General features: G+C 55.5%; 267 protein-coding genes and 4 tRNA genes (1 of these 271 cut by a window edge). 150 read left to right on the top strand and 121 right to left on the bottom strand.

Features of this window, described 5'->3' with window-relative positions; all coding sequences use genetic code 11:
• From ABEA92_RS02790 to ABEA92_RS02800, 3 genes are all read left to right on the top strand, one after another.
• A protein-coding gene (locus tag ABEA92_RS02790; RefSeq protein ID WP_345682268.1) for a VCBS domain-containing protein crosses the window boundary here: on the top strand, nt 1-15522 show its 3' portion. 5769 nt of this gene lie to the left of the window's left edge; 15522 of the gene's 21291 nt are visible here — the last part of the coding sequence; the start codon falls outside the window, past its left edge; it ends in the stop codon at nt 15520-15522.
• Nucleotides 15523-16051: 529 nt separating this feature from the next.
• Nucleotides 16052-32473: a VCBS domain-containing protein gene (locus tag ABEA92_RS02795; protein WP_345682269.1), complete on the top strand. Its 16422-nt coding sequence runs from the start codon at nt 16052-16054 to the stop codon at nt 32471-32473.
• A 420-nt stretch (nt 32474-32893) separates the two neighbouring features.
• Nucleotides 32894-35374, top strand: a complete 2481-nt coding sequence (locus ABEA92_RS02800; RefSeq protein ID WP_345682270.1) for a diguanylate cyclase — start codon at nt 32894-32896, stop codon at nt 35372-35374.
• Nucleotides 35375-35465: 91 nt separating this feature from the next.
• Here the strand turns inward: ABEA92_RS02800 and ABEA92_RS02805 are convergent, their stop codons facing one another.
• From ABEA92_RS02805 to ABEA92_RS02835, 7 genes are all read right to left on the bottom strand, one after another.
• A complete protein-coding gene (locus ABEA92_RS02805; RefSeq protein WP_345682271.1) occupies nt 35466-38255 on the bottom strand; it encodes an FtsK/SpoIIIE family DNA translocase in 2790 nt (929 codons plus the stop codon).
• 434 nt (nt 38256-38689) lie between these two features.
• Nucleotides 38690-39586 (bottom strand): plant Invertase/pectin methylesterase inhibitor family protein, encoded by an 897-nt coding sequence (locus ABEA92_RS02810; RefSeq protein ID WP_345682272.1) that lies wholly within the window; start codon nt 39584-39586, stop codon nt 38690-38692.
• A 348-nt stretch (nt 39587-39934) separates the two neighbouring features.
• Nucleotides 39935-40729 carry an SDR family NAD(P)-dependent oxidoreductase gene (locus ABEA92_RS02815; protein WP_425572381.1) on the bottom strand — a complete coding sequence of 265 codons (795 nt, stop codon included), beginning with the start codon at nt 40727-40729 and terminating at the stop codon, nt 39935-39937.
• 309 nt (nt 40730-41038) lie between these two features.
• Nucleotides 41039-42427, bottom strand: a complete 1389-nt coding sequence (hflX, locus tag ABEA92_RS02820; protein WP_345682274.1) for a GTPase HflX — start codon at nt 42425-42427, stop codon at nt 41039-41041.
• Nucleotides 42428-42772: 345 nt separating this feature from the next.
• Entirely contained in the window at nt 42773-44230 is a 1458-nt protein-coding gene (locus tag ABEA92_RS02825) for an excinuclease ABC subunit UvrC (RefSeq protein ID WP_345682534.1), read from the bottom strand.
• 287 nt (nt 44231-44517) lie between these two features.
• Complete coding sequence (locus tag ABEA92_RS02830) at nt 44518-44982, bottom strand: hypothetical protein (RefSeq protein WP_345682275.1); 465 nt, start codon at nt 44980-44982, stop codon at nt 44518-44520.
• A gap of 58 nt (nt 44983-45040) precedes the next feature.
• Nucleotides 45041-46180 (bottom strand): DUF1559 family PulG-like putative transporter, encoded by a 1140-nt coding sequence (locus ABEA92_RS02835; RefSeq protein ID WP_345682276.1) that lies wholly within the window; start codon nt 46178-46180, stop codon nt 45041-45043.
• 383 nt (nt 46181-46563) lie between these two features.
• Between ABEA92_RS02835 and ABEA92_RS02840 the strand changes: the two genes are divergently transcribed.
• Entirely contained in the window at nt 46564-50229 is a 3666-nt protein-coding gene (locus ABEA92_RS02840) for a protein kinase domain-containing protein (RefSeq protein ID WP_345682277.1), read from the top strand.
• Between the two features lie 269 nt (nt 50230-50498).
• Here ABEA92_RS02840 and ABEA92_RS02845 read toward each other — a convergent pair whose 3' ends face one another.
• The 4 genes from ABEA92_RS02845 to ABEA92_RS02860 all read right to left on the bottom strand — a co-directional run bounded on the left by ABEA92_RS02845 (nt 50499) and on the right by ABEA92_RS02860 (nt 54427).
• Nucleotides 50499-50693, bottom strand: coding sequence for a hypothetical protein (locus tag ABEA92_RS02845; RefSeq protein WP_345682278.1), 195 nt, complete (start codon nt 50691-50693; stop codon nt 50499-50501).
• A gap of 63 nt (nt 50694-50756) precedes the next feature.
• The gene (locus ABEA92_RS02850; RefSeq protein ID WP_345682279.1) at nt 50757-51890 is read right to left on the bottom strand and encodes a DUF1559 family PulG-like putative transporter; all 1134 of its coding nucleotides are present in this window, start codon (nt 51888-51890) and stop codon (nt 50757-50759) included.
• A 215-nt stretch (nt 51891-52105) separates the two neighbouring features.
• On the bottom strand, nt 52106-53887 hold the full coding sequence (locus ABEA92_RS02855; protein WP_345682280.1) for a LamG-like jellyroll fold domain-containing protein: 1782 nt from the start codon (nt 53885-53887) through the stop codon (nt 52106-52108).
• A gap of 3 nt (nt 53888-53890) precedes the next feature.
• Nucleotides 53891-54427 carry a sigma-70 family RNA polymerase sigma factor gene (locus tag ABEA92_RS02860; RefSeq protein WP_345682281.1) on the bottom strand — a complete coding sequence of 179 codons (537 nt, stop codon included), beginning with the start codon at nt 54425-54427 and terminating at the stop codon, nt 53891-53893.
• A 285-nt stretch (nt 54428-54712) separates the two neighbouring features.
• Between ABEA92_RS02860 and ABEA92_RS02865 the strand changes: the two genes are divergently transcribed.
• Together ABEA92_RS02865 and ABEA92_RS02870 are read left to right on the top strand one after the other, a co-directional pair.
• Nucleotides 54713-55489: a class I SAM-dependent methyltransferase gene (locus tag ABEA92_RS02865; RefSeq protein WP_345682282.1), complete on the top strand. Its 777-nt coding sequence runs from the start codon at nt 54713-54715 to the stop codon at nt 55487-55489.
• A gap of 218 nt (nt 55490-55707) precedes the next feature.
• Complete coding sequence (locus ABEA92_RS02870) at nt 55708-57051, top strand: DUF5658 family protein (protein ID WP_345682283.1); 1344 nt, start codon at nt 55708-55710, stop codon at nt 57049-57051.
• Nucleotides 57052-57920: 869 nt separating this feature from the next.
• Here the strand turns inward: ABEA92_RS02870 and ABEA92_RS02875 are convergent.
• A complete protein-coding gene (locus tag ABEA92_RS02875; protein WP_345682284.1) occupies nt 57921-58154 on the bottom strand; it encodes a hypothetical protein in 234 nt (77 codons plus the stop codon).
• Between the two features lie 265 nt (nt 58155-58419).
• Between ABEA92_RS02875 and ABEA92_RS02880 the strand changes: the two genes are divergently transcribed.
• Both ABEA92_RS02880 and ABEA92_RS02885 read left to right on the top strand, forming a co-directional pair.
• Entirely contained in the window at nt 58420-58575 is a 156-nt protein-coding gene (locus tag ABEA92_RS02880; RefSeq protein ID WP_345682285.1) for a hypothetical protein, read from the top strand.
• A 38-nt stretch (nt 58576-58613) separates the two neighbouring features.
• On the top strand, nt 58614-58931 hold the full coding sequence (locus ABEA92_RS02885) for a hypothetical protein (RefSeq protein ID WP_345682286.1): 318 nt from the start codon (nt 58614-58616) through the stop codon (nt 58929-58931).
• A 120-nt stretch (nt 58932-59051) separates the two neighbouring features.
• Here the strand turns inward: ABEA92_RS02885 and ABEA92_RS02890 are convergent, their stop codons facing one another.
• Nucleotides 59052-59903: a putative RNA methyltransferase gene (locus tag ABEA92_RS02890; protein ID WP_345682287.1), complete on the bottom strand. Its 852-nt coding sequence runs from the start codon at nt 59901-59903 to the stop codon at nt 59052-59054.
• A gap of 167 nt (nt 59904-60070) precedes the next feature.
• Here ABEA92_RS02890 and ABEA92_RS02895 point away from each other — a divergent pair.
• The 6 genes from ABEA92_RS02895 (at nt 60071) to ABEA92_RS02920 (ending at nt 65396) form a co-directional block, all read left to right on the top strand.
• Nucleotides 60071-60144: transfer RNA gene (locus tag ABEA92_RS02895), tRNA-Pro, on the top strand.
• A gap of 2096 nt (nt 60145-62240) precedes the next feature.
• Complete coding sequence (locus ABEA92_RS02900; RefSeq protein WP_345682288.1) at nt 62241-62723, top strand: hypothetical protein; 483 nt, start codon at nt 62241-62243, stop codon at nt 62721-62723.
• Nucleotides 62724-62856: 133 nt separating this feature from the next.
• Nucleotides 62857-63369 carry an SMI1/KNR4 family protein gene (locus tag ABEA92_RS02905; RefSeq protein WP_345682289.1) on the top strand — a complete coding sequence of 171 codons (513 nt, stop codon included), beginning with the start codon at nt 62857-62859 and terminating at the stop codon, nt 63367-63369.
• A gap of 118 nt (nt 63370-63487) precedes the next feature.
• On the top strand, nt 63488-64039 hold the full coding sequence (locus ABEA92_RS02910) for a hypothetical protein (RefSeq protein WP_345682290.1): 552 nt from the start codon (nt 63488-63490) through the stop codon (nt 64037-64039).
• Nucleotides 64040-64150: 111 nt separating this feature from the next.
• A complete protein-coding gene (locus ABEA92_RS02915; protein WP_345682291.1) occupies nt 64151-64867 on the top strand; it encodes a hypothetical protein in 717 nt (238 codons plus the stop codon).
• A gap of 25 nt (nt 64868-64892) precedes the next feature.
• Nucleotides 64893-65396 (top strand): hypothetical protein, encoded by a 504-nt coding sequence (locus ABEA92_RS02920; protein ID WP_345682292.1) that lies wholly within the window; start codon nt 64893-64895, stop codon nt 65394-65396.
• Between the two features lie 2055 nt (nt 65397-67451).
• On the opposite strand, the gene ABEA92_RS02925 is transcribed toward ABEA92_RS02920, so the two are convergent.
• On the bottom strand, nt 67452-68306 hold the full coding sequence (locus ABEA92_RS02925) for a sulfite exporter TauE/SafE family protein (RefSeq protein ID WP_345682293.1): 855 nt from the start codon (nt 68304-68306) through the stop codon (nt 67452-67454).
• A 285-nt stretch (nt 68307-68591) separates the two neighbouring features.
• Between ABEA92_RS02925 and ABEA92_RS02930 the strand changes: the two genes are divergently transcribed.
• Nucleotides 68592-69992, top strand: coding sequence for a rhodanese-like domain-containing protein (locus ABEA92_RS02930; protein ID WP_345682294.1), 1401 nt, complete (start codon nt 68592-68594; stop codon nt 69990-69992).
• Nucleotides 69993-71089: 1097 nt separating this feature from the next.
• Here ABEA92_RS02930 and ABEA92_RS02935 read toward each other — a convergent pair.
• Complete coding sequence (locus ABEA92_RS02935; RefSeq protein WP_345682295.1) at nt 71090-71212, bottom strand: hypothetical protein; 123 nt, start codon at nt 71210-71212, stop codon at nt 71090-71092.
• A 565-nt stretch (nt 71213-71777) separates the two neighbouring features.
• On the opposite strand from ABEA92_RS02935, the gene ABEA92_RS02940 reads away from it, so the two are divergent.
• Nucleotides 71778-73043: a PQQ-binding-like beta-propeller repeat protein gene (locus ABEA92_RS02940; RefSeq protein WP_345682296.1), complete on the top strand. Its 1266-nt coding sequence runs from the start codon at nt 71778-71780 to the stop codon at nt 73041-73043.
• A 507-nt stretch (nt 73044-73550) separates the two neighbouring features.
• Here ABEA92_RS02940 and ABEA92_RS02945 read toward each other — a convergent pair.
• Entirely contained in the window at nt 73551-74555 is a 1005-nt protein-coding gene (locus ABEA92_RS02945) for an alpha/beta fold hydrolase (RefSeq protein ID WP_345682297.1), read from the bottom strand.
• A gap of 609 nt (nt 74556-75164) precedes the next feature.
• On the opposite strand from ABEA92_RS02945, the gene ABEA92_RS02950 reads away from it, so the two are divergent.
• Nucleotides 75165-76361 (top strand): aldo/keto reductase, encoded by a 1197-nt coding sequence (locus ABEA92_RS02950; protein WP_345682298.1) that lies wholly within the window; start codon nt 75165-75167, stop codon nt 76359-76361.
• A gap of 282 nt (nt 76362-76643) precedes the next feature.
• The gene (locus ABEA92_RS02955) at nt 76644-76946 is read left to right on the top strand and encodes an MTH1187 family thiamine-binding protein (RefSeq protein WP_345682299.1); all 303 of its coding nucleotides are present in this window, start codon (nt 76644-76646) and stop codon (nt 76944-76946) included.
• A gap of 75 nt (nt 76947-77021) precedes the next feature.
• Here ABEA92_RS02955 and ABEA92_RS02960 read toward each other — a convergent pair whose 3' ends face one another.
• From ABEA92_RS02960 to ABEA92_RS02975, 4 genes are all read right to left on the bottom strand, one after another.
• Nucleotides 77022-87929: a putative Ig domain-containing protein gene (locus ABEA92_RS02960; protein WP_345682300.1), complete on the bottom strand. Its 10908-nt coding sequence runs from the start codon at nt 87927-87929 to the stop codon at nt 77022-77024.
• A gap of 1246 nt (nt 87930-89175) precedes the next feature.
• Nucleotides 89176-89346 carry a hypothetical protein gene (locus ABEA92_RS02965; RefSeq protein ID WP_345682301.1) on the bottom strand — a complete coding sequence of 57 codons (171 nt, stop codon included), beginning with the start codon at nt 89344-89346 and terminating at the stop codon, nt 89176-89178.
• Between the two features lie 740 nt (nt 89347-90086).
• The gene (locus tag ABEA92_RS02970; RefSeq protein WP_345682302.1) at nt 90087-90440 is read right to left on the bottom strand and encodes an ArsR/SmtB family transcription factor; all 354 of its coding nucleotides are present in this window, start codon (nt 90438-90440) and stop codon (nt 90087-90089) included.
• Nucleotides 90418-90885: an SRPBCC family protein gene (locus ABEA92_RS02975; RefSeq protein ID WP_345682303.1), complete on the bottom strand. Its 468-nt coding sequence runs from the start codon at nt 90883-90885 to the stop codon at nt 90418-90420. The genes ABEA92_RS02970 and ABEA92_RS02975 overlap by 23 nt, the downstream gene beginning before the upstream one ends.
• A gap of 169 nt (nt 90886-91054) precedes the next feature.
• On the opposite strand from ABEA92_RS02975, the gene ABEA92_RS02980 reads away from it, so the two are divergent.
• The gene (locus tag ABEA92_RS02980; protein ID WP_345682304.1) at nt 91055-91612 is read left to right on the top strand and encodes a DUF1579 domain-containing protein; all 558 of its coding nucleotides are present in this window, start codon (nt 91055-91057) and stop codon (nt 91610-91612) included.
• Nucleotides 91613-94075: 2463 nt separating this feature from the next.
• Nucleotides 94076-95839 (top strand): redoxin domain-containing protein, encoded by a 1764-nt coding sequence (locus ABEA92_RS02985; protein ID WP_345682305.1) that lies wholly within the window; start codon nt 94076-94078, stop codon nt 95837-95839.
• Between the two features lie 513 nt (nt 95840-96352).
• Here the strand turns inward: ABEA92_RS02985 and ABEA92_RS02990 are convergent.
• The 3 genes from ABEA92_RS02990 to ABEA92_RS03000 form a co-directional block, all read right to left on the bottom strand.
• A complete protein-coding gene (locus tag ABEA92_RS02990) occupies nt 96353-97018 on the bottom strand; it encodes a carbonic anhydrase (RefSeq protein WP_345682306.1) in 666 nt (221 codons plus the stop codon).
• Nucleotides 97019-97219: 201 nt separating this feature from the next.
• A complete protein-coding gene (locus tag ABEA92_RS02995) occupies nt 97220-98989 on the bottom strand; it encodes a serine/threonine-protein kinase (RefSeq protein WP_345682307.1) in 1770 nt (589 codons plus the stop codon).
• Nucleotides 98940-99587 carry an ECF-type sigma factor gene (locus ABEA92_RS03000; RefSeq protein WP_345682308.1) on the bottom strand — a complete coding sequence of 216 codons (648 nt, stop codon included), beginning with the start codon at nt 99585-99587 and terminating at the stop codon, nt 98940-98942. The genes ABEA92_RS02995 and ABEA92_RS03000 overlap by 50 nt, the downstream gene beginning before the upstream one ends.
• A 193-nt stretch (nt 99588-99780) precedes the next feature.
• Between ABEA92_RS03000 and ABEA92_RS03005 the strand changes: the two genes are divergently transcribed.
• The 4 genes from ABEA92_RS03005 to ABEA92_RS03020 all read left to right on the top strand — a co-directional run bounded on the left by ABEA92_RS03005 (nt 99781) and on the right by ABEA92_RS03020 (nt 106813).
• Entirely contained in the window at nt 99781-101169 is a 1389-nt protein-coding gene (locus ABEA92_RS03005) for a sulfatase family protein (RefSeq protein WP_345682309.1), read from the top strand.
• A 163-nt stretch (nt 101170-101332) separates the two neighbouring features.
• Nucleotides 101333-104629, top strand: a complete 3297-nt coding sequence (locus ABEA92_RS03010) for a PAS domain-containing protein (RefSeq protein ID WP_345682310.1) — start codon at nt 101333-101335, stop codon at nt 104627-104629.
• A complete protein-coding gene (locus ABEA92_RS03015; RefSeq protein ID WP_345682311.1) occupies nt 104613-105950 on the top strand; it encodes a hypothetical protein in 1338 nt (445 codons plus the stop codon). Before ABEA92_RS03010 ends, ABEA92_RS03015 begins: the two co-directional genes overlap by 17 nt.
• A gap of 38 nt (nt 105951-105988) precedes the next feature.
• Nucleotides 105989-106813, top strand: coding sequence for a mechanosensitive ion channel family protein (locus ABEA92_RS03020; RefSeq protein ID WP_345682312.1), 825 nt, complete (start codon nt 105989-105991; stop codon nt 106811-106813).
• 151 nt (nt 106814-106964) lie between these two features.
• On the opposite strand, the gene ABEA92_RS03025 is transcribed toward ABEA92_RS03020, so the two are convergent.
• Nucleotides 106965-107843, bottom strand: coding sequence for a sugar phosphate isomerase/epimerase family protein (locus ABEA92_RS03025; RefSeq protein ID WP_345682313.1), 879 nt, complete (start codon nt 107841-107843; stop codon nt 106965-106967).
• A 344-nt stretch (nt 107844-108187) separates the two neighbouring features.
• Here ABEA92_RS03025 and ABEA92_RS03030 point away from each other — a divergent pair, with 344 nt between their 5' ends.
• Together ABEA92_RS03030 and ABEA92_RS03035 are read left to right on the top strand one after the other, a co-directional pair.
• Nucleotides 108188-109060 (top strand): 3-keto-disaccharide hydrolase, encoded by an 873-nt coding sequence (locus ABEA92_RS03030; RefSeq protein ID WP_345682314.1) that lies wholly within the window; start codon nt 108188-108190, stop codon nt 109058-109060.
• 34 nt (nt 109061-109094) lie between these two features.
• Nucleotides 109095-110645, top strand: coding sequence for an arylsulfatase (locus ABEA92_RS03035; protein ID WP_345682315.1), 1551 nt, complete (start codon nt 109095-109097; stop codon nt 110643-110645).
• A gap of 284 nt (nt 110646-110929) precedes the next feature.
• Here the strand turns inward: ABEA92_RS03035 and ABEA92_RS03040 are convergent.
• The 3 genes from ABEA92_RS03040 to csrA form a co-directional block, all read right to left on the bottom strand.
• Nucleotides 110930-111000: transfer RNA gene (locus ABEA92_RS03040), tRNA-Gln, on the bottom strand.
• A gap of 229 nt (nt 111001-111229) precedes the next feature.
• Nucleotides 111230-111302, bottom strand: a tRNA-Glu gene (locus ABEA92_RS03045).
• A gap of 695 nt (nt 111303-111997) precedes the next feature.
• Nucleotides 111998-112192, bottom strand: coding sequence for a carbon storage regulator CsrA (gene csrA, locus ABEA92_RS03050; RefSeq protein WP_339940282.1), 195 nt, complete (start codon nt 112190-112192; stop codon nt 111998-112000).
• A gap of 625 nt (nt 112193-112817) precedes the next feature.
• Between csrA and ABEA92_RS03055 the strand changes: the two genes are divergently transcribed.
• Nucleotides 112818-113255: a DUF2203 domain-containing protein gene (locus tag ABEA92_RS03055; protein ID WP_345682316.1), complete on the top strand. Its 438-nt coding sequence runs from the start codon at nt 112818-112820 to the stop codon at nt 113253-113255.
• 200 nt (nt 113256-113455) lie between these two features.
• A complete protein-coding gene (locus tag ABEA92_RS03060; RefSeq protein WP_345682317.1) occupies nt 113456-114016 on the top strand; it encodes an NUDIX hydrolase in 561 nt (186 codons plus the stop codon).
• Between the two features lie 55 nt (nt 114017-114071).
• Here the strand turns inward: ABEA92_RS03060 and ABEA92_RS03065 are convergent, their stop codons facing one another.
• A complete protein-coding gene (locus ABEA92_RS03065; protein ID WP_345682318.1) occupies nt 114072-114527 on the bottom strand; it encodes a hypothetical protein in 456 nt (151 codons plus the stop codon).
• 613 nt (nt 114528-115140) lie between these two features.
• On the opposite strand from ABEA92_RS03065, the gene ABEA92_RS03070 reads away from it, so the two are divergent.
• The 4 genes from ABEA92_RS03070 to ABEA92_RS03085 all read left to right on the top strand — a co-directional run bounded on the left by ABEA92_RS03070 (nt 115141) and on the right by ABEA92_RS03085 (nt 122290).
• Entirely contained in the window at nt 115141-115674 is a 534-nt protein-coding gene (locus ABEA92_RS03070) for a hypothetical protein (RefSeq protein ID WP_345682319.1), read from the top strand.
• A 160-nt stretch (nt 115675-115834) separates the two neighbouring features.
• Complete coding sequence (locus tag ABEA92_RS03075) at nt 115835-117553, top strand: DEAD/DEAH box helicase (protein ID WP_345682320.1); 1719 nt, start codon at nt 115835-115837, stop codon at nt 117551-117553.
• 230 nt (nt 117554-117783) lie between these two features.
• The gene (locus ABEA92_RS03080) at nt 117784-120810 is read left to right on the top strand and encodes a DUF1549 domain-containing protein (RefSeq protein WP_345682321.1); all 3027 of its coding nucleotides are present in this window, start codon (nt 117784-117786) and stop codon (nt 120808-120810) included.
• Nucleotides 120811-120817: 7 nt separating this feature from the next.
• Nucleotides 120818-122290, top strand: coding sequence for a DUF1501 domain-containing protein (locus ABEA92_RS03085; protein ID WP_345682322.1), 1473 nt, complete (start codon nt 120818-120820; stop codon nt 122288-122290).
• Between the two features lie 94 nt (nt 122291-122384).
• Here the strand turns inward: ABEA92_RS03085 and ABEA92_RS03090 are convergent, their stop codons facing one another.
• From ABEA92_RS03090 to ABEA92_RS03100, 3 genes are all read right to left on the bottom strand, one after another.
• A complete protein-coding gene (locus tag ABEA92_RS03090) occupies nt 122385-125372 on the bottom strand; it encodes a choice-of-anchor Q domain-containing protein (protein ID WP_345682323.1) in 2988 nt (995 codons plus the stop codon).
• A gap of 99 nt (nt 125373-125471) precedes the next feature.
• The gene (locus tag ABEA92_RS03095; protein ID WP_345682324.1) at nt 125472-126467 is read right to left on the bottom strand and encodes a YhdH/YhfP family quinone oxidoreductase; all 996 of its coding nucleotides are present in this window, start codon (nt 126465-126467) and stop codon (nt 125472-125474) included.
• Nucleotides 126468-126472: 5 nt separating this feature from the next.
• On the bottom strand, nt 126473-128746 hold the full coding sequence (locus ABEA92_RS03100) for a hypothetical protein (RefSeq protein WP_345682325.1): 2274 nt from the start codon (nt 128744-128746) through the stop codon (nt 126473-126475).
• A gap of 281 nt (nt 128747-129027) precedes the next feature.
• On the opposite strand from ABEA92_RS03100, the gene ABEA92_RS03105 reads away from it, so the two are divergent.
• From ABEA92_RS03105 to ABEA92_RS03145, 9 genes are all read left to right on the top strand, one after another.
• On the top strand, nt 129028-130608 hold the full coding sequence (locus tag ABEA92_RS03105; RefSeq protein ID WP_345682326.1) for a hypothetical protein: 1581 nt from the start codon (nt 129028-129030) through the stop codon (nt 130606-130608).
• 707 nt (nt 130609-131315) lie between these two features.
• Nucleotides 131316-136418: an Ig-like domain-containing protein gene (locus ABEA92_RS03110; RefSeq protein ID WP_345682327.1), complete on the top strand. Its 5103-nt coding sequence runs from the start codon at nt 131316-131318 to the stop codon at nt 136416-136418.
• Between the two features lie 477 nt (nt 136419-136895).
• Nucleotides 136896-139463, top strand: coding sequence for a M1 family aminopeptidase (locus ABEA92_RS03115; RefSeq protein ID WP_425572383.1), 2568 nt, complete (start codon nt 136896-136898; stop codon nt 139461-139463).
• Nucleotides 139464-139495: 32 nt separating this feature from the next.
• Entirely contained in the window at nt 139496-140050 is a 555-nt protein-coding gene (locus ABEA92_RS03120; RefSeq protein WP_345682328.1) for a DUF6702 family protein, read from the top strand.
• A complete protein-coding gene (locus ABEA92_RS03125) occupies nt 140013-141266 on the top strand; it encodes a competence/damage-inducible protein A (RefSeq protein ID WP_345682329.1) in 1254 nt (417 codons plus the stop codon). The genes ABEA92_RS03120 and ABEA92_RS03125 overlap by 38 nt, the downstream gene beginning before the upstream one ends.
• Before the next feature lie 49 nt (nt 141267-141315).
• The gene (locus tag ABEA92_RS03130; protein WP_345682330.1) at nt 141316-141819 is read left to right on the top strand and encodes a hypothetical protein; all 504 of its coding nucleotides are present in this window, start codon (nt 141316-141318) and stop codon (nt 141817-141819) included.
• A gap of 492 nt (nt 141820-142311) precedes the next feature.
• Nucleotides 142312-142959, top strand: a complete 648-nt coding sequence (locus ABEA92_RS03135; RefSeq protein WP_345682331.1) for a hypothetical protein — start codon at nt 142312-142314, stop codon at nt 142957-142959.
• A gap of 172 nt (nt 142960-143131) precedes the next feature.
• Nucleotides 143132-144091 carry a hypothetical protein gene (locus ABEA92_RS03140; protein WP_345682332.1) on the top strand — a complete coding sequence of 320 codons (960 nt, stop codon included), beginning with the start codon at nt 143132-143134 and terminating at the stop codon, nt 144089-144091.
• A gap of 158 nt (nt 144092-144249) precedes the next feature.
• The gene (locus ABEA92_RS03145; RefSeq protein ID WP_345682333.1) at nt 144250-147687 is read left to right on the top strand and encodes a protein kinase domain-containing protein; all 3438 of its coding nucleotides are present in this window, start codon (nt 144250-144252) and stop codon (nt 147685-147687) included.
• A 207-nt stretch (nt 147688-147894) separates the two neighbouring features.
• On the opposite strand, the gene epsC is transcribed toward ABEA92_RS03145, so the two are convergent.
• Together epsC and ABEA92_RS03155 are read right to left on the bottom strand one after the other, a co-directional pair.
• On the bottom strand, nt 147895-148863 hold the full coding sequence (gene epsC / locus ABEA92_RS03150; protein WP_345682334.1) for a serine O-acetyltransferase EpsC: 969 nt from the start codon (nt 148861-148863) through the stop codon (nt 147895-147897).
• Between the two features lie 452 nt (nt 148864-149315).
• Nucleotides 149316-149744, bottom strand: a complete 429-nt coding sequence (locus ABEA92_RS03155) for a hypothetical protein (protein ID WP_345682335.1) — start codon at nt 149742-149744, stop codon at nt 149316-149318.
• Between the two features lie 422 nt (nt 149745-150166).
• Between ABEA92_RS03155 and ABEA92_RS03160 the strand changes: the two genes are divergently transcribed.
• A complete protein-coding gene (locus ABEA92_RS03160) occupies nt 150167-150562 on the top strand; it encodes a hypothetical protein (RefSeq protein WP_345682336.1) in 396 nt (131 codons plus the stop codon).
• Nucleotides 150563-150606: 44 nt separating this feature from the next.
• Here ABEA92_RS03160 and ABEA92_RS03165 read toward each other — a convergent pair whose 3' ends face one another.
• Nucleotides 150607-153051: an efflux RND transporter permease subunit gene (locus ABEA92_RS03165; protein ID WP_345682337.1), complete on the bottom strand. Its 2445-nt coding sequence runs from the start codon at nt 153049-153051 to the stop codon at nt 150607-150609.
• A gap of 532 nt (nt 153052-153583) precedes the next feature.
• Here ABEA92_RS03165 and ABEA92_RS03170 point away from each other — a divergent pair.
• On the top strand, nt 153584-154825 hold the full coding sequence (locus ABEA92_RS03170) for an NAD(P)/FAD-dependent oxidoreductase (RefSeq protein WP_345682536.1): 1242 nt from the start codon (nt 153584-153586) through the stop codon (nt 154823-154825).
• A gap of 201 nt (nt 154826-155026) precedes the next feature.
• Nucleotides 155027-155452 (top strand): hypothetical protein, encoded by a 426-nt coding sequence (locus ABEA92_RS03175; protein ID WP_345682338.1) that lies wholly within the window; start codon nt 155027-155029, stop codon nt 155450-155452.
• Here the strand turns inward: ABEA92_RS03175 and ABEA92_RS03180 are convergent.
• The 4 genes from ABEA92_RS03180 to ABEA92_RS03195 form a co-directional block, all read right to left on the bottom strand.
• The gene (locus tag ABEA92_RS03180; RefSeq protein ID WP_345682339.1) at nt 155412-155729 is read right to left on the bottom strand and encodes a hypothetical protein; all 318 of its coding nucleotides are present in this window, start codon (nt 155727-155729) and stop codon (nt 155412-155414) included. The genes ABEA92_RS03175 and ABEA92_RS03180 overlap by 41 nt on opposite strands.
• Nucleotides 155730-155871: 142 nt before the next feature.
• Nucleotides 155872-157635, bottom strand: coding sequence for an arylsulfatase (locus ABEA92_RS03185; RefSeq protein WP_345682340.1), 1764 nt, complete (start codon nt 157633-157635; stop codon nt 155872-155874).
• A 507-nt stretch (nt 157636-158142) separates the two neighbouring features.
• Complete coding sequence (locus ABEA92_RS03190) at nt 158143-160083, bottom strand: zinc-ribbon domain-containing protein (protein ID WP_345682341.1); 1941 nt, start codon at nt 160081-160083, stop codon at nt 158143-158145.
• A gap of 2517 nt (nt 160084-162600) precedes the next feature.
• The gene (locus ABEA92_RS03195) at nt 162601-163860 is read right to left on the bottom strand and encodes an outer membrane protein assembly factor BamB family protein (RefSeq protein WP_345682342.1); all 1260 of its coding nucleotides are present in this window, start codon (nt 163858-163860) and stop codon (nt 162601-162603) included.
• A gap of 176 nt (nt 163861-164036) precedes the next feature.
• Between ABEA92_RS03195 and ABEA92_RS03200 the strand changes: the two genes are divergently transcribed.
• Entirely contained in the window at nt 164037-165482 is a 1446-nt protein-coding gene (locus tag ABEA92_RS03200; RefSeq protein ID WP_345682343.1) for an efflux RND transporter periplasmic adaptor subunit, read from the top strand.
• 170 nt (nt 165483-165652) lie between these two features.
• A complete protein-coding gene (locus ABEA92_RS03205; protein WP_345682344.1) occupies nt 165653-168760 on the top strand; it encodes an efflux RND transporter permease subunit in 3108 nt (1035 codons plus the stop codon).
• A 234-nt stretch (nt 168761-168994) separates the two neighbouring features.
• Here the strand turns inward: ABEA92_RS03205 and ABEA92_RS03210 are convergent, their stop codons facing one another.
• Both ABEA92_RS03210 and rnhA read right to left on the bottom strand, forming a co-directional pair.
• Nucleotides 168995-171655 carry a DNA gyrase subunit B gene (locus ABEA92_RS03210; RefSeq protein ID WP_345682345.1) on the bottom strand — a complete coding sequence of 887 codons (2661 nt, stop codon included), beginning with the start codon at nt 171653-171655 and terminating at the stop codon, nt 168995-168997.
• A 212-nt stretch (nt 171656-171867) separates the two neighbouring features.
• Nucleotides 171868-172332 carry a ribonuclease HI gene (gene rnhA / locus ABEA92_RS03215; RefSeq protein WP_345682346.1) on the bottom strand — a complete coding sequence of 155 codons (465 nt, stop codon included), beginning with the start codon at nt 172330-172332 and terminating at the stop codon, nt 171868-171870.
• Between the two features lie 236 nt (nt 172333-172568).
• Here rnhA and ABEA92_RS03220 point away from each other — a divergent pair, with 236 nt between their 5' ends.
• A complete protein-coding gene (locus ABEA92_RS03220; RefSeq protein WP_345682347.1) occupies nt 172569-173315 on the top strand; it encodes a hypothetical protein in 747 nt (248 codons plus the stop codon).
• A 71-nt stretch (nt 173316-173386) separates the two neighbouring features.
• On the opposite strand, the gene ABEA92_RS03225 is transcribed toward ABEA92_RS03220, so the two are convergent.
• The gene (locus ABEA92_RS03225; RefSeq protein ID WP_345682348.1) at nt 173387-175138 is read right to left on the bottom strand and encodes a sensor histidine kinase; all 1752 of its coding nucleotides are present in this window, start codon (nt 175136-175138) and stop codon (nt 173387-173389) included.
• A gap of 994 nt (nt 175139-176132) precedes the next feature.
• Between ABEA92_RS03225 and ABEA92_RS03230 the strand changes: the two genes are divergently transcribed.
• From ABEA92_RS03230 to ABEA92_RS03245, 4 genes are all read left to right on the top strand, one after another.
• Nucleotides 176133-177782, top strand: a complete 1650-nt coding sequence (locus tag ABEA92_RS03230; RefSeq protein ID WP_345682349.1) for an SHD1 domain-containing protein — start codon at nt 176133-176135, stop codon at nt 177780-177782.
• 533 nt (nt 177783-178315) lie between these two features.
• Nucleotides 178316-178846, top strand: coding sequence for a GrpB family protein (locus ABEA92_RS03235; RefSeq protein WP_345682350.1), 531 nt, complete (start codon nt 178316-178318; stop codon nt 178844-178846).
• Nucleotides 178847-178932: 86 nt separating this feature from the next.
• Entirely contained in the window at nt 178933-180594 is a 1662-nt protein-coding gene (locus ABEA92_RS03240; RefSeq protein ID WP_345682351.1) for a serine/threonine protein kinase, read from the top strand.
• Complete coding sequence (locus ABEA92_RS03245; RefSeq protein WP_345682352.1) at nt 180591-180887, top strand: hypothetical protein; 297 nt, start codon at nt 180591-180593, stop codon at nt 180885-180887. Before ABEA92_RS03240 ends, ABEA92_RS03245 begins: the two co-directional genes overlap by 4 nt.
• Nucleotides 180888-180976: 89 nt before the next feature.
• Here the strand turns inward: ABEA92_RS03245 and ABEA92_RS03250 are convergent, their stop codons facing one another.
• Complete coding sequence (locus ABEA92_RS03250) at nt 180977-181558, bottom strand: class I SAM-dependent methyltransferase (protein ID WP_345682353.1); 582 nt, start codon at nt 181556-181558, stop codon at nt 180977-180979.
• A gap of 79 nt (nt 181559-181637) precedes the next feature.
• Between ABEA92_RS03250 and ABEA92_RS03255 the strand changes: the two genes are divergently transcribed.
• Genes ABEA92_RS03255 through ABEA92_RS03265 form a run of 3 tightly spaced genes read left to right on the top strand, consistent with a single transcriptional unit; the run spans nt 181638 to nt 184854 of the window.
• Nucleotides 181638-182057 carry an ExbD/TolR family protein gene (locus ABEA92_RS03255; RefSeq protein ID WP_345682354.1) on the top strand — a complete coding sequence of 140 codons (420 nt, stop codon included), beginning with the start codon at nt 181638-181640 and terminating at the stop codon, nt 182055-182057.
• Nucleotides 182057-182506 (top strand): ExbD/TolR family protein, encoded by a 450-nt coding sequence (locus tag ABEA92_RS03260; protein WP_345682355.1) that lies wholly within the window; start codon nt 182057-182059, stop codon nt 182504-182506. The genes ABEA92_RS03255 and ABEA92_RS03260 overlap by 1 nt, the downstream gene beginning before the upstream one ends.
• On the top strand, nt 182503-184854 hold the full coding sequence (locus ABEA92_RS03265) for a hypothetical protein (RefSeq protein ID WP_345682356.1): 2352 nt from the start codon (nt 182503-182505) through the stop codon (nt 184852-184854). Before ABEA92_RS03260 ends, ABEA92_RS03265 begins: the two co-directional genes overlap by 4 nt.
• Here ABEA92_RS03265 and ABEA92_RS03270 read toward each other — a convergent pair.
• Nucleotides 184848-185525, bottom strand: a complete 678-nt coding sequence (locus ABEA92_RS03270) for a hypothetical protein (protein ID WP_345682357.1) — start codon at nt 185523-185525, stop codon at nt 184848-184850. The two genes, ABEA92_RS03265 and ABEA92_RS03270, sit on opposite strands and share 7 nt — an antisense overlap.
• A gap of 1237 nt (nt 185526-186762) precedes the next feature.
• On the opposite strand from ABEA92_RS03270, the gene ABEA92_RS03275 reads away from it, so the two are divergent.
• Nucleotides 186763-186924, top strand: coding sequence for a hypothetical protein (locus ABEA92_RS03275; RefSeq protein ID WP_345682358.1), 162 nt, complete (start codon nt 186763-186765; stop codon nt 186922-186924).
• A 511-nt stretch (nt 186925-187435) separates the two neighbouring features.
• Here ABEA92_RS03275 and ABEA92_RS03280 read toward each other — a convergent pair.
• Complete coding sequence (locus ABEA92_RS03280) at nt 187436-188590, bottom strand: GNAT family N-acetyltransferase (protein ID WP_345682537.1); 1155 nt, start codon at nt 188588-188590, stop codon at nt 187436-187438.
• A gap of 239 nt (nt 188591-188829) precedes the next feature.
• On the opposite strand from ABEA92_RS03280, the gene ABEA92_RS03285 reads away from it, so the two are divergent.
• From ABEA92_RS03285 to ABEA92_RS03385, 21 genes are all read left to right on the top strand, one after another.
• Nucleotides 188830-190149, top strand: a complete 1320-nt coding sequence (locus ABEA92_RS03285; protein ID WP_345682359.1) for an outer membrane protein assembly factor BamB family protein — start codon at nt 188830-188832, stop codon at nt 190147-190149.
• 184 nt (nt 190150-190333) lie between these two features.
• On the top strand, nt 190334-191167 hold the full coding sequence (larE, locus tag ABEA92_RS03290) for an ATP-dependent sacrificial sulfur transferase LarE (RefSeq protein ID WP_345682360.1): 834 nt from the start codon (nt 190334-190336) through the stop codon (nt 191165-191167).
• Complete coding sequence (locus ABEA92_RS03295; protein ID WP_345682361.1) at nt 191164-192717, top strand: protein kinase domain-containing protein; 1554 nt, start codon at nt 191164-191166, stop codon at nt 192715-192717. Before larE ends, ABEA92_RS03295 begins: the two co-directional genes overlap by 4 nt.
• 150 nt (nt 192718-192867) lie before the next feature.
• The gene (eboE, locus tag ABEA92_RS03300; protein WP_345682362.1) at nt 192868-194043 is read left to right on the top strand and encodes a metabolite traffic protein EboE; all 1176 of its coding nucleotides are present in this window, start codon (nt 192868-192870) and stop codon (nt 194041-194043) included.
• Between the two features lie 89 nt (nt 194044-194132).
• Nucleotides 194133-194852 carry a pyridoxine 5'-phosphate synthase gene (locus ABEA92_RS03305; protein ID WP_345682538.1) on the top strand — a complete coding sequence of 240 codons (720 nt, stop codon included), beginning with the start codon at nt 194133-194135 and terminating at the stop codon, nt 194850-194852.
• Nucleotides 194853-195506: 654 nt separating this feature from the next.
• Nucleotides 195507-197144, top strand: coding sequence for a MotA/TolQ/ExbB proton channel family protein (locus tag ABEA92_RS03310; RefSeq protein ID WP_345682363.1), 1638 nt, complete (start codon nt 195507-195509; stop codon nt 197142-197144).
• 2 nt (nt 197145-197146) lie between these two features.
• On the top strand, nt 197147-197974 hold the full coding sequence (locus ABEA92_RS03315; protein ID WP_345682364.1) for a hypothetical protein: 828 nt from the start codon (nt 197147-197149) through the stop codon (nt 197972-197974).
• The gene (locus ABEA92_RS03320; RefSeq protein WP_345682365.1) at nt 197971-199101 is read left to right on the top strand and encodes a DUF4200 domain-containing protein; all 1131 of its coding nucleotides are present in this window, start codon (nt 197971-197973) and stop codon (nt 199099-199101) included. Before ABEA92_RS03315 ends, ABEA92_RS03320 begins: the two co-directional genes overlap by 4 nt.
• 310 nt (nt 199102-199411) lie before the next feature.
• Entirely contained in the window at nt 199412-202510 is a 3099-nt protein-coding gene (locus ABEA92_RS03325) for a PVC-type heme-binding CxxCH protein (RefSeq protein ID WP_345682366.1), read from the top strand.
• Between the two features lie 207 nt (nt 202511-202717).
• The gene (locus tag ABEA92_RS03330; RefSeq protein ID WP_345682367.1) at nt 202718-203656 is read left to right on the top strand and encodes an RDD family protein; all 939 of its coding nucleotides are present in this window, start codon (nt 202718-202720) and stop codon (nt 203654-203656) included.
• Nucleotides 203653-204738, top strand: a complete 1086-nt coding sequence (locus ABEA92_RS03335; RefSeq protein WP_345682368.1) for a stage II sporulation protein M — start codon at nt 203653-203655, stop codon at nt 204736-204738. Before ABEA92_RS03330 ends, ABEA92_RS03335 begins: the two co-directional genes overlap by 4 nt.
• Nucleotides 204728-205870 (top strand): hypothetical protein, encoded by a 1143-nt coding sequence (locus ABEA92_RS03340; protein ID WP_345682369.1) that lies wholly within the window; start codon nt 204728-204730, stop codon nt 205868-205870. The genes ABEA92_RS03335 and ABEA92_RS03340 overlap by 11 nt, the downstream gene beginning before the upstream one ends.
• Nucleotides 205867-206736, top strand: a complete 870-nt coding sequence (locus tag ABEA92_RS03345; protein ID WP_345682370.1) for a DUF4129 domain-containing protein — start codon at nt 205867-205869, stop codon at nt 206734-206736. Before ABEA92_RS03340 ends, ABEA92_RS03345 begins: the two co-directional genes overlap by 4 nt.
• Nucleotides 206737-206837: 101 nt before the next feature.
• Nucleotides 206838-208223, top strand: coding sequence for a hypothetical protein (locus tag ABEA92_RS03350; protein ID WP_345682371.1), 1386 nt, complete (start codon nt 206838-206840; stop codon nt 208221-208223).
• Nucleotides 208220-209371, top strand: coding sequence for an AAA family ATPase (locus tag ABEA92_RS03355; RefSeq protein ID WP_425572384.1), 1152 nt, complete (start codon nt 208220-208222; stop codon nt 209369-209371). Before ABEA92_RS03350 ends, ABEA92_RS03355 begins: the two co-directional genes overlap by 4 nt.
• Nucleotides 209372-209755: 384 nt before the next feature.
• Nucleotides 209756-211615, top strand: a complete 1860-nt coding sequence (locus tag ABEA92_RS03360) for a hypothetical protein (RefSeq protein WP_345682372.1) — start codon at nt 209756-209758, stop codon at nt 211613-211615.
• Nucleotides 211616-211617: 2 nt separating this feature from the next.
• The gene (locus tag ABEA92_RS03365) at nt 211618-212427 is read left to right on the top strand and encodes a MotA/TolQ/ExbB proton channel family protein (protein WP_345682373.1); all 810 of its coding nucleotides are present in this window, start codon (nt 211618-211620) and stop codon (nt 212425-212427) included.
• 182 nt (nt 212428-212609) lie between these two features.
• The gene (locus ABEA92_RS03370; RefSeq protein ID WP_345682374.1) at nt 212610-216026 is read left to right on the top strand and encodes a DUF7932 domain-containing protein; all 3417 of its coding nucleotides are present in this window, start codon (nt 212610-212612) and stop codon (nt 216024-216026) included.
• A 192-nt stretch (nt 216027-216218) separates the two neighbouring features.
• Nucleotides 216219-218261: an NAD-dependent DNA ligase LigA gene (gene ligA / locus ABEA92_RS03375; RefSeq protein WP_345682375.1), complete on the top strand. Its 2043-nt coding sequence runs from the start codon at nt 216219-216221 to the stop codon at nt 218259-218261.
• Between the two features lie 555 nt (nt 218262-218816).
• The gene (locus ABEA92_RS03380) at nt 218817-220136 is read left to right on the top strand and encodes a right-handed parallel beta-helix repeat-containing protein (RefSeq protein WP_345682376.1); all 1320 of its coding nucleotides are present in this window, start codon (nt 218817-218819) and stop codon (nt 220134-220136) included.
• A 346-nt stretch (nt 220137-220482) separates the two neighbouring features.
• Nucleotides 220483-220614: a hypothetical protein gene (locus tag ABEA92_RS03385; protein WP_345682377.1), complete on the top strand. Its 132-nt coding sequence runs from the start codon at nt 220483-220485 to the stop codon at nt 220612-220614.
• Nucleotides 220615-220864: 250 nt separating this feature from the next.
• Here the strand turns inward: ABEA92_RS03385 and ABEA92_RS03390 are convergent, their stop codons facing one another.
• The 5 genes from ABEA92_RS03390 to ABEA92_RS03410 form a co-directional block, all read right to left on the bottom strand.
• The gene (locus ABEA92_RS03390) at nt 220865-221305 is read right to left on the bottom strand and encodes a hypothetical protein (RefSeq protein WP_345682378.1); all 441 of its coding nucleotides are present in this window, start codon (nt 221303-221305) and stop codon (nt 220865-220867) included.
• Entirely contained in the window at nt 221302-221817 is a 516-nt protein-coding gene (locus tag ABEA92_RS03395; protein ID WP_345682379.1) for a PulJ/GspJ family protein, read from the bottom strand. The genes ABEA92_RS03390 and ABEA92_RS03395 overlap by 4 nt, the downstream gene beginning before the upstream one ends.
• Nucleotides 221814-222266 (bottom strand): hypothetical protein, encoded by a 453-nt coding sequence (locus ABEA92_RS03400; RefSeq protein ID WP_345682380.1) that lies wholly within the window; start codon nt 222264-222266, stop codon nt 221814-221816. Before ABEA92_RS03400 ends, ABEA92_RS03395 begins: the two co-directional genes overlap by 4 nt.
• A gap of 11 nt (nt 222267-222277) precedes the next feature.
• Entirely contained in the window at nt 222278-222736 is a 459-nt protein-coding gene (locus ABEA92_RS03405) for a pilus assembly FimT family protein (protein ID WP_345682381.1), read from the bottom strand.
• A 184-nt stretch (nt 222737-222920) separates the two neighbouring features.
• Nucleotides 222921-223247, bottom strand: a complete 327-nt coding sequence (locus tag ABEA92_RS03410; RefSeq protein ID WP_345682382.1) for a prepilin-type N-terminal cleavage/methylation domain-containing protein — start codon at nt 223245-223247, stop codon at nt 222921-222923.
• A 115-nt stretch (nt 223248-223362) separates the two neighbouring features.
• Between ABEA92_RS03410 and ABEA92_RS03415 the strand changes: the two genes are divergently transcribed.
• The 5 genes from ABEA92_RS03415 to ABEA92_RS03435 all read left to right on the top strand — a co-directional run bounded on the left by ABEA92_RS03415 (nt 223363) and on the right by ABEA92_RS03435 (nt 229189).
• Nucleotides 223363-224808, top strand: a complete 1446-nt coding sequence (locus ABEA92_RS03415; protein ID WP_345682383.1) for an aldehyde dehydrogenase family protein — start codon at nt 223363-223365, stop codon at nt 224806-224808.
• Nucleotides 224809-225094: 286 nt separating this feature from the next.
• Nucleotides 225095-225688 carry a hypothetical protein gene (locus tag ABEA92_RS03420; RefSeq protein ID WP_345682384.1) on the top strand — a complete coding sequence of 198 codons (594 nt, stop codon included), beginning with the start codon at nt 225095-225097 and terminating at the stop codon, nt 225686-225688.
• A 138-nt stretch (nt 225689-225826) separates the two neighbouring features.
• Complete coding sequence (locus ABEA92_RS03425; protein ID WP_345682385.1) at nt 225827-226255, top strand: hypothetical protein; 429 nt, start codon at nt 225827-225829, stop codon at nt 226253-226255.
• Nucleotides 226256-226343: 88 nt separating this feature from the next.
• Nucleotides 226344-226880 carry a GNAT family N-acetyltransferase gene (locus ABEA92_RS03430; protein WP_345682386.1) on the top strand — a complete coding sequence of 179 codons (537 nt, stop codon included), beginning with the start codon at nt 226344-226346 and terminating at the stop codon, nt 226878-226880.
• A gap of 1448 nt (nt 226881-228328) precedes the next feature.
• Nucleotides 228329-229189, top strand: coding sequence for a hypothetical protein (locus ABEA92_RS03435; RefSeq protein WP_345682387.1), 861 nt, complete (start codon nt 228329-228331; stop codon nt 229187-229189).
• A 40-nt stretch (nt 229190-229229) separates the two neighbouring features.
• Here the strand turns inward: ABEA92_RS03435 and ABEA92_RS03440 are convergent, their stop codons facing one another.
• The 3 genes from ABEA92_RS03440 to ABEA92_RS03450 all read right to left on the bottom strand — a co-directional run bounded on the left by ABEA92_RS03440 (nt 229230) and on the right by ABEA92_RS03450 (nt 231134).
• Nucleotides 229230-229397: a hypothetical protein gene (locus ABEA92_RS03440; protein ID WP_345682388.1), complete on the bottom strand. Its 168-nt coding sequence runs from the start codon at nt 229395-229397 to the stop codon at nt 229230-229232.
• A 301-nt stretch (nt 229398-229698) separates the two neighbouring features.
• Nucleotides 229699-229905: a hypothetical protein gene (locus tag ABEA92_RS03445; protein WP_345682389.1), complete on the bottom strand. Its 207-nt coding sequence runs from the start codon at nt 229903-229905 to the stop codon at nt 229699-229701.
• Nucleotides 229906-229922: 17 nt separating this feature from the next.
• Nucleotides 229923-231134, bottom strand: a complete 1212-nt coding sequence (locus ABEA92_RS03450; protein ID WP_345682390.1) for a DUF1559 family PulG-like putative transporter — start codon at nt 231132-231134, stop codon at nt 229923-229925.
• Between the two features lie 908 nt (nt 231135-232042).
• Here ABEA92_RS03450 and ABEA92_RS03455 point away from each other — a divergent pair.
• The 3 genes from ABEA92_RS03455 to ABEA92_RS03465 all read left to right on the top strand — a co-directional run bounded on the left by ABEA92_RS03455 (nt 232043) and on the right by ABEA92_RS03465 (nt 236913).
• The gene (locus tag ABEA92_RS03455; protein ID WP_345682391.1) at nt 232043-233353 is read left to right on the top strand and encodes an N-succinylarginine dihydrolase; all 1311 of its coding nucleotides are present in this window, start codon (nt 232043-232045) and stop codon (nt 233351-233353) included.
• A 138-nt stretch (nt 233354-233491) separates the two neighbouring features.
• On the top strand, nt 233492-234007 hold the full coding sequence (locus tag ABEA92_RS03460) for an RNA polymerase sigma factor (RefSeq protein ID WP_345682392.1): 516 nt from the start codon (nt 233492-233494) through the stop codon (nt 234005-234007).
• A gap of 71 nt (nt 234008-234078) precedes the next feature.
• On the top strand, nt 234079-236913 hold the full coding sequence (locus ABEA92_RS03465; protein ID WP_345682393.1) for a YfbK domain-containing protein: 2835 nt from the start codon (nt 234079-234081) through the stop codon (nt 236911-236913).
• Nucleotides 236914-236998: 85 nt separating this feature from the next.
• Here the strand turns inward: ABEA92_RS03465 and ABEA92_RS03470 are convergent, their stop codons facing one another.
• From ABEA92_RS03470 to ABEA92_RS03485, 4 genes are all read right to left on the bottom strand, one after another.
• Entirely contained in the window at nt 236999-237469 is a 471-nt protein-coding gene (locus ABEA92_RS03470) for an RDD family protein (RefSeq protein ID WP_345682394.1), read from the bottom strand.
• Nucleotides 237470-237473: 4 nt separating this feature from the next.
• Nucleotides 237474-237980: a hypothetical protein gene (locus ABEA92_RS03475; RefSeq protein WP_345682395.1), complete on the bottom strand. Its 507-nt coding sequence runs from the start codon at nt 237978-237980 to the stop codon at nt 237474-237476.
• Between the two features lie 198 nt (nt 237981-238178).
• Entirely contained in the window at nt 238179-238727 is a 549-nt protein-coding gene (locus ABEA92_RS03480; RefSeq protein WP_345682396.1) for a hypothetical protein, read from the bottom strand.
• 539 nt (nt 238728-239266) lie between these two features.
• On the bottom strand, nt 239267-241714 hold the full coding sequence (locus ABEA92_RS03485; protein WP_345682397.1) for a DUF4159 domain-containing protein: 2448 nt from the start codon (nt 241712-241714) through the stop codon (nt 239267-239269).
• Between the two features lie 64 nt (nt 241715-241778).
• Here ABEA92_RS03485 and ABEA92_RS03490 point away from each other — a divergent pair, with 64 nt between their 5' ends.
• The 4 genes from ABEA92_RS03490 to ABEA92_RS03505 are packed head-to-tail and all read left to right on the top strand — an operon-like array spanning nt 241779 to nt 248489.
• Complete coding sequence (locus ABEA92_RS03490) at nt 241779-242771, top strand: AAA family ATPase (protein ID WP_345682540.1); 993 nt, start codon at nt 241779-241781, stop codon at nt 242769-242771.
• Nucleotides 242772-242773: 2 nt separating this feature from the next.
• Nucleotides 242774-243661, top strand: coding sequence for a DUF58 domain-containing protein (locus tag ABEA92_RS03495; protein ID WP_345682398.1), 888 nt, complete (start codon nt 242774-242776; stop codon nt 243659-243661).
• Nucleotides 243662-243687: 26 nt separating this feature from the next.
• Entirely contained in the window at nt 243688-246219 is a 2532-nt protein-coding gene (locus ABEA92_RS03500; protein WP_345682399.1) for a BatA domain-containing protein, read from the top strand.
• Nucleotides 246216-248489 (top strand): glutamine amidotransferase, encoded by a 2274-nt coding sequence (locus ABEA92_RS03505; RefSeq protein ID WP_345682400.1) that lies wholly within the window; start codon nt 246216-246218, stop codon nt 248487-248489. The genes ABEA92_RS03500 and ABEA92_RS03505 overlap by 4 nt, the downstream gene beginning before the upstream one ends.
• A 400-nt stretch (nt 248490-248889) precedes the next feature.
• On the opposite strand, the gene ABEA92_RS03510 is transcribed toward ABEA92_RS03505, so the two are convergent.
• Nucleotides 248890-249627 carry an LON peptidase substrate-binding domain-containing protein gene (locus tag ABEA92_RS03510; RefSeq protein WP_345682401.1) on the bottom strand — a complete coding sequence of 246 codons (738 nt, stop codon included), beginning with the start codon at nt 249625-249627 and terminating at the stop codon, nt 248890-248892.
• Between the two features lie 410 nt (nt 249628-250037).
• Between ABEA92_RS03510 and ABEA92_RS03515 the strand changes: the two genes are divergently transcribed.
• Nucleotides 250038-250616, top strand: a complete 579-nt coding sequence (locus tag ABEA92_RS03515; protein ID WP_345682402.1) for a dCTP deaminase — start codon at nt 250038-250040, stop codon at nt 250614-250616.
• On the opposite strand, the gene ABEA92_RS03520 is transcribed toward ABEA92_RS03515, so the two are convergent.
• The 7 genes from ABEA92_RS03520 to ABEA92_RS03550 form a co-directional block, all read right to left on the bottom strand.
• Nucleotides 250613-251323 (bottom strand): response regulator, encoded by a 711-nt coding sequence (locus ABEA92_RS03520; protein WP_345682403.1) that lies wholly within the window; start codon nt 251321-251323, stop codon nt 250613-250615. The two genes, ABEA92_RS03515 and ABEA92_RS03520, sit on opposite strands and share 4 nt — an antisense overlap.
• A 12-nt stretch (nt 251324-251335) precedes the next feature.
• The gene (phoU, locus tag ABEA92_RS03525) at nt 251336-252010 is read right to left on the bottom strand and encodes a phosphate signaling complex protein PhoU (RefSeq protein WP_345682404.1); all 675 of its coding nucleotides are present in this window, start codon (nt 252008-252010) and stop codon (nt 251336-251338) included.
• A 6-nt stretch (nt 252011-252016) separates the two neighbouring features.
• Nucleotides 252017-252886 carry a phosphate ABC transporter ATP-binding protein PstB gene (gene pstB, locus ABEA92_RS03530; RefSeq protein ID WP_345682405.1) on the bottom strand — a complete coding sequence of 290 codons (870 nt, stop codon included), beginning with the start codon at nt 252884-252886 and terminating at the stop codon, nt 252017-252019.
• A gap of 79 nt (nt 252887-252965) precedes the next feature.
• A complete protein-coding gene (locus tag ABEA92_RS03535) occupies nt 252966-254162 on the bottom strand; it encodes a PstA family ABC transporter permease (RefSeq protein ID WP_345682406.1) in 1197 nt (398 codons plus the stop codon).
• Nucleotides 254159-255112: a phosphate ABC transporter permease subunit PstC gene (gene pstC / locus ABEA92_RS03540; protein WP_345682407.1), complete on the bottom strand. Its 954-nt coding sequence runs from the start codon at nt 255110-255112 to the stop codon at nt 254159-254161. The genes ABEA92_RS03535 and pstC overlap by 4 nt, the downstream gene beginning before the upstream one ends.
• A 188-nt stretch (nt 255113-255300) precedes the next feature.
• Nucleotides 255301-256413, bottom strand: a complete 1113-nt coding sequence (locus ABEA92_RS03545; RefSeq protein WP_345682408.1) for a PstS family phosphate ABC transporter substrate-binding protein — start codon at nt 256411-256413, stop codon at nt 255301-255303.
• A 471-nt stretch (nt 256414-256884) separates the two neighbouring features.
• Nucleotides 256885-258684: an ATP-binding protein gene (locus tag ABEA92_RS03550; RefSeq protein WP_345682409.1), complete on the bottom strand. Its 1800-nt coding sequence runs from the start codon at nt 258682-258684 to the stop codon at nt 256885-256887.
• 578 nt (nt 258685-259262) lie between these two features.
• Between ABEA92_RS03550 and ABEA92_RS03555 the strand changes: the two genes are divergently transcribed.
• From ABEA92_RS03555 to ABEA92_RS03565, 3 genes are all read left to right on the top strand, one after another.
• Entirely contained in the window at nt 259263-260711 is a 1449-nt protein-coding gene (locus ABEA92_RS03555; protein WP_345682410.1) for a DUF4332 domain-containing protein, read from the top strand.
• 1146 nt (nt 260712-261857) lie between these two features.
• Nucleotides 261858-262634, top strand: a complete 777-nt coding sequence (locus tag ABEA92_RS03560) for a DUF6655 family protein (protein WP_345682411.1) — start codon at nt 261858-261860, stop codon at nt 262632-262634.
• A 166-nt stretch (nt 262635-262800) separates the two neighbouring features.
• Nucleotides 262801-263535: an SDR family oxidoreductase gene (locus tag ABEA92_RS03565; protein ID WP_345682412.1), complete on the top strand. Its 735-nt coding sequence runs from the start codon at nt 262801-262803 to the stop codon at nt 263533-263535.
• Here ABEA92_RS03565 and ABEA92_RS03570 read toward each other — a convergent pair.
• Together ABEA92_RS03570 and ABEA92_RS03575 are read right to left on the bottom strand one after the other, a co-directional pair.
• Nucleotides 263532-265115: a BBP7 family outer membrane beta-barrel protein gene (locus ABEA92_RS03570; protein ID WP_345682413.1), complete on the bottom strand. Its 1584-nt coding sequence runs from the start codon at nt 265113-265115 to the stop codon at nt 263532-263534. The genes ABEA92_RS03565 and ABEA92_RS03570 overlap by 4 nt on opposite strands.
• A gap of 410 nt (nt 265116-265525) precedes the next feature.
• Nucleotides 265526-266731 (bottom strand): cytochrome-c peroxidase, encoded by a 1206-nt coding sequence (locus ABEA92_RS03575; protein WP_345682541.1) that lies wholly within the window; start codon nt 266729-266731, stop codon nt 265526-265528.
• A gap of 473 nt (nt 266732-267204) precedes the next feature.
• On the opposite strand from ABEA92_RS03575, the gene ABEA92_RS03580 reads away from it, so the two are divergent.
• Together ABEA92_RS03580 and ABEA92_RS03585 are read left to right on the top strand one after the other, a co-directional pair.
• Nucleotides 267205-268173, top strand: coding sequence for an AAA family ATPase (locus ABEA92_RS03580; protein WP_345682414.1), 969 nt, complete (start codon nt 267205-267207; stop codon nt 268171-268173).
• A gap of 115 nt (nt 268174-268288) precedes the next feature.
• A complete protein-coding gene (locus tag ABEA92_RS03585; RefSeq protein ID WP_345682415.1) occupies nt 268289-269527 on the top strand; it encodes a DUF58 domain-containing protein in 1239 nt (412 codons plus the stop codon).
• A gap of 74 nt (nt 269528-269601) precedes the next feature.
• Here ABEA92_RS03585 and ABEA92_RS03590 read toward each other — a convergent pair whose 3' ends face one another.
• Nucleotides 269602-271344 (bottom strand): prenyltransferase/squalene oxidase repeat-containing protein, encoded by a 1743-nt coding sequence (locus tag ABEA92_RS03590; protein WP_345682416.1) that lies wholly within the window; start codon nt 271342-271344, stop codon nt 269602-269604.
• A 310-nt stretch (nt 271345-271654) separates the two neighbouring features.
• Between ABEA92_RS03590 and ABEA92_RS03595 the strand changes: the two genes are divergently transcribed.
• Nucleotides 271655-271728 (top strand) — tRNA-Met (locus tag ABEA92_RS03595).
• Between the two features lie 417 nt (nt 271729-272145).
• Here ABEA92_RS03595 and ABEA92_RS03600 read toward each other — a convergent pair.
• The 12 genes from ABEA92_RS03600 to ABEA92_RS03655 all read right to left on the bottom strand — a co-directional run bounded on the left by ABEA92_RS03600 (nt 272146) and on the right by ABEA92_RS03655 (nt 284496).
• On the bottom strand, nt 272146-272460 hold the full coding sequence (locus ABEA92_RS03600; protein ID WP_345682417.1) for a TolB family protein: 315 nt from the start codon (nt 272458-272460) through the stop codon (nt 272146-272148).
• 232 nt (nt 272461-272692) lie between these two features.
• Nucleotides 272693-273070: a hypothetical protein gene (locus ABEA92_RS03605; protein ID WP_345682418.1), complete on the bottom strand. Its 378-nt coding sequence runs from the start codon at nt 273068-273070 to the stop codon at nt 272693-272695.
• Nucleotides 273071-273255: 185 nt separating this feature from the next.
• Nucleotides 273256-274053 (bottom strand): hypothetical protein, encoded by a 798-nt coding sequence (locus ABEA92_RS03610; protein WP_345682419.1) that lies wholly within the window; start codon nt 274051-274053, stop codon nt 273256-273258.
• A 138-nt stretch (nt 274054-274191) separates the two neighbouring features.
• On the bottom strand, nt 274192-274488 hold the full coding sequence (locus ABEA92_RS03615) for a hypothetical protein (RefSeq protein ID WP_345682420.1): 297 nt from the start codon (nt 274486-274488) through the stop codon (nt 274192-274194).
• Between the two features lie 1336 nt (nt 274489-275824).
• Nucleotides 275825-276427, bottom strand: coding sequence for a hypothetical protein (locus tag ABEA92_RS03620; protein ID WP_345682421.1), 603 nt, complete (start codon nt 276425-276427; stop codon nt 275825-275827).
• 1444 nt (nt 276428-277871) lie between these two features.
• Complete coding sequence (locus ABEA92_RS03625) at nt 277872-278177, bottom strand: hypothetical protein (protein ID WP_345682422.1); 306 nt, start codon at nt 278175-278177, stop codon at nt 277872-277874.
• A 135-nt stretch (nt 278178-278312) separates the two neighbouring features.
• A complete protein-coding gene (locus ABEA92_RS03630) occupies nt 278313-278732 on the bottom strand; it encodes a hypothetical protein (RefSeq protein ID WP_345682423.1) in 420 nt (139 codons plus the stop codon).
• A gap of 100 nt (nt 278733-278832) precedes the next feature.
• Nucleotides 278833-279396 carry a hypothetical protein gene (locus tag ABEA92_RS03635; RefSeq protein WP_345682424.1) on the bottom strand — a complete coding sequence of 188 codons (564 nt, stop codon included), beginning with the start codon at nt 279394-279396 and terminating at the stop codon, nt 278833-278835.
• Between the two features lie 996 nt (nt 279397-280392).
• Complete coding sequence (locus ABEA92_RS03640; protein WP_345682425.1) at nt 280393-280821, bottom strand: hypothetical protein; 429 nt, start codon at nt 280819-280821, stop codon at nt 280393-280395.
• 117 nt (nt 280822-280938) lie between these two features.
• The gene (locus ABEA92_RS03645) at nt 280939-281448 is read right to left on the bottom strand and encodes a tetratricopeptide repeat protein (RefSeq protein WP_345682426.1); all 510 of its coding nucleotides are present in this window, start codon (nt 281446-281448) and stop codon (nt 280939-280941) included.
• Between the two features lie 120 nt (nt 281449-281568).
• Nucleotides 281569-282231 (bottom strand): DUF7691 family protein, encoded by a 663-nt coding sequence (locus ABEA92_RS03650; RefSeq protein WP_345682427.1) that lies wholly within the window; start codon nt 282229-282231, stop codon nt 281569-281571.
• Nucleotides 282232-282978: 747 nt separating this feature from the next.
• Entirely contained in the window at nt 282979-284496 is a 1518-nt protein-coding gene (locus ABEA92_RS03655) for a TlpA family protein disulfide reductase (RefSeq protein WP_345682428.1), read from the bottom strand.
• Nucleotides 284497-288280: 3784 nt separating this feature from the next.
• Between ABEA92_RS03655 and ABEA92_RS03660 the strand changes: the two genes are divergently transcribed.
• The gene (locus ABEA92_RS03660; protein WP_345682429.1) at nt 288281-288451 is read left to right on the top strand and encodes a hypothetical protein; all 171 of its coding nucleotides are present in this window, start codon (nt 288281-288283) and stop codon (nt 288449-288451) included.
• Between the two features lie 395 nt (nt 288452-288846).
• Here the strand turns inward: ABEA92_RS03660 and ABEA92_RS03665 are convergent, their stop codons facing one another.
• Together ABEA92_RS03665 and ABEA92_RS03670 are read right to left on the bottom strand one after the other, a co-directional pair.
• Nucleotides 288847-293382 (bottom strand): hypothetical protein, encoded by a 4536-nt coding sequence (locus tag ABEA92_RS03665; protein ID WP_345682430.1) that lies wholly within the window; start codon nt 293380-293382, stop codon nt 288847-288849.
• A 363-nt stretch (nt 293383-293745) separates the two neighbouring features.
• Nucleotides 293746-293928 (bottom strand): hypothetical protein, encoded by a 183-nt coding sequence (locus tag ABEA92_RS03670; RefSeq protein ID WP_345682431.1) that lies wholly within the window; start codon nt 293926-293928, stop codon nt 293746-293748.
• Between the two features lie 635 nt (nt 293929-294563).
• On the opposite strand from ABEA92_RS03670, the gene ABEA92_RS03675 reads away from it, so the two are divergent.
• Nucleotides 294564-295574 carry a hypothetical protein gene (locus tag ABEA92_RS03675; protein WP_425572385.1) on the top strand — a complete coding sequence of 337 codons (1011 nt, stop codon included), beginning with the start codon at nt 294564-294566 and terminating at the stop codon, nt 295572-295574.
• Nucleotides 295575-295730: 156 nt separating this feature from the next.
• Here the strand turns inward: ABEA92_RS03675 and ABEA92_RS03680 are convergent, their stop codons facing one another.
• Entirely contained in the window at nt 295731-297089 is a 1359-nt protein-coding gene (locus ABEA92_RS03680) for a cation:proton antiporter (protein WP_345682433.1), read from the bottom strand.
• A gap of 445 nt (nt 297090-297534) precedes the next feature.
• On the opposite strand from ABEA92_RS03680, the gene ABEA92_RS03685 reads away from it, so the two are divergent.
• From ABEA92_RS03685 to ABEA92_RS03715, 7 genes are all read left to right on the top strand, one after another.
• Complete coding sequence (locus ABEA92_RS03685) at nt 297535-297939, top strand: terminase gpA endonuclease subunit (protein ID WP_345682542.1); 405 nt, start codon at nt 297535-297537, stop codon at nt 297937-297939.
• 466 nt (nt 297940-298405) lie between these two features.
• Nucleotides 298406-298846: a hypothetical protein gene (locus ABEA92_RS03690; RefSeq protein WP_345682434.1), complete on the top strand. Its 441-nt coding sequence runs from the start codon at nt 298406-298408 to the stop codon at nt 298844-298846.
• A 43-nt stretch (nt 298847-298889) separates the two neighbouring features.
• Entirely contained in the window at nt 298890-299711 is an 822-nt protein-coding gene (locus ABEA92_RS03695; protein ID WP_345682435.1) for a hypothetical protein, read from the top strand.
• 230 nt (nt 299712-299941) lie between these two features.
• A complete protein-coding gene (locus tag ABEA92_RS03700; protein ID WP_345682436.1) occupies nt 299942-300289 on the top strand; it encodes a hypothetical protein in 348 nt (115 codons plus the stop codon).
• A 219-nt stretch (nt 300290-300508) separates the two neighbouring features.
• On the top strand, nt 300509-301150 hold the full coding sequence (locus tag ABEA92_RS03705; RefSeq protein WP_345682437.1) for a hypothetical protein: 642 nt from the start codon (nt 300509-300511) through the stop codon (nt 301148-301150).
• A 394-nt stretch (nt 301151-301544) separates the two neighbouring features.
• Entirely contained in the window at nt 301545-301742 is a 198-nt protein-coding gene (locus tag ABEA92_RS03710; protein ID WP_345682438.1) for a hypothetical protein, read from the top strand.
• Between the two features lie 120 nt (nt 301743-301862).
• Nucleotides 301863-302258: a hypothetical protein gene (locus ABEA92_RS03715; RefSeq protein ID WP_345682439.1), complete on the top strand. Its 396-nt coding sequence runs from the start codon at nt 301863-301865 to the stop codon at nt 302256-302258.
• 1053 nt (nt 302259-303311) lie between these two features.
• Here the strand turns inward: ABEA92_RS03715 and ABEA92_RS03720 are convergent.
• The 7 genes from ABEA92_RS03720 to ABEA92_RS03750 all read right to left on the bottom strand — a co-directional run bounded on the left by ABEA92_RS03720 (nt 303312) and on the right by ABEA92_RS03750 (nt 311460).
• Entirely contained in the window at nt 303312-303749 is a 438-nt protein-coding gene (locus tag ABEA92_RS03720; RefSeq protein ID WP_339940501.1) for a carboxypeptidase regulatory-like domain-containing protein, read from the bottom strand.
• A complete protein-coding gene (locus ABEA92_RS03725) occupies nt 303746-304771 on the bottom strand; it encodes a DUF1559 family PulG-like putative transporter (RefSeq protein WP_345682440.1) in 1026 nt (341 codons plus the stop codon). Before ABEA92_RS03725 ends, ABEA92_RS03720 begins: the two co-directional genes overlap by 4 nt.
• A gap of 76 nt (nt 304772-304847) precedes the next feature.
• On the bottom strand, nt 304848-306467 hold the full coding sequence (locus ABEA92_RS03730; RefSeq protein ID WP_345682441.1) for a permease: 1620 nt from the start codon (nt 306465-306467) through the stop codon (nt 304848-304850).
• Complete coding sequence (locus tag ABEA92_RS03735; RefSeq protein ID WP_345682442.1) at nt 306464-306907, bottom strand: hypothetical protein; 444 nt, start codon at nt 306905-306907, stop codon at nt 306464-306466. The genes ABEA92_RS03730 and ABEA92_RS03735 overlap by 4 nt, the downstream gene beginning before the upstream one ends.
• Before the next feature lie 35 nt (nt 306908-306942).
• Nucleotides 306943-307908 carry an AAA family ATPase gene (locus tag ABEA92_RS03740; protein ID WP_345682443.1) on the bottom strand — a complete coding sequence of 322 codons (966 nt, stop codon included), beginning with the start codon at nt 307906-307908 and terminating at the stop codon, nt 306943-306945.
• Nucleotides 307905-310274, bottom strand: coding sequence for a transglutaminase-like domain-containing protein (locus tag ABEA92_RS03745; RefSeq protein WP_345682444.1), 2370 nt, complete (start codon nt 310272-310274; stop codon nt 307905-307907). Before ABEA92_RS03745 ends, ABEA92_RS03740 begins: the two co-directional genes overlap by 4 nt.
• Entirely contained in the window at nt 310255-311460 is a 1206-nt protein-coding gene (locus ABEA92_RS03750; RefSeq protein ID WP_345682445.1) for a DUF58 domain-containing protein, read from the bottom strand. The genes ABEA92_RS03745 and ABEA92_RS03750 overlap by 20 nt, the downstream gene beginning before the upstream one ends.
• Nucleotides 311461-312382: 922 nt before the next feature.
• Here ABEA92_RS03750 and ABEA92_RS03755 point away from each other — a divergent pair.
• The 12 genes from ABEA92_RS03755 (at nt 312383) to ABEA92_RS03810 (ending at nt 324246) form a co-directional block, all read left to right on the top strand.
• Nucleotides 312383-312799 carry a DUF2946 family protein gene (locus tag ABEA92_RS03755; protein ID WP_345682446.1) on the top strand — a complete coding sequence of 139 codons (417 nt, stop codon included), beginning with the start codon at nt 312383-312385 and terminating at the stop codon, nt 312797-312799.
• A 358-nt stretch (nt 312800-313157) separates the two neighbouring features.
• On the top strand, nt 313158-313520 hold the full coding sequence (locus ABEA92_RS03760) for a class III signal peptide-containing protein (RefSeq protein ID WP_345682447.1): 363 nt from the start codon (nt 313158-313160) through the stop codon (nt 313518-313520).
• 99 nt (nt 313521-313619) lie between these two features.
• A complete protein-coding gene (locus tag ABEA92_RS03765) occupies nt 313620-314042 on the top strand; it encodes an A24 family peptidase (RefSeq protein WP_345682448.1) in 423 nt (140 codons plus the stop codon).
• 85 nt (nt 314043-314127) lie between these two features.
• Entirely contained in the window at nt 314128-314592 is a 465-nt protein-coding gene (locus ABEA92_RS03770; protein WP_345682449.1) for a hypothetical protein, read from the top strand.
• Nucleotides 314589-315479 (top strand): TadE family protein, encoded by an 891-nt coding sequence (locus tag ABEA92_RS03775; RefSeq protein ID WP_345682450.1) that lies wholly within the window; start codon nt 314589-314591, stop codon nt 315477-315479. The genes ABEA92_RS03770 and ABEA92_RS03775 overlap by 4 nt, the downstream gene beginning before the upstream one ends.
• A gap of 137 nt (nt 315480-315616) precedes the next feature.
• On the top strand, nt 315617-318268 hold the full coding sequence (locus ABEA92_RS03780) for a CpaB family protein (protein WP_345682451.1): 2652 nt from the start codon (nt 315617-315619) through the stop codon (nt 318266-318268).
• 4 nt (nt 318269-318272) lie between these two features.
• Complete coding sequence (locus ABEA92_RS03785) at nt 318273-319271, top strand: pilus assembly protein TadG-related protein (RefSeq protein WP_345682452.1); 999 nt, start codon at nt 318273-318275, stop codon at nt 319269-319271.
• 3 nt (nt 319272-319274) lie between these two features.
• Complete coding sequence (locus tag ABEA92_RS03790) at nt 319275-320543, top strand: CpaE/TadZ family protein (protein WP_345682453.1); 1269 nt, start codon at nt 319275-319277, stop codon at nt 320541-320543.
• The gene (locus ABEA92_RS03795; RefSeq protein ID WP_345682454.1) at nt 320540-322021 is read left to right on the top strand and encodes a TadA family conjugal transfer-associated ATPase; all 1482 of its coding nucleotides are present in this window, start codon (nt 320540-320542) and stop codon (nt 322019-322021) included. Before ABEA92_RS03790 ends, ABEA92_RS03795 begins: the two co-directional genes overlap by 4 nt.
• Nucleotides 322015-322908 carry a type II secretion system F family protein gene (locus ABEA92_RS03800; protein ID WP_345682455.1) on the top strand — a complete coding sequence of 298 codons (894 nt, stop codon included), beginning with the start codon at nt 322015-322017 and terminating at the stop codon, nt 322906-322908. The genes ABEA92_RS03795 and ABEA92_RS03800 overlap by 7 nt, the downstream gene beginning before the upstream one ends.
• A gap of 15 nt (nt 322909-322923) precedes the next feature.
• Complete coding sequence (locus tag ABEA92_RS03805; protein WP_345682456.1) at nt 322924-323838, top strand: type II secretion system F family protein; 915 nt, start codon at nt 322924-322926, stop codon at nt 323836-323838.
• Between the two features lie 6 nt (nt 323839-323844).
• Nucleotides 323845-324246, top strand: coding sequence for a DUF192 domain-containing protein (locus tag ABEA92_RS03810; protein WP_345682457.1), 402 nt, complete (start codon nt 323845-323847; stop codon nt 324244-324246).
• A gap of 644 nt (nt 324247-324890) precedes the next feature.
• Here the strand turns inward: ABEA92_RS03810 and ABEA92_RS03815 are convergent.
• Nucleotides 324891-325154, bottom strand: coding sequence for a hypothetical protein (locus tag ABEA92_RS03815; RefSeq protein ID WP_345682458.1), 264 nt, complete (start codon nt 325152-325154; stop codon nt 324891-324893).
• Nucleotides 325155-325633: 479 nt separating this feature from the next.
• Between ABEA92_RS03815 and ABEA92_RS03820 the strand changes: the two genes are divergently transcribed.
• The gene (locus ABEA92_RS03820) at nt 325634-326341 is read left to right on the top strand and encodes a HoxN/HupN/NixA family nickel/cobalt transporter (RefSeq protein ID WP_345682459.1); all 708 of its coding nucleotides are present in this window, start codon (nt 325634-325636) and stop codon (nt 326339-326341) included.
• A gap of 205 nt (nt 326342-326546) precedes the next feature.
• Here ABEA92_RS03820 and ABEA92_RS03825 read toward each other — a convergent pair whose 3' ends face one another.
• The gene (locus tag ABEA92_RS03825; RefSeq protein ID WP_345682460.1) at nt 326547-327173 is read right to left on the bottom strand and encodes a MerC domain-containing protein; all 627 of its coding nucleotides are present in this window, start codon (nt 327171-327173) and stop codon (nt 326547-326549) included.
• Nucleotides 327170-328462 carry a zinc metallochaperone GTPase ZigA gene (zigA, locus tag ABEA92_RS03830; protein ID WP_345682461.1) on the bottom strand — a complete coding sequence of 431 codons (1293 nt, stop codon included), beginning with the start codon at nt 328460-328462 and terminating at the stop codon, nt 327170-327172. The genes ABEA92_RS03825 and zigA overlap by 4 nt, the downstream gene beginning before the upstream one ends.
• A 389-nt stretch (nt 328463-328851) precedes the next feature.
• On the opposite strand from zigA, the gene ABEA92_RS03835 reads away from it, so the two are divergent.
• The 4 genes from ABEA92_RS03835 to ABEA92_RS03850 all read left to right on the top strand — a co-directional run bounded on the left by ABEA92_RS03835 (nt 328852) and on the right by ABEA92_RS03850 (nt 332473).
• Entirely contained in the window at nt 328852-329043 is a 192-nt protein-coding gene (locus ABEA92_RS03835) for a hypothetical protein (protein ID WP_345682462.1), read from the top strand.
• 243 nt (nt 329044-329286) lie between these two features.
• The gene (locus tag ABEA92_RS03840) at nt 329287-331167 is read left to right on the top strand and encodes a type II and III secretion system protein family protein (RefSeq protein ID WP_345682463.1); all 1881 of its coding nucleotides are present in this window, start codon (nt 329287-329289) and stop codon (nt 331165-331167) included.
• Nucleotides 331164-331730, top strand: coding sequence for a hypothetical protein (locus ABEA92_RS03845; RefSeq protein ID WP_345682464.1), 567 nt, complete (start codon nt 331164-331166; stop codon nt 331728-331730). Before ABEA92_RS03840 ends, ABEA92_RS03845 begins: the two co-directional genes overlap by 4 nt.
• A gap of 137 nt (nt 331731-331867) precedes the next feature.
• Complete coding sequence (locus tag ABEA92_RS03850; RefSeq protein ID WP_345682465.1) at nt 331868-332473, top strand: tetratricopeptide repeat protein; 606 nt, start codon at nt 331868-331870, stop codon at nt 332471-332473.
• Nucleotides 332474-332674: 201 nt separating this feature from the next.
• On the opposite strand, the gene ABEA92_RS03855 is transcribed toward ABEA92_RS03850, so the two are convergent.
• From ABEA92_RS03855 to ABEA92_RS03890, 8 genes are all read right to left on the bottom strand, one after another.
• Nucleotides 332675-333382: a hypothetical protein gene (locus ABEA92_RS03855; RefSeq protein WP_345682466.1), complete on the bottom strand. Its 708-nt coding sequence runs from the start codon at nt 333380-333382 to the stop codon at nt 332675-332677.
• Between the two features lie 164 nt (nt 333383-333546).
• Complete coding sequence (locus ABEA92_RS03860; RefSeq protein ID WP_345682467.1) at nt 333547-333837, bottom strand: hypothetical protein; 291 nt, start codon at nt 333835-333837, stop codon at nt 333547-333549.
• Between the two features lie 229 nt (nt 333838-334066).
• Nucleotides 334067-334945, bottom strand: a complete 879-nt coding sequence (locus ABEA92_RS03865) for a DUF4437 domain-containing protein (RefSeq protein ID WP_345682468.1) — start codon at nt 334943-334945, stop codon at nt 334067-334069.
• A gap of 167 nt (nt 334946-335112) precedes the next feature.
• Nucleotides 335113-336060 (bottom strand): SDR family oxidoreductase, encoded by a 948-nt coding sequence (locus tag ABEA92_RS03870; RefSeq protein ID WP_345682469.1) that lies wholly within the window; start codon nt 336058-336060, stop codon nt 335113-335115.
• A 156-nt stretch (nt 336061-336216) separates the two neighbouring features.
• Nucleotides 336217-337224 carry a zinc-binding alcohol dehydrogenase family protein gene (locus ABEA92_RS03875; RefSeq protein ID WP_345682470.1) on the bottom strand — a complete coding sequence of 336 codons (1008 nt, stop codon included), beginning with the start codon at nt 337222-337224 and terminating at the stop codon, nt 336217-336219.
• A 274-nt stretch (nt 337225-337498) separates the two neighbouring features.
• The gene (locus ABEA92_RS03880; RefSeq protein WP_345682471.1) at nt 337499-338338 is read right to left on the bottom strand and encodes an SDR family NAD(P)-dependent oxidoreductase; all 840 of its coding nucleotides are present in this window, start codon (nt 338336-338338) and stop codon (nt 337499-337501) included.
• Between the two features lie 104 nt (nt 338339-338442).
• Nucleotides 338443-339432: a zinc-dependent alcohol dehydrogenase family protein gene (locus ABEA92_RS03885; RefSeq protein ID WP_345682472.1), complete on the bottom strand. Its 990-nt coding sequence runs from the start codon at nt 339430-339432 to the stop codon at nt 338443-338445.
• Nucleotides 339433-339607: 175 nt separating this feature from the next.
• A complete protein-coding gene (locus ABEA92_RS03890) occupies nt 339608-340090 on the bottom strand; it encodes a hypothetical protein (RefSeq protein ID WP_345682473.1) in 483 nt (160 codons plus the stop codon).
• Nucleotides 340091-340390: 300 nt separating this feature from the next.
• Here ABEA92_RS03890 and ABEA92_RS03895 point away from each other — a divergent pair, with 300 nt between their 5' ends.
• The gene (locus tag ABEA92_RS03895; protein ID WP_345682474.1) at nt 340391-340780 is read left to right on the top strand and encodes a winged helix-turn-helix transcriptional regulator; all 390 of its coding nucleotides are present in this window, start codon (nt 340391-340393) and stop codon (nt 340778-340780) included.
• 13 nt (nt 340781-340793) lie between these two features.
• Nucleotides 340794-341300, top strand: a complete 507-nt coding sequence (locus ABEA92_RS03900; RefSeq protein ID WP_345682475.1) for a GNAT family N-acetyltransferase — start codon at nt 340794-340796, stop codon at nt 341298-341300.
• A 150-nt stretch (nt 341301-341450) separates the two neighbouring features.
• Here the strand turns inward: ABEA92_RS03900 and ABEA92_RS03905 are convergent, their stop codons facing one another.
• Both ABEA92_RS03905 and ABEA92_RS03910 read right to left on the bottom strand, forming a co-directional pair.
• Nucleotides 341451-342239: an SDR family NAD(P)-dependent oxidoreductase gene (locus ABEA92_RS03905; RefSeq protein ID WP_345682476.1), complete on the bottom strand. Its 789-nt coding sequence runs from the start codon at nt 342237-342239 to the stop codon at nt 341451-341453.
• A gap of 298 nt (nt 342240-342537) precedes the next feature.
• The gene (locus ABEA92_RS03910) at nt 342538-343347 is read right to left on the bottom strand and encodes an AraC family transcriptional regulator (RefSeq protein WP_345682543.1); all 810 of its coding nucleotides are present in this window, start codon (nt 343345-343347) and stop codon (nt 342538-342540) included.
• Between the two features lie 284 nt (nt 343348-343631).
• Here ABEA92_RS03910 and ABEA92_RS03915 point away from each other — a divergent pair, with 284 nt between their 5' ends.
• The 8 genes from ABEA92_RS03915 (at nt 343632) to ABEA92_RS03950 (ending at nt 351212) form a co-directional block, all read left to right on the top strand.
• Nucleotides 343632-345056 carry a hypothetical protein gene (locus ABEA92_RS03915; RefSeq protein ID WP_345682477.1) on the top strand — a complete coding sequence of 475 codons (1425 nt, stop codon included), beginning with the start codon at nt 343632-343634 and terminating at the stop codon, nt 345054-345056.
• A gap of 270 nt (nt 345057-345326) precedes the next feature.
• Nucleotides 345327-345728, top strand: coding sequence for a leucine-rich repeat domain-containing protein (locus ABEA92_RS03920; RefSeq protein WP_345682478.1), 402 nt, complete (start codon nt 345327-345329; stop codon nt 345726-345728).
• Nucleotides 345729-346036: 308 nt separating this feature from the next.
• Complete coding sequence (locus tag ABEA92_RS03925; RefSeq protein WP_345682479.1) at nt 346037-347035, top strand: hypothetical protein; 999 nt, start codon at nt 346037-346039, stop codon at nt 347033-347035.
• Nucleotides 347036-347819: 784 nt separating this feature from the next.
• Nucleotides 347820-348470, top strand: a complete 651-nt coding sequence (locus ABEA92_RS03930; RefSeq protein WP_345682480.1) for a hypothetical protein — start codon at nt 347820-347822, stop codon at nt 348468-348470.
• Nucleotides 348467-349135, top strand: a complete 669-nt coding sequence (locus tag ABEA92_RS03935; protein WP_345682481.1) for a DedA family protein — start codon at nt 348467-348469, stop codon at nt 349133-349135. The genes ABEA92_RS03930 and ABEA92_RS03935 overlap by 4 nt, the downstream gene beginning before the upstream one ends.
• A gap of 398 nt (nt 349136-349533) precedes the next feature.
• Nucleotides 349534-350004, top strand: a complete 471-nt coding sequence (locus ABEA92_RS03940; protein WP_345682482.1) for a macro domain-containing protein — start codon at nt 349534-349536, stop codon at nt 350002-350004.
• A gap of 19 nt (nt 350005-350023) precedes the next feature.
• Complete coding sequence (locus ABEA92_RS03945) at nt 350024-350545, top strand: macro domain-containing protein (RefSeq protein WP_345682483.1); 522 nt, start codon at nt 350024-350026, stop codon at nt 350543-350545.
• 10 nt (nt 350546-350555) lie between these two features.
• Nucleotides 350556-351212, top strand: a complete 657-nt coding sequence (locus tag ABEA92_RS03950) for a dual specificity protein phosphatase family protein (RefSeq protein ID WP_345682484.1) — start codon at nt 350556-350558, stop codon at nt 351210-351212.
• A gap of 145 nt (nt 351213-351357) precedes the next feature.
• On the opposite strand, the gene ABEA92_RS03955 is transcribed toward ABEA92_RS03950, so the two are convergent.
• A complete protein-coding gene (locus tag ABEA92_RS03955; protein WP_345682485.1) occupies nt 351358-352293 on the bottom strand; it encodes a hypothetical protein in 936 nt (311 codons plus the stop codon).
• A 363-nt stretch (nt 352294-352656) separates the two neighbouring features.
• Here ABEA92_RS03955 and ABEA92_RS03960 point away from each other — a divergent pair, with 363 nt between their 5' ends.
• The 5 genes from ABEA92_RS03960 to ABEA92_RS03980 all read left to right on the top strand — a co-directional run bounded on the left by ABEA92_RS03960 (nt 352657) and on the right by ABEA92_RS03980 (nt 356611).
• Nucleotides 352657-352941, top strand: coding sequence for a hypothetical protein (locus tag ABEA92_RS03960; protein ID WP_345682486.1), 285 nt, complete (start codon nt 352657-352659; stop codon nt 352939-352941).
• A 216-nt stretch (nt 352942-353157) separates the two neighbouring features.
• Nucleotides 353158-353310, top strand: a complete 153-nt coding sequence (locus ABEA92_RS03965) for a hypothetical protein (RefSeq protein WP_345682487.1) — start codon at nt 353158-353160, stop codon at nt 353308-353310.
• A gap of 979 nt (nt 353311-354289) precedes the next feature.
• On the top strand, nt 354290-354775 hold the full coding sequence (locus tag ABEA92_RS03970; protein ID WP_345682488.1) for a hypothetical protein: 486 nt from the start codon (nt 354290-354292) through the stop codon (nt 354773-354775).
• Between the two features lie 275 nt (nt 354776-355050).
• Entirely contained in the window at nt 355051-355203 is a 153-nt protein-coding gene (locus ABEA92_RS03975) for a hypothetical protein (protein WP_345682489.1), read from the top strand.
• Nucleotides 355204-355711: 508 nt separating this feature from the next.
• On the top strand, nt 355712-356611 hold the full coding sequence (locus ABEA92_RS03980) for a hypothetical protein (protein ID WP_345682490.1): 900 nt from the start codon (nt 355712-355714) through the stop codon (nt 356609-356611).
• Nucleotides 356612-357120: 509 nt separating this feature from the next.
• Here the strand turns inward: ABEA92_RS03980 and ABEA92_RS03985 are convergent.
• Both ABEA92_RS03985 and ABEA92_RS03990 read right to left on the bottom strand, forming a co-directional pair.
• Nucleotides 357121-358341 carry a DUF1559 family PulG-like putative transporter gene (locus ABEA92_RS03985; protein WP_345682491.1) on the bottom strand — a complete coding sequence of 407 codons (1221 nt, stop codon included), beginning with the start codon at nt 358339-358341 and terminating at the stop codon, nt 357121-357123.
• 951 nt (nt 358342-359292) lie between these two features.
• Nucleotides 359293-360441, bottom strand: a complete 1149-nt coding sequence (locus ABEA92_RS03990) for a hypothetical protein (RefSeq protein WP_345682492.1) — start codon at nt 360439-360441, stop codon at nt 359293-359295.
• Nucleotides 360442-360743: 302 nt separating this feature from the next.
• Between ABEA92_RS03990 and ABEA92_RS03995 the strand changes: the two genes are divergently transcribed.
• Nucleotides 360744-361058, top strand: a complete 315-nt coding sequence (locus ABEA92_RS03995; RefSeq protein WP_345682493.1) for a hypothetical protein — start codon at nt 360744-360746, stop codon at nt 361056-361058.
• A 122-nt stretch (nt 361059-361180) separates the two neighbouring features.
• Here the strand turns inward: ABEA92_RS03995 and ABEA92_RS04000 are convergent, their stop codons facing one another.
• Complete coding sequence (locus tag ABEA92_RS04000) at nt 361181-361516, bottom strand: hypothetical protein (RefSeq protein ID WP_345682494.1); 336 nt, start codon at nt 361514-361516, stop codon at nt 361181-361183.
• Nucleotides 361517-362020: 504 nt separating this feature from the next.
• Here ABEA92_RS04000 and ABEA92_RS04005 point away from each other — a divergent pair.
• The 4 genes from ABEA92_RS04005 (at nt 362021) to ABEA92_RS04020 (ending at nt 364495) form a co-directional block, all read left to right on the top strand.
• Complete coding sequence (locus tag ABEA92_RS04005) at nt 362021-362449, top strand: Hsp20/alpha crystallin family protein (RefSeq protein ID WP_345682495.1); 429 nt, start codon at nt 362021-362023, stop codon at nt 362447-362449.
• Nucleotides 362450-362508: 59 nt separating this feature from the next.
• On the top strand, nt 362509-362937 hold the full coding sequence (locus tag ABEA92_RS04010; protein WP_345682496.1) for an Hsp20/alpha crystallin family protein: 429 nt from the start codon (nt 362509-362511) through the stop codon (nt 362935-362937).
• Nucleotides 362938-363097: 160 nt separating this feature from the next.
• Nucleotides 363098-363556: an Hsp20/alpha crystallin family protein gene (locus ABEA92_RS04015; RefSeq protein ID WP_345682497.1), complete on the top strand. Its 459-nt coding sequence runs from the start codon at nt 363098-363100 to the stop codon at nt 363554-363556.
• A gap of 129 nt (nt 363557-363685) precedes the next feature.
• Complete coding sequence (locus ABEA92_RS04020; protein ID WP_345682498.1) at nt 363686-364495, top strand: S1C family serine protease; 810 nt, start codon at nt 363686-363688, stop codon at nt 364493-364495.
• Nucleotides 364496-364517: 22 nt separating this feature from the next.
• Here the strand turns inward: ABEA92_RS04020 and ABEA92_RS04025 are convergent, their stop codons facing one another.
• On the bottom strand, nt 364518-364670 hold the full coding sequence (locus ABEA92_RS04025) for a hypothetical protein (protein WP_345682499.1): 153 nt from the start codon (nt 364668-364670) through the stop codon (nt 364518-364520).
• A 149-nt stretch (nt 364671-364819) separates the two neighbouring features.
• Entirely contained in the window at nt 364820-366352 is a 1533-nt protein-coding gene (locus ABEA92_RS04030) for an alginate export family protein (RefSeq protein WP_345682500.1), read from the bottom strand.
• Nucleotides 366353-366447: 95 nt separating this feature from the next.
• On the opposite strand from ABEA92_RS04030, the gene ABEA92_RS04035 reads away from it, so the two are divergent.
• From ABEA92_RS04035 to ABEA92_RS04060, 6 genes are all read left to right on the top strand, one after another.
• Nucleotides 366448-368679 (top strand): methyl-accepting chemotaxis protein, encoded by a 2232-nt coding sequence (locus ABEA92_RS04035; protein WP_345682501.1) that lies wholly within the window; start codon nt 366448-366450, stop codon nt 368677-368679.
• Between the two features lie 520 nt (nt 368680-369199).
• On the top strand, nt 369200-370084 hold the full coding sequence (locus ABEA92_RS04040; protein ID WP_345682502.1) for a hypothetical protein: 885 nt from the start codon (nt 369200-369202) through the stop codon (nt 370082-370084).
• A gap of 2 nt (nt 370085-370086) precedes the next feature.
• Nucleotides 370087-372204 (top strand): DUF1553 domain-containing protein, encoded by a 2118-nt coding sequence (locus tag ABEA92_RS04045; RefSeq protein WP_345682503.1) that lies wholly within the window; start codon nt 370087-370089, stop codon nt 372202-372204.
• Nucleotides 372182-373525 (top strand): DUF1501 domain-containing protein, encoded by a 1344-nt coding sequence (locus ABEA92_RS04050; protein ID WP_345682504.1) that lies wholly within the window; start codon nt 372182-372184, stop codon nt 373523-373525. Before ABEA92_RS04045 ends, ABEA92_RS04050 begins: the two co-directional genes overlap by 23 nt.
• A complete protein-coding gene (locus ABEA92_RS04055; protein ID WP_345682505.1) occupies nt 373522-374550 on the top strand; it encodes a WD40 repeat domain-containing protein in 1029 nt (342 codons plus the stop codon). The genes ABEA92_RS04050 and ABEA92_RS04055 overlap by 4 nt, the downstream gene beginning before the upstream one ends.
• Before the next feature lie 183 nt (nt 374551-374733).
• Nucleotides 374734-376101 (top strand): hypothetical protein, encoded by a 1368-nt coding sequence (locus ABEA92_RS04060; RefSeq protein ID WP_345682506.1) that lies wholly within the window; start codon nt 374734-374736, stop codon nt 376099-376101.
• A 37-nt stretch (nt 376102-376138) separates the two neighbouring features.
• Here the strand turns inward: ABEA92_RS04060 and ABEA92_RS04065 are convergent, their stop codons facing one another.
• The 7 genes from ABEA92_RS04065 to ABEA92_RS04095 form a co-directional block, all read right to left on the bottom strand.
• A complete protein-coding gene (locus ABEA92_RS04065; protein ID WP_345682507.1) occupies nt 376139-376693 on the bottom strand; it encodes a DUF421 domain-containing protein in 555 nt (184 codons plus the stop codon).
• Between the two features lie 236 nt (nt 376694-376929).
• A complete protein-coding gene (locus ABEA92_RS04070) occupies nt 376930-377322 on the bottom strand; it encodes a hypothetical protein (RefSeq protein ID WP_345682508.1) in 393 nt (130 codons plus the stop codon).
• Between the two features lie 352 nt (nt 377323-377674).
• The gene (locus ABEA92_RS04075) at nt 377675-378127 is read right to left on the bottom strand and encodes a MarR family winged helix-turn-helix transcriptional regulator (protein ID WP_345682509.1); all 453 of its coding nucleotides are present in this window, start codon (nt 378125-378127) and stop codon (nt 377675-377677) included.
• Nucleotides 378117-378578 (bottom strand): hypothetical protein, encoded by a 462-nt coding sequence (locus ABEA92_RS04080; RefSeq protein WP_345682510.1) that lies wholly within the window; start codon nt 378576-378578, stop codon nt 378117-378119. The genes ABEA92_RS04075 and ABEA92_RS04080 overlap by 11 nt, the downstream gene beginning before the upstream one ends.
• A 388-nt stretch (nt 378579-378966) precedes the next feature.
• Nucleotides 378967-379842 carry a hypothetical protein gene (locus ABEA92_RS04085; protein WP_345682511.1) on the bottom strand — a complete coding sequence of 292 codons (876 nt, stop codon included), beginning with the start codon at nt 379840-379842 and terminating at the stop codon, nt 378967-378969.
• 150 nt (nt 379843-379992) lie between these two features.
• Nucleotides 379993-381975, bottom strand: a complete 1983-nt coding sequence (locus ABEA92_RS04090; protein WP_345682512.1) for an ankyrin repeat domain-containing protein — start codon at nt 381973-381975, stop codon at nt 379993-379995.
• 248 nt (nt 381976-382223) lie between these two features.
• On the bottom strand, nt 382224-382781 hold the full coding sequence (locus ABEA92_RS04095) for a GNAT family N-acetyltransferase (protein WP_345682513.1): 558 nt from the start codon (nt 382779-382781) through the stop codon (nt 382224-382226).
• A gap of 643 nt (nt 382782-383424) precedes the next feature.
• On the opposite strand from ABEA92_RS04095, the gene ABEA92_RS04100 reads away from it, so the two are divergent.
• Entirely contained in the window at nt 383425-383937 is a 513-nt protein-coding gene (locus tag ABEA92_RS04100; protein ID WP_345682514.1) for a ferritin-like domain-containing protein, read from the top strand.
• Between the two features lie 127 nt (nt 383938-384064).
• Here ABEA92_RS04100 and ABEA92_RS04105 read toward each other — a convergent pair whose 3' ends face one another.
• Complete coding sequence (locus ABEA92_RS04105) at nt 384065-384484, bottom strand: hypothetical protein (protein WP_345682515.1); 420 nt, start codon at nt 384482-384484, stop codon at nt 384065-384067.
• 173 nt (nt 384485-384657) lie between these two features.
• Nucleotides 384658-385335, bottom strand: a complete 678-nt coding sequence (locus tag ABEA92_RS04110) for an FMN-dependent NADH-azoreductase (protein ID WP_345682516.1) — start codon at nt 385333-385335, stop codon at nt 384658-384660.
• Nucleotides 385336-385489: 154 nt separating this feature from the next.
• Here ABEA92_RS04110 and ABEA92_RS04115 point away from each other — a divergent pair, with 154 nt between their 5' ends.
• Complete coding sequence (locus ABEA92_RS04115) at nt 385490-385804, top strand: winged helix-turn-helix transcriptional regulator (protein ID WP_345682517.1); 315 nt, start codon at nt 385490-385492, stop codon at nt 385802-385804.
• A 135-nt stretch (nt 385805-385939) separates the two neighbouring features.
• The gene (locus tag ABEA92_RS04120; RefSeq protein WP_345682518.1) at nt 385940-387310 is read left to right on the top strand and encodes a hypothetical protein; all 1371 of its coding nucleotides are present in this window, start codon (nt 385940-385942) and stop codon (nt 387308-387310) included.
• 11 nt (nt 387311-387321) lie between these two features.
• Here ABEA92_RS04120 and ABEA92_RS04125 read toward each other — a convergent pair whose 3' ends face one another.
• The 4 genes from ABEA92_RS04125 to ABEA92_RS04140 all read right to left on the bottom strand — a co-directional run bounded on the left by ABEA92_RS04125 (nt 387322) and on the right by ABEA92_RS04140 (nt 390954).
• On the bottom strand, nt 387322-387723 hold the full coding sequence (locus tag ABEA92_RS04125; RefSeq protein ID WP_345682519.1) for a DoxX family protein: 402 nt from the start codon (nt 387721-387723) through the stop codon (nt 387322-387324).
• Nucleotides 387720-388211 (bottom strand): VOC family protein, encoded by a 492-nt coding sequence (locus ABEA92_RS04130; protein WP_345682520.1) that lies wholly within the window; start codon nt 388209-388211, stop codon nt 387720-387722. Before ABEA92_RS04130 ends, ABEA92_RS04125 begins: the two co-directional genes overlap by 4 nt.
• Before the next feature lie 178 nt (nt 388212-388389).
• Nucleotides 388390-389778: an aspartate aminotransferase family protein gene (locus ABEA92_RS04135; RefSeq protein ID WP_345682521.1), complete on the bottom strand. Its 1389-nt coding sequence runs from the start codon at nt 389776-389778 to the stop codon at nt 388390-388392.
• A gap of 15 nt (nt 389779-389793) precedes the next feature.
• Entirely contained in the window at nt 389794-390954 is a 1161-nt protein-coding gene (locus tag ABEA92_RS04140; RefSeq protein WP_345682522.1) for a C45 family autoproteolytic acyltransferase/hydrolase, read from the bottom strand.
• Nucleotides 390955-391689: the final 735 nt, after the last annotated feature.

A 391689-nucleotide genomic window follows, 5' to 3' on the forward strand; every position in this document is an offset into this window, starting at 1 on the left:
TTTAGCGGCGAGATCGACGATGTACGCGTTTGGAGCACGGCGCGCACGCAGACGGAAATCCAAAACAATCTCGATCAAACCCTCACCGGAAACGAAACCGGGCTGGCCGGCTATTGGGCCTTCAACGAAGGCAGCGGCAGCATCGCGTACGATTCCACCAGCAATGCGAACCACGGAACGTTGACCGATGGGGCCGCCACCGGAGCACCAACGTGGACCGGCTATAGCACCAACCAAGATTCCGCCATCAATGTTGCCGCAAACGCCGGCACGCTTTCGAACGATGTCGATGGCGAGGGCGATCCACTTAGCGTCAGCGCCGTCCAAGGCTCGGCCGCCAATGTCGGCAGCGCTATCGTACTCGGATCGGGAGCCACGGTCACGGTCAATGGCGACGGCAGTTTTGACTATGATCCCAACGGCGCGTTTGACTATCTCGATGCCGGTGAAACCGCGACCGATACGTTCACCTACACCGTCAGCGATGGTAACGGCGGCAGTGATACTGCGACCGTTTCGATCACGATCACCGGCATTAATGACGCTCCGACCATCGTCGCCGATTCGGATTTCGATGACGTGGGCAATCAAGTCATCGATTTCCAAGGTGGCGATGACACGATTCTGTTGTCGGGATTGCCGGTCAATACCGCAGCGGGAACCGATGTGACAGTCGAGTTCTGGATGAACTGGGATGGCACCGACAACGTGATGCCGTTTGGTTTCGGATCCTACGACCTGTGGTTCTCAGGTGGGAATTTTGGATTCAACTCGGGCAACGGCGACCTTTACGGAATCAGTGCGGCCGGTCTAGAAACCGGTTGGCACCACATCACCGCGGTGTTTCGAAACGGCGATTTGACCGGCAGCCGTTTGATCATTAACGGTGTCGAGCAGACGATGACCCAGCGTCAAAATTCGCCCAACAACGGCAGTGCCTACGCTTCGTCAACGGCAAAGATCTCGGGCTGGAACAGCAACACTTCGTACAAGTTTGATGGCCAGATTGACCAAGTCCGGATTTGGAATGGCGGTCGCAGTGAATCGCAGGTCCGCGCCGACATGCATCAGGAACTCTCCGGCCCCCAAACCGGATTGGTCGCTTCCTACTCGTTCACCGGCGCCACCACGGGTGCAGGCGGCGTGATCGACGACAGCGGCAACGGCCACCACGGCACGATGTCCGGTATGACCGCAGCGAACGTGATAGCCGGCAGCAATTTTGCAAATTTAGGCGACCAAACCGTCAACGAAGACGACCTAGTCACGCTCGAGGTCTCTGCGTTTGATCCCGAAAATGCCGCCCTCACGTATACGTGGACGCAAACCTCGGGTCCCGCCGTCACGCTCAGCGATGCGAACGCCGAAAAACCAACCTTCACCGCGATCAACCAGCCCTCGGACTATCAGCTCGTCTTTACCGTGGACGCATCCGACGGAACCAATACCACTACCGAAACCGTCACGATCACGGTCAACGCGATTAACGATGCCCCTAGCGGTGTGGATAACACCGTCGGCACACTCGAAGACACCGACATTACATTCACCGCTGCCGACTTTGGGTTCAGCGACGCGGCCGAAAGCCACAATTTCAATGCGGTTCGCATCACCACCCAAGCGACCAACGGGACGCTTTACATTGATACCGACGGCGATGGAATCATCGACGCGGGCGAGACGGTGGTCGCCGGTAACTATGTCAGTATCGCCGATATCAATGCAGGGCGATTGAAGTACAAACCGCTGGCCAATGAGAATGGAACGGCGTATGCCGAGTTCACGTTCCAAGTGCAAGACGATGGGGGAACCAGCGGTGGCGGTCAAGATACCGACACAACCCCAAACACGATGACCATCAATGTCACCGCCGTCAACGATGCTCCGCTGCTCGATGACACCGGCACGATGAATCTATCGACCATTACGAAATATCAAACCGACAATGATGGTCAATCGGTTGCGTCGATCATTGCCAGTGCGGGTGGTGACCGCATTACCGATCCCGACGCCGGCGATGGCGAAGGGATCGCAGTCACCTCGCTTTCAAGTGGCAACGGAACATGGCAATATTCTACCGATGGCGGAAGCTCGTGGAACGCGATCGGCACGGTGACCACTTCATCCGCGCTGTTGCTTCGCGATACGGATCGCATTCGCTTTGTTCCTAACCCCGCGAGCGGCACGACTGCTAGCTTCACGTTCCAAGCTTGGGATCAAACCAGTGGTGTCGTTGGAACCAAAACCGATGTGACCACCAACGGAGATGCAACCGCATTTAGCACCGCTAACGAGACCGCCAGCATTACGGTGATCGATGCCAACGCGGCTCCTGAGCTTGACAGCAGCAAGGATCCGGCACTCGATGCCATCAACGAAGATGCCGGAGTTCCATCCGGCGCAGTGGGCACCTTGGTATCATCGCTTGTCGATTCTGCCACGCCCGCGGGGCAGGTGGATAATGTTACCGATGCCGACAGCGGCGCGGCGTTGGGGATTGCCATCACCTCGGTCGATACCAGCAATGGAACCTGGTACTACTCGACCGATAACGGCAGCACGTGGAATGCCATGGGGAGCGTCAGCGATGCAAACGCACGTTTGCTGGCTGCCGATGCAAACACCCGCATCTATTTCCAACCCAATGCGGACTATTCTGGAACGCTCGCCAACGCGATCACGTTCCGGGCCTGGGACCAAACCAGCGGCAGCAATGGGGGAGTCGCTGACACCAGTTCGACCGCGGGAAACTATCTAGACACGTTTGGCTCTGCGTCGTACAGCAACAATGATGGGTCGCTCTCGTGGTCGACCGATTGGATCGAAAACGACAGCGGTGGCGGTGGTGCGTCAGGCGGCAAGTATTTCATTTCCGGAGGCTTGCTGAACGTAGGTGAATCAAGTGCGAGTAAATACATCTATCGCGAGGCGAATTTAAGTTCCGCAAGTACCGCGACGCTTTCATTTGATCTGGTCACCAACAATTTGGGAGGAGGTGGAGCGATTCATGCTCAAGTCTCGTCCAATGGCGGCAGCACCTGGACAACGCTGTTAGCGATTACATCGGGAACAGGAACGGGGACGAAGAGTTTTGACATTTCATCGTACATCGCGTCGAACACACAAATCCGTTTCTATGACAACAACGGTGGCGGGAAAGAGATCCTGGTCGACAATGTCCAGATCGCAGTGACAACATCGCTATCGGGTGGAACCACCGCATTTTCATCGGATACCGATACCGCAAGCTTGGTTGTCAATCCGGTTGCCGATCCGCCATCGGTGACCGGCGCCAGCACGAACGAAGACACTCAGTCGGCAAGCGGATTGGTGATCACCCGGAATGCCGCCGACGGCTCCGAAGTGACTTACTACAAGATCACCGGCATCACCAATGGCACGCTCTACAAGAACGACGGTGTCACGCAGATCACCAACGGATCGTTCATCACGATTGCCGAAGGCAGCGCGGGACTAAAATTCACTCCCGATGCGGACTTTAACGGCACCGGTAATTTTACGATCCAAGCGTCTACGACCAATGATGACTCGGGACTGGGCGGCGGTACCACGGTCGCCAACGTCACCGTCGATGCCGTCAACGATGCCCCGGTCAACACGGTGCCTGGCACGCAATCGATTGCCGAAGAAACGACGACGGCGATCAGCGGCATCTCGATTGGCGATGTCGACGCTGCAAGTGGCAATTTGACCACACGATTGCAAGTCACCGCGGGAAGCGTCAACGTCACGCTCTCGGGAAGTGCTACGATCAGCGCGGGAACCAACGGCAGCGGTGATCTGACGATCCAAGGCACCGTGGCCGATATCAATGCCACGTTGGCGTCGTTGACTTACACCGGCAACACCGATGTCACGGGAACCGCGGCTGACACGTTGACGATCACGACCAACGACGGTGGAAACACCGGGTCCGGCGGTGCACGTCAAGACGTCGATACGATTCAAATCGACATCACCCCGGTCAACGACACCCCAGTGGTCAGCGGGCCTGGCAGCGCGTTGTCAGCCACCGAACAAGTCGGTCTGGTCATCGAAGGGACTGGGTTTACCGTCACCGATGTCGATGCGGCTAGCGGCACGATGACCGCCACGATCAACGTCGGCGAAGGTGCAATCACCGTTGCCGAAGGGGATTCGGGGATCACGATCAGCTCGGGTAACGGCACCGCAACGGTAACCATTACCGGAACGCTCGCTCAAATTGACAACCTACTTACCGGCGCGGGCACCGGCACGATCACCTATCTCAATAGCAGCAATACCCCGAGCGAGTCGACGACAATCACCGTCACTGTCAACGATGGTGGCAACACCGGCGCCGACCCAGGACTAACCGGCGACGGATCGAGCGAACAGGACTCAGCAAGCCAGACGATCAACATCACTGCCGTCAATGACGATCCAACCAACGCCGGTTCGTTACCAAGCGATATCAGCGTGACCGAGGATGTCAGCAGCAATGTCGATCTGTCACAGATCAATTTAAGTGATGTCGATCATGGCGGCGGCAATTTGACCGTGACATTGACCACGTCGACGGGCGGATCGTTAACGGCATCCAGCGGTGGCGGAGTCACGATCGGCGGCAGTGGTAGCGGCACACTGACGTTGACCGGAACGCTGGACGATCTGAACACTTACCTCGATGCTGCCAGCAACATTCAATACCTGCACTCGACTGCGAATTTGAATGGGGACAACGCCGATTTAATCAACGTCAAGGTCAATGACAACGGCAACACGGGAACCGGCGGCGGAACGGATATCGATTTAGGTAACGTCAATGTCGACATCACGGCGGTCAATGACGCACCGCTGCTGGACAACTCCCAAACGTTCACTCTCAGCGATATCAGCGAAGACGATACCAACAACGCCGGCCACACGGTCGCCTCGATTATCGCGAGTTTGTCGGGCGACCGGATCACCGATGTCGATGCCAGCGCTAGCGAAGGGATCGCGATCCGATCGATCAGCGGCGGCAATGGAACATGGCAATATTCGCTCGACGGTTCCTCCTGGACCGATGTCGGCACGGTCACCACCAATACTTCGCTGCTGCTACGGTCGAGTGACTACCTTCGCTATGTTCCTGATGCGATGAATAGCGACACGTCATCGGTATCGTTTGTCGCCTGGGACCAGACCACCGGCACCGAAGGCACCAAGGTCAACACGACGGCCACCGGTGGAACGACCGCGTTTAGCGACAATGTCGGCACCGCCCAGATCAACGTGACCGCGGTCAACGACGCGCCAACGATCACCGATTCAGCCACCGTTAGTTTGCCGGGAACGAACGAAGACACTCCATCCACTCCCACCAGCGTCAATTCGATCTTGTCGTCGGCTGGTTGGGCGGACGTCGATACGGGCGCCGCAAAGGGAATCGCGGTCACCGCGGTTAGCAGCAACGGAAACTGGCAATATTCGACCGATGGAACGAATTGGACCTCGTTCAGCGGGATTACCGCCAGCAACGCGCTACTACTGAGTGCGTCGACGCAAATTCGTTATCAACCCGACACGCTTAACGGCGAAACCGCCACATTTGATTTTGTCGCGTGGGATACCACCTCGGGATCCGCTTCGTCATTCGGTTCACCGTCGTACGCTAACCCAGGCAGCGGGGGCGGAACATCCGCCTATTCAAGCGAAACGGCTACCGCATCGACGGTGGTCACCGACGTCAACGACGCCGTGGTCGCCGTGGCGGATAGTGACACGGCCACCGAAGCGGGCGGCGTCGCCAATGCATCGGCCGGCAGTAATCCGACCGGCAACGTGCTCAGCAATGACATCGAATACGACTCGGGCGATACGCTCAGCATCACCGGCGTGGCCGCGGGCACCGTCGCCTCGGCATCAGGCAATGTCAATTCGAGCGTCACGGGAACCTATGGCGGTATCGTCATCGATGCCAACGGCAACTATACCTACACGGTCGACAACAACAACGCGATCGTGCAAGCGCTGCGAACGTCGGGCGATACGATCACCGATACGTTCACCTACACCGTTCAAGATTCCGGTGGGTCCTACTCGTCGACGCAAATCGTGATCACGATTCAAGGACAAAACGACGCTCCCGTCGCGGTCACCGACAATGCGACTGCGATCGAAGCAGGTGGCGATGGCAACGCCAGTGCTGGAACAAATCCGACCGGCAATGTTTTGACCAACGACACCGACGTCGATTCCGGCGATACCAAAACGGTCACGGGGGTCACCACGGGGGTCGCGGGCTCGGCCAGTGGCAACGTGGCTTCGTCGGTCACCGGCAGCTACGGCAGCATCACGATCAACGCCAATGGATCGTACAGCTACAACGTCGACAATAACAACTCGGCGGTCCAGGCACTGCGAACATCGTCCGATACGCTGCAAGACGTGTTCACCTACACCATGACCGACACGGACGGTGCGACATCGACCACGCAAATCACCGTCACCATTCAAGGTCGAAATGATGATCCGGTGGCGGTTGATGACAACATCGTCGCGTCCGAGGCGGGCGGAACCAGCAACGGAACCGCCGGAACCGATCCGACCGGTAATGTCCTTAGCAACGATACCGATGTCGATTCGGGCGATACCAAAACCGTGGTCGGCGTAGCAGCAGGTTCACAAAGCACTGCTTCGGGATCGGTAGCCACCAGTGTCACCGGCTCGTATGGTTCGATCGAAATCGATGCCAGCGGGGCTCACGTTTACACCGTCGACAACAATAATTCTGCCGTCCAGGCGCTGCGAACATCGGGGGAATCGCTGTCCGAAGTCTTTACGTACACAATCCAGGACGCCAGCGGTGCGGATTCCACAGCGGAAGTCACCGTCACAATCACCGGTGCCAACGACGCGCCCGAGGCTGTCGCCAATGCGGCGACCGCCACCGAAGCCAGCGGAATCTTAAACAACATTTCGGGAACCGATCCGTCGGGCAACGTGCTAACCAATGACACCGACGTCGACGCCGGCGATACCAAAACGGTGACCGGCGTCGCCACAGGCGTTCAAGCCTCGACGTCCGGCAATGTGGGCAGCACCGTGGTCGGCACCTATGGATCGTTGGTGATCAATGCCAACGGTAGTTACACCTACACGCTGGACAACGACAACGCCGCGGTCGAAGCGTTAAACGATGGCGACACGCTTTCGGAAACGTTTTCTTACACGATGCAAGACACGGCGGGATTGGCGTCGACCACGCAATTGGTGATCACCATCGATGGTCGCACCGATCTGCCGGTTGCCGAAGCCGACCACGCCACCTCCGAAGAAGCGGGCGGAGTCGCCAATGCGACGCCGGGTTCGAATCCCTCGGGCAACGTGCTCGACAACGATGCATCCAACAACGGCAAAACGGTCGTTGGCGTTGCAGCCGGATCGACGGGATCAGCTAGCGGCAACGTCGGTGTCACAGTGACCGGGACCTACGGAACCGTCGTCATCAACAGCGACGGTACCTACACCTACACGCTGGACAATAACAACGCTGCGGTCGAAGCCCTGCTTAGCTCCGGCGATCACGTCACCGACATCTTTACCTACACGATGGAGGACACGTTTATGAACGTGTCCTCGACCGAATTGACGATCACGGTGGATGGTCAAAACGATGCTCCCGTGACCACGGACGACACCTCGATCGCCGTCGAAGCGGGTGGAGTTGCCAACGCCACGGCGGGCAGTAACGCAACCGGCAATGTGCTCGCTAATGACACTGATGTGGACGCGGGCGACACAAAATCGGTAATCGGAGTTCAACTAGGTACCGTCGGATCCGCGTCGGGATCGGTTGGGGCGTCGGTGGCGGGTAACTATGGCCAAATCGTGATCAACAGCGACGGCAGCTATACCTACACCATCAACCAAAACAACGCTGCCGTCCAAGCCCTTCGAACCGCTAGCGACACGCTGCAAGAGGTCTACACCTACACGATGCATGACACCGCGGGGCTCGAATCGACCTCGCAAGTCACGATCACCATCCAAGGATCCAACGATGCTCCCGTCGCGGTCGTCGACACCGCAACCGCGTATGAAGCGGGCGGCAGCGGCAATGGCACCGCCGGCGCCGATCCCAGCGGCAACGTATTGACCAATGACACCGATGTTGACAGCGGCGATACCAAAACCGTGGTGGGCGTGGCGGTGGGAGTCCAAGGTTCCGCGTCGGGTTCGGTCGGGACGATGGTCACGGGGTCATATGGCTCGATCACGCTGAACTCCGACGGCAGCTACACCTACAACGTCGACAACAACAACGCCGCGGTCCAGGATCTGCGAACCAGCGGTGAAAGTCTCGATGATGTCTTCACCTACACCATGGAAGACACCGACGGTCTGAGTTCCACGACGCAGATTACCGTTACGATTCGTGGTACCAACGACAATCCCGACGTGGTTGCTGACACAGCAACGGCGGTGGAAGCCGGCGGCACGGCAAACGGTACCGCAGGCAGCAACCCGACCGGCAACGTGCTGGCCAACGACAGCGACCAGGATGCTGGCGATACCCTCGTCGTCAGCGGAGTGACAGCCGGCACCGCCGGATCGGCCACCGGCTCGGTCGGATCAAGCGTCGCGGGTTTGTATGGTTCGATCAACATCGCCTCGAACGGCAGCTACAGCTACACCGTCGACAATAACAATCCGCTTGTTCAGGATCTTTTGAGCAGCAGTGACACGCTAACCGACATTTTCACCTACACGGTCGAGGATCTTTCGGGCGCGACGTCCACCACCCAAGTCACGATCACCATCCTAGGGGCCAACGATGCTCCGGTGGCCATCGTTGACAGCGCCCATGCCTACGAAGCTGGCGGCGTTGCCAACGGCACCGCGGGCACCGATCCGTCGGGCAACGTGCTCAGCAACGATGACCAAGTCGACTCGGGCGACACGTGGACGATCACCGGTGCGGCACAAGGCGTCGTGGGATCAACCAGCGGTTCGGTCGGTTCGGCGGTCACAGGAAACTACGGCACCATCACGATCAACTCCGACGGTAGCTACACGTACAACGTCGACAACAACAATGCAACCGTCCAGGCACTGCGAACGCCTAGTGACACGCTGACTGATGTCTTCTCGTACACCGTATCGGATGCTGCGGGACTCGAATCAACCGCCCAGATCACGATCACACTGCATGGGGCGAACGATGATCCCATCGCCGTCGTTGACACTCCCACCGCGGTTTCGGCGGGTGGGTACGCTGGCGGTACCCCCGGGACCGATCCGACCGGCAACGTTTTGGCCAACGATACCGATGTCGACTCGGGTGATACCAAAACGGTCGATGGCGTGGCCGCCGGAGTGCAAGCGTCGGCAAGCGGTTCGGTGGGCTCGGCCGTCACCGGCAGCTATGGTTCGATCACCATCGCCGCCAATGGCGTCTACACCTACACCGTCGATAACAACAACGCCGCCGTGCAATCGCTGCGGACCAGCAGTGATACGCTCACCGACGTGTTCACCTACACAATGATCGACGCCGACGGCGCGGCCTCGACCACTCAAGTTACGGTCACCATCCAAGGGGCGAACGACGCTCCGGTTGGCTTCGACGATACGGCGACCGCTGTCGAAGCAGGTGGAGTAGGGAACGCCTCCGCGGGCACCGATCCAACTGGCAACGTGTTGACCAATGACACCGATTTGGACTCGGGCGATACAAAAACGGTCAGCGGCGTTGCGGCCGGCTCGCAAGCCAGTGCGTCGGGATCGGTGGCCACCGGAGTATCGGGAGCGTACGGCGATATCACGATCAATTCCGATGGTTCCTACAGCTACGTCGTCGACAACAACAACGCCGCGGTCCAGGCACTCCGAACCTCAGGTGACACGTTGACCGATGTGTTCACTTACACGATGGTCGACACCGACGGACTCGATAGTACCGCTGAAATCACGATCACGATCCAAGGCAGCAATGATAACCCGGTTGCGGCCGCCGATACGCCAACCGCGGTCGAAGCCGGAGGACTGGCCAATGGCACCGCTGGGACAAATCCGACGGGCAATGTGCTTGCCAATGACACCGACGTCGATGCGGGCGATACCCAAACGGTGGCGGGCGTCGCAGCAGGCGTGCAAGCATCGGCGTCCGGCAGCGTCGGTTCGTCGGTAACCGGATCGTACGGCTCGGTGACCATCAACTCGGACGGTTCGTATACCTACGTCGTGGACAACAGCAACACCGATGTCCAGTCGCTTCGAACCGCAAGCGATACGCTCCAAGACGTGTTCACCTACACGATGGTGGATGCATCGGGTGCGGATGCAACCACGCAGATTACGATCACGATCCAAGGCCAAAACGACACGCCAACGGCCGTGGTCGACAGTGCGATCGCGGTCGAAGCGGGCGGTACCGCCAATGGGACCGCAGGCACGAATCCGACCGGCAACGTGTTGACCAATGACACCGATGTCGACTCGGTGGCAAACGGCGAAACGAAATCGGTCAGCGGCGTCGCTGCCGGAGTGACCGGATCCGCATCCGGTTCGGTGGCATCGTCGGTTTCTGGTTCATACGGTGCGATCACAATCAATTCGGATGGATCGTACAGCTACATCGTTGACAATAACAACGCCTCGGTGCAAGCACTTCGCAACAGCGGTGACACGCTGGACGATGTCTTCACCTACACGATGACTGACACAGGCGGATTGACGTCGACCACACAGATCACGATCACGATCCAAGGCCAGAATGACGCTCCGACCGCCGTGGCGGACAACCCGATCGCAGTCGAGTCCGGCGGGCTAGCCAACGGCACCGCGGGCACCGATCCGACCGGCAATGTATTGACGAACGATCTTGATCCTGATTCAGCCGCCAATGGCGAAACGAAAACGGTCTCGGGGGTTGCCGCCGGTGTGGCGGGATCGGCATCCGGATCGGTCGCGACTTCGGTGACGGGTTCCTACGGTGCGATCACGATCAACTCCGATGGATCGTATGCCTACGTGGTCGATAATTCCAACACCGACGTTCAAGCGCTTCGTAACAGCGGTCAAACGCTCGACGACGTGTTTACCTACACGATGGTCGATGCGGACGGTGTCGCCTCGACGACTCAAGTCACGGTCACGATCCAAGGCCAAAACGACACGCCGACTGCCGTGGCCGACAATGCGATTGCGGTCGAAGCTGGCGGCACGGCCAATGGAACTGCGGGAACGAATCCCAGCGGCAACGTGTTGACCAATGACACCGATGTCGACTCGGTGGCAAATGGCGAAACGAAATCGGTCAGCGGCGTTGCTGCCGGAGTGACTGGTTCCGCATCCGGTTCGGTGGCATCATCGGTCACGGGTTCGTACGGTGCGATTACGATCAATGCCGATGGATCGTACAGCTACGTCGTCGACAATAATAACGCCGCCGTGCAAGCACTTCGCAACAGCGGTGATACGCTGGACGATGTCTTCACCTACACGATGACTGACGCAGGCGGATTGACGTCGACCACACAGATCACGATCACGATCCAAGGCCAGAACGACGCCCCGACCGCCGTTGCGGACAACCCAATCGCAGTCGAGTCCGGCGGGCTAGCCAACGGCACCTCGGGCACCGATCCGACCGGCAATGTGTTGACCAACGATCTTGATCCAGATTCAGCCGCCAACGGCGAAACCCAAACGGTCACGGGGGTTGCTGCCGGAGTGACCGGATCGGCATCCGGATCAGTCGCGACCTCGGTGACGGGTTCCTACGGCGCGATCACGATCAATTCGGATGGATCGTATGCTTACGTGGTCGACAATTCCAACACCGACGTACAGGCCCTTCGTAACAGCGGCCAAACGCTCGACGATGTGTTTACCTACACGATGGTCGATGCGGACGGCGTCGCCTCGACGACTCAAGTCACGGTCACCATCCAAGGCCAAAACGACACGCCGACCGCCGTGGCGGATAGTGCGATCGCAGTCGAAGCTGGCGGCACGGCCAATGGGACTGCGGGAACGAATCCCAGCGGCAATGTGTTGACTAACGACACCGATGTCGACTCGGTCGGCAATGGCGAAACCAAATCGGTCAGCGGCGTTGCCGCGGGCGTAACCGGTTCCGCATCGGGATCGGTGGCATCATCGGTCACGGGTTCCTATGGTGCGATCACGATCAATGCCGAAGGGTCGTACAGCTACGTCGTCGACAATGACAACGCCGCCGTGCAAGCGCTTCGCAACAGCGGGCAAACGCTCGATGACGTGTTCACCTACACGATGACCGACGCGGGCGGATTGACATCGACCACGCAGATCACGATCACCATTCAAGGAGCGAACGACGCTCCCGTCGCCGCTTCGGACAATCCGATCGCAGTCGAAGCGGGGGGTGCCGCCAATGGAACTGCCGGAACCAATCCCACCGGCAACGTGCTGACCAACGACACCGATGTCGATTCGGTCGGAAACGGCGAAACAAAAACAGTCAGCGGGGTTGCGGCCGGCGTGACCGGATCGGCATCGGGTTCGGTGGCATCATCGGTCACGGGTTCCTACGGTGCGATTACGATCAATGCCGATGGGTCGTACAGCTACGTCGTCGACAACAACAACGCCGCGGTCCAGGCGCTTCGCAACAGCAGTCAAACGCTTAACGATGTGTTCACCTACACGATGACCGACGCTGCCGGAGCGACCTCGACCACTCAGGTCACGGTCACGATTCAAGGCCAAAACGACACGCCCACGGCGGTCGCGGACAACGCGATCGCGGTCGAATCAGGCGGACTCGCAAACGGAACGGCCGGAACCGATCCAACCGGCAACGTCCTTGCCAACGATACCGACGTCGATTCGGCAGGCAACGGCGAAACGAAAACGGTCAGCGGCGTTGCGGCCGGAGTGACGGGATCTGCATCGGGTTCGGTGGCATCATCGGTCACGGGTTCCTATGGTGCGATCACGATCAATGCCGATGGATCCTACAGCTACGCCGTCGACAACAACAACGCCGCAGTGCAAGCACTTCGCAACAGCGGGCAAACGCTCGATGACGTGTTTACCTACACAATGACCGATGCGGCGGGATTAACCTCGACCACGCAGATCACGGTCACCATCCAAGGCCAAAACGACACGCCGACCGCAGTGGTTGATAACGCGATCGCAGTCGAAGCCGGCGGATTGAACAACAGCTCGGCGGGAACCAATCCGACCGGCAACGTGCTGACCAACGATACCGACGTTGACTCGGTCGGAAACGGTGAAACCAAAACGGTCAGTGGCGTTGCGGCTGGCGTGACGGGATCGGCGTCCGGTTCGGTGGCCTCGTCGGTCACGGGTGCCTACGGTGCGATCACCATCAATGCCGATGGTTCCTACAGCTACGTCGTCGACAACAACAACGCCGCGGTCGAAGCACTGCGAAACAGCGGCGACACGCTGGACGACGTGTTCACCTACACCATGACCGACGCGGCGGGACTGACCTCCACCACGCAGATCACGGTCACCATTCAGGGCCAAAACGACACCCCGATCGCAAACGCCGACAACGCGACCGCGGTCGAAGCGGGTGGCACAGCCAATGGTACCGCTGGAGTCGATCCGACGGGCAATGTGCTGACCAACGACACCGACGTGGACGCCGTCGGCAACGGCGAAACCAAAACAGTCAGCGGCGTGGTCGCTGGAACGGCCGCCAGCGCGAGTGGTTCGGTCGGATCCAATGTCACCGGTGTCTACGGTGCCATCGTCATCAATTCCGATGGTTCGTACAGCTACGTCGTGGACAACAGCAACGCAGCGGTCCAGGCCCTTCGCACCAGCTCGGACACCTTGACGGACGTGTTCACCTACACCATGGTCGATGCATCGGGGGTGCAATCCACCGAGCAGGTGACGATCACCATCCAAGGCCAAAACGACGCGCCGCACGATATGACGGCGACCGGGATGACCATTGACGAAGGACTCGCCAACGGACAGCTTGTTGGCACAATCACTGCCGACGATATCGACACCGGCGATACCGCACTGTTTACGCTGACCAATGACGCCGGAGGCCGATTTACGATCGATTCATCGGGGAACGTCCGCGTTGCCGATTCGAGTCAACTCGATTACGAGTCCGCCACTCAGCACGACATCACCGTGCGTGTGCAGGACGCTGCCGGGGCCACGTATGACGAAACCTTTACGGTCTATTTGAACGACGTCAACGAATACAACGTCGCCGCGGCTACCGACACCGATGGAAACCCGAACCAAGTCAATGAAAATGCGGCCTTGGGAACCACGGTCGGGATCACCGCGTTGGCGGTCGACCCCGACGCAACGACCAACACCGTGACGTATTCGTTGTCAGACGACGCAGGGGGACGATTCGCGATTGACTCGGCCAGCGGAGTTGTGACCGTTAGCGGCCCGGTGGATTACGAAACCGCAAACAGTCACACGATCACGGTTCGAGCCGACTCGAGTGACGGTTCCACTAGCTTTGCGAACTTTTCGATCACGGTGATCGACGTCAACGAAGCTCCGGTGGCCAACGGCGACAATTACTCGATCAACGCCGGAGAGACACTCACCCTGGCGGCTCCGGGTGTATTGATCAACGATTCCGATGTTGATGGCAATCCGTTACAGATGCATTTGGTTTCCGGACCAAGTCATGGGGTGCTCAGCACGTCGGCCAACGGAAGTTTGGTCTATACACCTAGCGGTGCCTTCTTTGGCAGCGATACGTTTACGTACTACGCCAGCGACGGCAGTTTGGACAGCAACGTCGTTACCGTTACGATCACCGTGCTTGCCGGCGGCGGTGGCTCGGGTGGCAGCGGGTCAGGCGGAAGTGGCTCGGGCGGCAGTGGATCCGGAGACGGCGGATCGGGCGATGGCAGCGGCGACACCAGCGGAAGCGGAGATACCAGCGGTGGTGATTCAGGCGATGGAGACAGCGGTGACGGCGATGGTGGTTCAACAACCACCGGGGCGGTCCCCTTGGTCCCCGACAATGTGACGACTCCGACACAGAACGATGACACGTCAAACGACAAAGACTCATCCAAGCCATCCACCTCGGCGTCCAGTCGCGAATCCGCCATTCAAATGGCGGAGAGCAACCAAGAAGAAGCGAGCAACGGTTTCGAACGGAACGGATTTACGTGGGGCGGTGCCTCGAACATGCATATGAAGCGAGGCAATGTTCAGATGTCTCATATGCTGGATCAGTTGTTGGTCGTCGACTTGGTGCAAGCGATCCAATGGACGGAATGGAACAATCAGAGTTCGGTGGCTACCGAAGACTCGACGTTCTTCGGCGCTGGCGAGATCGGCGGCCTCGGAGTCGGTGCGGGGCTCGCTTCGGTCGGTTATGTCTTGTGGGCACTCCGAGGCGGCGTGTTGTTAACGACCATCTTTGGAAGCATGCCTGCGTGGCGAATGATCGATCCCTCTGCACTGTTATCGGTCTATCGTGATGCCGACGGCGTTCGCAAATCCAAGGCCGACGTGACCACGTTCTTGGACTAAGCGAGTCGTGCGTCCGCAGCGATTGCAGCGGCGTTGCCGCGACTCACTGTTTCGGCCCTTCACCCCCAATGACCCGAAACGGGCAAGTCCGTCGCTTTGCAACCATTTCGCTCCGATGCCACAGAGAGCGAATCGCGGTCCACAACAAGTCACCTCTCCCGAGCGCAGCTTGGGATGAGGTCGGACGGGCCCACAGGCCTCGTCCGGGTGAGGGCCGACCGCACGCCGTTTTCTCATCGCCCCAAGCAGCGGCAGTCGCGCAGACTTACGATCTTTTCACAATCGCTCGCAGCGGGGTTATTCGCGCCATCTCGCCGCATCCCCCTTTTCAGCACGATCCGCAAAGTCGACTCAACCCGGCATCTTTTTCTGATTGTAGAACTCGACGCCCAAGAGGGCGAAGATAGGTACTAGACCTCGCACTCACCCCCCAGCCAACGGGGGTAACTTTCACGCCACGTGAAAAGGACGCGCTCAGGTCGCCACGTCAGTTTGTCCCGGCGATGTATCTCAATGGACCGATAAATCGATGAGTCGCGAATTCGACTTTTACCCTCTCGAAGATCGCATCCTGCTTAGCAGCGATGGCGTGAACGATCTCGATGGCTCGATGGACATGGATCATGAGCTCGCCTCGGCGCTATTGAGTCAATTGTCCGAGGCCGACGGCGAAGCCGCCCCCGCGTTGCCCTCCTCTGCTCCGCCGCAACCTGCGGACGATGCCCCCGTCGATTTTCGCAGTGTTGATGTTGCCGACGCGGATGTCTTTGACCCCGCACAACCGATCGAAGTGATCTTTGTCGATGCGGGAGTCGAGGATGCGGACGCCTTGGTGGATGGTTTGCGTGCGGCCGCCGACGCGGCGACGCAGTGGTTGGTCGTGCGATTGCAGCCCGATCAAGATGGCTTGCTGCAGATCACCGAGACGCTTCACCCGTTGAGTAGCGTTAATGCGGTGCATTTGATCAGCCACGGTGACGGCGAGGGAATCCAGCTGGGTAACACACGCTTGGATCTCGAGGCCGCACCCGATTATGCCGGCGAGATCGCTTCGTGGGGTCACGCGTTGGACAGCGGCGCAGACCTACTGATCTACGGTTGTGATCTGGCGTCTACCGAATCAGGGCGGGATTTGATCGACATCCTGGCGATTGTCTGTGATTGTGACGTCGCGGCAAGTGATGATGTAACCGGACACGCATCGCTCGGCGGCGACTGGGAACTCGAGTACACCGTGGGTGAGGTCGACCTTGCCAATGTGCTTCAGTCACAGGAGTGGTTCGGGATGCTTTCCGCTGCCGCGGCGGAGTCGGGTAACGCCCCCCAATCCGACTCCGCCGGCATCCCGCTGTCGTTCGAAGAAAACGTTGGCCAGAGCGATGACGCGGTTGATTTCCTTTCACGGGGTAACGGCTTCACCGTCTTCTTGAGCGATGGCGATGCGGTGGTGAACCTCGATGGCGCGGTATTTACACTGGACGTCGTCACACAAAATCAGCCGACTTCGGTGGTCGGTGTCGATGAATTGATTGCGCGCAGCAACTATTTGGTGGGTGCCCAGCAGGATTGGATTCGTGACGTCGCCAACTTTACTGCCGTCCAGTACGACGATATTTATGATGGGATCGACGTCCGTTACTATGGTCACGGACAACAGCTCGAATACGATTTCATCGTCGCGGCGGGAGCGGATGCCAACCAAATCACACTGCAAATGTTAGGTGCCGAATCGGTATCGGTTAGTGACAGTGGTGAATTGGTCATGGTATTGGCGGGCAACGAGCAAACGGTTCGCTTTCGTGCTCCCTACAGTTACCAACAATCCACCAGCGGTGTCCGTGAAACGATCGAAAGCCGCTATGTGATTCGCGACGATGGAAGCATCGGTTTCGAGTTAGGGGCGTACGATCATTCGCGTGAATTGGTGATCGATCCGATCATGGATTACGGCACGTACCTAGGCGGGCTGGGTACCGAATCGGCAAATGCGATCGCCGTCGACGCCGCTGGGAACGCTTACGTCACCGGCAGCACGGCATCGGCGGATTTCCCCGCGACGACCGGCCCGTTCGGTACCACCGGCAGCGACGATGTGTTCGTCACGAAATTGGCCGCCGATGGCAGCACCGTCTTGTATACCACCTACATCGGCGGCAGCGGTGATGACGTCGGATACGACATCGACATCGATGCCAGCGGTAATGCGTATGTTGTCGGTAAAACGGCATCTGCAGACTTCACCACGACGAGCGGCGCGTATGACGAAACGCTCAGCGGAGCGTCGGATGGTTTTGTGTTGAAGTTAGACAGTGCCGGATCATCGATCCTGTACGGCAGCTACATTGGATCGAATCTATCGAATGATTCGGCCTATGGCGTCGCCGTCAACGATTCGGGGCAAGCGTATGTGACGGGTGTATTGACCGGTTCGATTGGATCATTCACCACTGCGGGGTCGTACCAGTCCACGTTTGGTGGCGGACGAGATGCGTTTTTAGCGGTCTTCAGTGCGGACGGATCGAGCATCGACTACGGCAGCTACTTTGGTGGATCGGCGGCTGATGAGGCCAGGGATATCGCGATCGATGACTCCGGTGCCGTCTACATCACCGGTGTTACCAGCAGCAGCGACATGGCGGTCACCGGCAATGCGTTTCAAAGCACAAGCGGGGGCGGACAAGACGTTTTCATCGCCAAGTTCCATCCGCTCGGAGGCGGCAACAGCGATCTGGGCTACAGCAGCTATCTCGGTGGCAGCATGGCCGAGCAAGCGTCGTCGATCGCGTTGGATGCCAATGGTCGAGCCTATGTGGTCGGATTGACGATTTCGACGGACTTTGACGTCACGGCCGGTGCCTACAAAACATCGATCTCCGGTTCAAACGACGATGCCTTCCTGTCGGTCTTTGACACGTCGCTTAGCGGTGCTGCTTCACTCGCGTATTCCACCGCACTCGGCGGCACCGCAACCGATGAAGCGGGTGGCGTGGCAGTCGATTCGTCTGGCGTAGCGTGGATCATCGGTACGACCTACTCCACCAACCTTCCGACAACCACGGATGCTCATTCCACCAGCAAAGGTGGAACCACCGACGCGTTTCTCACCGCGATCAACCCGCTTGGCGGTGGTGCATCGGACCTCGTCTATTCCACGTACCTTGGCGGCAGTGCGAATGAATACGGGTTTGCGATCGACTTGGACTCGGCAGATAGCATCTACGTCGTTGGTCAGACTCAATCGTCGGACTTCGACACCACCTCCGGTGCCTACGACGAGTCTAGTGCGGGTGCGAGCGACGCGTTCGTGGCCAAATTCTCGCGTCCTGCCGCTGCCTATCTGTGGCTGAACACCGAAAACGACGTGACCGGCAGCGGTGTCGCGGGACTCGATTCGTGGAGTGGCGGCACCGTATTGCAGCTAGGGGATCCCAACCTCGGTTTTAGCGGCTCGACCAGCGGGACGTTGACGTCGGTGTTCAACATCGACGATCTGGTAGATGACGGCGATGCGAGGCTGAGTGGGATCCACTATGTCGGTCGCGATCTGGTGGTCGGCAGCAACAACATCCAACTTCTCGAAGGCGATGTGCTGTTTTCTACCGTCACCGAAGAATGGATCAATGGCGGCAGCGAGCAAATTTACGCGCATGACATTTTGCTATTCCGGCCGGTGACCGTTGGAAATTATTCGAGCGGGACGCTGTCGTTATTGTTCGATGGTTCCGACGTGATCGGCAATTTGGACATCAACGCGTTCACCTTAGTCGAAGAAGCGACCACGGTGGGAACCACGACGCCGACGAATCTAAACGCGGGCGACTTTCTGATTTCGCACGCCGGATTTAGCAATCGAGTCTATCGCTATGAACCGGGCACGTTGGGGGCAACGAGCTCGGGAACGATGTCGATCTTTCTTGATGGCACCGACTTTGGCGTCGATACTGGTTTCCGCGGACTGGACCTTGTTGAACGAAGCATTCGGATTGGTGATACCACGCTGACCAGTGGCCAATTGTTGGCGACGCTGCACGTCGACGACAACGCGATTGGCGGAATTGCCACAACCCGTGACGACATCTTTTTGCTGAACGTCACCGAAACAGGAGCCACCAGCGCGGCGACGGCGTCGGTATTCTTTCAAGGCGACGACATTGGTCTGAATACCGCCACGTGGCAAGAGCAACCATGGGGATTGTCGTTGGCCAGCACGACGGCGGTCAGCACGATCACGGTCGATGCCGAGACCACGGGCGATGGCGGATTGAGTATCAATGAGGACGGTGGTGACGACGTCTACTTAGTCGCCGATGACGGCGGCGCCATTCTCGGGGGGCGTACATCGATTACGATCGAGGTCCAGTATTCATCGACCGACACCAATGGCGCACAGCCGCTATTTGCCTATGCATCCCCGTCAACCGACAACGAGCTGTTGCTGTACATTGACGCCGCGGGCAATCTTGGGCTGTATTTCAACGGCGGGCTCACGTCATCCAGCGCAATCGACTATCGCAGTTTGTCCGACGGCGAGATGCAATCGTTGGCGGTGACTTGGGACAATGCCGCGGGTGATTGGCAGGTGTTTGTCAACGGCATCTTGGTCGACAGCGGTACCGGATTGAACACCGGTCAAACCTTTGACGCCGGAGGCACGTTGCAGTTTGGTCAGGAACAAGACGGAAACGGAACAAACTTTGACACCAGCCAGACGTTTCATGGCACTTACTACAACGTCCGTGTTTTCGACGACGTTCGCAGCAAAGCCGAGATTGCGGCGACCTATAACTCAAGTTTGCCACACGATACAAGCGGCTTGTTGGCGCAGTGGGACTTTGACCACTTGTCATCCGACGGCGTGATCACTGAATCGGTCAGCGGCAACAATTTAACAGTCAATCACACGTCGCAAAGCGGCTTTACTGCCAGCACGCCGTCATTGACGTTTTTAGTCGATGAAAACGCCAACACTGGCACGGTCATCGGCAGCGTCGTGGCTACCGATGCCGACCGGGATGCCAAGATCGCGTCGCTGTTGGCCGCAGATCCAGATCTGGTTTACAGCGCCGTCACCGGCAAGTTTTACAAGACGATCAGCGCTGCACAAACGTGGGCGAATTCGCAAACCGCCGCCGTGTCATCGACACTGAGTGGGGTCTCGGGTGAATTGGTTACCATTCATTCAGCGGCCGAAAACGAATTGATCACCGATTTTCGCAACACGGTGGGTGCCGATTTGTGGATCGGTGCATCCGACCAAACCATCGAAGGGCTATGGCAATGGCAAGCCGGTGATGCGGATGGTGACTCATTCTGGCTGGGAACGTCCACGGGCAGCGTGCAGAACGACGCCTACACCAATTGGATTTCGGGCGAACCCAACGCCGTCTCGCCCGACCATGACTTTGCTCGGATCACCGGGACCGGACAATGGGGTGAACGCGACAGTTCGTCCAGCTATGGTTACGTGGTGCAGTGGGATGCCGACGCGGTGTTGGACCAGACGAACGAGCTGAACTACTCGATCGCATCACAAACCACCGCGGGTGCCTTCGCAATCGATGCAGACAACGGTCAAATCACGGTTGCCGATCGATCGCTGCTTGATACCGAAACCGACACCACGCACAGCGTCACCGTGCGTGTGACGGCCGCCAGCGGGCACTCGTACGACAAGACCTTTGATGTACTTGTCAAGAACGTCAGTGGCGAAGCGGAACAATCGGTGCCAGGCACCCAAACGGTGGCCGAAGATTATCCCGTCGTCTTTGGCGCTGCAACCGGCAATGCGATTACCGTTAGCGATGGCGGTCCCAGCAACAACCGATTGCAGGTTTCGATCTCGGTTACCGACGGCATCCTGACGCTATCGCAAACCACGGGATTGACCATCATAAGCGGTGCGAACACAAGCGATACGATGGTGATCGAGGGGACCGAATCGGATTTGAACGCGGCGTTTGAAGGGATGGTGTTTCAACCGGACGCCCACTTCAGCGGTGCCGTGAACCTGCAGATGACCACCTCGTCCGTCGCCGATTTAGAGGGGCACTACAGTTTTGATTCTGGCGATGCGAGTGATGACAGTGCAGGGACGTCGCACGATGGCGTCATGCAGGGGAACGCGTCGACGGTGGTCGGCGCGGATCGTGGCACCGTACTGACTCTAGATGGCAGCGGCGACGGTATCGACATCACCGGGACCCTGGGCAGTTCGGCTAATGTGACGCTTGCCGCGTGGGTCAATTTGACCGCGAGCGGTTCGCAAGGGTCCGAAGTGATCAGTATCGCGGATTCGCTAATACTGCGGCTCGATGAAAATGGCAACGGCGTCTCGGGGATCTTCTACGACGGCAGTTCATGGGTTTCCGTTGCCTCGGGTCGTTTTATCGAGGGAACGGGTTGGCATCACGTCGCATTCACATTCGATGACGTCAACAATCGTCAACAGCTTTACATCGATGGCCAACGTGTGGCGCAAAGCAATTCGACGTCCAGCATTGTCTATGACGACTACAGCAAAACGACGATTGGCTACCATGCCAATGGTTCGACGATGTACGATTTTGACGGTTTGATTGACGAAGCAAGGATTTACAGCCGTGCGCTTTCGGCTGATGAGATTGCGAATCTAGCAGCGGACAATCTGCGGTCGGTCGATACCGTCACGATTGACGTGGTTCCGCTAAACGACGCACCGGTGTTCGGCACTGATGGCGACGGCAGCACGACGTTGCCCATTCCCGACAGCCTGTTCGATCTTGGATTCAGTAGCGTGGTCCAAACCGACGGCAAAATTGTGATGGTCGGTTCCTCGTACTTTAACGACAACGACATCACGGTCGTGCGTTTCCACAGCAATGGCGAGCTCGACTTGACCTTTGGCGGCGGCGATGGGATCGCGACGCTGGATGCCGGTGGCAGTGAAATGGCGGTGGATGTCGCCCTGCAATCCGACGGCAAAATCGTCGTCTTGGGCACGTTCGACAACGATTTGATCGTTGCTCGCTTTAACACCGCCGGCGTGCTCGATACAAGTTTCGACAGCGACGGTTACGCAATTACCGACGCGGGTGGAATCGACTCGGCCGCCGCGATCGCGATCCAAAGCGACGGCAAGATCGTCGCTGCGGGGACCACCGATGCCGGCGGTAATAACTTTGCCGTGGTGCGTTACAACACCGACGGGTCGCTTGACACCACTTTCAGCGGTGATGGCAAAGTCGAGATCGATTTTGGAGCGAGTTCCGACGATGTCGCAAATGCACTGCTCATCCAAAAAGACGGCAAGATTGTACTCGGCGGAAAAAGCAATGACCAATTTGCGCTGGCCCGGTTGACTTCCGCCGGCGTGTTGGACACCAGCTTTGACGCCGATGGATTGTTGACGACTGATTTTGGAATGGGTGACGAAATCATCAGCGGATTGGCTCAACAGTCCGATGGCAAAATTGTGGCCGCCGGTACCGCCAACTTGGACTTTGCACTCGCTCGCTACAACAGCGACGGATCCCTCGATACGTCCTTTGATACCGACGGCCTGCAAACCTCCGATTTAGGGGCGACCGAACGAGCCTATAGCGTTGCGATCACCGCGACGCAAAGAATCGTTGTGGCAGGAAGCACCGATTTGATGGGCAGCAACGACGTGATGCTGCAACAATACAACGCCGACGGATCTCTTGACACCCATTTCAATTCGGTCGGCACGGTCATAACCGTGGTCAATGGCAGCGAAGAGTACGGCTACAACGTGCAACTGCTGGCGGGTGGAGGCATTTCGGTTGCCGGCAACGTGCAAAACACCGGATTCTTGTTGAATCAGTACAACGCGGACGGCAGTCTAGATACTGATTTTGCGCCGACCGCCAATCGGATCGATGCAAACCCTACCTACGTCGAAGGTTCCGCGGCAGTGGTGCTGGACAACAGCGTCAGTGTATTCGACCAAGAACTAAGTACGTCCGGTAACTTTAGCGGTTCGACGATTGCGCTCCTTCGACGCGAAGGCACCAACGCGGACGATGTGTTTGGATTTAGCGATGGCAATGGGCTGAGTTTTTCCGCAGACTCGCTATACAAGAATGGTCAAATCATCGCGACATTTAACATCACGACACCTGGGCTTGTCGTCATCACGTTTACCGACGCCAATGGCGAGGTTCCGGACCAAACGGATGTCAACAACGTTTTCCGCCAAATGACGTACGCCAACAACAGCGACTCACCCGAGGCGTCGGTCGAGTTGTTGTGGTATTTCCTCGATGGCAACGCGGGGGCACAAGGATTCGGATCCAGTTACTATGTCACCGACGTGATGACCGTCAACATCATTGCCACTAACGATGATCCGACGAACGCCGGCAGTCTGCCAAGCGACATCTCGGTCACCGAAGGGGTGTCGGGCGAGGTGGATCTGTCGCAAATCGATTTGAGTGACGTCGACCATGGCGGCGGCAATCTGACGGTAACCTTGACGACGGCAAGCGGTGGTAACTTGACCGCCAACAGTGGTGGTGGCGTTACGATCGGTGGCAGTGGGACGGGGCTTTTAACCTTGACCGGTACCCTAGCCGATTTGAACACCTACCTGGATACCGCCAGCAATATCACCTACCTCCATAGCGTCGCGGATACCGCTGGCGACAATGCTGACACGATTACGGTCAAGGTCAATGACAACGGTAACACCGGCACCGGTGGTGGCAACGATGTCAATTTAGGATCGGTTAACGTCGACATCACGGAAGTAAATGATGCCCCCGTGATCACCAGCGATGGAGGTGCTGACACCGCCAACATCAATATCCAAGAAAACACGACCGCCGTCACCACGGTGACGGCGGACGACATTGACCAGCCGGCGCAAACGTTGACGTATTCAAAAGCGGGCGGCGCCGATCAGGCCTTGTTTAGCATCGATAGCGGCACGGGAGAGTTGACGTTCATCGCTGCACCCGACTTTGAAAATCCCGATGACGTCGGTGGCGACAATACGTATGAAGTCATCGTTCAGGTTTCCGATGGGACGCTCTCCGATTCGCAAACGATCATGGTCACCGTCACCGATGTTTCCAATACATTGGTCGTGACAACCGCGGTGGACAACAATGACAGCAGCATCGCGGTCGGCGCCAGCTATGACATTGAATGGCTAAACGCAAACAAGGGAACCGATGGCGAGATCAGTCTTCGTGAGGCGATCATCGCTGCGAATAACACCGCGGGCTTGGATACGATCAGCTTCGACATCGCTGGTGCCGGTGTGCACACAATCGGTCTGCTGAGCGTGCTGCCGAGCGTCACCGAAGCGATCACGATTGACGGGTATACGCAATCCGGATCAAGTCTCAATACGGCGGCCAACGGTAGCAACGCGGTCCTGCACATCGAGCTTGACGGAACGAACACCGGCGCGGGAGCAAGCGGATTGAAGTTGGTGGCAGGATCGGATGGCAGTACGATTCGCGGCTTGGCGATCAATCGTTTTAGCGGCAGCGGCATCGAGATCAACAACAGCGACAACAATACCATTGTCGGTAACTTTCTCGGCACCAGCGTCGACGGAACAAGTGGCCAGAGCAATGTCTATGGCGTCAACGTGACCAACGGCGCGAACAACAACACGATCGGCGGCTCGGCTGCGGGCGACCGAAACGTGATCTCTGGCAACACCACCGCCGGTGTGTACATCAGCAGCTCGGATAACATTGTCGCGGGAAATCTGATCGGATTGAACGCCGCGGGCACCGCCGCGATCGCGAATACTCGCGGTGTTTATCTACTGAATGCAGCGAACACGTTGATCGGTGGCACGTCGGCCGGTGCGAGAAATGTGATCTCGGGCAACAGCATTGACGGCGTGTTGGTGACGGGAGCCTCTTCGGCCGGAACGCGGATCGAAGGCAACTACATCGGCACTAACGCTGCGGGGGACGCAGGCATTGCCAACTTGATCAAAGGGGTCGGATTGACCACCAATGCCACCGGAGTCACCGTCGGCGGCAGCGCTGCGGGTGCTGGCAACGTGATCTCGGGGAACTCGAACACGGGGATCTATATCGCCAGCGGCGGCAATCTGGTCATAGCGAACTCTGTTGGACTCAATGCGGCAGGCACCTCGGCGGTCGCCAACGGCACCGGCGTGTACATCTACCACGCCGCCAACAACACCATCGGTGGCGCGAGCGTCAATGAACGCAATGTGATTTCGGGCAACACATCCTACGGCGTCTACATTAGTGGATCGGGATCGACGGGAAATCAAGTCCAAGGCAACTATATCGGGACCAACGCAGCGGGCGATGCTGCGGTCGCCAATACGACGGCCGGTGTCAGCATTGCCGCCAGTGCCGCGAACAATACGATCGGCGGTTCCGTCGCAGGTGCCGGCAACGTGATTTCCGGCAACACCGGCTATGGTGTGTACGTCAATGCATCCGACAACACCGTCGCCGGAAACACCATCGGGTTGAATGCATCGGGCACGGCCGCGATTGCCAACAACTACGGTGTGCATGTGCTTAGCTCGACCGACAACTTGATCGGTGGCACCACGGCGGCAGCGCGGAACGTGATTTCGGGAAACACGCTCGATGGAATCTACATCAGTGGCGCCACCGCCACCGGCAATCAAATCCACGGCAACTACATCGGCACCAACGCCGCGGGAACCGCCGCGATCGGAAACTCGCGTTTCGGCGTCAGCCTGCTGAACAACGCATCCGCCAACGCCATCGGAGGTACCGTCAGCGGCGCTGGCAATCTGATCTCTGGCAACCTCAGTTCAGGCGTCTACGTTAGCGCCGCGGGTAACACCGTTGCTGGAAATTTCATCGGGCTGGATGTCACCGGCACCTCGGCGATCGCCAACAGCACGGGCGTCTACATCAACAATGTCGGCAACACCACGATCGGTGGTACGACGTCGCTGGCACGCAACGTCATCTCCGGTAACACCACCGACGGGATCTATATTACAGGCACTTCTGCGACTGGGAACCTGGTCCAAGGCAACTACATCGGAACCAACGCCACCGGAACCGCGGCCGTGGGGAACGGCAACGCGGGGATCAACATCGCTTCCACCGCGGCGGGCAACACGATCGGCGGAACCGCCACGGGCGCTGGAAACCTGATCTCAGGGAACGCAAATTACGGCGTTTATACCGCGGCGAGCAACACAACGATTCAAGGCAATTTCATCGGCACCGATTCCGCAGGCACGAGTGCGATTGCCAACGGTGCAGACAATTCCGCAACGGGTGGTATTTATATTGCCGGTGGTTCGGGTAGCACGATTGGCGGGACAACCACGTCGTCTCGCAATGTGATTTCGGGCAATGGGGGTGCCGGCATCTGGATCAACGCAGGTGGCGACACCACGACCATCCAAGGTAACTACATCGGAGTCGATGTGACCGGTGACACCGCACTTGGAAATGGCCGCTGGGGGATTGTCAATCAATCGGGTGACAACGTTCAAATCGGCGGTACTGCTGCGGGCGCCGGCAACGTGATCTCGGGAAATACCAATTCCACTGGCGGTGTGTTCGTCGGCCCGACTGCGGATGGAACCGTGATCGAAGGCAATCGCATCGGGATCGGTGCGACGACCACCACTGCACTTAGCTCCGTTCAAATGACTGGCATTTGGATTGCAAGCGGTTCATCCAACACACGAATCGGCGGCACAACTGCGGCAGCCGGAAACACGATTGCTCGTAACGGAGTTGGGGGTGGCATCAAGGTCATTGGGAATTCCGTCGGCAACACGATTCAGCGGAACAGCATCTTTGGCAACGCGGGGATTGGCATCGATCTGAACGACGACGGCATCACCACCAACGATGGTGCGACGACGAGCGGTGCAGCCAACTTAATGATGGACTCGCCAGTGGTCGCCACCGCCAATCTCGTCAGTAATGATCTATCGTTGGCCGGTTACGTCGGTTCCGCTGCGAACCAGGCGACGTTCGCGAATTCGCGTGTCGAGTTCTTCATCAGCGACGAAAGCTTCGCCAATGGTAGCGGCCAAACCTATCTTGGATTCTTGACCACCGATGCTAGCGGTAACTTTAGCGGCACGCTGGATGTCACCGGATTGGGGCTGAGCCAAAACGCCACGATCACCGCGACCGCTACCGACAGTTCAGGAAACACGTCCGAATTCGGAGTCAATTTCGCCGTCAACGTGGCTCCGACTGCAAACGCGGATACCGATACCGCCGTCGAAGCGGGTGGCGTCAGCAACGGCACCGCTGGAACCAATCCCACCGGAAACGTGCTAAGCAACGACACCGACCCGGACGGCGGAGACACCCAAACCATCGTTGGCGTCGCTGCGGGCACGGTCGGCAGCGCGTCGAACAATGTGGGCAGCGATGTCGCGGGGCTCTATGGCACGCTACAGATCGCAGCCAACGGGGCGTATGTCTACACGGTCGACAACAACAATGCCGCGGTACAAGCACTGCGAAACAGTGGCGATACCTTGACCGATGTATTCACCTACACGATGAACGATTCAGGCGGAATGCAGAGTACCGCCCAAGTGACGATCACGATCGAAGGTGCCAACGATGCTCCCGACGCCGCGGACGTGACAAAGACCATCAACGAAGACACCTCGTTGACGTTGACGGCAGCCGACTTTGGTTTTACCGATGTCGACAGCGGTGAATCGATGACCGCGGTTCGAATCGATGCGTTACCCGCCGCGGGCACACTCACCTTGCTCGGCAGCGGCCCGGTGACCTCGGGACAAGTCATCTCGATCGCTGACATCAACGCAAACAAACTGGTTTTCACCCCCGCAGCCAACGCGAATGCGACGGCGTACGCGACGATTGCCTTTAGCGTGGCCGATGCAAACAGCACGTTCGACGGTACTCCCAACACGATCACCATCGACGTGACCGCCGTCAATGACGCCCCGGTGCTGGACAATTCCGAGACGTTCACCTTGACCGAGATCAGCGAGGACGAAACCAGCAACCCTGGCAACACCGTCGCTTCGATATTGGCCAGTTTGTCGGGCGACCGGGTCACCGATGTCGACGCTGCCGCAAACGAGGGGATCGCGGTTCAATCGATCAGCGGCGGCAACGGAACGTGGCAATATTCACTCGACGGCACCGCCTGGATTGACATCGGGACCGTCAACACCAGCGCTTCGTTGCTGCTACGCGCAAGTGACTATCTGCGTTATGTCCCGGATGCAATGAACGGCGAAACCACGTCGATCTCGTTTGTCGCTTGGGACCAAACCAACGGAACCGAAGGAAGCAAGGTCAGCACGACGGCAACGGGTGGAACCACCGAGTTTAGCAGCAATGTCGGCACTGCCATGGTGACCGTCACCTCGGTCAACGACGCACCGACGATCACCAATGCAGCCACCGTCAACTTGCCTGGCACGAACGAAGACACCGCTTCCAGTCCGACCGATGTCAATTCGATTCTGGCTTCGGCGGGCTGGGCCGACGTGGACACCGCCGCGGCCAAGGGAATCGCCGTCACCGGGGTTAACAGCAACGGCAATTGGCAATATTCGACCGATGGGACAAACTGGACCTCCTTTAGCGGAATCACCCCGACCAACGCGTTGCTATTGAGTGCGTCGACACAAATTCGCTTCTCGCCTGATGCGAACAATGGCGAAACGGCGACGTTTGACTTTGTTGCTTGGGATATGACGACCGGTTCGCCGTCAACTTTTGGCTCGCCATCCTACGCCGACCCCAGCGGTGGTGATGGGACCTCTGCGTACTCAAGCGAATCGGCCACCGCATCCACCGTGGTCACCGACGTCAACGACCCCGTCGCCGTGGTGGCCGACACCAATGTCGCCACTGAGGCAGGCGGCATTGCCAACGGGACGGCAGGTGTCAATCCAACCGGAAACGTACTGGATAATGACTCCGACGCGGATGCCGGCGACACCCGAAATGTTAGCGGCGTCGCCGCGGGCGTTGCCGCATCCGCAACAGGCAACGTTGGGGCAAATGTCGCTGGGACGTATGGATCGATCAACATCGCCTCGAACGGCAGCTACAGCTATACCGTCGATAATAACAATCCTGATGTCCAAGACCTGCTTTCCAATAGCGACACGCTGACGGATGTCTTCACCTACACCGTCCAGGACGCGTCGGGAGCCGAGTCCACCACTCAAGTCACGATCACCATCCAAGGGGCCAACGATGCTCCGGTGGCCATCGTTGACAGCGACCATGCCTACGAAGCTGGCGGCGTTGCCAACGGCACCGCGGGCACCGATCCGTCGGGCAATGTGCTCAGCAACGATGACCAAGTCGACTCGGGCGACACGTGGACGATCACCGGAGCGGCACAAGGCGTCGTGGGATCAACTAGCGGTTCGGTCGGTTCGGCGGTCACAGGAAACTACGGCACCATCACGATCAACTCCGACGGTAGCTACACGTACAACGTCGACAACAACAATGCAACCGTCCAGGCACTGCGAACGCCGAGTGACACGCTGACTGACGTCTTCTCGTACACCGTATCGGATGCTGCGGGACTCGAATCAACGGCCCAGATCACGATCACACTGCATGGGGCGAACGATGATCCCATCGCCGTCGTTGACACTCCCACCGCGGTTACGGCGGGTGGGTACGCTGGCGGTACCCCCGGGACCGATCCGACCGGCAACGTTTTGGCCAACGATACCGATGTCGACTCGGGTGATACCAAAACGGTCGATGGCGTGGCCGCCGGGGTACAAGCGTCGGCAAGCGGTTCGGTGGGATCGGCCGTCACCGGCAGCTATGGTTCGATCACCATCGCCGCCAATGGCGTCTACACCTACACCGTCGATAACAACAACTCCGCGGTGCAGGCGCTGCGGACCAGCAGTGATACGCTCACCGACGTATTCACCTACACAATGATCGACGCCGACGGCGCGGCCTCGACCACTCAAGTCACGGTCACCATCCAAGGGGCCAACGACGCTCCGATTGGCGTCGACGATACGGCCACCGCTGTCGAAGCGGGTGGAGTAGGGAACGCCTCCGCGGGCACGAATCCGACCGGCAACGTGTTGACCAATGACACCGATTTGGACTCAGGCGATACAAAAACGGTCAGCGGCGTTGCGGCCGGCTCGCAAGCCAGTGCGTCGGGCTCGGTGGCCACCGGAGTATCGGGAGCGTACGGCGATATCACGATCAATTCCGATGGTTCCTACAGCTACGTCGTCGACAACAACAACGCCGCGGTTCAGGCACTTCGGACCTCAGGCGACACGTTGACCGACGTGTTCACCTACACGATGGTCGACACCGACGGACTCGATAGTACCGCCGAAATCACGATCACGATCCGGGGTAGCAATGACAGCCCGTATGACATCACCACCACCGATTTAACAATCGCCGAGAACCTCGCTGATGATCAGGTGGTTGGCAGCGTTACCGCGTATGACATCGACGCGGGTGACTCGTTCATCTTTGCACTGAGCGACGATGCGGGGGGCCGTTTTAAGATCGATGCAGCGGGCAACATCCGCGTCATGGATTCGAGCCGACTTGACTACGAAACAGCGACGCAACACGACATCACCATTCGCGTGACCGACCAAGCGGGCGGACAATACGAAGAAACCGTCACCATTCACTTGACCGATGTCGACGAACATGACGTCACTGCGGCGGTGGATATCGACGCTTCGGCGAATGAAGTCAGCGAGAACGCGTCGACGATGACGTTGGTCGGATTGACAGCACGGGCTACGGATGCCGATGGCACGAACAATCTCGTCACTTATTCGCTAAGCGATGACGCCGGAGGACGTTTTGCGATCGATTCCAACACAGGGGTCGTCACCGTCGCGGGAACGTTTGACTACGAAAGCCAAAGCTCTCACACGATCACGGTCCAGTCGCGATCCAGTGACGGATCGGTCAGCCTTACGAATTTCACCATCAACGTCCTCAACGAGAACGAACTTCCGGTCGCTCAACACGATCAATATTCGGTCAACTCAGGCCAAACATTGTCGATCGCCGCCCCTGGGGTACTCGCTAACGATACCGATATCGACGGTGATCTGCTGCAACTGCACCTCGTGTCGGGGCCCAGTCATGGTGTTTTGCTCGAGCGACTTGACGGCAGTTTTGTCTACACTCCTGCCAACGGCTTCTTTGGAACCGATACCTTCACCTATGTCGCCAACGATGGAAACTTTGACAGCAATGTTGTCACCGTCACGATCACCGTCAACGCGGCAGGCGGAGGTGGCGGTAACAGCGGAGGCGATTCGAACGACGGAGGAAGCTCGGGTGATCAAGAAGACAACGACTCCGGCGATCAACACGGCAGCGGCGATTCGTCCGATGACGACAGCAACGAAAATGATGCAGAAACCGAAAATGGCCCCACGGCGCCGCGTGGCGGCCCTGCCACGCCGCCGCTAGGCAGCGCACAGAATCTATCCGACGACAACCTCGACGCGTCATCGGAAGTTCAATCAGCCCGCTTGCGACCATCCTCGGACGCCGGCGATTCACTCGGGATGCAAGCCAGCGCAGTCGGCAACCAACAGGAATTTCGCGGGCCCGAGTTCACGTTCGGCGGTTCATCGGAAATGCAAGTTCGGCACCGGGTCAACATCGGAATGCAAATCCTGGAACAGCTACTTGTAGCGGACCTGACCCACGCCATCAGTTGGGAACAATGGCACGAAGAACAGATGGCAAACAACGAATCCATGTTCTTTGGTATAGATCAAGTCGGCGCGATCGGTGCGGGAACCGGGCTTGCCACCGTGGGCTACGTCCTTTGGGCCCTTCGCGGTGGCGTGTTGCTAACCACCATTTTCGGCAGCATGCCGGCGTGGCGGATGATTGACCCCACGGAGCTGTTGACCGCCTACCGGACAGGCGATCCAAAGAAAGAAACGGGGATCGAATCGTTCCTTGATTAACGTCCTTCGAATTTGACAACCATTACCGTGAACGCCTTCCCAACCGGTGGCTCATTCGGATCCACCTTTGACCGTTTGCGTTTACAGCATTTGCCACTGAGCATTCCGCGGGTCAAATCGCGACTGACTTAGCACCTGTTTTGCCCGATGCAAACTCGAAACGCGACAAAGATTCCGGATTTGTCGCCCCACACCATCCTAACTCGCACGACCCCAACATCACGTTCGCACAGCCTCGATGGTCATAACCGTTACGATCGATCAACTCTACCGGACAATACCCTGCCGGATCAATTATCGAATCGTTTTTACAGTAGTCGTTTTAGCCGTAATCAACAATTGAGCGTGACGTCCATCAAGACGGACATTGCGTTTTTACATCCTTCCATCCATCTGAAACCGCTCTAGGACTCGTTTTCGTTGTTACGTGAGTTCATCGCATCGTTGAGATTGGCGTTCGCACTGGTGTGCGTCGGCGTCAGCCTTATCCTCGGCGGTCAATGGCTGGGTCTCATCCCAGACGTTGACGCGGTCGAGATGCGTGCACGTCAACAGTATTGCGAATCGATCGCCATCAATGCGTCAGCCCACGTGCGTCGTCAACAATGGGTCGATTTAACCACGATCCTGCGAACACAGGTCGAGCGAAATGAAGACATCTTATCGATCGGTCTACGCAGCGATCTGGGAACGTTGCGATTGGACACCGGCCATCATCGTGAGATGTGGGCTCACTTCGAAGAAAACAATACGGATGGTGAAGGCGATCGTGTCGAAGGGATGCGTGTCCCGATCACGCTGAATCGGCGTCCGTGGGGCAATGTTGAATTCTGTTTCCGCAAACCGGAATCGACCGCGTGGGCTCCGCTTACCGAGCATTCGGTTTATCGTTTGGTCGGATTCTTTGTGATCGCAGGGCTTGCATCGTACACGTTGTTCGTCGCCAAGATCATGGGCGTGTTTCGCAAGACTCAGGTCGTTCCTGATCGGGTCCGCCGCGCCTTGGATACATTGGCCGAAGGATTGTTGGTGCTGGACGAGCATGGTCAAATCGTGCTCGCCAACCGCGCCTTTACCGAAACAATCGGGATCCCACTTGAGGACCTGGTCAAGCAGAAAGCGAGCGAGTTGTCGTGGACGGTCCCGCAAAGCAGCGAATCCGAAGCCGACGAAGCGGTGACCTATCCGTGGATTGCCGCGATCGATCAATCCGAACTTCAATCCGAACAGATGCTGCATTACCGTTTGGTCGACGGACGCAAACGCATTTTCTCGGTCAATGCCGCTCCGCTTGGTGGCGACGACAACCAACGTGGTGCCTTGGCAACGTTCCGTGATGTGACGCATGTCGAAGAACATCGCGAAGAACTCGAAAAGATGCTTGGCATGCTTCGCAGCAGCCGCGACGAGATCGAACGCAAAAACACCGAACTCGAAATCCTTGCCACTCAAGACGCATTGACTGGTTGTTTGAACCGACGTGCGTTCTTCGAGCGTTTTGACGCTCACTGGCGAACCGCCCACACCGACAACACACCGCTGTCGTGCATCATGGTCGACAATGACCACTTCAAGAGTGTCAACGACACGTACGGCCACCACATCGGTGACGAAGTACTTCGCCGTGTGTCCAAAGTGATTCGCGAACTGCACCAAGACCACGGCTTGGTTTGTCGGTACGGTGGTGAAGAGTTCTGTGTCGTGTTCCCGAACATGACGCTGCAGCAAGCGATCGAGGAAGCAGAGAAGACTCGCGAGGCCATCGCCGCAATTCGACTCGAAGACCCAGCCGAACTGACGTTAACCGCCAGTCTCGGGGTGTCGGAACTGCGTTTCAATCCGTCCGATCCTCAAGAATTGATCAATCAAGCGGACGCCTGTTTGTACGTCGCCAAACGCGAAGGTCGAAATCGCGTGATTGCGTACAACATGAACATGCAATCGATGGAAGACGCCGCGCAAAACCAAGCCGCTGCGAAACCGAAGCGATTGGACATCTCGTATCAAGCGGTGACCGCATTGATGTCAGCACTGTCTTATCGTGACGCGAAAACGGCCGAACACAGTCGCCGCGTTGCCCATTGGTGTTCACGCGCTGCCGCCAATGTCCTGGATCCCGCGAAAATCTATGTCCTTGAGATTGCCGCGTTGCTGCATGACATTGGCAAGGTGGGCGTTCCCGATAACATCTTGAACAAACCGGGAAGCTTGACCGAACAAGAGTGGGAATTCATGAGCCGGAACGATCGGATCGGCGTCGAAATCGTCACCAACACATTCAATTGCGATGAGTTGACCGCCATCATCTCGGCTCATCAAGCGATTCGGTTGCAAGGCCAACGATCACGCCCGCTTTCCGAATTGCAAACCATCGAGGACGAACAAGTTGCATGGTGTGCCAAACTGCTGACAGTCGCCGACAGCTATGACGCGATGATCTCAAACAGCGTCTACCGTGAGCAGAGTTCGCATGAAGAAGCGATCGCAGAGCTACGCCGGTGTGCGGGAACTCAATTCGATCCCGAAGTCGTCGAGCATTTTGCCAGCACGATCGACGAACGGGCACTTGCAGTCGCATCCGGCGCGTTCGCACTGGGCAAACAAGCTGCGATCCAAATCGGATTGAACGTGGAACGGCTCGCCGCCGCATTGAACCAACAAGATTTGCGGGCTCTACAGGAACACGCATCACTGTTGGCGATCACCGCCAGCAGCTGTGGTCTTGATTCGATCACCGAAGCGGCCAATCACATTTGTGACATCACGAACACCGAAGATTTGCAGTGGACCATGCTGCTGCGTGATACCAACGAACTGCTTGACACCGCTCGAGCGGCACAATCCGAATTCTTGCGTGATGCATTGGAGCTGGAAACGTCGCGAAGTTTCCAAGCGGACTAGCGTCGCGAAAAGACGTTCGAAATTTGCAGGGCAGGCCCCGCGCCGCTATCCACGGCGGGCCAACGAAATCGTGATTGGCGGGACGATGCGATTAGACGGTGTCGTCTTCCTCGTACTCTTCATACTCTTCTTCTTCGTACTCATCCGAATCATCATCGTCGTCGCTGGCGACGGAACCTTCGATGACATTGCCATCGCCTGGATCATCCCCCTCTTCGGGATCCAATCCTTGCATCTTCTGCCATGCTTCCATCGTCAACAACACTTCGCGTGACTTCGATCCGTTGTATTCGCCGACGATCTTGTCTTCGGCCATGAAATCGATCAGCCGAGCGGCACGACCATAGCCAATCCCAAGACATCGCTGCAGCAATGACAACGACCCACGGCCTTCGCGGATCACGACCTCGATCGCACTTTCGTACAACTCGTCGCGGTTCTTGATGTCACCGACTGCCCCCGCCTCTGCGTCGTCTCCGTCGTCGACTTTCAAGTTCATCAACTCGCCGACAAAATTCTGTTCGCCAAGACTGCAGTGATCGACGACGGCATCGATCTCTTCGTCCGACAAATAGGTACCTTGTCCACGAATCAAGGTGCTGGTTCCGGGCCACAAGAACAACATGTCACCGTTGCCAAGCAATTTGTCGGCACCGTTTTCGTCCAACACGACGCGGCTGTCGGTCTTACTTGCCACTTGGAAACTCAATCGCGCCGGCAAGTTACTCTTGATCAAACCGGTGATGACGTCCACGGTCGGTTTCTGCGTTGCTAGGATCAAGTGGATTCCCACCGCACGACTCTTTTGTGCCAAGCGGATGATATGCGTTTCCACATCTTTTCCGGCGGTCATCATCAAGTCCGCCATCTCGTCGGCGATGATCACGATGAACGGCAATTTATCCGGCACGCTATCGGTGTCTTCGGCATCCTCCATATCCAACCGACGCAGGATCTCTTCGCGGCCAAGATCGTTGTAGCTATTGATGTGACGCACGCCGGCTTTGGCTAATAGCGAATAACGCTCTTCCATCTTCTCGACCGCCCACGCCAAGATCGCTTCGGCCTTTTTCATGTCGGTGATCACCGGATGCATCAAGTGAGGCAGCCGACCATAGCCACTCAATTCCACCATCTTGGGGTCGATCATCAGCATGCGAACTTCGTCCGGCCGACACATCATCAGCACCGAAGTGATGATCGCATTCAAACAAACACTCTTACCCGTACCCGTACGACCTGCGATCAACAGGTGAGGCATTTTTTCGAGACCGACAACCATTGGATTGCCGGACACGTCTTTGCCCAAGAACACCGGGATGTTCATCTTCGAACGGCTCATGTCCGATTCTTCGATCACGTCACGCAGACGCACGACTTGTCGATTCTCATTGGGAACTTCAATCCCAACGGTGTTTTTCCCTGGGATGGGAGCGACAATACGAACGCTTGGCACCCGCAGACCGATCGCCAAGTCGTCCGCCAAACCGGTAATTTTGCTCAGCCGCAATCCCGCTTCGAGTTCGATTTCGTACTGCGCGATCACCGGTCCAGTTTCGATTTCGACGACGCGAATGTTGAATCCGAAATCCTTGAATGTGTCTTCCAGGATTTGAGCCTTGCGACGCACTTCGATCAGTTGTTCGTCATAACTGACGTCATCACTCTGTTCGAGCAATTCGATCGGCGGCAAACGATAATCCTCGGACCCGAACGGAGCCGCTTCTTGCACGTTGTCGTACAACTCTTGCTTGGCGTCGGCTTGCTGCTTTCGCTTGGGCACTTTGATTTTTGGGTTCGACATCGGATGTTTTTCATCCTGTCGAAGATGCAGCGTTTCATCGTCCACTTCGATATCGCGCACGACCGGTTCACGTTCATCGGTTTCGTCGTGGGATTCTTCCTGCTCGTGGGCGATGGGCGAATCGACGACCGAATCGTGCGAGGCTGCTACCGCGGAATCGCTTGCGGGCGTTTCCGGAGCATCCATCGTTGCCGTCTCTACAGCGCCGGACTCGGCAGATTCCGTTTCGCTGGTCGAGGCGATTTTGCGGCGGGACTTTTTGAACTTGATCTTCGGTTCGCGATTGGCCCAATCGTTTGCTTCTGCAACATTCGCATCCGCCGTGGTTTGTTCGGTCGCATTTGCTTTTCCAACCTCATCGCCTTCGATCTTGATGGGCTCTTCCAGATCGGTGAAGGCTTCTCGGCGACGTCGCACGGTGATCGGCATGACTTTGGCCGCGCGGCGCATGCCGCTTTTCGATACCATCGCTCCGCTGGCTAAGATTCGCTTTCCGGCATACAGCAGCGCGTAGTCGGTTGTCAGCAACAAACCAACCGCGATCACCGTCATTGACAAGATCCATGCGCCAGCGGGGGCGAAATGCTCGAGCAAAAACGTCGAGGTCATCGCACCTAGATAGCCACCGTTGCCCACGACCGGCATCTGCTCGAGCTTCATCGGCAACAAACCGCCCGCGGTAGCCACGCCGATCACGACAATGGTTCCGCCGAGTGATCGCAGCACCGGCGCGTTTAAATAGCCGCGGTACAACAGCGCCGTTGCCACCCCGCCGCCTGCGGCGATCACCAATCCCGCCGCCAATCCCAATGCGTCCAACAACGCGGCGGAAATGACCGCTCCCCAATAACCGCAAGCATTGGTCACGGTAGGGTTGGTCGGATAGACCGAATTGTTCGGAGCGTATAGAGCGCTGACGGGCCAGACCGGCATTTCGATCGGGTCCGCCGGGCTGCGGGTGATGATCGAAACGGTCGCAATCAAAGTCATCGCCACCAAAACGATAGCGACGACGTCACGAACTAGGTTCGTTTCGCGGTCTCCGTTTGCACCGTCGTTGGAAGCAGCACTTGCCATAAAACCAAACAGCATTGCAGCGACCGGCTCAGCACGCCCGAGGGCGATGATGGGAATCGGTCGCTAGCAAGGAATAAAAACCAAGCAGAACGTCATCCAGGATTATCGACCGCCGCTACAACCGAACTTTTGCGAACCAGCGCACAATTCCGGATAATCACGACAACCGGTAAACCGATTCCCCCATCGATCGAGCCAGCCCGGCGAGTGCGTTTTCGGGGGGCTCGATGCGAGATCAGGTGTCGCCAACGTCTAGAGAGGCATTTTGCGGTGCGCTGTGAGTGGCGACGAAACTCTTGACGGATTGTTGCTTGATTGAGCCGCTCGCGCGTCAACGGCCGGGTCCCACATGCGACTCGGTCCCTGCGGGCCCACGGCTTACCGTTGCGGTTCGCACCGCAACGGCCATCGCCTCTTGATAGCAAATAAGCAATTTATTTGCGATCGATCGAGGCAATCAATGCCTTTCGTTGCTTGTCGATGAATGTCAACATTTCTTCGATTCGGGGGCGAACCATTTCATCGTACTCTTCGGTGACGTCTTCGCGGTCCATGAAACTGTCGGGGTCTGGCAATTCAGCCGCGATCGTTTTGGGAACCTCGAATCCTCCCGCCTTGGCCGCTTCCATCAGGTAGGTCTGCGCCACGGCCAAATGACGAACACTTTGTCCCGCATCGTAGCGGTACTGAGCCACACGCGCTTCCATCTGTGCTTGCCGAATCTCCTTCTCGGCTTCTTTCAGCGATGCATGGGTCGGTTTGTCTTTCAGCGGTTTTTGCTCGATCTTCACATCCGCTTGATCAGGAGCGTCCGCTCGCATGACATGCGACTTGGCCATGCACAATTCACCCAGCGTGATGCAGTCGTGGATGTCTTGATCCGACGGAACGTCCTCGTCATTACGCAACGCGATGGCAAGTTCCTCGAGGCGGTCGCGACACGAGTTGATTCCGGCATGCCCATCGGTCATCGCTGCGGACCCAGCCATATCCAACCAAGCCGCGTTCTTTTCAAGCGAGTGAGCCAATTTTTCATTTTGCCCGGTGCCCACCAGCGAACGCGATTCTTCGAGACGATCGAGAGCGTCATAACACAGTGGCCAATACGTTGCCTTGGATACAACAAACCAGCCGCGGGTCTCATCAGGACGTTCGTCCAAGTCACGCTGGATCGCGCGTCCCTTTTCGTCGGTTTGAACCGTCTTCGTTTGTGCAGTCTTTGCCTCGCCCGTTTTCGTTTCAGCCTTCGCCACTGAAACACCGCCAAGCGATATTGCCGAAATGGAAACCGAGAGCAGCGCTCCCGAAAGAAAATTCATTGTGTGATTCATGACGAGATTCCAAGTTAGTAGGGAGAGTGTGTGAGCGGACCGTAAATTTCAAGGCAACTTGCAACAAGAAAACTCAAAGCCAACCTCGTTACTATTGCAAATTGATGATTGAATAACACAAAGAAAATCGCTTAGTTCCGACTGATTCCCCGAATACTCGCCAAAATTATCCATACGGGATTTTATAGGCGTCGTTGCCTTCTGCTATCCGAACCTCGCAGAGTCTCTGAGACGCCGTCATTGCGGACGGTTGTTACGCGCAGTCGTTGCGCTACCGAACGACAGCTGAATGGCAACGAAGGCGGCAGAGCAGCCTGTGAAGCGTTGCGGACGGGCGGCGAACGTGATTCAGTTCGACCGCGCCAGGATCGAATTCATCAAGGGTGGCGAGATACGGTCGGCGTACACCAATGCTTTGCCAGCAAGACTGAGGATCACCTCGCTTCGTCGCGACTCGATCGCCGCCAACGTTGCACGGGCGACCTTCTCGGGCGGCCAGCTGCCGATGCTTTTCGATTTGGCGGCCGCGTCCGAACCGATCAACGAGTCAAAAAACTCACTTCGCGTCGTGCTCGGACTGACCAATGTCACTTGAATGGAATTGCCATGGTGCGAGTCGCGAGCCAGTTCGGCGCGGATCGAATCGCTCAATCCATGAAGGGCAAATTTGCTTGCACAATACTCACTCTTGTCCGGCACGGCACGGTGTCCCAGCACGCTGCTGATGTTACAGATCACCGGGGCCCGACCTCGCCGCAGCATCGGGATCGCATCCCGCATCAATTCGGCGGGAGCAAAGAAATTGACTTCCATGATTTGCCGCAAGCGAGCTTCGTCGGCGTCCGCAAACGGGCCGATCGCACCGATCCCTGCATTGTTGACCAGTAGATCCAATCGACCGTCATCCACGTCGGCGGCCGCCGCCAAGATCTGCTCACGCACTCCGGCATCGGTCACGTCACCAACAACCGAAATGAAGCGACCGGTTCCGGTTCTCGCTGCGAGATCCGCCAACCGCTCGCCACGCCGTGCGACTCCCACGACGGTGGCGCCGCGATCGAGCAACAATTCGCACAAGCAGTGGCCAATGCCGCTGCTAGCACCAGTGACCACGGCGATTGAATCCTTGGGTTTCCAGCGCATTGATCCGCAAAACTTTCGTGGTGATTGCTGCGCTGCAGCTAGGAATTAGCGTGTTAGTCGTAGTAGCGGAAGTCGTCAAGACTTTCGTTGTTCAACTGGATGGACGAAACTTTTGAAGGGCGTATCGATTTAGTCGTACGATGGACTTCCTAGTCCGTCGAATCCACCATGGACGGACTCGGAAGTCCATCCTACATCCCTTGCCGCAGGAAACTTCACTAAATCAACAAGCCGTTGATGGCTTTCGCTGTTCAACTGGACGGACGAAAGTCTTGGCGACTTTCGCTACGAGTTCGAGCGGCGAGCTGATTAGGCGACTTCGCTTGACGAATCCGACAACGGTACCGATGGCAGGTCGATTGAGATCGAAGAGGCTTCGTCGTCCGTCGCCTGATCGTCTTTCGCTTTCGCAGGACGCTCGTCCATGTGCCGAATCGCCACGGCGTCGCGATGCACTGGCCCCATCGCTCCGGCAGGAACCCGGACGTGAATCGTCACCATTTCCTCGCCATACTTTCGCGACAACACTTCGCCTTTGGCCGCCAAATACGCCAGCAACTTACCATCGCTCGGCGCCACGTCGACTTCCAAATCAAAGAACTCGCGTCCCAGGGCCTCGCCCACCGCTTCGATCAGTGGAACCAAACCCGTGTTGCTCTTGGCACTGACCGGGATCGCATTGGGGTAACGATCGAGCACTCGGTTGAGCACCGCAGAGCTCTTGATCGCATCGATCTTGTTGAGCACCAGCAGCGTGTCTTTCTCTTCGATCTGAAGTTCCTCGAGCACACGATAGACCGCGCTGATCTGTTCGAACACCGTCGGGCTGCTGGCGTCGGCAACGTGCAACAACAAATCGGCTTGCCGCGTTTCTTCGAGCGTCGATTTGAAACTGGCGACCAACGAGTGAGGCAGATCACGAATGAACCCGACCGTGTCACTTAGCAGCACGGTTCCCCAACCGGGCAATTGCCAACGTCGTGTTCGCGTATCAAGCGTGGCAAACAATTTGTCGGCGGCGTGCACGTTGGCTGCGGTCAACGCGTTCATCAACGTGCTCTTGCCGGCATTGGTGTAACCGACCAACGAAACCGTCGGTGCCTCTTTACGCGCTTCGACCTGTTGTTCACGGCGACGCTCGACCTTGGACAGTTCTTCTTTCAGATCGTGAATGCGTTTCTGCGCCAAACGACGGTCGACTTCCAATTGCTTTTCACCCGGACCACGCATGCCGACGCCCATCGCTTGACGCGACAAGTGGGTCCACATCCGTTTCAGCCGTGGTAGCGAGTACTCGAGCTGAGCCAATTCGATCGCCAAACGAGCTTCGTACGTTCGGGCGCCAGCAGCAAAGATGTCGAGAATCAATTCGGTGCGGTCGATCACTTTGGCATCGATCGCCTTCTCGAGATTGCGGACTTGAGCGGGGTTCAGATCGTTGTCGAAAATGACCACGTCGGCGTCATGGCGTTCGACCATCAGCCGCAGCTCTTCGACTTTTCCCTTCCCCAAAAACGTGCCATGATTTGGACGCGTCAACCGCTGCATCAACTCATCGACGACTTCGGTTCCTGCGGTTGTGGCCAATCCGTAAAGTTCTTCCAGCGGGTCCGCCTCGACCGTTTGCTCGGGCAGGATCAGGCGGGCCAAGATGCTTCGCTCGGGCGAATCATCGCGAAGTTGGTGTTGTTCTCGCACGGTTTAGGGAGGTCCCTCCAATTGAAAGATTAAATCTGGGCGTCAGTGCCATTATAGTCAAAAAGTGTGTAACTGTGCACAGCAGTTCGGCGGGGCAAACGCAGCGGCGGTGCGGGAAAAAGTTCGGCGATTTCGCACCGTTTTTCCAAAGAAAATTCAGGGCTTCGCGTTTTTTTGGTTTCGGGAAACGTAATGTTCATCCGCTGTCACACAGACCGCCAGCCGCGTGGACAGGTTCGCAATTCGCGGCCGAGAATTGCCGTCCACCGTAGGTTGTTTTTGCGAGATAGGCTGCGAATCAGTCGAAGCATCTTTCACGGACGGGAAACCGATCACGGCGACCTTCTAGCGATCAAACGTCGACTTGGTACGGAGGATATGGTGGTAATGCTGAGCAAATCGATGCGACTCGTCGCGGACGTACTGCAGCAATCGCAGTGCAAACGCACTTTTGCTTAACCGCAGCGGTTCGGAATCACCGGGCCGAAAGATCTCTTCATCGCGTTTGGCCAGCGAGATCACTGTCGGTGGCGTGATGTCTTGATCACGGAACGCCGCCATCGCTGCATTGAGCTGTCCCTTGCCTCCGTCGATCAACAAGATGTCGGGAAACGATTCGCCGGAATCCGAAAGCTTGCGGAAACGCCGCGAGACCACTTCATAGATACTGCGAAAATCGTCGATGCCGTCCACGTCTTGGATGCGGAACCGGCGATAGCCTGGTTTGAATGGCAATCCGTCAATGAACTGCACCAAGCTGGCGACCGTTTCGCCGCCACCGAGATGAGCGATGTCGACCCCTTCGATGATCCGCGGCGTTTCCGCCAACCCCAGCACTTTGCGAAGTCCCGTCAGCCCCTTTTTCGGATCGATGTAAAAGACTTCGGGTTGAACGTGCGTATCGAGTTCACCGCGATCCTCGAGTTTCTCGAGCATGCGAATCTCGTCTCGCAGTACCGCGGCTCGCTCAAAATCCATCGCCTTGCTGGCCGCTTGCATCTCGTCGTGCATCTCTTTTAGCAACCGCTTCTTGCCGCCTTCCATAAACGTTTGCAATCGTTTGATGTCGCGGCGATATTCTTCTTTGCTGATACGAAAATTACACGGCGCGGTGCACTGGTTGATGCTGGCCAACAAACAGGGACGAAACCACTTCCAACGTTCCTCGGATTCACTGATGTCAAGCGTGCAGGTGCGAAAACGAAAGATTCGCTGCAGCACCTGAATCGCGCCCCGCAGCGCTCCAGCACTTGGAAACGGGCCATACAATTTGACGCCCTTTTCCTTGGGCTCGCGAGTGATCTCGACGCGAGGAAACTCGTCACGCGTGGTGATCATCAAATACGGAAACGACTTGTCGTCTTTGAGATCCTTGTTGTGCTTGGGTTGGATGTCCTTGACCAACCGGGCTTCCATCAACAACGCGTCGACTTCGGTTTCGCACTCGACAAAGTCGATGTCCGCGATCTCGCCGATCCAAGGTGCGGTCCGCTGATCTTCGGCCGCCGCTTTCAAAAAGTAGCTGCCCGCGCGACTTCGCAAATTCTTGGCCTTGCCAACATAGATCACCCGCGCCGCATCGTCTTTCATCAAATAAACGCCCGGTGACGTCGGGAACGTCTTGACCTTGGTTGCTGCATGGCTGAATCCAAGCGTCTCAACCAGCTCGTCTCCCGCCCCATCCGTCACTTTGTCTTCGCAGACCTTGTCAACCAATTCGTTGTTCTGGCCAGCTTTGTTTTTGGCTGCTTTGTTCTGGCTAGCTTTCTTTTTGGCAGGTTTCTTTTTAGGGTCATCCGGCATGGAGGGGCGATCCGTCAATTGCATCAATTCAGAGAAACAGGGGGACTTTGCCACACTTCTCCTTCGCACGAGTCGGCATTTCGATTGGCGAATGCAGCGACGCTTTGCGAGGGCAAGGTGGCGACGACATTATTCTAGCCAGACAACCCGATCTTGGCATTCCGCCGAATTTTCAGCCTCGCTTGCTGGCAACGCATCGCCTGCCCCCGTCCAGAGACGGCTGACGATTGCTAGTCAATTTCGCCAGCGCTGCAGTGGGATTTCCCTCGATATTTCCGGCAATGTGCTTAGCGAATCGCAGCGATGACTTTTTGCTTCAAGTCGTCTTTGATTTCCGATTTCTCAATTTCCGCGACGACTTTGGCCATCACGTCCTCTTGTTCGCCCGCCGCGTCTTGCATCGCATTAATTTTGCTTTTGATGTCCGCAGCGATCGCTTCCAGCGTAAACGGATTACCTCCGGGACCGTCCCCTGGCGACGCTTGTGCACCGGGACCGCCACCCCGACCATCTTCGTTCGGGGTTTCCCCGCCCGAACGCGACGCTTCGTTGACTCGGCGGCCGCCACCCCCATCCATGGTTTTCAGACGCACAGCAAGCTCTGCCACCAATTTCTCTGGAGTGTAGGCCACCTCTTTCAATCTCGCCTGGATTGCGTTTTCGCCCGACCCGCAGCCGGGCAACGACAACGAGACCAAACCAATGATGGCGAACGCAGTTAACACGGACTGAGTAAATACGGTTTGGATCATTCTGTTCCACATTGTGATAGTTATTTTGTGATTTTTCTGGACCGTGTGCATCACCGGCTTAGAAATTGTCGTTGTTGACAATCTCTTTTCCTGCTTTGGTACCTAACGCCCACCATGTTTCCATATCGATCGAATCAGTAATGAAACGAACCGAGCCATCCATCAGCGACATCTGTACTCCACCGGGATGGTCGCTTGACGCGGTGATCGCCGAGTCGCCTTCGTGGCAACGAATCGTGTCGCTGCTGTAGGCAGCAATGGAAATCGTGTTGGGCGTAAAGACATGTCCATAGACATGACGCTGCCAACCGTCGGTGTACAACCACGAATGCCCCTTGTACATGCTCCAAGGTTCCCAATTCTTGTAGCCGTTCAAGCCATCGGTGACGACTTGGTCGATGTAGGCATCGTAGGCTTCCACCAGTGCCGAATTCGTGTAATGCAAATTGCGGCGATCGTCCAACATTTTGCCGCTCCCATCATTGACGAGCGACTCGGCAATCGCAGCAGTATTGGACAAACCATCTAAGATATCGCGAAATCCAAAGTTGCGATTCGTGGTCGATCGCCAATAGTCACTATAAGGTCCTTTTTCGTTCATGCGGTTCATCGAAATGATCCCCGGCGACACCTTGATCGCGGCTCCTGTCGACTCCCATGGCATCAGCATGTTGCGACCATGACCAGCGTTGGCAAGGTAGCTAAAATTGGCCGTGATCCCACCTGTCGCGACCACCGAATTGGTTACCGATTCGGTCGGGCAAAGAAAAGTCGGTACCTGGACGCGGGCCACTTCCCCTAGCTTGCTGGTGTTATTGGCCAGCCCACTCCACGCGTTTCCTCTACCAGTGCTCTCAAACGGAATCGCCTCATAGATCGCGGTCTGCTCGACGTATGGCAACATCCCTGCATACCACGACAAATTGCCTGAACCACCGCCTGGCGAGTCATAGTCATCCGCCCCGCGATGCATGTGAATCGGCGTCTGATTAAACGCATCATGGTAATTGTGCATTGCTAACGTCAGTTGCTTGAGATGATTGCTGCACTGCATTCGCCGCGCTGCCTCTCGTGCCGCTTGCACGGCTGGCAACAACAGCCCTACAAGCACACCGATAATTGCAATCACCACTAAGAGTTCGACCAACGTGAAAGCGGCCCGTCGATCAGGTTCACGCCGCTTGGTTCGCTCAGACATTTCAGAGAGTCCTCGATCGGTTTCAAATTAAAGAACTAGGAAGTCGGCTGCATCGATCGCAGCGAGCGAGGGGAAGCGTAGATCAGTGATGCGAAGATTGCGTTAGGAACAATCGTGGCCTCGAAAGAATTACCGCGAGCCCCGAAGTGAGCGAAACCTAGCCCCCCTACGGCCCTCGCTAAGGCCACTCGAGTGCCCTAACCCACGCAAAATCTTCTACCTTTTCCGAGTGCTGCATCGCGGATTGTTGCTGCTCACCCCCATCAAAACAGCGGGCCGCTCGATCGCGATTCGCGTTCACCCCGTCCGAGGCAAACCGAGATCGGCTACATTGAGGGCAAAGACTTGGCTGCGGAACCCGACTCGGATTGGTCTTCACTGCAATGGCTCTCATGACCCCCTCGTCGCATCACTGGATTTCCCAGGGTCCCGACGGAGCTCTTTACCGGCATGGTGATCCCGCCACCGCAGGTCCTCCTCATCGGCGATTCGTGCTGAATGGCCCCGCGATCACCCCCGCCCGTCTTGATGCCATCGCCAACAACGTCCGCTTTATCGATCTGTTGCAGTCCCCGTATGTATGCCGCGTGATCGAAAACGGGCTTTCAAGAACGCCGCCGATTTTGGTGGCGGAATCGCTTCCAGCATTACGTTTGGCAACCGCGTCGCAGGATCTCAGCCTTGCCGAGGTCCTTACCATTGCGACCCAGCTCACCTCACTCGTGCTGCAAACCCATCATCTCGGTTTGTATCATCCCCACTTCACCGCCGAGAACATTGCCCTGCAGCGACCATCGGAAAGCTGGCAAATCCGATTGGACTATCTGGATCTCGCCATTGATGCCCGTCCGAGCCAGCCGACAGACGCTGCCGCGAACGACCCGCTCGATGCCGACCGAGCAGGACTGTACAGCGTACTGCGGTGCTTACTCAGCAACGCAGCCAAACGTGAGGATTCGTCCAAAGTCGCGTCCGCTGATTTGCATGCTCAGGCGATCGCCATTTTGAAATGGTTGGAAAACGAATCTGCCTCTGAACCTGAACCGCTGCTCAGGCTGCTTCAGCGAGCGGATTCGTATCGCTACGCCACCGTCGCAACCTCGGCCGATCTGGGAAACAGCCTGCCGCTTCAACCGCGTGAACCTGCCGCGGGCAATCCAGAAACCCAAATCACACGCGAGTCGAAATCCACTCGAGGAAACGACGCTGCGACGGCGGAATTGAACCCCGAGACCGATGGCGGTTCGATCCGCGAATCGTCGTTCACTTCCGCGACGCCAGCGCTTCAACGTGGTGATCGCTTGGGCCGGTTCTTGATCGGCGAAAAGATTGGGCAAGGCGGGATGGGAGCGGTGTTTGCCGGCACCGATTTGCTCGATCAATCTGCCGTGGCAATCAAAGTACTGAAAACAAATCGCGATGACTCAGCCCAAGCAATCCGCCGGTTTCGCAAAGAGGCAAGGGTCTTGGCGGATATTCAAAACGAGTTTGTCACTCGTTTGATTCACGTCGATCAGGAACGCGGCATCCATTATTTGGCGATGGAATACATCGATGGCATCGATTTAAAGAAATGGATGACCCGCCGCATCCGTGGCGAACGCATTGAGATCAGCGAACACGATGCGTTGTGCATCGTTGGCGATATCGCTCGGGCCCTTGCATGCGCGCACTCGCAAGGGATCGTGCATCGCGACATCAAACCAGAAAACGTGCTGCTACAGCGACGTGAATCGGACCTCAGCGACGATGACAATGACATCCAAAACTACCGCGTTAAACTTTCCGATTTCGGCATCGCCCGCCACATCGATCAATCCGAATCGATGGAGGTCACCGGCGACGGAGTGATGATCGGGACGCCGCTGTACATGTCGCCTGAACAGTGTCGCGGCAGCCACGAACTCGGTCCGCCCACCGACGTCTACTCGCTGGGAATCACCCTGTTTGAATTGCTGACCGGACAGGTGCCGTTTCAGTCGGATGATCGGATCAAATTGGCCACGATGCACCTGTACGACCGACCTCCGTCGGTGCAGCAGTTCAATCCGAAACTCTCGGACGCTTGCGCCAGCATCGTCAATCGTGCGTTGGCCAAGGAACCCGAAAAACGATTTGTCGATGCGTCGCAGTTCAGCCGCGAGATCGACCGCGTTCTAAGAGGCACTCCATCGGATATCGAAACGCATCCCAAAATGCCGGAGCATTGCGCTGACAAACGGTGGCAGAAAACCGAGCACTGGGAACTCATCAGCGATCCCGATGAACTATGGCCGTATGTTTCCAACACCGAACGACTCAATCGTGCCATCGGATTACCCGCCGTCACGTACCGCACCGAGTACGACGAACAACGTGGCATCCGTAAATTTGGATCCTTTCGTATCAGTGGGGTGCAGGTCGCGTGGGAAGAACATCCGTTTGAATGGATCGAAGCAAATCGCATGGGCATCTTGCGTGAATTTCAATCGGGCCCCTTCGTTTGGTTCATGAGCATCGTGACGATGGAACCGATTGCAGGCGGTGGCACGAAACTGAGCCATGAAATTCGCGTTCAACCTCGCAATCTGCTTGGCCGCGTGATGACGACCGTCGAAGCCGACTGGAAAGCGTTTCGCAATTTGAACCGTGTCTATTTGCGGATTGACAAATCGATTCAAAGTCGCAAACAAGGTCCGAAAATCGATCCGTTTGAATCCCCTCACTCCATTAGCACCGCTGATGCCGAGCGTTTGCAAAAACGACTTGATCGTTTGATCGATTCCGGCATCGATGCTGATTTGGCGAACGCGATCGGAGTCTATCTCAGCGAAGCTCCGCCCCAAACACTCGCTCAGATTCGTCCGATCAGCTTGGCACGGGAACTTGGTTTCGCTGCCGACGACACTGTCGACGCATGCTTGGTCGCCGCGTCGGTGGGGCTGCTGTCATTGCGGTGGGACGTTCTCTGTCCGACGTGCCGAGCGCCCGCGGCCACCCATCCGAATTTGTCGGCAATCCAAGACCATACTCACTGCGAAGCATGTCACGTCGCATTCCAATCCAACCGCGGCGATGCGATCGAGATGGTGTTTCGAGCCCATCCGGAAATCCGACGTGTTGATGACCAGAGCTATTGTATCGGCGGCCCCGAACATTCGCCGCACGTGGTCGCTCAGATTCGCATCGAAGCAGAGGAGATGTTTGAGCTCGAGTTACACCTAACCGAAGGCGATTACTTGCTTCGCGGCACGCGGCTTCCTCAAACCCAATCCATCCGAATCGAACAAGGACGCGGGGCAAGCGAATACACGACCAAACTGCTATCGCTCGGCCAATCGTCGCACATCCCTAAACTTCGCAGCGGCATCCAGCGAATCCAACTGATCAATGATGACACATCATTGCATGTGATCCGAATCGAACGAACGATCCCTCGCGACGATGTCGTCACGGCGGCCTCGGCATCGACGAATCAACGCTTTCGCAATCTGTTTCCCGATCAAGTTTTTGCCGATGACAACCCGATCACTGCCGAGCAGATGACGCTGTTGGCCACCACGATCCAAGACATCGAACCGCTTTACGCCAGCCTAGGCGATGCGGAGGTTTACAAGCGGGTGCACGAAATCCATCGGCGAATCGAACAGATCGTGCAGCTGCATCATGGCACGATTGCAAAAACGGTCGGCGAAAGCATGTTGGCGGCATTTGACCGCTGCGACCACGCCATCGCCGCGGCGCTGGAAGTCCAGCAATCGGAACAAAACCGAGAGCAATCGATTGGCATCGGCGTGCATGCCGGACGCACCTTGGTCGCGGTCGCCAATGATCGGCTCGACTATTTCGGCAGCACCGCACGCGCGGCGATGGCAATGCCCTCGATCGCTGGCGAAGACCTATTGCTGAGCGAAACCGTGTATGCCGATCCGCGGGTCATGCGTGAGTTCACCGCGATGCTGAGTCACGCGACCTACGAAAGTGTCTCGCTACCGGGATTGCCCCACCAACCGCTCGCCCGAATTCGCGGAAACGACAAGGGAATGGATCCAGTGAAACCGAAGCGGTGAATTCGGTGCGAGTGAATCGACTGGGATCTGGCGCTGGACAGCGAAAACGTTGGACGTGTCGTCGGATTGTGAGGGCAGTGCTCTACCGCCTGCTCACGCCAGCAGCTTACACATGATGTCATCGACATTAGGTAGCGGTACGGCGCGAGCCGTCCGGTTGCCGCGAATAAAACGTTCGGAATCGACCGAGCGGCTCACGCCGCTCCGCTACAAAAACCATCCGACTGGTGCCAAAGTCGATGGCATCCACCTAGCGACACTGGGGCTTGTCAATCATCGAATTGTCGTTCCCGAGCTAGACGTTCGTTCTCGGCGTCGATCTCGGCAATCTCTTGCAAGATTTCCTCTTGGGTTTTCACCTCCTTGGGTTGATTGACGGTGACTTCGTTCGAGCCACTGCAGCCAACCGTCGCGAACATGCAGCCTGCGAACGCGACGAGACATAATTGCCGGAAAGGTTTCACGTGTTTGCTTCCTGAATAAAAAGGGAGGGGGCGAGCATGAAAGAAGAGCAAATCGGCATTGGATTAAAACTCTTCGTCAATCGTTTCCTTCGCAGCTCGGCTGCCGAGCGCACCCCATAATCCATAAGGGCTTTTCGTTCCTGCGGCAGGACCGCCGGCCACTCCCACGGGACGCGAGTTCAAATTCCCCGTGTCGATGCTGGCGGTAACAAACTTCACCGCTCCATCGGCGACCAACACATGGCATCCTCCGGCGTGCCGGCTTGCCATCGTAAAGATTCCCCCGTTGCCGCTGGGGTTTGCGCCGCGTTGATAGCTCGGTGCGTTAGGTGGAAAGACGGTCGTCACGCCAGTGAAGATCGCGTCTCCGGCAACCCAATTGTTGCCTCGGGTTCGTCCCGAATCCGCATCGTAGGTCAAGTTGGTTGAGGCATCGTAGAACAGCGGTCGCTCAGGATCCACAAAACGGTCCCATCCGTTGGTTTTCGGATTATTGCGAGCCGCGGTATTGCCATGAGCACGATAGGCAACATCCGCTATCACTTCACGCGTCCCTTGCGACTTGACCATCTCTCCCATCGCAATCGTATTGCTTAGACCATCGAGGATGTCACGAAATCGAGTGTGTCGTTTGCTGATAAAAACGCCACGATGCTGTCCTCGATTGGATCCATTGTTCTTGTAATTGTTGATGTTCCAAAAACTGTCGCCCATCGAAAACCCGTAGTTAGTTTTCCCTTGCGGTGTGATCCCAACCGAACTTGGATCGCTGGGACACAACAGCGTGGGAATTTGGGTATTGAACGGCTGGTATTGATCGATCCAGTGCGGCGGGCCCATCGCTGGATAAGTGATCCCGGTCGCTGGATCGGTCCACGGATTCGAGATTTGATCCCACACCGCTTGCTGTTCCATAAACGGCGTCAAACCCGGAAACGCACTCTGACGCCCCTTGTTGGTCAACCCCGGCCCTCGCGTACCGCCTTTTTGCATCGGCAGGTTGTTGTAGGCGGAATGGTAATTGTGAAGTGCCAAGCCCAGCTGTTTGAAATTGTTGCTACAGCTCATCCGCCGCGCGGCTTCGCGTGCCGCTTGGACCGCAGGCAAAAGCAAGCCCACGAGGACTCCAATGATGGCGATCACAACGAGCAATTCCACTAACGTAAATGCCGTTTTGGCGCGTCTTGAATGTCTCATCGGAAAAGAACTCCTCGGAAAAGAAAAGAATCGTTTGCAATGAGATATCCGTATCGAACTCAGATCATTCCGGACAAAATATTAAAATTTGCGGATTTCTTTCCTGGAACGTGCGTCACTGAGCTTCCTGAGTTTCGCCGTGAAGCCCTCCGTCCCGAGCCGCAAACCGGCACAAAACTTCTAATTCGCTCCGTTTTTTGCCGGCACTTCGTCTTTCACAGGTGCTTCCGCAGCACGATCCCATGTTTTTCCATCAAATGGTCCGTGGTCTGTCGAAAATCCTGTGGCGAAAGAAGCTGATCAAAGATCACAATCTCACGGATCGCTCCAGAATAGAAATCCGACTGTTTGATGCGATTGCCTCCGATCGCCAACTGTGCCGCCGGCTTGATCGCAAACGCATGAGAAGCAGTGTCCAACAGTTCACCATTGCGATACAACTCGAAACGATCTTCGGCGACGCTGTACCGGTATCCCGCAACGTAGATTTGATCCGACAACAATGGATCGGCAGCCTTGAGAATGTCATGCCGTTTCGGCCTGTAAGAATAGACGCGTGATCGCAATTCGCCGTTGGCGTTGATATCGAGAACCAAATTAGGAAAACCGCCGATTGTCAGAATTTGTCCTCGGCCGCGTCGCTGCTCGGCATCGGCCATTTGCATCACGACCAATGCCGTGATTTCACTTCCAATCGACAACGGGGGTGTCACGAAGTATTCGGATTCTGCAAATTGCACCGCAGGATATTGCTTGTGACCACCGTGGTGTTGATCAGCGTGTCGGTCGAGGCTGTCATCGGCAGCAAGAAAACGAGGGCGTAAATCCGCATTGACCTGCCACGCATCAAGTTCGCGCGAGGGCTGAGCGACGTTCCGCCAAGCGGTGACGCGTTTGTCGGCATCCAACTGAACGCCTTGATTGGCATCAAACCAAAGCTTCGGCACATTGCCGTTCCACTGACTCGCAAGATCGCCGACGACCGATGGCGTCGGCGAAACAATGTCTCCCACCCGAATAAACTTGTCGGGCTGCGAACGTATCGAATGGAAGCTTTGATTCATCTCGGATCGCGTTGCCATAGTTCCGGTCAACCGCTGGGATACAGCATTCCCATCGAACTGCAACTCGACTTCGCCTTCGAACACGTGCGTTTCGGATGTCCCATCGCCCAGCACTTGCACGCCAAACTCGGTGCCATGATCGATTACGTGACTGGTCGGCGTTTGGATCGTAAACCCAACCGCAGACGGAGGGACCACGGCGGTCAGTTTGCCTTCGTTTAGAAACCCGCTATTGGCGGACACAATCTCAAGCTCCGCAGGTCCCTCCAACGAGACCGTTGCTCCGTTTGCAAACTCGAGCACCACCACCCCACGAGAAACACGAACGGATTGGCCTTCGACGAACAAGCTGCTTGGAATCAATTCCCAACGATCCGATTCAAACTCGCAATCAATGCGGCGAATCACCTTTGCCGCATACGTCGGCTCGTCGATCTGCCCCGACTGCTGGGGCAACGGCGTGTCCACTGCAGTCGTCGGAGTCGCCGCATGTCGATCACGACTCGGATCTCCGCCGCGGTCGCTCGCCAATCGGTAGAACGCTGTGACACCAATCAAGACAACGACGAACATGATCAACCCGTTTCTCCATTTGGATACCGCTCGGTTCCGCAACGCCGCTTGCTCGATCAACGTCGGCACCAACCATTCCATTTCGCTCACCGTGTCGACTTTGGTGGCGGAATCGGACTCGTTTGCAGCCCCAGCGACGGTGGGTTCCAAAATTTCATCCATCGTCGCCGCAGAGAGCCCACGATTCATTTGCAACAACATCGAATTCAGTTGGATCGACTCTGCGAATTCGGCAACCAATGCCTCGTCGCGGCTAAGCAGCTCGCTTAGCTGTCTTGCTTCCTCTACGGTGATGTCTCCGGCACACCAACGGCCAACGAGCGAGTCAAAGGTGCGACGATCTGATTTCGTTAGTTCCATGGTCTAAACCGCTCCCATTTCAAGTTGGCGTTTGACACACCGTCCCAATCGATTTCGGACTCGCTGCAAACGCTCGTAGATCGTGCTCAACCCTTTGCCCTCGGATTGGGCGATGTCATGAATCGAACGCAATTGGCGATAGTGTTCTTCGACGAGTAAGCGTTCGGGGTCGGGCAATTTTTTGAGACACTGTTCCAGCGCATGAATGCGTCGCTGGCGGGCTTCCAAATCGCTTGCGGCCTGAATAGCGATATCAACCAATTTTTCCGATACCACCTCGTTCAAAGTAAATTGAGGGCTGCGTTTGCGTAGATGATCGAGCACCTTGAACCGTGCCACTCCACATCCCCACGCCACGAAGCTTCCCTTGCTCGGGTCAAACTCCTCGCGTTTTTTCCAAAGCGTGATCGCGGTCTCCTGCAAAATATCCTCCGCATCTTTCAGCCGTGGAATCATCGAAAGGATGAACTGCAGCAACGGCCCCTGCGCCGCTGCGTAGGCCTTGATAAACCCCTCGTCCACTTCGCCTCTCGCCCCCATGGTGACATCCTTAAAAAACTTACAAGTCGAATCCGCCTATTGGTTTGTTTGTCATGGACCGTCGCTAATTCCGGACAAATCCTGGCAAGATTCCGCAAATTTGCCCTCTCCACCCCCGGCCGCCGTGAAGTGGATTTTCCATGACCTGCATTTTTCGCACCTCCAATCGCGTTATGGATTGGCGTCATGGCCGCACAACGCATTCTGACTACAATGCTGGCTTTTACTGCCTGCCTGGTGCGATGCACCGAAGCATTCGCCTCTCCACCCAACCGCTCGCCCGCTATGGAAAACTGGTACGATTATCCTCAATACTTTGACATGGTGTTTCGGGATGAAACCCAAGCCGAGGTCGAATTTTTTGAGCGGGCGTTCGAGCGATATCGCAGCGATTCTCCGACCACCAAACTGCTCGAACCTGGCTGTGGCAGCGGCCGCTTGGTCGCGGCAATGGCGGCCCGCGGCTATCAGTTGACCGGATTGGATTTGAACCAACCGATGCTCGACTACCTCCGCAAACGGCTCTCGCGGCGAAAGATCGACGCCACGTTGGTGCGGGGGGACATGACTCAAATGGAGTTTTCCGAACCTTTCCACGCGGCATTTTGCACGTTCAATACGTTCCGGCATCTGTTGAGCGAAGCGGACGCCGAATCTCATTTGCGATCGGTCGCCGACCACCTAGTCACCGGCGGCATCTACATTCTTGGGTTCCACTGCATTCCAATGGACGCGGATCCGGAAAGCACCGAGCGTTGGACCGCATCCCACGGGGGGACGAGGGTCCACGTGACACTGAAAGTCATCGATTTTAACCGTCGAAAACGCCAAGAAACGCTGCGAGCAAGCATCAAAGCACAAACCCGCTCGGGGAAAATCCATCGCATTCGCAGCGAATTTCCGCTGCGACTCTACACGATCACCCAAGCCAAAAGCCTGTTCCGCAAAGTCAAAGACCAATTCGAATTGCTAGCTGCCTTCGACTTTGACTACGACATCGACCATCCAAGGACCATGGACGACGATCTCGTGGACGCCGTTTTTATCCTGAAGCGGCGATAAATCGCGTCGTTGCCGGCATCGCTCGAATCGAAAAATTTCGCATCGCCTCGCTACCTTTGCCGGAAACCGGGGTTCATATCGGACAGGCATCTTGGATTCGAAACTGCGGTTCGTCGCAAGCTTGATCGCTGGTCACTTGAGCCCCCGAACCAACATGCTCTCCAGCAAACGAACTCGATTCGGTCCTGGAATACCGCGGCACTGAGATAGCACCACCCATGGTTCAGAAAAAGGAAAGTCTTCGTATGGTCCAAACCCAAAAACGCCGTTGGATTCGTGTCACGATGCTCGTGGGCACGCTCATGTTTGGATTGCCAACCGCGATGGCCTTTGCCTCCGACGAATCCCAGACGCTGGAAACCACACAGACCGAATCCGCCTCGTCATCGACTAACCAAGCAGAGCCAGACCTGAACGAGGTAGACCCGAAAGAGGTCGCCCCAAGCGAAACCGGCTCGAACGAGACAACTGCGACGAAGTATCGCGAGTTCGAAAGCACGATCGAGATGGAGGATTCGTTTTTGTTCCTCAACGGCGTCTACATTCCTCCTCCCGTCGAATTGAAGTTCAGTAACGCTGGAATTGAGGTCAACGGTCAAGTCTTTGACGAATACACCTTCAATCTCTCGCGTTACGAGGACGACCGTCGTGGATCGCGGTTTAGCTATGGATTCCGCGGTCGAGGGGAACGATCCGATTGGGGAGGCCGTGGTGACAGGGACTCTCGCGGCGAGTGGGGTTCGCGAGGCGGATGGGGTGAACGTGGCAACTGGGACGACCGAGGACGTGAAGGTTATCGCGAGTACCTACCGCGGTCGCCATTGCAGTCCTTAGCCAGCGACTTCAATCAAACCGGATCCGGCACCGTCGCCGTTTTCTACTCGGGCGAAGCGCCGATGCTGCTAGAGACCAACGAAGTCGGCTATGAATTACTGAAAGCTCTACTGGGTCGCGAAACGCCTTCGGAAGCCGAGTTGATGTCAGAAGTTTCCCAGAAGATTGACTTTGAACTCTGGCACCGACTGGTTCAAGGCTTCAAGATTTCTCCTGAATTCGCCACGCGAGCTTCCGAGAAGGTGCAACAGCTCGAAGAGGTCCACGAAACCAACGAACGCAAAGCGGCTGCGTTTATCTTGAGCCAACAAATTGCCTTTCCGCTCAGCATGATTGCGATGGTGACCGTCGTCATCGCGTTCGGACATCTGATGGCGAACCCTCAACAAATGGTTGCGATTGGCGACGATCCGTTGACGCTCGCCAATGCGAAAAAGGCTACGATTTGGTCGCTGACGATTGTCGGAGTGCTCTCGGCACTAGACCTCGTCTGGACGCTGATTGCACACCAAAGCGGTGCGATGCGAGAACTGAATCCGCTGGGCAACGGATTGATCCACGATCCGGTCCAATTGATCCTGTTCAAAATCACGATCACGGGACTTGCGATTGGCATCCTCTACTACCTGCACGAACAACCCTTGGCACGGCGAGCCACGTGGTGGTGCTGTCTAGTATTGACGCTACTAACCGCCCGCTGGTTGACCTTCAATTCGATGTTCCTGTAGTCCACTGATCGTGGATCCAAGCTGCATACGGCTGGCCGCGAAGCCAGCCTTCTTGATTGGCAGTATCGTAGACCGCGAGAACATCCGGATCGACAGTGGATCTTGAGGGCAAATCCTCTTCCGCCCTCCAGTGCGACCCACTATTGCCCGACGAAGCGAGACGGCTGGTTTAGTTCGGTGCTGTTCGAAAAAACTTCGTCATTCGAGTTCTGACGCTGGTGAAGTGGTTCCTCTGTAGTGGACGAGGCAACGAGTCCCGCCGCGCCCCGCAGCTGCCGGGACTCGTTGCCTCGTCCACTACGGCTAATGCTCGGACTCGTTGCCTCGTCCACTACGGCGATGGTGGCCTCCCGCGGTCACGGAAGCCTGGCATGGGGACGCAAGTCTTGACTGGCTGTTGATTTAGTCTCGCACGACGGACTTCCTAGTCCGTCCAATACGCTATCGACGGACTCGGAAGTCCATCGTACACCCCTTGCCGCAGGAAACTGCACTAAATCAACAAGCCGCCCGCGACTTCCGCTACGCCGAATCTGCGAACCGGCACCTACGGGCGAGGGTTGCTACGCGAAGCATCGTGTTACCGCGAGTGAACCGCTCCGGCGCACACGCTAGCTCCCCCACTCTGCCGCGGACAGCACAATCACCGGGGATAGACTGGGCCACCCAATGTTTGTCGCTTTTCTTGATCGTTGCGTTGGTTTTGACGAAACACCATTGCATCCTAAGGGTTCAATGGACAGGCAACCTTTGGCAATGTTCGCCAACAGGCCCGCTAAAAAAACAACCAACTTGGAAAAGGAATGACATTGATGCATATTGCATTGAAAGAACTGGCAATCTCCACCACGGCATTACTACTGATGACATCAGGTCAAGTCGTTAGTGCTCAAGACGACAATCAAGAAAAACCTAAACCAAAACGACCTGCCGCCGAAGCTAAAGCGGACTCGCACCCCGACGCTCCCAAACCACCACGTATCCGAGACAAGCAGGATTCCCCAAAGGGCTCCGAACATGCTCGCCCCGACCACAAACGAGGCGATCACCCGCAGGATGGCCGACCGCGACCCGATCATGATAACGCTCGTCGTGGCGGACATGGAGAACGTGGCGTAGGAGAACATGGACCGGGAGGATCAGGACGCCCTGGGTCCGGGCCACGACCTTCGCACGACGGTGACGTCAAACAGTCTCCACGAGACCGCATGCCCATGCCGCCTCGCCATGACGCCAAGCGTGATCATGAGGCCAAACGTGACAGCGTGAAAGATGCAAAGTCAAAAGACGAACGAGCAAACGTTAAAAAGGAAAATAGCCGCAAGGCATCCGCTCGCGGAAAAGAACGATACGCCGGTAAGCAAAACGTTGACCGAAATCGACGCGGAGGAAGACATGAACACCATGTTGGTCAACGTCAATCGGGCGATCGCCATCAAGGCCGCGTGCGTGGCGGCCGAGACCACGGCCATCAACAAGCTCGTCATCATCGCGGCGAACGAACTCGCGGCGGTTACGCGGTGAACCGTGGACCTCATGGCCCTCGTCCAACTGCGAGCAACATGCATCACGGAAAACGTGGCCCACAGCGTGGGCATCACGATGTCGATCGTCGTCGGGGCAGCGAATCGCACGACCGCTACGCAATGCATCGCGGACCTCAAGGCGACAAATCGGGTTCACGTGGCATGCGTGGCGGCAAACGCGGGCAACAACGTGATCATCACGGAGCGGGCCATCGCCGCGGCAGTGGTTCACGCGATCATGTCGCGATGCGTCGTGGCCCTCAGCAAGGCAAACCGAGTGGTCGCCAGATGCGTTCAAACGAAGGTGGGAAGCATCACGACGGCGGCAAAGCCAATCGCCACTTCCGCCGCTAACCCGATCGCGTTACGAATTGGAACCGACGGCGTTCGCGAATGCCGTTGATCGTGGTAGCGAAACGACGCGAAGCCCGTCCGGTTGGTGCGGGCAGAACGTTCGAATTAGACCGGGCGGCTCTATGAACCGCGTCGCAGCAGAACCAAATCGGCGGCCAACGTGACCGTCATGGCGGCCAATGATTCTAAACGAGTCTGCTGGGAATGCCGCACACCGCGGTACGTCATCGCCAACGCGTCGGCGATCGCATCGGTGTCCAAGTCAACTCGCTGTTGCCAGTGCTTGTGCTCGATAAACGTCAATCCAGCGGCGGACAACTCATCGACGGCCATCTGCCAACGGCTGCGTCGATGCCCCGCTTGCTGGACCTGCTCGCGAAGTTCGATCAAATCCTCTTCGCCAGGCACCGCGACGATACAGATGCCGGTCTCCGAGAGCACTCGATAAATCTCGGCTGCGGGACGACGCCCGAATAGCGAGATCACTCGATCGACACTCGCGTCGGCCGCTGGCAAGGTCCGGTCGGCGTTGGCTAACACCCAAGTTCCGGCAGGCCATCCCCGCGCGGCCAACTTGATCGCTCGTTTGGATAGATCGACGCCGCAGTAGCCGTCGGCTTCATCTGAAAAAAGCGCGGGACCGAATGATCCTTCGCCACATCCGAGATCGATCGTTCGTGGCACGGTCGTTCGCGGCACGGTCGCCGAATCCGATGACGCCGAATCGGCGATCCAAGGCCGCAGCGTTTCGATCAGTCCCGCAGCATAGCCACGCTCTAACCAGCGATGCCGAGCCAAAACGGCGGCGTCCGCATCGCCTGGATTTTTGGAGCGTCGATCTTGCGGCTGCAGCAGACTCCAGTAGCCTTCCTTGGCTCGGTCAAAATGGTGACCCGCAGCACAAAACAGACTGCGATCACGTGGTTGCAGCAGCTCTCGACAATTTCGGACAGTACAGCGAAGTTCAAACATCGCCCCATTCTAAGGCGATGGGCCCGCAGCAACAGGGGCAGTGGATCGAGCGATCGAGGGCCGCAGACGGCTGCCAAGCCATCGAACTCGGCTGACTCCAAATACTTTGCGTGGGAAGACCGTTGACGAGAGCGGAGGAAGTAACAAAAATAGGGCAATCTTCCTCACGGGGCGTGGCTCAGCCTGGTAGAGCGCTGCGTTCGGGACGCAGAGGTCGTGTGTTCAAATCACATCGCCCCGACTATAGAAATCCTTATCTTTGGCGGCTTCTCGTCGATCATTGAATACGTCATCTGTACGTTTCAATGCACGAATCAGGAGCCAATTCACGCCATGACGCCCAAAGCCTTTTTTCGGTAAGCAGACCCAAAGCCGGTATTCGTGTGATCGCGTCAAATTTCGGCACCGAAGACCCCTGGTGTCAGTCGCCGGAGCAGTCAAACAGGCCATAAACCCTGCGTCGATCCACTTGAAGGACTGAATACCCAACACAAGACCTGCCCCCGGCGAAGCCGCCCCTTCCATCCGCCACCTCTCCCGAGCGCACCACTTGATGAGGTCGAACGGCCCCACAAGGCCTCCCGTAGTGGATCTTGCTAAAGATCCCGCCCCAAAACGACCGTCAACCACTCTCCGCCGCCCCCATTCAATCACAACTCCGCATCACGGCAGTTGTTCACTCTCGTAGACCAAATGGCCAACTGCTCGGACAATTTGAACAGGAGCAAACAGAGTCACAAATCAACTCTTTCTCTGTTACCTCTCTTTCCTCCTGTTCAATGTTTTTCCCCCACTCGCGTCAAGTCGTCAGATTCATCCATTTTAGAATTTACAATTGTCAATTTAACTTTTTCAATTCTCACTCACTCCCCAACATCGCGGCAAGCGACTAGCAATCGCAGTGCGCAACAAGGGCATCAACCATCATCCCCAAGTCCTGAAAGGGGCGGCATGTTGTAGCCCACGGCGTGAGCCGTGGGTTACAACGCAACCCAGGAATGAAAGGGGCGACAGGAAAGACCGACGTCTACCGCGATCGGATGAGTTATCTTGCACTCGCGCAACCACAGCACCGTCAAAAAAACAGGCCCGCGAATCGACGCAAATCAACGCGAATACTTGCTCCGTCTCAACGCCCTCAGCCTAAGCCAAAATCCCGCCCCCACAACACCTTTCCAATCTTCACGCCGCGCATCAATTCCGCGTCTGTTCCGTCTAGCTCCACCCTCCGTAGTGGATCTTGCTAAAGATCCCGCCCCAAAATGACCGTCAACCACACCCAGCCGCCCCCATTCAATCAGACCAGATTCCCCCGTCGCAGACGCAAGCAACAGATGCGCGGTCTTATTTGAACAGGAGCAAACCGCGGGAACAGAGTTACAAGCCGCCTATTCTTCATCCTGCACTTCTTCCGAGCCCAGCACGGGAGAGGTCGGACGGGCCCTCAAGGCCTCGTCCGGGTGAGCGCCTGCCTCGGTCTTACTCGCACCCCACATCAATTCCGCGTCTGCTCGTCTAGTCCCACCCTCCGTAGTGGATCTTGCCAAAGATCCCGCCTTAAGTCGACCGTCAACCAAACTCAGCCGATCCCTTCAATCACGACTCCGCATCACAGCAGATGCCCACCTCGCAAACCTGAACGTAGATTGCGCGGATAATTTGAACAGGAGCGATCAGAGAAAACTGAGTCAAAAATCCCCTCACCTCCGTTATCTCCCTTACCTCCTGTTCAATACTATCCCTCGCTCCCGATCACCTCGCGATTCTTTTCTTCGCAGCAGCAAACCCATTTTTCAAACAATTTGATTGCAACGGCGATTCGGATCGCCAATAATCCGTTTTCGTGATTGCGGTGGACCTCAGCGGAGCGTCACCCAAGTAACCGAAGGTGCAAGCGGAAACAGCCTCCACTGTCTCTTCGACTTGCAATTGTCAATCTAATCTTCTCAGTCCTTCCCCGAGCCTACCTTCGTGGCCGCCTCCCGTCACGGGTCCGCGATCAACCGATCCAGCGGGCGGGCCACCGCTGATGCCGGATTGCGGTTCACGCGGCAATGCTCCACCGCCGCGCTGGGCAAGTGCGTAGCGGCGTAGCCACCGCGGGAACCAGGTTCGATCGTTGTCCGAAAGTCCGCTAGGGGACAGCACTTTTTCCTCAAATTTCAACACCGACATGATCGTCGACTCCTCGATGCTCTCGAGTGATAAAACCATATATCACTCGACTCATGATGCTACCGAGTGAGATAACTCAAATCACTTGACTCACCGAGTGATCTAAGGTCGAATTCGATGGTACCACCCGACTGACCCGGGGTTAAAAAGATAGTTATCTGAATGAATGGTTTGTTACTTTGGGCATCTCAAATGGTCTGGACCGTTGAAGATCAGACTCGAGCGTTTCTCTCGCAGATTAGAGACCGCAGTGCGCGCAGTGCTTTCTACGACTTAGTCAATCACTTCGATCTTGATTTTCTCCAATGCCTAGCTGACGATCGCGACAAAGTTTCTGAGATCGTTGATCGAGTCTATGCTTCACCTTCAGATTCTGACGACGTGCAGCGCATTTGGATAGACGGTGCGATGATCATGTTAGCACTGATCAAGGACAGGAGATGCCGTTGTGACATCCTGACGAAAGGAGTGCCAGCGAGCCCACTCAACCTCGAAAAGTCCCAACATATGCACAATGTTGATGCAATCGATTTTCACTATGGTGTATCCGTCACTGGGCGATATGATTGCGTTTACTGCGGACGTAGCTTCACTGTGTTCGAACGGCCTGGTTTTTCTGAACCTGAATGGCGACCGACAAGCTAGTTTTTCACGTGTGGCGAGACCGCAGATTAGATAACCATCGCATCCACCGAAGTCGGGCTTGCGTGGTTTTACAAATGGACAATTAACTTTCCCGACTCGGTGATGCGGGTCGTTCGCCGACTGACATTGAATCGTGACACCAAAATCGTTTGACGATTTACTGCTTCGCCTTGACCACGCTGGGATAGCTCCACGTGCATCGCTGGTTGGTTGCACGGAGGCTGAGATTGCTTCCCTCGAATCGAAATACGACGTGACGCTACCGGCGACGTATCGTACTTACTTGACGATGATGGGGCACGATTCGGGCCGCCTACTCACTCACGATCACTATGCCGCGACATATCCCTTTGTCTTGGACATGACTACCCAATGCCGCGAGGACCGCGACGAATTCCCCGATTGCGGATTGCCCACGCTACCGCCTGACGCTCTCGTGATCGTCGGTCGGCTTGGCGAACAATTCATGATGATTCGTTGCTCTGCGTCCGACGACTCTCCGGTATGGTACTTCAACGAATATGATGGCGAAATCAAACAGAGTTTCGGGTCTGTGCTTGACTGGTTAGACTCCCTTGCTGACGAAGCTGAGAATGCGATCGCCAACGGCTACTACGAACGGTTCCCGAACGGCACACGACCCTGAACTCAAAATGCGTCACACCATGCGATGCACCTGCGCCGGGCTTGCGGACGAACCTGCAATGGACAACTTTACTCTCCCCGCCCGGTGATGCCGGACGTTCTGTGCTATGGACACCAACATGCTCATTGATCGTTTGAAGGCCGTTCATCCCGGATGGGAAGAGTGGGATCGGCTAATGGCCCTGGTGACATCACTCGACTTTGAATTCATTGCTACCGACTACATGGGCAACTTCTACGTAGCTGGCAATCGCTTGTGTTTTTCCGAATTGGGCGACGAACCAACTTGGCCTGACTGGCTCCCGATCTACGTTCCTGCGTTGTACGGAATGAAAGCGGACGATTGGGAAATGTCCGGCGGCTACGCTGACTCGTTCGATGGTGAACCCGCCCGCAAAGGATGCGTGTTCAGTCCAGCCGGTAACGATGCAGACCTCGGCTATCCGCTGATCAACGTGCCGAACGATGTCTATGCCTTTCAAACGAATTCGGATGGCGCGGTTTTCTTCATCAGCAGATCACTGCGCATGCTATACCCAAACTCCGAAAATGAACGGTTCGAGGAACTGGATTCGCTCGAAGCTTTCACGCGCAAGACCATTCAGCAAGTATTGGACGGACACAGGTGGTTCGACGCTTACGTGGACCTGAAAGGTTCCTTGTTGGACTGAAACTATGCAACAGAACACACGATTGAACGAGAGCGGCGGCCTACGTCCGACCTGAATCAGCGTTTATTTGCCGCCGCCACGAAAACCGAATCTTTATCCGACAACCGTACGATGAATCTCGACCACACAGAACCGTTCGCGAATACAGAGTGGAGAGTGACATCAATTGAGACTCCCGCGATCACCACGCATGCCGTATTTCGTCCTTCCACTCCACCAGTCACTTTCGGCGTTAACGGGCAGATGCAGGCGGATCTGGTCACACAATTCATTCACGCTATCGAACACGCTGATATTCCAGTCGAGTCATGTGGCTCAACGGATCTGAAGCCGAGTGTAAACGGATTCGACAAGCTAGTTGCCGTGCTCGGAAGTGATAGGCATTTTCTACGCGGCTGGCACATTGACCAACCAGATTTCATTCATGTGATTCCTGTGTTTACCTGCGAACTCGATCCAGATGGTTGCTTTCACTACGACCGCCTCCGCGGCCACGTGAACGTGTTCGACCTTCATCGAGAACCCGAACCGTTTTTCCAATTCCAAATGCGTGGTGGAGCTTCTCAGTTGTGCGTAGATAAATGGAGATACGCACGACTCTCGGAGCTCAAATCATTTATCTCCGTCCTCAAAAACGAATCCGGTTCGCAGTTGCTGCTCAAAAACCGCGCCGGCGAAATACTAGAGTTTCCGGCTGAAGGGACTGGCTGGGACGACGTTGACAGCAGCGTGTCGGCTCACTTCCAACCCATCGAACAACACCACAATGCACCTGCGTTGCCATCCAGGCCGAATGTGAGATCAGCGTCGCTGGCGGCAACCCGGTGATTGTGTTCGTTCGTCGTGATTTCTTATGACTACCCGACGTTTCACGATTCGGTTCCTTTTAGTTGTAACAACGTGCCTTGCGTTTGTGATGGGAGGGATTGTTTACTTCAGGCGTCCAGTTCAGCTCCACCTTGAATTCGACGACATGGCGGTGCACGCAACTGCAACGCCAACCGGGGAAACGGACATTGAGATTACCGGTCGCATTCGCAACGTGGGGTCGGAAACCATTGACATCGCTTACCAAATCGTGGATTTCAAGACACAGTACCTTGCCGAGAAGGCCGGAAAGCGTCTGATCGCGGATCACTATCTTCCAATGAGCGTTACCAAGTACGCCGAGCAAAATGCACAGCTTCTGGCATCCGGCGAGAGTCTTGCTTTTCGTCACACACTTTCCATTCCGCACTCACAATTAAAGAACGCGGTGGCTCACATTGGCATTTCCGGATCTACCTGCGATTCCGTCTTATCATTTCAAAGGCGTGGTTACACAGAGAGCCCTCCGTGCACCATCGACGAACCATGAAATGCAGGGGCGAACCGGTAATGCTTTTTCTCGTCTGCTTGCAAATCTTTCGCCCGTCCCGCGGCATTTCTAACGTTCTTGCGGGATCGTGCACAGCCTATAGGGGTCGCAATCGTTGTTCAGGTCTCGAACGTTGTCTCCAGTTCACGGCGGCAGCAACATCGCATCAGGCGAACGTCACTCTCATGAAAACTTCCTGATAGTTCAAGCCTTCTCGTCGGACCGATGCGCGGTCGGTCTTAACCACAGATTTACACAGATGGACACAGATGTGGTTAATCGGGATTCGTATCTGTGTGGATCTGCGTCTATCGGTGGTTGCTAATGACGCCCGGAATAACCCGGCGCTAGATCGCTGCGTTTCCGATTCTTCGTTGTCGTTTGTTGCTCGAGACTATTTCGGACGCTATCCTGCGGTTTGTTGAGCCCCGTCCGACTGGCGATTCGTCCGCCACGCAAGCCTATCGCAAGAACCAGCGTGGTGCACCCGAGCGGCGGCAACGTGTTTTCGTGAGCACAAAATCGTGGGTCGCCGCCAGGTGACCACCAAGGTTCGCCGAACTAGCCCAGCACAATGACTACCACTTATCCGGACTACTGGACCGCTCTCGCGGACGAGAAAAGCGTTGGGTCGATTCAACGCCCCCCAAAGCCACCAAGCTCTCGGTTGGCGAACCCGTTTGATCGCTTGCCAAATGCTCTCGAGTCCAGCACGGAAACCGAAAAATGGACGAATGAGGTGGTGACCTGATTCCGGGCGCGCGAAAGTCTTATTGTTGACCTAGATGAATGGATTCAAATTGTGCAGGTGTCAGATAGCCAAGACTCGAATGCTTTCGTTCTTGGTTGCAGTAGCTGAAGTAGCCTCCGAGCTCACGACGCAGCAGCTCACTCGATTCTTGTTTCCGCCACGTCCATCAAACGCCGGATAGCCGGCGGGCAGGAAGACGAGTGGGGCAGGAAAATATCTAGATTGAAGCACCACTCGGCGGTATCCCATCTTTTTGCCCTACATGTTTTTGCCTTATTCACGAGCCAAGGTTGGCCTCGACATTAACATGCTGCATCTCGATCGAATCGTTGCTCCGCGACATCCACCAAGCGCCGTACCGCAGATTGGCAAAAATATGGAAGGCAAAAATATGTCGGAGCACAGAACCATCCTGCGGTATCCCATTTTCCTGCCCCTTACATTTTCCTGCCCAATTCTGTGAGCAACGCTGTCCCCGATGACACAACGCCGCGGCTCACTTGACTCGTGTTTCCACCACATAAACCAAACGCTCGATAGCCGGCGGGCAGGAAGATGGGATGGGAAGGAAAAGATTCAGATTGCAGGACACTCGGCGGTGTCCCATCTTTTTGCCCTACATGTTTTTGTCTTATTCAAAACCAACGCTTGCCTCGACAATAACATGCCGCAGCTCGATCGAATCGTCTTTCCGCGACGTCCACTAAGCGCCGTACCGCAGATTGGCAAAAAGATGGAGGGCAAAAATATGTCGGAGCACAGAACCATCCTGCGGTATCCCATGTTCCTGCCCCCTTCATTTTCCTGCCCAATTCTGTGAGCAGCACTGTCCCCGATGACACAACGCCGCGGCTCACTTGACTCATGTTTCCACCACATAAACCAAACGCTGGATAGCCGGCGGGCAGGAAAATATCTAGATTGAAGCACCACTCGGCGATATCCCATCTTTTTGCCCTACATGTTTTTGCCTTATTCAAAACCAACGCTGGCCTCGACAATAAAATGCCGCAGCTCGATCGATTCGGCTTTCCGTGGCATCCACCAAGCACCGCGGCGCAGGTAGGCAAAAATATGGAGGGCAAAACATGTCGGAGCACAGAACCATCCTGCGGTATCCCATTTTCCTGCCCCCCCCATTTTCCTGCCCAATTCTGTAACCAACGTTGACCTCGGTGACACAACGCTGCGGCTCGCTCTGTTCTTGTTTCCGCCTCGTCGACGATGTAACAAAGGGGTGGCGTCGGACCAATCCCCGCTGCCCCCCTAAAACGGATCGATCTCCATTGCGTAGCGTGTCATCTCTAAAACCGAGCTTGCCCCATGATAGGACCGTCGACGCCAGCGCGTTGTATCCTAACCGCTTCCGTCACGCTCGCACTCCGCTGGCCCCGGTCGTCGTGATCCGGATTCTTGCGTAGCGCTAGCCCGCCGATGACGAGGGCCAAAACGATTACAAACCATCCAAACGCGGTTCGTATCCGTTCGGCGGGCAACCATTCCGACAACACCAATCCAATAAGCATCCCCAGGAATGCTAAGGCGAAAAAGGCGAGCGTGATTCGCCAATCGATGTCTGTCGAGCGGAGCTGGCCGGCAAGTCCCGCGACGGTGTTCAACGAAATGATCGCCAGCGACGTACCGACGGCGCGTTTCGCATCCACGCCAGCGAACAGCACCAGCGCGGGGACAATGAGGAAGCCACCACCGACACCGAGAAAACCAGTCAGCACGCCTACAATAGCACCGATCAGTAGACACGGCCAAATGCGGCATCCCCGTTCACGCTGATCGTTTTCGCCCCGCCCCCACACCATTGCGATCCCTGCGCCCAACATGATGGCGGCAAAAATCAGCAACAGCGTCCGCTCGGAAACGAGTGCAGTCAGAAAGGATCCCGCATAGGCTCCCAACGCCCCAGAGACCGAAAACAGGACTGCAGCGCGAAGGTGGAAGTTCCCTTGCTGCCAATAGCGGACCGCCGCTGGCAGGCTGCAGCCGCCGACGACCACCATCGACATCGCGACCGCTTGCCCCACCGGGACCCCAAGGACAAAGGTAAAGATGGGCAGCGTCAAGATCGATCCGCCCGCCCCAAAAATCCCGAGCGTGATTCCGACGAGCAGCGCCAAGACGAGAGCGGTGATAAGCGGATCCATGATGACGCTCGTGAAAAAGATAGTTTCGGTAGCAAAAAACCGGGACGCCAAACGATCAACGAGGGCTGGGGCGGTCGAGGCCGTATGACACGAACGATGCCGACCGACTGCAAATGTGATACCTGATGGACGGCAACCGCTCGTCCAAAAATCGCTGTAAACGGAATGATGTTTGCTGCCATGATTGACAATCCCAAACGGAAAAAGATACGACGCGTCGATTGACGAGGCGTCCTCCGCAAAATCATTCCTTCCTCAACAAACTATTCACAAAGGAGTCCTCCGATGACGTTGGTATTTCAAAAGGTACAGACCGAAGGTATCGCACAACTCTCGTACTTAGTGGGCGATGACAGCACAGGGACGGCCGCCGTGATCGATCCACGGCCCAACGTCGACGTCTATCTCGAACTGAGCCGCGAGTACGGTGTCGCCATCACGCATATCTTCGAGACGCACATTCACGCGGATTTCATGAGCGGTGCACGCGAATTGGCATCTCGGCTAGGAACGGCCAAGATTTACGCCAGCGGCGAAGGCGACGCGAAGTACGATTTTGACGTAGAAAAGATCAAGGCAGGAGATTCGTTCAAGTTCGGTTCTCTTGTGCTGACGGTACGTCATACGCCTGGGCATACTCCAGAGCATGTTGCTTATGAACTTGCCGAGAAGGATCGTGTTGATTCGCCGTGGGGTGTTCTGACGGGCGACTCGCTGTTCGTCGGGTCGGCTGGACGGCCGGACCTGCTGGGCGAAGAAGAGACCGAAGAGCTGACAAAAAAACTGTTCTCCACGCTTAGGGATTACTACCTGAAACTGGATGACGGCGTCATCATCTATCCGTGCCACGGTGCAGGATCAGCCTGCGGGGCCGACATTGGTGAGCGGCCGATGAGTACGATCGGGTACGAACGGAAAACCAATGAATTTCTACAATACGATGACTTTGACGAGTTCAAGAAGTTTGTCGAATCAGGGGCGCCGCCTGTGCCTCAGCATTACCCGATTCTGAAAAAGGTCAATGCAAAAGGTCCGCAGGTCATCGGTTCGGCGCCTCCCATTCAAGGGTTACCCGCAGAGCAATTCAAAGCCGCTGTAGATAAAGGCGACGCACAACTTGTCGACACGCGGCAGATGTTGGCCTTTGGCGGCGGCCATATTCCAGACGCAATCAATATCGGTGATCGCCCCGAGATGTCGGTCTGGGCGGGTGACATGCTTTCCTACGACAAGCCGATCTTGTTGGTTGTGGAAGATGAATCGAACCTCGACTGGGTTACTTGGCACTTTGCCTACGTGGGGCTGACACAATTCGCGGGCTATCTCGCTGGCGGCATGAAAGCGTGGGAGAACGCCGGGCTGCCCATCGTAAACCTTCCACAAATGCCGGTTCAACAACTTGCGGAACAGCAGGATCGTGTGCAAGTGCTCGATGTTCGAACGTCTAGTGAATTCGAGAGTGGGCACCTACCAAAGGCCAAACACAAGTTCGTCTCGGAGATGCGAGGCGGGGTCAATGGCAACCTGAACATCAACCAGAAGGAACCGGTGGCAGTTTTCTGCGGCAGCGGCTATCGAGCCAGTTTGGCAGCGAGTCTGTTGCAGCGAGGCGGTTATGAGAAGGTTTACAACGTCCCCGGCAGCATGCAGGCATGGAAGAAGGCCGGCTACGACGTGCAAAAGTAGGAACAACCGCACTGGATTGCGGATCCAATGCAACGCGGCGGCCGCAGAGGCCCCGCGGAAGGAACCAGAGGCAATCGCTGTACCCACAAAGATGGATCGGGCAGGCAAATACTAAGAATGCCAATCCATCCTGCGGTGTCCCATCTTTTTGCCCTTCATCTTTTTGCCTTATTCACGTGCCAAGGCTAACACCGGTGAACTGACGTCGCGGATCTCTTGAATCGTCGCTCCGCGACATCCGCCGAGCGCCGTACCGCAGGTATGGCAAAAAGATGGAGGGCAAAAATATTAAGAAAGCAGGACCATCCTGCGGTATCACATTTTCCTGCCCCCTACATTTTCCTGCCCAATCCAGTAGCCAACGCTGTCCTCAGCAACACAACGCCGCGGCTCACTCGATTCTTGTTTCCTCGTCATCCACCAAACGCCGGATGACCGACGGGCAGGAAGATGAGTGGGGCAGGAAAATATCCAGATTGCAGCACCACTCGGCGGTGTCCCATCTTTTTGCCCTTCATGTTTTTGCCTTATTCATGAGCCAAGGCTAACACCGGTGAGCTGAAGCTGCGGATCTCTCGAATCGTTTCTCCGCGACGTCCGCCGAGCGCCGCACCGCAGGTATGGCAAAAAGATGGAGGGCAAAAACATTTAAGAAATTAGAGCCACCCTGCGGTATCTATTGTTCCTGCCCCCTTCATTTTCCCGCCCAATCCAGTGAGCAACGCTGTCCCCGATGACACGACGCCGCGGCTCACTCGATTCTTGTTTCCGCCTCGTCCACCAGTCGCCGGATAGCCGGCGGGCAGGAAGATGAGTGGGGCAGGAAAATATCCAGATTGCAGCACCACTTGGCGGAGCCCCACCTTTTTGCCCTTCATGTTTTTGCCTTATTCACGAGCCAAGGCTGACACCAGTGAGGTGATGCTGCGGATCTCTCGAATCGTCGCTCCGCGACATCCGCCGAGCGCCGTTCCGCAGGTATGGCAAAAAGATGGAGGGCAAAAACATTAAGAAATTAGAGCCATCCTGCGGTAACCCATTTTCCTGCCCCCTCCATTTTCCTGCCCAATCCAGTAGCCAACGTTGCCCTCGGTGGTTCAACGAAGCGGCTCACTTGATTCTTGTTTCCGCCACGTCCACCAAGCGCCGGATAGCCGGTGGGCAGGAAAATATCCATATTGCAGCACCGCTTGGCCGAGCCCCATCTTTTTGCCCTTCATGTTTTTGCCTTATTCACGTGCCAAGGCTAACACCGGTGAGCTGACATCGCGGATCTCTTGAATCGTCGCTCCGCGACATCCGCCGAGCGCCGCACCGCAGGTATGGCAAAAAGATGGAGGGCAAAAATATTAAGAAACCAGAGCCATCCTACGGTATCCCATTTTCCTGCCCAATTCTGCGAGCCAACGTTGATCTCAGTGACTCGACGTCGCCGCTCACGCGACAATGCGGTCGCCCAGCAGACTCACCAGCGGAACGAACTCAGAGGAATCAATCGAACCGCCCAAAATCGCAAAACGAGATGCCGCAAGTGGAAACCCAATCATTCCATCGTCGATGTTGGCAACACCCTACGGTTTGCGGGTTGCAGTGGAGTCGTAGGATACATTTCCGCAATTCCATCGCACCCTTTTCTCGATCCTCGGAACTCGTACCATGGCGGTCGGCCCGTCCATTTGGACATTGGTTCAGTGCGATGAACATCTAAGGGCCCTCAATGGTACCTGTCTCACTCTCTCTGCGATCCCAAGTCCAGCGGAATCGACCTCGTCCAGGAAATTGAACGTGCAAACAACTCACCTCAGCTCGCTAATTCGGTTTGTTCTGGCATGGATGCTTGGATCATCGATGCTCGGCGGTTCGGTGCTAACGGCCAGCGGCCCAGCATGGCCGGGGTTCCTCGGCGGCGACCGCGACGGCTGGGTCCATCATTTTCAACCGCCCGCCGAGTGGCCTGAATCACTAAATAAGAAATGGCAGGTTGAAGTGGGCACGGGATACGGGTCACCATTGGTGGCCGATGACCGCGTCTATCAGCACTCACGTCAGGGAGACGACGAAGTGCTGCGATGTTTAGAGCTGGCGACAGGAAAAGAGATCTGGACACAAACTTACGCCGTTCCCTTTCAAGCATCTTCGGGCGGTGAGCGGCATGGGAATGGCCCGAAATCGTCGCCCATCCTCGCCGACGGGCGCATCTTCACGATGAGCAGCCTTGGTGAGATCTCTGCATGGGACGCGAAGTCGGGCGACCGACTGTGGCACCGTGACTACCGAAGCCGTTTTCCGAAAAACCATCCGAACTGGGGTGCGTCCACTTCGCCGATCGTCGACGGCGATCGCGTGGTCGCTCACGTTGGCAATGACGACGAAGGAGCTTTGGTTGCGTTGCACGTGAAGACGGGCGAGGAAATCTGGAGTCAGGGCAGTGATGGAGCAGCTTATTCATCACCTTTGGTTGTCGAAATCCAAGGTGTCCGCCAAATCATCGACTGGAACCATCGTGCCCTTGTTGGGGTCGAAAGCCAATCGGGAAAGGCGTTGTGGGAATTCCCTCTTCCGAAATACACCAGCAACCAAAACATGCCAACGCCCACGTTCCACAACGGGCAAATTTTACTGGGAGGTGAAAATCGCGGCATTTACGGTCTGGAACCCGTGATCGAGAACGGCGAATGGTCGGTCAAGGAGCGTTGGTTTCAAAAGGATGTCGCCTTGGACATGAGCACTGCGGTGATCAACGGGGACCTGTTGTTTGGGTTCTCGCACTACATGAAGGGGCAACTGTTCTGCCTGGACACGGCGACGGGTGAAGTGCGATGGCGGGGGCCGGGACGAAGCGGAGATAACGTGGCGTTTTTGTCGATCCCCAACCATATCGTGGCACTCTTTGACAACGGAAAACTGCAAGTGATCAAGGCCACCGACGGGGATCTTGAAGAAGTCGCCAGCTATCAAGTCGCAGAAAGCTCCACATGGGCACCGCCCGTGCTGCTGAAACGAACGCTGCTGATCAAGGATAAAACGAGTTTAACGCTGTGGTCGCTCTAGGCACTGTCAGAGAACGCATCTGAGGCGGAAACTTGGTAGCGGAATTCGTGAAGAATTTCGATTTCCCAATGGGTTTTGCCATGCTGCTGAAAGTCTTGACGGCTTGTTGATTTAGTGAAGTTTCCTGCGGCAAGGGGTGTAGGATGGACTTCCTAGTCCGTCAAGGGTGGATTCGACGGATTAGGAAGTCCATCGTACGACTAAAACAACAAGCCGCCCGCGACTTCCGATACGGTTTTCAGACAGAGCCTGGCTGGATCGCCGTGGTGTGCGGCTTCGCGTCTCACGGCGATGTCCATCGACGGCGCGGCAGTGCTCCGCCGCACTACCTTGCAACACTAGAGAAACGCGTGGTTGCGGCGTTGCTGAATGGTGGGGACTTGTTGCCTCGCGTCCATTCTGTCTAGCTGCGGGGATTCGTTGCCTCGTCCACTACGTCTAATGCTCGGACTCGTTGCCCCGTCCTTTACGATTAACTGAGCCGCATTGGCGGTACGGAGCCCTGGATTACTGCTGCAACGCCTTCTCGAACTCGACGCGGAAGCGGTCAAACGCTTCGATTTGAGGCATGTGACCGAGCCCCTCCAATTCATACAGCTGACAATCCGTAATCTCCGCCGCAGTCTGCTTGCCGAGGTTTTGATACTGGCCCAATTCCCGCTCGACACCCGGCTTCATCCAACCACGGCCTGGTCCGGTTCGATCGCGAGTCCCGATAATCAGCCGCGTGGGAACTTTGATGTCGGCCCACTCATTGCAAACTGGTTGCGAGAAAATCATGTCGTACGTCATCGCGTTGTTCCAAGCGACTCGCTGCCAATCCGGCCCGTTGATCCAGCCGACGTGAATCTTCATCCATTCGTCGTACGCGGGTTCCCATTTGCCATCGTAGTAGTTCTTTAGTTGGTACGCTTTGATGTCCGCAGGCGTCTTATTGACCTCGTTCTGGTAGAAGAACTGAACGTCTTTGTACTGCACAAATTTCAAATAGTCTTCCAAACCAATTGGATTTACCAGAATCAAACGCTCAACATCGTCCTGATACATCAGCGTGTACCGAGTTGCCAACATGCCACCCATCGAGTGCCCGACAATGATCGGTTTTTCGATCCCAAGCTTCTCAATCAACTGCCGTGTGTTGTGTGCAAGCTGAGGAAAACCGAATTGGTAGTAGGCCGGCTTAGACGACTTGCCAAACCCGATTTGATCGGGAATCAGCACCGAGTAGCCTTTCGATTGCAGTAGCTTTGCTGTCTGTTCCCAATACGCTCCCGAAAAATTCTTGCCATGTAGCAAGACGACCGTCGGCATCGCATCGGAGCCCTTCAAGTGCATGTAGGCCATCTGCAGTGTTTGTCGCTGCGAGCTGAACTCAAATGTCTCGACGGAAAATGGATATCGATAGTCGTCTAGTTTGGCGTTGTAGGAAGGCGATTCTTGACCGACCGCCACAACCGACGTGAGTGCCATCACAAACAGACTGGCAAGCACGCATCGCATATTTTGATTCATCTGAAGTTTTCCTATTGCTGCACGTTCGAATCAAATCAAATGTAGACATTCCTAGTCACGCTCACCCAAACGTTCGGGGGGCCGTGTCGAGCATCGGAAGGCAATGTCCTTTTGAGTCTAATGCCCGCACAGGGATCCGTTCCGCCGCCGCGTCATTTTCGTTTTTTCTTCTCGGTGCATCGATTTGGTGCGTGCCACTTCATCGTGGGGGACTCGTTGCCTCGTCCACTACGATTAACGGAGGGGACTCGTTGCCTCGTCCACTACCTTGATCATGGCATATCGGAATGACACGCGAAGAAAAATTGGCGCGACCACTTTCGGCTCTGGTCGTCTGGATGGCGCGATGCGTCTGGCCTTAGCTGGACACAATGGCATCGATAGCGTCGCTGTGAAGGATGTTGCAATTTTCAGATGTCCACCAATCGTATCGAAACCGGTTTTGTTTTGCTCAAGCGTTGGCGGTCCGCGAGTCTGCATCGTCATTGAACTAGCGCGCCAGTGCCCTAGATCCAGATCGATGATGCATTGGCCACAACTTTCACGAAACGCACATCGAAACAACACACAACACGACGTCCCTCAAAATCGATTACGGAGAATGACCCTATGATGACCCGAAGAAACTTGTTGCAAGCAGGTGCGGCGTTGGGCGTTGGTTCGGCAGTCAGTGCGGCGGCTTCCGCGCAGGCACTGAAGTTCCAGATGTCCTCGGGCGAAGTCATGAAGACGAAAGGTCTAGTGGATACCACAGAGCCATTGCCAGTCAACGACGCCCGCGGCGACGGTCGATATCGCCCCAAATTCAGAATGGGCTTGGGAGGCCTTGCGGCAGGAAACGGTTTTAACACCGTATCCAGCGACGAAGAAATCCTTGGCATGCTCAATGCGGCCTGGGACTCTGGAATCCGTTACTTTGACACCGCGCCGTTTTACGGGCTAAGTCTGAGCGAGCGACGTTACGGTGACTTGCTTCGCAACAAGAAACGCGAGGACTACGTCCTGTCATCCAAAGTGGGGCGAATTCTTACGCCGTCCTCCGAACCACTTCCGAAGAAGTGGCATTGGGCGAACCCATCCCCCTTTCACTACAAGTATGACTATACGGCGGCGGGGACACGTCGCTCGGTCGAAGACAGCCTCCATCGCATCGGTGTCTCGTCACTGGACATTGTGTTCATCCATGACCTTTCGCCTCAGAACAGTGACATGGGCGACGATTGGATCAAATACTTTGATGAAGCGGTCGAAGGCGCCATGCCTGAACTGACAAAGATGCGTGAGGAAGGCATGATCAAAGCCTGGGGGTTTGGCATCAATTCACCGCATGCGATCTACAAGGCGGTTGACGTTGCCGATCCCGACATCTGTCTGCTGGCGCTGCAATACTCCATCCTGGAACACCAACAAGCCCTGGAAAAGACATTCCCGCTTCTCGATGAACGCGACATCTCGGTCGTCATCGGCGCGCCGCTGAATGGCGGATTTCTGGCGGGCCGAGATCGGTTCAACTATTCGAGCAAGATTCCTCCGGCGATGAAGGAAAAGTTTACCTCAATCGATGCGATTGTGAAAAAACATGGCATCGATATCAAAACGGCTGCGTTGCAATTCGCCGAGGCACCGACGACAGTTTCCGCGATTGTCCCAGGCGCCCGAACCGCTCAGCAGGTGAAAGAAAATATCGCCTCAATGAAGGTTCAAATCCCAGAGGATTTCTGGAGCGAGTTGAAAGCGAAAAATCTGATCGCTCAAGACGCTCCCACTCCCAGCGACGAGCCGGCACAGAAAAAAGGCCGCGGCTGAGTCATGTTGCCGCTGCGACGATCGAGGTTCGACGTTGCATCTACCGCTCCCAACGGCGATGACGTGCTGTAGATTTCCTGTCGTCCTTCGGGGGGGCCGTTTTCGGCATTGGTTCATCGGGCTCACCGCCGACACGACTTTCATTGCCCCCATCGTCGCGGCTCGGGAAAGGAAACCTGATGGGACGCTTCCATCCGAATGCTGGTGCCAATTTCGCGGTTAACGTTTAAACTTAGTTTTTAAACGTTGCACATTCGCCGAAAAATGAGAGGCACCGCCGAGATGAAAGTCATTGTAGATTTATGTGTCGTCCCGATCGGAGTGGGAGTTTCGGTCAGCAAGTACGTTGCGGAGTGCCAGAAGGTATTGCAGGAAGCGGGCTTGTCGCATCAGCTTCACGCCTACGGCACGAACATCGAAGGCAACTGGGATGACGTGTTCGCCGCGATCAAACGATGTCACCAACGAGTTCATGCCATTGGGGCACCGCGAATCACCACGACGATCAAAGTCGGCACTCGAACCGACCGCGAACAATCGATGCAGGACAAAATCGACAGCGTCAACGAACGCCGATCGTCGTAAGCGTTTACCAAGCGAAACCGCTCAAATCCGCGTCGCATTTCCATAGCCGCTAACTTTTTCATGCTGCTGCTGCGGTTAAGCCAAAAGCAGGTTCATCGAATTTGCGTCCGAGAATAACTCGTCAACGTCGCCTAGCGAGCCTGCCGATTCAGTCTTGGGTTTCTCTGATTGCAGGTCGATTTTTGACGTCCACAGGGCAAGTACACGATCAATCGAAACCAGTTTCTTGCCTTGCGGTGACAGCGGAAGCAGAGGCGGTTCTAGTGGCACCCGCAGCAAGTCGTTCGTCCCCGCAGTGTTAGGCAGGCCCCAAGTGTCAGCGAGGGGAATGCGTGATGACATCGTGGTGATCTGCGATGCGGTGGGGGTGGGTTCATGGTCAGGACTGACGGTGTCGACGAAAAACTGCGACGAGTCCAACGGACTAAGACTCGCAGTGGGTTTCGAAGCGATGTCCGATGTGGTTACCGCAATCGTCTGGGCGTTCACTTGTTCCTGGGGTGCTTCCAGTGTCGCCTCTACCACATGGATCGCGTCGAGCGACTGAGTGATGCCGCCGGATGCGCCGCTATAAAGCAGTTCGATCGAGCATGCGGTTTCGGTGCCAATGCTGGTAAGCCTGCACGCCAAAACATCGCTACCGGTACCGCCAACACCGCCAGCGGCTACCGTGCCAAGCGTTGTTACGTAAAGCGTTTCGCTGTCACTCGATAACGAGATCCCCGTCAAATTCTCACTTGTCGATGTCAGTTCGACATCGGATCCGTCGAAATAAAGCTGCCAACTTCCGGACGTGTTTTCACCAAGGTTGGTTGGCGTAAATTGCAAAACATCCGCACTCGTCCCACTGACACCCGCGACCGAATAATTCCCGCTGGTGCTTAGCATTAAACTGCCATTGGGACCGAGGCTGATTGCGTCGACATCTTCATAATAGGACGTCAACCCAACGTCCGATCCGTCAAAATACCACTCGAACTGCCCCGCGGTGTCATGCCCCGTCGTGCTGGGAATGAACCGCACAATATCGGGGCGTTCCACCGTTCCGAGTCCATCAATCGCGGTAGACGCATTGAAGCTGATCAGAATGCTGCCATCGTCTTGCAGTACAAAGGCATCCACGTCGGTGCCGATGCCGACATCCGATCCATCAAACAGCAGTTTCAAAGCGCCCGTACGTGTATCGTGATAGAAGATATCTTCATCGGAGATCGTCATATCGGCGACCGAAACCCCATTGACCGCACTCATATAGATCACGTGCTGTCCAAAAACTTCGTTGCCGGTAAAGCTTCCAAGTTGGATACCATCGAACACCAAGTCACTCGCAATGCCGTGAAGGCTGCCGTCAAATTCTTCGGCAACAAGACAACTTGTTTGCTCACCAAACGATTCGACCGTACAGGTGGCGATGTCAATTGCTTCGACAGCAACCCCGCCAAACGAAAAACCGCTTTCCGATGAAAGATGAAGATCGTTGTTGGTCGGGTCGACAGAAACGCCGCTAATGTTGGCATCGGTTAATCCCACATCAGATCCGTCAAAGTACATCGCCCAATCGCCGATCGTATTCGCGCCAAAGGCACCTTGGTTGAGCACCAGCAAATCTTCCTTTGCAGCGGAGATACCAGAAAGAGTCAAGTCGCCCAGCAAGCTGATCAGTAATCGTCCATCGGGTGTCATACTGATCGCATCGACATCGCCGCTGGTAGGACTGAGTCCGACATCGGATCCATCAAAGAACCACTCGAAACTTCCTGCGGTTAGCACGCCGTGTTGCGTTGGGATGAATTGGACAATGTCGCTGTCGCGGACGAGACCGAGGTCGCCAACTTGGGAATTGGTGTCAAAGCTAAACAGGATGCTGCCATCGGGTTGGATAAGAAAGGCATTGATATCGTAGGCAGTCAGACCTACTTTCGAACCGTCAAAATAGAGTGACCACTCGTTCGTCGTTCCATCGAACGCCAGGATGTCTTCGTCGGCAAACGGGATGTCCGCGATCACCCCGCTACCCGTGAAACTGACAAAGGTCACGTTGTTTTCTGACGCTTCGCCGAGCACCAGCGAAGTGACCGTCGCCGCGTTATTCTGCTCGTTCAAATCCGCCAAGTCCGATGTGACGGTGGCCGTGTTGCTCAGCGTTCCTGTTTCGGACGTGGCGATCGTCAGGGTGACTTGTCGCGTTTGACCGCTGGCGATATCGCCGAGTTCCCAGTTCACTGCACCATCGGTGATCGCAAATACGTCCGAGGATGAAACCAAGTCAACCGACGATGCAAGTGGACTAATCAATTGGACCCCGGTGGCGACTTCGGGACCATGGTTGGTGATCGAAAACAGATAGGTCAGCTCGTCGCCGACCGTGATCGTTTCAGCAGCCCCGCTAATCGCAAGACTCAGGTCTGCATGCGGAGGGTCAACGTGCGTCGACTCACTGGCATCGTTGTTGGCAAGCATCAAATCAAGCGTGTCCGACGCTACGCTCGCATGACTCTCCAGCTGCCCTGCTTGTGTTGCGATGACGTCGATGCTGACGTCGATGCTCGTGCCAACAGCAAGATCACCAAGTTCGAACTCGACGATCCCGCTGTCGTGTTGACCGTCCGATGTGGCCGAGACAAATTGGGTTCCGGTCGGCAAAACGCTGCTTAAGGTTACGCCGACCGCGGGCTCAGGACCAAGATTGGTCACCGTCAAGTTGTAGCGGAAGCTGTCGCCGACCAGGACAGGATCTGCAGAGTCGTCAAGGGTGACCAGCAGATCCGCTTGAGGTGGATTCACCTCGGTCGTTTCCATCGAGGTATTGTTAGAAGCGTCGGGATCCTCGGTGCCGGAGGTCACATCGACGGAGTTGGTCAACGTGCCGGTGTCGGCAGTCAAAACTTCGACATCAATCGCGCGACTGCTGCCGACGTCCAGATCCCCAAGCGTGTAGGTCAACGTTCCGCCGGAGAAGGAATAGGGCAGCGACGTCGAGACCAGTTCAACGTTCGCCGGCAAAGTTTCGGTCACGACCACGTCGACCGCTGGCTGTGGCCCGTCGTTGCGGACCGTGATTTGGTACGTCACCGTATCACCGGCAGTGACAGGGTCGGCAGCATCGGATTGGGTGACCACCAAATCGGCAAGCACCGGATGGACCACCACGGTGGCCGAGCGGGTGTCGTTCGCCGAAACGCGATCTTCGCTATCGCTGCTGACGCTAGCGGTGTTGACCAGGGTGGCTGGCTGGGATGTCGCAACGATGATCTCCAATGGCACGATATCGCCGCTGCCGATGTCCCCCAGATCAAAGGTCAGCACTCCCGAGTCAAGCGTATACGATGGCGATGCACTGACGAACGACGCCTGCGGCGGCAATACGTTACTGAGAACGACGTTTTCCGCGGTAGCGGGGCCGTGATTGGTGAGCGTCAAAGCAAAACGAACTTGATCGCCAACGACAACCGGTTCGGAAGGGCCGCTGATTACAACTGCAAGATCGACGCCGCTTAAGTCCGATGGAATGACGACGTGCAACGCATCGGGCGATTGGGAAAATCCGTTGGCAGCAGCCGAGTACAGGGCGGATACCTCACATGTGGTGTCATCGCCCACCGTGCCGTCGCTGCAAGTGAGAACGTCGGTGCCAAGACCGCTGAAGGTGGGTGTTGCGACACGCCCAAGCGTAGTGAAGTAGATTTGTCCTGTGATCGGATGTGTTGAAACGCCCGTGATGTCCTCGGTCGACGATGTCATCGCCAAATCCGAACCATCGAAATGCAATTGCCAACTTCCCACGGTGTCAGAGCCCAACGAAGTGGCATGGAATTTCAGCAGATCGGCATCGGTACCGCTGACGCCTTCGACGCTGTAGGGCCCACTCACACTAACGATCAAGTTGCCATCGGGATCCAAACTGATTGCATCGACATCTTCGTAATAGGTGGTCAGTCCGACGTCGGACCCATCAAAATAGAATTCAAAATCACCATCCGTATGCTCGCCGGTTGACGTTGGGATAAAACGAACAATGTCCGGCGGAAGCACCGAACCGACCCCTGCGACCGCAGTGGTCGTATTAAAACTCATCAGCATGCTGCCGTCATCGAGCAAGTGAAAGGCATTGACGTCGGTGTTGATGCCAACGTCGGAACCATCGAACAGTAGCTGCCAGGCACCGGTGCGAGTGTCGTGGTAGACAATGTCTTCGTCAGCAACGTAAAAGCCACCGGCATTCAAATTGCTTGCCGGGCTCATATAGATCACTTCGCTAGCGAAGACTTCGTTGCCAGTGAATTTCCCGATTTGCAGGCCATCGAATGATTGGTCATCGGTCACACGGTGGGCGGATCCATCGAAGCCCTCACTCAACATCGAGGGCGACTGGTTACCGACCGAATTCAGTATGGTGAAGACATCGTTGCTGCTAATCTCGACTCCGTCAATTGAAAAGAGGTCTGCGGCAGTGACGTACAACTCGCTCGTAAAATTGTCGACCGATAGCCCCTGGACATTGTTGCCATCAAATCCAACATCGGATCCGTCAAGATACACCTCCCATTCACCGGACGAGTCGGCTCCATAGACCGGGTGATTGAGCACCAGCAGATCATCGCCGCTGAGAGAAATATTGGGGAAATTGTAGTTCCCCAACAAACTGACCAGCAATTGTCCGTCGGTCGTGAAGCCAATGGAATCGATGTCACCGCTGGTTGGTGCCAATCCTACATCGGATCCATCCAAGAACCATTCAAAGTTGCCCGCCGTCAAACTGCCATGCGAATTGGGAAGGAACTTGACGATATCGGAATCGCGAACCAGCCCCAAATTGCCGATACGCATGTTTGCATCAAAGCTAAGTAGAATGCTGCCATCGTCTTGAATGTGAAAAGCGTCAATATCGGCGCCCGCTAATCCGACGATCGACCCATCGAAGTACAGCGACCATCGATCGTTGGTGCGGTCGTACGCGAGAATATCCTCGTCGTCATAGGGAATGTCATCGACGCGGCCGCTGGTTGAAAAACTGACGAAGACGATGTCGGCCGTACCGGCGGGCCCCCCCACCGTTGTCGCCGCGATGCTTGCGTTGTTTGACGTCTCAGGGTCGAGCGTGTCGGAGGTCACCGTCGCTGTACTTAGTTTCTGGCCAGACTCGGTCGCGGTGACGACGAACTCGAACGCTACCGCCGCACCAGAATCCAAGTCACCGATTTCGCAAGTGATGATACCCGTTGCGTAGGAACAGGACGGTGACGCGGAAACGAACTGGACGCCGGCAGGTAGCAAGTTTGTCAGAACAACATTTTCTGCCGGGTAGGGGCCGTTGTTAGTTACCGTTGCGTGATAGGTGATATCGTCCCCAAGGTTGACTCGGTTTTCCGTGGCGGCCAACGTCAGCACTAGGTCTGCCAAAATCTCGTCCACTTGGGTCGTTTCGACGTCGACGTTGTTCGCTAAATTGGGGTCGAGCGTTTGCGATGTGACGGTCACCGTGTTGTTGAGCTCACCCGCAGCGGTCGTCGCCACTTCGATCTGAAGCTCCACTGTTTGTCCGTTGGCCAAGTCACCAAGGTCGCAGGTGATTTCGCCGCCATCATGCGAGCATGCGGGGGACGCGGAAACGAACTGCACGTTTGCCGGCAACGTGCTGGTCAGCTCGACGTCGAGAGCCGGCTTAGGACCGTCGTTGCTGACCGACACGGTGTAGACGAGACTGTCGCCAACGACAACCGGATCGATTGAATCACGGATCGTGACTGTCACATCGGCTTGTGGCGGATTAGGGTTGACCGTCAAATTGAACGTGTCGGAAACCGATACACCCGCTTGGTCCGTTGCGGTGACCTCGATAGCGGTGGTGCCGACATCAACTTCGCTTGGTGTGCCCGTGAACGTTGCGGTCGTCGGATCGAACGTCAACCATGCTGGTAGACTTTGATCCCCCTCGACCGGCTTCGCTGTGACCTTGTAAATCGATGATAGGGTCGCGACATACAATTCACCATTCTGATCCGCTCCGATACTGATGATCATTTCCGAAAACGGATTGCCGCCGACAACATTGGGCTCCGAAATCAACCATCCCTCTGCTTGTTCGTCGAGGATCATGATGCGGCCGGTGAAATCCGCAAACACGTAGCGTTCGGTCAGTGATGGATAATCGCTGCCACGATAGATGTGGCCGCCGATGACCGAAACGCCGACGTCGGGATTGACGTATTGCGCAATCGGATCGATCAGATTTCCGGGATCAGGATCGTTGGGGGTATAGGGCTGCGTGCCTTCGCGAATACGCCATCCGTAATTACCTCCGCTGACAACCAGATTGACTTCTTCAAAGGCTTTTTCACCGACATCGCCGACAAATATTCGATCGGGGCTCGCCGCTCCTGCGGGTCCGTCATCGATCGAAAAACGATACGGATTTCGAAATCCAAGAGCATAGATTTCCTCCCGCACGTTCGCTTCGCCAACAAACGGATTGTCCGCCGGAATGCCGTAGGTCCCCCCCGGGCCATTGGTGCCATCGACATCAATACGAAGGATCTTGCCAAGCAGTAAATTCCGATTCTGGGCATTGTTGTCTGGATCGCCACTGCCGCCAAAAGCTCCATCGCCGATGCTGATGTAGAGCATCTGGTCGTCTGGGCCGAAGACGAGATCACCGCCATTGTGGCCCGGTGGTAGATCAAATCGCAGCCGAACCACCTCCGAACCGGCATCCGCGATGTTCGGATCGTCCGTCGACACCGTGAATTCCGAAACCACCCCGTCATGTTCGCCACCTAACGTCGCCGCTCCGGTGTAATGGACAAAGAATCTGCCTTCACCGGACGCTCCTACGGTGGCGTACTCCGGATGGAAAGCCAGTCCCAGCAAACCACGATCACCGCTGGAGGTAACCTGGGAACGAATGTCGAGAAACGGCGTCGGCAAGATCTCTCCGTTTTCGACGATGTGAATCATGCCTCGCTTTTCGACGACGAACAAACGGCCTGACTCGTCACCAGCATGGGTCACCACCACCGGAGTATCGAATCCGGAAACGATCGGTTCAAGTTCCAGCGTCGGATCGTCCGACCGACTTGCGGAGTAAGAAAACGAATCGCCGACGTCAATGTCGGCAAACGCATCCGAGACGGCGAGGTTTAGCGAATCGTCCGCTGGGATCGCTTGATCAAGAATGGGAACGGCGACAAAGGGTGAATCGTTTGTGTTGTTGACCGTCAATGCAAACGTGTCCGTCACACTTGCGAATCCAGGGTCCGCCGCCCTTACTTCGATCGCAAGCGTACCGACATCGTCGTTGCCCGGAGTTCCGCTGATCACGCCGGAGTTAGAGTTGATCGAGATCCAACTTGGCAACGCTCCTCCACCTTCGCGGCTGATCGAATAGGTTAATGCATCACCGTCGGGATCACTGAAGTAGCCGGAGACGTCCAAGCTAAACAGGCTGTCTTCGTCGACCGTGGCGTCAGGAATCGTGCTATCCAGCACGGGGTATTCATTGGAAAATGGGATGGTCCGCGCCACGGCAAACGCTTGGCCGCGAATATGCAACGTGTAGGTGGTTGACGTGCCGCCGTCGTGCCGCAATGTTCGCCATTCGGTTGGATCCGTATCCAACATCACCCAGTCACCGGTCAGATAGACTTCGCCCGACTCGGTGTTCGCCGAAACGCTCTCGATTCGCCAAGGAATCCGACCATCGGCATCGGTGATCATTCCCCAGTCGGTGACCACACCGTCTGGGTCATCAATGTGAACGCTGTACAGATGAAGCCGTTCACCGGTATCTGAATTTGGATCCCAATATTCGCCGTTGCCTTGAACCGCATTGATCTTGGGATCGTGCGAACCATCGTTGCGGCGGACGAAGTAGACGATCCCGTCGCTGTACGTCATCCCCAGGTGGCTGCCGCCGATCCATGCCACCTCACGAAACGCATCGCTAAGGTCGCCATCGAGGCTCTTGCTGGCGTCAAACTCCCATAGCGAGCCGCCGGACCGCGAGGCGAAGGGAGCCAAGCGGTCGTGCATCGTGAACAAAAATCGTTCATCATCAATTGATTGCCCCCATCGCCACCAACTGGCATCCTGGTAAGCGGACAACTCATCGGGATCCTCCGCGCTTGTCATGGCCGGAAGCGCGCCGGGGAACACATCAATGGTGCCAGTCGCCGCGCGGCCCACGAACAATCGGTCCACGCCGCCGATCATTGATACCCAAGCGTCGCCGCGAGCATCGACGTGCATCGCAAATGCACCTTGAATCGAGTTGAGGTCAGGTGTCAGAGCCCCGAAGTCCTGCATCACGCCAGTTGCGATCTCGGTGCGGAACAAGTGTGCCCCGGAGACGGCGGCGTCGGCGGCGGCCCAGGGTGACGCAATCGACCACAAGTATTGTCCATCCGGGCTGATCGCAACGGCCGAATAAGTGGAATAACGTGGGACCGGAATGCCGAAATTGACAAAGTTCGGCGTGCCTGATTCGATGCTGCCTAACTGATACCCGAACAAATGGGCTCCGGTATAAGCATGCAAAGCTTCATCCCAGTAATTTCCGACAAACGTCGATGTGTACAGCCATCCGTTGGACTCCACAATCGGACTGTGCAGCTTTCCCTGCGGTACTTGAGTAAGTGGATCTTCGCCCAAAATTGCACTGACATTCGGACCAACTTGACGGACATTGCCGGTGCTTGGGTCGTATTGAAAGAAGAGCCCCGCGGCATCGTGTGCGTGAGTCGATGAGGCGAAGTAGACCTTGCCGTCCGAGGCAACAGTCGAACCTTGCCATTGTCCATCAAGCTTCGCTTCAAATGGATTCAGCGGAAACAGGTCGACGACCGTCTCGTTGGTGACGGTCAACGTAAATAGGTCCGAGGCAAAGTTGCCTCCGTCGTCAATCGCAAAGACCTCCAGTGCAATTGCCCCAAGTTCAACGGCAGTTCCCGAGATGATCCCCGAACTCGCGTCGATGCTAATCCAATCCGGAATCACCCCGCCTGCTTGCGGGGCAAGCGTATAGGTTAGGGGGCGATTCTCAGGATCCTGAAAAATGGAGGAAGCATCAATCTGAAGTTCCACGTTGCGGCTGATCTGTTGATCTTCCAAGTCCGCGATCACTGTGGGTTCTTGGTTCACTGGTTCCACCGTCAACTGGAACACTTCGCTGACCGATTCCCCCGCGATGTCAGTCGCAGTCAACTCGATCTCGATCGTGCCGACGTCCGCCGCGGTGGGCGTTCCTTTTAGATAAACTTCGTTTTCATCATTGCGACTCAAATCGAGCCACGTCGGTAATGGTTGCCCGTTGGTTTGTTGCCCTGAAAACGTGACAACGTCATACGGATCCGGATCGCGAATCGCTCGTCGACTAACATAGGCATAGTTCTGATTGAGCGTGATGTTTTCGGCCAGCGACCCGCCACCGATGTAGTATTGCCACGCCCCTTCGAACCCTTCCCTTGACGCCGCGCCGTTGTTGAAGGAGATGTTGCCTTCCAAAATATAGTTCTTGAGACTGGCCGAACTCGAACCAAAGATTTTGATGCCGTGCCGGTACTGGTTGAAAAGAATGTTGTTGGCGAATCGACGGTCTTCGTCCTCGTTCTGGGAATAGATCCCATGTCCGTGCTCGAAGCTCGGGCCGGACCAACCGTTGTTGTAGATCAGTGATCCATAGACCTCGCCGCCATCGGCGCGGGACCAAAAGCCAAGTCCCTTATTGAGATCGTGGATTTCCCAGTTGATCAGTTTGACGTGGTCACCAAACACGTTGATGTTGCCACGATTGATGTCGTCGGGCCACGACCCAACGTTGAAAGTCGTTCGAGCCGAGAGGTCACTCGAAAAAATCTCGAGCCCCTGGTAGTGCGTGTATTGGCCTTCGATCGTCAGGATCTCGCTGGTCCGAGGCGATCCATTATTCAAATCGATGACCACGTCTTCGCCTGGCCTCGCACGCACCCAAATCGGATCCGCTTCGGTGCCGGATAAATGGCTGGTAAAGGCCCCCACGTACGTTCCGCCGGTGATCCAGATGGTATCACCAGGTGAAACGGCTTGCGGATGGCTCATTGCCGTCGCTATATCCCAAGGGTTCTGAAGACTTCCGTCACCCTGTGGCGTCCCTTCGGGCGAAACGAAGAACTCGTTTCCCGTCGCAGGAACCGGGGCCGCGTCGGACACGATCAAGAAACTGCCAAATTCCTTGTCGACGACAAGCGGCGCAACGGGGTCCGCCCCGATCGGAATGGGCGAAGCCACATCGGTCATCGGCAGTGACACGGATGCGCCGTTATAGACTCCAGCGAGGACCGGCGCCCCGTCAAGATCCAGCACGTTGTAGATCTCGTAATTCGCTCCCACATCCACCACTGTGGATAGATCCAAATTGACATGGTCAAGCCGGTCCCAATTGTAAACGACCGCGTGCCCCCGTCCCGATTCGTATTCATTCGGATGGACGGTCACCAGCGTACCGCTGATCGTGTTGGCAAGCGTGCTGGAGGCGTCGAATCCAGTTTGCGATTTCCATTGCTCAAACGACTCAAATCCGCCTTCGATGATGAAGGGGGACTCGGCGTCAGTGACGTACGTGTTGTTGTCCCACGTGTACTCGTCAAGGGCCGCTCCCGACTCGCTGATCTGGGCCGCATACCATGGGCTCTCGGTAAAAACCGTGTTGCCGGTGAACGTGACATCTTGCCATGAGCCCAGGAAATTCACATTGCTGGCGAAGTAGTTATCGGTCGCAGCGAAACCATTTCCGCCAACGCCATATCCAAACACCACGTACCCGGTCGGCTGCAGATCATACTCAAACGGGATTCCGGCCTCGGTCCTCAAGTCCGCGATGGGGCTGAAAATGGCCGGCGGACTGTTTGCCAGCAGCAGACGAGGTTCAAGCTGCTCGATGATTTTGCGTCGTTTGAAACGCGTTTGATTCCTCGATTCCGTGCCCCGTACAAGCAATCGCTTCATTAACATGCGTCGGCTCCTGCGGCTGGCAAGCCTCTTGCGGACCTCGAATATGCCCGAGCACCCGGAACCCCACACATGCAGAACGCCAACCACCCCGACAGAGACGCCCCTCATCGTACCATCTCTGTAGCCTGGGGCACGCCATTTCCGTTTGGCGACTCTTCCAACCGGTCACATGCCCAAGATTTGCCCTGCGCCGCCTCGCGAAAATCTACCTTTTTTCGGGCGTCACCGCCCACAACAATAAGCAACTTGGCCTTCGGTAATGGAAAATCATTGCCGACTGTCTACTTGATTTTGTCGCGTATACTAAGCGACGCACTACCGGTAGGCAAAAAGATGGGGGGCAAAAAGTTGCAGACTGAAAGTCCATCTGCGGTGTCCCATTTTCCTGCCCCTCACATTTTCCTGCCCAATTCAGTAACCGACGTTACGCTCGGTAAAACAACGCCGCGGCTCACTCGATCCTTGTTTCCACCACGTCTATCAAACGCCGGATAGCCGGCGGGCAGGAAGATGGGATGGGCAGGAAAATATTAAAAATGCTACCCCATCGTGCAGAGTCTCATCTTTTTGCCACTCATGTTTTTGCCTTATTCACGAGCCAAGGCTGACACCTGCGAGGTGACGCTGCGGATCACTCGCATCGTTGTTCCGCGACATCCACGATGCGCCGTACCGCAGGCAGGCAAAAAGATGGGGGGGCAAAAAGCTGCAGACTGAAAGTCCATCTGCGGTGTCCCATTTTCCTGCCCCTCACATTTTCCTGCCCTATTCAGTAACCGACATTACGCTCGGTAAAACAACGCCGCGGCTCACTCGATTCTTGTTTCCGCCACGTCCATCCAACGCCGGATAGACGGCGGGCAGGAAGATGGGCTGGGCAGGAAAATATTAAAAATGCCACCCCACCGTGCGGAGTCCCACCTTTTTGCCACTTATGTTTTTGCCGTATTTCAGTTGCCAAGGCTGACACCAGTGAGCTGACGCTGCGGATCACTCGCATCGTTGTTCCGCGACATCCGCCAAGCGCCGTACCGCAGGCAGGCAAAAAGATGGGGGGCAAAAAGATGCAGACTGAAAGTCCATCTGCGGTGTCCCATTTTCCTGCCCCTTACATTTTCCTGCCCTATTCAGTAACCGACGTTACGCTCGGTAAAACAACGCTGCGGCTCGCTCGATTCTTGTTTCCACCACGTCTATCAAACGCCGGATAGCCGGCGGGCAGGAAGATGGGATGGGCAGGAAAATATTAAAAGTGCCACCCCATCGTGTAGAGTCTCATCTTTTTGCCACTCATGTTTTTGCCGTATTCACGAGCCAAGGCTGACACCTGCGAGGTGACGCTGCGGATCACTCGACTCACAATTCCGCGACATCCACCAAGCGCCGTACAGCAGGTAGGCAAAAAGATGGAAGGCAAAAAGATTTAGTAAACAGGACCAATGTACGATATCTTATTTTCCTGCCCCTTACATTTTCCTGCCCAATTCAGTAACCGACATTACGCTCGGTAAAACAACGCCGCGGCTCACTCGATCCTTGTTTCCACCACGTCTATCAAACGCCGGATAGCCGGCGGGCAGGAAGATGGGCTGGGCAGGAAAATATTAAAAGTGCCAACTCATCGTGCAGAGTCTCATCTTTTTGCCACTCATGTTTTTGCCGTATTCACGAGCCAAGGCTGACACCTGCGAGGTGACGCTGCGGATCACTCGCATCGTTGTTCCGCGACATCCGCCAAGCGCCGTACCGCAGGCAGGCAAAAAGATGGGGGGCAAAAAGCTGCAGACTGAAAGTCCATCTGCGGTGTCCCATTTTCCTGCCCCTCACATTTTCCTGCCCTATTCAGTAACCGACGTTACGCTCGGTAAAACAACGCCGCGGCTCACTCGATTCTTGTTTCCGCCACGTCCATCAAACGCCTGATGACTGGCGGGCAGGAAGATGGGGAACCGTACCTGCACGCGTCTAGTTCCTCACGGATGTCAGTCGTTATGTTTCGTCCACTGCTTGAATTCCGCTGCGAGTGGCTTGGTCGTGGTTCGCTAAGCCCGGATCGACCACCGCATGAGCACTGAAACAGCACTCCGACTCGCCAAATAGACGCTCTACAGAAAGACACGCACAGAGCCCCCAAACTTTTCACCGGCGTGCCACTGGCTAAGGCGATTTCTCGACAAAAACCTTCAGTCGATCGAGGGCGTCTTCCCATTGGCGGCCGATCGCGTCGAGTGTCTGTGCGGCAGACTGGATCGCTTTGGGTTCGACGCGGAACAGTTGTTCGCGGCCGCGACGAACAGCGGTCACGAGCTCGACACCTTCGAGAATCTGCAGATGCTTGCGAATCGCTTGTCGCGTTTGCGGACGGCCTTCGGCGAGCTGGGTGATCGAGCAGGCGCAGCCCTCACCGAGCTGGAACAACAACGACAGACGTGTCGGATCGCCCAACGCCGAAAATAAGTCTGCTTGAGCCGCGATGTGTTTTGCGACTTTAGTCCGTGTGGTTGCTGACATAGCGTTCAATGTTCTTCATCTGTTCGGTCCAACCGCCTTCATTCATCCGATACGCTTCGCTACGTCTCGCCTCTGGAATTCGATCAAATCCGGACTCAACCACCTTCAGAAGGGTTCCGGATTCGGTCGGTTCGAGCGTGAACTCGACGGTCGTCGGGGGCTCGCGCGAGTAGTCGACATCGGGCTCGATCGCGTAGGGATGCCAGAGGAAGGCAAATCGATCCATCGGATGGATTGCGATCACCTCGACTTCCATTCGAACGTGTTCGTAGCCGGGATAGGTGATTTGCCCAAACGACTTTTCACCGACCACAAACGGTCGCTCTAGATTGACACCGAACCATTGACTAAACGCGACATGATCCGTAAGCGCATGCCACACCTTCTCGATCGGTGCTGGCAAATCAATCTGTTTTTCAATTCGATCCGACATGCTTTCCGTCATCGAAGCCTCTCGCAAAAAAACTGTTGTGCAACCGCATGGTTGCATGTTAGAATTTCCCGCCGGATCGTCAAGTTGAAAAGTGAAAAATGATTGAGATGTCGAAATCGCTTCCCGCCGTTCGATCAATGACAAACGTTATCCACCCTGCCCACTCACACTGGAGTTCACGATGAAATTGTTAATGGTTCGCTCGCTCGTGGCTGGACTGCTCGTCATGGCCGGAAATCTGTTGGCACAGCAAGCGGAACCGATGCCCAAGCCAACCGCAGAGCATCAATGGCTGGAAAGGTTGTCAGGCGAGTGGTCGACGGACGCAGAGTGCAAAATGGGGCCTGATCAGCCTGAGGTTCAATGCATCGGTTCACTCTCGTCGCGGATGGTCGGCGGCTTTTGGCTGCTTCTTGAGATGAAGAGCGAGATCGCAGGACACACGATGACCGGCATCCAAACGATCGGATTTGACGTCGGCAAAGACAAGTTCGTCGGCACCTGGATCGATTCCTCGAGTTCGTTCATGTGGAAATATGAAGGATCACTCGACAAAGATAAAACAAAACTGACGCTCGAAGCTGAGGGTCCGAACTTCTTCAAGGAAGGAGAGACGGCAACGTTTCGTGATACCTACGAGTTCAAATCGGATGACGAGTTTGCGATGAAGTCTCAAATGCAAGGCGAAGATGGCCGGTGGATCACGTTCATGACGGGAACGGCAACGCGGCGGAACTAGCAACGTGATAAGTCGCCAGTCAAGCGGCCACAAAAACATGTAGCCATTGTTGAAGATCCGATCGATGGCGCTTCGCATGAACGCCTCGGTGAACGATCGTTTTCGCCCTTTGAGTTTTCGCGATACGCTCGTCTCCTGAACCGATTTCGCGGAATTCATTCGTAGTCCGCCGAACATGCCCCTCGATGTGCAGAGTCCCATCTTTTTGCCGTTCATCTTTTTGCCTTGTTCAACAGTCACGGCTGGCCTCGACATTAAAAAGCCGCAGCTCGATCGAATTGTGGTTCGGCGACATCCACCAAGCGCCACACCGCAAGTACGGCAAAAAGATGGAGGGCAAAAACATTCAGAAAGCAGGAGCATGCGGCGGTATCCCATTTTCATGCCCCCTCCATTTTCCTGCCCAATTAAGTAGCCAACGCGGTCCTCGGTGACACGACGCAGCTGCTCACTCGATTTTTGTTTCCGCCACGTCCATCAAACGCCGGATAGCCAGCGGGCAGGAAAATATCCAGATTGCAGGACCACCCTGCGGTGTCCCATCTTTTTGCCCTACATGTTTTTGCCTTGTTCAACAGTCACGGCTGGCCTCGACATTAAAAGGCCGCAGCTCGATCGAATCGTGGTTCGGCGACATCCACCAAGCGCCACACCGCAAGTACGGCAAAAAGATTAAGGGCAAAAAGATTAAGAAACCAGAATCATCGGGCGGTACTCCATTTTCCTGCCCCCTCCATTTTCCTGCCCAATCCAGTAACCAACGCTGTCCTCGGCAACACGACGCCGCTGCTGACTCGATCCTTGTTTCCACCACGTCTATCAATCGCCGGATGACCGGCGGGCAGGAAGATGGGATGGGCAGGAAAACATTAAAAATGCCAACCCATCGTGCAGAGTCTCATCTTTTTGCCACTCATGTTTTTGCCGTATTTCAGTTGCCAAGGCTGACACCAGTGAGATGCCTTCGCTGCTCGATCGAATCGTGGTTCGGCGACATCCACTAAGCGCCACACCGCAGGGACGGCAAAAAGATTAAGAAACCAGAACCATCCTGCGGTATCCCATTTTCCTGCCCCTTACATTTTCCTGCCCAATCCAGTAGCCAACGCAGCCCCCGGCAACACGACGCAGCTGCTCACTCGATTTTTGTTTCCGCCACGTCCATCAAACGCCGGATAGCCGGCGGGCAGGAAAATGAGTGGGGCAGGAAAATATCCAGACTGCAGGACCACTCGGCGGTGTCCCATCTTTTTGCCACTCATGTTTTTGCCATATTCCAGTTGCCGAGGCTGACACCAGGGAGGTGAAACTGCGGGCCTCTCAAATCTTCGTTCCGCGACATCCGCCGAGCGCCGTACCGCAAGTAGGCAAAAAGATCGAGGGCAAAAAAATTATGATGACGGGAGCATTCGGCAGTATCCCATCTTTCTGCCCCCTCCATTTTCCTGCCCTATTAAGTGGCCAACGCGGTCCTTGGTGACACAACGCCGCGGCTCACTCGATTCTTGTATCCGCGACGTCCATCAAACGCCGGATAGCCGGCGGGCAGGAAGATGAGTGGGGCAGGAAAATGTCCAGATTGCAGCACCACTCGGCAGTATCCCATCTTTTTGCCACTCATGTTTTTGTCAAAAATCAACGACCAACGCTTTCCTCGACATCGCATGTCCATGCGTGGGGATATCACACTTTGTTGATTGAAACGCGATCTATTCGGCCGTATGAACGCTGAGATTATTTGCCTTGTCCACAGACGCCTCTCAGAAGAAGTCGCGTTTGCAGAATGAAACAAACGGATTGGGACGCTCGTTTAAGTAGAAAAACCAATCTCCCAATCGCCGCTTTGGAAAGTGCAAAATCTTCGTTCTTTGTTCGATGATCATTCCGCCCGATGTCAAACCGTAGTCTCCGGTGCGTGATACAATCGCTTGCAGTTAATCATGCACTACTACTGCGCAACAGGTTAAATGAAACATGCTGAATCTTGCATTCCGATGCTTATCGCTTGCTGTGATGTTGATCGCGGTCCCCGTTCATGCGGCAAACGTCTTGCGGTTTCCCAGAGAGTCGGTCGGGTCAATTTCGATTTGTCCCGAGAAATCCGCTGTTTATGGTGAAGCGAGTTTTAACAAGTCTGCCAGCAATCGATGGCAAGTCCTCGGTCCCGCCGCAGGCGATGTGGAGATCCCAGAAGGATCTGTCGTCCGGTTGGAAATCTCAAACGTGCAAGCAAACAATCTGGATTGGCTCAGTGAATTGCCACATGATCGGATTACCGACGTGCGCACCAAAAATTTCTCGTTGGGCGATGACGGATTTAGGCAGCTGACACGTTTTACCAGTCTGCGACACCTGTCAGTGACGAATGGAGGGCTCACCTCGGAAATTGCGTCAGACCTTCCTCGACTTAGCCAATTGCAATATCTATGGCTGGGATCGAACGAGCAATTAACGGACGACGCGATGGCTGCGATTGCCGCACTACCAAACTTGCACTCGATCGGCCTCGACCACACAGGAGTGACCGATGCAGGACTCGAGACGCTGTCGCGTAGTTCATCGCTGAGAGCCATTCATGCGGGCTTCACGCAAGTCACAGATTCCGGAATCGCGAATCTTGCATCACTTGGAAACTTGCGGACGCTAAATCTGTACGCGGGTGATCCTGAGTTTCGCGGCGATGCTCCACATCCTTCGATCACCGATGTCGGTCTTGCCCAGCTAAAGCAGTTTCCCAATCTGGAGGAACTCGATGTCACTGGATCCGAGATCACAGGGAGCGGACTCGAACGTCTTGCCCTCGATTGTCCCAAGTTGCGACGTTTGGTGGTCAGCCACTGCGGCCTCTCACCGGACGAATTGCGTCACATTGGATTGTTCAAACAGTTGGAACAGTTTCGATGCTACGGAACCGCTCTAGAGGACTCCGTCGTCAAGCAATTTGGGGCTCTCACAAACTTACGTCAGCTCGCTGGAGAGCTGCAGGTTAGTAACGAAGGAATTGAGGCTCTATCCGCCTTACCAAACCTTGAGGAGATGGTAATTTCCGGCAAGTGTGACGATTCATGCATGGCGTCGGTCGCTGCGATGCCCTGCCTACGGGATCTTACTGTTGCTCACACTCGAATCACGAATGCAGGATTTGCATTGCTTGCCGATAACACGAAGCTTGAACATGTACAGATCATCGGAAATCGAATCACGACACGATGCATCGACACGCTGGCAACCATGCCGAATCTGCGGCGACTTGGACTGATGGCGGTAAAACCGAGAAACGGTGGCGAACCGGCTTGGAAAAATCTTGAATCGCTAACTCCATCGCTTTCAGAATTATGGCTAATGGGTTGTCCCAGTTTGGAGGAATCCGACTTCGCAAAACTTGCCCAGTTCCGAGATCTGAAAACACTTCGAATTGAAGGCGGCCGTGCTATCACTGACGAACACGTAAAACACCTTAAATCACTTAATAAACTCGATTATCTTCAACTCACAAGCACAGTCATCACTGACGAAGGAGTGATCGAGATTATGGCGCTGCCGGCGCTTCGCAGACTTCGAATCAATTGCCTTGCGACCGAGGAAGGATTAGAGGCATTGGCTCGGGCCCCAAGCATTCGATACGTGACAATCGGATCACCCAATTTGACAGATGAGATCGTGCAGCGTGTTCACGACCGTCACCCTCAAGTGACGACAATGCGGCGGACTGAATCCTCGCCCCCCAGCCTCCCACTCTCTCGCGCCAAGAACAACACTGACAGGTTTTGGCGAATAGGGACCGAAAAGGAGCGAGTGAAGCTCAACGCTCTCGAAGGTGCGATGGCTCCTAAATTGACTGTCACGGATTGGTTGAACAGCGACCATCCTCTTGACTTGGCTGAGCTTCAGGGGCGGGTGGTCATGATTAAGTTCTGGGGAACATGGTGTGGGCCGTGCCGGAGACAAATGCCAAACGTACGAGGATTACACGAAAAATATGCGGAACGCGGTCTCGTGATTGTTGGTCTCCATTCCACCAAAGCAGCGGAGAGGGCAAGTGAGTATATCGAAGCGAACGATCTCTCTTGGGCAATCGGACTTGACGATAAAGGTCAAACGGCGACCGAGTATGCAGTACCGCATTGGCCATCATTCTATCTGGTCGACCGAAACGGTGTGCTCCGAATTGCCAATCCCTCGATGGACGATCTTGAAGCAGCAGTGGTGGCGTTACTTAACGAGTGATCCGGCGATATCAACCAAGTGCCGTTCCGCAGGTACGGCAAAAAGATGGAGGGCAAAAACATTAAGAAGACCGGAGCATTCGGCGGTACCCCATTTTCCTGCCCCCTCCATTTTCCTGCCCAATCCAGTAACCAACGCAGCCCCCGGCAACACGACGCAGCAGCTCACTCGATTCTTGTTTCGCCACGTCCACCAATCGCCGGATGACCGGCAGGCAGGAAGATGAGTGGGGCAGGAAAATATTCAGCGTGCAGGACCATCGTGCAGAGTCCCATCTTTTTGCCACTCATGTTTTTGCCATATTCCAGTTGCCGAGGCTGACACCAGCGAGCTGAAACTTCGGGCCTCTCGAATCTTCGTTCCGCGACATCCGCCAAGCGCCGTACCGTAGGTAGGCAAAAGATGGGGGGCAAAAAGATTAAGAGAGCAGGACCAATGTGCAGCATCCCATTTTTCTGCCCACTTCATTTTCCTGCCCACTTCAACAACTGGCAAGACGATGCCACCGAGGATCTAGATTTGCGGCAGCGTGCGGTCGGGTACGGACACTTGCGGCGAAATGTCTTCGATGGGCAGGAAGGCGTTTTTGTCAGGATTGAAACCAAACACTTCGCCCGTCTCGAACTTGTATACCCAGCCGTGCAGTTTCAGGTCGCCTCGGCCCACCGCCGCCGCGACCGACGGATGGGTTTTCAAACTCTCGAGCTGCACAAGTACGTTTTCTTCGACCGTCAGCGTCAGCCGCTTGGTCGGATCGGTGAGGTGTCCGTAGTTTTCTTCGACAATCCGGCGAGTGGCTTCGGCGTGCTGCAAGTAGGCTTTGACCGCAGGCATCTTTTCAATCGCAGCTTGGTCCAACAAACCGGCCATTGCACCGCAGTGGGAATGGCCGCAGATGATGATGTCGCGAATTTTCAGCGCCGACACCGCGTATTCAATGGTGGCCGCTTCTCCGGCAAAAACGCTTCCGTAGGGAGGAACAATGTTACCCGCGGTGCGTTGGATGAATAACTCACCAGGCTTGGTTTGCGTTAATCGGTTAGGATCGATTCGGGAATCCGAACACGTAATGAACAACGCCAGCGGGTTTTGCCCGTCGGCGAGCGTTTCAAACAGCTTTTGATCTTTACTAAACGACTCTCGTTGGAACTTGTGAATTCCGTCGACCAATTTTTGCATGACCCTGATCCTTTGATCTCAAAATAAAGCTGCCCGAATGACTCATTACAAGCAGTGTATAAAAGCTTCGCTATCTTGAGTCTAGCCGATTCTGGTCACATTCGGATACGGATTCCGTGGATTCACCTCCGCCTCTTTGCCGCGAATCTGCAAACTTCCAGCGAGGCCTTCCGCTACGCCGGACTCAAATTCGGTTCTACGTTAACGGATTTGCGCGTTTTCGATTTCGTCAAGCGTGAGGTACGCCGAAAGGATGCTCTCGCCACCGAGCTTCCTTTTCCAAGTTTCCGCTGATGGGTTGGCCGATCTTAGGATGCGCCAGTACAGCCAGAGCGGGGCCACGAAACCGACGATTCCCACGACTAACGAGAGAAACAGAGCGCTCCGATGGAGCACATCGTCAAAGCCGAGGGCGACGGCCACGGGAATCCACATCAACCACCACACAAATCCGATGATGACACCGGCGCGAAGGTAGCTCGATCGCACGCTGTCTAGCTTACCGCGAATCTCGGCAATGGATTTCGAGTAATCGATTCTGCGAATGCGAGTGCAGACCAGCAAGGCTTGAGAGATCACAATCACGCCATAGACGTGCACGATCGCTCCGTTGACAACTCGATGAGGAATCTGCGTGTTTCGTGCCCAACATTGTGCTCCGATCACTATCAGTGCGACACCAACGAATACTTGCAGCAGTTGCCATTGAAAAAGCGGCCGCAACGATCGTTCGACACGATCCATCAATTGGCGGCGGGTCAGCAACAAACGTCCGGCCAATTCCTGTTGTTCTAAAGTGGCAGAAGCGTCTTGTCCGCTCGGCACATCCGAGTTTGAATCACGAACAATCGTGGTCGCGAGCGGTGGACGCGTGGTCGACGTGATCGATTGCACGTCGGATTTAATTTGACTTGCGTGCTGATAGCGGCGCTGCGGTTCCTTTTCGAGCGTACGCAGCACGACTTCGTCGAGCCGGACATCGATTTGGACTTTTTGCGATGGTGCTGCGAAACGTCCAATCGGAAGTTCGCCAGTCAGCATTTCGTAGAAGACAACGCCCAGCGAATAGATGTCGGCTCGATGATCCACGCTGCGGGCACCTTCGAGTTGTTCGGGAGCCATGTAGCGAGGTGTCCCCATCACCTGGTGCGTTCCGGTCAGCATTTCTTGCTGGGGGTCGTTGCCGATGATTCGCGAGAGGCCGAAATCGGCGATCTTTACTGAACCGTCCTTGGCAATCAGGATGTTCTCAGGTTTGATGTCGCGGTGGACAACGCCCTTGTCGTGCGCGTACTGCAGCGCATCGCAAAGATGCGGCACAATCGCTAGTGCATGCTGGGGCGCCAATTGGCCAGCTTTGACAACATCTCGAAGCGTTGAACCATCGACAAATTCCATGAGAAAGTAGTAAGTGTCTTCGACGTGCCCGAATTCATAGACGGCCACGATGTTGGGATGACTCAGTTTCGCCAGCGTCCGAGCTTCTCGCGTGAATCGAAGTGCAAACTTGACATCATGCCCCAATTCCTCTGGCAAAATTTTCAGTGCGACCATGCGGTCTAACCCTGATTGCCGAGCCTTGTACACGGCCCCCATTCCGCCTGCGCCGATCAACTCGATGATTTCTAGCGTCGGAAAAAGCTCAGACAGACGCGCCAGGGTTGGCGGCTGAAACATCCCTGTCCGTTTGTCGGTTTCGTCGAGCGCGTCATGGATTGCAGCGGAAACCTCGGGAAATCGCTCCAGGTAATCCTGCTTGGTCGGCGTTTCACCTCGCCGCCGTCGATAGTCAATTTCCAGCACGATCAGTTCGGCGAGCAATACATTTCGCTCGGTCGCTGAGATACCCTCGGGCAGCACGGATTCGATCGTTGGCGGGTCGTTGGATTGCCACTTACGCTCAAATTCGGCGCAACGATCATCAATCTGTTCCAGGGCTGCAATCGGTAGTTTTTTCTGACGGATGTTCATTGAATTCGACTAATTCCTGCTGACATTTTTCTCGAATCAGGTGCAGACGACGCTCGATCGTCCGTTCCGAGCAGCCAAAACGCTGTGCGAGTTCCGCGTTGGATTCCCCTGCTAACTTGGCACCCGCTAAATCCCGGAGTTGCCCGACACCTAAATGAGAAAAAAGTTGCTCCACCGATTCCTGCATCATCAACACCATTTCGGGGGACGGTTCATCACCGATCGCTTCGATCACGTGTCCCTCGTCTTCGGCGTGGTCCAAAGAGTGAAGTTGGACGTTCCCTCCACGTCGTTGCCGCAGGTCATGTCTGCGTTTGTCAACCACTTTCCTTACCGCCATTCGCAGCAAGAGACGCCAAAGATCGTCTCGATCGGCCAAATCCGGGAACCGCCCGTTCTCGGCCGCCTTGTAAAAGCTGTCGAAGACACTCAGCACGATGTCTTCTTCGTCCGAGACGGCTCGGTTTTGCCCCAACAAACGGGCACGCACCGATCGCACTAAACGGTCAAAGTAGTGTTGCCAGATTTGGTTCGCGGCAGCCGAATCACCGGCCTTCACCCTCTGAATCCAGCGGCTGACATTCGTGCTTTTCGTCATGCAGGAGGTTTCAGCAATGCAAAATGAGATGAACAAAGAAGTTTCGTCCACGCAATCCTACCACATCGCAACACGCAACAACGAGACAAGCATCGCAGAGAGCCCCCCCGCTCGAACCTCGGCCAGGTCATGGCGATGTATGATAGAGTCCTTCTCTCTCTAACGCTTCCCAACGTCCCCAGAGACATCATCGATGCACCGCTTCCAAATACTCTCCGCTCGGAACCCTGGACTCTCGTTTGTTCGCAGCACGCTGGTGATTTGCGGGATGCTCGTCTTAGCGAGTCTTGGCTACGAGGCGAATGCCGAGGACCGTCCGCCGAACATTCTGTTCTTGTTTGCCGATGACGTTGGTCAAGAAGTACTGGAGTGCTACGGAGGACAATCGTACCGGACACCGCATTTGAATGAATTGTCGCGGACGGGGATGAAGTTCAATCATGCCTACAGCATGCCGGTATGCCATCCGTCGCGGTTGACGTTGATGTCAGGTCAATATCCGTTTCGCCACGGTCAAGTGACCTGGGGCGACTATCCCAAGGCCGCGGAAGAGACCACGTTTTCGAGGTGCTTGCAGCGCGCCGGGTACGCGACAGGGATTGTCGGCAAGTGGCAACTCGCTCTGCTCGGTGACGACCCGCTGCATCCGCAGCGTCTGGGGTTTGATCACTGGGAATTGTTCGGTTGGCACGAAGGCCCGCGTTACTACGAGCCGATGATTTACCGAAATGGGCAAGTTCGCGACGACACGCTCGGGCATTACGGCCCCGATCTCTATCAACGCGGATTGATTGAATTTATCAAATCCAATCGCGACCGTCCCTTCATGGCATATTATTCCATGGCTTTGGCGCACGAAGTCACCGACGATCTGAGCCCGCCCGTTCCCCATGGACCGTTTGATCGCTACGACAGCTACCCTGAGATGGTTGCGGAACTCGATCAAGCGGTGGGACGATTGGTGGCCGCTTTAAACGCACTGCAACTTCGTGAGCAAACGCTGATCCTGTTCCTGGCCGACAACGGGACACCACCGGAAATCATCATTCGCGCCGATGGCGAGGAATTGATCCGGACTCCCGTCGTTTCTCGTTGCAACGGATTGGATATCCCCGGCGGAAAAAAACAGCTGACCAACGCCGGCACCAACGTACCGATGATCGCCAATTGGCCAGGAACCATTCGGCCGGGGCAAGTCGTCGACGACTTGGTGGATTTCAGTGACATTTTGCCCACGTTTCTAGATTTGGCGCAAGCACCGCTGCCGCCCGACGTCTCACTGGATGGCGTGAGCTTTGCAGATCGGCTTCGCGGCCGCGGCGCATCACCGCGGCAATTTGCATACTGCGAAGAAGCCGTTTTGCCCAAAGCCGGCGGTGTCGAACCAGACGGCGAAAGCTCGGGGCTGAAATGGGTACGCACTCAGGATTGGAAACTTTACAACGACGGGCGGCTCTATCACATGAGCGAGGACGAACGCGAGCAATATCCTTATCGGGCCGCAGAAGATGACGCCACACGCTCGGCGATTCGTGCGAAACTGCAGAAGACATTTGCGGATCTTGGACTTCGCACGAATTGACGCTCAGGACTAAACAGGGGCGAGACCGATTGGTTCATGGTTGGATGGTTCCAATTGGCGCGATTCGATTGCCAATAAATCCCTTGGTTCGCTTGAATTACGTTTCAACTTCCCCGCGGAGGTGTAAGATGGAGTCAGCCATGACTTCAGAGGATTTTTGAACGTGAATCCAAACCACTCCGCCCTCACTGATGATGCCGCCAACGACGCATTTGACGCCACGGGGCAATTTCGGCATTGGACCGGGCTGCAATCGATCCGAGTCGATCCCTCGCTTCGCGACGCCAATTTGCTGCAAGTCGTGCGAAAGGATCGGCACGGCCGCATCGAATATGCCAACGAAGCCTTTTGCCAACATCATCGTCAAGCGTTTGCCCAATTGGTTGGTAAGACCGACTTCGATTACCTCCCCAAACCGGCCGCCGAGGTTTGGAGCGAACGTGATCAGGCGGTCATCCAATCAGGCCGGCCGGACCATGTGATCGAAGAGCACATTTCGACCAGTGGGAAACACAGCTTCGTCGAAGTGCTGCGAATTCCCATGCGAGACCAGGAGGGAACCGTCAGCGGCGTCGAAGTCGTCTATTGGGATCTGAAAAACAACGGCAAGAGCACCGCGGAGCTCAAGCAATCACAATTCCTGCTGAACACGCTGCTCGAAAACATTCCCGACGCGGTCTATTTCAAAGACAAGAAGAGTCGCTTCATCCGCATCAGCAACGCATTGGCCAGACTGTTTCATCTCGATGATCCTAGTGAAGCGGTTGGCAAGACCGACGCCGATTTCTTTGGCTCGGTCCACGCCGAAGCGGCAATGGCGGATGAACGCCAAATCATGGAGACGGGCGAACCGGTGATCGCCAAAGTGGAGCGAGAAACCTGGGACGACCGCGATGACACCTGGTGCTCGACGACCAAGTTGCCACTTCGTGACGAGTCCGGCGAGGTGATTGGCACCTTTGGTGTGTCTCGAGATGTCACCGAACAAATTCGCGCCGAGATCGAACTGGCTCGTGAACGCGATCTGCTGAAGACGATCACCAACAACATTCCGGACCCGATCTACGTCAAAGACCGCGCGAGTCGTTTCATCACCGGCAACGCGGCGCTGCTTCGATTGTTAGGAGTCGATTCAATTGACGATTTGGTTGGCAAGACCGATTACGATTTTTCGCCGCCTGAAATCGCTTGCAACTTCGTCGCCGACGATCAAATTGTGATGCGTTCGGGCGAACCGCTGATCGAAAAAGAAGAGACGATCCAATTGGCCGATGGTCGCCGGAATTGGATCCTGACCACCAAGGTGCCGCTGTGTGACGAAGACGGCACGGTCAAAGGGATGGTGGGCATTGGCCGGGACATTACCGCTCGCAAACTGGCGGCCGAAGAAGTGATGGCTGCCAAGAATGCCGCTGACACCGCCAATCGCGCAAAGAGCGAATTTCTTGCGAACATGAGCCACGAGATTCGCACCCCGATGAACGGCATCATCGGCATGACGGAATTGTTGACCGCGACCAACATGACGAGTGAGCAGCGTGAATTCCTAGGTTTTGTTCAGGAGTCTGCCGACTCGCTACTAAGGCTGCTTAACGACATCCTTGACTTTTCTAAGATCGAAGCGGGCCGCTTGGAACTGGAACAAGTCCACTTTGACCTTCGCAACTGCATTGGCAAGGCCGTTAAATTGCTGACGCTCAAAGCAGACGAAAAACACATCGAATTGGCGGGCCGGATCGATCCGAGCATTCCTAATGAATTGCTGGGTGACCCAGGACGACTGCGGCAAATCATCGTGAACTTCGTTGGCAATGCGATCAAGTTTACCGAATCGGGCGAAGTGGTCGTCGATGTCAATCCCGAAGAGGTGACGGACGAATCGGCGCTGCTGCATGTCACGGTTCGTGACACGGGGATCGGCATTCCTAAAGAGAAGCAATCCAAGATTTTCGAAGCCTTCTCGCAGGCCGACGCCTCCACCACGCGGCATTTCGGCGGCACCGGGCTGGGGTTGACGATATCGTCACGACTGATCGATTTGATGGGCGGCCGAGTCTGGCTTGAAAGCCAACCAGGGGTCGGAACGACTTTTCATTTCCTAGTCCGCTTTGGCGTGGCCGATGATCAATCGCCGCGGCGGCCTGCCGAACTCTCGTCGTTGAGCAATACTCGCGTGCTCGTCGTCGATGACAATTCGACCAACCGCCGGATCCTGCAAGAGGTGTTGCTGTTTTGGCAAATGCAACCGACGTTGGCTGACAGCGGGGCACAAGCGTTGGAAAAGATCGCTGAATCGGTCGACAACGATGCTCCGTTCGGTTTGATCTTGTTGGATTATCACATGCCCAACATGGATGGGATTGAATTCGCTGAACGGATCTGCGACGAGTACCGCGACAAATATGGGCCGATCATCATCCTGTCGTCTTCGGTCAGCGGGTTGGATCCACCGCGACTGCGTGAATGCGGAGTCGCCCGGTATTTGACCAAACCTGTGATCGTATCCGAGCTGCTCGACGCGGTGCTGGGCGTGATGGGGATTATCAGCCCGAAACCCGAGACGCCAACGATCGAACCCGAGGCTCCGAAAACTCCGCCACGAAAAATCTTGCTCGTCGAAGATGGCGCGATCAACCAACGAGTCGCGTTGGGTTTTCTAAAGAAATGGAATCACGAGGTCGAATTGGCGGTCAATGGTCGCGAAGCCGTCGAAGCGACCAAGAAACAATCGTTCGATGTGATTTTGATGGACATCCAAATGCCGGAAATGAACGGACTCGAAGCCACCGCGGCGATTCGCAAGTCAGAGGAGGGCACGAACCAACATCAGTACATCGTCGCGATGACCGCCGAAGCAATGAAGGGCGATCGTGAGAAATGTTTAAACGCAGGCATGGATGATTACATTTCAAAACCCTTTAATCCTGATGAATTGCAGGACGTGATTGCCAGAGCCACCAAGCAAACCGACTCCAGTGCTACTGAGGCCATCACTACAGAAGCTTCGGCTGATGCCTCTGCTGCCGATAAACCGGAACCGGCTGCCACCACGACACAGCAAGGCGATGAACCAGACGCCGTCGAATCAACCGAACCGATGCTCGATTGGGGGCATGCGGTGCGACAGATGGGCGGCGACGAGAACTTGGCAATCGAAGTCCTCAGAACGTTCCAGGACGAAGTCCCCACGTTGATCCGTCAAATGCGATCGGCGATCAAGCAAAACGATCCAACTACGCTGTGCCGAAGCGCTCACACGATGAAGGGATCATCACGCTTCTTTGGCCTTAGCGAGATCATTGACATCAGTGCCAGCATCGAATCGAGCGGTATGGAAATGGAAATCGCCGCGGCCGAAGAGGCGGTCGATCAACTCGAACGGACTTGCGAACGCCTACTGCGAGAAATCGAAAAACGACTTGCGTCCCATCCGGCAAATTCGGATGACGCCGCGTCTTGATGGTCGCAATCCCCATGACGAATGTGGTGTACTAGAACCGCGAGAGTCGCCCCTTCGTCCCAAAAGTCCCGAGAAAGCCAAAGTGAATATGGAGGAAGCCAACCCAAGCTGGACCTTTATTCCAGCCCCCGATTTCAGTGTGCCGGTTCCGCCGGTCACCGATGCGGCTCGCGGCACACTGAAAAGCACATGGCATTTTATCCGTCACGCACTGCGTCGCTCGAGTCAGAGCACATTCACCCCGGCGACGGATTTGGACAGTCCCGCGGAAAGCCTGCTGTCGAACGTCACGCCCATGATGGACCCGGTGCACGCCGCCCGTGGATTGACCGATTCGATCGGGGACACTTGGTTCGAATGCGAATCGTCATCGCACCGCATCCGACCAGTCATCGGGCCGCCGGGATGTGACGTTTCCGCGATTCTGCAGCAATTGGCCGAGCAACGCGAACTTCGCGTCCTAGGGGTTCCGCCTGCGGATTCCTTGCTTGAACCATCGACGGACGATGCCATCTCTGCGATCGAAGATGACCTACCGGATCGAGACGTCTTAGTGGTTCCACATCTGGAACGCTGGTACCTGCGACACGAGGAAGGCTTGTCCCGCATGCGAGCACTGTTGGAACGGCTGATGTCGGTCCGTAACCGTGTGCTGATCGGTTGCGACTCTTGGACTTGGGCATTTCTCAGTCATGCGGTAGGGATCGAAGACCAGCTTGGCACTCCGTTGACCTTGGCCCCTATGGACGCCGAAGAACTGTACAACTGGTTTCGCAGCACCCTGCCTCTTGAACAGTATGAATTTAGACGCTCTGGCCATGATCATCTGCTTTTTCCCGAATTGGAACATGTCGATCATGGTCACGACGATGATGCTGAGAATCTCCCTAATACAACATCCGACTTTTTTACAACTTTGGCGGTCACATCGCGCGGCAACCCAGGTTTAGCGCGAGCGATCTGGACGGCATCGCTGCGTACCCGGAACCCGACGGACGACGCGCCGCAGGCGTCGAATCCAAACAAAACAACGCTCTGGGTTGTCTCGCCCGACCAACTGGCGACCCCGCAGATGCCGGCCAGCAACGATCGTGTCCATCGTTTTATTTTGCATGCGATCTTATTGCATGGGGGGCTGTCGCTCGATTCGCTTGCCACGGTGTTGTCGTTTCCGCGAGATGAAATCCGGCGCCGCGTCAGCGAATTGTGCCGAGGACGTGTATTGGTAACACAGGATGATCTGCTGCGAGTGAATTTGATCGCGTACCCGATCGTCCGGCGCGATTTGCAAAGCGAAGGATTCCTGACCGATGCGTTTTGACTTGCCACGGTTGGCTTACGAATAAAAAGATTGCGAACATGCCCGACGCCAAATCATCCCAAGAAGAGGTAACGCGAATCCTCCGCGAGTGGAGCGAGATTCATTTATTAGAGGCGATCTTCGTTCTCGCTGCGGGCTTTACGTTGGCGGCGATCATCAAATGGATTGTCCCCAGGCTTGCCGAACGGGTACCCGACCGATTCCGGCTGTGGATCCTACCTTGGGAACCGATTCTGCGAGCGGTGATGCTGTTGTTCGTGGCAGCCTACATCATCCCATTGTTCATCTACCCGACGCCTCAAAACCTACTGGCGATCTCGGGTGCATTGGCCGTTGCCCTGGGTTTTGCGTTCAAGGATTATGTCAGCAGCTTGATCGCCGGGGTGGTGGCGTTGTACGAGCGGCCCTACCGAAACGGAGACTGGGTCAAGATCGAAGAGACGTACGGCGAAGTCCGATCACTTGATCTGCGAACCGTTCAAATTGTGACCCCAGACGACACGGTCGTGGCCGTCCCACACAGCAAAATATGGTCCACGCCAATCTACAACAACAACGTTGGCAAACGCGAATTGATGTGTGTTGCTGACTTCTACTTGCATCCTGATCATGATGGCCAACGTGTCCAACAAAAACTGACCGACATCGCCTTGACCAGCCCCTACGTGCAGTTGCACAAGCCGATCCTGGTGGTGGCGGCCGAGAAGCCCTGGGGCACGCATTACCGCTTAAAAGCCTACCCGATTGACGGTCGAGACCAGTTCCAATTCATCACCGATTTAACGCTCCGCGGCAAAGCGATGCTCCGCCGCATCGGTGTCCAATCCGCAAACGCACCGACGGTCACCCAAGCCAACAGCTAGGTGACGGCTTGATAACCTTATCGCAATGTAGTTGGCATTGTGTGGGGCGTAGGGCGTAGGGCAGCGGGTCGTGCGGGGACCCGGCCGCTGACGCGTCGCGGCTCACTAAATCAACAAGCCGTTGACGAGTTCCGTTGCGATCGGTTTGTTGCTACATCTTCTTTAGGTATGCCATGCTTTGGCGGATGCTTGCCAGCGGATCGGGCGACTGGTCTTGCTCGACGTGACAGTGGATCACGCCCGCCTCGGCGGCCGCTTCGAAGATCGGTTCCATCGGGATCACCCCGTCGCCGAGTTCTTCGAATGCTTCGTTGGCCACCCCGTTGTAGGTCGGCACGGGCGTTTGACGGCTCAAGTCCTTCAAGTGCAACTGGGACACACGTCCTTTCAATTTGCGAATCAGCTTGGCTGGATCATGGCCGGCGAGTTGGACCCAAAAGATATCGATCTCGAATTTCATCTGGTCCGAAAACTCCTCCATCAACACTTCATAACCATACCGACCGCCTTCCTGTGGTTGGAACTCAAACGCATGGTTATGGTACGCCAACTGGATCCCCGCCGCCTGGGCTTGTTCGGCCGCCTTGTTGCAGCGATCCGCAGTCAATTTGTAGTCGTCCAGCGTCGTGCGATTTTTTTCTGCCAAGTAGGGAACGACCAAATGAGACAACCCAGCGTCGTTGGCCTTTTCCAAGATGTCGGCAAACGGCGGCACTCCCTTGTCGTCAGGATTGACCACCGAATCCCACTCGAAGTGCGAGGAATGGAGGGCGAGTCCATTGTCGCGAGCGGCATCGATCATCGGTTTCGCGTTGGGAAACCCGTACGGCTCGACCTGCTTGTACCCCGCATCGGCAACCGCCTTCAACGTGCCGGCAACGTCGTCATTGATTTGATTCCGCAACGTGTACAACTGGATGCCGATCGCATTTCGGTACACGTTGTCTTTGTCCAGGGCAAGGAGATGCTTGGGCGTCAAAGCAACCGCCGTCGCTGCGGACATCGCCCCCAAAAAATGCCGTCGTTTCATTTTGTTTATCCGTCAAAGAAAAGAGAAGGTCAACCGAAATTATACTCCAGTCGTGCGACAGCATGTTTGCGGGCGATCGCCCGTTGCTTCGGAAACCATCCACGTTCCGGCGAACGTCGCTACCAAACGCAAATGCCGTCGTTTACCGGCGTTTCATGCTTCGCAGCGTTTCAGAAACGGGCAAGCTGCCCAAACACGTTTTCTTTGTGGTGCCGCTTTAACACGACGCCTTGAAAACAATTACGATGAATACATCACCTGCCTGCGACTGGCATCCAACACACGAGATCGGTTGCTCCCTTTCCCGTGTTCCAGCGCAAAACGCCCTCCATGCTGCATCGAAAATGCCCCGAACCAACATCCAGCTCAAGAAACGAATGTTCATCGGCAACGTGCTACATCGTCTTGCCTTTAGCACGCTCCTTTTCCCTGGGATAGTCGTCGTAGCCATTGCGGCCGTCTCGCTTGCGTCGGCGCAGGAACCGCCGAGATCCGAGGCAATTGGTTCGGATCGTGAGCAAAAGGAATCGAACGCCGCGCCATCCACGCTGGGACTCGCCCCGCCGTCCGGGGCGGTGGTGCTACTAGACGGTTCGAATCTTGATGCTTGGAAACCTTTCTCGTTCCAGTGGATCAATCCCAAGGATGACCAGAAACAGATCCAGTGGAAGCTTGTCGATGGCGGCGCGATGGAGATCGCCTTGGAATTCGAAGGCAAACGTCGCAAACAATTTCTTTACACGAAAGGAAATTTTGGTGACTACCGTCTGCATCTCGAGTTCCAGCTACCCGAAGCGGACAGCGGCAACAGTGGAATCTTCTTTGGACCGTTGTACGAATTGCAGATCTTCAATAGTGCAGACAAGAAAATTCCCGGCATGGGCGATTGTGGCGCGATCTATCAAATCCGTGCCCCCGATGTGAATGCGGCTCTTGAGCCAGGCGTTTGGCAAACGATCGATCTGGAGTATCAGGCTGCGGAAATGGGTGCAAACGGATTCATGACCGAAAACGGTGCTGCCCGAGTCTCGGTGTGGCTTAATGGCAAATTGATCCACGACGACTTCAAACTATCACTACGGCGAAACAAGTACGCCGCATTCCCTGAGGAACGGTTGTCGCCCATTGTTTTGCAGGAGCATGGATCCAAGGTGAGGTTCCGAAACATCTGGCTGGTCGAGAAAACCGCCAATCCAAAAGCACGGCAAAAGAAATAACCATCTTGTCACTCTACAGGAACGAGAGTCTGCGATGACGAAACGTTTGATTTACTTGCTCGCGGTTTGGACCGTGTTTGTTGCCGGTGTTAGGTCGGGAGCTGCCGACGATCCCGATCGCCGTCCCAACATCGTGTTGATCATGTGCGACGACATGGGTTGGTCCGACATCGGTTGTTACGGAGGCGAAGTGGAAACGCCCCATCTGGATCGCTTGGCAGCCGAGGGGATGCGGTTCACTCAGTTTTACAACAATGCCAAATGCACAACGACTCGCGCATCGATTCTGACCGGCTTGTACCCCCGCCGCGACCAGCGTGATTTGCTGCGAACCGATATGGTCACGCTCGGCGAGGCGTTGAAATTGGCAGGCTACCAGACGGCCTTGAGCGGGAAGTGGCACCTTGGCAGTCAAAAGACAACTCATCCGTTTCATCGAGGATTTGACGAGTTCTATGGCCTGCTGGACGGTTGCTGCAACTTCTTCGATCCTTCGATCCCCGATCCACCCTACAAGAACGGCAAGGTCCGAAAGTTTGGCCAGAACGACCAATTGATCACTTCGTTTCCCAAAGACTTCTACACCACGGATGCTTTTACCGAGCATGCCATCGATTGCGTGAAGAAGTTTGCCGCAAACGAGGCACCGTTTTTGATTCACCTAACTTACACGGCGCCGCACTACCCGTTGCATGCGAAGACCGAGGACATCGCCAAGTATCGGGGCAAGTACAAGGAGCTCGGAGGCTGGCTAAATTTACGGAAACAGCGGTGGCAGCGGCAACGCGAGATGGGGCTGGCGACCGAATCGTGGCAGCTCAGTGGTATCGATGAACACGCCTACGACTGGGACTCGGCCAATCACGATCACGAGGACGCTCGGATGGCGGTGTACGCCGCCATGATCGATGCCATGGATCAAAACATCGGTCGCTTGCTTGAGTCGCTCGAAAGCGAAGGGGTTGCAGACAATACCGTCGTTCTGTTCCTGTCGGACAACGGTGGATGCGCAGAGGAGCCTGGTGGCCGCAGCCCGGAAATCGTTCCCGGGCCCAAGGATTTCTACGCGGCGGTCGGACCGGCATGGGGCTGGGCCCAAAATGCGCCGTTCAAGAAACACAAAAGCAGCGCTTACGAGGGAGGCATTTTGACGCCGTGTATCGCGTGGTGGCCTGGGCGAATTCAGGCGGGTTCGATCACTCGCCAACCAGCTCACATCGTCGACATGATGCCTACCTTGCTGGAGATCGCAGGCGGCCAATATCCACGCACGTATCGAGGCCACGAGATCCTTCCAGTCGAGGGCAAAAGCATGCTGCCTATTTTGATGGGAGAGCAACGTGAACCGCACCAACAACTCGCCTGGGAATGGTCCGGTAGTCGAGCACTCCGAGAGGGAGATTGGAAAGTCGTCTGGCCCAAAAACGGCAAAGCGTGGCAGCTCTATAACCTCGCAAACGATCGTTGCGAGACGACCGACCTCGCCGACACCCAGACAGAACTCACCCAGCGTTTAGCCGAGGCATGGGAGGCTTGGGCGATGCAAACCGGACTCAAAAATAAAACCGGCTCGAAAGGCAAGTGACCGCGTCAATCGTCGTCGAAAATGAAACCATCCTGGCGGCGACGTGAGCAACTCAATGGCAAGCGAGCAAGGATCGTCTATCCGTATTGCTGTAAAGCGTAGTCTCGCAGCTACCATCGTCAGAAGGTGGTGACTCGTGGTTTCGAGACAATCATCCACACTCAGGCGAGCGTCGCAACGAGACACAATTGCGGATGCGTGGAGACACAAAAAAAGCCGATTGAAGAAAACCCCGCACCTAAGTGGGAATGTCTTCAATCGGCTTTGGCTGGCTTGCCGCTAAGCTACCCCGCAAGGACTCGAACCTTGAATGACTGAACCAAAATCAGTAGTGTTACCATTACACCACGGGGTAGAACTTCGCTTAGTTTAGCAATAGTTTGCTCGATTCAGAAGAGGAGCTGAGTTGCTCTTTTGAGGTTCGTCCAAAAATTTTTAGGGACGACTTTGCTTCCTTGCTTCTGAATCGTTTGCTTCGTGCCATCAGTTCTTGATGCCGAAATCTTGGCAACAAGAATCATGACAACGAAAAAACCCCGCGGCTGCGAGCGTTTGCTCTCACCACAGGGTTTCATGTGTATCAGTGACCCCTACGGGACTCGAACCCGTGTTACCGCCGTGAAAGGGCGGTGTCCTGGACCGCTAGACGAAGGGGCCATGAATTGTGGAAACGTCGTTGCCGTGAGGCGTCTGACGATCTCCGCAACGCGTTGATCACTGTGAGAGAGTTTTTAGCTAAGACCACTAACTCTCGTCAAGGGTTCACTTCCCTTGATATTCATTCTCGGCCGAAAAAAGTCCAAGCTTGCCATAAAACACGGGGTTTAAGCCAAAAACTTTTTGTTCGCTTTTTGCTTTCCGATGATGGATTTTGGGGACTCGTAGCCAAGGCTCGGCAAAAACCCCCTCTCGAAAAGCGACGGATCCCGCCGCTAGAACCGTGCGGCGGCATGAAGAATGCACGTCGGCGTCAACCGCGCCGAGGGAACGAGCACAATCATCGCGCCCGACCGACCAAATCAGCTCGCGATCAAACCATCGACCGCAAACCAATCGCCCAAAAAGATCATCGCCCAAGCGAACGGCCATCGGTGGCAATGCGACGCGAAATCGATTCTTCAATCAAGCCATCAAGATGACGGCCGACGAAAGGGGCGAGGGAGCACAAACGCGGGCGGCCGAGGAAAGCTCGAAGTCCAGAACGGGGCTCGAGAGCTTGATCCGCAAAAAAAAGAGAAGAAAGCCCGCAAGATCCAACGATCGCGAGCAAAGTAGCAGGCAGGCAGATGCAGCTAGAAAAGAAGGGGGTGCGAGGCGAGTCCCAGGGGGGCATGGGACCTCACCCAATCCCACTACGATTCCACAGGGGTATCCCCTGCTTCCAAACTACGCTGGATCGCATCATAGACTTCGCGACGATGAACGGGCACCTCACGTGGGGCTTCGACGCCCAAACGGACTTTGTCCCCACGGATCTCGACAACCACGATTCGGATATCGTTGTTGATAACGATGCTCTCGTTTTTCTTTCTTGATAAAACTAACATTGATTCCAGTCCTTTCCTAACCGGCCCTGATTCTTCAAACTTAATTCGCCTACAGTCCCGATGCACACAGCGTTGTTAACACAATGCGTTTAGACACAGTGCCATAGATAGGAGTCGAGGCAAATGAAGCTGGGTGCTTCGGCGATCCCGTTTCCTAATCTCAATGACTATGATCATCGCACGTAGGCCGGTTGTGTCCGCAGGATCGCTCCGTGTACGCCCGCTTTCCTGACACAATGAACTCTAAGTCAAAAATAGCATCAGTCAAGGAATTATGCCTTGACAAAGCCCGATTTTTGACCTTTCGCCCTCCCAGAGGGCTTGCAGCCCGCTTCGGCGTGGGCCTGAATTCGGCCCCAAAGTTGCTCAAACGCCCCAAAACAAGCATTTCTGGCGACATTGCCTCTTCTGTTTTAAGAAATTTCCCACGGCGGCGTTTTTGGACCTCCCGGAACCATTAGGGCTTTTCGTTCGTCGTACTGTTAGGTAGACACCTCTGTGTGAGTTGCGAAGCAGCGTGACTTCTTGAGACAATTTCGAGACTTTCACTGAAATCGCAGGCACCTCATTCCTCGTGATCGGTTCAAACGAAATGGTTCATGCCCTTCCTAGCAACGATGATTCGATGTCCCCTCGAGGCAAGATGTTCACTCCCGAAGCCGCCACCGAAATGCTGCCTCTGCTGCGGATCATCCTACGAGATGCCTTGCAGCTGAGCCATTCGATCGAACGGCAGCGCGACCAAATCGCGGGAATCGATCGCTTAGCCGAGCGGATGGACCACCCGTCCTATCGTGATGAGGTGCATGACATTCGCGTCAGCTTGGCCGATGAAGAAGCGAAATTGGAACGATGCCTGGTCGAACTAAGCGAACTTGGGGTGACACCCCATTTGCCCCTCAATGGGATCATCGATTTCCCAACTATCGTCAATCGCCAACCCGCCTGCCTATGCTGGTCGCTTGGTGAAGATTCCGTCGACTACTGGCACGACCCAGGCCAAACGCCAGTACAGCGACGCCCGTTGCCCCGAAAAACCTTGGGCACCGAAAAGTGCCTGTGATGAGAATGCCTGCGGTTTAATCGTGCCAATAGACTCCCCCCGCTGGTAAATCGATTCCAATCGTGAAAACGCGGGCGAGCGTTAAGCCCAATGCCATCCGTATTGTGCCAAAGGTAGACGACATTGGGGGGGGGTGATTCCCGCTCGGTTCCACGCCTGTTTTCTCAAGCAACACAACTCCGCGAGACAAGCTCAGCACGATGAATCACGCCGATCCTGCAAAACCCGAAGAATCGGTCGTGCTTCGAGGCGCCCGGTTTAATGTCCACGCGATGTCGATCGTGGGTAGTGATGGTAAGACCTATGTTCGCGAAGTGGTTCGTCACCCGGGTGCGGTGGTCATCTTGCCGCTACTCGATGATGACACCTTGGTGATGATTGAAAACCATCGCCCCACCGTCGGCGAAACCTTGTTGGAACTGCCCGCGGGCACTCGCGAATCCGACGAACCAGCCGAACAAACCGCGTTTCGCGAACTAATCGAAGAAACCGGCTACCATGCGAAATCGGTCAGCTTGGTGCATGAATTTTATTCAGCACCAGGAATCAGTGACGAGCTGATGTTGCTGTACGTGGCTCGCGATTTAACGCGGGGCGAACATGCACGCGAAGCGACTGAACAAATTCAAAATCGCATTGCCACTCGCGAAGAGGTTCGCGGCTGGATCGCCGAAGGGCGAATTCGAGATGCCAAAACGCTGGTCGGACTGTATGCGTTTTTGGCGGGAACGTGCTTAACCGAAAAGCAAAACTCGAACTGAGTTTTGCTTGATCGTTTTATCTTGCCGCCTGCAATGTGAATGCGGGCCGGTTGGCTTAGGAGTTTTGGATCGGTTGCCCGGTGCCCAGTTGTGCCAGCACTTGCAGCACGCCATTGAGATGAGCCAAGCGAGGACCGAAGCGATCGACGAATTCGTTGAGCATGAACTCGCCTTCCATCAAATGATCTTCGTTTTCCAGGATCTCTTCGGTCAAACTATCCAAGAAACCGGTTTGCACTCGGCTTAACGTTTCAGCCGCCTGACGGCAGGCACGTGACAATTCGGGATTGGAATCTTTCCACTGCTGCAACTCGCCGGCACGTTGCTTTTGGATCGCGGCGTTTTGCTGGATCAAATCCTGCAGCAAACGGTTCTGTTGATTCTGGCTCGCCACCAATTGACGCAACAATTCAATGGTCAAACGGCTCTCGGAGATCGAAGCGTCGGATCCTGATTCGGGAGAAACGTCAATACGGAACATCGGTGAGGCAGGTTCCTGGTCGTAAGACATGGCGTGGTTTCCTATTGCGTTAACTGCGAGGGCGATAAAGTCATCGAACACTGCAAAACACGACCGCAAGGCCGTGGTCACGGTGCGTCAATAAAATTGCCCGAAAACGAATGGCCCGAAAGCAAATGGGTCGAACAAATATTTCTAGCCGCGGACGTATTTTTTAACCGCGGACGCTGCGGGGCTAGCGTGCTTGCATTCATTGTCGTGGCATGATGATTGCCCCGAGTATAACCAGCAAAAAATGGAGTTGTCGAGCAAACCGTGCTGACAATCGAAATTTCTAATCGAGGCGGTGAACTTCACGACCGATCCCCCTAAATCACCTTGACCTCACCAACCGCCTGGATTACCAGCAGCCCAAATTACAGATCCAACCGTTAAAGTCGGCAGGACCCGAACGCCGATGAGTTCGCTAGGGATCCGCCACTCCGAGAATCCCGTTGCGTCGTGACGCTGAAAACAGTCGTCCCGATGCGGTGGAGTGGCGTCCTGACGAGACCGCCCCCGCGCTGCGGCCGCCGTGGCCCGATCGCTACCGCTAGCCGCCAACGGCAACATCTCGTCCGTTATTGACCAGTCCCAGAACCTCGCAACCCCCGCTAAGAACTGAATGCCCGATCCGACCAACCCGACGATTGGATACTTTACGGTGGTTCAAGACGACCGCACCGGTTGGACCGGAGGGTTGTTGATTTTGAATCGCAGCGGTCGCCCGGTCGAGTTTCAGTGCACCTTGCCCGTTCGTCCGTCTCGGGCCCACGAAATTTTGTTCGGGACCACGATGCGTGACCATTTGATCGGCGAAGTGATCGGTCCGATGCTGGTCAGCAAGTGCCGCACCCCGCTGTCACTGTTGTGCTGCGACCAAATCGAATCGCTTTCGCTGAACACGCAAGGCAATGTGCCGGTCGCCCTTGTTTCCGAAGCGGCCGAAAGCGACGAGGGACCGATCACCAGCGACATGCTGACTGGAGCGTCCCAAGTGGTGTTGGTCAACGCCACGCTGCACGTGCCACTGGAACGAGTCAGTGCGGTTGAGTCATTGGCCCAACACTTCGAAGACATGCCCGATGCGATCGAACCGTTCGAGCGAATTCGTGAAGCGATCCGCGAGGCTCAATCGCAGATTGCACGTGCGGCCTAACGCGGCGATCCAAGAAAGACCTTTCGGTAGCGGAAGGCGTGGGTTTGGAATGCGATGAGTAAACCGCACGAAAGTCTTGACGACTTCCGCTACGACCCAACCGACGATTGCGAAAGTCTTGACGGCTTTTGCTACGACCTAACGGACACAAAGCTCTTCTATGTTGAACGTCGAGATTAACTCGCAAGCCAGTTGGTGTCAGAGCGATCTTGTTCCTACGGGCACTTATGAACTAACGCTCGACGCCATCGAACCGCGGTCGCTACCGATCCGGGTCTCGCCATTGACCGCCCGCGTCACGGGTTTTTTGTTCCCCGAAGCGAACCAGTGGATCCCGCCCAACGCCAAGCCTGCGGCACCGGGCAATGAATCGCACAGCATCAAGATCGCCGATGCAACAAAAAAGAAACCCAAGGTTGATCGTAAACGCCACCGCATCAAACCGCCTAACGACGTCGTTAAACTTCAAGACCGGCTGTACTACTTGCTGCAACCGCCGTTGGATTTATTGGTCGGCAGCGGCCAATTGAATTTTCCTTTTGAACCGTTCCCTTACCAATTGGATGGGATCGCGTTCTTGTTCCCCCGATTCGCCTGCGTGTTGGCCGACGAGATGGGGCTGGGAAAAACGATGCAAGCGATCAGCACGATTCGTTTGCTGCTGTGCAGCGGCGAAGTGCGTAGCGTGTTGCTGGTATGCCCAAAGCCGTTGGTTTCGAATTGGCTGAAAGAGTTCCGCGTTTGGGCTCCCGAGATTCCCGTGGTGGCCATCGAAGGCAACGCGGCGAAACGCGAATTCCAGTGGCGTTCGCCTGAGGTTCCAGTGAAGGTTGCGAATTACGAATTGTTGATGCGCGACAAAGAAACGGTGCTCGATAGCGGATTGCATTTCGACCTGGTCGCACTGGACGAGGCACAGCGGATCAAGAACCGCAACAGCACGACCAGCGAGATCGTCAAAGCGATCCCGCGAACTCGATCGTGGGCACTGACCGGAACCCCGGTAGAAAATTCGCCCGACGATCTGGTGGGGATTTTCGAGTTCCTGTCACCGGGATTTCTACAAATCGGCATGCCGATGCCCCAGATGGCAGCGGCCTCGCGTGAGTACATCCTGCGTCGCACCAAAGACATGGTGCTCGACGATATGCCGCCGAAACTGTATCGCGACGCCGAGTTAGACCTCACGCCCGAGCAGTGGTCGACGTACGAGCAGGCGGAATCCGAAGGAGTGATTCAGCTGGAAAAACTTGACGAGATGTTGACGATCCAGCACGTGTTCGAGTTGGTGCTAAGATTAAAACAGATCTGCAATTTCGATCCGGTCTCGGGCAGCAGTACCAAGCTGGAACGTTTGGTCGCCGACATGGAAGAGGTCGCCGCGAGCGGGAAGAAGGCGATCGTGTTTAGCCAATGGGTCAATAGCATTGATCAGATGAAACCGGCACTCGAAAAATTTGGGCCACTCGAGTATCACGGCCGAGTGCCGCACAAGCAACGCGAAGGGGTGATCGACAAATTCAAAAACGATCCCGACAGCCACGTGATCTTGATGAGCTATGGTGCGGGCAGCGTAGGGTTGAACCTGCAGTTCTGTGAATACGTTTTCCTGTTTGACCGATGGTGGAACCCGGCGATCGAAGACCAAGCAATCAACCGAGCGCATCGGATCGGTGCCAGAGGCGCCGTGACGGTGACGCGAATGTTGGCAATGAACACGATCGAACAGCGGATCGCGGCGGTGCTGGACCAGAAACGCGAAATGTTTGATACGCTGTTTTCCGAACAGGGCGGCCCCGTGGCGGCTGGCGGGCTAAGTCGTGAAGAGATCTTTGGTCTGTTCGATTTGCGTGCTCCGTGTGGCAAAAAGGTCGCGTGATTCGATAGAGCGGTGTCTGCTTGACCGGCGGCAGTGTGGCAGCGACAAACCGCTCGGGCGCACCGAGTTCCTGCTATACTGGCAGCACCTCACCTGCGAGGGCCCACGTTCGTTGCCATGTTTGCCGCCACGTTCGCGTCGCCGTCGCTGCCGCCCCGCCCGCGTTCAGGAAAGCGTGTCACGTGCTTCCCGCAGCCTACCTATCACGATGTCGCGCCATCGACAAACCAGTGATCCTTTTTCTTTTGCAATGGATCGCACTGGCATGGATCGTGATCACACTGGCATGCGGCGATTCCGTTTCCGCGGCACCACCGCTGGCCGCCAACGCTGCCCACGTGGACTTTGCCAGCGACGTCGCGCCGATTCTGCAACAACATTGTCTGAATTGTCACAACGACGTCGATCGCAAGGGTGACGTTTCGCTGGCCACCGCAACGGACTTGATCGACAGCGGTGTAATTTCAACAGACCCCGCCGATTCCAGTCGCCTGCTGGAATTGATCACACCGGTCGATGGCACTGCGGAAATGCCTCAGGACGCGCCGCCGCTTTCGCAGCCCCAGATCGATGTCATCCAGCGATGGATCACCGCTGGCGTGATTTGGCCCGAGGGTGTGACGCTGAGCGAACCGTCGATTTCTGATCGTAATTGGTGGTCGCTCCGGCCGTTGGCCGCTGTAAAAATCGACGAGAACGACCACACGCATCCAATCGACACACTGATCGACGCAAAGTTGACCGCAAACGATCTGCGGCCCGTCGACATCGCCGATCCAGCAACGCTGGTCCGCCGACTGCACTATGATTTGACCGGACTGCCGCCAACACCGGCTGAGATCCGTACGTATTTGCAAGACGTAAAGTCCAATCCCGAAACCGCCTACACCACGCTGGTGGATCGTCTGCTTGATTCGCCTGGTTTCGGTGAAAAGTGGGGGCAGCATTGGTTGGACCTTGCCCGCTATGCCGAAACACATGGATACGACAAGGACAAACCACGAACCAACGCGTGGCCCTATCGCGATTATGTCATTCGCAGTTTCAATGACGACAAACCGTATGGGCGGTTTGTGCAGGAACAAGTCGCCGGAGACGCATTGTTCCCAGGCGAAGCGGATGGAATGATCGGCCTGGGATTTCTCGCCGCCGGCCCCTGGGATTTCATCGGGCACACCGAGGTCGGCGAAGAAAAGCTCGACGGGCGGATCGCCAAACATCTCGACCGCGACGAGATGGTGTCCGCCGTATTCAACGTCTTCATGAGCACGACAGTTCAATGTGCCCAGTGTCATCATCACAAATTCGATCCAATTCGGTCGGACAATTACTATCGCTTGCATGCGGTGTTCGCTGGGATCGACCGAGCCGATCGCGTGTATGCCGGATTGTCAGCTGAACAGGAACAACAACGACGTCAGTTGACCGAACAAATTGCAAGCTTGGAAAAACAGCATCGCACGGTTCAAGCAGAGCGAGATCGCGTGATCAGCGAGCGTACCGGAACGCTGGACCGCCGCATCGACGACTTGATTCAACAACACGGTATCGAACCATCCGTTGCGTACGGTTACCACAGCAAAATAGCGTCCGCCCCAAACACGACCAAATGGGTCCAACTTGATCTCGGGAAACCTCGTGCCATCGCGATGATCCGGTTGACGCCCGCCTTTGACCGTTACAACGCAATCGGAGCAGGGTTTGGATTTCCACTTCGCTACCGTATCGAAGTTTCCAACGACGAGCGATTCTCGGATGCATCGACACGCTGTGTCATGGACGCCAGCCACGAGGACCAAGCAAATCCCAAACTCGAGCAAATCGTGGCTGAAACGGCGGGTGACTCCTTTCGATTCCTGCGTGTGACCGCAACCAAGTTGTCACCACGACGCGACGATTTCATTTTTGCCTTGGGGGAAATCGAAGCGTTGGATTCCGAGTCGGGCGAGAATGTGGCGTTGCAGGCGGCGGTCAGTTCGCTTGACAGCATCGAAGCCGAACCAAGATGGAGTGTCAAGAACCTGACCGACGGCATTGTTTATCGCCGCGTCAAAGGCGAACAGGCGATTGCAACGCTGATCCAATTGCAACGGGACCGATCCGAGCGTCTACAAGCCATGGACGTCTCCCGCTTTGAATCACAATTGACCAGCATGGGGCAATCACTGAGCGACCTGCAAAGGCAACTCAGCCAATTCCCGGTCGGTGCCAAGGTTTACGCCGCCGCGACTCACTTTGAGGTTCAAGGAAAATTCAAACCCACCGAGGGCAAACCTCGCCCCATCCACTTGCTGCATCGCGGTGACTTGCGATCCCCGGGGGAGCGTGTTGCAGCCGGTTTCCCCGTGCTGTGGGAGCATGAATCCGCCGAGGGCTGGATCGCCAGTGGCAATACCGAATCCGTATTGCGAGCAGGTTTGGCTCGCTACCTGACCTCGCGTGAGAATCCGCTGGTGTGGCGAAGTATGGCCAACCGCGTCTGGCAATGGGTGTTTGGCCAAGCCTTGGTCAGCACCCCGAACGATTTTGGCCGTATGGGAACGCTGCCGACGCATCCGCAGCTGCTCGATTATTTGGCCGCTCGGCTACGCGATGATCCGCAACAATCGATCAAGGCGATCGTGCGATTGTTGGTCACCAGCGGTGCGTACCGCCGATCGAGCGCGGAGGACAAACACAACGCCGCGATCGATTCAAACAATACGCTGCTGTGGCGATCCAATCGTCGACGCATGACGGCCGAAGAGTATCGCGATTCTCTGCTTTCGGTCAGCGGCGTGTTGCGAGTGGACGAACGTGGAGGCCCGAGTTTCCAAGATTTTGTAATCGAGAAACCAGAACATTCTCCGCACTACCAATACCACCTTCACGATCCCCATGACCCCCAGTCGCATCGTCGCAGCATCTATCGCTTTGTCGTTCGCAGCCAGCCCCAGCCGATGATGACGACACTCGATTGTGCCGATCCTTCGATCAGTGTCCCGCAGCGGGATGAATCGACCACGGCACTTCAAGCGCTGACGCAGTGGAATCATCGTTTGACCGAGGCAATGTCGAAACAATTTGCAGCACGACTGAAAACCGCGTCCCCGTCCAACACCGCAAACGAGCGAATTGATTTTGCCTGTCAATTGACATGGGGCCGAGTCCCCGATGACGAAGAACGAACGATGCTGCGTGATTTGATGCAGACCCACGGCATAGCGACGCTAGCGAGAGTACTGCTGAACACCAGTCAATTTGTCTATATTGAGTAACACGCCGATGAACCACCTGCGAACACCGCAATCGCGACGATCATGGATTGCAAATGGGATGTCGAGCTTGGCGGGCATTGCATTTGCCGATCTGCTTTCGCGTGATCGCGTTGATGCCGCATCCGATCGACGGGCGCAGCGTCTGCATCATCCTCCGCGTGCGAAACGCGTGATCCAGTTGTTCATGGCCGGTGCCGCCAGCCATGTGGACACGTTCGATTACAAGCCGCTGCTGAACAAGCAAAATGGCAAGCCTTGGGATCCGGGCGAACAGGTCGAATTGTTCCAAAGCACGCCAGGGGCATGCATGGCAAGTCCTTGGCAATTCAAACCCTATGGCGAATCGGGCAAGATGCTCAGCGACATCGTCGCGCCGCTGGGTGACGTGGTCGACAAGATCGCGTTCATTCACAACGTGGTCGCAAAAACGGGTGTCCACAGCCAAGCGACGCTGCTGCAGACCACCGGTTTTCAATTGCCGGGATTTCCAAGTGCAGGCTCGTGGATCTCCTACGGGCTGGGAAGTGAGAATGAGAACCTTCCCGCCTTTGTCGTCTTGCCTGACCACCGCGGATTGGCATCCAACGGAGCCAAGAACTGGGCCAATGCGTTTTTATCGGCCGAGCATCAAGGCACCGTGATCCGCCCTGGCAACGAGACGCCGATTCGTGACTTGTTTGCTCCCGCCAGTGATTTCATCACGACCGAAAATGAAGTCGCCGGGCTGGAAACGCTTCGCAAACTGAACCAGGGCTACGCGGAACAACGGGCTGACGATGATCGGCTTGCCGCGCGAGTGCGATCGTACGAGTTGGCCGCGGCAATGCAGATCAGTGCCACCGATGCACTCGATATTTCATCCGAACCACAATACATCCGCGACCTGTACGGGCTCGCTACGGAAGGATCCCGAATCGATGATTCGGTCATCAACACTCGGGCCGAGACGGAGTTTTTCGGACGCAAGTGCTTGGTCGCTCGTCGATTGCTCGAGCGAGGCGTCCGCTTTGTGCAGGTGTGGAGCGGCAATGACAACGGGCACCCACGTCGCAATTGGGACAGCCACGAAAACGTCCAACGTGACCACGAGCCATTGGCACGCGGGATGGCGACCGGAGCCGCCGCACTGATCAAAGATCTCCAGCAGCGAGGGATGCTCGAGGATACCATCATCCTGTGGACCACCGAATTCGGACGGATGCCCTGTTCTCAAGGCAGCAAAGGTCGCGACCACAACCCATTCGTGTTTACCAATTGGTTGTGCGGAGGCGGTATCCAAGGCGGCAGCTACGGCCCGAGTGATGAATGGGGCTACAAACCGCAATCAAGTACAAACCGTACCGAAGTCTATGACATCTACGCCACGATCCTGCATCAATTGGGAATCGACCACACGCGTTTGGCGGTGCGAAACAATGGGATCGATCGCCGTTTGACGGACGTCCACGGGCACGTGCTTACGAAGATCTTGGCCAGTTGAACCCCGGATGAAGCAGAACCCCAGATGCACGTCCCACACCAATCAAATTCGACTGGCGATCAAAGGTGACGCAGGCGTAAACCTGCGACCAAATTTAAAGCAAATCGAACGCTTCGGTGGCGGCAAAGAAGGAGTCCAGTGGTGCTTGGGTTTCGCCGTCATCATCCGCGTCGGCGTCCGCTACAATCACCGTTTGTGTGCCTAGTCGTGGCAAAATCGTTTCAGCGGCTCGCCATTTTAAGTGTGATGTGCCCCGCGGTAACGTTGTCACGTGGCTTTCGAATCCCCCCTCGTTCTCGTTCTCGCCCTCGGCGAGCACACGTGAATCCGCCGAATCCGCTCCGAAAACGGCGGTGGTGACCGCAACGTTCAGATCAGGTCCGCTATCGAATCGTGCTAATGCATTGATCACCTGCAACGCATCCAATGCGGTCACCAATTCGTCGCCGTTGACGTCAAAATAACGGTTGGGCCAATGGGTGGTGGCAAGCGGATTCTGCAATCGCCCGTCGTCGAGTGAATAGGATTTTGAATCGAGTTCATTGATCACCAACAATGCGTCCGCGGCGGTTATGGCTCCGTCATTATTCGTGTCGGTTTTGCGAATCAGATTTTGCCATGGCAATGGCAATCCCGTTTCGATGACGCGCGGAACCGGATCGCGATCATCCACAAGCGATCTCAGAAACACTCCATTGCGACCGCGTGCAGGTCCCATCCGCCAAGCCGCAGGATCGCTAAGCCGAAGTGTGCCGCCCGCGAAACTGCCCACCTGGATCAACTCATCATGAGGCGACAAACGTGACACCGCATCGGCATCGATAAACAGATCACTCGCCGCGTCTTCGGCAAGTTGGATGACGCCAAAATTGCTGGTTTGATACAGATCCTCCGTCAACCAAGCCGGTGTCGTCGATGTCAGAAACTGAAGCGTGTTTCGACCAGCAACGCCATCGAAGCGAAGGTCGATCGAATCGACAAGCGACGCAGGATCGAAGTCCAGCCGGAAGGTTTCATCTTCGCCGGTGCCAAGCACCCACACGGCTCCGCTTTGGATCACGATCCCGTCTCGGGTCGATGGCGTCTCGAGCGGCGTGCTTTGAAAACGAAGCCCATCGTGCTCGCGAGTGACGAAGAATCCTTTGCCGAGTGAACTGACGTTGGACGCCACCGTACTTTGGATCAGCGTCACCGCAACGTCGTCGCCAGCGATCCCGCCTGCGGAGACGCCGGCGTGGTTGCCGATGACCTCGCTACGAGTCAGCGTCAACGCTCCCTGATTCAATACGATCGCCCCTCCTTGGTTCGTGGCGACATTTCCCGTGATCACCGAGTCGTGCATCCGGATGTGAGCGTCATCGGCAAAGATCGCACCACCGTGATCGGCCTTGCCTCCGGTCAACGTCACCGATTGAAAATTCACGTGAACGCCGGGCTCGGCGAGCGAGAATAGACGACTTGTCCCGGCCGCATCGATGACCGTCACCTCCGATCCGTTGCCGGCGAAGACAAGATCGTCGCGAATTTCGATTTCACCAAGCCGAATTTGTAGCGGCGAGTCAAGCGACGAAGCAAACCGCACTTCAAATTCCCCTGGCGTCGTGTTTGCCAACTCGATGGCTTCACGTAGACTCATTTCCAAATTCGCAGCACCGCTAGGATCCGAGTCCGCTTGGTCTTCCGTGGTGGTGACGATCACAACCAAATCATTTTCGCTCTGCCGTTCGTAGGCTCCAATATCAACACGGCCTCCGATGTTACGAACGTACAAACTTCCACGTTGATCGGACGTTTCAAACGCAGGCGAACTCAAATCGCCTGCGTCGATCGCCAGCGACAGTGGAGCCAACGCGTGCGTCGGAGTCGGGCCACCGTTCATTGCCAACGGCTTCAATATCGTCGAGATCGGAATCTCGCCTCGCCCCTGCGGTGTGGGCTGCCCCACGATATTCGAATCACGTCCATGCAGCAGCCCTGCGGCCGACGCAGGATCGCCGATCAGATTGAAGGAACCGTTAAACGCACCGCCGAGTGTCGACAAATCGTTGTTCGCTAACGAATCGTTTCCGGCGACAATCGAATGAGTCATCGTCGTCACCGTGTAGGCCGCGACGATGCCACCGCCATGACCGTCGGCCGTGTTTCCCGAAATCGTGCTCTGCAGAATCTCGGACGCTCCGGTGAATAACAACAATCCACCGCCGTCGGAGGTCGCTTGATTACCCGAGATCGTACTCTGTTGAATTCGGCTTTGATTGCTGAGCATCGCTCCGCCACCAAATGCGGCTTGGTTATGGTCCAAAGTACTATTTTGGATCACCGTTTGGCTGCGGGATGCCGAATAGACTCCGCCGCCGAGTGTATCAGCGGTGTTCCCCGTGACGCGACTCTGCTGAAGCGTCAAATTTTCCGCTGACCAAATCGCGCCCCCACTACCCGAAACGCCCGTTCCACTTGCATGACCGCCAGTCAGTTGAAGATCGCGAATTTCCACGTCGATCGATCGGTTTGCATCGCCGTCGTTGATGGTAAACAGCCGTGAATTCCCTAGGCCATCGATCGACAAACGCGACGCCCCGAGTCCCACCAACTGCAAGTCGTCGCGGATGACCAATTCGCCCAGCGTCAACTCGATTACGCCTAGCGACAATGACGGATCGAATTCGATGCGATCGCTGCCGATACTTGCGTTTGCCAATTCAATCGCTTCACGCAAGCTAAGGTTCGACGGATCCGAGCCCAAGGCATCGACATCCCATTTGTCCTCGAGCGTGGTGACCATCCACCGATTGATGGACAAGGATGGCAACACAGTCGCGCGGCCGTCCACTTCTGAGTTCGCCGTGACCACTGAGTTCTCAGTAACCTGAATGACGACATCACTTGATCCGCCGGCTACTGCATCGACCGGACTCGGCGACGGCATCAAACCTGCCATCATCGGTCGCGTTTCGAGCGACTCGTGAACCAATCGGCGAAGGCGACTGTTTTGTCTCGTACGCGACACGATCGCCCCGGCCCCCGATCGGAATCGTCGGCGCCACGGTTTGTAATTCGTCAACAGTTGCAAGGGCCAATTCATAAGATCGACATTGTGGCCGATTCGCGTGGGGAATGCGATAGCCGAACTTGGAAAGCAGCAAGGCAAACTTGATCGAGTTTCGCGAGTCGATTTGCGAGACTAAATTTCCACAACCGCCCGGCCAACCATTTCTCCCGCCAAGATGGTCTCGACGAGCGAAGCCAGTTCGTCCATGGGGTGAACATGCGTCAGCGAATCGAGGTCATCAAGTTTCCACGGGCCTGCCAAACGCTGCCATATTTTTTGTCGTTCGGGCATCGGACACATCGCGGAATCGATTCCACACAACGTGATTCCACGCAGCAGGAATGGATAGACGGTGGTATGCAGTTCGTGTCCGCCGGTCAGTCCACAGGCCGCGATGCAGCCGCGGTACGACGTGGTTCGCAGCAGCGTTTCCAACATTTTCCCGCCCACCGTGTCGACCGCTCCGGCGTAGGCGGCACTCAAGAGCGGCCGTTTGCTTTCGTCTACAAACTCGTCGCGAGAAAGAACGGTGTCGACACCCCGCCGCTTCAAATTCGCATGCTCGCTTTCTTTTCCTGTCACCGCGATAACGGTGTAACCCAATTTCACCAGCAGCGAGATCGCCAGACTCGCGACACCGCCGGTCGCTCCGGTCACCACTACCGAACCCGATTCGGGCGTGACACCGTGGTCGATCAAGCCGCCCACACACTGAGCCGCTGTGAATCCAGCGGTGCCCAGCGCCATCGCCTGCACAGGCGTCAACGAATCAGGCAGCGGCACGGCCCACGAACCAGGGACGTCGATCTGTTCGGCCCAGGCTCCGAAATGTGTCACTCCCAATTGGTTTCCGGTTACGATCACCGCGTCACCGGGTTGGAACGAATCATCCTCGCTTTGAATCACCCGGCCAGCCGCATCAATGCCAGGGATGTGCGGGAACTTGCGAACGATCCCAGGGTGCCCTGTCGCCGCCAATGCGTCTTTGTAGTTTAGTGACGAGTATTCAACCTGGACTCGAATCCGTGGCGACGCCGTTACCGCCGCGTCCAAAATCGAGGTCGGTTGCTCGGTAAGCGAGGCACTCACTTCTCCCGATTCGTTTTTCTCGACCCAGAAACATCGCATCTTCTCTACTCCTTTTGCGTTAATATGATTTGTTCGCCATCGGACCACTGGACGGACACGTGAAACCGAAGCTTTGCCGACGTTTGTAACAGAGCCACCAAAGATTGCAATTCAGCAATCCTTCGTGACAACTCAGCCAATTGTTCCGCGTGAGACTTGATCGCAGTCCGGCGAGGCCGCAGGATTCGCCGCGCATCGGTTCCAGCACGATCGTAAATCGCTTCGACGTTGGCAATCTGCTGCTCCGCGAGGTCCGCTTGGCCAAGTAACGTGTTGGCAAAATTCGCGAGCCCCGTTTCGGTAAACGTCTGCCAAGCAAAACCCGGGTCCAATCGCCCGGCGATACGAATCTGACACGCTAACTTGGTGGTACATTTGACGTCAAACCGCAGCCCGACTCGCACGTTCTCGTTGTCTTTGAGTGTCAACACCGCAATCCCGCTGGTCCGACGCGGCGAAGCCGAATCAATCGGTTCGATCCATGCCTCTTCGATCTCTTCGGGCAGCTCAAATTCAATAACTAGCCTTGCAACCTTTGCCGGCAGCAATCCACCCAATTCCCAGCTGGGATGAAAATCCGATTGATCAAACGATAGCGGCCATGGGTCCGCCTCGATCCGCGGGCGAAAATAAATCACATTGCCCGTTGCATCTCGCAATCGACCATGCAGCAGCAGACCGGATTGAGAACTCGACTTGGCAGTTTCATGCCATTGAAACGCGAGTCCTGCTGAATCGCGACAAAACGAAGCCAGTAAGGTTTCACTGCGAGTGTCGTGAAGGTCCAGTACTGCGTCGGGATGCCCCGAAGCCGCCGGACTGCGTTTCATGGCGATCGGTATCGGCAGCGGAAACTCGAGCGACAGACGATCCAGGACCGCATCGTTGGCGGGCCAATCCCCGATCGGTTGCGTGACCGCAGTCTGCTGCACCGCCGGCAATTGCAGCGATTGCACTTTGACCGTCCGCACTCGTTGCGGTGACTCGGGGGCTTCGGTTTCGGGATGGGTTGCCAATGCGTCCACCGTGGCCTCATCGTTTTCACCACCAAGGACCGGCAGTGACGATCCATCGACCGCTGTCCTCTCGGTAAGCTCGGCTTCGGAATCCAGTTTTGATGATACCGCCGCCGCGTCGCCGAACGCCGGCGACGTTTCGAGACTCGATGGAATCATCTCGGGAACCAACGAATCGAAAGGAACTCGCAACGAGGCATCCGCCAGCGAGGAATCAGGCAGTAAGGAATCCGGCAGTGAGGGCTCAGCATCAAGCGATGGATCGGTCATGCTAAACGACTCGAGTGTCTGCGCCGGCAACGTTTCCAGTGCGTTACTTGCGCTGCCGGAGGCAACGGCGGCAGAGGATCGACCGCGTGAGTTTGATCCAGTCGCGTCGGACGGGCCGGATGACTTTGTGTTTGATGAGTTGGTGTCGGGCGAGATGTCATTGGGGGCCCCCGCCAGGAACGACGAACGGCTTGCCAACCACCAACTCGACCCGAGCACCACGATGGCGATCGCCGCGGCGACGGCAAGACGCTCGGGCGAGGCCGACCGGCGACGTCGTCGTTGATTTGGCTCGGTCGCCGATAACGCGACATCAGCCTCGTCGCAGTTTTCGATCGGCAAGCAGTGCTGTTCGATCGCCAAGTAACGCTCTGTGTCGTCATCGGCAGCGTCCTCGCTCGATCGCAGCGATCCAAACGCTGTTGGTTGGTCGTGTGTCGTTGGCGGCAACGTGATCCCGCCGCGGATCTGGTTGCGAAAATCGGCGAGCCGCTGCTGGTTGATCGTGTCCACATCCGCAACGGACTTGGGGGATACCGAATCGACCGCTGCGGATTGATCCCGAGTCGATGGACTTGCGCGAACGCCGACCGTGCCATGTTCATCGACCAACCAATCCGCCAGATCGATTGGGGGCAGCGGTTGGCCGGTACGCGACGCGATGTCATCGGCGATCGCTCGGGCTTGTTCGCACCACAGCTGGGCGATATCCGTCGGCGGCGGTCCGAGACGCAACAGGAGATTGCGAACCGATTCGCAATCCGCAGCAGGGAGATGACTCATGTCGACAACCGCCTTTTCGGTGATCGATACTTCACCGGCCTGCTTCACCGGGCTGGATGGACCTTGGTAAAGGGGCGGCCCAGGCGAAGGCCGATGATAGCAATTTTTGATATTGACCGGAAAATTTTTCCTGAGCGTATCTGCCGGAATAACCAAACCTTCGCGTCCGGTTGTGCCGATAAATCCGCGTGAAGGAGTTGTGTCGGACATTCCAGAATCGTGATTTTTCAGGATTCAATGTACGGCATGATTTGCTTCAAAGCCAATCGAGGGGGAAAAAGGTGGGCTTGGTTTTGATCGTTGCGATATCGCGTCGAGAGGGATCAACTAAACCTGAGGCTGTTACGGCGAGGGTCGCGGTAACGGTCATCGATAGCAACGGTCCAGCGGATGGTCCAACATTGCTTCGTTCCCGCTTTTGACACCCCGGCTTTTCCATACCGGCCGATAGCGAGGCGGCGATTGCCGCGGAGACGTTTGCAATGCACCGAATGATTCCAATAAAAGCGACCTGTTTAACTCTGTTTGCCACGGCGGTCTTTGCGTTTTGGGCTGGTCTTCCCGAAGCACAGGCACAACCGCCCCGCGTGGTTCACGCCGACATGGACTATGCCGGAAGCGGCTATGTCACGCCTGCTGGCATGGTCCCGCCGACAATGTACGACGGTATGGCGATGCCATTGGGTATGTCGAGCGGCGTGATGCCCGTCGGTTACCATGGCCCGGCTTGCGATACCGGCGGTTGCGACATGGCGTACGGCGGCGGCATGATCGGCGGCGGCTGTGACGGTGGCTGCGATGGCAGCTGCGGCGGCGCGTGCGGCTATGGCGACGACGAATGTGACCCTGGAATTTTCGGTGGTTGCCGATGCGGTTCCTGTTGCATGCTCGGACGCGGCGGATTGTTGGGTCGCATCGGCCAAAACGCCACCGCGTGCGGTGGATGCGGTCGCGAAGGCTGCCGAGCCTGTGGTGGCCGCACCAACCTACGCTTCTTGTGCATGTTCTGTCGCGGCGATGGTTGCGAAGCATGCCAATTCTGGGGCCGCGGTTATCTGAAAGGTGCGATCGGAAGCTTGCTGCCTTACCAAGACGCCGGCAAATGTGCTCAACGTTGGTACGACCTATCCGCCGACGTCATGTTCCTAAGCCATAACAACGGCAACGGAAACCAAGTCATCACCACGCAAGGGATCAGCGGGACTCCGGTTCTGAACATTGGCGACGCCGACGGCGATGACCTCGAAGCCGGTATGCGACTCTCTGCTGCGTTCATCTTCGGAGCCGGTGGCAACATGGAATTCACCTACATGGGCGGCCAAGAGTGGGACGGACGGGCAACCGTCAACGACGAAAATGCTCAGCTGTTCTCGGTGATTAGCAATTTTGGCGTCGATCCCGCAGGCGGATTCGATGATACCGATCAATCGCTTAGCCAATCGGTTGCGACCGAAAGCAGCTTCGACAGCTTTGAATTGAACTATCGTCGCCGCACCGTTGGACCGTACTGCCGCTTTCAAGGCTCGTGGTTGGTAGGTCTTCGCCACCTCCGCTACGACGACCGCTTGATTTACTCGACCGTCGGACTGGACAACAACGGTACCGGCAGCGATCGCCGCTTCTTCACCTCGAGCGACCGAAACAAGAACCGCCTGTTTGGCCCTCAAGCTGGTTTTGACCTGTGGTACAACGTGATGCCTGGTATCAATCTTGGAATCGGAGCCAAGGGAGCTTGGATGCAGAACGATATCAAACGCAATTCGTTCCTGGCGTTCAACTCCGAAGCCGCCGGTGCCACTCCAGGCTCGGTCACGTTTGACGATGGCAATCAAGACTCTACCGTGATGGGAGAATTTGAAGCCACGATGCTGTATCGCATCAGTCATTCCTGGACGTTTCGATCGGCCTACCACGTGATCGGAGTGGACGACGTTCGCTTCGGAACGCTGGACGCCAACAATATCCGCAGTTTCTCGGATTCGCTTCCCGGATCGACTCCAGGACCAAACCGAAACCAAACCGACCAATTGGTGATCCATGGTTTCTCGTTCGGTGCCGAATACATTTGGTAGCCATCTGCAACACGGCTGACCCATCATCCAAAATCCCGCGAATGATCATTCGCGGGATTTTTTTTGCGCGCCGGGGCAACTTCTCTTTAAAACGCCGCACCGCGACGTCCGCTACGGTTTTCAGACCGAGCCTAGATGGTGGTGACCGGCAGCCCGCTGTGACGTGAACACCCGTCACCCTGACGCGTGCTCCGCCCCCCAGCAAAAGGGATTCTTGGGTCCAAGCACGCCGCTGTGATGTCCATTTAGACCGATTTTTCGGGGCATCCGGAACTTCCGTTGCGAATGACGCGTCCGAAGTGCAGCGTTTCGTTGACACCTCTAAGGGTGCAATTAGAATCGCAACTCGTCCCTTTTCCCCTAGGTCCCTCACATTTGCAATCTCTTTCCTATTGTGACTATGTTTCGGAATGGGAAGGCGTTCACTAAATAGCCGATGGCGCCCAGTCGCATCAACCGATGCAGTTTAAAGCGCCCCCAAGCAATTTAGAGTTCCGCACGATGGATCGCACCGAGTCGTTGGCTGGTTCTCCGGTCTTTGACTGGCGAGAATGAAGAGCGGCTTGCGGAAAAGAGCGACATAATTACGACCGAAGACGAATACATCCACCTCGCAGCGTCATTGATTTGACGCCCTTGGGCAGACCGTGGCAAAACCGGCATTGTCACGTGAATCCCTTGGCAGAACGTTTGGCAAGAGACCCTCGATGATCAAACGCAGTGAATCGATCCAAGCATCGACATCTAGCGATCCCCAACCCACCCGCACTTCCCGTAAACGCGTCAAACGTGACAAGGCGTCGCGAGGGCTGCGTAAGCGATCGCTGATGCTCGAAGGCCTCGAACAACGTCAAATGATGGCCGGGGATGCTCTGTCCTCGATCGTGACGTCCGCGTTGGGCAAGTACCCCGAACCACGCAACGTGGGTACTGTCACGGCATTTTCTGCGATCGAAGCCGAAGCATTGACTGCCCGCGGCCAGAATGACTCGTTTGAAACCGCGCAGCTGCTGCCGCTCGGCAATGCCGCCGGTCAACGCAACACGATTGACTTGGTCGGCAATGCCAACTTTGAAATCATGCCGCAGACGGGGCTGATTCGAACCGACCTCGATTTTTACGCGGTCGATTTGAAAGCCGGAGATATTTTTGACATCTCGGTACGTGGCTCGGTCGACACCATCGCCGTCTACGATGAGAACGGGCGATTGTGGTTCAGCACCGATGTCAACAATGGGCAATTTGGCTACACGTTTAATTCCCCACTGCAAACGCTTGGCAATGCCGCTGCCGCACAAGTTGTCCCTGAGGATGGCCGTTATTACTTCATCGCCGCTCCGAGTACGACACCGGGTGCGTACACCTATGGTTTGCGAACCTATCGTCCGGTAACCGAATCGCTTGCCGTTGGCCAGCAACAGATTCTGTATCTCGATTTTGACGGCGGTTTCTATGCGGCAGATCAGTTCAGTCGATTTATTCCCACGGGCGGTTTTGTCAATATTCCTAGCCTGCAAGACTCACTTGCGCTGTTGAACATTGACGATTTCGATGTCGCCTCGACGAATCGTCTGATCCGCCAAGTCGTCGAAGAAGTCGAACTGCACTTCCAATCGATTGCCACCAATGGATCCAACGGCGACTTTGATGCCACAGGGATTGCTGGACAATACGGCATCGAGATTCGTAACAGTTTGGACGATCCCGATCCTGGGTTCAACAATCCTTTGGTCACTCGCGTCGTCATTGGCGGCACGAATGCGGATTTGGGTGCCATCGGTGGAGGCTTACTCGGCGTGTCACCGTCCGGAGACATTGGCAACTTTAACCCGAGTGAAATCGTTCTTTCGCCGCTCGACTTGGTGCTAGCGTATTCAACTCAATTCAATCTCGCCTCCAATGCCTCCGCCCTCGACGCAATCGCCCGTACGATTGCGGTGACCGCTTCTCACGAAGCCGCTCACTCCTTCGGCATGGAGCATACCAACGGTCTCAATAATGTCGGGTCGCTTATTGACGGCGTGGGGCCTCGCGTTCCTGAGTTCGATTTAGGGGTCGGCAACGACCAAATCTTTGGCACCCCCGACGACACTGAAATCGAGTTCGTCGTCGATCAATTCGATCCAGCGGGAAGCTACGTCGGAACTCAGTTTGTCCCGCAAGCACTATCTTGGGTGTTGTCGACCGGTCAACGCGGTGGAGGAATCACCGGGCGAGTCTTTAACGACTTGGATCGCAGTGGTACCGGAAACGGTGACCAAGGTCTCGCAGGCGTTACCGTGTTCGCCGACATCAATGGCAACCAAGTCGCAGATCCAAGCGAACCTACGGCCGTCACCAATGCATCCGGCCAATATACGTTGACCGCCGCTCCGGGCACGTACAACATCATTGCCACGGCGCCGGTCAATTTCGTAGCGAGCACGCCGACGTCTCGATCGACAACCGTTACGCTCAATGGTGTATCCGGCATCGACTTTGGCTTTACCCAGGTTCGCGCCGACATCACCGGTACCAAATTCAGCGACAACGATGGCGACGGGCTGCGTGATCCTGATGAACCGGGCATCGCAGGCGTTTACATCTACTTGGATTTGGACGGCGACGATCGACCTGACCTCGGCGAACCCAACGCAGTCACCAAGGCGGACGGATCGTATTCAATCAATTTCCCGGGCCCTGGCACCTACACGATTCGCGAAGTCGTGGAAGCCGGATTTGTGCAAACCTTCCCTGCCGGTGGCGAATGGACTGTCGTCTTTGATGGCTCAGCCGTCTTTGACAAGGACTTTGGCAACCTGCCATCACGTGACTTCGGCGACGCTCCGAACACCTATTTGACGACCGAGGCGGTCGGGGGTGCATCACACGGCATCACCACCGGTTTGACGATTGGGGCGACGGTCGACCGTGAATTGGATGGTCAACCGAGCGTTGGCGCCGATGGTGACGACAACAATGGAAACGACGACGAAGATGGCGTGGTCCAAGCGACGCCGTTTGGTTTGGGATCGACCGGCCAGTTTTCAGTCACGGTCACCAATACCTCCGGCAGCCCTGCCTACTTGCAAGGCTTCGTCGACTTCAACGGTGACGGGACGTTCAACGCCAGCAACGAAAAGCTGACCGAAATTCTCATTCCTAGCGGCGTCACCGGCGCGACTCGAACCGTTCCCGTCCCCGTTCCCTCGAACGCGATCACCGGCACGACTTACGCCCGATTCCGTTTGAGCCAAACTCAGGGTCTTGGCCCAGCCGGTTTTGCAGAAACCGGTGAAGTCGAAGACGTTCAGATCTCCATTTTGCCAACCAACAATGTTGCCAATGACGATCTGAATCTGCAAGTTTCTCGCAACAGTCCTCCGGTACGACTGAACGTATTGGCGAACGATTTCGAGACGCCTGGAAACCCATTGACGATCGTTTCGTTCAATAACAACGGCACCAACGGCACCGTGCGAATTGCCGATGACGACGGTGGACGATCGATCTTCTACACACCGCAAAACGGCTTCACCGGACGCGACGTGTTCACCTACACCGTTAGCGACGCGTTCAACAACTTCTACACCGCCACGGTGACCGTGGATGTCACGTTCCAATCGAACGTCCCGATCGCGATTGACGACACCTTCAACATTCCCGAAGGCTCGCAGAACCGCGCCCTGAACGTCTTGGACAACGATGTCGCTAGTTTGTCAGGCGGATTGTCGATCGCCAGCGTAACACCGGGAAGTGCCGGAGGAACGGTCACGATCATCGGCGGCGGCCAATCGCTCCGCTACACGCCGGCCAGCAACTTCACCGGCACCGAACAGTTCACCTACAGCATCCAGGACGGAGCAGGTTCGACCTCGAGTGCGCAAGTCACGATCAATCTGTTGCCTGGATCGCAAGCCGATGACCTGGTCGATTATTCGATCGAGTTCCTGGACCCGCTGAACAACACCCCGATCACCAATTTGCAACTCAATCCGACCGACCCGACGGCGAACCGATTCAGCGTTCGCGTGTTGGTCGACGAACTTGACCTTGCCAACGTGCGTGACCCCGAAGGCGTTGCGTCGGCGTTCCTGGATTTGTTGTACACCGACGAATTGGTCAAAACGGTCGCCTCCAACGCCAACCCTGCGTTTCCGTTTGACATCACCTTTGGCCCGCTGTTTTCCGGCGGTACATTCCAGCAAGGTAACTCTCAGAAACCTGGTTTGATCGACGATGTCGGTGGAGTTCAAATCGTCAACAACCCGACGCCATTTACTGGCAAAGCCGAGTTGTTCACGATCACCTTTGAAGCCTTGTCACCAGGCGTCGCGGTCTTTACCGCCGACCCTGCGGATGATCCTCGCAGCGAAACCGTGCTGCTTGGACAAGACGTTGCGTTGACGCCGAGCCAGCTTCGTTTGGGTCAAAACGAATTTGTGATCTTCGCGAGCGATGGAACGTTTGTCACCGCAGTGGATGATGCGTTCATGCAAGGCGTCGATTCGACCGGTGCCACCATTTCGGCATCGTCGGCGACCGCGGCCCGATTGAACGTGCTGGACAATGATCAATTTGCCGGCAAGACGCTGCAGGAATTCGGCGTCACCGTGCAGCCACAAAACGGCACGATCACGGTCAATAACAACAACACGCCAAGCGATCTGAGCGACGACTTTTTCAACTATCGTCCGAGCAACAATCCAACGGCAACCGGATTTGACCAATTCACCTATGTCATCGTGACCGACGAAGGCATCCGCAGCACGGCTCAAGTCACTTTGGCCTACGGCAATGCCAATGCGGATGACGAAGTGTTGATCGGATTGAACTTGGTCAACGCTGGCGGGCAACCGATCACCAGCAGCCAAATCAATGTCGGTGATCGCTTTGGAGTTCAAGTCAACGTCGAAGACTTGCGAAACAGCAGCACGTTCGTGTTCGCCGGCTTCTTGGACATGCTGTACGATTCCGATTCGATTCGTCCAGCAAATACCAACCTGGGTGACCGATTCAATTTCGATGTCGCCTTTGGCACGAACTTCAACGCTGCTGCCGGTGTGGGAACCGCGGCTCGACCGGGAATCATCGACGAATTCGGAAGCGTCAGCAACCAAACCAACGCATCCGCCAGCAACTTCCCGAACCTGAATCCAACCCGATTGGCCACGATCTTCTTTGATGCCATCGCTCCGGGGCAAAGCATTATCGCCGCGTCGCCTGCCGATGCATCGCCGTTCCAGGACACGCTGTTGTTCCAGGAAGATGATCCGGTGCCGACGTCGCAGATTCGCTACGAAGCGCTGAACATCACGGTCGGAACAAGTGGACAAGGCGAATCGCCGCTGCAGAACACGCGGCTGCCTGCGGACGTCAACAATGACGGTCAAGTGACTCCGATCGACGCGTTGCACGTGATCAACGAAATGGCGCGAGCAACACCTGGCAGTGGTGCTGAGGGTGAATCGATCTTCGTCAGCTCCTATTACGTCGACGTCAACGGTGACCGAGCCGTCACCGCGCTGGACGCACTGCAGGTCATCAACGAACTAAGTCGTCGTGTGCAACCGAGCGGTGTCAGTGGTGAGGGCGAACAAGTCGCCACCGCAATGATCGAGACGACCGACTCGTCACAACCGGTTGAACCTGTCACGGATTCGGTGTTCGCTGAATTCTCGGGTTCGAACGACAAGGTGGTGTCGGTTGATACCCCCACGGGCCAGTCGACCACGAATGTGGCCTTGGCAAGCGGTTTCGAAAGCGGCAGCGATGACGACGACGAAGTGCTCGATTTGCTGGCCGATGACTTAGCCGGACTGCTTGGCTAAATGAACGTCGCCCAGCTCTAATGACGGAGCGGCGGCGTGCTATCTTTTTTACCCGCGCCGTGCCGCTATTTGATTAGACGGCATTGGCGCTCGGTAGCCCCCGAAACTCTTGGCGGCTTGTTGATTTAGTGCTCCGCGACGCGTCAGCGGCCGGGTCTCACGCACGCCCCGGTGACTTACGGCCCGCGGCTCACCCATTGCGAATGGAGTTTGGATTAAATCAACAAACTCTTGGCGAGTTTCGCTACGGAATGTTTTACATCCTGTGCCCAACCCGCTAACCGCAACGACGCAGACCGGCGCCGGGCTACCGCGCTGCTGAGAAAGCCGCCCGTCGGTCGTCCTTGAGGTTGCTAACCATCACGCTGGCGGTCGATGGGGAAACAAATTTCTTATCCCCGCTTCAAATCTTGGCAAGCTGGTTAAACTAGGTGGAAAATCGTCTACCTGTTTACTCGCAATCACGATGTTGCCGCAGTGAAAACCCTATCGCCAGTCTGTCTTCCGCTGATCCGAGTCAGCTTCTTGTTCGCCCTCGTGCTGTGCGGTTGGCCAGCCGCCCACGCCCAATTCCTGCCGAATTCGAAGCACAGCGATTCGACGGATCGATTCTTTCAAATCGATTCCTGGCTGCCGACGCCGACGGACACCAGGACGGCATCGGGGGCCCCCGGTCCAGGTTATTGGCAACAACGTGCTGATTATGAGATCGACGTCACGTTGGATGATGCGAACCAGCGAATTCGCGGTACGGTAGCGATCGACTATCACAATCAATCTCCGCATCCACTGTCCTACGTGTGGTTGCAGTTGGATCAAAACATTTTCAAGCCCGATTCGGATGCGGTCACCACCGCGCCGGCACCGTCGATGTATCCGCGAGTCCAATTCAGCGCCATTCGTTCGCTGTTGGCCCGTTCGACGTTCGAAGGCGGCTACAACATCAAATCGGTCACTGATGGCGATGATCAACCGCTGCCTCATTCCATTGTCAAAACGATGATGCGGATCGATTTACCAGAGCCACTCGCCCCCGGGGCCTCGACGGAACTGAAGGTCAAATACAGTTACAACATTGTCGACAGCAAAATCATCCGCGCTCGCAGTGGCTACGAGTATTTCGAGAAAGACGAAAACTACCTTTACGAAATCGCTCAGTGGTATCCACGAGTGGTGGCCTACACCGACTACACCGGTTGGCAACACAAACAATTTCTTGGCCGCGGCGAATTCACACTTGAATTGGGTGATTTTGACGTTCGCATTACGGTGCCAAGCGACATGGTCGTCGCCGCGACCGGTGAACTACAGAATGCCGAAGACGTCTTGAATCCGCAGTGGATCGAACGACTCGAATCATCTCGGTCGGCCGAAAAACCGGTGATGATCATCACTCCCGAAGAGGCCAAAGCGAACGAAACCAGTCGTGCGAAGGGGACCAAAACGTGGGCATTTCAAGCCAAGCAAGTCCGCGATTTTGCCTTTGCCGCCAGCCGCAAATTCATTTGGGATGCGATGGGCGTCGAGGTCGAAGGCAAGACCGTGATGGCCATGTCGTACTACCCCAACGAAGGCAACCCGCTGTGGAGCACTTATTCGACCGAAGCGATCGCGCACACGATCGAAGTCTACGGTCGTTACGCGTTCCCCTATCCCTACCCGGTTGCGATCAGTGTTAACGGGCCTGTGTACGGGATGGAATATCCGATGATTTGTTTCAACGGTCCGCGTCCCGAGGACGACGGGACGTACAGCAAGGCAACCAAGTACGGATTGATCTCGGTGATCATTCACGAAGTCGGCCATAACTTCTTTCCCATGATCGTCAACAGCGACGAGCGTCAATGGACATGGATGGACGAAGGGCTGAACACGTTCCTGCAATACTTGACCGAACAGGAATGGGAAGAGGATTATCCGTCAGGCCGCGGCGAACCTGCCAAGATGGTTCCCTACATGAAGGGTGGTGGACAACGTCCGATCATGACCGGCAGCGAAGAGATCTTGAGTTTCGGCAACAACGCCTACGGCAAACCGGCAACCGCACTGAACATTTTGCGGGAAACGATCCTCGGCCGCGAGCTGTTTGATTTTGCGTTCCGAGAGTATGCATTGCGATGGCGTTTCAAACGCCCCACCCCTGCCGATTTCTTCCGCACCATGGAAGACGCTTCGGGAATCGACTTGGATTGGTTTTGGCGTGGTTGGTTCTATAGCACCGATCACGTGGATATCGCGATCAGCGACGTGCGGCTTTACCAAATTGACAGCGGCGATCCGGAAGTCAACGCCGAGATCAAACGTCAAGAACGCGACAAAAAAGAACCTTCGATTTCAAAAGAACGTAACGCGGACTTGCCCCGCCGAATTGACCTGCAACCAGGTCTGAAGGACTTTTACAACAGCCCCGACTATGACGAACACAAAGTCGAGGAGTCGGATCGCAAGGCGTACCAAAAATTCCTCGACGGACTCGAAGCCGATGAACGTGCGTTGCTGCGACGAAAAACCAATTTTTACGTTGTCACATTCCGAAACGTCGGCGGATTGGTGATGCCGATCATCGTCCGCATCCACTACACCGACAACACCAGCGAAACGGTTACCATTCCGGCTCAGATTTGGCGAAGCAACAGCAAGCAAGTGGACAAGTTGTTTGTCACCGAAAAGGAGATCGCTCGTTTGCAATTGGATCCCAAACAACAAACCGCCGACGCCGAGGAATCCAACAACTATTGGCCACCCCGGCTCGTTCCAAGTCGCTTTAAGTTGTTCAAGAGCGAAACGAGCAAGAATCCAATGCAAAAGGCGCTGAAGCCCGATGTCGACACCTCCGAAGCCGCCAAGAAAGACGGCGAGAAACAATCGGAGGACGAAAACGAATCGGACGACAAAAAGGATGACGCCCCAGACGGAAAACCCGAGGTAAAAACCGACGCGAAATCGGCGAAGGAGGCTGCCAAAGAAAAGCGAGACGAAACCAAGTCGAGCAAAACGCCTAACTCGCGGTCCAAGGCCACGCCTCGTAAAAAACCTTCGGCCTAATTTCCTTTCTCACTCTCTCGTTCGGATCGATCATGTTCCAAGCACTACTGTTCCTGGTGATGATGCACCCGGTCCACGAAACCGTCAGCGAGGTCCAGTGGAATCCTGAAAGCAAACGCTTCGAGATCGCACTGCGACTTCATATCCTTGACCAGCAATGGATCGAACAGCAAGCGGACAAATCGGCCGGTATCGAAACTGCGGCCGTGCGTTATTTGAACAAGACGTTTCAGATCCGCCCGGTCGGTGGGAACGCGGAAAAAAATACCGATCGCAAACCCTCCAAGGCGAAAATCCATTGGGTGGGCCGCAAGGACGAAGGGTCGCACGTGTGGTGGTATTTCGAACTGCAACCGACGTTACCCGAAACCGCTTCGGCGTCGCAAAGCGAATCGGCCAACGAAGTCCCCAAGTTCGAAATCACACAGCGGATGTTCTTTGAACGACAAGAAGGGTTCCGCAATCGCGTAATCTTGCTTGGGGAACTGTCCAAAACCGCAATCACCCTTACAATCGAGCATCCAACCGCCCCTCTGGAAGAATCGATTGATGAGCAATCCGGCCAACCCCGGCAACTCCGCGAATAAACCCTCACCACTGAAATTGACGGCCGAGGTGATTTCGATCGGCGATGAGATGACCAGCGGAGCGCGGCTGGACACCAATTCTCAGTGGCTCAGCCAACGGCTGGGCGAACTCGGCGTCGAAGTCCGATTCCAAACCACCGTCGGCGACATGTTGCGAGACAACATCGACGTCTTTCAAATCGCTGCGGATCGCGTCGATATCGTTATCTGCAGTGGAGGACTTGGGCCGACGCAGGACGACCTGACTCGCGAAGCCCTGGCCGAAGTGGTCGACGAACCGCTCGAATTTCGTCAACAGGCCATGGATCATATCGAAGGGCTGTTCGGAGCACGCAAACGACCGATGCCCGAACGGAATCGGGTGCAAGCGATGTTTCCGAGATCCAGCCAAATCATCCCTAATCCGCAGGGGACCGCTCCGGGGATTGATTTGTTGATCGACCGAGGCCACTCGACCGCATGTCGCGTGTTTGCATTGCCAGGCGTCCCGGCCGAGATGAAATTGATGTTCAACGAAACCGTGTCGCACCAGATTGCGGAAATGTCCGGTGGCGGCAATGTGATCCAGCACCATGTCATGAAATTCTTTGGCACGGGCGAAAGCGACATGGAATCACGACTGGGTGACATGATCGCTCGCGACCGCCAACCTCGCGTCGGCATCACCGTTAGCGAGGCGACCCTCTCGCTACGCATCACCGCGATGGCCGATTCGCTGCAGCGGTGTACCGAGCAGATTGCAAGCACCAAAACGGAAATCCTTAACCGCGTCGGCGAGCTCTATTTCGGCGACGGAGAAAACTACGAGCAATATCACGCGATTGATTCCATGCTGCGGGCTCGCGACGAATCGCTTGCGGTATTGGAACTTGGCTTCGCTGCACCGCTGGGGCATTGGTTCGCCTCGCTGGGCGAGACGCCGGCGTATCGCGGTGGGTTGTCGTTGGCAGCGATGCCCGAGACGCCGCTGGACCAGATTCAATCACAATTTGGGGCGGATTGGTTGCTGGTCGTTGACGGATATCCGGCGATTCCCGGCGATTTAGTAGGGCATGTCCCGGCGTGCGACGTCCGATTGTTGATTGTCACAGCGGACGGGACAACGCACGAAAAATCGATTCACATCGGCGGCCATCCCGAAATTTTGCAGCCGCGAATTGGAAAAGCCGCCATGGCATGGCTGCGAAGTGTGGTCTCGCAATCGCGAAAGGCATAGGATAATAAAACATCCCCCCGCTTCGTTTCTCCCAATTGCGAATGGAACCATGTCACGACTGATTGCGACCGTTGGTTTTGCGTTGATGATGACCGCCATGACATCCACGTCGGTGGCCGCGGACGAACCGGCGACCGGCGAACATCCAAACGCTCCAGCTGAGACGTCAGATTCTCAAACCGACGCGCGGGCCGAACGAATCTCGAACTACCTGACGGGTGCTAAATTTGTCGGCAAATTCACGGTCGACGGCAAAGACGACGCGGCTCCGAAAACGGAAGAGTATACGATCAGCAAATGTGAAAAGTTAGCCGAAAAGGACCTCTACCGGCTGACCGCCCGGATCAAATACGGAGAGGTTGATAGTGAAATTCCGATGGACCTGCCGATCTTGTTCGCGGGCAACACTCCAGTGATCACGCTGAACTCACTGAGTCTTCCTGGCATGGGAACCTTCAGTGCTCGCGTGTTGATTCACGATGGCCGCTACTCAGGAACTTGGCAACACGACCAGGTCGGAGGCCATCTGTTTGGCAAGATTGTCAAAGAGTGAGTGACCACCGACGCAGTCGAGCAGATTACAATCAGCTCTGATTCCCAACTCGACGCGTACGAGAGGGAATTATTATCTTGACGTGGCCCCTCGCTGACGTGTTTTGAGGTTGCGCGTTTGTATTTAGGGGCAAAGCCCCGGACGTTTACCTAGCCCAGCCCAACGGGCTGGGACCAAGAGAGCCAATGAATGGAAGGGCCAACGGTCCGGCCGTTTACTCGGATCTACTGACGTCGGCTGGTAAATGGCCGGGCCTTTGGCCCTTAGGTGTCTTGGCAGCAAACCTGGCCCGTTGGACCAGGCTAGGCAAATTGCTGGGCCTTTGGCCCGGAGAACGTCGAAAATCGCAACATCAAAACTGACGCGTCGGGTTGTGATAAAATCACGAGTTCAATCCGAGCAAGTCCGCCCACAGCATTGGACAGTCGAACGGATCACATTCCACTTCCGTGCTTTCCTCTCCCCAACGCTCCTACCCCAAGAGTCCACACCATGCTTCGCTTTGTTGTCAGTTCTGTGTTCACGTTGTCGTTGGTCGTCACTGCGGTGGCTGAAGAGCCAAACAAAACCGTATTCAGTGACGACTTTGAAATCGGCCATGATCGTTGGCAAATGCTTGACCCTGCGACCTGGAAACTTTCCACCCACGATGGCAACTCGACGATCGAAATCACCGAGCGGGGAAGCGAATACAAGCCGCCCGTTCGCAGCCCTGGGCATGTCGCGTTGATTCGTGATTTGGAACTGGGCAGCTTCCAAATTGACTTTCGCGTCCGTAGCACCAAAGACACCGGCAACCACCGCGACTGCTGTGTCTTTTTCAATTACCAAGACGACCAGCATTTCTATTACGTGCACCTGGGTGCAAAACCCGATCCGCACAGCGGGCAAATCATGATCGTCAACGAAGCGCCGCGATTGGCACTGACGAAAAATGAACGACTGACTCCGTGGGATGACCAATGGCACAAAGTCCGAGTGACCCGCGATGTTGAATCGGGAAAAATCGACGTGTTCTTTGATGACATGAGCAAACCGCACATGTCCGTCACCGACAAAACCTTCAAAAAAGGGCAAATCGGGCTCGGTTCGTTTGACGACCTGAACGAATTTGACGATGTCGTCGTCCGCCGGCTGTAGGGCAGAAAACTCGCCTATTCCGGATAAAACGCGGGATTACCTCGATTTGCTGCAAGGCCCAGCGGGCGTGGTTTGTCGGTTTTCGCAAAAGCCACTATCCTTGACTGTAGAAGAACCAACGCTCCACCTCGTTCGAGGCGGAAACACGGCTGTCACCAAGGGCTCATTGAGAATGAATCGGATCCTCCCATCGAAACTCGTTCGTCACGCGATCACGCTTGTCGTTTTGCTATTGGCCTGTGTGCTAGCGGGTGCGGCGACACTGTATGCCCAGGTGGTCGCAGAACCGCCCAATGAGCAAAAAACGAAAGCGGACGCGGCCAAATCGGATGTGGTTGAATCCGAAGCGGCGTACATCCGGGTCGACGAGACCGACGATGGTAAACCCCGGGCACTGCAAACCGCGATCGTTCGCTATGTTGGCGAACCTGATACTCCGTTTGCCGGCCACGTGGTCGATTTGGTCGGCGTGGTTCACATCGGGCAAAGCGAATACTATGCCGAGCTAAGCGAGCGGTTGGCAAAGTACGACACGGTGCTGTACGAATTGGTCGCTCCCGATGGCACACGGTTTCGCCCCGAGGATCTGAAGAACCGCCGATCGATCCTGTCGTCGATGCAATCGGGCATGAAAGAGATGCTGGGTCTGGAATACCAGCTCGAAAAGATTGACTACATGTCCAAGAACTTTCGGCATGCGGACATGAGTCCCGAAGAGTTTGTCGAAGATTTGAACCGACGTGGCGACAGCATCTGGAAGATGGGAGCTCGTATGATGGGCGCCGGGTTAGCGTCGCAAGCCGCGTCCGGCGGCGAAGCCGGTATGCTGATGGCTCTATTTAGCGACAACCGGGCGAAGCATTTGAAACAATTGATGTCGCGGCAAATGGTCGATATCGATTCGGTCACCGCCGGATTGGATGACGCCAACGGTGAGAACACGTTGATCAAAGGACGCAATGCCAAGGCCTTTGAAGTGCTCCGCGAAGAACTCGAAGCGGGCAAAAAGAAGATTGCTGTATTTTATGGCGCCGGTCACCTGCCTGATATGGCCGACCGAATGGAAAAGGATTTTCAAATGAAACGGACGAAAACCATGTGGCTTGATGGCTGGGATTTGACACGTAATTAAGGATGGCGGGCCGAGCCCTCGACTTGCAACCCGATACGGAACGTTTGCTGTTCGCATCGAGACGCTGCGTTTCCCATGCAATCAGTTCAACCACTTTACGCCCGCCAGGGGTTGCCCGAAGATGCAGGTTGCAATGACAACAGGAAATAGGTCGGTGCATGCGAAGTGAGTCAGAGCCATCGGAGAAGGATCCGGTCGACGTTTGCACGCCACAGAACGATTCGTTTTACCAGCAGCTACGTCAAAACAAAGACGCTTCGTTCACCGGGCGTTTGTTGTTAGATGAATCACGGCTCAACGCGGTCCGCGAGCGATTCCGAAACGTTGGCGATTCGGTGGCAACCCAATCGCTGGGCTCCGCCGCACCGGATGACGACTTCGAAACGCCTCTGCAGATTGGGCGTTTCGCCATCCGTGGCATCTTAGGTGTCGGCGGGTTTTCAACCGTCTATCGCGCTCATGACGAGATGTTGCAACGCGAGGTCGCGCTAAAATCGTTTCGCCGAAATCGCGATGCGGCGACGGATGACGAAGATCCTCGGTTGTTCGAAGCTCGCGCGGCCGCTCGTTTGAACCACCCCTATTTGGTCCCGCTGTACGAAGCGTTCCAAGACTCGCAATCGGTCTATCTCGTTTCCGAGTACTGCGAGGGGCCGACGCTTGCTCAATGGTTAAAAGAACACTCAGGTCCGGTCGATCCGTCGGTGGTGGGTGACACGATCTTGCGTTTAGCCGATGCGATCGTGCATGTCCACGAACGTGGTCTCGTTCATCGTGACATCAAACCACAAAACATCCTGCTGCAACCCGACTCGACGAGTAGCCAGTCGTCCCAATTGTCGCCTCGGTTAACCGACTTTGGACTCGTCCGCGATCTTTTTTCCGAAACGCAAGCCGACTCGGATGAACGCATGGTCGGAACGCTTCACTACATGGCTCCCGAGCAAGTGCTATACAGCGAACAAACGCATGGTGAATCGTGCGATATTTTTTCGCTTGGCGTGCTGACCTATCGAATGCTGACGGGACTCCTGCCCCACCGCGGCAGAAACGCGGAAGAGGTATTTGAATCGATCTGCTTCGCAAAGCCCGTTGCGCCACGCCTCATCTCGCGTGGCATCCCCAGGGACCTCGAAGCAATCTGCCTGAAATGCCTTGCCAAAGATCCCGCACAACGTTACGCCAGTGCGAGCGAATTGACGGCGGACCTGAACCGGTGGCGACAAGGATTGATGGTCCACGCTCGCCCTCGTTCGCTCGCCGAACGAACCATCCACGCCGCTCGCAGGTCACCGCTGGAAACGGGACTGCTAGCCACGGTGTTTCTGCTCATCGCCGGTGGTGCCATGGTGCTCGCCAATAGCAATCGTCGTCTCGCCGACAAACAAAAATCGCTGCAGCTCGCGTTAGCCAACATCCAAATCCGCAAAGAAATCGCGATCCGTCAGGAACATCAAACGCGTGTGCAACGAGATCGTGCAAAAGAACAAGAACGGATTGCGACTCAAACCGCCTACCATTCCGATCTGCGATACGCTTATTCGTCGTTGGCGAGCAAGAGTCCGGCCAAGGCGATTCAGATTGCCGAGTCGATCGAGCGATTTGCCGCAGGGGTGATTCCCATTGGCGATGATTTACGACTTTTGAAATCCCAGGCGAGCAAAGGTTGGTATTCCTTGGCTCCGCATGCCACTCGGATCCGTGACGTACTGATTTTGAAGCAAAGCGATCGCGGCCTTGTCGCCAGCGAAGATGGAACCATCCGGATTCATCGCCTCGACAATGCAGAGCTGTCGCAAGAATTTGTGCTTCCCGATGACACGCGTGTCTATTCGGTGGCAGTCACGGCCGACGAAACCTTGATGGCCGTCGGCAAACAAATCGCCGAAGATGGCGAGTGGTTAGAAACACGCAACGAGGTTGAGTTCATTGCCTTGGACGGTTCACTGCCTCCAGCACCGTTGACCGATTTTCCCACCACCATCCAATCGCTTGCCTTCAGTCCCGACAACACTCGCATCGCGGTCGGTTGCCGCTACGAACCGATTCAGATTTTCTCGGTACATCCGAAGGAGACGGCATCGACGAACGTCCCCGTTGTCTCGATTGACGCACCTCGTCGAAACCACGACATCACCTTTTCACCGAACGGCAAACAATTGCTGACGTTGAAACAGCAAAACATGCCGCAGCTGGTTCACGTCGATAACCCATCGATCACCGAGGAATTCGATTTGGAAAAACTGGTTTATCGAATGGCTTTGTCCGAAGATGGGCGTTATCTCGTCTGCACCTTCTCGCATGCTGACTATTTGCATCTGTTTGATTTGGAATCGCCAAATCGAAAAATCCAACTCGAACAACCGATCGGCAACCCCAATTGCGTGGCAATCTCGGACCAGGGGGATCAAGTCGTCGCCGGTTTTCACAACGGAACGATCGTCACGTGGGACTTGAATACAACCATCGCAAATGCGGCCGAAGAAACCGTGGACCATCCAAGCGTGCTGGATCCAACCGGTATCAAGGTTCTACACAACGGCACCGTGACCGAGATCTCGATCGATGACCGCGGTCACATTCTTAGCGGCGGTGAAGATGGGTCCGTTGCGATTAGCCCGTCTCGCGCGATCGTGGCCCCTTCGATTGCCACGGCTGAACATTCCACCGACGCAGCGCTGACGCACGACGGAAAAATCGCACTGCTGGCGTGTGCCAATTCAGAGGTCCTCTGGATTGATACGAAAACCTTGCAAATCAATCAGGTGCAGACTCCCCGCCTCGGCGAGTTACCGACGCAAATCAAAATCTCACCGAACGATCATTGGTTTAGCGTGGGATACGACAATGGCAACGCTCAGCTGGTCAATCTCTTGAAACCGACGGTCTCGTACTCGGTCATGTGTCCGGAATGCGAGACGGAGGACCAAAGAAGCGTCCACGTCGACTTTGGCTTTGACGGCAATCAGATGCTCGTCTCTTCTGACCGTGGCTACGAGATCAAATTGTGCCAACTGCCGACAATATCCAGCGAGCCCGACCACCCCGGTAACGAACTGGTGACGGTCGGCCGATTACGATTACCCGTGGACCATCGCACCTGCCTGCTGCACCGGACGAATCAATGTTTGTTGTTTGGCGAATACATCGGAGAATATCGATTCGATGAAGGCGACGGAAACGTGGTCTCACGTGGAGTGAACCAATTCCGTGCGGCTTGCACCGATCATGCCACGAAGAGAATTTTTTCGGCGGCGTTTGATGGCCGAATTCGGCTGCATGATTGGCAAGGCCATATCTTGAAAACCGGCAACCGCTGGGAATCCGATGACAACGACCAGCGGCGGTGGCCGGAAATGACGGCGATCACGATCACGCCCGATTGCGAAAGTTTGTTGACCGGCGGCCATGATGGATCGATCGCCATTTGGAACTCGCGGGATTTGCGGTTCATTGGCACCTTGATCCCCGCGAACCACCTCGGCCCAATCACCAACATTGCCTTCGCGGACGACGGCCGACTGTGGATGTATCACCAGCGGATGAACGATCCTGATCACCCGCAGCCGGGTCTGAAAATTCAGTGGATCCAGTAGCTCGCTTCCGAAGGACCACGATGTCGATTGTTCCTGACATCGAAATCAAATCGAGGAACCGTTAGGAAAGCACTTCGCGGACCGCGTTTGCGGGCTCACATCGAAGTGATTTCCGAACCCTTCCTTAACTTGATCGAAGCATCGTGCTTGGAATCCAAGCACGAACAATGTATCACCGATACTATCGCAGCGGATTATCCGCAGAGATTAAATCTGGAAATTTAGCTCGTCGACCAGTTCATCGTTTTGCCCGCTGCGAACCCGCAGTTGAGGTTTTTCGAGCACCACCGTCGTTCGCGGGCCCACACTCTTGGTGATCCACACGCTCGAACCGATCACGCTGTCTTTGCCGATCGTCGTCTTGCCACCCAAGATCGTTGCATTGGCGTACACAACCACGCCATCTTCGATCGTGGGATGCCGCTTCGTTCCACGAATCAAATGACCATCGTCATCGGTCTTGAAACTGAGGGCACCAAGGGTAACCCCTTGATACAGTTTGACGCCGCGACCGATGACACAGGTTTCACCGATCACGACACCAGTGCCGTGGTCGATAAAGAAATGATCGCCAATCGTTGCACCGGGGTGAATATCGATGCCCGTTTGCTTGTGCGCCCATTCGGTCATCATCCGTGGGATGAATGGTACATGCAGCTTGACCAATTGATGAGCGATTCGGTAGACCGTAATCGCTTCGAATCCGGGATAGCAAAAAACCACTTCGTCACTGGTTTGACAGGCGGGATCGCCATCGTAAGCCGCTTGCACGTCAGTCGCCAGGATGCGACGCAGTTCAGGGATTCGCTTTAACAGCTCGATCGCCATCGCTTGCCCTTTGGCCTCGAAGTCGATGTCGCTTTCGCAATCCATGTGTTTCTTTTGCACACGGTGCTCGTGCCGCAGCGCCCGTGCGATCTGGGTCGTCAATTGGTCATGCAGCGAATCGATCAGGCTGCCGACGTGGTAGCGAACGTTCCCTGCGTGCAGCCCCGTTTTGCGACGGTAACCTGGGTACAGGACATCCTTCAAGTCCAACAAGATCTCGACAACGGCGGTATAGCTGGGCAGTGGGCAATGACCGAGATGGTTGATTGCATCGTCGGGCGTATAGGTCGCAACAATCTGCTCAGTCAATTCAGGCAGCTGCTCTTTCAAGCGAAAGTCAGACGACACGGTGCTCCCCTCAATTCAGATAACCAAACCAAAATTACCCTCCAACGCAAATCGAAGGGATGGCCACGAGACCTAATTACAATCGTAACCATATTCCCAGCGAGCGTCTGCCACGCAAATTGTGGCAATGCCGCCGGCGTCCGCCCAATGCCATCGACTTTCGCCCTAACCGGGTGCTTTTTGTAGTCAATTGATTGAGCCGCGACGCGTCAGCGACCGGGTCCCACGCGGCACCCGGTGCCTTACGGCCCACGGCTCACTACTGCGAATCGCATCTCGATTTAGTCAACAGCCCACTTGCGGCGTGCCGCTACCCAGAGCAGATGGACATGGGGCGAATCCCCTTGGGCCCTCTGCGGCCCCTTTGGCCGTCCTGCTTCGGCCGCTCGATGATCAGGCAACGCCTCATCAATCGGAATCGGGCCGAAACGAATCACTCGCCGCAGGCGGTCTTAGCGACCGATCGTCGGTGGGTTGTCCAAAAAGAAATCACGGGGTCCGTGATGACTGTAGTAAGGGTAGCCGACTTGGCCCGTCGGAGGTCCTGGGTTGACCGGTTGGGCTTGGATTTGCGCTCCCGCCCCGTGGCCGAACAGACCGGGTTGCAGATGCGAGCTGTAATCCAATCCACCTTGCTGCCAACCAAGCGGCCCAGCAACGCAGCCCGTACGGCCGCCACAATTGCCGCCACACGATTGGCAACCGCTGTGTTTCGCACCGATCCGACCCAACAAGCCAGTACCTTTTGTCGAGCTGCAATGGCCCGAGTTGCAGTTTGGATTGCCACAACCGTGGCTGCCGCTGCGGACGTTGTGATGCAAGCACCCAGTCGTGCTTAGCAATAAACCTGCAAGAGAACCAATCAATAACCAACGATTCATCGCCGAATCCTTCCGCGAATACGCCACATGCTTGTAGCGAGAGTGCTGTGGTGTTTTATGTAGGGGTCGCCCCAGCCAAACCCGATCTTTCAATCGGATTTCTCAAGCACGACGTCATATCACTACTGTCATTCGGCCTTTGCCGGTTAAACCATACACATAATCGCTGTGACCCGAGCAAAGCGAATGAAACGACCATGACAAAGATCTCGCAAACCTCCCAATTTATTGCTAGCGACCAGTCCGGCGGATCTTCCGTGTCGCGAGCGGATCGTCGGACCTAATTTCTTGGCTTGCCAACCTGCGGACAACTTTGGTAGTCCCGAGTGTGTACGAATGCACAAAAACCCCGTCCTCGCGGCATCGCATCGCGGATCGGGGCGGATGCCCTCACCCGACTGGACGCAAAGGAATCGATCGTCATGCAACGACCATCATGGACCAAGCTTGCATTAATCAGCGGCTTGTTCTTCTTAATCCAATCTCTCGTGACCCAATCGGCAACGGCCCAGGTCACGGTGCCTCGCGTCCTTTCCGCGGCGACCGACCGCAGTGCCACCTTGGAAGAACAGTTGACCAACCGGCTGCGGGCGACCAGCGAAGAGCAGCGTGCCTACCTGCGTTTTGTGGTGCTGAAGGTGAAAGAAGGAAAACTCGATCTTCGTTTAGTGGTGGCGGTCGAACGCTACGCACTGCGGCGGCGTCCCGATTTTCCGTTCCCGTTCTTTGAACGTGCGATGAAAGTCCAGGCCGCCAAGTATGGCGTTGTGATGCCCCCGGTCAAAACATTCGCCTCGACCGCGGCGGTCCAGCGATAGAGGGTTCGCCAGCAAATAGAAAAACCGCCACTCGCGTGAACCGGTTACGTCGACCGCGTCTGCCGAGCGCGGCGACGCCGTGGCAATCGCCGCACATCGAACGGTTTGCGGCGTCGCGGTGCATCTGACCCGATGGCCGCCTTGGGATCGGCGCCGACCGACCGCGCCAACCAGCGTCCTAGAACGCTGGACATCAGCGATGGCAACAACAGCAAATCGCCGACCAGCGCCGCCAACAACAACCCCATCATCAAGACCGCAAATTGGCTGGTCGGCACAAAATCGCTGAACCAATACGCCATCAGCGACAATCCGCAAACGAGTGTCGTTTGTAACATTGCCCAACCGCACTGGGACAACGCACCAAAGACCGCACGAATTTGGCCCAATCCTCGGGCCCGACGTGAACCGTAGCGACTGACCAAGTGGATCGTATCATCCACGGCGATCCCCAATGCCACGCTTGCGGTCATGACCGATCCGATATCCAAAGGCGTCCGGATCAACCCCATACACCCGAACAAGGCGATCGTGGGAAACAGATTCGGCAGCATCGCGATCAAACCGCCTAGCAAGCTTCGCAGCAAAAACATCATCACGACCGCAACGACACCAAACGCCGCCAAAAAGCTGCGGAACAGGTCACGCAGCAGCACCTCTTGGGCTTTTTGAACGATCGCGACATGCCCGGTCAACGTCACGGTGGCGTCCAATTCATTTTCGGCAATCGTCTGATCCACCTCGTCGCGAATCTGAGTGATCATCGTGCCATGATCGACATTTTCATTCTGAGGCAAACGGATGCTGACCCGCCACACCTCGGCTTTCTCGTCACGCGAGATGAACCCCAATTTACCAATCGACGAATCGGGGTCGCGAATCAACGAACGCACCACACTGCGGCTGGCGGTCGCCGACAAACTGGCTCCACTCTTGACCGGCGGAATGAACGATAACGGCGACAATACTCCATCAACCGACTCTTGTTCCAACGCGGTCTTGTGCACCTCTTTGACGAGCTCCAATCGCTCAAGCGGATCATCGTCGTCGCTTATCGGAGGAAACGAAACCAACAGCTCGCCAGTCACCGTCGGACCGATATTTTCTTCGAACCATTCATATTGAGTTCGAATGTCGCTGCTAGGCAAAAACATTCGCGGCACATTGACCGACGTCTCGAGGTTTCGTAGTCCAAACCCCAACACGATCGTCAGCAGCACAAACGTGATGATGACCGGCCACGGACGCGCCAATCGTTTGCGAATCCTGCGACGCACGCGACCGCGAATCCGGGTCACCCAAGTGTCTTTGGGTTCCGCCTCGGGCGATGGCATGCGAGGATCGGTTAGCACCATCGCCCCAGGCAGCACCAACAACAACATCAGTAACGTGCCCAAGACGCCCATCGACGCGATCGCACCAAAGATACGAATCGGTTCGATCCGCACCAAGACTAGCGATCCGAGTCCGACCACCGTGGTTCCGGTCGCCAACAAACAGGGCGCCAACCCCGCCCGCATCGCCCGCCGCGCCGCACCGGTGCGATTTAATTCCGGATGCTCGTGCGAAGCATCCAAGTAATAGTTGCTGAGATGGATTCCGGCCGAAACGGTCAACACGAACACTAACGGTGGCAACACGATCAGCACGGCATTCAGCGGAGTCCCCATATAGTAGACCGCCGCCAACACCATCCCTTCGCCAATCACCGCCACCGCTGTGATCACGGTCGTCAACGGCAGCGATCGCAACGCGATAAAACACAATATCGCTGCGAATACCGCCGACGGCGGGGCGAAATAGCGAACCGAACGGACACTCGCCTCATCCACCGTCGCTCCGTCAAACGGACCGCCGACCATGGCGACCGACTCGACCGGAACGTCCACGCGGCGAGCGACCATTTCGCGAATCACTGGCAACACGTGCCGCCGATGGACCAACGCCGATTCATCCATCGAAACAATCATGCACGTCTGTTCGCCGTCGTCACCGACCATCGATCCATGCAGCCGAGCGACGGCAACGCGGCGCGGCAAATTTGCCGGCGACGCCATCATTTTGTCGAGCATATTCGATCCGCTGCGACACCATTTCAGCGGCTGCTGCTCGCCACAAATCGCTTGCACTGCGGCAATCTTGGCGACCGCCCAATCGGGCAGCGGCTCACGATCCTCGTCCAACAGATCATTGGGCTGCTGGCACAACGGATCCAACAGCGCCACCGCGTCCTGCAACGACTCGGACCCTAGATCGGATCCATCCCAGCCTATCAGAATGACGTCCGCCGCGGAAAAACGACGAGTAAACTCGTTAAACTCGGCCTTTTCCGGCAACGAATCGGGTACCCAATCCGGGGGACGATTCAAAATACTCTCGATCGCCGCGTGCGAATGCAGAATCGCCGGAATCGCCAACACCAACATTAAACCGAGACCGATCGCCAGTCGCCGCAAATAACGACGTCGCCGGTAATCGATTTCAGCCATGGATTGAGCCCTGCTGGGAAACGGAGATCACGTGCCTCACGCGACATGCAATTCAAATCACTGCTGTTGTTATACCCACCGAAATACGAATTTTGCAGCCACAGTGGTTACGTGTAACCAAAGAAGCTTGTCTTCATGGTTAGAATACGACAACCAGGAAAACTGTGCCGAGCAGGTTAGCGTTACGCTGCAAAGCACTCTTCCCTTTTGGATTTGCGCATTTTGGCCTAACGGAAGCCGGGATTTATTAAGCCGTGACGCGTCAGCAGCCGGATCAAAAGCAAGCCCTGGTTCCTTACGGACCACGGCTCACCGTTGCGATTTGCATTGGGATGAAATCAACAAGCCGGCAAGACGTTTGGGGGGATTCGCCGCGGATCGAAAGTCTTGATGACTTTCGCTACGAAAGGAACCGCCAGTGCTGAAGCTGTTACACCACCAGGGTGGCGGACCGAACGATCGAGGCTACATTTCCTAGATCGACCGCCGAATCACCATGTTGTTTTTTTGAAATACGAGAAAAAGAGAAATGATGAAGTCAAGTTATGATTGTGTCGTGATCGGTGCTGGACCGGGGGGGTGCTCGGCCGCCGCAATCGTGGCTCAATCGGGGCTTTCGACGCTGCTGATTGAACGCGAGCCTTTTCCTCGTTTTCACGTTGGCGAATCGCTGATGCCGGAAACGTACTGGCCGCTGCAACGTCTCGGTTTGATCGACCGGATGAAGGAAGCTGGATTTCAAGTCAAAAAGAGCGTGCAGTTTGTCAGTCATCATGGCAACGAATCCGCTCCCTTCTTTTTTCGTCAGCACGACATGCGTGAGTGCAGCGACACGTGGCAAGTCGAACGCAGCGAGTTTGACAAGATGCTGTTTGATCGCGCCGAAGAACTTGGCGCTGACTGCCATGATCAAACACGCTTGCTGGACGTCCGTTTTGATGACATGCAAAAGATCGTGGGAGTGCGAATCCGTGATCGCGATGGCAACGAACGCGACATTGATTGTTCGGTTGTGATCGATGCCACTGGGCAACAATCGTTTATTGCCAACAAATTGAAATTAAAAGAGGTCAATCCCGACCTCCGCAAAGTCGCGATTTGGTCCTACTATCGCGATGCAGTCCGAGACGAGGGTGACAACGGCGGCGCCACCATCATCCTGAACACCGAATCCAAGGAATCATGGTTCTGGTTCATCCCATTGTCACGAGGCATCACCAGCATTGGCTGCGTCGGCGACACCGACTATATGATCAAAGGACGTGCGAAACCCGAACAGGTCTTCTACGAAGAACTCGAGCGATGTCCAGGACTGAAACCTCGGCTAGAAAACGCCACCCGTCTCGGTGACATTCGAGTCGCCAAAGAATTTTCTTATATGACCACCCAACACGCCGGCGATGGTTGGGTCTTGGTCGGTGATGCACTCGGGTTCATCGATCCGGTCTACTCTTCGGGCGTCTACTTTGCACTAGAAATGGGAGTCCGCGCCGGCGACGCAGTGGTCGAAGGATTCAAGAAGAACGACCTCAGCGCCGCTCAACTCGGCGGCTGGACCGAATCGTTCCTCGAAGGGGTCCAGTGGCTGCGCAAATTGGTGGCTGCGTTCTACACCAAGGAATTCAGCATCGGCCGGTTCATGAAAGAGTATCCTGAACACCGAGGCCGAGTGACCGATTTGCTGATCGGCCGAATTTTCGACGAGAGCGCCGAGCAATTGTTCAAAGACATGGACACATCGATCGAAAAAGCCAAGATGGAATCGGCGATGTAGCCAGTAGCTCGTCACCGACGAATTTTGGTCGTCATGTTATTTCCCGCATGACGTCCGTCCATCGGGTTCGGTGGTTGATTCAGGATATCCCTCGGAGGCCCCCGAACCGACATTTCGGCGGTTGGCCTTCGGCGATGATGGACGCTTAACTTTCCGTGCATGTACAAACCGCTAGAATGTTGAACATGCAAGGGAGAACAAATGACGAACTTTGTTGAACTAGTGTATTTTTTACGTGCCCCCAAGTATCCCGTCATTATCGACATTGATGGTGTGCTTCTCGCTGCAAAGTCAGCGAAGCCACTCTACAAAAAGCTCTCTCAGCTCGACATTGTCGAAAAACAACACTACGACGCCATTGATCGTACCGGTGAACCTTGGACCTTCAATGTGATGCAGGGCAAAGGCATTCTCTCGCCATTCACTTTCAAAAACCCACCAACGAAACTGAAAATCATTCGCTGGTTTAACAATCGTAAAAACAAACCCGCCAACGAAGTCAATTACTCCGAGAAATCATTAAGTTCAAAAAAACGCGATCTCATTATCGCTGAAATCGCAGACCGTCTACTCGAGGCCGAGAAACTTACTTCGCAGCATCGTGTAGCGTCGCCGCCCGGGGATTGATCTCCCTCAGCACATCGGTCCATTGGGTGCGGTGATTCTCGAGCGGATCGAGGAAGCCGTTTTCGTTGCGGGGCGCGTCGCCTCGTTCGGATGCATCCCACTGCTCGATGTAGCCGCAGTGATGCCAGCCGATGTAATACGGCGTTGACATCATCCCGCGAAGCATCTCTTCGTAAAGACGCGTGACGTCTTCGAGCGACTTTGCTCCGGTGCGATATCCTTTCACGCCCCACTGCCGCTGGTTGGGGCCCGCGAGTCCCAAACAACCAAAAATCACGTCAACACCAAAGTTTTAGCAGTCCATGATTGGCCTGTCTGACAGGGAGTGTCGCGAACCGCGGAAGTGTAAACCCGAAAACATGCATTTTTACTAACCGCAATGGAGTCGCAGCCTATACGACTTGCGTGTCGATGATGAATCAATTCCGTTTTACGCTCACAAAATAGGCTCCGCGGACAACGCCTTCATCGTCACTGAGCCAGCTTTGCAAAATCGCCGGGCCCGCTGGAAGCTCCAATTCAAACGTGACCGACATGTCGCGTTTGCGGATTTGTTTCTCAAGCTTCTGGTCCCCCACACGCAGCACCGCTTTGGTTGCCTCCATCGACGCCGGCGAATCGTCGGGAAATCGGGCTAGTCGAATTGCGTAACGACCAGACTGGGTCACATCCACCGCCCAAAATCCATTGATCGACAGTGTGTCGTCAGCTAGTTGTTCTTGCCTCCAAATCACATCGCCTTCGGTCGGATGCCAATCACGCACCGTCAACAACGTCGGATTCTCGCGGCTATCACCGAGCTGGAATCGCACATACGGAGCGTCATCACGAAAGACGTCTGCGTAATGTTGGCGGTAGCTGGACTTCAGTTCCTGGACAACCTCAGGATGCTGCTTCGCGAGGTCGTTCGTCTGACCAGGATCCTCGCTGATGTTGTAGAGTTCGCCGTCGACCAACCGCCATGTTTCAGTGAGCACGCCGTAGTGTGGAAAGCGGCGTTGGTTGTCGCCTTTGCGGTCGAGAAGAAGCTTGGGTTGGTCCGCCTGTCGCTGGACAAACAGCGTTCGGGGTTCCCATTCGTCGCTTTCTCCGACCAGCAGTGGTTTGATGCTCTGACCATCGAAACGCTTGCCATCGGGCACATCCAATTCGCACAAATCGATCAGCGTAGGCAGCCAGTCTCGACAAGAGGTCAATCGTTTGATCGGTTTCCCCGCGTCCAGCCGGGCTGGCCAGCGGACAAAGCACGCGACCCGATGTCCACCTTCGTAGACGGAACCCTTCTTTCCTCGCATGCCCGCATTGAATCCGTCATCAGGATCACGACCGTCTGCGCCCTCGGAGGTACCATTGTCTCCCATAAAAATGACAATCGTGTTCTCGGCAAGCTTGTTCTTCTGTAATGCATCGAACAAGCGGCCCAGGTTTTCGTCAAAGTTGATGATCTGGCCAAAGAACTTTGATCGTTTCTCTGAATGACCTTGGGCACGAAACGGAGCCGAATAGTTTTCGGCGACCGTATGCGGTCCGTGCATCGCGTTGAGTGGCAGATAGACAAAGAATGGTTTGACCGACGCCTGCGTCACAAACCGCTCGCACTCCGCGAAAAACACATCCGTGCAATACCCGTCGATCTTTTCGCGGACGCCGTTGCGATAATAGGTGTCATCAAAATAGTCGTTACCGATCGGGTTGCCGATTTCGTCGATGCCGCCAGCGAGATGCCGAACGACGACGTGAAATCCGCGAAAACGAGGCGCGTACGGCCACGTGTCGCCCAGGTGCCATTTGCCAAACATGCCGGTTCGATAACCAGAATCGGAGAAGACATCCGCCATGGTTCGTTCGTCGGACGCGAGTAGCTGTCTGCCCTGAGTGACATCCCACGCTCCCACACGCGTCGAATACCGTCCGGTCATCAACGCAGCGCGTGTCGGCGTGCACACTGGATCGACATGATAGTTTTCCAGGCTTACGCCTTCGGCACAAAGCCGATCCAGGTTGGGTGTTTTGAGCCATGGGTTTCCATGACAAGACATGTCACCGTAGCCCTGGTCGTCCGTGACGATCAGAATGACATTGGGTTTACCCGTTGTTTCCGCTGGTCGTTCGGAAGCGTCGGACCTCGCCGAGATCGCAGCTAAAACAACAACAGCGCTAAGAAAACTTGTTCGATAACTCATGATGATTGGATCGATTCTGCGTGCGTTTAAGGAATGACGACTTTTTATCGTACTCAGTTTTACCGTCGTCGGTGTAGAGAAGGGTTTTCAGTTCCCACGCCGATTCAATACCGATTAGAGGAATGCAACCGTTCGAATGGCAATCCGTCTTCAAGGAAGTGGGATAGGCTTCCGGGCTCGTCAAACCAGAAACGACAAGCCAAAAAACACCCGACGCAGAACGGAGATGTCATCCGCCGGGCGAACTGTAAACCAAGAACGTCAGACAAAACCGAGATTTTTCCGGTAAGTGCATCCAGGCAGAAACGACGGTGCCAGCGTAATCATGTGAACAATGATGGTCCCGTCCGATCGCATGTGAATAGGGGTATTGCAAGCGACAGAAAGAAGTTGGTGGTTTAGGGGTGATTACGCATGGTTGCTTTTCCAGCTCCGATGTTGGCTCTGGTACCGGACTGACGCTCACACACTACAAAATCGCTGCGAACTTTGTAATCGCCAATCCTTTCAGAGCCATGGTTGGCGAGCGATCTGCGCATCAATACCCTCTATGAAGGAGCGAATTAGTGTGAGAGCCTCATCAATGTCTTTCATCGAAAGCTGCACGGTTTCGCCCTTTTTATTTCGACCATTGCGGTGTGCAATGTTATGGCGAACTCCTACGATTTTTTGCAGATCCGCAAGTTCGTCGTCGCTGGGAAAAGTAACTTTTAGGACATCACGAAACATGCAAGCCATCTTTGGCAGATTATGAAAGACCTGATTCAGAAGATGCTTCTTGATAATGCTTTGGTTGTTCTGTTCCCAACCAACCAGATCATCTAAATTGTACTTTCGTTCTCGAAACTCCGACGTACAGCGTACGAATCGGTCGCGAAGGTTTTTTTTTCCTACGACTGTGTTGATAAATGTATCAGACAGGTAGCTTTCCATCGACGTGACAATGCCGGCATACACCTGCCGATAGAGCACCTGTTGCAGACTTTCATCTTTTGTGTCCAGCAAAGCGAGTCTCGTCTGCGAATCCAGCGAGTCTTCAAATGTTTTCAATGACTCGACATTTTCTGACACGGTCCGTGCCAGCGCTTCCTCTAGTTCACGTTGACGAGTATGCTTTCGACATTCAGGGCACTGATCTAGATTCACTCGGTTTTGAACCGACTGTTTCCACTCGTGAGTCGGATCGTCCGGACAAAGCCACCAAACCGACCTCGCACTTTGGCGATGCATTTCCGATGGCGTGAGTGTGCCATTCTTTGCTGGATGCCAAGTCGCCGCAATTTCCGGATGAAGCGTTGCGAGAGACGTCTCTTGATTTACTGCGCTGCCACAACAATAAGGACATCCCGTACCAGCCTTTCGTTGAAAAACGCGGGTCTTCCAAACGTGCTCGGTGTTGCGTGAGCATTGCCAGTACACCATTCTGGAACTACCAGTACCAATTTGCATGGGGTCGAGTTCTTCATTAAGTACTGGATGCCATTGATCCATCAAATCAGGCCTCAGGTGGCCAATCGATTTTTCCTCAGTGACCGCACCATGCATTTGCAGTGATTCGCACAATGGACATTTGTTTTTCCGGCTCGAAATCTTTTTGACAGCCTCCGACCATTCGTGACCTTCGTGACATGGACATTTCCACCAAACAACCCGCGATGAACCTTTCGTTACGTCATCCGGCGTAGTCTCACCATTCTTCGTCGTATCCCAAAAGCTAACCAGTTCAGGACACGTTTTACTAAGTCGTCGTTCCCAGCGACTATCAATTGATCTGCCAGGGGGAGGATTGATTTGTCGAGGATGGCAAGTTGGACAGTTTCCCCGGCCATTGGTTCTTGTCTTGACCATCGCCTGCCACTCATGCGACTGATCGTGACGGCATTGCCACCAGACGCTTTTATCACTTCGGTTAGGCACATCCGCGGCGCTAAGTTCACCATTTCTTGTCGGATGCCATTCACTAGCAATATCCTGTGACTTACCGGCCAAGGAATTCGCGAAGCGTCGACACTCAGGGCAACCACTGCCTAGCGTGCGATTCATAACCGTCGTTTCCCACTCGTGCCTCCGATTGGTAGAGCAAAGCCACCAGACCTTCTTGTTCGACTTTGGGGCAAGTTGATCCGGCCTTAAGTCGCCATTTCTGTCAGGATGAAATTCGGCAGCAATGTCTGGAAATAAACCTGCGATCGAATCCTGTGAAATCACTTTCCGACCTGAGCAGAATGGGCATCCGTATCCCCGTATCGTTCTATTCGCAACATTAGATCGCCACTCATGTCGCGGATCTTTTGAGCACTTCCACCACGCACGGTAACTACTGTTGTACGGAATTTGGTCGCGTTTACGATCGCCGTTCTTGATCGGATGCCATTCCTCAGACAAGGCAATCGAATGAGCGACTAAACTCGGAACCGGCATGCCCGTTTGTTGGAGTGTTCTTCCCATCGGCCTTCCTATTCTACTTTTCGCAAAATTGATTTGGTTTTACAGCGGGATTCATGTGGCAGTTGCATTCTAAAAAGACCTCGTGCGGCCAAAGATGGTTCACTTTCACATATATCCCATGGCTGGTACTTAGCTACGGTCACCGATCAAATGAACCGAAATTCCGTCAACCACTACACGAAAGGCACTGGATGTCAGTTTTTCGAGGAAATCCTCCCCTATGCCAAGATACCTTCGGTCCTCTATGGAGTCGACAGACAGGACATTCGAGAACCTACAACAATGGCGTCCCTAATTAGATTGCGGCGGCTAGCTTCTGTTCGAGTACAATCAAGTGCCAAGGAGCGTCAATTCATCGATGTACCCGTGCTGTTGTTCATGAACACGTTTGCGTGAGAAAAAGGGGGACGCGGCTTGTTTCCCGTTCAGCAACCGCCTCGAATGCTCAACCGATCCGATCAAACCACTTATTTCTTCAACAACTTGATCGGCGTTCTTCGATTCACCATTGTTGTCACCGACAGATTTGCTTTAGAGAAACGTTCGTTGCGTCACAGGTAACTCCGACGCAACCCCAGTCGCGAACGGACGTGCGATTGGTTAGTTGAAGTACTGGACGCTGATCTGAATCGAGTTCGAACAGATCTCCATTGGTTCCGCTCCGCCGTGATTTCTGAAGTTTCATGTCGTCGCGTTGCGACTGGGGTTGCTTTTGTGCTCCCGAACCATGGACTCACGTCCATGGCTACAGCCTATCGTCGCGTTGCGACTGGAAGGACAGAATCGATCGAGTTGCTTGGGGTAGTACCGAGATCAATGAAACAGAGCGTGTTCTTTAAAATCTTTTTGTCGCACCAATCTTTCTGTCCGCTCATGCGGCATGAGCGACCTTGCACGCTGGAACAGGGCAGACTCAGAATCAATGGAACGATGTGGTGCGCGCGGACACAAGGTCGACAGAAAAATTGGTGCGACAGAAACATGAGACTGCCATCGCGATTCGACATAGAACACGATTGCTGGCGTTGTCTCCATTTTTTTACCTCTCATCTTTTAACCTTTTCGCTGCATTGATCGTGCGTTCCACCGTAGACGCAACAACTGCCATCGCTGCGGGACTCACGACCAGCCACGAAGTGGCGGCATGTTGTAGCCATGGGCGTCAGCCCATGGAACGCGCACACGTCATACGCCGTAAGTCCCGAAGGGACGACAGGAGATTCCACGCCTGCAATTCCTGCCGCCCCTTTGGGGCTTTGTGATCGTGTTTGCACCCGAACCATGGACTCACGTCCATGGCTACAGCCTATCGTCGCGTTGCGACTGGAAGGACCGAATGGATCGATTTGCTTGGGTGGTACCGAGGACAGAGCGGCTTCATTAAAATCTTTCTGTCGCACCAATCTTTCTGTCCTCTCATGCAGCGTGAGCGAGCTTGAACGCTGGAACAAGACAGACCCAGAATCGATGGAACGATATGGTGCGCGCAGACGAAAGGTCGACAGAAAAATTGGTGCGACAGAAACATGAGACTGCCATCGCGATTCAACATAGAACACGATTGCTGGCGTTGTCTCCATTTTTTAATCTAACATCTTTTAACCTTTTCGCTGCATTGATCGTGCGTTCCACCGTAGACGCAACAACTGCCATCGCTGCGAGACTCACGACCAGCCACGAAGTGGCGGCATGTTGTAGCCATGGGCGTCAGCCCATGGAACGCGTACACGTCATACGCCGTGAGTCCCGAAGGGACGATAGGAGATTCCACGCCTGCGATTCCTGCCGCCCCTTCGGGGCTTTGTGATCGTGTTTGCACCCGAACCATGGACTCACGTCCATGGCTACAGCCTATCGTCGCGTTGCGACTGATAGGACCGAATGGATCGATTTGCTTGGGTGGTACCGAGGTCGATGGGACAGAGCGTCTTCTTTAAAATCTTTCTGTCGCACCAATCTTTCTGTCCTCTCATGCAGCGTGAGCGAGCTTGCACGCTGGAACAAGACAGACTCAGAATCGATGGAACGATAGGGTGTGCGCGGACGATAGGTCGACAGAAAAATTGGTGCGACAGAAACATAAGAATGCCATCGCGATTCGACATAGAACACGATTGCTGGCGTTGTCTCCATTTTTAATCTAACATCTTTTAACCTTTTCACTGCAGCTCAGGTGCGTTGCACTCTGGCCGCAACACCTGCCGTCGCTTCGCGACTCTGTGCACTGGGATGCGTCCTCTTCCATGGACTCACGTCCATGGCTACAGCCTGTCGTCACTTCGTGACTATTCACTTGCGACAACTCTAAACCGTTGGCTCACGCCAACGGCAGGTCATGTTTCGGCCTCCGGCCTATTCGCTTGCCAGTTAAATCAGCAGTCTCCTTCACCAGCGGAGAGGTGACCGCAGCTATGCTTGGTTTTCCCGATCAACGGACTCACGTTCGCTGCGATTGCACGTGCCAATCGCGAGAAGGAAAAAAGCGACGCGGACTTCGGCGCAAGAACCGACGTTCCATCAGCGTGGTGGGTTGCCGATGCAGTAGAGCGAGTCTCCGCTGCGCAAGAAGAAATTGCCTTGCGAAACCGCGATCGATGCCATCGTTTTCCCCTCCAGTTTATTCGTGGCGATCCGCTTGAATTCCGCCCCGGGCTCGAGCACCGTGGTGACGCCTTCTTCGGAGGTGATATAGATTCGGCCGTCCGCTAGCAGGGGCGATGCGGAATAGTTGCCGCCGAGTCGTTCTTGCCAGACAATGTCACCCGTTGCCGCCTGAAGACAGTACAGGATGTTGTCGCGAGAAATCGTGTAGAGATACGGCTTGACGTACAGCGGCGATGGCAACGCCGGAACGCCGCGTGTTTGTTCCCAGGCAATATGCGACTCGGTCACATCTCCGCGTCCGCCCGGGCGAATCGCTCGGATCGTCGGCTCTTCGAAACCGGACGAGGTAAAGATCAAGCCTTCGCCAAGCACGGGTGAGGGTGTCACGCCCTCGCCCTGGCTATAGACCGACCAGATTCGCTCGCCTGTTTTAACATCGTGTGCCTGCACGCGGTCGCCACCGGCACTGATGACCGTTTGCCCATTGTCGATTGCGATCGGGGTCACATGTCCGACTCGGGACAGTCCTCGCTTGCCGCGCCATTTGGTTTTGCCCGTCTCCGTATCGATCGCCAGCAGGACGGCCTGGTCCCACGGTTCCTTCCAACCGACTCGCTGCTCCTGTGGACTGCTGCCATCGAACGGCATGATTAGCAGTTCGCCAGCAAGCATCGGCGATGCGCCGAGGCCATGCAGGCTGTGGAAATCGACCTCTTCGTTCTTCCACACTTGTTTGCCCTCGAAGTCGACCGCAACCACCGTGCCATCGTAGAAGGCGGCGTAGACCCGTTTCCCATCGGATACCGGAGTCGGCGTGGCATAGGAGTTCTGCGCTCGCTTGGGGCCAGGCACCTGGCGGTGGACTTCGGTGTTCCAAAGCACTTCGCCACTCTTGCGATCGATCCCGATCACTCGGCATGACGCACCACCATCAGTCGCAGTTGTCACAAAGACGTGGTCGCCCGACACGATCGGCGACGACCAGCCTTGTCCCGGGATCAGCGTCTTCCAAGCGATGTTGCTGTCATCGGACCAGTTCAGCGGCAAATCACTTTCCGATGTAACGCCCTGTCCATTGGGGCCTCGAAATCGAGTCCAATCTTGGCCGCATAACGAGTTAGGAACTGCCGACAAACCGGCCACGAAAACCATCGCACAAAATAGCAAACGCATGACAAAATCTCTTTGAATTCTTGGAAGGATCCCGATCATGATACCGCACCCCCTCGCCAGATGTGCTGTATTGAGCATGTTGGCTTCCTGATTCGACTTAAACCTCGGGAGACCTCCATTTTCATTGGCCCTCGTCGTCTTCTGATTTCGCATCATTAGAGGTAGAAGCTCGCTTGATGGCTAATCCTAGTACCCGCGAGCTTGGGGTCCTGAGAAGATGCAACGAGAAAGAATACAGTATGAAGTCCGCAGTGCGATGGGGAACGTGGGGCAAGCGGTTGCTGGTGATTCCGCCAATCGTTTTGGCCGTCGTTGCCTATGCTTGGTTAGTCAAACATTCCCCTCCGTTGACGGCGAAAACCGAGGCTGAAACCTCTCGGATGCTCGAAACGATGGTGGTTCAGCGAATGGACGTTCGTCCAAAAGTCAGCGGGTATGGAACCGCCAAGTACGCGCGTTCTTGGCGAGCGGTCACGCAGGTCGAAGGACGCATCGATCAAATTCATCCTGAGCTTCGTCCTGGATCCATGATCCAAGAAGGCGAGGTGCTGCTTGAGATAGACGATTCCGATTATCGCTCCTTGGTCGATCAGTTGAATGCCACGATTGACCAGCAAGACGCCGAGATCGAACAGTTGGAACAATCGATCGAGAACGCTAAGAAGAGTCTCGCACTTGAAAATGAAGCCCTGGGTGTCGTGCAGCGGGAATTCGATCGTGAACAGACGCTTTTGTCTCGGCAAGCGGGATCGGGTTCTGCGATCGATTCGAAACGTCGCGAATTGCTGGTTCAACAAAAAGCGGTGCAGGATCTGGAAAACAGCATCGCGTTGATCGGCCCTCAAGTCAAAGCCTTGCAGGCGGCTCGGCGTCAATCCGAAGTCCAGAAAACACAGGCTCAGCGGGACATTGAACGAACCACAATCACCGCGCCCTTTCGGATGCGTGTGGGCGAGGTGCAATTGGAAGTCGGGCAATACGTCAGTGTGGGCGAGAATCTGTTCGAGGGTTACAGCGGAGCCGAGATGGAAGTCGAAGCTCAGTTGTCGCTGTATGACATTCACCGGTTGCTTGTCGCTGAAGTTGACCGAACCAAGATCGATGAGCAATTTACTCAGGCAGCATTCCGGGAAGCGTTCGCGTTTGACGCGGTGGTCAACGTCGCAGGTAGCGAGTTGACCGAATCCTACAAGGGCCGCTTCTTGCGTGTCCGTGAAGTCGTGGATGCTCAGACCAAGATGGTGGGGTTCGTCGTCGGTGTCGAAAACGTTCCGCCACCCCAACAAGAGCATCCTCAGCCGCCATTGTTGGAAGGCGTGTTTTGCGACGTGGATGTATTTGGCACGACACTATCCGACCAAGTCGTGATCCCGCGTCGAGCGATTCGCAATGGATCGGTGTACCTGCTTGACGATCAAAATCGATTGACCACTCAGGACGTTGAGTTGACGTTCACGCAAGACGACTACGCGGTCGTTGCCTCGGGGTTGAACGGTGGCGAACGCCTCGTGATCGCAAATCCGTCGCCAGCGATCATTGGAATGTTGGTCGAACCGATCGAGGCAAAAGAGGCCGCCGAGGAATTGATCGCTTCGGTCGAAGCGACTGATACGGATCTGTGATCGCGTTTCACTGCTAAGTCAAGACAAAACGTAGTGGACGAGGCAACGAGTCCATCATCGTGGGACGCGTGGCCTCGGTAGAAGCCAAAATGCGGGACTCGTTGCCTCGTCCACTACCAAGCTGCCACACCATCCTTGAGACAATACTTCGCTGATTCGGAAACACTTTTGTGCTAGAGAAATTTGTCAATCACCGCACATTGGCCAACGTGCTGATGTTGTCCTTCATCGGGTTGGGGCTGTACGCCATCCCGCGACTGCAGAAGGAAACCTTTCCTAACTTTGACAGTTCGGAAGTCCAAATCGTGATGACCTATCGCGGTGCGTCGGCCGAGGATGTCGAGCAAGGAATTTGCTTGCCGATCGAAGACGCGCTGGACGGGATCCAGAACATTAAAAAGGTGACCAGCAGCGCCCAAGAGGGCTATGCATCAATCGTGGTCGAGATAGAGGAGCATGCCGATTTGTCGGAGGCCCTCAATGACATCGAAACGGAAGTGGAAGCGATTTCGGATCTTCCCGATGGAGCCGAGGATTTGTTCATTACCGAACTGAACCGCACGGATTCGGTGATGACGATTGCGATCAGCGGCCCCGTCGATCCAGACTCGCTGAAGGATTACTGCGAAGGTTTTAAGACACAACTCAAGCGATTGCCCGGAGTGTCGCTGGTCGAGATCCAAGGGTTCTCAGATCGACAGCTTCGCATTGAATTGGATGTCGAAGCACTGCGTCGGCTGGGTTTGTCAGCCGAGATGGTGGCCGCTTCCGTCCGTAGCCAGAATTTGGATTTGCCGGTCGGCACAATCGAATCCGAACACGAGGACATTTTGTTGCGGTTGGTCGAGCAACAACAGACGCCGCAAGACATTGAAGAAATTGTTGTCCATGGAGTGACCGGCCGGTCGGAAGTCCGGATCCGCGATATCGGACGCGTCGTCGACGGTTTTGCGGACGCCGAACAAGAGGCTTGGATCGCAGGCCAACGGGCGGGCATCATCCAAGTCAACAAGACGACATCGCATGACACCACCAAAATCGCCGAGGTGGTGCGTGAGTTCGTGGTCAAGGAACAGCAGCGGCAACCGCAATTGCAAATCACCATCACGAATGATGAATCGGACCTGATCGTTCAGCGGTTGACGTTGTTGGCCAAGAACGCATGGCAAGGCATCGTGCTGGTGTTCCTGGTGATGTGGGTTTTCTTCAACGTGCGACTTTCATTTTGGGTGGTAATGAGTCTGCCGGTCTCGTTCATGGGAGCCTTCTTTGTGCTGCCGCTGATCGGACAAACCCTGAACATGATGTCCTCGGTGGCGATCTTGATGGCGACCGGGATCTTGATGGACGACGGGATTGTGATTGCAGAGAACATTGCCAGGCATGTTTCGTTGGGGAAACATCCCATGCGGGCGGCGGTCGATGGTGTCAAAGAAGTCGCCGGTGGAGTGGTCTCGTCGTTTCTGACGACATGCTGCGTACTGTTGCCATTGGCAGTACTAGAAGGTCATATCGGAAAAGTGCTTCGTGTGATCCCGATGGTTTTGTTGACGACGCTGGCAATCAGTTTGGTCGAAGCGTTCCTGATTCTTCCCGCTCACCTCGGCCATTCGATAAAGCCCACCGATGCGAATGCTCCGCGAGGACTGAGAGCGAAGATTGACGCTGCAGTCGATTGGGTTCGTGAGAATGTGTTCGGCAAGTTGATTGATTTGGCGATCCATTGGCGGTTCCTGTCGATCGGGTTGTCGATTGCGACGTTCATCATGGCGTTGGCGATGGTCGCCGGAGGGGTCGTGAACTTCATACCCTTTCCTGATTTGGAAGGCGACATGGTCGAAGCACGTGTGTTGATGCCGCAGGGAACGCCGCTGAGCAAAACCGAAGCAATCGTCCGCGATATCAACGACGCGGTGGCGCGAACGAATGATCGGTTCCCAGATCAGCCGACCGGCGACGATCTGGTGCGTACGGTGATGTCCAAGTTCAATGAGAACAGTGACGCGGGTGAGTCGGGGCCGCACGTTGCGACGGTGACGGTTCGGATGCTCCAGCCCGATGAACGAAACACCTCTACCGCAGAATTCATTCGAGCGTTGCGGGAGGAAGTCGGGCGGGTTCCCAATGCAATTTCAGTCACGATCGCCGAAGCGACCCGTGGACCGGCGGGGCGGGCGGTCGAGGTGCTGTTTAAAAGCGACGACTTGCACATCGCTCAATCCGCCGCTCTCGAGACTCAGCAATGGATGGCTCGGTACTCTGGGGTTTACAACTTCAACACCGACCTTCGCCCCGGCAAGCAAGAGATTCGCTTGCACCTAAAACCCGATGCGGTGGCGCTTGGTTTGAATGTGCAAGCGATGGCGAGTCAGCTGAGCACAGCGTTCCAGGGGGCGAAGATCAGTGACATCCAAGCGGGAGTGGACCAATATGAAATCAATGTCCAATTGGCACCCGAAAGCCGGGACACGCTGGGATCGTTTTTGGACTTCCAATTTATTCTGGCTGGTGGGATTCAGGTTCCATTGCACTCGGTTGCTGATTTGGAAGTGACCTATGGATGGTCTAAGATCTCACGCGTCGATGGCTGGCGGACCGTGACTCTGACGGCGGATACCGACACTGACGTGGTGAACACGACCAAGTTGATGCGCGAATTTCAATCAGAGTTGATGCCCAAGTTGCTTTCGCAACATCCGGGGCTGAAGGTTTCACTTGGTGGCGAGGCCGAGCGGTCCAGTGAAACGGGATCGTCGATGGCATCGCTGTTCTTGCTGGGGCTGTTTGGTGTTTACGCCATCTTGAGTTTCCAGTTTGAAAGCTGGCTGGAACCGTTGATCGTGATGGCGGCGATTCCGATGTCGTTGATCGGAATGATCTTTGGACACATGTGGATGGGAATGGAGATTTCCATGCCCAGTTTGGTGGGATTCGTTTCACTTGCGGGGATTGTGGTCAATGACTCGATTCTGCTGGTGCTGTTTTTAAAGAAGGAACGCTCCGAAGGCAAACCGAGTTACGACTCTGCTCGCAGCGCAAGCCGTCTGCGTTTTCGCGCGATCATGTTGACCAGCATCACCACGATGGCGGGGCTGTTGCCGTTGACGCTTGAAAAGAGCACGCAAGCTCAGGTTTTGATTCCGACCGCGGTTTCGATCGTGTTTGGGCTGCTCAGCTCCACGATCTTGGTTTTGATCGTCATCCCCTGCGTCTACGTCGCGGCATGCGACGTCGGACTGATCCGACCGGACGATCACGAACCGAATCCGACAACCTAACCCATCAAACGTAGTGGACGATTGTCGTTGATTGCTCCGCAATCATAACGCTGGATCACTATCTCGATTTACATTGAACGTAATGGACGTGGACACGAGTCCCCAAAGCTTACCGCCATCCCGCAGGACTCGTTGCCTCGTCCACTACTGGGGCTTCGCTGATCGAAACCATCGTCTCGAGATGCAGACGCGTTCTGATCTCCAGAAACGCGTGATCAATTCCAAGTGACGTGATTACACGTCGAGATTTCGTACGTCCAGAGCGTGCTTTTCGATGAAATCGCGGCGTGGCTCGACCTTCTCGCCCATCAGCAAGCGGAACATTTCATCGGCAGCACCGACATCGGTCATGTTCACTTTGACAAGCGTTCGGTTGGTCGGATCGAGGGTTGTTTCGCGGAGCTCCTCCGCGTTCATTTCACCCAGTCCTTTAAAGCGAGTCACTTGCAACCCTTTCTCACCCGCCGCCCGAACTTCGGGAAGCAGTTCACGAAGGTCTTCCAAGGGACGCCGAACGTCTTCGCCACGGACCAATTCGAATCGCGCGGTCGTCGACCCCGTTCGCTCGATCGGAATTAAATCCTCCAGCGTGAACTGTAGCGGGGTCAAATCCTTCAATCCGCTGTTGATCGTCCGCACCTCGTGAAGCTCGGCCAAGTGGGCAAACACCTCGGGTTCCGCTTCCGATTCGGTCTTCGCTTCGCCAGCTTCGTCCGAGGTCAGCTGCAACTCGTCCTCGTCGACCTCTTCGTTATCGAGTCGCCATCCACGCTCGTTAAGCATCGTCTCGACGTCTTCTTGATTGTGGAACCAATGCTCTTCGTTTTCGTGGGTCAACAATAAAGCGGGCAAGCGGCCGGTCACGGGATCTTGGCGAACCGCATGAATCTTCAAACTGAAACCACGACGCTCGAGTGCCAAGATCGCATCTTCCATCGACGCTAGCGTGATACACAACTGCCGCATCGTTTCGCCTTCGGCCCGGCGTCCGTCTTCGGCTTCGAAATAGGTGTCGTTCAAACCACGTTCAAGCAATTGAGACTTCATCTCTTCTTCGCTTTGAATGTAGTAACGCGACTTGCCGTGCTGGACGCGGAACAAAGGCGGCTGAGCGACATAGACGTGCCCCGCGGCAACCAATTGATACATTTGACGATAGAAGAAACACAGCAACAGCGTGCGAATGTGACTACCGTCGACGTCGGCGTCGGTCATGATGATGACTTTGTTGTAGCGACGCTTGCTCAAATCTTGATCAGCCCCGATCCCGGTGCCGATCGCTTGAATCATCGACTGGACTTCTTCATTGGCCAGCACCTTGTCTTCGCGGCTCTTGTAAGCGTTGATGATCTTACCGCGAAGCGGCAGGATGGCTTGGTAATGCCGCATCCGGCCACCTTCGGCCGAACCACCTGCCGAGTCACCTTCCACCAGGTACACTTCGCACTCTTCCATCTTTTTGCTGATGCAATCGCGAAGTTTCCCGGGCAATCCGCCGCCGCCCAACGCGTCTTTACGTTTTCGCAGCAAGTCCTTCGCCTTGCGTGCTGCCTCGCGAGCTTCCGCCGCCAGCAAGCCTTTGCGAACAATCGTTTTGGCGACCCGCGGGTTTTCTTCAAAGTACTTGGCCAACTGTTCGCCCACGCCGGCGGCGACGATGCTTTCGACGTCGCTGTTACCTAGCTTGGTTTTCGTTTGCCCTTCGAATTGCGGATGCGGCACGCGAACGCTAATCACCGCGGTGATGCCTTCGCGGAAATCGTCGCCGCCAGGAACCGCGGATCCTTTGAATAGATTTTCTTTCTTGCCGTAATTGTTCAACGTCCGCGTCAACGCCGATCGGAACCCCGAAACGTGGGTACCGCCTTCGATCGTATGGATATTGTTGACGTAGGATTGGACGTTCTCGGTGTACTCAGCGCTGTACTGCATTGCGATATCGAACTGAGTTCCGTCTTTATCGCCTTGCAATTGAATCACGTCGCTGTGCAACACATCGCTGGCGCGATTGAGATGCTCGACAAACTCGACGATCCCACGCTCGTACTTGAAATCACCTCCTTCGCCATTGCGTTCATCATGGAATTTGATGTGCACGCCACTGTTCAGAAACGCTAATTCCTGAAGCCGTTTATAGAGCGTGTCGAAGCTGTACTTCGTCACACTAAAGATCTGATTGTCGGCTTTGAACGTTGTCTTCGTACCGGCTCGCTTGGTCACACGGCCTTTGACCACCGGACCGGTGGGGACGCCGCGCTCGTACTCTTGCGTCCAGGTGAACCCATCACGGCTGACCTCGACTTCGGCCCATTGGCTCAAGAAATTCACGACCGTCACGCCGACGCCGTGCAGACCGCCCGAGGTTTGGTAGGCCCCTTTTTCAAATTTGCCACCAAACTTCAACACCGTCATCACGCCTTCGAGCGTACTGACTTCGCGGTCGAGTTCTTCGGAAAGTTGGTCGTGACGCGTGACGGGAATCCCCCGTCCGTCATCTTCGACCGTGACGCTGCCGTCGGTATGGACCGTCACCGATACGGCGCTGGCGAATCCCGCCATCGCTTCGTCGATCGAGTTGTCGACGACTTCGTAAACCAAGTGGTGCAGCCCCCGCGTCGAGGTGTCACCGATGTACATCCCCGGACGCTCGCGGACGTGTTCAAGGTCCGAAAGGTGCTGCAAATCTTTGTCGGTATATTCCGAGTTTGCTTTGGGGGCGGTGGAGACTTGGATCGAGGCAACCTGTTGACCAGCGGCTCGCTCGACGGCTGCTTCAGGGGCCGCTTCGCCGCCTGCCGCTGGGTCAGAGGTCGAGGCAACTTCGGGAGTCGCGTTTGCGTCAGCTGCAGGAGGTGCGTCGTCGGAGGTGGGTTCCGATTGGGGGTCGTCGCTCATGAAAAGCCTGTATCGAGAACACTCGGGGAGTAGCCGAAAAAAGTTAATCGCTATGCGACGTATTCTAACGTTTTTCTCGACGTTCCGCGATGCCTCCTTGGCCTCCGTAAACAACACGTTTTTACGGTGTTTTAGCGGCTTTAGAAACGACTCGTCCGTTTCTCGATAAACCTGCGCGGAATCCCCACTTTTAAGCTCTAGCGGCAGCCGATTTAGCGAGCCGATCGGGGTAGGTATTTTTGGTACGCCTCGACCGCCAACTTGTCGCAGCGTTCGTTCTCGAGATGGCCAGCGTGACCTTTGACGTGATTGAAGATGATCTTGTGCTTTTGCATCAATTGATCGAGTTCACGCCACAGTTCCTCGTTCTTGATTGGCACCAACTTGGATCCGTCTTTGCGTTTCCAACCGCGACTCTTCCACCCCTTCATCCAGCTAGTCATCCCCTGGCCCACATAGGTACTGTCGGCATGCAAGGTGACTTCGCAAGGTTCCTTTAGCGATTCGAGCCCTCGGATCACCGCCATCAACTCCATCCGATTGTTGGTCGATTCCGGTTCGCCGTCGCTGCGTTCGAGTTCTTTATCCGTTTTTTTACATCGCAGAATGAATGCCCACCCCCCTGGGCCTGGATTTCCGCTACACGCACCGTCAGTAAACAGATCGACTTTTTTCATCCCAACTTACCTCATTCCTTTGAAACATCATTCTTGCCCCAAGCACCCCAGCCATTGGCCGCTGGATCTAACTGTCTAGTGAAAACAAAGGGGCGCCAACCCTGTAAAAACGGTTGAAACCCGTTCGACCGGAACAGCGAACCCGATACATTAACAAATGCAGGGCCTATCGAACATCGACCGCATCGTCGTCGCACCGACGCGGGCCAACAACCACGTTTCTGGGGGAATTCACGATGGACCGACCGACACCGCAACCCGATCGCATTGCCGATGGTCGTGGCGAGGAACATCGTGGTGGGAAGCGGATCGTGGCCTATTTTATTGTGCTCAGCATGGCGATGATCGCACTGGATCGGACCGCCGTCGTCGCACAAATGATCAACACGTCGGTGCCGCTTCAAACGATCGGAAGCAATTCGTTCGAAAACAATCAGTTCGGCTTCTCGCTGCAAGGCCCCAACTTCTTTGCCAATATCAACCCAGGCAACAACCCGGCTCCGTTTGCCCCCGAAGCTGTCAATTCGGGCGTGACTGGCAATGTGCGTCAGAATTTGGGCAACGGGGTTTCAGGCAATCTGCGTTTTAGTTTTGCCCAAGGCAGCAGCCAAACCTTTTCGAGCACCACGCCATCGGTGACCACCATGAATGGCGTCCCAGGATCGATTGTTTCGCAAACCGTCACCCCGTTTGTCACTGGGATCACCCCGGTCGTCGGGTCGTACCCCGTGCTGGCCAATCCGTCACAGATCAGCGGTCAATTGATTCAGCAGCAATTGTGGACGGTCCAGCAATCCAATGCCCAGCTTCGCGTCGACCAGTTGAAAGAATCGATCGAGCGAGCTGAGCGAGCGGCATCGCAAGGCAAAATCAAAATGGCCCGCGCGAACTACCTAAACGCAATTCGCATCGCCCCCGAACCGCTTCGGTCGTCGCTGCAACAACGCTTGGCAGCGGTACTGCAACAAGCCCGCAGCCGCTAGAGCTGCAAAACCAACAGGGGTCAATCCGCGGCCAGCGTTAGCCATCCGCGGCCAACGATGGCAGTGCCGTTCTATCCCGCTTGGTTGCTGGCGGCGTCTTGCAGTGCCGGAGGTATCGCCCCAGCCGGTGGCATCGAAATCGTCGAAGCGTTCGTCAAACGCCACGGCAGCGTGACCCAAAATCGGCTGCCGCGTCCCAGTTCGCTTTCAAAATCGACTTCGCCGCCGAGCAACTTCGCCAATTCTTTGACAATCGACAAGCCAAGCCCGGTCCCCGAGAACTCGCGAGTCAAGCCTTCGTCATTAAGTACCTTTTGGCTCTGACGAAACTTTTGGAAAATGATCGGTTGATCCTCTTCGGCGATCCCGACTCCGGTGTCACTGACGGACAACCGAAAGCGACCATTTTTCACATCCTCGATATGCACCGTGATCATCCCGCCTTCGGGTGTAAACTTGATCGCATTGCTGAGCAAATTGTTGAGGATCTGACCAAGTTTGTTTTGATCTTGGTACGCTTTGGGCAGATCATCCGGAATCTCGACCGTCAACGAAATGTTCTTTTCTTCGGACAGCGAGTGGATCATATCGCACTGCGCCGACACCAATCGCGACAGATCAAATTCAGCCCGGCGGACTTCCATTTTGCCTGCTTCGACCTTGGCCAAATCAAGGATATCGTTGATCATTTCAAGCAATAAACGCCCGCTTTTACGGATATTTCCCGCATACCGACGCTGTTTATCGTTTAGCGAATCGATGCCCTGCAGCACTTCGGAAAACCCAATGATGCTGTTCAGTGGCGTTCGCAATTCATGGCTCATGTTGGCCAAAAAGTCGCTCTTCAGCCGGTTCGCTTCGTACAGCTGGAGGTTCAACTGTGCAAACTGATCCACCCGAGCATCCAATTCGCGATTGACTTCCTGAATCTTATCCTGAGTCTCGGTGAGGTGACGAAGCATTCGGTTAAACGCGTCGGCCAATTCCCGAAACTCGTCTTCGGTATCGATCGTAGCACGTTGGTTGGTATCACCGTGCGTGATCGCATCGCTGACATCACGCAGGTGATACAGCGGTTGCAGGACCAAGTAACGGATAATCGCGTGCAAGACAAACAGCGTGACCGCGATAATCAACATCGCCAACGCAATCACGATCGCGCGAATCCACGTCGTTAGCTCATGTGTTTCCTGATACGGCATGCTGACGCGGAACACACGAAATGGATATTGCGACGCAAGCTTGTCGGGGTCCTCGTTGGGCGACGTCGAGATCGCGCCGCCGGTGGGGCTGTGACACGACAACACACATGTTGGTTTGAAAAAAACCGGCGAGTAATAGATGTAACGATCATCCACCGGACCATCTTCGGCAAACACCGTGGTGCCAAGAAATCCGATCCGGCTCATCGCCTCGTTTTCGCCCAAATCCAACGGACGCTCGACGTCGGGTCGGTCTTCGGCGATTTGGCGACTGAGCCATTCACGATACTGAGGCTGCAGACTTTTCAGCCGTGATAATTCCATCGCTCCGAGTGGAGTGCTCGAGGTCGGCAATTCGATTTGGGGCAAGTTGTCGTAGGGGGCCGAATCCTGCAACGCCAAGATTTTAAAGTCAATCTTGTCATTGAGCAGCTCGGATCGTAGCCCCTCAAGCAGGACCTTTTCTCGCTGCACGACGTCTTCGGGCAGTGCCGAGGACCATTGTGCGTCGCTGTGGATCATCATCAGCTCGGCCGCCGCGTAATCGCGTGCTCGTTGCCGGGTCGTGTTGGTGACCAGACTCTTGGCTAACAATTGGACCACGAAAAATGCAGCACACATCAAGACGAGCAGCGCAGAACCGAAAAAGAGCAGACATTTCCGCTCAAGGCTCATCGATGCAAAAACGCTCTTGATGAAGCGAAACATTAAAATCCAAGGCAATCGTAGCAGAGAAAAAACAACGAAATGGCGCGCACATCGATGCAACCGTCCCCCGTGATCCGCCCTCGACGAGGCCGACGGATCGCAGCACCCTCGAGCAACCTTTCACCGATCAAGCAAAGCGGGTCGCTTCCAAGTATACTTGAAATCGGCCGCGCCATCGCTTGACCTAACTCTTGAATGAGCAATAGTTTACCACGGTGAAACGAATCAAGGGACGGACAACGCATTCGCAACGAACGGACGGCAAAACCCGCCAACGAAGTCGATGCTGCGGTGACCACGCGAACCTTCGCATCGGGCTCGGCACGCATCCAGTCGCCCTAGTGTGACGAATTATTCCGATCCAGGGGAGGCGAATTTCGCCGCCATTTGGGGAATCCGCACCTCCCTGGACCATTAACCTGCGATCATTAAAACCCGACCTGATTGCGCAAAGCTCTCCATTTAACCTGGTTTCGCTGCTTGCTAGCTGATTTTCTGACAACTAGCATGTGGGGGCAGGGTGATGGCAGCAGCCTCCGGTCGAATTGATTTATTCGGTTTTCAGAAGAACGCCATTTCCCCAATCCCACCTTAGAAACTCGCACGCGAACCGCACTTCGGTGTGGAGGAGACAAAACGAATTATGAAACGCACGGCCCGAAGTCTATACCGATGGAGCCTCGTTACGACATTGACTTGCCTGCTCGGTATCAGCCCCGCATCCGCTGGATGGCTTCTACGACACGCATGCAGTGAACCGGCTCCCACCTGCGGCGCGCCGTGTCCCCCAATCGCCTGCCCACCGATTCATTGCCCCCCCATTCACTGCCCACCGGTCTATTGCCCTCCGGTCATCCAATGCCCTCCGGTTGCTTGCCCTCCCGTCGCCTGTCCGCCGATTGAATGCGTGCCGACGCCGGTGGGATCCTGCTGTGGCGAAGTCTCCTACGAAGCCGTCGACAATCAAGGCGTGTGCGACTACAGCGGCGTTGACCATGGGACCGTAATCGAATCGGCTCCGATGCAATACGACAGCGGAACCGAATACGCGGCCCCGATCGACCATGGCAACATGCCATTGGAATCCGAATTCGCACCTCCTGCGCCCGCCGACATGGGACCGACCGACACGCAATCGTCCAACGAAGCCGACCCCGCTTCGCCATCGGATTCTCCGTTCAACCAAACGCCGGCTGAGGAAGATCAAGATCCGCAGCCTGCACCTGCGATGCCCGCGGAAACCACGCCTGAGCCTCCCGCAACCGAACCACCTGCGGAGACTCCGGACATGCCTGAGCCACCTGCAACCGAACCGCCAGCAACCGAACCAGGTCCTGCCGACGATTTGTTTGGCAGCCCAGCTCCGGCGGAAACCGAGCCAGCTCCAACAGAGCCTGCCGCTCCGGCGGATGACTTGTTCGGTGAACCCGCTCCTGCTGAAACGACTCCCGCACCGGCGGATGATTTGTTCGGTACACCACCAGCCGAAACCGAGCCTGCTCCGGCCGACGACCTGTTTGGCACACCGCCGCCGGCGGAAACCGATCCTGCTCCGGCGGACGACTTGTTCGGCGAACCACCTGCGGACACCCCCGATTCGATGCCTGCCGAAGAGCCAGCACTGGACGATCTGTTCGGTAGCGACGCCGCGCCCGCCGGCGAAGAATCGGCTGCCAAACCGCCGATGGACGACGATATCTTTGGTGGTGCAGCCGACGCTCCGGCCGACGCCCCCGTTGAGATGCCAGCCGAGACGCCTGCCGAAGAATCGATTGACGATCTGTTTGGTGGCGATGCTCCGGCCGACGAGGCACCTGCGGCAGAACCTCCAGCGACCGAAGCTCCTGCAGCCGATCCAAGCCTCGATGACTTGTTTGGCGGTGACGCACCAGCGGCGGACACCCCAGCCGAAGACGCGGCTCCGATGGAAGCCCCTGCGACCGACGCAGCCGACACCAGCCTTGATGACTTGTTCGGTGGCGACATGCCAGCCACGGACGAAGCCCCCGCAGACGCTGCGGCCGACAGTGACGCCAGCATCGACAGCCTATTCGGCGAAGCCCCCGATGCTGCTGCCGACGCGGCAACTGAAACGCCAGCCGAGGCTCCGTCCGACGACCTAGACGGCTTGTTCGACACGCCCCCTGCGGACGCTGCCGAACCAGCGGCTGATTCGATCGATGATTTGTTTGGCACTCCAAGTGATGCCGACGAAGACAAATCGAAGACCGAAGAAGCGGGCACCTCGATCGACGATTTGTTCGGTAAAGCCGAACAAGCCAAAGATTCGTCGCAGTTGGTGGTTTCCGAGAAGACCACCGTTCGCATCACTTCGCTTGACGACACTCGCATGCGAACCTGGATCGACAACACCGGAAACTTCCGCACCGATGGACGTTTGATCGAAATCAATGCCACCAACATCCGGTTGCTGAAATCGAACGGCCGAAAGTGCACCGTGCCATTCTCGCGAATGTGTGCCGCGGACACCGCCTATGTCGAATCGATTGAAAAGCAGATCGAAGCGTCGAAGGTGGCGATGTTGATCAGCCGCTAATTGATCTAGCGGATCAAGCAATCACGCGAACCGGGCCAACGAGCAATTCGTTGGCCCGGTTTTTTGTTGGTCTCCTTTGACATCAACCGGGTGGTCTTTGTAGCGGAGCGATACGAAAATAGATGGCATTGGCCTTAGAGCCATCGGCTCGTTACCCGAGGCCTTACGACCTGCGGCTCATTACCCGAGGCCTTACGGCCAACGGCTCATTACCCGAGGCCTCACGACCAACGGCTCATTACCCGAGGCCTCACGACCAACGGCTCATTAGATGGGGCCTTGCGGCCATCGGCTCCGGAAGGTGATTGACGCTTTGATAAAATCATTGGACCGTCGCGACTTTCGATCCACGGTGAAATCTCCGTCAAACACTTGACGGTTGTTCGCGACGAAATGCCCGGCTGCGTCAGTAAACGGGGCCAGCGGTAACCAAGCCGTTTGCCAATTCGGCTAGACTAACATTCAGTGCATTACGCTGCACTTGAGTCCCCCATTCCTGGCTGCGGCTATGAACTCATCAAGGCAATTTTGTCATGGCCTCTCCTCCAGTCCGCTTGATGCATTTTGACCCGAGGTGGCGTCAAGAATTCGAGCAAACTCGCAGCAGCATCCTGCTGTCGTGCGAAGGCCGGGTGGTGGACGTGGTTCATGTCGGCAGCACGGCCATCTCGGGTCTGATCGCCCGTCCGACGATCGATGTTTTGGCGGGCGTAGCCGACATCTCGATGATGGAGTCCGCGGCACTGCTGATCGAAGGACTCAATTTTCGCCGCGAGGCGACACCGGCATGGGCGGGACAATCGATTGCGTTGTGCAAACCTCGTTACGCTACGCCTGACCACCCCGATCCAACCCATTGTGTCTATTTAATGCAGACATCCGCCCCTGCCTGGATTCAAGCGGTTTCCATTCGCGATTATCTACGGCAAAATGCGGAAACGGCACTCGATTTCGAAGAGGCCAAAGTGCGACGTTGGCGAAGCGGCGAGGGGGATCGGCAGCAGTACGAAGCGGACAAAGCGATCTTCTTTGCCCACCTGATCGACCAAATCGACGCGTCCTAACCTCGCTTGGCCGAGGCAAACTATAATCAAACCGAAACAAGCTGATTGTTTCTTTCACGTTCTCCAATTCCAGGCTCTAGTCTCCTATGCCGCGCAGCCGACTTGGCCCGTTAGCGATCGAAGCCAAACTGGGTGACCATCCGTCACAAAGTTCGGTGTGGCGTGCGATTCACGTACAGCTACACAAAGCGGTTGCCGTCAAAGTGTTCTCGTCGCCGTTTGGCGCGACCCCCGAAGCACGCACGCAGTTTGCCGCCGAATGGGAAACGTTGAAAACGCTACAGCATCCCGCCATCGCCCGCTGCTATGGCGGTGGATTCGAAGACAAAGAGGCCTACTTGGCTTACGAGCTTGTCGAAGGCGAAACGCTGGCGGCGGAAATCGAGCGACGCAGCCGTTTGCCGTGGGAATCGGTGCTCGAAGTCGCCGAGCCGATCATTGCGGCCCTGTGCTACTTGCACGAACGTGACATTGTTTACGGGATGCTTGGCCCCGACAAGATTTTGTACGCAGGATTGAGCCCATTGCTGGTCGATGTTCGCACCGATCGCATTCATTCCAATTTCAAAACCTCGCGTCCTCCCACGCCGCACGAAATCGCTTTTCGTCCGCCGGAATGGATCGACGACCCGACTTCGATTACCCACAAATCGGACCTGTATTCGTTTGGTGCCACCCTGTACTTTGCGATCACCGGACGACCACCGGTGCAAGGCGATACGATCGAAGAGGTCACGCGAAACGTCCGCGAACAAACGCCGACGTCGGCGGCATCCTTGGTATTGGATTGTCCGGTTTGGTTTGACAAATTGATCATGCAGCTGTTGGAAAAGGATCCCGCGAAACGTCCCTTTGGCGCTCCGGCGGTCCAATTGGCGTTGGCTGAAGTACGCCGCCGTTCGATGTCACGCACCGGGGTGGCCGAGCATGCGTCGGCCGGATTCAGCCCACTGAGCGTGACCGACCAAAAGGAACGCGACGAGGCTCGTACGCTGCTCGGCCGTGAACTGGTTGACGAAACAAAAGAGAAGCTCCCTGATGCAACGCTTTGGCACGACAAATCGTGGTTCTTGATCGGCGTGCTGATCGCGATGCTGGCGATGCTCGCTTGGGTCGCATGGCCGCTGAACGAAGACCAAATGCGAAAGCGAGCCGAAGACCTGTTGGCGCAAGAAACACAATCAGCGCTGAACCAAGCAAAGAACAACTATCTTAAACCGATGATCAATCAATTCCCCGACGGGGAACACACCACGTGGGCGGAAGAACAGGTCGATCGCATCGAGATGATGCAAGCCGAACACGCGTTATCGGTCAAAATGAAACGCAACCTCGCACTAAAGAACGAGGGAGAACGGTTGTTCGCCGAAGCCGAGCAATTCGAACGCTTCGGTGACACGTCCACCGCACTGGATAAATACCGCAGCATGGAAACGCTGCTTGGCGACGATCCGAAATACCGCCCCTATGTCAATCTGGCGCGTCGTCAAATCGCACAAATCGAAAATCGCTCGTTTGTCAAAGACGAAGCCGCGACGATTATCCAGGAAAAATTGGATGAGGCCGAACGAGAGCATTTGCGAGGCAACGTGGTCGCGGCTCGCCAAATTTGGTATTCGATCATCGAATTGTATGGCAACAACAGCAACGTCGGCCCGCTCGTGCTGCAAGCCCAACAGCGGCTGTCGGCCAGCAATACTCCGGCTCCCGAATCCGCTTCCCCTAATCCGCTAAAACCACCGCAATGACGCCTAACGACGCGCCGGATGACTCACCAATCGAGGCAACACTCGCACCAACGACAACCAGCAATTCGACATCGGGCACATCGACCGATCGTATGATTCAAAGCCGCGGCGCGGTTTTGGCCATCTTGTTTTTGGTAATGGGGGCGTTAGGCATTCCACTATTGTGGATGAACAAAGCGTTCTCCAATGCGGAACGTTGGTTTTGGGCGGTCGTCGTCACGCTCTATACGGCGCTATTGATCTACGTCGCCTGGCGAATCTGTATGTGGAGCTACCACCAAATCTTCGGTTGAAAATGTCATTGATGGCTCCGCAATCCATCACGCTCGGGCGTGCCGCAGCGCGAACGTCATGATCGCCGATCGATCAACGACATTGGCAATCACGCTCGCGTGCATCGATACACGAAGGCTGGCGGTATATTTCGCCAAACCGTTGGACTTCGCCCCACGTGCGGAAACGTTTTCTTTAGCCGAGACGAAAAACGTTGCCCTGCCGGCAATGCCAATCCCTGCCAATACGCGAACGTCGCAAATTGGCCTCCCGGTCGCAGCACCTCTAACATCGAATCCATGATCTCGGCTTGCAGCGATTTCGAGAACGAAGCCCACGGCAAACCACAAATCACCGCATCGACATGCGGCATCGATTCGCGGCGACACAGCTCGACCACGTTCGTCACACTGTCTTCGTAGACGGTCACCGACGGACATCGTGATCGCGTCGCGGCGACCAATTCGGCCGACCGTTCGATCGCGAAAAATTTGGCGTCCGGATGCAGCCGCTGGACAATCCCCTCGGTAAAAACGCCTGTCCCTGGTCCAAATTCGACCACGTTGCGAGCGGATTCCCAATCGAACCATTCGACCATCGTTTTCACCAACCCAGGACTGCTTGGGGCAATCGCCCCCACCTGAGTTGGGTTCCGAACGAAGTTTTTCAAAAATGTCAGCGTGTTATTCATCGACATAGCGTATCGCAACCGAGCCACCACGCGGTAGGGCGTATTATTTTCTCGCTCGGCGTCCGCTACATTGACAATTATGCGAGTCCCTAATCCCAACAACGCTTCCCCGGTCGGGGCCAACATGACGCCGATGATCGACGTTGTCTTTTTGTTGATCATCTTTTTCTTGGTGTCCAGCCACTTGGCTCGCCAAGAGATCCATTTGCCTGTCGAACTGCCAACCGCCAACACTTACCTCCCTGAAAATCCCGATCGAATGGCGCTGACGGTGACCGTCGACGACCAATCTCAGTGGCGAGTGGGCGGAAACGTGGTTGCGATCGACGAGTTGAAGCAAATTTTAAACGAGCATGCATTGCGTAGCGGATCAACTGCCGCAGTGCGATTGCGAACCGACGGATCGGTCCATTACCAATACATCGAACCGATTCTGCGAGAAACGGCACTGGCAGGCATCTACGATGTCACGTTCTCGGTGCGTGAGGAGACTCGCTGATGAAAATCCCGTCATCACGACTGCAAGGATCACTGAAAGTCGAAATGACTCCGATGATCGACATCGTGTTTCTTTTGTTGGTGTTCTTTGTTTGGACCAGCAGCTTTGAGCTGCCCGAGTTCGACCTTCCCAGTGCGATTGCACAGCCGCCCAGCGTCGGCACCAACGACGAATCGACCGACACGCCGCCCGTCGAGATTTTTGACGAGATCATCATCCGCATGCTCGCTTCGTCGGCCGGCAATGCGATTCAGTTGAATGGTCAACCTGTCGCAGACACTAACGAACTGGAAAGCCGACTTCGTGAGATCCTAAAACTGGGGGTCCAACCGCCTGTGATCGTCGATCCCGATCCTACGATTGCGATGGCCGATGCGATCAAGGTTTACGATAGTGCACGCGCGGCCGGCGCGGACCGAGTTCTCTTTACCGCGAACGACGAGTCATGATCATGCGTCCCTTCGCACTGCACGTTTTGTGGATGCTTGTCCTCGCGTTGCCGCAACTGCACGCGATCGCCGATCAAAACTCGGCGGCCCAAATGCCGGTGGCCCGTGTGACGAACGACCGCGATGCCGATTTGATCCGCGAACTGATTCGCCGAGGCGACTTCGAGACTGCCGAACGATTGATTCGTAGTGGGCTTCGATCCGCAACGCCAATCAGTGATGCCTATGCACGCCAAACCGTTTGGTTGTCCGAGCTCGAAACGGCTCGACGTCGCACGATCGACAATTTCGAAAACGAAGACATCCTCGCGGCCCAACAACCGATTGCCGAGTTAATCACCGCCTATCCCGAGCACCCCCGACGGCTGTTTCTCGAGTCACAACAGATCGCGGTCGAATTGGCCGCCGCCGAACATGACCTATTGGCGATCATGGTCAATCCCGGCGACACCGACCGCGGCGATCGGGCACTCCGCCGTTTGACCGATGCCGCGGCAAAATCAGAATCGCTCTCCAAGGCGGTTGCTGAGGAAAAGACGCGTTTGAATTCGCAAACCAGCATGTCACCAAGCGTCATGGCAATGCTCGGTGACTTGACGCGGTTAGAGCAAGAAACGCAAGTGCAGATCGTGCAAATCAAACTGATGGAAACCGAGCTGTTCCCCGCTGGCAGCAACGATCGACTCGCTGCCGCCACTGCCGCACTGCAATCGGCCGATCAAGCGCTGACACGATTGCCAAGCGAATGCCAAGCACGTAACGAAGTCGAGCGATTGCGGGTTGTGGCGTTGTTGCGAAGCGAGGATTTTGAGCGAGCTCGGCGGGCCTTTGACGAATTGGCTCGTGAGGTCTCGCCCGAGTCCGATGCACGCGTCCGTGCTCTCGATATTCAGATCGATCTTCATTCGAATCGCCAAACCGACGCAATCAAGAAACTCAATGCGTTTTATGGCAAGCAGCCTTCGCAGGCGCCGTTGTCGATCGAGATGGACTTGGTACGCTTGGAATCACTTTTGACGCGAAAGGACACGAACCAGAACGGCGCTGGTGACTGGATGGATGCAATTGGCAATCGGCACGGTGCGTATGGACGTCGCCGCGCTGAAACGATCGCGATTGGTTCACTGCGTTCGCAATCGGGCGACGCGTCCGCCGATGGCACAGGCAACCGGATGGATCCTTCGATCATCGCCGCCCAGGGGCGACAATATTTGCGTGACGGCAACCCGCTGAGGGCGGCCCAGTTGTTGGCCAGTGCGGCGATGACCGAATCGAACCCGGACCATGCGATCCAGCGGTCGCTCGAAGCGGCGGCAGCCTTTGTTGCTGCGAAACAGCCCAGCGATGCCGCGGACATATTGGCAGGCGTTGCCAAGTTGAAACCGACCGGCAACGGGGCCGCCGCAGCACACTTGCAAGCGGTGCTGCTGAAAACTCAGAACAAGCCGGCGGCCAGCGAAATCGAGGCGATGCTGCGAACCACGATCACCATGTGGCCCGACAGCGAGCACGCACCGCAAGCGGGCAATTGGCTGATCAAGCTGCTGTCGGCCGACATGCGAATCGTCGAAGCGGCCGAGGTGGCTACGGAACTTGGACTCGACCACTATGAAACCGCGTTGGAACATTGGCGGCGTGCGTTCCGCGAACGTGATCCCGCCGATCAAAGTGAGTTGACAACACGAATGCAACAAGCGTTTGCGTCGTTGATGGACGAAGCGGACGTTGCAGTACGATACCGCCAATTCGCAGCCTACTTTTTTGATCGCGACGCATTGAACGATCTACCGGAATCTGCCGCGTCGGAATCCTACAGCGAGACGTTGCTGCAATTCCGCCTGCGTGGGAAACAAGCTACCGAGCTGCCCGCTCCGCCTGCGGACGCGTTGGACGACACCGTCGCCCGACTGATGCAGGACGGACGGCAAAACGCGTCGCTTCGATCAAAGATCGCGTCCCAGATTGAAAGTTGGCCGCAGCCGTCGGGGCATTCATTGGCAAAGGCCGAGCGGCAGATTTGGCTCGGAAAAATCGAGGATGCCAAGGCGACGATTGAAGCTCTGGTGAAGGACTCCGCTTCACCTGGTGCAATCATCCGCACCGCAGCAACGCTGTTTGGCAGCAGCGAGCATACCGACGCGAGGCGTGAATCGATTCAGTGGTGGGACCGTTTGGCAGCCGGGTTGCCGGTTGGCAGCGACGATTGGCACCAGGCAAAGATCGAGTCCATTCGAGCGATCAAGCAGCTCGGTGACGCCGAACAAGCCCAACAGCGAGCACGCTACATCCTGCTGACGCGTCCCCCGACCGCTCCGGACCTTCGCCGCCAATACCAAGATCTTCAATAGCGAAACTCGCCTAATTGCAGGTGGGACCGTTGCGGAGCGGGACTCATCCGGTTGCGACGAGTCAATTGCGAAACCTCTACTCGCGTCGCTTGTTCTCTGTGCCTTTTCGCCTCCCATTCCAGCACTGGTGGCGTGCCATTTTCAACTGAGATGCTGCGTGCTCTTGCATCTCGTATCTTGGGCGAGATCGGCAACAGTGCAACTAATTGATCCAAGTCAATTGAAGACGGCACCCCCAGCACGAGTGTGCGCAATCGATCTCGTTGGCGATAACGCACCTTTAGCCGTATCCGGTCCTCGCGATGGACATACAACTGGGTTGCGACGAATTGGTCCGCTTTGATCACGAGCCCCGTTTGACCATGTGTTTTTTGCAGTCGATCAGGTCGCAACGTGACGTTCGGAGGGATTGCGGCAAGTAGTCCAAACTGGCACGCAAGCAACACCAGTATCATCGGTAACGCGGCAAACACCGTCCACAGATTGGGAATCACCAATGCCGGAAGCGCAATTTTGAGTCCTCCAATAATCACGGCGCAAGAAACGAAGGTGCCAATAAAAATGTTTGTTATTGCATGACGATTTAGAAGGCAGCTGCGTAACGATTGCCAAAGCTGCGGTACAAATGCCCAGCGTGGAACCCACCAGGTGATCTTCGACGTGCCACTCATCCCCTAACTCCCACTAAAAAGTGCTGACATCAATCCAGGGCACGAAATGAGTGGTAGCGGGGGCGCTGATTTAGAAAACCATTGTCAGTCAGCTTTCCAAGCGGATACCGCCGGCGGTGAACGTGACGTTTTTCTGGGGACCGCGGATACTCTCGCCGCGGCGATCACACCTCAATCACGCTAACGGCTTGGAAAGCCGTGCGACAATCCATTGTCGGTCAGCTTTCCAAGCTGAAACCGCCGGCGGTGAATGTGACGTTTTTTGGGGGACTGCGAATACTCTCGCCGCGGCGATCACACCTTAGGCGCGCTAACGGCTTGGAAAGCCGTGCGACAATCCATTGTCGGTCAGCTTTCCAAGCTGAAACCGCCGGCGGTGAATGTGACGTTTTTTTGGGGACTGCGGATACTCTCGCCGCGGCGATCACACCTCAGGCACGCTAACGGCTTGGAAAGCCGTGCGACAATTTTTTGTCGGTCAGCTTTCCAAGCTGACACTGCTGGCGGTGGACGCGACGTTTTTTTGGGACCGCGGATACTCTCGTCGCAGCGATCACACCCCCAGGCACGCTGACGGCTTGGAAAGCCGTGCGACAATGCATTGTCGGTCAGCTTTCCAAGCGGATACCGCTGGCGGTGAACGTGACGTTTTTTGGGGGACTGCGGATACTCTTGTCGCAGCGATCACACCCCAGCCACACTGACGGCTTGGAAAGCCGTGCGACAATCCATGGTCGGTCAGCTTTCCAAGCGGATACCGTTGGCGATGGACGTGACGTTTTTTTGGGGACTGCGGATACTCTTGTCGCAGCGATCACACCTTAGGCGCGCTAACGGCTTGGAAAGCCGTGCGACATACCATTGTCGGTCAGCTTTCCAAGCTGAAACCGCTGGCGGTGAACGCGACGTTTTTTTGGGGACTGCGGATACTCTCGCCGCGGCGATCACACCTCAGGCACGCTAACGGCTTGGAAAGCCGTGCGACAAAGTATTGTCAGTCAGCTTTCCAAGTTGATACCGCGGTCGGTGGACGCGACGTTTTTTTGAAACCACGGATACTCTCGCCGCGGCGATCACACCTCAGGCACGCTAACGGCTTGGAAAGCCGTGCGACAAACCATTGTCGGTCAGCTTTCCAAGCTGATACCGTTGTCGGTGGACGTGACGTTTTTTTCGAGACAGCGGATACTCTCGCGGCGGCGATCACACCCCAGCCACGCTAACGGCTTGGAAAGCCGTGCGACAAACCATTGTCGGTCAGCTTTCCAAACTGAAACCGCTGGCGGTGAACGTGACGTTTTTTGGGGACCGCGGATACTCTCGCCGCGACGATCACACCTCGGCCACGCTAACGGCTTGGAAAGCCGTGCGACAATGTTTTGTCGGTCAGCTTTCCTAGCGGATACCGCTGGCGGTGAACTCGACGTTTTTCTGGGGACTGCGGATACTCTTGTCGCGGCGATCACACCTCAGGCACGCTGACGGCTTGGAAAGCCGTGCGACAATGCATTGTCGGTCAGCTTTCCAAGCTGATACCGTTGTCGGTGGACGTGACGTTTTTTGGAAACTGCGGATGCTCTCGCCGCGGCGAACACACCTTAGGCGCGCTGACGGCTTGGAAAGCCGTGCGACAATCCATTGTCGGTCAGCTTTTCAAGCGGAGACCGCTGGCGGTGGACGTGACGTTTTTTGGGGACCGCGGATACTCTCGCAGCGGCGATCACACCCCAAGCCCGCTGACGGCTTGGAAAGCCGTGCGACAAACCATTGTCGGTCAGCTTTCCAAGCTGATACCGCGGTCGGTGGACGTGACGCTTTTTTGGAGACAGCGGATACTCTCGCGGCGGCGATCACACCCCAAGCCCGCTAACGGCTTGGAAAGCCGTGCGACAATGTTTTGTCGGTCTAGACTAGGACGTCAGTGCCATGTCGACGACCTTGACGAGCTCTCGGCCGGTGCGGCGACGCGCCCATTGCTTCAGCTCGAACTGCGCCGACCAAGCACTGTGGCACACCCTGGCCCACCATCGGGGCGCGACGACTCGTAACTGCAATAGCGGCGTCGGCTGGGCGCCAATGCGTGCTTTGTACGGCTCGTCGCCTCGCATGTACTCGACCCCACGAAGCCCTTGATCGTGCACGTATTTGAGCGTGTTCACCGCGAGAATTCGGCCGGGCTCGAGTTTGGATGCGTCCAGATCAAAGCCGCTGCTGTAGATGTACAGCAGATCGTCGGAAAGGATCCCCAACTCGCTGCCGATGATCCGACCGTCCAATCGCAGCACTGGCAGATACAAACGATCATTGCGGAACATCTCATGAGCCATCTGGATCACGAAATCACGGAGCCGTTTGTCGGCATAGGTTCCTGGTTCGCCCACGGCGTTCCAGCGGCGCTGATGCAGCTCGATCATCGCGCCGATGAACTCGTCCACCTGCTCGGTCGAATTCGCGACGACGCGTTCCATTCCTGGCGTTTTGTCCACCGCTTCGAGAAACCCTTTGGTCTTTTTGCGAGTCCGTTTGCTATGGTTGCTCAACTGTTGTTCCCACGATTCCGCGGCCTGCAATAGCCAGGTGCTCATACGTGATTGGGCATGAACGATCACTCCCGCCCGGGCAAGCGATGCAGAGAAGCATCGCATCACGGGATCCGCAGCGCTAACTCCATCGAGTTCGAGAAAATCCCAGCCACAAGCGTCCGTCGCAGCATGTTCACACAAAAATTGAACCATCGCATCGATAATGCTGTCGGCATCCGCGTCGTTGGGGTTCAAAAGGATCGAGGCAAAGTCAGTGCAAGCATTGTTGTCCCCGATAAAACGCAGCGTTCGTGGCGAAGCAAGGCTTCGACAAAGTGGCAAAATCCCGCGAATCTGCTCCTGCGAGTCGCGGACGACCACCACGCTGGGCTCCAATGAATCGCCAAACTGGGCCCACCACGGTTTCAGCCAACTGGTTTGACGAAAGGGAACTCCGCCGGAAAGCAAATTCCAGCTGCTGGGGTGATCGAACAGGGTGCTAACGCAGCGCAAACATTCGACTCGGTACATTATTGGGGCCATCACCGGGAAAATTTTCAGGGGGGATTCACCTGAAAATCTAGCCCCGAGGAAGGGTCGCGTACGGACGCAGCGCTAGGTTTCGCTTACAATGCAGCTTGCAAAAAAACGCCGAAGCTACGCAATCGTCACGATCGTTTTATTCGTCCTTTGCGCCGCTTCGCATCCGAATTTGCCTGCCGCATGCCCTACCTGATTCTCCTTCCCCCTGTTTTCTTCACCTTCATTGTTCTGGAAATCAAATGACGTCATCCCAATGGTTTGTTGGTAAATTGCCGATTGCAATCTTGGTCGGACTCGGATTACCAGCCCTAGGCGTTGCCGAATCTCCGTCGTCTCAAGCAAGTGCAACGGCGAATCCGTCGTCTTGGGCCGAATTTCACGGCGTCAATGCTCACGGGTTTACCGCCGACGGATCGCTTCCCTCGCAGTGGGACGAAAACGACTACGCATGGCGTCATGACACCGGCGATTACAACGTCGGGTCCCCGATCATTGCCAACGGGTTGGTGATCTTTTTGACGTCGGATGTCAAGAAGCAAACGATCGCGGTCAGAGCATTGGACTTGAAAACCGGGCAATTGGCCTGGCAGCGTCCCTATCCGCATCACGTCAAACGTCTGCACTCGCGAAACACCGCCGCGTCCAGCACAGCCGCCGCCGACGCAACTCACATCTATTGTTCCTGGAGTGATCCTGAGCACACGATGCTGAAGTGTTTCGACTTTGATGGCAACGAGATCTGGTCGCGTGATTTTGGAACTTGGCAAAGCCAACACGGCTTTGGCACGTCGCCCCGGATCTTTGGTTCGCTGGTCATTCTGTTCAATTCGCAGCAAGGCGAACAATTAAGGCAAGACGAAACCCCGGGACAAAGTCGGATGATTGCGGTCGACCGCAATACCGGCGAAACCGTTTGGGAAACCGCATTGAAAACCACTCGGACTTGCTACGGGGTGCCCGCCATTTTCCAAAGCGACGATGGCACGGCTCAAGTGATCGATGCCAACACTGGTAACGGCATGTTTGGGCTGGACGCCACGACAGGCGAAATGCTGTGGAGTTTGCCGGTATTCGGTGCACGCTGCTGCAGCACCCCGTTAGTCGTAGGCGACTTGGCGATTGCGACTGCGGGCAGCGGAGGCGGCGGCAACCATCTTGTCGCGGTCCGTATCCCCAAGTCGAAAAACGAATCTCCCGAACAAGTTTACCGAATCGACCGAGGGTCGCCGTACGTGCCGACCCCCGCAAAGAAGGGCGACCGTTTGTTCATCGTCGACGACAAAGGGATCGCATCATGTGTGGATGTCACGTCGGGCGAGACCCTTTGGAAAGAGCGAATTGGTGGAAATTTCGGAGCCTCGCCGATCATCGTCAATGACACCGTGTTGATCATCAGTTTGGACGGGAAAGCGACGCTGCTGCGAGCCAGCGACCAATTTGAAAAATTGGGACAAGTCGATTTGGGCGGTCCCGTGGGCGCCACGCCGGCCTATTCAAACGGACGGTTACTGCTGCGAGTCGGCAATGAAATTCGCTGTTTAGCGACCGCTGGCAGCTAGATCGTGGTGCAAAAGGCGAATTTTCGCGTTCACCGTAGTGGACGAGGCAACGAGTCCTTGCAGAATAGAGAGGCGGCTGGTTTAGTACGGCAGCGACGACAATTCATCCATCTCATTTTGGCCGGGGGGCTTGGCCTCGGCCGCGACAATTTACTCTTCTTTTGCCCTGTACTGCCTTATCATCATGTCCATCGTCTCATCCAACGCCGAGCGATTGATTGGGCGAATCGCTACGTTTCGCCGCGTCACCGTGGCGTTTTCCGGCGGGGTGGACAGCAGCGTGGTGGCGGCTGCGGCGATGCGGGCAGGGCTGGATTCGTTGCTGGCCGTGACCGCGAACTCACCCAGCGTACCGGAATGGCAACTGCAGTGGGCCGGCCGAATCGCCCAGCAGATCGGAATTGAACAACAGGTCGTTGCCACCGACGAAGCCAATCGTGAAGAGTACCTTCGCAACGACACTCGTCGCTGTTTTTATTGCAAAGAAACGCTGTACCGCACCCTCGCTCAATTGGCATCCCACGACCCCACGACCGTGTTGGTGTCGGGGACCAACGCCGACGACCTTGGCGATTACCGTCCTGGGATCGAAGCAGGAAATCTTGCTGCCGTGCAAACGCCGCTAGCCGATCTTGGACTCGGCAAGCAAGACGTTCGCGAGTTGGCTCGATTTTTTGGTCTCGAAAACGCCGAACTTCCGGCGTCCCCCTGTTTGGCCAGCCGCGTGGCGTACGGCGTCCCGGTGACTCCCGAACGCTTGCTGCGGGTCGAACGAGCCGAATCATGGCTGCGGGACCGCGGATTCAGCGATGTGCGGGTGCGAGTGCATCACGACGAACTGGCTCGCGTGGAAGTCCCTGCAACGGAACTTTCGCGTTTACTGAACAGCTCACTGGCAGCCCAATTAAACGAAACGCTGCGAACGATCGGCTTTCGATTTGTGACGATCGATTTACAAGGCCTTGAATCCGGAAGCATGAATCGGGTGCTTGTTCGAATTGGAGAGAAAATTCATTGACTTCGGAAACGCCCCTGCCGACACCACCGGATGAATCCGATTTGGCTTCGTCTAAATTGATTGGCTGCCGACTCGGCGACTATCAAATCTTGCGAAAACTTGGACGTGGCGGGATGGCCGACGTCTATTCGGCGCGTCATCTGACGCTTGGCCGTGACGTCGCGATCAAAATTTTGCGCAGCGATTTTGCGCGAGACAAAGATTACGTCACTCGGTTTCGCCGCGAAGCCAAGGCGGCGGCGAAATTGAATCACCCGAACATCGTCCAAGTCTATGATGTGGGAAGTGTCGATTCGTTTCATTACATCGCTCAAGAACTTGTCGATGGCGAGAATCTACGCAGCGTGCTTTCCAAACGCGGATCCTTGACGACGGACGAGGCCATCGATGTCATCGTTGGCGTTGCTTCGGCGCTCGAGGTTGCATCCGAGGCCTCGATCACGCATCGTGATATCAAGCCAGAAAACATCATGCGATCCGATCGCGGCATCGTTAAAGTTGCCGACTTTGGTTTGGCCCGGTTAGGATTGGATGTCGATGCGACGCGAGGCGATTTGACGCAAGCCGGACTGACACTGGGCACCCCACGTTACATGAGCCCCGAACAGGTGCAAGGGCACACCGTCGATGTGCGAAGCGACCTGTACTCGCTTGGCGTCACCATGTACCACTTGCTCGCCGGCCGGCCCCCATTTGAAGCCGACGACCCGTTGGCGCTTGCGGTGATGCATCTGCACGAGACCCCGCAACCACTCGATCGGACTCGAGGGGCGCAAGACATTCCCGAGTGGCTTGTTGCGATCGTGATGAAATTGATTCGCAAACGGCCTCAGGACCGCTTCCAATCGGCCAGCGAATTGCTTGAATCGATCCGCTCGCAGGCATCCGACGCAGGTTTTTCCAGCGGCGTGACGGTCGGGACGGCGGCCGCGACCATTCGCCTGCAACGCGTCACCGACGATGCACGTCGTCGTCGCAATCAACGTTTTCGGCATTACGCCGCGGTGATCCTGTTGCCTCTTCTTTGCACCGCCGCCGCGACGGCCGCGATGTTGTCGCAACCGGCGAAGAGCATCGGTCGTCTATTGCGTCCAGACCAAGTGCCGCAATCCAATTCGGTCCAGGAACAATACCTGGTCGCGCTGACTCGCAATGACGAAGCCGGATGGATGGCCGTGGGTGAAAACTTTCCCCCCGACGCGAATTCGACCAACACTAGTTATTACGCGAAAAGCATGCTGCAGTTGGCTCGAATGATGGCCGGCGAAAATCGATGGAAACAGGCCGACGCGGTGCTTGAGCGGCTGAGCGCCGACCCCAGGATCGACCGGCTTTATCGCACACTGGCGTTGGCTCAGCGTTGTTTGGCGCTTGAACAGCTGAATGATTCGAAGCGGCTTGGTGAGGTGCGTACCCAATTGCAAGCCGCCTATCGCGAACTCGAAACCAGCAATCGCGACGCGGTCTTGCTGGTAAATCGCTTGATTCCCGAAAAAGACCGTGTCAGGCTTGGGTTACAGCCCATCGTCAACAGTCCCTCCAACAGCTAAAACGTGACGGAGACCGTGACAGGTGCGGCAGGACGGTCATATCGGGGCAAGGCGATTCCACGCACCGCTGCAACGTGTCGCCCGCCGGCACGAGCATGCAGCGTGCTACGATCCGAAGGATCCGACGAAACATTCAGTGAGGAGAGATTGATGAGCTATACCGTGGGTTATTGCACCAATGTGCATGCAGGCATGGACTTGCCCGCCATTCGCCAAAATTTGCTTCAATACGCGGTGTCGGTGCAATCAAGTCTGCCGATTGACACGCCGCTTGGCGTGGGATTGTGGTTGCCGGCACAAGCGGCCACCGAATGTTTCGAAGGCGGTGCGAAACCGCTGCGTCAATTCCTTGACGAACATCGGCTCGAAGCGTTTACGATCAACGGATTCCCCTACGACAATTTCCACCAAGACGTGGTCAAACACCGTGTCTATCAACCGACATGGTGGGAAACAAGTCGATTGACTTACACCAAACAACTCGCCGTCATCCTGACCGAACTGCTGCCGCAATCCCAGACGGTGGGATCGATCAGCACGTTGCCGATTGGATGGGCCTCGGACAAAGTCACACCGGAACACCTGGAAACGGCGGCCGAGAACCTACGTCAATTGGCCGAGTTTTTGGCGGCGCTCGAGGAACAAACCGGACGCCGCATCGTTGTGGCGATCGAGCCCGAACCGGGATGCATTCTTCACACCAGTCAAGACATTGTCGATTGGTTTGACAAACACCTCGATAAACCTCTCCATCGTCGTCACATCACCGTTTGTCATGACGTGTGTCACGCGGCGGTCATGATGGAACGGCAAGCCGACGTGCTGCAACGCTACACAGCGGCGGGCATCACGATCGGAAAGGTGCAAGTCAGCAGCGCGATCGTGGCAGAGTGGGACGCCATGTCGCTCGGACGACGGCAAGAAGCAATTGAACAATTGAGCAAGTTTGCCGAGGATCGCTACTTGCATCAAACCGGACGGATCACCGGCGATAACCAGTTCGAATTGACCGAAGATCTACCCACGCTGATTTCGCGGGCGCGTGGCGCAAGTGACCCCGCACGTGGTGACAAACGCTGGGTCGTCCATTTTCACGTCCCTATTTTCCTCGAGCGGTTCGGACATTTAACGACCAGCCAAGAGGAAGTGCGTGACTGCCTGCGAACCTTGCTCCGTAGCGACACGTCGATTGATTTTGTCGGCCACCTCGAAGTCGAAACGTATGCCTGGAGCGTGCTGCCGGACGCGATGCGAAAGCGAAGTCTGGCGGCCGACATCTCCGAAGAGATCCGCTGGTTGCGACGCGAGCTGATTGATTGTTTGTAAGTTTCCGCAGTCGCGTTTCGGATTGTAATTCGAGCCGCACTGACAATGAACAAAGCCCCCATTCCCCCATTTTGAATGCTCCTCTGAACATGATTGAACTCGGCGTCAATATCGACCATGTCGCAACCGTTCGCCAAGCACGGCGTACCTATGAACCCGATCCGGTAATCGCAGCGGCACTCGCAGAACAAGGCGGCGCCGACGGAATCACGTTCCATCTGAGAGAGGATCGTCGTCACATCCAAGAGCGTGACGTCGAGGTGCTGATGCAAACCGTGACCGTCAAAACCAATCTCGAAATCGCCTGTACTGACGAAGTCGTTGCGATCGCGTGTCGGGTCAAACCGACTTGGGCGCTGTTGGTCCCCGAAAGCCGAGAAGAGGTCACGACCGAAGGCGGACTGAATGTTGTTGATGACAAAGGTCGTATCCGAGATGCCATCGAAAAATTGAGAGGCCAAGGCATTCTGACCAGCCTGTTTATCGACCCCGATTTGGAACAGGTCCAAGCGGCCGCGGATTTAGGGGTGGATGCCGTCGAACTGCACACGGGACCCTATGCACTGGCTCGTGGTGCACAGCAAACCGAAGAGCTCAAACGATTGAAAACGGCTGGTGAAAAGACGTCGGAACTGGGAATGCGACTGCACGCCGGTCACGGGCTGAACTACGCCAACGTACGCCCTGTGGCGGCGATCCCCAACATGATCGAATTGAACATCGGTCACTCGATCGTCAGCCGCGCCGTGATGGTGGGCATGCGTGACGCGGTAGCCGAAATGCGTCGGATCTTGGATCTAGTCGCGTAGTTCGCAGCCACACGACCGGCCCATCACCGCAGCCCAAATGGGTGATCGCGATCTCCTGATTTTCAATAGCGACGCTCGCCAGAGCGTGGATCGTTGCGATTCAATTCGTTGCCATTCAACCCGCGTCACCACCTTCTGGCGAAGGTAGCCACGAGAAAATCGCCGCGAAATTCTTGACGGCTTTTTAAATTGATCCAAATACAGGTCGCACCCGTGAGCCGCGGGCCGTAAGGCACCGGGTAGTGCGTGGGCCCCGGCCGCTGACGCGTCGCGGCTCAGTAAATCAGTCACCACCTTCTGGCGAAGGTAGCCACGAGAAATCCCCCCCGAAACTCTTGACGAGTTTCGCTACGAAGTGCGGTCGCTGCGCTGACCACGACAGCGAACCAAACCTGCAGCCCCCCCCATGCGGCGGCATTTGGTGTAGACGCCACGTATTTCGTTAGAATCCCTGTCACTCGACGGGTACGAACCGGCGGTCGGATACGTTGAATATTGTCGGACGAGACAATATTTCCGGCGTACAATCAAGATTGCCTGCTTTGCACGCCGCTATCGTTTTGATTCCTCATCCGCCTCTGTTTATAACATGATGACGCAAATTGCGTTGCTTCTCCCACCTCTGCCTCCCCCCACTGCTTCTGCGGAAACCGAATGTCCTTTTTCAAGATCTCCTGTCCTGGCTGTAACAAATCGTTAAAGGTATCTGAGAGTCTGGCAGGCAAGAGTCGCGCGTGCCCCTATTGCCGAGCGACAGTGCGAATTCCCGAGACCGCTCCGCCGGAACCCGAACCCGCTTTCCCCGGCATCCAAGTCAGCGAGACTCCGGCATCCGCAAAATCACGTGCAAAGTCCTCCGCCGCAACTGACAGCACCGAACGCCCTGGCGCTGTCACACCAGCGATCCAAACAACGGCGGCCACCACGGCGGCCCCGGCCAAGAAGGCCGTCAAACGACGTCGCCGCGAAAAAAGCTGGTTCAGCAGCAGCAGTGACTCCGCCAGCAGCGACGTCAGCTTGGTGCTCAGCTTTCTGATCGGCGGCGGCATCGCCCTATTGTGGTACGGGGCGACCTACCCGATCCGTGACACCGCGTTTGGGCAATTGTTTTGGCAACGGGGACCGGTCCCGTTTCCAACGACGCTGCTGATGTTCTGGGCGTTGGCGATCTTGGGGCTGAAGTGGCTGAATCTGAAGAAACAGAAGGACGCCATGCTGTTGGATGTGTTGCCGACAGAGGTTTCACCCGAGATCACCGTGGCTTCCATCGATCGATTCATCCTGCACATCAACGAGCTTCCCGGCGCCAGCAGCGATACGTTTCTGATCAACCGCGTCGTCCGTGGGATTGAACATTTTCGTGTTCGCAAAAGTGCAGCCGAAACGGTCACGATGATGGAATCGCAATCGGCGATCGACGCCAACAACGTCGCCGGCAGCTATACCATTTTGAAAGTGTTCATTTGGTCGCTGCCTATCCTGGGGTTCATCGGGACGGTGATGGGGGTCAGCGCGGCGGTCGCAAGTTTGGCGTCCAGCCTGAGCGGCGGCGGCAGCATGGACGCGATGAAGGCGGCACTGCAAGACGTATTCGGCGGACTCGGCACCGCTTTCGACACAACGCTGTTGGCGTTGATCATGAGTATGCTTGTGAAAATTCCTGCGTCCGCATTGCAAAAGAGCGAAGAGGATTTGATCACCAGCGTGGACGAGTATTGCAATGAAAACTTGCTGCGTCGACTAAACGACGGTCGCGAAGGCACCGGCGAGCGTAACGCAAACGACGGTGATTCGGACATTTTCCGAAAAGCGGTCGAACAAGCCCTGGGCACCCATCATGCCGAAATGGAACAGTGGCTCTCAAAACTCGATACCATCGGCACCCACCTGACCGATCAAGTCTCGGCGGGTTGGGATAAGGTCAACAAGCGAATCGAAGAACAGCAACAGAAACACGTCAACGTGTTGCACGAGCAGCAGCTTGACCAACAGGCCCGATTGCAGGCCCAATTGGACCAGATGGCCAATGCGGCAGACAAGATCCAGCAAACCTTGACCTCGTTGGCGGAACAAACCAGTACCCTGCAAACCCACGTCAACGAAACGTTCTCGCAAACCAATACCTCGCTAACCAACCATTTGTCGGGCGTGCAAACGGGGTTGGCTAGTTTAAGTGGAGTGCTCGAACGACTTGGCGACCAACAAGTCGTCGTTCAACAAGTCGCGGCTCAGCCCGAACCAAGCCGCAACGGATGGTTCAGCAAGAAATCACTGACACGTGGGCGAGGTTAATCATGGCACGCCGACCGAGAGCCTCCGACGACGACATCTCGCTGTTTCCGTTCCTCAGCATCATTGCCAGTGTGATTGGGGTGCTGACGATGATGATCGCCACGCTTGCACTTGCGCAAACCGACACACCCGATATTGCTCAAATTGAGCAGTTCGAAAAATCCCAAAAGGAACTCGACGAAACGCTCGAAGAGGTCGCCGAACTGCGACGTGAAATCGAAGTTTCCAATTCAACCGGTTTGCAACTGCGAGAAGAAAAGAAGCTGCTGAACATCACGCTCGAGCAGCTTGAGGAACTGCTGAAGGAGCAAGAGGAGATTGAAAAGCAGCTGGCTGAGCAGGAGAAGGTCAAAATCGTCATTCCAACGCTCAGCGAAAAAGAACGCGAAACCGCCAGCGAAATGAAAGCGGAACTCGAAGCGTTGCAGGAAGAGCTGGCACAGCTCGAGCGAGAGGCGGCCGAGCGGGCCGAGGCCGCCGAATCCAACGTGACCGTGTTGCCGCAAGGCAGCGGATTGAACTTTGTGCCGCACTTCGTCGAGTGCGCCGAAGGGGCGATCGTGATGCATCACCTACAACCGCCCAAACGAATCCGCGCAAGCGAAATGGCCAAGGACGCGGACTATATCGCGTTATTAGAAACCACACTGAATGGCAAAGACGATACGATTGTGTTCTTGGTCCGCAGCGACGGATTGTCGGTCTATCGCGCGGCCAAAAAGATGTGTGACAGTCGTGGCATCCGTAACGGCAAAATTCCGGTGGTCGGCAAAGGACGGATCGATTTGAGTGCCTTTGCGACTTCTAATAAAACGGAGCGTGAACAATGAAACGCCAATCCAGCAATGATGACGAAGACGGCGGCTTGGATTCGCTGCTCGACACGATGACCAACGTCGTCGGTATCTTGGTCCTTGTCTTGATCGTGACGCAAATGAGTGTCGCGGAGGTAGTGACACGGGTTACCGAGGAATCTCAGGTCGACGAGGCAAAGATCGAAGAACTGCAAAAGAAACTGCTCGAGAAAAAGCAGGAGGCATTCGAACTAAACCGAATGCTTGTCGATCCCTTGAATATCGATGCCGATGCGCAGCGCGAAGAATTGCGAAAGAGCAAGGAATTGCTCGCTCGGCGGAAGAAAAACATTGAAGATCGCAAAAAGCAAATGAACGAATTTGCCATGAAGATCCAAGCGGATCGCGAAATGGCAGAAAAGAAGGCTGCCGAGATTGCCAATACCAAAGAGCAGCGAGAGAAGATGCAGACCTTGATCGCAACCTCGCTGGAGCGTAAAGCGGAACTCGAAGCCATCCTCGACAAAACGCCTCGGCGGCAAGCTGCCCCCGATATCAAGGTCAGCATTCCCAACCCGCGACCCGCACCACCGGGGACCAAAGAGGCGACGTTTATCTGTGTCAACAATTTGGTCTATCCCGTCAATGCAGAATTCTTTCGCAAGCGAGCGGAACTCAAAGCCAAGGCGATCATCCAGCGTGGCGGTCTCGACCGTGATCCCGTTGCCGGCATCGATCCGGAGAAGTTCGCGGCGGTGTACGAAAAACTAAAGGACCAGGACGAATTTTTTGACGTCGAGTACTTCGTGCAATCGAACAAGTGGCCGCGAATTCGTTTGATCCCTCGCGAAGGCCGCGGTGCGAACGAATCCGCGATCCTGAACCCACGCTCGAAAATTCGCCGTGAAGTACTCAGCCAACTCGATACGACCAAGTACTACGGACGCTTTCACGTGTTGCCCGACAGTTTTGATGTCTACGTGGCCGCGAGAGGACTGTTTAGCGACGAAGGCGTGCTCGCGGGCTGGGAACCGCAACCGGCCGATTGGGTCTATACGACTCACATCGACGGCGGCATCCGACTTGGACCGCCACCGCCACCCCCGAAAAACCCACCCGATCCGAACGCGCCGAAACCCAAACCCGCTTCGGTGATCGACTAGAATGCGTCAGCGGCTATTTTGGGAGTGGTTTTCGTCTCGGCGTTTCGCGACTGGACTCGTCACAAAGTGACGACAAGCAGTAGCCCCGGACGCCAGTCCGGGTTTGGGAAACCAAAGCGAAGCAGGTCGCAACGCGACGACAGTAAACGCGGGCGTACGCGGCGATGGACCACCGGGACTGGACAACAGTCGTCGCTTTGCGAGTAGGCCCGCAACAGAGGCGACGTCGTCCTCCGGACTTGCGTCTGGGGCTATCGCCGCCATCGCTGTCGCGACAATGAATTGAAAAAAAGTACAAGGAAACTGGTTGATGCATCGCATTTTGTTGCTCGGGATATTCCTGCTGGCGAACGCCACTGCCAACGCCGAGTTTCCTCCGCTGTTTAACACCGAACCGCTCGCACAGGCTCCGGTGATGACCGCCGCCGAGGCGGCCCGTACCTTCACGGTCCCCGACGGATTTCGAGTGACGACGGTTGCATCGGAACCCGACGTCATGAACCCGATCGCGATGGCTTGGGATTCGCGTGGACGGTTGTGGATCGCAGAGAATTTTACCTATGCAGAACGCCAACAACGTTTTCAACTTGACCTGCGCGACCGGGTCATCATTCTCGATCCCGCCAACCAGGACAATGCGACGGAAGACTCGTCGACAAATCGCGTCCGCCGCACTGTGTTTACCGATGACGTGCAAATGTTGACCGGAATCGAAGTCGGCCACGGTGGGGTTTGGTTGATGTGCCCTCCCAAGCTGATCTTCATTCCCGATGCCAACGGCGATGACGTTCCCGATGGCCCCGGCACGGTCGTATTGGATGGCTTTGATGTGGCCAAGCAAAACTATCACAACTTTGCTAACGGAATTCGCTTTGGGCCCGATGGTTGGTTGTACGGTCGCTGCGGCGGTTCATGCCCAGGACGAATCGGTAAACCCGAGACGCCTCGCGATCAGCGACCGGCACTCGAAGGAGGCATTTGGCGTTATCACCCGAAACATGAAATCGTCGAAGTTTTGACGGCGGGAACGACCAACCCGTGGGGACACGACTGGAACGACGTCGGCGAAATGTTTTTCTGTAACACCGTCAACGGCCATTTGTGGCACATGATCCCAGGAGCCCATTTCCCACGCCCCTTCACACTCGATCCGAACCGACGCGCCTACGAGATGATCGAAATGCACGCCGACCATTGGCATTTCGATACCGGGCAAAGTTGGACCAAGTCGCGTGATGGTGCGGCAAACGATTTCGGTGGCGGTCATGCCCACTGCGGCACGTTGATCTATCAAGGCGATCGATGGCCGAACGCCTACGTCGGCAAATTGCTGACGTTCAACTTCCATGGACGACGCGCCAATCAAGAACGGATCGAGCGACACGGCAGCGGCTACGTGCTGCGACACGAACCCGACATGATGCTGGCCAAAGATCCGTGGTTCCGCGGCATGGACCTGAGCACCGGCCCCGACGGCAACGTGTTTGCCATCGATTGGAGCGATACCGGTGAATGCCACGAACACACCGGAGTGCATCGGGAAAGCGGACGCGTTTACAAAATCAGCTACGACGATCCAGCAGACGAGCGGACGGACACAAGACTCACCGACGTTGCCAAATGGTCGGCGACCGATCTGGCGAACGCTCATTTACCGGGCAACCGTTGGCAACGACGTCAAGCTCGCATGGTGTTAGTCGGACGAGCCAATGCGGGCCACGACATTTCAGCGGCAACCGCACGACTGCAGCAGATTTTTTCCGCCAACGATACCAACGAAGCGACGGCGGTTCAGTCACTATTGACGCTGCACGCGTGTGGTGCGACCACACCAGACGGCTTGACCGCGTTGCTGGACCACCCTCATAAACAGGTCCGTGTCTGGGCCATTCGGCTGCTCAGCGAGACTTGGCAGATCGATGATGTGATGGGAGCGGGCTGGAAATCGGATTTGCCGGATTCGATCACCGCAAGTTCCAAGACATTGACCCAGCGTTTTGCCCTGATGGCCAGCCAGGACTCCTCTGCGGCGGTACGCCTCGCGTTGGCGTCGACGCTGCAGCGATTGCCGCTGCAACACCGCGCGACATTGGCCAAACCGCTGGCGATGCGAATCGAGGACGCCGACGATCACAACATCCCGCTGATGATTTGGTACGGCGTGATGCCGCTCGGACAAAACCACCACGACGAACTGGTCACGGTGGCATCGACGAGCCAGCAACCTCGTTTGACTCAGCTGATTGCTCGCTGTTTGGCAGAGGAAATCACGCGATCGCCTGCCGCGATTGACTCGTTGTTAACTAACGTGTCCGAAAGCAACGATCACCGCTTTCAGCTTGCCGTTTTACGCGGAGTCAGTGACGGGCTTCGCGGCTGGGCATCGGCCGAGCGGCCCAAGTCATGGGACCTCATCGATCGTCTGGACCACGACGAACTTCGCCCGCTGATTCGCGAATTAAGCGTGGTGTTTGGTGATGGTCGTGCGATGGACGAGGTCAAACAAATCGCACTCGGTCGATCCGACAAATCTTCCAACGAACCGATCGCTTTCGAGACTCGATTGGCTGCACTGGAAACCTTAATCCAAAGCCAGAGCAAGGAATTGAGACCGGTCTGCGAGAAATTGATCAACGACGCACGCATGAACGTTTTGGCCGCCAAAGGCTTGGCAACCTTTGACGATCCCAAAGTCGCCGTGACGCTGGTGTCGGGATACAACCGATTCCGTGGCCCCGATAAACCTCAAATCGTGTCACTGCTGTCGTCTCGAAAATCATTCGCCAACGAGTTGTTGGATGCGATTGGCAAAGGCAAGATCCCTCGTCAAGATTTATCGGCGTTTCATGTTCGGCAAATCCAAAGCCTCGGTGACGACGCACTGAATCGACGAATCGGCGAAGTCTGGGGCGAGGTACGTGAATCGCCCGAAGACAAACAGCGTTTGATCGAGAAACTGAAAACCGAATTGACTCCTGAGGTATTGTCAAACGCGGATCGCAGCGCCGGCCGAGCTCTGTTTCAAAAGCATTGCCAAAATTGCCACCGATTGTACGGCGAAGGCGGCCAAGTCGGCCCCGACCTCTCCGGCGGCAACCGCAGCAACCTCGACTACCTGTTGTCCAACATCGTCGACCCCAGTTCGGTGGTCGACAAGAACTATCGGATGACCATTGTGTTGCTCGAGGATGGCCGCGTGATCAATGGCTTGCTGACCGACCAATCCGATCAAACGATCACGATTCATACCGCAACGGAACGGATGACGATCCCCCGCAGCGAAGTGGAACAGCAAAAGGTGACCGATAAATCGCCGATGCCCGAAGGATTGCTCGATACGCTGTCCGAGCATGAAATCCGTGACCTGTTTTCGTATCTGAGCCACCACTCGCAAGTCGCGCTGCCGTAGTCGATCGCGGTGACGACGACGGTCCGGGGCTTTGGTTGGGTGGCATGTCAAAACGGGCGGCTCATCAAAATGGGTGGCCCGTGAAAATGCTAAGGATCCCACGATTCGGACAGCGCCGTGGTTGCACGACGAGGGGGCTTCACCTGATAATGGTTGGTGAACGGAATTGCAGAATTTGAACCTTCAATTTGAGCCCCAAGCCTCGGCATGAGCGTCCCTGCTGCACTCGACACGACGATCGCGGTAGTGACACCGGAAAACATCGCCTTTAATTACCAGTTGGCGGGGCCGTTTCGCCGCTTGCCAGCGTATTTGATTGATGTCGCGATCCGCTGGCTGATCATCATTGTGGTGGTCGTGTTGATGTTGATCACCGGCTCCTTGCTGGATCTGCAGTTTTTTGGTCCGTTCATCGGCGCCGGAGCGTTGATCTTGAATTTCGTGGTCAGCTGGTTCTACGGAGCCACGCTGGAGACGTATTTCAACGGACGCACGGTGGGCAAATGGGCCACCGGCATTCGCGTCATCGATATTGAAGGCCGTCCGATCACCGGCAAACGGGCGTTGATCCGCAATTTGTTGCGGATCGCGGATTTTCTGCCCGCCGCTCCGTTATCGAGTTTGGGTGCCGAAGATGCACCGCCGGCGTTCATCATCCCCACCGCAATGGTTTGTTTGTTGTCGATGATCTTCACACGTCGGATGCAACGACTTGGTGATTTGGCGGCCGGCACGATGGTGATCGTTGACGAGCGGAGTTGGCGATTGCCGATCGCCAAAGTCGACGACCCACGAGTGCCCGCGTTGGCATCGTTCATTCCCGCTGATTACCGGGTTTCGCGAAGCATGGCAAAAACGTTGGCGATCTATGCGGAACGACGTCACTATTTGACTCCGGCGCGTCGACGCGAAATTGCCAAACACCTGACGATCCCCTTGATCGAACGTTTTGAATTTCGCAACGACATCGATCCCGATTTGTTGATGTATTCGTTGTACTACAAAACGTTCCTCGCGGACGGATCGGGCGAGCTTCCGGATTTGGGAAATCTGGCGGACTTTAGCCCGTTGGCCAAAGATGCGAACAAACCAACGCAAGTCTTGGCAGCCAACCAACCTTTGACACCGATGCGGGCTCCCTCATGAATGTCGCCTCGATCTTAGACAAGCGTCGCGTCCAGTGGAACGAACTGGAATCGCTGTGCGATGCGATGGAATCGCGTGGCCGCACCGATCGTGCGGGCGGGCCTGAACATCGCGGTGCTCAAGGGATCGCACGATTTTCGACGCTATACCGTGCTGCCTGCGCCGACCTCGCACTGGCCGACGCTTACCAATTGCCTCCTAACACGGTGACCTACCTACACCAACTGGTTGCGCGGGCACACAATCAACTCTATCGAGCGAACCAATTTGAACCGTCCACATGGGTCGACGTGTTGTTCTACGAAGCTCCGCGGCAGATCTTTGCCGACTCGTGCGTGCGAGTCGCCACGATTCTGTTTTTCGGGCTCTTCACGCTTGCCATGTACATGGGCTACGACGAACAACGGTTCCCCGGATTTGCCAATGCCGTGATGGGCGAGACCCAATTGGAAAATCTCGAGTCGATGTACGAACAAAAACTCAACGGTTCGCTCGACCACTATGTTTCGATGGCCGGGTTTTACATCAACCACAACACCGGCATCGGATTGACCTGTTTCGCCTCGGGAATTTTGATCATTCCGTGTCTGTTCAAACTGGCCTACAACGCCGTCGTGCTGGGCGTCGCGTTTGGTTACATGGCCCGCCCTGATGTGACCGGAGGCGACAACTTCTTTCAGTTTGTCACCGCCCACGGACCGTTCGAATTGACCGCGATCGCCTTGTCCGCGGCGGCTGGGTTGCGGCTTGGCGTCGGATGGTTTCGCACTGGTGGGCTGAACCGAATTGATTCGCTACGCCGCAGTGCGATCCAAGCGATTCCGGTGATGGCCGCAGCGGCAACGATGTTCGTATTGGCGGCGTTTACCGAAGGATTCCTGTCTCCTAGCCCACTTCCGTTCATCTTCAAAGCAGCCTGGGCGATCATGTCATCGGGCATGATTAGTTTTTACTTTGTGATTCTTGGGTTCCCGTGGCCCAAACGTTCACGCGGCTCGCATTCGCCGCGTTACGAGTCAACCACGATCGACTCGGACGCAAGTGGTCAACGTTCGCTGGGGCACGTGACGCATGCAACTTGATCGCACCCATGTGGTTGTCCGACGCCGGACGTTATCCGAGATCGGTGATTTGTCCTTAGTGATGCTGCGCCGTTATCCCGCGGCAATTGGGATTGGCTTTTTTGCCGGCGCGGCTCCGTGGGCAATCCTCAATTCACTGCTACTGTATTGGATCCCGATTACTGAATCGGATTATGGCGCCGACGATCCCGACGCGGTCGCAGAAATTTGGCGATATGCGTGCTGGATGGTGCTGTTGGTCATCCTGCAAACGCCCGCCGCAGGTGTCGCCACGACGATCTATCTTGGCCAAGCCGTTTTTGAAAGCCGCCCCACTTGGACCAGCGTGTTCAAAGATGCCAAACAGTACTTTTGGCGTTGGTTGTGGGTGCTGGGGGTGATGCGCTGGGCGATCCCGGCGATGGTGGTTTGTTTGTTCCGGCTGGGGCAACCTGCGGATTGGTTTTGGGATGGCATGATTCCGCTTTGTATTCTGGCCGCCGTCACCTTGGTGCGCAGCAACCGTCCATTTCTGCCCGAAATCCTGTTGCTTGAACAGTGTCCGCTTCGCAGCCAAACCGCGACCGACATCACGTTGTCTCGCCGCAGCAAGGCACTGCATCAACCCATGGCGGGTGATTTGGGAGGCCGATTTTTGGCGTCGTCTTTCATTCTGTTTTGGATCTTCATGAGCGTGCTGTGCTCGATGTTGTTCGTTCGCGTGATCGCGACCGGCAATCCCGATTGGGATCTGTTCTTCCTGATCGTGATGTTTCCCGCGGCGCTATGGTTGGTCGCAGGAGTCAGCGTGGTGATGCGATTACTGAACTACCTGGATACCCGAATCCGGCTGGAGGGTTGGGAAGTGGAATTGGCAATCCGCGCTGAAGCGATGCGACAGTTTGGCGAAGAGGCGGGATTGTCGGTGCGCCCTCAACATCATCAACCTCCCGCAGCGGGTCGTGGTAGAACAGCAGGCCAAGGATCGGCGAGGCTATCGGGTTCCGGGTCGGCGACTGCAAATCCGTCGGCCGCCGTCACTCATCCCATTGCCCAGGCAGCCAATACCCAGGCAAACACAGCCCAGCCGATGCAAAACCGTCCGGTGGTTCAAAATGGCCCCGTAGTTCCAAATGGTCCGGGGGCGTCATGATGCAAACCATTCTCCCTTTGCCTCGCATCGCAATGTTGCTGATCATGGCAAGCTTGGTCGTCCAAGTGAACCAACGAGTTAGCGGCCAAGACGCTGGTCGGCAAGACGCTAGTGTCCAGCCGCAACCTTCGTTCGCTGAAAACGCATTGTCGTCTACGGTTTGGTTCGACCCCGACGAGCGAAAAATCGTCCCGGTTGCAGTGCAAACCAGCGTCGACGATACCGAACATCGCGATAGTCGTTGGTTACCCAAGGCGGAACAGGTCGCCAAAAAATCGACTCCTAAAGCCTCGACCACAACGACCGGCACGACCACGAACGGTTTGTTTGGAACCGATCTAACGCTTGGCAATCTGTTCGCCTGGATGTTGTTGGCGGCGATCATCGCAGGGCTTGTCGGCACATTGATTTACGCATTGTCCAAAGCCGACATCGATTTGAGTGCTTCGTCCAAAACCACAGCAGCGGATGAACAAGCTGGCCCCGACGAACAAATGATCGAACGAATGAAGCATCTGCCTGCGGAATTGCGCCGCACCGATGTCAATCTTCGCAGCGAAGCGGCGCGGCTGATGAGTTTGGGGCAATTCGACCAAGCGGTGATTTTGTTGTTCGCCCATCAATTACTGTTGTTAGATCGTTCGTCGCTGATCCGACTGAACCGCGGCAAAACGAACGGCAAATACGTGCGTGAATGTCGTGCCGCCGATCCTGAACTTGGCTCACTACTAAAGGAAACCACGACGGCGTTTGAACGATCCTACTTTGGTCGTCAACAGATCACCGATACGGAATTCCGTGATCTGTGGAATCAAAACGAAACGCTCGAGCGAAAAGTCCACTCGCATCACGAGGTGGCGGCATGATGCGGGTGCGATCAAACGGTAACGTCAAGTCATGTCCTTCGCGGATTCCGTGGATACTTCTATTGTCGGCCCTTAGCATTACCACCCTCGGATGCGGCGGGTTGTCGACAAAGTACGGTGATTCCTCAGGTCGCAATGGAACGCAAAGTTTAAATGGCTTCGGCGCCTTGCGTGAATCGTTCAAAAACGCCGGTTTCCAACACCGTGATGTCTCGCGGCTTTCCAAACGTGTGATTACCAATGATGCCCTCGTTTGGACTCCGGCTTCCTTTAGCGGTTTTTCCCCCCGTGTCACACGCTGGATCGATCGCTGGCTCGCCCAAGGCGATCGCACGTTGATTTTTGTGATCCCCGACAGCGGGAGTGAGACGGATTATTGGATCGACGCCAGCAAGTTAGCCCCGCCCGAACAACGCTTGGAATATCGCCGACGCATTGCCAAGAGCATCAACCGACGCATCCAATCACGGCTGAACCGAAGTGCGACTCAGTCCAACGGCTGGTTCACCACGACTCCCTTGTCGGCCGGTCACCCGCTGACCGAGCTCGATGGTGAATGGTCGGAAACGATCGCCCTAGAGTCCGGCGAAACCAATTCGTACACGATCGAGCACCAAATCGAACCCTACTCCAAACCCAAGTCAGCCAAGAAATCAGCGAACACGACCACCACAGCGACGACCACCACAGCGACGACGACACAGGGCACGACAACGCAAGGTACAACGACGCAGGGCACGACGGTGTTCGTTGGCGACAACCTCGTCACGGACACTCCGGTCACCCTGCGGCCGTTGCTGCAAGACCAATCGGGCACGACGGTCGTTGCCCAAGTGCAATCCAACCGCTGGAACGGTTCACAAATCATTGTCGTCGCCGGCGGATCGCTGCTAACAAACTATGCGTTCACCAAACCGCTTGCGGTCCAATTAGCCGACCAACTCGTGCTGACTTCGCTGCCGCCGTCGTCGTCATCACCGAGTGCGGGTTTCATCAGCGTTGATCCGCTGATCCTGCCCGTCAGCGAATCCAAGCCGGGGGTGCCGAAGGCGTCCGGATGGGAACTGTTGACCACGTGGCCGATGAGCTTGGTGACCGTCCATGCGGCCCTATTGGGTTTGGTGATTTGTTTGATGTTGTTGCCGTCGCTCGGTCGCGCTCGCCACGTCCGGTACAGTGTCAAAGGCAGCTTTGGCGACCACTTGGATGCCGTCGCCGCGTTAATGAACCGCGCCGGTGGTGAACAATTTGCTCGTCATCGCATCAGCGAGTACATGCGGCGAATTCATGGCGAAACGCAAGGCCCCTGGGTGTTGCCGGAACCTGCACACGAAACGATCCACAGCCCTGCGTTGCATCCCGCGACCGCTAAATCAGCTCCGCCGCCCGGCCTACCAGATCCGGCCGCCGGCAGTCATACTCCATCATCAAGTCAAACCACTCGTTCTCTCGACCCAACCGACTCTGACACCACGGCGAACTCTTGAGCAATCTCCCACCTTCGAACGACCCGCTCTCGTCCGCGCAGCCCAAATCCCAACGCGAACCCGGGATCGCCGATCGCGGTGCGCCTCCCGTGCCGAGTGGATCCCAGCCTGGGCCACCGCCACCGATCCCCACGGCGGTTGCAACCAATGTGCCTGCGTCGGCACCCAACCCGGCGGCCACGCGGTCAACAAAGATGCGACCGATTCAGCAGCTGTTTACCAAAATCTCAACCGAGATCAGCAAGCTCTTTGTCGGCCAAGACGAGTTGGTGCTGGGCACCCTCACCGCGTTATTCGCAGGCGGTCACGTCCTAATCGAATCGGTCCCTGGACTTGGCAAGACCTTGTTCGTGCGAACGCTTGGCCAAACTCTCGGTTGCGAATTTGGACGCATTCAATTCACTGCCGACTTGATGCCCTCGGACATCACCGGTGCCCCGGTCTACGACATGCAGCGAAGCGAATTCCGATTCCGCCCCGGCCCCGTATTCACTCAGTTGCTACTCGCTGACGAAATCAACCGTTCGCCCGCAAAAACACATGCGGCTCTGCTAGAAATCATGCAGGAGTATCGCGTCACGGTGGACGGGACCAGCCACCGTGTGCCGCGGCCATTCCTCGTTTTGGCGACCCAGAACCCGCTGGAAAGCGAAGGCACTTACAATTTGCCCGAAGCTCAACTCGATCGGTTCATGTTCAAATTGCGAGTCGACTATCCGACGTCGGATCAAGAGGCCGAGATTCTTCGCATGCACTCGCAGCAGGTGGATCTGAATCAACGTTTGCGTGACGAGGTCAAAACGGTCACCAGCCCCGACCAATTGATCGCAGCGATGAAATTGTGTGGCGAAGTGTTGATCGAAGACAGCTTGCTTGATTACATCAACAAAATTGTTCGTGCAACGCGGACCTGGCCTGCGTTCCATATCGGAGCGTCACCACGTGCGGGGATCGCGTTGATGCAGTCGGCTCGCGCCCTAGCAGCGTTCTCGGGACGCGACTACGCGATTCCTGACGACGTGGTCGAAATCACCTTGCCCGCCATGCGACACCGCGTTCAATTGACGGCCGAAGCTGAGATCGAAGGACGAACGACGGACGAGGAACTGCAAGCGTTGGTACGAGGTATCGAGGTGCCGCGGGATTAGTGATTTGAACGGCGAAAATCAATGAGGTCCGTAGCGGAAGTCGCGGGCGGCTTGTTGATTTAGTCGTACGATGGACTTCCTAGTCCGTCGAATACGCCATTGACGGACTAGAAAGTCCATCATCCCCCCCTTGCCGAATGAAACTTCATTAAATCAACAAGCCGTCAAGACTTTCGGGGGGACGCATACACCATGGAACGAAAGTCTTGACGACTTCCGCTACGTGAAATTAGCACAAACCCTATAAAGAAGAATGCTTCACCGCGTTCGCCCAAACGGCCAACGACTTTATGCCGTATTACGATCGTTCAATTGTTTAAAACCGCGTTTCGGTCGTCGTCCAATAGGGTCGTCCAATGAAACTGAATTCTGAAAGTGTTTGAAGTGTCCTCAGCTCCTTCTGCCAACGACGATTCCACGACGCCGCATCAGTCACTCAGTCTGCCGGGCGATACGTTCTTGCGTCGCGTGCGTCATTCGGCCACCAGCGTGTTGGCCGACAGCCCAACGGGCCGCGAAGTACTCGAATTGTGTGACGATCACGCCGAAGCACGGCGAATGATCTTGCAGGACCGCAGCAGTGGCACATCGGTGATCGCGATCGTGGGTGCGACCGGGCAAGGCAAATCGTGGTTGATCCGCCAATTGATTCGCAAATCGTCTGCCGCCAATTCAATTCGTAGCGGTAACAACGCGGACGAAGCGACTGAGAAATTGGTTTGGATTGGCCCCATGCCGCCCGCCGATCTGGATCCACGCTACGAGCAATACTTGCATTGCGATCCGGCTCATATGCAATCGATTGGCATCACCTACATGCTGGTCGACGCGCCGGGATCGACCGACGATCGTCGTGCCATCGCCGGCGTTGCCTCGCGAGCATTGTCGCTAGCCTCGGCCATGTTGTTGGTTGTCCGACGCGACCAAATCCGCAGTGTCGCCGTCGGCATGCTGGCCGAAGCCAGTGAGGGCAGCATCGTGATCCCGGTGATCAATGCGGTTCGTGAACATGATGATCGTTTGGACGCCGATATCGACGCGTTTGCCAAACGGATGCGTGAAATGGCGCCCACCAGCGTGATTGCTCGGCCGATCGTGATAAAGGATTTCGAGATCGAAGGTCGCGACGAATCTGAAATTGCCACGACTGCTGCCGAGAATGTTGCCTCGCGATTGCAAGAAGAGCTAGGACAGTTGTGGGAAGGCGATCGACGCCGCAGCACCCGACTTGCCGCACTGGACGGACGTTTTCGTGCCGCGTTGCATGGGGTGTTGAGCGACCAATTGCCAGGATTGACCAACGCGGTCCGGCGGCTGAATCGCGAAGCCACCGCCATTCCAACGCAGGTTGCCGAATCCTTGATTGGCAGCGACGGGCCGCTGCGAGCCGCCGTGCGATCGCGTTTGCGATTGGCGTTGTTGACCGAAACCGCCGCGTTCTGGTTTCCTTATCGGTCGCTGCTTGGGCTATTGAATCTAACCCACGGGGCCTGGGATCGTGTGATGATCTCATTGTCGGGATCGCTGCCATCGCTGGTCAGCGCCGTTTGGACGACCACCAAAAATTTGTCCGCTCAACAGGGAGCCGAGCAAGACGTCCGCGATGGACTTCGCCGACGAAGTGCCGCGGCGGTCGCCGATCGCTTAGGGCCGCTGGCGAGCCGTTTTCGTGACGAATTGGCCGAACTGAGACGGCAACCTGTCAAAGCGGCCGCATGGCACGATGACGACAACGATCAATCCCGTTCGCAACTTGCCTACTTGGCAGGCATCGACACGTTGCAAGAGATGTCGCAAACGATTTTTGACGAAGAGGTCAACCGCGTATCGATCTCGCGGTTTGCGACCGTCGCGTTCGCGTTGGTCGCGACGATTGTGTTTTGGTTGTTTATGGCCGGCCCCGTCGTGGCATTGTACCGAGACTATTTTGTTGCCAGTTTCTCGACGCTGACGACACTCTCAGGCGACTTGGATCGCTTTCCACGTCCTGAGTTGGCGATGATGTTGACAAGTTTGTTGTTGGCGATCTTGCCAACCGCTTTGATTTCGATGTTGGCGCTGTCGGTGGCCCAAAGCCGCACTCGCGTTAACCACGCCGAACAGCGGATTCGCGAGCGACATCATCAAACCATTACCCATCTGCAAGAAGAAGGCGTGCTGCGACTCCGCTGGGATGACCCGCTGCTCTCGGACGCCGAATTTTTACTTTCGGTCGGCGCGGCCGATTACGACGAAAGGTCATAAACATGGATGAATCGACCGGGCTCGCCCAAACACTTATGAGTGCAGCGCTGCAACCGCATATCGCTCTGATCGCCCAATCCGACACGCCCGAAGCGGCGGGATTTTTTGATATTGTGCTCAGCGGTGGCGTGATCGGGTTGATGATTCTGTTGGTGCTGTTTGCACTCAGTATCGCGGCAGCCTATTTGGTGTTCGACCAAACGATGACGCTGCGAAAAAACGAGATCCTGCCCGAAGGAGTCAGCGACACGGTTCGCCAAGCGTTGCTGAACGCACGGCCGGCCGAAGCCGATTCGGCATGTCGTCGTGAACCGAGTGTGTTGAGCGTCGTGTTGTTGTCGGGGCTAAGCGAATTGGAATTTGGATGGCGTGAAGTCGAAAAATCAGTCGAAGACTCGTTGGCCGAACAATCTGCTCGTTTGATGCGACGGATCGAATACTTGTCGGTGATCGGCAACATCGCACCGATGGTGGGACTGCTCGGAACCGTCACCGGGATGATCTTTGCCTTCCAACAAGTCGCCACGACCCGAGGTGCTGCCGGAGCCGGTGATCTTGCCGAAGGAATTTACCAAGCGTTGGTAACCACGGTCGGCGGGCTGATTGTGGCCATCCCATCGCTGGCGGCCTATGCGATTTGCCGCAACCGAGTGGATTCCTTGATCGCCCAAGTGGCCTATCAAGCTCAGCATGCGTTGACTCCGATCAAACGCCGTCCCACCGCACGGACACGACCAGCGAATCCCAATCCGGCTGCATCACCTGCGCCACGCCCGCAAGGCGGCAATCCGCCAATGCCTCCCAAAACGTAGCACTGCCTCCCAAAACGTAGCACAGGCTGCCAGCCTGTTGTCTTCCCTCTCGCGATCGTCATCAAGGCTTTCGTCCTCCTTCGCGCCCAACCCTCTCCGAAACTCTTGGCGAGTTTCGCTACGTCAGCACGGCTCACACTCTAGCGTCTCCGGCTAATCGTGGACGCGATATAATTGCAGGCATGAATGCTGATGCCGCTGCCCATCCCGACGACGACGATCCCGGTTGCTTTGCATCCGATGGTGAGATCGATGCACTTGCCGAGATCGATCTTGGCGGTAGCGATGGCATCGACGGCCGCGACGGCAGGACGATCTTCACCCCAAACCGCGGCTATGGTGCAGATGGGCAGCGAGGCGAAGATGCTGGTCCTGCAACCGCAGGCCAACGAGCCGCAGCGGCCACGCTGAAACTGACCTATCCTAAACACGACATAAAGTGGGGAACGGTCGAGATTTCCGGTACGGCGGTCACATCCGATGGGTCGTCGCATCGGATTGAATTGCAACAGACCATCGGCGATCACGGCTATGTGTTCATCCGCGCCGTCGGCGGCAAAGGAGGCAACGGCGGACGCGCTGGCGACGGACAATCGGGTGCACCCGGCAGTCCCGGTCGCGATGCCACCCGCTATTCCCGCGGTACTAATGGTGGACCCGGAGGCGATGGTGGCGACGCTGGCAATCCAGGCGACGGACAACGCGGGGGCGACGGCGGTGACATCACGCTTACACTGGACCATCAACATCTCGGTTTATTGATGCTCGTTACCGGTGACTTGTCCGGCGGCGACATTGGCTTTGCCGGCGAACCAGGACGTGGTGGAAAGGGGGGACCGGGCGGACGCGGAGGCAGAAGCTATCACTGGACCACGACGCATCGAACCGGCGGCAAAAACGGCCACACACGCACGGTTCATCACTCCAACCCCGGCGGCAGCCCTGGGCCGGACGGTCGTGATGGTGCGCCATCGTCTTACCGGACTAGCGATGGAATTCCGGGCGACGACGGTCGTTTGCGAATCGTGGTTCATGGTCCTGGCGACCGACAAACCCAGTACTCGTCTCCTTATGACCTGGAACTCGTCTCGTTCGATATCGCTAGCGAGTACCGCATCTATGAACCCAACAGTCTCGCTAGTCTCGAGCGGATCACGGTCCGCAACCGTGGTGGCATGCCAACGCCCCCGAACTACCAAATTCGAATTTGCTTGCCGTCCGATACCTGGATCCAATCGGACGAAACCGACCTGGTATTGCCAAAGGTCCTCGAACCAGGTGAAACGTTTACGTTTGATGATGCCTGCTTGTCGCTGCGATGGAGTAACGTGATCGTCCACGCTCCTCGGAAACAACCCTTCCGGCTTCGGCACGATGTGAACCCAAGGGCGTTCATGGAAAGCGGCATCCATCGACCGTTTCGTGATTTCGAGAACGAAGAGCAGGTCGATGTTCAATTTCCGTTACAGCTATCCGAGATCACGGCGCTCAATAGCCTCGCGCCGGGCGAGTCGACTCGAGTTCGATTTGCGATCACAAACATAGGTGACGAAACCTTTGATGACCGAGCGTTCCACCGCAGCGCTCGCGCCGGCATCCGCTTGCTCGATGGCGATATCGACAAAAGCCAATTGTTGTTTTTTGACGACTCGGACAATCCTCATGATCTGCTTGCCGAAGAATTCCGGCACGCCGTCCGCAATCTCGCCGCCGGTGAAACGCAATGGATCGAAACTCGCATCGGCATTCGCGAACACAGCGATGTGATCGCCTATCAATGTTTTACATTCGGTGTCGATCTGCTGTTACAACATCCCGGATCGAGTGCCCAGCGGGACCAGTATCGACGGGTCGACTATCGCAAGGAAACGATTCGTGTGTCGGAACGATTCCGCCGCGACGAAGGATCGCGATTTTTGTTGATTGCCAATCAGAAAACCGATGTCAACGACATCGAAAAGTGGACCGAATTGGCCGACTACTTTGGAAGCGGCTTGGATGTTTGGGACGTTTCTTACTATGGTTTCTTGGACTTGGCTCGCAAGATCCAAGCGGACCAATCGATGTTGGAAATGTGGCGTGGCATGACGATCATCATTCCCAACAACTATTACCAGACTCCGGCGGGCAAAAAGACCGCATTTGAGCAACTCTCAAAGGCTCAGTTCTTAATCGCCGCCGCAGATTTCGACATCAATTTTTATGTAGTGGGCGATTCACGCAGCGGTGGCGATGCCGCACTGCAGTCCTATTTGATTCCGATCAGCAATGTCAAAACCGCCAGCCAAATTCAAAGCCAGCAAGAGTTTTTGAAACAGGTCAAACGTTGGAATCAATACGTCGCGCGGTCCGGTGACATGGTCGGTGGAATCACCGCAGACGCCGGTGCGATCGCCGACGCATCGCTCGGTGCAGTACACGAATTCGAGATTCAAAAACGAACGTTTCTGTTTCAACCCAAACCGCAATGGCTTGAACAACAAGCGGTCCGGTTGCAAACCAAGCTGCGAAAACAAGATCCTCTGCACCGCTGGGTCATCGTCTATCGAAATGACACCGGCGACACCGACACCTCGTGGGGATTTTTTCGCAAACGGAAAATCGGCAAACTCGAAGCACGGCGTTCGCTGGATTCCAGCAAAGGATCTGCAGTGCTGTTCGAAGTCGAGTCGATCGACATCATCGGCGACGATTTCATCAACAGCCAAGCGAACAAACACGGTATTTTCCTGACGCTCAAATTCGAGGACAAAGTCGATCGTTTTATCCGCTTGGTCAGCGAACGGACGTTCCCCCGGTTCCGTGAAAACTACATCGATCGTCCGTTGACCGCCGAAGAGATCCGCCAAATTGGCGGCGAACTGATCGATTCGATCATTGTCGATCTTTTCAACGAGCAGCGAGTTGCTCGCAACGCAAAAACTTGGGGCACCTCAGGCGTCAAGACGCTGCTACCGAAGCTGAATTATCTGGCCGAGCGTTCGCTGAACTATGGACTGACGTATCGTCAAATGCAAGAAAACGAAGCATCGGTCACGCTGTTGTATCAATTGTTGGCCAACCTTCGTTACATCGCGAAACAGTCGCGCACGATCTGGGATTATCCGATCTTTCCCACCGCATTGTTCAAACGCAGCCGGGCCGTGTCACGTTACATGCAAAACCGAGTCGACCAAATCATTGCGAATCTATTTGGTCCCAAGCTCAGTTGGTGGGATAAATGGAGCTCCGCGAGCGACGATTACGATCCATTTGGAACTCAAAAAAATGCCGCTCCCAAGGGGATCGCTCGCGAGTCGGCGATGCAGGCAATCGACAAGATTGAAGCCGAATTGCGGAAACGCAATACGCCATTGTCAGAATTGGAACGAGCCCAACATCATCCCGGATTGACCTACGATCCTGAACTGCTGACGCCACGCGACCGCGTAATTTCAGGCAAGGTTTACGATCAATGGGTGCGTACGGAAACGGCGTTGGAAATGCAGCGTGCGGAAACCGAATACGCGATCGCCAAACAACGCAGCGAGTTCCTTGTGCCGTTGGAAACCGCCTCGGCGATTCCGACCAACACGCCGACTCGACAAACGCAGGGTTAATTGCGTCGCACGAGCCGCCGCGGAATTCCCCGTCTTCCTTTTAGCTTGCGATTTCCCGTATGCTTTTGGAAACCCGATCCACGGTTTTGAAGTGGTGCATTTTTTCGCAGGTCGCATCAAGCAAACGGAAACAAGGCCGGATCGGCGGATGCAGTTGGAAATTCTTTTCAATCCCCAGGAGGAAACACGGTCGTGAACGAATCCATCGCGAAACGTGTGGCAGAGTTACGCACCGAGATCCGCCGTTTGGATCACCTGTATTATGTCGAGGCCACCCCGGCGGTCACGGACCTTCAATACGACCGACTGCTCGAAGAACTCCGGCAACTCGAGACCGAACATCCCGAATTTGCCTCGGCCGATTCACCGACCCAACGAGTGGGTGATGCACCGGTACCGTACTTGGTTCAAGTTGCCCATTCGGTGCCGATGTTGTCGATTGACAATACCTACAGCCGCGAAGAGCTAAAGGCATACTTCGATCGCACCGAAAAAACGCTCGGCGAGCCGATCCAATGGGTGATGGAATTCAAAATCGATGGCGTCGCTGCCTCGATCCGCTACGAGCATGGCGACATGGCGGTCGCGCTGACTCGTGGTAACGGCCAAGTCGGCGACGACATCACGCACAACGTACGCACTATCCGCGATGTACCGCTACGTTTGGTCGGCGATACGCCGCCCGAGGTGCTCGAGGTTCGCGGCGAAGTTTACATGACCAACGCAGATTTGGCGGACCTAAACCTGCGGCAAACCGAGGCGGGGGCCGAGCCGTTCAAAAACACACGCAACGTCACCGCGGGAACCATTCGGCTGCTCGACCCCGCGATAGCGGCGGAACGTAAACTTCGCTTCTTCTGTCATGGCGTCGGTGAAACGACGGGGATGACCGCTGAAAACCACATCGATTTCTTAGCCGAAGTTGGCAAGCTTGGGATTCCCCCGACTCCGGAAGTCCAAGTGTTCAACAGCTCTGCCGACGCGTTAAAGGCGGTGGCGTTGTTCGAAGAAGAAATGCCCGATTTGCCGTTTGAGGTCGATGGAATTGTTTTCAAAGTCAATCGATTCGACCAACGTGAACGATTGGGGATTCGCAGCAAGAGTCCGCGTTGGGTCATAGCCTACAAATTCGAGCGTTACGAAGCGGTCACGGTACTCGAATCAATCAGCGTCCAAGTCGGCAAGACCGGCGCGATCACCCCGGTCGCCCATCTAAAACCCGTCGACATCGCGGACACCACCGTGTCACGAGCGTCGCTGCACAATGCCGACGAAATCGAGCGATTGGATGTCCGCGAAGGCGATGTGGTCGTGGTGGAAAAGGCGGGCAAGATTATTCCCAAAGTCGTCCGTGTCGAAAAGCATGAACGCAAAACCGAGCGACCTCCGTTTCAATTTCCGACGCATTGTCCTGTCTGCGGAACCGAGTTGGTGCGTGATGATGGCGGCGTCTATATCCGATGCCCTAGTCCCGAATGCCCGGCCCAGCTGCGTCAACGGTTGATCTACTTCGGCAGTCGCCCAGGAATGGACATCGATGGACTCGGTGACGAACTGGTCGATTTGCTGGTACAGCGGGGCATCGTTTCCAGCTATGCCGATCTGTATCGGTTGACGATCCCAGAGCTTGCGGATGTCAACTGGCTGAAACAGCGAAAAGGCAAAGACGGCAAGATGATCGACGTCCAAGTCGGCAAGAAGAATGCGGAAAACTTGGTCGCCGGAATTGACGCCAGCCGCGATCGGGGACTCGCCCGCGTGCTTGCGTCGATCTCGATCCGTCATGTCGGACCTCGCGTGGCACAGCTAATCACACGTCACTACCCGACGATCGAGCAACTGCAATCGGCATCGATCGAAGACCTTGCGTCGATTCATGAAATCGGAGACGCGATCGCCAAAAGCATGCACGAGTTCCTGCACAGCGATTATGGGAAAAAGGTCTTCGCTGAACTTGCCGAAGTCGGCGTCAAACTCAGCGAAGAGGTTTCCGACGAAAGTGGTGGTCCGCTGGAAGGCAAAACACTCGTGGTCACCGGGACGCTTCAACAATTTACACGCGATGAAATCAAGGGTTTGATTGAAAAACTTGGTGGTCGAGCATCAAGCAGCATCAGCAAAAAGACCGACTACTTGGTCGCCGGCGAAAAGGCGGGCAGCAAGTTGACGAAGGCGCAGTCACTAGGGGTGAAGGTTTTGACAGAAGCCGATTTCAAAGCGCTGATCGAAGAATGAACCTTGCGTTCCGTGATGCAAGTTTTATCGATACTATTCGCTCAGCGCGAGCGAAAAGACGCTCGTTCTCTGGCTCTAGCCTGGGAGCGAAACGTTACGCTGGGCTGCTGGAACTTTGGTGTTGGCGTCTTTTTAGGTTGCGATGGTTTCCTGCCACCTCTCCCCCACTTGGGAGACCGCTGATCTAGCAGCAAGCGAATAGGCCGGAGGCCGACACATGGGCTGCCGTTGGCGTGAGCCAACGGTGCAGGGGCGACCTGTCGCAGTAAGGCCGGAGGCCGACACACTGACGGCAGAGTGTGTCGCCCGCTGGGCTATGCTTTCCCACCTCCGCTAGCCGGTGGCTCACGCCACCGGCAAAGGGCGTGTCGGCCTCCGGCCTGTAATCAACGCTGCGAAATCATCAAACCGCATTCGCCGGCGAAAGTGCGAGTGGTATTTGCATTCGCCACCATCACCGACGATACTTGGTGCCTTGTATTTTTTCGCGAATACGAAGTATTCCTACCGACGGACGATGCCCCTGCCCCCTTTTTCTCGTCACCGAGTGAGTTAATGAGACCTTTGATTGCGACGATGTTTGGTTTGATGTTTTCTGCAGCAGCGGTTCCTGCGATGGGCGTGGATGTCTACGTCACCCCGGACGGCGCTGGACGAATGGACGGCAGTAGTTGGCAGCATGCGATCTCGGGCGATTCGCTGAAAACCGCGGTCGACGATCGTCTAAACCCCGGTGACCGATTGCTGATTGGAAGTGGCGTCTACCGCGATGCAACGATCACGATCACCCAACCAGGCGAATCAGAACGCCCCAAACAAGTCATCGGGGTCGATCAAGGTGAGGGACTGCCAGTGCTACAAGGCACCTGGAATGCCGACGCGCCGAACAAAGGTGCCACCGCCGTTCGGATCTCCGCTGGCGTGGACCATGTCAGCTTGCAAGGTCTACGGATCGATGGCTACGTGACCGGCGTGTCCATTGCGAAAGCAAGTAAGGGAAAGGACAGTGCCCATCTTTTGTTTGAGGACGTCGACATCCGTCACGCTCGCTATGGGTTCTATGTCGCGGACAGTGACGACTTGCGACTCGTCGACTGTGATTTGACCCGCTACACCAAACATGGTTTCCGTTTCGAACAGGGATGCGACCGAGTGGAATTGTTGCGATGCACTGCCGATTGTTCCGAAGGCGACGAGTCGTGGGAGGAGAAAACGGAGTTGCTGCCGTTCGGCTTTAACATCAACAACGGCGACTCGCCCAATCGAGAATTCTTCTTCAATCAATGTGTGGCTCGTAACAACATGATGCCACTGCAAAAGGGGAAATATAAAAACGGAGACGGCTTTGTCGTCGAGGGTAGTGCTGAGAACGTCCGTTTCTACCAATGCCGTGCCATTCGCAACCAAGACGCCGGTTTTGATTTGAAGGTGGAAGACGTCAAGCTGCTGGGCTGTATCGCGATCAACAACAAACGCAATTTCCGTATTTGGTCCACCGGCGTGTTGGCGAATTGTTTTGCGAGCGGCGGAGTCCTGGGGTTGTGGTGCAACGGAGGCCCCGTATTGGCACAGCGGTGCACGTTTATCGGATCCAGTAGCGCGGCCGTGCAAACCGATGACCGCGCCAAGTTACCGGTCACTGTTCGTGATTGCATTATCGCGGACACAAAACAGGCATTTCGTAAAACGTCGCATGGACCAATCGCTGCGGAAGCAACGATCATTTCAGACGCCGCCGGTTCGGTTGACGACCCACAATTCGTCGATCCGACCGAGAACTGGGAAGGAACCGATTCCGCATTTAATAGCCGCCGATATCCGGACAAAGGCTATCACAGCGATCTTAAAACGATGGCCGATCTAAGTAAAAAATGATCCAGCAACCAGACCACAAGAAATTAACATCCCGTAGTGGATCTTGCTAAAGATCCCCGTGCGCCGCAGGATGCATTCGTTTGGCCGTTGCCGGATGTTGCGAGGAACGTTCGTGGAATCGCTGAATAGCGACGAAGCTCTTGACGGCTTGTTAATTTATTGAGCCGCGACGCGTGAGCGGCCGGGTCCCACGCACGACCCGGTGCCTTACGGCCCACGGCTCACCGTGGCGATTTGCTTTTGGATTAAATCGACGAAACTCTTGACGAGTTCCGCTACCAAAACGGCTTGCCCACTTTGACCACAGGGAACAAAATGACCGTAGTGGATCTTGCTAAAGATCCCCATGCGCCGCAGGATCTTTAGCAAGATCCACTACGAAGGGATGCATTCGTTTGGCCGTTGCCGGATGTCGCGAGGGACGTTCTCGGAATCGCTGAACAGCGACGAAACGGTTGACGGCGTGTTGATTTATTGAGCCGCGACGCGTGAGCGGCCGGGTCCCATGCACGCCCCGGTGCCTTACGGCCCACGGCTCACCGTGGCGATTTGCATTTGGATTAAATCGACGAAACTCTTGACGGCTTGTTGATTTAGTGAAGTTTCCTGCGGCAAGGGGGGTATAATGGACTTCCTAGTCCGTCAATGGTGGATTCGACGGACTAGGAAGTCCATCGTACGACTAAACCAACAAGCCGTTGACGAGTTCCGCTACCAAAACGGCTCGTCTATTTTGACTTTGTTTTTGGCTCTTTTGGGTCCTTCGATTTACCCTTCGTCTTTAGCTCGTCGATGTCGATCGAAACTTCCTTCGCGGCGAAGACTGATCTTTCATACAAGTAGACCGTCAGCGTCGCCTCCTTCTTACTGGGCTGCTTGACGACCACGCGAGCGGTTGGCATCGTCGTTCCCGCTGCAACGATCTCTCCTTCAAAATTAGAATCGCTTTTCAATTCAGCGATCGCTCGTTGCACGAGTCCGGCTGCGATGTGACGCCCTTGGATCGCCGTTCGTCGTGCATCGACGCGGGCGATCGCAAGTTTACTTGACCTCAATATCGCGATTGCCGACATCGACAACACCGCCGCGGCAAGCGTGCACAGCAACAATGCCGAACCCGTCCGACGACGTGCTCTTCTGGACGGCTGCAAGCGGTTTAACTTGATCATTTCCCCGCCTTTTTCGGTTCGATAATTTGCGGCGGGAACACGACCGTCGACGTTTCGACGACCTTGCGATTATCCGTTGTGTCCCGCCCAACCAGCTCGAGTTCGAGTCCCACGGTTTTGCTTGACGGTTTGGGCTGGACGATCGTGCGAATCGTAAAATCCAGAATGTTTTCGGCGAGCACGACATCCATTGACTTGCCATCGCTCATGACCAATTGATTGTCCGAACGAAAAACCTTGACGATCGCGGCATCGCGTCGCTGCAAAGTCAAACTCGAAGCGTTCATGCTCACGACCGTTCCATCGTCAATCGTTTGCGATAACCAAGTCAGAGTATGTTGCAGTTCTTCGGCCGTTGACCCGTCTGCCTGGGCACTTGCAATCGAACGTGCCGAAGCACGGATCACTCCGGCGATCGGCACGAACAGAATAGCGACGAGCCCCGTGCATGCGATCACTTCGATCAAACTGATTCCGCGACGACGCGTTTTTTGGTTGCAATACGTGCTCATGGTTCGCCCCAATGCGATTGCAACTGTTCCACCGGCTCGTCTTCATCCACACGTCCATTGCGATTGCGGTCCTGCCAAACTTGTGTTGCAATCGTTAACAACTTCGACGACTTGGAGGTCGAATCACGTTGAACCAGCACACTGGCGGCTAGTTGCTGCCCGTCTTCGGTCACAATTGTTGACCGTTCTGCAGTCGACATTGGACGTGCCCATGCCTTCGCAAACGCCACTTGGTCCGAAAGTAAAATCTTTCGTTGTCGCAGCAACTGATCTGCCTCGAACAACATCGATTCATGCAGCTTCAATCGGCGATGCATTTTTTGGGATCGGGTCAACAAATGAAGCGACGGAATCAACAATACCGAAAGCAACATCGATCCGGTAGCAACGTCCAACAACGTTGCCCCGCGACGTGGTTTCGCTTGCGGCTTCCTCTCGATTCGCATCATAGGTGTCCTGATCAAGGCACTTGGAATTGGACTTTGCCGGTGGTCGGTGACACTCGAACTTCGCCACTGACACCGCCCTGGATGATCCGCCAGCGAAGGTCGCGGTTGGCGGTTCCCAGTGGCGAAAAAAGAATTTCAGATGGCGTCCCCTCGACGGTGACCTCCGGTCCCAGATCGAACCACGTCACCCTTTCATCACGAATCGGCCCAGCGACTTCGGTGATCAGCAACATCGCTTGACCGTCTTTGCGAATTCGCTCGACTCGGACATCGGCTTGGTTGGTGATCGACGTGTTGCGGGCCATTTCCAACGCGTCTGCAACGTGATGGATCACACCGGTTACGCTCCGCTGGGATGACCAACGTGGCCGTAACACGAACGAACTTGCCACCGCAGATGCACTTAGCAACACGACCACCATGACCGCTTCGATCAAAGTGACGCCGTTTCGTTTTGATTTTGGGACCATGATCGACACCTAAAGCGTCGGGACATAAAAATGGGTCGGCGCGGAGGTGCAAACGATCTCTCGCTCGCAGCATCTCCTCGACGACCCTGAATATTGTGCGAATGCGTTACGGCGTGATTCGCCATCAACGATTCGCTTGGCCTGGATCGCAGCCAACTCCACCGGGAGACTGGCTACGCCTGATTTAGCGTTTGGTGAACGTACCGGTCGCACGTGCATAGGTGTAATTGCGACGGATTGCCGTGATCCGTGTCTGTTCAGCCGGAGTCGTATTGGAAAGGTAGCCGCCGGTTACCAAGTCGTTAACGCTACGAGGGAATGCGCCGGTTTCAAGAAAATAGGTTTGTGCCATGCTGTTCAGCGTGGCGACTTCTTGTTCGGACAACTTTTCTTCGCTCTTGGCTCGCATCGGTGCCACCGTGGCAACCGTCGCCGCAGCAACAACCGCGAGAATCACAACTGCGGCAATCACTTCAAGCAGTGAAAAGCCATTCTTTTTATTTCGTTTCATCTGAGTATATACTCCGTGTGTGGACTTTTGATTGCAGGCGGCCAGACAAGAGAGCTATTCTCGTCTACCCAAATCTAGGTCAGAAATCGAATCGGAATCCTGTTGGAGTCAAGAAATGCCCAAAATGTTTCAAAGCATCAGTCCACTTGATGACACTGTCCTCTTCGATGGTCCCGAATCGACCCCTGCAAATATCAGCCAGGCGATCACAACGGCACGGCAATCCGCGATACTTTGGCACAACACCCCGCTTTCTCAGCGAATCCAGATTGCTCGCAACTATGCAAAACACTTAAGCGATCATCGCGACGAAATTCGCGAGCTGATTACAAGCGAAGTCGGTAAATTGCCTTGGGACGCCGACGCCGAAGTCGGTGCTGCGATCGGCAAAATCGATTTAACCGTCAATGCCCTTGAGCAGCGACGTAGCAAAACGGTGATTGAATCCGGCAATCTGGCTCGCATCGTTCGCTATCATCCGCTAGGTGTCGCGTTGGTTTTGGGACCGTTTAATTTTCCGCTTCATTTGCCGGGAGGCCAGATCGTGCCGGCGCTGCTGTCCGGCAACACGATCGTTTTCAAACCGAGCGACCAAGCCACGGCGGTTGGCAAATGGATGATCGATGCATGGCGGCAAGCGGGACTTCCCGATGGCGTGATGCAGATGATCCAAGGAGGCGTCGAGGTTGCTGTCAATGCAATCGATTCGCCGCTAATCAATGCTGTTTTTTTGACCGGCAGCCGTGCGGCCGGACGTGCCATTCATCGCCAACTGGCAGGTCGCCCCGACGTCTTGTTGGCCTTGGAACTCGGCGGCAACAATCCTGTCGTCGTCAGCGACTCGATCCCATCCAAAGCGGTTGCCGACCTTGTCACCTTTTCCGCTTTCGTCTCCGCCGGCCAACGCTGTTCATGCGCCCGACGTGCCTTGTTTATCGAAAACTCAGACTGCGAAACGCATATCGATGCGGTCGTCCAACAAACTCGATCCTTGGTTGTGGGCTTGCCAGGCGACGAGACAGTACCCCAAGTCGGACCGCTGATCTCTACGCTTGCCGCTACCCAATTGCGAAAGACTTACGACACCCTACTAGCCCATGGATGCCGCGTGGTCGTGCCTTGGCAAGTCAATCCGCGTCGCGAAAACTTGGTGCATCCAGCGATTGTCGATGCCACGAAGTGCACTGACACTCAGCTTGCGGCGATCGGTGATCTCGAATGGTTTGGGCCACTGCTGGTGATCCAGCGTGTCGCCGACTTTGATTCCGCGGTCAGTGCAGCGGCCAACACCAGCTACGGGCTCGCTGCATCGCTGCTTGGCGGCACCTCGAACATGTTTGAAACCTTTGTTAATAGCGTTGGTGCCGGAGTGGTCAATTGGAACCGCCCCACGACCGGAGCCGCAGGCAGTTTGCCGTTTGGTGGGTTAGGCGATAGCGGCAACCATCGTCCGGCGGGTTATCACGCGATCGATTTCTGTAGCGATCCAGTAGCCTCGCTCCAATCCCCAACCGAAACCGAATCGTTCGCCACGCTCGCCCCCTGGGACGTCGTCAAGTAACAGATCCCGACGCACCAAAATCTCAAGCCCCCGCGGACGGTTGAACTGCCAGCTGCACCATCAAGTACGCCCCCGATCCAATTTGAAATTTTCAATTGTCAATTTAACTTTTTCGATCTCTGATTCCCGTCGCCGTTGTGGAGGAGCCCGATAGAATCCGAACCATGGAATTCGATTGGCAGACGATCAACGCGAAGATCGACGAGCGATTTGCGCCAAAGCAGATCGAGAGCCAATATGGTATTATTCTGATTGACAAACGCTAGCTCGCGAGGGATGCCGAACCATGATTACAAAGGTTGTTTCAATATCAATATTGCTTTCACTCTTTTGCGTTCCATTGATCGCCGAGGACGGAAAGCTAACCGGCGTCGCACCGCTTGCCGTCTACGTCGAACTTGACGGGCTTAGTCGAGAAGTCGGACAAGAAATTACCGATGGAATGTACATAAAATTGCGAGAGGCACGAGTCCCGACGACGAAGCCGAAAGGGTTGAAGACCGAAGATTCACCTTTCATCCACTTTGAAATTACAGTTCGAAGGGTGGCCGAGCCATCAGGGTACTTGCTTGTTGGCTTGTGTTCGGTCAAAGTTCCCACCCAAAACCCTCTTAACGGAACTCCAATGCATGGCCTGATAACATCAAGCTTTATCGTTGAATTCAGGGAAGACATCAACGAAATGGTGGACGTAACTGAAAATTATCTGAACGGGACGCTTGATGACTTGGCGCAAGCTTGGCGTGCGCATAATCCGCTGCCCGGCGAGTTTGTGATGCCGAAAACGGCGCCGTCCGCGAAGTTGCCTTCACTTTACTGGAACGGCAACGAGGGCGAGTCTCACGCAGAAATCCAATCGCCGCGGCCCGGTGAACAGTGAAGTCCAGGGCATTGCGACTCTCACATGAATCGTTGCTTTTGCATTGCGTCTCTTGCGTTAAGAATGATAAACGCGGAGTTCTCCTACCTAGACATGAACGAAGCGTATACCCCACCGCATCACCCCACTGACTCATTCATGGCATCCGCAACGCGTCCGCTTGATACGCTTTGTTTCGCCATCAACTTCACATTTGCCATTCTCTTTTTCATCGTATGCGTGATCGCAATTGGTTCCGCCGATAACCCTTTCGCCTTCATCGGCGGCTTTATGTTGGTACTGCCAGTGGCCTGCTATGCGATCGCCGAATGGATCTGCTGGTACCGAAAACGTCATGAGCTTACTCGTCCGCTTGGTGTACTAAACCTATTGCTTGCTGCGTTTTTTGTATTTGGACTTGCGACGACTGTCGGCGAAGTATTGATGGCCGAGGAACCGGCGGATCCCTGGTTCATCCTGATCTTCGGGTATGGCTTTGCGATCATCGCGGCATACCTTGCATGGTGTGGATGGCGACGCGTTCGCTCGGTCCCGCGTGTCTCCGACACCATCCCAATCGATAATTAACGCCCCGCATTACATAACCGGCGAACGTGAGCATTCTCAAGCGAGAGATCAACGACCGCCCCCAAATCACTAGCGATATCCAGTTGAGATGATTCCAAACAGTACGAAGATCCCGGGTACGTCGCTGAAGCTCTGCGGGTTGACGCAGCGGCTGAATACAAAAAAGGTGCGTGAACGGATCGTCGAGTGTTGCAACGAAACGATCATCTACGACCGGCTGTTCCGTGAACGACTAGCAGGAAGGCCTTACACGTCGGACGACGCGAGGGATTTCATTCAGTGGGCTGCGGCGGGATGGAGCAGCCATCGGTATTACGTGTTTATCGCGAACGATCCCGACGGTCTTCCGTGTGCTAGTTGTGACTTGAAAACCGCAACTCGAATCGATGACGAAATCGGATACTGGCGTTCCCAGAGAGTTGCAGGGTCGATGACGATGATTGTTCGGCAAATGCTGTTGGTGGCATCGAACAACGGATTTAATGGTTTCCACGCACGCGTCGCTCGCGACAACCTCGGCTCCATCGCGGTTCTCGAACGTCTGGATTTCGTGCTGTCGGATCGCCACGACGTAAACGGACGTCTCGTGTTCACTCGACGAGCACGCGAATCTCAATCGACGTAGACGCGGTGTCACCCCAAAGGAAATGTCAGTGGCAATCGGTTCAACTGTTGTGCCACGGATGTTTTCAGTCGCTTCCGACTGACCAATCCGTTTGCAACAAATTGAATTGCGACTCGATCACGGGTCGGGTACGATGACTTACGAACGTGATCATCGGGGCCGCGTTCATCCCTGCAACCGCCGCGAACCATGGGATCGTGCCGGAGCTGCAGCATCCTTTTTGCAAGTGGCAAATCACCCCGTTCCCGGCTACGCATTTCATTAGTCCAGCAAGAACAACAACACCTGACGCTTCCCCTATGAACTCGCTGCGACATACAAATGGACTTCAACTACTGTGGTCTGCATCCTTGCTGACAGTGTCACTTGCTGGATTTAGCTTTCCCTGGACATCCCGTTTCTACCTCGCTCCGTTTGGATATCCGGCGTTGGCCCCCTGGTTGTTCATCCCGCTCTTTCTCGCTTCGTTTCACGTATTCGTTCGTTGCGCTGCCGCTGAACTTGGCTGGCAGATACCGCAGCGTTGGATCAAGCGAGTCCACCCCATCTTGCTTTGCTTGCTCGTTTGTTTGCTTTTGCCTGCTCCTCCCGCAACCAAATTAGGGTTGGGGCTTGCAATCGCTGTTACCGCGGCCTGCATAGTGTGGGCTGCGTATGCTTTGCGATCTGAAAGGAATTCACAGGTCATACTCCCCAAAAAGCAAACCGAGTGACGCCCCGTCTGCTCTGGAGCGAAGGTAGAGACCATTGGCCGGTTGCTCCTCCCGCTAGGACCGGCTCTACAGCCTTGCAAGCATGCGTCTAGCGTCAATCAGCGTTCCCGCCACACGGGACGTGCGATGGTACCCAGCGTTGCTCCCCCCCGCTTAGTTCCAGCCATCGCTACCTATTTTCTAATCTACCATTTTTTGACCTTTGATTTTTTAACCTTTCCTCGACAGTCTCCTGTTGCGCTGACGGTATCACGGGGCCTCACACCGAATCAGCCAGCTAACCATGCGACAAATCGTCGTTACAAGTGGCCGCCTCTGCGGATCGAGGCACATGTTAGACAGAAAGCTCGGCGACACAAAGCGACACGACTCACACGAGCCCCCGAAATCTTAACAATCGTGTGACGGCGAAGGCTGGAATGAGAGTGGGAGAGCTGACGCGGGCTACGAAACATTGCCACAAAATCGAGTACGCGCAGAACGGTCGCTGAAAACGCATTCGTCAGCCCTGCTCGATGCAACTTTCACCAATGGTGTAAAGAGTCAAATATTGTGATCCAGAACGCATAAACTTGTAGCAAACCGCTTCCTCAAAGCGTATTCTTACATCGGAGTAACGCCACCACTGAGCGTCCGACTAACGGATAGATGGTATTACCAATGGAACATCAATCGCCCATCCTCCCGTACGTGTACCGTTCGTTACGAGTGCTTACTTTTTAAAATGGCTTCAACATGACAAATGCAACTGGACTTTTACGTTCGTTAGGGATCATGCTGGTCGCATTGTTGATATCGACTCCCGTCAATGCTGCCCTGATTACAGGATTCACGATCGAGGCGACTGGCACCGTCGCACCTGGACCATCGTACCTGCGTAGCTTTGATGCAAGCGGTGCAATAATCTCTGGCCCGATTGACCTGGGGATCGGCGTGTATGGATTGACGGTAGGCCCAAGCGACTCGCTTTACGCCTTCAAAAATTCAGGGCCGGACATGGGGCTGCTTCGGATCGACGCATCGACCGGACAGACCACAGCGCTTGGATCATCGATTTTCTTGCAATCGATTGACTACAATCCCGCCAACAACACTCTTTACGGCATCGGCGGGGCCGCTGGGGCAGATAAGCAACTCTACTCATTCGATCTAACCAGCGGCAATGCGAATCGCATTGCAACTCTTACCGGACTTACCAACGCGTTTGACGTGCAGCGATTGGCGATTCGATCCGACGGTGTTGCGTATCTCGCCAGCTTGTCTAGCACCGAGGTAAGTTTTGGCACCTTGAGTCTCACCACAGCAGAATTTCAGCGATTAGGCACAACTTCCAACGTCGGCGAGTTCGGCGACCTCGCGTTCGATTCGGCTGACGATCTATTTCAACTGAGCGGTGGAAAATTATTCCGTGTAGACCAGTCGACCTTTGCAAAAACCAATGTCTCCTCGGTCGCTGGAGGAGCTGGGCTAGCGTTTGCGGCAACAAGTGTTCCCGAGCCATCGCTCGCTGGCTTGCTGGGCACAGCGACAGCCTGGATATTCTGCGTCGGTCGTTTCAGAAAGAACGCTTGGGGCCGCGAATCGGACAAGCCTTAATAGGGGCATCTGGCAACAAGGCCGCCTGCCGTTTGGCTCATTATTTCGGCTCGACGTAGTTGTCGTATCCCTCGCCTTCGGATTGAGCTTGATACTCTTCGATCGCACCTTGATCGAGCCCACTGGAAACCGGAGCGGCCTCTTTCTCGGCACAACCAATCGAGAACACAAGAAACAAAGAACTCAATAACAACACGGATCGCATCATTCTGCTCGCCTTTCTAAAACAAAAAAATATGGAATCGAGCCCACAAAGACTCGAACCTTAGGAGTGTCAACACAATGTTAAAAATTACGACTCACTTGGCATTGCGTTCTCACGGTTCAACAAATCAATCGCAAGGAAGTGAGTGCTTTGTCAGGGCAAGAATCCAGGGGGGCTCGTAGCGGAAGTCACACGCGGCTTTCTTTGCATTTGCCGAACGGGTAATTACCGGTTCGGGCCGAAACTCTCGACGGCTTGTTGATTTAATGAAGTTTCCTGCGGCAAGGGGTGCATGATGGACTTTCTAGTCCGTCAATGGCGCATTCGACGGACTAGGAAGTCCATCGTACGAATAAAACAACAAGCCGTCGACGAGTTCCGCTACCCCTAAATTCAAGCTGCCACACAGCAGTCGAAGTAGCGGGCCCAGTTCAACTCGGCCCGCTTCCACCAAGCCTCGGTCCCATCGCTGAAGACCGAATCGCTGAAGACCGAGGCGTTTCGTTTTCATCTAGGAATGACAATTCACTAGAAATCCAAGGTGATGGTCTCTTTCGAAGCTCGAGTTCCCAAAGCGCCCCACACACCGTATTGACTTTGCAGACCGACTGCGGGCGATCCGCTTCGTGTATCGGGCTGTGCCGCCGTTGACGTTCCCGCTTCGATCGAATCGGTGATGAATTTGACCGCACCGTCCCCCATCAAAACATGGCAACCGCCTTGATGGCGACTCGACGGCGGTGCTACCGCATCGCGACGGTCGTCCTTCTCCGAGCACAATGCCTTGTTCGGTGGCAGAATGGTAAAGATGCACGAGTAAACGGGCATGCGATCGGCCCAGCGGTATCCTCGACCGAAGTTCGTGTTGACGGTTGCCGCAGCAGGCCAGAACTGAGGGCGAGCGGGATCGACTTGCTGCTGCCCGTAGGTAGGATCAAGTCGACATTGGTTCTTTTCATTTGGCGCCCCATAGGGATTATTCGTGGGCAACGACGTGCGAGCGTCTTTGTCGCCCAAATCGGTTGTCAATTCGCCCATGATGATCGTGTTGGCCAAACCATCGAGAATGTCACGAAATGCCGTTTGCCGTCCCGGCATGAACGCACCGCGATAAGCAGCATTTGCGGTCGATGCCGTACCGGTGGTCCCCGAATACGGATAGGTCGCACCGCTGGCGATCGTCGTGATGTTGAGGTAACTGTCACGGCTGCCGACCGCCGAATCCCCTAAGCACGCGCCATAGTTGGTGCGTCCCAGCGCCGGCAATCCGGTTCCTGGGTCACTTGGGCATCGCAGTGCCGGCAATTCGGTCGCCCACGGCAAATACGCGAGCCGGTCTGGCGTCGGTCCCATCGCTGGCCAAATTGCGGGGGTTCCGCCACCGTTGTCCAACGGGTTGCTGATTTGCTCCCAAATCGCTTGCTGTTCAATGAACGGCGTCAAGCCAACCAAAATTGACAATCGGTAGTTATTGGCCGTATTGATGTTATCCCAGTCATTGTTGCTGGTGGCAGTCTGAGTTCCACCACCATGCATCGGCAATTTGTTGTACGCCGAGTGGTAGTTGTGGACTGCCAAACCGAGCTGTTTGAAGTTGTTACTGCAACTCATTCGGCGAGCCGCTTCACGCGCGGCCTGAACCGCCGGCAACAACAGCCCAACAAGCACGCCAATGATAGCGATGACCACAAGAAGCTCGACAAGGGTAAAGCCGTGGCTTTTCGAATTACGAGGAGGCATGAGAGATCCTGATCCTAGATATGGAAAGAAAAAGACAGTGGGTTACTCCAACCACGCGACACAACCCTTTGCTCGCTTGCGGCGATGAAACAGTTGAGTCTGCAAAGGATATAACTCAATTCTCGCGAGAAAGTTTTGCAATACTGTGCATTTTTCAATAAAGAACCGCAAGAGGGCTGCGATTCAACCGTTATGAAATTCTCGGACAGCGGTTTTCGCGGAGTAATGACTGCGCCGGAGAACCCCATTCCGGTCATACCAGACTCCTGAATGCAGACAGACCCCCTCACTGGAGACGCAATTTGCCCCAAGACAGCGGCGCCATCTATATGATGTCCAATCGAACCCCAAATGGGATAGCATTTGGGGGGCTTAGTTCTTGGCCACTGGAACGATCGGATTGACGTCAGATACCGGGGCTACGCTTTTCTTCGGGACGCTGCTGTATCGAGCTCTGCACCGAAAAAGCGGGAGCAGAGTTGGTAGACGGCTTGTTGATTTAATGAAGTTTCCTGCGGCAACGGGTGTATGATGGACTTTCTATTCCGTCAATGGCGTATTCGACGGACTAGGAAGTCCATCGTACGACTAAATCAACAAGCCGTAGAAGAGTTCTGTGCAAGCCGAATTCGCAGCAGGCCACACGTCTTAGCGGCCAAAACCATCTCTATTGAGTCACGACTGCACCAAAAGAGCTAGGCCTCTCGGGGGCATGGTCGTCATGGGTTGGACTGCCCTGTAAATCGACGTGTGCCAGCCGATTCGACCGTAGCACCACGATCTGCCAGAATGAACAGCAACTGCCCCCGTCGTCGACACCGGCGATCATCGGTGATTAAAAACGAAACCGGGGGCAACGATTCCTACAAACACCCCATTTCCGCCTCTGGTTTGAGCGAGAGAGTCTCTTGAAATTAACCGAAGTCCAAGTCGATCGCCTTGTCGGCCCCACGCATCATTTTGGGGGTCTTGGTGTTGGCAATGTTGCTTCGCTGTCGCACGCGGGCAATGTTTCGAGTCCCGCCAGCGCCGCACTCCAGGGGCTCGACAAGATGCGTTTGGTCGCAAGCTATGGCGTACCGCAGTTCATTTTGCCGCCCCAGCTTCGGCCTGATGTGAACTTTTTAACGCAAGTCGGTTTTCAAATTGCCGATGGCGAATCGCTCGAACAAGTGGCCCAGCAAACACCGACCGTTCTATCTGCTGCAATGAGCTGTTCCGCGATGTGGACGGCGAACGCCGCCACGGTTTCGCCCGCAATCGACAATCGTTTTGGTTTGCCAGCGATGACCGTGGCGAATCTAGACGCCAGCATGCATCGAGCGATCGAGGCCGAGTCCACGACGCAAGAACTTCGCTGTCTTTTTCCCAAAACCAAGGTCCTGCGGCCGCTTCCCGGCGGCGCCGCGATGCGTGACGAAGGGGCCGCCAACCACATGCGATTTGGCAGCGATCAAAATGAACCTGGAATTCATTTGTTCGTCTACGGTGACGGCGATCCCGCGGCGAAACGTTTTTGGCCTCGTCAATCACTGCTCGCGTGTAAGGCGATTGCAATTGGGCAGGGACTCGATCCGGAAAACACCTTTTTGGTCAAACAACATCCTGATGCGATCGATGCGGGAGCATTTCATAACGACGTCGTTGCGGCGAGTCACCACGACTTGTTGATTCATCATGAGCGGGCCTTTTACGATCCGGACCACGTGATCTCGCGAATGGCCGATCGCTACCAACAATGTTTTGGCCGCCCGCTACGGCGAGTGGTCGTAAGCGACACCGATCTGCCACTCGCCGATGCTGTTCGCACCTACTTGTTTAACAGTCAATTGATCAGCCCCGCGGCGGAGAACGAGACCGCAGTGCCGCCGGTTCTGATTTGTCCATCCCAGGTGCAACAGCATACTCCGACGCGGACGCTGGTCGAATCGTGGATCGGCGAATCGAAATTTTTCAGCGAGGTACGCTATGTCGATTTGAATCAGAGCATGGCCGGAGGCGGAGGGCCGGCATGCCTCAGGCTTCGGATTCCGCTGACCCCACCTGAACTGCAGCAATGTGACTCGCGTTACCGGTGGACCGAAGAACTCGACCAACGTCTGCGACGAACCATTAGCGAGTTCTATCCGACGCGAGTTTCGCCAACGGATCTGGCTTCGGCCGAATTGATTTCCAAATCGCGACAAGCTCACTCGGAAATTGCTAAACTATTCCAGTAGAACGACTTGCGGCCATGCTGCCGCAGCTCTGCCGAGGGGATTCCCACCTTTTTTGAGGAAACCTCCCTAACATTCTTTTCTCGGTTTCGTTGTCGAAGATGAAACCCACGTCTATCTCCTATCGCTAATCTCATCATCATGCCGGATCACGCCCCAACTCAGTGGCCCGCCGAAACCATCAGTGCATTGGTGGATCGTTTTGAGCGACCGCTGTTGGCGTATGCGTCACGGATGCTTGGTGGTGATTGGCAAGAGGCTCAGGACGCGGTGCAGGAAACGTTTCTGCGGCTGTGTCGCGAAGATCGTCAAAAGATCGAATCTCGCATCGCAGCTTGGCTGTTTTCCGTATGCCGAAGCCGAGTCATTGACATGCAAAGAACCAAACATTCGACGCCGATTGACGCGTCAAAAGTCTCGCTCGCCGACCCAGCCCCGGACGTGTCCGAAGTGGCCAGCGACGAGGAAGCTCGCCATCGACTTACCGAGATGGTGGATCAATTGTCACCGCGACAACAGGAAGTACTGCGTTTGCGGATGCAGGCCGGATTGAGCTACCGCGAGATCGCCGAGGTGACCGGATTGACGGTCAGCAACGTCGGCTTCCATCTGCACGAAGCGGTTCGCAACCTACGCAACTCGCTGGCGATGAGCTAAACGCGAAAAGGTGTCCAAGCTCTTTTTTGCAAAGCTTCCGATCCATCCACAATAAAACACTGAGTTCTAATATGTCTGAATCCATCTGGAATGATCCTCGGATTACCGCTTACGTGCTTGACGAGTTGCCCGCCGATGAGCGTGCCGCTTTCGAAAGCGAAATGCAATCCAATCCCGAATTAGCCGCGGCGGTCGAAGAAGCTCGCGGCGTGACGAGCAAGCTTGATTCGTTGTTCGCATCCGAATCGACGCCACCGCTGGACGCCAATCGCCGCGATAAGATCATCGCCGGTGATCATCGCCCAACGTTTGTAACGACCCAACCGAAACGAGCATGGTACCAACTTGGCACCGTAGAGCTTGTTGTGACTGCGGCAATCGTCTTGATCATCGCTGCGATCGCGATCCCAGCGAGTATGTCGCCCAAAATTGCGATGAACGGTGACGCTGTGGCTGATCCCCAAGAGGAACCGACACTCAGCCAAGAAGACTACATGCGAATGGCAACGAGTGGGCAAGAACAAGACGAAGAGATCGTCGAGCTATCGGCAGATTCGCTCGGTGGCGAGAGAGAGTTGACGCCTCATGATGTGGCCGACGCCAGCGGATTTGCTGCCGCCGAAGCGGCGGCACCAGCAACGTCTCCGATGGCAACGGCGCCAATGTCAGCCGCAGCGATGTCCGCCGATTCCGCATCCGATCAGTTTCACAGTCGTGCAGAAGCAAAACGCGATGCAGACACAGCTCCCCCCCAAGTCGCGATGCGATCGATGCTGAAAGAATCTTCTGCGGACCAAGGTGGGGAAGGTTCGGAGCAAGCGGGAGCATTAGGGATGTCCCCGCCGCCATCCATATCATTGCAAGACACTAGCGGATTGCGAACGGCGGCGGAGCCGAAGCCCGAAAAGTCAAGAGGATACCCACTTGACAAAAAATGGAGCCAGATTGCTCCTGCGGCTCCAGCAGCTGAGGATCCTTTTGGAGCCACTAACTCGGATCTCTTTGCGGAAGTGGAGGCCGCACAAACCGAATTTGCCCCAGGTGGAATGGCGATGGGCGGATCGCAGAATGAGTCCAACGATCGTTTGAAAAGGGGAAGAAGCGGAGGTATGGGGATGGATATGCCTGAGAGTCCCTCACCGAGCGACCGCGAATCCCAATCTTCTGATCTCAGCGATGGTATGGCAATGCTAGAAGGCGGTTATGGGCTGCCTAGCGATACATCAACACTCCCTTCATCCGAGGTCAGATCGAATCGAGATAATAACATTCCGAGATTGTCCAAGGCCGTCACGACGCTTGAAAAAAAAGGGCAGACAACCGCAGGTGGATATGGGCTTCCGATGGATACGGTGCCCTTGAACACCAGATTGGGATCCGAGCTGAAACAGTCGATTCCTGGTTTGCCCAAAGCCATCCAATTGCTGGACGAAGAGGTTCGCAACCCTGAAGGCGTTGGTCCTGGAACCCCAGGTGACCAGTTTGACGTGATCGAGGACAACCCGTTCCGGCGTGTTTCTGAGCATCCACTAAGCACGTTTTCAGTCGATGTCGACACCGCCAGCTATAGCAAGGTGCGTGATTTCCTTGTTCGTGCAAACCAGCTGCCACGACCCGACGCAGTCCGCATCGAAGAGATGATCAACTACTTTGACTACAACTACGATCCGCCCGCCGCCGACGCGGAACATCCTTTCGCGGCACGCGCGGTCGTGACCGAATGTCCTTGGAATCCACAGCATCGATTGGCCCGGATCGCGCTGAAGGGAAAAGTGATTGAGCAATCTGATCGACCGCGCTGCAACTTGGTGTTCTTGCTGGACACCAGCGGTTCGATGAACCAAGCCAACAAATTGCCGCTGGTCCAAGACGGCATGAAAATGTTGTTAGAGCAATTGAACGAGAACGACCGAGTGGCGATCGCAGTCTATGCCGGATCGGCCGGATTGGTACTTGATTCCACGAAAGTGAAAAACGGCAAGAAAGTTCGCAAGGCGCTGACGCAGCTCTCCGCCGGCGGCAGCACCAATGGCGGTGCCGGCATCGCCTTGGCCTACCAAGTCGCTCGCGACCATTTCATCCCTGACGGTGTCAACCGCGTGATCCTGTGTACCGATGGCGATTTCAACGTCGGCACGACCGGTACCGACGCACTGGTACGCATGGTGGAAAAAGAAGCCAAGGGAGGCGTCTTTCTGTCGGTGCTCGGGTTTGGCATGGGCAACCATAACGATTCGATGCTCGAGCAAATCAGCGGCCGAGGCAACGGCAACTATGCCTTCATCGACAATGAAAAGGAAGCTCGCAAGGTACTGGTCGATCAAACCAACAGCACGCTGGTGACGATTGCCAAGGACGTCAAACTGCAAGTCGAATTCAATCCAACGCAAGTCAACTCGTACCGTTTGATTGGCTACGAGAACCGAGTGCTGGCGAAAGAAGACTTCAATGACGACAAAAAGGATGCGGGCGAGATTGGGGCGGGGCATAGTGTCACCGCACTGTACGAAATCGTCCCCGCAGGCTCCGAACCGGACGCGGCCAAACCCAAGGTCGACGACTTGAAGTACCAAGCCAAGGTCAAACCAACCAAGGCGGCACAGAGTGACGAAATGTTGACAATCAAGCTGCGTTACAAACAGCCCGATGGCGACACCAGCACCTTGGTCGAGTTTCCGGTGACGGACGAGGGGGACAGCTTTGACAAAGCCGACAAAGAGACTCGCTTTGCCGCCGCCGTCGCCGGTTTTGGAATGCAGCTTCGCCGCAGCGAGTACAAAGGAAACTGGACGCTCGGCGACGTGGTCCGCGTCGCGGAGGCCAGCAAGGGCGAAGACCGATTTGAATTGAGGGCCGAATTCATTGAGCTCGCTCAAAAGGCGAGTCAACTGATGGGCCAAGAATAAGCCGACGCGAGCGGCGCCCGCGTCAAGGTTCCTCCGACGCAATCACAGCTTTCCTGAAGCCGTGATTGCGTGTTGTTTTTTCATGCTATCGGGACTTCACCACAAACGTGTGTGGAAAACGATCGTGCCAACCTCTCGAGGTTTCTCCAAGAAAGGAGAACGCTTCGAACGGAATGAGCCGCGAGAAAGTGCGACCGAGAATCTGGCCAAATGTGGGTTTGCCTCCCTGTTCGTTGACCACTTTCGTTCCCGTGACCAACTTCCCCAGCGTCCTTGACGTCGTGGCTTCGCACAGAATGTAGTAGATGAGAAATAATGGCAGGCCAATCAAAAAGCCAGGGGTTTGGTTGATAAAGTCCACTCCGTCTTGACCGCCGACCAAGACGATGATCGCCCCAAAGACAAAACTGACCACGAACTGCATGATGTAGTCAATCAAAAAGTTCGCGAGTCGAAGTCCTTTCCCTGCGGGCACGACTTCACCGTCAACGAGATACGCGGCAGGTTCAGCCAATGTCGCTGTGGATGCGGCATAAGGATTTAGTGGTTCATTCATTTTTTCAGGGCTCTATTTCTCGGAGGGGTTTGGGAAGCGGAACAGAGGAATCGATTAACACTTGATCAAACACAGGTTGAGGTGAACTGGTTAGCAAAAAACCACGTTGCTGTTTTCCGTCAATGTACCAGTGAGCGTGTAGACATTCGAAACAAATCACCAGTTCGTAGCGACGGCCGTCCACGATGGCACGGATCCCATGACGCGGACTGAAGCACGCAGCGATCTGTTTTTTGTTTTCGGCGACACCGGCGTCCAAGGCATCCATAAGCGATTGACGAACCGAATCACTCGACACAAGCGTACTGCCTAGCACAGGCCAACGATAGAAGTGATCACCCTGTTCCGCCCCAGACGGCTCGGGAGAAAGCGACAGCACCTCGAACGAGGACGCTTGACGAAGCGAATTCGACGCGTGCTGATAACCATAGGGTGCAGTCAACACCATCACAAACAGCACTACCGCTGTCAGCAAGGCGAAACAGGCAGCGAGTCGTAACTGGTATCTCATTTTCTTATTTTTTATTTGGCGCGTTGCCCCATGATTAGGATCGCCTTGGCGCAGATTTCAGTAAGCCGCGAGGAACTGTGTCCGACACCGGGAACAGTAATAAGCTGAACCCCAGATTCGACCTGATTCTCAGCCGCAAACATCTCCATCTCCTTGACGTAGTGCTGAGCCCGATGCGTTGCGATCCGATCGATCTGCTTAGAACGATCCCGTTGGAAATTCGTCGGTGGGGTAACGCGCGGTGAGCTCACCATCGACAAATTCCATCGGAAGTCCCACATAGCCGATCCGTTGCTTCCTGCCATTTTCGGGAGGCGTTGGCGGCAGCGACTCCTGGTGGCTGAGGCGATAGAAGCCACCTTTGACTCTGAAATAGTGCCAACTCTGATCCGAACCAACGTAGGAAAACGGTTGCCCATTGGCGAATCCGTCCAGTTGGACAAGTGAAACCGTCACGGCAGAATCAAGATCGAACGTCGCCAAAGTCCAGTCAGGCTTGCCAGTCGATTTTATTTTTTCCTGTTCATTCGTCGCCACCGTCGTTGACTGATCGGTTTCGACGATAGCATCGTCGCTCGGTCGCTCGTCGTCCGGTTGCGGTTGAGGTGTCGTTTCCATGCAGCCCATGGCGAACAGTAACAGCAGCACCGGTAGCACAGTTTGTATGCGGTGGATGCCACTAATTTTGCGGTGCATACTCAACCTCTTTTCTTTCAGTCGGGTAATGCTGACGATCAGCCGGTCCAACACCAGCGGGTGCCTTCGGTCAGCATACCAGCCGAGCTGCGACCACGTTCGATTTCGCTGCACGATTCGCGACGGCACACTGGGACGTTACATTGTAAGGTCAACGCACAATGTCAGGCCCCCCAAAACCGGAGCTGCTTTTTTTATGTTCGCGATAACAGGCCGGAGGCCGACACGCCCTCTGCCGGTGGCGTGAGCTACCGGCTAGTGGACGCGGGAAAATAGAGCCCGGAGGGCGACACACTCTGTCGTCATTGTTTCGGCCTCCGGCCTTGTGGCAACAAGTCGCCTCTAAACCGTCGCCTCTAAACCGTTGGCTCACGCCAACGGCAAGTCATGTTTCGGCCTCCGGCCTATTCGCTTGCTATTAAAATCAGCATTCGTTGAAGTTGGTGGAGAGGTGACAGAAAACCGGCACAACCAAACATCATAGAAACCCGATCGTTTTTGCAGCCCGTGACCAACGCCTAGTGCGGGCGGCGGAGGTGGAAAACGAAACGTGGATGGGAATCGGACTACAGGGCCGGCAGCCTGTGCTGCTATTGGTTGAGTGCGAAGAGGACCAGGTTGGCGACGATCTTGGCGGCGTCATCGGTGGGGTAACCGGGGCACTGGACCGAGTTCTGACTCTCCAGTGCACAGCTGATGTCCAGTGGTGAAAAGAAGACACTTGCCATACCGTCGACCGTGGCAAACTCGATCATCGGTGCGCTGCTGCGGCGATCAACCACTTGCCCCGCACCACGGCCAGTCGGTCTGCGGATGGTCACCGACGTGATGTCGAATCCGCCATAGGCACTGGTCAATGCAGGATGCGAACCAGCCATCGTCTCGAGCGTCGAACTCGGTAATAGCAACGCCATTTCTCGGCGAAACGATTTGGCGAACGCTTCGTTGCCGCAAATCGCGGTGCCAATCACAAAGCCGCCGTTTTTAATGTATTCGGCCAGAGCCCGACGTTGGTCCGCGGTCAAATCAAACTCGGTGCGTCCATGCATCCACAACACGGGAACGCCGCTCAAACCGGCCGATTCAATCTGGACCGGTTGATCGGCCGCGACGATGTCGATCGGCACCCGGCGGCGAATCAATTCGGCCGCATTGGGGATCGCTCGCCGAGCCTCCTCGCCGCCGGCCCCCAATGACAACATGGCGACTTCGATCGATCCACGCGTCGGCTGCGGTGCATCCGCAGCGTCCAACACGACCCGTTTTTCCAACTTGTCTTTCAGTTCACGACCAGTGGCATATGCGATCACGTTTTCGCCGATCCGCACCGCGACATCCAATTGTTTTCGCACAGGCTCGGACACCTCGCGACGTGAAAACAACACATCGCTCAATTCCCAGCGACACGACAAAGAATTTGGAACGTAAAACACGGCGGTTCGGCAACACGCTTGAACCCCGTAGACCCAAAAATCCTTGTCGATCAATGGGATCGACGCTGGTGCCACTTCATGCTGGGCAAACCACACCGGATGACTCGGTGGCAATCGGTCCAGCGGCGCTCCGTCGAACCATTTTGCACACAACTCGCGAACGCTCGCTTCGAATCCCGACGCGTCTCCGCAGCCATCGCCCGCTTGGGCTTCGAACAAGATCGTGCCCCCTTGCTCGATATACTCGCCCAAGTTTTCGACCAACTCAGGCGAGAAATTCAGCGATGCCTTGCCGCTGATCACCAGCACCGGCGTCTGCAGCAAATCTTCGACCGACGCAGCGCGGCCCTTATCGTGTTGACCGACGATGGTTTGCCAAGTCAGATCGCGGCCCCAGTCGCGTTCGACATGCCGGACCAATTGTTTGAGTCCCTCGGGGTGCGATTGCCACTGGTTCGCCGGTTGGCTTTCGTATTGCAATTGCCCTGCGACGACTTGGCGTTTGCCTTTGCTGAGAAACAACAACGCGAACGAGGTGGCAATGTCGCGATTGTTTTCCATCACGCCTGTCCCCGACCAAAATCCTTGGAATTGATCATGGGCCTCGAGCAATTGTTCGGCGCCTTCGCGATACCAATCATGACCACCGATAAAGCGTCGTCCCGACAACCGGCCAACACGTTCGAGTGCGTACAGGTAATAGTAAAAGGTCATCGAATCACCGCCCGGATTGACTTTGGTGGTAAACCGATCCCCCAGCCACTGCAGCCCCGCCTGGACGGGATCTTTTTCCGGCGATTCGTTTCCGCAGCACTGGATCGTATCGCCGACGATTTTTGAGCTGCCGGCAGCGGTGCCATCGCGGCCGATGATCATCGATGCGATTCCGGCGCACGTCATACTGCCGGTCGGCGGTTGGCTGCTGCCGTATCCCCATCCGCCGCTGCTACGCTGGATCTTTTCCCAATAGGCGATCGAGCGTTCGAATACAGCCGGGTCAATTTCGATGCCACGATCTTTCGCAGCACCAAGTGCGAGAATGGCGAACTGGGTATTCGAAGGGTCGCCGTTGCCAAGCCCGTTACCGTAGCTCCAACTTCCCGCACGCCCACTGCCCCGTGGGTCGCGTTGCGAATTGATCAACCAGCGAACGTTGCGGCGGATGCGGTCCAGGTCACCGGCGGCACCAAGTTGACAGTAGACGAGCGTTTGCAGAGCGACCGAATAGGTTTCGTTGGGCTCATACAACCGCAGGTACCGCATGGCACGAATCATATCGGGATCGTCACGCGAAACGCCTGCGTTGAGCAGCGAGAGCGTACACAGCGCCGTCAACCCGCACGATTGGCTGCCGTATTCGTTCCATCCGCCGCGGTCGGTTTGCGAACTGCGAAGATAGGCAACCCCGCGATCGATCGCTCGCTGCACGCTGGCCGCGTCAATCTCGGCAGCATACGTAGGACGGATCATCTCGGTAAGCAACAAAAGCGTCGCAAAAACGATCGTTCCGACTTGGCGTCCTCCCGCCATCATCAATACATGTCTAAGATAACTCGACGAGAAAGTTTCCCGTACCTCGGCAAAGGAATGTACGTTTTTCATCATGACTAGTCCTCCTCCTGCACCCAATTCCCCCCCACCGAACCAACCGGCGCGGAATTTAGGTGACGTGTTACGCGAGTTTTCTCAGCATCAGCAAACGATGCGGGCCGAGCTTGCCAAGGTCATTGTGGGCCAATCCGATACGATCGAGCAATTGCTGGCCGCCATCTTCACCCGCGGCCATTGTCTGCTCGAGGGCGTTCCGGGGTTGGCCAAAACGCTGATGGTCAGCACGTTGGCTGAAATCCTTGACGTTTCCTTCAAGCGTATTCAGTTTACACCGGATTTGATGCCCTCGGATATCACCGGCACCCAGGTGATGGAAGAAAACGAGTCGGGGCGACGAAGTTTCCGCTTTGTCCAAGGTCCGATCTTTACCAACATCCTGCTGGCGGACGAAATCAACCGAACGCCCCCGAAAACTCAGGCGGCGCTATTAGAGGCGATGCAGGAGCGGCAAATCACCGTGGGAACGGAAACGTATCCTTTGACGCCTCCCTTCTTTACGATCGCCACGCAGAACCCGATCGAGCAAGAAGGAACCTATCCGCTTCCCGAAGCTCAGCTCGACCGATTCATGTTCAACATCAAAGTCGGCTACCCGACGGCATCCGAAGAAGAACAAATCCTGACAGCGACCACCCGAGGCGAAACGCAATCCGTCAACAAGGTGCTGTCGTCTCGCGCGATTCTAAACATCCAAAAGCTGGTTTCCAGCATCGCGGTCAATCCGCTGGTGATTCGTTATGTCGCACAGCTGGTCCGTGCGACTCGCCCCAAAGACGAAACGGCGCCCCAGTACATTCGCGACCTCGTCGACTGGGGTGCGGGTCCTCGCGCGGGCCAGAACCTGATCAACGGCGGTAAAGCGATCGCGGCGATGAACGGCCGGTTCAGTGTCGATCCGAGCGACATCCAGCGGATTGCCATTCCTGTGCTGCGTCACCGAATCGCGACCAATTTCCAAGCTCAAGCCGAGGGCATGGACACCGACGCGGTGATCGAGCGACTGCTCAAAGACATCCCCGTTCCCGAACCGGAAAAGATGACGAAGTCGTAATCGTGGCCTCACTGCTTTCCCCCGAATCGATCCAACAAATCAAACGACTCGACCTGCGTGCGAGGATGGTCGTGCGTGGATTTTTGCAGGGGTTGCACTCCAGTCCGTTTCATGGGTTTTCGGTCCAGTTCAGCGAACACCGACGCTATAACCGGGGCGACGATCCGAAACTGATTGATTGGTTGGTCTACGCCAAAACGGACAAGTATTACGTCAAACGTTTTGAAGCGGAAACCAATCTGACAGGCTATTTGGCGATCGATTTGTCTAAGTCGATGGGATTTACCGAGAGCCAGAGCATGACCAAGTTCGAATACGCCACCTGCTTGGCAGCGTCGTTGACCTATTTGATGACGATGCAGCAAGACCCGGTGGGATTGTTGACGCTGGGTGAGAAAGTCCGTGCGGAGTTGCCGGCACGAAGCCGACGGGGACATCTGGGCGACGTGATGGCGCGATTGACCCAAATGAAACCCGAGGGCAACACCGATTTAGCGGCGTCGCTGACTCAAGTCGCGGCGATGTTGAAACATCATTCGCTGGTCATGCTGTTCTCGGACCTATTGGACGATTCCGAAGCGACGCTCTCCGCGTTGGCTCGGCTGCGTCATGGCGGTCACGATGTGATCGTTTTCCACATTCTCGACGAAGCCGAAGTCAATTTTCCCTACGACGGTCCGGTTCAATTCGAAGACAGCGAGACCAGCGAGACGATTACGGTGGACGCGACGGGATTTCGCGAAGATTATTTAACGCAACTGAATGAGTTCCGCGACAACTTTCGAGAGCGTTGTGCCAATTTGCGAATCGACTATGTGCCGCTGGACACCAGCATGCCGTTTGACAAAGCGTTGACGGAATACCTGATGCAGCGACAAAAGTCCAAGTAACTTGAAACCAGCGGTAAGACAATCTCGTGACGTTTTTAAATGCAACTCTGATGCTAGGTCTCGCGGCAGCCGCCGTGCCGATCGTGCTGCATTTTTTGTCGCGGCGAGAGCCCAAGAAGGTGGTATTCCCCTCGCTCCGATTTTTGACGCAGCGATACGAGACAAACCGCAGCCGCTTGAAGATTCGTCGTTGGTGGTTGCTAGCGCTGCGGATCGCGGCGATCGCGGCTGTCGCGTTCGCGTTCGCGCGTCCGGTGATCCACCAATCGCTTTCCCTGACTTGGGTGACCATCGGTTTGGTGGCCGCCGCAGGCCTAGGCATGCTGATTTTGGCAGGGATTGCGTTTGCGCGAGGCTTTTCGCCACCGCTGCGTTATGCATTGACGGGCATCGCATTACTGGCATTGTTGTCGGCGATCATTTGGGGTGGTGTGACCTATGCAACCGGGCCACGACCGGCCACCGACATGGCGTCTCCGGTGGCAATGGCAATCGTGATCGACAATTCCGCCACCTCCGGATGGCAGACCAACAACGACAACCGCATGCAGCGAATTGAATCGTTGGCCGAATGGATTGTCGCTCGCGTGCCTCGCAGCAGCCGGATTGCGGTCATCGATCGAACGACAAGCCCTGCGTCCTTTGCACTGGACAGCGCTAGTGCACTGTCACAAATCGAACAAATCAAACCGCTGGCCGTGACGCAGCCGATCACCAGCCGGATAGCCGCAGCGATTGGCCTGGTTCAATCAAGTGACCTTTCGGCACGAGCGGTGATCGTGATTAGCGACCTCAGTGAATCGAGTTGGCAACAGGCGATCGATGACGCCGACACTCGACTATTGTTGGAAACCGAACCCACCGTCAATTTAACGCTGGTGGATCTGGGTGATTTCGAAGGCAGCAATCGTTTTGTTTCTTCGCTGCAAGTGTCCGATTTGACGCCGCCCGCCGCAACGCCCGTATCGGTATCGGCCCGTGTGGGGATCGCCGGTCAAGTGAACGAGAAAGGACAATCGATCACGGCTGAATTGGAAATGTATGACACCGATCCCGCATTGCCTGTGATCCGTGATGGCAAGGTTCAACGTCCGAAACTGCAAAGTGTCGATCGCACCAGCGTGCGACTTAGCGGCAGCGGAACGGCCGAGGTTCTGTTGACCGTGCCGCCGATGCCGGTCGGGACACATCACGGGCAAATCCGTTTGATCGGCGACGACCCGATCGCACTCGACAACGTTCGCTATTTTTCGATCGAAGTGTTGCCGGCGTCCCCCGTGTTGATCGTCAGCGATAGTGAAGAAGAAGCTCGCGTGATGGGCCAATCGATGACCGCGCCGTTAACGATCGATGACCCGAATGCAGAATACCGAGTGGAATCGATTCGCTACCAAGATTTTGCCGTCGTCCGGCTGGCCGATTTTGACGCCGTGATGTTATTGGACCCGCCCAATCGCGCGCTCCAAGATCCGCAACTTGCCCAATACATAGGTCGCGGAGGTGGCGCTTTTATCGCACTCGGGCCGGCGGCCGAGACGACATCCGAGGCTTCCCAAACATGGCCCAAACTCGTCCGTCGTTGGCGAGTGCCCGAACCAGGCTCGTTTTTGCAACCGCTGAATCAATCGCATCCGCTGCTCGCTCCGCTCAGCAACATTGCGGGTGGCGTGCCATGGAACCAATTTCGCATTTTCCAATACTGGCAAATCGAATCACGCCCCCAAGACACGGTCAAACTTCGCCGATTGGCACAATTCGCCGGGACCGAACATGCGTCGCTGGTCGAGCTGACGAACGTCGACGCGAACACGCCGGGCCGCGTTGTGATGATGACCACACCGCTGCCCGCGTTGGCCAATACGACTCGCCGCTGGAACGAACTGTTCAGCGGCACCGATGCTTGGCCCGCTTTTTTGTTGGTTCGCGAGCTGGCCGATTACTTGACGCAGCGTTCAGCGGGCCTGCGTGATTCGTTGGTCGGTCAACCGCACACCATCACCCTCGTCGATTCGGACGCCACCATCGTCGATTCGGACATGGCATCCGGCGGACGCGGCGATAACGCGTCGCCGCTGGTCAATGATTCCGCCCCGACGACGGCAGCGGCCAAACCCGCGGGCGAGCGATTGACGCGTCGCTACCAACTTTACCCACCGGGTGACGACAGCTCGATTCCGATCGATGTCGATATCGACGCTCGACAATTTACGATCACCAACATCAATGCCGCGGGAACGTACTGGGTTCGCGGCCCCGAGCTGCATACCGGTTTCTCAGCGAACATCTCGGATTCCGCCACACGACTGAACCGCGTTGATCCCGAGACGCTCGTCAATTCGTTCTCCAGTGAGCATGTGCGTCTGGTTACCGACCGCGAAGAAATCGATTTACGAGGCGATCAAGACAGCCAACGAGTCTCGCTACATTCCCCGGCGATGCTATTGGCATTGGTCGTGTTTTTGATGGAACAGATTTTGGGGAATCGTTTTTATCGTAAACGCGATAGTGCTCGGTCGTCGATCAAGGCAACGTCCACTGCTGCGGGGGCCACCGCGTGAGTTCGTTTTTGATCGAACCGATCTATCATTCCGCCTTCGTTGCCACTTTGGTTTCGCTGTTGGTCGTGGTGGTTTTGGTCTTGGTAACGCCACCAACCGAGAATCCGAAACAGCGTCGATGGTTGATTGGGCTTCGTTTTCTTGCCGCCTTTATTTTGATGCTGGCGATATTTCGGCCTGGCTTTGTCCAAACCGATACACGACCGGCCGAAGCAACGTTGGTCGTGGCGGTGGACACATCGCGAAGCATGACGTTTCCCGACGACGACCGCGGCGACCGATGGACGCATCAACAACAGGCATGGCAACAACTCGCCGAAGGACTCAGCACGCTCGACGAATCGATGAGCGTGCGTTTGCTTGGCTATGACAAAACGGCGAGCGAACTGGAAAACACTCTCCCCTCGGCACTGGACAACCGCGTCCCCACGGGCGATTTAACGGACTTGGCCGCCGCCGCGACGGCGGCCATCGCAGCGGCTCAAGGCCAACCGCTTGCAGGCGTCGTGATCATGGGCGACGGTGCCCAGACGGCTCCCATTGATGGCACCGGAGCCGAACGCATCGCACAGATGCTGAAGACATGGGGCGTCCCGTTGTGGACCATCCCGATCGGGCCGGCTGGAGGGCAGTCGGCTAACCGCGATGTTGGGATCGACGCATTGCCCGAAAGTTTTCAGCTGTTTGCCAAGAACGAATTTGACGTCAATTCTCAAGTGCAGTTACGCGGGTTGGCTGGCACCGAAGTGCCGCTGCGTGTTCGCTGGATCGATGAAAAAGGAAACTCGACCGTCGCAGCGGAGCGACAACTCGTTGCCGAAAAAGCAAACGAAGTCAAAGGAATGTCGCTGCAAGTCATCGCTCCGGCACCGGGTATCTATCGATTGAATGTCGAAGTCGATCCGGTCGAAGGCGAATTGGTCACTTCCAACAATTTGCAAACCGCGTTTGTGAATGTTCGCGAAGGAGGCGGGCGGATTTTGTATCTCGAAGGGGCACCGCGGTTAGAGCAAACCTATCTTCGTGCGGCGCTGAGACGGTTTCCCGATCTCGATTTGACTTACCAGTGGATCCCGAGCGATACGTCGGCGCGGTGGCCGATCGGGCTGCGTGATTGGTTTCAAAAAGGCAAGTTCGATATCTATATCATCGGCGACTTGGATGCCGATGCGATTGGCCGCGAACAATTATCACAGCTGGCACAATCGGTTTCCGACGGAGCCGGGTTGGTGATGCTGGGCGGTTACCACAACTACGACGCCGGTGGTTACGCGAACTCGCCCTTGGCAGATGTGTTGCCAGTGGAAATGGATGCGTCGCGTCGCATTTCGATCCAATCCGACGAAGTTGACAATCCGCGTTTACAGATCCCCGGCCCCATCACGATCAAACGATCGCGTTCGCATCCGATCACCAACATCGGTGGCGACGATCCTGATGCGACCTGGTCGACACTGCCCCGTTTGCTGGGGGCCAACCGCTTTGTCGGTCCCAAGGTTTCACCTGGGGTCCAGGTGCTACTGGAAACCGCCGACAGCGATCCATTGTTGGTGGTCGGTGAATACGGACGCGGGCGGACCGCAGCGGTCGCGTTTGATTCGACTTGGCGGTGGTGGCGTGAAGGCCGCAGCGAAGCGTATCGACGGTATTGGCGTCAATTGGCGTTATGGCTACTGTCGCGAGAAGAGGACTCGGGGGACCGCATCTTTATCGAACTCGATTCGCGACGGTTTGCCAACGAATCGGAGATCGGTTTCCGCGCTCGGTTGAGCTCGCTGACGGACGAACCGGCCCAGGTCAAATTGACTGCAGCGATCATTGATGAAAACAATCGAATCACAGCAATCACGGACACTGCAAGTTCGACCGTGGCAGGCGAGCAAACCGTCTCGGGGATGATTCCCAACTTGGAACCAGGCTACTACCGGCTGCAGGTCGCTCCGGCTAATCAAGATGCAAAAATCAAAGCGGAGACATTGGCATTTCAAGTGATTGACCAGAGTCGTGAAATGTTGATGCCGATGGCCGACCCCGGTTACTTGCGTCAATTGGCTGAGATTACAAAGGATCACGGGGGAGCCGCGTTTTCGCACGAGGAGATCGACCAATTGATCCAACAGATCGCCGAGCGTCGTCATCAAGCCGAAGCGCCGGTGGTCGAGAAACAGATGCTCGGCGACGATCCCGTTAGCGGATGGCTACTGTTTGTGTTGTTCGCCGGTGCATTGTCGACCGAATGGTATTTGCGGCGGCGGTGGGGTTTGGTGTGATCGCTGCGTATTCCATTGTCGCTGATCGCTCCGCGATCTTGGCGAGAGGCGGAATGGATTCAGCTACTACAACAAATTTAAGGTGGGTAGTATTGGTTGCTTTAGCACTACGCGGGGCGTTCGGCATATACCGGTGAAACGTCGATCCATTTGTGAGCCGACGGCGCTTGCCGCGGGCCGCTAAAGCTATGGTATTGACGTTGGATATTGGGAGTGAGTTTTTCTTCCGCGGCAGTTACCTCTCCACCGACGAAGTCGGGGGAGAGGTGGCAGAAAACCAGCGCACCCAAAAATCACGACAATACCAAAGTTTTAGCGCCGTCGGCTCAGATCATAATATGGAATGACTCATATGCACCTGCTTCGCTTCACGTTTTGATCGCGGGAGCGATCAACGACATTAGTTCACGCTAAATTTAGGCGGGAACGGCTCGTCGTCTTGCGAACGCCCATCACCGTCCTGTTCTTCGGACGAAACCGTGTGCAAGTTTACCTTGCCACTGCGGAGCAAGCGGACCAATTCGGCCGCTCGATCATCGACGTCCGCGATCGCCAACAACCGCAGCTTGGCTTCGATCTCAAACGGCAGCGTGTACGAGATGATGTCGGTGATCGGGCCCAGCCCCATCTGTCCCGCCATCAATTCATGCAAACTCTTGGACGCCTGCTTGCTGGCCGGGATGATCGTCGCAAATGCCTCGAGCAGTTCTTTTTTCAATTGAGTTCGGTGCTCGGCGCCGATCGGCGGGTAGAAGTCCGAGCGAACGTCGACTTCGGCCATGCGAAATGGACGTCCCGCATCGATTTCGCGAGTGATAATTGCTCGCTTCACTCCGACCAACAAAATGTTGTGTTGGTCGTTCTCTAATTCGGCGTGTGAGACGATTCGGCCAATACAGATCGTGGTGGCAATCGGTGGCTGCTCATTTGGCATGACCGCGATGCCCCCCGTCAGCGTTGCCATCGCGATCAAACGATCCGAAGCCAGCGATTCACGAAGCATCTCGCAATAGCGGGGCTCAAATAGATGCAAGGGCTGCATCGCGTGCGGAAACATCACTAACTCGGGCAACGGAAACAGACGCACTCGACCATCAAAATCGTCCGGCAACTGAATCACATCGTCTAAATTATCCATCTGCTTTTCGCACCTTTTTCCTGTACGAGCCCCTATCCGACGAGCTGCCTAGCGTGATGTGTTTGCGAGACATGCTACATCTGCCGTAGCGAAAGTCGCAAAGACTTTCGTAGATCGCTGTCCCAAGCAAAACTCTTGGCGAGTTTCGCTACGCTCATTTTATCATCAAACATAGCTTTTTTGCTACGACTCTCGCTTGCTACCCCATTCTAGGTCAAATTCAAGGGCGGATGCGAGGACCTTGGGGGGGGCGTCAAAAGCTACGCATCCGTCAGCATTCGCGAAAATTTCGTGGAGCAGTCGAGAACGATCCGGTTGAAATCATTGACGTCACCTGGGTCGTCACCGACAATTAGCAGTTCCGGTCGATGCCACTTCACACCCCACACTCCTATCCGCACGGATTGAAAATGCTTCTTTCGGGTGAAGAAATCAAGCGAAAGCTCAACGACACGATCCATATCGATCCGTTTGACGAAAGCCGAATCAATCCCAACAGCTACAACCTGACCCTGCATCATGAGTTGTTGGTGTACGAGGAGGTGATCCTGGATGCCGCGACGCCCAATCGCTATCGCCGGCTCGAAATTCCCGCCGAAGGGATCACGTTGCAACCGGGGCTACTGTACCTCGGCCGCACGGTCGAACACACCGAAACCAAAGACACGGCGCCGATGATCCAAGGCCGTAGTTCGCTTGGACGCTTGGGTTTGTTCATCAATCCAGGCGGCAGTCTGGGCGACGTCGGTTACTGTGGCACCTGGACGCTCGAGATGCACTGCGTCCAACCGGTGCGGATTTACGCGAACATGCAGATCTGTCAAATCTATTACTTGCAGGTCCAAGGCGAATGCGGCGGTTACGGCCCCGGCAAGTATCAAAACAGCTGCGATATCCAGCCCAGTTTGATGTACCGTGAACTCGGTGGCGACGATCACGACGGACAAATGGAACTGAATTTCGACGAACTGCTTCACGAGTCGCGTTAGGCTCGTTCACTGATTCGTTGATCACTCGGGTCGCGGAATTTGTATCCAACACCACGGACGGTTTGTACGACGTCGGCGTGGGTATCGAGTTTCTTTCGCAGCGAGCGAACGTGCACGTCGATCGTTCGCTCTAACACCAATGTGTCTTCGCCAAGCGCGACGTCGATCAACTCGCTGCGTGAAAACACGCGGCCGGGTTGCCGCAGCAAGCACTCGAGCAAACGAAACTCGCTACGTGTCAAATTCACGACGTCGTCGTTGACGGTCACTCGGTAGCGAACCGGATCAATCGCAACCCCTTGGCTTGCGATCAACTGCACCGCTGCAGATTCGTTGTCGCGTCGACAAAGTGACTTGACGCGTTCGAGCAAGACTTTGACGCTAAATGGCTTGGTCACATAGTCATCCGCGCCGAGCGCGAAACCGATCAATTGATCCGATTCCTCTGCCTTGGCCGTCAACATCAAGATGCGAGTATTCTTGGTTGCCGAATCCGCACGCAGTCGTCGGCACGCTTCGAGCCCATCGAGCACCGGCAACATCAAGTCCAAAATGATCACGTCCGGCAACTTCAATCGAGCCTGCGTCAGCCCGTCTTCGCCATCGTGAGCCACGTAAACCTCGTAGCCTTCGCGTTGAAGGTTGTAGGTGACGACCTCGGCCAAGGAACGATCGTCTTCGATAATCAAAACAGTGGTTTTAGCCATAATTCTTTCAGCTTATTTAGCAATCTTTTTCGTAACGGAGCAATGACGAACGATTTCGCCATCCACCAAATAAATTGCATCCTCAGCAATGTTGGTCGCGAGATCAGCGATACGCTCCAAATGGCGAATCGCCGAAAAACAATGGAGCGCGGCAGCCACAAACTGAGCATCTTGCTGCATCGTCAACCGCAAACGATTGATCAAATCGGTATTGAGCGCATCGACTTCGTCGTCGCGTAGAATCACGCTTCGGGCGATGTCGGTATCCATGTTGACAAAGGCGTCGAGCGCTTCACGCACCATGCCGCTGACCTTCGTCACCATCGGGCCGACACCGTCGGGAATGACAAAGCGAGGATAGTCTTTGACGCCGAGTGCACGCTGTGCCACGCTGACGGCCAAATCCGCGATCCGCTCCAAATCGTTGTTCACTTTGATGACGGTTGCAATTCGGCGAAGATCGATTGCGACCGGATGGTGAAGGGCCAGCATCTTCAAACACTCTTCCTCGATTGCAACCTCTTGCTGATCCACCTCTTCATCATCATGGATCACTTTTTCAGCTAGGTCTGTACGCCCATCCTGTAGTGCCCGCCCGGCGTTACCGATCATTTCCTCGACGACCGCCGAAAGTGACAAAATGTCACGATGCAGGTGGTCCATGTCGCGGTCTAAGTGTTTTGTCATTTTGAATTAACCAAATTTTCCGGTGACGTAGTCTTCCGTCTGTTTTTGATCGGGGCGAGTAAAGATTTGATCCGTCGTTCCAAACTCGACCACGCGTCCCTGATAGAAAAACGCTGTCATATCGGAGACTCGCGACGCCTGCTGCATGTTGTGCGTCACAATCACAATCGTGTACTGCTTGCGAAGCTCGTAAATCAGATCTTCGATACTGCTTGTCGAAATCGGGTCCAGTGCCGAACACGGCTCGTCCATCAAAAGCACTTCGGGGCCGGTGGCGATGGTCCTTGCGATACAGACCCGTTGCTGTTGACCGCCGCTCAATCCAAGTGCCGGTTTGTGCAAGCGATCTTTGACTTCCTCCCACACGGCAGCTTTACGCAGCGCCCACTCGACCAAATCATCCAACTCAGACCGCGAGATGCGAAGGTGCAGCCGCGGACCATAGGCCACGTTGTCGTAGATGGTCTTGGGGAACGGATTCGGTTTCTGAAACACAATCCCGACCTGACGCCGCAAATCGACCACATCGGTGCTGGCCGCCAGTACGTCTAGATCGGCCAACGAGATCTTGCCTTCGGCACGGGCCGTCGGAACGATGTCGTTCATCCGATTGATCCACCGCAACAGCGTCGTCTTTCCACACCCGCTTGGTCCAATCAGCGCGGTCACGCGATTCTTGGGAATGTCCAACGATATATCATACAACGCATGATAGGCCCCATAAAACGCATTGAAGTCAGCAATGCGAATCGCGGGCTGGGCGTCCTCGGGAAGCGGTTTTGTATCGATTGCAGTCGAATCCTGGCTAGTAACCACCACGGAATCCTCGTCACGGGATTCATTCACGGGGTTCGGCTTTTTTAGGGAGGCGGTCATCTGTTTATCTGCACTTGTAAACGAGTCATTCGCCACGCACAACCGTTGGACGCCTGACGAAAAGTAAAGTTCTTTCGAATTACGAAAGCGGCCTCTGTGTACGGTTGCGGATCAACACCGCGACGGCATTAAAGGACAACAATAATGTCAACAACACGATGATGCCTTTGGCGGCAACCGCATGGAATTCGACCTGGGGGCGTGCAGCCCAATTGAAAATCTGTAGCGGCATCACCGAAAAATCGTCCATCAAATTCCCTGGACTCGAACCGATGTAAACGATGCCGCAAATGATCAAAATCGGTGCGGCTTCGCCAATCGCTCGACTCATTGCCAAGATCGCTCCGGTCATGATCCCCGGTATCGCCGCGGGCAAGGTCACGTTCTGGACCGTTTGCCACTGCGTCGCTCCCATGCCAAGCGAGCCTTCACGCAGCGAATTCGGCACCGCCCTCAATGACTCTTGTGACGCGATGATCACAATCGGCAACACAACCAACATCAGCGTCAAACCGCCCGACAGCACTCCACGGCCCAGCGGCAGACGAAAGTAGTACCAGGCTTTTTTGCTGATGCGGCCCGCTTCGGCATCGTCACGCAATGTCACCGCCCGCACGTTCACTTCACGTGGCAGCCGCTCTTTCGCACCGATTACGTTGACCTCGACCGTTTGGCCGGAACTCGTGATTGCCGTCAGCCCCGGTTTCAATTCCGGAGCGGGTGAGTTCGACTCGGCCGCCGGAACCAACAAGATTCGATTGCCTTCGCTAACGAATTGGTCAAAGTAGGTGGCACCAACCTCGAACACCGGTTCGTTGCGATTTCCCATGATACCAAACATGCCGGCGAACGCCGTCAACCCGATGATCCCATAGACCACCGATGGCACCCCGGCCAAGTTGCTGATGTTCAACTGGATGAAACTGTGAAACCAACGCATCGCGACCGAGCGTGGTTTGAACTCTTCTAAGAAGATTGCGGTCGCCACTCCGATCGGCAGCGTGAACAACGCACATACGCCACACACCCACATCGACCCCAATAGCGCCGGCCGAATCCCGGCGTCCGCCGGTGTCGCACTGGGGGCTGAACTGACAAAGTCCCAATCGAGTCCAGGTAGACCTTGGTAAAAGACCGCACCTAACATGACGGCCAAAATGATCACCGACAACAGTGCCGTGACTTGGCAAAACCGCACAAACCAACGATCGAGTCGGTGGCGACTTTTTAAGTTGCGATGCTTTTTGGAATCGGGTTTGTCGCTGACTTGACTCATTCGTACGCCTCACGAAATCGTTTGCGGACGACGTTGCCAAGCACCGTCAAGCTAAACGTAAGCACAAACAACACGGCCGCGACCGCGTACATCGAATAATATTCCATTCCCTCGTGGCTGGCGTCACCGAGCGCCATCTGGACCATCCATCCGGTCATCGTTTGGATCTCGTTTCGCGGATCCATCGTCATGCGAGCCGTCGCTCCCGCGGCCAATGCAACGATCATTGTTTCGCCAATCGCTCGTGCGATCGCCAACAAGAACGCGGACACCAGCCCCGATAATGCGGCAGGAACGACCACCTTGGTGGCAACGTCAAATCGCGTTCCACCTAATCCGTACGCAGCGTCACGCAGACTTCGTGGGACGGCATGCAGTGCGTCTTCGGACAGCGAGCAAACCGTGGGCAGACAGAGGATCCCCACCGCCAAACCAGCGCTGAACGCATTGAAGACGTTAAAGCCTTCGTGAAAGAATTTCAGTCCCGGCGTGATCACGGTCAATGCAAAGTAACCGTAAACCACCGTGGGAATGCCCGCCAAAATCTCGAGCGTTGGCTTCAGCGTCGACCGCACTTTGCGAGGGGCATATTCACTTAGGTAGACAGCCGTCACTAACCCCAGCGGCAATGCGACAATCATCGCCACCGCCGTGACAAGCAGCGTTCCGGCGACCAGTGGCCAGATACCGATCTCACCCGAAAACAACGGCGACCATTTTGCCGACCCTAAAAACTTGCCGACGCTGACACCGTCCATCGCAAAGAAGCGAAAGGTCTCACGAAACAACACAAAGATGATCGTGAATGTGATGGCAATCGACAACAATGCACTAAGAAACAACATCACGCGAACCAAACGATCGCGGATCCGTGCAGCGATCGGCGACCGCCGCCGTGACGGATGGTGGACGATCGACGTGATGTCATTGGTAGCGTTGATCACGCTCATGAAATTTGTTTTCCGTTCGCATCGTGCTTGGTTTCTCGTCGCGAAACTCGCACGTGAGTTTCGAACCGTCCGTCAATCAACAAACCAACGGCCCTTTCACCGATGAACACTTTAGGGAGTGGATCTTGCTAACGATCCCTTATTCCGCAGGATCTTTAGCAAGATCCACCCCCCCCACTCGATAACGATTACTCGATGTCGACGACGTTTTCGGTTGTATACAGTTCGGCCAATGGACCGCTTCGTTTTTCCAATTCTGCAGTCAAATAGTGGGTCCCGGTAATCCGTTCTTCGTAGTGAGCTCGCACCACTTCGTACATCGAATCTGGCAATGCGACATAGTCGACCATCTCGGCCAACTTGCCCGCTTCCCGCAAATAGAACTCGAGGAACTGCTTGACTTCGGGACGTTTCATCGAGTCGGTTTTGACATAGATGAAAAGGGGACGGCTGAACGGAGCGTACTCTCCATTTTCGATCGTCTCCGGTGTCGGTGCGACCGCTTTGCCAGTATTGGGATCGACAATTTTGACAGCTTTGATCTTGTCAACGTTGGCAAAGTAATACGAAGCGCCGAAGAACCCAATCGCTCCCTTTTCGCCAGCCACCCCCGTGACCAACACGTTGTCGTCTTCGCTAACCGACATGTCATCACGCGGATGTTCATGTTCATCATCCTTGGCGACCACGTCTCCAAAGAAGTAATCGAACGTGCCGGAATCGGTTCCCGGAGCATAGATTTTGATCGGCAACTCGGGCCACTCGGGATTCACATCCTTCCAAGTCTTCGCACCGCCTTCGCGTAGAAAAATCTTCTTCAATTCATCGACCGTCAACTGTTCAACAAAGTCATTTTCTTTGTTGATCACAATCGACAATCCGTCGTACGCGATAGGCAATTCGACGAACGAAACGCCTTTTTCTTTACAAACCTTGAATTCCGAATCTTTGATCGGACGCGATGCATCGGAGATATCAATCTCGCCGTTGGTGAACCGATCGAAACCGCCACCGGTTCCCGAAATGGCCACCGTCACCTTGACGTTTTTGAAGTTTTTACCAAACGCTTCGGCTGCGGCTTCACTAATCGGAGCCACAGTGCTGGAACCATCAATTTCCACAGCACCTTCGATATTGGCGAGCTCGCTTGTTGCCAAGTCGTCAAACGCAATGTCGGAAGTCGATTCGGATGGGCTGGTCGAAGCAGGCCCACAACCGACCATCGCCAAACATACCACCCCTGCCGCCAAAGTTTCGCCAAGCAGCAGGGTGCCATTACGAAACGGTTTCAACGAAATCATTTACCTTCTCCAGGATTCATTGCGAGCACACGAGTCATGAGCGACTCGAACAGCCGAGATCCTAGGGACTAAATGTTAAGATTGCGTTAAGATCGTTTGAAGGCCGCGCGATTATGAAGACAGTTTCGAAGCGGCGTTGTTGCGGGCTCGACATGCACGCCGAGTCCGCTGGGATGGCTCAGTAAAAAACAACACAAAACACGTCGTTTTTTAACGGATTCTCCCCCGCGTGAACTTCCCAGCAGCGGTATCAAGCTGGGTGCAATCAAGCTGAAAAGCGTGATCCCGACGGGGGACGCGGGAGTCATCTCTTTAGCCATGCGGCTTCGGCAATGCGTTCAGCCGCGATTCGAGCGATTTCGCTCGACCACAGTTGCCGCGTTAACTTGCCGCGTTAGATTGCCCGGGGCCGGTATTAACTTAAACCGTAACGCGTTGGCAATCAAGCGTAATCACGCGAGCTTGGCACGCCTAGCTGAGTGGCAAGCGGACCTGGAACGTGCTGCCTTCGCCCGGCTTGCTGCACAACTTCACTGACCCGCCAAACGCTTGGCAGAGATGCTTGACGATTGAAAGCCCCAACCCGGTGCCACCCAATTCGCGTGAGCGTGCTTTGTCGGCTCGATAGAACCGCTCGAACACACGTGTGTGATGCTCCGGTGCAATCCCGATGCCAGTATCTTGAACTTCGAGCAACATCTGATCTTGCTCTTGCCACCAACGCACGGTCACACGCCCCTTTTCGGGCGTATACTTGATTGCGTTGCCGATCAAATTATCCAAGATCGTCGTCAAGCCATCTTCGTCAGCGTACACAAGTATCGGAGATGGCGGTGGCTCGACCACCAATTGAATCTCCTTTCGCTGCGCCGCATCGGTGTTGTGATTAAAACAGGTGTCGACGACTTTGTTCACCGACACATCGGTGATCTCGAACGCTTCTTCGCCCGATTCGACACGTGCGATTTGCAGCATGTCAAGAATCAGCTGATGCAAACGCTCGGCCTGTTCCTCGATCCGATCAACGAATTTCAAATTGTTCTCGGGATCGCTCATCGCACCTAGACGAAGTGTTTCCGCATACGCCTTGATTGACGCGAGTGGTGTTTTCAATTCATGAGAGACATTGGCGACAAATTCTTGGCGTAGATTCTCGAGCCGTCTCAGCTCGGTGATGTTGTGCAACACCATCACGACGCCGTTGGCAGGATCGCCGGGTAAACAGGTTGCCCGCACTGCCAAATCTCGCCGAACTTGACAGATCGATTCGAATTCAGTTTGCTCGGGTCCGCCGCTTTCCAAGCACTTTTGCACCAACTCGTACAGCGGACGACTGCGAACGGCCTCGAGCAAAGGTCGGCCGACCTCGTTGGCGGTGGCAAAATTGAGCAGCGTCTTGCTGGCGTCATTGGCCAACACGATTCGCTCGTCCATGTCGATGGCGATGATGCCCTCGTCCATGCTGCTGAGCACCGTCGACATCTGCTCGTTCTTCTCACGCAATTGCCGAAATCGCCGTCCCAGTTCGGACTGCATTTGGTTGAATGCTTCGGCTAACAAGCCAACCTCGTCGTGGCTGCGAACCTGCACCGGTGCTTGATCGATCCCACTCGCAATCGCCTGGGCACGGTCGGTAAGTTGAGCAAGTGGATTGATAATCCGGCCGACGAGCGCGTAGGTCAGCGCCGTTGCGATTGCACCGAACAACAGTGCTAGCAGCCACAACGAGCGCCGAACGGTATCCACACGCTCGTTGATCGTATCCAGCTCGACCGCGACTCGCACAAAAGCCGATCTTCCCTTGGACGATTTCATTTTCAGAGCGAGATAATACATATCCAAATGAACCGTTGGACTCTCGCGGGTCGCCACCCCTTTGCCGGTTTTGCTGGCCTCCCGCAACTCAGGACGGTTCGCATGATTCAGAACCGTCTTTGGATCTCGCTCGGATTCGGCCAAGACAACGCCTTCGTCGTCCGTGATCGTCAGACGCATCTGAGTCTCGGTTGCTAATTGCACAATCAATGCTTGCAATTCTGCTTTAGCCTGGCTCACCGATTCTTCGTCGCCCTCTTTGTCAAGAACGTCAGCGACCAAGTCCGTTACGTGGCTACGCAAAACGATGGCGGTGTCAAACAACCGCTGCTCCACTTGCCGATTGATTTCTTCTCGCTGCGCCGAGGTCACGATGAACAGGAACCCCACGGCCAGCATCAAGTTCAAGCCAACCGAAATCAGGAACAGTTTCCAAAACAGACGAGATGACCGCACAGCAGGCCCCGAACAGGTTTTCGCAATACTTTACAAAGGACGCCACGGCGATACGCAACGAGATTCGATCGCTCAGCGTTTAATCTCTCAGTGTTTCATTGCTGAGCGATCATCGAGCAGATTCACCGAGCGAAATGCGGCTACCGCACCGTCCTAGAACAAAGCGGCCCACATTCCCATAACGGAATTTAGATAGCAAGGGGGAGCGGGAGTGCCGATGATGCGGTTGCCGTTTCTTCATCGAATCCACACCTCGGGACACCATTCCTTCATATTCCAAGTGATTATCAGCGGGCCAATGGTTCTCAGCGGCCCAGCGTTCTCAGTAGCCCAGCGTGTTCTCCACCGTCACGTTTGTCCGATTCACGCGTCTGAGCGGCGATGCGGATCTACCGACGATGTGATGCCTCTGCCGGAGTGAGAAACTGCAAATTCCCTTTGACGCGAGCGGGGTAAATTTGCGATGCCTTCCCATACCGATTGCTCGGTTTTTGCTGCTGCCCGGGGATGCGTTTCGCCATCCATCGAATTCAGCCTGTGTCCGATTCGATAGCGTCCTCAAGTCCTTGGAGAACAAAATGTCGCTGCTTTTGACCATCCTTCGCGCCGCACATTGTCGCAGCACGCATCACTATTTCGCTCTCGATGCGATCCCCATGCTGAAAACCCCGTCAGGGATGCTGCTGGGGAATCTTCTGCTGCAGCACTACAACGCCTACCTAACTGGTGCTAAGGATCCAGACACAAAGTTTCGCGACTTCAAAAACCACGTGCTGCATGTCGGCGACAACCATTGGGGCGGCGCCCCGAAGGCATGTGAAAAATGGCTGGCCATCGCAATCGAGCAGCTGCAAAATCAACAATACAAAGACGCCGCCTACAGCTTGGGCGTGCTCAGCCACTACTTCACCGACCCGATCATGCCGCTGCATACCGGTTCGAGCGAACGTGAGGGTGTCGTCCATCGGCCGATGGAATGGAGCGTTTGTCAGGCATACGAGGAAATCTACAGCCAAATCCGCAATGGTGAGGTTCGCGTCGACTTCCAACTCGCTCGGCATGAAGATTGGATCTCCGAGGCCGTGACCACCGCAGCGACCCAGTCGCACCATCATTACCACCGCATCATCGAAATCTATGATCTCGAGCGAGGCGTGAAGCGGCCACCCGAAGGGCTGAACGCCGAGTCTCGCGATATCTTGGTCACCATGTTCGGCATTGCGATCACCGGTTGGGCTCGGATTCTCGAACGTGTCGCCCAGTCGTGTCAAACTCCGCTACCCAAAGCATCCTTGAATCTGGCGACGGTCATCTCGGCCATCCAAATCCCGTCGCGATGGGTCGTACGAAAGGTAGCCTCGGTGCAAGAGCAGCAAGCCGTTCAAGCGGTGTTCGCTGAATTCGAACGCACCGGGACGGTCAAAGCCAACTTGCCCGAAGAAGTGCGTTCCGTCCGCGCCGAACGCCCGATGGTGAACAACACGATCGGCTCGACCAACGCGATCGACTCGGCCAATGTGATTGTCCCAGCACGCGAGGTCACGCCGATCCGCGAAACGCCTCCCGCGGCGGAACCCGTAAGCGTCACAGTGGACGCCCCCGCTTCGTACGCTCAAGACTTGGTCGATGCTCCGTCGATCGGTCCCAAAACCGCCAAACGTTTCGCCGCCATCGGCATCACGACCATCGGGCAATTTTTAGCAAGCGATGCCGCGCAGATGGCGGTCCAGTTGGACACACGATGGATCACCGCAGAACTGATCGAAGATTGGCAGGCACAAGCCACACTGGTGACGCATATCCCATCGCTGTGTGGTTACAAGTCACAACTGCTGGTCGCGGTGGGCTGTCGAACGCCCGCCCAACTGGCCGACCGTGCCGCTGATGAGCTATGTGATGAAATCACCAATTATTGTCAAACCAAAGCTGGCCAACGCATCTTGCGAAGCAGCACGCCTCCGGAGCAAGCCGATGTTTCCCGCTGGATCGACGACGCTGGCGTGTACCGAGAAAGCCGAGCCGCCTAGGTTATAACCAGCGCTCGACGTGCGACGAACATCTCGATGGTTTGCTGAGCGCATAAGCCCTCCGCCGAAGCCGTCAACGGCTTGTTGATTTAATGAGCCGTGACGCGTCAGCGGCCGGGTCCCACGCGATACCCGTTGCCTTACAGCCCACAGCTCACAGCCCACAGCTCCACCGTTGCGATTCGCAGCTGGACTAAATCAACAGCCCGTCAGCGGCTTGTTGATTTATTGAAGCTTCCAGCGGCAAGAGGTGTATGATGGACTTCCTAGTCCGTCAATGGTGTACTGGACGGACTAAGAAGTCCGTCGTACGACTAATCAACAGCTCGTCAGCTGCTTGCTGTTTTAATGAGCCGTGACGCGTCAGCGGCCGGGTCCCACGCGATACCCGTTGCCTTACAGCCCGCGGCTCCACCGTTGCGATTCGCAGCTGGACTAAATCAACAGCCCGTCAACGGCTTGCTTTTTAGTGAAGTTTCCAGCGGCAAGAGGTGTATGATGGACTTCCTAGTCCGTCAACGGTGTACTCGACGGACTAGGAAGTCCATCGTACGACTAATCAACAAACCGCTAATCAACAGCCCGTCAAGACTTTCGTTCCATGGCGTCAGCGTTCCCCGAAACTCTTGGCGAGTTTCGCTACGGCGGCTCGACTCGGTGATGCTGGACTCGCTGCACCCTCCAAACACCATTGTGAACGGGGCAATGCGCACAATGGCTGAAAAGTGCAGCGAGCTCAGAATCAGCGAGCCAAAAAATCAAATTTGCCGCGACTGCCATTATACCGCAGCGTCTTTTTTCCTATGACCGAAGCATACATCGGAAATTCGGGAAACCGCAGGCCACCAAACTTATTAAATCGCCTATCCCACCGCAGTTAACGTCGCGACATTCTCGAAGTACCCATCACCTGATTTACAAAGTCCGAAAAACGATGGAATTGACTTCTTTTTCTTGACATAGCCCAACTGCACAAAATAGGCAAACTGCGAGCCAAAGGCAAAGTGCAATGATGGCCTAGTGTTCAGTGACGACAATCCGCTATGAAACCCGAACAATCATAACGAACCGCCCTATCGGGATAGAACGCTAGCCAAAGTCGGATGAATTGCTAGCACGATTAAATTCACACGGATGATTTGACGCATGAACACCCAACTCTCTCGATCGATCTGGAAAAACCTCGCCCTCGCTGGCGTGACCTGTTGTACTAGCGTGATGGGAGTCGGATGTGCCTCGACCAAGACTTCCAATACGGCGCGGACGGGAACGGAACAGATCTTGATCTCCGCCGCGATTGATCGTGCCTTCTCGAACGTGCAATTCAACGAATTAGCGGGCTACAAAGTCTTCATCGACGACAAGTACCTCGATTCTGTCGACAAGAGCTACCTGATGGCCACGCTTCGTCACAAAGTCTTTGAATCAGGCGGTCATTTGGTGACAGCGATCGACAAAGCGGACGTCGTGCTCGAACCACGCAGCGGGGGTGTCGGAACCGATACGCAAGAAAGCTACGTCGGAATTCCCGCGCTTGGCATGCCTGGTTTGCCGATCGAACTTCCTGAAATCAAGATCGCCTCGCGGAATACTCAAATGGGTACCGCCAAAATCGGGCTGGTTTGCTATGACGCGAAGACGGGAATCGCATTGGGATCTGGCGGTGAATCGACGGCGCTGACCCACAACAATGACACTTACGTGCTGGGCGTCGGACCGTTCCGCAGCGGTTCGGTGATTGACCAACGCCAAAAGGCGATTGGTTACAACGGCGTCGGCGGCAGCATCATCGGTGGCAAGAAAGTCGCCAAGGCAACGCCGATTCAAATCATGGACCGCAAAGACGCGGTGATGGGTTCTCCGTCGACTCCCGTCGAACAAATTGCCGAAACGCCTACCGCTCCCGAATACTTCAATCGCTAGTTTGGCAATCGTGATCGCGGCCGCCGTCCCCTCGACGCGGCATGTCAAATCCCAAGTGGTTTGCTAAGATGCGTCTCTAAAACCATGCACCCTTTTGGGCTTCATGGTTGGATGTCCATTCGACGTCTTGCATCATCAAACAACGCACATCACTGGGATAAACATCATGTCAAATTTAGCAGGCAAAGTCGTTGCGATTACAGGCGGCGGAACGGGAATTGGTGCGGGGATCGCCCGAGAATTGGCCGCCGCGGGTTGCCAAGTGGTCGTCGGCGGACGGCGTACCGAGCCGTTGGAAACATTGGCCAAATCGATCGCCAGCGAACATCCCGTTCGCACGCACGCGATCGACGTCGCCGATCCCAACAGCATCAGCGAGTTCTTTGCGTTTGTCCGCAGCCAAGTGGGCGACGTCGACATCCTGGTCAACAGCGCCGGAATCAATATCCAAAATCGCACCATGGCGGCGATGATTCCCGAAGACTGGGACCGCGTGATGCAGATCAATGCCTCCGGTGCGTATCGATGCATCTTGGAAGTATTGCCTAAGATGCGTGAACGTCGTGATGGCGTTGTCATCAACATCTCGTCGATCGCCGGTAAACGCGCGATCTCGCTCGGCGGCGTCGTTTACTGTGCCAGCAAGTTTGCGATGACCGCCCTTGGCACTGCGATCTCCAATGAAGTGCGGAACGAAGGCGTCCGAGTCACGAACGTCTATCCCGGCGAAGTCAACACGCCGATTTTGGACAACCGACCAGTGGCAGTCACGCAAGAGCACAAAGACGCAATCTTGCAACCCGAAGACATCGCGGCATTGGTTGGCACCATTTGTCAATTGCCACCGCGTGCTCATGTTCCAGAGATCGTGATCAAACCCACCATTCAAGAATGGGTTTAGTAAACGTATTGCAGTCCAAAGTGGATGCCGTGCACGTAAAACGTCTTGTAGTCCATCTTGGAACTCGGCCGCAGTGGATCAGAAACGGGATCGGCCAAGTTCGATGCCAATTGGTCATCGATCAACCCTGAGACTTGCAGTGCGTCGGTCATCGCGATGATGTGATACCCCACCGTCACGTCGAACCGTGGAAAGTAACGCCATCCCAGCGACAGGTCGATTTCGGGCACCCATGCGAACGTATCGTCCGATCGTTCGCCTGCGTTGGTGCTGCGAACCAACAGCCCGTTGGGATCAGTGAACGTGGGCCCGTTGCTGGTTTGGGTTTGGCCTGCCAACGTGGCTTCGCGTCGCAGATTACCCGCTGCGACTTTGAACAAACTGTTGAACGACCAACAACCTTCGCGGTAACGAGTGGCAATCCCGATTTGACCGCCGTGAAAGTCGTTTCGAGCGTCAAAGGAATCACGGATGGCAATCACCGAACCAAGGGGTGCGGGGTTATCTTCGCCGGCCGTCGACGTGCTCGAGGTGATCAGATCTTCGCTCATGTGCATGTATTGATACCCATACAGCACATCGACCGTTCCACCATAGCGTGAATAGGCGTGTTGCCGAATCGAAAGGTCGGCTCCGTACACGCTGCTCGAGGCATGTGCGTTTGCAAATCCCGAATTGGTGAACCCTGGGGTCGCAACCACTTGCGTGTCTTGGCTGGCCGTTTGGCCCGTGGTGACATTCAAGAACGGACGCGTGATGACCGGAGTCGTCGACTGGTCGGCACTAAAGTTGTATGTCTCGTCGCCTGCTGCCCAGCCGCGAAACACCATGCTTCGCGAACGACATTCGTCAAGCCAAGTGCCGATGGTCAATCGACCGCCTGCGGTCAGCTCGTTGTGAAACTCGCCGCCTCCTGCCAAGATTCGCGTCGATGCCAAACCAAGCTGGCCGGGGTTGGTCGCGGTTTCCGGACCGGTCGTGAACAGCGGTGGCAGATAATCGCCACTGCGGAACATCAACAGCAATTCAAAGTTGGCAAACCAACGATCACGGCGGAACACCAAATTGGCGTTGGCCCAGCTTCCAGGGCCGCAGTGGTTGCACCCGATCGAGTCGCATCCATAGCCGTCACAGCCGTACGCATCACAGCTCTCGACTCCACAACCGACGTCCCCGTAACCCCCTTCGTGATAGACACCGCCTTCGGAGGGCCACGTTTCGATCGGCGCCGGCCAAGCGTCGTTTTCAACGATGATCGATTGATTGCCGCCGTCATGGGGCGTGGGGTCCATCAACACGACATCGCTGTGGCTGACCTGCTGCAGTTTCGCGCGGCGTGATAGCAATTGAGGTGCGGTCGCTGGCGATCCATCGACCGACTGATCGTCACCCGCGTCCACGACGTTGCCATGAACGTCTTCGACCGGGACGGGAATGAGTCGCGAATTCGACTGGGACGTGGACTTGGTCACCGTGGGCGGTTCGTAAACGCCGCGATCCGGCTTTTTCGTACGTACTTGAGCCTGCAACCCTGGCGTTCCTAGCAAGACGCTAGCAATCGACGCTACACCGAAGGTCATTCGGAGAGCGGAACAGCGGAACGTACGCGGCAATTTCATTGCTTATCTTCCGACACATTGAACGAATCATCATCAGTCCGCTGAGTGCACAGCGACCCTAGTGACTGTTTCGACAATTCCGATCGTGCCGGTTGAGCAATTCTGGAAAGCTTTGACGGTTATTCCGGTTGTACCCCGCAGCGCAAGTTTCCAGCCTGCCATGTGGGATAGGCTTCCAGCCTGTCGTGTGGAATAGGCTTCCAGCCTGTCATCGGTCACCCGCTCCCCCTGGCGATCCCATTCCGCGGGCCGGGAGGCCTTGGGGAATACTCGCGCCGGGCCCCGGCCGCTTACGCGGTCACGGCTCATGATTGCACACCGAGGCCGAAAGTCTTGGCGACTTTCGCTACGGGTGCGGGCGTGGGGCACACTTATTCTGGGAAACGGCCTTGCTGGATCGGCGGGAAATCGCCTGTCAATCCTTCGACCATGAATGCGACCAAGTCGGCCTTTTCCTGTTCCGTCAACTTCAGCGGCTTCACTTTGTCGCTGAGCCATGGATTGGGATGTCCGCCTCGGTCGTACCACTCGACCACTTCCTCAAGCGTTTTCTGGCTGCCGTCGTGCATGTACGGAGGCGACGCGGCGACGTTTCGCATCGTCGGTGTCTTGAATGCACCTCGGTCCTTCTCGTCCTTGCTGACTTCAAATCGGCCAAGGTCCGGCTTCTCGGCTGCCATTCCAACCCCGAGATTGTGGTACTGTTCGTCGGTAAAGTTGCCACCGGCATGACATGCCGTGCAATTGGCTTTGCCAAAGGTCAACTTCATACCACGTTTTGCCGACTCGCTCATCGGGTGCTCCGCCGCCGCCTTCTTCAGCGCGTCATACTGCTTCTTCAGCTCCGGTTCTTCGTCGAGATACTCGAGATCATCCGCGAACGTCTCTTCGAATCGGACCAACGGAGCGTAGTAATCGTAGGGGGCAGGACCAGTGACGATAGCGCGTTCGAAACTTGCCAACGCCTTGCCGACGTTGTCGATGTTCAATCCATCTTCGAAAATTGCATCGAACTGTAACTTGTAGCCCGGGATACCGGACAGGCAATCGATACAGCCCGAGTGGGTATTGCCCATCTCGATCGGGTTAGCGATGGGGCCGACCGCTTGCTCTTCGAGCGTCGCGGCGCGTCCGTCCCAGAACTGGGCCTTGCTGACAATTCGGTTGTACGAGACGGGTGAGTTACGCCCCCCCTCTTGTTGGCGAACGCCAACACCAAATTGTGTGTTTGCCGCATAACCTTGGTCGGGATCATGGCATGACGCACACGACACGGTGCTGTCAGATGACAGACGAGGATCGAAATACAATTGCCGCCCCAGCTCGATCTTAGCTCGCGTCATCGGATTGTCTTCGGGGATGAACACGTTCGCACTAGCGGCATCGAGTCCCAGCGGCAGTTTGACTTTCAACTCCTCATGATTCTCAGGCTTGGCGAGCCAAAGTTTCAGCTCTGCCACCGTCAAATCGCCTTCACCGGGAATCCCCGTCAACAGATTCCCCTCACCCAACGTGACCTCGTTCGATGGAGGTGCCGCCGAGGTGCTTTCTTCGGCCTTGACGTTCACATGCAGCAAACCAAGACTTAGCACACAAAGGCTAGACGACACGAGGGAGAGCCGGGACACCCGGGCAAACGCAGAACGGAATTTTCGTTGGTAGATAGCAGGTCGCATCAGCGGCATCTCTCGACTATTCACAGGGGGGTAGATTGGTAGGTTGTCTTAGTATAACTACCTTTTCCCGGCACTTCACCATGGTGTATCACGACAATACATCCGTGCATTTTCGGAATCCCCAAGATTGATTCAATCGCGGGGGCGGTGAACAAAACGAACAAGAAAAAACAAAGCTTCCGCGAAACTCAGACCCGTTTTGTTGTCCTGGACGCCCCCGAAACGTGGCGGGTCGGGTACAATTGCGACGGAACGCAAAACGCAACGCCGCCGCCCGGATGAATTGTTCCGTCAAGACTCGTCCGCGGAAACCAACTTGAACGCTTGTGACTCATCTCCCCGACCCTAATCACGTGCACCGAACCGCGTCTGAAATGTCATCGCCACCGCTCTCTCCCCCAACCATCAATGCTGCGGATTTGCTTACCAAAATCAACCACGTGCGGACTTCGCTGCAAGAGGTGATTCTAGGAAAAGCGGATGTCATCGACTCGGTTTTGATCGCAATGCTGGCCGAAGGCTCGGTGTTGCTCGAAGACGTCCCGGGCGTCGGCAAGACGACGCTGGCTAAATCGATGGCGCGTTTGATTGACCTCGAGTTTCAACGCATCCAATGCACCCCCGACCTGTTGCCCGCCGACATCATCGGCAGCAGTGTTTTCCGCCCCTCTTCGGGAACGTTCGAATTTCGCGCCGGACCGGTGTTTAGCAACCTATTGATCGCGGATGAAATCAACCGCGCCTCACCGCGGACGCAAAGCGCGTTGCTGGAAGCGATGGCCGAGTCCCAGGTCACGGTCGATGGCAAACGCTACGTGCTAAAGCGACCCTTCATTGTCATTGCAACTCAAAACCCGTCCGGATTCGAAGGCACGTTCCCGCTGCCCGAATCGCAACTGGACCGGTTCTTGATGCGATTGTCGATGGATTATCCTGACACCGACAGCGAGATTGACTTGCTGCTCGATCAAGCATCATCGGACCCCGCTGCCGCGTTGACGCCTGTCATGACTGGCGACGAATTGACTGCACTACAATCGTTTGTACGCAAAGTCAAAGTCGATCGCAAAGCCGTGGCCTATATCGTCGAGATCGCCGCCGCGACGCGAACCGACACACGGCTGCGAGTCGGCGTCAGCCCACGTGGATCAAAGATGTTGATGCGGGCCGCTCAAGCGAAAGCCGTTTTGCTGGGCCGTGATTACGTGTTACCCGACGATGTCCAAAGCTTGGCACCAAGCATCCTTTCGCACCGCGTGTCACCTCGTAACGCCATCGCCACTTCCGAAGAAACCACGCTGATCATCGTTGATCTGCTAAAGTCCATCGAAGTGCCTGTGTAATATCACGGTTCGTCCCCGTTCTCTTCCCTTCAATCAAACTTCTGCGATGCCGGATCTCTCGATGCAATCCCATCGGGCGGACTCACGACCGTGGTGGCAACGTAGCTTGCACATCGTGGCTACCGTGTTGGTGTTTCCACTACGAACGGCAATCGCGATACGCCGCTCCGCGACCCCCGCATCGATTTCGATGTTGCTGGTCGGCATCATCTCGCTGAACATCCTGTGGGGCTATCCCTGGGTTGGCATGTTTGCCGCGTGTGCCGCCACGCTTGGAATCAGCCTGCTGGTCAACCAATTAATGCAGCCTCGTTTGCAAGCCGATTTTTCGCTGCCGCGTTGTGTCGAAGCGGGCCAGACATTCAACCTGCGAATCCATCTCAAGAACCTACGCCATGTGCCGGCGTTACAGTTGACCGCGGGAGTCGACGCTTCGCGTCGCAAAGACTTGTTCCGGCATTTTCGCCGGCGGCGATCAAACCAACGAAACGACTTATCGCAGGCGTATCAAGTGCTGTCGGATGCCGAATCGATTGGCATGATCTCGCCGCGTGAAACCGTATCGTCCGACGTCACGATTCGCTTTGCTCATCGAGGCGTGCATCGGTTGCCGGACGTTTGCGTGAAATCGTCGTTTCCATTCTGCTTGTTTGAATTCACCAAACGAATTCCCAGCCGCACGACACTTCCGATCACGCCTCGTTTGCTGAGCCAAGCCGACGACGCGGGCTCCAGCGGCAAGTTGTCGGACATGTCGGGTTGGATTCGCAAGATTGCGGCCACGGAAGCTTACGATTATTCCGGCAGCCGCGAATATGAAACCGGCATGTCGGTACGACGTTGGGACTTTGCATCGTGGGCACGGCTTGGCAAGCCGATCGTCCAAGAATTCCAAACCCCCGGCGTTCGGATGGCGTTCATTCTGGTCGACACCGCCGTCGAACCGCGTCTCGCCTCAAGCCAAACCGCTTCCGCCAAAGCGACTGGCGAGCGAGATACTGAATCCGCGGATGCCACCGCGCAGCGAGACGAAACGATCGAGCAGGTGTTATCAATGGCCGCCACCTGTTTGACCGAACTTTGGCAACGGAACGTCGGCGTCCAGTTGATGATCACCGGCGAATCGCAAGATTCTGCGGACGAGACGCCTGCGGTTGATAAATCCGCCAACGATTTGGAAACGACGCTGATCCGATTGGCGATGGCGCATCGTACCAGCACCCAACAAGCCGACGAGGATCTCGCGGCCTTTGTCGAATCGATGCCCCAGTCGCCGTCGATGCTGATCACATCGCGAGATGAATTCCCAGCAAGCATCCGCAACGCCGCTTGCAAATTCATGCGTGTGCAATAGTCGACAGCGGGCTATTGTTTACGCGGACTTTTCTTTGCGGCACGCCAAGATCGCGGAGCGATCAGCGACAATCGTTACTCGACTGCATGTCCTGCGTACAGCGGCATGTGTCGGTAGTAGACTTCTAAACAGAACAGCGACAAACAGGTCGAATACAAGCGGCCATGATCGCCCCAGCGGTCGCCTTGCGGATCCCAGCTGCCTCGTTCGCGCCCGCGAGTCGTCTGGTGCGCGGGCAACTCCACTCGCATTTTCTCATTCCAACGCTGCCATGGCTCGCCGCCAAAGTGGTGCAACATCTGAGTCGCGTAGTACCAGTAATAACAGTCGCGATTGCTGTAGTCGAACGGCGCAACTTCCCACAACGCATCGATGCCTTGCACCATCGGAGCATGATTTCGCGGCCAACCGAGGTATTGCCGGCACAGCAAACCTTCGGCGGTCATCGGCGGGCTGGGGCGGTTGCGGGGTTGGTAGCAGTACTGGGCGCCACCACTGGCTTGCGCTAGATCCAAGTAGCCTTCGACGTTGTACAACACGCTGCGGTTGACTTCCAACCCTGCCGATGAACCACTTTCGAGCGCCATCACGAACCATCCCGTGACCGACGTGTCCGAATCTGACTTGGGATAATATCGCCATCCTCCCTGGGCCCCTTGAGCGTCCTGAGCGTATTCGATGGCGATTTGAGCCTTGTCACGGAGCCACGAATCCTTGGTCATGCCATAGAGTTCACACAGCACGATCGTCGCTTGCGCCTGAGCATAAGCCTGTTCGTGGCCACGCGCGTCTTTGGCCATAAACCCGCTGCGTGACTGCTGTTTGACCAAATACTTGACCCCCTTGTCCACCTGCTCGGCGTACTTGCCCTTAGTGTGGGTATTGCCATCGCCAAGGAACGCCAACAGCGCCATCGCCGTCGCGGCCGTTCGGTTTTCGACCACGCCGCCATCGGAATATGGACCTCGCTTACTCCATCCGCCGTCGTTGTTCTGATTGCGGCTGAGCCATTCCAAGCCCATTTCAACGGCCTGCTGCGTCTCTTTCGTGCCGCCATAAAGTGCTAACAGCGTCGACTTCATCGCTCCAGAGCGTCCGTTGAACATTGGACGCGTGATTTCAATCTCGGGGCCAAGCCCGATGTCCGCCATCACAACTTCCGAATCGACCGAGTCCGAGGCGTCTTCGAAGATCGAGGGGATATCGACCATCACCTCTTGATCGGTCTCGATATCGGATGCATCGACCAGCAAATCACTGGGGTCGACAACAAATTCGGTAAAGTTGACTTCTTCTTTCGTTTCGCTTTGACCGATTTCCAGCAGCACGCGACTGATCGCATCGCCCGCCGGAGTCGTGATCAGCGCCAACGCCAATAACAACACCAAGTGGATGACGGTACTGATCAACCAAGGCGGAGCACCTCGGACGATTTTTTCTTCGGTGGACGGTTCGCTGGTTTCAGCGTCGGGCGGTGCGTTATCGGCGGCGGTGTTATTTTCAGCAGCCCCGTCTGACTTGCCTTTGCGGCGGATAAAATTGGGCAGCTCATCACGCCAGCGAAGCGATTTGGCTGACCCGATCCCGCTAGCGACCACCGGGGCTGGCTGAGCCACCTCGTCCGCAGGAAATGGGTCTTCACTGCGAAGGGGTGTGGATCGCAGCGGAGGCAACGTCGCACGCGGAGGCGGTGGCGGCGGGATAGGAGGACTCGCCGGCGGCGGGGGAACGGCCCCAGCATCATGAGGATTTCCCCCCAGAGGTGCGGGAACCACATCAGGGTGGATCAAATCGGACTGGGAATCCGCTTGCGACATCAAAAACCGAGCAGCGAGAGAAACATTTGCATGATGAACAGGCTTCTACATAGAATAGAGTGTGAGTGAAAAAAATGCGAACGAGGGAACCGAGAAACGGCGCCGAAATGCCTCGGGACGCAGAAATCATCGTTATAAGTGACGTGACTGCGAACGATTTTTCCGAATGGAAGGATCTTTTGAGGTCGCGAATGAGGGCAAGTTAAGAAATGTTAAAAATGGGATGTGCAGCCTGTTGACACTTTGCCGAGGATTCCCATATAGTCTGCACATCGATGGGAGACGCAAGTCACTCACTCGAAAACTTCACCGCGGGATGGAGCAGCCCGGTAGCTCGCGAGGCTCATAACCTCGAGGTCGTCGGTTCGAATCCGGCTCCCGCAACTTAAGTGGGATAGGCATCTTGCCTGTCATCCACCAACAACTTGAAAAGCCGACGTGTACTCCACGTCGGCTTTTTTCGTTTTATCCCGTTATCTCGCAACCACTTACGCCAACGATCGCCGCGGCGGTTTCTCTGTCGTCTCAGACACCTGAGAACACACTGGCCGGCGACCGCGGCCCGATTTGGGTCTCTGGTCCAGAATTCTTACGTTCTCCGTTTCTTAGCCGGTTTGGGTTAGGAGCCGTCGGCACCTCCCTTTCGATCCAGTTGAGAACATCGTTTGATTCTGTAAATCGCGATGTTTCCGCTCGCCAAGTTCGTAGCGACCCACCGAAACGGAGCCCAAACATCTTCAGACGGGTCATGTGATTTGGAGACACCGAGAATCGCTGGGAGAAGCGAACCTCATCGCGATTTCACGGCCGCCCAGGCGACACGAAGTGATTGAAGCGGGCATCGACCCCAGTATCGGATTGTTCGTTGCTCGCCGCCAAGTCGCAGATCGAAAGATCGCCGAGGCCAAGCATGAAAATGCGAGAGGGTGCCGAATCATTCTCTGCGGCGGCAAACGCAATTCGTTTTCCGTCCGGCGAAAACGATGGGTAACCCTCAATGCGATCGGTATCAGTAAGCCGCGTTGCCGTGGATTCCGCGATGTCGTAAAGGTAGAGAACGCCGTCAGCAGATGAGAAGACGAGAGTCTCACCGTCAGGCGATAAGTCAATGCACACGTTGTTGTGTTAAATGCCAGCGTTCTCGACGCTTGGACAGCCAAGCGCCAAGGCAAGACTAGCGGTAAGAAGCAAATAGAGGCTTCGTGTCATGCTTGATGCTCGCTGAGCAGAACGGGTGAAATCACCGGGCACGGAGAGTGATGCATCCATTTGTGAAAACTCGCAAGCCGTGCTCCGTGTGAATGGCTTGGTTATCCGCAGCAATGTGTTTGCGTATTGGAGCGTCAGTTCAAGCAAGGTCAACTTCATCTTGCCGAAACGCAATTAGCCCCGATATCCAGGAGGAGAACAACGCGGCAATTCCAGTCGGAATATACGCAAGCAGAATGGAACCAACAAGCAATAGGGAATGCGAATCACTGCGGTCATACATTTTCGGTAGCAATTGGATGAGATGCGAATTAATGTAAATCGTCCATGCAGTGAATGCAGCCAACACGAACCTCGCCCATGCACGACCACGCCAAATGCGATGAACCAAGAAAAGCGGGACGAACAATCGAATCGCCGCAAGCACCAAGTAGTCCCACTGGCTAGATGTAATCAATCCGTAAATTTCAACCGAGCTAGCGGTCGTGATCGCAATCGCAATTGCAGTCAATAGCATGCGCCCCCGGCGCAACCGAAGCGGATCGGATTTCGTGTCGGCGTTTGAAGCTGGGGTGTAGGGATTCGGTGTCAATCGTTCACCATGTTGGTAGTCAGTCGGATAACGTCACCAATCACCCGGTCGCGACGAGAGATTGTACATTGTCGAAACGCCCGACTTCGCGACTCGGGCGCATTTTTTTCTTACCCCGTTTCCGACGCGCGTAAACGCTCATGCAGAGGCTGGCAGTCCGGATTGTATGCCAAGCCGAGGCGGTACGCGAGTTTAGCGTCTTCGATACGGTCGGCATCACGCAACTGGTCGCCGCGTGCAATCCAATCGCTCGCAGCTTCAGTTTCAAAGTTGATGATCTCATCTATCGCGTTGCAGATAAATGCATCAAATGAATCGGCAAGGCAAAATAGTTGGCGCTCGTCTGAATCTTGCTGCGTGTAATCGTCGGCGTCGTCAAGACCGTACGGATGGCATGAACGTGTGACAACATGCTGACCGTTGGGTGCAAGCAGCACGTGCGTAAAGTTACATCCCTGAGCATCGGACAGAAAGAGAAACAGAATCAATCGGTCGTCGCCGGGAAACGACGCAAGTGCATCAGGCAAACTGAAAGACTGACATGGAAACCGAAAAAGGTCGAAAAGTCGGTCGTTGGTAAAAACAGTATTCAGTGAGGAAGGGATTGTGAATCCGCGAGCAGCGAGTTCATTCTTGAACTTGGAAAATCGTTTCTGACGCTCTGAGTGATTCTCAGAATTCGCCCCGCGAATTATGCAAGCCCGTTGAAGCATCATCATCTCAAAGCCAGACATTGGCTTTTCATAGTCGATACGTGACCAAGTCTCCAGATCGTTCGTCCAGTCAAACGATCGCGGAAGAGTCTTCAGTGGATCACGAATACGGTCAACTGCAGGACAAGCGGGCGGCTTGACGTCGGGGTCCTCTCTGCGGAGAGCTTCCCACCAACTCGGAAGCGATGGTATCATGTCGAGCATTTCAGTGGGAGAACGTTAGTGATCAGCGGGGACGGGCGAACGACTTGCAAGCAGACCAGAAAACGGACCACCCGTCCTCCGTTGCATCACATGGTTCGGCCCGTTTTTTGTGGCGCGGACAATATGCGATCAATCTAAGATATTTTCCGGTTCATCGTAGTCCCAGAATCGCACATCTATCTTGGGATGCGAGGAGCGGAATTGTCTAACCGCGCTCACATACCCCAGTTCCTCCGGCGGCACTACGTTGTTGGGATCGATCGAACCGTTGTTGAAGAAAACCTCGTCTAAGTGCTCAAATCGTCTGAGCATCGCGATGATTTCCGGATTTTGTTCATATTGGACTTCAATTCGAACAACACGTTTGAATGCGTCGAGATTCAAATTGCGAAAGAATGACGGACCGCGGAAATCGAGGTGGGCCATTGCACCGCTCCACGTCCCGCACCCATCGTAAGGATGTCCACCGTCAGCGATGACAACTCCGTTCTTGGTCAAGCGTTCGAGATCATCGAGAGCTGCGAACTCGTTTCGGCGTTCCGCGACATTCCACGAATACCATCCGCACGCACCGGCAACTAGGGCCGTTGCGAGAAGCGTCGAACGAACTGTGTATTGGATTTTCATGATTGAGTGGGCGAACGGGTGAAATCACGGGGCAACGGAGTTTGGGTCTCTAACCACCGAAACACGCGACCCGTTGCTCCCGTGCATTTCGCGGTTCTGGCTTTCTTGCGGCGGGTACCGATCCCGCCAGCCGCGATCGTTGCCGCCAAGGTCCATCTTAACATCGAACGTTCGCCCGCGCAACTTCGAGCACCTTCCATCGACGGCGTATTCTTCGTTGATCGCCAATCTCGTACTCGTACTCAGCGCAGCGGTACTCAGTGCAACGGTACTCAGTGCAACGGTACTCAGTGCAACGGTACTCGTACTCGATCGACCGCGCGATCACGACCACGGGAGTCGCCAGCGGTGATTCCCGGGATCCAATGGCAACGCGATGTTCAGCTTCATTTCGAGTAGGAGTACCCGTACCGGCTGAGTAGGAGTACGATTTCTTCAATGCCAGAACGATACGGATCACGCGGTCGCCGCGAGCGATCCTCCACTTCAACAAACACGACTCGGCGACTCGTCGTGCATCCGATTGTTACCCCGATTCTACATGTTACGAATGTTCGTGTTCAGCTTGTTTTCTGGCCCATCTACCAACACGGTCCGTCGTAGCCTGCATCAATTCTCCAACTTGGCATCGGCTGTCAAACCAAATGTCCTCTGGTTGCAGTGGATTCAAGAATGCAGGGAGCGTCGCGCCCTCGACGTATTTGCAGTCGCCCCAAGGTGAGCGTGGCGAGTTAAACGCGAAAACATCCTCGTCATAAGTGTAGTAAAACCGGTCAAATGCTCCGATGTTTCTCGACTTGTATCGATCAGTGAATATTTGGTCGACCGTTCCACGGGTCAGCTCAAATACATACGTGCCCTCGAACGATACAACGATCTCCTCTGAATGCCTCCAAGGGAGCCGCAGTCCGATAAACGAGATGACTGAGTCGTGAAGACGTCGAATGAAACCCATGAAAAATCGCTAAGTAGCGTCTTTTGTTGACGTAGCGGCGCTATTCAGTTGGGGTAACAGTAGGATTAACCGGGGTCGCCCAATGTGGTCACCATTGGTAAACGTGCCATGACAACATCCGGTTCCATCCATGGTTCTGTGGTATTTGCTTGTCGGGAAATTACGGAGGCGGAGCGTCAGTTACGGCGACTCGGTGACGACGATCCGGTGGGCTTTCCATGTCATTGCGCCCGACGGTTCGCGTAGCCGCCACGAAAACTTAGAGGTTTGTCCGACCGCATCTTTCCCAAACATGACCTGCGCTTCAAGAACACGAGTATCACCGGGCGCAATTCGTTCAACCCGCCATGTGCATGAGTCAACATTTGATTCGACTGTATTATCGCCGGTGACAGAAATCAATTGGCCACCGGTAATCGACAGCGTAAGCAATACATGGTCGTATGTATTCGAAGTTGGATTATCTACTCTCACGCGAACTAGAGTTTTCTGTCCAGCGTTGACTGTGTCCACCGCTTCGGAAATAAGTTTTAACGGTGATGATACAATTGGCTCGTCATTTGGTTGTTTACGTTCGGATTCGACCGATTCAGTGAAAGCGATCTTATGCCATCGAAGATTGGGTGAATCAATGAGGACCCAGGTTGTGCCCGTATATTCATCCAGAAGTAGCGTTCGGGATGCGGCTTGCACAATTGCGAAACGACGCTGCGTGTTAGCATCATCCGCCGCAGCCCATTGATTCACGGCAATGAGAAAAAATGGAATGGCAAATCTAAGCATCAGTTGTCTCAGAAAGGAGTATTAATTCACAGAACGTTTGAATTCACCGAGGACGCGCGGTGGACATTGATTTGGAGAACAACTGGGCCGCGTCCTTCGGTGCAATTCTTGGTTCTGACTGTGCGTCGTGCTCGTGCTCGTACTCAGCATCGCGGTACTCGTACTCGTCAGCAGCATTGTACTCCGCGTCGGATTCGGAGACGGCGTCGGTGCGGGCGATCGGCAATGTTCAGCGGAATCGATTGGGCGGCGCGAAGCCATTGGTCGCGCGCACGACGATGAAGGCCGACAAGATCCCTCGCGACGGCGAACGATGAAGCGACGTAGTCAATCGACAGTCTGTAAACATCAAGTCGATCGTGGTCGAAGATTGGTTCGGTCATCGGTACCCCATTTCGAGTACGAGTACCGGCTGCGTCTGAGTACGAGCACGAGTACGATTTCTTCATTGCCAGAACGGCGGCGATCAGCGGGCCGGAACAGTTGACTTTCCATCCGTGAAACCGTGCAAGCCCGGCTCCGGGCGAGTAGAACGGAGTCTCTCGGATGTTAGGATACGCTTTGTGTTCACGGTTTGCCACAGATTTCTCCTTGTGGTGTCACAATATTTGATCCTTGTCCAATTGATCACCGAACCCTCTCAGAACCGGACTTGCGCCGCCGGCGCATCCGGCTCCCAGCCGACACCTCTCACCTGGCATCACTTTGCACTCCCCAATCGCGATCAAGTCCACGTCACCAGCACCTGCCCCGTAGAAATTCATCTGATTCGCAGCGCATACCGCTCCCAAACGCTTGCCCGCGAATCATGTGAATCACCGCGAATGAACATCTCACTGTCCAATGATCGACGCGACTTAGCCACCAAGAATGAGTTAGACGCTAGCCTCGCAAATGATCAAACCCCAGGCAAAAACATGGTTGACAAAAAGATGAAGGCAGAACGATGAGGGACGCGTTACTTCGTCTTAAAAATCTTTCTGTCGCAACAATCTTTCTGTCTTACATCCGCCATCACCTGCCGCTCACTCCTCACTCCTCACTCCTCACTCCTCACTCCTCACTCCTCACTCCTTGTCTCCTTGTCTCCTTGTCTCCTTGTCTCCTTGTCTCCGTGCCTGAGTCCTGTCGCACCAATTGCCTTTCTATCTTACGACATGGCCAACGAGTAAGCTCAATGCCGCTCCCTTAGAGAGAGCCCAAATGCGAACTTCGCCAGTGTAGGATTCGGTTCGAGACGTCTGATCGAAAGGACACACCAGCGAAGTCAAAATAAGTGACAGCAAATTACGAGGCGGAAGTGGGAAAATCACTCTGCGAAGCCAAGTTCAAACGAGCATCGCGGCTTAACGCGAGCTCGAAGAATCGGCTCGCTTGCCGCCAGCTAGAAAATTCCGCTTGACAAGCAAGCGTAAAGCGACGACATGGTTCTGGCTTCGGCTCACTATGATTGAACCCGTCCCATTAACCAGACGCCGAGTCCTGCGACCAGCAGAATCCAGCCCCCGATCGCGACGAAGACTCCAGGCGTACTTTCGGTGATAACGGGTCGCCCCAGTCCCATCGATAGTCCCGTCAGCCTCCCCATTGCGTCCGAGAACCAGATACACATTAGCGGCAATAGAACGACTAGCAAAGCGCGAAACGCGGATTCGCCGGATCCAGTCATCGTGAACACGAGCAACACAAAACCAGTGGCGACCACCATTGAAAGCGTTTTCGACAGGAATGTGAGGTCAATTAATCGCATCGCACACGCGTTGACGAAAGTGGCCGAAGTTCAATTGCCAGAACGTTTGGCATTACTGGGCGGGGAGAGTAAGGTTGTCCATTTCAAATTCGGCCGCAAGCCCCGCTCCGTGTGAATGCCATGGTTATCCAAAATTCACTGCGGCGTTAATCGCGACCGAATCGCGTCGGCGGCCGAAACGAAACCGTCCGCATCCCCACCATCGTAGTGGAACTCGTCAAGCGAATACGTAAGTGCACCGTCTTCACGAACCATCACCCCGACGTTCGCGACGTTCCCCGCTGCAAAAAGCATCAGTTGATAATCGGGAAGCCCAGGCAGGCCGGGGCCATCATATGTCGTTTTGACCGGTGCCAATCTACGGAATAGCTGCCGAAACAGTTCGTAATCGTCCGGCGGCACGCTAGTTTTTGTGCCATCTGGGAATGTGACCGACGCGGATTGAATACGCGTGTTTGAAACGATACGAATGGTCTCCGTCGTCAGTGGACGCGGCGAGGCATTAAAGCACCCAGCAAGCAGTGGTGCGAACGCTAAGAGTGCAATACTGAACATCTGATTTGGATTACGGTAGTGATCAGCGGGGACGGGCAAACGACTTGCAAGCAGACGAGAGAACGGGCCACCCGTCCTCCGTTGCAGTACATGGCTCGGCTCAGTCGCGTTTGCTTGGGTCGCGGACGAACTTGTCAAATTGATGGACTAGAGTTTCAAATTCCGCAATAAACATTGCGTCGACGTCGCTCGGATATCGTAACGAAATAAAGAGCGCGCCGTGCAATTCTCGAGAGTAGGGCGCCATCCAATACTCCACAAAGTAGTGGCGGTCAACTTTTTGTGGCACAACCGTCCCCGTACGTGTGTTGCCACTTCTTGGCGTTATCGTGCAGTATACGCCATTCAAGTTCGGGCCGATTTCTTCTCTCGGGTCTTGCCATCCACCGTCTCGATAAAGGTGATGAATCCAGAAATGCCTAGTTCGGTGGCTGAACGTCAACCTGCCGTCCTCATTCTTGACCACGCAACCTTTGTAGTAGCGATCGACAAGCGATTGTATCTCCAGTTGGAGCGCAGAGAGATCAGGTTCCCACTCGATCCAAACCGTATCACGCCCACTTTCCCAAAGGCCGTCGACGCCTTTTCGCGGTTCGTCCGCGATTAGCAACGCGGGTAATGACGCGACGTAGAAAAGCAAGCCGGCAGTCACATTTCGATTCATATCAACTTTGTAGCCGAACGTTTGAATTCACCGAGGACGCGCGGTGGACATTGATTTGGAGAACAACTGCGCCGCGTCCTTCGGTGCAATTCTTGGTTCTGACTGTGCGTCGTGCTCGTGCTCGTACCTAGCATCGCGGTACTCGTACTCGTCAGCAGCATTGTACTCCGCGTTGGATTCGGAGACAGCGTCGGTGCGGGCGATCGGCAATGTTCAGCGGAATCGATTGGGCGGCGCGAAGCCATTGGTCGCGCGCACGACGATGAAGGCCGACAAGATCCCTCGCGACGGCGAACGATGAAGCGACGTAGTCAATCGACAGTCTGTAAACATCAAGTCGATCGTGGTCGAAGATTGGTTCGGTCATCGGTACCCCATTTCGAGTACGAGTACGAGCACCGGCTGCGCCTGAGTACGAGCACGAGTACGATTTCTTCATTGCCAGAACGGCAGTGGTCACTGGGCGACCACCAGAAAATGTGAACTCATTAAAGACGGTGCGGTCGCGCCGGTGCACCACTTTGTTCTCCGTGCATCAAACCCTCGTAATTCTAGCGTTGATGCTGCCCAAACCAAAACCAAGAAATCGGGCCGAACACGAATGCCAGAATCCCACAGCCTAACATGAAAAGCGCCGCCCAATTCAGATCAATCAGAAAATCATTTTCACTCTTCGTCGACTGTAGCCTGGAAGCCAGATACGCAGTTCCCAAGGCGAGAAGAATCAACAATCCTGAGATCGTATTGCACCTCAGGTTCCATCGCTTGCGTCGATCACGCCGGCGAGAAATCGAAGCCTGAACAGCCTCATCACCATTCGACGAGTCGGATACCGACGCGGGTTGATATGGATTGGTAGCCATGAGATCGATCGGCGGAAAGTAGGCGCTATTTGTGAGACGCAAACTTAAATTCATCGGGGAACGGTGGTGATCAGCGGGTGGCGGGAATTGACGTTGTTCTCAGGAAAAAACGCACCACCGCCACTCCGTTGCATCACATGGTTCGTCGATCCGTTGTCGTCGCATCGAACGAGAGCTTGGATGCTGCAAACGCGTAAATGGACGACGTAACAATACCTAGTATCGCCATCACTTCAACACAAAACGTACCGTAGTGAATCGGCGTTTCAAGTCCGACGCTACTTTTCTCGAAGAACGTATGCGAGATTCGATTCCAGAAGAACGAATAAGTGACGCCGTACGCGAACGCCCAAACAAGCGTAACGGGATAGTGAATGAATGCTGCGATGTGCAAGGGCAGTCGCAGTCGACGATGTATCAGGATTGTGAGCGATGTCGGAACCAGCAATACGAAAAGCGAAAGGCGATTGTCGCGGAAGTCGACCGCTAGCTTCGTAATGGCGAGGTGCGCTGCCGTAATCGCCGTCAGCAGCATCAGGTCGCGGATGCCGAGTGGTTTCATGTCGAGCGCGTGGCGATAGATGGCATGCGATTAGTCCGACGAACGTTGGACATCACCGAGGACGCGCGAAAGACTCAACCATTGCCAAACCGCTCGGCTCGCGTCCTTCGGAGCATGTCATTTTTCCCCGCATTCTACAGCACTTTCATAGTGTTCGCGCATCGATTCCGCGTAGCCAGATTGCAGTCGCTCCAAGTGCAAAAGATCGTCCAAGGCCAGATTCAGCCTGCCAGTCGTTAAATAGTGCGCCATCCTAGCGTTGTGGAATTCATCGTTGTCTGGATCCAGTGCTAATGCCTTGTCGTAGTACGCGAGCATCGTATCGAAATCACTGTCAATCTCAGCAAAGGCATTGCCAAGTAGCAAGTAAGCGTCGGGAAAATACGGGTTAAGCTCGATTGACCGTTTTAGCCAGACGCGTGCCTCACGATAGCGTTCCAGCTCCGCGTCGTTGTAGAACGGCGTCTCATCGCGATCATCCGGCGGGCGTTTGTCGGAAAACCAAGTGGTCAAGCCATCAGACCAGCGAGGAATCGCCGAACGTTGCAGCAATCGAATCAGGTTTACTGCATTCCGAAACAACGTGATTGCTTGGCGGGCTTTCTCAGCGGTGACAGATGATTCCATCACGATCAATTCAGTCGGGTAACGGTAGAAATCACGGGGAACGGACGAACGACTTGCAAGCAGACCAAATATGACGACTCCCGTCCTCGCGTGCATTTCTTGGTTCGCCGCTTCTGACTCTTAGTGGCGGAAGGAAATTAAACCGAGCCCGATAGCCTGCGCCTTCTCGAGGGTTTCGATGTAAGCATGGACATCATCAATAATCTCTTCCGACTCTGCCATTCGTTGCTGGTACGGCGTCAGTGTTGAATCAGGTCCCAAGTTGTGTTTGTAGTTCCTTGCACGTTGTAGCTCGTCTGAAATCTGATCACGAGATAAGAATCCGATCTCCGGAAAATCGCTTGGCAATGGAATCGAAATTGGAACGCCGGACTGCAAGAGCAGCGAGTGAAATGGTTGATCTCGAACTGCTCCCACGCCGTATTCGCCGCCCTCGACAAGTTGTCCCATTTGATCGGCAATCATCTGAAGTGCATACCCGTACATTGCGCCCTCGACGTTGCTCTGGATTTCGCCTTCGAAGATTTGCCTGAGTGCAGTTGCCGTATTAGGCATCTCACCTTCTTCGATCTCTTCCTCGAAGAAAGCGTCGTTATCTTCGACGTCGTCAGCGTGATCCTTCAGAACCTTGCGCAACAGGTCGTGATCTTTCGAGCCGTGAACGGACTGCAGTCTTTCGATGTCAATCGCGAAAAAGTTGTGTGAGTATCCCATGTGGATTGACGCAATTTGAGTGTCGGCGAACGGGAGCGATATGCGGGCGGCGGCGAGCGATTCAACCATATGGAAAAAGACGACCAGCGCCGCTCCGTATCATCGCCTGGTTCTGCCCGATTCAGGACATGTTTCCATCACCGAAGATATCCGAATCGCGACCATCGTACAATTCATTCGATTCGTCGACCGATAGTCGCCAGTACAAAAAAGCTGGTTCAATGCCGGGGCATTCAGCGAGTATTCGAGCGCGCAATTCCATCAAATCCGTATCGGATTCAACACGACCATGAATCGTTACAAACAGTACTTTCTTCGCGTCGCACCGGGCTCGGACCTGAACAAAACGTGAATTCGACGCTAGCACATCCCGCAACTGTGCTTCAGTTTGTATTTGAGTCCGGTGCCGCCGGGAGAGAGAGGCGAAACCAGGACTTACACTCGGTGCGAAGCATAGAAGTGTGAAGACAACTGATAGAAAGAGAGATGCAATTGTACGCCGGACAATGTTGTGCCGACGATTCGTGACGAAGACGCGATAGACGACGAACGCACTCGTGGCAACGAGCAGGCAAAACGTGATGGCTGCACTCGTGCCGAGCAGATACAGCCCCCTCAAGAATGCCGTGGCGCAAATGAGTAGACCGATGGGAATCAGCAGTGTGTTGCGTTTGCAACTCACAATATCTTCAGTGGCAGAACGCCGGGGTTCAGCGGGGCCGCGCGAGCGACTTGCCACTTCAAAAAAGTTTGCTCGCGGCCTCCGTTGCGACCCATCGTGCGTCGCCCCGAGATCTTAGTCAGTTCGAGCAGACTTTATTTGGCATCAATGTATTCCATGAGGACCGCTTTTCCTTCGTCAAATGAATGTCCACGAAAGACGATCGTTCCGTTTTGGTCAATCAGGACGCACAACGGAACGCCAGTAACGACATACTTGCGAGCAATCTCAAATGGGTACGAAGGAGATGTTTTACGTGATTCGTCGACATAGCGATCTAAAAAGCTTGTCAAATTGAACCATTTTCTAGCGTCAATATGGTTCTTTGCAACGGAGGCATCTTCGTCCAGGCAAATCGCGATGCACTGGACCTTGCCAGGATATTTCTCGTCAACCTCTGACGCAAACTCATTGAATGCTGACATCGAATATTGACAAGGACCGCAAGTCGTCGACCAAAACTCAATCGCAGTGAATTGTTTATCGAAACTCACCATGTCAGACTCATTCGATCGCATGTTTCGGGCGACAATTGTCGGCGCTTTCGCCCCCACCTCGGGCGACTCGCCAATTGCCTTGAGCTGGGCCTTAAATTCAGCATCGTTTACGCGACCGAGTTGATGACTTTGACGCACCAGCGCGATCCTCAGATCTGCGTATTCCGGACCCAAATCTCCGTGTTTTGTTGTCACATGGTAGCCGTGTGGCATGGTTGAGCGTGGTTTTCCGAAACTTGTGACAAGCAAATTTGGCGGGAGGCGAAAAGAGTCTTGTCCAGATAGCTCTCCGATCTCTGAAAGATCGAACTGAATTAGCTGGCTGAAAACGACATTACCACCTGTTTTGGCAACATATTGGACCTCTGCAGGAAAGTATTCGCCCGCCGCTAGCTCATCCCACTTGAGGACACGCATAATCTGAGTAAATGGCTGCGTTTCGCCAGCAAGCATTAGCGTGGTCTCATGGCTGTTAACCAGGTGACCATGAGTTTTGTCAAAACTGATTAAAACGGAGGTTCCTCGTGGGATGCCTGGTGTTCCAATGTTTGGATCGGGCGTGCTTCCCGGATGCCCAATTTTGACTTGAAAAATATCGCCATCGTCGAGCAACACCTTGGGATCGAAAGAAGACTTATTGCATAGGTCAACGAAGGTCATATCTGGGTCCGAAGCGAAGAGTCGGTATGACCGCAAAGACCGCCAAGGAAAGAGTCGCCGAATTGGCTTTACGTCGTCGTACAGACTTGCACGCATCCCAACTACCGCGATGTCGCTCTTCAGTTCAGCATTTGCATCGTAGCCAACGATGTCGACGAAACGATTGCTGTTCCATATCGCGCAAACCGGCTTCGCATTCCCTCGAAAGTTGGTCGTAACTTCGCCAGATTGCGACAGCACAGTGGAGAATTTTTCGACAGACTGTTCGGTACCATTTGCATCGAGATAGCGGACAGTCCATGCAATCTTGGCATTAGACAAGGTCGCCAACTGCGACTCGTGCACGCCTAGCGTCCGTTTCAACTCATTTGGTTCGTCACCGTTCGCGATGATAGAGCCCGCGTGAAACAAGAGCACGACCAGGACACATTGAATAGGCTCGAAGACGGACCGCATAACGAAGTTCCGAAAGAGTGAAAGCGTACTTTGAGGACAGACGTAGGAGACGACGGGAACGCAATGTGTCGCAGAACGGGAGCGATGTGCGGGCGGCGAAGGGTGATTAAACCACTTTGCAAAAACGATGCCGCCGCTCCGTCACCATCGCATGGTTATCGCAGATCGCAGCAAGCATGAATCGAGTATAATTGCAGTGGCGTTCCGCCCCGTGGGTGGCCCGTCAAGCAGACAACCGTTGGGATCGACCAGTGAGGCTAGTGTAACGGACTGCGATGACAAGATGTTGCACGATCACCAACGGGAAATTCGCTCGTTACGCCAGCGGTGGAATGAATTGCAAAACCAACGCAGGCCACGCAGCTAGTTGCGATAACGAAGTAATTATCGCCGGTTGTGGTGGCGATAAGCGGGTCCTGGGACTGTTATCGCTGGTTGGACCTTCGGCTCCCTCGGTGACACATGGTGTGTTATCGACGGTTCGAGGGAATGTTATCGCCGGTTGGCGTTTGACGAGTATGAGGGGTCTCGATTCTTAGGTCAAGCAAAATTGCAACTTAATGTTCCATCCGGGGCATTGACCTGTGCTGCTGAATGCCAAGAAGCAGCGATGGTAGTGCTGCGGTGAGGTAGGACGGCGTTAAAAACGATTCAGCACTCCGAACGCCGACCTGCTTTGAACGGCCGTGGGAGTGGGGCGATGACCTTTGCTGTGGGGTCAACGCAACTGGGACGGAGTCTGCTCCACAGGACCGATTTGGCCAGCTTCTCTTTGCCGAATCGGGTGATTGCAAAGGCACTGAAGCGAAAATGTCCCAAAGCCGTGCGAGTTGACATGGCAGTCCTCCAGGCGGAAATTCACAAGCAAGTCAGTCCGCATATTTTTGCTATCGTTTTGCTGCGTGCGGGAACCGACACTTGCACAATCCAAGAGTTGCTTGGTCACGCGGAGTGAGGAGCTGGGAGATTGAAAAAGTTAAATTGGCAATTGAAAATTTTAAAATGGATGAAGCTGACGACTGGACCCGAGTGGGGAAGAATTCATTGAACAGGAGGAAAGGGAGGTAATAGAGAAAGAGGTGATTTGTGGCTCTGTTTTCTCTGTTTGCTCCTGTTTAAATAAGACCGCGCATCGGTTGCTTGCGTTTGCAGCGGGAGCATCGGCTCTGATTAAATGGGGGCGGCGGAGTGTGAGTGACGGTCGTCTTGGGGCGGGATCTTTAGCAAGATCCACTACGGAGACTGGGGCTAGACTGAGCGGACGCGGAATTGATGCGGGGCGGTGCAGATTGGAAAGGTGTTGTGTGGCGGTATTCTGGCTTAGGCTGAGGGCGTTGAGAGGGAGCAAGTATTCGCGTTGGTTTGCGTCGATTCGCGGGCCTGTTTTTTTCTGTCGGTGTTGCGTTTGCGCGAGTGCAAGATAACGGGTCCGATCGCGGTCGACGTCGGTCTTTCCTGCCGCCCCTTCGGGGCTTTCAAATTTGGGTTGCGTTGTAACCCACGGCTCACGCCGTGGGCTACAGCATGCCGTCCCTTTCGGGACTTGGGAATGATGGTTGTCGCCCTTGCTGCACGCTGCGATTAATAGTCGCTTGCCGCGATGTTGGGGGAGTGAGTAAGAAATGAAAAAGTTAAATTGACAGTCGTAAATTTTAATATGGATGAAGCTGACGGCTGGACCCGAGTGGGGAAGAATTCATTGAACAAGAGGAAAGGGAGGTAACAGAGAAAGAGGTGATTTGTGACTCTGTTTCCTCTGTTTGCTCCTGTTCAAATTGTCCGCGCAACTAAACCTCGCAATCGTCGCTCTTGTTGGCGATGGTGATCTGGTGGCTCGGGCGAGTTTAGAGCTAAGAAACCAGTACGGCGGGATCTTTAGCAAGATCCACTACGGAGGGTGGTGATAGACGAACCGGAGGCGGAATTGATGCGGGGCGCGAGGGAGCTGGAGACAGGCCCTCACCCGGACGTGGCCTTGAGGGCCCGTCCGACCTCTCCCGTGCTGCGCTCGGGAGAGGTGGCTTGTGCAGAATACGTGACTTGTAACTCTGTTTCCTCCGTTTGCTCCTGTTCAAATAAGACCGCGCATCGGTTGCTTGCGTTTGCGGCGGGAGCATCTGCTCTGATTGAATGGGGGCGGCGGAGTGTGAGTGACGGTCGTCTTGGGGCGGGATCTTTAGCAAGATCCACTACGGGATGCTGGTGTGAGCCGGACGGGATGCGGATTTGATGCGTGGTGCGAGGGAGCTGGAGACAGACCCTCACCCGGATGAGGCCTTGAGGGCCCGTCCGACCTCTCCCGTGCTGCGCTCGGGAGAGGTGGCTTGTGGAGAATACGTGATTTGTGACTCTGTTCCCTCTGTTTGCTCCTGTTCAAATAAGACCGCGCATTTGTTGCTTGCGTTTGCGGCGGGGGCATCTGGTCTGATTGAATGGGGCGAGTGAGTGTGGGTGACGGTCGACTGGGGGCGGGATCTTTAGCAAGATCCACTACAGGAGACTGGGGCTAGACTGAGCGGACGCGGAATTGACGCGGGGCGGTGGAGATTGGAAAGGTGTTATGTGGCGGTATTTTGGCTTAGGCTGAGGACGTTGAGAGGGAGCAAGTATTCGCGTTGGTTTGCGTCGATTCGCGGGCCTGTTTTTTTCTGTCGGTGTTGCGTTTGCGCGAGTGCAAGATAACGGGTCCGATCGCGGTCGACGTCGGTCTTTCCTATCGCCCCTTCGGGGCTTTCAAATTTGGGTTGCGTTGTAACCCACGGCTCACGCCGTGGGCTACAGCATGCCGTCCCTTTCGGGACTTGAGGATGATGGTTGTCGCCCTTGCTGCACGCTGCCATTGCTAGTCGCTTGCCGCGATGTTGGGGAGTGAGTGAGAAATGAAAAAGTTAAATTGACAGTCGTAAATTTTAATGTGGATGAAGGTGACGGCTGGACCCGAGTGGGGAAGAATTCATTGAACAGGAGAAAAGGGAGATAACAAAGAAAGAGGGGATTTTTGACTCTGTTTCCTTTGTTTGCTCCTGTTCAAATTGTCCGCGCAACTAAACCTCGCAATCGTCGCTCTTGTTGGCGATGGTGATCTGGTGGCTCGGGCGAGACTAGAGCTAAGAAACCAGTACGGCGGGATCTTTAGCAAGATCCACTACGGAGGGTGGTGATAGACGAACCGGAGGCGGAATTGATGCGTGGTGCGAGGGAGCTGGAGACAGGCCCTCACCCGGACGAGGCCTTGAGGGCCCGTCCGACCTCTCCCGTGCTGCGCTCGGGAGAGGTGGCTTGTGGAGAATACGTGATTTGTGACTCTGTTCCCTCTGTTTGCTCCTGTTCAAATAAGACCGAGCATCGGTTGCTTGCGTTTGCGGCTGCGAGCATCTGGTCTGATTGAATGGGGGCGGCTGAGTGTCGTTGGCGGTCGTCTTGGGGCGGGATCTTTAGCAAGATCCACTACGGAGGGTGGGGTCAGCCGGATTGGACGCGGAATTGATGCGTGGTGCGAGGGAACTGGAGACAGGCCCTCACCCGGACGAGGCCTTGAGGGCCCGTCCGACCTCTCCCGTGCTGCGCTCGGGAGAGGTGGCTTGTGGAGAATAGATCAAATGGGCCAGGCCTCTTTGATGAGCCGGACACTGACTGCACCGGAGTGAAGCGGCGATTCAATAGACCACGGCGAGGTGGGCTTTCTTATCGGTGGGCAGGATGCCCGCCACGTCTATTGGAAGCTGGCGGCAAATGGCGTCCAGATGAAAGCGATATCAAGTCAGCCCGACAATCACTTACCAAGATGAAGGCGGAATACAGAGTGGAGTTCATCAGCCTGATGGCTCGATTCCAGGCTGCCAAGCGACAAGACGTGGAAGGGCTGATCCGCACTCCAACCATCAGAAAGGTGATTGGAAAGTACCGCCGTCGAATTGACGAGCAACTCGACCTGCTTGATGGGGAAACACCGTAGTCAGATGAGACGGTGCGGCTTGCCACGGGAATCCCGGGTTATCGAGTCGTGGTATTGCGTTGTGTTCACATAACAATCCAGCCCCCTCATCCCCAGCCCTTCTCCCCCGCAAAGCCGGGGGAGAAAGGAGCCAGAGGAACTGACGCAAAGGCAACCGTACACGACCGACACATCCGATGAAGCATTGGCGGTTCAGTTTGACGGCTTGTTGATTTAATGAAGTTTCCTGCGGTAACGGGTGTATGATGGACTTTCTAGTCCGTCAATGGTGTATTCGACGGACTAGGAAGTCCATCGTACGACTAAATCAACAAGCCGTTGAGAGATTGCAGCGAATGTCTCCGACCGAGCCGCGACGAATTGCTATCGACTCGCGACCGCAGGTGGCGTCTGCTTCAATTCTCTGATGGCTGGCCAATGGCCTCCGCTTTGTCCGTCGGCCGCAGCTGTTCTTCGCCCAGCGTGCTGGTGTCGACAATAGCGATTCCAGGTGCCAGCAGCGATCGTTTTACGGCCAATTCCAGAAGCTCCACCATTTCGCTCCACCGATTGTGATGGGCCAGTAGCGCCATCATGTGGTCAATCAGCGCCGGATCATGACGCTGCGTGTAATAGGCCTGGGTACCCCGCACCAGCCGATCGAAATCCCATCGATGGTCAAAGGTTACGGGCCCTTGCTGGCTGGCCATCCCTTTCATCAACTCAATGGCTTTCGCATAAACCGCATCCCCTTTGTCTCCGCCAATCGTATCTGCAACATTGCTCAAGTAATGTTCGACCATTCCAGGCTTTCCGTGCCAGCGCGGCAGTAAATAAACAGCGATCTGTTGGTGCAGCGAAGCGTTTTCGCGATGCTCGCTCTTTTGCAAGTCGATCGCGAGCTTGCGAAGCTGATCGAGCGACATGCCGGCGCTGGTGGCAAAGCCCAACCGCAGATGATACACCTGGGCGATGGGTGCTTTCACTGTAGCCAACGGCTTGATGACTTCGATGCCTTCGCGAATATGTTCGTGAAAAATCTGCCAGCCTTTTTCCGTCACCGTACTGGCATAACCTCCACCGCGAGCATTCCACGCGATTGAATGATGCAAATTGGCGAGCGCACAACGCGCGACTTGCGATTCGGGATACCTGGTCAGCAAATGTTGGGCAACGTTGAGAGAGCGATCGATGGAGTCGCCGCCAAGATGCGGCATGAAGGAAAAAACCGAGCGTTGGATCGCGCTATAAAACTCGTCCGCCAACGCCCCTTGATAACTTCCTTCGGATCGCATTTCGGAGGAGGCCAGAAAATCAGACACCGCTTCGATCTGGGCGATGTCCAACTGCTCGACCAACTCCCCTGCAATCTGCCCGATCACGCGTTCAATCGGTTTCACTAACGGATCCGGCCGTCGCGACACCACATAGTCCTGACCGCGCCGATGCACGATCAACTTGCCTCCAGCGCCAACGATCGAATCTTCACCGATTGTGCCTTCGATGATTTGATACTTGAAACGACCGTAACCAGCGCTGGGGTCATACCAATCCACGAACGTGTATCCCGCTTTGTCAAAATGAGGATCCAGTGGGCGACCGATGAGTTGAACCACATCGCGTTCTTCCAGTCGCACCATGTCCATTCGCTGCGGAAGGAATGGCAAACCAACCGTGCGGGGCCGCAATCCGAACCGGTTCCAAATCAGTTGCGCGCGAGCCGCGTCCGCTTCACTCACCAGCGTATAGCCTTCACCGGCGGCCGCCAGGGCACTCTCCAGACCTAGCATGCCCAGAAAATTCCCATGGGCATCGGGTTCGGGCCGCGCGGTGCGAGTGATGATTGCTTGTTCGCTCAAACGCGCGACAGTCCAACCATCGCTCGATGCGAACAAATGCACGTTCTGCTCCGATCGCCTCCTGTTGCTCGGCTTCGTCAAACGAATCGCTTCGCTGCTCTTTAAATCCCAACGGAATTGCTGACTATCTTTCATTTCGATCACCAGAGAGTCGAAATCACCGGATTGATCGGCCGCCAAAATGGGTTCGCTAGTGCCATCGATCGACAACACCTTGGCTTGTTTACCGTCACCAACCATCAGCGTTCCCTCAGCGATCCACCACACCTGTTGCCCATCGTTATGCAGCCACGGGCCATATTGCACGCGCGACGGAAGATCATCGCTCGGAAGGGTTTGGCCGCTGGTCAGATCGACGCGGAACAACTTTCCCTGGCTGTCACGCATCACGCCATGCTGGGCGCTACGGTCGATTGCCAGCAGCGAAGCTTCGGAATCAATTTTCAGCGGTGTGGTGTCCCATACGATCGTGTGTCTGTTGGCATCGATCGCGTTTTCAATCCGTTCGCGTGTCTCCGCTTTCACCGGCGGCGTCTGGTGGACAACGTCGTCCGGAGCAACCGGTTGACTCAAAACCGCGTCGATCGAACGGTCGTCGCTAAGATTATCGCGTTGTCGCAGATAGACGGCATGCAGTGCCCGACCTTCGCGAAGTGTCAACGTCTTAACCGGCATGGTTTGCAATGCACCATTGAGCATCCGCAATTTCAGTGTGTCATCGGATTCGTAGCCTGTCTCTTTGACCACTGCTGGACCGATCAGACCGCTGGAAACGCTTAGCATACGCAACCACTTTTCGGGTTCAAACTCGATCGTCGCCGACGCCTCGGGCGCCGCGTCCGGGTCCATCGTCGGCAGCTTCAGCGCGGCAAGCTGCTGCCGCGATTGGTCGTCCAGCGTGGCGATCCGCACCAGAAAAGTTTTCCCCTGAAAATCTTTCATCACCACATCATCACCGCGGATCGCCACCGGCTCAGCATGCAATGAGTCCGTGTGACCGCGAAACTCCCATCTGGGAAATCCTTCCTGCAGTTTTGCGACACGCTGCTGGCCTTCGGCCCAGTGTCTGCGAAACTCCGTTAGCAGGCTTGCTGGATTGGGCTTGTTCTCGCTCGAGAATACGGCAGTAAACGAGTCGCCATCCCGCTTTTGAAGTGTCACCGTAATCTGCCCTGGCAACGGCTTATCGTGCTCAAAATCGATGATTGCACCAGCAGAGTTGTATGCAATTTTGTCAGTTTCCGGTTTGACCCAAAAGCGAAAGAATTGTCCGTCACGAGTCATCGGCAACTCGGTTTCCCAGTCACGATCTGGCAAGCGGTCCTCAAGGCGACGTAGTTCCGCGTCGTGTTTCGACGCCATGTGTTTACGTGCCAACAAAACGGGCGTCGCGGTGGGATCGTTGTCTTCGACGAACAGCAAGTCTTCTCCCCACTTGCCAACCAACTTGCCGACGATCGTTTGGCCCTGTTCACCGATATACCAGCGTTTCGAATCCGCTACGGCCACTTTCGAGGCTAAATCCGGAAGCTCACTCGTGGGTGACGGGATTCGGCTTGCCAGTTTGTCTCGCAGCTCGGCAACCCCCCGGTCCCGCACCATCGCTTGCAACTCAGCCTGATGCTTCATGCTGTTTGTCACTGCGCTGAGGTGGTCGAGATAGAGATACCACCAATCGAGGGCATCACCGTAGGTATGCGACATCTTCACTGTCTGGCCATCGATGCCCGGTGCCTCGTCGGCCATCCCCTGAACTTCAACCACCACGACCGACAAGTCCTTGACGACGACGCGGTACTTCATCAATCCCGCCAGCACTTCACCGGTCAACCACTGCAAATCATCGTCGCGGGTGGCGATCTGGGCGGCTTGGCGATCAATCTCAGCGAGTTGAGATGCCTCGACAAACAAGTGTTCGCCGTTGATGAATTGAAAGGCAAAACCGTTTTCGAAGGCCCCCAGCAATGTTCCTTGCAGTTTGGAAAACCCAGGTTGCAAGTTCCAGAAGTCGCGATCAAACGCAGTTTCCGCTACTCGCAACAACGCCTGGTCTCGATGTCGATCAGCGGAATCTTCACCGGATCGGCGCAAGACGCTAAGTTCCAAATGAAACAGATCCTCACATGACACGCTAGCTGCTTCCATCTCACGTGTCTCCTGCGGACCCGCAAAAAACCGAATCATGGACTGGTTGGGCGCGCTGAGATCGAAACCGAACGTCCAACCGCTGCGACCACGCATCGCGATAGGCAGCTGACGCAATTCTTCATCGCTAAATTCTTTTGTGATTCCCAGTCGCTTCGCGCGGTTCAATATCCCTCGAAACTCTTTTCCCAGCACAAACCCCATCGAATACTTGGGCAATCGATAGGCCTGGCCTTTGGGCAAAGCGAACTTATCGATATTCGCGGCAACCGATTCGCCTTGCGAGAGCGAAGGACCGGCCTGTAACACGAACGCCTCTTCGGTTTCATGCAACACCTGGCCGTGCACCGGATGCGGCACCCAATTGTCGACGACAAGATGCTCTCCGTTACCGAACGCCCGGTACCGCTCGGTCAGCTCACGTAACTCCTCATCAGCGACTGCACTGGCGTCCACCATGTACAGACGTTTGCCGTCAAATGCAAACACCTTGCCGTTTTCGATCGCAACGGGTTGGCGAAAACCCGCGGCGCCGGCCGGTGGTGCGTCTTTCCACTGTTCGATGCCGCGTGCGAGCGGCGGCAAGTATTGGTAGCGAACATAGCTGTAGCCGCGATTATGTTTGGCCAGAATTGTTTTCTGATCCTCAGGCTGGAACATCTTTAGCGGAACCAGGTAGCTCGCACTCTGCACATCACGTCCGCTCTGCTTAACGCGAAAGATGCCTTCGATCATCGATTCAGATACCGATCCAGAAACCTGCCACCCATTTTGCAACGTCCAGGTGCGATTGGCCGTCAACGGCTTGGACTGGCGAAACGCCATCAGCTGTTTGATTTGGCTATCACCGGACTGTTGGGCAGTCGTCGGGTGGATCACACCGAATGCAAGCACCGACAACAGTAAAATTCGAAAGTTAGCTGTGGCTTGCGTGAACCGGTCAAACATTCCATACCTCGGAGGGGGAGTCTTTCAGATTGGTCTACCTTCTTATGACGGGATGAATCCAGGCAAGGTTCCATCACCATTGCTTCGGTGAAGACTGCGACAATAATATATTGTTATTCCATTGCCTGCAGGTTGCCCAGTCAGCTCACCAGTTCCCGGAGCATTGATAGTACAATTGGGGTGTTCGAGATATTTCGGGGTCTACCCACCGTTTTTGTCTCCAGGCCCTGCTTTTCGTACGCTAATGGCACTTCTAGGTGATACGGCGGAGCTTAAATATTTGCAACAAGCATCTGAATCGGCCGGTGTTGCGAACCTTCTTCAGCGGCTTCGTGAGGACTGATCAGCCTCCCCTCAATCCGTTTAGAGTGCGTGCTCAAACTCGTCGGTGGTCTCGACTGCGATCTCGCCGTCACAGTGGTTCAGTACAACTTGTGCAATGACGTCTGACAACCGCTTCCGTTGCAATCGTTCATCGAGTTCGCGACACTGTTTCCTGAACGCGAGTTGCAATCCGGGTGCGTCATCCTCGATCTTAGAAAGCATGCTTCGCTTGGCCTTGCTCCCTTCGACGCCAACTCAAAGAAGTCTCTAACGATGATGGCTGGGTCCGGATCGACAAGATCCTTGCCCTGGACCGCGCCCATCCACAGTTGATCGTGCGACGCCCAGTCGGAACGGTGAAGGATAGTGGGCTCACGCTGTGGTGCGTTATCGGCTTGAGTGTCATCGCTCATGACTAGCCTCCAAGTTTGTTGTTTTGGTGAATGCTCGAATCAGAATTTCTCAACGAGCCGCGCGCGAGCGTTTGAAGTTCTTTCGGTCTATCCGGCATGTAGATTGCTCACTAATGGTGGCAAACTCGGTGTCAACGCGATTGATTGGATAGGGCAATGCTACGCAAATTTGTGTGTTCAGTTCTTTTTAGTGGTGTTTGTGCGTTAACCATGTTACCCGCCATCAACGCGCAAGACCCCGCCGGTCGTTCAAGTGGTGACCCATCAGGCCGGAACAACGAGGGTGAATCTGAAGCCCCCATTTCGCCTGAATTGGTTGAGCTCCAACGTTCGATCACCCGCTTGGAAACAAAGATTGATAGGCTTCTTGAGCAACCATCGGAGTTTACTCCTATCGAAGTGCGGGTCGCTGATGAACAGGGAGAACCCCTGAGCGGTTTTGAGGTGCAGCTCTCCTCCGTCGGCGACGTCCAGGCCGCTGAAGCCACGGGGATCAGTAGCGATGACGGGATTGGTCTTTCCCGAGCGTTACCCTACGGACGCTACTGGATGACCTTGAGTGGGAACGGCTGGCACTCTCGTTCTACGGTGACCTTGGAAGTCGGAAAGGCGATGGATCTAACCGTCGTTGCACCTGCGGCCAATCAGGTCGGCGAGTTGGTTCTGCAAGCTTCGGTTGCACCCGAAAAGGTGACCGGTCTGCCGTTCGGTGAATGGGAGGTCAAAGGGCAAAACGGCGGCTGGGGCACCAGGATTGTACCGGAACCTGAAGAAGTTCAAGAAAGCTCGGGTGATTGGAAAACGTTTCCCACGGTGTCCGACGGTATCGAAGCCGTTGCAGTCGTTGTAGAACTTGAGATCAAACGACGAATCGATCAACCCGATGCCAGTCCAATTACATGGAGCTGGCGGGGAACCTCAAGTGACAGTGGAGACCCCCAGGTGAAATGGCTGGTTCAGTCCAATGGAATCATTCGCCCGCTTTTGAAGGTAACGGAGCGAAGCACGCAAATCAGCCCCGAGTCGGATTGGTTCCAAAACCTGGTGCCCGATCGCGAAACTGACGAAGCTGAGGGCGAGCGTTCAACCCATCGAGAACGGCTCGGATATCACCTCTTGGAACTGGGCACGGAGTATCAAGACCAAGCCGCCATTGCAGTGCCGGCAGGGCAGATTGAGTTCTCGATCGAGACCATTTATGGCGATCCAACCCGTGACGTGTTGCAAGCCGTTGATAAACAACTGGATGATCATGATAGTCAGATTTGGCTTCATGCCGTTACATCAAGCGTATCGACGCAATGGTTGGTCCGCCTTTTGGGACAGTCGTGGGATGTCTCACGACTTGGCGTTACCCAAAGTGTTGATCTCACTGCAGACGATCGAAAGGAAATCCGCATTGGAACCGTCAAATCTTCCGAATCGCTACCCCCTCGGAAGACGCCACCGAACTGACCGGCAAAGATCCGGGACGCAAAAAGGGATGAATGTTAATTCGCGACTCGGCCGCCGTGCGGTGAAGTGATCATTCAAACGCATCATTCACGTGACAGGCATCAGCGTGTGGTGGCGCAGTAACGAAGGGGCCACCGGTGATTCTCCGGTTCGCTTTCAGGCTCGCTCACGCTGACCATCTTGTTGCTTTTTGCGGCGCAGACGCTGGTCGCGAAATTGCATCACGGGTGCTGCTGCGATGCCATGCACAATCACAGACAACACGACGGCAAACGAACAAACGGCCCATAACGTGTCCTCATTGGAAAAGCTCTCCGTTTCCGCTCCATAGGCAAGATAAAACAGGCATCCGATGCCTCGTACTCCAAAGAAACTGACGATGCCGCGGTCCAAGAGGGAAAGCCGCTGTTCTCCCAGCAGGCTGATCATTCCGGCAGCTGGGCGTAGAACGAACACCAATAGTAACCCTAGCGCGACCCCTGCCCATGTTAGCGGAGCCAGTAAACCACCGGCAATCGCACCGCCGAGGGCGAGCAGGGTGACCGTCATAAAGAGCTGCTCCGTTTGCTCGGCAAACGCATGCATCGATCGATGCGATTGCATCGTCTGTTCGCTGTGCCGGATCGTGACTCCCCCGATGAACACCGCCAGGAATCCGTATCCCCCCAAAATCTCGGTCACTCCGTACAACAGCAGTGTCGCCGCTAGTGATCCGACGCCGGCCCTCATCCTCTCCTGTTCGGATTCCACCGGCACCCGCAATAGCAAGCGAGACAACCCCCAGCCGATCGCTACACCAGCAATGAGCGCCACGACAAGCCGATAGACGAGATCGACCAGTACCCACTGGCCGATCCAGTTCGTTGGCGATAGCCCCTCGTTGAGCATCAGAATCGCAAGGTACGTGAAGGGAAAGGCCAACGAGTCGTTGAGTCCAGCTTCGGCCGTGAGTGTGAACCGCAGCTCGTCCTCTTTCTCGGTGGGATCCGTCTCGTTGGAGGCCTCCTCGCTCTCGGCCTGCTTGCTGCCCTCGGGAATCTCCTCGTCCGGCTTCCCAACCTGCACGTCCGACGCCAGGACTGGATCGGTCGGCGCCAGTGCGGCCCCCAGTAACACCGCAGCCGACGCTTCGAGGCCGATCAAGTACCAGGCAAGAGTCGCGACCCCGGCGATCGTCAGAGGCATGCAGATGCCTAGCAGTCGCCACGTCGCACTCCAAGTGCGCCACTGCAGGAGCCGATCAATTTTCAACCCCACGCCCATCAACGAGACAATCACGCCAAGCTCAGTCAGATGCAAGGCAATCGCGCCGTGTTCCCTGGGATCGAGCGAAGGGAGGTCCAGTGGCAAAGCGAAGGCGGCGTAGCCAGCTGAAAGTGCGAGAATTGGAAACGAAAACGGATAACCTTGAAATCGGTGCAATAGCGTCGCCAGACCAAGCACCCCCAAGCCCACGACCACGAGGGATAGATCGTAAGCTTCCAAAATGGTGAGGGTGTCTGTTAGGGTGAACAAAAACGCGACTCCCGCCAATCCATTGTGATCGATGGTGGGACAACACTTGCACCATCCGACATTTTCTTTCGTCCCCCGCGATCCTGTAGCAAATCGCAGGCCAGGGTGGTCAACAATGTAGTGGATCCAGCGCGACGCAGGCGTTCAAGCTGGTGGTTGGGGGTCGTTGGCTGGTTCCTTTGGTGACATGGTATTACGAACACCACATGCTCCGGCCAGACATGGGGCATCTCGTGAACGTTTCATTTGCCGAAACCTCTGCGGACCGTCTTATCTCGCAATTCATACTTGATCCCATTGACGCGAACGGATTTCTGTCGGCACGAATCTGGTTAACCCTACCGAGCTCTCTCCTCCATAACCCTGAGGGCGATCGCCGTTTTGTACGGTTCGCTAGCGGCGCGGAAGGTTCCATCTACCCGGCCTCGAATCGCTCACCGAAAGCATCCTTGGTCGCGAATGGAAACGCGATGACGGAGCAGCCATGAAAATCGGCCGCTGTCTCATCGATGCCAACTGGGGCCACTCCACCAACGTCATCTACCAGTTTTGCCGACAAAGCCCACATGCTTCGATCTTACTTCCATCCCACGGCAGGTTCGTCGGCGCATCCTCCAGTCCCTTCAGCGAATACAAACGCCGGCCCGGCGATCGTGTCGGTCTCAACTGGCGAGTCCCCTTGATCCACGGCAAGCGGGCGATCCGCCACGTCATCTATGACACGAACTGGTGGAAGTCCTTCACTCACGCACGCCTCGCCGTCGCGATGGGCGACCGAGGCTGCCTTTCCATCTTCGGAGACCGCGCCGAGCAACACCGTCTATTTGCCGAGCAGATCACCACCGAGTAATTCATCAAGACCGAAGGCCGAGGCCGAACCGTCGACGAATGGAAAGCCCGCCCCGAACAACCCGACAACCACTGGCTCGACTGTCTTGTAGGCACCGCCATCGCCGCCTCGATGCAAGGTGCCTTGTTGTTCGGAACCGATCGACCATCAGCACAGAAGCCAGAACGCATTAGCTTCAAAGATCTTCAACGCAGGAAGAAAGGTTAGATCGCTCATGAATTCGTTGCTGATATCGATGGTTTTTCGCAGGATTAAAAAAGCAAATCGCGGCTCCGGTGTCGGCCGCCGGAGCGTCTAAAAATACCTTTAATGAATCTGCGAGCAATCTTCTTGCCGTATTTGATTCGTCAAAAGATCAGCTGTGTGTGTGTTGCTTCTTGACGAATGTGACTAAATCGCTCAGTCGAGATCAAAAGCATGAGACTTTGGCGGAGCGTCTCGGATCGTCAACTCGTTGTTGCAATTGATGGCAGAGCACGACGCCCCCCGTTTATCGGTTGCGGCAACCGATCTCGAATATTATCCCGTTGATGTCTTTCGAATCCCACCGCCTGGTTCTGCTGAAACTGAAGAGTTGACTCGCACTACACCTTCAGCCGTTAAGTGCGATCCTAAATTAGAATGGAAGCGAGCGGCGAAGAAATTGAATGGATCGTCAGCGGCCATGGTCGACAAGTCGGCGCGCGATGCGATTAAAGTGGCGATGCTGAGTGGTAAGAAAGTTGTTTATACTCACGTTCCGCCGCAGCAATCGAAGAAAATTTACGAGCGGACCAGCAGCCTGGACGCGAGAAAGTTGTTTCGATTGTGCCGGAAAACGTGGTCAGCCCTGCCTGTTAGGCGTAAGAATTCAAGAATCTTCGTGCGACCAGCGGTATTTCCCGAAACTTGTCGTCGATTAAACTAGAGAATAGACTTTGTGGTTTTAGAACCGAAATTAAGAAATACGAATGTCTGCCAGAGCTTACCGATTGATCAATGGAGCTGACCCGCAGCTCCGAAGAGCTGCGGTCGAAATCCGTTTTTCGCGGTCTGGCAACTTCTATTCTCGATTCGGTGCGATGCTCGATGTCTTGTCGGAAAGCCGTCCTGATTGGTTCTTCAATCCAGATACGAAGAACGGACTGGCAGGAAGTTTCGTGTGCGTCTCGTCTGGCTTAGACGCTTCGATCGGCGATACACGTATCACAGCTTCATTGTCGCAAAAACCTGATCTCGCTCCTTACTCGGCCGAAGACATCAGTCAGTTCGCGTCTGAGTGCGACTACCTAGCGGATGTCTATTGCAGCAATGTCAAACCTTCAGAGCGGACGAGAATCGGTTTCCGGCAATTTTACGAAGCGGACTTTGAGACCGAAGAACTTGCGAACCAGTGGGTTATGTCGCTCAATATCGTGGCGCCCAATGACAGCATCGCGACAACGCTTGAAAGTGAGATAACCAATCTTAGTTTTGCGATGACCTTGAGAGCCAAGCAATACGGCATTCGGCTAGCTATTGAGTCTGGTCAAAAGAACGCATTGATCGACCGTGGCGACAACGTTGCCACCGTACGACCACACATGCTTTCCGAAAAGCAAAAAGAAGTCCTGCTTCAAGCAGAAAAAAGAAGCGCCTGGATTAAGCGTAGTCGATCCAGTAGCGTTACGATCGACCTGGACTCTTACGTTGAGCAACCCGACGACGATGTCTTGGTTGGCGAGTTCATCAAGAAAGCAAACCGCGAAACCTATAATAAATTAGTCGAAGTAGTTGAGGCAGGGAAACAATGAGCACCTACAACACAGGCGAAGCAACCGATGCTGCGATCGCAATCTACGAGTCTCATCAAGTTTCCGCGCCTGAGAGTCCCATTGCATACGAACTGAAGGAGGATCTCTATGGTGTTGGAGCCTCACATCGAAAGCAGCCCCAATCGAGTTCCTTTGCTTCAAGCCGTTCTTCACAGCCCCTGACGCTTTCACCCAGTATCCGACGTGAGTTTGCGCGAGCCACTGATTCGATGCATCAATCCGTGGAAGCGATGCAAATCGCCCATGAAGGCGAAGGCGTCGACGTCGTTGAACTCGCGAACGCGATCGAAGACTACCGCAGTTCGGTGAGGGTGCTTTGGACCTACCGCAAATTTGGAACCGAGTGGTGGCAACGCGTCGTCACCTTGGCTGCTCAAGCTCTTTCCGAAAACATGCGAGATGAAGAAATTTCGTTATCACAATGTGAAGGACTACAATTGTTGGTCGACCAGTTCTTGTCGAATCGTCATCTTGCCAAGGACGATGTGCGTCGAGCCATGACGCTTCTCCGCGACTCAGGTTTTGATACACTTGCATTCTTCAGTAAGCAAAAGTAAGAATCTTTAACCAGTCGCAACAATCAAGCAATGGATTACGGATCTGCAATCTTCATTGACACATCGGTTCAATTGCTTCGGTTCATTGGCAGTTCCGCAGTCAAAGGACAGATTAACCAGACGCTTAGCGGTTACGGACTCACGGTTACGAGCCTAGTCGTTCGACAAGAATTCAAGCGACGATTTCTGACCGACGTCCGTTATGTTCGCGACGCGTTGGTGAAGAACCAACTCGACTGTGGCGAAACGTTGCGGTACATCAATCGTAAACTCAGTCACCCCGCAAACCGCCGCAAACTTTCAATTTCCCTCGACGTATTTGCAACCGGCACTTTCAACGGTCACAACTTAGCCGACGCAGGTGAGCAGTTCAAGTTGTTGTTAGATACTTGGCTCGACTTCGGTTTGGAGGAATTTGACTCAACCGTTGGGCACGTCATCAAACGTTCTGGTTGCGGCTGCGGGAAACTGGATCGCATCGGCCCCAAGAAATGCACGACGTCGGCCAACTGCGAAGTCGATGCTTTCATTAACGGCCTAAAAACAGAGGCGGAAGGACTGCGAGAATTCCTGAAATCCGAAACAAGATTTCCAAAGACAAGCGAAATATCCAAGGCCGAGAAAACCCTCAACGATTGGCTTTCAGACGGCAAGCTACCTTCAACAACCGATCCTTGTTTGACTGTCGGCGATATGCTCATTGCACTGGAGAGCCTGGGGATACCAGCGTTCTACACCCAAAATGCCAAAGAGAGCCAACACTTCTGTTGCGTCCAAGAGCAGACCATGATCGTCCACCGCGAAACGGGAGACGAAACGCGGTTGGCATCCGCTCGCAAGTCTTGGCCTGCATACACTTAACGAACTTTCGTGTCATTGAACCGTTGTAAATCGCCTATCATCTAGTTGGCGGAAGTTCCCAAGTGTTGTGAGGGTTTCGAGGAGTTCGGCGAAGTTGTCTTTCTTGGCTCGGGTGTAGTAGGCGGCGACTTGCTTGATGTCGGCTGGGGCGGGGTGACGCTGGAGAGGAAAAAATTCGTGGAATTTGTAGGCAACTCTGCGCGCACCGGAGCAGTCTCACTATTCTCAGCCTCTCGGCTTCATGACCGACGCTTTGCCACATAGGATGACGGATCCTCATGCGACACACCAGCGGGGTGGGCGAAATCAAGTGGGATTTATGGTTCACCTAACACCCGCTTCTCCTAAGTAACCCTGAGAGAGACGTTTGTTTGCCCGCGAGTGAGTGCCAGCGATGGTTGATGATCTTCACGATGAAATCCGTGAGAACGCTGCGGGGCCTGCGAAGGCTTCGGGTGATGCGGGTTCCGTTGAACAGCACAGACTGACCGATCAAATCGCTGCGGACAAACATCTCGCTGGCAAGGAAGAGGTTCGCAAGCCCAGTCGTGGTTTGCGTTTCAACAAGATCGTGCCGCCTTCGGCTGGCTGAGGATCAGGCGGGAGGCTTGAGATCGGAGTCCGGAGGAATCTTCACTCGCCTACAGACTCCAGACTCAAGGCTACAGACTCTTTAAGGGCTTCCGGGGACGACAGCAGGGTGACAACACGGATGTTGAAGCGTTTGTCAGGGATGATCGAGCAAGCATGGCGTGGCGGAACTTCCCGTTCCACCACTACGCCAGGACGCTCGCCCCGGCAGCCCTTCTTTTCACGGCTTCGTGCAAAGTACGATGCCGCGAATACGACGCTCGACAAGATGAAACATTGGTCGCGAGCCGATGGATTGTCGGCTGCGACTGCGAACTCGCCCGACGTGCGGCGAACGCTTCGCAATCGTTCGCGATTTGAGGTCGCCAATAACTCGTACGCTCGCGGCATCACGCTAACACTTGCGAATGATGTCGGGTTCGGGATCCACGTCGACCATTTGGCGGAGAGCTTCCCGAAACAGGTCCGCAACGTCGACAATTGGTGTTGTTCCAACGGATGCAGCAAGCCGCAATAAAAGTGGCGAGCAGTTTTCGTCTTCAAGCTTGCACAAATCCTACAGTTGTTTAGGAACTCGGTATCCTAAAGTTTCAAGAAACTTAGGAAGGACGTCCTGTGTGACACCGGCCAAGTTTAGCTTTGTTACCTCAAAGTCAAAATCAGAAACAACGTCGAGGAGCAAGTCCGCCTCGCGGGTTGCGAACACCGAGCAGAAGCCAGCTTGATACGCCGATTTTATAAATTGGTTTGAAGGCAATTCATTCGAGTCAATCCAAAGACACATTCGTCCCGCGGAAGAGAGTGCTGCTGCAACGTGCTGTGGCAACGATCGTGACAGACATCAACGGACCGTAGTTTCGCATGTCCACTTGCTCGAAGACGGCATTGCACTCGTCGCGAATCTGGCTCTCGGTGGATCGCAGGTCGGTTGGCGGCCAGAGTGTTGCTGATTCCCAATCCAGTCACATCGACCGAGCAGCTTGCAGGGCGCCAACCACATTCGGCGTGCCCAGTGGGGACATCGAAACCCGACGCATTGTCAAGTAAAGCCGACTTTTCCCACGTCGGAAAACTTGATTGTTTTAGAAAACAAGCGACATTTTCGTAATGAAAGCGGTTTTCCCGAGCGAGAAAATGGAAGAAAACACGAGAATCGATGAGCAGTTCATGCTCGACAGGCTACGTCCGGTGAGCTATTGCTGCTCGGTTTGAGCGAAGTGCCGATTTGCTCAACATTCCGTGGGACAGGTAGCTTGCTTGACATCCACAACAAAACTTGAAAGCCGGCGTTTGGAAAATTTTTCAGACGCCGGCTTTTTTCGTTGACGGATTGAAGTGCAAGCAAGAACCTGTCTCTTCGTGGCCCGGCGGTTCTTTCGGGCGGCCCCCCGCAGCAGCCCCCATCCGGTCCACAACAACGGCAGCGGGCGGCTTTTGATCGCCCGAGGCGTTTCTAGTGGATCTGGCCCCATCGGGAACGACCGGTTGCAAAATGTGGCCTCCGAGCAAAAGAAGGCTGTTCATGCAGAAAGAGTGACGGACGCGGCTGGAACGTGTTGTCTGTGTTTGCTCAATCCGCCGATTGGCTGGATGGCTGGAGCGTGATCCGCAGCGGAGAAGTGGAATCGGCATCGTTGGTCACTCGCAGCCCGCTGGTGTAGTAGTCGGCAAAGCGGCGGGGGACGGTGCGACCGTGCTCGTGGGCTTCGGCGGCTAGGTCTTCGGTCAAGACGATTTGCACCACGACGACTTCGTAATCGCCGGGCGGACAACCGAGTCTGCCCTCTTGGTCCGCAAGCGAGAAACTGCCGTCGGTGGCGATGCGACTGGCGAAGCGACTTCCGTCGGCGAGCGATCGAAATTCAACGCTGCCGGATTGCACGGGACTGCCATCATCGAACTGGACAGTGCCGTGGTACGAGCCGCTCGAACCGTCACAACCAGTCAACAGCAAGCTGAAAAGGGCGAGGCTCGCCAACCCGATGGATCGAACACGCGTGCAGTTCAATTTTCTAGCTCCACAATGCGGGCGTCGCCGCGGTTAGCCAGCGATCCGAGTAGCTTGGTGTCGGTATCGGGCGAGAACAGCCGAACGCTGCCGTCGACCAACGCGAAGTGAACGCCTGCGGGATGCCAACTGCCGAACGAGAACATGTCGGCCAAAACATCACTGGGTCCATTGGCCAATCGCAAGCCGGGACCCGCCAAGCGACATGACGCGGGAAGATGGTCGCCGTCGTAGGCAGGCGAGTCCTCAGGGAACTGAGCCAGTCCATTGAAGGGCACAAACTTTTCACCGAAGAGGAACGTGTTGGACGTTCCATCGCTGACCGACGCCATGCGAACTCGATCCGATGGCCCGATCGCTTGGCCGTTCTTGCAATCGGGGCGAACGCTGATGATCACCCCGGTTCCATTGCCGCCAAAATAGAAATCGGTTGGTGCTCCCGTCGCTCCGGGCGTCAGGTCCCCGTGGTTGCCGGCGTAATCGCTGAGCGCTCCTTCGACATCGAGTGTCACATCGATCGGACGCGGAGGGATCGGGCAACCGCATGGCAAACGTCCGCCTTCACCGGTGACCGTGGTTCGCAAGTTTCGTGTGCCGATCGGTCGCGTGCCGGATCGGCGAGACGGACAAAGGAAGATGTCGGGAACGACCGTGCGAACGTTCTCGGGATGTTGATGCCAAGGCGTTGAAAAGTCCCACTGGCCGCCAAGCGAAACCTGTTCGATGTACGGCATCACACGAGCCAGCCAGGTCGGGGTTGCCAGTCCGCACTGGTCGGCCGGTGCGGCGTCGGGACGTGATTCGTAACGGGCCGGTGGAAAGTAGCCGACGGCGTCGTGGTGCAGATGCGTCGCCAGGGCAAGTTGGCGAATACGGTTCTTGCAATCGGTACTGCGCGCCGCTTCGCGAGCCGACTGAACAGCAGGCAGCAACAACGCGATCAGAACACCAACGATCCCAATGACCACCAGTAATTCGATCAGCGTAAAACCGCGCAAAGAGTCTTTTCTAACAATCAACATGAATCGGATGATCCGCAAAAGGGGCTATCAATCCGGTCCGACCGCCCACGATTGTAGTCGCGTTGCATATCGATTGTCAGTGATTTGGCCGAAATGAGTGAGCCCAGCGGAAATTGGTCCCCAAAATATCCCTTACAACCCGTTGGGTTTCATCCGGTTCAAACGGGTCGTGCTCAAGTTCATGTTCAAGTAACTCCAGCTTTTTTCGGATTAAATACCCCTGCATCCGCTGGTAGGGTCGAACCTGGCCGGTGCGAATGAACGTGCCCACCTCCATTCGGCGACTCCAATCTTCCCAGACCGGCAACCAAAACAGCGCGTGATCGACCTGTCCGCTGTTCGCGGCTGACAAACACTCCGCTCGAGCCATGCTGATTTCTTCGAGGCATTCGTCGGGCGAAGGATAATAGGCGTAACACGCAACGACACTCAGCGCCACCAGCCCGGCCAACACCGTCGCTCCGATCACGCCTGGCGGAACCACGATGTCCAAGCCACGACGCGGCTTTGCATCTTCGGTCTGCAGCGACGAAGCAAACGAACCCGCCTTGGCACTTGCGACCAACGACGCTTCGTTGATCTTCAACACGCGAAACACCAGTCCAAGCAGAGCGACGATTGCCAGTGCGATTAACGAAGCGATCATGCTGACGTCGGCCTCCTTGGCGACCAGATCGCCGATCGATTCGAGGCTGATCGAGTGATTGGCCGACAGTGGGTTGGCGTAAATGTCAAATGCGTGGGTGTGACCGGCTGGCTGGATGCCTGGTGGAACGAGCGGTTTGTTGATCGCATACGACAGCCCAACCACGATCATCAATAACGATGCCATCCATATCGACGCGGCCTTCGGTCCGTAGTGACGTGCGAACCACAACGGAGTGGCAAAGTTCATCCCCGCGCCTAGAATCAACAACGTGAAGGATGCCCCCGGCGAATTGGCATGTTGAAACATCATCCCCATTTGGCTCATGGCCAACATCGGTGTGGCATACACCGGAACCGCAACAAACAGCATCTTCAGCGGTGCCCACCAATCGTCGCGTTCGACGGAGTGTTGCATCGCGCCGTAAGGCAACACGGCGGCCAGGACGGCCAGTCCCGACAAGGCGACAAGCGTGATCAGCAGGGTCACCCCGGTGGCTTCGCGTGCGAAGTGAACGATGGTTGCGAGGACGCGGCGGAGTCCGATTAAATGGTCCGGTGTGAAACAGGCTTCCAGTCGGTCATCAGCATCAACATCGGCATCGCAGGCTGGAAGCCGACGCCACTTTGATAACGCATCCCAAAACAGACCGAGCGCCGTCACCACCACCAACGAGCCTAATGCAAACAAAATGATTACCAACGGACGACTGAGCGTCAGCCCGTACAGCAACGACAATGGATTGAATAACGGAGCCGACAACGCGAACGCCGACATCGCCCCTGGTTTCACCTTCGCGCGACGCATTTCAAACAAGATTGGCAACACGCCGATCGAACAAACCGGCAACAACATTCCGACCAACCACGATTGCGGCAGCGATTGCCACCGGTCACCACCAAACAATCGACGTGTTCCCATGGCACCGAGGTAATAACGCAAAACCGATGCGATCAGCAGTCCGACCAACAACGTCGGTGCCGCTTGCGTGAATCCTTGCAGGACGCGAATCAGTCCGCCGACCAGCATCATCGAAACGGATTGATTCATGATTGGTCCTTTGCAAGGCTATTGAGTTGCGGAGGAATTTTGTTGACAGCTTCATCTACCAGATCACAAAGCGATTCGATTTGCTTCCGATTCTCGTCCGTCAGATCGCCTTTGGCGGCACGCAGGTTTGACGCCAGCGATTCGCTGGCGTTGTACAGCGGCAACCAGTCGGCTTCGGCAAGGTTCGTGTCGGCGGCAACTTCCGCCGTCCAACTGATTAGCTCTGCGATTTCGTGCCGCGTTGACTCGCTCGCGTTTTCGATCGCGAGTCGTTCCCGCAACTTCACCGCCACGTCGGCAAGATCGGCGGGCCAATGCGCGGCGACGACGTGATCGTGTTCAAAGTGCGACGTTTTGACGGCGGTGTCGGGGGTGCAGCCAACCAGAAGCACCAATGCGATCGCCGTAGGAGCCCAGGCTCTGGCTGCTATTCCCCCCATGCTCGATCGACTAAAAACTCGGTTCCAACATTTCATCATCGGTACTCCGGCGCGGGAACGGCATCCAACAAACGGTTGATCACTCCGTCGACATCGTCGGTTGTTGTCAGCAAACGCACTGACAAGACCGGTCTCGCGACGTGCAGTACATCACTCGGCGTGACGAAACCACGGCCTTGCAGGAGCGCCCACGCCTGAGCGATCCGTTGCCACAACAACATGCCTCGAGGGCTAACCCCCAACTCAATTGCTGCGTCCTCGCGAGTCGCCTCCACCAAATCCACCAAGTACTCACGCACTCGCGGGTGCACCGTGATTGTTCGCACTTGTTCCTGGATTCGTGCGAGTTCGTCCAACGACAAAACGGCGGACGAATCCTGGCGGGACAAATCCGCCCGCGATGCCGCTTCCAAAATGTCGATCTGCGACGCACGATCGGGGTAGCCGATCTTCAGTTTGATCGTGAACCGATCCAATTGAGCTTCCGGAAGCGGATACGCGCCGTGCGAGTCGATCGGGTTTTGTGTTGCGATCACAAAAAAGGTTTTTGCCAACGAATACGGCACCGCGTCGATCGTCACCTGGCGTTCGGCCATCGCTTCGAGCAACGCGCTTTGGGTTCGCGGCGTCGTCCGGTTCAGCTCGTCGGCCAGCAAGACGTCCGAGAAAACCGGCCCCGCGTGAAATTCAAATTCGCGAGTCTTTTGGTTGAACAAATTGAACCCGGTCACATCCGACGGCAATAAATCCGGCGTGCATTGGACTCGGGCCAGCTTTCCACCGACGCAGGCAGCGATCGCCTTGGCCAGCGTCGTCTTGCCCGTTCCCGGCAAATCGTCCATCAACAAATGACCTTGGGCCAAAAGGCACGCGATGACCAGTTCGACCGCTTCGGTCTTGCCCAACAGGACACTGTTCAGCTGACTTCGCAAACCATCGAGCGTTTCACCAACGCTTTCAACGTCGACCAATTCGTCAACCGGTTTTTTGAGCAATTTCATGCAGTCGCCTCGGTGGTTAGTTGACGGAGGACTTGAATTTTCAGCTTCATCATCAGCTCTCTGGAAACGGTGTGTTCGTGGAATCGGTTTTCGCCGCCAGCGAACGTTGCTTGGTCGGCAGCGTCGCAAAACCGGCGGGCGGTCTCGCGTAGTTGATCATGGGTGGACGTGATCGCCAGCAGCCAATCCCGTTGCGGTTGTCCCGCGACACGAGGGCAACCGGCATACTTGGCTCGCGTTTGCAACACTCGCATCGCCAACGAAATGCGACCTCGGGGCCACACGATCACGCCGACGGGATACAGGGCGCTGAGCCCGATTTCGATCCAGAACAAACGCGTTGCAAACAAGAAGCCAGCGAAGGTGAGCAGCGAAATCATGTGTGGCCACCGCGCCACCGCAAACTGTTTCGCAACCAACCAGGTCGACGGCGTATAGATTGGTTCTTGGTACCCCGGTGTCGGTTCGACCTCGAACCAGCGACCATCGTTGAGTTGAATTTCTGCCCAGACGTGAACATCCTCGGGCAATACATTGGTGTGACCTGCTGCAAGGTCGACGGCCGATGGTCGCACATAGAATCCGGTTACCAATCGCGATTGCAGACCTATCTCGCGAGCCATCAGTGCCGCCGTGGTCGCGAATAGATGATCACCACCACGACCGCTGCGAAGGAATCCTTCGACGGGATCGGATGAATTATTCTCGACGGAACGATCGAAGGTGAAGTCTTCGCGAAGGTTCGCAACGATGGCTTGCAGTTTTTCGTAAGGGTGATCCAGTCCGGCGGTCCACTGCGTAACAAGGCTTGTCAATTGTTTCGGTGCCTCCTGCTTCACCCGACCACTTGCGGGAGAGTCGGATGCGGTATTGGTCGAGGAGGGCTCTTCGGGGGTCAATTCGATATTTGGGTTTAAGTCAACGACCGCCGTGCCATCGCTACGTTCGCCCGTCCCAGAGCGTGCAAGAAGTGTCAGTCCATCCCACAACTCATCCTCCATCACTCTCGTAGATGCGACATTCACGACCGTCAACTGCGGCACTTTCTCGCGGCCTGGCATGAAGAACGAACCATCGTCGTCGATCGCAAAGAAGTCCTGTCGATCGACGTCTTTGATGTGCAATGCCGACGTCATCATCGGCGTGGGCAACCGCACCGAATCCAATCGCAGCACCTTCAACAAGTTCACTTCGGTTGTCGATTTTGCCAAAGGTTCCGCCTCCGGATCACAAAACCAAGCCGCTCCGGCAATCTCTCGCCGCGTCAATTTTTCATTGCCATGCTTCGCCTCGTTCGACCAATTCACACCGTCAAATGTGTCATAGCGATTCATCGCCAATCGGACTCCCGTCGGCCCGGCCCATTGGATGACCGCACGATCAACGGCATCGTCCAAATGCAGGTGTTTCTCGGCCGGCATCCGGTCAGTTGAAAAGTAGCTGCCCCCCTTCTCGCTCTTGGCTGTCTTCTCGTGTGCCTCCAGGACTCGGTCGGCCGTCATTCCTTGGCGTCGTTCCCACTTCGTTTTCTTCTTCGGTTCGCCGATCGTATCGCTGAACATGTCGAACAAAGTCGATTCAGTCGATTCCAAGAATAGGTCGGACTCCACCGCGCCAAACGATTCCGCGTGATCCTTGGCGGCGATCGCGGCGTCACCGCTGCCGACACCGCTGCGGGCGGCAGGGTCGGACCACTGCGAACCGCCGCTGGTTGGCATGAACCCGAACGTCAATCGGTTGGATTCCCCAAAACGATCTCGCGTGAGCAAGCCGACCGCGATGCAAATCGCCATCGCGACAAAAACGGTAACAGGACGAGTGCCAGATTCGCGACGAACGCATTCGACGCGACACAATTCGAGCCGTTCCCAGTGGTTGGCGACCAAATGCCAAACACAAACCGTCATCCACGCGATCGCGATCCATACCGCATGGCGACTGTCCGAGATCGCGACTGCGAACAAGGTCAAGAATCCCGACGCAACCAACGACATCGCTCTCGACCGCTTGTCACTTGTTGATAACGCCAGCGAAACAGCACCGAGCGTGGCTAGCGCCGTCATCTCAAAGGCGATCGGAGAACCAGTCACGCGAGCGATGATGGCGAAAACAATGGGAGTCGCAATCGTCGTGGATCTTGTCAACACCCAACCCACGATCCGCGGGACCGGCTGGCAACCTGTCATCTGGATTCGGGTAAACAGGCTGGCCGCCTGTCCTACGACGGTTGCGGCCATTACCGACAACTCGGCGATCAATAGCATTTTCGATTCAACAGGAAATCTTAACGATGCCACCGCCGCGACGGACAGCACTGCCAAGGCGACGGCTTCCATCGTTTTTCGCTCAAGCGGCAACGTTGGCATCACGCACCTCCCGCCAGAGATTCGCCATCGCGGCTGCCAAGTCTTCACGCGGACCGATCACGATTTCGCGAACGGCACCGCCAGCACGCCGTCCGCAGCGTGGGTTGTCAATCGTGACCAGCACACTGCCATTGGCTGATCCCGATATATGGATGCTTGCGTTTGCGCTGCCTCTCGTGGTGCAACGACACGCTTCGCCGTCGACGGGGACACTCGCCAGTGCATCAAGCATGTGACGTCTGCCTCGGGTGTCGAGTTTGTACGTCAACGGACGATCGCCCAATCGAACTCGGGTCTTGATTCGCGATTGATGCAAAGACGTCAGCACACTGGCGGCGACTCGGGTCTGCCGAGCCAACGCTTCGCGATCGGCATGACAACGAGTGTCAACAAACACGTCCAGAGTCACCGATTGCGGCCCGCCACGTTCGGTCACGATCAACGAATCCGATCGAGCCGACGCGACCCAGTTGATGTGCTTGGCCGAATCACCATGACGCAGCGGGCGTACGCCGACAAAGTCGCCGCTCTGACCACCGCGACTGCCGTCTCCGTGGTCTGCGTTGCTCAAACCCACCAGCGGCAGCAACTCCGCAATCCTGTACACCCTCGGCCAAACCATCAGCGGTCTTGTGTTACTGATCGGACGACGGGCGGTCCAGATTCCGAACGGAAACGAACACGTGACCTGGGGGGTCAAGACCGGATAAAGCCCACGCATCGTGGGCGTGACTTCAACGGCATAGTCCGCAGTGCACCGTGGCGGGACGCATGCTAGACCGACGGTTGGCTTTGATTCATCGTCGGAATCGCAATCCAAGTACCCTTCGATCGCCAGTCCCCACACCGGTAACGGGATGCGATTGCGAACGCTCAGCACCATGCGGCATGACGTGCCTTCATGAACTGCATCGGTTTCAGGATGCAGTCCGCAGCGGGTGACGCGAACCGCGATCCACGGCCACGCCATCCCGATCGCCATAATCGCGGTCAACGACGCAGCCAGCGTCCAACCAATCGGGCTGAAGTACAACCCAATCATCACGCTGATCGCGGTCGCCAGAGCGAACCATCCGATGGGTTCTTTGAGCCAATAAACGAAACGATTTGCCCACGGGCAAAAATCAGTCGTCATCAAACGCGACAACCAACCTTGCTCGTCGGGCGCAGCATGGACAATCGCCATGGGAGCGCACCTTCAAGTACGAGAGATCCAGAGAGGAACGTGGCATCGGCAGTGGAGCCAGCTAGAGATCCCCGTCCGCGCAGGGACCTTTCGCAAGATCCTCTACGCCTGGGACGGCGCACGCAAACAGCCTATGTCACGTAAAAACAACGAACGACTTCAAGCGTTCGGTGGCCCTCGGACAGATACTCCGCTGCGAAAGATGGATTCGACCGAGACATCATCAAGCTCGGGCCGAACACGACAAATCGCCAGGGGCTCCCAGACCGCCGTTAGGCTGGACGTCAGAATCGCGTGCCGCGAAGTGAACAGGTTCTGGCAAACATGGCACGATTCCGAATCGTGAGGAACCGATTCTTGCTGCGGAGTCGACGAATCGTCCGCGGGTGCTGGCTCCCTTTGGCGTTCCGATTCGCAATGGCAGTGGCTGCAGCAAGCAACCGCCGTCGTCTCGCTCGCATGACTCGCGACGGAACGTTCCGCAGTCCCGTGACAGCAACTCACATGCACCCACCCGGCAACGTTGCTGAGCAACATGGTCGCCAGCAGAAGGTAAGTCGTTAGTGGGCGGAGAGAGGACAAAGGACCGGAACTCGTGCAGAGCATAAGAAATTTTGCGACGTCGTCAGCAACGCCTTATTCAACTCAACGATCCGACCAAGGATTGAGCGAATTGTTATCGGGCGGTTACGCAGCGTCAAGCGAATGCGTTCGGTGCGCCGCGGATTTTCATCGGGCTTCACCTAATCTAAATGGTCAGTTCGCCATCGGCTTGATATCACAAGAGGCCAAGAGAGCCAGGCGAAAAGTTTTTTGAACTGACTTGACGAACCGTATTTCGCTGGTCATCGTAATGGGCAGCAATGATCTTTGGTCGGACCATTTTGCAACATAACTCTCTCTCTATTAACGAACGTCCCCAATGACTTCGCTGGTTCGGCCTGTCCTATCGAGCATCCTGTGCTGCATGATTGCCTTCGGGCATGCACCAGCATGGTTGCACGTGGCCACCTGCGAAGGTGGTTGTGGTGAAGTTGCCGTTTCAGATGCCCCGAGCACCACTTGCTCGCACGGATGTTGCCACCATTCCTCCAGCGCGGCGGACTCAGACAAGCCGATAGAGGATCCCGATCGGCCTGCCGAGCCGGCAGATCAACACGATTCAGACACCTGTGCGTTATGCCAGTCACTGGCCAGTTCGATCGGGGTGGTCTCTGTTTCGACGACAACGCTTGCACCGGAATATGTGTGCGAGTTTCTGTTAGTGGGTACCGACCAAGATCCGGTCGTCGCCCCCTTCTCTATCGCCAAACCGCGTGGACCGCCCGCTTTGGCGTAAGTGCTTCGGTCTGCGTGGACATGGCATAGGCTTTCAGCCTGTGTGCGGTCGTTTCGTTGACACCCTGGAAGCCAATCCCACAGATTCTCCACCCAATGGACCTCTGACTTCACATGTCCCGCCGCGCGCGGTGTGATCGGTCAACGGTCCGACCAAACCCGATCGGTTATGCCTGCGCGGTGGGGCTTCTTTTGCAAATCAAGGCTATCGGTGCGCCACAACTCGCACGCTAGCTAATCAAAACAACGTGTGCGGTTTGTTCGTCGCCGCTGCACACGCCTGCACTGGTCATGCGGAACCTTTGGTCAGGCGGCAAAACATTTTTTCAGTAAACTCGTTTTCATGATAGGAAAACAAAATGCGTAAGTTGTTTAAGAACAAGAAGGGCCAAGGCCTGGTTGAGTACGGTTTGATCATCGCCGGTGTGGCATTGATCTGTGCCGCGGCCGTTTCAGTATTCGGCCACAAGACCAGCGATTTGATCAGTGCGACCGCAGCGATTCTTCCTGGCGCACACCCCGATGACAACGGACCGATGGTCAGTGGCAAGCTGATTGAAACCACCGGTGCGGATTCTGGTGCAATCGCTCTGGACGCCGCGACGATTCTCGCTAATTCAGACTCCGGTCGCCTGGACGGCAACGTCTTGGGCGCCTCAGGCGATGGTTTCGGCGGATTGATCCTCGAAGGTGGAGCGCCAGCACCCGCAGCTGGCCAATAGTCGCACTATTAATCGCACGGACGCATCAACCATTCATGGCGACTTAACACGCCATGAGTGGTTTTCCTTTTTGCATTTTGGAATTGAATCGACGCCTTCATGCTGACTTCCACACTCACCGCCGCCTTCGCGTTACTGCTGATCGCATCCGTTTGCGACTTTCGCTCACGTGAGATCCCTGATTGGATTTCGATCGCGATCGCCGTCGTTGCGATCGTCGCTTCACTGGCTGGTTGGCTTGGAATTGGATTGATGTGGGCCGTCGCAGGTGGAATCGTCGGATTGTTGCTCGGCTACGGATTGTTTCAATTCGCTCAGCTTGGTGGCGGCGACGCAAAGCTGATCGCCTCGCTGGGCATGTTATTGGGGCCAGCCGGGATATTGATTCTGTGTTTTGGAATGGCCATCGCCGGTGGCGTGCTGTCGCTGATCGCGATGCTTCGCGGCCAGCGAGACTACGCCTACGTTCCCGCAATTACGGCTGGATTTGTTTGGTATGTTAAGATCGTTTCATTGCTCTAGTCCCTTCACTCTTGGCTTTACAGGGGAGAGGGTTAGCGGGCAATGGGTTTGGTCAATTAAGTTTTCGCACAAAGGGATGAAACAAATGTCAAAATCACTCATGATCGCCGCGATGGGATTCGCATCCGTAGTCTCGTTGTCAACCGTCTATGCCGACGATCACGCGGGGATGAAAAAGGAACACGAAGCCGCTCATGCCCAGCACGATAAGTGGGCGGCTGAGCATGCAAAGATGCGAGTCGAGCATCTGCGGGCGCTCGCTATGATCGCCAAGCTCCAGGCTCATATCTATGAGCACGAAGCGGAACTGGTCGAGCATGACGAAGAAATTCGTGCTCACGAAGACCATGCGATGCACCACGCCGAAGAGATCGCGGCGCACGAAAATGATGGCGATGCCAGCGACCATGAGCACTTGGAAAAGGAGCACGCTGCCTTCAATGCTAACCATGACGCGATGGCCAAGAAGCACGATGAAGTGAAAGCCGGACACGAAGAACTTCACAAGGTTCTGGCGAAGCTAATGGAACTGATGAAGAACGTGAAATGAAACGCGTCCGTCCCCAATCCCGCTCCGGTCAATCGCTCGTCGAGTTCGCCGTCGTCGCACTTGTCTTGTACATGTTGCTAGCGGCGATCTTGACGTTCGGGCATGCGTTGTATGTTGCGCAAGGCTTGCAAGGAGCGGCGGATTTGGCGGCGCGGGAGATTTCGCGTACACCGCTTCCGGCAGTGACCACTTTTGAGACGGTGATGACCGATGGTTCGCTCGACGCAGTATATCAAGACGATTTCTTGGTGTTCGATCTCGATACGCTTGGCGGCCAATCATTTTTTGAAGACGTCGTGCCGGAATGGCCGCTGGTTAATCAGCAACTCGCGACAGTGATGATTGTTGATCGACCGGACTTCGACGGCGATGGCACTCCCGATGCGAATTTGATTCGATATCCGGGTGCGCTGCTGAGTGATCCGTCAACGATGACGGGATACACGGTTGGCATTCCGCTTGTGACTGGTCGCGACGGATCGGGGACTGAAACAATTCGTTGGGTCAAAGTTGTCGAAGAGATCGAAAGCGATGCGAATCTTGATCCCTTCAGCGTTGCCTCACCCCAGCAAGGGATCGTCGCACTGCGAATCAACTATCCGTTTCAATCGGCGTCGATGAGTAGCTTTCAGCCCAACGTCGCCGGGCCATTTGAACCATCGGTCGGAAATCGCAATGTCGCGAATGACGGTGGAGTGGCTGAGTCGAACGAAGCGGATCGTCCCGGTGACTTGATCGCCCGGCCATTGCTGTCCGGTGACAACTATTCGGGAACCTATGGCGGGGAATACGGATTAGGTGCTCAAGGAGTTTTCGGTCAAATCGTGCGACCATTTCGCCGAGTGATTTCGGCACAAGCGATTTATCGACGCGAGGTGTTTCAGTGATGATTGCACCCGGCCTGCTCCCGGATTTTGCTTCGCTCGCTCCGACCTCCCCCGGCTTCGCTGGGGGAGATGATATGACACATTAAACGATTCAAACAACACGGATGTTGCAAACCAACACATAGAAGAAAACATCCATGCCACCACGAAACTATCGCAACTCCACTCGTCGGTCGCGAATGCCAACGCTGATCCTCGGTGGACTCGGCCTATTCGCTCTTGCGTCCGTCGGGATTGTCGGCACGCTCTGGCTTGCCGGTGTGCCATTAAATCCGTTCGCTGATCGCGAACCGGTCGAAGCCCCGTTCATGGTTCGCATTCCGATCAATTCGCAGGCGATCCCGGCCTACAGTCGCGTGGATCGTCGGCAATTGATGAACCCGTCCGACGGCGGACTGATGTTTCAAAAAATTCCACCGCAAGCCACTGTTGGAATGTCGATTGTGGGCGTGGACCAGAACGGATCGCACGTTGAAAGTCGTGTCGAGTCGATCAAAAATGTAGACGACGAAGTGGTGTTTGTGGTCAGCGGCGGAGCCGAAGTGCGACAGGGGCAAACGTTCTCGTTGGGCGGTGCGATCATGAACATCAACGCGATCATCGGTCGCGTTGTCAAAGCGGATAAACGTGCGGGAATGGGGTTTCAGGAAAGTACGTTCTTTCCGCAAGGAACGCCCGAAGGATTGGCGGGCGCTACGCCGCACGGCATGAGAGCGATCACCTTGGACGCGACTCGTTTGACCGGCGTCCATTCACTCGGTGCCGGCGATTTGATCGACTTATTGGCGAGCGTTCCGATGGGCGATGATTCGTCGTCGAAGCCGGCAACCGCCAGCGAAGTTCAACTGTTGGCTCAGAACGCCAAGGTGCTGCGTCCGGTTTACGTGCGCAACGAAGTCTCCTCGTCGGCCTCTTTGATGAACGGCAAGACGATGCAAAACGTTCCGAAGTACGAAGTCGCGATCGCGGTTGCGGCGGATGACGTCATCCCGCTGCAAAATGCGCTCAATCAAGAACTACCGATCACTTGCGTTGCTCATTCGATGAAACCGGAAAGCGAAAATGACGGAAGTTTGATGACCGCTCGCGTCGACGAAGTTCGCGTCCCCGTAACGGTGCGACCGATCTTGGCTTACGCGGTTGTTTCTCGCGATGCGTTCGTCAGTCCCGCAACGCGAGCGGTAAAGACCGAGACGATTTCAAGACAAGAGGCCGATCGCATCGGAGCGATCACGTCGATCAATGAAGCACTAGGCGCGATCGTGCGACAAGATATCCCGGCGGGGCGGTATTTGCGGCACAGCGATTTATTGAAAGGACCACCCGAAGATCAAAAGGAAGAGAGTGTTTGGTCGAAAACCGAGGGTTCAACGGTCGTTCGTTCGCTAGATGAAACTCAATTCGTTTCGACACTGCAGCAGCCTGCACTCGACGCACCTTCCGCTGCGGCGGTCGGGGATAGGCCAGCGATTTCTAGTTTCATTCCACCAGGAATGCGTGCATTTGCGATCCCGTTCGATAGTTTGTTGGGAAGTGAGCATCTGCAAATTGGCGATAAGATCGATCTGATGGTCAGCTATGCCATTACAAAAAACAAAAAGGAAACGATCACAACGCCTGGTGAAACCAGAGTCCTTGAACGAGAACTGGAACGATCTCGAGAGACGGAGCGTGGATTTGAGGAGACGTTCGCTTACCGAGGTGAACCATGGTTTGTTGCGATGGAGGCCGTCGTTATCGGTCCCCTTGGATTCCCAGCACCCGCACCTGCGAACCGACAATTGCAAGAGCTTGAAGAGAATAGCAAAGATGGTGCCAAAAGTCACATCAAGCTTGGTCGACCGCCCATCATGATCGCAGTCAGCAATCTGGATGCGGAAAACGTCGCAGCAGCGTTGGTGACCGAGAACCCGCTGTTTTCATTTTCGATCTATGGCGAGGAGAGAATTCGTCCCGGCATGAAGCGCGTCGCAATCGTTCCCGGAAAACTGACACGACTCGATGCATTCGACGAAGCGGTTTACTTAACAAACCGTCGTGGGCCAATGTACCGCTACGTCTCTAACAATGATCCTCGATTCGCCGGGGCGATTGAATCGAGCGAGATTGGTTTCTACTACGGCAGGGTTCTCACTCGCACGAAGCAACGATGGGAGGTTCTGCGAGAAGATGACTTCTTTCCGGCTGGAATAACCGCCGGTCTCGCCGCGAAGCTACAGCCGTGCAACTCCGTTCTTGTCGTTTCCCCGCAGGAAATTGAATCTCTTGGCAATTTTGAAGAAGGCGACTCTTTGTCGATCCTGCTTCGCGATGTTTCGTCCATCTCAAACGACGTGATTTACAGCGGCTTGAGTCGTAATCGCCCTTGGTCAGAAGTCGTCGTTGACAATGCCTGGATCATTAGGGTGGATACCGCTGCGATCGCACTTGAAATGCACAACAGCGATGTTTCGGTTCTACAGGCGGCGCTTGCCTACGTTAAGTCCTCGGGTACAAACAGCAGAAACGATTCAGGCAGTGATCGTCGTGAAAAACGCGAGACTGGACAAGGGTCTGGACGTGATGACCCACGCGACAAGAATAGCGGTGATCGCGGCACTAGCAACTCCGTTGCAAGCCTAGTCGCCGTTGTTCGACCACGTACGAATGCCGCTTTGAATCATCCCTTAATTTTGAATTCAAGTGTTGGGCAACCACGAATTCCTAATTTTGATTCCACGGATAGTCTTCGTTTCATGGACGTGATCGTCGGTCGTAACCGCGACACCTACGCTTTTGATCGGGAGTAGCCAAATGCTTCAACGTCGATTAAAGAACAGGCGAGGCGGTTACGTGTTGGTGTTGGTCGCAACGATGTTGTTCGGACTCTTCGCGATGGCGGCGCTGGTTATCGACTTAGGCTTTGCAAGGGTTGCACAGCGACAAATGCAAACCGCAGCCGATGCGGCGGCGCTCGAAGGTTTGCGTGGAGAAGGAATCGTGAGCTACGGCGATCGCCAAGTCGCCGCCGAAGTGTTGATCGCTTGGACCTTCGACGATGACCTCGATGAAACCAATGGCGATATAGGTGCTTTAGGCGGCGGTCCGATCGTTGCCTTTTCAGGTGGCGCGGGCAATCTCGATTTGAACGCTAGTGAACTGATGACGGTCGATACAAACGATCAAACCTACAAACCGACGATGCAGCGAAGCTTGAATCCCGTCAATGGAAGCGAATTTACGGTGGCGATTCAACGAGGTGGCACGGTCCTCGAACCGTATGATCTTCTTTCTGAAGGTCCGTCGGTTCCGTACCTGTTTGCGAGAGGTTCTCTGTTGAATCGTGAAAGCATTGGAGATGGAATTGCTGCCGGAGGGGTTGCGAGGGCGGTCACTGAGAAAGCGTTGAGTGTTGGCCCACCGATCAACGACACGGCTGGTAGTTTGATTTACCCTGGAGCAATCGCGATCGGATATTCCTTGGCGGATTGGAACGGATCACGATCCAACCCGCGGCAAATGGACACACCCAAAACGGTGATCGGCCAAACAGTCACCGATGTCGGTGGAGCCACGCCAATTGACGGTTATTGCTGCATCTTTTCCACCATCGACGGAGTTGATCGAGTCGTTGGCTTTGGGAGGATTGAAGGTGCAGTCGCTTTACCCAGTAGCGTTGCGATCGCGAACGCGATCGGGAGACAAGGCTCTGCCTGGAACCAAATCGACGCGACCGTTCGTGACGATGTGATGACGCAGAATAAAACTATCGTCGGCGGCCTCTTGGTTGCTCGTTTGGCCCCCGGAACCTAACCCATGTCAATCACCGCATCCGTTTTAATCCTCAGCACCGACGATAAGATCGTCGAAGAAGCCAAGTTGGCGTTTGATGGCTTGGGTGACAACACGCCTCGGTTTCGGTTGGTAAAACAATCTAGTCATCTGTTCGAGGCTTTGCGGACTCAGTCGATTTCGTTGGTGTTGATTGAATTCTCCGCCGACGCGAAAGAACTGACTGGCGTCGTAAATCAGATTCGCTCCGCTTCGCCGCAACCCCGAGTCGCAGCGATCTTGCGTCCCGAAGGCTTCCCAGAAAACGTCAATGAGTCTGCCGCTCTGATTGACGCGATGCGCTGCGGAGTGTGCGATTTCCTCAGGCGGCCTCTTTCGACTGCGGACTTGTCCCGTTTGATTTCGCAGCACCCCACCTCGAACGCTGGCGGTTCATCGTCGACATCCAAACCGCTCGGACGTGTCGTGTCGTTCATCAGCAACAAAGGCGGCGTTGGTAAATCGACGCTGTCCACCAATGCCGCGGTGGCGATCGCGCGTCGTGGCAAGCAGAGCGTGTTATTGATCGACGGGTCGATTCAAATGGGGGTAGCTGCGGCACTTCTGGATTTGCGGCCGTCCGCGACGCTGACCGACTTGGCTCGTGAATCCGATCGGCTCGATCCAACCATGATTCGCCAAACGGCGGCGGTCCATTCATCGGGGTTGCATTTGTTGGCGGCTCCGGCTGATGCGGTCGAGGCGATGGAGATCGACGATCTGTTGATCGCCCGCATCATTACACTGGCTCGTCAAACCTATGACGTCGTGATCGTCGACACGTTTCCGATGTTCGATCAAGTCGTGATCGCGGCGTTGGACCTCAGCGACCGTGTTTATGTGGTGCTAGAGAATGTATTGCCGACGCTGCTGGGCGGTGTAAAGCTACTGAGCGTTTTGGAGCGGATCGGTTACCCAGCCGAGCGTCAATCGGTGATCTTAAATCGACAGCAACGGGTCACAGGGAGTCTGTCGGTGGACGACGTCGCTGACCGACTGCAGCGAGACATTGACCACGTATTACCGTTCGACAAGAAGGTCATGGCGGCGGCGAATTGCGGCGTGCCGATCGCGATGGCGACTATCCGATTCAGCGGTTTCAGCCGCGCACTCGAAGAACTAGCCAGCGATGTGGCAGGGCAACTTGATTCGACCGAGTCGCGAGTGGTCTTGAACGAGCAACCACTTGTCGCTCCCGACCCGGTCGCAGATGAGTCGCCGTTTTCATCGTCAACGGGAGAGATTGACCGATGAGCAAGGATCCAACGAATCCATCTTCCGAAAAACCATCGGCTCGCGAACTGTTCTCGCGTACCAGTTTGCGTTTGCCCGGTGAACGAGTGCGCGCGGAATCGTCGCGGCAATCGAGCAAAAGTTTCGCCGGCTCCGCAGTCGTTTCGCAAACATCAGGCAACGCCTCGTTCGCGTCCGTGAAAGCGGCCATGCACACGCAGTTGCTCGAAGACTTAGATCGACGAGACCGGATCACGGCGAGTGAAGATGAACTGACCGACTTGGTCAAGGACTACGTTGCTGATGCGCTCGCCACGCAGGATTGGCCGCTGAATGATCAAGAACGCCGCCAGATGGTTGATGACCTGATCGAAGAAACGATCGGCGTCGGACCGCTTGCACCGTTGCTGGCCGATCCCGCCGTGACCGACATATTGGTCAACGGCCCCCACACGGTCTTTGTCGAACGGTTCGGGCAACTCGAATCGACCGAGGTTCGCTTTCGCGATGACGAACACCTGACTCGCATCATCGGCCGCATTGCCGCTCGCGTGGGCCGACGGATCGACGAAAGCTCGCCGATGGTCGACGCCCGGTTGCCTGATGGCAGCCGCGTCAACGCGACGCTACCGCCGGTGACGATCGACGGTCCGACGCTGTCGATTCGTCGGTTCGGTAGACGTCGGCTGCGCAGCGATGACTTGATGCGATTGGGGATGTTTTCGCCGGCGATACTGGAGTTCTTGCGTTTGGCGATACGCGGTCGCATCAACATGATCGTCTCGGGCGGCACCGGTTCGGGTAAATCGACGTTCCTGGGTGCGCTGGCCGAAGCGATTCCTGACAGCGAACGCGTCATCACGATCGAAGACGCCGCCGAATTGCAACTGGATCAACGTCACGTCGTGCGGATGGAAACGCGACCGCCGAACATCGAAGGTCAAGGCCGCATCGTGGCACGCGACTTGGTTGTCAATGCTCTACGGATGCGGCCGGATCGAATCATCGTCGGCGAAGTTCGATCGGGCGAGGCGCTGGACATGATGCAGGCGATGAACACCGGTCACGACGGATCATTGACGACGATCCACGCCAACTCGCCACGCGATGCGGTCGCTCGGTTGGAAACGATGGTGTTGATGGCTGGCATTGACTTGCCCGCTCGCGCGATTCGCGAACAAGCGGTCTCGGCGATCGATATTATCATTCAAGTCAAACGGTACGAAGATGGCGTCCGGCGGGTCCAATCGATCTCAGAATTGGTTGGCATGGAAGGCGATACGGCGCAGCTGCAAGAGATTTTTCGTTTTGTTTCGACGGGGAAAGCGAACCGTCGGATCACTGGCGAATTTGTTGCCACGGGAGTCGTGCCGCGGGTGGCTGAGCGTTTGCGAGAGAATCATGTTGATGTGCCCATGCAACTGTTCCAACGGCCATCGAGAATGTACTCGGCGAGTCCCGACGACACGGACGAATCGGATCGGCGGGGATCATGGTAGTTGTCGGCGTCATCGCGTTATGGGCGGTCGTCGGTTTGGTCGGCGTCGGAGGTTATCAGCTCTACACACTTCGCCAACGTACCTTTGATCGCTTCGCCGAAGCGACCGAAGACTGGTCGGATCGTTCGAGCGACTCGGGCGATCGTTCAACCGATCAGGCGTTCGATCCCGCGTTGTCGACTCGGAGATTAGCACGTCGCTGGATTTGGGTGCCATGGGCGATCGGCGTTCTGGTTGCATTAACCGTTTGGATCGTGCTGCGATGGCCCGTGCAATACGTCTTGGCGATCGGTGCGGTGGTATCGTTGTTGCTCAATCAACTGGAAAGCTTTCTTCACACGCGACACGTCGCCAAGCTCGAACGGCAACTCGCCGACGCGATCGACATCATGGTCGGCGCGGTCAGTGCGGGAGCGGCACTCGGGCCAGCGATGGACGCGGCGACGCTGGAAACCGATCGGCCGTTGCAACCCTATTTGCAAGAAATTTCAGGCCGGATTCGTTTGGGCGATGATCCGGCATCGGTGTTTCGATCGTTGGCCGACCGTGTGCCATTGGAAACATTCTTGCTTTTTTCATCGTCGTTGGGTGTTCATTTTGAAGTCGGTGGCCGGCTTGCGCCAACGCTTGCGACCGTAGGGCGGACGATTCGTGATCGGATCGAAATCACACGGCGGATTCAATCCAACATCGCTCAATCTCAATTCAGTACATTCGCGATTCTCGGGTTAATTTATTTGATCGCCGTGATCGTCTGGCGAAACGGTCCCGAACCGATGGTCGAATTCGTGACCTCGACAGTGGGCAGTTGGTTCATCGCCGGTTCGATCATCTTGCAAGCGTTAGGAATCGCCTGGATGAATTTCATCTCAAAGCCAAAATTCTAGAGACGTATATCAGCAATGAACCTTCTCATTTCTGCATTCTTCCTGACCGTTGTCTTTTTAATTGCGTGGTACGCGATCCGTTCGATGCTATTGCGAGACAAAACGCTCGCACGCTGGGAGCAATCGGCGGACATTGACGTCACCGCTGCTCTCGATTCCTCATCGCCGCGAGGTTGGTTGTCGGGTTGGTTGTTCCTGGCTGGCTATCGCAGAGGTTCAGCACCCTGGGTCTTTATCGCAGCGATGATCGCTTGCACCGCGATCGGCTTAGGTGCCGCAACCTTATTCCTGTTGTCGGGTTTGCAAGATGTCATGGAGCAGACAGTCGTGTTGGTGCCTGGCGGAGTCGGTGAAACGTTTTTGCCGGTCGTGTGGGTGGCACCTTGGATCATCGCGATCTTGTTGATCTGTTTACCAGTAACGGTAGTCCGTTCAGCGCGTCGCAAACGAGTGGCATTGATCGAACAGGACTTACCGCTCGCAATGGAACTGATGGCGACACTAAGCGAAGCCGGATTGAGCTTCGATTCGGCACTGCTGCGAATCTTTAAAACTCGCCTAGCCGGACGTCCGCTGGCAAATGAACTGAACATGTACCAAGCCGACCTGCTCGCAGGCCGGCCAAGAATTCAGTCATTGCGGCGACTGAGCGGTCGGATTCGGATCGGTTCGATCTCGATCTTGGTCTCGGCATTGGTACAAGCCGAGCAGATGGGAATGGGCATTGCCAAAGTTCTCCGTACGCAAGCCGATGACATTCGTGCGCGTCGCCGCGAAAAAGCGATTGCATTTGCCAATTCCTTACCCGTCAAGCGTTTATTCCCGCTGGTGATTTGCTTTCTGCCCGGATTGTTCGTATGGACGCTCGGACCCGCGTTTGTCCAGCTATTCAAGCTAACGGAAACCTTCACCCGCGGCGGAGGTTTTTAAACGGCGATGCCAAAACTCATTAACACAGCCACAGGCGAAACGATACTTGAGCATCTGGAAGTCGCCGACACCTTTTGGCAACGATTCAAAGGTTTGCAGTTTCGATCGCCTTTGCCGACTGATACTGGCTTGCTGATCTCGCCCTGTTCGTCGCTTCACACTTGTTTCATGCGGTTTCCGATCGACGTGGTCATGTTGGACCAAGAACTACGCGTCGTCGGAATTCGAAAACAGGTTCGGCCTTGGAACGCCATCTTTTGTGTTCCAAAAACCACCTCGGTCATTGAAATCACGTCCGGCTTTAAATCTTGGACGGTTGGCCAAAAGCTGAAAATTGTCAGCGGTATCGAAGAACGTCCCTTTAAAAAACAGGCGAGAAACGCATGCACACCCATTCGCATGAATTGACGCTCGGCGTCGCATTCTTTCTTGGCGCTTTGCATGCCTTGGAACCCGGCCACGGCAAGACTGCGATGTTGGTTGATCGGTTCGGGAATCAAAGCAAGCTGTACGATGGACGTCCTCGTCCGTCGAGACCGAGAGCGTCTAAACAACGACGGACGAGGACGTCCATCGTACGGCTACATGAGCGTCGTCGGAAACCGGAAGCACGGTCAGCGGTATCGAAGATGCGTCCCTTTAAGAAATAGGCAAGACACGTATGCACACCCATTCCCATGAACTGACGCTCGGCGTCGCATTCTTCCTTGGCGCTTTGCATGCCTTGGAACCCGGCCACGGCAAGACTGCGATGTTGGTTGATCGGTTCGGGAATCGAAGCAAGCTGTACGATGGACGTCCTCGTCCGTCGAGACCGAGAGCGTCACAAAAACGACGGACGAGGACGTCCATCGTACGGCTAAATGAGCGTCGTCGGAAAGCGGAAGCATCGTCAGCGATATCGAAGATGCGTCCCTGTAAGAAGTAGACACAAAACGAATGCACACACATTCGCATGAATTGACGCTCGGCGTCGCATTCTTTCTTGGTGCTTTGCATGCCTTGGAACCCGGCCATGGCAAGACCGCGATGCTGGTTGATCGGTTCGGGAATCAAAGCAAGCTGTACGATGGACGTCCTCGTCCGTCGAGACTGAGAGCGTCACAAAAACGACGGAGAAGGTCCAAAAACACGACGGACGTGGACGTCCATCGCACGGCAAAATGAGCGTCGTCGGGAAGCGGAAGCACGGTCAGCGGTATCGAAGAACGTCCCTGTAAGAAATAGGCGAGAAACGTATGCACCAACATTCCCATGAACTGACGCTCGGCGTCGCATTTTTCCTTGGCGCTTTGCATGCCTTGGAACCCGGCCATGGCAAGACCGCGATGCTGGTTGATCGGCTCTGGAATCAAAGCAAGCTGTACGATGGACGTCCTCGTCCGTCGAGACCGAGAGCGTCCCAAACACGACGGACGTGGACGTCCATCGTACGGCTACATGAGCGTCGTCAGAAAGCGGAAGCGCGGTCAGCGGTACCGAAGATGCGTCCCTTTAAGAAATAGGCAAGACACGTATGCACACACATTCGCATGAATTGACGCTCGGCGTCGCATTCTTCCTTGGTGCTTTGCATGCCTTGGAACCCGGCCACGGCAAGACCGCAATGCTGGTTGATCGGGTCGGGAATTGCCGCTAGCTGTACGATGGACGTCCTCGTCCGTCGAGAGACTGAGAGCGTCCCAAAAACGACGGACGAGGACGTCCATCGTACGGCTACATGAGCGTCGTCAGAAACCGGAAGCACGGTCAGCTATACCGAAGAACGTCCCTGTAAGAAGTAGACACAAAACGTATGCACACCCATTCCCATGAACTGACGCTCGGCGTCGCATTCTTCCTTGGCGCTTTGCATGCCTTGGAACCCGGCCACGGCAAGACCGCAATGCTGGTTTATCTGTCGGGGGAACGTCGCAGTTTTTGGCATCCCATCGCGATGGGAATCTCCAGTGGCTTGGCGCATTCGGTTTCGCTGATCGCGATCGCAATGGCCGTTCATCTCACTCATCATCTGGTCACAGGCGATCATCATCACGATGACGAAGTCGTCACCCAATGGCTGCAGTGCATCAGTGCGGCGCTAGTGATGTGCGTGGGCATCTGGATGTTATGGGCAGCCTGGCGGTCCAAGCCGACGACGTGCGGTTGCAAGTCGCATCGCGAAGGAACTTGCGATTCCCGGCCGGTCTCCAAACCGTCGAGCTACTCGATGAGTGCGATGCTCGGTGTTGCGTTTGGTCTTTTGCCATGCCCATCGGCCTTGGCCGCGTACTTCACGAGCATGTCGACCGGATCGCCGGTCGCTGCGTACGCGGTGATCGGATTGTTCGCCACGGGGATCGCTTGCAGCCTCAGTCTTGTCGGGGTTCTGTTGCAACGTTTCGGTGGCAGCCTGATTCGCAAGGACAGCCGAATTGGAAAATTGCCGTGGCCGTACCTTCGCGCCGTCCTGATTCTGGCCGTCGGTGTTTTCTACTGCGGTCGGCTTGCGTTGGCTGCTTGATCGGTACTCCGGGGAGTCGCCAGCCACAAAAAACATCAACGAGAACGCAAAGGCTCCCTTTGATCTCGTTGGTGCAATGAGTGGGTAATCAACCGCAAGCGACAAGTCGTATGCTGATGGACTCGTCGCCTCGTCCACTACGGCTTGCGGCTTGTCGGCACTACGAGTTACACAGTGATTTCGAACACGTGCCGCTCGACTTGGATCACGAAAACTCGCTCCCATCGCTTCCGTTCTCGCAGCATCCGCAAAGGCACCCGTAGCGGCGGTTGAGCAAGTGGGCTGTCACCAGCAGCAAACCTCCGATCGGAGTGATCCAAGAGCCGAATGCATCCAACGGCAAAAGCGATGACAGCTGCGTTTCACTAGCAGTCACGTCCACCAAGTTTGTTGGCGGTAATGTCGCCAATCCAGTGGTACAGTGTTCGCAGCAGGCCTCGGTACAAACGACTGAGGAGCCGACTACCGTAAGATTGCCACCGGACTCACACGCCGCACAACAGTCACCTGTCATCCCGAAGGCGGCTCCGCTGATTAAGACCAGGCCGATCACGGCGATAGCTCCGGGAAGCAATCGTTTGTGGGTTCGGAACCCAGGGATGAACGCGGCGATGGCGATCAGGAAACAAGCCAGTGCCATCCAGCGGTGAAATGCTTCATCGGCGAGAAAACTCAAGCCCAACAGAGGCAGGTAGCCGATCACAAATGGCATCGCGGCGCAGTGGATTGCACAGCCAACGGACGCCACAACGCCAATCCAGTCTCGCCAACGCGACGGGGAGCTCGAAACGTCAGTCACCGGAGCAGGGTTCCCAGTGGTCAGCTCGATCATTGCGACACCTCCCGTGCAATAAACGAGTCGTCTGGCTGTGTTTCGTCCAAATCCGTTTCCAATTCGATCGGTGGAAGAGGATCTTCCATATCAGCCCAAAAATCGGGCCCCTGGACAAATTCAAGGTCGGTGAGCAAGCACTCGTCGAGTATCTTGGTGATTCGTTCTTGGTCCATGGCGTTACCGATGAACACCAATTCTTGGTGGCGATCGCCATGTTCGCCGACGAATTTGGATCGAATCTCTGCAATCGAATCTTCGTCGTCAGGCCAATCTTCTTCGGGTGCCGCGGCCCACCAGAAACCGGCCGGGTTCATGCGAATCGAACACCCCGCTTGCGACCAGTCGTAGGCCCAATCGTGTCGCGATGCGATCCACATCAATCCTTTGCTGCGAAGCACTCCGCTGAACAAGCCCTCTTCCATGTCGGCGTCGAGCGCTTTCGTCAAACGTTTGGGGTGGAACGGGCGTCGGGCTGTATAGACGAAATTCGAAATGCCATATTCTTCGGTCTCGGTTTCCTCTTCCCCGCGAGGCACCTCGAGCCATCCAGGCCGCGTCTCGGCTTCACTGAGCGAAAACAGCCCGGTTCCCATGATTTCGGACAAATCGACTCGGCTTTCGATTGTGTTCAGAATCTTTGCGTCGGCGTTGAGTTGTCGCAAAATTCGATTGAGTTGCTCCAGGTCATACGGCGAAATCAGATCGGCTTTGTTGACAACGATAACATTCGCAAATTCGACTTGATCGACCAACAAATCCACAATGTTGCGAGTATCGTCTTCGCCCAAGCCCAGCCGCCGATCGGTGAGATCATCCCAGGAACCAAAGTCCTTCATGAAGTTGCCCGCATCGACCACGGTCACCATCGTGTCTAGCTCCGCGACCAAGGACAAACTATCCCCCTCTTCGTCTTCAAAAGTAAACGTTTCGGCGACCGGCATCGGTTCCGAAATGCCGGTCGATTCGATCAGCAGGTAATCAAAGCGGCCATCGCGAGCCAATCGGCGAACTTCGACAAGCAAATCTTCGCGAAGCGTGCAGCAGATGCAGCCGTTGGACATCTCGACGAGTTGTTCTTCGGTACGTGAGAGATTCGCGTCGCCCGATTTGACCAGCGCCGCATCGATGTTGACTTCGCTCATGTCGTTGACGATCACCGCAACACGCAAGCCGTCGCGATTGGTCAGGATGTGATTGAGCAGCGTCGTCTTACCGGCGCCGAGGAATCCGGACAGCACAGTGACGGGAAGACGATTTGCGGTGGAAGTTTGATTGGTACGGTTCATGTTTTCACGGTTCAGTCAAGAGGTTGGCGAAGGATGGAACGCGAGGATTTTGGGCGATGGGGTGGACGATGTAATTCATGTTGGATGCGCAGACCAACGCAGGGACGAGCGAAGTGAATCGCACGCAGCAAATTCCATGACCACGAAACACATGAGCAACCATATCGCACATGCATAGGCTATGCAAGTACTCCATAGTGAGAGTGTGACGGTGTCCTTCCAAGCTATGTGAAGAACACGACATTTTTGGACCGCTCTATCGGTATCTCAAGGCCATCGAGAAACGCGGATCGATCGAGAAATCAGTACTGAGGCATCCTCGGGAGGCATTTGCACACCAACTGCAATTGCGTAGGCTGGACTGCTGAGAAAAACCGAAGTTGGTGATCATGTCTGGCGTTTCGAAGCCATCATGGGAAAACCTGGGCATGTTGACGGCCCCCTATTTCCTCTGTGTCGATTGCGGCTCGGTCCACTGTCTGAACGACGTCAACTTGACTGCGAGCAGCCAGCGAGACAGCGGCAAGGTCGCCGAGATGACTGAAATTCTGCTTCGTGAGCATTGCAACGAATGCCGGTAGGCCCAGACCGTGAAATGACGCCAGCCAGAGAGGCTCGTTCGTAGCGGAAACGGTCGGAATCCACTCGCACGCAACCAGTAACGATCTTCTGGGGTGACCGACCTACCACTACGGCCCCTGCAAACGCGGCTCAAGTTGTCATCCGGTTGTGCCGATTGTAAGGATTGTCCTGTGGTCGGACCTGCCCTGCTGATTGTACGTCCGCAGTGAGCCTTCAAATGTCCCGTTCACAGAAAGTCCGCGATGACAAAGCCATCCTTGCATTGGCCAGGCTGGTATTTCCAGCAAAAACATGCATCGATCGCGGTGCTGCTGGCGTGCATTACGGTTTGCACGTCGGCGATCGGCCAAGATCCCGCGCCGAGGCGATTGCCGACGCCTGTGGCCCCTGTCATCGAGTCTGGGGAATCGGTACCTGTGCCACCTCAAGTGCGCACGGATGATATCGGTCCAGCACTCTATCAGCCGGAATCACCCGCGGTTCCACCAGCATCGGCTGCGGCCAAACAGCGTGAAAGCCGGTTTGTTGAAGCCAAGATTGATGCTGAAATTCTGCTGCCGTTGAAGCTAGGTCGGCCACAGATTCTTCAACTTGCTGACACGCCGCTCCGGATTTATGTCCCCGACGAAGGAGTCATTCGCGCCGAGATCATCGACCGCGAATCAGGACGCGAGCTGGCAGTGACCGGTTTGCAGCCTGGGACGACGACGTTAATGCTGTGGTTCGAAGACCAATCGAATCCAACGGGGCAAAGCATCGTCAGTTATCTCGTTCGTGTGGATGAAGACAAACGGTCCATTGATGAGGTTGCCCGTCAACTGAACCAGCGTTTTCCGGACAGCTTTATTGAATTGACGGATGTCAATGGACGCTTGATGGTCAGTGGCGAAGCGCGGGATGCGATCGAGATGTCACATATTCTGCAAGTGCTTGTCAGCACTCGTGGTGTGCCCGCTGGTGTGCGAAGGGTTTCCCCGGTGCAAACCGTCAGCAATGTCGTCGATTTCACTGGCAACAATACACTCGATATGGAAGCTCAGGCCGCGGACGACAGATCGCTGCTCGACCCTGTCGCTCTGGCGCAGGCAGGCATCATCAACTTGATGCGCGTCCCCGGTGAACAGCAAGTGATGCTTCGAGTCACGGTGGCCGAAGTCAACCGCACGGCCGCGCGAAGCCTCGGACTGAATTTCACCGCCATTCAAAACAACAATCTGTTCAGCAATACGACCGGATCGATCGCAGGGAACATCCAAGCGATCCTCGATGGTGGCGACATCAGCCTGCGGATCGAGGCACTGCGGCGACTGAGTTTATCTCGCACGCTCGCCGAGCCGAACCTTGTCGCGATCAATGGCCAAACGGCGAACTTTCAAGCTGGAGGACAGTTTCCGATTCCCGTGATCGCCTCGGGAGGCGTCGGCACGAATTTGCAAGGTGTGCAGTTCGTCCCGTTCGGCGTGCAATTGCAATTCCTTCCGGTCATTCAGGATCGTGATGTGATTCGATTGCAAATCAACGCTGACGTCAGCACGCGAGACGAATCGTTGGGGACGAACATCGGCGGTGGCGGAGGGGGCGGGACATCGGTACCGGGACTGAACAGCCGCAATTTCTCTTCCACTGTAGAGCTGCGAAGCGGTCAGACTCTCGCCGTGGCGGGCCTTTTACAAACCAACTTCGGTGCCAGCAGTGATCGCGTCCCTTTCTTTGGCGACTTGCCGTTGATCGGACCGCTGACTGGTGCCAATCGTACCAGTGCGTCCGAGCAAGAGTTGGTCATATTGGTGACCCCCGAGTTGGTCGCCCCCGTCGATTCGTGCGTCACGCCGGGGCTTCCAGGCAACGATGTCTACGAGCCGACCGATGTCGAGTTCTACTTGAGCAATCGGCTTGAAAGCCGTCGATCGCGAGATTTCCGCTCGCCCGTAAGAACCGATTATCACAAGCAGCGAAGGCCCGATCTTGGTTGCCCGGATCGATTCATCATTGGCTCCAACGGCCCCACCGACCGATGTTGCAATCAACCGGTTGCCGTTCCTCATCAACCCGTTCCAACCATTGGTGAATCAATGCCAACGGTCTACTCAACACCAATGATGATCGATGAGGTGTCGCAATGAGGTATCAATCCAAATTATTCGTCTCTGGTGGTTTGTTGGCGATGTTCCTCACACTAAGCGGCTGTCGTAGCGGACAAGGAATTTGCCATGTCGATCGTTGTGCCGATGTGCCGAGTGGTGCGATTCCAGCCAAGCCAGGCAGCCATCTTTGCGAGTGGCAACAAGCTCAAGTGCAATCTGCGTCGATTGACCAGGGCGTGTTTTACCAAGCTGACTTTGTTGGCAACACCGATCAACTAAGTCCGGCAGCGGAGGTGCAGGTTGCAAGGCTTGTTGAACAAGGAGCCGTCGGGACGGTGCCCCTGATCGTTGAACCCAGCGGCGACCCTCATCGCGATGCGGGTCGAGTCACCATGCTTGCATCCGCATTTTCCGCAGCAGGTGCAAGCATCGCTGCCGAGCAAATTCAAGTTGCCTATCCACCGGCCCTCGGCTTGGAAGGTTTTCGTGCCCAGCAGGTCGCTCGGCAAGCCAGTCGAAGCGGCAACCAAGGCGGAGGCCAGGGACAAAACGGAGGCGGTTCCATTAGCGGCAGTGGTCTCGGTGGCGGAGGCTTTTTCTAGTGACACGAACGACACTGATCCTGTTAGCAACATTACTTGCTTGCGGATGCAGTTCGCTACACGGCGTTGCGTCATTGTCCGGATTGAAGCGAAGCGAAACAAAGTCCGAGTCAAGAAGCAAACCCGCGGAGGCTCCAATGTCTCAGCTTGGTGTCGCCTTGCCGGCAATGAAGCCCGGTGACGACCGAGAGCTGAAGATCATCGCCGCAGAGCAGATGGCAAAACACGGCTACTGGGACGAAGCGGTTGAGCTGTATCTCGACGCCGAATCGATCGCCCCCAAAAAACCGAAGCTGGATGCTCAACTCGCCCCTGCGCTGGCGGGTGCCGGACAATATCCGCAGTCGATCGAGCGATATCGCCGCCTCATCAAGATCAACCCCAAGGACGCGGAACTAGCAAACAATTTCGCGTTCACGTTGATGGAATCGGGCGATCTCGTTGCGGCAGAGAGCGAGTTTCGGCGAGCGCTCACGCTCGACCCTCAATCCGAAAACGCAGCGGTCAACTTAGCGTTACTCATTGCACGACAGCAGCGTTATGACGATGCGTTGTCCGTGCTGATTCCAGCAATTGGCGAAGCTGCCGCTCACCACAACCTAGGCGTTATCGCGATCGAGGTGGGCGATGAGCATTCCGCCAGGCATCACTTTGCTAAAGCCGCATCGTTACCGGGTGCCCCTAAAGCGACGCAAGAATTTATCGCCGCAATCTCAAAGTCCTCGATGACGACTGTGAAGTGAAGCAATCGGCTTCACGTGGGCCAGTTAGTGCTTTCTGCTCCAGCCCCCCTGCCACTCCACCCTTGAATCACAAGGAATGGCATTCCGAAGCTGGCGTGATGCTTGCGAACGAGTTCCCGAAGGCGGGCTCGATCGGTGATCCAGCTGATCATCGTCGATAAAAACCACGATCACAGTTGCATTCACGATGACGCTTCCGCGTTAACGTTTGGAAAGAAGTCGATTGCCAAAGTTCTGGATATCGGGATTGGAATTTTTTGATTCGACCAGGTCGTTACGAATGAGCTCGTGCAAAGTCTTGGCTTTCAAGCAGTCATTGAACCTATCCGTGTGAGCCAACTCGTCAGCATTCGTTGCGGTTACTAAGAATTTAAAGGTGTCGGGATCGCATCGGTTGAGCCGGACAAGCAATACCATGATTCCAACGGCGAAATAGGGACGGTCCCAATCTCCGAGCGAGCGAGTCTGCATGCACCAGCAAAGAAACTTCAGCACCGCGATTGAAGTTTTTTCTCCGAGCTTGATCGCGCTATCAATGAGCTGAACGGTCGTCGAATCTTCCCCTGTAAAATATCCTTCATTCGCTGGCTCGGCCGCAGCTCGCAATAGCGTCCCACACGCGAATAATCGCATCCAATGCCCTCGATCACCTGTCGATCCGGGTGACCAAGTCGGGTCTTCCGGTTCTGACCAACGGATCAACTCGAGAACCTCCTTTGGTTCCCAACGCATCGGTGCGAGAATCTTGCCACTTCGGATCGCTGTTAGCTGTTCCAGATGCTCGTCAAAATCCTGTCCGTAGTCAGCTGCAGCAATCTCACGACGCATCGCATCATCGACATGCGACGAAGCGATTCGAAGCAATTCAGTACTGGAAGGTTCGTGCTGGTCCAAGAGTTGGCTTGACACTAAGTTACCACCTGTGCAACGGTCTGGGGGCGTTCTGGTAGCGATTGCTAAATTTGGCAAACGGAATCTACGCGATTTACGGCAACGGTCATCCAACACCGCTCCGGAGCAAAGCGACAAAAAGCGGCCGACCACAGTTGCAAGGCTTTGTCGCCCGACTCATTTCATCCTGGATGATTCTGGATGGCGTAGTTTGAAACGGCACTCACAATCGCCGCCGCGTCGCAATCGTACAAGTCAACACCGCCAAACGTCTTCATCTCGATGACAGCCGCATTGCCGAGTGAGCCGTGAAAGATGACGGGAGTCTCTGGATTAAATTCCGGCGGCTCATGCAGCCACCATTCATCCTGCGAATCGACAATTCGGTGCCCCGCATCGGAAATGGCCTCTCGCAACCTCCCGTGGGAATTCGGGAACACGTCCGATTCAAGAATCCAGGTTACCGAGGTCATGATGTTTGATCTTGTTTGTATTTTCGCCGAAGCTGCAAAGTTTTCGTCAATTGATTGACTGGCGACGACCGAGCAGGGTTCGCGCGGAACAGGTTCCTGGCGTCGCCCTAGCAAACGACGGGCATGGGCTCACTTACGAAAGAAGCCAACACGTTGACGGCCAACCCGCTAACCTGTACCAAGAACGCCGGAAACCGCAATCAATCATTCCTGCTTCATCCCCACGCCTTCATTCATTGATTATGACGTCGAACTTACCACCACTTCGTACATAGAGAATGCACTCCGCCTCGCCTGTGGTTGAAATCTGATGTAAAAACTTTTCGCGAGAGCTGAAATAGCTGCCCGGCGTCATCGTCTTCCTGTCGGTCTTGTCATCGATTCGGTACTTGGCTTGACCCGCGATCACGACGGCGCGAAGGTTTGAATTGTCGCTGCGAATGTTTCCGCTGAATCCGGCTGGTAGCTTCACCAGTGTGCCGTTGGCTTGGTCTGACTGCGGGTTGCCCCACAGAAATGCGACCTGAGGTTCCTTACCAGAGGCCGACTCCGCAGACGACTGGATCCACGTGGTGCTGGCGGCGCCGAGCCACACCATGTTCGAGGCGTCGACGTTGACGGGGCGTTCACCGTTGTCGAAAGCCTCGTCGGTCGGCATGACAAGGTAGGGGCCTTTGTCGATCTCGATGTATGCGATTGTCGTTCCTCGGGCAGCCGTGATGTGGGGTTCACCGGCTGGCTGGGTCCAGAAAGACCCCGCGGGCATCCACATCGGTTCTGCTGCCGGATCATCGTTGTGAACGCCGCCAGCGATCACAACGCCTCGGTAAGTGACATTGTGAATGTGAGGCGGTGAGGAAAATCCGTCCACGAATTTTACGAGAAACCCCGTGGCCTGCGTCCCTGATCGGTCGCCCCAAAGCGTTGCCGCTTGCGGACTGGCGTCTCCCCGAGCCGGGTTGAGCTGCGTCCACTCGACTTCCGAAGCCAAGACCATGTCAGACGTTGACTTGGTTGCTTGCTCTTGAGCGACGCCCTCGGATGCGGCTGCAAAAAAGCCGACGGCAAACGCGAGCAGTAGGAAAGCTTTGGGAAGGGAATAAATCATTGGTTGAAGCTTAGTGGATATTCATTTTTGGGGTTGCCGTAGTGGACAAGGCTACGAATCCTTCTTGATCGAATGAAGCCGCAGGACTCGTTGCCTCGTCCGCTACGTTCATGCCGACGGGACTCGTTGCCTCGTCCACTACGCTGATGTTTTTAACGACGCCCTAATCAAGGCGACCAGCTTAGTGAGGTCTTCTGCTCGGAAAGCATCCAAAGTTTGGCAGCGGCTTCCCGATCCAGGGCACACTCGTCCAATGGGCACTCGTCGATTGGACCGACCATCTCCGCTCGTTTCGTGGGCCCATAGAGTTTATTGGACTCTACATTCTCTTCGGTTGCACACATGACCTCGGGCCAAGAGCCTTTTTCGGCGGATTGTGCGATAACTCGAGAAAGTACGGACCAGACAATCTTGTTGAAGGTGCTGGCTGTGTCCTTCAACAAATTGGTTCGTGATGCACCGGGATGGCAGACTTGGACAGTCACGTTCTTTCCCGTAGCTTCGACACGGCGTTGCAATTCGTAGGCGAACATCATCTGCGCCAGCTTGCTCTGGGCGTACGAATTCCAGGCGGTGTAGTGCTTGTCAAAGTTGAGGTCTTCAAACTGAATTCGCTTCAGTCCCATTTTATAGGCGTTGCTGCCGACGACGACGATGCGGCCCGCCGACTCTTCGATCCGCTCGAACAGCAGTCCGCATAGCAGGAAATGACCGAAGTGGTTCACACCAAGCTGGCTTTCAAAGCCGTCCACCGTGATTTCCTGTTTGGCCACTTGAGCGATGGCCGCGTTGCAAATGAGCGCGTCGATGCGCGGGACGTTCTGCAACACTTCCGCCGCCGCTTCTCGCACGGATTCCAACACCGCCAAGTCCATGCGAACGAAAGTCACGTCCGCTTCACTGCCAAATTCCTGTTTCAGCGCCGCGATGGCGGCGGCTGACTTGTCGGCGCTGCGGTTTAGCATCACCACTGCTGCGTCTTTGGACAGGAACACCCGCGTTGCCTCAAAACCCGCACCGGCGTTGGCACCGGTGATGAGATAGGTTTTGCCTGCGAGGGAGCCAAGTCGCTCCGGCGTCCAGCCCCCTGGTCCAAAGTTTCGCTTGGTGGACATCTTTCAAACTCCTTCGTTGAGAACGACCAATTGATGAGTGGCGTCGTGGTAGTGGACGAGGCAACGAGTCCCTCCTGCATTTTCCGTAGTGGACGAGGCAACGAGTCCCTCTTGCATTTTGCGTATTGGACGAGGCGAATTTGCGCAAAGCCGTCTTTAATTAAATCCGTCAAGCACATTCTTACCGATCGTGCGGCCGCTCTCTTGTTCGGCGTGGGCCTTTTTAAGCGAGTCGACGCTGATCATCCCGAGATTGTTGTTCACGGTCGAGATCAGCGTGCCGTCGTCGATCAATTCGGACACTCGATTCAATAGCTGGTGTTGTTTTTCGATGTCATCGGTTTGGAACATCGAGCGTGCAAACATGAACTCCCAACTAAAGCTGAGGGCTTTCGGCTTACCCGATTTAATGTCCAAGGTTTCCGGATCGTCAATGAATGCGACGTGACCGCGGGGCTTGATCAGTTCAATGATCGCGGGAAAGTGTCCATCCGTACCTGTTAGTGACGCAACGTAGCGAGGCTCAAGATTCAGTGCCTTCAGTTGATCGACCAAAGACTCGCGATGATTGATAACATGGTCGGCACCCATCTTCTGAACCCAACGGACCGTTTCTGGACGCGACGCCGTGGCGACGACGGTCAGTCCGGTGAGCTGTTTGGCAAGTTGAATAAGAATCGACCCAACACCACCAGCGCCGCCGATCACTAGCAGGCTCTCACCGTTGCCGTCACCTTCCTTTACGGCTAGTGAATCGAACAATAGCTCCCAAGCCGTTATTGACGTCAGCGGGAACCCGGCGGCTTCGGCAAATCCAAGCGATTTAGGTTTCTTACCGACGATCCGTTCGTCCACCGCGTGTAATTCCGCATTGGTGCCCGGCCGCGTGATATCGCCAGCATAAAAGACTTCGTCGCCAACCTTGAATTTGGTGACGTCGCTGCCGACCTGTTGAACCACCCCAGCGGCATCATAGCCAATGATTTTGATGCCGCTGTCAGGCTGTTGATTCAAACGGACTTTGACGTCGACGGGATTGACCGAGATTCCTCGCACTTCGACCAACAGATCATGCGGTCGCAGTTCGGGCGTTTCTGCCTCAACTTCGACCAGTGAATCAGCGGCGTCGATTGGGCCAGCTTGTGTGTATCCGATCGCTTTCATTTCTGTTCCTTTGGTAGTGCAGGCTGCTAGGGCGTTGTCTTTGAATGAGTGGAAAGATCTTTGAAGGCCGCTGAGCTCTTAGCGGCAATGGTACGAGGCGTGGTTATCCGGGGCTCACTGTGAAGCATTTTTTCGTAGCGACCTTTGCCAGAAGGTGGTGATTCCTATTGGCCGGCAATCATCCACGCTCTGGCGAGCGTCGCTACGGAACGCAAATGCCGCAATTTGCCCTCTCTAAATGCTTCACAGCGTTGCGTAAAACGGAGACAAATTATCACGTGTTTCCTATCGGGCTCTTGGTTCGTTCCAATTTCTGAATTGAATCCAACAAGGTCTTAATCGCCTGCACAATCGCTTGGCACTTTTCGTTATCAAACGCGTCGGGATGCGGTGAGGCAAACCGGCCTGAATTATTGTCAAAGTACTGGCCAGAAGCTGCTGCGAACTCGTCAGAGATTGCCGCGCGGGTGAGTATTTCTGCGCCGATTTGGATGTCCTTTCCAGCGACCCCAAAAGCCTCTTTCACCATTTTGCTGGCGAGCAACGAACCGGGATTGAGGGCGATGATCGCTGGGCCATCTTCGCCGAGCGATAACGCGAGATGGCGCGACCACATCGTCAAAGCCAGCTTGCTTTGCGCGTACGCCTCGCCATCGGACAATTGCCGATTGCCCCGCAACGCTTCCATATCAACTGGCGACTGCGCCGCGGAAGAGAGATTGATGACGCGTCCAGTCTTGCCAAGCATCGGTAGCAGTCGCTGGGTCAACAAGCACGGTGCAATTACATTGACGACGAAACGCACATCGAGTTTTTCCGCGGTCATGGAGTCGGACACTTTGAAAACGCCCGCGTTATTGATAAGGACATCAAGGCGTTCGTATCGTTCCGAAACCGATTTCGCAAGCGAATCCACTTCGGTCATGCTGGAGAGATCGGCGACGAAGCCGTTGACTTTGGCATCAGGGTACGTGGAGCCAAGCGATTCGATGACTTGGTCAAGTTTTTTCTGATTGCGACCGTGCAACAAGACTAGGTGTCCAAGCGAAACCAGCATCTTTGCGGTCGCCAGCCCAATACCGTCGGTCGCGCCTGTGAGCAAAATTGTTTTCATCGATATCTCCAACATGGCACCGTTGTCTCAACGGTGCCGGGAACGGCAGAACTTCATAAATAGTTGTGATAACTGTTCTACGATTTGCAGGCTGGCAGCTTGCGTTACGGGTTGTCGACAACCACTTTGCCCATCGCTTTTCCGCTCTCCAGCCGGGCATATGCCTGTCCGACTTGTTCGAGCGAGAACTGCTCTTCATCCAATACAGGCTTGAGTCCGCCCGACTCGCAAATCTGAGCGAGGTCACGGAGGATTTTGGCGTGCTCTTCTCGCCGAAAGTTGTGCAGCATCGGAATCAGCATGAAGACGACGTGCAATGACAAACCTTTGAAATGCGCCGGAGTCAGATCCAATTCGCACATCGAAACGGTCGTGGCGACTTGACCGTTCAGTGCAGCGGCTTCGAACGATTTGGTCAAATTTCCACCGCCAACCGAGTCGAACACGATATCGAACCCGGCACCGCCGGTGTGCTTGGCAACGTACTGCTCGACGGTTTCCGTTTTGTAGTTGATACCGGTGGCACCTAGCTGCTGGATCAGTGCAAGTTGTTTCTCGCCGCCACCGGTCGAGTAGACTTCGGCACCCCAGTGTTTGGCCAGCTGCAACGCGACATGGCCCACTCCGCCCGAGCCACCATGCACGAGAACCTTTTGCCCTTGTTGGATGCCGGCGCGTTTCAAGCCTTCGTAGGCCGTGATCGCGACCAACGGCAAGGCGGCGGCTTCACGCATCGATAAATTTTTTGGCTTGTGAGCAATCAACTTGCTATCGGCCACCATGTACTCAGCCAGCGTGCCTGGCAAGTCGGCCAGTCCGCCGGCACATCCGTAGACTTCATCGCCAACGGAGAAGTCTGTCACGCCATCGCCAACGGCATCGATGGTCCCGGCAAAATCCATTCCCAAGATCGCAGGCGTGTCGGGCGACAACGGCAAATCCTTGCCCATCTTGCGGATCATCGTGTCGACCGTGTTCACGCTCGATGCGGCGATCTTGACCAACACGTGGCCAGGCTTCACTTCGGGTTTCGCGACATCCGCAGCTTCAAAATTCGCATTTTCACCATAGGCGTTGATAAGCATCGCTTTCATCTTTTCTCTCCTGGTTAGGTAGTGGACGAGTGTTTTTGGTAGTGGACGAGGCTACGAGTCCCAGGAACACCCCAGTTTCGCGCCCCAAAATGTTCTTGTTGTGTTGTCTCTTCCGATTGGAACTCACATGCTCCGCGCCGGGGACTCGTTGCCTCGTCCACTACGCGAATAACTTCTACGTTCTCATCAGGCCATCTTTCCGTAAAAAGGACATGACCTTGTCGAAGCGATCCCAATAATCCGCAACGAACGGACACAGTTCGGGGTATCCAGGCACTAGACATCCGGTGAATCTGTACGATGCAAACGTATCGGGCTCGACAAGTCCTGCGCGCTCAGGATTTCTGGCGATGTACTGGCAAACATTTCGGAATTCGGTATCTCGACGCTCTTCGTCGGTAAAGACGTGATCGAAAGCCTGGTCCTGAATGTCAAAACCGATCCTTTCCAGTGATTCGTTGCATCTCGGACGGAAGTGTTTCATTGCATTGAGCTGATCGCTTCCATCGCAAAGCCCCATCCATACCATGTGAATATGATCGGGCATGAGACAATACAACGGACTCGCTAGCCCATATCGGAACAGAGTATGCGTCAGCAATTCGCGAAAGCGATACAGGAACATTGCAGATAGCCATCCCCGCTTTCGGTCGACCATGGTGAGAGTCCAGTGAACAATCGCATCGCCTTGATAATGCTCTCGCTCGAGTCGCCTAAGATGATCTCGTTTGTTCACAAGTCCTCCCTCATGCAATGTAGTGGACGAGGCCACGTGTCCTTTCCATTCTCAAGCAAAACAGGGACTCGTTGCCTCGTCCACTACGTAAATCTGCCAAAAAAAGGGACTCGTTGCGTCGTCCACTACGAAGATCGATATTTCCCATTGCACTTGTTTTGTACATAATACGAGTACGAACTAAGCGAACAAGTACGCACATCTTGGGGATGTAGGCACAAAATGGATACCACTAGTAAAACTCGGCATACCAGTTACGCGCTGCCCGCTTGTCCAGTGGAAGCAACACTCGAGTTGATTGGCGGCAAGTGGAAAGGCATTGTGCTTTACTATTTGCTCGATGGCCGGCTTCGCTTCAGTGAACTCAAGCGGAAGGTCGGTTGTGTCACCCAGCGAATGTTGACCAAGCAGCTTCGCGAACTTGAAGCCAGCGGTTTGGTCAACCGAATCGTCTACGCCGAAGTGCCGCCGCGAGTCGAATACGAACTGACCGCAGAAGGCAAGTCGCTCAAGCCGGTCTTGAAGTCACTCAAGAAATGGGGCGAAGAGCACGCGATGGATTTGATCGCTGAACGTCAAAAGTCAGCAGCAAGTGAACAAGCAAGCGAATGACTGGAGAAGGCTCATGACAACGCTGCGACTCTTTCAGCCCGAGGACTGGCGGTCCGTTTGGCAAATTCTCGAGCCCATTTTTCGGGCAGGCGAAACCTATCCGTATTCGCCGAACATCACAGAGGCGGAAGCTCGCGTGGTTTGGATTGACGTGCCCGCCGCAACGTTCGTTGCAGTAGGCGACCGCGGCGAGGTGCTGGGCACTTACTACCTCAAACCCAACCAGAGCGAACTAGGAGCCCACGTCGCCAACTGCGGGTACGTCGTCGGCGAAGCGGCTCGCGGCAGGGGGGTTGCGTCGACGATGTGCGAACACTCTCAAGCCGAAGCGGTCGCTCGCGGATTCAAAGCAATGCAGTACAACCTTGTTATCTCGACGAACGAGAGTGCCGTGAAGCTATGGCAACGTCATGGTTTTGAGATTGTCGGCACGCTGCCCAAGGCATTTCGACACACCAAGCTCGGCTACGTCGATGCCCACGTGATGTACAAGTGGCTTGACATGGCAATCGTGAAGTGACTCATTCAAGTTTGTTCTGGCGTAGTGGACGAGGCGACGAGTCCCGCTCATTCTTTGCCAAAACAAGGACTCGTTGCCTCGTCCACTACGTTATGCGGTCAATCGAAAGTTTTCCTTGCCAATCGATTCTTCTGCATCGTTCACATCACTTCACGCAATCGTTGGAATGAGACCTCCGTCGACTCGTATTGGTGCTCCGTTGATCGCCGATGCGAGTGGGCTGGCAACAAACGCAACCATGTTGGCAATCTCTTCTGGTTCGATCAATCTCTGAATCAACGAGGTCGGCCGATTGTCTGCCATGAATCGTTTTTCGGCCGATTCGTATGGCTCATCCGGAAACAGATTGCTGACGAATTCCTTTACGCCTGGGGTCAACGTCGAACCCGGCATCACGGTGTTCACGGTAACGGAGCTTCCTTTGGTCAATTGAGCCAGACTACGCGAGACGGCCAGTTGTGCTGTCTTCGTCATCGCGTAGTGAGGCATTTCAGGAGCCGGCACGACGCCGGATTCGCTGCTGATGAAAATGATGCGTCCCGAGTTTTGCTCCAGCATTTGCTTGAGGTAATACCGTGCAAGACGCACACCGCTCATCACGTTGACATCGAAGATGTGCTGCCAAGCTTCGTCAGTCAAGTCAAAGAAATCGACTGCCTCGAAGATGCCTAGATTGTTGACGAGGATATCAATCTGCGGATGTTCGGCGATGGTTCGTGCGACGCCTTCAGCCGTCCCGTTGTCGGATACCAACCCGATCAAGTCGGCCTTCGGTTGACTCTCACGAATTTTTTCAATGGCCTTGTCGACGCTCTCTTCGCGGCGTCCGTTCACGATTGTCCTTGCCCCCTCGGCAGCCAAGCGAGTCGCGATAGCCAAGCCGATTCCGCCAGTCGATGCAGTGACCAAGGCGGTTTTGTTGTTCATTTCCAAGTTCATCGTATTCTTAATCCTATGGGGGTTGTAAAAGAGTTCTCTACTTTTCTCGTCCAAGTCCAATCAGCCAGTCGCGACGGGATTGATTTGCACCGGAGTGATTCCATTGAATGTCGCATGACATGTAGTCCCTCAACGTCATGAGTTTAGGGAGGAACCCAGGACACTTCTTGAACGATTTTGCGCGCCATCAAAAGAATTGACCGCAAGGAATGACGCGAGCTCCGAACCTGCGGATTGTGCCCTGGGTTGCCGACGTTGGCACTAAACGGGTGGCTTTCTTAGCGGAGCGACCGGGAGGTCAGGGGGTGCCGGTTGAATTCACTGCCTTGGAATATGTTCCCGGTGCCACCCCGATGAATCGTTTGAAATGTCGTGTGAAGTGTGATTGGTCCGTGAAACCGGCGGCGTAGGCGACATTAGCCAGCGTCTCGCCGGCCTTCAACATCTGCTGCGCACGACGCACTCGGATTTGAGAGAGATAGAGCTGGATGGGCATGCCGACCTCTTTGGAGAAGACGCGGCTTAGATACGGGGCCGAGGTCCCGGCCAATTGCGCGAGTTCGTGAAGCGAGACATTCTCGCGGAATCTCGCTTCCAAACTTTCCTGGACCCGGCGAATGTTCACGCGTCCCTGCTGTTTCGGAATGTCCGACAACGATGCGTGCCGCACTAAAAGCTCGCAGATGGCATCATAGAAGGCGGATTCCTGATCCAACTGCGAATTTCCGTCATCCATCGCCCGGTGAGCCCGCAAAACGAGTTCGACAAGTTGAGTGTCGTCGATGACCGGAGGCAGCAACAAAGGTTCGATATCGCCGTTGCGGTCAAACGTCCTGACGATATTGGCGACGACGTTCGGGTCAGCATAGAGATAACGCCACGCCCCTGTAGCCGTGCACGAATGCACTTCATTAGGGTGGATGACAAGCAGTTTCCCCGGTCCGGTGGAATATCGCTGGCCACGATAGAAAAACGTCCCGGTCCCGCCTTCGGAAACGCCCAGTTTGTATTCAGGGTGGGAGTGATTCGGCCAAGTGTGTTCGCCCGACTCCCATTGATGCACCGTAATCCCGTCATCAGCAGAACCACGAACCTTGAAATGCTTCACTGTGAACCCGGAAGCCATACCGTCCTCGCTGAAGTTTCAAATAGTGTGAGGCGTACTCGAAAGTCTACGCCGAGAGGATGCTGCGAACAAGCGAGCCTTCACCGAAGTATAGCAGCAGGCAGTGGACTTGATCGCAGCGCGTTGAGGGGCAGGTGAATCATTCGGTTCGCTAGCGACGCTTAAAAGTCTTTTGCCAAACAATATTTTCGGTTTTCTTGTAGAAGCGGTGTGGCGGTGGGGTTTTAGACGGTGAACCCTTCTCTCCTGAAACAACGAGCTCGTCCATGAAACGTTCCATACTTAAATCTCTCTGCCGCTTCGCAACTTTGATCGCCTACGTGTTGATTTCCGGCGCGTTACAGGCACAAGCTCCGCAGGACCAAACGCAAAACAACCAGGGCTTTCGCCAAGGTCCACGTGGCGCCGGTCAAGGTCGCGCGGGACAGGGTCGCTCAGGTCAGGGACGTCTGGGGCAAGGACGAGGACAAGGGGCTGGACAAGCATCCCAGGGCGGCCGGCCTCGTGATCGCGTTCGTCCGCGTGACACCGAATTCAACGAAAAATTTCCCATTGGTTCCGAACTGCCCGAGGACCTTCAGGTCTACAACGTCGCTCGCGAACTGGTGCCCGTGAATCGCATCTTCAAGTCGAAGTACACGGTGATCGTCGGTGGCTGTTTGACATGTCCCGAATTCCGTAATTCCTACCCCGAGATCGAGGCGGTCGCTCGCGACTTCAAAGACCAAGACGTTGACTTCTACTTCCTGTACCAATCGCTGACCCATCCAGAGAACTGGGGTTTCGTGCAACCGTCTTCGATCGAGGACCGATTTTCTCAAGTCGATCATGCCGAGGAGCTCTTGCAAACCGAAATTCCGTGGCTGACAGATCCGATTGACAACCAGTTGAAAACCTATTTCGTGCTGACGCCGAATTCTCAGTTCGTGTTCGACCAATCAGGCAAAGTTGTGCATCGGAATTCGTGGGGACGCGGTTCAAGCCTTCGTGAGTCGCTGGAAACTTTGGTTGGCAAGCCGGAAACACTGACCACTGTCGAAGACTTGAACCTTCCGCGTTTCGAACGTCACCTCACCCCCAAAAATGAAATGCTGTTGGAGCGAGTGAGTGTGGAAGGAAAAGCGGTCCCGCTGCGTGTCGAATCGGGCGGCAAAAGCAATCCCGTCGCCGCGTTGCGTTCAAACGATTTCAATCCGTCCAACCGTTATGTCAAACTTCGTCCCGAAGCGGACCAACAATTGATCGAAACCGGAACGGGAACATTGTACCTTGGCTTTCGCCAAGACCCTGTGTTGGGAGCCAGTTGGAATAACCTGGCCAGTCCACCGGAGTACAAAATCGTTGCCGAAGGTGCAACGGTCTCACCCGCTACGGGGCAAGCCAAACGATTGGAAGTCGAATCGGACGATGAGCCCCGCGAGTTCTTGATCAATGTGAAAGACTGGGACACGGACGAACCGATTACAGTAAAGATTCAGTACTTTGCATGCAACAAAGAAAAGGGCTGGTGCCAGTCGGTCGGGCAGGAATTCACCGTCTGGCTGGACGAAGATGAATCGGCTGGCATGGTCAACGGGCGTAGTCATTTTCCAGGCGGTCGTGGCGGCGCACGTCAGGGAGGCCAGGGCGGAATGGGAGCGGGAGCAAGGCCGAGCGGACGCGGCGGCCAGAGACCATCGGGGCGGCAATAGCCCGCCGGAATATTCCGCCCGCAATGCCGCTAGCCAGAGCGTCGATCATGGCGTCCACCGTCTGGCGACGGTGGCTACAATTCAAACCCGTCAGACCGACTCGGCAGCGGAAGCCGATCGACGAAGGACGAGATTCGTTCGGAGGATGTGGCATGGGAGTTGCAAATGCAAATAGAGGTTACGATACACAAGCCGTGAAAGGCCCGCCGAGGAGACGCTGTCTTCTTGATCGGCTACCGATCCCGATGGTTCGCGACGGAGATTTGTTCGATGGATGCCGCGTTGATTGCCTTGACCGACCGAGGAGTTCGCTTCACGTTCCTTGGTGAAGCTTTTCGAAGTCGGCAAAAGATTCCCAACGAGGACATCGTCGATATCAACTTCAACCAAGTGGAGGTCTCCGATGCCGACGTCGAAGCGCTGTTGCCGCTTTCGAATCTGGAAGGGATCAGCTTCTGGAAGACCGGCATTTCGGATCACGCGATCGAGATGATCGCACAGCTCCCTAAACTTATTCGACTGAACCTGTGCGGGACGCAAGTCACCGACGCATCGGTTCCCACGCTGGTTGGCATGACGCTGAACTACATCGACGTCGCCGACACGCAGATCACCCCGGATGGAGTCGCAGCACTTCGCGCGGGATTGCCCGATGCCGAGATCCTCGCTTAAACGCAAGAAGACGGCAAAGCCAGTCGGTCGGGTGGCATGCAAGTCGAAACATCGAAACAATGTGCGGTCTCATGGCTCCGCCGCTGACCCTCTTGTCCTTGCCCCTCTTGTCCCTGCCATTCATCGTCGTTTCCGATTGAGTAAGTTCCCGCAGGTGCGATCCGCGAGTGGGCGGACGGCTGACGTGGCGTCGGTCGCCTCTGCTGTTTGGTCATTCTACCGATACGTGCTCAGAATGCTCTGATCCCGTAAACTCGGAACCGACCTAAAAACACTGCAACTTACGACTTGTCCGCTGAGGAAAATTCATGAATGGTCACACTTTCACTACTGCGATCGCGACGACAGTTCTGCTCGCCATCAACGCGGTAACCCACCCAGTGGCTGACGCGCAGGAACGGGACGCTACCCCCGTTCAGCCGTCGTTCACACAGGGCGAGGCTCAATCGGACATTGTCAAGCTGTTCCAATGGAAGGGAAACAATCCACGTACGGCAAATGTTGGAACGATCAAGTCGGAAGATGGGGCGGAGTGGACGGTGCCAGCCAAAACGCATTTCCAATCGGCGACCAAGGCGGCCGACCTGTACAACGAAGCAACTGGGGTTGAGCCAGCCGGAATTTCCGAGGTTGATCTGGAAACGGTTCCGGTGATCGACGCAGGCGGCGACGAGACATTCACAGCTTACGTTTTTGGCGACAACTATTTCGAGTTCTACGTGAACGGAAAACTGCTGGCGGTCGATGCCGTTCCGATGACTCCGTTTAACAGTAGCGTTATTCGTTTCAAAGCCGAGCGACCGTTCACCATTGCGATCATGGGCGTTGATTGGGAGGAACGACTGGGACTGGGATTTGAAAAGTTCAAAGGTGCACCGTTTCACCAAGGAGACGCCGGATTGGTAGCAGTTGTCAAAGACGCCGCAGACGAAACCGTTTCGATCACCGACGCGAACTGGAAAGCACAAACGTTTTACACGGCGCCCCTCAAGACCAAGGAATGCCTTGAACTCAATGGAGCCATTCGGGACAGCTCAAAGTGCAGCACCGAAGACACCGCAGACGGTACCGCTTACTTCGCAGCCCACTGGCCGATGCCGGAAGGATGGGCCGCTGCCGATTTCGACGATAGCGAATGGCCAAACGCAGTCACCTATACCAATGACTTTGTTGGAGTCGAAAACAAGCCGGCGTACACGAATTTCACTGATCTGTTTGACGCCCCCCAATCCGATGCACAATTCATTTGGTCATCGAGTCTGGTGCATGACAATTTGGTGTTAATGCGAACAACCGTTGGCAAGTAACCGAAAGAACCAAAGCACGAATCAAGCAAGACATGTCGGAACAGGCAGGGGGTTTCCGGTGCATTAGCCGTTCGGAGCAACGCGAGGAAGCATTTCGGAGTCGTGTTTTGCCAGCTCATCACAACCCGGACGCGTCAGTTTTGAAGTTGCGCGTTTATCACAACCCGAATCATAAGCGAGGGACCGAGTCCAAGATCGAGATTCTCTTTTACGCATCTTGATGTCGCGTTTTTCGATGTTCTCCGGGCCAAAGGCCCAGCAATTTGCCTAGCCTGGTCCAATGGGCCAGGTTTGCGATGCCAAGACACCTAAGGGCCAACGGCCCGGCCATTTACCAGCCGACGTCAGTAGATCCGAGTAAACGGCCGGGCCGTTGGCCCTTCAGTTCACTGGTTTTCTTGGTCCCAGCCCGTTGGGCTGGGCTAGGTTAACGTCCGGGGCTTTGCCCCTAAATACGGAAGCGCATCTTCAAAACTTACGCATTCGGGTTGTAGAAATTGCTTTGCGGCGTTTGCCGATGTGGCCAATGGGATTTCACCCGACGAGTCCTGCCTACCAGCTTATGCTACGCTAAGGACCGACGGAGCCATAACGGTCGTAGCAACGTTCGCCCGAGCGTGAATCCACCGTCGGGTGACGTCCGCTACGTAGCATCAACCGCCATTTAAACATCCGACGGGCCTTTGCTGGACATGCAAAACCCAACGAAGACATGTGTTGCTCATTTCGATAACGCTGAGCGTCGATTCGGCGGTGACTCTCAATCGCGAATGAAACGAAGAAGATGACCACTCCTAAGCAAAAGCTGCTGAAATTTACCCTGATCCTGATAGGGCTTGGCTTGGTTTTCTACTTCGGCGGTCGCACGCTGGAATCGTATCGTCAATTGCGGTTTATCCAAGAACAGGGTTTTGACACCGGTGACGCGGACGTCGACGCCATTCACCCTTGGATGACGATCCATTTTATTGCCGCAGCCTACGCGGTCCCGCAAGAATACATCTACGCCGAATTGGGGGTCAACGCAACCGAACGCCGCCGCAATATTGATGTCAAGCATTTGAACGAGGAACTCGGTTTGGGACGTTCGGAAACCGGCGATTACCCGGCCGTCATCGACCGTCTGCGACAGATCATTCTGGCCTATCACAAAGATCCTGTCGCGACCGGTCTAAGCGACGTACGTCGCTGGATGACACTCGAGTACATCGCGAATAGCTCAGGGATCCCGATTACCACGATCGTTGACGAACTCGGACTGGACGCGTTAGCGTCCCAGGAATCACCCTCGAGTGAATCAGGCAGTGACGATGAGGTTTACATTCACAAGCCCTTGGATGTACTGGCCAACGAACTGCGATATCCTCGTGGCCCTCGCGGCTTGATCGAGGATATCCAGGCCCTCATCGCTCGGCATGCACAGGAGGTGCAATGAGTTTGTCGCTTGCACCGCTGATTGAACAGATCCTCACCTGGATCGCCGCGTACGGCCTGCTCGCACTAGGTCTATCGATTTTTGCAGCCGCTGTCGGAGTTCCGCTGCCCAGCACGCTGTTTGTGATCGCGGCAGGGGCGTTCGTGCGACAAGGTGTTTTGGATGAGGTGTTGACTCCGATTTGTATCCTTGCCTGTGTCGTGCTGGGTGACGTGGTTTCGTTTGGTATGGGCCGCTATGCTCGCATCAGCATCGAACGTCGCTTCGGAGGACGGCGGTCGTGGCGGCGTGCGCGATCCGCACTGCTGAATCGGGGTGGAGTCGCAATCTATCTCACTCGCTGGATGCTCACCGCGTTCGCAGTTCCCACCAACTTGGCAGCCGGCGGCGGTGGCTATCCCTTTGTCCGTTTTCTCGCCTTCGATGTGGCAGGCGAAGTGACCTGGATTCTCGTTTTCGGCGGGCTCGGCTATGCCTTTGGCAGTGAATGGGAGGTGATCGGCAGCTTGGCCAGCGACTTTAGCGGCCTGCTGGTGGGCATCGTGTTCGTCCTGGCCGGCGTGTATTTCCTGTTAAAGCGAAAACGTCCAACGCAAGTGCGATTCAGAAAATGGAAACGCAAAGATCAAAGCGAAGAACTCGACAATCAAGAGTTGCAACGCTGAGAGGTTCGCGACAACTAGGTATGTCCAGCAATTGATTCCGGATGACCACACTAAACGACTTTTCGGGACCTGTCTACGTTGGAGAGTCGTGCCAGCATGAATAAAACTCCCGCAGTGCGGCATGGACAACGCCACCCGCAGCTAACAGCCTTTGATCGTGCTGACACCCTATAATTCAACGCTGTGTAACATCTTCTCGTAGCTACCTTCGCCAGAAGGTGGTGATTCGTTTTTGGGCGGCAAACATCCACGCTCTGGCGAGCGCAGCTACGAAACGCAAATGTGAAGCATTTTCTCGTAGCTACCAGAGATTGGCTAACAGCGTTTAGCTCCATTGGTGCATGCGAAATCCGATAGACTGGTCAACGACTACATCGCTTTTCTGTAGGAACTCGCTGATGACCAATATCAACGTCGTGACGGGCGACCTACTCGATCAAGACGTCGAGGTCATCGTCAACGCCTGGAATCGAAACATCATTCCATGGTGGCTGCTGCTTCCTCAAGGCGTCTCCGGAGCGATCAAGCGTCGTGCTGGATATGCACCGTTTCGCGAACTCGCCAAGCACGGTCCGATTCCGCTCGGCGGGGCCGTGCTAACCAGTGCGGGCAAGCTGCCATTCAAAGCCATCATCCACGTGGCCGGCATCAGCATGACATGGCGGTCCAACGAACGGTCGATTCGTGATTCTTGTCGAAATGCGTTGGCGATGGCCGAGCAAAAGCAATTTACTTCGATTGCGTTGCCACTGATTGGTGCGGGCACGGGTGGCGGGTCGACCAGCGCCGTACTTGCTATGATGAAGGTTGAGCTCGCAACGGTTCGCTTCGCAGGGCGAATCGTGATCGTCCAATTCAAGAAAGACTGACAAAACAGGTTCCACGGAAATGCAAATCAACCTCCAAGTTGGCGATGTGCTGAGAGTGCCCGCGGACGGGTTGATCTCTACCGCAAACCCTTGGCTGAATCTTTCCGGCGGCGTCAATGGAGCGATCCTTTCGGCGGTTGGGCCGACGATTCAACAAGAACTGCACTCCTACCTGAAACGTCATGGCATCTCGGCGGTGCCAGCGGGAAGCGTCGTCCAAAGCAACGCCGGAGACCTGCCGTTCGATTACATTCTGCATGCCGTCGCAATCGACCCGTTCTACGATTCGTCCATTAAACTTGTCCGTCAGACCGTGTTTGCCGCTTTGGAAATGGCCATCAAAGCAGGAGCGAAGACGATCTCGATGCCGACCCTGGCCACCGGGTACGGCCCATTGTCGATCGCTGATTTTGGAACCGCGGTGGCACCGCTTGTAGGTGAACCTAGGTTCGATGGACTTTCATTGACCATCGTCGTCCGCACAGCCGAGCATCAATCCGAGCTCGCTGACGCGATTTCAGCGGCACGAGTTCAAGCGTAAAGGCAACCGCATGAAGTACGGGTTCCTCTTTCTGTTGTTGGCGGTGGCACTATCAATCACTGCCGCTCGCGTTGGTCCGTGGGCGTGGCTACTTTTTTATCCCGCGTTTTCGTTTGGTGTCGTTGCAGCGGCGTACTTGCACTCGGCCCCCGGTGTCTTTGGCAAACGTTTTGACGGCGGACGTTCCCGACTCGGAACGCTGCTGGTGTTTCCCTATGTCGTGTACGTTGCCGCCGTGTGGCATCTGGTTCGGCTACTTTCGCGAGAGCCAAAGCTGAGCTCGCTCGGCAAAGATTTGATTCTTTCCAGACGACTGCTTGCACACGAACTACCGGATAACATCCCGTCGGTGGTCGACTTGACTTGTGAATTCACGGAACCGAAGCGTGATTGGATGCTTCAGTCGTACACTTGTTATCCCATGCTGGATGGTTCCGCAGCGACTTCGGAGGAACTTCGACAGCTTGCCGCGGAAATCAATGACATGCCAAAGCCGGTTCTGATTCATTGCGCCCAAGGTCACGGCCGAACCGGCCTTGTTGCTTCAGCGGTTCTGCTTGTTTCGGGAAAAGCAAATACCGCTGCAGACGCAATCGCGATGGTCCAGTCGGCCCGCCCCGGTGTTGAATTGAATCCATTGCAGAGGTCTGTCTTAGAGCAGATCTAGTGAGCGACGACTTGAGTTCCGGATCAATTGGTGCCGGATCAATCGATGTCGGATGCTCGGGGTTCGCTCGCACAATTTCGCACACAACTTCTCGGAGGTCCCCAACACCCTCGATGCTCATTAGAGGACCGCCACTGCTTTGCGATCACTCGACAAGTGTCGGAAACATCATCGTGCCGTCCTCTCGAAAGTTCAGGTCAAAGACGAGGCATCCGATATCGTTGATCACCTCATCTCGCTCTATTAGGATCGTGTCGAAGACGATTGGTTCAGGAATTAGAACGTCCGCCTGCTCGCGATTATCGATCGCGGGCACTCCCGGCAATAACGGAGGGTTCTTGTCGAGCACCTTGATCGTTGGACTGGTGTACAACACCGGCGTGATATGCAGGAAGTAGTTTCGATAGGCCGTGCTTTCGGGGTGCCCAGGAATGATGCGATCCTTTGCACCGTCTGGCAAAATAGCCATTCCCAACGATTCCAAGTCCGTTACCAGCACCTCACTACCTAGATACTCGGAATCGAATCCATCACCGATCAGCGTGTCGATGCCGAGACCGCCAACGAAACTCACCTGATCGACTCCTACACTGCTTAGAAAGTCGAATCCGTCATCGCCATAGAGGATGAAGTGTAATCGATCATAAGTATTCAGCGGAGGCCCGTCGGAGTAATCCTTTGCAAGCGAAATCCAGTCGTTGCCACCGGCGCCAGAAACGATGATTTTGAGAGCAGAACCCAGCCCCATGCTCATCGACGGCACGTCTTCATCGAAGGGATCGGGCGGCAGGTCACGTTCGCGAATTGAACCGACGCTTTCGCCATTGACGCGAAAGCGAATTCGATCGTCGTCGATTTCAATCGTGATTTTATCGTCATCGGGAGTCCCCACCAGTACGATCGTGTTCTCCATCCAGTCGTCGACCAGTTCAATGCCATCAACGTCTTCGGACGCAGCCGGCAAGACGTCCGAGAGTGAGGGCAAATCTTCAGCACGCAGTGACATCTCACTGTCGATCGCCCAGGTGAACAATACCCCGACCATGATAAGGCAGACACGAAAACTCTGTTGAGTGAACATCGTCAACTCCTAATTTGTACGCGTATTTGGCAGCGAATGAGTCTGTAACAAACAAAGCGTGACCGAAACGAAGGTGTTACACGCATTGGAAAGAAAATTCGCAAGCGGATGCTTCCATCAGAAAAAAATGCCGACTGGCGGACGAACAAAACCACGAAAAATCGAGCGATCCGCCACGCCATCGACGAAGAGGACCGACTGCAAGTCCTTCCCCCACGCCTGTCTTGCCTTGGAGTTGGGCGATCGTGGCCGCCTCAGGATTTCCGCAAGTCGTAGCGAGCACTACAGAAGGTTCGCCGACTGAATTGCCGTCAAATGATGGCATCTGCGTTCCGTACGCTGCGCTCGCCACTTGGTGTTATCATGAAACGTCACCCTGTGGTTCATCGATATGTGAGCTTGTATCACGCCGAGAATGAAATGCGTCCTAGTCCATACAAACCGCCAAACGCTCTGGAAGCAGAAGGGGCTCAGCATGGTCGCTCGGCACATCGATTGCCTGTCGCTATCACGCTTGCGTTTGTCACCATTTGCGGTGCTGCGATGTCTGTCACGTTTACTATTGATCCCATTATCGTGATGCTGATTGCAATGGGATGGGTGTGGGTAGGTTGGCCAGTGCTAAAACGACTCGCGAGAAAGGCGTAAGAACGGCGGATAACCAGTGTCAATCGGGATAGAGGGCCAGAATGCAAAACGGGGAACTTGAGAAGTGGTAACCGCAGATGAACTCAGATTCACGCAGATGCGCCAGAAGTTAATCTGTGTTCATCTGCGGTTTCATTCGTTGCCAATTTTCTTGCTCAGTGAAGATGGTTGTGCTGTGCGCAGGCAGCGTGAAGCACGAGGATTTGGATCACGTTGATGTTGCCCCGCCTAATCGCACAATCGGATACCGTGGTCGAGCCCGCAACCGTGTACAATGCCGGAGACGAGGACGAGTACCGCGTTACTGAGTACGAGTACGAAGAAGGCGAGGAACCAGAACCAAACAGTGCCCCCGAGGACGACTTGTGAGGTTCAGCGGATGGAAATTCAATCGTCCGCCCCAGGTGATCGCCGCCGTTCCTAGACTGGAAATTAGTATTCGATGAATTGGACTTGGTGGTGTGATGTGGTCTGGCGGATGAAGGCTGAGGATGTTTTTGTGATGCAAACGTGACGAGTGTCGGATAGCAAAACGCGGAACTTGAAAAGTGGGAACCGCAGATGAACTCAGATTCACGCAGATGGGTCAGGCGATAATCTGTGTTCATCTGCGTCCATCTGCGGTTTCATTCATTGCCAGTTTTTGTGTAGCGAAGAGGGTTGTACTGTGCAAATGTAGTGCGAAGTACGAGGATTTGGGTCGCGTTAATGTTGCCCCGCCTGATCGCACGTTCGGACTTCGTGGCCGAGTACAATATCGGAGACGAGAACGAGTACCGCGATGCTGAGTAGGAGTACAAGTACGAACAAAACAGGCAGCTAGAACCAAGACGTACCCCCGAGGACGACTTACGTGGTTCTTCCAGATAAAAATTAATCGCCCGTCCCAGGTGATCGCGGCCGCTTCCCAGACTGGAAATTAGTATTCAATGAATTGGACTTGGCGGTGTAACGTGGTCTGGCGGATGAAGGGCGAGGATGTTTTTTTGTGCTGCAAACGTGACGAGTGTCGGATTGCAAAACGCGGAACTTGAGGAGTGGGAACCGCAGATGAACTCAGATTCACGCAGATGGGTCAGAAGGTAATCTGTGTTCATCTGCGTCCATCTGCGGTTTCATTCGTTGCCAGTTTCTTTGCTCGTTGAAGAGGGTTGTACTGTGCGCAGGCAGTGCGAAGAATGAGGATTTGGATCGCGTCAATCGACTTGCTACAATCATCGGGCGGCCGGCGGCAAAACATTGAGGAACAATAGGGTGCACCCAAATCGCCGGCGTGATCGTCTCGTGAACACAAACTAAAATGGCGGCGACTGGGTGATCGCCAACGTTATCCGACTGAAGACATTGTATGGGCGGTTCTAAATCCAAAACAAAATTTGACGGAACCCGGTGGGACGACAACTTCGAAACATTTGTCGCGACGCGCACGTACGAGGGAACCAGCATCGATTTTAATTTCGATACGCTACAGACAAGATCCGACGAACTGCTGGCAAAACTAACCCCCGCTGCTCACCGCATTTGGATGGCACACAAATCCTGGTTCAAGAAGTTTCGAGATTATGTGGCGACGGATCGTCTCTCGCAGTTCAATACGCTGCTAAGCCAGGAAGAGCCACCACTGACAATAACTGCCAAGCAGATTCGCGATTCCTTGGTTTGTCCCTACATGATTACGATTCGCCCAGCTGACGACTTTGATCATTTACGTCTCGACTTTTGCGGTGGCGGGGGCGACTGGGGCGGCAACGACCAGCGACTCGCGGACTACCATGTCGAGGCATCCGCAACGCTGGATGGCGGTTTCGATGACGCAACGATTTACACCTACTAGTTAGTGGGTCACCAGCGGATGCACCGGTGGTCAGTTTCTACGAATGGATGCTCAACTGCCGGTCCCCGCTGATCTGCGTCGTTGCCCCCGTCAATGCTCCACACACCAAACGATCCTAATGACGTTTTTGGCGAATGCTCCTCAGCAATGCGATGTGAAGCATGGCTTGAGCATCTTCAATTCAATAAACGTTTGCTGTCATACAATTTGAAAAAAACGATTGACGAAAAATCCAAATCCCGAGTGTGCTAAGTGTTTTTCAAATTTTGCTATCCATGTTTTTTTATCTTGATCACGGCGATCACGTATTCATTCGCGAATGCGCAAACGAACGCGTTCAGCAGCACGGTGCCACCGTTGTCGCCGAGCAACACGCCCACTGGGGGTTACACCAGTTCTTCACTCATCAACAACCGTGGCAAGATTGAGCTGTCGACAATCTTTGTCGACTGGGCGAACGACGATGTGTTCGTAATGACGGTTGACCGTGAGCAGGTTCCCAGAAGCTGTATTGTTTCAGCTAACGCATTGAACTTTGAGGGCTCTGAACGAGAGGCTGTTCCCATCGCCTTTTCGTTCAGGATTCTTGATACGATGATTGCCCCGTTCTACCGGGCAAGAAAGGGGAGGCCGGACGAAGTTACTGATTACAGCCTGCCACTGCCGAAAGTCATCTCGGGCAGCAGCAACCCACAGTCGACTTTGGATCGCTCTTTGATGCGGGAGGTAATTATCTGCGATGCTGGCGGCTTCATCATTACCAACCGCATGCCAGCCGAATCAAAATTCTTTGGGTATCCGGTTCGTTCATGCCTCGCTTATCAGAACCGTGGTGCACGTCAGTGGCACACAAACATTAACGGCTCGGGGGTTGGGTATGCTCGGGTGCAGCATCCCGGTGAGGATTTTGATCCAGATCAGGAGGACGCTAAGAGCATGACAAAGGAAACCTGCCGCCAGTTTTTCTTGGACAACCAATTCAAAGATTGGGCCGATACGTTTAGCGAACTGGTGTATCGCACCGTGGCAAGCACCAACGAGACAAGTGCAAAAACGCTTTCGGCAGAGCAGGCGCATGAACGAGAAAAAGCACTCTTTGAGTTCATGGAATTGATCCGTCACAAGTTTGATCTTGTCCTAACCGACGAAACCTCTTTGTTTTTAGACCCGTTCGTTCGAGGCACGATGCTTGAACAAGCCCTGTGGCGTCCCGATCGCCACCCCGCCACCATCACCGACTTGCTGTCTCTGGTGATGGGCGACCTAGAATCGAGTAGCGGCGAGTTGTCCTTGTCACACTCGTTGATCTGTGCCTACGCAAATCTTGGATTGGCTCCGAACGACAAGAGTTTTGGGATTTTGCTGGAAACGCAAGTAGGCGGAAAGCTCAGCGATCTCGATGCCGCCGCGATCCTCGCACGGTGGCGAATGGAGACCGAGCCGCGACACGTCGACGCGGTCGCAAAGCACATCAAGACTTCCAAACACATGACCGACCGGATGAACTGTGTCGAGACCTTGATCTTGATGGAACAGTTCGACCACATCCCGCCAGACTTGATGCAGCACTGGTTTGCCAAAATCAAGGGAGACGCGAGCCAAATTCGTCGCCCGCTAAATCTGCTGATGCAAAACGCCACGGGCCGGCGATATTTGGTGGACAAATACATCGCGATGCCCGTTGACGCGCCGCTACGTGAACCGATCAAGGCGTTGTTTGCGAACGAACTGTCAGCCGTCCACGAATTCGGCGACTACCGGTTCTGGACCCGCGAAGAATGCAAACAACTCGAATCCGACCTGCAAGTCGAGCTTGCCAGTACAGCCGCCGAATAGCAATAGCGACACCGGGTCTCACGCCGATCAACTGAAAAATGCTCTGTCCCTCTTCATACTCTTCATAGTGCCGTGTCATCCATGTCTCGACTCCAAACATGGAATGGACCTTCGCCTGCAAGCCAAGTCGCCTGTGAGAGAAATCAAATGGGTCAGAGAAATCGAATGGGGCAAACGCCTTAGTCTGGCGGTAGCGGGTGGCAGGCTATCGAGATGCCTCGATCACCACGAGCCGACGAAGCGGGAGGGCTTTGCCACGCCCTAAAGCGTGGAAGCCGGGGGGCGACCATCTTTCGCGAAGAAGTTTCATGTCGCCCCGTCGGGATCGCCCAACCGCCACGCTCGTGGCGACATGCTGTCGCGACGAGCTATTTGCTGTTGAGGACCACCATCCAGCCAGCGGCCTCTTTGAACATCGGTTTTCGCCGATGCACTCCACTGCTTCACTCCGACACGCCCCACTCATCCTCTTAGAATTCACTGGGGCGCTGCCCATTCTAGCTATTGCATTAGAATGGCTCGGAAATCACTTCACGGTTTGCTCGTGTCCCCAAGGCACCCCACAGGCCGTAGGGGCTCTTCGAGCCCGGCGCACGAACTCCGGTTCCTCCATTGATCACCGTGCCCGCCGACTGGTCCCCAGAGTCAATTGATTCCGTAATAAACTTGACGGCACCATCCGCCATCAAGACATGAGCTCCGCCCTGATGACGGCTGCTAACGGGCAAGTGCCCTGCTGACGATTCACTCGCCCCCATGCAAATGCCTTTGTTAGGCGGACGAATGTTGTTGACACAGGTATACGCCGCTGCAGAATCAGCCCAACGAAAACCACGGCCTTCGCCATCGGCGGTGAGATTTCCGAAGGTTAGCGTTTGACGCCAAAATTGCGGTCGCGCCGGGTCAAGTTGCGAGTCGCATCGGGTGGGCGTGTCATGCACACCCTGATTCGTCCAACCCGCGTTTTCAAGCGAAATACCTCGGGCGTCACGGTCGCCCAAGCCTGTCACAATCTCTCCACAGAGCATCGTGTTGGACGTCCCGTCGAGAAGGTCTCTGAACTTCACAAATTTGCGAGGAAAGAAAACGCCGCGACAGGCAGCCGAGACGAGTGCGGCGTGGGCGCTATCGGAATCCCATCCGCGCGTGCCGCCATAGAATCGCAACGCGCCGCGATCGTTGTTATCCGTCGCATCACCAAGACCAGCGGCGTAGTTGGTTCGGCCCATCGCCGGCAAACCGACTCCAGGATCGCTGGGACAGCGAAGAGCCGGAATTTCGGTCATCCAAGGGGCGTATTCTGTATCCCAAGGATGCGGGCCCATCGCAGGATAAGATGGAGTGATGGAATTTCCCGCCGCATTCGTGGCCATCGGATTCGAGATTTGCTCCCAAATTGCCTGCTGTTCAAAAAAGGGAGTCAAACCGACAAGGAAACTCAGACGAAACCGATTCGTCGCTCGATTACGATCTGCACCGGTGTAGGTGGTGTCATCGAGCTTCAAATAAGTCCCACCAGAATGCATCGGTAATTGGCCATAGGCGGAATGGTAGTTTTGCAGTGCGAGACCAAGCTGCTTGACATTATTGCTACACGACATCCGTCGCGCCGCCTCACGCGCCGCCTGCACGGCGGGCAACAAAAGACCAACAAGGACGCCAATGATGGCAATCACGACAAGTAGTTCGACCAGGGTGAACCCTTGCCGATGGGAAGTTTTTGTAAACATGATTCGAGACTTATGGGGAGACGTTTCGATTAAGGGAGACGGCACAACAGGGAGCAGGCTAAAGATCGGCAGTGACTATCGTTGATCACCAAATTGATCGCGACGGATTTCATCATCGTAGGCATCAAGTTGTTCTTGTGTCTGCGGTGGAGCCTGAATAACTTGCGGCTCCTTACTATCGCAACCGCTAACGGAAATGAAAGCCAATAGAAATACCGACAAAAGACTAAACTTCGTTTTCATGAAAACTACATTGGGGGTGATTAATACGATGAAGTGGCAATGGAAAAGCATCTAGCAATGAGAACGAAGGTCGCAAGCGACATTCGACCTGTTATCGCAGAAATTGCGATATTTTCTCACTTTGAGCAGCCGACCGCTGCCTAACACATGGATTCACCGGAAACTCTAGTCTCAACGTTATTACCCGTCAAGACGCTATCCTTCCGCCCGCCGCCCCAGGTCATACCTTGCGGTTTGCGATTAGCATGGATTCAGATTTGCAACACCGGCATAACCCTGGTTGTCAGGGTGGATTCAGGCCAGGTTTTAGGTCGCCCCTTCGGGCAACGCTGTGAAGCATTTTCTCGTAGCCACCTTCGCCAGAAGGTGGTGATTCGTATTGGCCAGCTATCATCCACGCTCTGGCGAGAGCATAGCTACAAAACACAACCGCCGTAATTTGCCGTCTCTATATGCTTCACAGCATTGCCAATCATTGTTCGCGTTTCAAAAAGATCGCGATGCCGTTGACTTAGCCCTAGTCTCTCCTGCGGAGTCTGTCGCGTTTCCTACTGCAGACTACCTGCTAGGAACTCCAGACTACAACGACGCTTCCAAAGTTCTTGGGGATGTTCGCACGGGCAGGGCGGAGCGAGGAACGACTCGACTCGGTTGGCTCGCGCCCGGTAATCATGCGGGCTGCTGTCATCAACTTTCTAGTACCGACCTTTAACCTTCCATCGCTCTTTGAATTTCGGAGTGGAGTGCCGATCGGCTGGGGTACTTGCTTCGTAGCTCTTTGACCTTGGTCTGCGCGTAGGCAGGACCAAGCGCCTCTTGAAGCAATTTCAAATCGCTTGCGGCTCGTTGGTACGATGGCCGCTTCCTTTCCTCGATCGCCTCGTCAATGCGGCGGAGAATCGGACCGGGATCGCTTGCGATTGATTGAATTTGCTGCTCGTGCCGCTCGCGTTGCAATCGTTCGGCTTCGGCTTTTTTCCGAGCCTTCTCGGCCTCGATCGCTTCGCTCCGCTGCCTTGCCACTTCATTGGCTTGTCGCAGCATCTCGCGCAGACTGCTGCGTCCCGGTACGGGCTCACTTGGCGAGAACAATTCGTCCGTAATCTCGCGGAGCAACCGTTGCGGTTCCGCAGTGGGGTTGCACAAAACCTGCTTCAATTTTGTACTCAGTTGCTTGCGATCCTGGTTTCGCAGCCATTTATCGATGCGTTTTGCATCAAGTGTTTGGTCTTGCAAGTCGGCCGAAGCCTGCGCCGCCACATCGAGTAGATCACGGTCGACTTCGAGGTACTCGGCCAGTCGATCCAGACCGGGGTGCGATTGCTTTAGTCCAGCCGGAATGGGCGGATCTCGATCGTCGTCATCATCAGAATCAGGATCAAACCATGCACACAGCGCCAAGTAGGCCACATACAGCGGTCGCATGTCACCGCGACGGATCATCTCCCATAGCGGAACAAAATCGGACGCCAACGTCTCAAGCTCCCAAACCACGTCGAACGTCCCCGCGTCGCCTTCGGGTATGATCATCAACGTACCGCCGCTCCCCTGCTCATCCGGTTCCCAGCAGATTTGCTCGCCATCGGTGTATTGATCGACCAAGTCCCCAAAGGCAAACCCGTCGCGAAACCGAAAGTAGAGCAGGCGGTGGCCGAAGTTTGAATAATGAACAAAAAGGTCGTAACCTCGGCGGAGCATCTCGGGGGCGTCGCCGTGAAAATCGCCAAAATTGTATTCGTTGGTAAACCGCCACTCATCAATCTCCGCTCGCGAAGATTGTGAGAGCATGAATTTGATGGCTTTTTGATCAAGCGGTGACTCGATCGCCCTGAACTCGATCCATTGATACTCGGACATTGACGTCGGATCCTCGTTTGCTGCAACGTTGACGGAGTGGACGAGGCAGTGATTCCCAGTTCATCTTGCTGAGACACACGGACTCGTTTTTGCGCTCGACAACGCCCCAACGAGTATCTCCTCATCGTGAAACCGCATTGTTTGGTGTTACAGTCCAGCAGTGAAGGGGACGTGCAGCGAATCCGAGCGAAGGGATTGACCTGATGGCGAGAAACGAATCGTAAGATCGGTGCTTCGCAAATCGGGTAATCTGATTTAAAACGCCGCAGACACCTCGCTGGAAATTGAACAAGCTCGATCTTTTGAAATACCCCATCACTCCTGACGGCCGCTACTTTGTTCATCGAGAACGGCTGTGGCGCTGCACGAACCCGAACCTGGATGAGCAAACTCGCCAGCGACTAGTCAGTGAACTGATGACCGCCCGCCGCGAAGTCGCCGCCGCTCGGCGATCGAGCGACGACAATGCACTGGCCGCCGCTCGCAACAAGGTGCACGCCGCCAAAGTCGCATTGGGCGAACGCGGGCCGACGTGGTGGGACGACGACCGCGACTACAATCGCTACCTGATCAAGAACACGCCTTACGCCGATTGGTGGTCATCTCGTGCGACGTAGCGACAGCAAACATCCACGCTCTGGCAAGCGTAGCTACGAATGTGCAAACATCAGCGATCTGGCGAGTGTGGCTGCGAAGGTGATGCCCGGTGCTTTACGGCCCGCGGATCCGTTTCTATCCATTACGTGACGACTTGGTGGAGGGTGTTGGGCGAGTCGTGCTCGGTGGGTTGCTGCGGCGGTGTCGAGTCGTCAGCGTCGTTGACACCGGGCGTCGTGGCGGCAGCGTGATCACCTTGCCGCATCTGCGCCGGGGCGGCATAGCACTGTAACAAACCGCAGTGTTGGCAACGCCATGTGGTCACGGGATAGACCTGCTCGCGTCCCAACATGAACGATCCGAAACTGCCGCTCGCCCAGAACAAGGTGTCTTTTTGGAACTCGCCAAAACGATCAATCAAAAAGCCCTCTCGCATCGGAGCGTGACAGGACGGGCAATGATGCGTGATGAAAGACATCGTTTGGTCTCCTTCAACCTTCTCGGTTCTGGTCACATTCAATCAGGGCACGAATCAGATCGCGGCGGTTGCCAGAGGCTGCCATTTTGGTACGGGTATAAACCGCGATGACAAGCATTGACCGCAGCTCCCGTCGGTCTCACCACGCCAGTTTTTCTTAGCATGCCAGTCTGTCGCAACACGGACGTGTGGCGGATCCAAAGTTGCAAAGGATGTACCGCAGAGAACTTGCCGTGCTGGCTTGCCGCAGCGTGCTGTGAGCATTTCGCCGCATCGGGCCGAGCGACAGTTTGTCGGTTGGGACGTCAAATTGACACGAAGTCGACACGCACGTTTTTCAGCGGGAAGCTTCGCCACCATGTTGATTCGCAATTGGTACAGCCGTTGCAATTTTACCCAAGTGGCCAGCAAAGACTGCCACCGAGGCACACTCGGTTAATCCCATAAAAAATCAACTTGAAACACGATTCTTCTTTTGAACCCGTTTGAAAGGAGGGTACGAACATGTTAGCAACTCGATGGGAACCTTGGACGGAGCTGAATCGACTCAGCCGCGAAATGGATCGGCTGTTTAGCCGCGGCGGTAACGGCGGCGTGATGGGCGTCGGTAGCTTTCCCGCTTTGAACGTTCGCGAAGACGAGGATAACGTCTACGCCGAAGCTGAGTTGCCCGGCTTCCACATGGATGATATGGAAATCTACGTCACCGGAAATCAATTGACGCTCAAAGGCGAACGCAAGCCACCGGAGCATGAAGGCGGAACATGGCATCGCCAAGAATGCAGCTATGGCAAGTTCAGCCGCATGATCGAATTGCCCGGTGACATCGACAGCGAAAAGGTATCGGCCGAGTTCAAAAACGGCGTGCTGCACATCACGCTGCCTAAGAGCGAAGCCGTCAAGCCGCGACGAATCGAAGTCAAGGCAAACTGATCCACCCCGTTTGGACGATCACGAACAAACCAAATCCCTAAAATCTTTGGAGGTGAACCATGAGCACCACCATGACAACAACCAATCAAAACGAAACCAAAAATCAGAACGACCATGGACGACTGAGCCAATATCAGAACGAAAACAATCAACAAGCTCGATCGACCTACCAACCTCGGTTTGACATTTGGGAAGGCGACGACGAGTTGATCCTGTACGGCGATCTTCCGGGCGTCGAACGTGACGACTTGGATATCCAATTCGAGAACCGTCAACTGACGATCCACGGCAAGGTGAGCTGCTGCCATGATGGCGAAGGATACCTGTACAGCGAATACGGTGTCGGCGACTTCCAGCGGACGTTCATGATCGGTGAAGCGATCAACAGCGAAGCCATCTCGGCGGAATTGCACGATGGCGTGTTGACGCTGCACCTGCCGAAGTCCGATCACGCCAAACCGCGACGGATTGAAGTGAAAGCCAACTGATCCGTTGGCACCTATCCCCACCCTCCCGCCGCCCCGTGCGGCGGGAGGAATTTGCAAAACCATCGTTTGTGACAACCCGAAAGCGACCTCCGACATTCGGCCGCTTGTTGCAAAACGAAGTCATTTGAAACCATCTGAATAACGAAAGGAGGCACCTTCCATGTTTGACAAATTGATTCCTTGGAAACGAAGAAACGACGACCGTGGACATTCACTGACGGTCGGACACGACGACGATCCCATCACCGCTCTGCGGCGAGATTTCGACAATCTGCTCTCGCGATTCTGGAACGAAGACCCTCTTTCTCGTTCATTCGCCCATTTCGACGAAAACGAGAACGAGTATGTGATGTCGGCTGAAATGCCAGGTTTTGAACCGGACGAAATCGACATCAAAGTCAGCGGCAATGTGTTGACCGTGAAGGCGGAACACAAGCAAGAGTCGAAGAGCAAGAACGGAAGCTCCTATCACTACGGCAGTTACCAGCAATCGTTCGCCTTGCCCGCAGGGGTGAAGGACGACCAGATTGACGCCAACTACCACAGCGGCGTTTTACAAATCCGACTGCCCAAGGATGAATCAAGACCGTCGAAACGGATCGAGGTGAAAGCGGCTTGATGAGGTAAACCGTTAAGCGAACGTCCGTTCGTTTAACGGCTGGCCGAAGGCGTCCATCACTGCGAAACCATCGCAGACGCCTTCGGCCAGCTGTTAAACAAATTGACTCGCGGTCACAGGAGATTCAACATGAAAACCAATCGCCAACGCATTGTTCCGATTCTCGCTGGCTTATCTCTGCTTTTCATGCTGCCAGCGATCACATTTGCTGCCGAGACAAAATCGAAAACCGACAATGCCACCCAAGCTCGACTTGGCGTCGGGGTGACCTCGCTTCCCGAAGTGCTAAAAAGCCACCTGCCGGCCGTGATCAACGATGGCCGCGGTGTGCTCGTTTCGGAAGTCGCCAAAGGCTCGCCGGCGGACATGGCGGGACTGAAGCCGCACGACGTGCTGGTTCGCTACGATGACCAAGATCTGTATTCACCTGAGCAACTTGTCAAACGTGTCCGCAACGATGAGCCCGGCAAAGAGATCGAAGTGCAATACGTTCGCGGCGGCGAGTTGCAGACAGCGAAGGTCAAATTGGGCGAACAAACCTTACAAAAACCGATCTACTCGGACTGGTCGGGCGTGACCGGACGCTTCAACATTCCGTTTTCGCCGTTGCGGCCCGAGTTCTGGACCGAAGCACAAGACGAATTGGGATCGGGAACCGAATGGACTTCGTTTGAGTCGTTGACGCTGCAAAAGGAAGCCGACGGAACTTACTTGGTACGTATCACCTACCAAGACACCAGCGGCAATTCGGTCAGCAAGGAGTTCACAGGGACACGACAACAAATTCGTGACGCCATCAATGACGACAACGACTTGCCACAAAGCCGCAAGGACCAGTTGCTGCGATCGCTCGATGACCGCGGACGTCAACCGCTGCAGCGGATGCCATGGGAACGTTGGGATCGAGAAATTTTTCAATGGCCCAACGTTGACTTTTAATCAATGACCGAAAAAGAGAGTATCAGTGTCGTTTAAAGAACGTGACGTACCCGGCAAGCGAGATCAGTCCGCCAACCGTCAGCACTCCGATGCCGCATAACAGATAAACTAGGATGCTGTTTGGATTCTCAATCACCATGACTCGGTCTCCGTTGCCGGGAAAGAACGTTTGCATTGGACGTCGATTGCATGGCCGACGTCACTAGCAACCCCGTCATTAGCAACCACGGTGCCAACCGTCAAATTCACATCCGCAGTGACCTATCGATGGCGATCGGATGCCAATTTGTCGCTTCGCCGGCGGCAAATTGGCATTTCGTTTTTCTAGAATCGCAGCGTCGATTGGATGTAGGTAAATTCGCCGTCATTGCCACTCGCTCCGTTAGGAGCAATTCCAGCGGGGCCGCCTTGGATGACGGGGCTGTCAAAATAGTCGCCTGCCCACAGGTAGCTGTATCCAACCAAAAAGTGAGCTCGCGGCGAAATGCTCCAACGCAACTGCAAATCCAACTCGTGGCCAATCTCGTTGCCCGCGGACCCGGTGGGATCTTGGAACGATGCCGCAGTGCCGTTGGTGTACAGCGCGTCTCGGCGGTTGGCGAGCCAGAAGTTGTGGAAATGGATGCGACATTCCAAGTCGTCGCGAATCGCAAGCGACGTCTGCACATTCAAGTCTTGAATGTTTTGGCGCCCTGTCAAATCGGCGAGTCCCAAGTAGTAGTGTCCACGAGGCTCGAGCTGGTAGAACGTTCCGTGAACGCCGTCGTTCAAATCGTCATCGCCTGATGCCCAATCGTAGAACAGCCACGTGGTCGGTTTCAGGGGCAATCGTTCAAAGGTGCGTCCGAGACCGACGGTGGCAAAGCCCGCCGATTGACGCGAACTTGAGAAACTTCCGAATTGGTAACCTCCTTCGAGTTCAAACTGCACTTCGCCTTCGCTACGCAGAACGCGACCCCCGATCGTGTGAACATCAAAACCACCAGGAACCCCGGCAAACGTTTGCACGAGTTCATCTTCTTCGGTCATTCCAAAGTAATAAAGGTCGTATCGTGCCGTGTCGGTTTTCGTTGTACCAAAGACCCCATAGAACTGGCGGCTTTGGTCGGGGCTGTCAAAATTGGTATCGTCGGGCCGATGCTGTGCCAGATCGATTGGCCGCACCCAGAACGCATCGACGCGTGCGGAATCGGACTTCCACCAACTCCGCACCCCATCGTGCGTCAGCGGTGTGTTCCGCCATGGACGGCTGGCGACAAGCCGTTGCGATCCATAGTGCATTTCTTGGCGTCCGAAACGCAGCCACCATTCTTGATCGTCACCAGTGCTTAACAGTCGCGCATCCACGGCAAGCATTTGCATATCGAAACGGTTGACTTCGCTGCCCCGCGGCGGTAAATCTTCGCCATCGCTGGTTGCATCGATCGCTTGCCCAAAGACGCGCCAGTTGTCTCCGATGTGAACGTCCGCGAACAACAATGTTTGCGACAGAGTGAATTCGTCACTGGCACCGGTCAATCGGCGACCGCTGCGAAGATTGTTTTCGTTGTGATACCGAGAACGGAATCGACCGCCCAAATCGATTGTAACATCGCTGATGGGACGCAGTCGCTTCAGCCGCTCGCCCAGGAACTGTCCTTGGTACGACGGATCGTCAAGGTAGCTGAAATCGTTGTCGATGAAGCTCTGCTTGTAGGCGGCTCTGGCGACCTCGGCATCATCGGCACGCGTTGATGAAATCACCAACATCGGGATGGTGATCGCGAAGAACAATACACGGAGCTGGGGATATCGATTGGCGTTCATATCGCCAAAGATCGGCCCACTACATGTCTTTAGCACAAGGAAAACATGCATTCGGGGGCCATATCCAACCGTTCAACGAGGCAGTTGAATTACAATCGGAGTAATCAAAATCATCAAACGTCGCGATTTTCTTTCGGGTACACGACATGCGTATCGTCCATCAATTGCTGATTGCAACGATCCTGCCGACGATTTTGATTTGGTTGGTAGGCATCTATGCGACCAGTGTCAGCGAAACGAGTTTGCGGCGTGCCATCGAAGCGAACTCGGTTACGCGCGCGCAAGAAGTCATGGACGAAGTCGATTGGATCATCCAAACTCGCGCGACCACGTGGCAGGCCTATCTGCAAACCGATTTGGTGCGTCAGACGCTGCGGCAATCCAATGACGAGATGATGCAGATGGATGATCCGGCGAGGCTGGTTGAGCAACGCGACCAACAGTGGCGAGCCACCCCCGTACACGAAACGATCCCGCTGATGCAGCAGGTCATGAACAATGATCTGGCCCGCGATTTCAATGTTTGGCTGCGTCAATTGGAAAAATCAGCGGGGCATGCTGTTTTCGGCGAGGTGTTTATCACCAACCGATTTGGTGCGAACGTGGCCCAAACCAACCGCACCTCCGACTACCGCCAAGACGACGAGTCATGGTGGCAGATGGCAAAGGAAAACGGATTGCATATCGAAGACGTCAGCTTCGACGAGAGCGCAGGAATCTACTCGGTCGACATCTGTCTAAAGGCGGTCGACGAGGACGATGAATTCCTGGGCGTCATGAAAGCCGTTTTGAATATTCAAGAACTGATCGACATTGTCGACAAGTACAAACGGAACAGTCAAACCGATGGCTATCTGTTGCTGTTCGATCGGAACCACAGCGTGATTCGCGAGGCGGGAGAAAATTCGACGGGGCTGCGAGACGGCAGTGAATACTTTCGAGACGTCGATTTTGATCAGAACGAAAACGCCTTTGTTGCCAATCTAACCAACGTTCGAGACGGAGAGGATTTGTTAGGCGCATTTGCCGTTTCTCGTGGACATGGTGACTTTGCCGGAATGGGCTGGGTTGTACTAGAAGCACGAAAGACTTCGGAAGTTTTTGCTCCGATCAAACGACTTCGCAACCAGATCATTTGGTTGGCGTTTGCGGCGACGCTGCTAGTCATCGTCGCGGGATGGTTGATCGCCCGATCGGTCACCCGTCCCATCGACGTGTTGCTGCGAGGTGCTCATCGCATCGGCCAAGGAGAACTCGAGTACCGGATTCCTGCTGCCGGTCAGAATGAAGTCGCCAAGTTGAGTGCGGGATTCAATCAGATGGCGGCTAACTTGCAATCGATGGTCGATGACCTGAAGAGCAAAGAGGAAACGCTGACTCAGCAAAACGAACGACTGGAATCGCAACGTTTGACGCTCGCATCGCAAGAAGAAATGTTGAAGGCACAGCGTGAACGGAACACGCTTTTCGAAGCGATCGCCGATACCGTTGGACGTCTTAACTCAACCAGCGACGACATTCTGTCGACGACGTCGAAACAGGCTCGTGGTTCGCACGCCCAGGCTGCCGCGGTTTCTCAAGCTGCAAGCACGATGAATGAGATCTCGAGTATCGCTCACGACACCGCAGGACGAGCCAAGGGAATGGTCGACGAAGCAGAGCATGTCGAAGCGACTGCGGAAACGGGTCGTGAAGCGATGGGAAGATCGATCGAAGCGTTGGAGTCCGTCCGAAGGCAAGTCGAAGAAACCGCCACTCACGTCATCTCGCTTGCCGAACGAGCGCAGGCGATTGGCGAAATCACCTCGACGGTCGACGATATCGCCGAACAAACCAACGTCCTGGCACTGAACGCTGCGGTGGAAGCCGCACGCACGGGCGAGCACGGCAAAGGATTTGTGGTGGTGGCTGCCGAGATCAAACGGCTGGCTCAGCAATCGATGCAGTCCACACGCGAGGTGCGTGGTATTTTATCAGAGATCCTGCATGCCATCCGCAAGGCCGTGGAATCGTCTGAGCAAGAAACGGTGGTCGTTGCCGAAGCCCGCCAGGTCGCTCAGCAAACCGGCGATTTGGTTCAAACGTTGTTAGAGACGATCTCGGCGTCCGCGTTGACGGCAAAGCAGATCGCTGCGGCCGCAACACGCCAGGCAACCGGCACGGTCGAGCTTGACAAAACAATGCAGGATATGGAACGGATGACGGCCGAACACGCAGCGGCGCTGCAAGAAATCGAGCAATCGGCAATGAACTTGACCGAATTGAGTACCGAGCTAGCGGAGCTGACGTCGGAATCCGCCAACGGACAAACTTCAAAAACAGGCAACGCAATGCGGTCGACAAGCTTGGACCACGACGCCACCACCTTTCCGAAGTAGCTTCCCTGTTGGGCAATCACGAAACAGCAGCCGGCGACTCGCTTGGGCGGGATGGAGACTGTTGCCATGCAGCGTCGTGCCCCCAATCCCGCCGTCGGACGTCGCGGTCCTGATATGCAAATCGTAGCGGAAGTCGTCAACGGCTTGTTGATTTAGTCGTACGATGGACTTCCTAGTCCGTCGAATAACACCAATGACGGACTAGGAAGTCCATCATACACCCTTGCCGCAGGAAACTTCATTAAATCAACAAGCCGTTAACGGCTTGTTGATTTAATGAGCCGCGACGCGTCAGCGGCCGGGTCCCGCGTGCTACCCGGTGCCTTACGGCCCACGGCTCACTGTTGCGACTTGCATTTCGATTAAATCATCAAGCCACTCAAGACTTTCGTTCCAGGGTGGATGCTCCCCGAAACTCTTGACGAGTTCCGCTACAACAAGATTTCGAATCCCCTAAGCTCGCGTGGGGTTGATATCATGAGCGAATCCCAACTTCACGCACCTTGCGAGGCGAGTCCCCATGCTGCAAACGATCTTTCGAGCGACCGTGATCACGCTTTTCCTTACCGCGGTCGCGGTCGCAGACGAACCGCTCTTTTCGGGACCTCAGGTGGGCGAGGCACTTCGGCCCTTCGAGGCTATCGCAGCCTTTGGCGACACCGCCACTATCAATGCCATTGACGGCACAAACGATTCACCGATCTTAGTCGTCTTCGTCCATCAAATCACGCGTCCTTCGGTTGGCCTGATGCGTTTGCTGATGGAGTTTGCGGCTAGCAAAGAACCATCTGGATTAACGTCGCGGCTGGTCTTCCTTACCGACGACGTCACCGAAACCACCGCCTTCCTCAAACGAGCACGTCACGCGTTGCCGCGAAGTGCCACGCCGTTGATTTCGACCGATGGAATCGAGGGTCCCGGTGCGTATGGGCTGAATCGAAAGGTGACCCTCACGGTGCTTGTTGGATCAAAGGGCGTCGTGACCGCCAACTTTGCTCTGGTGCAACCCAGCGTGCAGGCGGACGCGACAAAAATCGGTCACGAGATCATCAAGGTCTTGGGCGGCACCGAAGCACCGACTCTGCAGCAGATGGGGTACAAAGAACCTCGGATGGCGATGAATCGGACGGGACAGCAACCCGAGCAAGAGGCGATCTATCGTGAAAAGATGGTCCCCGTCATCCGAAAGGATGCCACCAAGGAAGAGGTTATTTCGGCGGCGACCGATGTCGAAGATTTCGCCGCCAAGAATCGCTGGTTCCGCCAACGCGTTTACCAGGCGTCTCGGCTTATCACCGAGGGGCCTCGGCTAAAAGAATACGGGACATCCGAAGCGCAAGCGTATCTGAAGAAATGGGCAAAGGAATTCACGCCGAACGAAGACGAACCGGCTGAAAAAGAATAATCATGCGAACGATCTGCTTCATCGTGTGCACCAGTTTGCTCTGCGCTGCGGCCAGTCCTGGCGAGGAGATCGACTTTGATACCGACGTGGTGCCACTGCTTTCCAAGGCAGGCTGTAACGCGGCTAGCTGTCATGGCAGTGCAGCGGGTCAGGCAGGTTTTCGCTTGTCGCTTTTCGGAGGCGATCCCGAATTCGACTACCGATCGATCGTAAACGAACTGGAAGGACGCCGTGTTGATTACGTGACACCACGAAGAAGTCTGTTACTGACAAAACCGACGGGACAATTGGATCACGGTGGCGGCGAGGTGATGGAATCGACTTCCGAAGCCGCTGCGGTGATAGCGGAATGGATTGCAGCGGGTGCGGCACGAAAAAAGCTGCGACTACTGGAGCGGCTGATCGTCACCCCGACTTCGTTCGCCGCGACCTCGATTCCGGCAGAGTTGCAAATCAAGGTAACGGCGGTTTTTGGCGATGGGTTACAGCGTGACGTGACCGAATCGGCCATCTACGTCAGCCAAGACGACTCGGCACTGGTTGTCGATGAGGCTGGCGCAGCGACGGTGAAACTTAGCGGACAACATGTCGTTACCGTCCGGTACGGCGACCAAGTGACTTCGCTATTAGTCACGTCCCCCATCGGATCAAAGATCCCCACTCTCCCCGACTCGGCCCGCAGGAATTGGATCGACGACGAAATCAACGCAAAACTTCTCGCTCTTCGTCTGGCACCCGCCAAACCCTACAGCGATCTCGAGTTTTTGCGGCGTGTATCATTCGATCTTACCGGTCGCTTGCCCTCGGCCGCGTTGGTCCAGCACGTTGCATCCGCCTCCGCTCCCATCAATCGAGCGGAGTTGATCGACGAATTGCTGAGTTCGGACGAGTTCACGGACTACTGGACGCATCTCTTGGCGATTCAGCTCCGCTTACAAAAACCGGGCACCGACACCCTGGCGGCCAACGCCTTTTACCGTTGGTTGCACGAACAGGTTGCCACCGACGCGAGTTGGGACTCGATCGCCAACTCACTCGTCCTTTCGCAAGGGGACTCTCACGAGACGGGTGCGGCTACGGTGCATCGCTATTTCGCAACCGCCCGTGAGGAAGCCGAATACATGAGCGAAGTGCTGATGGGAGTGCGGCTTCGCTGCGCCAATTGTCACAACCATCCACTCGATCGCTGGACGCAGGATGATTACCACGGATTGGCAGCGGTTTTCGTTGGCCTCGATCGCGGACAAGTGGTGCGGTTCACAGGCCACGGCGAGATCACGCATCCCCGCACCGGTGAACCCGCGATTGCCAAGATCCCTGGTCAATCATTCATGCTCGGCGGTGTTGACCCGCGGAAATCGTTTGCCGATTGGCTGACCTCGCCCGAGAATCCCTACTTTGCCAAGGCGATGGCGGGCCGAGTTTGGCAGGCCCTGATGGGACGCGGACTGGTGAGCCCGGTGGATGATCTGCGTGCGACGAATCCCCCCTCGCATCCTGAATTGTTGGATCGGTTGGCAGACTATTTTTCGAGCAACGACTTCAAACTACGTCCCTTGATCCGGCTGATCTGTAACTCGGCTGCCTACAACCGTGCAGGTCAAGCGATTGACGGTGAGAAAGTCGACGATCGTTTCTACGCCCATGCGATCCCCAAACCATTGTCGGCAGAAGTCTTGGCAGACGCCATCAGCGACGTCACCGGCGTGGCGGATGACTATGCCGGAGTTGGCCGGGCAATCAATGTGGTCGACCGAACGGTCTCGGCAAGCAAACTGGAATTCTTGGGTCAATGCTTGCCCGGCGAGCCGTGCTCGTCCGACGAAAGGGGTGACCGAGGAATCGCCTCGCAGCTTCATCTAATAAACGGTGGGCTGATCAATGAAAAGATTCGTGATTCGAATTGCCGCCTGCGATCGCTGATTGTCCAGGGTGCCTCGACCGACGAGATCGTCAACACGTTTTATTTGATTGCGTTCAGTCGGCCGCCAAGCAACGATGAACTCGCCGGCTGGGTCGATCGAATCGATTCCATCGCGGCCCCGCATGAGCGAACCGCTCGCCTTGAAGATTTCCTTTGGGCTCTTTTGAACTGCCATGAATTCTCAACCAACAACTAAGTGGCAAGCCGCCACCGACCACAACTCCATCGGTCGACGAGACTTTCTTTACGTCGGTGGACTGACCGCTTTGGGACTCGGTCTAGGCAGTCATATCGACCGAGTGAATGCGGCGAGCCCGGCTGCTCGCGCCAAGTCGTGCATCCTGATTTGGTTAGACGGCGGCCCCAGTCATCTTGAAACGCTCGATCCGAAGCCCGATGCGACCAAGGAAGTTCGTGGCCCCTTTAAAGCCATCTCGACTTCGGTGCCGGGTATTCAGATCAGCGAGTTGATGCCGCGTACGGCGGCCGCGATGCAGCACACCGCCATCATTCGCTCAATGACGTCACCGCTTGGCGAGCACAATTTCGGCACTCACTATTTGCTGACAGGCTACAAACCAACGCCTGCACTGAATTATCCTGCCATCGGATCTGTGGTGTCGCACCTGAATCGGCGTCACGGTGAGATACCGTCGCATGTGGCGATTCCCGATTTGCGAGTGGGCGGGGGAACGTTTGCCGCCGCTGGCTACCTGCCGCCGCGTGTCGCCCCGTTTGAAGTTGGCGGTGATCCTGCCAGTCCCAACTTTCAGGTTCGTGATCTCGATCCGTTCCCCGGCATCGTTGACGAACGGTTGGAACGGCGACGGAGCTATCTGCAAACGTTGAACCGAGTCCAGGAAGCAGCGCAAAACAATCCGCCCAACGATGCCGCCTTCGAGCAAGCGTATCGGTTGATGACTTCGCCGGCGGCCAAGCGTGCCTTTGATCTGTCCGCGGAAAGTGACGATGTGCGTCGCCGCTATGGCGGCAAATCAATCGGACAATGCTGTCTGCTCGCACGCCGATTGGTCGAGGCGGGGGTTCCGTTTGTTACCGTGAACAACCGCGGCTGGGATACGCACAATGACCTAGTCACACGTCTGAAGGATGGCTATACCGGGGCGAAGGTACCGGTGGGGCTCGTGCCATCGCTCGACATGGCTTACGCCGCGTTGATCACTGATTTGCACGATCGCGGTTTGCTTGAAGATACGCTAGTCGTTGTGATGGGCGAGTTCGGCCGCACCCCGAAGCTCAACACCCAGGCCGGTCGCGACCACTGGCCTCGCGTGTTCAGCGTGATGATGGCGGGCGGCGGCGTAGCGGGAGGCCAAGTTATCGGCTCGAGCGACGACATGGGCGAAAGCCCCAATTCCCGTCCCGTGACGCCAGCAGATCTAGCCGCAACGATCTATCGACTGCTCGGTATCAATCCGGCGACGACACTTTACACCAGCGACGGTCGTCCGGTCCAAGTCACCGCCGATGGCATCGCACTAAACGAGCTGGTATGAACCGATTCACGAGTACAACGCGATTCCGCTGGATGTTTACCCAGCAGCCCATCGCTGGCCGGTTTCGCCGCAGCTTTGTCACCGCTGCGGTGTTGATGTTGGGAACCATCGGCTTGACGCAAAGTTATGGAGCAGAACCACCAATTACCGCGCTGACAATTTCGGCTGACGACACGACACTGGTTGCCGGTTCGCAGTTGGGAGTTCACGTCATCTCCTGGCCCGATCTCATCCCCACATTCGTCCGGGAAGTCGGTTTCCCACAGATTTACGACTTAAAATTTTCGCCCAATGGCAGGCAACTTCTAATCGTTGGCGGCGCTACAGCGGAATACGGAGAATGGAAACTTGTGTCGTGGCCAGGATTCGAAGTGATTGCGACTCGCACCTCGCACCGCGATGTGATTCATTCGGCGGCCTGGTTGTCCGATGACCTGTTTGTGACCGGCGCGGCCGACCATGATTTGATCCAGTGGCGTCTGTCCGATGGCGAGGCAGAAGAGATGCGTGTCGTCCATGGGCACTCGCGTCGTGTGTTGTGCGTCGAATCGATAAGTGAGCAGAACTTGGTGGTTTCGGCCGGCATCGATCAGGTCTTAAGAGTGTGGAGCGGTGAACAGGGGATTCTGTCAGAGCCACCGCTTCGAAACCTGGACAACCACACCGGGGCTGTCTGCGATCTTGCGGTACGGCCCGGTGGGCATGCAATTGTTTACCTTGCCTCGGCCAGCGTCGACAGAACGGTTCGGTTCTGGCAGCCCACGATCGGTCGGCTGGTTCGGTTTGCGCGGCTGCCGGTCGAGCCAACTTCGATTGCTTGGAGCCGCGATGGTGAGCGACTCGCCGTCGGAGGCTCAGACGGAAAACTGAGAATCATCAACCCCAACACCGTCGAAATCGAACAGACACTCGACGGAATTGACGGCTGGATTTACGAAGTCGCCGCCGCGGGCGACGGTAGCTTTGCGGTCGCCGGTGCAGGCGGCGCGATAGCAAGAGTGATCGCCGCGGAACCATCGAAATGATGGATTCGTTACTGGCAGTCATCGCTTGGACCGCGTCGGGCCGAGAGCGAATTAGTCGTGTGAAGTAACTGGACAACACTTTTTTGGGACGCTTGAAGGATTTGGCAGCTTACCGGGGATCCAGAGCATCGGATACACTTTCATGAAGAGTTCTACCCTGCGTCAAATATTTGGATGATCGTCATGCAACGAACCGCCTATGCAATTTGGGTTGCCACCTTGATCGCGTTTGGGACGCATGCGTCTGCAGCGGAGCCGTCTCCGGCTTCCGTGTTCGAGCAGCGGATCATGCCGATCTTCAACTCACCGAATCCCTCAAGTTGTGTGCAGTGTCATCTTTCCTCGGTCGACCTAAAGGACTACATCCGGCCATCCAGTCGCGAGACGTTCTTGTCACTGCGAGACCAGGGCTTGGTGGATGTTGATCGTCCTCGCGAATCGAAAATCCTGCACTTGATCGAGATGGGCGAATCCGATTCGGATTCGCTGGCCAAGCGAATTCATGCAAAGAATCGTGCTGCGGAATACGAAGCCTTCGCGTCTTGGATCGCAGCCTGTTGCCAAGACTCGGACTTGGTGAATGCCACAGCGATCGAGTCGAGCGTCGCGGCCGGTCCCAAGACACCGGTCGAGGTCATTCGGCACACCCGCAAAGATCGGGTTCTCGATTCCTTCGTACGAAACATTTGGTCTCAACGCATGCGATGTTTTCCGTGTCACACGCCGGCAGAGATCGACGCGGATAATCCGATGCACGCCAAGCCAATCCAACGACACAAGGAGTTCGTCGCCAAGTTTGGAGCGAAGATGAACATCTTTAAGGAGACTCCTGAGCAGACATTGCAGTCGTTGATCGCAAGCAGTCGAAAGCGGCATGGCGATGATTTGCCGCTAATCAACGTGGACGCCCCCTTACAAAGCTTGCTGCTGCTAAAACCGACGGCCAAGGTTCCTGCCAAAGATGCCAATGGAAACCTCGGCAAGCCATCCTCGGTCGCACCGGTCTCGCACCTGGGCGGCATCAAAATGCACTCCGACGATCAATCGTACAAAGCGTTCGCGGCTTGGCTGGAGGACTATGCATTGGCTGCGACCGGGGGCTATCAAGATGGCAAATCGATTCCCAAAGACAACTGGTACCCCACCGAGCACGTGATCCGCATCAAAGGGCTTCCCGCGGACTGGCCCAATTTGTCCACGGTTCAGATTTTTGTGCACCGCTGGGATTCCGAAATCAATGATTGGTCTGCAACCCCAATCGCGTTCACTCAATGCAAAGTAACGCCACGCAAGATGGTCAATGGATCGTTGTTCGTGATCGCGAGCGACGACCAGCGTGACGATCTGTCGCCCGACGGCGAAACCATTCCGGCGGGAAGGGTACAGCTAAGACTCTATTTGGATCGTGACGAGGTTCTTCGTGATCAGCCAACGAAGCTGATTCACAGAGACTTGCCGGACGCGTCCGCCGTGATCGATGCAAAATTCGAGAAGGGGTTCAAAAACGCGGACGTTGTCGAAGCCGAGCATGTTCGGATGCCCGGCGCGTAAGGTCCTGTTTGGGATTAACTTCGTGATTCCAGTTTGGTTACAAATCACGCGGGTCAAATGTTAGCTGTTCCGACCCTCTGACGCCGGCAAAAAGCGAGCGGTCCACTTCATCAGACTTCTTCAGCACAGCGACATCACCAGTGGACTCCATCACGACAGCGAACACCTGCTTGGGGTGCGTGATCCCTGCCACTCGAAGATGAGAATTCAAATCATCGTTTGTGACTCGGGCGCGGGTCAGGTTTTCGTCGAGGACCCTGTCGCCGGCCATCAGCAACATTGGCTCGTTATCAACAATGGACTCGACGAACGCCGCCAAACGCCGACTTCGAGAAACGATGTACTGGATCAGAAACAGGACGGCAAGTCCGAAGCACCCGGATGCTAACGAGGGAGACTTCGTGAGCAGCGTGGAGGCAATCACCGAACCGAAGGCAATCGTGATCGCAAAATCGAAACTTGACATTTTAGAAAAGCTTCGCAGCCCAGACAGCCGGGTCAACAGCAAGAGGGTGACGTAGATGCCAAGCCCAGAAATCAAAACCATGAGGAGCTCAGTTCCGCTGGCCGTTATCCAAGTCCAGTCATTCATAGCAAGCTCACAATTTCGTAAGTGGGTGTCTTCGGCTTCGCGGCCTGTGTCGATTCAAAATCGATGTGATTGCCTCAGAGTGCATCTCGAGGAAAAGGTGGGATTGTCCACCTTGGGATCCGTGTCACCACTTGCCAGTTCTCTTCTACGGTGACGCTGCGCAGGTGGGCAGCGTCTAGCAATTGCTGGGATTGGCGGCGATTCGCCAGAAGCGGGGGCTGATCGCTGTGAAAGCGTTAGCCTCGGATGCGATCAGAGCCCGCGGTCTTGACAATCTTGTTGTAGATTCCCAGGCAAAGAAAGGTTGGCGCCCATTGACCCACAAACAGACTTTCGTCTCTTCGATCCACCGACCGCAGAAGTAACGAACTACCGATGGACGCAAAGGCCGCCCACAGAAAAACATCAGACGGTAACTTGGCAGTCTGTTTTTCAATGCTTCTGGCAACCGTCCCTTCGGAATGCTGGTATGCTTCGGAACGCCGCGACTCTTGCCCCATGCGTGTTGTTGCTTCAGCCATGAATATCTCTCTTTTATCAATTTCAAGTGTGTACGGCACCGACAACCGATGCCACTTGATGACCAACATCGCAAACGATGTACCAGCGTTGGCGAAATCGATGAACAATGAGAATGCTGACGCACGCCGCATGTCGTATTGTCGGCAATCACCGTGCCTATCGCGTGGCAACTCACTCGGCGGACCCATCGCGTTTCTGCATTTGCTGCGTTTTACAATCGACCACGTTGATCGCCAGGATGCCGTAACGCGACAAAGTCGTTCACGTTGCAGCGAACCTCTGCAGGGACCGCTCCTATCGTAAATCTACTGCGGAAGCCCCTAGCTCGTTAATCAGAGCGTTCTTGATTCTCAGCCGCTGCGTCGCAGTGGCCGCTGACCTATGCCGGCTGATTGGACGGGGCTCGAACTTACCTTGAGCTAGCGAGGGCAGAGAGTAAACGTCATGTTGTGCTTGCCACTATTTTCGTGAAGCGTGCGTGGACAAATTTCTCTGCATTTTCCCCAGTACGTTTTGAGTCGCGTCCAGATCCGACTTTGAAATCCCCTTGAGCGTCGACTTCCGCAAGTCGTCCAGCAACGGAAGCACTTTGGCAAGCTTCTGTTCACCAAGGCGAGTCATTCCGATCATCACGATGCGTGCGTCTTCACTGGACGCGTGTCGCTCCACAAACTTCTGCTTAACGAGTCGGTCCAGCTGCCGTTTGACCGTGGTGGGATCACGAATCATGAGCGATGCCAACTCATTCATGCTGAGCGATTTGCCGGCATCCAACAATGTGATCAGTGTCTGGGTTTCCTCAGGCGAAAATGGCCAACCGGCGTCCTTCAACACCGCTGCCATTGCCGAACGAATCAGGTAGGCAACCCGTCCGATTGCAAATCCAGGCGAAGACTCGGAATCAAAATGCATTTTCAACTCCTTGTGATTCTGGAACCGATAAGGTCGTCGGTCCCGCAAAGATCGGACGATACCAATCGAAGTAGCAGTAAATCAGCAGGGCACACGCGGCGAAATCAGGCAGCCCGATGACAAGGTACTGATGAGCGAAAAAGGTCACATACAGCAGGATATTGAACGCATAGGGCAGCGACATCAAAATCGCCAATGCCGCAGTGCGTTGGAAAAACATCAAGCCGCCAACGAGCGTCTTGAATAACCCCACCCAGAAAATCAGATAGCCCGTCTTCCCGATCGCGATCATGAAGCGGCCCACCTCATCGGGCGACTCGCCAACGGGATACCCGTTGATGGCAAAGCTCATCGTCATGATCCCCGTGCCAAATAGGAAGACTGCGAACAGGATTCGCGTCACCAAAGCGAGTCGAGGAAGTCGAACGCTGCGTTCTACGATTGAAGCCATTCCGTTTTGTCCCAGTGAACGTCGAGGATCCGATTGAGAGCCTCTCACGACAAAGCCCTCTCCACATACCTGCACTCTACAGCATTTTCCCAGATTGTCAATCCTCGACGTTACTGGGGCGCGTGGACCGTGTCATCCAAGGCAAACCGTTCGAAGAAAAGCATGGACGCAACGACCTGTTCCGCTGCGGCAGCGGTCTGCGATGCAAACGTTGTTGCCTACGATCGGGGCGTCTGCAATGGCGTCAATCGCGACGACTATTTTAAGAGAACAAGTCCTAAAACAAGTTCTGATCGACGAGCCCACGACAACGGCCTCGATCACTGAATTTGGCTCAGCTCGAAGCGTTGACGACGTTGATTCAACCGAAGCCGGATACCACGATCGGTCACGGATCGTCGCGGTAGCCCGCTTCGAAGTAGATTTGCGCCGCTTCCTGATAGGGCGGCTCCCATCCAAGCTCGTCTAACAAATCGCGTCGCTTCTTTAGATACCATTTCGGATCAATCGACTGTTGGTTGGCCTCGAGTAGTTTTAATGCGCGGCCTTTTTGGCCAGCTCGCCGCAGCATCCGGTCTTCTAATAGGATGAACTCCGGACACCCATGCCCCGCTTGATCAATCAGCCTTTGATAGACGGCGGAAAGTTGCTGCTGATAGCGAACGGGATCTGAAATCGGCCACCGTTCGCGAACACTTGGCAATTCGCGATACGCCAAAGCTCGTCCAAGTCGGTATCGAGCGTACGCCAGCGTCCATGCGGTTGGTGTTGGCAATTGCTGTAGCTGCGACGGAAGATGCTCAGACAGCAATTCTTCGAACCGTCTCGCCGATTCGATGATCTCGCGAACCTTTTCTTTGCGATCATCGTCGGTATCCACCGCATGCAATTCCACTTGCGCCGATGTGATCCGTTGCCAGACGTCCGCGTCCATCTTCGCTGGCCTTTCCAATCGTCCAAGCAATGGTTCTTCGACCAAATCGGATTCGATTGGCGGACGTGTCGGAGCGGAAGTCATTTGTCCGGGTTGCCAGTGGCGAAGCCAAGACAGTCTCGCCTCGTACTCCATCCGCTCGTTTTCCGACGCGGCTTCGTCGATCTTCCTTGCCACCTTTGTCAACTGCTGACGTCGCCAGTGTTCCGCATCGATGGGATCTGATTCTGCGTTCGCCGCACCGATCGCCCACAGCGACCACAACACGATCGACAGCCAAGACCATGACGATGGTTTGCGAGAGAATAATTGAAATAGGTCGATAGCCATCTTGTGAACAACAGGTTGAGTCGATGAAGAACAGAAAGAACCGGAGTTGCTGCGACCGCGATTGCAGCCTGGCTCACTTACGTTTTTACGTCAAACGACGGCTCGTTTGAAGAGACCGACCGCCTGCAAATTGCTCGCCGTGGGCTCCGACTACCCGAACTCTGCAATCGCACACTCCCGCAATCGCCGCCGTAAATGCCAATGAGCTCGTTCGTAGTGCTCGACAAATTTTTCGGCACTGGCGGCCTCGCTTTCTTCGCTTGCCGACAAAATCGGCCGACGCAATAAATGTTCGGCTTCACGATGCGTTACCCAATCGACTTCCATTTTTGCGGGCGTTTGATTCCACATCCGCTTTTGATTGGTGGCGGTCATGTACCGGTCATTGGTCAATCGTCGAACGATTCGCGCTCGCACGTCGTCGCCAATTTTTTCCACTACCGCATACAGATCACGAAACGGCTGGCAGTATCCCACCAGTTCGCCCCAACCCGATTCATCACGGAATTGACCGACCTGCCGGAACGCAGCTTTTTCGAGTGCTTTGATCCAATCGCTTACCTCGTCATCTTCGAGCCATGCCCCCAGTTCCGCCGGTACAAGTTTCACATTGCGGGGCATCTGATTGATCCATTGCTCGGTAACGTCAAAGCCATCGAATACGGGAACCGTCTCGCCGTCAACTTGCTCGGTCGCATAGGTGCCAGCGAGCCGCTGCATTGCGCTGGCGATCTTCGCTCCGGATCGGTGAAGCTGAGCACGTTGCTGCTGATACTCTGCCTCGCGTTGGTCTATCATTGCCGGTAGCGACGATGCGTCCGGAGGGTTACCTGCGATCGCCTGTTCAACGATTTCGACAATCGGCTCGAATCGTTCACGCTGTTCTTGTGCGTACCCCTTGCCAGCCAATGACGCCATTTGTTTCATACTTCGCTGGTGTCTCTGCAGCATCTGCTGAAGCAGCTCCGGCGGCTGGTCGAAACTTAATGCCCAAATCATCCATGCCGAATCAGCTCGATTGAAAGCTGCTTCCAGCGGAGAATCGTCAAGGCTTCGAGTTGGATCGGCGGTGATCGCGGCACCGTGACGAACAAGTAAATTGGCCAAATCAAACATCGCACGCGGTGAGGCAAAATGGGCTGCAACCACGCGACACAGCGGCGTCTCGTCCATTTGCCGTCCTTTCTTGCCCACGGCACCTCCGTCGGGATTCGCCCCCGCTGTCAGCAACTGTTCCGCAATCTCGACCACGTTCTTATCATCGGCGGGTAAATAGCTGCACAACAAATCGATCGCGGTGTGATCGGTCTCCGGCAGCTGTGCCAACGAGGCCCCACCGGCTAATGCATGCCGCACCCCATCGAGGTCTCGGTCACGAATTGCATCCGCCAATTGTTTTGATGCGTCCGCGTCTGCCTGTTCGTCGATCTCACCAAACCGAACCAGATCAATCCGCTTGATTAACTGTTTGCCACACAATTGTTTTTGGCAGGCCGTCAATCCCTGTTCTTCGTCCCACCAATAATCCGGAATGAACGCATCCCAATCGGATAGCACTTGGTGAATTGCCGAGTAGAGATCGGGTTGGTCGTTGAACCAGTCCGTCGTGTAAGTATCACTCTGCACCCCGTTGAGCAGCTGATCGAATCCATCTTCTTCATCGGCCTCGAGATCGCCTTCGAACTCTTCATCGAATTCGTCGTCATCATCCCAGGGTTCTCCGTCGCTGTAGAGATGATCGATTTTCTTGCCACCACTAAAACGCATCACCGAATACACGCCCGAACAATCGCTGTGTCGCACGATCATGTATTCGCCGTCGATCATCGTACCGAGTTTATCTAAGATCGAAGGGGATTGCTGCATCATTGGCATCACCGACCAAGCCCCGGCCTTTAAGTGCACTAGCAGCGTCCAGGATCCCGCTGGCGGGCGAAACGTCTTGTCGAACACGGACTGCGTCACATCCTCGGTGACCTTACCGATTCCCGCCAATCGATCGTTGATCACCTCGGTTTCCGTTGCATCACGCACTGCGAATTGAAACCACGAATCGGGATAGTGATCCAGATAGATTCCACGTCGCTTCGTCAGCGGTGTCTTGCCAAAACGGGTCTTATCAGAAGTGTTCATCGCTGTGGTCCTTCCAGTCATTGCAAATCATCGCTGCACCACGGGGCCTCGAATCACCCAGCATGGTTTCATTTGGACAGGCGGCTGCCTTTGTTGGGGCAGTGACGCTTTGCGAGAACCGTGATTACCAAACCTCGATCTCCGCCAGCTCAATTTCCGCCAGTTCATCGAATGATGACCTTCGATTGTACCCGCTTCCAATTCGGCGTTGTTGCTGCGAGCACGGCGATCCCGGCAACCGTCAGCGATCACGCTTGCCAATACTTGGGGTGGCTCAAGGCGTCGCAACACTTGATGGTGCCCGCGGCGGCGGCGATCACACCCTGCCGTAATTCGTGCACCATCCAGGCATCAGCATGCTCAGGTGGAATCGGATAGGGAGCTTGCAGACCACGCGTTCCCGCAGCGACAAAACCAAAGCGAGTGTAGTAAGCGGGATAGCCGAGTACGAACACCAACTGAACGCCGGCGGCAGCGAGTTGCGTAAGCGATTCGTTGACCAAACGAGTTCCGATGGATTGCCCTTGCATTTCACGAGTGACGGCAAGCGGTGCGAGAATCTGGGCCGATACGTCACCGGCGGGGTCGATCGTAACCGACGTGAACAGAACATGGCCAACGATTTGATCCTTAGACTCGGCCACAAACGAAAAGACGGGTTCGGCGGACGGATCATCGAGCATCTCCGCAACAAGGCGAGCGATCACGGGCCCTTCGTCGTCACCAAATGCACTTTGATGCGTCGCAAGGATCCCGCTGCGATCCTGTTCACAAGCAGAGCGGATTTGCACGGCGTTTGATTCCATGATTCTCGGTCTCGATTGTGGTCTTGCTGGAACGATCCCTGTCGTTCATGCCATCAAAATTCTACGCCTTGCGTTAACCCAAGCACATTGCCCTTTCGCACCGCATCGCAAATGCCTCGGCAGGTCAACGGCAACGGCAACGGGGCGACTCCGGTGTAACGCCGACCACTTGCTTAAAAACAGAGACGGCACGCCATTGCGACACCGCAGATGGAGCCAAGGTTCATCACTTAACAAGTGACGAAAATCCTGCTCGCTCGTTTCCGCTCCGGATGTCCCCGATGCCGTCAACGATTGCAACCACCCAGTCAGTGCCATAATTGATGGCATTGGGTGAAGCGTCGGCGATTTCGTTGCTGCAGCGCCAATGCGTTTGGTTGCCGATCCTGTTGGTCAATCACCGCCCAACCGCCATCGCCGCATGGCTGCAAACGATTTTTAATGAAAGAATTCTGCAGGGGCGAAAGCACTGTTTCGCAAGGCTTCAAATTGGCAATTTTCGTCGCTGGCATCCGCGTTTGCGGCCGGTGTAACTGATTGTCCGTGGTGTGATGCACGACAAGCATGGAACGTGAATTGCGGATCGATTTCCGATCGAATTGGAACCATCAACATTCCTCAACGCACACGAAAGGACAACGCTATGGGACTGTTTACCAGCACTGAATTTGATTCGCTTGAATGCTTACTGATCGACCAACTTCAAGACCTTTATGACGCAGAGAATCGGCTGATGGATGCGTTGCCCAAGATGGCGGATGCAGCCTCTTCATCGAAATTGAAGCAGGCGTTCCAAAGCCATTTGGAAGAAACCAAGGGGCAAGTCAATCGACTCGAACAAGCGTTTCAGCTACTCGAAAAATCTGCCAAGCGTAAATCGTGCGAAGCGATGAAGGGCTTGGTCAAGGAAGGCGAAGAGATAATCAACGCCAAGGGTGACCCCGCCATCAAAGATGCCGCCTTGATCGCGGCGGCGCAGCGAGTCGAGCATTACGAAATGGCAGGATACGGATCGGCGAGAAACTTTGCACAGCGATGTGGTCGGCCGGACGTCGCGGATCTGTTGCAGCAGACCTTGCAGGAAGAAGGCGACGCCGACAAGAAACTATCTCAGATCGCCGAATCGTCGATCAATGCGGCCGCCGCTCGCGTTTAGCGACGTCACCGTGTGGAACAACAATAAACTCCAACCCCTGTTTGTCGCGTGGGGTGTTTCCCCACGCAGCAGACTGGTAACGCAACGATCCGTCGATGTGACCTACTTTGGCACGAAACGGGTGGCGTTATCGGAACGACTCGGGGTTGAAAATCAGGTAACTCAACATCGCCAACGCTGGCAAGATCACCCCTAGAACGAAGACGACGATCACCCACTGCATGTAGCGGAATTCGTCGTTCGCCAAATGATCTGGCTTGTCCTTTTTCGAATCCAAACGCACCGGATCACCGAAGAAGACGATATCGCTGGAGAGTGAAATTTTGCCATACCGTCCTGTTTTCATCCGTTCGCTGGCGACCGAGTGGTCGTGCGTGACAGGGCCTGGTGGCGGTTTTTCAACAATCGAATAAGCCATGGTCTTGACCTCCCGATAAAAAAGACGGTGACAACCGACAAACAGGCCTCGTTTCTCTTGCAAAACGCCCGCGTGTTTGCCACGTTGCTGATATCGAATCGCATTCGGTGAATACAACAATGCATTCATTGGACCAAACGCAAAAAAATGCGTTTTTCACGCTTTAAATCGGCGGTTTCCTTCGCCAGCGTCAACTAGGGTTGACGCTGCGACAACGCCAGTTGCCCCCGCCTCGCTGGTCGGATCAAGACGCGAATCGCCAGAGGGCCGATGCGATGGGCGGCGTCGACGCCATGCAGTTTTTAAGAAACGCGATTCAAACCGACGACTTCTTGCGGGTGCGATTTAAATTCCGAGGCTAGCTCGTGAAGTTGGCGACGCGCGGACTCAAGTGAGTTGACCAGGTCCGCTCCGCCATATTCGTCATTTTCGGCAGCAACGATCTGTAAATCGTCCACACCGATGAATCGCAGTACGGTCGCCAAGTGCGGATCCAAGTGATTGTACTGCTGATTTCTTCCGCCGGGTCCGTAACCTCCATCGCCACGCGAGATCATGGCGATCATTCGCTTCCCGTGAACGAGCGGTGCGTAAGGTGTTTCTTTGTTGGCCGGGTCAAATGCGAACGTCCGGCCGACGCGAACGATTTGGTCAATGTAAGCTTTGAAGCCGCTTGGCATTCCAAAGTTGTAGAAGGGAATCCCGGCAAGGATCAAATCCGCTTTCATCAACTCGTCGACCAATTCGTCGCTCAGCCGCAATGCACATTGCATGGCGGCACTGCGTTGGTTCGGTGGCGTAAACGCGGCTGAAATCCACGATTCAGTGACGTGCGGCAATGGATTTCGCCCAATGTCTCGATACGTCACGCTGCCGTCGGGATGGACGGCTCGCCATCGCTGCACAAATTCGGAGGTCAAACGACGGGTGTGCGAGCGGTCACCACGAGGGCTTGAATCAAGGTGAAGCAGGTGAGTCATCTCAGTTTTCCTTCTATATTCGGCGTAGACGAGTAGCAGAGCGGGGCGGCAATGAATGAATTGCCACAGTGCTGATATACTTGTCGATCGAGACACAGGATCAACCGGGCACAAATTTGTGCGGTACTTACTTTCGCGTAGGAATCTAAAACAGATGAGCGAGCGAGACGTCACCGAAGTCTTTGAGAAATGTTTGGGGTGCCGCTACATGGTGGCGCTGCTCCGGCAAATCCATGGTGGCATCCAGCGACCGGGGCAACTGGAACGTTCGGTCGATGGCATGACCGCAAAAGTCCTTTCCGAGCGACTCAAGCGACTCGTCGAACATGGGGTGGTCGAGAAGACGAGTTATCCGGAGATTCCACCACGAGTCGAATACACGTTGACGGCGTTTGGTCGACGGTTGCTCGAGATCATCGACGAAGTGGACGAGCTTCATCGGCATGCAATAATTGCGAAAAGCGGATAACGAGCGTGCATCACGCCATGCACCGGAAAACGAAACCCGACGCCGTTTTGTTTTAGTTTGGCACAAATCCGAGCCTCGCTCCTTAGGGGGAAATAACCTTTGCTACCGGCACATCGAAACGATTGGTTTACAAAATTGGTTGGGTTTTCCGAACAGTCTCATTCGCAAGTTCAACAGTTTATCTCGGTCCATGAAGGTCAGTTGACTTCGAAGGTCAACGGAAAATCGTTTCAATCGGGACGCCTGGAAGTCGTTTCGCTCGCCGAATTGCGTGAGCGATCCCGCCGAGTGATCAAACCCGGTGGACAATTAAAGCTGGACGAATGGGTAGGTGATGCCCAGGCTCTGCACGTCGATCCGTCCAATGCGGGAGCGATGTTTCAAGTCGCGTCGCAATTCAATCTGCTCGAAATGGTTTCACCGAGCGTGACTCCGGAACAAGGAATCGGAATCTACGAGCACGACCGAACTCAAGGCCCCGCATGCGCAATCGCGTGCGGGGCAGGAACCATCTTCCGCAACTACTTTGTGCCGTTTGAGAACCAAATCGGTCAATCGCGGAACTTGCAAATCGACTGTCTTGATGATTTCGGCAAATCGCTCGGGAATGACCACAATCGTTTGTGGACCATGCGAAACGGCTATGCATTACCGTCGTCGGCGGGATTGAGAGAAATCAACGCGGCGCTAGGACCTTTGCCCGAAAACGATCTCGATGCGCTGCGAACGAAATTGAAAGTGGGAATCCAGTGGAACACCCAAGTCACGCTCTCAGGGTGCAGTCACCTCGTTTCCCAAATCTATTGCTCGGCGATGCCCGTCGCCTACAGTCGTCTTGCCGAGGCTCAGTGGGAGCCATTGGCTAGGTTGATCCTGGAAGCTGCCTACGAAGCGACACTTGCTGCGGCCACAATCAATGCGGCTCAATCGGGCAACAACACCGTGTTCTTGACGTTGCTTGGCGGCGGTGCCTTTGGAAATCGTGAGTCATGGATCCTGTCAGCCATCGAGCGGGCATGCCGAAAATTTGACTCGGTTGACTTGGATGTCAAAGTCGTCGGTTACCGGTCGTCCAACGCATCGGTGCAAAAGCTCGTGAATTCATTCTCGCAGCAACGCAGCGATACGAGCTCGCCAGGACAGCCGAATCCAGAGAGCTTAGCCGATCACCATTGCCCTGTTTGCGGTGCCAAGCAACGTGCGTTTCTCCGCTATCCGTGGTACATCTGCAATGCATGTTTGTCGCTGGCCGAAGATGGAAATGGCCGACGGCTGCAATTTAGCAACGTCAGTTTTTCCGGTGGGTTTTGCTATAGCTATGCCGACGACGCAAGTTCACCGCCACACGAATGTCGCTCGGTGATTTGTCTGATCCATGGACGCCCGGTCATTGTCAGCGAAGCTCGGTTCGGTGGTGTCGTCGCCCAACCGCTCCATTCCACTCGTGCCGACGTGGACCGCGAGCCGAATACCATCGACCTAACCCGCCGGATCGAGCTGAAATAACGCATTGGCAGTCAATCCTGTTGCACTTTGGGCCGATCGGGTTTGCCAAAGGCCAGCCGGAAAATGTCGGGTTGTCGCAACCCCAGCGAGATCCATGCCACAATTCCGAGGATAATGGGAACGAAAAACGCTTCGCCGACGCGAACGTGTGCTGCCGTTGCCCCGCCCAAGTAGGCGGCCAGCAGGATGGCGGCAACGAAGGCGGTGCGAGGGATCAAAAACAGCACCGCGACGATCACTTCGACGATGCCGATTTTAAACATCACCTCTTCGCTCCATCCCAACTTGGCAAACATTTCGGATTTGCCTTCCCACTCGGTAAATTTGCCGCTTGCACTTGCACCAATCAACATCAAGGAAATGAGAATACTCAATACCCATCCAGTGGTTCGCAATTTCTTTGATTCGGTCACGGCTGTCCCTCATAGGCTCGAGTGAGTGCTTGAACGTCAAGTTTTACCATCTGTGTCATCGCTTGCATCACACGACGCGATTTTTCGATGTCTTGGTCGCTGACGAATTTGAAGAATGCTTCGGGCACAATTTGCCATCGCAATCCAAATTTGTCCTTCAACCAGCCACACATGATTGGCTCGCCTCCGTCGGCGGTAAGTGCGTCCCAGTAACGATCGACTTCCGCTTGGTCTTTGCAGGTCACTGACAAGGAAACGCGATCATTGAACGGTTGGCTCGGGCCGCCATTGAGCGACTGATACCGTTGGCCTTTCAGCTCGAATTCCACGACAACAACCTCTCCTGCCTTCCCCCCCGGCCAATCGTCGTGGTTGATCACCTTACTGATAATTCTTGAATTATCAAAAACCGATGTATAGAACTCCGCCGCTTGCTCGGCATTGTTGTCAAACCACAGACAAGGCGTAATCGTTTGTTTTGCAGCCATTTGGGTCTCCATTTCTTCGAGGTTGTGTCTTGTGGTCGAATGACATCAGCCTCAATCGACAGCCACCGAGCAATTTTTCAAGTTTCTGCAAATTGCTCGATGCAGCATCGCAAATAACGCCAAAGCGGATGGATCAATACACCGCCCGCTTCGGTGACGGCATCGTTCACGTGCTTACTTAGGTCGTTTCGGCTCGCTGTACTGCCGCATCGATCGCCGCCTCGAGTGCCTGCATGGCTTCGTGCAATTGGTCGTCGGTGATCACAAGTGGAACCAGCGAGCGAATGCAGGAACCGTACAGTCCGGCCCGGATCATGATCAGCCCACGCTGGAACGCCTCTTCGACAATCAGCGGTGGCAGCACCGAATTCGGCTCCTTCGTCACTCGATCCTTGACGAACTCGATTGCACACATGGCACCAAGGCATCGCACGTCACCGATCGTGTCGTGTTTTGCTTGCCAGCGACTGAAGTAATCGCGACAGACGTCGCCGATCTCGGTGGCTCGGTCAGCGAGTTGATGGTCCCGCAAATAGTCGATCGTCGCGACGGCGGCCGCACAAGCGACAGGGTTTCCACCGTACGTCGATCCCAAACCGCCGATGTGCGGCTTGTCCATCACCTCAGCCTTGCCGGTGACCGCGGCAATCGGCAGCCCGGATCCGATACTTTTGGCCATGATCACCATGTCGACATCCCACTCGGTTCCGCACCCCGGCGTATGCTCGATCGCAAACATCTTTCCGGTGCGGCCAAAGCCAGTCTGCACTTCGTCGCTGGCTAGCAGAATGCCGTGCTGGGCGGTCAGTTCGCGGAGGGCACGAAGGTAGGCTGGCGGTGCTGGAACGAAGCCGCCTTCGCCCTGGACCGGTTCGATGATGACCGCCGCGACGCTGGTCGGATCGATCTGCGCTACAAACGCCTTTTTCAGGTCACGAATTCGTAGTTCGCAAAATTCTTCGGTACTCATCCCGTCGATTTTTTCGCGGTACTCGTAGGGGAAGGGCACACGATAGACCTCGCTGGCAAACGGCCCGAAGCCACGTTTGAACAGGTCGTACTTGCTAGTCATGGTCATCCCCAGCAGACTGCGACCGTGAAATGCTCCCTCGAAGACAATGATTCCTTGGCGGCCCGTTGCATAGCGAGCAATCTTTACCGCGTTCTCGCCAGCTTCGACTCCCGTGTTACACAGCAGCGTTTTCTTCGGACCTCGAATTGGCACGATTTCGTGAAGCTTTTCGTTCAACTGCACCATCGATTCATACGTTCCGACGATGCTACACAGATGCAGCAGCCGGTCGACTTGATTGTGGATCGCGGCAGTAATCTCGGGTGGACAATGCCCCGCATTCAGGGCACCGATGCCGCCCGCCAAGTCGATGAAGACGTTGCCGTCGACATCCGTCACCGTGGCACCGGTGGCATGGTCCGCCACGATCGGACACGAGCGGTACAGACCGCGGACGGTTGTCGCGTCGCGTCGCTCGAGGATCGCCCGAGCGTTTGCCCCAGGAAGCGGACCGTTGATCCGAATGGTGGCGTTTGCGGTAGGAGTCGAAGACATAATGGGCGTTCCCAATTAATTGGTGGGTGGTGTTTCAGAGTGACTAAGTACGTGAAAGGTCTGAGGTGCCATTCGATCCGCGTCATCGCGAATGTCACCCTGGCCCCAAACCGCATCCATCGCGGCGTCGCGAGGTGAGATCACGACGGCGCCGCCGGTCTCGACATCGTAGTCTGGCTGGGGGCCATGGCAGATCGAGCCCAAGGGATCGCGTTCATCAAACCGGTTTAGTAGTTGCCACAGCCCGCGACGCGAGCAATCGCTTGGATGCGTTTCAAGCCACTGTTCGGCCGCTCGCAGACGATTACGTGTGCTATACAAGGGCGCATCGCCGCGAGGCGGTTCGATCGAGATCAGATCGGGGTTCAAACAGTGATTGGTGTGAGCGAGCGTCGACTCTAAAACGCGAACGGCAAAACGCGTCGGCGAGCGTTCGACGCTGTATCCGATGCTCTTCGCATCCAGCAACAGGTAGTGATGGGCGCCGGCCACCGGAGCGTTTTTCAGGTGCGAAAGCGCTTCGTCCGCATCGCGAGCGCGAAGCATGCGGCGAACCACGCTGGTCCACATCACCCCGGCGCGTCCGTCCGCGGTGACCATGTTGTTGATCCCGATCGCAAGCCCATGTTCGTTGATACCAATCATGGCCGGGCATCCGGTGACCGTGAACACCACTGCGGCCGGCTGGTCGGTCGACCGCAGGTTCAAAACGCGAATATACGGCGTCGCCGTGGGGTGCATGTCCCAAGTTTGTGCCAACAGCGGACGCCCGTCCGCAGCCGCGTCGGCGGCCACCAACACGGCGGTACATTGGCCTGGGTCATCAACCGGTTTGCGGCTGATGGCACCTCCGGATGCGGTTCCGCGAAGAGCGTCGACAAAGTCCGTGAAGCCACCGGTCACCAGCAGATCGCGGGCAGGCACATCGGCGGCCCGCGCGATGGCTTCAAGCTCAACCGTGGTCAAATCGTCGTACCGCCGTTGTTGCTCCCAACAAGCATCGGCAAGCGCCGCGGGGTCGACTGCCATATTGCCTTCGCCGATCCAAAAACGGTCGTGGCAAAGCCGCATCCGTTCTTCGGTCAGCGTTTGAATTTCGCTGCGAAACGCCGTGCCATGGGCGTGCCCCATCGCAGCGGCATCACCGTCAATTGTCAGCATTTCGATCGAGGGCATTAAACGGGATTCCTGGTCAGGACAAACAAACAGCCAAATAAGGAAAGAAGAAGAAATCCAGCGGTACGACAATCTCCTCCGCCGCAGCTAACCAACCTTGCTAGGATGCCGGGCGCCCATGCAGTCATTCACTGCCACAGTCGCAGTTCACAGAGTAGAAGATCGATCAACGGATGCATCTCAAATCCAGCAGTGTCGCTTGTTGTAATATACTCTGACAACACAGGTTCTTGGCAATAGCTCCTCGAGTTTGCGATCTCCCCAACAAACTGGGTCAACAGCCAAAAACATCGCAGTGGGCTCGCACCGAGTCGACCACATCAACCGAGCTGCTTCTAACCGATGCTGGGAATGGAAAAGCGAATTCTTGTGGCAGGTAGGTAGGAATCATTGAGTGAGCTCCCGTTAGCAACCGTTCGGAAATAACTTCGTCATTTCAAAATGTTTCCCGAATGACATGAACCCTCCGGTGGCGTTAGGGCCGTGCCGCTAGCGGCTTTACTGGAATGAGCGTAGCTCGGCCAGCTTTAAAGGCTACGATCCGAGCGTTGGATGTAGTGGACGAGACCACGAGTCCCAGCGCTGGATGTAGTGGACGAGGCTACGAGTGGGATGGTGAAAAGCGGATTTTCCCCGGTTTGTTTTTGTTACACCCCTGCATAGGCGATCGTGCGACGCGATTGGGTCGAATCCTTCAAGCCATGTTGCACCAGCCAGGCTTGCAAGTCTTTGTTG

The organism is Novipirellula caenicola (assembly GCF_039545035.1).
Classification (GTDB): Bacteria; Planctomycetota; Planctomycetia; order Pirellulales; family Pirellulaceae; genus Novipirellula; species Novipirellula caenicola.

Coding starts and splice junctions, on each gene's coding strand:
- ABEA92_RS03885 (WP_345682472.1), bottom strand. CDS start 339,432: ATGAAAGCGATGCTTATCAACGCCTATGGTGAAAATGCGAATTTTGAA.
- ABEA92_RS03825 (WP_345682460.1), bottom strand. CDS start 327,173: ATGATCGAGCTGACCACTGGGAACCCTGCTCCGGTGACTGACGTTTCG.
- ABEA92_RS03405 (WP_345682381.1), bottom strand. CDS start 222,736: ATGGTCCCAAAATCAAAACGAAACGGCGTCACTTTGATCGAAGCGGTC.
- ABEA92_RS02935 (WP_345682295.1), bottom strand. CDS start 71,212: ATGAAGGGCAAAAAGATGGGGCTCGGCCAAGCGGTGCTGCAATATGGA.
- zigA (WP_345682461.1), bottom strand. CDS start 328,462: ATGAACCGTACCAATCAAACTTCCACCGCAAATCGTCTTCCCGTCACT.
- pstC (WP_345682407.1), bottom strand. CDS start 255,112: ATGAGCGTGATCAACGCTACCAATGACATCACGTCGATCGTCCACCAT.
- ABEA92_RS03835 (WP_345682462.1), top strand. CDS start 328,852: ATGTCTGGCGTTTCGAAGCCATCATGGGAAAACCTGGGCATGTTGACG.
- ABEA92_RS03475 (WP_345682395.1), bottom strand. CDS start 237,980: ATGAGATACCAGTTACGACTCGCTGCCTGTTTCGCCTTGCTGACAGCG.
- ABEA92_RS03635 (WP_345682424.1), bottom strand. CDS start 279,396: ATGAATCGAAATGTGACTGCCGGCTTGCTTTTCTACGTCGCGTCATTA.
- ABEA92_RS03905 (WP_345682476.1), bottom strand. CDS start 342,239: ATGAACTTGGAAATGAACAACAAAACCGCCTTGGTCACTGCATCGACT.
- ABEA92_RS03780 (WP_345682451.1), top strand. CDS start 315,617: ATGCCACCACGAAACTATCGCAACTCCACTCGTCGGTCGCGAATGCCA.
- ABEA92_RS03565 (WP_345682412.1), top strand. CDS start 262,801: ATGTCAAATTTAGCAGGCAAAGTCGTTGCGATTACAGGCGGCGGAACG.
- ABEA92_RS03030 (WP_345682314.1), top strand. CDS start 108,188: ATGCCCCGAACCAACATCCAGCTCAAGAAACGAATGTTCATCGGCAAC.
- ABEA92_RS03330 (WP_345682367.1), top strand. CDS start 202,718: ATGAGCGTCCCTGCTGCACTCGACACGACGATCGCGGTAGTGACACCG.
- ABEA92_RS03945 (WP_345682483.1), top strand. CDS start 350,024: ATGCAAATCAACCTCCAAGTTGGCGATGTGCTGAGAGTGCCCGCGGAC.
- ABEA92_RS03430 (WP_345682386.1), top strand. CDS start 226,344: ATGATTCCAAACAGTACGAAGATCCCGGGTACGTCGCTGAAGCTCTGC.
- ABEA92_RS03535 (WP_345682406.1), bottom strand. CDS start 254,162: ATGAGTCAAGTCAGCGACAAACCCGATTCCAAAAAGCATCGCAACTTA.
- ABEA92_RS03615 (WP_345682420.1), bottom strand. CDS start 274,488: ATGGCCCACCTCGATTTCCGCGGTCCGTCATTCTTTCGCAATTTGAAT.
- ABEA92_RS02815 (WP_425572381.1), bottom strand. CDS start 40,729: ATGCGCTGGAAACCCAAGGATTCAATCGCCGTGGTCACTGGTGCTAGC.
- ABEA92_RS04100 (WP_345682514.1), top strand. CDS start 383,425: ATGGGACTGTTTACCAGCACTGAATTTGATTCGCTTGAATGCTTACTG.
- ABEA92_RS03250 (WP_345682353.1), bottom strand. CDS start 181,558: ATGAATAACACGCTGACATTTTTGAAAAACTTCGTTCGGAACCCAACT.
- ABEA92_RS03445 (WP_345682389.1), bottom strand. CDS start 229,905: ATGAAAACGAAACGCCTCGGTCTTCAGCGATTCGGTCTTCAGCGATGG.
- ABEA92_RS03085 (WP_345682322.1), top strand. CDS start 120,818: ATGAACCACCTGCGAACACCGCAATCGCGACGATCATGGATTGCAAAT.
- ABEA92_RS03660 (WP_345682429.1), top strand. CDS start 288,281: ATGAAGGCGGAATACAGAGTGGAGTTCATCAGCCTGATGGCTCGATTC.
- ABEA92_RS02985 (WP_345682305.1), top strand. CDS start 94,076: ATGGCTGCGATTGCCGCACTACCAAACTTGCACTCGATCGGCCTCGAC.
- ABEA92_RS03710 (WP_345682438.1), top strand. CDS start 301,545: ATGGTTGATGATCTTCACGATGAAATCCGTGAGAACGCTGCGGGGCCT.
- ABEA92_RS02830 (WP_345682275.1), bottom strand. CDS start 44,982: ATGATCCAAACCGTATTTACTCAGTCCGTGTTAACTGCGTTCGCCATC.
- ABEA92_RS03690 (WP_345682434.1), top strand. CDS start 298,406: ATGGCAGAGCACGACGCCCCCCGTTTATCGGTTGCGGCAACCGATCTC.
- ABEA92_RS03270 (WP_345682357.1), bottom strand. CDS start 185,525: ATGAGTGGCACGTCGAAGATCACCTGGTGGGTTCCACGCTGGGCATTT.
- ABEA92_RS04075 (WP_345682509.1), bottom strand. CDS start 378,127: ATGCATTTTGATTCCGAGTCTTCGCCTGGATTTGCAATCGGACGGGTT.
- ABEA92_RS02835 (WP_345682276.1), bottom strand. CDS start 46,180: ATGTCTGAGCGAACCAAGCGGCGTGAACCTGATCGACGGGCCGCTTTC.
- ABEA92_RS03810 (WP_345682457.1), top strand. CDS start 323,845: ATGCCAAAACTCATTAACACAGCCACAGGCGAAACGATACTTGAGCAT.
- ABEA92_RS03185 (WP_345682340.1), bottom strand. CDS start 157,635: ATGAGTTATCGAACAAGTTTTCTTAGCGCTGTTGTTGTTTTAGCTGCG.
- ABEA92_RS03960 (WP_345682486.1), top strand. CDS start 352,657: ATGAAACGTCACCCTGTGGTTCATCGATATGTGAGCTTGTATCACGCC.
- ABEA92_RS03120 (WP_345682328.1), top strand. CDS start 139,496: ATGTTCCAAGCACTACTGTTCCTGGTGATGATGCACCCGGTCCACGAA.
- ABEA92_RS03895 (WP_345682474.1), top strand. CDS start 340,391: ATGGATACCACTAGTAAAACTCGGCATACCAGTTACGCGCTGCCCGCT.
- ABEA92_RS03245 (WP_345682352.1), top strand. CDS start 180,591: ATGACGCCTAACGACGCGCCGGATGACTCACCAATCGAGGCAACACTC.
- ABEA92_RS02955 (WP_345682299.1), top strand. CDS start 76,644: ATGAAAGTCATTGTAGATTTATGTGTCGTCCCGATCGGAGTGGGAGTT.
- ABEA92_RS03560 (WP_345682411.1), top strand. CDS start 261,858: ATGAACACCCAACTCTCTCGATCGATCTGGAAAAACCTCGCCCTCGCT.
- ABEA92_RS03890 (WP_345682473.1), bottom strand. CDS start 340,090: ATGGTCGACCGAAAGCGGGGATGGCTATCTGCAATGTTCCTGTATCGC.
- ABEA92_RS04015 (WP_345682497.1), top strand. CDS start 363,098: ATGTTTGACAAATTGATTCCTTGGAAACGAAGAAACGACGACCGTGGA.
- ABEA92_RS03570 (WP_345682413.1), bottom strand. CDS start 265,115: ATGACCTTCGGTGTAGCGTCGATTGCTAGCGTCTTGCTAGGAACGCCA.
- ABEA92_RS03920 (WP_345682478.1), top strand. CDS start 345,327: ATGGATGCCGCGTTGATTGCCTTGACCGACCGAGGAGTTCGCTTCACG.
- ABEA92_RS03740 (WP_345682443.1), bottom strand. CDS start 307,908: ATGAAATTGCTCAAAAAACCGGTTGACGAATTGGTCGACGTTGAAAGC.
- ABEA92_RS03450 (WP_345682390.1), bottom strand. CDS start 231,134: ATGCCTCCTCGTAATTCGAAAAGCCACGGCTTTACCCTTGTCGAGCTT.
- ABEA92_RS03335 (WP_345682368.1), top strand. CDS start 203,653: ATGAATGTCGCCTCGATCTTAGACAAGCGTCGCGTCCAGTGGAACGAA.
- ABEA92_RS03725 (WP_345682440.1), bottom strand. CDS start 304,771: ATGTTGATTGTTAGAAAAGACTCTTTGCGCGGTTTTACGCTGATCGAA.
- ABEA92_RS03385 (WP_345682377.1), top strand. CDS start 220,483: ATGCGCCGCAGGATCTTTAGCAAGATCCACTACGAAGGGATGCATTCG.
- ABEA92_RS04065 (WP_345682507.1), bottom strand. CDS start 376,693: ATGAATGACTGGACTTGGATAACGGCCAGCGGAACTGAGCTCCTCATG.
- ABEA92_RS03750 (WP_345682445.1), bottom strand. CDS start 311,460: ATGGCGATTGTCCATGCTGCGCCCGACGAGCAAGGTTGGTTGTCGCGT.
- ABEA92_RS03340 (WP_345682369.1), top strand. CDS start 204,728: ATGCAACTTGATCGCACCCATGTGGTTGTCCGACGCCGGACGTTATCC.
- ABEA92_RS02855 (WP_345682280.1), bottom strand. CDS start 53,887: ATGGAACTAACGAAATCAGATCGTCGCACCTTTGACTCGCTCGTTGGC.
- ABEA92_RS03700 (WP_345682436.1), top strand. CDS start 299,942: ATGCATCAATCCGTGGAAGCGATGCAAATCGCCCATGAAGGCGAAGGC.
- ABEA92_RS03100 (WP_345682325.1), bottom strand. CDS start 128,746: ATGTCCGACACAACTCCTTCACGCGGATTTATCGGCACAACCGGACGC.
- ABEA92_RS04000 (WP_345682494.1), bottom strand. CDS start 361,516: ATGTCTTTCATCACGCATCATTGCCCGTCCTGTCACGCTCCGATGCGA.
- eboE (WP_345682362.1), top strand. CDS start 192,868: ATGAGCTATACCGTGGGTTATTGCACCAATGTGCATGCAGGCATGGAC.
- ABEA92_RS03035 (WP_345682315.1), top strand. CDS start 109,095: ATGACGAAACGTTTGATTTACTTGCTCGCGGTTTGGACCGTGTTTGTT.
- ABEA92_RS02840 (WP_345682277.1), top strand. CDS start 46,564: ATGGCTCTCATGACCCCCTCGTCGCATCACTGGATTTCCCAGGGTCCC.
- ABEA92_RS03590 (WP_345682416.1), bottom strand. CDS start 271,344: ATGTCGCAAGCGGATTCCCAGTCCGATTTGATCCACCCTGATGTGGTT.
- ABEA92_RS03930 (WP_345682480.1), top strand. CDS start 347,820: ATGACCACTCCTAAGCAAAAGCTGCTGAAATTTACCCTGATCCTGATA.
- ABEA92_RS03735 (WP_345682442.1), bottom strand. CDS start 306,907: ATGGGGGGAATAGCAGCCAGAGCCTGGGCTCCTACGGCGATCGCATTG.
- ABEA92_RS03760 (WP_345682447.1), top strand. CDS start 313,158: ATGCGTAAGTTGTTTAAGAACAAGAAGGGCCAAGGCCTGGTTGAGTAC.
- ABEA92_RS03770 (WP_345682449.1), top strand. CDS start 314,128: ATGTCAAAATCACTCATGATCGCCGCGATGGGATTCGCATCCGTAGTC.
- ABEA92_RS03390 (WP_345682378.1), bottom strand. CDS start 221,305: ATGATCAAGTTAAACCGCTTGCAGCCGTCCAGAAGAGCACGTCGTCGG.
- ABEA92_RS03860 (WP_345682467.1), bottom strand. CDS start 333,837: ATGACCTCGGTAACCTGGATTCTTGAATCGGACGTGTTCCCGAATTCC.
- ABEA92_RS03265 (WP_345682356.1), top strand. CDS start 182,503: ATGATCATGCGTCCCTTCGCACTGCACGTTTTGTGGATGCTTGTCCTC.
- ABEA92_RS02925 (WP_345682293.1), bottom strand. CDS start 68,306: ATGGATCCGCTTATCACCGCTCTCGTCTTGGCGCTGCTCGTCGGAATC.
- ABEA92_RS04105 (WP_345682515.1), bottom strand. CDS start 384,484: ATGAATGCATTGTTGTATTCACCGAATGCGATTCGATATCAGCAACGT.
- ABEA92_RS02930 (WP_345682294.1), top strand. CDS start 68,592: ATGACGTTGGTATTTCAAAAGGTACAGACCGAAGGTATCGCACAACTC.
- ABEA92_RS02920 (WP_345682292.1), top strand. CDS start 64,893: ATGACTACCCGACGTTTCACGATTCGGTTCCTTTTAGTTGTAACAACG.
- ABEA92_RS03015 (WP_345682311.1), top strand. CDS start 104,613: ATGACGCCGCGTCTTGATGGTCGCAATCCCCATGACGAATGTGGTGTA.
- ABEA92_RS03145 (WP_345682333.1), top strand. CDS start 144,250: ATGCGAAGTGAGTCAGAGCCATCGGAGAAGGATCCGGTCGACGTTTGC.
- ABEA92_RS03280 (WP_345682537.1), bottom strand. CDS start 188,590: ATGGCCCCAATAATGTACCGAGTCGAATGTTTGCGCTGCGTTAGCACC.
- ABEA92_RS03055 (WP_345682316.1), top strand. CDS start 112,818: ATGTCCCCTCGAGGCAAGATGTTCACTCCCGAAGCCGCCACCGAAATG.
- ABEA92_RS03800 (WP_345682455.1), top strand. CDS start 322,015: ATGGTAGTTGTCGGCGTCATCGCGTTATGGGCGGTCGTCGGTTTGGTC.
- ABEA92_RS03065 (WP_345682318.1), bottom strand. CDS start 114,527: ATGTCTTACGACCAGGAACCTGCCTCACCGATGTTCCGTATTGACGTT.
- ABEA92_RS03785 (WP_345682452.1), top strand. CDS start 318,273: ATGCTTCAACGTCGATTAAAGAACAGGCGAGGCGGTTACGTGTTGGTG.
- ABEA92_RS02875 (WP_345682284.1), bottom strand. CDS start 58,154: ATGTCCGCCACGACGAGCGTTATCATGATCGGGTCGCGGTCGGCCATC.
- ABEA92_RS02910 (WP_345682290.1), top strand. CDS start 63,488: ATGCTCATTGATCGTTTGAAGGCCGTTCATCCCGGATGGGAAGAGTGG.
- ABEA92_RS03425 (WP_345682385.1), top strand. CDS start 225,827: ATGGCATCCGCAACGCGTCCGCTTGATACGCTTTGTTTCGCCATCAAC.
- ABEA92_RS02990 (WP_345682306.1), bottom strand. CDS start 97,018: ATGCAAAAATTGGTCGACGGAATTCACAAGTTCCAACGAGAGTCGTTT.
- ABEA92_RS03645 (WP_345682426.1), bottom strand. CDS start 281,448: ATGGAATCATCTGTCACCGCTGAGAAAGCCCGCCAAGCAATCACGTTG.
- ABEA92_RS04095 (WP_345682513.1), bottom strand. CDS start 382,781: ATGGAATCAAACGCCGTGCAAATCCGCTCTGCTTGTGAACAGGATCGC.
- ABEA92_RS03165 (WP_345682337.1), bottom strand. CDS start 153,051: ATGGCTGAAATCGATTACCGGCGACGTCGTTATTTGCGGCGACTGGCG.
- ABEA92_RS03870 (WP_345682469.1), bottom strand. CDS start 336,060: ATGTCCACCAAGCGAAACTTTGGACCAGGGGGCTGGACGCCGGAGCGA.
- ABEA92_RS04085 (WP_345682511.1), bottom strand. CDS start 379,842: ATGGCTATCGACCTATTTCAATTATTCTCTCGCAAACCATCGTCATGG.
- ABEA92_RS03790 (WP_345682453.1), top strand. CDS start 319,275: ATGTCAATCACCGCATCCGTTTTAATCCTCAGCACCGACGATAAGATC.
- ABEA92_RS02980 (WP_345682304.1), top strand. CDS start 91,055: ATGAAATTGTTAATGGTTCGCTCGCTCGTGGCTGGACTGCTCGTCATG.
- ABEA92_RS03990 (WP_345682492.1), bottom strand. CDS start 360,441: ATGTCCGAGTATCAATGGATCGAGTTCAGGGCGATCGAGTCACCGCTT.
- ABEA92_RS04020 (WP_345682498.1), top strand. CDS start 363,686: ATGAAAACCAATCGCCAACGCATTGTTCCGATTCTCGCTGGCTTATCT.
- ABEA92_RS02950 (WP_345682298.1), top strand. CDS start 75,165: ATGATGACCCGAAGAAACTTGTTGCAAGCAGGTGCGGCGTTGGGCGTT.
- ABEA92_RS03815 (WP_345682458.1), bottom strand. CDS start 325,154: ATGGCCGGGTTCCAAGGCATGCAAAGCGCCAAGGAAAAATGCGACGCC.
- ABEA92_RS03075 (WP_345682320.1), top strand. CDS start 115,835: ATGTTGAACGTCGAGATTAACTCGCAAGCCAGTTGGTGTCAGAGCGAT.
- ABEA92_RS03935 (WP_345682481.1), top strand. CDS start 348,467: ATGAGTTTGTCGCTTGCACCGCTGATTGAACAGATCCTCACCTGGATC.
- ABEA92_RS03630 (WP_345682423.1), bottom strand. CDS start 278,732: ATGTTCAGTATTGCACTCTTAGCGTTCGCACCACTGCTTGCTGGGTGC.
- ABEA92_RS03370 (WP_345682374.1), top strand. CDS start 212,610: ATGAATGCTGATGCCGCTGCCCATCCCGACGACGACGATCCCGGTTGC.
- ABEA92_RS04045 (WP_345682503.1), top strand. CDS start 370,087: ATGCGAACGATCTGCTTCATCGTGTGCACCAGTTTGCTCTGCGCTGCG.
- ABEA92_RS03755 (WP_345682446.1), top strand. CDS start 312,383: ATGACTTCGCTGGTTCGGCCTGTCCTATCGAGCATCCTGTGCTGCATG.
- ABEA92_RS03730 (WP_345682441.1), bottom strand. CDS start 306,467: ATGAATCAATCCGTTTCGATGATGCTGGTCGGCGGACTGATTCGCGTC.
- ABEA92_RS02860 (WP_345682281.1), bottom strand. CDS start 54,427: ATGGGGGCGAGAGGCGAAGTGGACGAGGGGTTTATCAAGGCCTACGCA.
- ABEA92_RS03345 (WP_345682370.1), top strand. CDS start 205,867: ATGATGCAAACCATTCTCCCTTTGCCTCGCATCGCAATGTTGCTGATC.
- ABEA92_RS03975 (WP_345682489.1), top strand. CDS start 355,051: ATGTTTTTTTATCTTGATCACGGCGATCACGTATTCATTCGCGAATGC.
- ABEA92_RS02900 (WP_345682288.1), top strand. CDS start 62,241: ATGAATGGTTTGTTACTTTGGGCATCTCAAATGGTCTGGACCGTTGAA.
- larE (WP_345682360.1), top strand. CDS start 190,334: ATGTCCATCGTCTCATCCAACGCCGAGCGATTGATTGGGCGAATCGCT.
- ABEA92_RS04115 (WP_345682517.1), top strand. CDS start 385,490: ATGAGCGAGCGAGACGTCACCGAAGTCTTTGAGAAATGTTTGGGGTGC.
- ABEA92_RS03125 (WP_345682329.1), top strand. CDS start 140,013: ATGAGCAATCCGGCCAACCCCGGCAACTCCGCGAATAAACCCTCACCA.
- ABEA92_RS03070 (WP_345682319.1), top strand. CDS start 115,141: ATGCCCGATCCGACCAACCCGACGATTGGATACTTTACGGTGGTTCAA.
- ABEA92_RS03320 (WP_345682365.1), top strand. CDS start 197,971: ATGAAACGCCAATCCAGCAATGATGACGAAGACGGCGGCTTGGATTCG.
- ABEA92_RS03225 (WP_345682348.1), bottom strand. CDS start 175,138: ATGTGTGCTGCATTTTTCGTGGTCCAATTGTTAGCCAAGAGTCTGGTC.
- ABEA92_RS03510 (WP_345682401.1), bottom strand. CDS start 249,627: ATGGATAATTTAGACGATGTGATTCAGTTGCCGGACGATTTTGATGGT.
- ABEA92_RS04055 (WP_345682505.1), top strand. CDS start 373,522: ATGAACCGATTCACGAGTACAACGCGATTCCGCTGGATGTTTACCCAG.
- ABEA92_RS03315 (WP_345682364.1), top strand. CDS start 197,147: ATGGCACGCCGACCGAGAGCCTCCGACGACGACATCTCGCTGTTTCCG.
- ABEA92_RS03435 (WP_345682387.1), top strand. CDS start 228,329: ATGACAAATGCAACTGGACTTTTACGTTCGTTAGGGATCATGCTGGTC.
- ABEA92_RS03610 (WP_345682419.1), bottom strand. CDS start 274,053: ATGATACCATCGCTTCCGAGTTGGTGGGAAGCTCTCCGCAGAGAGGAC.
- ABEA92_RS03025 (WP_345682313.1), bottom strand. CDS start 107,843: ATGAAACGACGGCATTTTTTGGGGGCGATGTCCGCAGCGACGGCGGTT.
- ABEA92_RS03655 (WP_345682428.1), bottom strand. CDS start 284,496: ATGCGGTCCGTCTTCGAGCCTATTCAATGTGTCCTGGTCGTGCTCTTG.
- ABEA92_RS04005 (WP_345682495.1), top strand. CDS start 362,021: ATGTTAGCAACTCGATGGGAACCTTGGACGGAGCTGAATCGACTCAGC.
- ABEA92_RS02915 (WP_345682291.1), top strand. CDS start 64,151: ATGAATCTCGACCACACAGAACCGTTCGCGAATACAGAGTGGAGAGTG.
- ABEA92_RS02890 (WP_345682287.1), bottom strand. CDS start 59,903: ATGTTTGAACTTCGCTGTACTGTCCGAAATTGTCGAGAGCTGCTGCAA.
- ABEA92_RS03255 (WP_345682354.1), top strand. CDS start 181,638: ATGCGAGTCCCTAATCCCAACAACGCTTCCCCGGTCGGGGCCAACATG.
- ABEA92_RS03880 (WP_345682471.1), bottom strand. CDS start 338,338: ATGAAAACAATTTTGCTCACAGGCGCGACCGACGGTATTGGGCTGGCG.
- ABEA92_RS03175 (WP_345682338.1), top strand. CDS start 155,027: ATGACGAACTTTGTTGAACTAGTGTATTTTTTACGTGCCCCCAAGTAT.
- ABEA92_RS03195 (WP_345682342.1), bottom strand. CDS start 163,860: ATGCGTTTGCTATTTTGTGCGATGGTTTTCGTGGCCGGTTTGTCGGCA.
- ABEA92_RS03640 (WP_345682425.1), bottom strand. CDS start 280,821: ATGAAACCACTCGGCATCCGCGACCTGATGCTGCTGACGGCGATTACG.
- ABEA92_RS03095 (WP_345682324.1), bottom strand. CDS start 126,467: ATGCGATGTTTCTGGGTCGAGAAAAACGAATCGGGAGAAGTGAGTGCC.
- ABEA92_RS02885 (WP_345682286.1), top strand. CDS start 58,614: ATGCATCACGGAAAACGTGGCCCACAGCGTGGGCATCACGATGTCGAT.
- ABEA92_RS04025 (WP_345682499.1), bottom strand. CDS start 364,670: ATGCAAACGTTCTTTCCCGGCAACGGAGACCGAGTCATGGTGATTGAG.
- ABEA92_RS04110 (WP_345682516.1), bottom strand. CDS start 385,335: ATGACTCACCTGCTTCACCTTGATTCAAGCCCTCGTGGTGACCGCTCG.
- ABEA92_RS03170 (WP_345682536.1), top strand. CDS start 153,584: ATGAAGTCAAGTTATGATTGTGTCGTGATCGGTGCTGGACCGGGGGGG.
- ABEA92_RS02810 (WP_345682272.1), bottom strand. CDS start 39,586: ATGAATCACACAATGAATTTTCTTTCGGGAGCGCTGCTCTCGGTTTCC.
- ABEA92_RS03850 (WP_345682465.1), top strand. CDS start 331,868: ATGTCTCAGCTTGGTGTCGCCTTGCCGGCAATGAAGCCCGGTGACGAC.
- ABEA92_RS03915 (WP_345682477.1), top strand. CDS start 343,632: ATGAAACGTTCCATACTTAAATCTCTCTGCCGCTTCGCAACTTTGATC.
- ABEA92_RS04080 (WP_345682510.1), bottom strand. CDS start 378,578: ATGGCTTCAATCGTAGAACGCAGCGTTCGACTTCCTCGACTCGCTTTG.
- ABEA92_RS03625 (WP_345682422.1), bottom strand. CDS start 278,177: ATGCGATTAATTGACCTCACATTCCTGTCGAAAACGCTTTCAATGGTG.
- ABEA92_RS03110 (WP_345682327.1), top strand. CDS start 131,316: ATGATCAAACGCAGTGAATCGATCCAAGCATCGACATCTAGCGATCCC.
- ABEA92_RS03545 (WP_345682408.1), bottom strand. CDS start 256,413: ATGATTTCGTTGAAACCGTTTCGTAATGGCACCCTGCTGCTTGGCGAA.
- ABEA92_RS03875 (WP_345682470.1), bottom strand. CDS start 337,224: ATGAAAGCGATCGGATACACACAAGCTGGCCCAATCGACGCCGCTGAT.
- ABEA92_RS03980 (WP_345682490.1), top strand. CDS start 355,712: ATGACAAAGGAAACCTGCCGCCAGTTTTTCTTGGACAACCAATTCAAA.
- ABEA92_RS02995 (WP_345682307.1), bottom strand. CDS start 98,989: ATGAACATCCGTCAGAAAAAACTACCGATTGCAGCCCTGGAACAGATT.
- ABEA92_RS03365 (WP_345682373.1), top strand. CDS start 211,618: ATGGATGAATCGACCGGGCTCGCCCAAACACTTATGAGTGCAGCGCTG.
- ABEA92_RS03090 (WP_345682323.1), bottom strand. CDS start 125,372: ATGAATTGGCCCTTGCAACTGTTGACGAATTACAAACCGTGGCGCCGA.
- ABEA92_RS03865 (WP_345682468.1), bottom strand. CDS start 334,945: ATGATTTATTCCCTTCCCAAAGCTTTCCTACTGCTCGCGTTTGCCGTC.
- ABEA92_RS03155 (WP_345682335.1), bottom strand. CDS start 149,744: ATGAATCGTTGGTTATTGATTGGTTCTCTTGCAGGTTTATTGCTAAGC.
- ABEA92_RS03650 (WP_345682427.1), bottom strand. CDS start 282,231: ATGGTTGAATCGCTCGCCGCCGCCCGCATATCGCTCCCGTTCGCCGAC.
- ABEA92_RS03460 (WP_345682392.1), top strand. CDS start 233,492: ATGCCGGATCACGCCCCAACTCAGTGGCCCGCCGAAACCATCAGTGCA.
- ABEA92_RS03845 (WP_345682464.1), top strand. CDS start 331,164: ATGAGGTATCAATCCAAATTATTCGTCTCTGGTGGTTTGTTGGCGATG.
- ABEA92_RS03420 (WP_345682384.1), top strand. CDS start 225,095: ATGATTACAAAGGTTGTTTCAATATCAATATTGCTTTCACTCTTTTGC.
- ABEA92_RS02805 (WP_345682271.1), bottom strand. CDS start 38,255: ATGGCAAGTGCTGCTTCCAACGACGGTGCAAACGGAGACCGCGAAACG.
- ABEA92_RS03200 (WP_345682343.1), top strand. CDS start 164,037: ATGGCTAATCCTAGTACCCGCGAGCTTGGGGTCCTGAGAAGATGCAAC.
- ABEA92_RS03605 (WP_345682418.1), bottom strand. CDS start 273,070: ATGCTATTGACTGCAATTGCGATTGCGATCACGACCGCTAGCTCGGTT.
- csrA (WP_339940282.1), bottom strand. CDS start 112,192: ATGTTAGTTTTATCAAGAAAGAAAAACGAGAGCATCGTTATCAACAAC.
- ABEA92_RS03400 (WP_345682380.1), bottom strand. CDS start 222,266: ATGATGCGAATCGAGAGGAAGCCGCAAGCGAAACCACGTCGCGGGGCA.
- ABEA92_RS03985 (WP_345682491.1), bottom strand. CDS start 358,341: ATGTTTACAAAAACTTCCCATCGGCAAGGGTTCACCCTGGTCGAACTA.
- ABEA92_RS03520 (WP_345682403.1), bottom strand. CDS start 251,323: ATGGCTAAAACCACTGTTTTGATTATCGAAGACGATCGTTCCTTGGCC.
- ABEA92_RS04060 (WP_345682506.1), top strand. CDS start 374,734: ATGCAACGAACCGCCTATGCAATTTGGGTTGCCACCTTGATCGCGTTT.
- ABEA92_RS03410 (WP_345682382.1), bottom strand. CDS start 223,247: ATGAAACGAAATAAAAAGAATGGCTTTTCACTGCTTGAAGTGATTGCC.
- ABEA92_RS03580 (WP_345682414.1), top strand. CDS start 267,205: ATGTCATCGCCACCGCTCTCTCCCCCAACCATCAATGCTGCGGATTTG.
- ABEA92_RS03970 (WP_345682488.1), top strand. CDS start 354,290: ATGGGCGGTTCTAAATCCAAAACAAAATTTGACGGAACCCGGTGGGAC.
- ABEA92_RS03840 (WP_345682463.1), top strand. CDS start 329,287: ATGACAAAGCCATCCTTGCATTGGCCAGGCTGGTATTTCCAGCAAAAA.
- ABEA92_RS02865 (WP_345682282.1), top strand. CDS start 54,713: ATGGAAAACTGGTACGATTATCCTCAATACTTTGACATGGTGTTTCGG.
- phoU (WP_345682404.1), bottom strand. CDS start 252,010: ATGACAAAACACTTAGACCGCGACATGGACCACCTGCATCGTGACATT.
- ABEA92_RS03160 (WP_345682336.1), top strand. CDS start 150,167: ATGCAACGACCATCATGGACCAAGCTTGCATTAATCAGCGGCTTGTTC.
- ABEA92_RS03130 (WP_345682330.1), top strand. CDS start 141,316: ATGTCACGACTGATTGCGACCGTTGGTTTTGCGTTGATGATGACCGCC.
- ABEA92_RS03620 (WP_345682421.1), bottom strand. CDS start 276,427: ATGCTTAGATTTGCCATTCCATTTTTTCTCATTGCCGTGAATCAATGG.
- ABEA92_RS03670 (WP_345682431.1), bottom strand. CDS start 293,928: ATGCTTTCTAAGATCGAGGATGACGCACCCGGATTGCAACTCGCGTTC.
- ABEA92_RS02870 (WP_345682283.1), top strand. CDS start 55,708: ATGGTTCAGAAAAAGGAAAGTCTTCGTATGGTCCAAACCCAAAAACGC.
- ABEA92_RS02825 (WP_345682534.1), bottom strand. CDS start 44,230: ATGCCGGATGACCCTAAAAAGAAACCTGCCAAAAAGAAAGCTAGCCAG.
- ABEA92_RS03440 (WP_345682388.1), bottom strand. CDS start 229,397: ATGATGCGATCCGTGTTGTTATTGAGTTCTTTGTTTCTTGTGTTCTCG.
- ABEA92_RS03515 (WP_345682402.1), top strand. CDS start 250,038: ATGCTTCTTTCGGGTGAAGAAATCAAGCGAAAGCTCAACGACACGATC.
- ABEA92_RS03470 (WP_345682394.1), bottom strand. CDS start 237,469: ATGAATGAACCACTAAATCCTTATGCCGCATCCACAGCGACATTGGCT.
- ABEA92_RS04030 (WP_345682500.1), bottom strand. CDS start 366,352: ATGCATGTTTTCCTTGTGCTAAAGACATGTAGTGGGCCGATCTTTGGC.
- ABEA92_RS03765 (WP_345682448.1), top strand. CDS start 313,620: ATGCTGACTTCCACACTCACCGCCGCCTTCGCGTTACTGCTGATCGCA.
- ABEA92_RS03795 (WP_345682454.1), top strand. CDS start 320,540: ATGAGCAAGGATCCAACGAATCCATCTTCCGAAAAACCATCGGCTCGC.
- ABEA92_RS03190 (WP_345682341.1), bottom strand. CDS start 160,083: ATGGGAAGAACACTCCAACAAACGGGCATGCCGGTTCCGAGTTTAGTC.
- ABEA92_RS04135 (WP_345682521.1), bottom strand. CDS start 389,778: ATGTCTTCGACTCCTACCGCAAACGCCACCATTCGGATCAACGGTCCG.
- ABEA92_RS03260 (WP_345682355.1), top strand. CDS start 182,057: ATGAAAATCCCGTCATCACGACTGCAAGGATCACTGAAAGTCGAAATG.
- ABEA92_RS03325 (WP_345682366.1), top strand. CDS start 199,412: ATGCATCGCATTTTGTTGCTCGGGATATTCCTGCTGGCGAACGCCACT.
- ABEA92_RS03305 (WP_345682538.1), top strand. CDS start 194,133: ATGATTGAACTCGGCGTCAATATCGACCATGTCGCAACCGTTCGCCAA.
- ABEA92_RS02795 (WP_345682269.1), top strand. CDS start 16,052: ATGAGTCGCGAATTCGACTTTTACCCTCTCGAAGATCGCATCCTGCTT.
- ABEA92_RS02850 (WP_345682279.1), bottom strand. CDS start 51,890: ATGAGACATTCAAGACGCGCCAAAACGGCATTTACGTTAGTGGAATTG.
- ABEA92_RS03805 (WP_345682456.1), top strand. CDS start 322,924: ATGAACCTTCTCATTTCTGCATTCTTCCTGACCGTTGTCTTTTTAATT.
- ABEA92_RS03775 (WP_345682450.1), top strand. CDS start 314,589: ATGAAACGCGTCCGTCCCCAATCCCGCTCCGGTCAATCGCTCGTCGAG.
- ABEA92_RS03665 (WP_345682430.1), bottom strand. CDS start 293,382: ATGTTTGACCGGTTCACGCAAGCCACAGCTAACTTTCGAATTTTACTG.
- ABEA92_RS03285 (WP_345682359.1), top strand. CDS start 188,830: ATGACGTCATCCCAATGGTTTGTTGGTAAATTGCCGATTGCAATCTTG.
- ABEA92_RS03395 (WP_345682379.1), bottom strand. CDS start 221,817: ATGAGCACGTATTGCAACCAAAAAACGCGTCGTCGCGGAATCAGTTTG.
- ABEA92_RS03135 (WP_345682331.1), top strand. CDS start 142,312: ATGCTTCGCTTTGTTGTCAGTTCTGTGTTCACGTTGTCGTTGGTCGTC.
- ABEA92_RS04090 (WP_345682512.1), bottom strand. CDS start 381,975: ATGAACACTTCTGATAAGACCCGTTTTGGCAAGACACCGCTGACGAAG.
- ABEA92_RS03240 (WP_345682351.1), top strand. CDS start 178,933: ATGCCGCGCAGCCGACTTGGCCCGTTAGCGATCGAAGCCAAACTGGGT.
- ABEA92_RS03380 (WP_345682376.1), top strand. CDS start 218,817: ATGAGACCTTTGATTGCGACGATGTTTGGTTTGATGTTTTCTGCAGCA.
- ABEA92_RS03140 (WP_345682332.1), top strand. CDS start 143,132: ATGAATCGGATCCTCCCATCGAAACTCGTTCGTCACGCGATCACGCTT.
- ABEA92_RS03465 (WP_345682393.1), top strand. CDS start 234,079: ATGTCTGAATCCATCTGGAATGATCCTCGGATTACCGCTTACGTGCTT.
- ABEA92_RS03060 (WP_345682317.1), top strand. CDS start 113,456: ATGAATCACGCCGATCCTGCAAAACCCGAAGAATCGGTCGTGCTTCGA.
- rnhA (WP_345682346.1), bottom strand. CDS start 172,332: ATGAAAAAAGTCGATCTGTTTACTGACGGTGCGTGTAGCGGAAATCCA.
- ABEA92_RS04050 (WP_345682504.1), top strand. CDS start 372,182: ATGAATTCTCAACCAACAACTAAGTGGCAAGCCGCCACCGACCACAAC.
- ABEA92_RS04140 (WP_345682522.1), bottom strand. CDS start 390,954: ATGCCCTCGATCGAAATGCTGACAATTGACGGTGATGCCGCTGCGATG.
- ABEA92_RS02945 (WP_345682297.1), bottom strand. CDS start 74,555: ATGAATCAAAATATGCGATGCGTGCTTGCCAGTCTGTTTGTGATGGCA.
- ABEA92_RS03745 (WP_345682444.1), bottom strand. CDS start 310,274: ATGCCAACGTTGCCGCTTGAGCGAAAAACGATGGAAGCCGTCGCCTTG.
- ABEA92_RS03005 (WP_345682309.1), top strand. CDS start 99,781: ATGCACCGCTTCCAAATACTCTCCGCTCGGAACCCTGGACTCTCGTTT.
- ABEA92_RS03105 (WP_345682326.1), top strand. CDS start 129,028: ATGATTCCAATAAAAGCGACCTGTTTAACTCTGTTTGCCACGGCGGTC.
- ABEA92_RS03020 (WP_345682312.1), top strand. CDS start 105,989: ATGCCCGACGCCAAATCATCCCAAGAAGAGGTAACGCGAATCCTCCGC.
- ABEA92_RS03415 (WP_345682383.1), top strand. CDS start 223,363: ATGCCCAAAATGTTTCAAAGCATCAGTCCACTTGATGACACTGTCCTC.
- ABEA92_RS03210 (WP_345682345.1), bottom strand. CDS start 171,655: ATGAGCGACGACCCCCAATCGGAACCCACCTCCGACGACGCACCTCCT.
- ABEA92_RS03925 (WP_345682479.1), top strand. CDS start 346,037: ATGAATGGTCACACTTTCACTACTGCGATCGCGACGACAGTTCTGCTC.
- ABEA92_RS03310 (WP_345682363.1), top strand. CDS start 195,507: ATGTCCTTTTTCAAGATCTCCTGTCCTGGCTGTAACAAATCGTTAAAG.
- pstB (WP_345682405.1), bottom strand. CDS start 252,886: ATGACCGCCTCCCTAAAAAAGCCGAACCCCGTGAATGAATCCCGTGAC.
- ABEA92_RS03555 (WP_345682410.1), top strand. CDS start 259,263: ATGTCGCTGCTTTTGACCATCCTTCGCGCCGCACATTGTCGCAGCACG.
- ABEA92_RS03220 (WP_345682347.1), top strand. CDS start 172,569: ATGGACCGACCGACACCGCAACCCGATCGCATTGCCGATGGTCGTGGC.
- ABEA92_RS03965 (WP_345682487.1), top strand. CDS start 353,158: ATGTTGCCCCGCCTAATCGCACAATCGGATACCGTGGTCGAGCCCGCA.
- ABEA92_RS04040 (WP_345682502.1), top strand. CDS start 369,200: ATGCTGCAAACGATCTTTCGAGCGACCGTGATCACGCTTTTCCTTACC.
- ABEA92_RS03940 (WP_345682482.1), top strand. CDS start 349,534: ATGACCAATATCAACGTCGTGACGGGCGACCTACTCGATCAAGACGTC.
- ABEA92_RS04010 (WP_345682496.1), top strand. CDS start 362,509: ATGAGCACCACCATGACAACAACCAATCAAAACGAAACCAAAAATCAG.
- ABEA92_RS03950 (WP_345682484.1), top strand. CDS start 350,556: ATGAAGTACGGGTTCCTCTTTCTGTTGTTGGCGGTGGCACTATCAATC.
- ABEA92_RS04130 (WP_345682520.1), bottom strand. CDS start 388,211: ATGGCTGCAAAACAAACGATTACGCCTTGTCTGTGGTTTGACAACAAT.
- ABEA92_RS03715 (WP_345682439.1), top strand. CDS start 301,863: ATGTTGAAGCGTTTGTCAGGGATGATCGAGCAAGCATGGCGTGGCGGA.
- ABEA92_RS04035 (WP_345682501.1), top strand. CDS start 366,448: ATGCGTATCGTCCATCAATTGCTGATTGCAACGATCCTGCCGACGATT.
- ABEA92_RS03900 (WP_345682475.1), top strand. CDS start 340,794: ATGACAACGCTGCGACTCTTTCAGCCCGAGGACTGGCGGTCCGTTTGG.
- ABEA92_RS03695 (WP_345682435.1), top strand. CDS start 298,890: ATGTCTGCCAGAGCTTACCGATTGATCAATGGAGCTGACCCGCAGCTC.
- ABEA92_RS03485 (WP_345682397.1), bottom strand. CDS start 241,714: ATGATGAAAAACGTACATTCCTTTGCCGAGGTACGGGAAACTTTCTCG.
- ABEA92_RS03000 (WP_345682308.1), bottom strand. CDS start 99,587: ATGACGAAAAGCACGAATGTCAGCCGCTGGATTCAGAGGGTGAAGGCC.
- ABEA92_RS02960 (WP_345682300.1), bottom strand. CDS start 87,929: ATGTTAATGAAGCGATTGCTTGTACGGGGCACGGAATCGAGGAATCAA.
- ABEA92_RS03955 (WP_345682485.1), bottom strand. CDS start 352,293: ATGTTCACTCAACAGAGTTTTCGTGTCTGCCTTATCATGGTCGGGGTA.
- ABEA92_RS02975 (WP_345682303.1), bottom strand. CDS start 90,885: ATGACGGAAAGCATGTCGGATCGAATTGAAAAACAGATTGATTTGCCA.
- ABEA92_RS03235 (WP_345682350.1), top strand. CDS start 178,316: ATGGCCTCTCCTCCAGTCCGCTTGATGCATTTTGACCCGAGGTGGCGT.
- ABEA92_RS02970 (WP_345682302.1), bottom strand. CDS start 90,440: ATGTCAGCAACCACACGGACTAAAGTCGCAAAACACATCGCGGCTCAA.
- ABEA92_RS03820 (WP_345682459.1), top strand. CDS start 325,634: ATGCACACCCATTCCCATGAACTGACGCTCGGCGTCGCATTCTTCCTT.